This is a genomic window from Paraburkholderia sp. HD33-4 (assembly GCF_021390635.1).
GTDB lineage: Bacteria > Pseudomonadota > Gammaproteobacteria > Burkholderiales > Burkholderiaceae > Paraburkholderia.
Genome location: NZ_JAJEJS010000001.1, coordinates 57672 through 515491 on the forward strand (window position 1 = coordinate 57672; position 457820 = coordinate 515491).

The 457820-nt window shown below is 64.4% G+C and carries 407 protein-coding genes, 2 tRNA genes and 10 pseudogenes (2 of these 419 cut by a window edge); 197 read left to right on the forward strand and 222 right to left on the reverse strand.

The annotated features are described in order from the left end of the window. From mrdA to L0U84_RS00280, 4 genes are all read right to left on the reverse strand, one after another. Positions 1 to 1808: the 5' portion of a penicillin-binding protein 2 gene (gene mrdA / locus L0U84_RS00265; protein WP_233846070.1), read on the reverse strand. 559 nt of this gene lie to the left of the window's left edge; the window shows 1808 of its 2367 coding nt (coding positions 1-1808); its start codon is at positions 1806 to 1808; its stop codon lies off the left edge, out of view. Positions 1809 to 1887: 79 nt separating this feature from the next. Continuing rightward, entirely contained in the window at positions 1888 to 2400 is a 513-nt protein-coding gene (gene mreD / locus L0U84_RS00270; protein WP_233846072.1) for a rod shape-determining protein MreD, read from the reverse strand. Next, on the reverse strand, positions 2397 to 3560 hold the full coding sequence (gene mreC / locus L0U84_RS00275) for a rod shape-determining protein MreC (RefSeq protein ID WP_233846074.1): 1164 nt from the start codon (positions 3558 to 3560) through the stop codon (positions 2397 to 2399). Before mreC ends, mreD begins: the two co-directional genes overlap by 4 nt. Positions 3561 to 3714: 154 nt before the next feature. Then, on the reverse strand, positions 3715 to 4758 hold the full coding sequence (locus tag L0U84_RS00280; protein ID WP_004189550.1) for a rod shape-determining protein: 1044 nt from the start codon (positions 4756 to 4758) through the stop codon (positions 3715 to 3717). Between the two features lie 378 nt (positions 4759 to 5136). Here L0U84_RS00280 and gatC point away from each other — a divergent pair, with 378 nt between their 5' ends. The 5 genes from gatC (at position 5137) to L0U84_RS00305 (ending at position 10378) form a co-directional block, all read left to right on the forward strand. After that, a complete protein-coding gene (gene gatC / locus L0U84_RS00285) occupies positions 5137 to 5436 on the forward strand; it encodes an Asp-tRNA(Asn)/Glu-tRNA(Gln) amidotransferase subunit GatC (RefSeq protein WP_013088063.1) in 300 nt (99 codons plus the stop codon). 159 nt (positions 5437 to 5595) lie between these two features. Then, positions 5596 to 7083, forward strand: coding sequence for an Asp-tRNA(Asn)/Glu-tRNA(Gln) amidotransferase subunit GatA (gene gatA, locus L0U84_RS00290; protein ID WP_233846087.1), 1488 nt, complete (start codon positions 5596 to 5598; stop codon positions 7081 to 7083). 5 nt (positions 7084 to 7088) lie between these two features. Continuing rightward, the gene (gene gatB, locus L0U84_RS00295) at positions 7089 to 8564 is read left to right on the forward strand and encodes an Asp-tRNA(Asn)/Glu-tRNA(Gln) amidotransferase subunit GatB (RefSeq protein WP_233846089.1); all 1476 of its coding nucleotides are present in this window, start codon (positions 7089 to 7091) and stop codon (positions 8562 to 8564) included. A 142-nt stretch (positions 8565 to 8706) separates the two neighbouring features. Beyond that, positions 8707 to 9546, forward strand: a complete 840-nt coding sequence (locus L0U84_RS00300) for a PPK2 family polyphosphate kinase (RefSeq protein ID WP_233846091.1) — start codon at positions 8707 to 8709, stop codon at positions 9544 to 9546. Positions 9547 to 9598: 52 nt separating this feature from the next. Continuing rightward, the gene (locus L0U84_RS00305; RefSeq protein ID WP_233846100.1) at positions 9599 to 10378 is read left to right on the forward strand and encodes an exodeoxyribonuclease III; all 780 of its coding nucleotides are present in this window, start codon (positions 9599 to 9601) and stop codon (positions 10376 to 10378) included. Between the two features lie 60 nt (positions 10379 to 10438). Here the strand turns inward: L0U84_RS00305 and L0U84_RS00310 are convergent, their stop codons facing one another. The 7 genes from L0U84_RS00310 to argB form a co-directional block, all read right to left on the reverse strand. Then, positions 10439 to 11782 (reverse strand): M48 family metallopeptidase, encoded by a 1344-nt coding sequence (locus L0U84_RS00310; RefSeq protein ID WP_442793960.1) that lies wholly within the window; start codon positions 11780 to 11782, stop codon positions 10439 to 10441. Continuing rightward, entirely contained in the window at positions 11779 to 13173 is a 1395-nt protein-coding gene (locus tag L0U84_RS00315) for an AmpG family muropeptide MFS transporter (RefSeq protein WP_233846104.1), read from the reverse strand. The genes L0U84_RS00310 and L0U84_RS00315 overlap by 4 nt, the downstream gene beginning before the upstream one ends. Before the next feature lie 14 nt (positions 13174 to 13187). Next, complete coding sequence (gene metW / locus L0U84_RS00320; RefSeq protein WP_233846107.1) at positions 13188 to 13796, reverse strand: methionine biosynthesis protein MetW; 609 nt, start codon at positions 13794 to 13796, stop codon at positions 13188 to 13190. Further along, positions 13793 to 14938: a homoserine O-succinyltransferase MetX gene (gene metX / locus L0U84_RS00325; RefSeq protein ID WP_233846109.1), complete on the reverse strand. Its 1146-nt coding sequence runs from the start codon at positions 14936 to 14938 to the stop codon at positions 13793 to 13795. The genes metW and metX overlap by 4 nt, the downstream gene beginning before the upstream one ends. A gap of 307 nt (positions 14939 to 15245) precedes the next feature. Beyond that, on the reverse strand, positions 15246 to 15956 hold the full coding sequence (slmA, locus tag L0U84_RS00330) for a nucleoid occlusion factor SlmA (protein WP_233846111.1): 711 nt from the start codon (positions 15954 to 15956) through the stop codon (positions 15246 to 15248). A gap of 40 nt (positions 15957 to 15996) precedes the next feature. Further along, complete coding sequence (locus L0U84_RS00335) at positions 15997 to 16764, reverse strand: pyrimidine 5'-nucleotidase (protein WP_233846113.1); 768 nt, start codon at positions 16762 to 16764, stop codon at positions 15997 to 15999. A gap of 160 nt (positions 16765 to 16924) precedes the next feature. Further along, positions 16925 to 17824, reverse strand: coding sequence for an acetylglutamate kinase (gene argB, locus L0U84_RS00340; RefSeq protein WP_167042160.1), 900 nt, complete (start codon positions 17822 to 17824; stop codon positions 16925 to 16927). A gap of 269 nt (positions 17825 to 18093) precedes the next feature. On the opposite strand from argB, the gene L0U84_RS00345 reads away from it, so the two are divergent. Continuing rightward, entirely contained in the window at positions 18094 to 18321 is a 228-nt protein-coding gene (locus tag L0U84_RS00345) for a cysteine-rich CWC family protein (protein WP_326491150.1), read from the forward strand. Positions 18322 to 18356: 35 nt separating this feature from the next. Here L0U84_RS00345 and L0U84_RS00350 read toward each other — a convergent pair. Beyond that, a pseudogene (locus L0U84_RS00350) lies at positions 18357 to 19999 on the reverse strand (tetratricopeptide repeat protein). A 124-nt stretch (positions 20000 to 20123) separates the two neighbouring features. On the opposite strand from L0U84_RS00350, the gene L0U84_RS00355 reads away from it, so the two are divergent. Both L0U84_RS00355 and L0U84_RS00360 read left to right on the forward strand, forming a co-directional pair. Then, positions 20124 to 21434 (forward strand): ATP-binding protein, encoded by a 1311-nt coding sequence (locus tag L0U84_RS00355; RefSeq protein ID WP_233846116.1) that lies wholly within the window; start codon positions 20124 to 20126, stop codon positions 21432 to 21434. Then, positions 21431 to 21973 carry a response regulator transcription factor gene (locus L0U84_RS00360; protein ID WP_018419102.1) on the forward strand — a complete coding sequence of 181 codons (543 nt, stop codon included), beginning with the start codon at positions 21431 to 21433 and terminating at the stop codon, positions 21971 to 21973. The genes L0U84_RS00355 and L0U84_RS00360 overlap by 4 nt, the downstream gene beginning before the upstream one ends. 136 nt (positions 21974 to 22109) lie before the next feature. On the opposite strand, the gene hslU is transcribed toward L0U84_RS00360, so the two are convergent. The 9 genes from hslU to L0U84_RS00405 all read right to left on the reverse strand — a co-directional run bounded on the left by hslU (position 22110) and on the right by L0U84_RS00405 (position 31956). Next, on the reverse strand, positions 22110 to 23456 hold the full coding sequence (hslU, locus tag L0U84_RS00365) for an ATP-dependent protease ATPase subunit HslU (protein WP_233846118.1): 1347 nt from the start codon (positions 23454 to 23456) through the stop codon (positions 22110 to 22112). Between the two features lie 10 nt (positions 23457 to 23466). Then, positions 23467 to 24003, reverse strand: a complete 537-nt coding sequence (gene hslV / locus L0U84_RS00370) for an ATP-dependent protease subunit HslV (RefSeq protein WP_020067243.1) — start codon at positions 24001 to 24003, stop codon at positions 23467 to 23469. Positions 24004 to 24343: 340 nt separating this feature from the next. Next, a complete protein-coding gene (gene dksA / locus L0U84_RS00375; protein ID WP_008923580.1) occupies positions 24344 to 24763 on the reverse strand; it encodes an RNA polymerase-binding protein DksA in 420 nt (139 codons plus the stop codon). A 683-nt stretch (positions 24764 to 25446) separates the two neighbouring features. Further along, a complete protein-coding gene (locus L0U84_RS00380; protein ID WP_233846121.1) occupies positions 25447 to 26547 on the reverse strand; it encodes a CobW family GTP-binding protein in 1101 nt (366 codons plus the stop codon). 236 nt (positions 26548 to 26783) lie between these two features. Next, complete coding sequence (locus L0U84_RS00385) at positions 26784 to 27986, reverse strand: class I SAM-dependent rRNA methyltransferase (protein WP_233846123.1); 1203 nt, start codon at positions 27984 to 27986, stop codon at positions 26784 to 26786. Positions 27987 to 28047: 61 nt separating this feature from the next. After that, positions 28048 to 28971 carry a tyrosine recombinase XerC gene (gene xerC, locus L0U84_RS00390; protein ID WP_233846125.1) on the reverse strand — a complete coding sequence of 308 codons (924 nt, stop codon included), beginning with the start codon at positions 28969 to 28971 and terminating at the stop codon, positions 28048 to 28050. Between the two features lie 28 nt (positions 28972 to 28999). Beyond that, positions 29000 to 29746 carry a DUF484 family protein gene (locus tag L0U84_RS00395; protein WP_233846127.1) on the reverse strand — a complete coding sequence of 249 codons (747 nt, stop codon included), beginning with the start codon at positions 29744 to 29746 and terminating at the stop codon, positions 29000 to 29002. A gap of 57 nt (positions 29747 to 29803) precedes the next feature. Next, complete coding sequence (gene dapF, locus L0U84_RS00400; protein ID WP_233846137.1) at positions 29804 to 30739, reverse strand: diaminopimelate epimerase; 936 nt, start codon at positions 30737 to 30739, stop codon at positions 29804 to 29806. A gap of 332 nt (positions 30740 to 31071) precedes the next feature. After that, positions 31072 to 31956, reverse strand: a complete 885-nt coding sequence (locus L0U84_RS00405) for a lipid A biosynthesis lauroyl acyltransferase (protein WP_233846139.1) — start codon at positions 31954 to 31956, stop codon at positions 31072 to 31074. Between the two features lie 285 nt (positions 31957 to 32241). Here L0U84_RS00405 and metK point away from each other — a divergent pair, with 285 nt between their 5' ends. Beyond that, on the forward strand, positions 32242 to 33432 hold the full coding sequence (gene metK / locus L0U84_RS00410; protein WP_233846155.1) for a methionine adenosyltransferase: 1191 nt from the start codon (positions 32242 to 32244) through the stop codon (positions 33430 to 33432). Between the two features lie 253 nt (positions 33433 to 33685). Here metK and L0U84_RS00415 read toward each other — a convergent pair whose 3' ends face one another. Next, entirely contained in the window at positions 33686 to 34063 is a 378-nt protein-coding gene (locus tag L0U84_RS00415; RefSeq protein WP_233846157.1) for a hypothetical protein, read from the reverse strand. A gap of 571 nt (positions 34064 to 34634) precedes the next feature. Between L0U84_RS00415 and L0U84_RS00420 the strand changes: the two genes are divergently transcribed. Next, positions 34635 to 35396, forward strand: a complete 762-nt coding sequence (locus L0U84_RS00420) for a phytanoyl-CoA dioxygenase family protein (protein ID WP_233846159.1) — start codon at positions 34635 to 34637, stop codon at positions 35394 to 35396. A gap of 30 nt (positions 35397 to 35426) precedes the next feature. On the opposite strand, the gene L0U84_RS00425 is transcribed toward L0U84_RS00420, so the two are convergent. Beyond that, positions 35427 to 35633: a DUF3185 family protein gene (locus L0U84_RS00425; RefSeq protein WP_129956757.1), complete on the reverse strand. Its 207-nt coding sequence runs from the start codon at positions 35631 to 35633 to the stop codon at positions 35427 to 35429. Positions 35634 to 35860: 227 nt separating this feature from the next. Between L0U84_RS00425 and mgrA the strand changes: the two genes are divergently transcribed. Further along, positions 35861 to 36904 (forward strand): L-glyceraldehyde 3-phosphate reductase, encoded by a 1044-nt coding sequence (gene mgrA / locus L0U84_RS00430; RefSeq protein ID WP_233846161.1) that lies wholly within the window; start codon positions 35861 to 35863, stop codon positions 36902 to 36904. Between the two features lie 101 nt (positions 36905 to 37005). On the opposite strand, the gene L0U84_RS00435 is transcribed toward mgrA, so the two are convergent. Then, positions 37006 to 37188, reverse strand: a complete 183-nt coding sequence (locus tag L0U84_RS00435; protein ID WP_129956759.1) for a hypothetical protein — start codon at positions 37186 to 37188, stop codon at positions 37006 to 37008. Between the two features lie 101 nt (positions 37189 to 37289). Between L0U84_RS00435 and L0U84_RS00440 the strand changes: the two genes are divergently transcribed. Beyond that, the gene (locus L0U84_RS00440) at positions 37290 to 37463 is read left to right on the forward strand and encodes a hypothetical protein (RefSeq protein ID WP_233846163.1); all 174 of its coding nucleotides are present in this window, start codon (positions 37290 to 37292) and stop codon (positions 37461 to 37463) included. A gap of 48 nt (positions 37464 to 37511) precedes the next feature. Here L0U84_RS00440 and L0U84_RS00445 read toward each other — a convergent pair whose 3' ends face one another. The 4 genes from L0U84_RS00445 to L0U84_RS00460 form a co-directional block, all read right to left on the reverse strand. After that, positions 37512 to 38693: an MFS transporter gene (locus tag L0U84_RS00445; protein WP_442794019.1), complete on the reverse strand. Its 1182-nt coding sequence runs from the start codon at positions 38691 to 38693 to the stop codon at positions 37512 to 37514. A 305-nt stretch (positions 38694 to 38998) separates the two neighbouring features. Then, positions 38999 to 40603, reverse strand: coding sequence for an efflux transporter outer membrane subunit (locus L0U84_RS00450; RefSeq protein WP_233851882.1), 1605 nt, complete (start codon positions 40601 to 40603; stop codon positions 38999 to 39001). An 8-nt stretch (positions 40604 to 40611) separates the two neighbouring features. Further along, on the reverse strand, positions 40612 to 41931 hold the full coding sequence (locus tag L0U84_RS00455) for an efflux RND transporter periplasmic adaptor subunit (protein WP_233846167.1): 1320 nt from the start codon (positions 41929 to 41931) through the stop codon (positions 40612 to 40614). Between the two features lie 103 nt (positions 41932 to 42034). Beyond that, positions 42035 to 45217 carry an efflux RND transporter permease subunit gene (locus L0U84_RS00460; RefSeq protein ID WP_233846175.1) on the reverse strand — a complete coding sequence of 1061 codons (3183 nt, stop codon included), beginning with the start codon at positions 45215 to 45217 and terminating at the stop codon, positions 42035 to 42037. 20 nt (positions 45218 to 45237) lie between these two features. On the opposite strand from L0U84_RS00460, the gene L0U84_RS00465 reads away from it, so the two are divergent. The 3 genes from L0U84_RS00465 to L0U84_RS00475 all read left to right on the forward strand — a co-directional run bounded on the left by L0U84_RS00465 (position 45238) and on the right by L0U84_RS00475 (position 47106). Continuing rightward, positions 45238 to 45402, forward strand: coding sequence for a hypothetical protein (locus tag L0U84_RS00465; RefSeq protein ID WP_233846183.1), 165 nt, complete (start codon positions 45238 to 45240; stop codon positions 45400 to 45402). Positions 45403 to 45636: 234 nt separating this feature from the next. Further along, positions 45637 to 45849, forward strand: coding sequence for a hypothetical protein (locus tag L0U84_RS00470; RefSeq protein ID WP_129956764.1), 213 nt, complete (start codon positions 45637 to 45639; stop codon positions 45847 to 45849). A gap of 219 nt (positions 45850 to 46068) precedes the next feature. Beyond that, the gene (locus L0U84_RS00475; RefSeq protein ID WP_233846192.1) at positions 46069 to 47106 is read left to right on the forward strand and encodes a serine/threonine protein kinase; all 1038 of its coding nucleotides are present in this window, start codon (positions 46069 to 46071) and stop codon (positions 47104 to 47106) included. A gap of 11 nt (positions 47107 to 47117) precedes the next feature. Here L0U84_RS00475 and L0U84_RS00480 read toward each other — a convergent pair whose 3' ends face one another. Beyond that, positions 47118 to 49016: a DUF3857 domain-containing transglutaminase family protein gene (locus tag L0U84_RS00480; RefSeq protein ID WP_233846194.1), complete on the reverse strand. Its 1899-nt coding sequence runs from the start codon at positions 49014 to 49016 to the stop codon at positions 47118 to 47120. Positions 49017 to 49348: 332 nt separating this feature from the next. Between L0U84_RS00480 and L0U84_RS00485 the strand changes: the two genes are divergently transcribed. Then, complete coding sequence (locus L0U84_RS00485) at positions 49349 to 50077, forward strand: PepSY-associated TM helix domain-containing protein (RefSeq protein WP_442793962.1); 729 nt, start codon at positions 49349 to 49351, stop codon at positions 50075 to 50077. 50 nt (positions 50078 to 50127) lie between these two features. Here L0U84_RS00485 and L0U84_RS00490 read toward each other — a convergent pair whose 3' ends face one another. The 11 genes from L0U84_RS00490 to L0U84_RS00540 all read right to left on the reverse strand — a co-directional run bounded on the left by L0U84_RS00490 (position 50128) and on the right by L0U84_RS00540 (position 62655). Next, entirely contained in the window at positions 50128 to 51150 is a 1023-nt protein-coding gene (locus L0U84_RS00490) for an XdhC family protein (protein ID WP_233846196.1), read from the reverse strand. Further along, positions 51123 to 51725, reverse strand: coding sequence for a CoxG family protein (locus L0U84_RS00495; protein WP_233846198.1), 603 nt, complete (start codon positions 51723 to 51725; stop codon positions 51123 to 51125). Before L0U84_RS00495 ends, L0U84_RS00490 begins: the two co-directional genes overlap by 28 nt. Next, complete coding sequence (locus L0U84_RS00500) at positions 51716 to 52981, reverse strand: vWA domain-containing protein (protein ID WP_233846200.1); 1266 nt, start codon at positions 52979 to 52981, stop codon at positions 51716 to 51718. Before L0U84_RS00500 ends, L0U84_RS00495 begins: the two co-directional genes overlap by 10 nt. An 11-nt stretch (positions 52982 to 52992) precedes the next feature. Further along, positions 52993 to 53874 carry an AAA family ATPase gene (locus L0U84_RS00505; RefSeq protein WP_233846202.1) on the reverse strand — a complete coding sequence of 294 codons (882 nt, stop codon included), beginning with the start codon at positions 53872 to 53874 and terminating at the stop codon, positions 52993 to 52995. A 171-nt stretch (positions 53875 to 54045) separates the two neighbouring features. Beyond that, positions 54046 to 54843, reverse strand: a complete 798-nt coding sequence (locus L0U84_RS00510) for an FAD binding domain-containing protein (RefSeq protein WP_233846204.1) — start codon at positions 54841 to 54843, stop codon at positions 54046 to 54048. A 28-nt stretch (positions 54844 to 54871) separates the two neighbouring features. Beyond that, positions 54872 to 57253 (reverse strand): xanthine dehydrogenase family protein molybdopterin-binding subunit, encoded by a 2382-nt coding sequence (locus L0U84_RS00515; RefSeq protein ID WP_233846206.1) that lies wholly within the window; start codon positions 57251 to 57253, stop codon positions 54872 to 54874. Positions 57254 to 57263: 10 nt separating this feature from the next. Further along, positions 57264 to 57788, reverse strand: coding sequence for a (2Fe-2S)-binding protein (locus L0U84_RS00520; RefSeq protein WP_233846208.1), 525 nt, complete (start codon positions 57786 to 57788; stop codon positions 57264 to 57266). A gap of 428 nt (positions 57789 to 58216) precedes the next feature. Continuing rightward, positions 58217 to 59608 carry an amino acid permease gene (locus tag L0U84_RS00525; RefSeq protein ID WP_233846210.1) on the reverse strand — a complete coding sequence of 464 codons (1392 nt, stop codon included), beginning with the start codon at positions 59606 to 59608 and terminating at the stop codon, positions 58217 to 58219. Positions 59609 to 59906: 298 nt separating this feature from the next. Beyond that, positions 59907 to 60563, reverse strand: coding sequence for a response regulator transcription factor RqpR (rqpR, locus tag L0U84_RS00530; RefSeq protein ID WP_233846212.1), 657 nt, complete (start codon positions 60561 to 60563; stop codon positions 59907 to 59909). A gap of 10 nt (positions 60564 to 60573) precedes the next feature. Further along, complete coding sequence (locus L0U84_RS00535) at positions 60574 to 61461, reverse strand: sensor histidine kinase (RefSeq protein ID WP_233846221.1); 888 nt, start codon at positions 61459 to 61461, stop codon at positions 60574 to 60576. Between the two features lie 423 nt (positions 61462 to 61884). Beyond that, the gene (locus L0U84_RS00540; RefSeq protein WP_062125522.1) at positions 61885 to 62655 is read right to left on the reverse strand and encodes a ferredoxin--NADP reductase; all 771 of its coding nucleotides are present in this window, start codon (positions 62653 to 62655) and stop codon (positions 61885 to 61887) included. A 589-nt stretch (positions 62656 to 63244) separates the two neighbouring features. Here L0U84_RS00540 and L0U84_RS00545 point away from each other — a divergent pair. After that, the gene (locus L0U84_RS00545) at positions 63245 to 64399 is read left to right on the forward strand and encodes a hypothetical protein (RefSeq protein WP_233846223.1); all 1155 of its coding nucleotides are present in this window, start codon (positions 63245 to 63247) and stop codon (positions 64397 to 64399) included. A 186-nt stretch (positions 64400 to 64585) separates the two neighbouring features. Here L0U84_RS00545 and L0U84_RS00550 read toward each other — a convergent pair whose 3' ends face one another. From L0U84_RS00550 to L0U84_RS00570, 5 genes are all read right to left on the reverse strand, one after another. Next, a complete protein-coding gene (locus tag L0U84_RS00550; RefSeq protein WP_233846225.1) occupies positions 64586 to 65542 on the reverse strand; it encodes an ABC transporter permease in 957 nt (318 codons plus the stop codon). 63 nt (positions 65543 to 65605) lie between these two features. After that, the gene (locus L0U84_RS00555; RefSeq protein ID WP_442794020.1) at positions 65606 to 66586 is read right to left on the reverse strand and encodes an ABC transporter permease; all 981 of its coding nucleotides are present in this window, start codon (positions 66584 to 66586) and stop codon (positions 65606 to 65608) included. Positions 66587 to 66665: 79 nt separating this feature from the next. Beyond that, on the reverse strand, positions 66666 to 68231 hold the full coding sequence (locus L0U84_RS00560) for a sugar ABC transporter ATP-binding protein (protein ID WP_233851884.1): 1566 nt from the start codon (positions 68229 to 68231) through the stop codon (positions 66666 to 66668). A 323-nt stretch (positions 68232 to 68554) separates the two neighbouring features. Then, on the reverse strand, positions 68555 to 69574 hold the full coding sequence (locus tag L0U84_RS00565; RefSeq protein WP_233846236.1) for an ABC transporter substrate-binding protein: 1020 nt from the start codon (positions 69572 to 69574) through the stop codon (positions 68555 to 68557). Between the two features lie 175 nt (positions 69575 to 69749). Beyond that, complete coding sequence (locus tag L0U84_RS00570; protein ID WP_233851885.1) at positions 69750 to 70802, reverse strand: LacI family DNA-binding transcriptional regulator; 1053 nt, start codon at positions 70800 to 70802, stop codon at positions 69750 to 69752. Positions 70803 to 71140: 338 nt separating this feature from the next. Between L0U84_RS00570 and L0U84_RS00575 the strand changes: the two genes are divergently transcribed. Then, positions 71141 to 72145: an aldose 1-epimerase gene (locus tag L0U84_RS00575; RefSeq protein WP_267939395.1), complete on the forward strand. Its 1005-nt coding sequence runs from the start codon at positions 71141 to 71143 to the stop codon at positions 72143 to 72145. 46 nt (positions 72146 to 72191) lie between these two features. Here the strand turns inward: L0U84_RS00575 and L0U84_RS00580 are convergent, their stop codons facing one another. Next, a complete protein-coding gene (locus L0U84_RS00580) occupies positions 72192 to 72989 on the reverse strand; it encodes an endonuclease/exonuclease/phosphatase family protein (protein ID WP_129956782.1) in 798 nt (265 codons plus the stop codon). Positions 72990 to 73043: 54 nt separating this feature from the next. Beyond that, entirely contained in the window at positions 73044 to 73664 is a 621-nt protein-coding gene (locus tag L0U84_RS00585; protein WP_233846240.1) for a hypothetical protein, read from the reverse strand. 270 nt (positions 73665 to 73934) lie between these two features. Between L0U84_RS00585 and L0U84_RS00590 the strand changes: the two genes are divergently transcribed. From L0U84_RS00590 to L0U84_RS00600, 3 genes are all read left to right on the forward strand, one after another. Further along, complete coding sequence (locus tag L0U84_RS00590) at positions 73935 to 74912, forward strand: AAA family ATPase (protein WP_233846249.1); 978 nt, start codon at positions 73935 to 73937, stop codon at positions 74910 to 74912. Positions 74913 to 75266: 354 nt separating this feature from the next. Beyond that, on the forward strand, positions 75267 to 76373 hold the full coding sequence (locus L0U84_RS00595; RefSeq protein WP_233846251.1) for an NAD(P)/FAD-dependent oxidoreductase: 1107 nt from the start codon (positions 75267 to 75269) through the stop codon (positions 76371 to 76373). A 168-nt stretch (positions 76374 to 76541) separates the two neighbouring features. Then, a complete protein-coding gene (locus L0U84_RS00600) occupies positions 76542 to 76853 on the forward strand; it encodes a high-potential iron-sulfur protein (RefSeq protein ID WP_129956786.1) in 312 nt (103 codons plus the stop codon). 169 nt (positions 76854 to 77022) lie between these two features. On the opposite strand, the gene L0U84_RS00605 is transcribed toward L0U84_RS00600, so the two are convergent. Both L0U84_RS00605 and L0U84_RS00610 read right to left on the reverse strand, forming a co-directional pair. Next, complete coding sequence (locus tag L0U84_RS00605) at positions 77023 to 78579, reverse strand: amidase (protein ID WP_233846253.1); 1557 nt, start codon at positions 78577 to 78579, stop codon at positions 77023 to 77025. Between the two features lie 256 nt (positions 78580 to 78835). Then, on the reverse strand, positions 78836 to 79534 hold the full coding sequence (locus tag L0U84_RS00610) for a dienelactone hydrolase family protein (RefSeq protein ID WP_233846255.1): 699 nt from the start codon (positions 79532 to 79534) through the stop codon (positions 78836 to 78838). A 322-nt stretch (positions 79535 to 79856) separates the two neighbouring features. On the opposite strand from L0U84_RS00610, the gene L0U84_RS00615 reads away from it, so the two are divergent. Together L0U84_RS00615 and L0U84_RS00620 are read left to right on the forward strand one after the other, a co-directional pair. Continuing rightward, positions 79857 to 80960 carry an NAD(P)H-dependent flavin oxidoreductase gene (locus tag L0U84_RS00615; protein WP_233846257.1) on the forward strand — a complete coding sequence of 368 codons (1104 nt, stop codon included), beginning with the start codon at positions 79857 to 79859 and terminating at the stop codon, positions 80958 to 80960. Positions 80961 to 81411: 451 nt separating this feature from the next. Next, the gene (locus L0U84_RS00620; protein ID WP_233846259.1) at positions 81412 to 82557 is read left to right on the forward strand and encodes a branched-chain amino acid ABC transporter substrate-binding protein; all 1146 of its coding nucleotides are present in this window, start codon (positions 81412 to 81414) and stop codon (positions 82555 to 82557) included. A gap of 212 nt (positions 82558 to 82769) precedes the next feature. Here the strand turns inward: L0U84_RS00620 and L0U84_RS00625 are convergent, their stop codons facing one another. After that, entirely contained in the window at positions 82770 to 83984 is a 1215-nt protein-coding gene (locus L0U84_RS00625) for an MFS transporter (protein ID WP_233846267.1), read from the reverse strand. A gap of 247 nt (positions 83985 to 84231) precedes the next feature. On the opposite strand from L0U84_RS00625, the gene L0U84_RS00630 reads away from it, so the two are divergent. Further along, the gene (locus L0U84_RS00630) at positions 84232 to 84894 is read left to right on the forward strand and encodes a HugZ family pyridoxamine 5'-phosphate oxidase (protein ID WP_233846269.1); all 663 of its coding nucleotides are present in this window, start codon (positions 84232 to 84234) and stop codon (positions 84892 to 84894) included. A 399-nt stretch (positions 84895 to 85293) separates the two neighbouring features. Further along, positions 85294 to 85599 (forward strand): H-NS histone family protein, encoded by a 306-nt coding sequence (locus tag L0U84_RS00635; protein ID WP_129956792.1) that lies wholly within the window; start codon positions 85294 to 85296, stop codon positions 85597 to 85599. Positions 85600 to 85701: 102 nt separating this feature from the next. Here L0U84_RS00635 and L0U84_RS00640 read toward each other — a convergent pair whose 3' ends face one another. Next, on the reverse strand, positions 85702 to 85986 hold the full coding sequence (locus tag L0U84_RS00640; protein ID WP_233852078.1) for a hypothetical protein: 285 nt from the start codon (positions 85984 to 85986) through the stop codon (positions 85702 to 85704). Between L0U84_RS00640 and L0U84_RS00645 the strand changes: the two genes are divergently transcribed. Further along, the gene (locus L0U84_RS00645) at positions 85885 to 87168 is read left to right on the forward strand and encodes a cation diffusion facilitator family transporter (RefSeq protein WP_233846277.1); all 1284 of its coding nucleotides are present in this window, start codon (positions 85885 to 85887) and stop codon (positions 87166 to 87168) included. The genes L0U84_RS00640 and L0U84_RS00645 overlap by 102 nt on opposite strands. Before the next feature lie 62 nt (positions 87169 to 87230). Here the strand turns inward: L0U84_RS00645 and L0U84_RS00650 are convergent, their stop codons facing one another. From L0U84_RS00650 to L0U84_RS00660, 3 genes are all read right to left on the reverse strand, one after another. Further along, on the reverse strand, positions 87231 to 87701 hold the full coding sequence (locus L0U84_RS00650; RefSeq protein ID WP_211193365.1) for an Lrp/AsnC family transcriptional regulator: 471 nt from the start codon (positions 87699 to 87701) through the stop codon (positions 87231 to 87233). A 78-nt stretch (positions 87702 to 87779) separates the two neighbouring features. Then, a complete protein-coding gene (locus L0U84_RS00655; RefSeq protein WP_233846286.1) occupies positions 87780 to 88412 on the reverse strand; it encodes an exonuclease in 633 nt (210 codons plus the stop codon). Continuing rightward, positions 88409 to 89053 carry an MBL fold metallo-hydrolase gene (locus L0U84_RS00660; RefSeq protein WP_233846288.1) on the reverse strand — a complete coding sequence of 215 codons (645 nt, stop codon included), beginning with the start codon at positions 89051 to 89053 and terminating at the stop codon, positions 88409 to 88411. The genes L0U84_RS00655 and L0U84_RS00660 overlap by 4 nt, the downstream gene beginning before the upstream one ends. A 648-nt stretch (positions 89054 to 89701) precedes the next feature. Here L0U84_RS00660 and L0U84_RS00665 point away from each other — a divergent pair. Further along, the gene (locus tag L0U84_RS00665) at positions 89702 to 90307 is read left to right on the forward strand and encodes a septal ring lytic transglycosylase RlpA family protein (protein ID WP_233846298.1); all 606 of its coding nucleotides are present in this window, start codon (positions 89702 to 89704) and stop codon (positions 90305 to 90307) included. Between the two features lie 122 nt (positions 90308 to 90429). On the opposite strand, the gene rsmI is transcribed toward L0U84_RS00665, so the two are convergent. After that, positions 90430 to 91314, reverse strand: coding sequence for a 16S rRNA (cytidine(1402)-2'-O)-methyltransferase (gene rsmI / locus L0U84_RS00670; RefSeq protein WP_233846300.1), 885 nt, complete (start codon positions 91312 to 91314; stop codon positions 90430 to 90432). 88 nt (positions 91315 to 91402) lie between these two features. On the opposite strand from rsmI, the gene L0U84_RS00675 reads away from it, so the two are divergent. The 11 genes and pseudogenes from L0U84_RS00675 to L0U84_RS00725 all read left to right on the forward strand — a co-directional run bounded on the left by L0U84_RS00675 (position 91403) and on the right by L0U84_RS00725 (position 99864). Further along, a complete protein-coding gene (locus L0U84_RS00675) occupies positions 91403 to 91825 on the forward strand; it encodes a YraN family protein (RefSeq protein WP_233851886.1) in 423 nt (140 codons plus the stop codon). A 142-nt stretch (positions 91826 to 91967) separates the two neighbouring features. Further along, positions 91968 to 92555 (forward strand): phosphoheptose isomerase, encoded by a 588-nt coding sequence (locus L0U84_RS00680; protein WP_129956798.1) that lies wholly within the window; start codon positions 91968 to 91970, stop codon positions 92553 to 92555. A gap of 26 nt (positions 92556 to 92581) precedes the next feature. After that, entirely contained in the window at positions 92582 to 93373 is a 792-nt protein-coding gene (locus L0U84_RS00685; protein WP_233846309.1) for a BON domain-containing protein, read from the forward strand. A 71-nt stretch (positions 93374 to 93444) separates the two neighbouring features. Then, positions 93445 to 93735, forward strand: a complete 291-nt coding sequence (locus L0U84_RS00690; RefSeq protein ID WP_233851887.1) for a c-type cytochrome — start codon at positions 93445 to 93447, stop codon at positions 93733 to 93735. Between the two features lie 63 nt (positions 93736 to 93798). Beyond that, positions 93799 to 93874, forward strand: a tRNA-Ala gene (locus L0U84_RS00695). 175 nt (positions 93875 to 94049) lie between these two features. Next, positions 94050 to 94349 (forward strand): annotated as a pseudogene (locus tag L0U84_RS00700) (Arm DNA-binding domain-containing protein); the annotation flags it as partial. A 146-nt stretch (positions 94350 to 94495) separates the two neighbouring features. Continuing rightward, positions 94496 to 95683, forward strand: a complete 1188-nt coding sequence (locus L0U84_RS00705) for a tyrosine-type recombinase/integrase (RefSeq protein ID WP_233846311.1) — start codon at positions 94496 to 94498, stop codon at positions 95681 to 95683. A 369-nt stretch (positions 95684 to 96052) separates the two neighbouring features. Beyond that, positions 96053 to 96427 carry a helix-turn-helix transcriptional regulator gene (locus L0U84_RS00710; RefSeq protein WP_233846320.1) on the forward strand — a complete coding sequence of 125 codons (375 nt, stop codon included), beginning with the start codon at positions 96053 to 96055 and terminating at the stop codon, positions 96425 to 96427. A 128-nt stretch (positions 96428 to 96555) separates the two neighbouring features. Continuing rightward, positions 96556 to 96789, forward strand: a complete 234-nt coding sequence (locus L0U84_RS00715) for a hypothetical protein (protein ID WP_233846322.1) — start codon at positions 96556 to 96558, stop codon at positions 96787 to 96789. 157 nt (positions 96790 to 96946) lie between these two features. After that, positions 96947 to 98122: a phage/plasmid replication domain-containing protein gene (locus tag L0U84_RS00720; RefSeq protein WP_233846324.1), complete on the forward strand. Its 1176-nt coding sequence runs from the start codon at positions 96947 to 96949 to the stop codon at positions 98120 to 98122. An 86-nt stretch (positions 98123 to 98208) separates the two neighbouring features. Then, entirely contained in the window at positions 98209 to 99864 is a 1656-nt protein-coding gene (locus tag L0U84_RS00725; protein ID WP_233846327.1) for a DUF927 domain-containing protein, read from the forward strand. A 305-nt stretch (positions 99865 to 100169) separates the two neighbouring features. Here L0U84_RS00725 and L0U84_RS00730 read toward each other — a convergent pair whose 3' ends face one another. Next, entirely contained in the window at positions 100170 to 101210 is a 1041-nt protein-coding gene (locus tag L0U84_RS00730; protein ID WP_233846329.1) for a hypothetical protein, read from the reverse strand. A 135-nt stretch (positions 101211 to 101345) separates the two neighbouring features. After that, on the reverse strand, positions 101346 to 101963 hold the full coding sequence (locus L0U84_RS00735; protein WP_233846331.1) for a hypothetical protein: 618 nt from the start codon (positions 101961 to 101963) through the stop codon (positions 101346 to 101348). Between the two features lie 184 nt (positions 101964 to 102147). On the opposite strand from L0U84_RS00735, the gene L0U84_RS00740 reads away from it, so the two are divergent. Then, the gene (locus L0U84_RS00740) at positions 102148 to 102474 is read left to right on the forward strand and encodes a helix-turn-helix transcriptional regulator (RefSeq protein WP_233851889.1); all 327 of its coding nucleotides are present in this window, start codon (positions 102148 to 102150) and stop codon (positions 102472 to 102474) included. Positions 102475 to 102481: 7 nt separating this feature from the next. Here the strand turns inward: L0U84_RS00740 and L0U84_RS00745 are convergent, their stop codons facing one another. The 3 genes and pseudogenes from L0U84_RS00745 to L0U84_RS00755 all read right to left on the reverse strand — a co-directional run. Continuing rightward, entirely contained in the window at positions 102482 to 103150 is a 669-nt protein-coding gene (locus L0U84_RS00745; protein ID WP_233846333.1) for a hypothetical protein, read from the reverse strand. A gap of 2 nt (positions 103151 to 103152) precedes the next feature. Then, on the reverse strand, positions 103153 to 103443 hold the full coding sequence (locus L0U84_RS00750; protein WP_233846335.1) for a hypothetical protein: 291 nt from the start codon (positions 103441 to 103443) through the stop codon (positions 103153 to 103155). 1047 nt (positions 103444 to 104490) lie between these two features. Next, a pseudogene (locus tag L0U84_RS00755) lies at positions 104491 to 104985 on the reverse strand (ATP-binding protein); the annotation flags it as partial. A gap of 294 nt (positions 104986 to 105279) precedes the next feature. Between L0U84_RS00755 and L0U84_RS00760 the strand changes: the two are divergent. Then, positions 105280 to 105447 (forward strand): hypothetical protein, encoded by a 168-nt coding sequence (locus L0U84_RS00760; RefSeq protein ID WP_011493047.1) that lies wholly within the window; start codon positions 105280 to 105282, stop codon positions 105445 to 105447. Then, complete coding sequence (locus tag L0U84_RS00765; RefSeq protein WP_233845960.1) at positions 105428 to 107485, forward strand: recombinase family protein; 2058 nt, start codon at positions 105428 to 105430, stop codon at positions 107483 to 107485. Before L0U84_RS00760 ends, L0U84_RS00765 begins: the two co-directional genes overlap by 20 nt. Before the next feature lie 28 nt (positions 107486 to 107513). On the opposite strand, the pseudogene L0U84_RS00770 reads toward L0U84_RS00765, so the two are convergent. From L0U84_RS00770 to L0U84_RS00795, 6 genes and pseudogenes are all read right to left on the reverse strand, one after another. Further along, positions 107514 to 107834, reverse strand: a pseudogene (locus L0U84_RS00770) (ATP-binding protein); the annotation flags it as partial. Next, positions 107827 to 109305 carry an IS21 family transposase gene (gene istA, locus L0U84_RS00775; RefSeq protein ID WP_267939715.1) on the reverse strand — a complete coding sequence of 493 codons (1479 nt, stop codon included), beginning with the start codon at positions 109303 to 109305 and terminating at the stop codon, positions 107827 to 107829. The pseudogene L0U84_RS00770 and the gene istA, both read right to left, overlap by 8 nt. A gap of 118 nt (positions 109306 to 109423) precedes the next feature. Beyond that, complete coding sequence (locus L0U84_RS00780; protein ID WP_233846337.1) at positions 109424 to 109591, reverse strand: hypothetical protein; 168 nt, start codon at positions 109589 to 109591, stop codon at positions 109424 to 109426. Positions 109592 to 109684: 93 nt separating this feature from the next. Beyond that, positions 109685 to 110179, reverse strand: a complete 495-nt coding sequence (locus L0U84_RS00785) for a hypothetical protein (RefSeq protein WP_233846346.1) — start codon at positions 110177 to 110179, stop codon at positions 109685 to 109687. A gap of 23 nt (positions 110180 to 110202) precedes the next feature. Continuing rightward, the gene (locus L0U84_RS00790) at positions 110203 to 111285 is read right to left on the reverse strand and encodes a helix-turn-helix domain-containing protein (protein ID WP_233846348.1); all 1083 of its coding nucleotides are present in this window, start codon (positions 111283 to 111285) and stop codon (positions 110203 to 110205) included. A 2-nt stretch (positions 111286 to 111287) separates the two neighbouring features. After that, positions 111288 to 111956 (reverse strand): hypothetical protein, encoded by a 669-nt coding sequence (locus L0U84_RS00795; RefSeq protein ID WP_233846350.1) that lies wholly within the window; start codon positions 111954 to 111956, stop codon positions 111288 to 111290. Between the two features lie 609 nt (positions 111957 to 112565). On the opposite strand from L0U84_RS00795, the gene L0U84_RS00800 reads away from it, so the two are divergent. Together L0U84_RS00800 and L0U84_RS00805 are read left to right on the forward strand one after the other, a co-directional pair. Beyond that, positions 112566 to 114593: a hypothetical protein gene (locus L0U84_RS00800; protein WP_233846352.1), complete on the forward strand. Its 2028-nt coding sequence runs from the start codon at positions 112566 to 112568 to the stop codon at positions 114591 to 114593. A gap of 422 nt (positions 114594 to 115015) precedes the next feature. Beyond that, on the forward strand, positions 115016 to 115618 hold the full coding sequence (locus L0U84_RS00805) for a recombinase family protein (RefSeq protein ID WP_233846354.1): 603 nt from the start codon (positions 115016 to 115018) through the stop codon (positions 115616 to 115618). Positions 115619 to 116332: 714 nt separating this feature from the next. Here L0U84_RS00805 and L0U84_RS00810 read toward each other — a convergent pair. The 3 genes from L0U84_RS00810 to L0U84_RS00820 all read right to left on the reverse strand — a co-directional run bounded on the left by L0U84_RS00810 (position 116333) and on the right by L0U84_RS00820 (position 118506). After that, positions 116333 to 116995, reverse strand: coding sequence for a hypothetical protein (locus L0U84_RS00810; protein ID WP_233846356.1), 663 nt, complete (start codon positions 116993 to 116995; stop codon positions 116333 to 116335). A gap of 202 nt (positions 116996 to 117197) precedes the next feature. Further along, positions 117198 to 117737 carry a hypothetical protein gene (locus L0U84_RS00815; protein WP_233846358.1) on the reverse strand — a complete coding sequence of 180 codons (540 nt, stop codon included), beginning with the start codon at positions 117735 to 117737 and terminating at the stop codon, positions 117198 to 117200. Beyond that, a complete protein-coding gene (locus L0U84_RS00820; protein WP_233846360.1) occupies positions 117730 to 118506 on the reverse strand; it encodes a GTPase domain-containing protein in 777 nt (258 codons plus the stop codon). The genes L0U84_RS00815 and L0U84_RS00820 overlap by 8 nt, the downstream gene beginning before the upstream one ends. An 888-nt stretch (positions 118507 to 119394) precedes the next feature. Between L0U84_RS00820 and L0U84_RS00825 the strand changes: the two genes are divergently transcribed. Then, positions 119395 to 120318: an AraC family transcriptional regulator gene (locus L0U84_RS00825; RefSeq protein WP_233846362.1), complete on the forward strand. Its 924-nt coding sequence runs from the start codon at positions 119395 to 119397 to the stop codon at positions 120316 to 120318. 94 nt (positions 120319 to 120412) lie between these two features. Here the strand turns inward: L0U84_RS00825 and antC are convergent, their stop codons facing one another. From antC to antA, 3 genes are read right to left on the reverse strand one after another with little or no spacing between them, the layout of a single operon-like run. Beyond that, entirely contained in the window at positions 120413 to 121441 is a 1029-nt protein-coding gene (gene antC, locus L0U84_RS00830; RefSeq protein ID WP_233846364.1) for an anthranilate 1,2-dioxygenase electron transfer component AntC, read from the reverse strand. A 15-nt stretch (positions 121442 to 121456) separates the two neighbouring features. Beyond that, a complete protein-coding gene (gene antB / locus L0U84_RS00835) occupies positions 121457 to 121945 on the reverse strand; it encodes an anthranilate 1,2-dioxygenase small subunit (protein ID WP_233846372.1) in 489 nt (162 codons plus the stop codon). After that, complete coding sequence (gene antA / locus L0U84_RS00840) at positions 121942 to 123342, reverse strand: anthranilate 1,2-dioxygenase large subunit (RefSeq protein WP_233846374.1); 1401 nt, start codon at positions 123340 to 123342, stop codon at positions 121942 to 121944. Before antA ends, antB begins: the two co-directional genes overlap by 4 nt. 332 nt (positions 123343 to 123674) lie before the next feature. Between antA and L0U84_RS00845 the strand changes: the two genes are divergently transcribed. Together L0U84_RS00845 and L0U84_RS00850 are read left to right on the forward strand one after the other, a co-directional pair. Beyond that, positions 123675 to 125207, forward strand: a complete 1533-nt coding sequence (locus L0U84_RS00845; RefSeq protein WP_233846376.1) for a sensor domain-containing diguanylate cyclase — start codon at positions 123675 to 123677, stop codon at positions 125205 to 125207. A gap of 272 nt (positions 125208 to 125479) precedes the next feature. Continuing rightward, complete coding sequence (locus L0U84_RS00850; RefSeq protein ID WP_233846378.1) at positions 125480 to 126787, forward strand: solute carrier family 23 protein; 1308 nt, start codon at positions 125480 to 125482, stop codon at positions 126785 to 126787. A gap of 58 nt (positions 126788 to 126845) precedes the next feature. Here L0U84_RS00850 and L0U84_RS00855 read toward each other — a convergent pair whose 3' ends face one another. Continuing rightward, entirely contained in the window at positions 126846 to 128501 is a 1656-nt protein-coding gene (locus L0U84_RS00855; RefSeq protein WP_233846380.1) for a Na+/H+ antiporter, read from the reverse strand. A gap of 326 nt (positions 128502 to 128827) precedes the next feature. Here L0U84_RS00855 and L0U84_RS00860 point away from each other — a divergent pair, with 326 nt between their 5' ends. Next, on the forward strand, positions 128828 to 130114 hold the full coding sequence (locus L0U84_RS00860) for an EAL domain-containing protein (protein WP_233846382.1): 1287 nt from the start codon (positions 128828 to 128830) through the stop codon (positions 130112 to 130114). Between the two features lie 35 nt (positions 130115 to 130149). Then, positions 130150 to 130851 (forward strand): copper homeostasis protein CutC, encoded by a 702-nt coding sequence (locus tag L0U84_RS00865; RefSeq protein WP_233846384.1) that lies wholly within the window; start codon positions 130150 to 130152, stop codon positions 130849 to 130851. 104 nt (positions 130852 to 130955) lie between these two features. On the opposite strand, the gene L0U84_RS00870 is transcribed toward L0U84_RS00865, so the two are convergent. The 8 genes from L0U84_RS00870 to L0U84_RS00905 form a co-directional block, all read right to left on the reverse strand. After that, positions 130956 to 134543, reverse strand: a complete 3588-nt coding sequence (locus L0U84_RS00870) for an indolepyruvate ferredoxin oxidoreductase family protein (RefSeq protein WP_233846386.1) — start codon at positions 134541 to 134543, stop codon at positions 130956 to 130958. Between the two features lie 242 nt (positions 134544 to 134785). Beyond that, complete coding sequence (locus L0U84_RS00875; RefSeq protein ID WP_233846388.1) at positions 134786 to 135763, reverse strand: ion channel; 978 nt, start codon at positions 135761 to 135763, stop codon at positions 134786 to 134788. Between the two features lie 232 nt (positions 135764 to 135995). Next, complete coding sequence (locus L0U84_RS00880; RefSeq protein ID WP_129960267.1) at positions 135996 to 136241, reverse strand: hypothetical protein; 246 nt, start codon at positions 136239 to 136241, stop codon at positions 135996 to 135998. 75 nt (positions 136242 to 136316) lie between these two features. Continuing rightward, positions 136317 to 136547 (reverse strand): hypothetical protein, encoded by a 231-nt coding sequence (locus tag L0U84_RS00885; RefSeq protein WP_233846390.1) that lies wholly within the window; start codon positions 136545 to 136547, stop codon positions 136317 to 136319. Between the two features lie 153 nt (positions 136548 to 136700). Then, complete coding sequence (locus tag L0U84_RS00890; RefSeq protein WP_233846392.1) at positions 136701 to 137609, reverse strand: carbohydrate kinase family protein; 909 nt, start codon at positions 137607 to 137609, stop codon at positions 136701 to 136703. Further along, complete coding sequence (locus tag L0U84_RS00895; protein ID WP_233846394.1) at positions 137606 to 138907, reverse strand: AGE family epimerase/isomerase; 1302 nt, start codon at positions 138905 to 138907, stop codon at positions 137606 to 137608. Before L0U84_RS00895 ends, L0U84_RS00890 begins: the two co-directional genes overlap by 4 nt. Beyond that, positions 138904 to 139890: a LacI family DNA-binding transcriptional regulator gene (locus L0U84_RS00900; protein ID WP_233846397.1), complete on the reverse strand. Its 987-nt coding sequence runs from the start codon at positions 139888 to 139890 to the stop codon at positions 138904 to 138906. Before L0U84_RS00900 ends, L0U84_RS00895 begins: the two co-directional genes overlap by 4 nt. 369 nt (positions 139891 to 140259) lie before the next feature. Next, positions 140260 to 141285 (reverse strand): bile acid:sodium symporter family protein, encoded by a 1026-nt coding sequence (locus L0U84_RS00905; RefSeq protein ID WP_233846399.1) that lies wholly within the window; start codon positions 141283 to 141285, stop codon positions 140260 to 140262. A gap of 558 nt (positions 141286 to 141843) precedes the next feature. On the opposite strand from L0U84_RS00905, the gene L0U84_RS00910 reads away from it, so the two are divergent. The 4 genes from L0U84_RS00910 to icmF all read left to right on the forward strand — a co-directional run bounded on the left by L0U84_RS00910 (position 141844) and on the right by icmF (position 148681). After that, positions 141844 to 142386: a hypothetical protein gene (locus L0U84_RS00910; RefSeq protein ID WP_233851890.1), complete on the forward strand. Its 543-nt coding sequence runs from the start codon at positions 141844 to 141846 to the stop codon at positions 142384 to 142386. A 627-nt stretch (positions 142387 to 143013) separates the two neighbouring features. Beyond that, on the forward strand, positions 143014 to 144099 hold the full coding sequence (locus L0U84_RS00915; protein WP_233846401.1) for a porin: 1086 nt from the start codon (positions 143014 to 143016) through the stop codon (positions 144097 to 144099). Between the two features lie 150 nt (positions 144100 to 144249). After that, positions 144250 to 145182, forward strand: a complete 933-nt coding sequence (locus L0U84_RS00920; RefSeq protein ID WP_062125626.1) for a LysR family transcriptional regulator — start codon at positions 144250 to 144252, stop codon at positions 145180 to 145182. A 118-nt stretch (positions 145183 to 145300) separates the two neighbouring features. Continuing rightward, complete coding sequence (gene icmF / locus L0U84_RS00925; RefSeq protein ID WP_233846403.1) at positions 145301 to 148681, forward strand: fused isobutyryl-CoA mutase/GTPase IcmF; 3381 nt, start codon at positions 145301 to 145303, stop codon at positions 148679 to 148681. Between the two features lie 37 nt (positions 148682 to 148718). Here the strand turns inward: icmF and L0U84_RS00930 are convergent, their stop codons facing one another. Next, complete coding sequence (locus L0U84_RS00930) at positions 148719 to 149678, reverse strand: NAD(P)H-dependent flavin oxidoreductase (RefSeq protein WP_233846405.1); 960 nt, start codon at positions 149676 to 149678, stop codon at positions 148719 to 148721. Between the two features lie 358 nt (positions 149679 to 150036). Between L0U84_RS00930 and L0U84_RS00935 the strand changes: the two genes are divergently transcribed. After that, positions 150037 to 150927, forward strand: a complete 891-nt coding sequence (locus L0U84_RS00935) for an alpha/beta fold hydrolase (protein WP_233846407.1) — start codon at positions 150037 to 150039, stop codon at positions 150925 to 150927. Between the two features lie 37 nt (positions 150928 to 150964). Here L0U84_RS00935 and L0U84_RS00940 read toward each other — a convergent pair whose 3' ends face one another. Continuing rightward, complete coding sequence (locus L0U84_RS00940) at positions 150965 to 151435, reverse strand: Lrp/AsnC family transcriptional regulator (protein WP_233846409.1); 471 nt, start codon at positions 151433 to 151435, stop codon at positions 150965 to 150967. A gap of 113 nt (positions 151436 to 151548) precedes the next feature. Here L0U84_RS00940 and L0U84_RS00945 point away from each other — a divergent pair, with 113 nt between their 5' ends. Next, positions 151549 to 152487 carry a DMT family transporter gene (locus L0U84_RS00945; protein ID WP_233846411.1) on the forward strand — a complete coding sequence of 313 codons (939 nt, stop codon included), beginning with the start codon at positions 151549 to 151551 and terminating at the stop codon, positions 152485 to 152487. A gap of 299 nt (positions 152488 to 152786) precedes the next feature. Here the strand turns inward: L0U84_RS00945 and L0U84_RS00950 are convergent, their stop codons facing one another. The 6 genes from L0U84_RS00950 to L0U84_RS00975 form a co-directional block, all read right to left on the reverse strand. Further along, entirely contained in the window at positions 152787 to 153704 is a 918-nt protein-coding gene (locus tag L0U84_RS00950) for an MBL fold metallo-hydrolase (protein ID WP_233846413.1), read from the reverse strand. After that, the gene (locus L0U84_RS00955) at positions 153701 to 154168 is read right to left on the reverse strand and encodes a MaoC family dehydratase (RefSeq protein WP_233846415.1); all 468 of its coding nucleotides are present in this window, start codon (positions 154166 to 154168) and stop codon (positions 153701 to 153703) included. The genes L0U84_RS00950 and L0U84_RS00955 overlap by 4 nt, the downstream gene beginning before the upstream one ends. Continuing rightward, the gene (locus L0U84_RS00960) at positions 154165 to 154410 is read right to left on the reverse strand and encodes a DUF1289 domain-containing protein (RefSeq protein WP_233846417.1); all 246 of its coding nucleotides are present in this window, start codon (positions 154408 to 154410) and stop codon (positions 154165 to 154167) included. Before L0U84_RS00960 ends, L0U84_RS00955 begins: the two co-directional genes overlap by 4 nt. Positions 154411 to 154415: 5 nt before the next feature. Continuing rightward, the gene (locus tag L0U84_RS00965; RefSeq protein ID WP_233846419.1) at positions 154416 to 154937 is read right to left on the reverse strand and encodes a YbaK/EbsC family protein; all 522 of its coding nucleotides are present in this window, start codon (positions 154935 to 154937) and stop codon (positions 154416 to 154418) included. A 34-nt stretch (positions 154938 to 154971) separates the two neighbouring features. After that, positions 154972 to 155898, reverse strand: coding sequence for a hydroxymethylglutaryl-CoA lyase (locus tag L0U84_RS00970; RefSeq protein ID WP_233846422.1), 927 nt, complete (start codon positions 155896 to 155898; stop codon positions 154972 to 154974). Between the two features lie 118 nt (positions 155899 to 156016). Beyond that, positions 156017 to 156958 carry a 2-hydroxyacid dehydrogenase gene (locus tag L0U84_RS00975; RefSeq protein WP_233846424.1) on the reverse strand — a complete coding sequence of 314 codons (942 nt, stop codon included), beginning with the start codon at positions 156956 to 156958 and terminating at the stop codon, positions 156017 to 156019. A gap of 315 nt (positions 156959 to 157273) precedes the next feature. Between L0U84_RS00975 and L0U84_RS00980 the strand changes: the two genes are divergently transcribed. Then, a complete protein-coding gene (locus tag L0U84_RS00980) occupies positions 157274 to 157876 on the forward strand; it encodes an RBBP9/YdeN family alpha/beta hydrolase (protein ID WP_233846426.1) in 603 nt (200 codons plus the stop codon). A 173-nt stretch (positions 157877 to 158049) separates the two neighbouring features. Here L0U84_RS00980 and bioB read toward each other — a convergent pair whose 3' ends face one another. The 11 genes from bioB to L0U84_RS01035 form a co-directional block, all read right to left on the reverse strand. After that, positions 158050 to 159150 carry a biotin synthase BioB gene (gene bioB / locus L0U84_RS00985; RefSeq protein WP_233846428.1) on the reverse strand — a complete coding sequence of 367 codons (1101 nt, stop codon included), beginning with the start codon at positions 159148 to 159150 and terminating at the stop codon, positions 158050 to 158052. Positions 159151 to 159201: 51 nt separating this feature from the next. Continuing rightward, entirely contained in the window at positions 159202 to 159942 is a 741-nt protein-coding gene (gene bioD, locus L0U84_RS00990) for a dethiobiotin synthase (RefSeq protein WP_233846430.1), read from the reverse strand. Continuing rightward, positions 159939 to 161123, reverse strand: coding sequence for an 8-amino-7-oxononanoate synthase (gene bioF / locus L0U84_RS00995; RefSeq protein WP_233846432.1), 1185 nt, complete (start codon positions 161121 to 161123; stop codon positions 159939 to 159941). Before bioF ends, bioD begins: the two co-directional genes overlap by 4 nt. Next, positions 161123 to 162484, reverse strand: coding sequence for an adenosylmethionine--8-amino-7-oxononanoate transaminase (gene bioA / locus L0U84_RS01000; RefSeq protein ID WP_233846441.1), 1362 nt, complete (start codon positions 162482 to 162484; stop codon positions 161123 to 161125). The genes bioF and bioA overlap by 1 nt, the downstream gene beginning before the upstream one ends. Positions 162485 to 162932: 448 nt before the next feature. Beyond that, a complete protein-coding gene (locus L0U84_RS01005; RefSeq protein WP_233846443.1) occupies positions 162933 to 164240 on the reverse strand; it encodes a dienelactone hydrolase family protein in 1308 nt (435 codons plus the stop codon). Positions 164241 to 164863: 623 nt separating this feature from the next. Further along, entirely contained in the window at positions 164864 to 165319 is a 456-nt protein-coding gene (locus L0U84_RS01010) for a YchJ family protein (protein ID WP_233846445.1), read from the reverse strand. A 7-nt stretch (positions 165320 to 165326) separates the two neighbouring features. Beyond that, the gene (locus L0U84_RS01015; RefSeq protein WP_233846447.1) at positions 165327 to 166457 is read right to left on the reverse strand and encodes an acyl-CoA dehydrogenase family protein; all 1131 of its coding nucleotides are present in this window, start codon (positions 166455 to 166457) and stop codon (positions 165327 to 165329) included. A gap of 67 nt (positions 166458 to 166524) precedes the next feature. After that, a complete protein-coding gene (locus L0U84_RS01020) occupies positions 166525 to 167202 on the reverse strand; it encodes an SDR family oxidoreductase (protein ID WP_233846449.1) in 678 nt (225 codons plus the stop codon). A gap of 27 nt (positions 167203 to 167229) precedes the next feature. Then, the gene (locus tag L0U84_RS01025) at positions 167230 to 168438 is read right to left on the reverse strand and encodes an acetyl-CoA C-acetyltransferase (RefSeq protein ID WP_233846451.1); all 1209 of its coding nucleotides are present in this window, start codon (positions 168436 to 168438) and stop codon (positions 167230 to 167232) included. A 72-nt stretch (positions 168439 to 168510) separates the two neighbouring features. Continuing rightward, on the reverse strand, positions 168511 to 170328 hold the full coding sequence (gene aceK, locus L0U84_RS01030; RefSeq protein ID WP_233846459.1) for a bifunctional isocitrate dehydrogenase kinase/phosphatase: 1818 nt from the start codon (positions 170326 to 170328) through the stop codon (positions 168511 to 168513). Positions 170329 to 170377: 49 nt separating this feature from the next. Continuing rightward, entirely contained in the window at positions 170378 to 170782 is a 405-nt protein-coding gene (locus L0U84_RS01035) for a MerR family transcriptional regulator (protein WP_233846461.1), read from the reverse strand. Positions 170783 to 170940: 158 nt separating this feature from the next. Here L0U84_RS01035 and L0U84_RS01040 point away from each other — a divergent pair, with 158 nt between their 5' ends. After that, positions 170941 to 172014: an MBL fold metallo-hydrolase gene (locus L0U84_RS01040; RefSeq protein WP_233846463.1), complete on the forward strand. Its 1074-nt coding sequence runs from the start codon at positions 170941 to 170943 to the stop codon at positions 172012 to 172014. 100 nt (positions 172015 to 172114) lie between these two features. Here L0U84_RS01040 and L0U84_RS01045 read toward each other — a convergent pair whose 3' ends face one another. The 6 genes from L0U84_RS01045 to argS all read right to left on the reverse strand — a co-directional run bounded on the left by L0U84_RS01045 (position 172115) and on the right by argS (position 179095). Next, positions 172115 to 173701, reverse strand: a complete 1587-nt coding sequence (locus L0U84_RS01045; protein WP_233846465.1) for an ABC transporter substrate-binding protein — start codon at positions 173699 to 173701, stop codon at positions 172115 to 172117. Between the two features lie 301 nt (positions 173702 to 174002). Next, positions 174003 to 174821 (reverse strand): helical backbone metal receptor, encoded by an 819-nt coding sequence (locus L0U84_RS01050; protein ID WP_233846467.1) that lies wholly within the window; start codon positions 174819 to 174821, stop codon positions 174003 to 174005. A gap of 3 nt (positions 174822 to 174824) precedes the next feature. Beyond that, positions 174825 to 175598, reverse strand: a complete 774-nt coding sequence (locus tag L0U84_RS01055; RefSeq protein WP_233846469.1) for an SDR family oxidoreductase — start codon at positions 175596 to 175598, stop codon at positions 174825 to 174827. A 15-nt stretch (positions 175599 to 175613) separates the two neighbouring features. After that, complete coding sequence (locus L0U84_RS01060; RefSeq protein WP_233846471.1) at positions 175614 to 176252, reverse strand: thiol:disulfide interchange protein DsbA/DsbL; 639 nt, start codon at positions 176250 to 176252, stop codon at positions 175614 to 175616. Between the two features lie 175 nt (positions 176253 to 176427). Beyond that, entirely contained in the window at positions 176428 to 177225 is a 798-nt protein-coding gene (locus L0U84_RS01065) for an SPOR domain-containing protein (protein WP_233846480.1), read from the reverse strand. A 79-nt stretch (positions 177226 to 177304) separates the two neighbouring features. Continuing rightward, on the reverse strand, positions 177305 to 179095 hold the full coding sequence (gene argS / locus L0U84_RS01070) for an arginine--tRNA ligase (protein WP_233846482.1): 1791 nt from the start codon (positions 179093 to 179095) through the stop codon (positions 177305 to 177307). A 462-nt stretch (positions 179096 to 179557) separates the two neighbouring features. On the opposite strand from argS, the gene L0U84_RS01075 reads away from it, so the two are divergent. Continuing rightward, positions 179558 to 179884 (forward strand): DUF1840 domain-containing protein, encoded by a 327-nt coding sequence (locus tag L0U84_RS01075; protein WP_018419249.1) that lies wholly within the window; start codon positions 179558 to 179560, stop codon positions 179882 to 179884. 131 nt (positions 179885 to 180015) lie between these two features. Here L0U84_RS01075 and L0U84_RS01080 read toward each other — a convergent pair whose 3' ends face one another. The 7 genes and pseudogenes from L0U84_RS01080 to L0U84_RS01110 form a co-directional block, all read right to left on the reverse strand. Beyond that, positions 180016 to 180213, reverse strand: a complete 198-nt coding sequence (locus L0U84_RS01080) for an acid-shock protein (RefSeq protein ID WP_233846484.1) — start codon at positions 180211 to 180213, stop codon at positions 180016 to 180018. Positions 180214 to 180410: 197 nt separating this feature from the next. After that, positions 180411 to 183140 (reverse strand): annotated as a pseudogene (metH, locus tag L0U84_RS01085) (methionine synthase); the annotation flags it as partial. A gap of 68 nt (positions 183141 to 183208) precedes the next feature. Then, positions 183209 to 184279, reverse strand: a complete 1071-nt coding sequence (locus tag L0U84_RS01090) for a homocysteine S-methyltransferase family protein (protein ID WP_233846487.1) — start codon at positions 184277 to 184279, stop codon at positions 183209 to 183211. 313 nt (positions 184280 to 184592) lie between these two features. Beyond that, complete coding sequence (locus tag L0U84_RS01095) at positions 184593 to 184850, reverse strand: BTH_I0359 family protein (RefSeq protein ID WP_233846488.1); 258 nt, start codon at positions 184848 to 184850, stop codon at positions 184593 to 184595. Between the two features lie 119 nt (positions 184851 to 184969). Beyond that, positions 184970 to 185758 carry an alpha/beta fold hydrolase gene (locus L0U84_RS01100; RefSeq protein WP_233846496.1) on the reverse strand — a complete coding sequence of 263 codons (789 nt, stop codon included), beginning with the start codon at positions 185756 to 185758 and terminating at the stop codon, positions 184970 to 184972. 151 nt (positions 185759 to 185909) lie between these two features. Beyond that, complete coding sequence (locus L0U84_RS01105) at positions 185910 to 187295, reverse strand: DUF3108 domain-containing protein (RefSeq protein ID WP_233846511.1); 1386 nt, start codon at positions 187293 to 187295, stop codon at positions 185910 to 185912. A gap of 41 nt (positions 187296 to 187336) precedes the next feature. Further along, the gene (locus L0U84_RS01110) at positions 187337 to 188263 is read right to left on the reverse strand and encodes an IclR family transcriptional regulator (RefSeq protein WP_233846513.1); all 927 of its coding nucleotides are present in this window, start codon (positions 188261 to 188263) and stop codon (positions 187337 to 187339) included. Positions 188264 to 188391: 128 nt separating this feature from the next. Between L0U84_RS01110 and L0U84_RS01115 the strand changes: the two genes are divergently transcribed. The 6 genes from L0U84_RS01115 (at position 188392) to rfaE2 (ending at position 194716) form a co-directional block, all read left to right on the forward strand. Next, positions 188392 to 189375, forward strand: coding sequence for a fumarylacetoacetate hydrolase family protein (locus L0U84_RS01115; RefSeq protein WP_233846515.1), 984 nt, complete (start codon positions 188392 to 188394; stop codon positions 189373 to 189375). A gap of 204 nt (positions 189376 to 189579) precedes the next feature. Further along, positions 189580 to 190833 (forward strand): ABC transporter substrate-binding protein, encoded by a 1254-nt coding sequence (locus tag L0U84_RS01120; protein ID WP_442793963.1) that lies wholly within the window; start codon positions 189580 to 189582, stop codon positions 190831 to 190833. A 54-nt stretch (positions 190834 to 190887) separates the two neighbouring features. Beyond that, positions 190888 to 191745 (forward strand): enoyl-CoA hydratase/isomerase family protein, encoded by an 858-nt coding sequence (locus L0U84_RS01125; RefSeq protein WP_233846517.1) that lies wholly within the window; start codon positions 190888 to 190890, stop codon positions 191743 to 191745. Between the two features lie 82 nt (positions 191746 to 191827). Next, positions 191828 to 192625 (forward strand): PhaM family polyhydroxyalkanoate granule multifunctional regulatory protein, encoded by a 798-nt coding sequence (locus L0U84_RS01130; RefSeq protein ID WP_233846519.1) that lies wholly within the window; start codon positions 191828 to 191830, stop codon positions 192623 to 192625. A 579-nt stretch (positions 192626 to 193204) separates the two neighbouring features. After that, positions 193205 to 194080: a ferritin-like domain-containing protein gene (locus L0U84_RS01135; RefSeq protein ID WP_233846534.1), complete on the forward strand. Its 876-nt coding sequence runs from the start codon at positions 193205 to 193207 to the stop codon at positions 194078 to 194080. Between the two features lie 153 nt (positions 194081 to 194233). Further along, positions 194234 to 194716 (forward strand): D-glycero-beta-D-manno-heptose 1-phosphate adenylyltransferase, encoded by a 483-nt coding sequence (rfaE2, locus tag L0U84_RS01140; protein ID WP_233846536.1) that lies wholly within the window; start codon positions 194234 to 194236, stop codon positions 194714 to 194716. Positions 194717 to 194784: 68 nt separating this feature from the next. Here the strand turns inward: rfaE2 and L0U84_RS01145 are convergent, their stop codons facing one another. The 3 genes from L0U84_RS01145 to L0U84_RS01155 form a co-directional block, all read right to left on the reverse strand. Further along, positions 194785 to 195024: a hypothetical protein gene (locus L0U84_RS01145; protein WP_233846538.1), complete on the reverse strand. Its 240-nt coding sequence runs from the start codon at positions 195022 to 195024 to the stop codon at positions 194785 to 194787. Between the two features lie 157 nt (positions 195025 to 195181). Continuing rightward, positions 195182 to 196021, reverse strand: a complete 840-nt coding sequence (locus L0U84_RS01150; protein ID WP_233846541.1) for a type III pantothenate kinase — start codon at positions 196019 to 196021, stop codon at positions 195182 to 195184. Continuing rightward, positions 196018 to 196950: a biotin--[acetyl-CoA-carboxylase] ligase gene (locus L0U84_RS01155; RefSeq protein ID WP_233846543.1), complete on the reverse strand. Its 933-nt coding sequence runs from the start codon at positions 196948 to 196950 to the stop codon at positions 196018 to 196020. Before L0U84_RS01155 ends, L0U84_RS01150 begins: the two co-directional genes overlap by 4 nt. A gap of 146 nt (positions 196951 to 197096) precedes the next feature. Here L0U84_RS01155 and L0U84_RS01160 point away from each other — a divergent pair, with 146 nt between their 5' ends. From L0U84_RS01160 to L0U84_RS01205, 10 genes are all read left to right on the forward strand, one after another. Next, entirely contained in the window at positions 197097 to 198230 is a 1134-nt protein-coding gene (locus L0U84_RS01160; RefSeq protein ID WP_233846545.1) for an MlaE family ABC transporter permease, read from the forward strand. After that, positions 198227 to 199105: an ABC transporter ATP-binding protein gene (locus L0U84_RS01165; RefSeq protein WP_233846547.1), complete on the forward strand. Its 879-nt coding sequence runs from the start codon at positions 198227 to 198229 to the stop codon at positions 199103 to 199105. The genes L0U84_RS01160 and L0U84_RS01165 overlap by 4 nt, the downstream gene beginning before the upstream one ends. Positions 199106 to 199151: 46 nt before the next feature. Beyond that, positions 199152 to 200141: an MlaD family protein gene (locus tag L0U84_RS01170; protein ID WP_233846549.1), complete on the forward strand. Its 990-nt coding sequence runs from the start codon at positions 199152 to 199154 to the stop codon at positions 200139 to 200141. Between the two features lie 30 nt (positions 200142 to 200171). Further along, a complete protein-coding gene (locus tag L0U84_RS01175; protein ID WP_233846551.1) occupies positions 200172 to 200798 on the forward strand; it encodes an ABC-type transport auxiliary lipoprotein family protein in 627 nt (208 codons plus the stop codon). 31 nt (positions 200799 to 200829) lie between these two features. Beyond that, positions 200830 to 201987 (forward strand): VanZ family protein, encoded by a 1158-nt coding sequence (locus L0U84_RS01180; protein ID WP_233846553.1) that lies wholly within the window; start codon positions 200830 to 200832, stop codon positions 201985 to 201987. A 138-nt stretch (positions 201988 to 202125) separates the two neighbouring features. Further along, the gene (locus L0U84_RS01185) at positions 202126 to 202449 is read left to right on the forward strand and encodes a (2Fe-2S) ferredoxin domain-containing protein (protein ID WP_233846561.1); all 324 of its coding nucleotides are present in this window, start codon (positions 202126 to 202128) and stop codon (positions 202447 to 202449) included. Between the two features lie 32 nt (positions 202450 to 202481). Continuing rightward, positions 202482 to 203126: an alpha/beta hydrolase gene (locus tag L0U84_RS01190; RefSeq protein WP_233846563.1), complete on the forward strand. Its 645-nt coding sequence runs from the start codon at positions 202482 to 202484 to the stop codon at positions 203124 to 203126. 321 nt (positions 203127 to 203447) lie between these two features. Then, the gene (locus tag L0U84_RS01195; protein WP_233846571.1) at positions 203448 to 204677 is read left to right on the forward strand and encodes a D-alanyl-D-alanine carboxypeptidase family protein; all 1230 of its coding nucleotides are present in this window, start codon (positions 203448 to 203450) and stop codon (positions 204675 to 204677) included. Positions 204678 to 204690: 13 nt separating this feature from the next. Beyond that, positions 204691 to 205650, forward strand: a complete 960-nt coding sequence (locus tag L0U84_RS01200) for a D-amino acid aminotransferase (protein WP_233846580.1) — start codon at positions 204691 to 204693, stop codon at positions 205648 to 205650. Next, positions 205622 to 205891, forward strand: coding sequence for a DUF493 family protein (locus L0U84_RS01205; protein ID WP_129960330.1), 270 nt, complete (start codon positions 205622 to 205624; stop codon positions 205889 to 205891). The genes L0U84_RS01200 and L0U84_RS01205 overlap by 29 nt, the downstream gene beginning before the upstream one ends. A gap of 31 nt (positions 205892 to 205922) precedes the next feature. On the opposite strand, the gene L0U84_RS01210 is transcribed toward L0U84_RS01205, so the two are convergent. Continuing rightward, positions 205923 to 206906, reverse strand: coding sequence for a transcriptional regulator GcvA (locus tag L0U84_RS01210; protein WP_233846582.1), 984 nt, complete (start codon positions 206904 to 206906; stop codon positions 205923 to 205925). Positions 206907 to 207004: 98 nt separating this feature from the next. Here L0U84_RS01210 and L0U84_RS01215 point away from each other — a divergent pair, with 98 nt between their 5' ends. The 7 genes from L0U84_RS01215 (at position 207005) to L0U84_RS01245 (ending at position 215166) form a co-directional block, all read left to right on the forward strand. After that, entirely contained in the window at positions 207005 to 207331 is a 327-nt protein-coding gene (locus L0U84_RS01215) for a DUF2917 domain-containing protein (RefSeq protein WP_233846591.1), read from the forward strand. Between the two features lie 120 nt (positions 207332 to 207451). Beyond that, entirely contained in the window at positions 207452 to 208177 is a 726-nt protein-coding gene (gene lipB / locus L0U84_RS01220) for a lipoyl(octanoyl) transferase LipB (protein WP_233846593.1), read from the forward strand. A 16-nt stretch (positions 208178 to 208193) separates the two neighbouring features. Further along, positions 208194 to 209201, forward strand: coding sequence for a lipoyl synthase (gene lipA, locus L0U84_RS01225; protein WP_233846595.1), 1008 nt, complete (start codon positions 208194 to 208196; stop codon positions 209199 to 209201). Positions 209202 to 209299: 98 nt separating this feature from the next. Next, complete coding sequence (gene ugpQ / locus L0U84_RS01230; RefSeq protein WP_233846597.1) at positions 209300 to 210052, forward strand: glycerophosphodiester phosphodiesterase; 753 nt, start codon at positions 209300 to 209302, stop codon at positions 210050 to 210052. A gap of 382 nt (positions 210053 to 210434) precedes the next feature. Further along, a complete protein-coding gene (locus L0U84_RS01235; protein WP_233846599.1) occupies positions 210435 to 211715 on the forward strand; it encodes a dicarboxylate/amino acid:cation symporter in 1281 nt (426 codons plus the stop codon). Positions 211716 to 211760: 45 nt separating this feature from the next. Next, positions 211761 to 213785: a sensor histidine kinase gene (locus tag L0U84_RS01240; protein WP_233846607.1), complete on the forward strand. Its 2025-nt coding sequence runs from the start codon at positions 211761 to 211763 to the stop codon at positions 213783 to 213785. A gap of 31 nt (positions 213786 to 213816) precedes the next feature. Further along, on the forward strand, positions 213817 to 215166 hold the full coding sequence (locus L0U84_RS01245; RefSeq protein WP_233846609.1) for a sigma-54-dependent transcriptional regulator: 1350 nt from the start codon (positions 213817 to 213819) through the stop codon (positions 215164 to 215166). 70 nt (positions 215167 to 215236) lie between these two features. Here L0U84_RS01245 and L0U84_RS01250 read toward each other — a convergent pair whose 3' ends face one another. After that, complete coding sequence (locus L0U84_RS01250) at positions 215237 to 215773, reverse strand: TlpA disulfide reductase family protein (RefSeq protein ID WP_233846617.1); 537 nt, start codon at positions 215771 to 215773, stop codon at positions 215237 to 215239. Positions 215774 to 216176: 403 nt separating this feature from the next. Between L0U84_RS01250 and L0U84_RS01255 the strand changes: the two genes are divergently transcribed. Then, positions 216177 to 216707, forward strand: a complete 531-nt coding sequence (locus L0U84_RS01255; protein ID WP_233851892.1) for a hypothetical protein — start codon at positions 216177 to 216179, stop codon at positions 216705 to 216707. Positions 216708 to 217039: 332 nt separating this feature from the next. Here the strand turns inward: L0U84_RS01255 and L0U84_RS01260 are convergent. Next, positions 217040 to 218652: pseudogene (locus L0U84_RS01260) on the reverse strand (YifB family Mg chelatase-like AAA ATPase). Between the two features lie 120 nt (positions 218653 to 218772). After that, positions 218773 to 219027, reverse strand: coding sequence for an accessory factor UbiK family protein (locus L0U84_RS01265; RefSeq protein ID WP_233846625.1), 255 nt, complete (start codon positions 219025 to 219027; stop codon positions 218773 to 218775). Between the two features lie 387 nt (positions 219028 to 219414). On the opposite strand from L0U84_RS01265, the gene L0U84_RS01270 reads away from it, so the two are divergent. From L0U84_RS01270 to ptsP (L0U84_RS01300), 7 genes are all read left to right on the forward strand, one after another. Then, a complete protein-coding gene (locus L0U84_RS01270; RefSeq protein ID WP_013088261.1) occupies positions 219415 to 219753 on the forward strand; it encodes a P-II family nitrogen regulator in 339 nt (112 codons plus the stop codon). 46 nt (positions 219754 to 219799) lie between these two features. After that, positions 219800 to 221311, forward strand: coding sequence for an ammonium transporter (locus tag L0U84_RS01275; RefSeq protein WP_233846627.1), 1512 nt, complete (start codon positions 219800 to 219802; stop codon positions 221309 to 221311). 252 nt (positions 221312 to 221563) lie between these two features. Further along, positions 221564 to 222853, forward strand: a complete 1290-nt coding sequence (gene gshA, locus L0U84_RS01280; RefSeq protein ID WP_233846629.1) for a glutamate--cysteine ligase — start codon at positions 221564 to 221566, stop codon at positions 222851 to 222853. Between the two features lie 103 nt (positions 222854 to 222956). Next, on the forward strand, positions 222957 to 223913 hold the full coding sequence (gene gshB, locus L0U84_RS01285; protein ID WP_233846638.1) for a glutathione synthase: 957 nt from the start codon (positions 222957 to 222959) through the stop codon (positions 223911 to 223913). 326 nt (positions 223914 to 224239) lie between these two features. After that, complete coding sequence (locus L0U84_RS01290; protein ID WP_233846646.1) at positions 224240 to 224767, forward strand: PTS sugar transporter subunit IIA; 528 nt, start codon at positions 224240 to 224242, stop codon at positions 224765 to 224767. Positions 224768 to 224890: 123 nt separating this feature from the next. Further along, positions 224891 to 225160 (forward strand): HPr family phosphocarrier protein, encoded by a 270-nt coding sequence (locus tag L0U84_RS01295; RefSeq protein WP_233846648.1) that lies wholly within the window; start codon positions 224891 to 224893, stop codon positions 225158 to 225160. Positions 225161 to 225530: 370 nt separating this feature from the next. Further along, complete coding sequence (ptsP, locus tag L0U84_RS01300) at positions 225531 to 227276, forward strand: phosphoenolpyruvate--protein phosphotransferase (RefSeq protein ID WP_233846656.1); 1746 nt, start codon at positions 225531 to 225533, stop codon at positions 227274 to 227276. 107 nt (positions 227277 to 227383) lie between these two features. Here ptsP (L0U84_RS01300) and L0U84_RS01305 read toward each other — a convergent pair whose 3' ends face one another. From L0U84_RS01305 to gpmA, 3 genes are all read right to left on the reverse strand, one after another. Beyond that, the gene (locus L0U84_RS01305; protein WP_233846664.1) at positions 227384 to 228142 is read right to left on the reverse strand and encodes a HesA/MoeB/ThiF family protein; all 759 of its coding nucleotides are present in this window, start codon (positions 228140 to 228142) and stop codon (positions 227384 to 227386) included. A 233-nt stretch (positions 228143 to 228375) separates the two neighbouring features. Beyond that, positions 228376 to 229959, reverse strand: a complete 1584-nt coding sequence (locus L0U84_RS01310) for a S41 family peptidase (RefSeq protein WP_233846666.1) — start codon at positions 229957 to 229959, stop codon at positions 228376 to 228378. 351 nt (positions 229960 to 230310) lie between these two features. Continuing rightward, on the reverse strand, positions 230311 to 231057 hold the full coding sequence (gpmA, locus tag L0U84_RS01315) for a 2,3-diphosphoglycerate-dependent phosphoglycerate mutase (RefSeq protein WP_233846668.1): 747 nt from the start codon (positions 231055 to 231057) through the stop codon (positions 230311 to 230313). 137 nt (positions 231058 to 231194) lie between these two features. Between gpmA and L0U84_RS01320 the strand changes: the two genes are divergently transcribed. The 5 genes from L0U84_RS01320 (at position 231195) to L0U84_RS01340 (ending at position 234254) form a co-directional block, all read left to right on the forward strand. Continuing rightward, positions 231195 to 231620: a rhodanese-like domain-containing protein gene (locus L0U84_RS01320; protein ID WP_233851894.1), complete on the forward strand. Its 426-nt coding sequence runs from the start codon at positions 231195 to 231197 to the stop codon at positions 231618 to 231620. Continuing rightward, a complete protein-coding gene (gene grxC, locus L0U84_RS01325; RefSeq protein WP_062125843.1) occupies positions 231617 to 231877 on the forward strand; it encodes a glutaredoxin 3 in 261 nt (86 codons plus the stop codon). The genes L0U84_RS01320 and grxC overlap by 4 nt, the downstream gene beginning before the upstream one ends. A gap of 149 nt (positions 231878 to 232026) precedes the next feature. After that, entirely contained in the window at positions 232027 to 232506 is a 480-nt protein-coding gene (secB, locus tag L0U84_RS01330) for a protein-export chaperone SecB (RefSeq protein WP_233846677.1), read from the forward strand. Positions 232507 to 232528: 22 nt separating this feature from the next. Next, on the forward strand, positions 232529 to 233527 hold the full coding sequence (locus tag L0U84_RS01335) for an NAD(P)H-dependent glycerol-3-phosphate dehydrogenase (protein WP_233846679.1): 999 nt from the start codon (positions 232529 to 232531) through the stop codon (positions 233525 to 233527). Between the two features lie 166 nt (positions 233528 to 233693). Further along, a complete protein-coding gene (locus L0U84_RS01340) occupies positions 233694 to 234254 on the forward strand; it encodes an O-acetyl-ADP-ribose deacetylase (RefSeq protein ID WP_233846681.1) in 561 nt (186 codons plus the stop codon). On the opposite strand, the gene trmL is transcribed toward L0U84_RS01340, so the two are convergent. Both trmL and L0U84_RS01350 read right to left on the reverse strand, forming a co-directional pair. After that, positions 234227 to 234697: a tRNA (uridine(34)/cytosine(34)/5-carboxymethylaminomethyluridine(34)-2'-O)-methyltransferase TrmL gene (gene trmL / locus L0U84_RS01345; protein WP_233846691.1), complete on the reverse strand. Its 471-nt coding sequence runs from the start codon at positions 234695 to 234697 to the stop codon at positions 234227 to 234229. The genes L0U84_RS01340 and trmL overlap by 28 nt on opposite strands. 18 nt (positions 234698 to 234715) lie before the next feature. Further along, the gene (locus L0U84_RS01350) at positions 234716 to 235462 is read right to left on the reverse strand and encodes a ComF family protein (RefSeq protein WP_233846693.1); all 747 of its coding nucleotides are present in this window, start codon (positions 235460 to 235462) and stop codon (positions 234716 to 234718) included. A 121-nt stretch (positions 235463 to 235583) separates the two neighbouring features. Here L0U84_RS01350 and L0U84_RS01355 point away from each other — a divergent pair, with 121 nt between their 5' ends. From L0U84_RS01355 to L0U84_RS01390, 8 genes are all read left to right on the forward strand, one after another. Beyond that, positions 235584 to 236549 (forward strand): methyltransferase domain-containing protein, encoded by a 966-nt coding sequence (locus L0U84_RS01355; RefSeq protein ID WP_233846702.1) that lies wholly within the window; start codon positions 235584 to 235586, stop codon positions 236547 to 236549. Between the two features lie 395 nt (positions 236550 to 236944). After that, on the forward strand, positions 236945 to 237421 hold the full coding sequence (locus L0U84_RS01360) for a DUF2244 domain-containing protein (protein ID WP_184026596.1): 477 nt from the start codon (positions 236945 to 236947) through the stop codon (positions 237419 to 237421). A 64-nt stretch (positions 237422 to 237485) separates the two neighbouring features. Then, positions 237486 to 239123 carry a cytochrome c oxidase subunit II gene (gene coxB, locus L0U84_RS01365; RefSeq protein WP_233846704.1) on the forward strand — a complete coding sequence of 546 codons (1638 nt, stop codon included), beginning with the start codon at positions 237486 to 237488 and terminating at the stop codon, positions 239121 to 239123. Positions 239124 to 239167: 44 nt separating this feature from the next. Beyond that, positions 239168 to 240781, forward strand: coding sequence for a cytochrome c oxidase subunit I (gene ctaD / locus L0U84_RS01370; protein ID WP_233846713.1), 1614 nt, complete (start codon positions 239168 to 239170; stop codon positions 240779 to 240781). Between the two features lie 122 nt (positions 240782 to 240903). Beyond that, the gene (locus L0U84_RS01375; protein WP_018419308.1) at positions 240904 to 241038 is read left to right on the forward strand and encodes a cytochrome oxidase small assembly protein; all 135 of its coding nucleotides are present in this window, start codon (positions 240904 to 240906) and stop codon (positions 241036 to 241038) included. Between the two features lie 42 nt (positions 241039 to 241080). Beyond that, positions 241081 to 241719 (forward strand): cytochrome c oxidase assembly protein, encoded by a 639-nt coding sequence (locus tag L0U84_RS01380; RefSeq protein ID WP_233846721.1) that lies wholly within the window; start codon positions 241081 to 241083, stop codon positions 241717 to 241719. Between the two features lie 49 nt (positions 241720 to 241768). After that, positions 241769 to 241978 carry a DUF2970 domain-containing protein gene (locus L0U84_RS01385; protein ID WP_233846723.1) on the forward strand — a complete coding sequence of 70 codons (210 nt, stop codon included), beginning with the start codon at positions 241769 to 241771 and terminating at the stop codon, positions 241976 to 241978. A 124-nt stretch (positions 241979 to 242102) separates the two neighbouring features. Continuing rightward, on the forward strand, positions 242103 to 242960 hold the full coding sequence (locus L0U84_RS01390) for a cytochrome c oxidase subunit 3 (RefSeq protein WP_233846725.1): 858 nt from the start codon (positions 242103 to 242105) through the stop codon (positions 242958 to 242960). Positions 242961 to 243151: 191 nt separating this feature from the next. Here the strand turns inward: L0U84_RS01390 and L0U84_RS01395 are convergent, their stop codons facing one another. Then, positions 243152 to 243361, reverse strand: a complete 210-nt coding sequence (locus L0U84_RS01395; protein WP_233851896.1) for a twin transmembrane helix small protein — start codon at positions 243359 to 243361, stop codon at positions 243152 to 243154. Between the two features lie 111 nt (positions 243362 to 243472). On the opposite strand from L0U84_RS01395, the gene L0U84_RS01400 reads away from it, so the two are divergent. From L0U84_RS01400 to L0U84_RS01420, 5 genes are all read left to right on the forward strand, one after another. Then, positions 243473 to 244189: an SURF1 family protein gene (locus L0U84_RS01400; protein ID WP_233846727.1), complete on the forward strand. Its 717-nt coding sequence runs from the start codon at positions 243473 to 243475 to the stop codon at positions 244187 to 244189. A 69-nt stretch (positions 244190 to 244258) separates the two neighbouring features. Further along, positions 244259 to 244945, forward strand: a complete 687-nt coding sequence (locus L0U84_RS01405; RefSeq protein ID WP_233846729.1) for an SCO family protein — start codon at positions 244259 to 244261, stop codon at positions 244943 to 244945. Between the two features lie 22 nt (positions 244946 to 244967). Continuing rightward, complete coding sequence (locus L0U84_RS01410) at positions 244968 to 246077, forward strand: COX15/CtaA family protein (protein WP_233846731.1); 1110 nt, start codon at positions 244968 to 244970, stop codon at positions 246075 to 246077. A gap of 5 nt (positions 246078 to 246082) precedes the next feature. Further along, positions 246083 to 246988 (forward strand): heme o synthase, encoded by a 906-nt coding sequence (gene cyoE / locus L0U84_RS01415; protein WP_233846733.1) that lies wholly within the window; start codon positions 246083 to 246085, stop codon positions 246986 to 246988. Between the two features lie 4 nt (positions 246989 to 246992). Next, complete coding sequence (locus L0U84_RS01420) at positions 246993 to 247622, forward strand: SCO family protein (RefSeq protein WP_233846735.1); 630 nt, start codon at positions 246993 to 246995, stop codon at positions 247620 to 247622. A 74-nt stretch (positions 247623 to 247696) separates the two neighbouring features. Here the strand turns inward: L0U84_RS01420 and L0U84_RS01425 are convergent, their stop codons facing one another. Continuing rightward, positions 247697 to 247987: a YciI family protein gene (locus L0U84_RS01425; RefSeq protein ID WP_129963038.1), complete on the reverse strand. Its 291-nt coding sequence runs from the start codon at positions 247985 to 247987 to the stop codon at positions 247697 to 247699. A 271-nt stretch (positions 247988 to 248258) separates the two neighbouring features. Here L0U84_RS01425 and L0U84_RS01430 point away from each other — a divergent pair, with 271 nt between their 5' ends. Then, complete coding sequence (locus tag L0U84_RS01430; protein ID WP_233846744.1) at positions 248259 to 249071, forward strand: MetQ/NlpA family ABC transporter substrate-binding protein; 813 nt, start codon at positions 248259 to 248261, stop codon at positions 249069 to 249071. Between the two features lie 77 nt (positions 249072 to 249148). Here L0U84_RS01430 and L0U84_RS01435 read toward each other — a convergent pair whose 3' ends face one another. After that, positions 249149 to 250075 carry a bifunctional helix-turn-helix transcriptional regulator/GNAT family N-acetyltransferase gene (locus tag L0U84_RS01435; protein WP_233846746.1) on the reverse strand — a complete coding sequence of 309 codons (927 nt, stop codon included), beginning with the start codon at positions 250073 to 250075 and terminating at the stop codon, positions 249149 to 249151. Positions 250076 to 250442: 367 nt separating this feature from the next. Between L0U84_RS01435 and L0U84_RS01440 the strand changes: the two genes are divergently transcribed. The 5 genes from L0U84_RS01440 (at position 250443) to nagE (ending at position 257926) form a co-directional block, all read left to right on the forward strand. After that, on the forward strand, positions 250443 to 251177 hold the full coding sequence (locus L0U84_RS01440; protein ID WP_233846754.1) for a GntR family transcriptional regulator: 735 nt from the start codon (positions 250443 to 250445) through the stop codon (positions 251175 to 251177). Between the two features lie 75 nt (positions 251178 to 251252). Further along, positions 251253 to 252356 (forward strand): N-acetylglucosamine-6-phosphate deacetylase, encoded by a 1104-nt coding sequence (nagA, locus tag L0U84_RS01445; RefSeq protein WP_233846764.1) that lies wholly within the window; start codon positions 251253 to 251255, stop codon positions 252354 to 252356. Beyond that, the gene (locus L0U84_RS01450; RefSeq protein ID WP_233846766.1) at positions 252340 to 253356 is read left to right on the forward strand and encodes an SIS domain-containing protein; all 1017 of its coding nucleotides are present in this window, start codon (positions 252340 to 252342) and stop codon (positions 253354 to 253356) included. Before nagA ends, L0U84_RS01450 begins: the two co-directional genes overlap by 17 nt. A 38-nt stretch (positions 253357 to 253394) precedes the next feature. After that, positions 253395 to 255974, forward strand: coding sequence for a phosphoenolpyruvate--protein phosphotransferase (gene ptsP / locus L0U84_RS01455; RefSeq protein ID WP_233851898.1), 2580 nt, complete (start codon positions 253395 to 253397; stop codon positions 255972 to 255974). Positions 255975 to 256105: 131 nt separating this feature from the next. Continuing rightward, entirely contained in the window at positions 256106 to 257926 is a 1821-nt protein-coding gene (nagE, locus tag L0U84_RS01460; RefSeq protein ID WP_233846768.1) for an N-acetylglucosamine-specific PTS transporter subunit IIBC, read from the forward strand. Between the two features lie 117 nt (positions 257927 to 258043). Here nagE and cydX read toward each other — a convergent pair whose 3' ends face one another. The 5 genes from cydX to rpoH all read right to left on the reverse strand — a co-directional run bounded on the left by cydX (position 258044) and on the right by rpoH (position 262555). After that, positions 258044 to 258160 carry a cytochrome bd-I oxidase subunit CydX gene (cydX, locus tag L0U84_RS01465; RefSeq protein ID WP_233851900.1) on the reverse strand — a complete coding sequence of 39 codons (117 nt, stop codon included), beginning with the start codon at positions 258158 to 258160 and terminating at the stop codon, positions 258044 to 258046. A gap of 32 nt (positions 258161 to 258192) precedes the next feature. Beyond that, entirely contained in the window at positions 258193 to 259329 is a 1137-nt protein-coding gene (gene cydB, locus L0U84_RS01470; protein WP_233846770.1) for a cytochrome d ubiquinol oxidase subunit II, read from the reverse strand. A 34-nt stretch (positions 259330 to 259363) separates the two neighbouring features. Beyond that, positions 259364 to 260956 (reverse strand): cytochrome ubiquinol oxidase subunit I, encoded by a 1593-nt coding sequence (locus L0U84_RS01475; protein WP_233846773.1) that lies wholly within the window; start codon positions 260954 to 260956, stop codon positions 259364 to 259366. Continuing rightward, the gene (gene cydP, locus L0U84_RS01480) at positions 260946 to 261206 is read right to left on the reverse strand and encodes a cytochrome oxidase putative small subunit CydP (protein ID WP_233846775.1); all 261 of its coding nucleotides are present in this window, start codon (positions 261204 to 261206) and stop codon (positions 260946 to 260948) included. Before cydP ends, L0U84_RS01475 begins: the two co-directional genes overlap by 11 nt. Before the next feature lie 413 nt (positions 261207 to 261619). Continuing rightward, entirely contained in the window at positions 261620 to 262555 is a 936-nt protein-coding gene (gene rpoH, locus L0U84_RS01485; protein WP_233846777.1) for an RNA polymerase sigma factor RpoH, read from the reverse strand. Positions 262556 to 263077: 522 nt separating this feature from the next. Here rpoH and L0U84_RS01490 point away from each other — a divergent pair. Both L0U84_RS01490 and L0U84_RS01495 read left to right on the forward strand, forming a co-directional pair. After that, a pseudogene (locus L0U84_RS01490) lies at positions 263078 to 263164 on the forward strand (acyloxyacyl hydrolase); the annotation flags it as partial. A 41-nt stretch (positions 263165 to 263205) separates the two neighbouring features. Continuing rightward, positions 263206 to 263589: a nuclear transport factor 2 family protein gene (locus L0U84_RS01495; protein ID WP_129961919.1), complete on the forward strand. Its 384-nt coding sequence runs from the start codon at positions 263206 to 263208 to the stop codon at positions 263587 to 263589. A 179-nt stretch (positions 263590 to 263768) separates the two neighbouring features. On the opposite strand, the pseudogene L0U84_RS01500 reads toward L0U84_RS01495, so the two are convergent. Continuing rightward, positions 263769 to 264776: pseudogene (locus L0U84_RS01500) on the reverse strand (2-isopropylmalate synthase); the annotation flags it as partial. A gap of 460 nt (positions 264777 to 265236) precedes the next feature. Beyond that, on the reverse strand, positions 265237 to 266208 hold the full coding sequence (gene ybiB / locus L0U84_RS01505; RefSeq protein WP_233846779.1) for a DNA-binding protein YbiB: 972 nt from the start codon (positions 266206 to 266208) through the stop codon (positions 265237 to 265239). Positions 266209 to 266429: 221 nt separating this feature from the next. Between ybiB and L0U84_RS01510 the strand changes: the two genes are divergently transcribed. Together L0U84_RS01510 and maiA are read left to right on the forward strand one after the other, a co-directional pair. Next, positions 266430 to 267128, forward strand: coding sequence for a fumarylacetoacetate hydrolase family protein (locus L0U84_RS01510; protein ID WP_233846781.1), 699 nt, complete (start codon positions 266430 to 266432; stop codon positions 267126 to 267128). A gap of 34 nt (positions 267129 to 267162) precedes the next feature. Next, positions 267163 to 267807, forward strand: coding sequence for a maleylacetoacetate isomerase (gene maiA / locus L0U84_RS01515; RefSeq protein ID WP_233846783.1), 645 nt, complete (start codon positions 267163 to 267165; stop codon positions 267805 to 267807). Between the two features lie 113 nt (positions 267808 to 267920). On the opposite strand, the gene ftsY is transcribed toward maiA, so the two are convergent. Beyond that, a complete protein-coding gene (gene ftsY, locus L0U84_RS01520) occupies positions 267921 to 269060 on the reverse strand; it encodes a signal recognition particle-docking protein FtsY (protein ID WP_233846785.1) in 1140 nt (379 codons plus the stop codon). Between the two features lie 250 nt (positions 269061 to 269310). On the opposite strand from ftsY, the gene rsmD reads away from it, so the two are divergent. Continuing rightward, positions 269311 to 269925 carry a 16S rRNA (guanine(966)-N(2))-methyltransferase RsmD gene (rsmD, locus tag L0U84_RS01525; RefSeq protein WP_233846788.1) on the forward strand — a complete coding sequence of 205 codons (615 nt, stop codon included), beginning with the start codon at positions 269311 to 269313 and terminating at the stop codon, positions 269923 to 269925. 100 nt (positions 269926 to 270025) lie between these two features. Further along, entirely contained in the window at positions 270026 to 270535 is a 510-nt protein-coding gene (gene coaD, locus L0U84_RS01530; RefSeq protein ID WP_129961925.1) for a pantetheine-phosphate adenylyltransferase, read from the forward strand. 159 nt (positions 270536 to 270694) lie between these two features. On the opposite strand, the gene L0U84_RS01535 is transcribed toward coaD, so the two are convergent. Both L0U84_RS01535 and L0U84_RS01545 read right to left on the reverse strand, forming a co-directional pair. Further along, on the reverse strand, positions 270695 to 270919 hold the full coding sequence (locus L0U84_RS01535) for a hypothetical protein (RefSeq protein ID WP_233846790.1): 225 nt from the start codon (positions 270917 to 270919) through the stop codon (positions 270695 to 270697). Positions 270920 to 271242: 323 nt separating this feature from the next. Then, on the reverse strand, positions 271243 to 271590 hold the full coding sequence (locus L0U84_RS01545) for a winged helix-turn-helix domain-containing protein (RefSeq protein ID WP_233846792.1): 348 nt from the start codon (positions 271588 to 271590) through the stop codon (positions 271243 to 271245). 93 nt (positions 271591 to 271683) lie between these two features. Here L0U84_RS01545 and L0U84_RS01550 point away from each other — a divergent pair, with 93 nt between their 5' ends. The 3 genes from L0U84_RS01550 to L0U84_RS01560 all read left to right on the forward strand — a co-directional run bounded on the left by L0U84_RS01550 (position 271684) and on the right by L0U84_RS01560 (position 274344). Next, positions 271684 to 272238: a hypothetical protein gene (locus L0U84_RS01550; RefSeq protein ID WP_233846794.1), complete on the forward strand. Its 555-nt coding sequence runs from the start codon at positions 271684 to 271686 to the stop codon at positions 272236 to 272238. Between the two features lie 1116 nt (positions 272239 to 273354). Next, the gene (locus tag L0U84_RS01555) at positions 273355 to 273984 is read left to right on the forward strand and encodes a hypothetical protein (protein ID WP_233851901.1); all 630 of its coding nucleotides are present in this window, start codon (positions 273355 to 273357) and stop codon (positions 273982 to 273984) included. A gap of 102 nt (positions 273985 to 274086) precedes the next feature. Next, a complete protein-coding gene (locus L0U84_RS01560) occupies positions 274087 to 274344 on the forward strand; it encodes a YfhL family 4Fe-4S dicluster ferredoxin (RefSeq protein WP_233846796.1) in 258 nt (85 codons plus the stop codon). 75 nt (positions 274345 to 274419) lie between these two features. Here L0U84_RS01560 and hisC read toward each other — a convergent pair whose 3' ends face one another. The 8 genes from hisC to L0U84_RS01600 all read right to left on the reverse strand — a co-directional run bounded on the left by hisC (position 274420) and on the right by L0U84_RS01600 (position 281682). Then, entirely contained in the window at positions 274420 to 275499 is a 1080-nt protein-coding gene (gene hisC, locus L0U84_RS01565) for a histidinol-phosphate transaminase (RefSeq protein ID WP_233846798.1), read from the reverse strand. 49 nt (positions 275500 to 275548) lie between these two features. After that, positions 275549 to 276154: an aminoacyl-tRNA hydrolase gene (pth, locus tag L0U84_RS01570; RefSeq protein ID WP_233846800.1), complete on the reverse strand. Its 606-nt coding sequence runs from the start codon at positions 276152 to 276154 to the stop codon at positions 275549 to 275551. A 148-nt stretch (positions 276155 to 276302) separates the two neighbouring features. After that, positions 276303 to 276926 carry a 50S ribosomal protein L25/general stress protein Ctc gene (locus L0U84_RS01575; protein ID WP_233846802.1) on the reverse strand — a complete coding sequence of 208 codons (624 nt, stop codon included), beginning with the start codon at positions 276924 to 276926 and terminating at the stop codon, positions 276303 to 276305. A gap of 163 nt (positions 276927 to 277089) precedes the next feature. Further along, positions 277090 to 278046: a ribose-phosphate pyrophosphokinase gene (locus tag L0U84_RS01580; protein ID WP_233846804.1), complete on the reverse strand. Its 957-nt coding sequence runs from the start codon at positions 278044 to 278046 to the stop codon at positions 277090 to 277092. A gap of 62 nt (positions 278047 to 278108) precedes the next feature. Next, positions 278109 to 278185: transfer RNA gene (locus L0U84_RS01585), tRNA-Gln, on the reverse strand. A 52-nt stretch (positions 278186 to 278237) separates the two neighbouring features. After that, positions 278238 to 279119: a 4-(cytidine 5'-diphospho)-2-C-methyl-D-erythritol kinase gene (ispE, locus tag L0U84_RS01590; RefSeq protein WP_233846814.1), complete on the reverse strand. Its 882-nt coding sequence runs from the start codon at positions 279117 to 279119 to the stop codon at positions 278238 to 278240. Between the two features lie 89 nt (positions 279120 to 279208). Beyond that, positions 279209 to 279841: a lipoprotein insertase outer membrane protein LolB gene (gene lolB / locus L0U84_RS01595; RefSeq protein ID WP_233851902.1), complete on the reverse strand. Its 633-nt coding sequence runs from the start codon at positions 279839 to 279841 to the stop codon at positions 279209 to 279211. Further along, positions 279841 to 281682, reverse strand: a complete 1842-nt coding sequence (locus tag L0U84_RS01600; RefSeq protein WP_233846816.1) for a tetratricopeptide repeat protein — start codon at positions 281680 to 281682, stop codon at positions 279841 to 279843. The genes lolB and L0U84_RS01600 overlap by 1 nt, the downstream gene beginning before the upstream one ends. An 89-nt stretch (positions 281683 to 281771) precedes the next feature. Between L0U84_RS01600 and mutM the strand changes: the two genes are divergently transcribed. Both mutM and mutY read left to right on the forward strand, forming a co-directional pair. Then, positions 281772 to 282602, forward strand: coding sequence for a bifunctional DNA-formamidopyrimidine glycosylase/DNA-(apurinic or apyrimidinic site) lyase (gene mutM / locus L0U84_RS01605; protein ID WP_233846818.1), 831 nt, complete (start codon positions 281772 to 281774; stop codon positions 282600 to 282602). 7 nt (positions 282603 to 282609) lie between these two features. Continuing rightward, the gene (gene mutY / locus L0U84_RS01610) at positions 282610 to 283743 is read left to right on the forward strand and encodes an A/G-specific adenine glycosylase (RefSeq protein ID WP_233846827.1); all 1134 of its coding nucleotides are present in this window, start codon (positions 282610 to 282612) and stop codon (positions 283741 to 283743) included. Between the two features lie 68 nt (positions 283744 to 283811). Here the strand turns inward: mutY and L0U84_RS01615 are convergent, their stop codons facing one another. The 11 genes from L0U84_RS01615 to kdsD form a co-directional block, all read right to left on the reverse strand. Then, complete coding sequence (locus tag L0U84_RS01615; RefSeq protein ID WP_233846829.1) at positions 283812 to 284447, reverse strand: LON peptidase substrate-binding domain-containing protein; 636 nt, start codon at positions 284445 to 284447, stop codon at positions 283812 to 283814. A gap of 39 nt (positions 284448 to 284486) precedes the next feature. After that, positions 284487 to 285380: an RNase adapter RapZ gene (gene rapZ / locus L0U84_RS01620; RefSeq protein WP_233846837.1), complete on the reverse strand. Its 894-nt coding sequence runs from the start codon at positions 285378 to 285380 to the stop codon at positions 284487 to 284489. A 98-nt stretch (positions 285381 to 285478) separates the two neighbouring features. Then, positions 285479 to 286447 carry an HPr(Ser) kinase/phosphatase gene (gene hprK, locus L0U84_RS01625; RefSeq protein ID WP_008921706.1) on the reverse strand — a complete coding sequence of 323 codons (969 nt, stop codon included), beginning with the start codon at positions 286445 to 286447 and terminating at the stop codon, positions 285479 to 285481. Between the two features lie 78 nt (positions 286448 to 286525). Beyond that, on the reverse strand, positions 286526 to 287041 hold the full coding sequence (locus L0U84_RS01630; RefSeq protein WP_233846839.1) for a PTS sugar transporter subunit IIA: 516 nt from the start codon (positions 287039 to 287041) through the stop codon (positions 286526 to 286528). A gap of 341 nt (positions 287042 to 287382) precedes the next feature. After that, positions 287383 to 287739 carry a ribosome hibernation-promoting factor, HPF/YfiA family gene (gene hpf / locus L0U84_RS01635; RefSeq protein WP_027199628.1) on the reverse strand — a complete coding sequence of 119 codons (357 nt, stop codon included), beginning with the start codon at positions 287737 to 287739 and terminating at the stop codon, positions 287383 to 287385. 170 nt (positions 287740 to 287909) lie between these two features. Continuing rightward, positions 287910 to 289427 carry an RNA polymerase factor sigma-54 gene (locus tag L0U84_RS01640; protein ID WP_233846841.1) on the reverse strand — a complete coding sequence of 506 codons (1518 nt, stop codon included), beginning with the start codon at positions 289425 to 289427 and terminating at the stop codon, positions 287910 to 287912. A gap of 192 nt (positions 289428 to 289619) precedes the next feature. After that, positions 289620 to 290396: an LPS export ABC transporter ATP-binding protein gene (gene lptB, locus L0U84_RS01645; protein ID WP_233851903.1), complete on the reverse strand. Its 777-nt coding sequence runs from the start codon at positions 290394 to 290396 to the stop codon at positions 289620 to 289622. 17 nt (positions 290397 to 290413) lie between these two features. Then, positions 290414 to 291085: a lipopolysaccharide transport periplasmic protein LptA gene (lptA, locus tag L0U84_RS01650; RefSeq protein ID WP_233846843.1), complete on the reverse strand. Its 672-nt coding sequence runs from the start codon at positions 291083 to 291085 to the stop codon at positions 290414 to 290416. Positions 291086 to 291124: 39 nt separating this feature from the next. Continuing rightward, positions 291125 to 291712, reverse strand: a complete 588-nt coding sequence (lptC, locus tag L0U84_RS01655) for an LPS export ABC transporter periplasmic protein LptC (RefSeq protein ID WP_152851817.1) — start codon at positions 291710 to 291712, stop codon at positions 291125 to 291127. Beyond that, the gene (locus L0U84_RS01660; RefSeq protein WP_233846845.1) at positions 291709 to 292269 is read right to left on the reverse strand and encodes a KdsC family phosphatase; all 561 of its coding nucleotides are present in this window, start codon (positions 292267 to 292269) and stop codon (positions 291709 to 291711) included. Before L0U84_RS01660 ends, lptC begins: the two co-directional genes overlap by 4 nt. Next, positions 292269 to 293252, reverse strand: a complete 984-nt coding sequence (gene kdsD, locus L0U84_RS01665) for an arabinose 5-phosphate isomerase KdsD (RefSeq protein ID WP_233846854.1) — start codon at positions 293250 to 293252, stop codon at positions 292269 to 292271. Before kdsD ends, L0U84_RS01660 begins: the two co-directional genes overlap by 1 nt. A 205-nt stretch (positions 293253 to 293457) precedes the next feature. On the opposite strand from kdsD, the gene L0U84_RS01670 reads away from it, so the two are divergent. The 5 genes from L0U84_RS01670 to purU all read left to right on the forward strand — a co-directional run bounded on the left by L0U84_RS01670 (position 293458) and on the right by purU (position 298786). Then, positions 293458 to 295455 (forward strand): cation:proton antiporter domain-containing protein, encoded by a 1998-nt coding sequence (locus L0U84_RS01670; RefSeq protein ID WP_233851904.1) that lies wholly within the window; start codon positions 293458 to 293460, stop codon positions 295453 to 295455. A gap of 81 nt (positions 295456 to 295536) precedes the next feature. Further along, positions 295537 to 296103, forward strand: a complete 567-nt coding sequence (locus tag L0U84_RS01675; protein ID WP_233846856.1) for an adenine phosphoribosyltransferase — start codon at positions 295537 to 295539, stop codon at positions 296101 to 296103. 159 nt (positions 296104 to 296262) lie between these two features. Continuing rightward, a complete protein-coding gene (locus L0U84_RS01680) occupies positions 296263 to 296877 on the forward strand; it encodes a LysE family translocator (RefSeq protein WP_233851905.1) in 615 nt (204 codons plus the stop codon). 73 nt (positions 296878 to 296950) lie between these two features. Then, positions 296951 to 297832, forward strand: coding sequence for an NUDIX hydrolase (locus L0U84_RS01685; protein ID WP_233846858.1), 882 nt, complete (start codon positions 296951 to 296953; stop codon positions 297830 to 297832). 84 nt (positions 297833 to 297916) lie between these two features. Then, positions 297917 to 298786: a formyltetrahydrofolate deformylase gene (gene purU / locus L0U84_RS01690; protein WP_233846860.1), complete on the forward strand. Its 870-nt coding sequence runs from the start codon at positions 297917 to 297919 to the stop codon at positions 298784 to 298786. Positions 298787 to 298844: 58 nt separating this feature from the next. Here purU and L0U84_RS01695 read toward each other — a convergent pair whose 3' ends face one another. The 3 genes from L0U84_RS01695 to uvrA all read right to left on the reverse strand — a co-directional run bounded on the left by L0U84_RS01695 (position 298845) and on the right by uvrA (position 304355). Further along, positions 298845 to 300071 carry a PepSY-associated TM helix domain-containing protein gene (locus L0U84_RS01695; protein ID WP_233846862.1) on the reverse strand — a complete coding sequence of 409 codons (1227 nt, stop codon included), beginning with the start codon at positions 300069 to 300071 and terminating at the stop codon, positions 298845 to 298847. A 290-nt stretch (positions 300072 to 300361) separates the two neighbouring features. Continuing rightward, entirely contained in the window at positions 300362 to 301447 is a 1086-nt protein-coding gene (locus L0U84_RS01700; RefSeq protein ID WP_233846864.1) for an AI-2E family transporter, read from the reverse strand. Positions 301448 to 301481: 34 nt separating this feature from the next. Beyond that, on the reverse strand, positions 301482 to 304355 hold the full coding sequence (gene uvrA / locus L0U84_RS01705) for an excinuclease ABC subunit UvrA (protein WP_233846874.1): 2874 nt from the start codon (positions 304353 to 304355) through the stop codon (positions 301482 to 301484). 308 nt (positions 304356 to 304663) lie between these two features. On the opposite strand from uvrA, the gene L0U84_RS01710 reads away from it, so the two are divergent. Both L0U84_RS01710 and L0U84_RS01715 read left to right on the forward strand, forming a co-directional pair. Continuing rightward, positions 304664 to 305851, forward strand: coding sequence for an MFS transporter (locus L0U84_RS01710; protein ID WP_233846876.1), 1188 nt, complete (start codon positions 304664 to 304666; stop codon positions 305849 to 305851). A gap of 147 nt (positions 305852 to 305998) precedes the next feature. After that, positions 305999 to 306535 carry a single-stranded DNA-binding protein gene (locus tag L0U84_RS01715; RefSeq protein WP_233846878.1) on the forward strand — a complete coding sequence of 179 codons (537 nt, stop codon included), beginning with the start codon at positions 305999 to 306001 and terminating at the stop codon, positions 306533 to 306535. Positions 306536 to 306675: 140 nt separating this feature from the next. Here the strand turns inward: L0U84_RS01715 and L0U84_RS01720 are convergent, their stop codons facing one another. Then, positions 306676 to 307476 carry a bestrophin-like domain gene (locus tag L0U84_RS01720; RefSeq protein WP_233846880.1) on the reverse strand — a complete coding sequence of 267 codons (801 nt, stop codon included), beginning with the start codon at positions 307474 to 307476 and terminating at the stop codon, positions 306676 to 306678. Positions 307477 to 307737: 261 nt separating this feature from the next. On the opposite strand from L0U84_RS01720, the gene L0U84_RS01725 reads away from it, so the two are divergent. Then, on the forward strand, positions 307738 to 309384 hold the full coding sequence (locus tag L0U84_RS01725; protein ID WP_233846882.1) for a methyl-accepting chemotaxis protein: 1647 nt from the start codon (positions 307738 to 307740) through the stop codon (positions 309382 to 309384). A 172-nt stretch (positions 309385 to 309556) separates the two neighbouring features. Here L0U84_RS01725 and L0U84_RS01730 read toward each other — a convergent pair whose 3' ends face one another. The 7 genes from L0U84_RS01730 to L0U84_RS01760 all read right to left on the reverse strand — a co-directional run bounded on the left by L0U84_RS01730 (position 309557) and on the right by L0U84_RS01760 (position 316300). After that, positions 309557 to 310363, reverse strand: coding sequence for a c-type cytochrome (locus L0U84_RS01730; RefSeq protein ID WP_233846899.1), 807 nt, complete (start codon positions 310361 to 310363; stop codon positions 309557 to 309559). Continuing rightward, positions 310360 to 311985, reverse strand: coding sequence for a b(o/a)3-type cytochrome-c oxidase subunit 1 (locus tag L0U84_RS01735; RefSeq protein ID WP_233846901.1), 1626 nt, complete (start codon positions 311983 to 311985; stop codon positions 310360 to 310362). Before L0U84_RS01735 ends, L0U84_RS01730 begins: the two co-directional genes overlap by 4 nt. Then, positions 311972 to 312544: a cytochrome C oxidase subunit II gene (locus L0U84_RS01740; protein WP_233846903.1), complete on the reverse strand. Its 573-nt coding sequence runs from the start codon at positions 312542 to 312544 to the stop codon at positions 311972 to 311974. Before L0U84_RS01740 ends, L0U84_RS01735 begins: the two co-directional genes overlap by 14 nt. 2 nt (positions 312545 to 312546) lie before the next feature. Beyond that, complete coding sequence (locus L0U84_RS01745; RefSeq protein ID WP_233846905.1) at positions 312547 to 312723, reverse strand: hypothetical protein; 177 nt, start codon at positions 312721 to 312723, stop codon at positions 312547 to 312549. Positions 312724 to 312761: 38 nt separating this feature from the next. Further along, positions 312762 to 314111: a c-type cytochrome gene (locus L0U84_RS01750; RefSeq protein WP_233846907.1), complete on the reverse strand. Its 1350-nt coding sequence runs from the start codon at positions 314109 to 314111 to the stop codon at positions 312762 to 312764. After that, positions 314108 to 314833 (reverse strand): c-type cytochrome, encoded by a 726-nt coding sequence (locus tag L0U84_RS01755; RefSeq protein ID WP_233846909.1) that lies wholly within the window; start codon positions 314831 to 314833, stop codon positions 314108 to 314110. The genes L0U84_RS01750 and L0U84_RS01755 overlap by 4 nt, the downstream gene beginning before the upstream one ends. Positions 314834 to 315388: 555 nt before the next feature. After that, positions 315389 to 316300: a LysR family transcriptional regulator gene (locus tag L0U84_RS01760; RefSeq protein WP_233846911.1), complete on the reverse strand. Its 912-nt coding sequence runs from the start codon at positions 316298 to 316300 to the stop codon at positions 315389 to 315391. Positions 316301 to 316395: 95 nt separating this feature from the next. Between L0U84_RS01760 and L0U84_RS01765 the strand changes: the two genes are divergently transcribed. From L0U84_RS01765 to L0U84_RS01800, 8 genes and pseudogenes are all read left to right on the forward strand, one after another. Next, positions 316396 to 317760 (forward strand): MFS transporter, encoded by a 1365-nt coding sequence (locus L0U84_RS01765; protein ID WP_233846913.1) that lies wholly within the window; start codon positions 316396 to 316398, stop codon positions 317758 to 317760. 233 nt (positions 317761 to 317993) lie between these two features. Next, positions 317994 to 318662, forward strand: a complete 669-nt coding sequence (locus tag L0U84_RS01770; RefSeq protein ID WP_233851906.1) for a response regulator — start codon at positions 317994 to 317996, stop codon at positions 318660 to 318662. A gap of 136 nt (positions 318663 to 318798) precedes the next feature. Next, positions 318799 to 319488 carry a response regulator transcription factor gene (locus tag L0U84_RS01775; protein WP_233846915.1) on the forward strand — a complete coding sequence of 230 codons (690 nt, stop codon included), beginning with the start codon at positions 318799 to 318801 and terminating at the stop codon, positions 319486 to 319488. A gap of 107 nt (positions 319489 to 319595) precedes the next feature. Further along, positions 319596 to 320241, forward strand: a pseudogene (locus L0U84_RS01780) (response regulator). 248 nt (positions 320242 to 320489) lie between these two features. Then, positions 320490 to 321236 carry an aquaporin Z gene (gene aqpZ, locus L0U84_RS01785; protein ID WP_233851907.1) on the forward strand — a complete coding sequence of 249 codons (747 nt, stop codon included), beginning with the start codon at positions 320490 to 320492 and terminating at the stop codon, positions 321234 to 321236. Positions 321237 to 321352: 116 nt separating this feature from the next. After that, positions 321353 to 325816 (forward strand): ATP-binding protein, encoded by a 4464-nt coding sequence (locus L0U84_RS01790; RefSeq protein WP_233846924.1) that lies wholly within the window; start codon positions 321353 to 321355, stop codon positions 325814 to 325816. A gap of 443 nt (positions 325817 to 326259) precedes the next feature. Next, positions 326260 to 326694: a CHRD domain-containing protein gene (locus L0U84_RS01795; protein WP_233846926.1), complete on the forward strand. Its 435-nt coding sequence runs from the start codon at positions 326260 to 326262 to the stop codon at positions 326692 to 326694. A 134-nt stretch (positions 326695 to 326828) separates the two neighbouring features. After that, positions 326829 to 327794 (forward strand): alpha/beta hydrolase, encoded by a 966-nt coding sequence (locus L0U84_RS01800; RefSeq protein WP_233846939.1) that lies wholly within the window; start codon positions 326829 to 326831, stop codon positions 327792 to 327794. On the opposite strand, the gene L0U84_RS01805 is transcribed toward L0U84_RS01800, so the two are convergent. Then, entirely contained in the window at positions 327761 to 328600 is an 840-nt protein-coding gene (locus tag L0U84_RS01805) for an EcsC family protein (protein ID WP_233846941.1), read from the reverse strand. The two genes, L0U84_RS01800 and L0U84_RS01805, sit on opposite strands and share 34 nt — an antisense overlap. A gap of 142 nt (positions 328601 to 328742) precedes the next feature. On the opposite strand from L0U84_RS01805, the gene L0U84_RS01810 reads away from it, so the two are divergent. Continuing rightward, complete coding sequence (locus L0U84_RS01810) at positions 328743 to 330338, forward strand: MFS transporter (RefSeq protein WP_233846943.1); 1596 nt, start codon at positions 328743 to 328745, stop codon at positions 330336 to 330338. Between the two features lie 33 nt (positions 330339 to 330371). After that, positions 330372 to 330875 (forward strand): MarR family winged helix-turn-helix transcriptional regulator, encoded by a 504-nt coding sequence (locus L0U84_RS01815; protein WP_233851908.1) that lies wholly within the window; start codon positions 330372 to 330374, stop codon positions 330873 to 330875. A 109-nt stretch (positions 330876 to 330984) separates the two neighbouring features. Here the strand turns inward: L0U84_RS01815 and L0U84_RS01820 are convergent, their stop codons facing one another. Beyond that, positions 330985 to 332262 (reverse strand): amino acid deaminase, encoded by a 1278-nt coding sequence (locus L0U84_RS01820; protein ID WP_233846945.1) that lies wholly within the window; start codon positions 332260 to 332262, stop codon positions 330985 to 330987. Positions 332263 to 332417: 155 nt separating this feature from the next. Between L0U84_RS01820 and L0U84_RS01825 the strand changes: the two genes are divergently transcribed. From L0U84_RS01825 to L0U84_RS01835, 3 genes are all read left to right on the forward strand, one after another. Further along, positions 332418 to 333308 carry a MurR/RpiR family transcriptional regulator gene (locus L0U84_RS01825; RefSeq protein WP_233846947.1) on the forward strand — a complete coding sequence of 297 codons (891 nt, stop codon included), beginning with the start codon at positions 332418 to 332420 and terminating at the stop codon, positions 333306 to 333308. A gap of 3 nt (positions 333309 to 333311) precedes the next feature. Next, positions 333312 to 334793 carry an N-acyl-D-amino-acid deacylase family protein gene (locus L0U84_RS01830; protein WP_233846949.1) on the forward strand — a complete coding sequence of 494 codons (1482 nt, stop codon included), beginning with the start codon at positions 333312 to 333314 and terminating at the stop codon, positions 334791 to 334793. Between the two features lie 73 nt (positions 334794 to 334866). Then, a complete protein-coding gene (locus tag L0U84_RS01835; RefSeq protein WP_008923846.1) occupies positions 334867 to 335253 on the forward strand; it encodes a RidA family protein in 387 nt (128 codons plus the stop codon). Between the two features lie 106 nt (positions 335254 to 335359). On the opposite strand, the gene queF is transcribed toward L0U84_RS01835, so the two are convergent. The 3 genes from queF to ilvA are packed head-to-tail and all read right to left on the reverse strand — an operon-like array spanning position 335360 to position 338671. Beyond that, on the reverse strand, positions 335360 to 336184 hold the full coding sequence (queF, locus tag L0U84_RS01840; RefSeq protein ID WP_233846951.1) for an NADPH-dependent 7-cyano-7-deazaguanine reductase QueF: 825 nt from the start codon (positions 336182 to 336184) through the stop codon (positions 335360 to 335362). Continuing rightward, complete coding sequence (locus tag L0U84_RS01845) at positions 336181 to 337083, reverse strand: 5'-nucleotidase (protein ID WP_233846953.1); 903 nt, start codon at positions 337081 to 337083, stop codon at positions 336181 to 336183. Before L0U84_RS01845 ends, queF begins: the two co-directional genes overlap by 4 nt. A gap of 22 nt (positions 337084 to 337105) precedes the next feature. Next, positions 337106 to 338671: a threonine ammonia-lyase, biosynthetic gene (gene ilvA / locus L0U84_RS01850; protein ID WP_442794021.1), complete on the reverse strand. Its 1566-nt coding sequence runs from the start codon at positions 338669 to 338671 to the stop codon at positions 337106 to 337108. A 502-nt stretch (positions 338672 to 339173) separates the two neighbouring features. Between ilvA and L0U84_RS01855 the strand changes: the two genes are divergently transcribed. The 18 genes from L0U84_RS01855 (at position 339174) to L0U84_RS01940 (ending at position 361778) form a co-directional block, all read left to right on the forward strand. Continuing rightward, entirely contained in the window at positions 339174 to 343268 is a 4095-nt protein-coding gene (locus L0U84_RS01855) for a DUF3683 domain-containing protein (RefSeq protein ID WP_233846958.1), read from the forward strand. Positions 343269 to 343301: 33 nt separating this feature from the next. Then, positions 343302 to 343730, forward strand: a complete 429-nt coding sequence (locus tag L0U84_RS01860; protein ID WP_233846967.1) for an HIT family protein — start codon at positions 343302 to 343304, stop codon at positions 343728 to 343730. Positions 343731 to 343827: 97 nt separating this feature from the next. Next, positions 343828 to 344241: a gamma-butyrobetaine hydroxylase-like domain-containing protein gene (locus L0U84_RS01865; protein WP_233846969.1), complete on the forward strand. Its 414-nt coding sequence runs from the start codon at positions 343828 to 343830 to the stop codon at positions 344239 to 344241. 66 nt (positions 344242 to 344307) lie between these two features. Then, positions 344308 to 345039, forward strand: coding sequence for a bifunctional demethylmenaquinone methyltransferase/2-methoxy-6-polyprenyl-1,4-benzoquinol methylase UbiE (gene ubiE, locus L0U84_RS01870; protein ID WP_233846971.1), 732 nt, complete (start codon positions 344308 to 344310; stop codon positions 345037 to 345039). Between the two features lie 37 nt (positions 345040 to 345076). Beyond that, on the forward strand, positions 345077 to 346075 hold the full coding sequence (locus L0U84_RS01875; RefSeq protein WP_233846979.1) for a Tim44 domain-containing protein: 999 nt from the start codon (positions 345077 to 345079) through the stop codon (positions 346073 to 346075). Between the two features lie 173 nt (positions 346076 to 346248). Next, positions 346249 to 346893, forward strand: coding sequence for a ubiquinone biosynthesis accessory factor UbiJ (locus L0U84_RS01880; RefSeq protein WP_233846987.1), 645 nt, complete (start codon positions 346249 to 346251; stop codon positions 346891 to 346893). Positions 346894 to 346908: 15 nt separating this feature from the next. Further along, positions 346909 to 348486, forward strand: coding sequence for a ubiquinone biosynthesis regulatory protein kinase UbiB (ubiB, locus tag L0U84_RS01885; protein ID WP_233846990.1), 1578 nt, complete (start codon positions 346909 to 346911; stop codon positions 348484 to 348486). Between the two features lie 93 nt (positions 348487 to 348579). After that, a complete protein-coding gene (locus L0U84_RS01890; protein ID WP_233846992.1) occupies positions 348580 to 349203 on the forward strand; it encodes a methyltransferase domain-containing protein in 624 nt (207 codons plus the stop codon). A 172-nt stretch (positions 349204 to 349375) separates the two neighbouring features. Further along, a complete protein-coding gene (locus L0U84_RS01895) occupies positions 349376 to 349714 on the forward strand; it encodes an FmdB family zinc ribbon protein (protein WP_233846994.1) in 339 nt (112 codons plus the stop codon). A gap of 75 nt (positions 349715 to 349789) precedes the next feature. Then, positions 349790 to 350446, forward strand: coding sequence for a DUF502 domain-containing protein (locus L0U84_RS01900; RefSeq protein WP_233846996.1), 657 nt, complete (start codon positions 349790 to 349792; stop codon positions 350444 to 350446). A 75-nt stretch (positions 350447 to 350521) separates the two neighbouring features. Continuing rightward, positions 350522 to 352321 (forward strand): aspartate--tRNA ligase, encoded by a 1800-nt coding sequence (gene aspS, locus L0U84_RS01905; RefSeq protein WP_233846998.1) that lies wholly within the window; start codon positions 350522 to 350524, stop codon positions 352319 to 352321. A gap of 221 nt (positions 352322 to 352542) precedes the next feature. Further along, positions 352543 to 353082: a dihydroneopterin triphosphate diphosphatase gene (gene nudB / locus L0U84_RS01910; protein WP_233847000.1), complete on the forward strand. Its 540-nt coding sequence runs from the start codon at positions 352543 to 352545 to the stop codon at positions 353080 to 353082. Then, complete coding sequence (clsB, locus tag L0U84_RS01915; protein ID WP_233847003.1) at positions 353079 to 354338, forward strand: cardiolipin synthase ClsB; 1260 nt, start codon at positions 353079 to 353081, stop codon at positions 354336 to 354338. Before nudB ends, clsB begins: the two co-directional genes overlap by 4 nt. Before the next feature lie 282 nt (positions 354339 to 354620). Beyond that, a complete protein-coding gene (locus L0U84_RS01920; protein WP_129957047.1) occupies positions 354621 to 355220 on the forward strand; it encodes a TetR/AcrR family transcriptional regulator in 600 nt (199 codons plus the stop codon). Between the two features lie 98 nt (positions 355221 to 355318). Beyond that, positions 355319 to 357106: an acyl-CoA dehydrogenase C-terminal domain-containing protein gene (locus L0U84_RS01925; protein ID WP_233847005.1), complete on the forward strand. Its 1788-nt coding sequence runs from the start codon at positions 355319 to 355321 to the stop codon at positions 357104 to 357106. Between the two features lie 122 nt (positions 357107 to 357228). Continuing rightward, the gene (locus L0U84_RS01930; RefSeq protein ID WP_233847007.1) at positions 357229 to 359664 is read left to right on the forward strand and encodes a 3-hydroxyacyl-CoA dehydrogenase/enoyl-CoA hydratase family protein; all 2436 of its coding nucleotides are present in this window, start codon (positions 357229 to 357231) and stop codon (positions 359662 to 359664) included. 27 nt (positions 359665 to 359691) lie between these two features. Beyond that, positions 359692 to 360891, forward strand: coding sequence for an acetyl-CoA C-acyltransferase (locus L0U84_RS01935; RefSeq protein WP_233847022.1), 1200 nt, complete (start codon positions 359692 to 359694; stop codon positions 360889 to 360891). A gap of 116 nt (positions 360892 to 361007) precedes the next feature. Beyond that, entirely contained in the window at positions 361008 to 361778 is a 771-nt protein-coding gene (locus tag L0U84_RS01940) for an enoyl-CoA hydratase (protein ID WP_233847024.1), read from the forward strand. Positions 361779 to 361845: 67 nt separating this feature from the next. Here L0U84_RS01940 and fdhD read toward each other — a convergent pair whose 3' ends face one another. Further along, complete coding sequence (gene fdhD / locus L0U84_RS01945; protein WP_233847026.1) at positions 361846 to 362730, reverse strand: formate dehydrogenase accessory sulfurtransferase FdhD; 885 nt, start codon at positions 362728 to 362730, stop codon at positions 361846 to 361848. Between the two features lie 158 nt (positions 362731 to 362888). On the opposite strand from fdhD, the gene L0U84_RS01950 reads away from it, so the two are divergent. Further along, positions 362889 to 363365, forward strand: coding sequence for a nitrate reductase associated protein (locus tag L0U84_RS01950; RefSeq protein WP_233847035.1), 477 nt, complete (start codon positions 362889 to 362891; stop codon positions 363363 to 363365). Positions 363366 to 363702: 337 nt separating this feature from the next. Beyond that, a complete protein-coding gene (locus L0U84_RS01955) occupies positions 363703 to 366897 on the forward strand; it encodes a sensor domain-containing protein (protein ID WP_233847037.1) in 3195 nt (1064 codons plus the stop codon). 135 nt (positions 366898 to 367032) lie between these two features. On the opposite strand, the gene L0U84_RS01960 is transcribed toward L0U84_RS01955, so the two are convergent. Both L0U84_RS01960 and L0U84_RS01965 read right to left on the reverse strand, forming a co-directional pair. Further along, positions 367033 to 367644, reverse strand: coding sequence for a glutathione S-transferase family protein (locus L0U84_RS01960; RefSeq protein WP_233847039.1), 612 nt, complete (start codon positions 367642 to 367644; stop codon positions 367033 to 367035). A 122-nt stretch (positions 367645 to 367766) separates the two neighbouring features. Next, complete coding sequence (locus tag L0U84_RS01965) at positions 367767 to 368162, reverse strand: acyl-CoA thioesterase (protein WP_062123956.1); 396 nt, start codon at positions 368160 to 368162, stop codon at positions 367767 to 367769. 271 nt (positions 368163 to 368433) lie between these two features. Here L0U84_RS01965 and L0U84_RS01970 point away from each other — a divergent pair, with 271 nt between their 5' ends. After that, complete coding sequence (locus L0U84_RS01970; protein ID WP_233847041.1) at positions 368434 to 370332, forward strand: ABCB family ABC transporter ATP-binding protein/permease; 1899 nt, start codon at positions 368434 to 368436, stop codon at positions 370330 to 370332. A 96-nt stretch (positions 370333 to 370428) separates the two neighbouring features. On the opposite strand, the gene murU is transcribed toward L0U84_RS01970, so the two are convergent. Both murU and L0U84_RS01980 read right to left on the reverse strand, forming a co-directional pair. After that, positions 370429 to 371142 (reverse strand): N-acetylmuramate alpha-1-phosphate uridylyltransferase MurU, encoded by a 714-nt coding sequence (gene murU / locus L0U84_RS01975; RefSeq protein ID WP_233847048.1) that lies wholly within the window; start codon positions 371140 to 371142, stop codon positions 370429 to 370431. Positions 371143 to 371145: 3 nt separating this feature from the next. Beyond that, positions 371146 to 372213, reverse strand: a complete 1068-nt coding sequence (locus tag L0U84_RS01980) for an aminoglycoside phosphotransferase family protein (RefSeq protein ID WP_233847050.1) — start codon at positions 372211 to 372213, stop codon at positions 371146 to 371148. 224 nt (positions 372214 to 372437) lie between these two features. On the opposite strand from L0U84_RS01980, the gene L0U84_RS01985 reads away from it, so the two are divergent. The 4 genes from L0U84_RS01985 to rsmA all read left to right on the forward strand — a co-directional run bounded on the left by L0U84_RS01985 (position 372438) and on the right by rsmA (position 378215). Beyond that, entirely contained in the window at positions 372438 to 374810 is a 2373-nt protein-coding gene (locus L0U84_RS01985) for an LPS-assembly protein LptD (protein WP_233847052.1), read from the forward strand. 65 nt (positions 374811 to 374875) lie between these two features. After that, positions 374876 to 376240 carry a peptidylprolyl isomerase gene (locus L0U84_RS01990; RefSeq protein WP_233847054.1) on the forward strand — a complete coding sequence of 455 codons (1365 nt, stop codon included), beginning with the start codon at positions 374876 to 374878 and terminating at the stop codon, positions 376238 to 376240. A 13-nt stretch (positions 376241 to 376253) separates the two neighbouring features. Beyond that, entirely contained in the window at positions 376254 to 377264 is a 1011-nt protein-coding gene (pdxA, locus tag L0U84_RS01995; protein WP_233847063.1) for a 4-hydroxythreonine-4-phosphate dehydrogenase PdxA, read from the forward strand. Between the two features lie 108 nt (positions 377265 to 377372). After that, complete coding sequence (gene rsmA, locus L0U84_RS02000) at positions 377373 to 378215, forward strand: 16S rRNA (adenine(1518)-N(6)/adenine(1519)-N(6))-dimethyltransferase RsmA (protein ID WP_233847065.1); 843 nt, start codon at positions 377373 to 377375, stop codon at positions 378213 to 378215. Positions 378216 to 378256: 41 nt separating this feature from the next. On the opposite strand, the gene L0U84_RS02005 is transcribed toward rsmA, so the two are convergent. Both L0U84_RS02005 and gloA read right to left on the reverse strand, forming a co-directional pair. Then, entirely contained in the window at positions 378257 to 379207 is a 951-nt protein-coding gene (locus tag L0U84_RS02005; protein ID WP_233847081.1) for a DMT family transporter, read from the reverse strand. A 237-nt stretch (positions 379208 to 379444) separates the two neighbouring features. Beyond that, the gene (gene gloA / locus L0U84_RS02010) at positions 379445 to 379840 is read right to left on the reverse strand and encodes a lactoylglutathione lyase (protein WP_233847083.1); all 396 of its coding nucleotides are present in this window, start codon (positions 379838 to 379840) and stop codon (positions 379445 to 379447) included. Between the two features lie 351 nt (positions 379841 to 380191). Between gloA and L0U84_RS02015 the strand changes: the two genes are divergently transcribed. From L0U84_RS02015 to L0U84_RS02035, 5 genes are all read left to right on the forward strand, one after another. Then, entirely contained in the window at positions 380192 to 381028 is an 837-nt protein-coding gene (locus tag L0U84_RS02015) for an ABC transporter substrate-binding protein (protein WP_233847084.1), read from the forward strand. Between the two features lie 51 nt (positions 381029 to 381079). Then, positions 381080 to 381796, forward strand: coding sequence for an amino acid ABC transporter permease (locus L0U84_RS02020; RefSeq protein WP_233847086.1), 717 nt, complete (start codon positions 381080 to 381082; stop codon positions 381794 to 381796). 21 nt (positions 381797 to 381817) lie between these two features. Continuing rightward, positions 381818 to 382462, forward strand: coding sequence for an amino acid ABC transporter permease (locus L0U84_RS02025; protein WP_233847088.1), 645 nt, complete (start codon positions 381818 to 381820; stop codon positions 382460 to 382462). Continuing rightward, a complete protein-coding gene (locus L0U84_RS02030; protein ID WP_326491151.1) occupies positions 382459 to 383211 on the forward strand; it encodes an amino acid ABC transporter ATP-binding protein in 753 nt (250 codons plus the stop codon). Before L0U84_RS02025 ends, L0U84_RS02030 begins: the two co-directional genes overlap by 4 nt. A gap of 100 nt (positions 383212 to 383311) precedes the next feature. Beyond that, positions 383312 to 384061 (forward strand): IclR family transcriptional regulator, encoded by a 750-nt coding sequence (locus L0U84_RS02035; RefSeq protein WP_233847090.1) that lies wholly within the window; start codon positions 383312 to 383314, stop codon positions 384059 to 384061. 43 nt (positions 384062 to 384104) lie between these two features. Here the strand turns inward: L0U84_RS02035 and L0U84_RS02040 are convergent, their stop codons facing one another. The 8 genes from L0U84_RS02040 to L0U84_RS02075 all read right to left on the reverse strand — a co-directional run bounded on the left by L0U84_RS02040 (position 384105) and on the right by L0U84_RS02075 (position 393489). Continuing rightward, complete coding sequence (locus L0U84_RS02040; RefSeq protein WP_233847092.1) at positions 384105 to 384989, reverse strand: M48 family metallopeptidase; 885 nt, start codon at positions 384987 to 384989, stop codon at positions 384105 to 384107. A gap of 48 nt (positions 384990 to 385037) precedes the next feature. After that, positions 385038 to 385796 (reverse strand): lysophospholipid acyltransferase family protein, encoded by a 759-nt coding sequence (locus tag L0U84_RS02045; RefSeq protein ID WP_233847094.1) that lies wholly within the window; start codon positions 385794 to 385796, stop codon positions 385038 to 385040. 39 nt (positions 385797 to 385835) lie between these two features. Next, on the reverse strand, positions 385836 to 386390 hold the full coding sequence (gmhB, locus tag L0U84_RS02050) for a D-glycero-beta-D-manno-heptose 1,7-bisphosphate 7-phosphatase (RefSeq protein ID WP_233847096.1): 555 nt from the start codon (positions 386388 to 386390) through the stop codon (positions 385836 to 385838). A 10-nt stretch (positions 386391 to 386400) separates the two neighbouring features. Then, positions 386401 to 388500, reverse strand: coding sequence for a glycine--tRNA ligase subunit beta (gene glyS, locus L0U84_RS02055; protein WP_233847098.1), 2100 nt, complete (start codon positions 388498 to 388500; stop codon positions 386401 to 386403). A gap of 15 nt (positions 388501 to 388515) precedes the next feature. Further along, positions 388516 to 389523, reverse strand: coding sequence for a glycine--tRNA ligase subunit alpha (glyQ, locus tag L0U84_RS02060; protein ID WP_233847120.1), 1008 nt, complete (start codon positions 389521 to 389523; stop codon positions 388516 to 388518). 267 nt (positions 389524 to 389790) lie between these two features. After that, positions 389791 to 391401, reverse strand: coding sequence for an FMN-binding glutamate synthase family protein (locus tag L0U84_RS02065; RefSeq protein ID WP_233847122.1), 1611 nt, complete (start codon positions 391399 to 391401; stop codon positions 389791 to 389793). 272 nt (positions 391402 to 391673) lie between these two features. Further along, positions 391674 to 392948 (reverse strand): tRNA 2-thiouridine(34) synthase MnmA, encoded by a 1275-nt coding sequence (gene mnmA, locus L0U84_RS02070; RefSeq protein WP_233847124.1) that lies wholly within the window; start codon positions 392946 to 392948, stop codon positions 391674 to 391676. Positions 392949 to 393009: 61 nt separating this feature from the next. Continuing rightward, entirely contained in the window at positions 393010 to 393489 is a 480-nt protein-coding gene (locus tag L0U84_RS02075) for an NUDIX hydrolase (RefSeq protein WP_233847126.1), read from the reverse strand. A gap of 283 nt (positions 393490 to 393772) precedes the next feature. Here L0U84_RS02075 and L0U84_RS02080 point away from each other — a divergent pair, with 283 nt between their 5' ends. From L0U84_RS02080 to L0U84_RS02090, 3 genes are read left to right on the forward strand one after another with little or no spacing between them, the layout of a single operon-like run. Then, positions 393773 to 394915, forward strand: coding sequence for a Re/Si-specific NAD(P)(+) transhydrogenase subunit alpha (locus L0U84_RS02080; protein WP_233847128.1), 1143 nt, complete (start codon positions 393773 to 393775; stop codon positions 394913 to 394915). A gap of 11 nt (positions 394916 to 394926) precedes the next feature. Further along, the gene (locus L0U84_RS02085) at positions 394927 to 395253 is read left to right on the forward strand and encodes an NAD(P) transhydrogenase subunit alpha (RefSeq protein WP_233847130.1); all 327 of its coding nucleotides are present in this window, start codon (positions 394927 to 394929) and stop codon (positions 395251 to 395253) included. Beyond that, the gene (locus tag L0U84_RS02090) at positions 395254 to 396705 is read left to right on the forward strand and encodes an NAD(P)(+) transhydrogenase (Re/Si-specific) subunit beta (RefSeq protein ID WP_233847132.1); all 1452 of its coding nucleotides are present in this window, start codon (positions 395254 to 395256) and stop codon (positions 396703 to 396705) included. A 79-nt stretch (positions 396706 to 396784) separates the two neighbouring features. Here L0U84_RS02090 and L0U84_RS02095 read toward each other — a convergent pair. Then, a pseudogene (locus tag L0U84_RS02095) lies at positions 396785 to 396901 on the reverse strand (DNA-binding transcriptional regulator); the annotation flags it as partial. 125 nt (positions 396902 to 397026) lie between these two features. On the opposite strand from L0U84_RS02095, the gene L0U84_RS02100 reads away from it, so the two are divergent. Together L0U84_RS02100 and L0U84_RS02105 are read left to right on the forward strand one after the other, a co-directional pair. Further along, complete coding sequence (locus tag L0U84_RS02100) at positions 397027 to 397278, forward strand: type II toxin-antitoxin system prevent-host-death family antitoxin (protein ID WP_233847134.1); 252 nt, start codon at positions 397027 to 397029, stop codon at positions 397276 to 397278. After that, complete coding sequence (locus L0U84_RS02105; protein ID WP_233851911.1) at positions 397275 to 397694, forward strand: type II toxin-antitoxin system VapC family toxin; 420 nt, start codon at positions 397275 to 397277, stop codon at positions 397692 to 397694. The genes L0U84_RS02100 and L0U84_RS02105 overlap by 4 nt, the downstream gene beginning before the upstream one ends. A gap of 75 nt (positions 397695 to 397769) precedes the next feature. Here L0U84_RS02105 and L0U84_RS02110 read toward each other — a convergent pair whose 3' ends face one another. From L0U84_RS02110 to L0U84_RS02155, 10 genes are all read right to left on the reverse strand, one after another. After that, entirely contained in the window at positions 397770 to 398513 is a 744-nt protein-coding gene (locus L0U84_RS02110) for a helix-turn-helix transcriptional regulator (RefSeq protein ID WP_233847136.1), read from the reverse strand. Positions 398514 to 398551: 38 nt separating this feature from the next. Then, complete coding sequence (locus tag L0U84_RS02115) at positions 398552 to 398935, reverse strand: VOC family protein (RefSeq protein ID WP_233847138.1); 384 nt, start codon at positions 398933 to 398935, stop codon at positions 398552 to 398554. A gap of 167 nt (positions 398936 to 399102) precedes the next feature. After that, complete coding sequence (locus L0U84_RS02120; protein WP_233847147.1) at positions 399103 to 400407, reverse strand: MFS transporter; 1305 nt, start codon at positions 400405 to 400407, stop codon at positions 399103 to 399105. Between the two features lie 4 nt (positions 400408 to 400411). After that, positions 400412 to 401290 carry an amidohydrolase family protein gene (locus L0U84_RS02125; RefSeq protein ID WP_233847149.1) on the reverse strand — a complete coding sequence of 293 codons (879 nt, stop codon included), beginning with the start codon at positions 401288 to 401290 and terminating at the stop codon, positions 400412 to 400414. Positions 401291 to 401301: 11 nt separating this feature from the next. Continuing rightward, entirely contained in the window at positions 401302 to 402102 is an 801-nt protein-coding gene (locus tag L0U84_RS02130; protein WP_233847151.1) for an SDR family NAD(P)-dependent oxidoreductase, read from the reverse strand. A 125-nt stretch (positions 402103 to 402227) separates the two neighbouring features. Further along, positions 402228 to 403157, reverse strand: a complete 930-nt coding sequence (locus L0U84_RS02135) for an alpha/beta fold hydrolase (RefSeq protein WP_233847153.1) — start codon at positions 403155 to 403157, stop codon at positions 402228 to 402230. 5 nt (positions 403158 to 403162) lie between these two features. Continuing rightward, a complete protein-coding gene (locus tag L0U84_RS02140) occupies positions 403163 to 403714 on the reverse strand; it encodes a carboxymuconolactone decarboxylase family protein (protein ID WP_233847173.1) in 552 nt (183 codons plus the stop codon). A gap of 49 nt (positions 403715 to 403763) precedes the next feature. Continuing rightward, positions 403764 to 405071 (reverse strand): cation:dicarboxylate symporter family transporter, encoded by a 1308-nt coding sequence (locus tag L0U84_RS02145; RefSeq protein WP_233847175.1) that lies wholly within the window; start codon positions 405069 to 405071, stop codon positions 403764 to 403766. A 79-nt stretch (positions 405072 to 405150) separates the two neighbouring features. Continuing rightward, positions 405151 to 405765 carry a DUF4286 family protein gene (locus L0U84_RS02150; protein WP_233847177.1) on the reverse strand — a complete coding sequence of 205 codons (615 nt, stop codon included), beginning with the start codon at positions 405763 to 405765 and terminating at the stop codon, positions 405151 to 405153. Then, the gene (locus L0U84_RS02155; protein WP_233847186.1) at positions 405762 to 406625 is read right to left on the reverse strand and encodes an alpha/beta fold hydrolase; all 864 of its coding nucleotides are present in this window, start codon (positions 406623 to 406625) and stop codon (positions 405762 to 405764) included. The genes L0U84_RS02150 and L0U84_RS02155 overlap by 4 nt, the downstream gene beginning before the upstream one ends. 140 nt (positions 406626 to 406765) lie before the next feature. Between L0U84_RS02155 and L0U84_RS02160 the strand changes: the two genes are divergently transcribed. Beyond that, the gene (locus tag L0U84_RS02160; protein ID WP_267939412.1) at positions 406766 to 407731 is read left to right on the forward strand and encodes a LysR family transcriptional regulator; all 966 of its coding nucleotides are present in this window, start codon (positions 406766 to 406768) and stop codon (positions 407729 to 407731) included. Positions 407732 to 407739: 8 nt separating this feature from the next. Here the strand turns inward: L0U84_RS02160 and L0U84_RS43960 are convergent, their stop codons facing one another. Both L0U84_RS43960 and L0U84_RS02170 read right to left on the reverse strand, forming a co-directional pair. Beyond that, positions 407740 to 409290, reverse strand: a complete 1551-nt coding sequence (locus tag L0U84_RS43960; RefSeq protein ID WP_233847196.1) for a methyl-accepting chemotaxis protein — start codon at positions 409288 to 409290, stop codon at positions 407740 to 407742. A 208-nt stretch (positions 409291 to 409498) separates the two neighbouring features. Continuing rightward, positions 409499 to 410557 carry a LacI family DNA-binding transcriptional regulator gene (locus tag L0U84_RS02170; protein WP_233847198.1) on the reverse strand — a complete coding sequence of 353 codons (1059 nt, stop codon included), beginning with the start codon at positions 410555 to 410557 and terminating at the stop codon, positions 409499 to 409501. Between the two features lie 282 nt (positions 410558 to 410839). Here L0U84_RS02170 and L0U84_RS02175 point away from each other — a divergent pair, with 282 nt between their 5' ends. From L0U84_RS02175 to L0U84_RS02200, 6 genes are all read left to right on the forward strand, one after another. Next, complete coding sequence (locus L0U84_RS02175; RefSeq protein WP_442793966.1) at positions 410840 to 412204, forward strand: MFS transporter; 1365 nt, start codon at positions 410840 to 410842, stop codon at positions 412202 to 412204. Positions 412205 to 412241: 37 nt separating this feature from the next. Next, entirely contained in the window at positions 412242 to 413402 is a 1161-nt protein-coding gene (locus L0U84_RS02180; RefSeq protein WP_233847200.1) for an L-talarate/galactarate dehydratase, read from the forward strand. 212 nt (positions 413403 to 413614) lie between these two features. Next, positions 413615 to 414874, forward strand: a complete 1260-nt coding sequence (locus tag L0U84_RS02185; protein WP_233847202.1) for an MFS transporter — start codon at positions 413615 to 413617, stop codon at positions 414872 to 414874. 54 nt (positions 414875 to 414928) lie between these two features. Then, positions 414929 to 415795, forward strand: a complete 867-nt coding sequence (locus L0U84_RS02190; protein ID WP_233847204.1) for an amidohydrolase family protein — start codon at positions 414929 to 414931, stop codon at positions 415793 to 415795. Positions 415796 to 416143: 348 nt separating this feature from the next. After that, positions 416144 to 420340 carry an nSTAND1 domain-containing NTPase gene (locus L0U84_RS02195; protein ID WP_233847207.1) on the forward strand — a complete coding sequence of 1399 codons (4197 nt, stop codon included), beginning with the start codon at positions 416144 to 416146 and terminating at the stop codon, positions 420338 to 420340. 248 nt (positions 420341 to 420588) lie between these two features. After that, complete coding sequence (locus L0U84_RS02200; RefSeq protein WP_233847209.1) at positions 420589 to 420873, forward strand: DUF1330 domain-containing protein; 285 nt, start codon at positions 420589 to 420591, stop codon at positions 420871 to 420873. A gap of 391 nt (positions 420874 to 421264) precedes the next feature. On the opposite strand, the gene L0U84_RS02205 is transcribed toward L0U84_RS02200, so the two are convergent. From L0U84_RS02205 to L0U84_RS02235, 7 genes are all read right to left on the reverse strand, one after another. Then, positions 421265 to 422356, reverse strand: coding sequence for an alpha/beta fold hydrolase (locus tag L0U84_RS02205; protein WP_233847211.1), 1092 nt, complete (start codon positions 422354 to 422356; stop codon positions 421265 to 421267). A 188-nt stretch (positions 422357 to 422544) separates the two neighbouring features. Beyond that, a complete protein-coding gene (locus tag L0U84_RS02210) occupies positions 422545 to 423831 on the reverse strand; it encodes a THUMP domain-containing class I SAM-dependent RNA methyltransferase (protein WP_233847213.1) in 1287 nt (428 codons plus the stop codon). Positions 423832 to 423936: 105 nt separating this feature from the next. After that, entirely contained in the window at positions 423937 to 426111 is a 2175-nt protein-coding gene (locus L0U84_RS02215; protein ID WP_233847216.1) for a site-specific recombinase, read from the reverse strand. A 154-nt stretch (positions 426112 to 426265) separates the two neighbouring features. Continuing rightward, positions 426266 to 427039: a PqiC family protein gene (locus tag L0U84_RS02220; RefSeq protein WP_233847225.1), complete on the reverse strand. Its 774-nt coding sequence runs from the start codon at positions 427037 to 427039 to the stop codon at positions 426266 to 426268. Then, positions 427036 to 428697 (reverse strand): PqiB family protein, encoded by a 1662-nt coding sequence (locus L0U84_RS02225; protein ID WP_233847227.1) that lies wholly within the window; start codon positions 428695 to 428697, stop codon positions 427036 to 427038. Before L0U84_RS02225 ends, L0U84_RS02220 begins: the two co-directional genes overlap by 4 nt. Next, positions 428690 to 429340, reverse strand: a complete 651-nt coding sequence (locus tag L0U84_RS02230) for a paraquat-inducible protein A (protein ID WP_233847229.1) — start codon at positions 429338 to 429340, stop codon at positions 428690 to 428692. Before L0U84_RS02230 ends, L0U84_RS02225 begins: the two co-directional genes overlap by 8 nt. Positions 429341 to 429347: 7 nt before the next feature. Next, positions 429348 to 430163: a paraquat-inducible protein A gene (locus tag L0U84_RS02235; protein ID WP_233847231.1), complete on the reverse strand. Its 816-nt coding sequence runs from the start codon at positions 430161 to 430163 to the stop codon at positions 429348 to 429350. A 459-nt stretch (positions 430164 to 430622) separates the two neighbouring features. On the opposite strand from L0U84_RS02235, the gene L0U84_RS02240 reads away from it, so the two are divergent. The 4 genes from L0U84_RS02240 (at position 430623) to L0U84_RS02255 (ending at position 434021) form a co-directional block, all read left to right on the forward strand. Continuing rightward, a complete protein-coding gene (locus L0U84_RS02240; RefSeq protein ID WP_233847233.1) occupies positions 430623 to 431183 on the forward strand; it encodes a cytochrome b in 561 nt (186 codons plus the stop codon). A gap of 8 nt (positions 431184 to 431191) precedes the next feature. Continuing rightward, positions 431192 to 431755, forward strand: coding sequence for a YceI family protein (locus tag L0U84_RS02245; RefSeq protein ID WP_233847235.1), 564 nt, complete (start codon positions 431192 to 431194; stop codon positions 431753 to 431755). 111 nt (positions 431756 to 431866) lie between these two features. Then, positions 431867 to 432436 carry a YceI family protein gene (locus tag L0U84_RS02250; protein WP_233851913.1) on the forward strand — a complete coding sequence of 190 codons (570 nt, stop codon included), beginning with the start codon at positions 431867 to 431869 and terminating at the stop codon, positions 432434 to 432436. Between the two features lie 307 nt (positions 432437 to 432743). Continuing rightward, complete coding sequence (locus L0U84_RS02255; RefSeq protein WP_233847237.1) at positions 432744 to 434021, forward strand: MFS transporter; 1278 nt, start codon at positions 432744 to 432746, stop codon at positions 434019 to 434021. Between the two features lie 120 nt (positions 434022 to 434141). Here L0U84_RS02255 and secF read toward each other — a convergent pair whose 3' ends face one another. The 5 genes from secF to queA all read right to left on the reverse strand — a co-directional run bounded on the left by secF (position 434142) and on the right by queA (position 440228). Continuing rightward, the gene (secF, locus tag L0U84_RS02260; protein WP_233847239.1) at positions 434142 to 435092 is read right to left on the reverse strand and encodes a protein translocase subunit SecF; all 951 of its coding nucleotides are present in this window, start codon (positions 435090 to 435092) and stop codon (positions 434142 to 434144) included. A gap of 18 nt (positions 435093 to 435110) precedes the next feature. Continuing rightward, the gene (secD, locus tag L0U84_RS02265) at positions 435111 to 437201 is read right to left on the reverse strand and encodes a protein translocase subunit SecD (RefSeq protein WP_233847241.1); all 2091 of its coding nucleotides are present in this window, start codon (positions 437199 to 437201) and stop codon (positions 435111 to 435113) included. Between the two features lie 115 nt (positions 437202 to 437316). Further along, on the reverse strand, positions 437317 to 437646 hold the full coding sequence (yajC, locus tag L0U84_RS02270) for a preprotein translocase subunit YajC (protein ID WP_233847250.1): 330 nt from the start codon (positions 437644 to 437646) through the stop codon (positions 437317 to 437319). Positions 437647 to 437864: 218 nt separating this feature from the next. After that, complete coding sequence (tgt, locus tag L0U84_RS02275) at positions 437865 to 439055, reverse strand: tRNA guanosine(34) transglycosylase Tgt (protein ID WP_233847252.1); 1191 nt, start codon at positions 439053 to 439055, stop codon at positions 437865 to 437867. A gap of 114 nt (positions 439056 to 439169) precedes the next feature. Continuing rightward, positions 439170 to 440228, reverse strand: a complete 1059-nt coding sequence (gene queA / locus L0U84_RS02280) for a tRNA preQ1(34) S-adenosylmethionine ribosyltransferase-isomerase QueA (RefSeq protein ID WP_233847255.1) — start codon at positions 440226 to 440228, stop codon at positions 439170 to 439172. 194 nt (positions 440229 to 440422) lie between these two features. Here queA and recG point away from each other — a divergent pair, with 194 nt between their 5' ends. The 6 genes from recG to ubiA all read left to right on the forward strand — a co-directional run bounded on the left by recG (position 440423) and on the right by ubiA (position 447747). Continuing rightward, complete coding sequence (gene recG / locus L0U84_RS02285) at positions 440423 to 442774, forward strand: ATP-dependent DNA helicase RecG (protein WP_233847257.1); 2352 nt, start codon at positions 440423 to 440425, stop codon at positions 442772 to 442774. Positions 442775 to 442908: 134 nt separating this feature from the next. Further along, positions 442909 to 443868 carry a hydrogen peroxide-inducible genes activator gene (locus tag L0U84_RS02290; protein ID WP_233847259.1) on the forward strand — a complete coding sequence of 320 codons (960 nt, stop codon included), beginning with the start codon at positions 442909 to 442911 and terminating at the stop codon, positions 443866 to 443868. Positions 443869 to 444282: 414 nt separating this feature from the next. After that, the gene (locus L0U84_RS02295; RefSeq protein WP_233847261.1) at positions 444283 to 445743 is read left to right on the forward strand and encodes a catalase; all 1461 of its coding nucleotides are present in this window, start codon (positions 444283 to 444285) and stop codon (positions 445741 to 445743) included. 90 nt (positions 445744 to 445833) lie between these two features. Further along, complete coding sequence (locus L0U84_RS02300; RefSeq protein ID WP_233847263.1) at positions 445834 to 445998, forward strand: hypothetical protein; 165 nt, start codon at positions 445834 to 445836, stop codon at positions 445996 to 445998. A gap of 153 nt (positions 445999 to 446151) precedes the next feature. Then, positions 446152 to 446649 carry a Dps family protein gene (locus L0U84_RS02305; RefSeq protein WP_233847265.1) on the forward strand — a complete coding sequence of 166 codons (498 nt, stop codon included), beginning with the start codon at positions 446152 to 446154 and terminating at the stop codon, positions 446647 to 446649. Between the two features lie 234 nt (positions 446650 to 446883). Next, positions 446884 to 447747 carry a 4-hydroxybenzoate octaprenyltransferase gene (gene ubiA / locus L0U84_RS02310; protein WP_233847267.1) on the forward strand — a complete coding sequence of 288 codons (864 nt, stop codon included), beginning with the start codon at positions 446884 to 446886 and terminating at the stop codon, positions 447745 to 447747. Positions 447748 to 447878: 131 nt separating this feature from the next. Here the strand turns inward: ubiA and proC are convergent, their stop codons facing one another. The 6 genes from proC to L0U84_RS02340 form a co-directional block, all read right to left on the reverse strand. Beyond that, positions 447879 to 448694, reverse strand: a complete 816-nt coding sequence (gene proC, locus L0U84_RS02315) for a pyrroline-5-carboxylate reductase (RefSeq protein WP_233847269.1) — start codon at positions 448692 to 448694, stop codon at positions 447879 to 447881. An 84-nt stretch (positions 448695 to 448778) separates the two neighbouring features. Beyond that, positions 448779 to 449501 carry a YggS family pyridoxal phosphate-dependent enzyme gene (locus L0U84_RS02320; RefSeq protein ID WP_233847271.1) on the reverse strand — a complete coding sequence of 241 codons (723 nt, stop codon included), beginning with the start codon at positions 449499 to 449501 and terminating at the stop codon, positions 448779 to 448781. Positions 449502 to 449537: 36 nt separating this feature from the next. Next, entirely contained in the window at positions 449538 to 450764 is a 1227-nt protein-coding gene (gene glcF / locus L0U84_RS02325) for a glycolate oxidase subunit GlcF (RefSeq protein WP_233847279.1), read from the reverse strand. A gap of 8 nt (positions 450765 to 450772) precedes the next feature. Then, complete coding sequence (glcE, locus tag L0U84_RS02330; protein WP_233847281.1) at positions 450773 to 451861, reverse strand: glycolate oxidase subunit GlcE; 1089 nt, start codon at positions 451859 to 451861, stop codon at positions 450773 to 450775. A gap of 185 nt (positions 451862 to 452046) precedes the next feature. After that, positions 452047 to 453540, reverse strand: coding sequence for an FAD-linked oxidase C-terminal domain-containing protein (locus L0U84_RS02335; protein WP_233847290.1), 1494 nt, complete (start codon positions 453538 to 453540; stop codon positions 452047 to 452049). Positions 453541 to 453696: 156 nt separating this feature from the next. Beyond that, positions 453697 to 455115 carry an FAD-linked oxidase C-terminal domain-containing protein gene (locus L0U84_RS02340; protein WP_233847299.1) on the reverse strand — a complete coding sequence of 473 codons (1419 nt, stop codon included), beginning with the start codon at positions 455113 to 455115 and terminating at the stop codon, positions 453697 to 453699. Positions 455116 to 455347: 232 nt separating this feature from the next. On the opposite strand from L0U84_RS02340, the gene L0U84_RS02345 reads away from it, so the two are divergent. After that, positions 455348 to 455902 (forward strand): cob(I)yrinic acid a,c-diamide adenosyltransferase, encoded by a 555-nt coding sequence (locus L0U84_RS02345; RefSeq protein WP_233847308.1) that lies wholly within the window; start codon positions 455348 to 455350, stop codon positions 455900 to 455902. 54 nt (positions 455903 to 455956) lie between these two features. Here L0U84_RS02345 and L0U84_RS02350 read toward each other — a convergent pair whose 3' ends face one another. From L0U84_RS02350 to aroG, 3 genes are all read right to left on the reverse strand, one after another. Next, positions 455957 to 456289, reverse strand: coding sequence for a helix-turn-helix domain-containing protein (locus L0U84_RS02350; RefSeq protein ID WP_233847310.1), 333 nt, complete (start codon positions 456287 to 456289; stop codon positions 455957 to 455959). Further along, positions 456286 to 456630 (reverse strand): type II toxin-antitoxin system RelE/ParE family toxin, encoded by a 345-nt coding sequence (locus tag L0U84_RS02355; protein ID WP_233847312.1) that lies wholly within the window; start codon positions 456628 to 456630, stop codon positions 456286 to 456288. Before L0U84_RS02355 ends, L0U84_RS02350 begins: the two co-directional genes overlap by 4 nt. Positions 456631 to 456834: 204 nt before the next feature. Beyond that, positions 456835 to 457820: the 3' portion of a 3-deoxy-7-phosphoheptulonate synthase AroG gene (aroG, locus tag L0U84_RS02360; protein WP_233847314.1), read on the reverse strand. The gene runs 88 nt beyond the window's last position; 986 of the gene's 1074 nt are visible here — the last part of the coding sequence; its start codon lies beyond the right edge, outside the window; the stop codon is at positions 456835 to 456837.

Sequence of the window (457820 nt, forward strand, 5' to 3'; positions counted from 1 at the left end):
ACGATCAGCGCGAGGGCGATCTTCGGTTGTTCGACCGGCGCGAACGCGATGAACAGCGCGTGATCGCGCAGATTCTCGGGGATCGCGTGCCCCTTGTAGTTCGCGCCCTGCAGCGAGTACACCTGAGCGGTACCGGTCTTGCCCGCCGCCTGGTACGGCGCGCCCGCGAACACCTTGGCCGCCGTGCCGTTCGTCACCACGCCTTCCATCGCGCGCTTGATGAAGTCGATGTCCTGCTGCTTGACTGCGATCTTGTCGCTCGGATCGCGCACCACCGGCCGGGTTTCCTTCGAGATCGGATTTTCGATGTCGCGCACGAGGTGCGGTTTCATCACGACGCCGTTGTTCGCGAGCGTTGCGGTCGCGTGCGCGAGCTGCAGGATCGTGTACGAGTTGTAGCCCTGGCCGATGCCGAGGCTGACCGTCTCGCCTTCGTACCACTTCTGCTGCTCAGGGCGGCGATACGCGTGGCGTTTCCAGTCGGTCGACGGCAGGATCCCCTTCGCTTCGCCGGCGATATCGATGCCGGTGATCTGCCCGAAGCCCCACGGCTTCATGAAGTTCGCGATGTTGTTGACGCCGAGATCGTGCGCGAGCATGTAGAAGTACGTGTCGTTCGACACGACGATCGCGCGGTTCATGTCGACCCAGCCTTGCCCCGAGCGCACGTCGTTGCGGAACGTGTGGCCGCCGAACGTGTAGTAACCAGGGTCCTGGAAACCCCAGCCCGGCGTGCGCTTGTGCAGCGTCAGCGCGGCGAGCGCCATGAACGGCTTGTAGGTCGAGCCCGGCGGATAGGTGCCGTGCAGCGGCCGGTTCAGCAGCGGATGGTCGGGCGAGTTGTTCAGCTCGTCCCAGGTCTGCTGATCGATACCGTCGACGAAGGAATTCGGGTCGAAGCTCGGCGCCGACACGAACGCGAGCACGTCGCCGGTGGACGGCTCGATCGCGACGAGTGCGCCGCGGTGTCCCGCGAACGCCTGCTCGGCGACCTGCTGCAAACCGATGTCGAGCGACAGCTTGAGGTTGTTGCCCGGCGTCGCCTGGGTGCGCGACAGCGTGCGCACGGGGCGGCCGCCCGCCGTCACCTCGACTTCCTCGAAGCCGGTCTGGCCGTGCAACTCGGTCTCGTAGCTCTGCTCGACGCCGATCTTGCCGATGTAATCGGTGCCCTTGTAGTTGTTCGCATCCAGACGCGGATCGTAGTGATCCGGATCGCTGTCGTTCTGATCGCTGGCGTCGTCGATGCGTTCCTGGTCGCGCTGCGAAATCCGTCCGATGTAGCCGATCACGTGCGCGGCCGTCGGCCCGAGCGGGTACTGGCGGAATAGCCGCGCGCGCACTTCGACGCCGGGGAAGCGGAAGCGCTGCGCGGTGAAGCGCGCGACTTCGTCGTCGGTCAGGCGCGTGCGGATCGGCAGACTTTCGAAGTTCTTCGAGTCTTCCTGCAGCTTCTTGAAGCGACGGCGGTCGCGCGCATCGATCGACACGACGGTGGCGAGGTTGTCGATCACGTTTTCGAGCGTGTCGTTCAGCTTCGACGGCGTGATTTCGAGCGTATAGGCCGAGTAGTTTTTCGCGAGCACGACGCCGTTGCGGTCGGTGATGATGCCGCGGTTCGGCACGATCGGCGCGACGGAGATGCGGTTTTCATCGGCTTGCAGCGAGTACTTGCTGTAGTGCCAGACCTGCAGGAACAGGAAGCGGAAGCCGATCAGCCCGAAGCAGACGAACACGAACAGGCCCGCCGCCGCGACGCGCAGGCGGAATTTCGTGAGCTGCTGTTGAGTGTCCTTGAATTCGGTCATGCGATTCTGCAAAAGGCCGGCATGCGGCCATCAAGAGTGTGCGCCCAAACCGGCCGCGGCCGGTGGGCCCGATGCGGGATCAAATGGGGCGCGTATCGTCCGGGTCGGCGGGGCGGCGCTGCGGCATCAGCAGCAGGATGCTCGCGACCGGCCACAGCGCGGCTTCGACGAAACCGTCGATCAGATAACTCCAGCCCGGAAACGCCGCGCCGGTCAACAAGCGGATCACGAACGGCACCAGTTGCGCGACGACGAGCAGCGGCATCACCGCGAACGTCTGCACGCCGAGCGACATCCACAGCACGCGGCGGTGAATCGTGATCGCGCCGTACGACAGCAGCGTGTATGCGAGCGCGTGCTCGCCGAGCAGGCTCGCGTTGTGTACGTCCATCAGCAGGCCGAGCATAAATGCGATGCCCATGCCGACCTTGCGCGGCTGATGCACGTTCCAGAACAGCAACACGAGCGCGACAAAATCGGGTACGCCGGCGAGACGCCCCCACGGCATCAGGTTCAGCAGGAACGCGGAGGCGAGGCTGAACGCGATGAAGTACGGATTGACCGGCTGCAGGATGTATTGCGGGCGATTCATGGCTGAGCCCCCGGCTCGGCTTGCGGCTTGGCGTTCTTCGCGGCGGCCGGCTTCTCGGCTTTCCTGTCGGCTGCGGGCTTTTCGGACTTCTTGTCAGCGGCGGGCTTTTCGGCCTTCTTGTCGGCGGTGGCTTTCGGCGGCGCCTTTTGCGTGGATTTTGCCGCAGGTTTTTCGGTCGCGGCTTTGTCGGCGGCCTTCGTGTCGGCTGGCTTGGCGGCGGCTTTGTCGGCCGCGCTCTTGCCGTCTGCGGCTTTGGTGCCCTTCTTCGCTTTCGCGTCCTTCGCGACGGTCGCCGCGTCGGGTTCATCAGCCGGGCGCGGCGGAGCGGTGTTCTGGACGTGCAGCACGAGCACCTGATGCGCACCGCGCACCGCCGCGACGGGCAGACTGACCACGCGCGCGAACGCGGTATCGGCCTGCTTGTCGACGCGCACGACCTTCGCGACCGGCAGCCCCGGCGGATATACGCCGTCGAGACCGCTCGTGACGAGTTCGTCGCCGGACTGCACGTCGGCGCTGATCGGCACGAAGCGCAGATCGAGCGTGTCGCCCTTCGGCGTGCCGTAGATCACGCTGCGCAAGCCGGTGCGCAGAATTTCGACCGGCACGGCCTGGTCCTTGTCCGTCAGCAGCGTGACTTCGGCCTGCAAAGGGAACACCCGCGTGACCTGGCCGATCACGCCGTCTTCGTCGACGACCGGCGAGCCGTTCTGGATGCCTTGCTGCGCGCCGCGTCCGATCACGACCTTCTGCGTGAACGGATCGCGCGTGTCGTACTGGATTTCGGCGGGCAGCGATTGCGTGGTCAGCCGCTGCGACAGTTGCATCAGCGCGCGCAGATGAGTATTTTCGGCAGCGAGCGACGCGGCCGTGTTGGCCTGCTGCGACAGCTGCAAATCCTTCGCGCGCAGCTTCGCGTTTTCGTCGCGCAGCGTGGCGCTCGTCACGGCGAGGTCGGCGGCGCCCATGAAGATGTCGCGCGGCACGAGCGCTGCGCGCTGCAACGGATAGAGACCCGCGCCGAGCACGCCGCGGACGATTTCGAGCGTCTGGAAGCGGGCATCGGAGATCAGCAGGGCGAGCGCCAGCACGACGAAGAACACCAGTCGGGCGAGAGCGGAGGGGCCTTGCTTGAACAGGGGCGGCGGACTGTATTCCATGGTCGGCGCCGGGGGCGTGAGCGGTTGGGTGAGACGGCGACGCGTAAGGCGTGCGCGATCAGCGCGCGAAGGCTGGTCGGCCCAGCCAACGACAAAGCGGCCCGCAAGGGGCCGTTTGCCAGATCCGCGCTACTGACATGGGAGAAAGGCTCGCTTACTCGTACGAGAAGATGCTGCCGAGCTTGTCCATGCGTTCGAGCGCCATGCCCGAGCCGCGCACGACGCACGTCAGCGGGTCTTCGGCGACGAGCACCGGCAGGCCGGTTTCTTCGGCGAGCAGGCGATCGAGGTCGCGCAGCAGCGCGCCACCGCCGGTCAGCATCATGCCGCGCTCGGCGATGTCCGCGCCGAGTTCGGGCGGCGTCTGTTCCAGAGCGATCTTCACCGACGACACGATCTGGTTCAGCGGATCGGTCAGCGCTTCGAGGATTTCATTGCTGGAGATCGTGAAGCTGCGCGGAATGCCTTCCGACAGATTGCGGCCCTTCACTTCCATTTCCTTGACTTCGGAGCCCGGGAACGCGGAACCGATTTCCTTCTTGATGGCTTCGGCGGTCTGCTCGCCGATCAGCATGCCGTAGTTGCGGCGGATGTAGTTGACGATCGCTTCGTCGAACTTGTCACCGCCGACGCGCACCGAGCCCTTGTACACGATGCCGCCGAGGGAGATCACGCCGACTTCGGTCGTGCCGCCGCCGATGTCGACGACCATCGAACCCGTTGCTTCCGACACCGGCAGACCCGCGCCGATCGCGGCGGCCATCGGCTCTTCGATCAGGTACACCTGCGAGGCGCCCGCGCCGTGCGCGGCTTCCTTGATTGCACGACGCTCGACCTGGGTCGAACCGCACGGCACGCAGATGATGATGCGCGGCGACGGCGAGAACATGCGCGATTCGTGAGCAGTCTTGATGAACTGCTTGATCATCTGCTCGGTCACGGTGAAGTCGGCGATCACGCCGTCTTTCATCGGGCGGATCGCCTCGATGTTGCCCGGCACCTTGCCGAGCATCTGCTTGGCTTCCTTGCCGACTGCCTGAATGGTCTTCTTGCCGTTGGGGCCGCCTTCCTGGCGGATCGACACGACCGACGGTTCGTCGAGAACGATGCCCTTGCCGCGCATGTAGATAAGCGTGTTGGCGGTGCCGAGGTCAATGGCCAGGTCGTTGGAGAAGTAGCTGCGCAAAAAACCGAACATTCAAAATCCTGTCTCGCTGGGGGCCGGGCCTCGCACCGTATGCGTAGGGCGGCAGCGGAAAAATAACAGCTTCAACCGGGCGGTAGCGACGCCACATGAACTTGAAGCTGCGGGGGAGTCTACCGGAGGCCGTTGCAAAGCCAGGGCGGAAAGCGCCGGACGCTCCTGGGGAATTGTCCGTGTAAGGCCTTGGTAAGTCGGTCCGGGTTTGGGTCGAACGCGTAATGATACCTTATAATTTTGGATGTTTTGAAGGAAACGGAGCGCACATTTTTCCGTTGCCGCTCCTTTTCCGGGATTGTCCCATCTTGTCGTAACCCGCTGTTACAACGCGATTTTTTTTAAATGTTGTGACATTCCACCCTTTCCGGTGACTGCATGGCTCTGACCCTGACCGATGTAAAGCGCATCGCGCATCTCGCGCGGCTCGAACTGGCCGATTCCGACGCCGAGCACACGCGTGCCCAGCTCAATGATTTTTTCGGCCTCGTCGAGCAGATGCAGGCGGTCGATACCACCGGCATCGCACCGCTTGCCCACCCGATCGAGCAGATCGAAGACGTCGCGCTGCGTCTGCGTGACGACGCCGTCACCGAGACGGTCGAGCGCGAGGCTTTCCAGCGCCCCGCGCCGGCCGTTCAGGACGGCCTGTACCTCGTGCCGAAGGTGATCGAATAAGACCCGTTGGGCAGACCCCGGGTCTGGCGCCGGCGCGAGCCTGCGTGGCCCAGACGCGCGGCTTCGTCCGCGAAGCTTGCCGGGCCAGTTTGCCGACGGGCGACCGAACGCCTCCACGGCAGCGTGACCACGCTGCCGCGCTTTCCAGGATAAAACGCAATGCATGAAAAAAGTCTGACCGAACTGCGCGCCGCGCTCGCGGCCAAGGAATGCTCCGCAGTCGAACTGGCGCAGTTGTACCTGAAGCGGATCGACGCGGCCAATAGCCTGAACGCGTTCATCCAGGTCGATCCCGAACTGACGCTGGCGCAGGCGAAAGCCGCCGACGCGCTGTTGCACACCGGCCACGCGGGCCCGCTCGTCGGCCTGCCGATCGCGCACAAGGACGTGTTCGTCACGAAGGGCTGGCGCTCGACTGCCGGCTCGAAGATGCTCGCGAAATACGAAAGCCCGTTCGACGCGACCGTGGTCGCGCGTCTGCAGAACGCCGGCATGGTGTGCTTGGGCAAGACCAACATGGACGAATTCGCGATGGGTTCGTCCAACGAGAATTCGTACTTTGGCGCCGTGCAGAATCCGTGGGACCGCAAGGCCGTGCCGGGCGGTTCGTCGGGCGGCTCGGCCGCGGCCGTGGCCGCGCGTCTCGCGCCCGCCGCGACCGGCACCGACACCGGCGGCTCGATTCGCCAGCCGGCGTCGTTCTCGGGCATCACCGGGATCAAGCCGACGTACGGCCGCGTGTCGCGCTACGGCATGATCGCGTTCGCGTCGTCGCTCGATCAGGGCGGCCCGATGGCGCAAAGCGCCGCCGACTGCGCGACGCTGCTCAACGCAATGGCCGGCTTCGACGAGCGCGACTCGACGAGCCTTTCGCACGAGCACGAGGACTACACGCGTTACCTCGGCAAATCGTGGAAAGACGGCGGCGCGGACAAGCCGCTCGCCGGTTTGCGCATCGGTCTGCCGAAGGAGTACTTCGGCGCCGGTCTCGCCGACGATGTGCGCGCATCGATCGACGCAGCGTTGAAGCAGTATGAAGCGCTCGGCGCGACGCTCGTCGAGGTGTCGCTGCCGAAAACCGAACTGTCGATCCCGGTCTACTACGTGATCGCGCCGGCGGAAGCCTCGTCGAATCTGTCGCGATTCGACGGCGTGCGCTTCGGCCATCGCGCGGCCGAGTACCGCGATCTGCTCGACATGTACAAGAAGTCGCGCGCCGAAGGCTTCGGCCCCGAAGTGAAGCGCCGCATTCTGGTCGGCACCTACGTGCTGTCGCATGGCTATTACGACGCGTACTACCTTCAGGCGCAGAAGATCCGCCGCATCATCGCGCAGGACTTCCAGGAAGCGTTCAAGCAGTGCGACGTGATCATGGGGCCGGTCGCGCCGTCGGTGGCGTGGGACATCGGCGCGAAGGGCGACGATCCGGTGCAGATGTATCTGGCCGACATCTACACGCTGTCGGTGAGCCTCGCCGGCTTGCCCGGCATGAGCGTGCCGTGCGGTTTCGGCGCGGGCGCGAACGCGCAGCGTCCGGTCGGTCTGCAGATCATCGGCAACTATTTCAATGAAGCCCGGATGCTGCAGGTGGCCGACGCGTTCCAGCGCGCGACCGACTGGCATCGTCAGGCACCGGCAGGAGTGTGAGCACCATGACCAAACAATGGGAAGTCGTGATCGGTCTGGAGACCCACACGCAGTTGTCGACGCATTCGAAAATCTTCTCGGGCACCGCGACGCAATTCGGCGCCGCGCCGAACACGCAGGCAAGCCCTGTCGATCTGGCCTTGCCGGGTACGCTGCCGGTGATGAACCGTGGCGCCGTCGAGCGAGCGATTCAATTCGGCCTCTCGATCGGCGCAACGATCGCGCCGCGCAGCATCTTCGCGCGCAAGAATTACTTCTACCCGGATCTGCCGAAGGGCTACCAGATCAGCCAGTACGAAATCCCCGTCGTGCAGGGCGGTCAGGTGACGATCCAGGTGCCGGCCAATGAAAAGGCGGGCAAGGAAGCGTACGAGAAAACCATCAACCTGACGCGCGCCCACCTCGAGGAAGACGCGGGCAAGTCGTTGCACGAAGACTTCGCTGGCATGACCGGCATCGACCTGAATCGTGCCGGCACGCCGCTGCTCGAAATCGTCACCGAGCCGGAAATGCGCAGCGCGGCCGAGGCCGTAGCCTACGCGAAGTCGCTACATACGCTCGTCGTGTGGCTCGGCATCTGCGACGGCAACATGCAGGAAGGCTCGTTCCGCTGCGACGCGAACGTGTCGGTGCGCCCGCTGGGTCAGAAAGAATTCGGCACGCGCACCGAGACCAAGAACCTGAACTCGTTCCGCTTCCTCGAAGAAGCGATCCAGTACGAAGTGCGTCGCCAGATCGAGCTGATCGAAGACGGCGGCACGGTGGTGCAGGAAACGCGGCTGTACGATCCGGACAAGCGCGAGACGCGTTCGATGCGCAGCAAGGAAGACGCGCACGACTACCGCTATTTCCCCGACCCCGACCTGATGCCGCTCGTGATCGACGCCGCGTGGGTCGAGCGCGTGAAGAGCGAGATGCCGGAGCTGCCGGAAGCGATCCAGCGGCGTTTCGTGTCGCAGTACGGCCTCACGCCGTACGACGCGAACGTGCTGACCTCGAGCAAGGCGACGGCCGCTTACTACGAAGCCGTGGTCGCGAAGGTCGGTGCGGCGAACGCGAAGCTCGCGGCGAACTGGGTGATGGGCGAAGTGTCGTCGCAGCTCAATCGCGAAGGCCTCGACATGGCCGCGTGCCCGGTCTCGGCCGCGCAGCTCGCGCTGGTGTTGCAACGCATTGCCGACGGTACGATCTCGAACAAGATCGCGAAGGAAATCTTCCTTGCGATCTGGGAAGAAAAGGCCAGCGACGAAGCCGCCGCCGATCGCATCATCGAGGCGAAGGGATTGAAGCAGATTTCGGACACCGGCGCGCTCGAAGCGATCATCGACGAAGTGCTCGCCGCGAACCAGAAATCGGTCGATGAATACCGCGCCGGCAAGGAAAAGGCGTTCAACGCGCTGATCGGCCAGGCGATGAAAGCGACCAAGGGTAAGGCGAACCCTGCTCAGGTCAATGAATTGCTGAAGAAGAAGTTGTCCTGAGTTGAAGTGCCGCGGCCGGGCGTGAACACGCCTGGGCGACCACGGGCTGTTGCCGGATCGAAGCAGGGCAACGGCCCGTTTTATTTTGCGGATCCGCTTCAGCCGGTTAAGCGTAGGTAAGCGTAGACCACGGAGTGTATGCATGGCCAAGCAACCCGATCTCGACGATTTCCGCGTGCCGTATTTCGACGACGGCAAGAAGAAAAACCACTTCTCGCTCGACAATTTCGATCCGAAGGCGAAGCCGTTTTCGGGCGGCTCGAAAGACGCGGACCGCGCGCGTCTGTCGGAGGTCGGCCTGCTGCTCGACAACCTGCAGGAGCGGTTGCACGCGCAGCGCAAGCGCCGCGTTCTGCTGGTGCTGCAAGGCATGGACACCAGCGGCAAGGACGGCACGATCCGCGCGGTATTTCACGAAGTCGATCCGCTCGGCTTGCGCATCGTGCCGTTCAAGGCGCCGACGCCCGTCGAACTCGCGCACGACTTCCTGTGGCGCGTGCATTCGCAGGCACCCGCGGCCGGCGAGCTGACGATCTTCAACCGCAGTCACTACGAAGACCTGCTCGTGCCGACCGTGCTGGGCGAGCTCGACGCCGCCGCGTTCCAGCAGCGGTGCTGCCACATCCGTCAATTCGAGGAGATGCTGGCCGACAGCGGTACGACGATTCTCAAGTGCATGCTGCACATTTCGAAGGACGAGCAGCGTGTGCGTTTGCAGGAGCGCATCGACGATCCGCTGAAGCACTGGAAATTCGACGTGTCCGATCTCGAAGCGCGCAAGCAGTGGGACGCGTATCAGTCCGCGTATCGCGACGCGCTGGCCGCGACGTCGACCGAATACGCGCCGTGGTACGTGATTCCTGCCGACTCGAAGACGCATCGCAACGTGATGGTCGCCGAACTGCTGCTGCGCACGCTCGGCGCGCTGAAGCTCGAATATCCGCCGGCCAAGGAATCGCTGAAGGGCATCAAGGTCGAGTGAGCGCGGCCTCGCCCCCTGATTTCACAAACGAATCGAACAAAAGAGGAACGACATGTTGCGTGTAATTACCGCCAACCTCAACGGCATCCGCTCGGCGGCGAAGAAGGGCTTTTTCGACTGGTTCGGCGAACAAGGCGCCGACGTGCTGTGCGTGCAGGAAATCAAATGCTCGCAGGACGACATGACGCCGGAGTTCATGGCGCCGCACGATTTCACCGGCTATTTCCAGCATGCGGTGAAAAAGGGTTATAGCGGCGCGGGCGTCTATACGCGTCATGAACCGGACGAAGTGGTAATCGGCTTCGGCAGCGAGGAGTTCGATCCGGAAGGGCGCTATGTCGAGCTTCGTTTCGGCAAGCTGTCGGTGGTCTCGGTGTACGTGCCGTCGGGCTCGAGCGGTGACGAACGGCAGCAGGCCAAGTTCCGTTTCATGGACGAGTTCATGCCGCATCTCGCCGAACTGGCGAAGGAGCGCGAGGTGATCGTGTGCGGCGACGTGAACATCGTGCACAAGGAAATCGACATCAAGAACTGGAAGAGCAACCAGAAGAATTCGGGCTGCCTGCCCGAAGAGCGCGCATGGCTCGACAAACTGTTCGACGAAGTCGGCTACGTGGACGTGTTCCGCACGCTCGACCAGCGGCCCGAGCAGTACACGTGGTGGAGCAATCGCGGTCAGGCGTATGCGAAGAACGTCGGGTGGCGGATCGATTACCAGATCGCGACGCCGGGAATCGCCAGCAAGGCGAAGCGCACCGACGTGTTCCGCGACATCAAGTTCAGCGACCATGCGCCGCTGACCGTCGACTACGAACACAAGGTCAAGAAGTAAGTCTGCCGAGCGCGGCGCGTGCGGCGCCGCGGCCCGCTAGCAGTCGGTAGAAACCTGGTATCAGTCGCGCACTGGCTTGCGGGTCGGCCGGCCGATGCCCGCGTAATCGGGCAACTCGTCGACGCTCTTGCCGATTGCCTTCGCGTAGAGCGGCAGCATGTCCGGCAGCCGCTTGATGATGTCGTCGCGGCGCGCCGGCGTGTATGGGTGCACGTAGATGAAACCCTGCTCGCGATTGCCGCGCGTCGCCTGGGCGAGCTTGTCCCACAGCGTGACCGCCGCGCGCGGATCGAAGCCGGCACGCGACGCGATATCGCTGCCGATCACGTCGGCTTCGGTTTCGTCGGTGCTCTCGTACTTCATTTCCAGCAGACGCGAACCGATGCCGAGCGGCGCCATGCCCAGATCGGCGAGGCCGAACAGTTGCGGGATCGTGCCGGACGAATCGAGCTGGCTCGCCTGCAACTGACCGAGCCGCACACGCGCGTGCTCGCGCAACGCGTGCGCGATCTCGTGGCCGATCAGCATGCCGACCTCGTTGTCGTTCAGGCGCACGCGATCGAGTATCCCGCTATAGACGACGATCTTGCCGCCCGGCAGGCAGTACATGCGAATGTCGTTCGAGCGCACCACCGCGACTTCCCACTTCCAGCCCTTGGCTCGCTCGTTCCATTTCAGCGAGTACGGAATCATCCGGTCGATGATCGAGCGCACGCGCGTCACGCGCGCGTCCGTGTCGCCGTACAGGCGGTTCGCGTGGCTGGCGCCGTAGACGATCTGGCTGAATTCCTCGGCGGCCTGCGCTTCGAGCATCGACGATGGGATCAGGTTGCGGAACACCATGTAGCCGCCATAGCGCAGTTGCGGGCTCACGTAGTAGGGCGGCGGGACCGCCGCGGGGGCCGATGCGGCGGCGCCCGATGTCGGGGCGGCCGGTGCCGCGGCGGGCGCTTTCGCGGTGGCGGGCGGTTGTGCGGACTGCGGCGCCGATTGCGGCACGGGGCCGGAAGTGGCGCCGCTCGGTGCGCTGCCGCTAGCGCCGGGCGAACTCGGGGCACCGGCGTTGGCGCCGGTGGCGGTGCTGTTATTCGCGCCGGAATTGGCACCGGCGGCGCTATTGCCGCTGTTTCCGGCTGCCGCCGAGGTCGCGCTTTCCGCGCTGGCGCCGCTTGTCGCGGATTTGGCCGCGGGCGTTGGCACCGGGTTGGGCATCGTAGCGCTCGTGGCCGCGGCGGCGGCAGCCGACGCGGGAGCTTGCGCGCCGCTCACCGGGCTGGCGCCGGTCGCTGCCGCGCCGGCCGCATAGGCGCCCGCCGGTACCGCCAGCGCGACGCTCGCGCAGCCGAGCACCCAGACGGCGCTGAGTCCGAGGCCGCGCGGGCGAGTCGCAAACGGCACCTTCACGACTGCTCCCTCCACGGCGCGATACGCAACAGCAGCAGCATGCCTGGCACCGCGAGCGCGGTACAGAGGACGAAGTAGTCGAACCAGCCGATGCGCGCGACCACATAGCCGCTCGCCGCCGACGCGAGCGTGCGTGGCACCGACGCGAGGCTCGTGAACAGCGCGAACTGCGTCGCGGTGTAGCGCGGATCGGTGGTGCTCGCGATATACGCGGTGAACGCGGCCATCGTGAGGCCGGTGGCAAAGGTCTCGAAGCCGTAAACGAGCGCGAGCGCGACCGAGCGCGGATCGAGCTGCACGCTCCAGTCGATGCCGACGAACGACAGCAGCTTCGTTGTCCCCTGGCTCAGTGCGACGGCGATGTCGTAAATCGCGGCGAGCCCGGGCGAATCCGGACCGAGATGCGCGAGCCACGCGAAGCCGAGCGTCGACACCATCTGCAGCAAACCGAAAATCCACAAGCCTCGGCCGATGCCGATCTTCATCAGCCAGATCCCGCCAATGATTCCGCCCGCGAGACTCGCGCCGAACGCGGTTGTCTTCGCGATCACGCCGATCTGCGTGCGCGAAAAGCCGATGTCGAGGAAGAACGATGTGGACAGCGTGGTCGCCATCGTATCGCCGAGCTTGTATAGAAAGATGAAGCCGAGCACGAACAGGGCGCCGCGCCAGCCGTCGCGCTGAATGAATTCCCTGAACGGTTCGACGATCGCCTCGCGCAGATTCTTCGGCGGCTTGCCGTGGACCTCGGGCTCGCGCACTACCAGTGTCATCAGAACGCCCGGCAGCATGAACGCGGCAGTTACGATGAACACGGTGCTCCACGGCAGATGATCGGACAGGATCAGCGCGAGTGAACCGGGTACGAGCGCCGCGATCTTGTACGCGTTCACGTGCACCGCGTTGCCGAGGCCCTGCTGCGTGTCGCTGAGCAATTCACGCCGGTAAGCGTCGATCACGATGTCGGAGCTCGCGCCGAAAAACGCGACCAGAGCGGTCAGCGCGGCGACGGTCCAGATCGATTCGCGCGGCGACACGAAGCCGAGCGTCGCCATCGCGCCGGCCACGAGCAATTGCGTGACCAGCATCCAGCCGCGCCGTCGGCCGGGCCGCCAGCCCGGCACGCGGGGCACGTAGCGGTCCATCAGCGGTGCCCAGACGAATTTCCAGGTGTACGGAAACTGGATCAGCGCAAAGAGGCCGATTTCCTTCAGATTCACGCCTTCCGAGCGCAGCCACGCCTGCACGAGGTAGACGAGCGTAAATAGCGGCAATCCCGACGTGAAGCCGAGAAAAACGCAAATCAGCATGCGCGTATTCAAAAACGCGCGCCAGCCGGGATGTTCTTCGTGAGCGGTAAGTGCGGGCGCCTCGTGCGGCGGGTTTGACATGTGGATAAGTGGCGTTAGCTTTTCTTGACGCGATAGACCGCAAGACTACCACGCCAGTTCACGCCCCAACGCACCACCTGTCCGTCGTGCAGCACGACGCGATCGAGAATCTCGATGCCGACTTCGGGCGCGAGCGCTTCGAAGTCCTTGATCGTCAGCACGCGCACATTCGGCGTGTTGTGCCATTGATAAGGCAGCGACTTCGACACCGGCATGCGTCCCTGCAGCACCGACAGCCGATGCGCCCAGTAGCCGAAATTCGGAAACGACACGATGCATTGCTTGCCGACGCGCACCGTCTCGCGCAGGATCGCCGCGGTCTGATGAATGGTCTGCAGCGTCTGCGACAGCACCGCGAAATCGAAGCTGCCGTCTTCGAACAGGCGCAGGCCGTCTTCGAGATTCTGCTGGATCACGTTGACGCCGTTCTGCGTCGAGGCGAGCACGCCGGCGTCGTTGATTTCGATGCCGTAGCCCTGTACCTCCAGTTCCTCGCTCAGCAGCGACAGCAGCGAGCCGTCGCCGCAGCCGAGATCGAGCACGGTCGCGCGCGGCTCGACCCAGCGGGCGATCGCGCGGAAGTCCGGGCGCGATGCCAGGTAATCAAGTGCTCGCTGGTTCATGCGTTGACCTCGTTTGCAATGCGTTCGTAGTAGGCGCGCAGCAGGTTGTGATAGCGCGCGTCGTCGAGCAGGAAGGCGTCGTGGCCGTGCGGCGCGTCGATTTCGGCGTAGGTGACCGTGCGCTTGTGATCGAGCAGCGCCTTTACCAGTTCGCGCGAGCGCGCCGGCGCGAAACGCCAGTCGGTCGAGAAGCTCGCGATCAGGTACTTCGCGGTGGTGTGCGCGAGCGCGGCGGTCAGATCGCCGTCGAAGGCCTTGGCCGGATCGAAGTAGTCGAGCGCGCGCGTGATCAGCAGGTAGGTATTCGCGTCGAAGTAGTCGGCGAACTTGTCGCCCTGATAGCGCAGATACGATTCCACTTCGAACTCGACGTCGAAGCTGAAGTTGTAGTCACCCGGCGCACCTTCCGCGCGACGCAGCGAGCGGCCGAATTTCTCGGCCATGTCGTCGTCCGACAGATACGTGATGTGGCCGATCATCCGCGCGACGCGCAGGCCGCGCTTCGGCTTCACTCCGTGCGCGTAGTAGTTGCCGCCGTGGAAGTCGGGGTCCGACAGGATCGCCGAGCGCGCGACCTCGTTGAACGCGATGTTCTGCGCGGACAGCTTCGGCGTCGACGCGACCACGATGCAATGCGCGACCCGCTCCGGGTACATCATGCTCCACGCGAGCGCCTGCATGCCGCCGAGACTGCCGCCCATCACGGCGGCGAAGCGCGTGATGCCGAACGCGTCGGCGACGCGCGCCTGTGCGTTGACCCAGTCTTCGACGGTGACGACCGGAAACGTCGCGCCATACGGCTTACCGGTGGCGGGATCGAGGCTCATCGGGCCGGTCGAGCCGAAGCACGAGCCGAGGTTGTTCACGCCGATCACGAAAAACCTGTCGGTATCGAGCGGCTTGCCCGGGCCGACCATGTTGTCCCACCAGCCGATGTCCTTCGGATTGTCGGCGTACACGCCCGCCACGTGATGCGATGCGTTCAGCGCGTGGCACACGAGCACCGCGTTGCTGCGCGCGGCATTGAGCGTGCCGTAGGTTTCGACCATCAGGTCGTAGCCTGCGAGCGTGCTGCCGTTGCGCAATGGCAGCGGCTCGGTGAAATGCATTTTTTGGGGAGCGACGATGCCGATGGAGTCCATTCATTCCGCCATTGAGTCAACAGGGCGGCTAAACGGCGTCGGCGAAGCACGGGGAGAAGGGCGGTGTGCGCAGCTGACGACCTCTTTAGCCGCATTTATAGTGAACCGCGGGCCTTGGGCCTTGGGTTCGCGCGCCCGCAATCGAGTCAGCAAATCGGCGCGTTAAAGGGTGTGAAACGGGTGCAACGTGTTCGGGATGCCTTTGGCGCGCTCCGTTATGCATCGTCGGAGCGCGGCGGCGTCAGTCGCAAAAGTATAGCGGAAAATTTCGCGCGGCAACGGCGCGACGGGTGCGCGTGCTCGCGGACTACTGGAGGATCAACAGCAGTTGCTCGTCCGCGTGTTCGGCGGGCGGCCGCGCGAAGCCGCTGCGCACATAGCGATGCCAGCGGCCGATCACGTAGCTCACCAGCAGGCTCGCGCGAATCGCGGGATCGTAGCCGGCAGGCAGCGCAGTGGACTGCTGCGCGGTCTGCCGGTCGGCGTTGTCCGCGTCATCGGTATCCGCGCGGGCAAGCGCTTCGCTCTGCGCGAGCCGCAAGCACTGCTTCAGCGATGCCTCGACCCGTTCGAGCATCTGGTTCACGCGCTCGGTCAGCCGCTCATGCTCGCCGACCAGCGCCTCGCAGGTCAGCACGCGTGTCATGCCGGGATTTTTCGCGGGAAAGTTGAGCAGCATCAGCGTGATCGCGCGCGCCTGCAGCACGCCATTGCTTTCGCGACCGGTGATCTGGTTGATGAGACCGAACAGCGTCTGCTCGATGAACTCGATCAGGCCTTCGAACATCTGCGCCTTGCTGGCGAAATGGCGGTACAGCGCAGCTTCCGACACACCGAGCCTGGCGGCGAGCGCGGCCGTGGTGACCTTTTCGCTCTTCGGAGCCTCGAGCATGCTGGCGAGCGTCTGCAGGATGTGCACGCGGCGCTCGCCGGGCTTCGGACGCTGCGAGCGTGTCGCAGCGGGTGCCGCGGGGGAGGCTGCGGCTAAGGCTTCGTCAGGCTTGTCGGTCGGCTGCATGGCTGTCGTCCCCCGGCTGATGTGTTGGCGGCTTTTGTCCCTACGGTCCCGGCTTGCGTCCCTTCCATCGAACCGAGCGCGTGCCCAGTCGTAGCGATTTTAGCGAACGAATGCTGCGGTCGACATAATGCGGCCGGCCGGTGCCCGGCAGGCGTGTTGGTACGCCGTCGGCGTGCGGCTTGCGCGGCAGGTGCCCGGTGATCCACACGGTGCGGATGCCGAGCCGCCGATAGTTCTTCAGATGCGAACGCGTGTCCTCGACGAGGATCGCGTCTTTCAGCGACACGTGCGCGTCGCGCATCGCGCGGCGCAGCATCGCGTGATCGGGCTTCGCGCGCCACTGACGGCGATCACGCATGTGCTCGATCGCGATCACGCGCTCGAAGAGGCGCTCGATGCGCAACTCGGCGAGCACCGCGCGTGCGTAAGTCTCGGGCGCGTTGGTCAGCACGATCTTGCGGCCCGGCAGCGCCGCGACCAGGCGCGCGACGCCGCGCTCGTGACGGATCATCGAGCCGAGGTCGGGGAACGTATGCACGAACTTCAGGAAGTCGTGCGCGTCGAGCGGATGGTGGCGCGTGAGACCGAGCAGTGCTGCGCCGTAGCGCAGCGTGTAGCCGGTGCGCAGACGGTTGGCTTCGTCGATGTCGACGTGCAGCGCGTCGATGATGTACTCGGTCATACCGCGATTGATCGCGGGGAAAATGGCATGCGACGCGTGGTGCAGCGTGTTGTCGAGATCGAACAACCAGACTGGCTTGCCGCCCGCGATGTCAGGACGGCGGCGCCGGGTAGTGGGGGTGCGCATGGTGGAGGTCTTCAGCCGCTGACGGGGGGCGTTTCACGCTGCAGATGCGGAAAGCTTGCCGCCTCAGCGCTCGGGGGCGCGCATAGACTGCCGGCCGCGAGGTGGGGCACAGGCGCCGCGCCGCAGGGGCGCAATACCTGTGCCGGGGATGCCGCAACGCTCAATGCGAGCGGATCATCGTGCCGAACGGCTGTTCGGTCAGGATTTCGAGCAGCACCGAGTGCTCGATGCGGCCGTCGATGATGTGCACCGAGCGCACGCCGCTCTTTGCCGCATCGAGCGCGGACGAGATTTTCGGCAGCATGCCGCCGGAGATCGTGCCGTCTTCGAACAAACCGTCGATTTCGCGCGCCGACAGATCGGTCAGCAGGTTGCCTTCCTTGTCCATCACGCCGGGGATGTTGGTCATCATCACGAGCTTTTCGGCGTTCAGCACGACTGCCAGCTTGCCCGCGACGAGATCCGCGTTGATGTTGTACGACAGGCCGTCTTCGCCGGTACCGATCGGCGATATCACCGGAATGAACGCGTCGTCCTGCAACGCCTTCACGACCGCCGGGTTGATCGACTCGACTTCGCCTACCTGGCCGATGTCGACGTACTGGCCCGGATTGTCGCGATCCGGCATCAGCATCTTGCGCGCATGGATCAGGCCGCCGTCCTTGCCGGTCAGGCCGACCGCGTGGCCGCCGAAGTGGTTGATCAGCATCACGATGTCCTGCTGCACCTCGCCGCCGAGCACCCATTCGACGACTTCCATCGTCTCTTCGTCGGTGACGCGCATGCCCTGGATGAACGTGCCCTGTTTACCGATTTTCTTAAGCGCCTGGTCGATTTGCGGACCGCCGCCGTGCACGATGACCGGGTTGATGCCGACCAGCTTCAGCAAAATCACGTCGCGCGCGAAACCCTGCTTCAGACGCTCTTCGGTCATGGCGTTGCCGCCGTATTTGATGACCACGGTCTTGCCGTGATACTGGCGGATGTAAGGCAGCGCCTCGGCCAGAATTTCGGCTTTCAGGGTAGGCGCAATCTGCGAGAGATCGGGAAGCTCGGACATGGCGGCAGGCTCGGGCACGGAACAGTTAAAACAGCGCGAATTGTACAGGACTGGCGCGCTGCAACAGGGTTTTCGGCAGCGGCGCGAGCGACGGGCGGTGCAGGCATTGCGTACCGCACCATGAGGGGCCACGGGGGCGCGGCGAACAGCCAAGCGTAACGCACTTGCGTGACGGCTGTGCATTGGCCGAACGGCCGACTGCACCTAAGCGTATCAGTCATGGCATCATGATCTGACCGATGTCCCCGGCGCTTGTGCGCCCATCAGCAATGAAATCGTCTTCTGCCCGCTCCGAGCGCAGCGCGCGCTGTCCGCGCTGCGGCAATGCCTTCGATTGCGGCATGCGGGGCGAGACGTCGTCCCCGTGCTGGTGCCGCGCTCTGCCGCCGCTGCCGGCCGAGCGGCTGAAGCGGGGTAGCGGGTGCCTGTGCCCGCAATGTCTCGCCGCGGAGATCGCACAGGCGACCCGCGAGGCGAGTGGGGATGAGCGGCCGTGATCGCCGCGTTTGCCCGCGGCTGATCGGAAACCCGACTACGCGCCGCGATGTTGCGCCGCCAGAGTGCGCAGATCGCGCGCAACCGCTTCCAGCGCCGGCTCCCATTCGCCGAACCGCGGCTGCCGATACAAGGTGGCGCTCGGATACCACGGGCTGTCGCCGCGCTCCACAACCACACCCAATGCGGATTGACGTCGAGCAGCACCCACGTGCGCTGACCGAGCGCGCCGCTCAGATGCGAGACGGATGTGCACACGGTGATCACGAGGTCGAGCGCGCTGACGAATGCGGCGGTGTCATCGAAGCTCGCGAGGCTCGCGAGGCTCGCGGTGTGATCGATGATGTGCAGGCCTGCTGCACGGGCGGCGTCGACCTCGGCGGCCGCACCCGGCTGCAGCGAGTAGAACGTGACGTCGCTGACACCTGCGAAATGCGCCGCATAGCGCTGCCAGCCGACGCTACGAAACGGGTTGCGCTGATGCCCGCGGCTGCCGGTCCAGGCGAGCCCGACCTTCAGGCCGCGTTTGCCGGCAAGGCGCTGGCGCCACGCCTCGCGCGCTGCCACATCGGCGAACAGATAGGGCGAGGCGGGAATGGTCTCTTCGCGGGTGTCGAAGATCAGCGGCAGGCTCAGCAGCGGGATTTCATAGTCCATCGGCGGCAGCGATTCGACGCCGCCGCCGGACGAGAAACCGTCGACATGAGCGCCGATACTTCGCGCGAGCAGTGCGCCCATCTGCGGAAACGAATTCCACACGACGCGGCCGCCCTCGCGGTGCACACGCTCGGCCAGCATCGGGATATAGCGGCTGAACTGCAGCACGTCGCCCATCCCCTGTTCGCCCCAAACGAGCAGCGTCTTGCCGGCAAGCGGCTCGCCGCGCCACAGCGTGGCGGGCATCACGGGACGGTTGCCGCCGAGCTCCTTCGAACCGTCCCAGCGTGCCTCGTGCGACGGCCACCCCTCGGCGTATCGACCACGCAAAAGTTGCAGCATGCCGAGGTTCGAGCGCATCGCCGGATCCTGCGGAGCGAGTTCGCAGGCCGTCGTGGCGGCCTGTTCGGCGTCGTCCCAGCGTTGCGCTTCACGTAACGTCAGCGCATAGTTGTTGTGGGCCAGCGGACTGGCGGGCGCGCACCGCACGGCCTGCGCGCCGGCTTCGAGCGCGTGCCGCAGGTCAAGATTCTGGCGATACGCGTTGGCGAGATTGATCCATGCGTTGCCATCGTCGGGGGTATCGCGAGTCGCAGCTTCGAGCAGTGCGAGCTGTTCGTTCAGGTCGCCGCCGGTGAGCGACAGCGCGCTCGCGAGATTGTTGCGTAGCTGCGCCAGCGCGGGATCGAGCGTCAGAGCGCGACGATACGGGACGATCGCGTCGGCGTGTCGGCCGCCCATCTGCAGCGTGTAGCCGGCGCGGAACTGCGCGACGGCGCTCCCCGCATCGAGTTGGGCAATAATGGCGGCGAGTTCGATCGCCTGTGCATGGCGCTGCTGCGCGAGCCATGCGGTGATCAGCGCGTTGAGCGATCCGCCGTCGAGCGGAAACAGTTTGGCCGCGGCGTCGATGCAACGGGCTTCGTCTGCCTTGGCACCGCTGGCGCGGGCCTTGGCGGCATCGCGCAGAAAAGTCAGGAATGCGGACGAAGCGTCGGCTTCGCAAATGACGGTGGGCAGCATGAAGGGATCGCGCGGCAGAGTCGTCGATGCAGCCTGGCGGCGCGCAATGCTATTTCGAAGACAGTCATGTTACCGGCACCCGGCCGCGGTCAGCCAGACGTTCCCGAACGGGTAGACTAGGGTCATGCACCGTATAACCAACACCGGCCGCGTCAATCTCGGTCATCTGTTCTGGCTGCGCAGCCTCGCGATCATCGGTCAGCTGCTGACGATCGCGTTCGTGCAGATCTTCATCGGCGCCAATCTGCCGTTGCCCGCGATGCTGCTCGTGATCGGGCTCGAAGTGCTGTTCAACGCGCTCACGTGGTGGCGCGTGTCGCAGCAGCGTCCCGAGTCCAACATGGAGCTGTTCGGGCAAATCTGGGTCGATCTCGGGGCGTTGTCGGCGCTGCTGTTCCTGTCCGGCGGCACCACCAATCCGTTCGTGTCGCTATACCTGCCATCGCTCGCGATCGCGGCGGCCGTGCTGCCCTGGTATCTGATGGCCTGGCTCGCGGCGTTCGCAGTCGCCTGCTACGCCGTGCTCAGTTTCGCTTCCGTTCCGCTCAATCTCGAGAATCCGGCCAACCTGTTCGACTACTACCGCTCGGGCCTGTGGGTCAACTTCATGGTCAGCGTGGGGCTGATCGCGTGGTTCGTCGCGCGCATGTCGCGGGCCCTGCGGCTACGTGACGCAGCGCTTGGAGAAGCGCAGCAGCGCTTGCTCCAGGACGAACGGGCAGTCGCGCTCGGCGTGCAGGCGGCCACCGTGGCTCACGAAATCGGCACCCCTCTGTCTACAATCGCGATGTTGTCCGAAGAGTTGCGCGACGCGGCGCGCACCGACGCGGGACTCGCGCCCTACCGCGCCGATCTCGAACTGCTCGAGCAGCAGATGACGCTGTGCACGTCGGCGCTCGCGCGCTTGCGCAGCCGAGCGACGACCACGACGAACCGCCAGCCGGTCGGCGAATGGCTCGATTCGTTCGCCGAGCAATGGCGCCTTCGCCATCCGCACGTGACGTTCGAGCGGATCGGCACGCCGCCCGCCGATGTCAGTCTCAACGACACGGTGGCCGTCGGCCAGATACTCACGATCCTGCTCGACAACGCCGCGCGCGCGAGCCGCGATCACGTGACGCTGTCCTGCACGCTCGCGCCACGCGGTGATCAGATCGTGTTCGAAGTGTGTGACCACGGTCCGGGCATTCCGGTCGCGCTACGCGGCTCGCTCGGCTCGATGCCGGTGAACAGCACGCAGGGCGGCCACGGCGTCGGCCTGTATCTGGCGTTTTCGGCGGCGGCGCGTCTGAAGGGATCGATCGAGCTGACCGACGCCAACGGCGGGCGGCCGCTCGGCACGCGCGCGGTGCTGCGGCTGCCGCACGCTGCGCGCAAGATTTCCGGAGCGAGCCCACAAGGCGCCGCGCCATCCAACACGGAGAAACAGGCATGAGCGAAAAGAATTTTCTGGTGATCGACGACGACGAAGTGTTCTCCGGCATCCTCGCGCGCGGTTTGACGCGGCGCGGCTACACGGTGAGCGAAGCGCACAACGCGGATGAGGCGATCCGGCTCGCGAATCAGCAGAAGTTCAGCGAGATCACCGTGGACCTGCATCTGGGCAACGACTCCGGTCTTACGCTCGTGGCGCCGTTACGCGATCTGCAGCCCGATGCGCGCATGCTCGTGCTGACCGGCTACGCGAGCATCGCCACCGCGGTGCAGGCGGTCAAGGACGGCGCCGACAACTATCTCGCGAAGCCCGCCAACGTCGAAACGATCCTGTCGGCGCTGCAAAGCGAGGCGAGCGCGTTGCAGGCCGAGGAGGCGATCGAGCATCCGCAGCCGCTGTCGGTGGCACGGCTCGAATGGGAACATATCCAGCGTGTGCTCGCCGAACACAACGGCAATATCTCCGCGACCGCGCGCGCGTTGAACATGCATCGGCGCACGTTGCAGCGCAAGCTGGCGAAGCGGCCGGTGAAGCAGTAGGCCGCGATCGTCCAGCGCGGCGTTGGCTGTTCGAGGCAACGCTGCCGCGGGTTGGGCTGCACAAAACAAAACGGGCTGCCTATGAGAAGGCAGCCCGTTTTTCATGCATCAGCGCTTCGCGCTGTCACCGCACCTATCACAGCACGTAGCGCGACAGATCCTCGTCTTGCGCGACTTCGTTCAATGCGCGATCCACATACGCCGCGTCGATCTGCACTGCACGGCCCGAATGATTACCGGCCGAGAACGACACTTCCTCGAGCAGCTTTTCGATGACCGTATAAAGACGCCGCGCGCCGATGTTCTCGGTCTTCTCGTTGACCGAGTACGCGATTTCGGCAAGACGGCGGATGCCGTCGTCGGCGAATTCGAGGTGCACGTCTTCGGTCGCGAGCAGGGCCTGGTATTGCTTGACGAGGCTCGCATCGGTCGACACGAGGATCGATTCGAAGTCCTTGACCGACAGCGAGTCGAGTTCGACGCGAATCGGGAAGCGCCCTTGCAGCTCCGGAATCAGATCGCTCGGCTTCGCGAGATGAAACGCGCCGCTCGCGATGAACAGGATGTGATCGGTCTTCACCATGCCGTACTTGGTGTTGATCGTCGTACCTTCGACGAGCGGCAGCAGGTCGCGCTGCACACCCTGACGGGAGACTTCGCCGCCGCCCGCTTCGTTGCGCGACGCGATCTTGTCGATTTCGTCGAGAAACACGATGCCGTTCTGCTCGACGTTCTGCACCGCCTTGGCCTTCACCTCTTCGTCGTTCAGCATCTTGCCGGCTTCTTCGTCGGTGAGCACCTTCAGCGCTTCCTTGACCTTCATCTTGCGACGCGTCTTCTTGCCGCCGCCGATGTTGGCGAACATCGAGCGGATCTGCTCGGTCATGTCTTCCATGCCCGGCGGCCCCATGATGTCCATGCCGACCTGCGGCTGCTCGACGTCGAGCTCGATTTCCTTGTCGTCGAGCTGGCCTTCGCGCAGGCGCTTGCGGAACGTCTGACGCGTCGTGCTGCCTTCGTCGGCAGTGTCGGTCGAGCTCGAGCTCGAACCGAAGCCGACCGGTCGTGCGGTAGGCAGCAGGATGTCGAGGATGCGGTCTTCGGCCAGATCGCCGGCTTTGGTCCGCACTTTGCGCATTTCGGTTTCGCGGGTCTGCTTGACCGAGATCTCGATCAGGTCGCGCACGATGCTGTCGACGTCGCGGCCCACGTAGCCGACTTCGGTGAACTTGGTCGCTTCGATCTTGATGAACGGCGCGTCCGCGAGCTTCGCGAGACGCCGCGCGATTTCGGTTTTGCCGACGCCGGTCGGTCCGATCATCAGAATGTTCTTCGGCGTGATTTCCTGGCGCAGCGGATCGTCGACCTGCTGACGGCGCCAGCGGTTGCGCAGCGCGACGGCCACGGCTTTCTTCGCGCGGCCTTGGCCGATGATGTGTTTGTCGAGTTCGGAGACGATCTCGGCGGGGGTCATGGTGCTCATCGATGGGTCCTTACTCGATCGTCTCAATGACGCGGTTATGGTTCGTGTAGATGCACATGTCGCCGGCGATTTCCAGCGACTTCTCCACGATCTCGCGCGGCGAAAGCTCGGTGTTGTCGGCCAGCGCTTTCGCGGCCGCCTGCGCGTACGCACCGCCCGAGCCGATCGCGCAGATGCCCCCTTCGGGATCGAGCACGTCGCCATTGCCGGTGATGACGAGCGTGGTGGTCGCGTCCGCGGTGATCAGCATGGCTTCGAGACGACGCAGCATGCGGTCGGTACGCCAGTCTTTCGCGAGCTCCACGGCCGCGCGCGTCAGATTGCCCTGATGTTTTTCCAGCTTTGCCTCGAAGCGGTCGAGCAGCGAGAAGGCATCCGCCGTGCCGCCGGCGAAGCCGACCAGCACCTTGCCGTTGTAGATGCGCCGGACCTTCTTCGCGCCGCCTTTCATGACGATGTTGCCGAGCGTCACCTGACCGTCGCCGCCGAGCGCGACCTTGTCACCGCGTCGCACGGAGACGATCGTCGTGCCGTGAAATTGCTCCATATGCGTTCCTCTTTGCAAAACGGGTAGGACGCGGCAGCGCTGCGCGCTACCGCATGAATCCAGTCAGCGGACGGCGCGCCGGCCGGCGCGCTCGTGAGCGCATGTCCGATCTATTTTAGGGCGCGCGCGGTCATATCAAGATCCGCCGGAAGGCATAGGACGAAAAACTGAAAATTCGCTCAGGGAGCCTGAGAAAAGAGGCGGAAAGGGGCGGTGGGACGGGGGGACGACGGAGCTTGCGCGGACGTCGCGCAAAAAGAAAAGGCGCACGGTTCACCGTGCGCCTCTCGACGAAGCAGCGTTTTGGCGGGCGCCAGGCCGAAGCCCGCGCCGCAGCTAATCAGTCGCCGAACAGCTTCTGGCGCAGTTCGCGGCGCTCCTGGGCTTCGAGCGACAGCGTGGCCGTGGGCCGCGCGAGCAGACGCGGAATGCCGATCGGCTCGCCGGTTTCTTCGCACCAGCCGTAGTCGCCCGCCTCGATTCGCGCGATCGATTGCTGCACCTTCTTCAGCAGCTTGCGCTCGCGGTCGCGCGTGCGCAGTTCGAGCGCATGCTCTTCCTCGATCGTCGCGCGATCGGCCGGGTCCGGCACGATGACCGTTTCGCGCAGATTCTCGGTCGTCTGGCCGGCATTGCGGAGAATGTCCGCCTGCAACTGTTCGAGCCTGTTCTTGAAGAAGGCGAGCTGATCCTCATTCATGTAATCCTTGTCGCTCATCTTCAGGATTTCGGCTTCGGTCAAGAGTCGTTTCGTCGTCATCTGGCTTACTTCTTCAATGTGAGGCAAAACTCATAGTGCCCGCACTTTCGTATTGCCCGCAAACGCGTCGCGCGGACGCGCAGCGCAGGGTGGCCACGAACGTTGGACTGTCGTGACGCCGAAGCGTCTGGCGCCCACACACCGGGCGTTGCTAGCTACGCCGCTGCGGGGCCGAACTCCTCTGGAAACCGATTCACACATGCTCCTGAGGCATCGCTCGCCGACAAGCGCATGCCCTTTCAGGCCTTGCCCGCCGGCGTTTTCGGCGTGTCTCCGGACAAGATTTTCCGGCGCCGTTTCAGGCCCGTCGCGGGATACGCGCGACCGGGCAATTCGTTGTCATTCTCCAGTGGGCACGTATTGTAACTGAATCGCAATCCGGCACTGCAACTGCTGAAAATCTGCCCGCGGCGCCGCGATATCCCGAAAATATAACGCGCACAAAGCCAAAAAGCGATGGTCGTGCACGCTTTAATACAGCAGGGTTTTCACGCGTTTTTCATATGGGGCGCTTTCGAACGGTCTCGGCGCCGCAAAGTCGCAGTTTCAGCAGAGGATTTCCGCCCGCGCAGTCGGCGACGGACGTCCCGGCGCAATATAAGTAGCACGACGCATGCCGCGCTGCGCGCGGCATGCCGTGGGCTTTCTCCGGGGCTTGCCAGGGAGACGGCGCTTGCGCCCGCTCAGGCGAGGCAGGCGTCGAGACCGTCGGTGATCAGGTCGCGCGGCAGTTCGATGCCGATGAATACCATCTTGTTGGTCTTCTTCTCGGCCGGTTGCCATTTCGCGGCGAGGTCGCTGCCCATCATTTGATGCACACCCTGGAACACGACCTTGCGATCGACGCCCTTCATGTACAGCACACCCTTGTAGCGCAGCAGGTGCTCGCCATAGATCTGCAGGATGCCGCCGAGGAAGTCTTCGAGCTTGTTCGCATCGAACGGACGATCGCTGCGGTACACGAACGACTTGATCTTGTCGTCGTGATGCGCATGGTGATGATGGCCATGATCGTGGCCTTCGTGATCGCACTGGCCATGGTCGTGATCGCAGTTGGCGTGATCGTGGTCATGGTCGCCGTGAGTGTGGCCGTGCTCGTCGTGCGCATGCGCGTGGCTGTGCGCGTGTTCGTCTTCGGCCAGGAAGTCCGGATCGATTTCGAGCTTCGAGTTCAGGTTGAAGCCGCGCAGATCGAAAATTTCCTTGATGTCCGCCTCGCCGAAATTGACGACCTTGATCGCCGCCTTCGGGTTCATGTGCAGCAGACGGTGGCGCAGATCGTCCACGTGCCGCTCGTCGACGAGATCGGCCTTCGTGATGAACAGGCGGTCAGCGAAACCGACCTGGCGCTGCACCACTTCGTGCTCGTCGAGCTGATGGTTCGCGTGCTTCGCGTCGACCAGCGTGATGATCGCGTCGAGCAGGAATTCGCTGGCGATCTGGTCGTCCATGAAGAAGGTTTGCGCGACGGGGCCCGGATTCGCGAGGCCGGTGGTTTCGATCACGACGCGGTCGAAGTCCACTTCGCCCGCCTGCTTCTTCGCGGCCAGATCGTTGAGCACGCGCGACAGGTCGCCGCGAATCGTGCAGCAGATGCAACCGTTGCTCATCTGGATGATCTGCTCGGTCGTGTTCTGCACGAGGATCTCGTTGTCGATGTTCTCTTCGCCGAACTCGTTTTCGATGACGGCGATCTTCATGCCGTGCTTTTCGTTCAGGATGCGCTTGAGCAGGGTGGTTTTGCCGCTGCCGAGAAAGCCGGTCAGGATGGTGACTGGAATCATGTGGGTCGCCTGTAAGTCGTGAAACGGTGCGTGATCGAACGCTAGCGCAAGGCTAGCCAGATGCGTTAGGCCGGCCGCCGCAGCCCGATGGCGCGCGGCCCTGTCCAGCCGGTTATTGAAACATATTTGCCTGGCGGGCGCAGAGGCAGCCGCCTTGCGGCCGGTTCATGGCCGCCCGCGCGGAGGCTGGCCGCGGCTGCCCGCGGCACGCGCAATCGCCAGATAAATAAGGGCGATCAGGCGATTTGCAACAGCAGCCCCTTCAGATACTCGCCTTCGGGGAACGCCGTGAGCAGCGGATGATCGACGCCCGCGCCAAGGCGCTTCAGGATGCGTGCGTCGACGCGCGCGTCGGCGGCAGCGCCGGACACGATCTTCTGGAACAGCTCGAGATCGATCGCGCCCGAGCACGAGTAGGTGAACAGCAGTCCGCCCGGACGCAGCAGCTTCAGGCCCGTCAGATTGATGTCCTTGTACGCGCGCGATGCACGGTCCACATGCTCGCGCGATGGCGCGAACTTCGGCGGATCGAGCACGATCAGGTCGAAGCGCTCGCCTTCGTCGTAGAGACGCCGCATCGTCTTGAACGCATCCGCGTCGAGCCAGCTCGCGCGCCCGGCGTCGAAGCCGTTGGCCGCGACGTTCTGCTGCGCGAGCGCGAGCGCCTCACCCGACGAATCGACCGACACCACGCGCTTCGCGCCACCCTTGAGCGCCGCGAGCGAAAAGCCGCCGGTGTAGCAGAAGCAGTTCAGCACGTCGCGATCTTGTGCGAACTGCTGCACGAGCAGGCGGTTGTCGCGCTGGTCGACATAGAAGCCGGTCTTGTGGCCGTTGCGCACGTCGACGTGATAGCGCACGCCGTTTTCGCTTGCGATCAGCTTCTCCGACGGCGGCTCGCCCGCGAGCACACCGGTGATCTGCTCGAGCCCTTCCTTCTGACGGATCGACACGTCCGAGCGCTCGTAGACGTTCGGGCAGCCGGTCGCGCCGATCAGCGCCGCGACGATCGCGTCCTTCCACGCTTCGACGCCGGCCGCCATGAACTGGCAAACGATCTGGCTGCGCTGGCCCGCGTCCTCGGCGACGTAGTAGTCGACGATCAGGCCCGGCAGACCGTCCGCCTCGCCGAAGATCAGCCGCACGGCGCCGGTGTCGCGCACCATCGCCTGACGATGCGCGAACGCACGCTGCACGCGGCGCTTGAAGAACGCGTGATCGATCGGTTCGGCTTCGTCGAAGCTCCATACGCGCGCGCGGATCTGCGAGTGCGGGCTGTAGGCGGCGCGCGCGAGAAAGCGGCCATCATGCGCGCGCACCAGCACGGTCGCGCCGGGTGCGGGACGGCCGTCGACGTGCTCGATCGCATTGGCATAAACCCACGGATGGCGGCGCAGCAGCGATTTTTCTTTCGACGGTTTGAGCGTAACGGTATTCATCAGGTATCGATAAGGTGCGAGCGAAGGAGGCGCGTGGTGGCGCGCGGCGTCACTCGCGTGATCAGTTGCGTTTCTTGGCGCGAGGATGCGCGCTGTCGTAGACGTGGGCGAGGTGCTGGAAATCGAGGCCCGTATAAACCTGCGTCGCGGTGATGCTCGCGTGGCCGAGCAGCTCCTGCACCGCGCGTAGATCGCCGCTCGACTGCAGCACGTGCGTCGCGAACGAATGGCGCAGCACGTGCGGATGCACATTGGCAGGAATGCCGGCGGCGAGCGCCGCGCGCTTCACGCGTTCGCGCACGACGTTCGGCGAGAGCCGGTTGCCGCGCGCCGACAGGAAAAGCGGATGCGGATCGTGGCGGACCATCTGTTCGCGCACCGCGAGCCAGGCGTTCAGCGCCGCGACCGCCTGGCTGCCCACCGGCACGACGCGGCGCCGGTTGCCTTTGCCGAGCACTTCGACTTCGCCGGAATCGAGCTTCAGCCAGCCGGCCGAGCGATGGCCGTCGACGTCCGCGAAACGCACATCGAGGCCGACCAGTTCGGCGAGGCGCAGGCCCGACGAATAGAACAGCTCGAGCATCGCGTGATCGCGCAGCCCTTCGGGGGAGTCGGCGGGCGGGCTGTCCATCAGGCGCGCGGTGTCGTCGACGGAAAGCGCCTTGGGCAGCGTTTTTGCCTGCTTCGGCGCGCGCACCGCGGCGACCGGATTGGCCGGCAGCTCGACGTGGCCCGCCAGCCAGCGATAAAACGCGCGCCACGCCGACAGCCGATGGCCGATCGACCGCGCGGTGAGACCGCCCGCATGCGCACGCGCGACGGCGCCGCGGATGTCGACGGCGGTGAGGCTTTCGAGCGGTCGGCCTTTGGCGAGCTGCTTCAGCTCCGCGAGCTCGTGCGTGTAACCGCGCAGCGTATGTGCCGACAGCCGCCGCTCGTGCTCGAGATGCGACAGGTAGGTGGCGATCGGGTCGGCGGCGGTCACGGTGCGCGGTGACGTTGCGTGGCGCGGCTCAGCGCGGCAGCAGCCGGCTCAGCGCGGCGCTCGCGAGCGCGCCGATCTGCGTGAGGAAATCGGTGGCCATGCCTTCGTGGAAGCGTCGCGGGTCGGACGAGCCCATCACGAGCAGGCCGAACGTTGGCGCATCTTCGGCAGCTTCGGGGTCGCGCAGCGCGAGCAGGGAGATCGATTCGGTGGTCTGCACCGTGTCGCTCGACGCGACGCCGTGGTCGTCGGCCGTGCTCGTTGCCGGGTTGGACGCCCCGTTGGACACGCTCGCCGCTTGTGCGAGCCACTGCGCGGCCTCGAAGCCGGTGTTCGCGCCGCAGTAAGGCGTGCTGAGGCTGCCCGCGAAAATGCGCACTTCCTCGCTGACGTGGCGCGCGAAGTCGGCTTGCGCATACGGCTCGGCGACGTCCCACACGCGCAGCGCCGCTTGCGGCACGTCGAAGATGTCGCGCAGACCGCCGGCGATCGTGCGCGGCAGCGCGTACGGATCGCGCTCGGCCATCACGCGGATGGTCCAGCGATTGAATTTCGACGCGATGCTGTCGTTCTCGTGACCGTAGCGCAGCAGCTCGGCAAGACGCCGCTCGAGATGCTTGTTCTTGTCGCGCAGCATCTCCATCTGCCGTTCCTGCAGCGACACCGCGGCTTTGCCGTGCGGGTTCGCCAGCCGGATCGTCGCAAGCGTTTCCGCGTGTTCGACGAAGAATTCGGGATTGGCCAGCAGGTATTCGGAGACTTCGCGATCGTTCATGGTTTCGGCTGGAAGACTACGGGATGGCCGCCTCGCGGCGGCGCGTCGGTCAATGGGTTAGACGGAGGGCGTCACGGCGGCCGGGCTGGACGGATCGTGCTGCGACGAGTTCGGCGACGCGCTCGACGCCTCTTCGGCCAACTCGATCTCCCCTTCGAAGACGGTGGCCGCCGGGCCGGCCATCAGCAGCGGTGCGCCTTGTTGCGCGATGTCCCACGAGATGGTCAGATCGCCGCCATGCGTATGCACGAGCACCGGCGAATCCAGCAGCCCGCGCCGGATACCGGCCGCGACCGCCGCGCACGCGCCGGTGCCGCACGCAAGCGTTTCGCCCGCGCCGCGTTCGTACACGCGCAGCCTGATCTCGTTGCGGTTGACGATTTGCATGAAGCCCGCATTGACCCGCTGCGGGAAGCGCGTGTGCTTTTCGATGGCCGGACCTTCGACCAGCACCGGGAACGCCTCGGCATCGTCGACGACCTGCACCGCGTGCGGATTACCCATCGACACCACCGACATCCAGCGCGTCGTGCCGTTCACGTCGAGCGGCCAGAGCGTATCGGCGCCTTCGCGGCGGCTTTGCAGGCCCTTGGTCGCGAAGGGGACGAGATCGGGATCGAACACGGGCGTGCCCATGTCGACGATCACCTCGCCGTTGTCCTGCATCGTCAGCGTGATCGTGCCTTTCTGGACTTGCACGCGCACGCTGCGCTGGTTGGTGAGGCCGCGCTCGCGCACGAACTTGACGAAGCAGCGCGCGCCGTTGCCGCAGTGCTCGACCTCGCCGCCGTCGCAATTGAAGATGCGATATCTGAAATCGACGCCTTCGACGGTCGGCTTTTCGACCAGCAGCAACTGGTCGGCGCCGACGCCGAAATGGCGGTTTGCGAGCGCGCGCACCTGAGCCGTGGTCAGATCAACCGGTTGGGTATAGCCGTCGAGCACGACGAAGTCGTTGCCCGCGCCGTGCATTTTGGTGAATTTGAGCTTCACGTTTTCCGTGTATCCGTTGCCGCGTAGGGCTTCGCGTGCGCTGGCGAAGCCGAAAATCCGGGCCGCGCCGGCCGTCGGGTGAATTACCCATTCGAGCCGTGCCCGGCCAATAGCAGATGATACACGTTGGCACATCTGAAACGGTATGGCGGGCAAGGGGCCGTGATGCCGCCTCCCCGCCATGATTCGACGTGCTCTGATTGCTGGGAGCCAGGGTCACGAGTTCCTCTATACGCACGCTTGGAGCGCACCACGCGGACCGATTGCAGTCGATCGATTTTTATCCCGGCCCGGCCAGCAACCGACGACCGAACCCGATCCCGGTGGCACTCTCAATACACCCCCGGCATCCCCGGCGGCCGCGTCTTGAACCGCTTGTGCACCCAGTAGTACTGCTCGGGCATCAGCGGGATCTGCTCTTCGAGAAACTCATTCATGCGTCGCGCATCAACGTCGTCGTCGCCGGTTGGATAGTTATCCCAAGGCTTGAAGACCTTGAGCCGGTAGCCCTTGTAGTTCGGCAGTACTTCGCCGATGAACGGTACGACCTGCGCGTGCCCGACCTTCGCGAGACGGCCGACCGCGGTCAGCGTGCAGGTCGGTACGCCGAAGAACGGCACGAACGTCGAATTGCGCGCGCCATAGTCCATGTCCGCGCCGAGCATCACCGGTTTGCGTTCGCGCAGCCAGCGCAGCACGACGCGCGCGCTGTCCGCACGGCTCGCCATGTCCGCGCCGAAACGCGCGCGCGCCGCTTTCGCGACTTCCTCGAGCTCCTGATTCGACATCGGCTGATACAGCGAGCCGCACTGGCGCTTCAGCGAGTAGTTCAGAAAAATCGAACCGGCCTCGATGCCGACGAAATGAAAGCCGAGAAACAGTGTCGGCGGCAGGTTCGGGTCCGTCAGGTCGATCGCGCTGTCGAGCTGGATCAGTTTTTCGAGCTTCCTGGCCGAGCCGAACCACTGCACGCTGCGCTCGAGATAGCTGCGGATCGCGTGACGGAAGTGCTTCTGCGCGACGTCCTCGCGACGCTCGTCGCTCCAGTCGGGAAAGCACAGCTTCAGATTCGTATGAACGATGCGCTTGCGACGGCTCGGGATCTGGTAGAGCAGCCAGCCGAGCCCGTCACCGAGACGGGCGACGAATCCATACGGCAACAGCGCAAAGAGTTTGAGCAGCCCGATCGCGAGCTTCGCGCCGCAGCGGCTCAGCATGCAGCCTCCGGGCGCGCGGCGCCGCAGCGGGTGAAATTCGGGGGAGCGTAAAAATTGCCGTGATACCGCACTCGTGGACACTCTGTGACTTTCAAGGGAAGTCGCTATAATAAGGGCTTCGCCGAGTTAATAGACAACTTGCGGGGCGAAGCCGGCGGGTGCGGTCCATGGGGTTCCATGGGTTCAGCGTCCATCGGTAATGTAATCCGCTAAAGCGTCGCCGCTTCAGACTCCCGAAGTCGGCTACGTGGAACGCAACCGTAACCACTAACAGGAGTCTGCAACGTGGCAAACGACTATCTCTTCACTTCCGAATCCGTTTCCGAAGGCCATCCCGACAAAGTCGCGGACCAGATCTCGGACGCGATCCTCGACGCCATCCTCGCTCAAGACAAGTACTCGCGTGTCGCGGCCGAAACGCTGTGCAACACGGGTCTCGTCGTGCTGGCCGGTGAAATCACCACCACCGCGAACGTCGACTACATCCAGATCGCGCGCAACACGATCAAGCGCATCGGCTACGACAACACCGACTACGGCATCGACTACCGCGGCTGCGCGGTGCTCGTCGCCTATGACAAGCAGTCGCCGGACATCGCCCAGGGCGTCGACCGCGCGCACGACAACAACCTCGATCAAGGCGCGGGCGACCAGGGCCTGATGTTCGGTTACGCGTGCGAGGAAACGCCGGAACTGATGCCGCTGCCGATCCACCTGTCGCACCGTCTCGTCGAGCGTCAGGCGAATCTGCGCCGCGACGGCCGTCTGCCCTGGCTGCGTCCGGATGCGAAGTCGCAGGTCACCGTGCGCTACGTCGACGGCAAGCCGCATTCGATCGACACCGTCGTGCTGTCAACCCAGCATTCGCCCGACATCGACCTCGCCACGCTACGCGAAGCGGTGATCGAGGAAGTGATCAAGCCGACGCTGCCGGCCGAGCTGATCAAGGGTGACATCAAGTTCCTCGTGAACCCGACCGGTCGCTTCGTGATCGGCGGTCCGCAGGGCGATTGCGGTCTGACGGGCCGCAAGATCATCGTCGATACCTACGGCGGCGCGGCGCCCCACGGCGGCGGCGCGTTCTCGGGCAAGGATCCGTCGAAGGTGGACCGCTCGGCAGCTTATGCCGGCCGTTACGTCGCGAAGAACATCGTGGCCGCGGGCCTCGCATCGCGCTGCCTGATCCAGGTGTCGTACGCGATCGGCGTCGCCCAGCCGACGTCGGTAATGGTCAACACGTTCGGCACGGGCCGCGTGTCGGATGCGACGATCACGGAACTCGTGCGCCAGCATTTCGACCTGCGTCCGAAGGGCATCATCCAGATGCTCGACCTGCTGCGTCCGGTCTACGAGAAGAGCGCGGCGTATGGTCACTTCGGCCGCGAAGAGCCGGAATTCACGTGGGAAGCCACCGACAAGGCGCTCGCACTCGCCGAAGCAGCCGGCACCGAGCCGGTCGCGGCGCTCGCCGAATAAGCGCGAGCCGACCGCTGCCCGATAGCAAAAAACCCCGCCGGCGTGAGCCGGGCGGGGTTTTTCTTTGTCTATCGATGGCGCAACGACGTCGTCTCGCGCTTATCAAAGTGCCTGAGATAGCGCTCGTCGACACACGCGGTACTTAGGTCGAGGCGGTGCGCTCGAAGTCTCGTGGTGCTCGAAGACAGCCCAGCGAAGAACGGGCAGCCGGTCAGCGGATCAGCTGTCTAGCGACTCAACGCGCAACTGCAACTCACCGGCTCGCAAACACGAACGCGAACCACCCGCTGCTGCTCGTCGACAACCGACGCGGCCGACGACTCGCCGGCGTGCGCTCCGCCGGCGTGCGCTCCGCCGGTGCGTGTTTCGCGACCGCGAGGCGCAACGGCGTCGGTTTGCGCAGCAGCGTACGCAGCGACAGACGGCGCGTGCCGCTCTGCTGGCGCAGCGCCGAGAAGAACGTATGGAACCAGGTGCGGAAGCCGTCGACGGCCTTCGCGTCACGCCACTGCTCGCCGAGCGCGCGGGTGCGCGCGGCATGGTGGCGCAGCGCCCGCATCATATGACGGCGCGCGGGGCGCGCCGCTTTCAGCGCGGCGCGGGTAAGACGGGTGCTCAAAAGAGTATGCATGGCTTCACATTTAGGCAATGAACCGCACGTCGTCACGTGCATCGGATGTGCACGGACAAACAGCACCATATGTGCCAATGACGGGGTTGCGATGAACGGTCTGAAAGCCGGAAACTCGGTGCGGGTCGTGGCGCGGGAGTGCGCGACGCGAAACACGACGCAAGGCGCAGCGAAGGTACAACGCGGAGAAACCGACGGCACGAGCCCTGACGGCCTGCGCACTACAGAAAACTGCGTAAGCGACGATCAACATGCGAGCAGGCTACACGGGAATCGTGACGTCAGAAAGTCGGGTTATTACCCTGCGAGACCGGATATCTGCTGGATAGAAACGTCGCCGATGTCAGTCCGACCCCAGCCTTTGCGGGCGATTTGCGTGCGCGTTTGCCCAGCGAATGTGCGGTCCAAGTGCGCCGCGCGCCTGAAACCGGTGCATGGGCGCGCCGCGAAACGCGAAGGCGAGCGGAGCAAAACATCCGCAGCACGCAACAGCCACTCGTCGCGAAACGACGCACCGCGATCGCGCCCGTTTTACAATCGAACATCAGTTAGTCGACAGTAACGGAACGCCATGTCACTCCATTCGAAGAAAGAGCAGATTCAAACGTTGCGGGAGCAGGGTTTTGTCGTCGTGTCCGGACTCGTGTCGCCCGAGCGTTGCGACGAGCTGAAGCGCGTCGCGCAGCGTCAGCTGCAGGAAGCGGCGACGCCGATCGAATTCGAAGCGGATCTGCAGTATCCGGGCGCGCCGTCATCGAAGGATGCGCCGGGTGGACATACGGTGCGGCGCCTGCTCGACGCCTATGGCCGTCATCCCGCGTTCGCGCAATGGGCGACCGCGCCGGAAATCCGCGGCTGGATGGAGTTGTATTTCGGCGAGGAGCCGCGTCTGTCGCGCGCGCATCACAACTGCATGATGACCAAGCACCCTGCGTACGGCAGCCTGACCGGCTGGCATCGCGACGTGCGCTACTGGTCGTTCGAGCGCGACGATCTGGTGTCGGTGTGGCTCGCGGTCGGCCCGGAAACCGTCGATAACGGCGCGCTATGGTTCGTGCCGCAATCGCACAGCGCCGCGTTCACGTCCGAGCGTTTCGACGAAGCGAAATTTTTCCGCGCGGATCTCGCGGAGAACGAGGCCGCGATCCGCACCGCGGTGTCGCCCGAGCTGAAAACCGGCGACGTGGTGTTCTTCCACTGCAACACGCTGCACTCGGCCGGCAAGAATCTCAGCAATGAGGTGAAGTTCTCGCTGGTGTTCACCTATCACGGCGTGAGCAACGTGCCGCTGCCCGGCACGCGCTCGGCCGCGAAGCCCGAGATCGCGTTCTAGTTTTTTTCGTCGCGGGCCTCGCGCCGACGCTCAGCGCTTGCGCCCCGACATCGCGACTCCGGTCAACCCGGCGAGCGTCGCCACCACACCCGCGACGATCAGCACGATCGCCTTGTTGGTCGGCGAGCCGGTGAAGAAGCGCGACACGTCGCTGCTCACCGAGTTGAACGCCTGTCCGCCGAAATACAGCAGCACGATACCGCCGACAATCAGCGCGATCGAAATCGCTTTCGTCATCTGCACCTCCCATCAACTTGAACCGGCCAGAGTGTAGGTGAGCCGTGCGTGCGCGTCCATCCCGCATACTGGGTGCCTGCAAGCGCCACGGCGATTGGCTAACATAGCGGTCTGGCCGCACCGCAACGACACCACAACAACAAATCTCCCGAGCAGCACGCCTCCCGCAACGCGCGAATCCTCACGCCCGCAATCCTCGGGCGATCTCATCGACAAGGACACTAGCAATGGCTTACGAAGCAGCTTCAGAACGCTATTCGGACATGCAATACCGCGTCTGCGGCAAGTCGGGTCTCAAACTGCCGGCGCTGTCGCTCGGCCTGTGGCACAACTTCGGCGACACCACCCCGATCTCGACACAGCGCGACATCCTGCGCACCGCCTTCGACCTCGGTATCACGCACTTCGATCTGGCAAACAACTACGGCCCGCCGTACGGCAGCGCGGAAACCAATTTCGGCCGTCTGTTCAAGGACGATTTCAAACCGTATCGCGACGAGCTGCTGATTTCGTCGAAGGCGGGTTGGGATATGTGGCCCGGTCCATACGGCCAGGGCGGCGGCTCGCGCAAGTACGTGCTCGCGAGCCTCGATCAGAGCCTGCAGCGCATGGGCCTCGACTACGTCGACATCTTCTATTCGCATCGCTTCGACGCGCACACGCCGCTCGAGGAAACCGCGGGCGCATTGGCCAGCGCGGTGCAGCAGGGCAAGGCGCTGTATATCGGCATCTCGTCGTATTCGTCGGCGAAGACGCTCGAAATGACGAAGCTGCTCGCCGAATACAAGGTGCCGCTCCTGATCCATCAGCCGGCGTACAACATGCTGAATCGCTGGATCGAACAGGACCTGCTCGATACGCTCGACGAAGTCGGCGCCGGCGCGATCGCGTTCACGCCGCTCGCGCAGGGATTGCTGACCGGCAAGTACCTGAACGGCGTACCGGCCGATGCGCGCGTCAACAAGCCCGGCGGCGGTTCGCTGAAAGACGAGCATCTGAGCCCGCAGAACATCGAACACGTCAGGAAGCTCAACGACATCGCGCAGCGCCGTGGTCAGAGCCTCGCGCAGATGGCGCTCGCGTGGGCGTTGCGCGATCAGCGCGTGACCTCGGTGCTGATCGGCGCGAGCCGTGCGGAGCAGGTGCGCGAGAACGTCGGCGCGCTGAAGAACCTCGCGTTCTCGGCCGACGAACTCGCCGAAATCGATCGCTATGCGACCGAAGGCGGGGTCAACCTGTGGGAAAAGCCGTCGACTGATCAGGCGATCTGATCGCGCAACGGACCGTCCGCGCGAGCGGGCGGCCGGGTGAACGGCAAAACGAAGCCGCACGCTCAGCGTGCGGCTTTTTAGTTGGTGCTGCGCCCGCGCCGCTACACGAGCGCCGGCAGACCCTCGACCAGCGCCACCGCGCACATCACACCGATCAGCGCGCCCAGCACACGCAGCGCGTTGTGTCGCACCTCGGTCTTGCAGGGCAGTGCGCCAACGAATAGCGCGCCCGCCAACGCCATCGGAATGACCAGGATGAAATCGCCGATCGTAAAGTAGGTCATATTCGTCTCCTCCCATGCAGGATGGTTGCTATGTCGTTCCGGTAGAGGCTGCGGCTTCGAAATCATGCGGCGCCAGTGCACGAATCGAGTATAGGAGACAGATGAAGCGGCGCGATGGCGCAACGTTGCGCGTCGGCGCTTATTCGCAAGCTGCTGAACCCCGGTGCGGCGGGGCGCGCGGCGATTGGCGCGGCGCAACAAAACGCGACGAAAAAGATGAAACGCTCGCTTACGCGATCCTTTCGCTTTTTCGTCGATCCATGCGGGATAGGTGATTGCGGGCGGCTCGCGCTTGCACCGCGCCGCGCGAGCGTTGCGCCAGATTATTCGCGTCCGCGCAGGCGCTTCGCCGCGATCAAGCCGATCACGAGCAGCGCACCGACCAGCCCGACGACACCGTTCCAGCCATGAGCGGCCCACACATTGCCGCCATACGAGCCGACCAGGCTCGAGCCGATGTAGTACGCGAGCAGATACAGCGCAGCGGCCTGGCCTTTTGCGTCTTTCGCCAGACGCCCGACCCAGCCGCTCGCGACCGAGTGCCCGGCGAAGAAGCCGAACGTCACGCACGCGATGCCGGTCGCGATCGCCGCGAGCGGATGCAGCATCGTCAGCGCAAGGCCGAACGCCATCAGCAGCAGGCTCGCGATCAGCACTCGCGCGCGGCCGAACGTATCGGCCATGCGCCCGGACCACGGCGACGCGACCACGCCAGTCAGATAGACGATGAAAATCGCGCCGATCTCGGTCTGATTCAGCCGATACGGCGGCGCGAGCAGCCGGTAGCCGATGTAGTTGTACAGCGTGACGAAGCTGCCCATCAGCACGAAGCCGAGCAGGAACAGCAGTGGCAGGCCCGGTCGCGTGAACTGGCGCAGCAGCAGCGTGCGGTGATGCGCGAAGCCGAGCCCGCGACGCGGCACGAAATGGCGCGACGGCGGCAGCAGCGCGCGGAACGCGAGCATCGACAACAGGCCGAGCACGCCGATCGTGCCGATTGCGACGCGCCACGAAAACAGATCCGCGACCACGCCGGTGATCACCCGCCCGGCCATGCCGCCGATCGCCGTGCCGCCGACGTACAGACCCATCGCGAGGCCGAGACCGTCGGGATGCACTTCCTCGGCGAGATAGGCCATCGCGACGGCCGGCACGCCACCGAGCGCGAGCCCTTCGAGCATGCGCAGCACGAGCAGCTGATGCCAGTGCGGCGCGACCGATACGCCGATGGTCAGCACCGACGACACCGTCAGCGATAGCGTCATCAGCTTGTGCCGGCTCCAACCCTCGGAGACGAAACCGGCGACGAAAATCGCCAGCGCGAGCGCCGCGGTGGATAGCGACAGCGACAGACTGCTTTGCGCCGGCGTCACGTTGAACGCTTCGGAGAACGACGGCAGCAACGGCTGCACGCAGTAGAGCAGCGAGAACGTCGCGTAGCCGGCGAACAGCAGCGCGACGCTCGCGCGCCAGTACGCGCGCGAGCCGCGTTCGAGGTAGGGGATGTTCGGCGCGGCGGTGGCGCGGGCGGAAGCGGCTGAAGCTGCGGCGGGGGAGGGAACGGCAGATGCAGTCCGCTGGGATTGCGGCGGCAGGGTCACAACAGAACTCCTTGGGTCACACGGAAACGCGCAAAAGTGTTAAGGATACGTTGAAAACGCGTATTGGGGCGGCCGCGCGGGCACGTTTACGTGCAAGCAGGCCGGCCGGCGCGCGCGACGATGCCGCTGCAGTGTTCCCGCAGCGCGTCACAGGCAGCATGTCGCGCGCCAAACTCTCCGCGCTAGCCACGCTCGCCGTTGCGACCGTATTAGCCGTGCGTCGCGGCTTCGCTGGCTGGCACCGCTGCCGGCGCCGACGCCGCTCCCGAAGTCGCCGTCGACGGATGCACCAGCGAGTCGTCGCCCGGCGAATCGTCGCCCGGCGAGTCGTCGCCCGGCAGTGCCGACGTATCCCAGCCGCCGCCGAGCGCCTTCACGAGCGCGACGCTCGCGGCCATCCGGCGGCGCGCGATCGAGACCGCGTTGCGCTCGTTGGTGAGCGTGGTGGTCTGCGCGACGACCACGTCGAGATAAGTGATCGCGCCGTTCTTGTAGCGGTCGGACACGACCGCCAGCGCCCGTTGCGCGGACGCGACCGCGTCGTCCTGTGCGGCGGCTTCCTGTTCGAGCACGCGTAGCGCGGCGAGATTGTCCTCGACCTGGCCGAACGCGTTCAGCACCGTCTGCCGATATTGCGCGACGCTTTCGTCGTAATGCGCGCTTGCCTGCTCCTTGACGGCCGCGCGGCCGCCGAAGTCGAGCAGCGTGCCCGCGAGCGTCGGTCCGAGCGACCATAGCCGGCTCGGCGCGAGCAGCCACTGACTGTAGTTGGTCGCTTCGAGTCCGCCCGTCACGGCCAGTACGAGGTTCGGGAAAAACGCCGCGGTGGCCACGCCGATCTGCGCGTTCATCGCGGCGACGTGCCGCTCGGCCGCCGCGATATCGGGACGCCGTTCGAGCAATCCGGACGGCACGCCGGTCGCCGCGACCACCGGCACCGCGACGAGCGGCGCGACCGCCAGCGTGAAGGTCGACGGCGGTTGGCCGATCAGGATCGCGATCGCGTGTTCGAGCTGAGCGCGCTGCACGCCGAGGTCGAGCGCCTGCGCCTGGGTCGTCTTCAACTGCGTTTGCGCCTGCGCGACGTCGGCGTCGGTCGCGATGCCGCCGGCGTACCGATGTTGCGTCAGTTCGAGCGCTTCCTGGTAGGCCTTGATCGTGTCGTCGAGGAGTTGACGCTCCTGATCGAGTCCGCGCAGCTCGAAGTAATCGGTGGCGAGCTCGGCCTGCATCGACAGCAGCGCCGCGTCGACGTCGGCGGCACTCGCCTGCGCGCCGGCCTTCGCGCCTTCGACGCTGCGCGACACGCGGCCCCACAGATCGGGTTCCCACGACGCGTCGACCTGCACCAGATAGTCGTTCAGCGTGAGCCCGGCGGTCGATTTATGCAGCACGTTCTCCGAGGTCCTCGTGCGCGAATACTGGGCGCCCGCGGCGACCACCGGGAAGAATTGCGAGCGATATTGCGCGACGCTCGCGCGCGCCGCGCGAAAGCGCGCTTCGGCGGCCCGCACGTCCTGGTTCGCGCTCGCGACCTGCGGTTCGAGCGCATCGAGCGAGGCGTCGCCGTAGATGCGCCACCACGCGCCGCGCGTGAGCGTGTCGGCGGGTTGCGCGGGCTTCCAGCCGGTGCCTTCGAGTTCGCGCCAGGTCGCCGGCGTGACGGCGGCGGGTTTCACGTAGTCGGGGCCGACGGTGCAGCCGCCGAGCGTGCCGGCGAGCGCAAGCACGAGTGCCGATGCGCGAATGGAAACCCTCGCCGACCCCGGCGCGAACCGAGCCGATGACGCAAGCGCGCTCCGCAAAACCGACATCTTCATGATCACGTCCTCGCGGCCGGCCGCGCGGCGCCTCGCGTCGCCGGCGAACCGGCCGCCGCACCGGTCGCGCCGGTCGCACCGGCCGCTCCAGCGACGCCTTCCGAAGCCGCACCGCCTTCCGCCTTGCGCGGCACGATCCGCACGGGCGCACCATCGACGATCGAATCCTGCGGATTCAGAATCACCTGCTCGTTGCCCTGCAAACCCGACACGATCGCGACGCGCGTGCCGAAGTCCGTGCCGAGCGACACCGGCAGCAGCTTCACCTTGTGCTGCGGATCGACGGTCGCGACCTTGACGCCGTCGGGGCGGAACAGCAGCGCATTGCCCGGCAGCGTGAACGACGCCGTGCCCGCGCCGAGCGCGAAATGCACCTGCGCATAAGCGCCCGGCAACAGCTCACCGCTGCGATTATCGACGTCGACTTCGACGAGCATCGTGCGCTGCTGCGGATCGACCGCACCCGCGGTGCGCGCGACGGTGCCAGGATAGTGCCGCGACGGCGTCTCGGTCAGCGTCAGAAATGCGCTTTGCTGAGCGCGCACCTGCTGCGCGTAGGCTTGCGGCACGTTCACGTAGACGCGCAGCCGGTCCGCCTGCGCGACATGAAACAGCTCCTTCGCGGGACCGCCCGAACTTCCCGCGTCGATCAGCGCGCCGACGTCGACGTTGCGCGCGGTCACGGTGCCGTCGAACGGCGCATAGACCTTCTGGAACGATTGCGTTTTTTCGAGTCGCGCGACGTTGAAGCGTGCGGCGTCGAGCGTGGCTTTTTTCGCGAGCATGTCGCCGACTTTTTCGTCGGTCTCCTGCTTCGACACCGACTTGCTCCTGAACATATCCGTCCAGCGATCCGCAGTGCTCTTCGCGAGCGCGTAATTCGCTTCGGCGTTCGCGAGATCGGCGCGGGCGGCGCGCAACTGGTCGTCGACTTCGGGCGTGTCGATTTCCGCGAGCAGCTGGCCGGCCTTCACGCGCGCGCCGATGTCGGCGTACCACTTCTTCAGATAGCCATTGGTGCGCGCGTAGATCGGCGTGTCGAGAAAGGCCTGCACGTTGCCGGGCAACACGAGATCGAGCCCGGCCGTCGACTTCTGCGGCTGCACGACTTCGACGCTCATCTGGCTCGCATGCTCGGCATCGCGCTCGAGCGCCGCATGCGCATCGTGACGCGACCAGATGCCTTGCGCGGCGAGTGCGAGTACCGCGACCGCGGCCACGATCATGAGCAGGCGCGTGCTTCGCACTTTCGCCGGGTCATGCGCGGCGTGGCCGTTCGAACCAGCGCCCGAACCCGAGCCGTCGGGACGTTTTGCTTCCATCAAACTTCCCCTTCGAAATCGCATGGGCAGTCGGTGCCGCCTCTTGTGTCGTGGTCCCGCGCGCTGCGCGTGCCGGCTCGTACGGTCATCGCGTGCCGGATGTTCATGGCTTCTGCACCACATGCTCCGCGGCACGTTGATGCCGTGCCGCGAGCCGTCGATAGATCATCGAGAACACGACCGGCACGAAGATCAGTGTGGCCACCGTGCCGACCGCGAGGCCGCCGATCACCGCGCGTCCGAGCGGCGCGTTCTGCTCGCCGCCTTCGCCGAGACCGGTCGCCATCGGCACCATGCCGATCACCATCGCGAGCGCGGTCATCAGCACCGGGCGGAAACGCGTGAAGCCCGCTTCGATCGCCGCGCGTGTCGCGTCGCCGTGCAGCAGCAACTGTTCACGCGCGAAGCTGATCACCAGAATCGAGTTCGCGGTCGCGATGCCGATACACATGATCGCGCCGGTGAGGGCAGGAATCGACAGCGTGGTGTGCGTGAGAAACAGTATCCACACGATGCCCGCGAGCGCGCCTGGCAGCGCGGTAATGATGATGAACGGATCGAGCCACGACTGGAAATTGACGACGATCAGCAGATACACGAGCAGCACCGCGAATAGCAGACCGGCAAGCAGGCCCGAGAATGACTCGTTCATCGTTTGCACCTGGCCGCGCAGTTCGATCGTCGAGGTTTTCGGCAACTCGGCTTTCGACTCGTCGATGATCTTGCGGATGTCGTCGGACACGCCGCCGAGATCGCGGCCGTCGGCGGTGCCGTAGATGTCGATGGTGGTCTGCGCGTTGTAGTGCGTGAGCACCGCATTGCCCGCTTCGCGGCGCATCGTCGCGAGCGAGCCGAGAATGTTGGTGCGGCCGTTGGCGTTCAACGGAATGTTCGCGAGCGATTGCAGCGAATCGATCGTGTATTGCGGCGCTTCGGTGATCACGTTGTAGCTGACGCCGTTGCGCGGATTGAGCCAGAACGTCGGCGTGGTCTGCTGGCTGCCCGACAGTGTGATCAGCAGGTCGCTCGCGATATCGCGCTGCGAAAAACCTGCTTGCTGCGCGCGTGTGCGATCGACGTCGATGAAGATCCGCGGCAGATCGGCGGGCTGCTGGATGCGTGCATCGGCAAGACCCGGCACCGTGCGCAGACGGTTCAGCAGCTTCGCGGCGAACGCGCGATTGGCGGCCACCTCACGGCCGACGATCTGGATATCGATCGGCGACGGCATGCCGAAATTGAGCGTCTGACTGACGATGTCGGCGGGCAGAAACGCGAACTGCACGCCGGGGAATTCGTCGCTGAGCGTACGCCGCAACGTGCGCACATAGCCGGCGCTCGGATGATGATCGGGGTTCAGCGTGATCAGGATGTCCGAGTCCGAGGTGCCGATCGTGCCCGTGTTGCTGTACGAAAGGTTGATGCCCGACACCGGCAGGCCGATGTTGTCGATGATCGAATGCAGTTCGCCGGCCGGAATCAGCTGACGGATGCGCGCGTCGACGCGATCGGTCAGCACCGCGGTTTCCTCGACCCGCATGCCGGTTTTCGCGCGCATGTGCAGCGCGATCGTGCCGGCATCGACGGCAGGAAAAAAGTCGCGGCCGATAAACGGCAGCAACAGCAGCGACACGCAACAGCACACGAGAAACAGCGTGACGAACAGGCCCGGCTTCGCGACACGCGCTTCGAGAAACCCGCGATAGCGCTCGCGCAAACGCGAAAAACCGCGCTCGAACGCGTAGTGAACGCGCATGAACGGATTGCGCGTTTGTACCGGTGCGTGATGTGAATCCACAGGCTTGTGGTGATGGCGCAGCAGATACTTCGCGAGCGTCGGCACGAGAGTACGCGAGAAGAAGTACGACGCGAGCATCGCGAACACCACCGCTTCGGCGAGCGGAATGAACAGATAGTGCGCGACGCCCGTGAGCAGAAACATCGGCACGAAGACGATGCAGATCGACAGCGTAGATACGAGCGTCGGAATCGCGATCTGATGCGCACCGTCGAGAATCGCCTGTTCGAGAGTTTTGCCCTGTTCGAGCTGATGACTGATGTTTTCGATCGCGACGGTCGCATCGTCGACGAGAATCCCGACCGCGAGCGCGAGGCCGCCGAGCGTCATGATGTTGATCGTCTGACCGAGCGCGGACAACGCGATGATCGACGTGATCATCGACAACGGAATCGATACCGCGATGATCAGCGTCGCGCGCCAGTTGCCAAGGAACAGCAGAATCATCAGGCCCGTCAGGCAGGCGGCGATCAGCGCTTCACGCAATACGCCCTGCACCGAGGCACGCACGAACAGCGACTGGTCGGCGACGGGGTCGATATTCAGCGACGCTGGCACCAGATTGCGCAGCGTCGGCATCATCGTCTTGATGCGGTCGACGATATCGAGCGTGGACGTGTTGCCGCTCTTGTTGATCGTCAGCAGCGCGGCGCGCTGGCCGTTCACGCGCACGATGTTGGTCTGCGGCTGGTAGCCGTCGCGCACGTGCGCGACGTCGCGGATATAGACGGTGCCGTTCGCGGTGGTGCGGATCGGAATGTTGTTCAGACCGGCGAGCGAATCGGGGCTGCCGTTCATCTCGACCGAGTACTCGGTCGAGCCGATTTTCGCGGTGCCCGAAGGCAGGATCAGGTTCTGCGCGGAGACCGCGGTGACCACATCCATCGGCGACAGATTGCGCTCCTGCAGCTTGCGCGAATCGATATCGACCATGATCTGCCGCTGCTTGCCGCCATACGGCAGCGGTGCGGATGCGCCCGGCACGGTGGCGAGCTGCGTCTTCAGGAAGTTATTGCCGAAGTCGTACAGCTCCTGCTCGGTCAGCGACGCGGACGACAGCGCGAGCCGCAGAATCGGCACCGTCGACGCGTTATAGCGCAGGATAAACGGCGGTGTGATGCCGGGCGGCAGCGAGCGCACTTGCGACTGCGACAGCGCGGTGACCTGGGCGAGCGCTTCGTCGATATTCGCGCCCGGCTGGAAAAAGATCTTGATGACCGTGATGCCGTTCAGCGACGTCGATTCCGTGTGCTCGATATCGTTGACCGCCACCGACAAGCCGCGCTCATAGTTCAGCGTGATGCGCCGCTCCATTTCGTCGGCGGGCAGGCCGTTGTACGACCAGATCACCGAGAGCACCGGAATATCGATGTTCGGAAAGATGTCAGTAGGTGTGCGCAGAATCGTCAGGGGTCCGACGATCAGCAGCAGCAGCGCCAGCACGACGAACGTATAGGGGCGTCGCAGCGCGAGACGAACGATCCACATGACTAGCGCAGACGAATGAAATGAGCGGCGGCCGCGCCGCGCGGATCGGCAACCGAGGCGCGCACGTCGGTGCGAAGGCAGGCGCGAAGCTGCGCGGCGCCCGCATCTTTCAGATCGTTCTGGGGATGCACGTTTTTGATGTCTCCCCCCGCAGGGTTTATGATGGTCTTCATTACGACGTCTGACGCCGAGATCATCGGCCGTGCGCAGCGTAATGGGAATAGGGCGAAACGACTGGTGAAAGCCTTCTATTCGCCTTCCCAAAGCCCCGCAAAGCGGGAACAATGACTCGAACCTCTCACGCGCCAGGCGCGCAGCAGATTAAGTGCGCACGCAACGTCCAATGCGAAGCTGCGTTTTTATCATCACCTCGACCGGCGTGAAATCATAAAGCCGGCTAAGGGAAGCGGGGAAATATCATGGAAGTCGGTTCCATTGTCCGATCGGTACATATCGCCGTGCCGCAAGGCGCGCGCGGAATCGTCATGCGCATTCTTGGGGACATGGCGATGGTGGCGTGGTACGCCGGCGAACCCGGTGCATCGCAGCAGCTCAATACCGAACCCTTTTTCCTCGAAGATCTGATCGATACCGGCGACGTGATACGTCCGGCCGGCGCGCAGACGCATTGAACGAGAGGCTTACCGGTTGCTCATTGCCGTCGTGTGACACGCAGGTGCGGGCTGTAGTGATGCTGTAAGGTGAGATCGGCTCGCCAGCATCGCGCTGGGTCGATGCGCGCCTCGATCCACGGCGCGCGCTGCAAATCCCCGCAATTTCCCGCAATTCAACTCACGCATCGCGAGTCGTTGCCCTCGTCTTTAGCCGCGGCGCGGCGCACAATGCGGGGCATGAACGACACCATTCCCGACAATTCCCATCCCGAGGCCGGCGCCGATGGCGCCGTGCCGTTCGCGCGGCTCACGCCCGAAACCGTGCTCGATGCGCTCGACAACGTGCTCGCACCGACTGGCGTGCGTACCGACGGCCGTCTGCTGCCGCTCAACAGCTACGAAAATCGCGTGTACCAGGTCGGCGTAGAAGACGGTCCGCCCGTGGTCGCGAAGTTCTATCGTCCCGAGCGTTGGAGCGACACGGCGATTCTCGAAGAGCACACGTTCGTCGCCGAACTCGCCGCGCGCGAGATTCCAGCCGTGACCGCGCGCGTGCTCGATGGCCGCACGCTGCATAGCTTCGACGGCTTCCGCTTCTCGGTCTTCGAGCGACGCGGTGGCCGCGCGCCGGATCTCGACCGACGCGACACGCTCGAATGGCTGGGACGTTTCATCGGACGCATTCATGCGATCGGGCAGACCCAGGACTACGCCGAACGTCCCACGCTGAACATCGATACCTTCGGCTACGAGCCGCGCGACTTCCTGCTTGCGCACGGCTTCGTGCCCGACGACCTGCGCACCGCGTGGGAAACCGCCGTGAATCTCGCGCTCGAAGGCGTCGCGCGCGCGTTCGAGCGGGCCGGCGAGATTCGCTCGCTGCGTCTGCACGGCGACTGTCATCCGAGCAATGTGCTGTGGACCGACGCGGGCCCGCATTTCGTCGATTTCGACGACAGCCGCATGGGCCCCGCGATTCAGGATCTGTGGCTGCTGCTGCCGGGCGAGCGCGCGGAGGCGTCGCGCGCGCTGACGGATCTGCTGGCCGGTTACGAGGATTTCTGCGACTTCGAGCCGCGCGAACTGTATCTGATCGAAGCGCTACGCACGTTGCGGCTGATTCACTATCAGGCGTGGCTCGCGCGCCGTTGGAACGATCCGGCGTTTCCGGCCGCGTTTCCGTGGTTCAACACGCAGCGCTACTGGGAGGATCGTATCCTCGAGATGCGTGAGCAGATCGGCGCGATGCAGGAAGGGCCTTTGTGGCCGGTTTGACCTGTTGACGCTCAAGGCGCCTGCGACGCCACGTTCGACGACTCCACCAACGTCGATCTGACGATCACCTCCGCGCGCACGTCCCGCCCGATCGCTTCGAGCGCGGGACGCATGCGCGTGAAATCATCGGGCGTGCAGACGTCGCTGTCGAAATGCGTAGCGCCGTCGCGCGTCATCGTGACCACGTTGCTGAGCGGATCGAACGCGTACTGCGAAGTGAAATCGACGAAGCGGTCCTGCGTGCGTTGCGCCTCCGGCATGTCGAGCACGCGGAAATTCGCGGGCAGCTCGATACGCGCGCGTTCGTGGATCGCGAGGTTATGGCACACGAACGGCTGCGTGCGCTTGCGTTCGCCGAGCCAGTAGCGCGTGTCGGCTTCGACGCCGCCGCCGAGGCTCGTCAAGGCCGGAATCGAGGCCGTCATGCCGGTCACCACCAGACTCTCGAGCGTGCCTTTCATCGTTAGCGTGAGGGGGCCGTCGGCCGCGCTGAGGTCGCTCGTCGTCAGCGTCGCGGTGCCGCGCAGATTCGCGTTGCGCAGCTCGGCCTGAATCGATTCCTCGCGTTGCGCGGGCGTTTGCGTGCGCAGCCGCGCGCGGGCCTGCTCGGCGTACGGTCCCACATCCTGAAGCCGATACGTGAAGCTCGCCGAGCCATCCGGTTCGATCTTGATCGCAAGGTCGGTGCTGCGCGACATCTGCGCGGTGGCAGGCGTTTGCGCGAGCACGCCGTCGTCGATCAGCACGGTGGGGCGGTCCATGTCGGACGAAGGCAGAAAGCCGAATTCGACGTTCGACGCGGTCGAATCCGCGTATAGCTGCAAATCGGGCAGCCACGTGATCGCATGATTGATGACGCCGTAGCCCGGCACGCTCGGCAGCGTGTAGATCGTGCCGCTACTGATCAGCGCCGGCTCGTTGCGCACGCCGACCGCGTCGAGCAGCGCGCCGTACAGCGCGACGTGGTCTTTGCAGTCGCCATAACGGTTCGCGAGGATCGCGCTCGCGCTGTGCGGCACGACGGAGCCGCGTCCGACATAGATCGCGACATAGCGGATATTGTGGCGAACCCAGTCGTACAGCGTTTTGGCTTCGTCGTGCGTGGTGTGATCGTGCGCGGTCAATTGCTGCGCAAGCTGGGTGATGGCGGCGTCGCGCGTGCCCGGGTCGGCCGCAGAGCTGCGATAGGACGCGGCGAACGCGGCATAGCTCGGGAAGGTCGACACCATCAGCCGATCACCGTACGACACGTACGCGACCGAGCCGCGTTCGAGCCGGTCGAAATGCGCCTTGTCGTAGCGGAATTCGTAGCGCGTGCGGCCGTCGCGCGTGACCGGCGTCACCGCACTGAAGCCGCGCGCGTCCGCGTACAGCGGCTTGTCGGCAGGCAGGTCGTAGATCAGGCGGAAGTTGCGCGTAGGTGCGAGGTCGGGCGGCGTGAAGTCGCTGAATTCGCCCGGCACGATCGGCTGACGCTGCGTCTTGCGGTACGTCAGATGCACGCGCGCGCCGGGTTCCACCGCGGGGAACACGATCACCTTCTCCTGAATGTCCTGGAACATCGGCGCGTCGAACGAGCGAACTTCCTGCACATCGCGGATCTGCTCGGGCGCAACGTCGTGACGCTTGCCGTCGGCGGTGACCGTGTACGCATCGAGAATCTGCACGTCGGCCATGTTGCGGTTGAACCAGACGTATTGCTGCGCGACCCGCTCGACGCCGGCCTCGTTGTTCACGCGCAGCGTCATCGAATCGAGCTTCGCATACGAGCCGTCCGCGTTGACGGTGAAGGTCTGCGTCTCGCCTTCGTTGGTGTAGGGGTCGTCCAGTTTGACCGGCACGCTCGCGCTCGCGGCGTGAATGCCGGCCAGCCAGCCGGCGAAGGCAAGGACCACGAGGCAGAGTCGCATGACGGCAGGTATCCGGACGACGGCGTTGACGGGATCGCCAGCTAGCGTCGTTTCGCGCCGCGCGGATGTCAAGCGGCTGGCGCGCATTTGGAAGCGATCGAAAGATTGCCTGGCGGGTATGCACGGCGTGCCGGCCGTCAGCCGACATTGAGCAAAACACTTAACTGTGTAATGATAACGATTCTCAATTGAAAGGCATCGCCAGCGTTCTGTCACATTTCTCCTCCTCTGTGACTGCCAGCCAGCCCTTCACGCGGATCGTCCGGACCGCAAGCCGGACGATCCGCCTCTTCTCCCTCGAATTCTTCTCACCGTTGCCGCTGGAGTCCGTTGTGAACGCGCCTGAATCGATCGATTTCAAACCTACCTCCGTTGTGCCCGGCGTCGCCACGCCGGGCGTCGCTACGCCGGGCGTCGCCACGCCGCAGATGGCGCGGCGGCAACGCTCGCGGCGTGCGACCTTCATCAGGTGGCTGCGCAACGTGCACGGCTGGGTTGGCTTGTGGGGCGCGGTGCTCGGGCTGATGTTCGGCGTGACCGGCTTCCTGCTCAATCATCGCGGCGGTCCGCTGAAAATTTCGACGGGCGCGCCGCAGGTCGAGGACATGCAGATCGCGGTGCCCGAGAAACCGTTGCGCTCGCCGATGGAGATGGCGAAGTGGTTGCAGGGCGAGTTGAAGATCGACGGCAAGCCGGGGCGCGCGAAGCGCGAGCCCGCGCATCCGGTCGCGTGGGGCGACCACAGCACGATGCAGCCGGAGCAGTGGCAGGTCGGCATCATGGGACCGGGCCACAGCGTGCAGGCCGAGTACTGGGTCGGCAACGGTTTCGTGTCGGTGAAGCGCACGCGCAACTCGTTTCTCGCGACGCTGAGCAATCTGCACAAGGGCGTGGGTCTCAGCGTCGGCTGGGTGCTGTTGATCGACACGATCGCGGGCAGCCTGATTCTGCTGTCCTTGACCGGCGTGTTGCTGTGGACCGAACTGAATAAACGCCGCACCGTGGGCGTGGTGCTGGTGGGCGGCTCGGTGGTCGCGGCGCTGGTGTGCGGGTTGATGTGAGCGTGGAAGGCACCCTTGGTGCCCCCGCGTCGTTTGCTGAACTGGCCGGACTACACGCTGCAAGCGGCGCCACCCGACGCCGCAATTTCCCGCGCGGCTTTCGCGCCTTCGACCTGCAATAGCGTCGGCAGCGACACGCCATTTTTCGCCGCCGTAACTTCCGCCAGAATCGACACCGCGATCTCAGGCGGCGTCCTGCTGCCGATATAAATGCCGACAGGTCCATGCAAACGGGCCAGTTCGGCTTCGTTCAGATCGAACTCCTTCAGGCGCTCGCGTCGCGCTTGATTGTTCCTGCGCGAGCCGAGCGCGCCGACGTAAAACGCCGGCGTCTTCAACGCTTCCATCAGCGCGAGATCGTCGAGCTTCGGATCGTGCGTGAGCGCGATCACCGCGCAGCGCTCGTCGAGCTTCATGTCGGTCACGGTATCGTCCGGCATCGTGCGTACGATCTTCGTGCCAGGCACGTCCCATTCCTCGGTGTATTCCTCGCGCGGATCGCAGACCGTCACCTGATAGTCGAGCCCCACCGCGATATGGCACAGGTAGCGCGACAACTGCCCAGCGCCGATCACGAGCATCCGGTAGCGCGGGCCGTGGATCGTCAGCAGACGCTCATCGTCGAAATGCACGCCGTCGGTTGCCTGCGCGTTGTCGAGCCGTACCGCGCCCGTCGCCATGTCGAGTTCGCGCGCGACGAGCCGGCCGTCTTCGACCGCGTGACACAGCTCGGCGATGCCGCTTTGCCGCGTCAACGGTTCGAGCACGAGCTGGATCGTGCCGCCGCACGGCAGCCCGAAGCGATGCGCTTCCTCGGCCGTGATGCCGTACTTCACCGCTTCCGGATGGGTCTGCTCGATGCCACGTTGCCGTACGCGATCGATCAGATCGTCTTCGATGCATCCGCCCGACACCGACCCCACCACGAGGCCGTCGTCGCGCACCGCGAGCATCGCGCCCTCGGGACGCGGCGACGAGCCCCAGGTTTTCACGACCGTCACGAGGAGCGCGCGATGTCCGTCCTCGAGCCAGCGGGCGCTGGTCTTCAGAACTTCGAGATCCACGCTGTCCATGATTTCTTTCCTTTCTTTGCTTCGCCGCCGGACTCGCCGTCCGCGGCCTCGTTCGATTGCGTTTGCTCGGACGCTGACGCGGCTTCGGTATCCACCGAGGCGTCGCCGTCCGCGGCTTCATCGGCGTTATTGTCACCCGAGAGCTGGGCACTGAAGCGCTTGAAAAACTCCCCGGCAATCTTGCGCGCCGCACCGTCGACGAGCCGCGAGCCGATCTGCGCGAGCTTGCCGCCGACCTGCGCGTTGGCGGTGTAACTGAGCTTCGTCGCGGCATCGCCGTCGGCTTCGAGCGTGACCTGTGCGTTGCCTTTCGCGAAGCCCGCGGCACCGCCCTGGCCTTCGAAGACGATCTTGTAGCTGTTCGGCGCGTCGATGTCGGTCAGTTGCATGCGCCCCTTGAAGCGCGCCTTGACCGGACCGACCGCCGCGCTCAGCGCAACCAGGTAGGCGTTTTCGCCGTCGGGGTCGATGCTTTCGCAGCCTGGGATGCAGGCGCGCAGCATCTCGGTGTCGTTCAACGCGTCCCACGTTTGCTGCTGCGTGACAGGCAGCGTATGAGTTTCGGTCAATTCCATGACGTTGCTCCTGCAAGTGTCGTCGCGGCGACGGCGTGACGAGGCGCGCGCGTCAATTGCGCGAGGTCGTGGCCGAACGCGGCGAGACTGTCTAGATTATGAACCGGACGATGCGCGTCGACATACGGCAGGATCGCCTGCACGCCGCGCGCTTTCGGAGTGAAGCCGCTGAATCGCAGCAGCGGATTGAGCCATACGATGCGATGCGCGAAGCGTGCGAGCCGCGCCATTTCGGTGTCGAGCACGTCGATCGCTTCGTGATCGAGACCGTCGGTGACGAGCAGCACCGTCGCACGACCGGTGAGCACGCGGCGCGCCCAGCGCCGGTTGAACTCGGCGAGCGCCGCGCCGATGCGCGTGCCGCCCGACCAGTCGACCACCTGATCGCTGAGCGTCGCGATCGCGACGTCAGGATCACGCTCGCGCAATGCCCGCGTCGCGTTCGTGAGCCGCGTGCCGAACAGAAACACCTGCAGACGTTCGCGCGACTGCAGCAGCGCGTGGCAGAAGTAGAGCACCGCGCGCGAGTAGTTGCTCATCGAGCCGGAAATGTCGAGCAGCAGCACCAGCGGCGGCTTGCGCTCGGTCCTCGCTCGATATTTCCACACGGTCCAGTCGCCGCCCGCGCGCACCGCGTGCCGCGCGCTCGCGCGCAGGTCGGCATGCGTGCCGTGCGATGCCGCCTTCAGACGCCGCGTCGGTTCGGTCGCGAGCGGCAGCCGCTGGCCGCGAATCAGATGACGCAGCGTGCGCCACTCGTCGGCGCTGAGCGTGTCGAAATCGCGATGACGCAGCCGCTCCTCCGCGCTGAACGTCAACTGCGCATGCAACTCGTGCTGCTCGGTTTCCTGCGGCGTATGCAGATGCGGCGACGGTGGCATGCGCACCGCGAGTGCATCGGCGAGACGGTTGTTGCGCTTCGGCGGTGGCAACCCGTCGCGCACTTTCGGCAGCAGCAGCGCGCGCAGCTTGCCTTCCCAATCGGGGTCGCGCCAGAACAGATCGAACGCGGCATTGAAGAGTTCGCGTTCGTCGGGCGCGGTGACGAGCAGCGCGGCGAGCGCGGCGCGCACGTCGTCGCGGCGGCCGAGGTCGATCCACTGCAACGCGGCGAGCGCGTCGACCGCTTGTGCGGGTGACATCGGCAAACCGGCGCCGCGCAGCACGCGCACGAAATGGACGACGTTGCGCGCCAGCATCGGCGCGGCTTGCTGGTTCTCGTCGTCGTGCGTGTCTGAGCCGGTTTCGTTCGCCATGCCAACGATCCTCATTCGGCCAGACACTGCGCGATCTGCGCGGCATCCACGCGCGCGAGATCGTCCTGATACTTGAGCAGCACGCCGAGCGTGTTCTGCACCGATTGCGGATCGAGCTCGGTGACCGACAGCGCTTCGAGCGCGCGGCACCAGTCGATCGTTTCGGCGATGCCGGGCGCCTTGAACAGATCCATGCCGCGCAGCCGATGCACGAAATCGACCGCGCGTCGCTGCAACTGCGCCGACGTATGCGGCGCGCGCGCGGCGACGATCTCGAGTTCGCGCTCGCGATCCGGATAGCCGATCCATTGATACAGACAGCGGCGCTTCAACGCGTCGTGCACTTCGCGCGTGCGGTTCGACGTCATGATCACGAGCGGCGGCTGCGCCGCGCGCACGGTGCCGTATTCGGGAATCGATACCTGGAAATCCGAAAGGAGTTCGAGCAGGAAGGCCTCGAACGGTTCGTCGGCGCGGTCGATTTCGTCGATCAGCAGCACGCGCCGCGCGCCGGGATGTTTTTCGTCCGGCAGCAGCGCTTGCAGAAGCGGACGCTTCAGCAGGAATTCGCCGCGATACAGCGTGTCGTTGTCGGGACGCTCGCCGCTCGCTTCGGCAAGCCGCAGCGCCATGATCTGGCGCGGGTAGTCCCACTCATAAAGCGCGCTCGCGGTGTCGAGGCCTTCGTAGCATTGCAGCCGCAGCAGCGTGGTGCCGAGCATGCCCGCCGCCGCTTTCGCGAGCTCGGTTTTGCCGACCCCCGGCTCGCCTTCGACGAACAACGGCCGCTCCATGCATAGCGCGAGATACAGCGCGGTCGCAAGCTCGCGGCTCGCGAAATAGCGTTGGGCGGCGAGTTGGGCGAGGGTGTCGTCGATCGAAGCCGGCTGCATGGTGGTCCTGAATCTGCGCCACAGGCCAAGGCGCAAGCGTGGCGCGAGTGAAGAACGAAATGGGCGCGAGGTCGGCGTCGACCTCCCGCACCCGCTCGCGAAGTGAGCGAAGCCGGCTTGCGCGCACCGTGATGAGCACGCGCGGCAAGCCGGGTGACCTGGCGAGGATCGCTAGGCGTTTGCCTTCGTGACCGCGCGCGCGGCGAGCACCGGAATCAGATGCGCGCGATACGCGGCGCTCGCGTGCATGTCCTCGTTCAGCTCGTCGGGCGACACGCTGACCGCGCGTGCCGCCTCGGGCGTGAAGTTCGCCGACAGCGCGCTTTCGAGCTCGGGCACGCGAAATACCGACGACGCCGCACCCGTCACCGCGACCCGCACACCGCTCGCGGTCTTCGCGACGAACACGCCGACCAGCGCGAAGTGCGAGGCCGGATTGCGGAATTTCTCGTACGCGGCCCGCTCGGGCACCGGAAACTCGACGGCGACGATCAACTCGTCGGGGGCGAGCGCGGTCTCGTACATGCCGACGAAGAAATCGCCCGACGCAATGCGCCGCCGGTCCGTGACGATCGTCGCGTCCAGACCCATCGCCGCGGCCGGGTAGCACGCGGCCGGGTCGTTGTTCGCAAGCGAGCCGCCGATCGTGCCGAGCGCGCGCACCTGGCGATCGCCGATATTGCCGGCCAGCTCCGCGAGCGCGGGCAACACGCGCCGCACGTCCGCATGTTCGGCGACGTCCGCGTGACAGACGGCCGCGCCGATCGTCACCTTGCTGGCGTCGACGCTGATCGTCCTGAGCGCGGGAATGCGCGTCACGTCGATCAATTGCGACGGCTGCGCGAGACGCAGGCGCATGGTCGGCAGCAGGCTCTGGCCGCCGCCAAGGAACTTCGCTTCGGTGTCGGCGGTGAGGGCTGCGGCGGCCGCTTGCGGATCCGTCGCGCGTTGATACTCGAATGAATACATGTCGAATGCTCCGCTCAGGATCGTTGGGTCAGGCTTGCTTCGCCGCTTGAATCGCGGACCACACGCGATGCGGCGTGGCCGGCATCTGCAGATCGGTCACACCAAGCGGCGCGAGCGCGTCGATGATCGCGTTGATCACCGCCGGCGGCGAGCCGATCGCGCCCGCTTCGCCGCAGCCTTTGACGCCGAGCGGATTGTGCGTGCACGGCGTGCCCTTCGAGGTCTCGACCGTGAAGTCGGGCAGGTCGGACGCATGCGGCATCGCGTAGTCCATGTACGAGCCGGACAGCAACTGGCCGCTGTCGTTGTCGTACACGCAGCGCTCGAGCATCGCCTGGCCAATGCCTTGCCCGAGGCCGCCATGCACCTGGCCTTCGACGATCATCGGATTGATCACGTTGCCGAAATCGTCGACCGCGGTGAACTGCTCGATTCGGCACTCGCCGGTATCGGGATCGACTTCGACCTCGCAGATATATGCGCCCGACGGATACGTGAAGTTGGTCGGATCGTAGAACGCGCTTTCTTCGAGTCCCGGTTCGAGCACGTCGAGCGGATAGTTGTGCGGCACGTAAGCGGCGAGCGAGATTTCCGCGAACGCTTTGGTGCGGTCGGTACCCGCGACGCGGAACACGCCGTTCTTGAACTCGATGTCTTCGGCCGACGCTTCGAGCAGATGCGCGGCGATCTTCTTCGCCTTGGCTTCGATCTTGTCGAGCGCCTTCGAGATCGCCGAGCCGCCGACCGCGATCGAACGCGAGCCATAGGTGCCCATGCCGAACGCGATGCGGCCGGTGTCGCCGTGCACGATTTCGACGCTTTCGAGCGCAATGCCGAGGCGGTCCGCGACCACCTGCGCGAAGGTCGTCTCATGTCCCTGGCCGTGGCTGTGCGAGCCCGTGAACACGGTGACCGAGCCGGTCGGGTGCACGCGAATCTGGCCGACTTCGAACAGGCCCGCGCGCGCACCGAGCGCGCCCGCGATGTTCGACGGCGCGAGACCGCATGCCTCGATGTAGCACGAGTAGCCGAGGCCGCGTCGCTTACCGTTCTTTTCGGATTCCTGCCGACGCGCGGCGAAACCCGCGACGTCCGCGAGTTCCAGCGAGCGCGACAGGATGGTGTTGTAGTCGCCGGTGTCGTAGGTGAGGCCGACTGGCGTCGCGTACGGGAACTGCGTGATGAAGTTGCGGCGGCGGATTTCCGCGGGGTCGAGTTTCATCTCGCGCGCGGCGGTTTCGACCAGACGCTCGACGACGAAGGTCGCTTCCGGCCGGCCCGCGCCGCGATACGCATCGACGGGAACGGTGTTGGTGAAGACCGCCTTCACTTCGGCGTAGATCGCGGGCGTTGCGTATTGGCCGGCGAGCAGCGTCGCGTACAGGATCGTCGGCACGCTCGAGGCGAACGTCGACAGATACGCGCCCATGTTCGCGATCGTGTGCACGCGCATCGCGAGGAACTTGCCGTCGGCGTCCAGCGCGAGCTCGGCTTTGGTCACGTGATCGCGGCCGTGCGCATCGGATAGGAACGCCTCGGAGCGCTCGGCCGTCCATTTGACCGGCCGGCCGATCTTCTTCGATGCCCATGTGAGCGCGACGTCTTCCGCGTACAGGAAGATCTTCGAGCCGAAGCCGCCGCCGACGTCCGGCGCGATCACGCGCAGTTTCGATTCCGGCAGCGACAGCACGAACGCGGCCATCAACAGCCGCTCGACGTGCGGATTCTGATTCGCGACATACAGCGTGTAGCTGTCGTCCTGCGCCGAATAATTCGCGTTGACCGCGCGCGGTTCGATCGCGTTCGGCACGAGGCGGTTGTTGACGATGTCGAGCGTGGTCACGTGCGCGGCTTTCGCGAACGCCGCATCGGTTGCGGCCTTGTCGCCGTGGCCCCAGTTGTAGCAGACGTTGTCGGGCACTTCGTCGTGTACTGCCGCCTGACCCGGGTCGGCCGCATGCGCGGTATCGACCACGGCCGGCAACTCTTCGTAATCGACCTCGATCAGTTCGGCCGCATCTTTCGCGGCCTTGATCGATTCGGCGATCACGAGCGCGATCTGGTCACCCACGTGCCGCGCTTTCGTATGCGCGATCACCGGATGCGGCGGCTCGTTCATCGGCTTGCCGTCGGTGCTGTGGATCAGCCAGCCGCACGGCAGTCCGCCGACGTTCTCCGCCGCGAGGTCCGCGCCGGTGAAGATCGCGACCACGCCCGGCGACTTTTTAGCGGCGGTAGTGTCGATGCTGGTGATCTTCGCATGCGCGTGCGGCGAGCGCAGGAACACCGCGTAGGTTTGCTGCGGCAGCACGATGTCGTCGGTGTACTGGCCTTTGCCGGTCAGGAAGCGATAGTCTTCCTTGCGTTCGACGGCGGCGCCGATCAGGCTCTGGGTATCGGGTGCGTTCATCGTCGGCTCCTCAGGCGGCGGTTGCGCCGGCGGCATTCGCGCCGGCAGATGCGCTCGATGCGGCGGATGACTTCATACCCGCGGCGCCTTCGAGCACGGCCTTGACGATGTTGTGATAGCCCGTACAGCGGCACAGATTGCCGTCGAGCTGCTCGCGCACGTCGTCGCCGGTCAGATCGGGTTGACGCTGCACCAGCGACACCGCGCTCATCACCATGCCCGGCGTGCAGAAGCCGCATTGCAGACCGTGGCAGTGCTTGAACGCGGCCTGCATCGGGTGCAGCGCGCCGTTGTGCGCGAGTCCTTCGATGGTCGTGACTTCGGCACCATCGACTTGCGCGGCGAGGATGTTGCAGGACTTGATCGCGCGGCCGTTCAGATGCACGGTGCAGGCGCCGCATTGCGCCGTATCGCAGCCGACGTGGGTGCCGGTGAGGCGGAGTTGATCGCGCAGGAACTGGACAAGCAGGGTGCCAGGGTCGACTGAGGCGCTCACGGGCGCGCCATTTACCGTCAGACTGATGCTGATCGCCATGAAGCTGTCTCCTTAATTGATCGGAGCACGCGCTTCGGCGTATGGATCCCCGCCTCTGCGCAGACCACGATCCCATGCAAGATAGTTGCTGTGGGTGAGACCGGACCTGTGATTGTTATTGCCCCTGCTTTGCTTCGACTGCGTGCTGACTGCTTGCCAACTACGACTCGCGAGGTCCGATGAGGGTGCTGCGGGTTTTACAAGTCTGCCGAAAAGTAAAGCACAAATCGCGCGGGCGCGCTATGAGGGGAAGTGTGTTCGGCGCGCGCGAGCGCACGAAGCGAAGCATGGCGGCCATGGAACGGAGCGCCGAAAAGACACGCGCCCCGTCACGCGGAGCATGACGGGGCGCATCGATAGATCAGCGGAAAGCGAGGCCGCGCTCGCGCGCATTCAGCTCATTGGCGCGGCCTCGTTGAAACGGCGCATTACTTTGCCAGTTTCGAATGGCGGCGCGAGTAGCCGAAGTAGATGACCAGGCCGATCAGCAGCCAGATCAGGAACGCACCCCACGTGATGCCTTGCAGGTTCAGCATCAGGAACAGGCACGATGCGACCGCGAGCACCGGCACGACCGGCACGCCCGGGCAACGGAACGCGCGCGGCAGATCGGGGTGCGTCTTGCGCAGCACGAGCACGGCGATCGACACCATCGAGAATGCCGCGAGCGTGCCGATATTGATCAGTTCAGCCAACACATTGAGCGGCACCAGCGCGCCGATCAGGCCGAAGAAGATGCCGACGAGCCACGTGGTGAAGAACGGCGTCGCGAAGCGCGGATGCACTTTCGACAGCTTCGCGGGCAGCAGGCCGTCGCGCGACATCGCGAAGATCACCCGCGTCTGACCGTAGGCCATCACGAGAATCACGGTCAGCATGCCGAGCACCGCGCCGAGGTCGATGAAGCCCGCGACCCAGTTCTGCCCGGCCAGCTGCAGCGCGTACGACACCGGGTGCGAGATGCCCATGAACTTCTCGGACGGCACGATGCCGGTGACGACCGCGGCCACGGCCACGTACAGCACCGCGCACACGCCGAGCGACGCGATGATGCCGATCGGCAGATCGCGCTTCGGGTTCCTCACCTCTTCGGCCGCCGACGACACCGAGTCGAAACCGATGAACGCGAAGAACATCACCGCGGCCGCGCCGAATACGCCGCTCCAGCCGTGCGGCATGAACGGGTGCCAGTTGGCCGGCGTGACGTGAAACACGCCGACACCGATGACTAGCAGCACAACGGTCACCTTGATCGCAACCATGATGTTGTTGATCCGCGCGGATTCGCGCACGCCGACGGACAGCAGCGTGGTGATCGCCATCATCACGAGGAAGGCGGGCAGGTTGAACAGCGTCTCGTGTCCGGGGACGGCGCCGGGGGCTGCGGTCAGTGCCATCGGCAACGACACGCCGAAGCCCGACAGCAGCGACTGCAGATAGCCGGACCAGCCGACCGACACCGCCGAGGTCGCGAGCCCGTACTCGAGCATCAGGTCCCAGCCGATGATCCACGCGGCCAGTTCGCCGAGCGTCGCGTACGAGTACGTATAGATCGAACCGGCGACCGGAATCGTCGACGCGAATTCGGCGTAAGCGAGCGCGGCGAAGCCGCAGGCGATCGCCGCGACCACGAACGAGATCATCAGCGCGGGGCCGGCCTGTAAGGCGCCCGTGCCGGTCAGCACGAAGATGCCGGTGCCGATGATGGCGCCGACGCCGAGGAAAGTCAGGTCGAGCGCGCCGAGCGTTTTTTTCAGGCCGGCGGTCTGGGCGCTCGCCGCGAGCATGTGCTCGACGCTCTTTTTGCGGAACAGGGACATTGGCGAGGTCTCCAGTGGTGCACGCGTGTTGCGCGCCGAATGTCGGGGAAAACCCGCAATTCTAGCGGATGCGTGCCGCCGGGCTGGTTCGCGGCGGCGTTACAGGGACCAGGGCGGCGGGCGGAAACTCCCGCCAAGAGGGGACTTCGAGGTGGCCGTACGGTGCCCGAAGCGGCGCGGCAGTGAAGCCTTTACTGAATAAGCGATTGAAGAGGAGGGAATCTCTTCGTGTGCGCCGGCGCCACGCTCGGACGACTGCGGCGCGACGCCGCAGGCACGACCGGCGGCGCTTGCCGGCCTAGCCGGCCATCGCGGGATTCAGATCGACGAGGCGGTTGCTCATTACGTAGAAGGTGAGCTCGGCGTTATTGCGCAGCTTCATCTTGTCGAGTAGCCGCGTGCGGTACACGCTGACCGTCTTCACCGACAGCGACAACGCAGCCGCGATATCGGTGAGCCGTTTGCCCGATGCGAGCATGCACAGCGTCTGGTATTCGCGGTCGGACAGCTTTTCGTGCGGCAACTGCTCGCCGTCGAACGACACGTAGTCGGCGAGCGCCTCTGCCATCTCGGGGCTCACGTACTTGCGGCCCGCGGCGACCTGCTGGATCGCGCCGATCATTTGCCCGGCGTCGACCGTTTTCGACAGATAGCCGGACGCGCCGGCTTTGAGCGCGCGCACCGCGTACTGGTCCTCGCGGTACATCGAAAACATCAGCACCGCGACGCGCGGCGCTTTGCGCTTCAGACGCTTGAGCACCTCGACGCCGTTCATGTCGGGCAGCGAAATGTCGAGCAGCACGACGTCGAAACTTTGATGGACGACCGAGTCGAGCGCTTCGGAGCCGCTTTGCGCCTCGGCGACCTCGCGCGCGATGCCGCGATCGAGCAGCAGCTGGCGAACGCCCTGGCGGACCACCGCGTGATCTTCGACGATCAGGATACGCAGGCTCATGATCGCGGGCTCACGATTGCAGCGCGCGCCGGGCGGCGCGCGGGGCGGGGATGGCCGCCAGCAGCGCGTGCCAGGCGAAGCGTGCCTGGATCACGGTGCCGCGCGCGGCGACGACGCCGTTGTTGCCGGTACCGCTGTCCTCGCCACCACCGGCGCTCGCGCGCCTCGCGCCGACTCGCAGCATGCCATCGAATGCGGCGCAGCGCGCCTGCATGCCGGCGCGGCCGAAATGCTTGCCTGGTTCTTTTTGACGGCCGCGTTCGCGCGCGCCGCTCGGCAGGCCGATGCCATCGTCGCTGACGAAGAGCTTCAGATGACGCGCACCGGTTTCGACGCGCACGTCGGCGCAGCTCGCGCGTGCGTGTTTCGCGACGTTGTTCAGCGCTTCCTGCGCGACGCGGAACACGGCGAGCGCGGCATCGGCGGGCAGGCGCGCGAGCCGCGCGTCGTCGCTGCAGGTGAAGGTGGTGCGCAAGCCGGTGCGCGTGGAGAAGTCGCGGATCCAGCACTTCAGCGTGCCGGCAAGGCCCGTCTCGAACGACGGCGCGTGCAGTTGCGCGATGGCCTCACGGCTCGCCGCGTGCACCGCGTCGAGCGAACGATTCGCGACCGCCAGGGCGGCCGCGCATTGCGTCGGCGCGTCGGCAGGTAGCCAGGTTTCGACGCCGGCGAGCGCGAAGCGCGTTGCGGTCAGCTCGGCGCCGACGCCGTCGTGCAGTTCGCGCGCGACGTGACGGCGCACGCTTTCCTGCGCGTCGACCAGTTCGGCCGACAGCTCGCGCACCCGCGCGCGCAGTCGCTCGATCTCGCGCGCGGCGAGCGACGGCATGTCGAAGCCATCACGCTGCGCGGACGAGGCCAGCGGAGCGTTGAACGGGACGGCAGTCGACGTATCCATGAATTTCCCTCTCAGGAAGCGGAGTGGACAGCGAAGCGGGCGCGCGCAGACGGAATCGAAGCCTGCATCACGAGGTTTCGCGTCCCGCCATCGGGCAACCAGCGCGACGGACGAAACACGATGGCTCAACGTAACGAAATTTACATCCAGTAACAACTCGGGTTGACGAAAATCGGTGCGCGAATTCGTCTGATCTCGCGGCGCGATCATATCCCAAAAAGATTAAAAAAGCAGTCACACCAAGGGTTGGCGCCGAGTTTTAAGAAATTACATGATGTTTTGCGCATACTCGTCTTGTCAGAGGAATTCTGACAGCGAAGGTGATGAGACAGGCTCCAATTTGTAACGGAGCAACAAAAAAGGAGCCCGGAGGCTCCTTTTTTGGATTTCGCGGCGCGCGGGCCGCGAAGAGGGAATTCGGGCTTAGCCGACGAAGGCCTTTTCGACCACGTAATGGCCCGGCTCGTTGTTGCTGCCTTCCTTGAAGCCCGCGTCTTCGAGCAGCTTGCGCGTGTCGCGAAGCATGTGCGGGCTGCCGCACAGCATGACCCGGTCGTTCTCGAGCGAGAAACCCGGCACGCCGAGGTCGGCGAACAGCTTTTCGGTTTCGATCAGCTCGGTGATGCGACCCCGGTTCTGGAACGCTTCACGCGTGACGGTCGGGTAGTACAGCAGCTTTTCCTGCACCAGCTCGCCGAGGTGTTCATGCGCCGGCAGGTGGTCGGTGATGTATTCCTTGTACGCGAGTTCGTCGACGAAACGGCAGGTGTGCGTGAGGACCACGCGCTCGTAGCGGTCGTAAATGTCCGGATCCTTGATGATCGACATGAACGGCGCGAGGCCCGTGCCGGTGGACAACAGCCACAGCGTCTTGCCCGGCAGCAGGTTATCGGCCACCAGCGTGCCGACCGGCTTCTTGCCGATCAGCACTTCGTCGCCGACCTTCAGGTGCTGCAGGCGCGACGTGAGCGGACCGTCCTGCACCTTGATGCTGAGGAATTCGAGATGTTCTTCGTAGTTCGCACTGGCGAGGCTATATGCGCGCAGCAGCGGCTTGCCCTCGACCTGCAGGCCCACCATCGTGAACTGGCCGTTTTCGAAGCGAAACGACGGATCACGCGTGCAGGTGAAGCTGAAAAGCGTATCGGTCCAGTGATGGACGCTCAGGACGGTTTGTGAATTCAGGTTGCTCATGGCTTCTTGGATAGTGCGAAAACAAAGGCGGCCAGTCGTCTGAGCCGGCCGGCACGGCAAGGGGCGATGCTGCGCTGACCCGTGGTCGGGACTCCCGCGCAATCCGCCATTTTACCGTGCCCGCCGGGGCGGGGCTGCGGCGCGGCGGTCGAGCGTGGTAAAGCAGGTTGCCAAACCGGGAAGCGGCGGCGCCGGCTTGCTGGCGCCGCGAAGTACGTTGGCGTGAGTGCGGCCGTGCTTCAGCGGGGTACGGCGATTCGGCGAACGCCGCGCAGGGCGGCTGCCATTGGCTGTCCGGCAGGCGCGAAAGCGACGCGCCGCGTGGGCAACAATTTCAGGATGATACCGAAAGCCGGCGTGCGGTGCAGCATTGACCCTGCTGATAAAACTGGCAAATGGGGCGGAAGCCTTCCCGGCGCCATCGAGATCGCCTCGTGTTCGACATCGTTCGCACCGCGCAATCTTTTGGGGAATACGTCGGACGTTGCGTCGTTTACGCAGGACGCGAGTCGTGCGAAGCGAGGCAGTGCCGTGGCTGCGCGACTCGTCCTGGCGGCTTCGGCCGCCCCTGCGAGTAGGAGGTGTTCAAATGGAAACTTCTCGTGCGATATCTGCATTCGGTTCATACACAGGCTTCAACGGACTGGCGATACGGGCACGCGCATCGCGCCGTTTGCGTCGAGCGGTGTGTCGAGCCGGTCTGCTGGCTTTATCGTTGGGGACTGTCGCGGCACAGGCGCAGGAGGTGATCCTGCCGCCGCACGCGGTGACCTCATCGACCGTTCCGACCAACGGCGATGTCAATCCGTACGGCATGGCCTTCGTGCCGTTCGGCGTGCCGTCCTGGAGCACGCTCAAACCCGGCGACATCGTGGTGTCGAATTTCAATGCGCAGTCGAATCTGCAGGGTACCGGTACGACGATCGTCAAGATCGTGCCCAATGGCAATCCAGTCACTTTCTTCCAGGGAAGCAATCTAGGTCTCACGACGGCGCTCGCGGTGCTCAAAAACGGCTTCGTTCTGGTGGGTAATGTGCCGACCACTGATGGCAAGAACGTCATCCCTCCGGGCTCGTTGCTCGTCATTAATCCGCAGGGCAGCCTCGCCAACGAACTGAAAGATTCCAAACTGCTGGACGGCCCCTGGGATCTCACCGTGATCGACGGGGGGCAATACGTCCGGGTCTTCGTCTCGGATGTGTTGAACGGAAAGGTCGCGCGGATCGATCTTGCCTTCGACGATGACGGCGCTCGGATGCTGCGTAGCTCGACCATCATTGCGTCAGGCTATATGCACCGTACCGATCCGGCGGCACTTGTGGTCGGCCCCACGGGCTTGGCTTACGACCCGTCGAAGGACGTGCTTTATGTCGCCTCGACGGGTGACAACGCAGTGTTCGCCATCTACGGCGCCGCGGGCGCGGATCACGATGGCGGCATGGGCCGGATGATTTACCAGGACAACAAGCATCTCCACGGTCCGCTTGCACTGGCGCTCGCGCCCAACGGGCACCTCGTCACCGCGAACGGCGACGCGGTCAACCCCGACCCGAAACATCCCAGCGAAATCGTCGAGTTCACCGTCGACGGACAATTCGTCGCTCAACTGCAGGTCGACTCTGTGTCGGGCTCCGCGTTCGGCCTTGCCTTCGGCCTCGATAGCAAGCGCCACCAGCAGTTCACCGCGGTGGACGACAACACGAATACGGCGACGGTCTGGACGTTGCGCACAGACAATCAATAAGGGAGCCGAGGACGGCGATCGGGGACGACGTAACGCGTCGGGGACGCGTCACGGTCACACGGTTCCGCGGCTAGTCTATCGGTACACAGATATGAATCGGGGGCGGCGATTGTAGCGGCAAGCCTTAGACAGACAAGAAGATTCTGTTCGATGGATTTGATGACGCCAACTCGCGGGTGCCGCTTGCTACGCCGCCGCCACCCGCTTTTTCCCGCGCTGTTTCAACACCCGCGCCTGCAGCACGATCACGAGCAGCAGAAACACGCCGCGAATCACCGACTGCCAGTACGCGGACAGACTGATGAACCCGAGCCCGTTCTCGAAGTTCAGCAGATTGAACACGAGTCCGAGCAGCAGCACGCCGGCAATCGTCATCGCGACCGAGCCCTCGCCGCCGGTCAGCAGCGTGCCACCGAGCACGACCGCCGAAATCGCGAACAGCTCCCAGCCGACGCCTTCGTTCGGCTGCCCCGCGCCGAACTGTGCGGCGAGGATCACGCCCGCCATGCCGGCGAGCAGCCCGCTCACCGCATAGGCCATTACCAGCGTACGGTCGACGTTCAGCCCCATCAGCCGCGCGGCCTCTTCGCTGCCGCCGATCGCGAGCGAGTGCCGCCCGAAGCGCGTGCTGCGCAGCGCGAGCCAGCCGGCGAGCGCGGCGGCGAGCGCGACGAGTCCCGGAATCGGCAGCCCGAACAGATCGCCCTGACCGAAGTTGCCGAAGTTCGAATCGGCCGCGATCGATACCGCGTCGTTCTTGCCGAGCAACAGCGCGACGCCGTGCGCGCCGAGGCTCGTCGCGAGCGTGACGATGAACGGCAGGATCCTGAGCCGCGTGATGATGATGCCGTTCAGCACGCCGACCGCGAGTCCGGCCACGCAGCCCGCCAGCACCGCGACCCAGCCGCCGTAGGCGCTCGTCAATGCGGCGACCACGCTCGCGAGGGCCGCGACCGTGCCGACCGACAGATCGATGCCGCCCGTGATGATCACGAAGGCCATGCCGATCGAGATCAGCGCGAACATCGAGTTGTAGCGCCAGAACGACGTGATGTTGTACGCCGAGCCGAAGTGCTCATAGCGCACGAGGCCAAAGACGACGAGCGCCGCGAGCGCGAGCAGAATGGGAAGATTCTTTTTCATCGCATCGAATCCGGAAAGGTTGCGCGCAGATCGTGAAAATGAGCGTGGGAGCCTGCGCCAGAATCAGCGCGAGCGCCGCTGCACATAAACCGCCGCGACGATGATGCCGGCCTTCACGACGAGCGCGGCCGCATCGGGGATGCCATGGGCGAGCAGCGTATAGCGCAGCAACTGGATGATCAGCGCGCCGATCAGCGTGCCGCCGATATACGCCTTGCCGCCCGTCAGCGCGGTGCCGCCGACCGCGACCGCCGCGATCGCGTCGAGCTCGACGCCAAGCCCCACGACGTTCGCATCGGAAGACGAATTCACCGAGATCGAGATCAGCCCGGCGAGGCCCGCGAGCGCGGCGCACAGCGTGTACGCGATCATCTTGATGGCGGCGGTCGGCACGCCGCACAGATACGCGGCTTTTTCGTTGCCGCCGGTGATCAGCAGATACTGGCCGAACAGCGTCTTGCGCACGACCCACACGAACACGCCGACGAGCGCGAGCATCAGCAGCACCTGGAACGGCACGCCCGCGACCTTGCCGAGCGCGATCCACTGGAAGGCCGGCGTGTTGAACGCCTGCAGGCTGCCGTCGGTGACGACCTGCGCGATGCCGCGCCCGGCGATGAACAGCACGAGTGTCGCGACGATCGGCTGCACCGACAATCGCGTGACGAGCAGGCCGTTGAACACGCCGCACGCGGCGGCCGCCAGCACCGGCAGCACGAACGCGAGCGCGATGCCGAGCGGTCCCGCGATGTTGAGGAACAGCATCGGTGCGAGCGCGCCCGAAATCGCCATCGACGCGCCCACCGACAGATCGATGCCGCCGGTCGCCACGACGAGCGTCATGCCGATGCCGACGATCACGATCGTCACGACCTGCGTCATGTTCACGTTGAAGGTCTGTAACGACCAGAAGTGCGGCGTGAAGATCAGGTTGAACAGCACCATCGCGAGCAGCACGATCACTTCGCGCTGCATCGCGAGATGGCGCCACTTCTGAACGGCGGTCGCGGGCCGCGCGGGCGGGGTATTGGTCGATTGCGTCATGGTGGCGTCGGCGCCCGACGCAGCGGCGCCCGACGCAACGGCGCCCGACGCATCGGTGCGCAGCGAATTTGTATGCAGCTTAAGCGCCATGACGGTCGCCCTCCAACGCGTCTTCGATGTGGGCCGATTGCGCGGCTTCCGCGAGCGCCGACTGGCCCTCGCTGCCGTAGGCGATCGCATCCATGATCGCGGTCTCGCTCATGTCGGCGCCGTTCAGCTCGGCGACGGTGCGGCCGTCGCGGATCACGACCGCGCGATCGGCGACCGCGGTCAGCTCTTCGAGCTCGGACGCTGACAGCAGCACCGCGAGCCCCGCGTCGCGCAACTCGCGCACGATCTTCGCGACATCGGCTTTCGCGCCGACGTCGATGCCGCGCGTCGGTTCGTCGAGCAGCAGCAGCGTCGGCTCGGCCGCGAGCCAGCGCGCGAGCAGCACCTTCTGCTGGTTGCCGCCCGACAGCTCGCGGATCGGCTGATCGGCCGAGCGCAGCTTGATGCCGAGCGATGCGATGAAACGCTCGACGATCGCCTGCTGCTTCTTCACGTCGACGATGCCGTTCTTCGCGAGCGTGCGTAGACAGACGAGCGTCAGGTTGTCGCGCACCGACAGCTCGGGGACGATGCCTTCGCCCTTGCGGTCTTCGGTCAGGTACGCGAGGCCGCGTGCGATGGCATCCTGCGGCGACTTCAGCGCGACCGCCTCGCCGCCGATCGTGAGCGAGCCTTGCGCCAGCGGATCGGCGCCGAACATCAGCCGCATCGTTTCGGTGCGGCCCGAGCCGAGCAGGCCGGCGAGGCCCACCGCCTCGCCCGCGTGCACGTCGAGCGATACGCCGTTGACCTTCGGCGGCGCGCCGAGCTGGGTCGCGCCGATCACCTGCTTGCCGCGCTTCGCGAGATTCGCTTCGCGCGCGGCGGTGTCGTCCTGCACGACCGCGGCGAGCGAGCGGCCGAGCATCGTCGTGACGAGCTGCAGCTTGTCCATCTCGGCCATCGTGCTTTGCGCGACCGTCTGGCCGTCGCGCATCACGGTTACGCGATCGCACAGCGCGTACAACTCGTCTAGCCGGTGCGACACGAAGATCACCGCGCGGCCGTCGTCGCGCAGCTTGCGCACGACGGTGAACAGCAGCTCGACTTCGCGCTCGTCGAGCGATGACGTCGACTCGTCCATGATCACCATCTTCGCGTCCGACGACACCGCGCGGGCGAGCGCCACCATCTGCTGGATCGCGGTCGAGTAACGGCCGACCGGCTTTTTCACGTCGATCTGCAAACCGAACGAATCGAGCAGCGCGGCGGCGCGCCGCTGCACCGTGCGCCAGTCGATCAGACCGAAGCGGCGTGGTTCGCGGCCGAGAAAGATGTTTTCCGCGACCGATCGGAACGGCACCAGGTTGATCTCCTGGTAGATCGTGCTGATGCCCGCTTCGCGCGCCTGCTTCGGCGTGCGGAAATCGACCTCGCGGCCTTCGAATCTCACGCTGCCCGAGCCGCGCCGATAGGCGCCGGTCAGGATCTTGATCATGGTCGATTTGCCGGCGCCGTTCTGGCCGATCAGCGCGTGCACTTCGCCAGCTGCCACGCTCAGATTCGCGCCGCGCAACGCGGGCACGCCGCCGAAGCTGATGCCGATGTCCTGCATCTCGAGCAGCGGCGAACGGGTAAGGGGGGAGTGTGGCGTCTCTTTGCCAGATTCCGTCACGGGAGTTCTCCTGATGCGGATGCTGCCGATATTGCCGACTGCGCTGTTGCCGGCGACGTGGGGCCCGTCGCGCCAGTGCGCGGCCCAGTTACGCCCGCATAAAAGCGAAGCGACGGTCCGTCGGTCACGGGCGCGTCGCTTCGAAGCCTTCCCACCACCCGCCCGACGAGGAGACATTCATGGAGAGCGGGTGACTTCCTGCTACAACGCCGAAGGGCGTCCCCGAGGAAATGCCGCCCCGGGGAGCTTCCCGATGCTTGCGATCAATAGCCGTACTGCATGTTCTGCTGCACGTTTTCCTTGTCGTAGAAGCGGTCGGACACCTTGACCCAGGTCGGGATCTTTTCACCCTTCGCATAGCGCTGCGCAACGTCGCAGGCGAGCGGGCCGAAGAACGGGCTCGACTGCACGCTCGCGCCGAGCTCGCCGGCCGCGATCGCGTCCATGCCGCCCTTGGTGCCGTCGATCGTGACGATCTGGATGTCCTTGCCCGGCTGCTTGCCGGCCGCCTTGATCGCGGCGATCGCGCCGAGCGCCATTTCGTCGTTGTGCGCGTACACGGCGGTCACGTCCGGATGCGCCTGCAGCAGCGTTTCCATCACCTGACGGCCCTTGTCGCGCGCGAAGTCGCCGCTCTGCGATGCGATGATCGTCATACCGGGGTTCTTCGCGATGACTTCGTCGAAGCCCTTCTTGCGGTCGTTCGCGGCGGACGCACCCGTGGTGCCTTCGAGCTCGATGATCTTCGCCTTGCCGCCCGTCGCCTTGACGAGCCAATCGGCGGCGCGGTGACCCTGATCGATGAAGTCCGAGCCGATGAACGTGATGTAATCGCGGCCCGCCTTCGCGACCGACTGGTCGACGTCGCGGTCGACGAGGATCACCGGAATGCCGGCCTTCTTCGCCTGCAGCACGACCGGCGCAAGCGGCTTCTCTTCGCGCGGCGGGAAGACCAGCAGATCGACGTGCTGGGCGATCATGCTTTGAATGTCGGAGACCTGTTTGGAGTTGGAGCCGTTGGCGTCGGTCATCACGACCTGCCAGCCGCATTTCGCGGCGATGTCCTTGAAGCTCCTGGTTTCCGCAAGACGCCACGGGTTGTTGCTTTCGGTCTGCGCGAAACCGACCTTCAACGGGGTCTTGGTCGACAACTTCGGCAATGCGTCGTCGGCGTGCGCGGCCGCCGCGCCGACACCGATTGCCAGAGCCAGCAGCGAAGCTGCCAGCGGACGAATCTGCTGCTTGCGCGCAAGCATGCGCGACTGCGTATTGAGCGACGCCATGTCTTCCTCCAGTAACCGGTGACGGTGTATTTGCTTTTTTTGCTGCTCGGGATTGTCTCTGTCCAGCCGGGGTGCCGACGGTTTTTTGCCGGCGAGCGTGCGGTTGGCTATGACCCACCGGTACGCTTGCTTCCCGACCCGACGTGCCGATTATTCCACCAGGAATTATTATCGGTCAATCACTAATAATATTAATTGTCACCGGTTTCGCCTCGGTAATTACCCTGACCGAGGTGCGTTCGACCAACGGTCCATCCAGCTTGACCGTGCGATGGCGCACGGGTGCGCCGGCCGCGCGGTTGTGCTCTTCCTGCAATAGCGTGTCGACGGCCCAGCGGCCGAGCTCGTAGTTGGGCAGTACCACGGTCGACAGCGGCGGATGCGTGTGGCGCGCGATTTCCTGATCGTCGTAGCCGAGCACCGATACGTCCTCGGGCACCCGCAGGCCTAGCTGCTTGAGCGCCTCGATCGCGCCGATCGCGGTCAGGTCGTTCGCGCAGAAGATCGCGGTGGGCGGATTGGCCTCGCGCATCAGCGACAGCGTCAGCTCGAAGCCGAGGCCCGAGCTCCAGTCGCCGTCGCGCACGAGCTCTGACGCGAAAGGCAGATCGGCGGTCGCGAGCGCGGTGCGGTAGCCCTTCAGACGGTCTTTCGCGGCGTCCTGCCATGGCTCGCCGTTGATATAGCCGATGCGCCGATGGCCGGCCTGCAGCAGGTACTCGGTCGCCAGGTGGCCGCCCGCGACCTCGGCCGGCACCACCGACGAAAACGTGCCGTCCCCGGTGTAGCAGTTCAGCAGCACGGTCGGCACCTGCGACAGCGCGCTCGGCGGCTCGACCTTGCGCGTGTAGACGGTCGCGTAGATCACGCCGAACACGTGCGGATTCGTGAGCACCGTGTCGAGCACCTTTTTTTCGATGTCGGCGTTGCCGTGAGTGGAGTAGACCGCGAGTATCTTGCCGCTCGCATACGCGGCATCGCGCGCGCCGTCGATGCTGACGACCGGATGCGGGCTCGTCGAGATTTCGTCGGCCAGATAGACGATCAGATTGCGCTCGTCGCTGGAGGTCGCGAGCGGCTCGCGCAGCGACAGCCGGTAGCCGAGATCGTGCGCGGTCTTGAGGACATTGTTGCGGGTGGCCTCGGAGAATTTCGCTCCGGCCGCGTTGTTGAGCACGAGCGAAACGGTAGATTGCGACACGCCGGTGAGCTTGGCGATGTCGGTCATGGTCGGGCGGCGCTGAGTCGATTTTTTCATTGTGCGGGCCGCGGCGAGGCGGCGCTGAGGCAGGGGAATGCCAGCGGCATCATGCTGATGACGGTACCACTAATAATATGCGCGCGGCAACGTGAGCCAACTCGTCTTCGACGAGGAGACCTTTCGGACTGTTACGGTGCCTTTTGAACGAATTTATTACTAATAATATTGACCAATAATGCCGTGTCGTGCGATTCTCGCTCGGGCGGACTGAGGTAGTCCGCCGGCCGCCTGGTGCGCGGCATGTCAAAGGAGATACGAATGCACGTTGAAGCCGCCACCCGCTCGCGGTTGCCCCTCGCCTGACCATGCGCGACGTTTCCCTGAATCCTGCCCGGCCGCACGCGGCACAAGCCGTGACACGATCGGCGGCGCAACTCTCATGGCTCGACGATCCCACGATCGCCGCGCGCCTCGTCACGTTGTCGGCCGGCGCGTTGCGCGCGGTGCTCGCGCCGGAGGTTGGCGGCGCGCTCGCGGCGTTCTACGAAGTCACGCCGCAAGGGCCGCTGCACTGGCTGCGGCCGGCGCTGCCGGACGCGTTCGCAGCGCGCGATCCGCTACGCATGGCGAGTTTCCCGCTATTCCCGTACTGCAACCGGATTCGCGATGCGCGCTTTGCGTTCGACGGCGCGACGATCGATCTGGCCGGCAACGACCCGCGTTTCGCGCATGCGCTGCACGGCAACGCGTGGCGTCATCCGTGGCGCGTCGGCGCGCGCAGCGGCAACGTGGTGGACTTGCACTTCGAGCACGAGCCCGATGCGAGCGTGCCCGGTGACTGGCCGTTTCGCTATCGCGCGCGGCAGCGCATCGAGCTGCGCGATGGCGCGCTCTACATCACGATGTCGGCGCGCAATCTCGCCGGCCGGCCGATGCCGTTCGGCATGGGCCATCACCCTTACTATCCGCGCACTGAAGCGACCCGCATCCATGCCGACGTGCAGGCGATGTGGCACGCCGACGCCGACGTGCTGCCGACGCATCTCGGCCCGCATCCAGCCGTCGATGCCTTGCGCGCGGGCCTGTCACCCGATGCGTTCGATCTCGACAACAACTTTTCGAACTGGTCGCGCGCGGCGACGATCGCATGGCCCGACGAGCGCCGCAGCCTGACGATGCGCGCCGACGCGCCGTTCGATCACATGGTCGTGTTCGCGCCGGCCAACGATCCGCAGCTATGCGTGGAGCCGGTCACGAATACGACGGATTGCTTCAACGCGGTCGGGATGGGCGAGCAGGTTGGTGGCTGCGTGTTGCAGCCGGGCGAAGAGATCGAGGCGGCGTTGAGCTGGACGCCGCATCGCGAGTGAGGGGGCGCGCGCTTTGCGGTGGCGAAAGCGCAACGACCGGAGGCGCTTAGTCCAGCCGCAACTTCGCCATATACGGCAAATGATCCGACAGCCACGCGGTTTCCTGCGCCGGCTGGATCCATTCGACCGGCTGCATGCCGCGCACGAACATCTTGTCGAGCGACAGCGCCGGCGAGAACGCCGGGAACGTGCGCGCCGGTTCGCCGAGCAGCGTCGCGACTTCCTGCAAGCCGTGCTCGCGAAACAGCGGCACCGAGTCGTTGCGCCAGTCGTTGAAATCGCCGGCCAGCACGAGCGGACCGTCGGGGGCTTCCTTCGCGATCCAGTGCGCAATCCAGTTCATCTGCCGTAACCGCGCCGGGCGCGTCAGCGCGAGATGCGCGCAGAGCAGCGTGACGAGCCGTCCGCCGAACGTCGCGCGCGCAACCAGCAGGCCGCGTTTTTCGAAGCGGTGCGCGGAGATGTCCCAGCGGCCGCCGAGATCGAGCGGATGCGGCGACAGGATCGCATTACCGTGCCGCCACGACGGCTTGAACACGTTCGGACCGAGCGCGACTTCGAGTTCGAGCGCACGCGCGATTTCGGTCGCCTGACAGTGCCATACGTCGGTCAGCGGATCATCCATCGGCGCGCCGAAGCTGCTCGCCAGAACCGGCGACGGCATGCGCCGCGCCATCGCTTCCTGCAGGAAGTAAGCGTCCGCGTGAGTCGATTGAACCCAGCTCTGCATCGCTTGCCAGGCCTGAAAACCAAGCGGTGTGCGGCCCTTGTGCAAGTTCCAGCTCACCGCGACGAAATCATTCGGCGCGAGGCTCTCGCGGATCAATTCTTCTGGGTTTCGCATGCCGCGTTATCCACGTGTTCTGTTTGAGCGCGTCGGTCAGGCGCGCGGTTCCTGTCAGTTCGGTTTGTTGCCGCCGGCCGCGGCGCCATTGCCGCTCATACCGCCATTCGTGCCGCCGCTCGTGCCACCGCTTGTGCCACCGCTTGTGCCACCGCTTATGGCTCCATTCGTGCCGTTGCCGTTCGCACCGTTAGTCACGACACTCGCATGCAAGCGATACACGAGGTTCGGATTGTGATCGACGATCGTCCAGCTCGCCCATTGATCGGGCGGCACCACGAGACCCGGATGGCTCGCGCTTACCTGGCGCGGCTGCGGCGGCAGCTTGCAGCCGATGTTGGTGCGCTGCGCGTTGTCGTCTTCGAGCGTTTCCTGCGTGTCGATCGAAAACATCACGCCCTCGGGATCGACGCGCAGCGGCGACACCGTGAGCGTGCGCGACAGATCGATGCTGCCGGCCGGCTGGTCCTTGCAGCCGACGTCGTGCTGCACGACCTGGTGATGGGTATCGGTGCGTGCCTGACCGACGGTGGTGGTGCCGTCGAACGAATCGATCTGTTGGCCATCTTTCACTACCTGCAGTTGCCATTGCACGACCTGCTGCGGTGGCAGTTGTTGCGCGTGGGCGAGCAATGAAGCGCCAAGCAGCATGGCCACGATACTGGTTTTCCACATAGAGGGATCTCCGCTCACGCGTAGCTTGCGTGGTTGCCTCGTCGTAGCAATTGAAGAGCCATCTTACCCCCGATAGCCGCCACGATTTCTGACTCGGTCGACGAGGTCCGGTTCAGCAACAATCCATTCCAGATAAGGATGGGAATGCCAGCGGTCGTTAGCAGCAGAGCCGCACGACTGCTGGCTTGCACGCGTTTATGTCCTCGCTAAACTGGACTCGAATCGGCGCTCACAAGGCGCCGCCGCAGAATCAGCCAAACGGGGTGAGCGATGACGACAGCAATGGTCAAACAGGAAATCGCCGTGGCCTCGTTCAGCCGGGTGTACGACCTGGACGAGGTCGAGACCGCGCTGAACGGTCTCGGCGAGGGCGCGAACGAGGCGCTGCGCGCAACCTACGAAAAGATGCTGAAAACCGGCAATCTGCGATTCTGCGTGAAGCCGAACCGGATGCCGTCGATCGACGACCTGATCGACGCGCTGCCCAATTTTTCCGCACCACTCGACGACATCCGCAAGCAGGTCGCGCTGTGCCTCGAAACCGAGGACCGGCTCGAATTGATGCCGATCCTGCTGCTCGGCGAGCCCGGCATCGGCAAGACGCATTTCGCGAAGCAGTTGGCGCGCCTGCTGGGCACCGCGTACCAATACGTCGCGATGAGTTCGCTGACGGCGGGCTGGATCCTGTCGGGTGCGTCGTCGCAATGGAAGAACGCGAAGCCGGGCAAGGTGTTCGATGCGCTCGTGAATGGCAGCTACGCGAACCCGGTGATCGCCGTCGACGAAATCGACAAGGCGACCGGCGATTCACAATACGATCCGCTAGGCGCGCTGTACGCGCTGCTCGAACATGACACCGCCCAGAGCTTCATCGACGAGTTCGCTGAAATTCCGATCAACGCGGGCAACGTGATCTGGATCGCGACCGCCAACGACGAACGCGCGATCCCCGAGCCGATCCTGAACCGCATGAACGTCTACGAGATCCCGCCGCCGGACCACGCGGGCGCGCGACGCATTGCGCAGTCGATCTACGACGAGATCCGCGGCGCGCACAACTGGGGCCTGCGCTTTCCCGAGACGCTCGGCGACGCCACGCTCGATGCGCTCGAACGTGCGTCGCCCCGCGAAATGCGCCGCGCGATCCTGAACGGCTTCGGTGCGGCGCGCATCGCGGGACGCGACCAGATCGAACCCGCCGATATCCGCCTCGATTACGGAAACCGGCGAAAACCGATCGGTTTTTGAGGTTTTCGGCCGTTTTTTCGCACCAAACCCCCGCTTTTCTGTGATTTGGGCGGATGTCGCGGCAATTCGTACGGCGTGTGTCGTGAATGCCACGGCAATTATTTCTGTTTTCGACGTGGATGACGGAACCAAGCCAGCCTGCGCCGCCATCGCCCGATCGGTGCGCACGAACGCATGTCACTTCTGTCTGTACCGAGTCGTACAATTTTCCGTGGTGGTGATAAAAAGATATAAGCAGACCAGCGGACAGATGCGTTCGACAACAAACGGAGCGCGGCGGCGAGGTGCCGTTCCTGTCTTCCTTCCATCGGCTGAACGAGGCAGCGCGCGGCGCAATGCGCCGCGTCAACGGATATGGATCAGATCGAATGTGTAGTGATCGGTGCCGGCGTGATCGGCCTCGCGACGGCGCGCGCTCTCGCGGCGCGCGGGCGCGAGGTGATCGTGCTGGAGGGCGCCGAGGCGATCGGCGTCGGCACGAGTTCGCGCAATAGCGAAGTGATTCACGCGGGCATCTACTATCCGCGCGGATCGCTGAAGGCCACGTTGTGCGTGCTCGGCCGCGAAATGCTGTATGACTATTGCGCCGAGCGCAACGTGCCGCATTCGCGCTGCGGCAAGCTGCTGGTCGCGACGTCGCGCAACCAGATTCCGCAGCTCGAAAGCATCATGTCCAAAGGGCGCGACAACGGTGTGCTCGACCTGATGCGCATCACCGGCGATCAGGCGCAGGCGCTCGAACCGGCGCTCGAATGCGTGGAGGCGGTGTTTTCACCGCAGACGGGGATCGTCGATAGTCATCAGTACATGCTCGCGCTGCAAGGCGATGCCGAGCGCGACGGCGCCGTGTGCGCGTTCCACGCGCCGGTCGAGGCGATCGAGGCGCACAACGGTCGTTTCACCATCGCGGTCGGCGGTGCGGCACCGACCACGATCAGCGCCGCCTGCGTGATCAACAGCGCGGGCCTGCATGCGAACGCGCTTGCACGCAGGATTCGCGGACTCGACGCGCGCCACGTGCCGCCGCTGTATTTCGCACGCGGCAATTACTTCAGCATCTCGGGACGTGCGCCGTTCGGCCGGCTGATCTATCCGATGCCGAACGAGGCCGGCCTCGGTGTGCATCTGACGATCGATCTCGGCGGCCAGGCGCGTTTCGGCCCCGACGTCGAATGGGTCGACGCGATCAATTACGACGTCGATCCGCGTCGCGCGGAGTCGTTTTATGCGGCGATTCGCGCGTACTGGCCGGCCTTGCCCGATGGCGCATTGCAGCCCGCCTACGCGGGGATTCGTCCGAAGCTTTCCGGTCCCGGCGAGCCCGCCGCGGATTTCGTGATTCAGGGGCCGGCCGCGCATGGCGTACGTGGGCTCGTCAATCTGTTCGGCATCGAATCGCCGGGGCTGACGGCATCGCTGGCGATCGCGCAGCGGGTCTGCGAGCTGTCCGGGCGCGGGTGAAGCGGGCTTTGAAGCGGGCTTTGAAGCGGCCTTTGAAGCGGCCTTGGCATCGTACCGATCCGCTTATCTCTACCATTTGGCTGCTCCCGGGCGACGGCTTCGTTGCTATGCTTGGCGAACGCTGTCATCAGAACGGCGTTGATTCCAATACAAATGGAGTGAGTCCCCATGAGATCGTCCCGTCGTACGTTTTTGATCACCAGCATCGGTGTGGCATCGACGCTCGCGCTGTCGCGCCAGGCATTTGCCGACGCGCCGAAAGTTTCCGAAACCGATCCGACCGCGGTCGCGCTTGGCTACAAGGCCGACGCAAGCAAGGTCGACAAGGCGAAATTCACCAAATTCGCCGCTGGCCAGGAATGCAGCAACTGCAGCTTCTTCCAGGGCAAGGCGGGCGACGCGTACGGCGGCTGCCCGATGTTCGCGGGCAAGCAGGTCGCGGCCACGGGATGGTGCAGCGCCTATAACAAGAAGGCCTGATCGAGCCTGCGTCGGCCTTGCCGACAGGCATTGCGCGGGATGCGCGGCAATCGCGCGGTGCAACCCGTGGCTGCGCGCGTCGTGGCGTTTTGCGGCGCGTGCGGCGCACGCTGCGCGGCGCAAGCCGGGCTGCATTCAAAAGGCTTCATGGCAGCGGGCCGCTGGATTTTTAGCGCCGCGCATTCATCAACGGTGGGCGCCGGTCGAACCACGGCCGTGCCGCCTCCAGTTGCGCGGCGAGTCTGAACAGCGTCGCCTCGCCGCCGACACGCGCGGCGAACTGCACGCCGATCGGCAGCCCGCGCGCGCTCCAGTACAAGGGCACCGACATCGCCGGCTGGCCGCTCAGGTTGAACAGCTCCGTGCAGCCGGCCCATGCGAACGCCTTGTTCGACGCTTCGTGCAGCAGTTTCTTCATCAACGGTTCGAGCGGCATGGTGGTGACCGCGCGCATCTGCATGCGCTCGACGGAGCTGGGCCGCATCTCGCCGATCTTGATCGGCGCGGACGCGAGCGTCGCACACAACAACACGTCGTACCGGTTCAGCAGATCGGTCAGACGTGCGGTGATGCGGCGCTGTTCGTCGAGCGCGGCCGGCAAGCCCTGCTCGCCGATCTTGCGGCCGACGTGCGCCATCGCCCACGTCGAAATTTCGAACTCGCCGCGCGTCGGCTTGTGACCGGTGATGCGCTCCGCGTTCAGCACGAGGTCTTCGGCGGTCACCGACCACAGTGTCAGGAATGCATGACGGACCGCCGCGAAATCGACGCCGAGCGACACCGGCTCCAGACGATGGCCGAGCGAACTCGCGAGTTGCGCGGCGTCGTCGAGTGCGGCGCGCGCATCGGCCGATAACGACGGCGCGAGCATCGGCTCGGTCACGTACGCGATCGTCAGAGGCTTGCACGGCTCGCGCGTCGCACCGAGAAAGGTGCCGGGCGCGCCGGCGGGCCGCTCGGCATTGCCCGCCAGCAAGTCGAGCAGCAATGCGCTGTCGCGCACGCTGCGCGACACGGCGTGATCGATGCCGAGTTCGCCGGCGCTGGCCTGCGCCGCGCGCGGCACGCGACCGCGCGAGGGTTTCAGGCCGAACAGTCCGCAGCACGATGCCGGAATGCGGATCGAGCCGCCGCCATCGGACGCATGCGCGAGCGGCACGATGCCGGCCGCGACCGCCGCCGCGGCGCCGCCGCTCGAACCGCCCGGCGTGTGATCCAGGTTCCACGGATTGCGGCATGCGCCGAATAGTTCGGGCTCCGTATAAGGCATCTGACCAAGCTCGGAGGTGCTGGTCTTCGCGAAGATGTTCAGGCCCGCCGCTTTCGCGAGCGCGACGACCGGCGCGTCCTGCGTCGGAATGAAATGGCGGTAGTGGCGGCTGCCCATTGCCATGCGCAGTCCCGCAACGGGCGCGCCGAGATCCTTGATCAGAAACGGTACGCCGGTGAGCGCGGCGTGGGCGGCGGAGTTGTCCGTTCCGTTGGCGCCGCCGACGGTATTCGCGCGCTTCGCGTCGTCCTGTGACGCACGCTGGCGCGCCGCATCGTAGTCCTTCAGAACCACCGCGTTGATCGCGGGATTGACGGCCTCGGTACGCGAGATCGCGACGTCGATCAGTTCGCGCGCGCTAACCTGGCGCGTGCGCACGAGTTCGGCGAGGCCGATGGCGTCATGAGCGAGATAGTCTGATTGCACGTCGGTTGAGCCCTCGCGATCGGTTGGCATACTGCGTCGAATTCGTGACCGGCCATGCACGCGCGACTGCGTCGTTTCGCTCGACATCGAGTTGTGCCGCTCGGGCGTCGCACATGTGAAAAGACGGCGTGTTGGCGTACACGCCGTCTTGCACAGAGTACCCGAGTTGAACGCGGACGTGACTCATGTGAATTCGAATACGCACTTCAAATGCTCAATTCAAATGCACGAGCTGGCGATCACATGAGCAATGCGGCGGGTTCAGACTGAACGCCGCGACCGCGAGTTACATCCGCTCGCCGAGGAACGTCAGCGTACGGCCATGCGCCAGTGCGGACGCGTGCTGGTTGTACGACGCACGCTCCGAGCAGTTGAAGCCGTGATCCGCGTTCGGGTAGATGTTGAACTGCACGTCGGCGCGACCCGCGAAGCGCTCCTGAATCTGGCCAATGTCCGACGGCGGAATATGCGCGTCGAGCTCGCCGTAGTGGAACTGCATCGGTACTTTGACGTTCGCGGCCTTGTCGAGATGGTTGTGGATGCCGCCGCCGTAGTAGGCGATAGCGGCGTCGACCGAACCAGCCGCCGCGGCCAGATAAGCGAGACGGCCGCCGAAGCAGTAGCCGATCGCCGCGATCTTGCCGGTCACCTCAGGCAGCGCGCGCAATGCGACCGCAGCGGCGCCGATGTCGGCGACCGCGTCGTCGAGTTTGGTCTTTTGCATCAACTCGATGCCCTTCTCGCGATCCTTGCCTTCATACGTCAATTCGACGCGCGGCTGCACGCGCCAGAACACGTCCGGGGCGAGCGCGACATAGCCGTCCTGCGCGTACTGATCCGCGACCGAGCGGATGTGGCCGTTCACGCCGAAGATTTCCTGAATGATGATGACGGCCGGTCCCTTGCCGCCCTTCGGCAGCGCGAGGTAGCCGCCGAAACTGTCGTTGCCGGCGGGGATGTCGATCCATCGGGAAGTCGTGCTCATGCTGTTCTCCATTGACTCGCGCGAACGCCGCGCGAGTTCGGTGTGTACGAAACGCCCAAGGCCACGCGGCCCTGCAACGGGCGCTTAGTTTGCCATCAAAAGAAACGGCTTGCAGCGAGGCGGGACGGGGCCTCGCGGCTGATGCGGCGCACCTCGATTCTCGTAAGGCGATTGAAACGATCTCGATAATTCATTTCTCAACGATGGCGCGTATGCGTACAGTCAGCGCGTGATGGGTCGCGCTTGTCAGCGCATCTCGCGAACCTGTCGAAGAACCCGTGGATCGGCATATCGACGGCTTTGCGCCGGAAAGGAAACGAACATGAATGAAGGCAGTTTTGTGACGCCGTTTGCCGAGCGGTTCCAGATGCGCGTACCTGTGGTGCAGGCGCCGATGGCCGGCGGCGCGACCACGCCGGCGCTCGTCGCGGCGGTATCGAATGCGGGCGGACTTGGTTTTCTCGCGGGCGCGGCGCTCGCACCCGAGAAGATCGCGAGCGAGGTCGCGGCTATTCGCGCACTGACCGATCGCCCGTTCGGCGTGAATCTGTTCGTGCTCGATCCCGTCTCGCCCAATCAGGCGACCGTGCGCCGCGCGCTCGACGCGATCGATCCGCTGCGCGCCGATCTCGGTTTGCCGCCGGGCCAGCCGCTCGTCCGCTATGCGCCTGACTTTCGCGCGCAACTGGAGGTGCTGATCGAATTGCATGTGCCGGTCGCCGGCTTTACGTTCGGACTGCTATCGGCGGCCGACGTCGAGCGTTTGCACGGGAGCGGCAGCTATGTAGTTGGGACTGCGACGCATGTTGCCGAAGGCATCGCGTGGCGCGATGCCGGCGCCGATGCTGTCGCCGCGCAAGGTGCGGAAGCGGGCGCGCATCGCGCCACGTTCATCGGCCCATTCGAAGATGCGCTGGTCGGCACCATGGCGCTCGTGCCGCAACTGGTCGACGCGACCGGGCTGCCGGTGCTCGCAGCCGGCGGCATCATGGACGGTCGCGGCATCGTCGCGGCACTCGCGCTCGGCGCGCAAGCCGCGATGATGGGCACCGCGTTTCTGACCAGCCGCGAGAGCGCGATTCCCGAGGTATGGAAAACCCGCGTGCGCGGCATGTCCGATACAGCGACCACGGTGACACGCGCGATCACGGGCCGTCACGCGCGCGGCATCCGCAATCCGTTGATGCAACGTTTGCGCGAAGCGGCGCAAAGCATCGCACCGTACCCGGTGCAAAACGCACTGACGCAGGAACTGCGGCAATGCGCCGCTCGCGCGCAGAACGGCGATTATCTGTCGCTGTGGGCGGGGCAGGGTGCGCCGCTTGGCCGCGTGCGCGCCGAAGCACTCGGCGCGGCCGAACTGATGGCGCAGCTCGAGCAGGAATGGCAGGCGGCCACCGTGCGAATCGCCGCGTTCATGCGTTGATTGCGTGGCCGATTTAAGCCTGATTTAAGTTTTTTGCCGCACTCACAATCCTGTGCGGTACGCCACATTTTTGATTTGAAAAACCCTTCGAATCACATGCGATAGAACTCGGAAAAAGGTTAAATCCGGCTCCGCGGAGAAACCTCCCAATTAGCGGAAACCCGCATGGGCAGGGGCTTTTCGGCCCGCTTACCGAAGCCGTGAGTGGCTCGCCCAGGAACTGCGCTATTAGTGTTGTTCCCACTTTCTCAAAAAATTCCCCCAAATTAATTTGATGGCCTACACTTGCGCGCAAGTACGGTTTGCCAACTGTCACAAACGGTCCGGTAAACGTACTGGCCAAGTGCATGAACGATGCAACCGGCGTGGTCGTCCACGGGACTGAGCGACACGTGTAGGGGAAGCGGGGCACAGGGCGATTACGTTGTTTTGACCGAAACTGGAGACTTACATGAACATCAAAATTCAAAAGCTGTTGCCGATCAGCGCTGCGGCGATGCTGTTCGCGACGTTGGCAACATCGGCCGCGGCCGACACGGTCGTCAAGATCGGTCACGTTGCGCCGTTGACTGGCGGTATCGCTCACCTGGGTAAGGACAACGAGAACGGCGCGCGCCTCGCCGTCGAGGAAATCAACGCGAAGGGCCTCACGATCGGCGGCCAGAAGATCACGCTGCAACTGGACGCGCAGGACGACGCGGCTGACCCCCGTACGGCTACGCAGGTTGCGCAGAAGCTCGTCGACGACAAGGTAGTCGCCGTGGTCGGCCACCTGAACTCGGGCACCTCGATCCCGGCCTCGAAGATCTATAGCGATGCGGGCATCGTGCAGATCTCGCCGTCCGCAACGAACCCGGCCTACACGCAGCAAGGCTTCAAGACGACCTACCGCGTCGTCGCGACCGACGCGCAGCAAGGCCCGGCACTTGCGAACTACGCGGCTAAAGGCATGAAGGTGAAGAGCGTCGCGATCGTCGACGACTCGACGGCTTACGGCCAGGGTCTCGCGAACGAGTTCGAGAAGACCGCGAAGTCGCTCGGTATGAACGTCGTGTCGCACGACGCAACGAACGACAAGGCCGTCGACTTCCGCGCGATTCTGACGAAGATCAAGGGTGAAAACCCTGACGCGATCATGTACGGCGGTATGGACGCAACCGGCGGCCCGTTCGCGAAGCAGGCGAAGCAGCTCGGCCTGCGCGCGAAGGTGCTGGCAGGCGACGGCGTGTGTACCGACAAGCTGTCCGATCTGGCCGGCGACGCAACCGACAACATCGTCTGCTCGGAAGCCGGCATGGCGCTCGAAAAGATGGCGGGCGGCAAGGCGTTCGAAACGAAGTACGAGAAGCGCTTCGGCCAGCCGATCCAGATTTACGCGCCGTTCACGTATGACGCGGTGTACATCATCGTCGACGCGATGAAGCGCGCTAACTCGACCGATCCGGCGAAGATCCTGGCAGCGATGCCGGCGACCGACTACAAGGGCGTGATCGGCGAAACGACGTTCGATTCGAAGGGCGACCTGCAGCACGGCGTGATCTCGCTGTACAACTACAAGCAAGGCAAGAAGACGCTGCTCGACGTAGTGAAGATGTAATTCCGGTGTGATCGAAGGCGGCGTCGCGCCGCACTTCGATTCGCTGCTAAAGAGGCACGTGGGCCGTCAGGCTTGCGTGCCTTTTCTTTTTGGGCGCATTCGACGCGCTAGCAAAATTCCGTTGAATCAACAGTTTGATGGCGATGATCGTGGGCGTGAAAAAGGACTGAAAGCACGCGATGCGCCTCGCAATACGTGAACGCGCGCTCGCCTCAGATCTTCAAACGCCGCAGCACCTTCGGCCCGACGAGCGCGATCATCGCGGCGCAGACGGCGACGACCGACAGCCCAATGGTCAGATTGGTCACCTGCGCGACCGCGCCGATGATCACCGGCCCGAGCAGCAACCCGAAATAGGCAAGCCCAGCGACGTGCGCGAGCCCCTCGGCCGCGTGGATGCCTTTCACGCTCGCCGCCGCCGCGAACAGCACCGGCATCATGTTCGCGAGGCCCAGGCCGATCAGCGCAAAGCCGGCGAGCGCGGCTACCGGATTCGGCAGCAGCAACGCGTCGACCATGCCGGCGCACGCGAGCGCCGCGCTGATCATCACGAGCTGCGGCGCGCCGAAGCGGGCGCGCACCGCGTCGCCGGCAAAACGCGCGGCCGCCATGCCGCCGGAAAACGCCGCGTAGGCGGCGCTCGCGAGTGCGGGCGTCGACAGTACGACATCGCGCATGTAGACCGTGGCCCAGTCGTACATCGCGCCTTCGGCGATCAGCGCGACCAGCGCCATCGTGCCGAGCGCCCACAGCGCCGGCGAGCGCCAGCGGCTCGCACGCGGCGTCGCGGCATCGGGATGCTCGGCGTGCGGCACGTGCGGCAGCACCGACGGGCACGCGAGCACCAGCACGAGCGCGCTGGCCGCCGCGGCGAGCGCGAGATGCACAGCCGGCGCCATGCCGCGCGACAGCAACGCTCCGCCGACCGCCGCGCCGAACATGCCGCCAAGGCTGAACATCCCGTGCAGCGACGACATGATCGGCTTGCCGAGCGCTTTTTCGACGGCGCTTGCTTCGGCGTTCATCGCGACGTCGAGGGTGGCCATGCCCGCGCCGAAGACGGCCAGCACGACCAGCAGGGTCCAGTACGCCGGGACGACCAGAATCAGCGCCGCGCAGGCGGCCATCGCGAGGCCGCCGGCCAGACAGGCGCGGCGCGTGCCGACCCGCGCGATCCACGACGCGTTGGTCACCATCGCGCCGATTGATCCGCCCGCCACCGCGAACAACGCGAACGACAGCATCGCCGGATTCAGATGGAAGCGGTCGCGCACCGTCGGCACGTGCACACCCCACGACGCGTACATCATGCCGGCGATGAAAAAAACCGCCATTGTGGCGATGCGTGCCCGTTGCCGTGCGGTCACGGACAGATCGCGATGCGCGGCGGGCAAAACGGCGAATTCGGAGGTTTGGTGATCGGGCACGGAGGTCTCGAGGCGGAGTGCGCGAGAAAGCGCATTGAAAGCGAATCTTCGATTCTATCGAAGCGTGGTGGCTTACGCTTGGAGCCGCGGTCTCGGACGCATACGATGAAACACTGTGGATGCAACGAAGCGGTAGGGCCGGATGTCATGCTTTGGGGCGCCGCGGGTGATTTTCGCATCGCCGCGCAGGGCGGCTTTTCAACCTCACCGCTCTCCGTTCATTCCTAATTCACCGAGGAACGCTCAGTTGAACATTCCCGCTCACGCTCCGCTGCATCTGCTGCACACGGCCGCGGTCGGCACGCTCGCCACGCACGCGCGCCAGCCCGAGGGCTTTCCATATCCGTCGGTGCTGCCGTTTGCGCCGGACGCGCGGCATCGTCCGACGATCCTCGTGAGCCGGCTCGCGGAGCACACGCACAATCTGCACGCCGACCCGCGCGCCGGATTTCTGGCCGTCGACGCACCCGACGGCGACGTGCTGGGCGGCCAGCGCGTCACGCTGCTCGGCCGCTTCGAGCCGGTCGACCCGAGTCCGGAACTGGTGCGCCGCTATCTGCGCTATCACCCGGATGCGGAGCGCTATCTGGTACTGGGCGATTTCACGTTCTGGATCATGGAGCTCGAGCGGTTGCGCTACATCGGCGGCTTCGGCGCGATGGGCTGGCTCGACGGCGCCGAACTCGATCCGCTGCCGCCGCTCGCAGCCAGCGAGGAGGACGCGCTGATCGCGGAATTCGGTCAGCGGCTAATTGGCGCGGGCGAAGTCATATTGTTGGGCGTCGACCGTTATGGCGCGGATCTGAAGCGAAACGGCGCGCGCCATCGTTTCGCATTCGATAACGGACGCTCCGATACCGGCTCTTTGCGCGCGGCGCTCGAAGTCTGCATCGAACGGCATGCGAATTAAGCATTTATCGTTTATCGGGAAAACACGCATGCACCAGTCGCGACGAACGCGCTCTCGCCGCAATAGTGCGCACTTATTCGATCCAAAGCTTTCATGCCATGAAATGTTTGATATGCAATAGACGTCTCTAGTCTCATTTCCTGATAGCTAAATCGTATAAATATGCATGCGAATGGGTTTTTTTCAGTGACATGCGAAATCATCTAATTGAAAGGGCCTAGCCCGATGCAGAAGCGGCGTAGGAAACTTTTTGAAACGAATTTAAATTAATTTTCCCCGGGCGCTTATCCAGTCTTTCTATTTTGTGTTAATCTCGCCATCAAATTCCGAGGCATGAAACCTTCAAAGGGCAAGTCGGCATAAGACCGGCGGTCATTTATCCATACCACAAGGGAACCTATGTCTTCATACAAGGAACTGCTCGCGCAGCGCGAGAAGCTCGAAAAGCAGATTGAAGAAGCGAAGTCGCGCGAATACGCGGAAGTCTTGAATGAAATCAAGCAGAAAATGGCGGACTACGGCATCTCGCTGAGCGAACTCGGCGGCGGCCGCGCACCGAAGGGCGGCGCTAAAGCGAGCCGCCCGCGCGCAGGCGTCGCGCCTAAATACCGCGACCCGGAAAGCGGCAGCACGTGGTCCGGCCGCGGCAAGCCGCCGCGTTGGATCGCAGGTCTTGATCGCGAAAAATTTCTGATCCAGAAGTAATCACGATCCGCCGGGTGGTAGGGGTTGCCTGCACTTAGTACGAATACCAGCAATCCGTAGCGTTTATAGCCTGCTGCAGAATCTCCGAAAGCCGCGCACCGTTCAGGGCGCGGTTTTGTCATTTGCGGCGCTGGATTTTTGTCGCATGCGCTTCACGTAACTTGAACGCGAATGCTTTTCGTTTAGATAAGCGACTGATTTAAAAGGTTTTTTTTGTGCCTTTCCCCGTGCGCGCGATTCGTGGCGGGTACAATAACAACAATTGATCTTTCCGCCCTTTTCAGCATGCAGTCCGCCGCAATCGCCCAAACCGCCGAGAAACAACGCGTTGCCCGCAAAAGTACCTTTGCGAGTATTGCGGTCAATACGGTGTTGATGACGCTGCAAATCGTCATCGGCACGATCGCGCACTCGCAGGCGCTAGTTGCCGACGGTATCCATTCCCTCGCAGATCTTATTTCCGATTTTGTCGTGCTGATTGCCAATCGGCATAGCGGAGCAAAGCCCGACGCGGATCACAATTACGGACATAGCCGTTATGAGACGGTGGCGTCGTTATTTCTCGGCGCGCTGCTGATCTCGGTCGGTGTCGGCATGTTGTGGCGCGCCGGCACGCGCCTCGCCGACCTGCAAAATATTCCCGCCGTGCACATGAGCGCGTTCGCGGTCGCAGCGCTCGTGCTGGTCTGCAAGGAAGCGCTGTTTCGCTACATGCTGCGCGAAGCAAAGCGCGTGCGTTCCGCGATGCTGATCGCGAACGCATGGCACGCGCGTTCGGACGCGGCGTCGTCGCTGGTGGTGGGGATCGGCGTGATCGGCAGTCTCGCCGGCTTGCGACTGCTCGACCCGATCGCGGCCGCCATCGTCGGCTTCATGGTCGCGCGCATGGGCTGGACCTTCGGTTGGGACGCGCTGCAGGATCTGTCGGATCGCGCGCTCGACGAAACCGCCACCGCCGACATGCGCGCGTTGCTGATGTCCACCCCAGGCGTGCGTGACGTGCACGAAATGCGGACGCGCAAAATGGGCGATTTCGCGCTCGTCGACGCACACATCCTGGTCGATCCGATGATTTCGGTCTCGGAAGGGCATTACATCGCGGAGTCGGCGCGTCTGCGTGTGCTGACCGACAAGCGCGTGCTCGATGCGCTGATCCACGTCGATCCGGAAAACGATGCGCTCGCGCATCCCCCGGTCGATCTGCCGACGCGCGAGCGCGTGAGCGCCGAGGTCGACGCGGCGCTGGCGCCGGTTGGCTTGCGGGCCGCGGCCGTGAATCTGCACTACCTGAGCACCGGGCTCGACGTGGAGGTGGTGTTGCCGGCGGCGGCGTCCGGTAACGGGCGCGCCGCAGGCGTCGCCGAGGCCGCCCGTCTGCTGGAAAGCGACTCGCAGTCGCTCGACCGCGTCGATCTGGAGGCGCTCAAGCGTCGTCTCGGCGCGCGCAAGCTCGACATACTGCTGCAATGGGATATCTCGGTGGCGCAAGGCGGTTCGGCGGCGGAACTCAAGACCGGCGTCGCCCCCGGCGGTCGGTCAACCGCCACGGAGCCTCACAACGCCGCCTGAGTTCGGAGCGTTTCGGACACCCGAAGCCGCGGCGAACCTCCGTGCCGGCCGCCGCGCATCCGTCACAACGGCAACTGCGTATCGAACTTGATTTCGCGCAGCACCACGCTCGTACGCACCTGCGCGACGGCCGGAATCTTGAAAATGCGTTCGTGCAGGAAGCTGTCGTACGCCTTGATGTCCGGCGCGACGATCTTCAGGATGTAATCGGATTCACCGGTCGTGCTGTAGCACTCGGTCACTTCGGGGCAGGTGGCGATTTCCCGCTCGAACTGCTCGACGCCGCCTTCGGTGTGACGCGTCAGATGGATATGCGCGAGCGCGCACACGTGCAAACCGAGCTTTTCGCGATCGAGCAGCGCCGTGTAGCGCTGGATCACGCCCGACTGTTCCATGTCCTTGATGCGTCGCCAGCACGGTGTGCTCGACAACCCGACCTGGTCGGAGATTTCCTGCACGGAACGGCGTGCGTCGAGCTGAAGAAGGCGCAGGATCTTCTGTGAGAACGTATCGAGTGTCAACTGCGCCTCCATTAGCGTCGCCGTATCAACGCATGGTAGAGGGCGCGAAAACGAAACGCAATGTAAAACGGCTCCCGCGAGCGAGATCGCCTAATTTATCGGGTCGGGAGCGGCGTTTTGCCCTGAGGCGTCCCCATCATCCTTGCCATCCCCCGGCAGCTCGGGCTGACGCGCGCGCAAGTCCTTCAGCATGTTGCAAAAAAGGGCTCCCTGCTCGATCGCGTCGTCGAGCGCGACGTGCGTATGGGGATGCTCGTCGAACCAGTGCTTCGGAAAACGCGGCTTGATGTTCTTGCGATACGGCAGACCGGTCATCGCGAACGCTAGCGTCTTGATGTCGAGTGCCGACCATGAGAACGGGCAGCGGCCGACGAAGCGCATCATGTACCAGAACATGTAGGTGAAATCGAAGCCGGCCGGCATCGCGACGAACACCGGCTTGCCCGGCAGCGCCTCGACCCATTCGACATAGGCGGTCAAGGCCGCCTCGGGCTTCTGCAAGTCCTGGCGGCAGGCCGCCCATGCTTCCGGCTGGGTTTTCCACCACGCTTCCTGCACCGGGTGCGGCGCCGCGCCTTCGAGCAATTCGAGATTTGCCGAGAACGTCGCGATCAGCTGCTTGTCTTCGGTGTACGCGGCGGATGCGAAGCTCAGCATCGAATGCGGGCCGGGGATCGGGCCGTCCGCTTCGACGTCGGTACTGACATAGATTTCGCTGCTCATGCGCCCACTCCGTCGGCGACGTAGGGATTCGTGCGGCGCTCGGCGCCGAACGTCGAGGTCGGGCCGTGGCCCGGCACGAACGTGACGTCGTCGCCGAGCGGCCAGAGTTTGTCGCGGATCGAGCGGATCAGGTCCGCGTGGTTGCCGCGCGGGAAATCCGTGCGGCCGATCGAGCCGGCGAACAGCACGTCGCCAACCAGTGCAAGCCGATGCGCGCGGCTGAAGAAGACCACGTGACCCGGCGTGTGGCCGGGGCAGTGGTAGACCTCGAAGGATTCGTCGCCGACTTGCACGGTGTCGCCATCTTGTAGCCAGCGGTCCGGCTCGAAGGCGTCGGCGGCCGGGAAGCCGAAGCGCGTGCTCTGGTCCGGCAGCTTGTCGAGCCAGAAGCGCTCGTCGGGATGCGGACCTTCGATCTGCACGCCGTAGTGGCTGGCGAGGGCCTTCGCGCCCGCGCAGTGATCGATATGGCCGTGAGTCAGCAAGACCTTCTCGACGGTCACGTTCTGCCGCGCGATCTCGCGCTGGATCAGGTCGAGGTCGCCGCCCGGATCGACGACGGCCGCGCGCCCGGTGGCCTCGCAGACGAGCAGCGAGCAGTTCTGCTGGAACGGCGTGACGGGGATCAGGGTGACTTTCATGGCTGGACGACGAACTGGAGAAACGTTGATTGTACCGGCCTCGAGACAGTCTCCGTCGCCCGCGCGACGGGCTTGCGCACGGCATCGACGCAGCCTTTTGCAGGCCCATTTTTGCGATAAATGTGAAGATTGATCAAGGTTTTGGGCCGCTCGCCATCCCAAAATTTTTTTTTGGGTATAATGGACTCCATGCACATCAGTTGTGCTGCCACAAGGCGATGCTTCCCCACAAAACGGGGACGCCGCTCGCCATTCAAGTAAGGGCTGTCGGAATGCCGACGGCCATCCAGTGTCGATGCGTTCGATGCACACGTCTTGCCCAGCCAGGCGCCACGCGCCTGCTACGGAATTAACCTCCGTGACGCTGGGTGGGGCCTACGCCGCCGTTCCTGTGCGCTGAGTTGCGCGCGCAAGAACGTGTCTTTGCCACGTTCAGTTGGCGGCATGTGGGGTCTGGTCAGGCTGCCGGGGACAGGTTGCGCCAGACGTGAAAATTAACCGTGCGGTAGCGGCTCAGTGAGCCGTATCCGGGCTTTGACGTACTGCGCTTTTTCGCGCGGCGCGTTGTCGTCCCTACCGCCGGAGCCGCAAGCAAGATGCCCAGCAGTCTCGCGGGTGATGCGGCTCGACAATGTGTTTGCACGTCTTATGAAAACTCGGCTATCCCGTGGTCTAGGGACTCTTTTTGCCTTTTTTGTACTGGCCGGCTGCGCCACGCCTCCGGGCGCGGGCGATACGTCTGCGAACGACACGCCGCAAAGTACGAAGAACCTGCACCTGAGCTCTTTTGGACCTCAATCGTTCGGTGGCGCGCCGGCCTCGAGCCCGAGCACGCCGAACGCGCCTGCGTCGTCGCTGGCTGACGCGCAGCCGCTCACCGACGACGGCGTCGACGTCGCGGACTTCCATCAGATTGGACGCGCGTCGTGGTATGGACGCTTCTTCCACGGCCGCCGCACTGCCAATGGCGAGCGCTACGACATGCACGCCATGACGGCCGCGCATCGTACGCTGCCGCTCGGCTCTTACGTGCGCGTGACCAATCCGGCCAATTCGCGCTCGGTGATCGTACGGATCAACGACCGCGGCCCGTACGCGCGTGGCCGCGTGATCGACCTGTCGATGGCGGCCGCCGCCATGCTCGACATGCGCCACGCCGGCACGGCGCGAGTCAAGATCGAAGGGCTCACGCAGCAGGAAGCACGCGCCGAGCTGAACGAAACGCTCGCTTCGAACTCGGATTCGGACAAGTGATGTGACGTGACGCGGCGGTGGTGCCGCGTCGGCTGAACAACAACAGCCTGTAGACAATCGAAGGGCCGCGACATGCGGCCCTTTTCTTTTTCTTTCCGACTTTTACTCGCCCGGTTCGCCTCTCAGGCGTCGGGCTCGTCTTGCTTCAGCGCCAGCGCGCGCGTGTACAACGCGTTTCGCGATGCGCCCGTGAGCGCCGCCGCGACCTTCGCCGCGCTGCTCACCGTCAATTCTTCCAGCAGGATGCCGAGCAGCGCGTCGTGATCGTGCTCGCCGGCCGCTTCGGGCGACGCGCCTTCGACCACCAGCACGAATTCGCCGCGCTGCCGGTTCGCATCGGCGGCGAGCCACGTTGGCCCTTCGGCCAGGGTGCCCTGATGCAACGCTTCGTGTAACTTCGTCAGTTCCCGCGCGATCAGCAGACGACGTGTGCCGCCGAACGCATCGGCGAGCGCCTGCACCGTCTCGACGATTCGGTGCGGCGCTTCGTAGAACACCATCGCGTGAGGATGTTGCGCGAGCGCCTGCAAGGCAGTGGAGCGCGCCTTCGGCTTTGGCGGCAGGAAGCCGAGGAACGAGAACGTCGAGACCCAGTCGCCGGTCGCGCTCAGCGCGGTGGCGAGCGCACTCGCGCCGGGCAGCGGAACCACCGCGAAGCCGGCTTCGCGCACGGCATCGACGAGCTTGGCGCCCGGATCCGAGATGCCCGGCGTGCCCGCGTCGGACACGTAGGCCACGCGCTCGCCGGCCTGCAGATACTCGATCACGCGCTGCGCCGCGGCGCGCTCGTTGTGCTGATGCACGGCGACGAGCGGCTTCGAGATGCCGTAGCGCGCGAGCAGCTGACCGGTGTTGCGGGTGTCCTCGGCGGCGATGCGATCCGCGAGTCCGAGCACGTGCAGCGCGCGCAGCGTGATGTCGGCGATGTTGCCGATCGGCGTGGCCACCACATACAGCGCGGCGGCGGGGTACTGCTGCCCTTGCGCGAGTTCGGAGAGAGGAGTCATGACACGGAACACACAAACAGACGGAACGAGGCCGACATTGTGCCATGTGGACTTGCGCGAGCAGGTCACGCCGAAGACTACGCAAAGGATGCCCAGAAACGGCAGTCCAGAAACCGCCCACAACTTTTCCGGCCCTCACCAGTCCAAATCCGTCGGCGCGGCTTTCGAAGCACGCGCGCGCGAATTTTTGCAGCGCCAGCGTTTGCGCTTCGTCGCGCGCAACGTGACGTGTCGGGGCGGCGAGATCGATCTGGTGATGAGCGATCGCGACGGCGCGCTGGTGTTCGTCGAAGTTCGCGCCCGTGCGCAGCGGCATTACGGCGGGGCGGCCGCGAGCATCGGTTGGCAGAAGAGACAGCGCATCGTGCGAGCGGCGCGGCACTATCTCGCGACGCGCGTCGCGACGAACCGCTGCACGCGCGACGAACCCGCGTGCCGTTTCGACGTAGTCGCGTTCGAGAGCGGCAGGCTCGTGTGGTTGCGCGATGCGTTTCGCGCCGACGAAGTCTGACGGGCCGCGCGGACAACGCGCGTGAGTGCGATAAACTTGCGCTCGCGTGCCGCGCGAACTCATCGGCGGCCACAGCCTGGCAGTATGACTTCACAACACGGCCGCACAATGCGGTCCATTCGCGGTAGAAGATAGAGACTCGATGTCAGTCGAACGCATCCAACAACACTTCCGCGACAGCGCGGCAGTCAAACTCGAAGCCCTCGAAACCCTGTCGATGCCGATCGCCGCCGCGATCGACACGATGTTCGCCGCGCTCGCCAACGGCAATCGCATCCTCGCATGCGGCAATGGCGGCTCGGCAGCCGACGCGCAGCATTTCGCGGCCGAGCTGATCGGCCGCTTCGAGCGCGAGCGGCCAGGTCTGCCGGCCATTGCGCTCAGCACCGACACCTCCGTGCTCACCGCGATCGCCAACGACTATTCGTTCGAACAGATTTACGCGAAACAGGTCTGGGCGCTCGGTCAGCCCGGCGACGTGTTGCTCGCGATCACCACATCCGGCAATTCCGCGAACGTGCTCGCAGCGATCGAAGCGGCGCATGAGCGCGAAATGATCGTCGTCGCGCTGACGGGCAAGGGCGGCGGACGCGCACACGAAGTGCTGAGCGACACCGACATCCAGGTATGCGTGCCGTCCGACCGCACCGCGCGCATCCAGGAAGTGCACCTGCTGACCATCCATTGCCTGTGCGACGGCATCGATGCCATGTTGCTCGGCGAAGACTGAGACTGATTCCGAAGGAGAGCTAGTTGATGAGCGTATTCCGCGTCAAGAAGACACTGGTGAGAACCGTGCTCGTGGTCGGGTTCGCGGCGGGGCTGTCGGCCACGCTGCAAGGCTGCTTTCTCGCGGTCGGGGCCGCGGCTGGCGGCGGCGCGCTGATGGCCACCGACCGCCGCACGCTCGGCGCGCAGACCGAGGATCGCGAGATCCAGGTGAAGGCGCTGTCGCAGATCAGCCAGAATCTGCCGGACTCCGCGCACGTCAACGTTACGGTGTTCAATCGCCGCGTGCTGCTGACCGGTGAGGTCGCGGGCGATGCGTCGAAGCAGCGCGCCGAGAGCATCGTGCGGAGCATGAACAACGTGAATACGATCGTCAACGAACTGGCGATCATGCCGGCGAGCTCGTTCTCGTCGCGCACCAACGACACCTACCTTGAAACGCGCGTGAAGACCGCGCTGATCGCCGAGAAGAACATTTCGGCGAACAACTTCAAGGTCGTGGCGGAGCGCGGCAATGTCTATCTGATGGGCCTCGTCACGATGGATGAGGGCAATGTCGGCGCCGACGTCACGAGCCGCGTGCCGGGCGTCGTGCAGGTGGTCAAGGTGTTCCAGTACATCCAGCCGCAGGAAGCTCAAGCGGCCGCCGCCGCCGCTGCGACTGCACCTGTCGTTGCCTCGCAGCCCGAGGTCAGCGAGCCGACGGTCGGCGCGATTCCCGATTCGTCGGTGAGCGCGCGGCCGCTCGATCAGCAGGCTCCCGCGCCGGTTAATTCGTCGACGTCGGTGCGGCCGGGTAATCCGAAGGCGGTGCCTTGATGTTTGGGATGGCGCGTGGGGGTGTCGTGTTTGCTGTGTTCACGTTGGTGGTCGGTGGGCTGGTGGGCACGATGACGTCGGTTGCACGCGCGGCGGAGTCGCCGCGCGGCCAGCAGGTCGCCGCCGCGAATGCCTGCATGGGCTGTCACGCCGTGGATCGCAAACTGGTCGGTCCGTCGTTCCAGCAGATCGCCGCGAAGTACAAGGGCGACGCGCAGGCGCCGGCCAAACTCGCGCGTAAGGTGAAGGACGGCGGATCCGGTGTGTGGGGCATGATTCCTATGCCGGCGCATCAATCGATGAGTGACGCGGACATCCGCGCGGTGGTCGACTGGGTGCTCGCGGGCGCTCCGTCCAGATGAGGTTTTCCCGGGGGCAGGAGGCTTGGCAAAAGGGAAAATGGCTGTGCTAGAATTATTTTCGATGGGGGGGTAGCTCAGCTGGGAGAGCGTCGCGTTCGCAATGCGAAGGTCGGGAGTTCGATCCTCCTCCTCTCCACCAAGAATTCATCCGACAAAATCCGGCGACGTCCGGAAAATCCCCGAAAACCCCGTAAGATCAACGCTTACGGGGTTTTTTATTGCCGGTAAGGTTCAGCGTCATCCGTTGACATCCGGGCGCGAAGAGGGATAACTTTTGGGGCAACTGTCCAAACAGTCGCTCCAGTATTCCCCAAATGGCGTTGACCGAGACCATCATCAAGAAGGCGAAGCCCGCGGACAAGCCCCGCAAGTTGTTCGATGGCGGTGGCTTGTATTTGCTCGTCTCCCCGAACCAAGGGAAATACTGGCGACTCAAGTATCGCTTCGGGGGCACTGAGAAAACTCTGTCATTCGGTGTCTATCCTAGCGTGACGCTGGCTGGTGCCCGGAATCTACGGGATGAAGCCCGAACGCAACTTGCCGCAGGTGTCGACCCCGGAGAGATACGGAAGGAGGAGCGTGCCGCCCAGCGAGACGAAGCCGTTCGCCGGGAAGTAGAAATGCGCTTTTCCGTGGACAGTGACGGCGCGCTGTCGATCCGACTTGGCGCACGCCGCGTAAATCTGAATCCATCCGAGACGGCCCAGCTTCGCACCTTTCTGGATGCAACGCGCGCCGTGCTCCCAAAGGAGTAGCGAGCATGGCACTGACTGACGTAGCCGTTCGTAATGCAAAGCCGACCGGCAAGCTCTATCGTTTGTTCGACGAGCGGGGCATGTATCTAGAAGTTTCTGCCGCGGGAGGCAAGTGGTGGCGTTTTAAATATCGCTTCGAGGGCAGAGAGAAGCGGTTATCGCTTGGCGTCTATCCGGATGTCGGGCTCAAGGATGCGCGTGAGCAACGAGACGAGCTGCGCAAACTTCTCGCGAAGGGCGTCGATCCCGGCGAACACAAAAAGGCGAAGAAGGCGGCAACGCTCGATCGAGCCACCAACTCGTTCGAAGTGGTCGCTCGCGAGTGGTTTGCTCGCCAGTCGCCGGGCTGGGCTCAAAGTCACGCGGAGAAAGTCATCCAGCGTCTGGAAAAAGACATTTTTCCGTGGCTGGGGAATCGACCTATCCACGAAATCGCGGCTCCCGAGCTTCTGACGGTCATTCGGCGAATCGAAGAGCGAGGGGCGAAAGATACGGCGCATCGGGCGATGCAGAACTGTGGTCAGGTGTTTCGCTACGCCGTGGCGACTGGGCGAGCAGAGCGCGACCCATCGGGCGACTTGAGGGGGGCTCTCCCTCCCGTTCGGCACGAGAATTTCGCATCCATCACGGAGCCGGTAAAGGTAGCAGAGCTCCTGCGCGCGATCGATGGCTTCCGTGGAACGTTTGTAGTGAAGAGCGCGTTGCTGCTGGCTCCTCTCCTATTTGTACGACCCGGCGAATTGCGCAAGGCTGAGTGGTCGGGCTTTGATCTCGAAAAGGCGGAGTGGCGTTATCTCGTGACCAAGACGAAGACGGAGCATCTCGTACCACTAGCAGTGCAGGCCGTGGCGATTCTAAGAGAGTTGCAGGCGCTCACCGGCCACCGGTCCTATGTATTTCCGGGGCGCGATCCGAACAAGCCGATGAGCGAGGCAGCAGTCAATGCTGCTTTGCGGCGCATGGGCTATGACACAAAAACTGAGATCACGGGGCACGGATTCCGGGCGATGGCTCGGACGATCTTGCACGAGGAACTGCATTTCCGGCCCGAGGTGATCGAGCATCAGCTTGCCCACAAGGTTCCGGATGCACTGGGGTCCGCATACAACCGCACCAAGTTCCTGAAAGATCGGCAGGCCATGATGCAGCGATGGGCCGACTACCTCACGACCCTTAAGGCCAACGATGTGTAATCGCCGGCCGGGTTCTAACAGGATTGATCGAACGTAGGAATCTGATACAGTCCTAACACTGCCTAACGCGGTCGTCTGTGGATACGACCGATGTTGAGAACCCGCAGTTTGGGAATCGGGTCGGGCGAAGTATTCCAGGGCTAGGAAGCCCCTTTATCACCACCTGTTGTTGCGAAGTCAGCTCGCAGGTGTGCAGCACCAAAAGCGCCCAGACGCGCTCGCATGTCAGCCTAGTATTCGCGTGGCTTGACGTGTGATGGTCGATAAAGGACTTCTCAGCGCCTGGATTATTTTCGAGCCGAATCACCAACTCTGATTGCCATGGGTTCAAAACACTCTCTCGATGGGTCGCCGACCAATGCGGCCCCTATGTATCTTGATTCTTCTGTCCTCGTGGGCGACGCGCGGCCGCCTCAAAGTGAGACAATCAATAGTCGGGTGACAACCGACGACTTCTTGCCTAAGGTACGCCGTCAACTCAAAATACGCGAGTCCGTAAGCCCTGCTGGCGCGAGTGAAACGACGTCTGCCAACTCGCGCTTGGGGCTTGCCGCGTGCGACCGCATCGTTCGACTCCCCGAGCTGCTTGCCATCTTCCAGATCAGCCGCACGACTGCTTACGAATGGCAAAAAGCGGGCCGCTTGCCGCACTCCGTCGCCCTCGGTCCGCGCGCACGCGGCTGGAAACTGTCGGACATCGAACGCTTCCTCGCATCTCTCAGTACGGAGCCGCGTGATGACTGAGGCAGCTACAGTCGATGACGAATTGCTCACCAGCGAACCGAAGGCTGCGGCAAAAGGCAAGACGTCCTACGGTGACAAGGAGCCGGGCAAAGGCGTCGTACTCGTGACGTGCCGCCGATCCGGCCACTTTGACGGCCGAACTCGCAGCTGTTGTAAATAGCATCCGTATCGACGGCACGATCGACAATTTGTCCGTCTGCCCCGCCAAGGCTATTACGTCCATTCGCATGGCTGGCTCGCACGGTGCCGAGTCGGTGAAGTCGTATGCGAGCGAGGACATTAAGGCAATGAAGCAGTCGATGGCACCGATCATCGAATGGCCGCTCGACGTCAGCAGCGCGCCCATTCCCGCTCGTCTGTAATTACTTACCCTATATACCCTGTATGACACCCTATTAAATAAATAGGTGAACTTATGATCAATAGAACAACCCGCTCGCAAGCTGACGATGACAAATTGGCATGTAATGCCTACGCCCACATCGCGCGATTGCTGGCTTCAACTAACGAGTGTGCCTGATGAAGACCCGTCCGAGTCAAATTGTCACCGCACCGCAGACAGCGACCATCAAGAAGTCCACGCAGACCGGCTTGGCGTTCCGCCCGGCTGATCGTGTGAACTTCGATACGGTCGAGTTCGCGGTTAGCGGCGTCGAGTGGGACGTGTCCGGTCAGAAGCGCAGCCTGGTCAGCAACGGTGATGGCGAAGTCCTTTTCAGCAGCACGAATCGCCTGCCGGTTACCGGCAAGTACGGCATGCACAACCTGCACGTTCGTTATAACCCGCTCACCAAGACACTGAGCGTGGAGGGCTCGCTGTTCGGTTCCATTCTCGGCCAGAACGTCTTCACTTCGCAGCGTCTCGCGAAGGGGCTGGCCTGTGTGATCCACGATCTCAGGAAGAAGTTGGGCTTCTCGTTCTCCGTGCCGATGCAGGAGCTGATCGACAAACACGTGACGTTGCGTCGTGTCGATCTGGCCGTGAATCTGCAGTTCAAGCCGGGGCGTTTCGTGAAGACGTGCCTGCATCAGATCGCGCGCCAGTTGGTCGAACAGGATTGCGCAATGAGGAAGGAGTTCACTTCTGTCTACTGGGCGCCGAGAAACGGTCGTTACTACAGCATCATCTTTTACGACAAGGGCGAAGATGTGCGCCGCAAGTCTTTGCCGAAGGCGAAGCGTACGGGCGAGGAGCCGCAGAATTTCTTCGAAAACCTGCGCGACGAGTGCGGTGGTCTGCTGCGCGTTGAAGTTCGCTTGCAGAGCGCGGAGCTGAAGAAGCAGGGGTTGCAGAACGTCAAGGCGTGGAGCGGTGATGCGCCGCGGGAGATTTTCAACCGCTACTACAGGAATGTGCCGGTGCTCAACGTCGTGTCGTCGGGAATAACTTGCGCCGACTTCGAGGGCGTGCCTGATCGTCTGCGTCCGGTAATCGCGCTGCGCAAGCTGAACGCACCGATGGAAATGGTGTATTCGGAGCGCACCATGGCGCGGCACCGTGCGGAGTTCCGCAAACGCAAGATCGACCTGAAGTCGCCCGCGCGCGAAAAAGTTATGCCGCTGGCGAAAGTGCTGACGGCTTCGCGCATCAAGCCGACGCCACCGTCGCTGGTCGATGCACGGTTCGCACCGCTGCCTGAAGAGGTCGGCGATCCGCCACGCCCCGTGAAGGGTCGTGTGTCCCGGATCACGTAGCGCTTCGCCGAACGATCGTAGCGCAAACCCTAACCGTGGCCCGCGTTCCTTAAAGGTAAAGCGGGCGATAAATGGAAATAAACAACATGAACCATGCTGAATCTGAAGGCACGGTAGTCGATTCTGCCGTCGATGGCGGATGGCAGTTGCCGTGCCCAGAAATGAAGTACATCGCGAAAGTAGCCAATGCCGACGGTGGCCATCCCGCGTACCTGATGGAAATCAGGGGCGCCGGTGGTGTCAGGAAAGAGATCGAGATTCCGATCACGTTGACCCTGAACGCGTCGCGCCTCGCACGCCATCTGATCGAGCGCGGCGTTGAACTGTACTCGAACGATGCGCCGAAGCGTGTCGCAGATTTTCTGCGTACCTGTAACGGCGGCAACACGCTCCTGCGCGCAGAGCGTGACGGCTGGATCGACTACGGTCAAGAATCGGGCTACGTTTTCGCCGACGAGCGCTTTTCCGATCGTGTCGAGCGTGTGATCCGCGCTCAGCCGAAGGCGCGCGCGTCGGCGGGTACGCTCGCGGACTGGGTTGATGTCACGGCTCTGTGCCGCGGTAATCCGCTCATGATCGTTCCGCTCTGTTTTGCTTTTGCGGCGGGTCTCCTGAAGCTGTTCGGTCAGAGCGGTCTTTGCGTGAATCTGGTCGGCGCGTCCAGCACGGGCAAATCAACCATCCTGCGCTTGCTGCAGGCCCTGACCGGTTCGCCTGACTGTCTTGCCAACTGGGAAGCGACCGCCAACGGACTGGAAGCGTATGCGGCGCAGCACAGGGACCTGCCGGTCGTCATTGACGAACTCGGTCAGTCGGATATCGCGTCGTTCGGGCAGTCCGTGTATCGCATGACAAACGGCAGCGGCAGGCTGCGCGCAAAGACAGACGGTAGTCTCGCGGATCAGGCGCAACTGTCGACCGTGATTATCTCGGCGGGCGAGGAAAGCCCTGCCGATCGTATTCGCCGTAGCGGGGAGCAGGCACTGGCAGGCCAGCTTGCGCGCTTCATTACGCTGCCGGTCAACGGCAAGCACGGCGCGTTCGATGACCTGCACGGTGAAAGCAACGGCGCAGCGTTTTCCGCGCTGGTGCGTTCGAAACTTCGCGAAACGCATGGCGTTGCGTGGAAGCCGTTCGTCCAGCATGTTGCAGCGGATGTCGCTGCGGTGTGCCGCACACATGACAAGTGCTTTGCCAGACTGCAGGCCGCCATCCGAAACGGCGGCAATCTGGATGCTTCTGTCGGTGTCCAGCAGCGCGTTCTTGAGCACTTCGCATTTGCCGCCCTTTCAGCGTTCGTCGCTTTTGACGCCGGTGTGGTCGGCTTCAACAAGAAGGAGGTCGTTTTCGCCATGCGTCGCGGCTTCGCAGATTGGCTGAAGCAGTACCGGGCGGACCTGCGAACACCAGACGACGAAATCGCAGAGAGTGTGCGCGACCTCGTGGTGACGCACCGGCATCGCCTGCCGCTGTACTCGGCGTTTTTCGACGCTGATCGCAATACGCAGATCGGGTTCGTTCACACCGACGACGATCGCGAACTGATATTGTTGCTGCCGTCGGCCATGCGAAAGATTAACGAGAAGCATGGAAAGAAAGCGGTAAAAGAAGCTTTACTTCGCAAGGGATGGCTAGTTCCCGGGCTGGAAGGCAGGCCGACCAGTCAGTTCGTCGTGCCCGGGCATCACAACTTGAAGCCGAGCACCTACGCGTTGCGCAAGGAAGCGATCTTTGCCGAGTAGCGGTGGCACCGGTTGCGTGTCGGTCAAAGCCGACACGCAACCCTCTAGCTCTACGAATCTACAAATCTACGCGAAAGCTGAGATGGTATGCGGAACCATCAGGACAATCCGTACCCGCCGCCTCCTTCTGGCGGGTAGGGCAACCGGGTGCAGCGGAAACTCTGACTCTGCTGGCTCGATGTTGCGGCGGCATACACCTTGAACCTCTTGTGCGCGGGCAAATTGGCCGCCCAGCTATGATCCGTGTCGCGGTACGGAAGATGCTGCTGAACGGCGTTCCGATCCGGTAGCGTAGCGTTCGTACGTTACGTCAACGCCTCGTATGTCAACCCATGTCCGTCCGGCATGCGCCCAACTATCTTCGATACGGCTTCCTCCGTTCGTTCACCCCACTGGTTGCTAAGCGCGTACGTCTTCCCATTAACATGGATTAAATCTTCGTCGCTACAGAAGAACCGCGTCGGGGACTTGCTCGGGAATGCCGCCATCAACTGTTGCCCAGTCAGCGTACCATCCATAGCGAGAAACATGTTCCCACTTCGCCAATGCACCTCGCGTCGAATGTCGTCGGGAGTCAAACCATGCGCTATCGCCTCGCGCACCACGTGATAGATAAACCGGCGTTTCGGCAAGTTGTCGAAAATTTCGCCCGACTGCGTCTCTACGCGATAGCGAGTAAAGTCTCGACTTCGACTTTCGACCGCCGCAGCCTCCATTGACTTTTCGCGTATCGCCACCTGAAACTCTGCGGCCTCAGGTAAGGGGATTACTTGTTGGATATCCAAGAGAACGTACTCTTTGAATGGGTACGGTACTGCACGTACACACGTGACATCGATGCCGTGCGCGTTCAGCCAAAGCACGGTTGAAGTAATTTCCTTCGAGAAATCTGCTGAGACAAGTACGATTCGAACATTTCCGCCCAACGATACAGGGCCTTCTGGAATGCCGACAAACGTGCGAATCGCTGTTTCAGCGGTGTCCACGGGCAGACCGCGCGATGCAAGGTATTTACGATGAGCATCGACAGCTTGGTCGAACCGCATAGTCGAAACCATCGCAGCGTAGCGCAGAGCCTGCAGTTCCATGTGGCCGCCGTCCTCAGTGCGTTTCAGTTCAACGACAACCAGTTGTAGATTACGGTCCAAACACAAGAGGTCTATGCGGCGCCTGCTGTCCTCCCATTCGCCAAACTCCTCAGCCAGCACCATCGAGTCGGGCAGGATAACGTCAATTTGATCCCGCAGTACTCGCTGTACATCCTCTTTTTCGCGTAGATTGAGCTGACTGTACGTAGCGGACGGAACTGCGCACAGCGAGTCGGTCGTCAATTGATATAGCGCCATGGCTGCCCCGTGAGACTATGTTCGGTTGATGCGCGATTCTACGGCGAGATGTCGCTAACGCCAACGACGGCTTGCATCAAATTCCCGGCCCGCAGCGTCGAGCTATCAACGCTGCGGCGTCTGCTAACCTGATTGTTACCACTTCGGTCGGGCGCACGGCGTCCCGCGTCGGTAGCAGGCGTCGTAGTAGTCGGTGATCGCCTTGCCCCTCGCGGGGTCGGTTACGCCGTCTTCATAGACATCTTGAATCATGGATGCCATATAGGGCTGCGCAGTTAAGGGCATCGCGCCGACGAACTCCATCTGTTGTTGCTCCGTCAAACCTTGATTGCGACAGCGAATGAACCGCTCGGCGATGGGTAGCTTTTGGTCCAGCAGGGTTTGGCATGCCGCAGCCGACTTCTTGGCGTCATTGAATTGCTGCTGAGCCTGCTGCTGGTCGCTCTGTTGCGAAGCCTTGTACTTCGCAATGTCTTTCGCATCCTGATCGGCAACCATCTGCTGCGCCTGCTGCCGTCCAGCTGCCGCTCTCTGCTCCATCTGCGCACGATACGCGGCGTTGTCGCCCTGCTCCTGCTGTTGCGCTTGCTGCTGCGTCATATCTTGGTCGGACTGCTGAGGCTGACCCGTCGCGGGTTGGGTGACGGCATTCTGGACCGAGTGCATCACGCCGAGTAGCTGGTTCAGCTGGGCATGAGTAACGACGGGGGCAACGGCCACCAGAACGGCGGCAGAAATTCTCGAAAAATTCATGGTCTCTGGTTTCCTCGGTGGTGTTCGTAGTGGACGGCGGCCCGGTCGTGCTAGGCATACTCCATGCCTAACTTCCTTGGGACGCTCCGATTCCCCGGAGCGCAAAAAGTCTATCGTTAATGATGTTTATAAGCATCAATTAATTGACGCTTATAAAGCGTGGTTGCAAAGGCGTCATGTCAGCATGCTTTGCGGCATGAGCGAGAAATCGAAAATCCGTGACCGACGTAGCCCCGTGGCAACCGCAGTGGGCGAGCGGGTCAAGGCATGCCGGATAGCTGCGGACAAGTCGCAGGAGGAACTGGCATACGAGGCGAGTCTGGATCGCACTCGTGTCAGCGCAATCGAGCGCGGGGTGGCAAACCCGACGGTTGAGACGTTGGCGACTATTTGCTACGTGCTTGGCATCACGCTCTCGGACCTGTTCGAGCCGCTTGCGCTTTCGCTCAAGCCATCTGTCAAGCATCGTCGAAGTGCAGCACCGGAACCCAGACGCAGAGCCCTACGGTAGATTGCCGTCACTTCAGCGCCTTACGTGGTTTGCGAAATCCGATCGAGATCGCACCATTGAGCACAACGGACAAGGTCTCACAAGCTGTCGTGTATCTTGCGTAGCGGCGCCGTTCGCCAGTTTCCCAGCGCGCGTAATCGAGCTGAGCGTTGCAGGTCCCCATAGCTGTCGGCGGCCCTTCCGCTGGATCGAGAAGCAGAAACGCGCCCGGCTTGAATCGTTGGTTGCACCCGATGCCAGCAGCGCCGATCGCGAGCACTGCATGGTTGTGCAACGTCCCAACCTCGCGCCAGCTACAGATCACCAGCCGTTTCTTTGCCAGTTCGCTTTCGACGAACGCGACGGCTTCCCGGTGTGCGCCGCGCTCTAGCAGTCTTGTGCTCAGCCCGCAATCAAGTTCTGCAACAAACGCCGCCAATTCGCCGAATGTCATCCCGTTCAGGAACACTTCGGCCGTTTTGCGCCAGAGTATTGCCTCAAGCCGCCGCCGTCGCGTGGCGATCGTCGATGGATCATCGATCAGGCCAGCAATCTGCAGCACCATGAGCAGGCAGTGCATCACGCACGCCGAATCGAGGCGGCTCTGCTGCGAATGGACGGCATGCTTCGAGCGCGCCGCGCCGAGATGAAAGCCCGGCCGGATGAGCGGATGAAACCGCTGAATGACAAAGTCCACGGCTAATACTCGTTGGGACACAGGATCGTCGTCGCACTACGATCCCATTCCGTGATCACCCATAGCTTTTCCCTGTTCGGCCCAACTTGATAGGCGCTGAGGATGCGAGTCCCTTCGGATACAGCGCGGTCATTGGCTGCGCGGTCCTCTGCGTCCAGTTCTCCCCAATCGCCGCACTGATGACGGACAAGCAGTGTCAAGGGAAGCACACCGGCGCGTTGCATCGCATCAAGCGCACCCGGCGTCGCCACGGTACGGCCAAGGTGAAAAAGGAATCGGTGGTTTCTTGTCATGATTAGGTATCCTTAATATTTAAGGCGAGCGCCGTCCCCAGTTGAATTATCGATATCAAAGGCTCATTGGGTGGGGAGAAAACTGAAGCGCGAGACTTCGACAGTGCGTTTCGGGACAGCGGAGGCGTTACAGGGGGCGGTTACCGGGCGCGAAGACGCCAGAACTCGAGGCTGAGGGGAAAACTACCTGAGCTGGTCAGGCGCGCGCCTCAAAACGGGTATTTTTCTCCAGAAGTCGTCAAAAATCGCCAAAAATCTGCTGTTCCGCGAGCAAAATGTAACACAAATTCCCGAATTCATAACAGGGATGGATCAAATGGCATTCTTGTCCGCAATTTTGCCCAGTTCGGGGGGCGCGAGCGACTTCGCGGGGACTCTCTGGCACAAAAATCCCCCTCCGACCCGAATACAGCCCTCACAGCGGGTCGCGGGAACCGCGCCAAGTGGTTGGCTGGGCTCAGATCGGCGGCGGCCCTATGCCCAGATCATCGCGAATGAAATTATTTTGTAATAATTGTGCGACGCACAATTTCCGTTTCAGTAGTTTTTTGACGCCCAAAATCTCGGAATTTGCTCATTTTTTGTGCAAATCGCGCGCTTGGCAGTCCGAAGCCTGCTTTGAGGCAGCTGCACGCCTCGTAACCACGTTTGACTCAGCATATTTCGACGGCTCGGTACTCGTCGCAGGCGAAGCCCATGCCGGATTCAGGCTAGCGGTACCCACTAACTGGAGCTAGATTCATAGGAACTCGCGCATCGGTATGTGCCTCGCGCATCGAAGGTTGGCATTGCGTGAATTGAGCGAGATACCGCCGCCGCAACGATACATACGACGGCCCATCAGGCAGGAGGCATAATCCTGAATCCTGTCGGTCTGCCGACAACGATAGCGAGCACTCTCACTTATGTCTGCCCTCCAGAAACTCCTCGAGACCTTTCGCCAAGCCGCCGTTACCGAACGGGAAAAGGGTACGTTGTTGATTTTCACGGAGTCTTAACCCACCGTTTTCATCTAAATTTGACCCACCTCGAGACAGCGTAGTACATCTATTCCGGTGTGGATAACTCTTCGTTTCCAGCCGGTTTTGCTGCCCTTTTTCTCGTTGCCTTCGCTTTGGCAGAACTGGTCCTGAAGCGCCACGATTCGTTGCCAGTCTCGACGATGTGGCAATGATGCGTAACCCGGTCCAGCAGCGCTGTCGTCATCTTTGCATCCCCGAACACCGTTGCCCACTCGCCGAAGCTGAGATTGGTGGTGATCGCGACACTCGTATGCTCGTACAGCTTTGACAGCAGGTGGAACAGCAATGCGCCACCGGTCTGGCTGAACGGCAGATAGCCAAGTTCATCGAGAATCACCAGATCGACGTACATCAGCTTGTGTGCGATCTGGCCTTGTTTGCCCGCCGATTTCTCCTGCTCCAGGGCGTTGGTCAGCTCGACAGTTGAGAAGTAACGCACACGCTTGCCGTGGCGCTGTACGGCCTCGATTCCGATTGCCGAGGCAAGGTGCGTCTTGCCAGTGCCCGGCGAACCCACTACACACTGCCCATCATCATTGCGATGATGTGATCATCCGCTATCCGTTTCACCCTCGCTGCGGTGAACGGATAACCGTCATCGGGATGAACAATTACCGGGGCGAGTCGTATCTGACTATCAGGCAGCCCGATGGCACTCTGACGCATCTTCCGCCGTGGATGGCAGGCGAGGATGCTGCCCGCATGTCTGTCGTCGTCCAGCCGGAGTTGCCTCATGCGGTGCTGATCGAACTTCTGCGCCTGGTCGACACGGCGTTATCGTGCTTTGCGGCGGTAACACCTGAGGGAGGCAAAGATGCGCAACCAGATGACGAGGCAGAAGGATCTGTTCGAGGAAACTGTGCCGGAGGCGTTAGTATCAGAGGAGATGCAAGCCGAGCTGGTGACGCAACTGGCGCTGCTGATGTTCGCGTTGATCGACGTCATCGAAGCGGAGGCGCGTGATGAGCAAGATCGGCGCTGAACACCTTTCCCGTCGTGCATACGTGTACGTCCGTCAGTCAACGCTGGATCAGGTCCACCACAATCGCGAGAGCCAGTTGCGCCAATACGGGCTTGCCGATCGCGCACGCGGACTTGGCTGGCCAGATGCGACGGTTATCGATGACGACCTGGGTCGCTCCGGCTCTGGCAATCATCGTCCCGGATTCGAGCGCCTATTGGTGGCACTGTGCAGCGGCGAAGTGGGTGCCGTATTCTGCATCGAAGCCTCGCGTCTTGCGCGCAATGGTCGTGACTGGCACACGCTTCTGGAATTCTGCCGTCTTGTAGGATGCCTGCTGATTGACGAAGATGGAATTTACGATCCGAGACAGCCTAACGATCGCCTCCTGTTAGGCATGAAGGGCACGCTTTCCGAGATGGAGCTTTCGACGTTTCGCCAACGCTCACAGGCGGCTCTTGATCAGAAAGCCAAACGCGGTGAACTGTTCACGTCGGTGCCAATCGGTTATGTGCGTGCACAAGGAAATCGTATCGAGAAGGATCCTGATACCCGCGTCCGGGAAGCGCTCGATCTGGCGTTCCGGAAGTTTCGCGAGTTTGGTAGCGTCAGGCAGGTCCTCCTATGGATTCGACAGGAATGCATTGAGCTACCCGCGGTGAACTACGGCCCGGACGGTCGCCACATTGTATGGAAGCTTCCCGTCTATAACACCCTTCTGCACATCCTGACGAATCCGACTTATGGCGGCGCATACGCGTTTGGCAAGACCCGGACTATTGCTCGCATTGTGAACGGACGCAAGCGAGTGTTTGCGGGCAACCCCCTTCAGCGCGAGGAATGGCAGGCCTTGATCATCGAGCACCACGCGGGCTACATTAGCTGGGACGAGTACGAGGCGAACCGCAAATTGATTACCAATAACGCGAACATGAAGGGCAGCATGGTCCGCGGCGCTGTCAAGCGCGGGAGCTCGCTTCTGGCGGGACTGCTTCGTTGCGGTCACTGCGGGCGCAAGCTGCACGTTGCGTATTCCGGCACCAAAGGCACCGTCGCGCGGTACAACTGTCAGGGCAGCATGATCAATCATGGTGGCCCTCGCTGCATTTCGTTTGGTGCGGTTCGTGTTGATCAACGCGTTACTGAAGAAGTTTTGCGCCAACTTCAACCGTTAGGTATTCGTGCATCACTCGAGGCCATTGAACGTACACGAACAGAGCAGGACGAACGCGTGCGGCACAAGGAGCTGGCACTTGAACAGGCGCGGTATGAAGCTGCGCGAGCACGTCGGCAATACGATGCGATTGATCCTGAGAACCGGCTGGTTGCGGCGGAACTTGAGCGACGGTGGAATGAAACGCTGAAGACGCAGGTGCAAATACAGACCGAACTCGACCTCCTGCGCGAACAGTCATCGAGGGCGCTGAGTGCGGGCGCGCGTGATGAACTTCTGCGACTCGGTGAAGACCTGCCCCGGCTATGGCACCACCCGGCCAGTTCGGTCGAGATCAAGAAACGCATTCTTAGGACGGTCGTCAAGGAGATCGTTGCCACAAAGCAGGACGACACGATTCGTGCACTCGTGCATTGGCAAGGAGGCGATCACACCGAGATCGTGTTCGAGAAGAACCACACAGGTGAGCATCGCTGGGCCACCGATGTCGCAACGATAGACATCGTTCGCGCGTTGGCGAGAACGTTGGCAGATCAAGGCGTAGCGGCGGTCATCAATCGACTAGGCAAACGGACGGCGAAGGGCCACACCTGGACCGCCGCGCGAATCTGCACGCTGCGGAAGGACCATCGAATCCCTGCATATCGCGAAGGCGAACGGCAGGAGCGCCGCGAACTGACGGTTACAGAAGTAGCCACCCTGCTGGGTATCAGTGCGCCAACCGTCATCCGCCTGATTCGAGTCGGGAGGTTGCCGGCGTCACAGGCTTGTCTGGGTGCGCCATGGATCATCCAGCAGGTGGACGTCGACAATTATCTGGAGCGACGAGCTGCGGACCGTCCGCAATCAGATAACTCAAATCAATTATCCATTGATCTTCAATGACATAGGGAGGTGAGCATTATGTCTCGTGCCCGGGGCCGCCGATGAACACGACGTTGTGTGCGCTTGCGAGAAACGACAGTTCGCTGAGTTCACGAATCAGCGCTTCATCAACTTGTGCCTGTGCGAAGTCGAAGCCTTTCAGGTCGCGGTGAGCCGGGAAGCGTGCGGCGGTCATCTGGTAAGCGATCGAGCGGACCTGCCGTTCGGCGGTTTCCGCCATCAACAGCTGCTTCATGAAGCGCTCCGGCTCGAAGTCAGTGTGACGCGCCTGTGCCAGTAGCTCCGGCCAGGTACTCGCCATGCCGTGCAGTTTGAGGCCCTTGAGCTGGGCAATGATGTCGTTAGACATGACGATCCTCCGGTGGGTTGGCGCGTAGCGTCTCGTAGCGATTCACGTCAGCCGCCGGTTCTTCCTTGAGCTGGAGTTTCGTGGTGGCGAGACTGGCACTCGTGACAGGCGCCTTCAGCCGGCTCAGCACGTTCAGGACATGCTCCCCACTGGGGCGCCCTGAATCCAGCGCAGCCTGCACAGCGAGCAGCACAGCATCGAGTCCGTGTTCGCGCACCGCGGCGAGCACCTGCGTCATGATGCGATCGCCGCCCGGGTGTTTGAGCAGGTGCCGCTGCAATAGCTGCAGCGGTTGCGGCATCGTGATGAAGGGCGCACCGTTGCGCAGTGCGCCGGGTTTGCGCTCGACCAGCGTGATGTAGTGTCGCCAGTCGTAAAAGGTCATGTGCCGCTCGAAGCTGCGTTCGTGGCGGGCGATCTCGTGCGCGTCGGCGACGACGCTGAGATACGCCGGATAGCAGCGCACGCTCACCAGCTGGTTCGTGTACTCGGTAGGCACGCTGTAGCGGTTGCGCTGGACGTGGATCAGGCTGGTCGACGAAACCCGCAGGGTCTGCTCGACGTAGCCGTCGAACGGCCGTGGGTTGGGCATCAGCCGGGTGCGCTCGTCCTGCAACACGTCCTCGACTGTCAGCTCGGGCCATTGCGGGTGCCGCATGTGCCAGGCTTCGCGACACTGGCCGGCGACCCATTCGTTCAGAATCTCCAGCGTCTCCCAGCGCCGTAGCGCCGCTTCGTGCCAGATCTGCCGTCGGCGGTCCTGAACATTCTTTTCGACGATGCCTTTCTCCCAGCCTGCCGCCCGGTTGCAGAACTCTGGCTCGAACAGATAGTGGCTGCACATCGCTTCGAAGCGTGCGTTGACCGCGCGCTCCTTGCCGCGGCCAACCTTGTCCACGGCGGTCTTCATGTTGTCGTAGATGCCGCGCCTGGGCACACCGCCGAATGCGGCGAATGCGCGGGCGTGCGCGTCGAACAGCATCTCGTGACTCTGGGTGGGATAGGCGACGAGCCAGAACGCGCGGCTGGCGTTGAGTTTGACGTGGGCAACCTCGAGGCGCCGCCGCAGCCCGCCGATGAAGGCGTATTCGCAGCTCCAGTCGAACTGGAAGGCTTCGCCGGGCTCGAAGGCGAGCGGCACGTAGGCCTTTCTGCGCGGCGCTTCGGCCTGTTCCTCATGCCAGCGCCTCACGAACGCGCTGACGCGGCCGTAGCTGCCCGCGTAACCCTCGCCGCGGATCGCCTCGAACATGAATCGCGCGGTGCGCCGGTCGCGCTTCGGGCGATGACTGTCCGCCCGCAGCCAGCCCGTCAGCTGTGCGGCCCACTCGTCAACAACGCTCGGACTGACGCGCTTTGGATACTTCGGCTCGACAGAATCGGTCTGCCGCAGCCAGCTGCGCACCGTGTTTCGGGACAGGCCCGTACGCCTCGCAATCTCGCGCAGCGGGACCTGCTCGCGGAAATACATCCGCCTGATCTTGGCCAATATGCCCACCGTGATCACCTCTGTATCCCCTGCTCAAAGATTGAGCAGGACATTCAATCACGTGGGTCAAAATTCGATGAAAATTACGCCCCTTAGTGGGTCAATTCTGCGTGAACATCAACACCTTAAGCTGTTTGATCGCTTCAATGACTGCACCCGGCACGCCGGATCGCTGCCAGGCTTTATGCAAATCATTTTTATACCAGTATAGGTTCGCCAGCCCATCCTTGATCAGGACTTCAATTTCTTCGTTGAAGACGTCAAACATTCTTGCCTCGACACAAATGGCTCACAAATGCATGGGACACCGATCCGGTGACCGGCGTTTCTAACAGCCTGCGCTTGCGTTATCGAAGGAGATTCACTGACCGAGCCGTTTTCGAATAAGGATCGGCGACTCGGTCAAGATTTCGGGCACGGCGCAGTTGCCACCTTCCCAGTACCGTCTCGCAATGTCACGATTGTTCGGCAAGAAGTCAATGCCGATTGCGAAACGGTTCGCACCGTTTAACAAGGAAAAGTCGGCAATGAATCTCTTAGCAGTGGCAGTAGTTAGTTCAACCTCATACAGGTACGGATTGCCCCCGAGGTGTGCACGGCAAGCGTCAACAGCGTTCATCCCGTCCATGACGAAGACACAGTTCAGTCGGCTTGGGCGGTCGCTGAATTCCGCCGCACGAATCGCCTCGAGCGTCATCTCGCTTGCGAGACGCCAAGGCTCGTTGAAGCCATCAAGGGTTAGCTGCATACCTGATGGATTCCAGTAGCGTGATCTATCTAGGCGGCGTCCCCAGTTTCCCGGCTGCAGAATCGTATCTATTGAATGCTCTATCGCTGAAAAGTGGTAGTAAGTCATCGTGAACGCGCTCCGTTCCCCTGCTAAACGACGCTGAGTTTCGCTTTGCTTTTTCCGCGACCAGACCCGCCGCCCTCGATACTGTGATAGTTGGTGAGACGGAACAGCAGGTTGTCGAATTCCACAACCGGCAGCGCCAGCGCGTTCGAGATCGTATGCTTCGTCATGCCATCAGCACGCAACATCTGCAGAACCTTGTCCCAAACGACGGAGGTTTCACGCTCGACAGAATATGGCTCAGATTGCCGGTAGTGTTGTGATATCTGGATTGCGAAGTTGCGGTACTGCCAATCGGTGGTAATGCCTAGGCGATGCAATCGGTAGTTCAAAGCGGCGACCGATACTCGCCACCGCTTTTTGGCCTCCACTATCTGATTTACTGCGTTGACCCGAGGGAGCCGTGCTTTCAAATCTCCCTCTGGCATCAGAAACGCCGAGGCAAATTGGTTAGCCTCCTCTTCGACGACCCTTCCTCCCTCTGGACCACCATGCTTGTGCAGCACAAGATGCCCAAGCTCGTGTGCGGCGTCGAACCTGCTGCGTTCGGCAGTCTTGAACGTGTTAAGAAAGATGTAGGGCGTTTCCTTTCGCCACATCGAAAAGGCGTCGACCGTCTTTGTGTTCTCCGCGAGCGAAAACACCCGCACACCCTTGGCCTCGAGGAGATGCACCATGTTTGTAATTGGGCGATCTCCAAGCCCCCATTCCTCGCGCAGAACCCGTGCTGCAGCTTCGGGGTCAGCGCAGTCCTTACAGTCGATGAGCGCATGCGAAGGTAGATGGAACCGCGCGTCAACCCAATCGTTGAAAATAAACGAAAACGCGCCAGCGGCGAGAGCCGCATCCCTCTCGCGAGCAGACATTGTGCTCATCGACCGGAAGCTGGCAGCTTCCGGCTGTGGCTCATCGATGTCGTTGCCGGAGAAAAAAGCGACCGGGAAGTTCAATGCGTTCGAAAGCGCATTCAAACTTTCCTCGGGTGGTTCCGCTTCGCCGCTCTCATACCGAATGATTGTCTTTTGATCGCAGCCCAGCACCTCTGCGAGAGCCTTTTTCGTGAACTTGCGTCGGCGCCTAGCGAGACTCAGTCGGCTTGGATTAAACATGCTTACTTACGGGTTACTTCGATAGGGAATGCGTCGAGATCGTCGTCATCGTCGCTGCTATTTTGATCGCGGATCGGCGTATTCCACTCACCGGGAGCCACGAGGATGATCTTCTCAAGGCACTCGGAAGCGTAGCCAGCGTCGAAATCCCCCAGCAACGACAATTCGGCCTGAACGTTGTCGCCCTCGATGAAAACGCAAACGTGCCACGTGGCGTATTCGCTGAGGTTGGTGACCGGCCCTTCGCCCTCAGGAAGGGGCCAATTGTCGGCGTCCGGCAGCGCGAATTGATGGACCTGTTTATTGTTAAACGCAGCGCGCTCCGAGTTGGGGCCTTTCTTCGAACGGTTCTGCGGCACGCGATCGGGAATTCCAGCCCCGTCGTCGGCATTCAGGATGGCCAGTCGGACCTTTTTCTCGCGGTTCAGACAGGTAGCAAGGCCGCCGGTATTGTCTTTGAGCCAGCCCAGCGGTCGAAGCAGTTCACGGCTTCGACGGACGCCGTGTCGCCACGAAGAATAGCCTGCAGCGCCCGGTGGGTCGTTGTCAGTACAGCCTGCATATCCCGCGACACACGCTTGCACGATCTCAATCATGATTTCGCGGGTGAGGCCGAGTTGCGTCAGCCTCGACTCGACTTCTTCGAATTTCTGGTGCACGACCGCGGGCATACGAGGACTCCATGTCCATTTTTGGAGCCTCAATTGTAGTGGAGAAAGTGGACATTGTGTAGGCTGGGTGGCGATATCGGAGGCCGCTGAAGTGCCCCTCTAGCGGACGGCGTACCTTGCGCACTCAACGCCCTTCGGACGAGCGGGGCCGGCGATTCAGCCAGATGTACACCCCACAGCGAGTCGCTCGAAGTACGCAGCACGGAATTGCCTTTTCCGCGGCATCAGCCTGGAGGAGGATGACCTGTTGTTGTTTGCAGAAAGTGTTACATGGGCGCTTCGGCAACGCGAAAAATATACTTGACATCACCCGGTGGACTCGCTAGCCTCACTTTTACCGCGACGCAGGTATGTACGTTTTTCACTCTCACCAAGCGGTGAGAGGCGGCTACGCGAGGATATGCAGATTCATTGCCTCTGCCTCGTACGTCTTGGAGTTACGATTCATAGCTGTTGCCGCCTTCGGTGACGCCGGGCTTGAGTTCGGTAAGCGGAAGGAGGATGCGCCTGGTCACCCTGTGTCCTCGGCACCTCGGTTTTTGCAACCAATGTTGCGACCGAGTCGAACGGCGAGTGTCGTCGTCGGTCGTGCTTGCTAAGGACACTGTCATGAACATCCTATCCTTCGAAGATCACGTTTTCCCGCGCCCAGTTGAGGCGCTTCCAGAATTCGCCAACGCGCAGGCTCGTCGCTCGCTCGCTGAGAGAATTGCGGCGGCTTTTGGGTTGTCCGCCGCGACGGCAACAGCCATCGCGAATTCCGTTGTTGATCCGTCCGCCGTGAGAAAATTGATCGGCGATCCATCAGACCCCGAAGTCGAACGAATTGCAGTTCCGGGGGGCACGCTCCTTGGAATTCGAACGACTGTTTGGTCGCGGCGAGTCATGCCTGATCCTCGGAACCCCCGCACCCTTCCATCTCGGCGGCACCCGTTCGCGGTTGACCCGGGAAGTGCCGGTGAAGACTCGAAGTTTCGACCGATACCGGAGCCTCGCGCGTTGGATGCGAAGAGACCGCATCTCGCCGAACTCGAAGTCGAAATCGAAAGTCGACACCACCTGAATTGGGCCGCGCAGCATGCTGCTGCCTACGTCTTGTCGGAGAACGATTGGCGCTCTTCCATCGCATCCCAAGGAGTGATGGAGGCGGTCTGGCTTGTATCTACGACATATAGCTCGCCAGACGGAACGGAGCCTGCAACGACACTGACCACGGCCGAGGGCTCTTCCCGCGTGACGGCAGTTCACCATCTCTTGGATGTGCGGTCAGCCGACGTTCCATACGAATCCAATGAGGCTGCGTTTCGTGCGCGGATTCGGAAGCTGAACGCGAGTCTCGAAACTGGCGCGGACAACAACGATCTCATCGCATTGCGATGCGAGCAGATTCCTGCGCTAATTCTGGTGGGTTTTGTCCCACATTCGTCGGGTACGACGGGATTTTCTACTGCGGTGAAGTCGTTGGTCGCGTTGCGTCACGTCGACCCGCCGAAACCTTGGGGGGAAGGGCCTGAAAACGAGTCGTTAGCGGATGAAGTGCTTGATGAGATGTTCCGGCGCGGGCTCATTTCCGATACCGAGCGCAACTACTATGCGGGTGCGTGCACGAAGTCAGAAGCCGAAGCGGCACACCTGTCCTCTGATCCGGTTCGAAGAGCCGCTAGCATCGTCCGCTTGTTGACAAACGCCGGCCCGGAATTCAACGAAGCGATCCGCGTAGCAGTGACCAGTCAGTCAACGCGAAAGCGAATCACGTCAAAACTGGCTAACGAACTCGCGACGGCACTCATACTTCGTGCGGTTGCAGGAGACCCAGCGAAAACCGACCAGATTCGGCGCTATATGCGGCATGCCTTTGGCAAGTCCGTTCATCGTGAGGCGTGGGAGAGTACCGGTAGGGATACCGACCAGTTAGTTAAGAACGCGTTGTCAGAGCTTCGGGAGGCGATTGCCGCTGGCGGTGCGATCGACGCCGGTCCGGCATCGGTCGAATTGGCCGTCCGGGCGTCCTATCCCCTGCTCGTATCAGGCCGGCTCAACGCTGATCGGGGCACTTCGGGCAACTCGCAACCTGATCGCAGAACACCAGGCGAAGTACTTGATGCTATGCGCCAGACTCAACAGGGCATTTTCCAGCTTGGGCAGGCACTTACTGATTTCGGGGAGGGTGCTCCGCTTAGGGCAGTCGATGAAAATGGCGACATCCGAAAGCTCAAGGATGGCGGCGGCGATCTGCCGATCAACGACATCTACCTACGCGGCGAATTCCCCCCTGCAGGGAAGAAGCGGGCCCCTCGGCCCGGCGATACCCCGCAGGATCACTTTCACAATCGAGTCGACGCGTTCAGTGCCGCGATGGAAGAAGCAAAGAAAGCCTTTGCCGATCTTGGTTCCGTGACCGGCGATGACGCGCAACCTTTGGTCGAGTCGCAGGGAGTTGATTACCGAGCTTGCGCCGTCTGGCGAGAGCTCCTTGCAGAAATCGACGAGGAACTCGTTGTTTGGAGTCGAACGTTCCGACGCGCCTATGGCACTGGCGAAGTGCCTTCGTCTAGTAGGGGAGCTGCGGAACAGGCTGAAGAACCATTTGATGAAACCGAATGGGACGAAGGCGACGACGATCAGAACGTTGCATAGCCGACCAGCTTTGCGGGGTCAGAAGCCCGCTTGCGGCAGATTGGCGGCAAGTGGGTGCCGCGAGGTGGTCGTTGAATCGCTGGTTGCAGCCGTGCCGAGACAGGGTTTTCCCCTGAAACGATGCTTGAAACGATGCTTAAAGAGACAGGTAAGACGAGCGAAAAAGATGTGCGCGAAGTCGCTAAGCGTCGACGCTGATTGAAAACAAATCAGCGCGTCTACGCCATACCCGATGCGAACGGCATTTGATGACAAACCCGGCTTCCGCCGGGTTTGTCGTTTTTGGTTTCCGTGCGCTGGCTCATTTCGGTACACCGTAGCGAGCCACAGTCCGGGGGCGATCCACTTGGATCAATAGGATTAACCGGGAGTGAGCCATGTGATAGAATTGAGCTATCATCTCAAATGATCCATATAAGACCATGCGCAAACTCTACTACGGACGAATTTCCACCACGGACGGCCAGTCCTCCGCGAGCCAATTAGAGGACGCTAGAGCCCACGGCGTAGACAGGAAGGACATTTTCATAGACGAGGGCGTGAGCGGCTACCACGTGGCCCCCGATGCCCGCGAGCAGTGGCGCAAAGCCGAACACGATCTGCGGCACGGCGGCGTTCTCATCGTGCGCTGGCTCGACCGTATTAGCCGTCGCTATGACGAACTGCACGCGACCATGCGCCGGTTAATGGAACTGGGTGTGCGTGTTGAATGCACGCTCAACGGGATGACCTTCGACGGAAAGGCCAAAGACCCGATCGAGAAAGCCACGCGCGACGCGATTCTGGCGTTCATGGCCGCGCAGGGAGAAGCCGACTATATAAATCGCGCCGAGATGCAGCGGCGCGGTGTGGCAATCGCGAAAGCCGAAGGAAAGTACAAGGGGCGCACACGCTCACACGACTACGCGGCGATCAAGGCATGGCGAGCGGAGCGCGGCGCGAGCATTCGGGAAACCGCTGAAAAGTTCGGCGTTGGAACGGCTACAGTCAAGAGAGCCTGCTCCGAAGGCACGAAAGACGCATAAAGAGGGGCGCTACGCCGTTGCAGAAGCAACAGCAATTCGTTGTTGAACTCGCTCACGAATTTGTTGATAGACAGGAACATCGATACCTTCTGCGACCTCCAACGAGACGCAGAGCGCAAAGTCTACAGGCTCGGTCAATGGCCCGGCGTCGGCCAAACAGTTTACCCGCAGTACCAAGTCCTGATCGGCAACAATCGGGACCGCGCCCCCACCTTCAAATATCTCAAGTTGAAGCGTTCCCAGCCGGGCTTGTCGAGCCTCTACGTCTCAGCGGATCGTCGGGTAGATCGACCCATAGCCGAGCAGTTCGGTAGTGGGAATGACGTGGATTCACCGGAGACAGCCATGCGAGGGTCACGGTCAGCCGTCTCATTACCACGCGCGCGTTTAGTGCTTCCCGAAGCGGAACGCGAAACTCCAATGCCTCTTCGTTGCGCAGTTGGCCTGCCCCCAAGAGGGTCGCGCGCTGTTCGGTGCATGTCAGCGCACGGACAATATCTGCTGTGCCGTAACCGATGTAGCGACTTACCAAGCGCCTCTGCGCGTGCCAATGGTCAACGTCCGGCCGGGCTCTAAGTATGGGATTCCCGAGATCATGCCAGCGAGCCCCGTGCGCAAGAAGAGCCTTGATCAAAACGGCATCGAAGCGCGACGGCAGCGCGGTTGCGTCGGCTGCACGTAACTGCTCAATAATCGAAGTCGAGTCGGCAACGTTCAACCGTGATGTGTGAGATACGTTGCGGCGGCACCGAGGAATGACCCGATCAACGCGCCCACCGCGCTGAATATAGGTATCCACCACCGCTTATCCTTCTCGTGTTCGAGTGCGCGGCTATGCAAATTCACGGCGGTATCGATCAACGTTTTGATGTCCGACGCTGTAAGCGGATTACGCGAAAGTCTGTCGCCGCGCGGACCGTGCAATATCTCTTTAGCTTCGTCGGCCGTTACTGCGCGTTCCTGATCAACGTCATAGCGCTTAGCAAACTGTCGACGCCACACGAGCGATGCCCGTTCGCGTGCTGAATCCAATCGAAAGAACTCGGGATGCTCAATGAATATTCTTTTCCACTTGTCAGCTTGCGATTTGTCGGCAGCGATTCGATCGGACCAGTCCTCGAAACTTGTCTTGTAGAATTTATACGTTGCCATGACTTGGATAGCGGCGATCACATCACCAAGCCTGTTAGGTTCCGAAAGGTAGGGAGACTGCGGCGCGCGCGTGCTCCGTTTAAATTGGTTCAGCGTGAGGACCATGTTGTCTTTGCGATGACGATAGCTCAATAAAAGTGGGCGACGCTTGACCAGACCAACCGAGATAGTGCGGACCTCCCGAGAACGAGGACGGGACCACGCGCGAATCGCGATCGTAATCATCGACGCGGAGGTTGCGGGCGGTACAGAGGGAATTCAGTCGCCAAGCCATAACGACAGTTCCATGCACGCACGAGCAGCGCGATTAGCTTAAGCCTACTGGACGACTGATTGCACGACGCTGCGCTGTGCGATGCGCGCTTGGGGCAGGAATTCCGAAGACACTAGAAAGTCGTGCACACCCGGCGACGCGCTCGCTCGCTTACTAATAGTATTTAACGACAGTCATCGTTGCGACATCCGCTAGAACCAGCATAAATGCGGTAGCCATGTAGATCGCTTCACCATATCGACCCGGCACCATCGGCAAGTCGGTAGTACGAGCGTAGGAACGCAACACGACGCGAATCTCGAGTGGCGGGCGCGAGGTGGATCCTGATCGCGCTTCGCCCCGATGGTCTCCAATTGCATACCACTGTAGCTCGTCGCTTAATTCCTCGAATAATGCATTCCCGCGACGCCTTAGCGAATCACGCATCACCAATACAATGAAAATGCAAAGTGCTGCGGCAATACTGAAAAATAGAGATAGTCGCGCGAAAGCGAAATCAAGAAAAAAAGCCTTTCCGCTCAGATTCATAAGCGTCAGCAACAAAAGAAGCGCCATTAAACCGACTGCGTAAAGGCCAAGGATTCGCATCTTTCTGGAAATGGAGTCTAATTGCCATATAGAATTACTCAAATGGCGAGACCCCGGTCCCAGGTCGAAAACGGCTTCTCTATCTGGTGGCTCGGACTCAACCATTTAGACTTCCTTTTCCGACGGACTGCAGCAGAGTGTTAAGAAGCTGTCCTCTCGCGCGTTCGCGATTTTTATCATCAAATTCACCGGAAAGTCGACCTTCGCCGTAAAATTTGTGGAAAACAGACGAATACTCCACAACAGCGGGAGCCATTGCGCTAAGTGATCCCAAGCGCTGGTAATAATCTCCCGACTGATAATGTGAAAAAACTTCCTCCTTTTTATGCCACCACAAATCTGCTTTGGTGACAATGGTGATTGCCCAATCGATTTGTTCGCGGTCCCCGAGCAGCTCTACCCATTCTGCTAGAGCCGAAACCTCTAACTTTCTATGAGCATCGAGATACGCTTCGTCGACAATCCCTTGATCATTCACGACGTCTTTTTCTGGCGTCCTGTGTTCGTGATAACCATACGCAACGACATTAATTACGCCAGTTATCTTTTTTGCCATCGCTTCTCGGATCGCCTTTTTTCGCAAAGGAGCCTTGCCGAGTTCCCCGGGCGTATCAAGAAAAATAAAAGGCTCCTTGGCGATTTTAATTTTGTGCTTTTGAGCAAACTCAGTACGATTCATGTGATCGATTGCAGCGGGGGTAAGCGTCGTAAGGGACTGCAGGAAATTCGTTTTTCCTACGCCCGTGCTACCTAGTACAAGGATGTTGTGCTTGTGTTTGAACGCACTGAGCGCTTGGTCCAGCCATCCTTCTTTCTTAGCCAATTTTAAGAAATCAACCGCGACCTTCGCTTCAGCAACCCCGATCCCGCTCATATAGTTTCCTCGTTAACTCTTTTTCCCCGGTCGTTCGATGTTCGCCGAACGCCATCGTTCGGAGCACCTATCACCCATGGGACAGATTCTCCGGCCAGCTAGATTATAGGCATCTCACGTTGGAATCGCTGCTGTCTCTGAGTCAGTCGCGCACAATCCGCCCGGTCCGCGGGAGAACGGCGAGGCTCCACATCCGTCAGATGGGAAGGTATCGCAGCGTGACTAGTTGCGGCGAATCCGTCAAACGGTGATGACAGCACGGCTACCATGCCTGCACAGCACGGGGGCAATTTTGGGGGCAACTCGAAAAATCAAAGCTAGTTGATCCTTGTCTGTAAAGCTTTCTCGTCTAGAGTTTGGTTGTCCTCCTCACCAGATTCTTCAAACCAAAAACCGGCCACGCTCCGGTTTCTGGGTTTTTCCTAATCGACAAACGCTCATCGTCATTACCCCCGATGCATGCGTTGACCGTATCCGTCAGCGTAACCCGTTAGCGGAGGAAGGCTCGGTGATCGGCATCGATGGGGTTAAAGGTCGACGATACGCCGCAGCTCGAAAAAATATGCAGAACCCCTGTTCTGCCAGCATTTAAATGCGCAACGAATCCCCTCCCTTTCACTTCAATTTCAATCTGTTCCCATTCAGCATCAAGTCCGGTGCGCGCGGGGGCTGCGTTTCACCCACCCCAATGTTTTATTCACCCGCCCGAACCGCCCACGGTTGATGTAGGCTTACCCAACCACATCCTGACCTTCGCTTCACACCCCAACGACCATCCTCCAGACGCACACCCCCAACACCTCCCTCCCCCGTATGCCACCCCCGGACGACCCCACCACCCGCGACCTCCGCGCCGCCCTAAGCGACCTCGCCGGCGCCCGCGACTGGATGGCGTCCATCTGCGGCCCGCACGGCCTGCAAGTCAGCCACCCGGAACGCCTGCGTTTCCATCAATCCGGCACCGTCCTACGCGCGATGGCAACAACAATCGGCTACGTCGAATACGGCACCGACGTAACGGTCGCGGTGAACGAAAACAGTCCACTGAACTGCTACAGCGTGAGCCTCCCGATGGTCGGCGAACAGGAACTCGCCGCACACGGAAAACGGTGGCTATCGGATCAGGACTGCGGCCTCATCGTCAGTCCGCAAGAATCGCAGGACCTCACGATCACCGGCAACTGCCGCAAGTTGCACGTAGCGATCCCTCGCTCCGCGCTTCAACAGGTGCTACAGACGATGCTGCAACGCCCCGTCGAAGCCCCACTCGTATTCCAGCCCGACATGGACGCAGCCGCCGGCGACCAGGCCTCATGGTGGCGCATGGTCAAATTCCTGGCCGGCGAAATGGAGCGTTCCGGACCATCGCTGGGCCAACTCTACATGTCCAGCGAATTTGAACTAACGTTGCTCAAGGGCCTACTGCTGTCGCAGCCGCATAACTACTCGGAGCAGCTAGCCAACGCGTCCGCGCCGACGCCACCGCATTACCTGACCCGCGCGCGCCAGTTCATTCACGACAACGCCCGCGAGCCGATCACGCTCGAAGACATCGAGCGCGCCTCCGGTGTGTCGCGCTTCAAACTGTTCGAAGGTTTCCGTCAATATTTCGGCTGCGCGCCGATCGGATATCTGAAGCGCTACCGGCTCGAATCCGCACGGCGCGATATTCTCGAAGACCGCTCGGTGCGCAATATTTCGTCGGTGGCGCTGGGCTGGGGGATGTCGCATCTTGGCCGCTTCTCGACCGAATACAAGGCACTGTTCGGCGAGTCGCCGTCCGAAACGCTGAAGCGCGCGGCGCGGCGTTAGATCCTCGAAAGAAGCACCCGCGAACAAAAAAAGTCCCGTCCCATCGCTCGCGCGACGAAACGGGACGAACAGAGACCTGCCAGCGAAGCACGCTTTATCGGGCGTTGCTTTCGCCGAACTTCTCGTAAAACAACCGGTAGTCCTGAATACCCTGCTCGGTGAGCCAGGTCTTGATCGCCTCGACCATCGGCGGCGGTCCGCACACGTACATGTCGAAGCCGTTCGATTCGAGAAACGAGCGGTCGAAATGCTCGGGAATCAGCCCGATCTTGCCCGACCATTCCGGCGCCGGATTCATCACGACCGTCTCGACCGCGAATCCTTCGATGCTCGCCCTGTAACCGTTGATGCGCTCGGTCTCGCACAGATCGGCCGCATTCGTGACGCCGTAGTACAGACGCACCGGATGCGCGACATTGCGTTTCGCCGAGATGTCGTCGAGCATGCCGAGGAAGGCGGAGAGTCCGGTGCCACCCGCGACCATCACGAGCGGACGCTCGACCTGGCGCAGATAGAACGCGCCGAGCGGCGCCTCGAACTCGACCGTGTCGCCGACCTTGCAACGTTCGCGCAGGTAGTTGCTCATCACGCCGTCGGGCAGCAGACGGATCAGGAATTGCAGCTCGTTGCGCGCGTTCGGATGATTCGCGAACGAGTACGAGCGCCAGTCTTCGGTGCCCGGCACTTTCACGCGCGCATACTGGCCCGGCAGAAAATCCAGCTGACGTGCATGTGCGCTCGCATTGACACGCAGGATCGCGGTCGTCGCCGACACCAGATCGACGCCGACCACGCTCGCGGACACGGTGCTCGTGCCGGCACCTTCACACAGCGTCGAGTCGAAGTCGAAGTAGAACGACGCATCCGACTTCACTCGCGTCTGGCACGACAGGATCTTGCGCTGCGCGAGGTCTTCTTCACTGAGCGTTTCTTCGTCGACGTAATCGAGCTCGTAGTCGCCCGATTCGCAGCGCCCCTGGCAGGTGCCGCACACGCCTTCGCGGCAGTCGAGCGGAATGTTCACGCCGTTCTTCAGCGCCGCGTCGAGCAGCAGCTCGTTCGGGCTCACATCGAAGAACGCGGTCTTGCCATCGGCAAAGTTCAACGCGACTTTATGTTTCATCGTCGTGCTCCCGGCTTACAGATGGTAGAAATCCAGCACCGCGTTGATGTGGTCGTTCAGCAGCAGCACGTGCTTGCGCGTGATCTTCCAGCTATCGCCCGACGCTTGCAGGTCGTACACCGCGCGGCCGTAGAAGTAGTCGGTCGAGCCGTGGCGCGTGTACAGCGTCGACCAGTTCACGTTCGCTTCGACGCTCGCATCTTCGCGCTCGGTCAGACGCACGTTGCTGATCTGATGCATCGTGCGCGGCAGCGGCGTCGACGCGGCCGACTTGCCGGTGCGCAGACGGAACACGCGGTCTTCGAGACCGGCGCGATCCGAGTAGTAAATCAGCGACATGCCTTGCTTCGGATCGGTCGTGTACACGTGCTCCGAGTCCCACTGCGGCACATGAAACACGCTCTGCGGATCGAACAGCTCGAGGTATTCGTCCCATTGCTGCTTGTCGCACAGATCGGCCTTCAGATACAAAAACTGCTCGACGGAGTGTTGGAGTTGGCTCATGCCTGCTCTCCCTGCGATTCGATGGATTTGTCGAGACCCTTGAGGATCGTGTCGCGCCAGTTGCCGTGCTGGTTCACGTAAAGCCCTTCGTGGGTCAGCTCGGTGCCGGTCAGATTCGGCGCGATGCCGAGCAGCGTGGTGTTCGCGGTCGCGCCGCTCGCCCACTTGTGATGCCCGCGCGAGATGTCGCTCCAGCGTTCGAGGCGCGCCTGGAAGCCGCGTTGCTGCTCGCGGAACTCGACGAGGTCGTCGGGCGTGCCCATGCCGGACACATTGAAGAAGTCTTCGAACTGACGGATTCGGTTCTCGCGATCCTTCGCCGACTCGCCCTTCACGCCGATGCACTGGCTGATGATCTCGGTCTTGTTCCACGCGACCGGCCGCACGATGCGCAGCTGCGAGCTGATCTGGTCCATGAAGAACAGGCTCGGGTAGACGTTCAGGTTGCGCAGCCGGTGCATCATCCATTCGGCCTTGTCCTGACCATAGGCTTCGACGAGCCGCGGCATCACGCTGTCATAACCGGGACGCACCTGAGGATTCGGCATGTCGCTGAACAGCACGCTGTGGCCGTTTTTGAACGCGAACCAGCCGTCGTCGGTTTCGCTGTCGCCGGCGCCGAGCTTGCTGTAGTCGAGCGTGCCGCTCGCGCTGTCACCGTTCTCGTCTTTCTTCGCGTTCGACTCGTGACGGTGCTGCACGGTCGCCACGTAGTTGTAGTGCACGGTGCTCACGTGATAGCCGTCGAGACCGTTTTCGTTCTGCAGCTTCCAGTTGCCGTCGAACGTGTAGGTCGACTTGCCGGGCAGCACTTCGAGTTCGCCGGTCGGCGACTGCGCGACCATCATGTCGAAGAAGATGCGCGCGTCGCCGAGATAGTCTTCGAGCGTGTCGGTGCCGTCGACGTCGAGGCTCACGAACACGAAGCCTTTGTAGCTCGCGATGCGCGCTTTCTTCAGGCCGCGCACCGACTTGTCGAAGTCGTCGCAGTATTCGCCGGGCGCCTTCACCTTCACGAGGCGGCCGTCGTTCTTGTAGCACCACGCATGGAACGGACACGTGAAGGTCGACTGGTTGCCCTTGGTCATCCGCGTGAGCGTCGCGCCGCGGTGCTGGCACGCGTTGATCATCGCGTTCAGGTTGCCGGCGCTGTCGCGCGAGATGATCAGCGGCTGTCGGCCCGCGCGCATCGTCACGAAATCGTTCTTGTTGGCGATTTCGCTTTCGTGGCAAGCATAGATCCAGGCCTTCTCGAAGATATGCTCCATCTCGAGCGAGAACAGCTCGGGCTCGGTGAACATTTCGCGGGCAATCCGGTACACACCTTCCGCCGGGCGGAAGTCCAGACAGCCGCTAACGAATTCGCGCCATTCCGAGGCGCTGCGTTTCTCGCTCATGATGTGTCTCTCTCCTTGTGTCCAATCGTTTGAACGTGACAGGCTCGATTGAATACCCAAGTGGCGAGGCCAACTATCCAGCCAATATGCATTTGCTATCCGAATAATTGGGGCCGGCTGGATAATCTGGCGATCGGGCGCAGACGCCCGCCGGACGGGGCTTCTGGCGCGCCGTTTTTGCCCGAAGGGGCAAAAACCTGTGCTTGCAAACGTTTGCAGGGCCGCCATGTCTGCTACGCTACCGTCTCGATGGTCGCGTCTTTGACGGTTATTGCCGGATCGCGGCCGCTTCTTCACGCGCGACGTTCCGCGCATGTCAGAACCCAAAACGCATGGTGACGCGCCGACCGAACAACGTGATTGCGATCAGCGTCTTGCTGGCGGGGGCGATCCTCGCGATCGCCGTGTCGCTGCTCGCACAGATGCGCGAAGACGCATTGCGGCGCGCGCAGGACTCCGTCGGCAACATATCCCTGCTGGTCGAGCGCGACGTGTCGCGCAATCTCGAGATCTACGACCTGTCGCTGCGCGCGGTGATCGACGGACTGAAGCAGCCCGGCGTGCTCGATCTGCCGCCGGAGATCCGCCAGATGGTGCTGTTCGACGGCTCGATCAGCGCCAAGGACATGGGCTCGGTATTCGTGCTCGACGAGAACGGCAATGTGCGTTTCGATTCACGCTCGTGGCCGCCGCGCGCCAGTAACCATGCCGAGCGCGATTACTTCAAGGCGCAGCGCGCGGCTCCCGACGTCGGCCTCTACATCGGCCATCCGTTCAGCCCGAACGGCACAGACGAGGACCTGCGCATCGCGCTGAGCCGGCGCATTTCGAAGCCGGACGGCAGCTTCGGCGGGGTGGTGGTCGGCACGCTGCGCCTCACGTATTTCCATCGGTTGTTCGACGGCATGAAGCTCGGGCCGAGCGGCTCGATGGCGTTGATGCTCAGCGACGGCACGATGTTGATGCGCCGTCCTTACGATTCGAAAACGATCGGCATCAATCTGACCGGCACGGCCAATTACTCGCGCTTCGTCAAACAGCCGAGCGGCGACTTCTTCGGTACCGCGGCGATCGATCGCGTCGAGCGCTGGTACGCGTTCCGCCATATCGACGTCTATCCGCTGATCCTCGACGTCGCGCTATCGACGCGCGACATCTACGTCGAATGGCGGCGTCGCGCATGGATCATCGGCACGCTGATCGGCGCGCTCGACGTGACGATCATCGCGCTCGCAATCCTGTTCTCACGTCAGTTGCGCCTGCGCCGCGCGGCCGAGGACGAGTTGCGCGAACTGGCGCGCACCGACGGGCTGACCGGCCTGAACAACCGCCGCGCGTTCGAGGAGCACGTGAGCGAAGAATGGCGACGCGCGCAGCGCAACGGCTGGCCGCTGTCGCTGCTGCTGATCGACGTCGACAACTTCAAGGGCTTCAACGACCTGTACGGCCATCCGGCCGGCGACGAAGCGCTGATCGGCGTCGCGCGCTGCATCGCGCAGAACGTGCGGCGCCCGGGCGACACGGCCGCGCGCTTCGGCGGCGAGGAGTTCGCGGTGCTGCTGCCGGACACCGATACGGCGGGCGCGCAGCGGATCGCCGAGCAGATCCGCGCGGCGGTGCAGGCACTGCAATGCCGCCATGTGGCGAGCGCGCATCACGTGCTGACTGTGAGCGCGGGAACTGCGACCGCGCAGGGCACGGCGATCGCGACGAGCCGCGCGCTCGTCGACGCCGCCGACGAAGCGCTGTATCACGCGAAAGATGCCGGCCGTAATCGGGTGATGGCGTTTGGACAGACCACGGACAACGCCTCGCGGGACGGCGCCGCGGTCACGCCGGACACGGACGCGCGCGGCGCGAATTGACACGCCCCGGGGGTGCGCTTTTCGGCGCGCTTCGGGGCCTGCCCCATAGTCCGCTTCATACCCGGTTTCATAGCCCGCTTCACAACCCGCTTCACAACCCGCTTCACAACCCCGCTTCCAGCGCTCATTTGCTGGGCCCCTTGCCAGCCCGCTTGCCAGCCCTTATTGCTCTCCGTAAACTCGCGCGTAACTCTGCCGGACCCACGCCGCAGCGCGTGATCGGCATACACCAAGCCGCACATACCACGCCGACCCTGAGGAGAATCCCCGCGATGGCCGCATCCTATTTCCCCCGCTGGCGCCGCCAGCCTGCCGCCGCCGAGGGCGGCATCGTCGGCATCGATGAACGGCTCGCCTGGCCGCAGATGTTCGCGATGGGCATCCAGCACGTCGTCGCGATGTTCGGCTCGACCGTGCTCGCGCCGTTGCTGATGGGCTTCGATCCGAACCTGTGCATCTTCATGTCGGGGATCGGCACCTTGCTGTTCTTCGTGCTCGTCGGCGGGCGCGTGCCGAGCTATCTCGGTTCGAGCTTCGCGTTCATCGGCCTCGTGATCGCGGTGACCGGCTACGGCGGACACGGCGCGAACCCGAACATTCCGGTCGCGTTGGGCGGCATCATCGCGTGCGGCGTCGCGTATGGGGTGATCGGCCTGATCGTGTCGGTGGTCGGCACGGCCTGGATCGAAACGCTGATGCCGCCGGTCGTGACCGGCGCGATCGTCTGCGTGATCGGTTTGAACCTCGCGCCGATCGCCGTGCATGGCGTGAGCGGCAGCAATTTCGAGTCGTGGATGGCGCTCGTCACGGTGCTGTGCGTCGGCGCGGTCGCGGTGTTCACGCGCGGCATGCTGCAGCGTCTGCTGATCCTGGTCGGCCTGCTGCTCGCCTACGTGATTTACGCGATCCTCACGAACGGCCTGGGTATGGGCAAGCCGATCGATTTTTCGATCGTCGCGAATGCCGCGTGGTTCGGCTTGCCGCAGTTCATGTCGCCGGTGTTCGACCCTCACGCGATGACGCTGCTCGCGCCGATCGCGGTGATCCTCGTCGCCGAAAACCTCGGCCACATCAAGGCCGTCAGCGCGATGACGGGCCAGAACCTCGACCGCTACATCGGCCGCGCGTTTCTCGGCGATGCGCTCGCGACGATCGTGTCCGGCTTCGCGGGCGGCACTGGCGTCACCACGTACGCGGAGAACATCGGCGTGATGGCGGTCACGAAGATCTATTCGACGCTGGTGTTCGTGATCGCCGCGTTGATCGCGCTCGTGCTCGGCTTCTCGCCGAAGTTCGGCGCGGTGATCCAGACGATTCCGGGACCGGTGCTGGGCGGCGTGTCGATCGTCGTGTTCGGGCTGATCGCGGTGACGGGCGCGCGCATCTGGGTCGTCAACAAGGTCGACTTCTCCGACAACCGCAATCTGATCGTCGCGGCCGTCACGCTCGTGCTCGGCGCCGGCGACTTCTCGCTGAAGCTCGGCGGCTTCGGGCTCGGCGGCATCGGCACCGCGACGTTCGGCGCGATCATCCTGTACGCGCTGTTGAGAAGAAAGCCGACGCAAGGGCCGGTGGCCTGAGCTTTTTCTACCGGCACCGGCGTTTCCAGCGCCGGTGCCGTTGTCAATGCAGTAGCCCCTACCTCTTGCGCGCGGTCAGCGCCGTCTCCGACAGATCCACCTCACGCATCAGCTTGTTCATCGTCTCGTCGTTGATGCGCTGGGTGTCGCGCAAATCGAGCAGCGTCTTGCGCTCGGCACGCATCGCCGCGAGCTTCATGCGGAATTCGAGCGCATCGGCGCTGCGCGCGAGTTCGCGGGGTGCCTGTTCGTCGTCGAGTGTCGCGAGGCGGCGGCGGTACAGGCCCATCACGCGCGCGGTCACATCGGTCGCATAGGCCTGCGCCGATTCCTCGAGGTCCGCGCACTCGGTGTCGTGCAGATGATCGATCGCGCGAATCGCCGACTGCGCGGCGAGCGTACGCGCGAGCGCTTCTTCGGCCGCATGCGGGTCCTTGCCGCGCCGCCAGCCGCGCAGCAGCAGCGGCAACGCGGCCACCGCCACCAGCAGCGACAGCAGAATCACGCCCGACGCGATGAAGATCGCGAGATCGCGTCCCGGCAGCGGCGTGCCGTTCGGCAGCACCTCAGGCAGCGACAGCACGCCCGCGAGCGTCACCGCGCCGCGCACGCCGGCCACCGTCGTCACCGATGCCATGCGCAACCCCGGCACTGCGTTCGCGACGCCGTGCTTCGTCGCGCGGCGGCTCGCGAACCAGCGCAGCAGCCACACCCACGCGAAGCGCATCGCGTACAACGCGATCGCCACCGCAACGATATAGCCGATCAGCAGCGCGACCTGCGCGTCGTTGGTTTCGTGCGCGTCGAGCAATGCGCGGCCGAGGATGTGCGGAAACTGCAGGCCGAGCATGATGAACACCATGCCGTTGAACACGAACTCGATCATCGTCCACGTGCTCGACGCGCGCACGCGCGAGGCGACCTGCCATTTCTCCGCGATGCTCGCGTAGTTCATCATCATGCCGGCGGAGACCGCGGCGAGAATGCCCGACAGCTCGAAGCGCTCGGCGGTCAGATAGGCGGCGAATGGAATCAGCAGCGTCATCACGACGCCGGGCGCGGGGTCGCCCTCCTCGGAGACATTCAGGAAGCGCGCGGACACGAAGCTGAACACCGCGCTCACCGCCGCGCCCACCGCGAGGCCGCCCACCGCGATGATCACGAAGCTCACCGACGCTGCACGCAGCGAGAACGCGCCGGTCAGCGCGGCGGCGATCGCGAACTTCAGCGCGACGAGTCCCGACGCGTCGTTCATCAGCGCCTCGCCTTCGAGGATGTGCATCAGCTGCCCGGGAATCTTGCCCTTACCGGCGATGCCGGACAGCGCGACCGCATCGGTCGGCGACAGCACCGCGGCGAGCGCGAACGCGACCGGCAGCGAGATCTGCGGCACCAGCGCGTGCACGAAGTGGCCGACCACCAGCACCGTCATGAACACGAGGCCGAGCGCGAGCATCAGGATCGCGCGGCGCGCCATGAAGAACTCGCGCTTCGGGATGCGCCAGCCATCCGCGAATAGCAGCGGCGGAATGAATAGCAGCATGAAGATTTCCGGATCGAACGCGACGTGCAAGTCGAGGCGCGGCCACGCGAGCATCGCGCCGATCGCGATCTGCACGAGCGGCAGCGGCAGCTTGACCGGCAGCGCGCGGGTCAGCACGCCGGACGCGGCGACGGCGAGCAGTAGGATCAGGACGGTAAAGACAATTTCCATCGTGTGTTCCGGGCGGATGAAAGAGGGTGTCCCGGGGAGGGGCGCGATGCGCAGGGTCGAGTGTAGCCCGGCCGCGCGAGCAGTTGCCGCGAGCATCGCAGCGACGCCGCTTGCGAATGCGCGCACCGCAACGGTGCGCGCTACGCCCACGGGCGGCGCACGCGCACTGTCGCCGGTGCAATCTTTCGGGCGAGTTACAGCGCAGTGTGCGCCAGCGTGCGCATGGACCTTGCTTAACCGGTAACGATGACGCACATTTTGAGGACCGGCGTCGGTCTCGTTGCTGTTTGCATTCGGGCCGGCCGGCTCTCGCGTGAGAGGATTGCATGACGATTGCGCAACAGGACAGGGCGGCGAGCGTGCCGCACGGCTTCGAGGTCGAGGTGACCTCGGGCCTTCAACGCTATTCGGTGCAGCACGGCGAACTGACGCTGACTAGCGTGTTCCAGCCGATTTTCAGTCTGTCGCACCTGCGCGCGGTCGGCTATGAGGGCCTGCTGCGCGCGCACGACGCGCTCGATCGCGCGGTGTCGCCGCTCGACGTGTTCGGCGAGGCCGCGCGTCTCGGCGACGCGCTGCAGATCGACCGGCTGGCGCAGACGCTGCATCTGGAGAACTTCAAGGTGCTCGGGGCCGAGCGCGAATGGTTGTTTCTGAACGTCCACCCGGGCGTGCTGACCGACCCGTATCTGTCGGCCGCTTTGCTCGCGAATCTGCGGCGGCTCGATCTGTCGCCGCGGCGCGTGGTGCTCGAAGTGCTCGAGCAAAGCGCCGCAGATCTCGACCGGCTCGCCGACGCGGTGCGTGAGTTCCGCGAGCGCGGCTTCCTGATCGCGCTCGATGATTTCGGCGCCGGCCATTCGAACATCGAGCGGATCTGGCAACTGAATCCCGACATCGTGAAGCTCGACCGCGTCATGCTGTCGCATGCCGCGCATCGCGCCGATATGGCGACGATCCTGCCGGGGCTCGTGGCGCTGCTGCATGAGGCGGGCAAGCTCGTGCTGATCGAGGGCGTCGAAACCGAGCACGAAGCGCAGATGGCGCTCGCCTGCAATGCCGACTTCGTGCAGGGCTTTTTCTTTGGCCGGCCGAATCCGGGTCTCGCCGATGCGATCCACGCGGCGGTTTGCATCGGCGAGGTCACCGAGCGTTATCGCGAGCAGGCCGAGGCGCGCGAGCGGCGCAGCGCGAGTCGGCTCGCGCCGTATCTGCGCGCGTTCGAACGCGCCGCGGAGCGCCTCGCCGCCGGTGAGCCGCTCGACGAGGTGTGCTGGAATTTCCTCGCGCTCGATCACGCGGCGCGCTGTTTTCTGCTCGATGCGAAGGGCCGCCAGGCGGGCCGCAACGTCGTGCTGCGCGCCGATCGCGCGGCGCACGAAACGCGCTTCCTGCCGCTCGCCGACGCGCAGGGGGCGAACTGGCTGCGTCGTCCGTACTTCAGCGTCGCGATCAACGCGCCGGAGCGGGTGCACGTGACGCGGCCGTATCTGTCGATCAACGAGGCGTTGCCGTGCGTGACGCTGTCGGTGGCGACGCGTGTCGGCAACGAGACCTGTGTGCTGTGCGGCGATATCGATTGGGTCGAGGACGAACGCGACGCGCGCATCTGACATGATGTCGTTTTCAACGACGTCAGGTTGCGCTCATGTCCGTGCTGCTCGAAGTGATTGCCACGACCGTCGCCGATGCGCGCGCTGCCGCGCAGGCCGGTGCCGACCGTATCGAACTCGTGACCGCGATGGGCGAGGGCGGGTTGACGCCGAGTGTGGGGTTGATCGAGGCGGTGGTGTCCGCGCTCGCCGTCCCTGTGAACGTAATCGTGCGGCCGCATAGCCGCTCTTTCGTCTACGACGCTGACGACTACACTGTGATGCTGCGCGACATTCGTGCCGTGAGGGCGGCCGGCGCGAACGGCATCGTGATCGGCATGCTCGATGCCGAGCGGGCGATCGACCGTGAAGGTCTCGCGCGCGCGTGTGAAGCTGCCGATGGACTCGCGATCACGTTCCATCGCGCGTTCGACGAGGCGCGCGATCTACGCGAAGCACTCGACGTATTGCTCGGTTTCGAGGCGGTGACGAATGTGCTGACCTCGGGAGGAAAGCCCTCGGTGCTGCACGCGCAAGCCGTGGTCAGCGAACTGGTGCGGCAAGCGTCGGGCTCGCATTGCACGGTGCTCGCGGGTGCCGGTTTGACCGTCGATGCGGTCGCGGACTTCGTGAGCAAGACACGCGTCGAGGCCGTGCATTTTGGCTCGGGCGTACGCGTGAACGGCAACGGACTCGCGCCGGTCGATCCCGTGAAGGTCGCGCAGGTTAGGGCGTTGCTCGACGAGCCGCAGCACTGACAGATGAAGACTCGAGCGCGCAGAAAAAAGCCGCTTCGGCGTTGAACCGAAGCGGCTTTAGAGTTTCGTTGCCACGACGCAATGAATACAGTCAGCGTAACGAACTACTTCGCGACCACCACCGGAATGCCGCGCAATTGCCCGGCGCCCTTCATTTCTTCGAGCGACTTCTTCACCGCGACGCCAGTCGCCGCATCGATGCCTAGGCGCGCAGCGAGGTCACGCTCACCACGCTTGACCCCCGCCAGATTCGCCAGCTTCACGTGCCCATAACCGCGCACACGCGCATGCAGGTCGGCGAGTTTCGCGACGTCGTCGAGATGGCTCGCGTCGAGTTTCGCTAGCGCACGTTGCAGCGTGATTTCGTAATCGCTCGCGAGCTCGCGCTCCATCTTGCGCTCGAGCGTGCGGCCGAACGGATCGAGCGCCGTGCCGCGCAGACCGCGCCATTTCGCGAGCAGGCCGAGCACGGGCCACATCCACTGACCATAGGTTTTTTTCGTGGGCACGGCACCCGGCTGCGCACGCGTGAGCGTCGGCGGCGCGAGGTTGAAGCGGATCGTGAAGTCCTTGCCAGCGGCGCCCTCGAACTGCGCTTCGAGCGCTTCGCGGAACGCGGCATCGGTATGCAGACGCGCAACCTCGTATTCATCCTTGATCGCGAGCAGCCGATAGAACGTCGTTGCGACCGCACGCGTTACGCGCTCGCTCGCCGCATCGACAGCGGTTTCCGCGCGGCGAGCCGTATCGACCAGGGTGCGATAGCGCTTCACATAAGCCGCACCGCCGTACGCGAGCAGACGTGCTTCGCGATGCGCGATCAACTCGTCGAGCGTATCGACGCGCACGCTCGGCTTCGGCGCATGGCGCGACTGCCACAGCGATTCGAGCGCGGCGGGATCGGCCGCGGCCATGCGGCCGATCGAGAACGCGAGCTGGTTCATCTGCACGGCGACGTTGTTCAGTTCGATCGCGCGCATCATCGCGGCGAACGACACCGGCACGAGGCCGAGCTGCCACGCGAAGCCGAGCATCAGAATGTTCGCGCCGATCGTATCGCCGAGAAAACGCGTTGCGAGCGCTTGCGCGTCGCACGTCGACATGCGCTCCGCGCCGGCCGCGTGACGCATCTTGTCGATCAGCGCATCGGCATGCAGCGTTGCGTCCGGGTTCTGCACGAAGCTCGCGTTCGGAATCGCATGCGTGTTGACGACGATGCGCGTGCGGCCATGCCGCACCGTCTGCAATGCATCGGCGCTCGCGCCGACCACCATGTCGCAGGCGAGCAGCACGTCGGCCTGCTGCGTGTCGATGCGCACCTGGTTCAGCCATTCGTCGCGCGCGGCAAAGCGCACGAACGACAGCACCGAGCCGCCCTTTTGCGCGAAGCCCATGAAGTCGAGCACCGACGCGCTCTTGCCTTCGAGATGCGCGGCCATGCTGATCAACGCGCCGACCGTCACGACGCCGGTGCCGCCCACGCCCGTGATGAGGATGTCGTACGGCGCGGCATCGAGTTGCGTCGCGGGAATCGGCAACGCGTTGACGTGAGCGGTGAGCGCCTGCGGATCGAACGCGGCGCCCGCGGCTTTCTTCAGCGTGCCGCCCTCGACGGTGACGAAGCTCGGGCAGAAGCCGTTCACGCACGAGTAATCCTTGTTGCACGACGACTGATCGATGCGGCGCTTGCGACCGAGCGCGGTTTCCACGGGTTCGACCGACAAGCAGTTCGACTGCACGCCGCAATCGCCGCAGCCTTCGCAGACTTCCTCGTTGATGAAGAGCCGCTTGTTCGGATCGGGGAATTCGCCTTTCTTGCGGCGCCGGCGTTTTTCAGCCGCGCAGGTCTGGTCGTAGATCAGCACGGTCACGCCGTCGGTATCGCGCAACTGGCGCTGCACCGCGTCCATCTCGCTGCGATGGTGAAACGTCGTGCCCTGCGGGAACTGGCCGTGATGGCCGTCGTATTTCTCGGGCTCGTCGCTGACCACGACGAAGCGCGACACGCCCTCGGCTTCGACCTGACGCGCGATCTGCGGCACCGAGATGCTGCCGTCGACGGGCTGGCCGCCCGTCATCGCGACCGCGTCGTTATAGAGGATCTTGTAGGTGATCGTCGCTTTCGCGGCGACCGCCTGGCGAATCGCGAGAATGCCCGAGTGAAAGTAGGTGCCGTCGCCGAGATTCTGGAACACGTGGCGGGTTTTGGTGAACATCGAATGCGCGGCCCAGTCGACGCCTTCGCCGCCCATCTGAATGAGGCCGGTGGTGTCGCGCTCCATCCACGACGCCATGAAATGGCAGCCGATGCCCGCCTGCGCGATCGAGCCGTCCGGCACTTTCGTCGACGTGTTGTGCGGGCAGCCGGAGCAGAAGTACGGCGTGCGCTTCACGCTGTCCGCCGCGTTCGACAGGATCTGCGGCGCGACCAGATCGACGACGCGTTCACGCCTATCGAGCGCCGGCTTGTGCTTCGCGAGCCAGTTCGCGAACACCGGCAGGATGCGCGACGGCCGCAATTCGCCAAGCGACGACAGCAGCAACGTGCCGTCTTCAGCGTGCTTGCCGATCACGACAGGCCGTGTGCCCTGCGTGCGGTTGTACAGATAGTCCTTGATCTGCTGCTCGATGACGGGGCCCTTCTCTTCGATCACGAGCACTTCGGACAAGCCCGACACGAACGCGTCGATACGCGTCATTTCCAGCGGAAACGACAGGCCGACCTTGTAGATCCGCACGCCGGCCGCGTCGAGATCGGCGAGCGTCAGATCGAGCCGGCGCAGCGCTTCCATCAGATCGAGATGCGCCTTGCCGCACGTGACGATGCCGACGTTCGCGTGCGGGCTGGGCGCGACCCATTTGTCGATGCTGTTCATGCGCGCAAACTGGCGCACCGCGTCGAGCTTCGCGTGCAGACGCGCTTCGATCGTCAGGCTCGGCAGATCGGGCCAGCGGTTGTGCAGGCCGCCGGCGGGCGCTTCGAATTCCCGAGGCGGTGTCCATTCGGTTTGCAGCGCGTCGAGATCGACGGTCGAGCCCGATTCGACGGTCTCCGAAATCGCCTTGTAGCCGACCCACGCGCCCGAGAAGCGCGACAACGCCCAGCCGTACAGGCCGAATTCGAGCATGTCCGCGATGTTCGACGGATTCACGACCGGCATGTGCCACGCCATCATCGCGAAGTCGCTCTGATGCGGCATCGACGACGACACGCAGCCGTGATCGTCGCCCGCGACCACCAGCACGCCGCCGTGCGGCGACGAGCCGTAGGCGTTGCCGTGCTTCAGCGCATCGCCCGCGCGGTCGACGCCGGGGCCTTTGCCGTACCACATCGCGAACACGCCATCGACGGTGCGCTCGGGATCGGCTTCGACGCGCTGCGTGCCGAGCACGGCAGTGCCGCCGAGTTCTTCGTTGATCGCGGGCAGAAAGCGGATGTCGCTCGCGGCGAGCAGTTTTTTCGCCTTCCACAACTGCTGATCGACCATGCCGAGCGGCGAGCCGCGATAGCCGCTGATGAAACCGGCCGTGTTCATGCCGTGGTTTTTGTCGAGCGCGCGCTGCATCAGCGCGAGGCGCACGAGCGCCTGGGTGCCGGTCAGAAAGATCCGGCCGCGCGTCGCGGTGAGATTGTCGGAAAGCTTGTAGTCGGCGAGAGCGGGCGTGCCGTCGATGGGCAGGCGAGCGGTCATGGGCGAGTCTCCAAAATTCTGGCTCGGCGCGCGGGTGACGGGGTCACGGATGCCGCGCAGCGAAAGAGACTCTATTTTTTAGCGCTCGTGCGAGTGAATTATTTCTTCTTTAATCGGGCGTGCGCGAATGGGCGCGATGAGTCGCGCGTTTCGGCCCGCTTTTGAGCCGGATTTGCCACGCGGCGGCGCGCTCCGGGTATGCCCTGGGTTTTTGCAGGTTCCGAATGGGACTCCGGCTCTTGCTATTGCGCCGTGTTCGCCGCGATGTCTGGTGCGAGCGGCGCGGCGTCGAGCGGCACGATCTCGTCGAAGTGCGCGTAGTCGATGTGGCTCACGCCGTCGCGCTCGCTCATGATGTCGACGAACCGGTGCTGCCAGACGATCTGCTCGCAGGTCCACATGTGGCGCGCCTGCATGGTTTGCGACGTCGATTCGTCGATGCCTTCGAGCGTCAGCAGCAGCGACACGTCGCGGCCCTTCAACGATTCGGCGTCTTCGCCGAACAGCGGACTCGCTTCGTCGATGATGTGCATCAGCGTCCAGCCGAGCTTGAACACCGGGTGCTGGTCGCGCACCAGCGTGAGGTCGTAGAGCTTGCGCAGCGTATAGCCTTCGACCGACGTCTCCTGTCGCATGATGCGCAGCCGCGCGCGCGCCTCGGCGATCACGTTCTGACGCGCGTTGGCCGAGCGCACCATCAACGTCATGCGGCCGTCGATCGGCCGGATCACCGCATAGCGCGCGAACATGATCTTCGCGTGCGGCCGCGAAAAGCGCGCGAAGATCAGCCCGGTCGCCAACGCGATGCTCGACATGCCGACGAAGATTTCGAGCGTCGCGATCCAGTGCGCGTAGACGGTTTGCGGATGCATGTCGCCGTAGCCGACCGTCGCGAGCGTTTCGACGCTGAAGAAGAACGCACCGCCAAAGCCCTTCGGAAACAGATTTGCGATCGGCGCGTCGCCGAGCATGTAGAGCGCGGCGAACACGGTGTTGAGCAGCAGGAACAGCAGCCCGAGCGACACGAAGAACACCGGCCAGCGCACGCCGAGCGCGCGGTGATAGAGGTCCTGCCATAGCGGCGTCGGCATGCCGTGCGCGATCACCACGCGATCGTCGAGACGCATCTCGCGACTGCCGCGCGCGCGGCGCTTCGGAATGCTTGCGTCGGTGTCAGTGTCGCCGAGCGTGGAAAAACGGTCTGACGGTTCGCTTGCCATCACGCGCTCGCGGGAATGAAAAGGGGCTCAGCGTAGCATGGCGCATTGCGCGCGCTGCGGGATTTTCCGCGCGGGACGAAGGCAGCGCGGCGCGCTGGATCGGCTCGGTGCGAGCTAGCGCGATGCAGTCGTCGACATGCTTCCGGGCGCGCCGGATTTCAGGCTGGGTCAGCTCGCATCACACCCGGCGTGCGGGCCGGGCGCAGCCGAGCGCCACACCCACGCACCTCCGTCACGGAAACACGCGCGGCTTCGGAATTCCCGCGCCATGCTCGATATCGTCGACCGCTTGCCGATGCGCGCTATCCACCGCTTCGGCCTGATCGGCATAGCCCGAGTCGCCGCCAACGGTGGTCCACGCCTTGACGGCCTTCTCGCGATGACGGATTTCGTATTCCGCGTCCCAGCGCGCGCCGCTCAGTTCGAGCGGACGAACGTGAATCGAATACACGCCGTATTGGAACAGCTGTTCAGCCATGATCGCCTCCAGCCGGTCGACCCGGGAGCGGCGCGCCGATGCGCGAGCACGCGCGACGCGCCGCCATGGTTCGGCCTACAGTTCGATTTCCCCGAGGATACGATGTGCGAGCGCTTTGGCTTCTTCGAGCGCTTCTCCCGGCGTCGACGACGTCGAGTCGACTTCGTAGAGCGTGGTTTCCTGATCGTCGCTGGGTTCGCCTTCGTCGCGCGCGAGGGTGACGACACCTTGCCAGGCGTCCTGTGCGACTTCTCTTATCGACGCGGTGGCCGTGTAGATCCCCTTGGTGTAGGTGACTTCCTCCATGGCCTCGCTCCTTTTCACAAAGGCTTCGATGATTTCATCCTAGCACGGCGTGGCGGGATCGGCTCCCGCCCGGGGCGGCTTCGCGCCGCGCGACGTGCTCGACACCCGTCACGCTACGCGCGCCCCAGGGCAGCAGAATTACAGCGCCGCGTTCTACAGCAGCGCGACCACCTCGTCGAGCGTCGGCGCGTGCGCGCCGGCGTGGCCGCAAGCCGCCGCGCCGGCCGCGAGCGCGAACGCGAGATGCTCGGGCCACCCGCGTTGCGGCGCGCTCATCAGGCTGAACAGCAGACCGCCGATCGACGCATCGCCCGCGCCGACCGTATCGACCACTGCGACGCGCGGCGGCTTCGCCTCGATCACCGCGGCGCCGTCGAGCAGCATCGCCGCTTCGGGGCCGCGCGTGACAAGCACGGTGGCGGCGGGGTTCATCGCGCGCAATTGCGCGAGGGCGGCGGCTTCGTCGCTGGTCTTGAAGATCATGCGCAGGTCTTCGTCCGATACCTTGATCAGATCCGCGAGCGCGGCCATCTTGCGCAATGTCGGCTCGTAGCCGTGCTCCATCAGGTTGCGATAGTTCGGATCGAAGCTGATCTTCACGCCGTGCGAACGCAACTCGGCGGCGAGCTTCGCGAGCGTGTCGCCGAGCGGCTGGCGCACGAGGCTGATGCAGCCGAAGTGCGCCCACTTCACCGCGTTCATCCAGCCGGCGGGCAGCTTCGCCGGATCGAACGCGAGGTCGGCGCCGTTCTCGCCCATGAAGAAGTACGCGGGCGGATGCGTCTGATGCACGATCGCGAGCAGCGGCGGCCGCTCGACGCGCTGCAGGAAGCGCATGTCGAGCCCGGCGGCGACGCTCGCGTCCCACAGCTCGTCGGAGAAGTTATCGACGCCGAGCGAGCCCGCGCTCGCGGTCGGCAGGCCGAGCCGCGCGACGCAGCGCGCGACGTTCCAGCCCGCGCCGCCCGGACGCGATAGCCACTGTGATCCGCCGGTGCGCACGAGGTCGGTGAGGATGTCGCCGGCGGAGATGAAAACGGGAAGGTCGGTGCTCGCGCTCATTGTGCTTTCTCCGCTGAAGCCGCTGCGGCGGGAGCGGCCGATTCAGCCGCCGTGTTTTCGCCGAGCGCATGGGCGAGCACTTCGTAGCACGCGCCCATCGTGTGATAGTCGGTCTTGCCGGCCGGGCTCTTTTCGTCGCTGTACTTGCGGTTGTCGCAGGTGAGGATGCGATACCACGCGCCGTACTTGTGGTCGACGAAATGCGTCCAGCTATAGCGCCAGATCTCTTCGTACCAGTCCCAGAAGCGCTCGTTGCCGGTGCGCTTGCCGAGCAGCGCGGCGGTCGCGAACGTCTCGGCCTGCACCCAGAAATACTTGTCGTGATCGCACACGGTGCCGTCGGGGCCGAAGCCGTAGTAGAGGCCGCCGTGGTCTTCGTCCCACGCGTGCGTCATCGCCGCGTCGAACAGTTCGATCGCGCGCGGCAGCAGCCACGGCAGCGGCCGGAAGCGTTCGAGGATCAGCAGCAGCTTCGCCCATTCAGTTTGATGGCCGGGCTGGAAGCCCCACGGACGGAAGATGTTCGAGCTGTCTTCCTCGTTGTAATGCCAGTCGACCGACCAGTCCGCGTGAAAGTGCTCCCACACGAGCCCTTGCGACAGCTTCGCCTGGCGCAGCGTGATATTCGACGCGACGCGCTCGGCGCGATCGAGATACACCAGATGACCGGTCGCCTCGTGCGCGGCGAGCAGCGCCTCGGTGGTATGCATGTTCGCGTTCTGCCCGCGATACGTGCTGACGCGCCAGTCGGCCGATGCGTCGTCGGCATAGAGGCCGGCGGCGGCGTCCCAGAAGCGGTGCTCCATCAGCTCGAAGGTCGCGCCGATCATCGGCTTCGCTTCGTCGATGCCGGCCATCGCCGCATGCGAGTACGCGAGCAGCACGAACGCGAGACCGTAGCAGTGGCGCGTCGCGTCGAGCGTGCGCTTTCTGCCGTCGCGCCATTCGAGTTCCCAGTCGTAGCCTTCGTGCTGCGAGTCCCAATGCGCGTCGTGCAGAAAGCGCAGGCCGTGGCGCGCGTACTCGAGATGCTTCGGGTCGCCGAACTGCCGGTACGCCATCGCGTAGTTGAACACGTAGCGGCAACTGCTGACCAGGTGGCGCGTGGTGCGGTTGTAGATCGAACCGTCGTCGCGAAAGAAATGGTAGAAGCCGCCGCTCGGGTCGAGTACGTTCGGCGCATAAAAGCGCAGCGTGTCCTCGATGTGCGCGAGCAGGAACTCGCGTTTGCGGAAGCTGGCGACGGCCGGCACCTTCGCGGCGTCGGTGGAAGGGTGAAGCGGATCGGTTAGCGTCATGGCGTTTTCACCAAAGTACTGGCACGGGCAACGAGTTGAACGGGCAAGCGGACTTCGAGTTCGGCGGGCGAGTCTTCGAGCAGCAGTTCGACGCCGCGTCGGCCGAGCGCTTCCTTGTCGACCGCGATCGTCGATAGCGGCGGGGTAGCGTGGGCGGCGGCGGGGATGTCGTCGAAACCGATGATCGCGATGTCCTCGGGTACGCAGAGGCCGCGCGCGAGGCACACACGCAACGCGGCGAGCGCGGCGGCGTCGTTGAATGCAAATACGGCGTCGGGATGGGGCCCCGGCGCGTCGAGCAGGCGCTGCATCGCGCGCGCGGCGCCGGTGTCGGGATCAAGCCCGGCGTCGATGTTCACTTCGAGCGACGGGTCGAACAGCAGCCCCGCTTCGAAGAACGCGCGCCGGTAGCCGAGCGCGCGCTCGGCGATGCTGAAGTGCGCGAGCGAGCCGCCGATGAACGCGACGCGCTTGCGCTGCTGCGCGAACAGATGGCGCATCGCGAGCGTGGCGCCGCCGGCGTTGTCGAGATTGACCGAGCGCAGGCCCGGCGACCATAGATCGATCAGCACCAGCGGGCGTTGCATCGCGACCAGCGTGGCGAGCGTTTCGGGCTCGACGAAGCCGGCGATCGCGACGGCGTCGGGCGCGTGCAGCCGCATCTGGTGAATCACGTCCTCGGTTGGCCCGGCTGTCAGCACCGACGGCACGATGCCGCGCTCGCGGCACGCGTCTTCGACGCCGTGCAGCACGTGCGAGAAGAACGGACTCGCGGCGAAGTTGTTGTGCTGACGATGCAGCAGGAAAGTCAGGCGGCGGATGCGCGGACGCAGCTGCGCCGAATCGTAGCCGAGCTGACGCGCCGCCTCGACGACGCGTTCGCGCGTGGCCTCGGAAAGGCCCGGCTGATTTTTGAGCGCACGCGACACGGTGCCGATCGAAACGCTGGCCGCGCGGGCGACGTCGCGGATGGTTGTGGCCATCGAATGAAGCTGCCGCGCGAGGCGGGCAGCACGGGTTCAGGTCGGGCGATTGTATAGTAAAACGCCGCTAAAACAGCCGGCAAAACGCCCGTGCAACACCGGTAAATACCCGTATCTTATGGCGTTGTCGGCAATTAAGTTGTTTAGTAAAAACGACTAAACAATCGGTGGATCGCCGCTTTCGAGACATACCGGGAGTCGTCCTATGCCATCCGGCCGAGGCGACAGCGACAGCGTTTGCGCGTGAAATAACGACGAGGCCAATCAAGAGCCCAAAGAAAAAGCCGCCCGCGGGCGGCTTGCTTCACACGATCAAAACGACGCTCAGGGAGGGCGCTTATGAATGTCCTGTTTGCATTGCGTGTGTTTTCAACGGCGCGCGACGGCGGCGGCGGGTTGCCGCGCCGCGGCCGCGCTCTCGGCGCTGAGGTCGCGGGCGCCCCAGCGTTGGGCGAGCGCGGCGCAGACCATCAGCTGGATCTGGTGGAACAGCATCAGCGGCAGGACCACGGCGCCGACCGCGTGCGAGGCGAAGATCACCTTGGCCATCGGCACGCCGGCGGCGAGGCTCTTCTTCGAGCCGCAGAAGATGATCGTGATCTGGTCCGCGCGGTTGAAGCCGAGCCGCTTGCTCGCGAAGATCGTCGCGCCCAGCGCGAGCGCGAGCAGCACGGCGCTCACCACGACGAGGCCGCCGAGTGCCGACAGCGGAATCGTGTGCCACAGGCCTTCGGTGACGGCCTCGCTGAACGCGCCGTACACGACGAGCAGGATCGAGCCCTGGTCGACGAACTTCAGCACGCCGCGGTTCTTCTCGATCCACTTGCCGATCAGCGGGCGCAGCAGCTGGCCGGCAACGAACGGCACGAGCAGTTGCAGCACGATATTGCCGATCGTGTGCCACGGCGACGCGCCGCCGCTCGCGGCCTGATTCGTCACGATGACGCTGACGAGCGCTGGGGTGACGAAGATGCCGAGCAGGCTCGAGGCGGACGCGCTGCATACCGCGGCCGGCACGTTGCCCTTGGCAATGGACGTGAACGCGATCGACGACTGGACCGTCGATGGCAGCGTGCAGAGGAAGAGGACACCGGCGTAGAGCGACGGCGTGACCAGCGGCGAAAGGACCGGTTTAAGCGCGAGGCCGAGCAGCGGAAACAGCGCGAACGTGCTGAGCATCACCACCAGGTGAAGGCGCCAGTGCGTCGCGCCCGCAATGATCGCCTCGCGTGACAGTTTGGCGCCGTGCAGGAAGAACAGCAGGCCGACCGCGATGTTCGTCACCCAGTTGAAGCCCACGGCGGCCTGCCCATGAACGGGCAGGAAGCTGGCGAGAATCACGGTGCCGACGAGGCACAGGGTGAAGTTATCGGGCAGGAATTTCGGGCGGGCCATGTCGGAATCTCGATTCGATGACGCGGTGTAAGCACGGGACGGGCCTGTCAGTGCGCGGTCCGTGCCAATGGAAAGCGGCTATTGTTGTCGAAACTCGATTGAAAACGCAAATTCATTTACCGAATCGATTAATGAAGTTTGCGCATTGACCCGCTGGCCATGCTGGAGTCCCATTCGAGCGACGCGCCAGGTTTCAGTATTGGCGACGTGCTTGCTCGCGACAAACCGTTTAACCATTGACGTTGCAAGCGGCGTTTATTTGCAACAAACGGCGGTTGCTCGGGGTAGGTCAAATCGGCCGCATCAGGCTGCCGAGGCGCGTCCGCGCGAGGGTTGCAGCACGGAAAAACGCCGCAGTAACAGGGTGTTACATCCACCGACGAGACCTAACACTTTTTGGCTCGACACCCTCTGCCGACGACCATAAATTACACGTTCAAAGGCCGTAGGGATGCCCTGCGTCGCGATAGGAACGCGGCGCTTTTCTCCTCCCGCAACAGGTCCATCGCAGCTCGAACGGTGGATTTCAGGCAAGTCTTCGGGCGTGAGAGTCACAAGGTGGACGGGTTGTCGAGAACGAGGCACTGGGCTTGGGGCGCGGTCATCGCCGTGCTGTGCTCGTTCGCCTATGCGAAAGGGCCGGGTGTGCCGCATGGCGGCGGCGCTTATTCGCACGACGGTGCGGGGCGCGCGCCGCGCATGGAGATGCGCGGCGACGGCCGTTATGCCGGTGCGGGCGGCGCGCATGCTCCGCGCGCTTCGCGCAATGCGATGGCTTCTTCGCGCAATGCGATGGCTTCTCGTGACACGCGCGCGCAGCGCGGCAATCCGAATATCGCGGACGCCAATTTCGGTTACGGCTTCGGCACCTACAAGTCCGGCATGCGCCGCGTCGGCGATCCGTCCGGCTATGCCGGCGCGATCACGCCGGTCAGCGCCGAGTCGCGTCCGGTGCCGCGTCCGCCGTCCAACATGCCGATGCGCAACGGCTCCATCCGCGCCGACGTCGCCCGCTACAACGAAGAGCGCGGCGCAGCGCGTCCGATGCAACGCCCCTCCGACGATCCGCGGCAGCCGGAAGGCTCGCCGTACCGGAACTAGCTGAACGCGATTTACCGCATCGTTTTGCCCCACGTGGAGCCTGCTCGCCACTACCTGAGCGAATGAGCGCATAGGTTTTACATGGGAGGCGAACGCCCATCGTCTGTCCACCAGCGCGCCCCTGATTTCACTTCCCCGCGAACCACCAAACCGCGTCAACCGCGGTCGCGAAACCCGTTCTCCAAGCTCCTCCCGCGATCCTTCACGCAGCTTCGCGCGCCTTCCTCTACGCCCGAGTCCCGAATCTGACGTTTCGACGCCACACTTTTTTGAAAACACTCGGCGTCGAAGTATTGGTCAGCGTCAAATCTTGGCATTCTGCCGCGTCGCATCATCGGCCCGTCGTTCAAGGCGTTCCCGCAAGCGGTGGCGCGCCGTTTGCCGCATTCCGCATTGCGTCGCGGGGGCGCCGGCAGTCCCGCTGGAAGCGTCGTATCAAGCCGATAACCGACCAAACTAATCAGACCGATATACCGGCAATAAGCAGCGATATTTTTGTTTATAAAAATGGTCCGCAAAGATGGACCCCGCCCAGATTGACTCGACGATCGAACGGATAACAACAACGTTTCGCGCGAGCGCCCCCTTTCGCACAGCCGCACCCTTTTGACAAAGATTGGAGAACCCATGAACACAAGCGTCAGCAGCGCGCTGAAGACTACTCTCAAGGCCACCGCATGCGTCGCCGTGCTGGCGAGCGCCTCGTCGGCGTTCGCGCAATCGAGCGTGCAGCTCTACGGCCAGGTCGACGAATGGGTCGGCTCGCAGAAGTTTCCGGGCGGCCAGGCCGCGGCGGTCGTGTCGGGCGGTGGTATGTCGACGTCGTACTGGGGCATGAAGGGGACCGAGGATCTGGGCAACGGCTACAAGGCGATCTTCACCCTCGAAGGCTTCTTCCGCGCGCAAAACGGCGCGTACGGCCGCTTCACCGGCGACACGATGTTCTCGCGTAACGCCTACGTCGGCATCGAATCGCCGTACGGCACGTTCACGGCCGGCCGTCTGACCACGCCTCTGTTCGTGTCGACGATCCTGTTCAATCCGTTCGTCGATTCGTACGTGTTCTCGCCGATGGTCACTCACGTGTACCTCGGCCTCGGCACCTTCCCGACCTACACGACCGACCAGGGCGTGACCGGCGACTCGGGCTGGAACAACGCGGTGTCGTATTCGACGCCGAACTTCAACGGTCTGTCGGCGACGGCGATGTACGCACTCGGCAACACGACCGAGACCGGCGCGAAGAAGTGGAGCGGCCAGGTGCTGTACTTCCACGGCCCGTTCGCGGCGACCGCGGTGTACCAGTACGTGAACTTCAACAACGTACCGGGCGACCTCGGCAGCTTCGATACCTCGGGCGTGCCGGGTCTGCGCAGCCAGAGCGTCGCGCAGGCGGGCGTGTCGTACGACCTGAAGTTCGTCAAGTTGTACGGCCAGTACATGTACACCTACAACGACCAGCAGGTCACGAGCTGGCACGTGAACACGGGACAGGGCGGTGTTACGGTGCCGTTCGGGCCGGGCACGGTGATGGCGTCGTATGCGTATTCGCGTAACGGCGGCGGTTCGAACCAGACGCGTCAGACGGCTGCGCTCGGCTACGACTATCCGCTGTCCAAGCGCACCGACGTCTACGCCGCGTACATGTACGACCACATCACGGGGCAGTCGAGCGGCAACACCTACGGTGCGGGGTTGCGCGCGAAGTTCTGATCTCAGGCCACGGTCTCACCGCAAAGCCCGCGTTCCGCCCGGAACGCGGGCTTTGTTGCTTTTCGGTGTCGTCGCGCCCAGCCTTTGCTGCCGTCCTTTTGATAAACCCGGCAAAATGGCGTCGATTGATTCCTGAAGCGAGCGATTGAGATGGACACCCTCGTCAGCATGAAAGTGTTTCGCCACGTGGTCGAAGCCGGCAGCTTCGTCGGCGCCGCGGAGAAGATGGAGATGTCGGCGGCGATGGCGAGCAAGCACGTGATGCATCTGGAGCAGCAGCTCGGCGCTCGGCTCCTGAACCGGACCACGCGCCGCGTTGCGCCGACCGAGGCGGGCCGCGAATACTACGAGCGGCTGAGCCAGGCGCTCACCGAGCTCGACGAAGCCGGCCAGGCGGTCGGCGCGGCGAGCGTCGTGCCGCACGGGCGGCTGCGGGTGTCGTCGCTGTCGGCGTTCGGCCTGAATCACGTGATGGCCGCGGTCGCGGACTACGCCGCGCAGTATCCGCAGGTCACCGTGGACATGACGCTGTCCGACCGCGTCGTCGAGCTGATCGACGAGGGCTTCGACGTCGCAATCCGCGCGTCGCCGGGCGGGCTCAAGTCGTCGTCGCTGATCGCGCGGCAGATCGCGACCGCGCATCTGGTGCTGTGCGCGTCGCCCGCCTATCTGCGCAAGCATGGCACGCCGAAGAGCGTCGCCGATCTCGCGCGCCACAACTATCTGCAGTACGCGGGCGTGTCGGCGCTCGAAGTCGCGACCGGCGACGCGGGCTCGCGTGTACGCCTGTCGGGCAACCTGATCGTCAATCAGCTCGAAGCGCAGCGCGTGGTCGTGCTGCACGGCGCGGGCATCGCGATGCTGGGCACCGAGGTGATCGGCAGCGATCTCGCCGAAGGGCGGCTCGTGCCGTTGCTCGTCGACGAAGTGCCGCCGCGTGAACTGCCGATCCACGTCGTCTACACGAGCCGACGGCATCTGTCGGCCAAGGTGCGCTCGTTCGTCGACTTTCTGGCGGCGCGGTTCGCGAACGAATCGCTGTGGCCGTCGCTCGACGAGATCAGGGCGCTGGCGGTGCGCTAGCGTTTCGCGAAGGACCGCACCAACGCCGCCAATCGCTCGCCCCGCGCCCCGCTGCCGTCTTACCCCGTTTCTATATACTGATTGTCGACACCCATCAGTTAAATGATCTGGGGGAGACATGACCGATCTGTCCACGCCGCAGCGTGCCGGTAGCCACGAGCTGCCCGCGGGCCGGCGCCTGCGCTTCGTCACCGCCGCCGCACTGTTCGACGGCCACGACGCGTCGATCAACATCATGCGGCGCATCCTGCAGGCGAGCGGCGTCGAGGTGATCCACCTCGGCCACAACCGCTCCGTCGCCGAAGTCGCGACCGCCGCGCTCAACGAGGACGCCGACGGCGTCGCCGTGTCGAGCTATCAGGGTGGCCACAACGAATACTTTCGCTACCTCGTCGAGTTGCTGCGTGTGGGCGGCGGCGAGCGAATCAAAGTGTTCGGCGGTGGGGGCGGGGTGATCGTTCCCGAGGAGATTGCCGCGCTCGAACGCGACGGCGTCGAAAAAATCTACTCGCCGCACGACGGCCAGCGGCTCGGCCTGCAAGGCATGATCGACGACATGATCGCGCGCTGCGTCGAAGGCTCGCGCGCGGCCGCCGCTGCGCGACCGACGCCGGTGCGCGAATGGCTCGCCGAATTGGCCGCACGGCCGTTGCCGAGTTTCGGGGATGCCGCTGCGTCGCACGCCGCCACGGCGCCTCGTTCGCACCCCGCAGATTCCGCCGCGCTGATCTTGCGCCGACTCGCGCAACTGATCAGCGCGTTCGAAACGAATACCGTCGACGCCGCCGCGCGCGACCAACTCTCGACGCTCGCGCAAGCCACGCACATCCCCGTGCTCGGCATCACCGGCACCGGCGGCGCGGGCAAGTCGTCGCTGACCGACGAACTGATCCGCCGCTTCAGGCTCGACTACGGTGACACGCTGAACATCGCGGTGCTCGCAATCGATCCGTCACGCCGCAAATCCGGCGGCGCGCTGCTCGGCGACCGCATCCGCATGAACGCGATCGGCGACTGGGGCGGCGGCGCCCGCGTCTTTGTGCGTTCGATGGCGACGCGCGAGGCATCGACCGAACTGTCCGACTCGCTGCCCGCCGCGCTGATGCTGTGCAAGGCCGCGGGCTTCGATCTGATCGTCGTCGAGACGTCGGGGATCGGTCAGGGCGATGCGGCGATCGTGCCGTTCGTCGATGAGTCGCTGTACGTGATGACGCCCGAGTTCGGTGCCGCGAGCCAGCTCGAGAAGATCGACATGCTCGACTTCGCGAGCTTCGTCGCAATCAACAAGTTCGATCGCAAGGGTGCGCAGGACGCGCTGCGTGACGTCGCGAAGCAGGTGCAGCGCAACCGCGCGGATTTCACGACACCGCCCGACGCGATGCCGGTGTTCGGCACGATCGCGTCGCGTTTCAACGATGACGGCGTGACGGCGTTGTACCGGCACATCGCTGACGCATTGCGAACGCACGGCCTGCGAGAGGGCGGCGCACGGCTTGGCGCGACCGACGGTCTGCGCTTTTCGAGCAACCTGCACGCGATCGTGCCGCCCGCGCGCGTGCGCTATCTGGCCGACATCGCGCTGACGGTAAACGGCTACCGCGAACGGGCCGACGCCCAGGCGCAAATCGCGCGCGAGCGCTGGCAACTCGTCGAGACGCGCCGCATGCTTGGCGAAGCAGGCAGCGACGCGTCATCGCTCGACGCGCTGATCGACCAACGCGGCGCCGCGCTCGGCGAGCGCGAACGCAAGCTGCTCGACATGTGGCCGCAAATGGTGGCCGCCTATTCCGGCGACGAACATGTGGTGCGCATCCGCGAACGCGAAATCCGCACCGCGCTGACGGTCACGACGCTGTCCGGCTCCGAGGTCCGCAAAGTCTCGCTGCCGAAATTCGTCGATCACGGCGAGATTCTGCGCTGGCTGATGCTCGACAATCTGCCCGGCTATTTCCCCTTCACCGCCGGCGTGTTTCCGTTTCGCCGCGAGAACGAGGACCCGACGCGCATGTTCGCGGGCGAGGGCGATCCGCAGCGCACGAACCGCCGCTTCAAGCTGCTCTCGGAAGGCATGCCGGCCAAACGGCTTTCCACCGCGTTCGACTCGGTGACGCTGTACGGCGAGGAGCCGCACGAGCGCCCGGACATCTACGGCAAGGTCGGCAATTCGGGGGTCTCGGTCGCGACGCTCGACGACATGAAGACGCTCTACGACGGCTTCGACCTGTGCTCGCCGGAAACGTCGGTGTCGATGACGATCAACGGCCCCGCGCCGACGATCCTCGCGATGTTCTTCAACGTCGCGATCGACCAGCAGATTGCTTTGAAAGAGCAGCAGCAAGGCCGTCCTCTGACCGAAAGCGAACTCGTCGCGACGCGCCGCGCCGCGCTCGAAAACGTGCGCGGCACCGTGCAGGCCGACATCCTGAAGGAAGACCAGGGGCAGAACACCTGCATTTTCTCAACCGAATTCAGCCTGAAGGTGATGGGCGACATTCAGGCGTATTTCGTCGAACACGGCGTGCGCAATTTCTACTCGGTGTCGATCTCCGGCTATCACATCGCCGAGGCCGGCGCGAACCCGATCTCGCAACTCGCGTACACGCTCGCGAACGGCTTCACCTACGTCGAGGCGTACCTTGCGCGCGGCATGTCGATCGACGACTTCGCGCCGAATCTGTCGTTCTTCTTCTCCAACGGCATGGACCCGGAGTACACGGTGCTCGGCCGCGTCGCGCGGCGCATCTGGGCGATCGCGATGCGCGAGCGCTATGGCGCGAACGAGCGCAGCCAGAAGCTCAAGTATCACGTGCAGACGTCGGGGCGCAGCCTGCACGCGCAGGAGATCGATTTCAACGACATCCGCACCACGCTGCAGGCGCTGATCGCGATCTACGACAACTGCAACTCGCTGCACACCAATGCGTTCGACGAAGCGATCACGACGCCGACCGAGGAGTCGGTGCGCCGCGCGGTCGCGATTCAGTTGATCATCAATCGCGAATGGGGGCTTGCGAAGAATCAGAATCCGAATCAGGGCAGCTTCGTGATCGACGAGCTGACCGATCTGGTCGAGGAAGCGGTGCTCGCCGAGTTCGAGCGGCTCACCGAGCGCGGCGGCGTGCTCGGCGCGATGGAAACCGGCTATCAGCGCGGACGGATTCAGGACGAGTCGATGCTATACGAGCATCGCAAGCATGACGGCTCGAATCCGATCGTCGGCGTGAACACGTTCCTGAGCGCGCACCCGCATGAGGCGCCGCGGCCACTGGTGCTGGCGCGATCCACCGATGCGGAAAAGCAGAGTCAGCTGCAGCGCTTGCGCGACTTCCAGACGCGCCACCGCGACGCCGCGTCCGAAGCGCTCGAACGCCTGAAGCGCGCGGTGATCGACGACGGCAACGTGTTCGCGGTGCTGATGGACGTGGTGCGCGTGTGTTCGCTCGGGCAGATCACCCATGCGCTGTTCGAGGTGGGCGGGCAGTATCGGCGAAATATGTAGCCCGCGTGGGGCGGCCCGGGCCGCCCCGTTCGACGCTTCAGCGTGCGATGCCGAGGCGTGCCTTCGCGTCGTCGTATTCCTTCTTCAGACGCTGCACGAGTTCGGCGACGTCCGGCACGTCGTCCATCAGGCCGACGCCCTGGCCCGCACCCCAGATGTCCTTCCACGCCTTCGCCTTGTCGCTGCCGAAGTTCATCTTGGTTTTGTCCGATTCGGGCAGTGCTTCGGGGTCGAGCCCCGCGTTCAGGATGCTCTCGCGGATGTAGTTGCCGTGCACGCCGGTGAACAGGTTCGTGTAGATGATGTCCGACGCCTTCGCGGCGATGATCGCCTGCTTGTAGCTGTCGACCGCATGGGCCTCTTTGGTCGCGATGAAGCGCGTGCCCATGTACGCGAGGTCCGCGCCCATCGCCTGTGCGGCGAGAATCGAGCCGCCGTTCGCGATCGAGCCCGACAGCACGATCGGGCCGTCGAAAATACGTCGCACCTCGCCGACCAGCGCGAACGGCGAGGTGGTGCCCGCATGGCCGCCCGCGCCCGACGCGACCAGAATCAGCCCGTCGACGCCGGCTTCCAGCGCCTTTTGCGCATGCCGCAGATTGATCACGTCGTGCAGCACGATGCCGCCATAGCTGTGCACCGCATCGACGATCTCGCGGGCCGGCGCGCGCAGGCTGGTGATGAAAATCGGCACCTTGTGCTCGACGCAGACGCGCACATCGTGTTCGAGCCGCGGGTTCGACTGATGGACGATCTGATTGACCGCGATCGGGCCGATCACCGCGTTCGGATTCGCGGCCTTATGCTCGGCGAGTTGCGCCTGGATCTGCGTGAGCCACTCGTCGAGCAGTTCGGCCGGGCGCGCATTGAGCGCGGGGAACGAGCCGACGATGCCGGCCTTGCACTGCGCCAGCACGAGTTCGGGATAGCTGACGATGAACATCGGCGAGGCAACGACGGGCAGCGCGAGGTTTTGCAGAACGGCGGGCAATGCCATGGTGCGAGTCTCCTGTGTCGACCCGAGTTAGCGCTTTAGCGCTGACTCGGGTCCCATGAATTTCAACTTGTCGGTGCGACGTGCGCCCCGCGATAGATGAGTTTAGCGGCACACGACTTGCGGTGTGTCGGCCGGCGAGTGCATCCGCAATCGCACGAAACCGCCATACCGAAGCCACTTCCAAGGTTTTAAGAACGGTCGTTCGATTATAGGTGAATCTGGCGACCCGTGCGCGGCAGCCCGGTTTGAAACGGTTCGAAGGAGTATTCAGGTTCCATGCCTGCGTGGGCTATCCCACCTCGCACGGTGCTGCTGGCCTTCTACAATGTACGGACCCTTAAACGACCAACGAGACGTCATGGCCTTCGAAAATTTCACGCCTTTTCGCGTCGCCGTGGGCGATGTCGATATTTTCGGAGTGAAGGGCGGTGCCGGGCCGCCTCTGTTGCTGCTGCACGGCCATCCGCAATCGCATCTGATCTGGGCGCGCTGTGCCGCGACGCTCGCGCAGCACTTCACGGTGATCGCGACCGATCTGCGCGGCTATGGCGCGTCGGGCAAACCGCCGAGCGATGCCACCCATGCGCCGTACTCGAAACGCACGATGGCCGCTGATCAGGTGGCGGTGATGCGCCACTTCGGCTTCGAGCGCTTCCTCGTCTGCGCGCACGATCGCGGCGCGCGCGTCGCGCACCGGATGGCGCTCGATCACGCCGACGCGGTCGAGCGCCTGATGCTGCTCGACATCGCGCCGACGCTCGCGATGTACGAAGCCACCGATCGCACGTTCGCCACGCATTACTTCCACTGGTTCTTCCTGATCCAGCCCGAGCCGCTGCCCGAGACCCTGATCGGCGCGAACCCGGCCGCCTATGTCGATGCGGTAATGGGCGGACGTCACGCGGGCCTCGCACCGTTCGACCCCGCCGCGCTCGACGCCTATCGGGCGGCGCTCGCGCAACCAGGCGCGGTGCACGCGATGTGCGAGGACTACCGGGCAGCGGCGAGCATCGACCTCGAACATGATCGCGCCGATATCGAGCGCGGCAACAAGATCGGCTGTCCGCTACGCGTGCTGTGGGGCGACAAGGGCGTGATCGAAAAATGCTTCGATGCGCTCGGCGAATGGCGGCAGGTCGCGCGCGACGTGAGCGGCCGCGCGCTATCGTGCGGGCACTATCTGCCCGAGGAAGCGCCGGACGAACTGGTCGCCGAGATGCTGTCGTTTTTCGAAGCAGTCGAACAATAGACGACGGGCCGCTGCGCGCGGCCTTCGTTGAACCTTCTCAGCCGAGCGGCGGCAGCCGCCGCGCGAGCGGCGTCGACTTGACGATCGCGGTGCTGGTCTCCGCGCGCTCGGTCACTTTCGACAGGATCTCGTCGAGCTGCTCGATCGAATGCAGGTACAGGCGGCAGATGAAACAGTCGTCGCCGGTCACCTTGTCGCATTCGACGAATTCCGGAATGCGCCGGATCACTTCCTCCACCAGATGCAACTGGCCGGGCAGCGGCTTCACCCGCACGATCGCCTGCAGCGTGAAGCCGAGTGCGCGCGGATCGATCTGCACGGTGAAGCGCTCGATTACGCCTTGCGCTTCGAGCCGCCGCACGCGTTCGGCCGTGCTGGGCGCCGACAGGCCGACGACGCGCGCGAGTTCGCTGACCGGCTGACGCGCGTCCTGCGCGAGCGCGGCGAGCAGTGCGCGGTCGGTGTCGTCGAGTGCGACCGGTGCGATCGATGCAAGGCGTTTGCTCATGATGGCCTTCGTTTATGAGGTGAAAACCCGGTAATGCTTAAGTTTAGCCATGTATTCGCGCGCGCGGATTAATTACACTGCCGGTTATGCAGTCATCAATCCGGGATCGAATCATGGCTTCAAACAAGGCTTCCGTCACGACTTCAGGCAGTTCGTCCAGCGACATCCGCCGCGGCGCGGCCGAGATGAGCATCGCGATGCTGATGTCGGGCACGATCGGCTGGTTGGTCGTGTCGTCGCAGCAAAGCCCTTTCAACGTGGTGTTTTTCCGCTGCATCTTCGGCGGCGCGACGCTCGCGCTCGTGTGCGCCGTGCTCGGCCTGTTCCGCCGCGAACTGTTTTCGTGGAAGATGCTCGGCCTCGCGCTGCTCGGCGGCGCGGCGATCGTCGTGAACTGGGTGTTGCTGTTCGCCGCGTACTCACGCGCGTCGATTTCGATGGCGACGGCAGTCTACAACACGCAGCCGTTCATGCTGGTCGGTCTCGGCGCGCTGGTGTTTCGCGAGCGCGTCAGCGCGTCGACGATCGCGTGGCTCGTGGTCGCATTCATCGGGCTCGTGTTCGTCGTGAAGGTCGAGCCGGCCGTGCTCGCGGTACCGGGGCAATATCTGGTCGGCGTCGCCTATGCGGTCGGCGCGGCGGCGATGTACGCGGTGTCGTCGATCATCACGAAGCGGCTGAAGGGCACGCCGCCGCATCTGCTCGCGTTGATCCAGGTGTCGCTCGGCGTGCTGTTGCTCGCGCCGTTCGTGCGTTTCGACGCGTTGCCGGCAAGCGGCGTGCAGTGGCTCGAACTGGTCGTGCTCGGCGTCGTCCATACCGGTCTGATGTACGTGCTGCTGTATGGCGCGATCCAGAAACTGCCGACGTCGATGACGGGCGCGCTGTCGTTCATCTATCCGGTGGTTGCGATCATCGTCGATCGGGTGGCATTCGGCCAGACGCTCGCATGGATTCAGGTGCTAGGCGCCGCACTGATTCTGCTGGCGGCGGCGGGCGTCAATCTCGGGTGGCGGATCGTGCCGCAGAAGAAGCGTTTATCGTCCACCTGATGCGGATTTGACACTCGATCGGCAATTGCTACGGATTGCAGAATAAGGCGCATGCATTCAAGCGCCTAACGCCGCTTGATGACAGATCATGTATGCATTTGTAAAACGCGGTGTCAATTTTCTGTAGGGAAATCACCGATGCGTTGCAAAAACCCGCACGCGTATCATTGATAGCGACGCTGATCACGTCCACACAGATGTTCCGCCGCTCGCTTCGTCGAGCGGTTTTCTTTTTGCGGGAACGGTTTTGCGTTCCGGCTCGCTTGTCCGCAGTGCCGGCCGCACGGCCAATCACACGTTCAACGCCGCGCGAGAATGCGCGTGCCATCCACTACGAGCGGTCCACCGTTCGCCGCGAGTTCCCCGATCATTCCCTTCAGCAGCGCAGGCCATTCGCCGCGCGGCTTCAGCATCGACGCGGCGGCGTGCATCACGGTCGCGTCGTCGAGCATGCGCAGAAGCGTGTCCACGCTCGTCTCGCGGACTTCGAGCAGCTTGAATACGATCAGGACCTTCAACGCGTTCTTTGCGTTGCGCGCGGGATCGGCACGCAGCCAGGCGACGCGCGACAGCGCGCGTTCGAGCGCCGCCTCGACCTGCGTGAACGGCGCGCCGTGACCAGGGATGACGACGCGCACGTCGAGTGTCGCGATCATGTCGAGCACCGCCTGCTGCTCGGCAAAGCCGCTTTCGCCTTCGAGTTCGGGGAAGATCACGCCGAAGCCGTTTTCCCATAGCGCGTCCGCGCTGATCAGCAAGCGTTCGTCCGCGCAATAGAGCATCAGCGAATGCGGATCGTGACCGGGCGCGCCGAGCACCTGCCAGTCGAGTGCGCCGAGCCGCAAGCGCGCGCCGGGTGCGAGCGTGCCGGTGAAGCCGAAGCGCTCGCAGGTCTGACCGGTCGCGCGAAAGGTGAGGCGCGTTTCGTCCCAATCACGCACGGCATCGGCTTCGGATGAAGGGATCAGCGTGCGGCACGGCCACGTGGCCTGCAACAGCGCGTTGCCGCCGCAGTGATCCGAATGCAGATGCGTGTTGACGATCAGATCGAGCGGCCGCATGTGCAACGCATTGCGCACCAGCGCGACCGTCTGCGATGCGTGCGTCGCATAGCCGGTATCGACGAGCGCCGCGCAGGTGTCGTCGACGAGCAGCACATTGTTCGACGACAGCCAGCCGCGCTCGAACACCTGGATCGATGCGGGCAGTGCGATCATGGTGTGGCCGTTCGCGCTTGTGCGACCGCTTCGGGCTTCGGCATCACGAGGATCGTCGAGCTGCCCGTCAACATCAGCTCGCCGCGCTGATTGACCACCGAACCTTCGAGGTAAGTCAGATCGCCGTTCAGGCTCGGCTTCCAGTGAGCGTCGCGCACCCGCCATATGATCGTCAGCGTGTCGTGCGCCTGCACCGCCTTCTTCAGCTTGATATCGAATTCGAGTCCGAGCGGCTGCGCATAGGTCGAGAAATGCGTGGCGAGCAGCGCCATGAAATACGCGGTGGGTTGCGTGCCCGACGCGATCAGCCCGCCAAAGCGGCTTTGCGCGGCATATGCTTCATCGTGATGCAGCGGGTTCAGATCGACGACCAGCGTCGCGAACGATTTGATCGAATCCACCGACAACTCGAGCGTCGAACTGAACGTCTCACCAGGCGTCACGATGCGCGGCGCGGCGTTCATTGCTTCTCCGTCGTGGTCGATGTCGTGCGCAGCGCCATCAACTTCGCATGGCGCACTTCGATCGCGTCCCATACCGCGCGCTTCGCGTCGTTATCCAGTGTCGACCAGCTGGCGATTTCGTCGATCGTGCGCAGGCATCCTTCGCACCAGCCCGTCGACGCATCCATTTTGCACACGCTGATGCACGGCGACGGCACTGAACCGTCGTCGTCCCTGGCACCGGAATCGTTGCCGCTCGCCATCGTGTTCAGGCCGGCTCGCGCAACGCGACATCGACGACCGGCGCGCCCGTCAGCGCGATCAGTTCCTGCGCGGTCAGATTGAACACCGCGTGCGGATGGCCGGCGGCGGCCCACAGACTCTCCAGGTCGAGCAGATCGGCATCGATCAGCGTGAGCGGCTCGGTCGCATGACCGACCGGGCAAACGCCACCGATCGCATAGCCGGTTTTTTCGCGCACGAACTTCGCGTCCGCGCGGCCGATTTCGCCGACCTGCGCGGCCACTTTCTTTTCGTCGACGCGATTCGCGCCGCTCGCGATCACGAGCACCGGCGCGTCGTCTTCGCGGCGCCGGAACAGAATCGACTTCGCGATCTGCGCGACCGAGCAGCCGAGCCCGGCGGCCGCTTCGGCGGAAGTCTTGCCGGTCTCCGGCAGCATCACGATACGTCCCGCGTGACCGCGCTCGCGCAGCAGCAGCGCGACGCGGCGTGCCGAGTCGGGCAGCGCGGCGAGATCGTCGGAGTCGAAGGACGCGAGGTCGTTCATCGTTGGGGATCCTGATTGAAAATGGATGGGGCGCTCATACGCAGGTATTCGCTTCGCTGCGCGCCTTCGCGAGCAGCGCTTTGCCGGCGCGCGACACGTTGGCCCGGCCGATCGCGTTGGAAATGAAGTCGCCGATTTCGACCACTTGCGCGAGGTCGATGCCGGTCTCGATGCCGAGGCCGTTCATCAGATACAGCACGTCTTCGGTCGCGACGTTGCCGGTCGCGCCCTTCGCATACGGGCAACCGCCGAGCCCCGCGACCGACGCATGGAAAATCTCGACGCCTTCGAGCAGCGCCGCGTAGATGTTCGCGAGCGCCTGGCCATAGGTGTCGTGGAAGTGTCCGGATAGATGCTCGCGCGGAAACACCTGGGTGACGGCCTCGAACACTTCGCGAGTGCGCTTCGGCGTGCCGACGCCGATCGTGTCGGCGATATCGATCTCGTCGCAGCCGAGCGCCGCGAAGCGCTCGACGACGTCGACGACCGACGCGACCGGCACTTCGCCCTGATACGGACAGCCGAGCGAGCACGACACGCTGCCGCGAATGCGCAGCTTATGTTCTTTGGCCGCCGCGGCCACCGGCGCGAAGCGCTCGATGCTCTCGGCGATGCTGCAGTTGATGTTCTTCTGCGAGAACGCCTCGCTCGCCGCGCCGAAGATCACGATCTCGTCGGCGCGCGCGGCGAGCGCGCCTTCGAGGCCGCGCAGGTTCGGCGTCAGTACCGAGTAGATGGTACCGGCGCGGCGCTCGATGCCGGCCATCACATCAGCGCCATCGGCCATCTGTGGCACCCATTTCGGCGACACGAACGACGCCGCTTCGACGTTGCGGAAGCCCGCCGCCGACAGTCGGTTGATCAGCTCGATCTTGGTCGCGGTCGGCACGAATTCCTTCTCGTTCTGCAGCCCGTCGCGCGGACCCACTTCGACGATTTTCACTTGCTTCGGTAAGGCCATGATGTGTCTCCGATCCGATGCGGTTTTGTCGCTGTCCCATCCAGCATGGGTGCTGCCGCGTTGCTGCAATTCAATTCAGCCCGCGCGCCTGCGCTCGCGCGCGAGCGCGGGTTTCACTTTAGTAGCCGCGTTCCAGCTGCACGGCGCCGCTCACCTGTTCACCGCGCATCATCGCGCCGATCTTGTCCACGACCTGCGCGACGCTGTCCTCGCGCAAGGTCAGCGCCGACGTGTGCGGCGTGATCGTGATGCGCGGCTCGCGCCAGAACGGATGATCGGTGGGCAGCGGTTCCTCGCGGAAGACGTCGAGCGTCGCGGCGGCGAGCTGGCCGCTCGCGAGTGCGGCGAGCAGATCCGTTTCGACCAGATGCGCGCCGCGCGCGACGTTGATCAGGTACGCGCCGCGCGCGAGCTTCGCGAAGACTCGCGCGTTCAGCACGCTTTCAGTGTCGGGCGTATGCGGCAGCAGATTGACGAGCACCTTCACGCCGTCGAGAAACCTATCGAACTGCGCGTTGCCGGCGAACGTCGCGATGCCGTCGATCCGCTTTGCGCCGCGGCTATAGCCGCGCACCGGCAGGCCGAACGAGGCGAGCGTTTGCGCGACCTGCGTGCCGAGCACGCCGAGCCCGAGCACACCCACGGTGAACGTCGCGCGCGGATGCGGGTCGAGCACTTTCCAGCGGCGCTCGTGTTGCAGCGCCTGATATTCGTCGAAGCGGCGCAGATAGCGCAGCACCGCGTGCGTCACGTACTCGGCCATCTGCGCGCCCATGCCGGTATCTTCGAGGCGAATCAGCGGCACCTCGGGCGGCAATGTGCCCGGGTGCGCGCGTTCGAGCGCGAGAATCGCATCGACGCCGGCGCCGAGATTGAAGATCGCGCGCAGCGTAGTGCGGCCGGCCAACATCTCGCGCGGCGGACGCCAGACCACCGCGAAATCGGCGGGAGCGGTGTCGCCGGGCTGCCATTCGCGCAGTTCGGCCGCGGGCAAAGCGCGCGCGAAGTCGTGCAGCCAGGCGGCGGCTTCGGTGTGCGGTGCGTAGAAGAGTATTTTCATGCGGTCCGGAATGCGTCGGCGTCGATGTGAGCATGAACGGGGCGGACCGTGAGCGCGCCGCGGCGATGGGACGACGCGTGCAGCATCAGGTCTCCTCCCGTTATGGATAGGCTTCATTCTACTTTTTCGACGCAAATCGCGCGCGTTTGCGCACGGACGTGCGCTTCGACCTGCATGCCGTGGTGGGCGCCGAGCTCGCGCGTTCCCGCGCATTTGTTCGATCGCCCGATAACGAAAGCACAAAAACTTGGTTCATCGACGCGCGAGCGCGCGGGACAATGGTTGCCCGGATTCCCTGCGCAGCGAGGCACGCACATGCTTTCATGCACCCGATCGAGTTGGCCGCCACGGCTCGTCACCGTTCCCGGCCTGCACGGCAGCGAAGGCGCGCATTGGCAAACATGGCTGGAGCGGCAGTTCGCGCGCTCATTGCGCGTCGAGCAGGCCAACTGGGACGCGCCCGATCTCGCGCAATGGGCGAAGTCGTTGCGCGAACTGCTCGCGCGCGAACGCGGCCCGTTCGTGCTGGCCGCGCACAGCTTCGGCTGCCTCGCGACCGCGCATGCGCTGCAGCAGGGCGCGCTCGCGAGCGACGTGGCCGGTGTGCTGTTCGTCGCGCCCGCGAGTCCGCGCAAGTTCGAATTCGCGGGGCCGTTCGACGCGCGACGCCTGGGCGTGCCGTCGATCCTGATCGGCAGCGAAACCGATCCGTGGATGACGCTCGCCGACGCGCGCGATCTCGCGCAGCGCTTCGGCAGTGCGTTCGTCAATCTCGGCGATGCGGGGCATATCAACACCGCGGCGGGATTCGGACCGTGGCCGCGTGCGAAGTACTTCATCGATACGCTGGTGCATTGCGCGGCGCCGCTGCGCTTTCGCGAAGAGGCGATCGAATCCGCGCAGCATGCGTTCGTGTGAGAGCCCGGCGGCGCGGCGCAAGGTGAGCCGCGCTGCGCCATGAAAAACACCCCGAAGACTGGATCGATGTCCAACCTCCGGGGTGCAGTTCAGTCATCACGATGCGAGACCGCTTTCTGGATCGCACTCGCCTCGCGCATGCGACTTCCAGGCGTCGCGGCAGGTTCAGCGGCTCAATTCGTCACCGCATGATCCCCATGTCCATGCGCACACCCATGCTCGCAGCCACTTTGCTCGACCGGCATCTGCTGCGCCGCTTCAGCGCGAATGCCCAGACGCGCGAGCAGCTTGCGGTCCGCTTCCGCCTGCGGGTTGCTCGTGGTCAGCAACTGGTCGCCATAGAAAATCGAATTCGCGCCCGCGAGGAAGCACATTGCTTGCAACGCCTCGTCCATCTGCTCGCGGCCGGCCGATAGACGCACCATCGCGCGCGGCATCGTGATGCGCGCAATCGCGATCGTGCGCACGAATTCGAACGGGTCGATCGGTTCGGTGCCCGTCAGCGGCGTGCCTTGCACCTGCACCAGATTGTTGATCGGCACCGATTCCGGATACGGCTCCATGTTCGCGAGTTGTGCGATCAGCCCCGCGCGTTCGCGACGCGATTCGCCCATCCCGACGATGCCGCCGCAGCAAACGTTGATGCCCGCGTCGCGCACGCGCTCGAGCGTGTCGAGGCGATCCTGGTAGGTGCGCGTCGAAATGATCTGGCCGTAGAACTCCGGCGACGTATCGAGGTTGTGGTTGTAGTAGTCGAGACCCGCATCGCGCAGCGCGTGTGCCTGGTGCGTTTCCAGCATGCCGAGCGTCACGCAGGTTTCGAGGCCCATCGCCTTCACGCCGCGGATCATGTCCTTGATCGGTTCGAGGTGGCGGTCCTTCGGATTGCGCCACGCGGCGCCCATGCAGAAGCGCGTCGCGCCGTTGTCTTTCGCAAGCTTCGCGGCGGCGAGCACTTCGTCGACCGGCATCAGCTTGTCGGCGGCGAGGCCCGTGTCGTGGTGCACCGACTGCGGACAGTACGCGCAATCCTCTTCGCAGCCGCCGGTCTTGATCGACAGCAGCGTCGACAGTTGCACGGCGTTCGCGTCGAAATGCTCACGATGCGTTTGCTGCGCGCGAAACAGCAGATCGTTGAACGGCAGTTCGTACAACGCGACGATATCCGCGACGCGCCAGCGCGCGAGCGGCTTGGCTTCAGTGGCGGCGGAAGTCGGAGTGGCGTTGGCTGCGCTGGTGTCGGCGGCGCCTGCTGCGATGTTCAGTTGTGTCATGTGATCGATCCTCGTGTACGGATGAAATGGGGTTCGGCGCTGCGGGCAGCGCTATGCCGCGCGCAATTGGCGCAGCGTCTGCAGAAGCCGTCGAATGTCGAGCTGCTCGGCCGCACGCTCCGGCGACAGCGGGCTGAGATGCGGCACGATACCGAGCAACGGCGCGTCGTACGCTTGCGCGAGATGTGCGCGAATCGACGCGATGTTTTCGTCGGGGAACGTCATGTCCGGGTCGATGCGATTCGCGACCCAGCCCGCGAGCGTAAGACCGCGCGCGACGATCGCCTCGGCGGTGAGCAGCGCGTGGCTGATGCAGCCGAGCCGCATGCCGACCACCAGCACCACCGGCAGCTTCAGCGCGACGGCGAGATCGGCGGTGTCCTGCGTCGCGGTCAACGGCACGCGAAATCCGCCGACACCTTCGACGACGACGACATCGGCAAGCTTCAGCGCCTGGTCGTGGCACGCGACGATATGCTCGAGATCGAACGAGACGTTTTCGAGCGCGGCCGCGATGTGCGGCGCGGCCGGTTCCTTCAGTAGATACGGCGTGCGCATTGCGGGCGGCAACAGCACGCTCGACGCGGCATCGAGCTGATCCGCGTCCTCGTTGTGCAGCACGCCGTTCACCTCGAACGCGCCCGCCGCGATCGGCTTCATCGCGGCCGCCTGCAGGCCTTCGCGCACGAAGCCGCGTAAGAGCGCCGACGACACGAACGTCTTGCCGATCTCCGTATCGGTGCCGGTGACGAACAACGACAGCGCGCCGTCATCGTGATTCAGCTTGCTCATGCCGCGCGCGCTCCGAGCTGTTGCAGGCCGGCTTCGAGCCGGTCGAGATCCGCGTGCGAGTGCGCGGCCGACAGCGAGATGCGCAGGCGCGACGTGCCGGTCGGCACGGTCGGCGGACGGATCGCGGGCACCCACAGACCCGCGCGATCGAGCGACGCGGCGATGTCGAGCGTCGCATCGTTCGCGCCGATGATCAGCGGCTGCACGGCCGTATGCGAATCGACGGGCAGCCATGGCGTGGCTTTCAGCATCGCGCGCGTGCGCTCGATCAGTTGCTGGAGATGCGCGCGGCGCGCATCGCCTTCTTCGCCACCGATGATGCGCAGACTCGCCGACACCGCATGCGCGGCCGCCGGCACAGACGCGGTCGTGAAGATATACGGACGGGCACGCTGCACGAGCCATTCGATCACGGTCGCGTGCGCGACGACGAACGCGCCCGACACGCCGGCCGCCTTGCCGAGCGTGCCGATCGAGATCAGATGCGGCGAGCGCAGCGCGGCTTGCGCGATCGCGCCGCGGCCTTGCGGACCGAGCACACCGAAGCCGTGCGCATCGTCGACGATCAGCCACGCGCCGTGCCGCTCCGCGAGTTCGAGTAGACGCGGCAGCGGCGCGATGTCGCCGTCCATGCTGAACACGGTATCGGAGACGATTACCTTGACGTCCGCTTCCGACGCTTCGAGCATCGCGCTCAACGCATCCATATCGCAGTGCGGGTAAATCTGCACGTCGGCGCGCGACAGTCGCGCGCCGTCGATCAGCGACGCGTGATTGAGCGCATCGGAGAACAGCGTCGTGCCGCGGCCCGCGAGCGCGGTCAGCGTCGCGAGATTCGCCATATAGCCGGTGCTGAAATACAGCGCGCGGGCATCGTCGACGAAGCCGCCGGCGAATGCCGCGAGATCGTCTTCGAGTTGCGCATGCGCGCGCGAATGACCGCCGAGCAGATGCGAGCCGCCGCTGCCCGCGCCATACAGGCGCGCGCCTTCGGCGATCGCCTCGATCAACCGCGGATGTGCGGCGAGGCCCAGGTAGTCGTTGCTCGCGAAGCCGATGATGTCGCGGCCGTCGACCGTCATGTGCGCGGCACACGGCGTGTCCGCGGTGCGGCGGCGTCGACGCAGGCCGCGCGCGTCGATTTCCTTCAGGCCTTCGGCAAGTGTGTCGAGCAGATGCATCAGCGGGCCTCCGCGAGCGTGGCGTCGAAGGTGTCACGCGTGCGCGCGGCCAGCAGCGCGAGTTCTTCGTCGTCGAGGATGTAAGGCGGCATCAGGTACACGGTGGTGCCGATCGGGCGCAGCAATAGCTCGCGCTGCAGCGCGTTTTCGAAAAAGCGGCGCGAGAATGTTTTGGCTTGCTCAGGATCGTCGATCACCGTATCGAACGCGAAGATCGTGCCGCGCTGACGCGGATTGCGCACCTGCGGGTGCTCCGCAAGCGGCGCGAGCGCGGCTTTCAGGGTTGCCGATTTGCGTGCGTTGTTCGCGAGCACGTCGTCGCTCGCGAACAGATCGAGCGTCGCGAGCGCGGCGCGGCACGCGAGCGGATTGCCGGTGTACGAATGCGAGTGCAGGAAGCCGCGCGCGGTATCGTCGTGATAGAAGGCCGCGAAGATCTCGTCGCGCGACAGCACGATCGACAGCGGCAGATAGCCGCCGCTGATGCCCTTCGACAGACACAGGAAGTCCGGCCACACGCCAGCCTGCTCGGACGCGAAGAACGTGCCGGTGCGGCCGCAGCCGACCGCGATTTCGTCGGCGATCAGATGCACGCCGTACTGGTCGCACAGCGCGCGCAATCCGGCGACATACGACGGGTCGTGCATCGCCATGCCGGCCGCGCATTGCACCAGCGGCTCGTCGATCAGCGCCGCGATGCGGTTCGCGCGCGCCTCGAACAGCGCGCGCACATTGTCGAGCGCGCGGCGCGCGACGTCGGTGGCGGTTTCGCCCGCTTGCGCGAGCCGCGCATCGGGCGAGGCGACGACGTGCGCGTGACGAATCAGCGGATCGTAGGCGTCCTTGAATAGCGCCACATCGGTCACGCCGAGCGCGCCGATCGTCTCGCCGTGGTAGCTGTTGGCAATGCAGACGAATTCCTGCTTGTCGGCGTAGCCCCGATTGCGCCAGCTGTGAAAGCTCATCTTCAGCGCGATCTCGACCGCCGACGCGCCATCCGACGCGAAGAACGCGTGGCCGAGCGTGTCGCCGGTCAACGCGTGCAGACGTTCCGCGAGTTCGACGGCGGGCTCGTGCGTGCAGCCGGCGAGCATTGCGTGTTCGAGCGTGTCGAGCTGATCTTTCAGCGCCGCGTTGATGCGCGGGTTCGCGTGACCGAACAGATTGACCCACCACGAACTGATCGCGTCGAGATAGCGATGACCGGCCCGATCGTACAGCCACGCGCCTTGACCGCGCGCGACGGGGATCAGCGGCAGACGTTCGTGGTGCTTCATCTGCGTGCACGGATGCCACACCGCGCGCAGGCTGCGGGCGACCCAATCTTCAGGGGCGACCGGGAGGGCTGCTGATTTTTCCAAAGAGGTACTCCAGGGTGCTTTTTTGCCACGTACGCGCGAGGGCGTTTTCAAGCCCTTTTTTGGAGGGCTTTCACGCTGTTCCGCAGACCATTACCGCCCGCGGCATACGAGCCTCGGCGAGTGCGCGGGGTCGAGATTAGCGGTTTATTGGCTCGCGCGCATCAACGGCAAAATGCGCGTTTTTCGAGGCGGCATCGAGGTTTGGCGCTGTTCGACGCAGCTCGTTTCACTTCGGGATGGAAGCTCGCAAATCGACGTAGATAGCGACGTCAAAGTAATGGGCTATTACTGGCGAGAATTTGCGGTGGGAAGGTGTTTTTTGCGGGCGCTTGGCGTGAACGCTCGCTGCGGTGATGTTGCAATGGCGATGCAAAAGCAAAAAGGCCCGCTGAATCAGCGGGTCTTCGATACGGCGGAATCGAACTCCGAGCCAGACGCTATGCGTGCCTCACTCCCGGCTCGCAATCGCGCGCCGGCCATTCTCATCGGCACCACCCGCATCGGCCGTCTGCGAGTTCTGGTTGCCCCACACGACCGCGTTATCGACCGCATACAGCCGGCACGGATCGGAGCTCTGCTTCTGGCAGTTCTTCACCGCCACCGACATCGGATCGTCGCCGCCCTCGGCCCACGACCACGCGCCCGAATCCGACACCGCGAACGCGCGGCTCGGATACTGATGCAGGAAGTTGCGATAGCCATTGCGGCCCTCATTGTCGAGGAACGGCACCGCGTCGACCGCGTCGAGCGCGGCGAAGTCGGTTGCCTTCGGCGCGGCCGGATCGGCGACGTGATACTGCACGGCCGTCGGCATACCGGCGCGCGCGAGGAACGCTTCGACCGCCGGCCACCACACGTGCACGCCGTCGCGGTCACCCACCAGCCGATGCGCGTCGTTCTTGTAATTGCCGAAGTCGACCATCTTCACGCTCGCGCCGTGTGCGCGGTACGCGGCGTACATGCCCGCGACGAGCGGCGCGTTCCACACCGAATCGTTATCGCCGTACAGCCACAGCGACGGCACCGCGGTCTTCTCGCCGTACGCGCCGAATGCGCGCGTCAGATTGCCTTGCCAGTCTTCGCAGGCGTCCTGGCGCAGGCCGCCCGAGAAATTGATCAGCGCGCGCACACCGGGCGCCGCTTCGGTGCCGTATGCGATCGTCGCAAGACCGCCATGCGAGGTGCCGGCCACCGCGATGTGCGTCGCGTCGACATAAGGTTGCTTCGACATGTAATCGATCGTCGCGGCGACGTCGCTGGCCTGGCCGAGGCCATTGCGCTCGACGTCGCAACCGTCCTGCTCGTACGCGCCGTCCGAGTGACCGAAGCCCTGTCGGTTCGGCGCGACGACCACGTAGCCGCGGCGCACGAATTCGCGCGCGAACGGCAGCGGGTCGCTGCGTTCCTGCGTGCGCGGATCGCCCGGAATCTTGCCGTGGTTGAACACGATCATCGGGAACGGGCCGGCGCCGTCCGGCTTGTAGATCGTGGTTTCGAGCGTGACGGTGCCGGCGGCGTCGACCGGCACGCGGATGATCTTTTCGTTCAGGTGAGCGGTGGGCAGGTAGACGTCGTCGTCAAGCGTGAGGCGCGGCACGCGGGCGCTCGACAGCGGTCCCTGGGTGTCGCTGGTCGGTGTCGCGTTCTGCACCGAATGGGACGAGTAGGCGAGCGGATCGGCGTGCGCGATCGTGACAGCACACGTGGCCGCGGCGCAAATCGCCGCACACTTCGTCAGAACCTTGCTCAACACCATCTACGCACCTGCTTGAAAGACCTGTCCTGAACTCCGCGCTGTCCGGTTGCGCAAAACGCTGCTGACATTCAGCTTTCGTTCGCGTTTTCGACACAAACAGACTCACTCGCGTACGTTGTGCGGGAAGCGCACGCACGCAAATCGAGATCGCACGGGATGAACCCAACGGCCGACGCGACCCCACGCGCCGAGGATGAGCGTCACTCGATGCTGCCGGAGTCCGCGCGGCGCGCTTTCGATTAGCGGCCGGCCAGGCTTCCTTTGCATGTTGCGGAGCAGGTATGACCCGCTCTCGCAATGTGACGTCACGAAACTACGGACTCATACTGGCACGACAATTTTGTTTTGTGCAATCAAGGAGAACCCGCGACGAAAAAATTGCTGCATGTGCGAACGAGGCTTCAAAGCCTTGCCGGGCAAGGGCCGGGGACATGTGGCGGGAGGCGGCGAGTAAAGGTCGTGTAAGTGCTGTGGTGCGAGGCCAACGAAAAAACTGCGTGAGCCGAACGCAAAAAAAGCCCTTAAAAAAGGGCCTTTTATGAATCTTTTCGTGAGGCGGCGAAAGACACGAGAAAGCTTCATCGTGTAATGCAGCGATTACTTAATCGCTGCGAGCTAGTGATTTACCCGTCGACGTCGCCATCGACATATCGCCAGCGGCCATCATCGCCACGGAGGAAGCGGCTCAATTCATGCAACCGATGCGCACGTCCCCCAACTTTGTAGCGGGCGATGAATTCGACGGTCGCGTGATCGGCGTCGCTCGCGGCAAACGCTTTGATCTGCAGTCCGAGCCAACGGGGCGCGTCGGGCGCTGTGGGGTCGGTGTCGATATCGGCGGGGCAGGTGCGGGGGTCCCACGTCGCGCGCAGGTAATCGGTTGCACCGAGCACGTACGCGCTGTAACGCGAGCGCATCAGTTCGAGCGCGCGCGGCGCCGCTTCGCCGCCGTCGATGTAGCGGCCGCAGCATTGCGCGAAACGCGGAGCTTTGGTCGCGCTGCCCTCGCGTGCGTCGGGCGCGGCGCCGCCGCACGGACAGTCGAGAGGTCTTTGCTGTGACAACAATGGCTTGTTCATGGAAATTTCAGTTGAGCGCGCGAGCGATCAGGATCTTCTGGATGTCGCTGGTGCCTTCATAGATCTGGCACACGCGCACGTCGCGGTAAATCCGCTCGACCGGGAAGTCGCTCAGATAACCGTAGCCGCCGTGAATCTGCAAGGCGGCCGAACAGATGCGCTCGGCCGCTTCGGAGGCGAACAGCTTCGCCATCGCGGCTTCGGTCAGGCACGGCTGGCCCGCGTCCTTCAGCGACGCCGCGTGCCAGATCAATTGACGCGCGGCTTCGAGTTGGGTCGCCATGTCGGCGAGCCGGAACTGCACCGCCTGGTGCGAGAACAGCGGCGCACCGAAGCTCTCGCGTTCTTTCGCGTACGTCAGCGCCGCCTCGAACGCGGCGCGCGCCATCCCGACGCTTTGCGCGGCGATACCGATGCGCCCGCCTTCGAGACCCGACAGCGCGATCCTGTAGCCTTCGCCTTCCGCGCCGATCAGATTCGCGGCCGGCACGCGGCACTCGTCGAACACGATCTGCGCGGTATCCGACGAATGCTGACCGAGCTTGTCCTCGACACGCGCGACCACGTAGCCCGGCGTGCTGGTGGGCACGATGAACGCGCTGATGCCGCGCTTGCCGGCGGCTTTGTCGGTGACGGCCATCACGATCGCGACGTCGCCGTTCTTGCCGCTCGTGATGAACTGCTTGACGCCGTTCAGCACGTACGCGTCGCCGTCGCGCGTCGCGGTGGTGCGCAGCGCCGACGCATCCGAGCCCGCTTGCGGCTCGGTCAGGCAGAACGCGCCGAGCATCTCGCCGCGCGCGAGCGGCGCGAGCCAGTCGCGCTTCTGTGCGTCGTTGCCATAGGTGAGCAGGATGCTGCACACCGGGCAGTTGTTGACTGAGATCGCGGTCGACGTGCCGCCGTCGCCGGCCGCGATTTCTTCGAGGATCAGCGCGAGCGCGAGCGCATCCATGCCGGCGCCGCCGTACGTTTCGGGCACCAGCACGCCATAGGCGCCGAGCTCCGCGAGTTGGCGGTGTACGTCGCGCGGAAAGGTGCGCTCGCGGTCCCATTGCGCCGCGTACGGCGTGATCGCTTCGCGCACGAAGGTGCGCAGCGCGTCGCGCACCATCAGGTGATCCTGGTCAAGCACCATGAGCGTGTCTCCTGTCGGCCGGCGTTGATGCTTCAGCACTCACGCCGGCCCCATGCAATGTCGTTGTCTACCAGTCGAGCTGCGTGCCGTCGTGCTGAAAGAAGCGGCCGTGGAACGCGTCGCGCGATGCCGCCGCCTGCGCCAGTACCTCGCGCATGCCGGCGACGCTGCGCACCGGATCGAGCGCGGCCTGCGCGCCGCCCATGTCGGTGCGCACCCAGCCGGGATGCAGCGACACGCAGGTCGCGCGCTGCGCGTCGAGCGACGCGAGCTTCAGCACGTCGTTCAGCGCAGCCTTGCTCGCGCGATACAGCCAGCCGGTCGTGCCGCTCGCATCGGCGATGCTGCCCATGCGGCTCGAAATCACCGCGAGCACGCCGTCCGCTTCCTCGACGAGCGGCAGCAGGACCGGCAGCAACTGCATCGGGCCGCGCACGTTGGTGTGCATCACGTGATCGAAGTCCTCGGCGGTGATCGTCTCGATGCCTTCGGTGCGCGGGCCGTACACGCCCGACACCAGGATCGCGGCATCGAGCCGTTCGCCGTCGAGCTTCCAGCCGAGCGCCGCGATTTCTTCGGGTGCGGTGACGTCGAGCGCGAAGGTTTCGGCGCCGAGTTCGTTGAGCGCGTCGAGCGCGGCGCCGTCGCGCGCGGTGGCGAGAACGCGCCAGCCGCTCTTTCTGTACTGCCGCACGAATTCCTGGCCGATGCCACGCGACGCACCGACGATCAACACTGTTTTCATCGTATTCCTCGAAGTTTTACCGACGCTTCAGATCAGTTCGATACCCATCGCGGTCGCCTCGCCGCCGCCGATACACAGCGTCGCGACGCCGCGCTTCAGACCGCGCTTCTTCAGCGCGCCGATCAGCGTGACCAGAATGCGCGCACCCGAGGCGCCGATCGGATGGCCGAGCGCGCACGCACCGCCGTTCACGTTGACCTTGTTGTGCGGCAAATCGTGTTCCTTCATCGCGGCCATCGTGACGACCGCGAACGCTTCGTTGATCTCGTACAGATCGACCTCGCCGGCGCGCCAGCCGTTCTTCCCGAACAGTTTGCGGATCGCGCCGACCGGCGCGGTGGTGAACTTCGCGGGCTCCTGCGCGAAGGTCGAATGACCGACGACGCGCGCGAGCGGCGTGACGCCGAGCCGCTTCGCGGTGGACTCGCGCATCATCACGAGCGCGGCCGCGCCATCCGAGATCGACGACGAATTCGCCGCCGTCACGGTGCCGGTCTTGCTGAACGCGGGCTTCAGCGTGGGGATCTTGTCGAGGTTCGCCTTGAACGGCTGCTCGTCGCGCGCGATCGTGACGTCACCCTTGCGGGCCGCGACGGTGACCGGCGCGATTTCCCAGTCGAACGAGCCGTCCTCGTTCGCGCGCTTCGCGCGGTTCAGCGACTCGACCGCGAACGCGTCCTGCGCCTCGCGCGTGAAGTCGAACGACGCCGCGCATTCCTCGGCGAACGTACCCATCAGACGGCCTTTGTCGTACGCGTCTTCGAGGCCGTCGTAGAACATGTGGTCGAGCACCTGGCCGTGGCCCATGCGCATGCCGTTGCGTGCTTTCGGCAGCAGATACGGCGCGTTCGTCATGCTCTCCATGCCGCCCGCGACGATCACGTCGAGCGAGCCCGCGGCCAGCATGTCGTGCGCGAACATCGCCGCGCGCATGCCGGAGCCACACATCTTGTTGACCGTCGTGCAGCCGGTGGCGAGCGGCAGACCCGCGCCGAGCGCGGCCTGGCGCGCGGGCGCCTGGCCGAGTCCTGCGGGCAGCACGCAGCCCATCACCGCCTCGTCGATCTGCTCGGGCTTCAGACCCGCGCGCTCTACGGCTGCCTTGATCGCGACCGCGCCGAGTTGGGGCGCCGTCAGCGACGCGAAGTCGCCTTGAAAACCGGCCATCGGCGTACGCGCCGCGCTGACGATCACGATCGGATCGGCGTTGATACCACTGTGGTTTGCGTCACTCATGTTCGAGCTCCTTGGTCATAGCTTGGATGGCTACTGCCGCGCGTGGCCTGCTGCGAACCCTCGTGGGATTCATCAGGCCACGCGCACATCTGGCTCGTCCGCCGGCGCATCGGGCGCCTCGGCGAACCGCTCCGGATAGCACACGCAAAAGCGCACGCTCTGGTCGTACGGGAAAAAGTCTGGCAGCTCGCCCTTCAACAATGAATCCTTGTGCTGCTGCCACAAAGCAGGTTCGAAGAAATCCGCGTGATGCCGCATGAACGAGCGCCGCACGCGTGGATCGCCGAGCAGGAACGTGCCGTACGTCTCCGGGAAAATATCGTGCGGACCGACCGCGTACCACGGCTCGTCCGACATTTCGTCTTCCTCGTTGCGCGGCGGCGGCACCGCGCGCACGTTGCAGTCGGTCAGGTATTCGATCTCGTCGTAGTCGTAGAACACGACGCGGCCGTGACGCGTAACACCGAAGTTCTTGTACAGCATGTCGCCGGGGAAGATGTTCGCCTGCATCAGATCTTTCACCGCGTTGCCGTATTCCTTGATGCCGTGTTCGATGTCGTCGTCGTTGCCGTTCTGCAGGAACAGATTGAGCGGCACCATGCGTCGCTCGATGTACATATGGCGAATCACGAGGTTCTCGCCGTCGTGCTCGAGCAGCGACGGCACTTCCTTCTCGAGTTCGCGCAACAGCGTCTCGTCGAGTCGCGCGAGCGGCAGCGCGACGCTCGAATATTCGAGCGTGTCGGCCATGCGGCCGAGCCGGTCATGACGTTTGACGAGCAGATACTTCTGCTGGATCTGCGCGCGCGTGGTCTCCTTCGGCGGCGGAAAATTGTCCCTGATGAGCTTGAACACGTACGGAAACGACGGCAACGTGAACACCAGCATCACGAGCCCCTTGATGCCGGGCGCGATGATGAAGCGGTCGCTCGAATGCTTGAGGTGATGCAGCAGATCGCGATAGAACAGATTCTTGCCCTGTTTCTGCAGACCCACCGATGTATAGATTTCCGCCTTCGGCTTGCCCGGCATCACGGTGCGCAGAAACTCGACATACGCGGACGGCACTTCCATGTCGACCAGAAAATACGAGTGCGAGAAGCTGAAGATGATCAGCAACTGCTCGCGCTTGAGCAGCACCGTGTCGAGCGCGAGCACGCCCGGTTTCACATGCCGCAGCGGCACCGCGAACGGCAGCAGCGCGTCGCCATTGATGATGCGCCCGACGATATACGCCGCATTGTTGCGATAAAACAGCGACGACAATACGTGAATCTGAAAATTCGGCGCTTCGTCGAACGCGCCGAAAGCTTCGTGAATCGACTGCATCACGCAGGCGACGTCGCGCGTCAGATCCTCGAACGGCAGATCGAGCTGAAAGTTCGTGACGACCCGCTCGAGCGTCGCGGTAAGTCCGTCGGTTCCGGGGTAATACGCGCGGTAGGTCGGCTTCGCTGCCGGCTCGTCGTTCTCGATGTATTCGGTCGAGATCGCCGGGCGCACGAAAATGAAATCGTTGTTGAAATACGAGCGGTGCAGGATCTTGCAGGAGACCGAATTAAAAAACGTTTCCGCGCATTCGGGCTGACGGTGTGTGGTCAGAAGACCGATGTAGTGCAGCTTGATCTGCTGCCACACTTCGCCGTCGATGTTCTCCGCGTCGTACTCGTCTTCGAGCAGTTGCACGCATTCCTGCACGCGATCGTCGTACGACGTGATGCGCTCGCGCGCGAGCTTTTGCAGGCCATGCCAGTCGCCGGCTTCGAACAGCGTCTTCGCATGGATCGCCGCGTCGCGAAAGATCCGGTAGTGATGGTCGAACCCTTCGAGCATCGTCTGCGCGACGTCGAAACCGATTTGCGACGATAACAGCTTGGGGAAGTGATTCATCACGCGCGCTCCGCAAACGCCGGTCAGAGTCAGGCAGCTTCAGGCCAATTCAGGCGGGCTTCGCGTCATGGCTCGCGCCATCGAGCAGCGCGCGCGCTTGCGCTTCGTACTGCGCGAGATCTTCGAGCGTCGCGTCGAGATCTTCGCGCTGACGTTCGAGCACTTCGCGATGACGCGTGACCGTCGCGAGAAACGCATTCAACTGCGGCACGGTGTCGGTCGGCGACTCGTAGACGTCGAGCAGGTCGCGGATCTCCGACAGCGTGAAGCCAAGCCGCTTGCCGCGCAGCGTGAGCTTCAGACGCGTGCGGTCGCGGCCCGAATAGACGCGCCGCAAGCCGCTCGAGCCCTCGCGGCTCGGCGAGAGTAAACCCTGGTCTTCGTAGAAACGGATCGCGCGTGGCGTGACGTCGAATTCGCGCGCGAGTTCGGTGATCGTGTATTGCGTATTCATCGGGACATCTCGTGGCCGCTTGGCCGGCACAAAACCGGATTGGACGATAGAATCGACGTTTACGTTATCGTCAACCTGAGCGGAAAGCAACCACAACCAGGCCGACCGGCATCGCACACCTCGCCATGCCGCAGGGTCGTCGGAGGAAGACAGTCCCCATGAATGCACTCGAACATCAACTCCAATACCCCTTCAACGACACGATGCCCGACTCGGGCCGCACGATGGAAGTCGCGCCCGGCGTGCTGTGGCTGCGCATGCCGCTGCCGTTCGCGCTCGACCATATCAACCTGTGGCTGCTGCGCGATGAGATCGACGGACAGCAAGGCTGGACCGTGGTCGATTGCGGCATTACGTCGGACACGATCAAAGCGAATTGGGAGAGCGTGTTCGACTCGGTGCTCGACGGGCTGCCGGTGCTGCGCGTGATCGTCACGCATTGCCATCCGGATCATATCGGCCTCGCGCACTGGGTGTGCGGCGGCGGCGATAAGCAGCGCTGGGATGCGCGGCTGTGGATGACGCTCGGCGAATACATGCAGGCGCGTGTGATGGCGACCGGCGACGGCTCGAACGCGGGCGGTGAGGCCGCGGCGCGGCACTTCGCGCGGCACGGTCTGAACGACGCCGAATCGCTCGAGAAACTGCGCAATCGCAAGAGTTATTACTCGAGCCTCGTGCCGGCGATTCCGGGGCAATACCGCCGTTTGCGCGAAGCCGAGGACGTGAGGATCGGCGGCAGGACGTGGCGCGTGGTGACGGGCTTCGGCCACTCGCCGGAACACTGCGCGCTGTACTGCGGGCAAACCGGCACGCTGATTTCCGGCGACATGGTGCTGCCGCGCATTTCGACCAACGTGTCGGTGTTCGATATCGAGCCAGAGGGCTCGCCGCTCGAACTGTATCTGGAGTCGCTCGGCCGCTACGAGACGATGCCTGAGGATACGCTCGTGCTGCCGTCGCACGGCAAGCCGTTTCGCGGCGTGCGCACGCGCATTCGGCAACTGCGCGAGCACCACGTCGCGCGGCTCGCCGAAGTGCGCGAAGCGTGCGCGGAAAAGCCGCGCAGCGCCGCCGATATCGTGCCGTTGATGTTCAAGCGCCAACTCGATATCCATCAGATGACGTTCGCGCTGGGCGAGGCGCTCGCGCATTTGCATCTGCTGTGGCGGTCGGGGGATTTGAAGCGGACGCAGGATGCGGACGGGGTGATTCGATTCACCGCGGTGTGATCCTGTTCAATTCGATCCGCCGATAAAAAAGCCCGGCTGCGCTTCTACGCAACCGGGCTTTTTGTTGACGCGCCGAGCTTGATTCAGTCGCAGCGCGAAATCACTGCACCACCACCGCCCCGAAATTCTGCCGCCCAAACGGACTCACGTGATATCCGCTCACGTTGGTACGCGTGATCGCGGCGGCGGTCGGATAGCCGAGCGGGATCCACAGCGCTTCGTCGTGGATGATCTGCTGCGCGGCTTCATAGGCTTTCGTACGCTTGGCGATATCGGCCGTCGCTTTGCCGTCGGCGATCAGCTTGTCGAGATCCTGATCGCAGAAGCGCGCGAAGTTGATGCCCGACTTCACCGCGTTGCAACTGAAGAGAGGCGACAGATAGTTGTCCGGATCGCCGTTGTCGCCGGCCCAGCCCATGAACAGCGAGTCATGCTGGCCTTGCTTCGCCTGCTTGATCAGCTCGCCCCATTCGATCACCTTGACTTCCGCCTTCACGCCGATCTTCGCGAAGTCGGCCTGCAGCAGTTCGGCACCGGCCTTCGGATTCGGATTCAGTACGCTGCCGTTCGGACGCACCCAGATGGTCGTTTCGAAGCCGTTCGGAAAGCCCGCGCTGGCGAGCAACTGCTTCGCCTTCGCCGGGTCGTACGGCCAGCCCTTGATCGAGTGGTTGTAGCTCCACGTATTCGGCGGGAACGGGTTCACCGCCGGCGTCGCGGTGTTGTCGAACACGGTCTTCAGATACGTCGTGCGGTCGAACGCCATGTTCAGCGCGGCGCGCACCTTCTGGTTGTCGAGCGGCTTCTGCTGCGTGTTCAGCGCGACGAAAGCCGTCATGAACGCGGGCGTCTGCACGATCGCGAGCGACTTGTCGTTCTTCGCGTCGGCGAGATCCTGCGGCTTCGGCGATAGCGCGATCTGGCATTCGCCAGCCTTCACCTTCTGCGCGCGCACGGTCGCGTCCGGCGTGATCGCATAGATCAGGCGCTCGATCTTCGGCTTCGGCCCCCAGTAGGTCGGGTTCGCGTCGTAACGGATCACCGCGTCTTTCGTATAGCTCTTCAGCACGAACGGGCCGGTGCCGATCGGCTTCGCATTCAGGTCGACCTGCTTGCCGGCCTTCAGCAACTGGTCCGCGTACTCGGCCGAATAGATCGACGCGAAGCCCATCGTCAGGATCGACACGAAGGTCGCGTTCGGCTCGTTCAACTCGAACTTGACCGTGTTGTCGTCGACCTTGGTAATCGCCTTGATCAGCTTCGGCAGCCCCATCGATTGCGAGTGAGGGAAGCCGCTCGCGCCGGCCACCTTGTGCCACGGATTGCTGTCGTTGAGCATGCGGTCGAACGTGAAGATCACGTCATCGGCATTCAGCGCGCGGGTGGGCTTGAAGTAGTCGGTGGTCTGGAACTGCACGTTCGGGCGCAGGTGGAACGTGTAGGTCAGGCCGTCGGGGCTCACTTCCCACTTGTCGGCGAGCGCGGGCACGACCTTCTTCGCGGCTTCGTCGAACGACACCAGCGAGTTGAAGATCACGTCGGCCGATGCATTGGTCGTGACGAGCGAATTGAACTGCACGACGTCGAAGCCGTCAGGGCTCGATTCGGTGCAGACGGTCAGCGGTTTGGCGAGGACGAGCGCGGGCGCCGTGAGCAGGATGGCGGCTGCGAGCAGTTTGAAGCGCATAGGATCTCCGGTAACGAGCGCAGTCAGGCAGTGCGTCTGGTTGTGTTTATGGCGGCGAGGCGTGAGCGGGGCAGGTGAGCGGTCCCGGCGCGCGCGTCGCCACGATTGTGATACGTTCCCGGCGCCGCCGTGCAGGTCGGGCGATCCCGGCCTGCGGCCTTTGCGTGTCTCCCGGCCGGCCTTCGAGGCCTGGCTGGCGGCGCGCCTTGGCGAAAGCTTATCGAAGGGCCATTATGGCGACAACAATTTAATCGACATATCCATATGGGGCGGCACGGCCATGGTGCCGCGTCAGACCGCCTCAGTCCGCCGCGGCGAGGCGCAGCAGGTAGCCGATGCCATCGATTGCGCGCACGCCGTACCACGACGTCATTTCCCCATCGATCAGTTCGATGCGCTTGCCGGTGAGACGCGGATCGCGCGCGAGCGCATCGCGATGCGCGGTCGTGAAGCGATACGGCTCGCTCGACAGCAGCACGCGGTCGACTTGCGCGAGCCACGGCGCGGCGTCGAAGTCGAGCGTGGGGTAACGCTCGGCGCCCGAGTTGCCGCCGCGCACCTCGGGCAGTGTGTGCCAGTTGACGAGGCGCAGCATCGCGGCGATGTAAGTGTCGCGCGCGACGCTCATCCACGGTTCGCGCCAGATCAGGTACAGCACGTTTTGCGCGGCGAACGTGTGAGCGGCGGCTTCGCGCAGACGCGCTTCGAGCGGGCCGCTGAGGCTCCGCGCTTCGTCTTCACGTCCGAAGATCGTGCCGAGTAGCGCGTACAGCGCGAGGTTGTCGGGTGGCGTTTGCGGATGGGTGACGACAATGTGCGGCACGAACGCGCGCAGTTGCTCGACGGTGTCGCGTTCGTTTTCGTCGATATTGACGATCAGGTGGGTGGGGCGCAGCGCGCGGATCGCGTCAAGCTTGACGGCTTTCGTGCCGCCGACCTTCGGCACCGCGCGGACCTTGTCGCGCGGATGCACGCAAAAGCCGGTGCGCCCGACGATTTGCCGCTCGAGGCCGAGCGCGAACAGCGTTTCGGTGAGGCTCGGCACCAGCGACACGATGCGCGCGTCGGCGCCCGCGGATTCGTGCGCGACGCCGGCTGCATCGACCGCACGGGGCTGCATGAATTACTCGGTGGCGGCGCGCGGCTTGCGCGGCGCGCGTTCGAACACGCGGTCGTAGAGCCAGCGTGGCAGCACATGCAGCAGCATCGCGGCCACGCGCATCTGCCATGGAAACACCGCGAACGACGTCTGCCGTTCGACCGCCCCCGCGACCTTCGCCGCGAAGCGGTCGGCGTCCATCAGGAACGGCATGTTGTACGGATTGTGCTCGGTCATCGGCGTGCGGATGTAGCCCGGCGCGATCGTGACGACTCCGACGCCGAACGGCCGCATTTCGACGCGCAATGCTTCGAGATACTTCAGCGCCGCCGACTTCGACGCGCTGTACGCGCCCGATCCCGGCAAGCCGCGCACGCCGGCGACGCTCGCAATGCCGACCAGCGTGCCGCGTTTCGTGTCGGCCATCGCGGCGGCGAACGGCTCGAACGTGGCGACCATGCCGAAGTAATTGATGTCCATCACCTCGCGGAACGTGCGCAGATCGCCGTGACCGGTCAGCGCGCCGCGGCTGATGCCGGCGTTGGCGATCACGACGTCGGGCAGGCCGTGCTCGGCGATGAAGCGCGCGGCCGCATCGGCGAGCGCTTCCACGTCGCGCACGTCGAGCGCATAGATCGACACGGTGTTCTGGGGATGGGACTGCTGGAATGCGGCGAGCGCGTCGCCGCGACGGGCGACTAGGCCGAGAATCGCGCCGCGCCGTGCGTATTCGCCGGCGAGCGCGAGGCCGATGCCGCTCGAAGCGCCGGTAATGAAAACCTTCAGCGGTGAGGTCATACCGGCGCCTCGTGATTACATCTTCTTGGCGCGGACTTGCGAGACGAGATAGTCGAGCACCTGGATCGTGCCCGGCAGGGTGCCGGTCGCGGCCGGGCCCGTTTCATACTTGCCTTGCACGGCGAGCGTCGGCACGCCGTCGATCTTGTAGTCGTCGAGCAGTTTCTTGTCCTTCTGCAGCGCGCTTTGCGTCGAGAACGAGTTGTACGCTTCCATGTACTTCTTCGGATCGACGCCGAGCTTCGCGAGGAATTTGGTCTGGTCTTCCGGCGTCAGCAGATAGTTCTTGTTGACGTGGATTTCGTTGAAGACCTTCGGCGTCAGTTCGTTCGCGAGGCCGAGCGCGTCGAGCGCGTGGTACATCTTCGAGTGCGGAATGAAGTCGTCGCGGAAGGCGACCGGCACGCGGCGGAACACGACGTCCGGGCCCTGCTTCTTGACCCACGCTTCGAGGAACGGGTTGAATTCATTGCAGTGCGGGCAGCCGTACCAGAAGAATTCGGTGACTTCGATCTTGCCGGCCGGCACGTCGGTGGGTTGCGGCGAGGCCAGCACGGTGTAGTCCTTGCCGGCGACCGGCGCGCTCGGCGACGCATGCGCGCTGGCCGCGATCAGGCCCAGCGAGAGAAACAGGATGCTCAGCAGTTTTTTCATGTTGTGTAGACCCAGATAAGGCGGTAGTGCGGTGACGCTCTGCGAAGGCCCGTCACCGCTGGTCGGATTCGGCGTGGCCGCCCGCCACGACATAGCTCGAGGCGGCCATCGTGCTTGTGACTCGCGCTCCGCGCCGATAGTTCGACGCGCCGCGCGAGCCGGCGTTACCGTTTATTTATTGTTTGGTGAAGCGGATCACCGCGGTATCGACACCCGCGTCCGACAGACGCTGACGGCTCGAATTCATGTCCTCGAACTTCGAGAACGGTCCGATGCGCACGCGGTAGTAAGTGACGCCGCCGGCATCGCGCTGCGTGACCTTCGATTCGAAGCCCTGGAACGCGAGCCGCGCGCGCTGCTGTTCGGCGTCGGCGGAGGTCTTGTACGCGCCGACCTGCAGGAAGTAGCCGGTGTTCGCGTCGCCCGGGGCCGGCGCGGGGGCCGAGCCCGGCTTGGTGTTGGCCGCGGTGGTCGTGCTCGGGCCCTTCGGCGCGGAGCCTGCCGCAGTGGCGGCCGGCGCGCTCGACGTTTGCGGCTTCTTCGCCGGTGCGGGTGCGACGATGCCACCGTTTTCCTGCGCGGGATTGGGCGCGACCGCCGTGCCGTTGTTATTCGCGTTGCCGGCCGACGGCGGCACTTCGACGATCTGCGGTTCTTCGAGCATGCCCGACTGGGTCTGCGCGTTGGTCTGGCCCGGCGCGGTGTTCGGCGGCGCGGGTTGCGCGGCCTGCGGCACCGGTTGGCCCGGCGTCTTGCCTTGCAGCGGACGGTTCGGATCGTATTGCGCCTGGCTCGCGCCGTTGTCGGTCGCCGCCGGCGGCGCGACCTTCGACACGAACGGCGTAGGCGCACGGGTGATATACAGCGCCACCACTACCGCGATCGCCAGGCCGACGATCAGGCCCAGCACGATACCGAGAAAAGTGCCCCCGGTTTGCTTCGACTGCTTTGTTGTGCGGCGTGGTTTTGCCATCGTACGAATCACCTGCAAAAAGAATCCAGGAACGGCCGCCGATTATAGCGACGGCCGCGTGCATATTACGCTGGAGAAGTTACATCTTGACGGGAGCAGAGACGCCGATCGTCGCGAGACCGTTGGCCAGCACCTGGCGGGTGGCCGCGAGCAGCGCGACGCGAGCGTTGCGTTCGGCCGCATCGTCGACCAGCACGCGCTCGGCACGGTCATTGTAGAACGAGTGAAATTCCCCGGCGAGTTCGCGCAGATAGAACGCGACCGCGTGCGGCGCGAGTTCGTCGGCGGCGTGCTGCAGCATGTCCGGGAATTCGGCGAGCTTGTTGAGCAGCGCCATCGAGCGCTCGCTCGTGAGCGGCGCGAGATCCACACTCGGGAGCGTGCTCTCCTCAAGACCGTAGCGCGCCTTGCATTCGGCGATCACCGAGCAGATGCGCGCGTGCGCGTACTGCACGTAGTGCACCGGATTCTCGTCGTTCTGCTTCAGCGCGAGGTCGATGTCGAACACGAATTCGGTGTCCGCCTTGCGCGAGATCAGGAAGAAGCGCACCGCGTCGCGGCCGCGGCGAATGGTTTCCTCGTCGATCAGATCGACGGCCGCTTCGGTGCCCGGCGTCGCGCCGCCCGACCATTCGATCAGGTCACGCACCGTCACGTAGCTGCCCGCGCGCTTCGAGATCTTCACCTCTTCGCCGTTGCGCATGACCGTGACCATCTTGTGCAGGATGTAGTCGGGGTAGCCCTTCGGAATGCCGATGCCGAGACCCTGCAGACCGGCGCGCACGCGCGCGATCGTGCCGTGGTGATCCGAGCCCTGCACGTTGATGACCTTGGTGAAGCCGCGTTCCCACTTCGCGACGTGATAGGCGACGTCCGGCACGAAGTACGTGTAGGTGCCGTCGGTCTTGCGCATCACGCGGTCCTTGTCGTCGCCGTCGTCGGTGGTGCGCAGCCACAGCGCGCCTTCCTGCTCGTAGGTCTTGCCCGCGGCGATCAGCGCGTCGACCGTTTTCTCGACGCGGCCTTCCGTGTAGAGCGACGATTCCAGGTAGTACTGGTCGAACTTCACGCCGAACGCCTGCAGATCCATGTCCTGCTCGCGACGCAGATACGTCACGGCGAAGCGGCGGATCGCCTCGAGGTCTTCGACGTCGCGCGCGCCGGTGACGGGCTCGCCGTCGCTCGCCTCGACCGTGACGCCGTTCAGATAGTCCTTCGCGATGTCGGCGATGTACTCGCCGTTGTAGGCCGAAGCGGGCCAGCCCTCGTCGCCGGGGGCGAGGCCGCGCGCGCGTGCCTGGGTGGACAGCGCGAGCGTTTGGATCTGCACGCCGGCATCGTTGTAGTAGAACTCGCGATGCACGTCCCAACCCTGCGACGCGAGCACGTGCGCGAGCGCGTCGCCGAGCGCGGCCTGGCGGCCGTGACCGACGTGCAGCGGGCCGGTCGGGTTGGCCGACACGAACTCGATCAGCACGTGCTTGCCGGCGTCGCGCCGCGAGCGGCCGTACGCGTCCTGCTCGGCGAACACGGCGGCGATCACGCCTTGCTTGGCCGCGGCGGTCAGCCGCAGATTGATGAAGCCGGGGCCCGCCACTTCGGCGGTGTCGATCAGGCCTTTGGCCTGTGGATTGCCGAGCAGCGCATCGACGATCTGTTGCGCGAGCTGGCGCGGATTGGCGCGCAGCGGCTTGGCGAGCTGCATCGCGACGTTGCACGCGACGTCGCCGTGCGCGGCGACTTTCGGGCGCTCGAGCGCGATGGCGGGCGAGACGAAAGCGGCTTCGGTCGCGCCTTGCGTGGCAGTCGCGACCTGCTTGACCGTATCGGCGAGCAGGGTTTCGAGTGTGTGTTTATGTGCGGGCAGCATGCTTGTTGCGAGTCCAGTGAGGCAATCCGGTAAGGCGGAAGAGGCGCCGGCCGCGGCCGGTGTCGCAAGCGCGGAGCGTGGCCGCGCTTTGCCGCGCGGATGGCCGCGCCGCCAGCAGACCGTCCCCGAGCGATGCGACGAGACGTAACGCTAGCAGCACAACGCGGCGGACTCCGCACGGCGGCTGGCCGTTACGCAGGCTCGCGCGGCATGCGGATTGCGGCCGATGGTTCGACGCCCCCGGTTGCACACGTTCGCGATGCTCGTCGAGCCTCGCCGCACGTGGCGCTGGGCGGCGCGCTTTTCCGTTCAGACGGATTTTAGCAGGTGCTAATATGTTCAATGAGCTGCCCGCGAGGGGCCGTGGCCGCCGCGCGTTGCCGGCGCCGCGCCCAGGCGCGCGCAGTGGCAGCCCTTGGGACGCTCGTGCGCTCACCCGACATAACGAAAAAGGGAACAGTCATGCTGATTACTTTCAAGTGCCACGCCTGCCCGGACGTGATGATGCTGGAGAATCTGGCGCAGTATCTGGTCGGCATTGTCGGCAAACGCCTTGGGCAGCGGGGCGTCATCACTCACGACGAACTGGGCCCGGCCATCGAGAAGCTCGAAGCGGCGATCACCTCGGACAAGCAGGAGCGCGCCGAGCACGAGGGCCATTTCCACGAAGGCGAGGACGGCCGCGATCGTCATGAAATTCCGCCCGGACTCGCGCAGCGCGCATATCCGTTCCTCGATATGCTGCGCGCGGCGCAGAAGGAAAACGCGGATATCGTCTGGGGACTTTGATTTCTGCCGGGTCCCGGGCGCCACGGTGCGCTCGGAACGGGTATTCATCAGCGCTTCTTTTACGCAGCCAAACAAAAGAGCCCGCTCGACGCGGGCTCTTTGTCATTCAGAGGGCGTGTCCGGCGTGCCACTCATTGGCTCGCGGAGGCCGCCGACGCTGCCGCGCCTTTTTTGGTCTTTGGCTTCTTCGCCTTTTTGACGTGCGGCTCGGTCGGCGGCGAGTAGGAACTGACCGCGCTCGAGCCGCCCGGCGCGGCGGGTTGCGCGAGCGCCACGGAAGCGCCCGCGGCCAGCGAAACAGCAGTCAATAACAGCGTCAGCTTCTTCATATGATTCTCTCCGGAGTCGGTTGCAATCTTGATGAGCCGGCGCGTTGTGCTCGCGCCTGACGGGATGAAAGCCGACTCAGTCTACAAAGCCGAAATTGCCGTGGCGCCAAATATTCAGTCTTTCGAACTCGATATAGTCGCGCACGGGCGATGCGCGGCCCGGCCGGATGGCCTTCGGGCCACGAATCGCTTCGCGTTCAAAGCAACGGCGCCAACGCGCGCTCGGCATCCGCTTTCGACAGGGACATCCGCTGCGCGTAGTCGTCGAGCTGATCCGCGCCGATCTTGCCGACCGAGAAATAGGTGCTGTCCGGATGCGCGAGGTAGAAGCCCGACACGCTCGCCGCCGGCAGCATCGCCAGCGATTCGGTCACGCTCATGTTGATTTCGTTCGCCTGCAGCACGTCGAACATGTCGCGCTTGACGAGGTGGTCGGGACAGGCCGGATAGCCGGGCGCCGGACGGATGCCGTGGTATTTTTCGGCGATCAGTTCGTCGTTGGAGAGGCTTTCGCTGTTCGCGTAGCCCCACAGGTCGCGCCGCACGCGCGCGTGCATCGCTTCGGCGAATGCTTCGGCGAGCCGGTCCGCGAGCGCCTTCAGCATGATCGCGCTGTAGTCGTCGTGATCCTTCTCGAACTGCTTCTCCTTCACGTCGACGCCCAGACCCGCCGTCACCGCGAACATACCGATGTAGTCGGCGACGCCCGAATCCTTCGGCGCAATGAAGTCGGCGAGCGAGCGGTTGGGCCGCATCACCCCGTCGACCACCGGCCGCACGCTCTGTTGACGCAGATTGCGCCACGTCAGTGCGACTTCGGTGCGCGATTCGTCCGTGTAGATTTCGATGTCGTCGTCGTTCACCGTGTTGGCCGGCAACAGCGCGATCACGCCGTTGGCCTGCAGCCAGCGGCCCTGAATCAGGCGCGCGAGCATCGACTTGCCGTCCGAGAACACGCGCCGCGCGGATTCGCCGACGATCTCGTCGTTGAGAATCGCCGGGTACGGGCCGGCGAGATCCCACGTCTGGAAGAACGGACCCCAGTCGATATAGTTCGCGAGCTCGTTCAGATCGAAGTTCTTGAAGACCCGGCGGCCGATGAACTTCGGCTTGACCGGCTGATAGCCCGCCCAGTCGATCTTCGTCTTGTTGGCGCGCGCTTCGGCGAGCGTGACCATCGGCTGCGCTTTTTTGTTCGCGTGCTGATCGCGGATGCGGCTGTAGTCGGCGTTCAGTTCGTCGATGTACTTCGCGGCGCCCTCGTCGGACAGCAGGCTCGAGGCCACCGATACCGAGCGCGACGCGTCCGGCACGTAGACCACCGGCCCTTCGTAGTGCGGCGCGATCTTCACCGCGGTGTGCACGCGCGAGGTCGTCGCGCCGCCGATCAAGAGCGGAATCTTCTTCACGCGGAAGTAGTCGTCGCGCTGCATTTCCGACGCGACGTAGGCCATCTCTTCGAGACTCGGCGTAATCAGGCCCGACAGCCCGACGATATCCGCGCCCTCGACCTTCGCCTTGGCGAGGATCTCGTTGCACGGGACCATCACGCCCATGTTGACCACTTCGAAGTTGTTGCACTGGAGCACGACCGACACGATGTTCTTGCCGATGTCATGCACGTCGCCCTTGACGGTTGCGATGACGATCTTGCCCTTCGCGCGCACGTCGCCGCCAGCCGCCGCGAGCTGGCGCTTTTCTTCCTCGATGAACGGGATCAGATGCGCGACCGCCTGCTTCATCACGCGCGCCGACTTCACGACCTGCGGCAGGAACATCTTGCCCTGGCCGAACAGGTCGCCGACGATGTTCATGCCATCCATCAGCGGACCTTCGATCACGCTGATCGGACGGCCGCCCTGGGCGGCGATCTTCGCGCGCACTTCCTCGGTGTCTTCGACGATGAACGTCGTGATGCCGCTCACCAGCGCGTGCGCGAGACGCTTTTCGACCGGCTGGTTGCGCCACTCGAGGTTCTCTTCCTTCTTCGCGGCGCCGGTCTTGAACTTGTCGGCGATTTCGAGCAGGCGGTCGGTGCCGTCTTCACGGCGATTCAGCACCACGTCTTCGACGCGCTCGCGCAGTTCGGGATCGAGTTCGGCATACACGCCGAGCTGCCCCGCGTTGACGATGCCCATGTCCATCCCCGCCTGGATCGCGTGATAGAGGAACACGGTGTGAATCGCCTCACGCACCGGGTCGTTGCCGCGGAACGAGAACGACACGTTCGACACGCCGCCGCTCACCTTCGCGTACGGCAGGTTCTGCTTGATCCAGCGCGTCGCCTCGATGAAGTCGACCGCGTAGTTGTTGTGCTCCTCGATGCCGGTCGCGACCGCGAAGATGTTCGGATCGAAGATGATGTCTTCGGGCGGAAAGCCGACTTCGTTGACGAGAATCTCGTACGAGCGCCGGCAGATTTCCTTCTTGCGCGCGAACGTGTCGGCCTGGCCCTGTTCGTCGAAGGCCATCACGACGCTGGCCGCGCCGTAGCGGCGAATCAGCTTCGCATGATGAAGGAACTGCTCCTTGCCTTCCTTCAGCGAGATCGAGTTGACGATCGCCTTGCCCTGCACGCACTTGAGACCCGCCTCGATCACCTCCCACTTCGACGAGTCGATCATGATCGGCACGCGCGCGATGTCCGGCTCCGACGCGATCAGATTCATGAAGCGCACCATCGCCGCCTTTGAATCGAGCATCGCCTCGTCCATGTTGATGTCGATGACCTGCGCGCCGTTCTCGACCTGCTGGCGCGCGACGGCCAATGCTTCGTCGAACTGATTGTTCAGGATCATTCGCGCGAACGCCTTCGAGCCGGTCACGTTGGTGCGTTCGCCAACGTTGATGAAGAGCGTCCCGGACGTGACGTTGAACGGCTCGAGGCCGGCAAGGCGCATGGTGTGATCGGTCATGGCGTGTGTGCGAGTCGGGTGCGTGCGTTAAGGGACGTGCTGGGCGTGCTGGGAGCCCGGGTCAACTGCGTCAGGTCGGCTCAGGCCGCGTCGCGATACTGCGTCGGCCACTTGCGCGGCTTCAGCTCGGCGAGCGCCTTCGCGATCGCCGCGATGTGCTCGGGCGTCGTGCCGCAGCAGCCGCCAGCGATGTTCACGAGCCCAGCCTGGGCGAATTCCTTCAGCAGGCCCGAAGTATCCGCGGGCAATTCGTCGAAGCCGGTGTCGCTCATCGGATTCGGCAGGCCGGCGTTCGGATAGCACGACACGTAGGTGTCGCACAGCTTCGCGAGTTCGGCGATGTACGGACGCATCAGCGCCGCGCCGAGCGCGCAGTTCAGGCCGAACGTGAGCGGTTTCGCGTGACGCAGCGAGTTCCAGAAGGCCTCGACGGTCTGGCCCGACAGAATGCGGCCCGACGCATCGGTGACGGTGCCGGAGATCATGATCGGCAGACGCTCGCCGGTGTTTTCGAACAGCTCGTCGAGCGCGAACAGCGCGGCCTTCGCATTCAGCGTGTCGAAGATCGTTTCGACGAGGAACAGGTCCGCGCCACCGTCGAGCAGCGCTTTCGCCTGCTCGTAGTAGGCGGCGCGCAGTTCGTCGAAGGTCACGTTGCGCGCGCCCGGATCGTTGACGTCCGGCGAAATGCTGGCGGTTTTCGGCGTCGGGCCGATCGCGCCGGCGACGAAGCGCGGCTTGTCCGGCGTCGCGTATTTGTCGCACGCGGCGCGCGCGAGCTTCGCCGATTCGAGATTCATTTCGACGGCGAGCGACTCCATGCCGTAGTCGGCCTGCGCGACCGTGGTCGCACCGAACGTGTTGGTTTCGATGATGTCCGCGCCCGCCGCGAGGTACTGCTCGTGAATCTCGGCGATGATCTGCGGCTGGGTGATCGACAGCAGTTCGTTGTTGCCCTTGATGTCGCGCGCGTAGTCCTTGAAGCGCTCACCGCGATAGCTGGCTTCGTCGAGCTTGTAGCGCTGGATCATCGTGCCCATCGCGCCGTCCAGGATCAGGATGCGCGAGTTCAGCAGCGCGGGAAGCGCTGCGCCGCGGGTGTAGGCGGGCTCGGAACGGACTGGCGTGGCGGATTGAGCAGGCTGGGTCATGGCGGACGAGGGCTTGCGCCGGCGTTGGCGGAAAACCTGTCATTGTAGCCGCTGCCGCACGGATGCGCCCGGCTGGGAGGAGGGCGTCCGGCCCGGTCGGCAAAATCGACCGACTAAAACGCGGCGCGCGAAGAATGCGGAATCGCTAACAAACGAAGCAACAGGAATCGTGGTGCAGCAATAAAAAAAACGGCGCGGCAAGCCGAAGCCTGCCGCGCCGTTTTGTTGCTGCCGACCGCCTGATGAAACCCGCCGGCAAAGCCGCGCGGTGCGGTCGATCGATGTCGCCAGAGCGCCAGCTAAACCCCTCCGCTCAATGCAGGACCACCGGTTGATGCATCAGACTGTCGAACTGACCGAGGAATTCGTCGACCTCGTCGAGCGTCGGCTCGCCTTCGATCAGCTTCTGCACATGCTCGCGAAACTGTGCTGCCATTGCACCGTCGATGTAGATTTCGCGCTGCATGTTCTTGTCGACAATCTCGTAGCCGCCCGACTTCATGGCCAGCGGACCTTCCTGCGGAGGAAACTCGACGACACAGTAGTTAGGGCTGTTATAGATCATTTGCATGGCGACACTCCTTATTTCCGTTGGGCTCCTGCCCTTTTCTGCAACGTAGGTGGAGCATGTGAGATGGAATTCAAGGGGTGGGTCCGGACGACGCACTTAAAAAACTCCGGACCTGACGGTTAGACTCGCCGCTCCAGAAACGATTCAAGCATCGCGGCAAAACGGTGCGATTGCTCGATTGGCGCAAGATGCGCGGCGTCCAGCAACTCGAAGCGGGCGCCCTCGATCGCCTCCGCTATCGCCTGCGTAGCAGCAGGTGGCGTGCCTGTATCGTGACGTCCGGCAACTGTCAGTGTAGGACACCGGATCGCGCCTTGCCGGCCGCGCAGGTCGAAATCGCGCAGCGCCTCGCAGGCCATCGCAAAACCTTCCGGCGAGGTGCGCGCAAATGCCTCACGGATCGGCTCGACCGCTTCGGGATGCCCGGCCTGGAAATCGGGCGTGAGCCAACGCGCGAGCGTCGACGGTAGCAGCGCCTCCATGCCGTCGCTGCGCGCGGTGTGGGCGCGCTGATTCCACAACTCACGGTTTTCGGGCGGGGTGCCGCCGGTGCTGTCGGCGATGGTCAGCGTGTCGATGCGTGATGGATGGTCGAGCGCGAATTGCTGCGCGATCATGCCGCCGAGCGACAGGCCGACCAGGTGCGTCGTCCGCGCGCCGAGCGCATCGAGCAGTTTGGCGAGATCGTCGGCCAGTTCGCGCATGCCGAACGGCTCGCGCGAAACCGCGCTGTGGCCGTGGCCGCGCACGTCGTAGCGCAGCACCGTGTAATCGTCACGAAAATACCCGGCCATCTGATCCCAGATGGAAAGATCACCGCCCAGCTGATGGATGAACGTGAGCCACGGGCCGCCCCCTTCGTTGCTGAGCACGTAGCGTGTTTCGATACCGTTGATGTTCACTTGCATGCAGACTCCTTTGAAGGAAACGCAGTGAAAAAGCGCGGTGGGTCGCCCCGTTAGTGCGAACGGGGGTTCCAATGACGTGCGAGTCAACGTTGCAAAGGAAGTTTCGCTGATCTTGAGCAAATCTGCTCGTGACACTCTGTCACGACAGGTGTCACGGTTTGATGATCGTTGGAGCGGTCGAATCGACCGGTGCGGGTGGGGCGACCTCGGGCGTTACTGCCGATGCGCCGGCCGGCGCGGCGGTTGGGTTGGCGGCGTCCGCTGGCGTCGACGTTGCAGGACTTGTGGCAGAGGGCGTGGCAGGTGTGGCGCCGGTGGTGGCGGTGGTGGTGGTGGCGGGCGCTGCGTCCGAGGCTGGCGTGGCCGCGCCACCATTGCCACCGTCATCCGACGACACCCCATCGACATTCAGTTTGCCGCGCCACACCAGTTCGAACTGCGTACCGTTCGGCTCCGTCTGCAGGATGCGCACGGGCAGCCAGCCGAGCGACGGCGCGAGCCACACGTCGATGCGGCGCTGGTCGCCATCGTGCCGCGGCAGACGTTTGAAATGACGCGTCTGCAGATAGCCCTGCGCCGCGCGGATCGTCTCGTCGCCGATCGTCTCGATGGGCCAGTTCTCGCCGCTATCGGTATCGACGACGAAAAACTGTCGCGTCACGCCAGGCTTATACGCGTCCGGATCGCCGCGCACGAGGCTTGCGAGCTGCATCACGACGCTGAAGCGGTCCTGCGCGCCGTCGGGCAACGGCAACGAGGCGGGTGTGCGCGTGAAGCCGATTTGTTTGTCGTTGCGATTGAAGATCGCGATGTCTTCCGCGCGACGGCCACGCTTTTCGCTGTACTGCGCCGGCGCGAGGCCAAAGGCATCGATGCCGCCGTGGCTCGAAAACACGAACGGACCGACGAACGGCAGCGGCACCGATACGACCATTTCGTAGCTCTGCGCGTTGCTCGCCCAATGGATCGTGCCGGGCGCGTTGCGCACGCCGTTGTAGAACGTGTCGTAGTCGAGTTCGGCCGATGGCGGTACCGAAAACTTCACGCCCTGCGATGCTGGCGGCGCGCTGGCCGCGGCAGGCGCGCTCGCGGCGCCGCCGCTGGCATTCGCGTGGGCCGCTTCATTCGCGCTTGCGGCCGCGGGCGGCGCGCTAGCCGCCACCTCCGAGGCCGGTGTGGCCGCCGGCTCGTTCGGTTTGGCCGGCTGCAACGCGGTGAGCACATGGTGCTCGCGCGGCCGACTCGCCGCGGGCTTGTGTGCGGGCGCGGGCGGATGCGCGGCGGGTGCGGCCGGCTGTGGCGCCGGTTGGCGCTCGACCCTCTCGGGCGTCAGCAGCGCGACCTGCACCGGCACGTGCTCGTGATCCGCCGGATTCAGATTCACGCGAGCGCGCTCGAACCATTGCGCAGCGATCCAGTGCACAAGCGCGACGGCCGCCAGAACCGCAAGCCAACGCCACGCGCGCGCGCCGCGTCCCGGCCCGCTGCCGAAAGCCGGCAGGCGATCACGACGGCGGTTGGTGGAAGCAAAATCCATCGGCGCTTGAATGTGTGAGTGCTTGAACGACTCGGCCCGTATCAGCCGTCTTCGCTACGCGGTGCCGCGCTATAACCGAGTTCGTACGACAGCTTGCGCGCGCATTCGCGCAACGCGGTATCGATCTCGCCGCCCCAGCGGATATCGAACGCACCCTCATGGCCGAGCGCGACCAGGCCGAGCGCAAGTTCGCCGGTCGAATCGAACACCGGCATCGAAAACGCGTGGATCGTCGGCAACAGCATGCCTTCGACGCGCGCGGCCTCGTGCTCGCGCACCTCGGCGAGCACCTTGTCGACGTCGTCGCGGGTGCGCGGCGCGCCGCTGTAGGACGAGCGCCGCGAGTCGGCCAGCTCGCGCTCGAGCATCGCGGCGGTCTTGCCGGACGGCAGGTAGGCGGCGAACAGCAGACCGGTCGCCGAGCTGAGCAAGGGCATCACGTCACCGAGCTTCAGCGACGCCTTGGCCGGATAGCTCGACTCCATCCAATGCACCATCGTCGGTCCCTGGTTGCCCCACACCGCGATGCCGACGGTCAGGTCGAGCCGGTCGCGCAGTTCGGCAAGCGCGATGCGGGCGAGCTTCACGCCGTCGACGCGCGCAAGCCGCGCGAGCCCCAACTGCAAAGCGAAGCCGCCGAGTTCGTAGCGGCCCGACAGCGGGTCCTGCGCGACCACGCCGAGACGCAGAAAGCTGACCAGGTAGCGATGCGCCTTCGCCGGACTCATGCCCGCGCGCTGCGCGAGATCGCGCAGCATCATCGCGCGCGGTTCGTGGGTCAGCACGTCGAGCAGCCTGAAACCGACCTCGATCGACTGGATGCCCGAGCGCAGCTTTTCTTCGCCGGGTTCGCCGGTTTCGTCATCGGCGCCGGTTGCGTCGGTGATGTCGGCGCAGGCGAGCAACTCGTCGGCGGACGCGGGGTCGGTGCGGGAGCGGATCGTGCCGGAGCGGGCGTTGGCGGACATGTGCAAAAGGCGCGTAATGGCGGTAGTGACGGTGACAACGACGACGAACACGCAGATATTGGGCCGCGCCGATTCACCATCGTAGAATAGATTCCTTCCATCGTCACTAATACACGGTTCACTGCTCTATGAAACTTGCCTCGCTGAAGGACGGCACGCGCGACGGTCAACTGATCGTCGTGTCCCGCGACCTGCACACGGCGGCCATCGCCGACGCGATCGCGCCCACGCTGCAGCGCGTGCTCGACGACTGGGCCTTCTACGCGCCGCAACTGCACGACCTCTACGACGCGCTGAATCAGGGCCGCGCGCGCAACAGCTTTTCGTTCGACGCGAAAGAGTGCATGGCGCCGCTGCCGCGCGCGTTCCAGTGGGCCGACGGCTCGTCGTACGTGAACCATGTCGAACTCGTGCGGCGCGCGCGCGGCGCGGAAATGCCGCCCGAATTCTGGACCGACCCGCTGATGTACCAGGGCGGCAGCGACGACTTCATCGGTCCGCGCGACGACGTCGTGTGCGCATCGGAAGAGTACGGCATCGACTTCGAGGCCGAAGTCGCGGTCATCACGGGCGATGTGCCGATGCGCGCGACGCCGGAGCAGGCACTGCGCGGCGTGCGGCTGGTGACGCTCGTCAACGACGTGTCGCTGCGCCACCTGATCCCGGCCGAACTCGCGAAGGGCTTCGGCTTTTTCCAGAGCAAGCCGGCCACCTCGTTCGCGCCGGTCGCGGTGACGCCCGACGAGCTCGGCGAACACTGGCGCGAGGGCCGCGTGCATCGGCCGATGATCGTTCACTGGAACGGCAGGAAGGTCGGCCAGCCCGACGCGGGCACCGACATGGTGTTTCACTTCGGCCAGCTGATCGCGCATGCGGCGAAAACGCGCAATCTGCGTGCTGGTTCGATCGTCGGTTCGGGCACGGTATCGAACAAGGACGCGAAACGCGGCTACTGCTGTATCGCCGAGAAGCGTTGCCTCGAAACGATCGAGCACGGTGCGCCGCAAACCGAGTTCATGAAGTATGGCGACACCGTGAGGATCGAAATGTTCGACGCGGCGGGCAAGTCGATTTTCGGCGCGATCGAGCAGAGCATCGCGCCGCTCGAATGACGGGCGGCGGTGACGCGGTAGCGCGTTGACGCGGCGGCACGCGCGAAAGGGTTTCGCCCGATGCCGCCACCTGCTCGCGCGGCTAAACTGACTGGCGCGCCGGCTGGGACGGCGCGAATGGCGCGAACGGCGGATAGCGCGCAGCAACGCATCGGTAGCACATCGGCAATACATCACAACGAAAACCCGACGTGAGGAGACGGCATGCCGCGATTGGACTTCCCCGCAGCAGGACATCGGCGCGCTTGCGCGTCGCCCGTTCAAGCGCGCACGTACGCGCGTGGCATGCGCCAACGCGGCCGGCGCTTCGCGCGGCGCGCCGCGACGCTGTGCGCCGCGCTCGCCTGCGCGTTGCCGCTGACATCGTTCGCGCAGGTGAAGATCGGCCTCGTGCTGTCGCTGACCGGACCGGCCGCGTCGCTCGGCATTCCCGCGCGCGACACGGTCGCGTTGCTGCCCAAACAGATCGGCGGGCAGAACGTCGAGTACATCGTGCTCGACGATGCATCGGACACCACTCAGGCGGTGCAGGACACCAAGAAGCTCATCAGCGAAAATCACGTCGACGCGATCATCGGCTCGTCGATCACGCCGAATTCGCTCGCGATGATCGACGTAGTCGCCGAGGGCGAAACGCCGATGATCTCGCTCGCGTCGTCGGCGAAAATCATCGAGCCGGTCGACGCGAAACGTCGCTGGGTCTTCAAGACGCCGCAGACCGACGCGATGATGGCCTCGGCGATCGCCGAGCATGCGAGCGGACACGGCGTGAAGACGATCGCGTTCATCGGCCAGGCCGACGCGCTCGGCGAGACGTTCTACGCCGAGGTCGCGAAGTTCGCGCAGCTGCATCACATCGACGTGGTCGCGAGCGAGCGCTTCAATCGCACCGATCCGAGCGTGACCGGCCAGGTGCTGAAAATTCTCGCGACCCACCCCGATGCGGTCGTGGTCGGCGCGGCCGGCACGCCTGCCGCGCTGCCGCCGAAAACGCTGCGCGAGCGCGGCTACAAGGGCGTCATCTATCACAACCACGGCGTCGGCAACAACGACTTCCTGCGCGTGTGCGGCGCCGATTGCAACGGCACGTTCCTGCCCGCGAGCCCGGTGCTGGTCGCCGCGCAATTGCCGGCCGATCATCCGGCGAAGCGTCTCGCGCTCGAGTACATCGCGCGCTTCGAGGCTCTGCACGGCGCGGGCAGCGTGTCGGCGTTCGGCTCGTACACGTCGGACGCGGGCGCGTTGCTCGAGCATGCGATTCCGCTCGCGCTGAAGGCCGGCGCGCCAGGCACGCCGCCGTTTCGCCGCGCGCTGCGCGATGCGCTCGAAGGAACCCGCGGACTCGCGGATACCAACGGCGTCGTCAACATGAGCGCGGCCGATCACCTCGGGCTCGATCAGCGCGCCCGCGTGATGGTCGAAATCACGAATGGCAAGTGGCTTTATCAGCCGCATTGAACGGGTCGCGGCGTCTCGCGCGCGACTGAACGAATCTCCTACGGATTGCTCATCATGCCTCAGTCATCGCAACCGAACGACGCGTACTACGCGCACTACCAGTCTCTGCGTTTGCAGCGTCATCCGCACGGCGTGCTCGAAGTCGTAATGAGCGGCGAGGGCGCGAATAAAAGCGGGCTCGCGACCGCGAACGCGCGCATGCATTACGAACTCGCGGAGATCTGGCGCGACATCGATCGCGATCCCGACACGCGCGTCGCGATCATTCGCGGCGAGGGCAAGGGCTTTTCGGCCGGCGGCGATCTGCAGCTCGTCGAGGACATGGCGAACGATTTCGAGGTGCGCACGCGTGTGTGGCGCGAAGCGCGCGACCTCGTCTATAACGTGATCAACTGCGGCAAGCCGATCGTGTCGGCGATGCATGGTCCGGCGGTCGGCGCGGGGCTCGTCGCCGGGCTGCTCGCCGATATCTCGATCGCGGCGAAGACGGCGCGCATCATCGACGGGCACACGCGCCTCGGCGTCGCCGCGGGCGATCATGCGGCGATCGTGTGGCCACTGCTGTGCGGCATGGCGAAGGCGAAGTACTACCTGCTGCTGTGCGAGCCGGTGAGCGGCGAGGAGGCGGAGCGCATCGGGCTCGTGTCGCTCGCCGTCGACGAAAGCGAGCTGCTGCCGAAGGCGTTCGAAGTCGCGCGCAAGCTCGCCGACGGGTCGCAGACCGCCATCCGCTGGACCAAGTACGCGCTGAACAACTGGCTGCGCACGGCGGGGCCGGCGTTCGATACGTCGCTCGCGCTCGAATTCATGGGCTTCGCGGGGCCCGACGTGCGCGAAGGCCTGAGCTCGTTGCGCGGGCGTCGCGCGCCTGATTTTGGCGCTGGCGGTCCACGTAACGACGAACAGTCTTGATGTCATACCCCACACGGTATGATCGAATCAACGCGCGCGGCGTCGCGCGCTCTACCTATCATCCAGCACCGAGGCGACAACCATGACCGACACCACTGGCTCCGCGCCGCCCTTTCCCGGCTTTCCCGGTTTTCCGCCCGCTGAAATGCTCGATCGCATGTGGAGCATGATGCGGCTGTCGCCGTTCGGCGCCGCCATGACGGGCGCGCAGCCGGCTGGCGGCACCACTCCGTCGCTGTCGATGATGTCCGACATGATGACGCCGCTCACGAGCGTCGAGGAACTCGACAAGCGCATCACCGACATGCGCGCAGTCGAGCAATGGCTGAAGCTGAATCTGAGCATGCTGCAGTCGGCGACCCAGGCGCTCGAAGTGCAACGTGCGACTCTCGCGACACTGCGCGCGTTCGGCGCGTTCGCGCAGTCGTCGATATCGCAGGCGGCGGCGGCTGCGTCGGGTCCGGCCGCGAGCGACGCACCGAGCCCCGCACCGAGCCCTGCGCCGGCGCCGAGCTGGGCGAAGCCGGCCGAGCCGGCGCCCGAAAGCGCCGCGCCGGCCGACAGCGACGCAGAGGAAGCGCCCGCGACGCCTGCTTTCGATGCATCCGCGTGGTGGAATCTGCTGCAATCGCAGTTCAACCAGATCGCACAGTTCGCGATGACGCAGCCATCCGTCGCGGTTGCCGCGGCGGGCGGGGGCACGCAGGGCACGCCGGAACCCGCAAAGGCGGCGGATGCGTCGGGCGCGCAAGCGCCGGCCGCCGCCGCGCAAAGCGCGAAGCCCGCCGCCAAACGGCCGGCCGCGAAGCGCGCCGCGCCGTCGGCCAAACGCGCGTCCGGCGAGGGGACGCGCGCGGCAACGCCGAAAAAATCGACCTGAACGGGCGGTGCGGGAAACGCGCCGACACCCCGTGCGACAGCGACGGCAAGGCAAGGACAAATGGAGCGCGGCCGGGTCCGCGCTTTCTCTACCCGTTGCTCCACGAATGACTGCGCGATGACGAAGACGACTCATCGCCGCCGTTTTTGCGGTATTCCCGCACCGGCGATTTCCACCCGCGCAAATCGCCGACTTTATTGAGAGAAGTCAATACCACAGCGCGCTCGCGCCGCTTCTGTCACGGGTTTCGTGGGAGGCGCATGCTATCATTGTGTAAGCTTGATCTGGCTTTGGGGCGTGCGCTGAAAACAACCAATCCCGCCGTCCTCGCGTCATTCGCAAACCGGCTCGACCTCAGGCAAAGGGTATTCCTCACCCACGGTTGGCCGCGACGCCCGATTCACGATTCACGCGCCAATACAACAGCCCGGACTTCTTTGCTGCCCGATGCCTCTGGGTGGCCGGTTAACGCGTAAAATTGAATGCTTGGCCGATAAACGGCACGCCCGTTCGTCGTAGGTAAAAACGGCTACACGTAGCAACAGACACACACAGTATGTGCAGAACAGGGGTGGGACTATGAACACCATGCTTTATCCGGAACTTTATAAATCGCTCGAATCCGTTCGATGGGACATGGAGAAGGACATTCCCTGGGACAAATTCGATGCATCGCTATTGACCGACGAGCAGGCCGCGACGATCAAGATGAACGCGATCACCGAATGGTCGGCATTGCCCGCCACGGAAATGTTTCTGCGTGACAATCATCACGACAGCGATTTCTCCGCATTCATGAGCGTGTGGTTCTTCGAGGAGCAGAAGCACTCGCTGGTGCTGATGGAATATCTGCGCCGCTTCAAGCCGGAAATGTGCCCGACCGAAGAGGAACTGCACGCGGTGCGCTTCGAGTTCGATCCCGCTCCGCCGCTTGAAACGCTGATGCTGCACTTCTGCGGCGAAATCCGCCTGAATCACTGGTATCGCCGCGCCGCCGAATGGCACACCGAGCCGGTCATCAAGCACATCTATGAAACCATCTCGCGCGACGAAGCGCGCCACGGCGGCGCGTATCTGCGCTACATGAAGAAGGCGATGACGCAAACCGGCGACATCGCGCGTGCCGCGTTCGCGAAGATCGGCGTGCTGATGGCGTCGGCGCGTCGCACCGAAAAGCCGCTGCACCCCACCAACCTGCACGTGAACCAGGCGCTGTTCCCGCGCGACACGATCCAGTCGCGTCTGCCGGATCCGGAATGGCTCGAACGCTGGCTCGACGAGCAGATCCGTTTCGACGACGGCTGGGAAAAGAAGGTCGTCGAGCGCATTTTGCACAACCTGTCGCTGTTGTTCGAACGCACGTTCAACACCGCGCAGGAACTGAACCGTTATCGCAAGGAAGTGGTCGCGCGTCTGCAAGCCGCTGAACAAAACCCGGCGCAGCAGCCGGCGTAACGGCTGGAGCGGTTTTAGCACCGTTTCAAAAGGCGGTCCGGCAAGCGTGAGCTTGCCGGACCGTTTTGCTTGGCGCCGTCCTGCGTGTATCGTGACGGCACCTCGCATTCCTCTTCCCGCAATTCCTTAACTCCCCAACTCTGTGACCGTGCGATGACCGCCATCTTTGAACGCAAGATTCTGACGCGCGATGCCCTGGCGAAGCTGCGTCCTTCGCTGCGCGCGCCCGTCGTGTTTACGAACGGCGTGTTCGATATCCTGCATCGCGGTCACGTGACCTATCTGGCCGACGCGAAGGCGTTGGGCGCGTGCCTGATCGTCGGTGTCAATAGCGACGCATCGGTGCGGATGCTGGGCAAAGGCGACGACCGGCCAATCAATAACGAGGCCGACCGCATGGCTTTGCTCGCGGCGCTGGAAAGCGTCGACTACGTGGTGGGCTTTGGCGAGAAGACGCCGGTGGAGCTGATTTCCGCGCTGCGCCCGGACGTGCTCGTGAAGGGCGGCGACTACGACATGGACGCGCTGCCCGAATCGGCTCTCGTGCGCGGCTGGGGCGGCAGGGCGCTCGCGATTGCGTTCGAGCACGATCGCTCGACGACCGCGCTGTTGAAGAAGGTGCGCACGCAGGGTTGATGCCGTGCGCTGCCGCGGCAACGCGCAGCGGACGGCTGGACCGCTAACCGTACGCGTCGCTCACCTCATCACTCTGGCAGCTCCGAGGTCGAAATTGGCGCCTGCGGCGCGGGTCCGCCGACCACCGCCTGATCGGACGCATCGGCGGCGCTGACGGGCCGCACCTTTAGCCAGTCCGGATGAATCTGGCGGGTCAGATAATTCGGCTCGCGTCCGCGGGAAGTGGTTGACGGGCCGAAGGCGCCACGCAGCGCGACGAAAGCCAGCACGTTGACAACAATCAGAATGGCAATCGGCCAGCGAAGCATCGTGGGTGTTTCCAATCCAGAGAGAAGTTGAGCCTGGGGCGACAAGGAGAAACCCGGGCCGGAGAACGGGCGGCCAATTGCGCGCAACTCAGCCGCACGCGCTCCCCGTCAATCACCCGCACGCGGTCGTGAGTCGAACGCTAGCCGCGGCCGGCAATCAACCGCTTTGGTGCACCGAATCCTCGGCTGCGATCAGCGCAAGACCCGACAGAACCAGCGAATCGTGGCGAGTATGCGGCACTTTCAGTGCGCTCGCCACTTCGTCGGCGGCGCCGCCGCTGACCACGAGACGCACCGGCACCCGCCACTCATCCTGCAGATCGCGCCACATGCGCTCGATCAATCCCGCCTGTGCCAGCGTGCAACCCGCCGACAGCGAGCGCGGCGTATCCGTCGCGAAGAACGGACCGCGACGGGGCGCGTCGGCGGTATCGGCCGGGTCGAGCAGACCGCGTGCATGGGCGGCGTCGAGCGTCGGCAGTTGCGCGGTGTGCTCACCGAGCGAGCGCATCATCAGCGTCCAGCCCGGCGCGATCAATCCGCCGATAAACGCGCCGTCCGCGCGCAACGCTTCGAGCGTCGTCGCGGTGCCGAAGGTCGCGAGCAGTAGATGTTCGCCGGGAAACGCCGCGTGCGCGCCGATCATGCCGGCCCAGCGGTCGCTGCCGAGCGAGTGCGGTGTCGTATAGCAATTGGTCACGCCGCATTGATGCGCGCTCGCGCGGATCGTCGTGAGCGGCAGTTGCGGCCAGTGAGCGTCGACTAGCGCGGCGATGTGCGTCGCCACCTCCGCGCCCGCGACGTTGGAGAGCCAGGCGCCGCATGGCGCCGGCCAGTCGGTCCAACCGGGTTGCAAACCAGAACGTCCATGAGACGCGGCAACGTCGTCATGCGCTAGCGCACCGCTCGCCAACTGCGTCCCGTCCGGCTGCACGAGAGCCCACTTGATCCGACTGTTGCCCGCGTCGATCAACAGATACGGCGCGCGCTGCGTCATGCGACACCGTCGGCGAGGCGCAGCGACACGTCGCCGGTCGCGATGCTCTGGCGGCCTTCGGCCGTATCGAGCAGCAACTGGCCGCGTTCGTCGACGCCCGCGGCCACGCCGCGCGCGAGCTCCTGGCCTTGCTCGATCAGCACGACCTCGCGGCCCGCGTATGCATGCACAGCGTTCCACCGCGGCTGGAACGGCGCGAAGCCTTCGGCGCCGAAGCGCTGCAGCATCGGTTCGAGCGCGTTCAATTCGGCTGCCAGCGTATCGGTCAGATTCGCGTTCGGCAGCGCGCGCTGCAACGCGGTCGGCACGGTGCCGCGCGCCTGCGGCGGTACTTCGGCGTTCAGCGCGCCGACCTTCGCGGCGAGTTCATCGGCGCCCTTCACGTTGGTGCCGATGCCGATCACGACCGCGCTCGCGTCGTCGGTGCTCCACGCGGTTTCGATCAGGATGCCGGCGAGTTTGTCGCCCTCGAGCAGCACGTCATTCGGCCACTTCAGCGCGATCTGTCCGGGACCGGCGACCGGCAGCGAGCGCAGCCCCTCGACGAGCGCGACGCCCACCGCGAGGCTCAAGCCCGCGAGCCCTTCGAGCGGTCGTGGCAAGACGCACGCGACCGAAAACAGCAGCGCGTTGCCGGGCTCCGCGTACCACGGGCGCCCACGGCGGCCGCGCCCGGCGGTCTGCAGATACGCGACACGCACGATCGGCCGCGGCAGCGCGTTCGCGCGTCGCGGGAGTGCTTTCATGTGGGTCATCAGATCGGCGTTGGTCGAGCCGGTTTCTTCGACGATTTCGATCGGCCAGTCGTGCGCATGCGCGCCGAACAGCTGGACCGCGCGTTCGCGATCGATGCGCCAGTCGGTCGACGCCGACGACGAGGCCGCGCTTGTCGCAGCGGGCGGGGAGGCGGGAATCTTGGAGGCATTCATGATTCATATTGTAGCCACAGCGAACTCGCCCGGGACCCGAATCCGGACTGGCGAAGAGCGACGCGAATCGATGTGCATCAGTGCGGACCGGCGGCCGAGCCTTCGTTACAATGGCCCCTAATCCGATAACCAGATTCACGCGATCCTTGAACTACGACACTCCGCCCGGCCTTGAAGTCGCGGCCGGCAGCCAAGGCAAGATCGTCCGTCTCTCGGGCCAGTGGACGGCGCTCGCGCTCGCGCGCGATCGCGCCACCGGGCAGGTGATTCCGCAACTGCGTTCGCTGACCGGTGCGCAGGGCATCGGCGGGTGGGACCTGTCGCAAGTCGACAAGATGGACCACGTCGGCGGCCAGGCACTATGGCGTGTGTGGGGCCGCAAGATGCCGCCGGGCACTGCGCTCACCGACACGCAGCGCGACATTTTCGAGCGCATCGCGCTGCTCGACACGGTGCGCGAGAGCGCCGAGCCCGTCACGCGTTTTGATCCCTTCACGCGTCTCGGCCTCGGGCTCTTCTCGTTCGTCGAGCACATGCACGGCGGCGTCGCGATGCTCGGGCGCTTCGTGCTCGATCTGCTCGCGATCGTGCGCAAGCCGAAAATCACGCCGTGGACCGAAATCTCCGCGAACATCTACAACGCCGGCGCCCGCGCGCTGCCGATCACCGCGCTGGTCGCATTCCTGATCGGCATCGTGTTGAGCTATCTGTCGGCACAGCAATTGCGCATCTTTGGCGCGAACCAGTTCATCGTCAATATTCTCGGCCTCGCGGTGATCCGCGAGCTCGGCCCGGTGCTGTCGGCGATTCTGGTGGCGGGCCGCTCGGGCTCGGCGATCACCGCGCAGATCGGCGTGATGCGCGTGACCGAGGAGCTCGACGCGATGCGCGTGATGGGCATCCCGCACGGCCTGCGGCTGATCCTGCCGCGCGTGATCGCACTGGCCGTCGCGATGCCGCTGCTGGTCATGTGGACCAACGTGATCGCGTTGACGGGCGGCGCGCTCGCCGCGAAGCTCGTGCTCGGCATCGACATGAGCTTCTTCGCGCGGCAGCTGCCCGCCGTCGTGCCGATCGCGAACCTGTGGATCGGCCTTGGCAAGGGCGCGGTATTCGGTATGCTGATCGCGATCGCCGGCTGTCATTTCGGCTTCCGTATCAAGGCCAATTCGCAGAGTCTCGGCGAAGGCACGACGACCTCGGTGGTCACGTCGATCACCATCGTGATTCTCGCGGACGCGGTGTTCGCGATCCTTTTTCAGAACGTGGGGCTCGGATGATCGCGCCACTAACCGAAGCCGTACGCGGCCAGCCCGTACCGTCGATCGCCGAGCCGGTGATCGAGGTGATCGACATCACCAAGCGCTACGGGCGCAACATCGTGCATCAGCATCTGAGCCTCGACGTGCGGCGCGGCGAGATCGTGTCGATCGTCGGCGGCTCGGGCTCGGGCAAGACCACGCTGGTGCGGCAGATACTCGGCCTCGAGCGGCCGTCGCGGGGCACGATCAAGCTGTTCGGCGAAGACCTCTCGACGATCTCGCCCGAAACCGCGCTGCTGATGCGCAGCCGCTCCGGCATGCTGTTCCAGCGCGGCGCGCTGTTCTCGTCGCTGTCCGTGTTCGACAACGTCGCGCAACCGGTGCGCGAGCTCGGCAAGGTGCCCGAAGACCTGCTGCGCGACATCGTGATGCTGAAGTTAGAAATGGTCGGGCTGCCGTGCAAGCACGCGTCGAAGATGCCGTCGGCGCTGTCGGGCGGCATGATCAAGCGCGTCGGCATTGCGCGCGCCATCGCGCTCGAACCCGAACTGCTGTTCCTCGACGAACCGACCGCCGGCCTCGACCCGGAGGCGTCCGACGAATTCGTCGAGCTGATCTCCGGGCTGCACCGCGCGCTCGGTCTGACGGTCGTGATGGTCACGCACGATCTCGACACGATGGTCGCGCTGTCGACGCGCGTGGCCGTGATTGCCGATCGCAAGGTGCTCGTCAACGCGCCGGTCGAGGAGGCCGCGGGCGTCGACCATCCGTTCATCCGCGAATATTTCCTCGGCCTGCGCGGGCGCCGCGCGCTGCAGGCGCTGCCGCCCGAGCGCCGCGCGAAGCTGCCGCAGGCGGCGCTCGAGCCGGCGTCGTCCGAATTGCCGCTGTGAGGCCGGCCGCCATCAAGCGGACCGTTTTGAACCAGGAAAACTGACAATGGAAAACAAAGCGTATGCGTTCTGGGCCGGGCTTTTCACGGTCGTGTTGACGGCGGCGATCGCGTTGGCGGCGTACCTGTTCAACGTTGACCGCACCGTGCGGGTGCCGTACGACCTGATCGCGCGCACCAACGTGACCGGGCTCTATGCGGACGCCGCGGTGCGCTTTCGCGGGCTCGGCGTCGGCCGCGTGGAGTCGATCAAATTCGACCCGACGCATCCGGGGCAGATCCTGATCCGCATCATGGTCGACGTGCACGCGCCGATCACCCATTCGACGTTCGGCAGCCTCGGCTTGCAGGGCGTGACCGGCATCGCCTTCATCCAGCTCGACGATACCGGGCGCGACCTGACGCCGCTGCCGTCGTCGGCGCAGAAGGTCGCGCAACTGCCGATGCGCCCGGGTCTGTTCGACCAGTTGCAGCAACGCGGCGACATACTGCTGCGCAAGCTCGAAAAAGTCACCGACAACGTGAACGACATGCTGTCGCCGGAAATGGTCGCGCAACTTCACGACACGGCGGCGAGCTTCCAGCAGGCGGCGTCCGGCGTGGCCGCGCTGACCCAGCAGGTGGCGCCTGTCGTCGCCAAGCTCCCCGCCACGGTCGATCAGCTCAATCGCACGCTCGCCTCGACCAACCAGATGATCACGGGCCTGAACCGGCCGGACGGGCCGTTCGAGCGCAATCTGAACAAAGTCGGGACGGCCGCGCAGCAGGCGGGCGATGCGCTCGCGCAGATGAACACGTCGCTGCAGGACCTGTCCGCGCGGGTCGGCTACGAGACGCTGCCGCGCGTCAATTCGCTGACCGAGGACGTGCGCTCGGCGGCGCAATCGATCGACCGCGCCGCCGACACCTTCAACACCAATCCGCGCAGCGTGCTGTTCGGCGCGCCGCGCGCGGCGCCGGGTCCGGGCGAGGCCGGCTTCGCGTGGCCCGCCGCGGCCGTCGCGCCCGCAGCCCCCGCAGCCTCCGCAGCCCAATAAATCCGCAGGCCAGAACAGAGGAAGATGCCCATGTCACGCTCGATTCACCGACTGTTGTCCTCGCGCGCCGCGCTCGCGGCGCTGCTCGCGTTCGGCGTGCTGGCGACGGGCTGCGCGGGCACGTCCGCGGTCGTGTCGGACATCCGCTACGACTTCGGGCCGCCGCCGCAGAGCGCCGCCGCGAGCCGGCTGCCGGCCGTCAAGGTGCTCGAGGTCAGCGCGCCGTCCGTGCTCGAATCCGATCGGCTGATCTATCGGCTGAGCTACGCCGATGCGCAGCAGACCGCCGCCTACGCCAACAGCCACTGGACGATGATGCCGTCGCAACTGCTGACGCAGCGCCTGCGCAACACGCTGAGCGAGCGCGGTACCGTGCTGACGGGCGCCGACGGCGTGGCCGCGCCGGTGCTGCGGGTCGATCTGACCGAGTTCGAGCAGGTGTTCGACAGCCAGACGGACAGCCACGGCGCGATCACCGCGCGCGCGACGCTGATGCAGGGCGGCAAGGTGATCGGCCAGCAGACCTTCGTCGCGCGCGCACCCGCGCATTCGGCCGATGCGGCCGGCGGCGCGCGGGCGCTCGCCGCGGCCAGCGACGACCTCGTCGCGCAGATCACCACGTGGCTCGGCTCGCAGGCGCTGGTCGCCGCGCAATGACGGGCGGGCAGCGCACGCATCGGAGCGCTGCATGAGCGAACGCCCCTGGCTGCGCCGCCCGTCGGCGCTGGCCCGTCAGGCGCTGCTGCTGTACACGGTGCTGATCGTCTACGGGTCGTGGTATCCATTCTCGGGCTGGCGCTCGCTCGGCCTTGCGCCGTTTGCCTATGTGTTCGATCCGATGCCGCAGTATCTGACGGCGTTCGACGTCGTCACCAACGTGCTCGGCTATATGCCGTTCGGCGCGCTGGTGGTGCTGGCGGTGTATCCACGCTGGCGCGGCACCCTGGCCGTCGCGCTCGCGTTCGTGCTTGGGGGACTGCTGTCGGGCACGATGGAAGCCGTGCAGACTTATCTGCCGACGCGCGTCGCCTCCAACCTCGACCTTGCCGCCAACACGCTCGGCGCGCTCGTCGGCGCGGCGACGATGTCGCCTTTGACCGGCGCGCTGCTCGATCGCGGTTTGCTCAGACGTTTGCGGCTGCTGTGGTTCGAGCGCGGTCATGCGACCCTCGTGTGCCTCGTCGCCGCGTGGCCGTTCGCGACGATGTACCCGGCGCCGCGTCTGTTCGGTCTCGGCAACTGGCCGCGCGCGCTGTGGCAGAGCTTCGATCCGGCCACCCAGGACGCGCTGCTCGGATGGGCTCCGTCCGCGTGGCACGTCGGTGCCTGGGCGGCGGCCGCCGCCGCGTGGCTGCCCGACGACACGTGGGAAGCGCTGATCACGACGCTGAACCTGTTCGCGGCGCTCGCGCTCGCGTCGCTGCCGATGCGCCGTCATGCGCCGCGCGTGCGCCTGCTGTTCGTTTTCATCGTCGCGACCTTGTGCGTGAAGGTCGGCGCGACGTTCCTGCAATCGCAATCGGGCCTTGCGTTCAACTGGGCGACTCCCGGCGCGCTGATCGGACTCGTGTGCGGCAGCGTCGCCGCGCTCGCCGCGCTACCGCTGCGGCGGCGCGTGCGCGCGACGCTCGCCGGGGTCGCGCTGGTCGTCGCGCTGGTGTTCGTCAATCTGCTGCCTGTGAATCCGTATTTCGACGCCGTGCTCGCCGACTGGCGGCAGGGCCGCTATCTGCATTTCAACGGGCTCGCGCGCTGGCTCGCATGGATGTGGCCCTATGCGGCGCTGGTGTGGCTCGCGTTCGCGGTCGAGCGGGCGTGGCTGAAGCGGCGCGCGAAGCCGGTGTGACGTGCTTGCGCGCCGGCCGCCGGGCCCCCGACGCCTGCACAGCCCGGTCGCTATAATCGTCCGCACGACGGGCGCCGCGGCATACCGCGTGCTGCCAGTGCCATTGCCCCCCCTTTCAGGCTCGCCTCCCCGGACATCATGGATTCCTTCTACAAGCACCACGTTTTCTTCTGTCTGAATCAACGCGACCCCGGCGCCGACCGCCCAAGCTGCGCGAACTGCAACGCGCAGGCGATGCAGGAATACGCGAAAAAGCGCGTGAAGCAGCTCGGCCTCGCCGGTCCGGGCCAGGTTCGTATCAACAAGGCCGGTTGCCTCGATCGCTGCGAACTGGGTCCGACGCTCGTCGTGTACCCCGAGGCCGTCTGGTACACCTACGTCGACGAGAGCGACATCGACGAGATCGTCGAATCGCATCTTGCGAACGGCAAGGTCGTCGAGCGTCTGAAGATCGATCAATAACGCGAACCACGAAACGATCCACAGGCATTCCGATGAACGTCAACACGAAGAAGTATCTGATCGACGGCCCGGTCGGCAAGATCGAGGTCGCGCTGGACCTGCCCGACGAGGTGCGCGAAAAAGGCGCCGCGCCGCGCGGCATCGCGCTCGTCGCGCATCCGCATCCGCTGTTTGGCGGCACGATGGACAACAAGGTCGCGCAGACGCTCGCGCGCACGCTCGTGCAATTGAACTACGTCACGTACCGGTCGAATTTCCGTGGCGTCGGCCAGACCCAGGGCGAGCACGACGCGGGCGTCGGCGAGCGCGATGATCTGTGCGCGGTGCTCGAACACATGCGCGCCGATCCTGACCATGGCGATCTGCCGCTCGTGCTCGCGGGCTTTTCGTTCGGCACCGTGGTGCTGTCGCACGTCGCGGCGAAGCTGCGCGACGAAGGCCGGGAAATCGAGCGCATCGTGTTCGTCGGTACCGCGGCGAGCCGCTGGGACGTCGCGCCCGTGCCCGACAGCACGCTCGTGATTCACGGCGAAGTCGACGAGACCGTTCCGATTCAATCCGTGTTCGACTGGGCGCGCCCGCAGGAACTGCCGGTGGTCGTGATTCCGGGGGCCGAGCACTTTCTGCACCGCAAGCTTCACATCCTGAAACGGATCATCGTCGACGCCTGGCGCTGAAAACGTGCAGCGCGCGTTTTGCAGGCGACAGGTGCGCGCAAACGTGTGCAAATCGGCCACACACGCGCGAAAGTGACCAGGTAGCGCGCGTATAATGAGCGCTCTTTTTTTGGGCACAGCGCCGCCCAACCGGCAGAATCGCGCGCCGCGGAGTCATTTCGCGGGAGGGCGCGGCCGGGTGCGCGGCGCTGTGCTCGCGAACCGATTGCGTCGCCATCAGTCCAACGGGCGCCCGCCGTTTTACGGCCAGAAGCCCCGCCGACCGGCTCCCCCAACTCCGCGCGCTGTCGCGCAACGTTTTTTTCCGCACGAATCGACCCTATGCGTTTCTCCTCCTCTGGCCGCACGTCATTCCCGTCAGTCGCTTCTTTCGTTCCCACTTCGCTCAATCGCGCCATCGCCGTCGGCCTCGTGCTGCCGGCCACGCTCGTCGCGAGCAGCGCGTTCGCGCAGGTGCCGCCGCCGGGCGTCAATGCGCGCTCGTGGGTGCTCGTCGATGCGACCAGCAACCAGGTGCTCGCGTCCGCCAATGCCGACGAGCGCGTCGAGCCGGCATCGCTGACCAAGCTGATGACCGCTTATCTCGTGTTCGAGGCGCTCGACACGAAGAAAATCACGATGGATCAGAGCATCGAGCCGAGCGAAGCCGTGCGGCGCGTGCGCAACGACGAATCGCGCATGTTCATCGAGGCGCTCAAGCCGGTGACCGTGCACGACCTCGTGTACGGCATGATCGTGCAGTCGGGCAACGACGCGGCGATCGCGCTCGCCGAGCTGGTGGGCGGCAGCGAGGCGCAGTTCGTCGACATGATGAACAAGGAAGCGCAGAAGCTCGGCATGACGCACACGCATTTCGCCGACGTAAACGGCATGCCCGACCCGCAGCACTACACGACCGCGGGCGATCTCGCGATCCTGTCGGCGCGCCTGATCCGTGACTATCCGGACTACTACAACATCTTCTCGGTCAAGGAGTTCACGTACAACAAGATCAAGCAGCCGAACCGCAACCGTCTGCTGTGGATCGACCCGACCGTCGACGGTCTGAAGACCGGCCACACGCAAGCGGCCGGCTACTGCCTGATCGCGAGCGCGAAGCGTCCGCTGCCGGGCGCGACCGACGCGTCGCGCCGTCTGGTCTCGGTGATGATGGGTGAGACCAAGGAACACGACCGCGTGCAGGACAGCCTGAAGATGCTGAACTACGGCTACACCGCCTACGACACGACGCGTCTGTACAAGGCGAACCAGGTCGTGGCCACGCCGCGCGTCTACAAGGGTTCGCAGGACAGCGTGCAGGTCGGCGTGAAGGGCGACCAGTACGTCACGCTGCCGAAGGGCGCGGCCGACAAGGCGAAGCCGCAGATCGAACTCAACGATCCGCTCGTCGCGCCGATCGCGAACGGCCAGCAGGTCGGCACCGCCAAGCTCGTCGCCGACGGCAAGGTGCTCGCGCAGTTCCCGGTGGTCGCGATGCAGCCGGTGCCGCAAGCCGGCGTGGTCGGCCGCGTGTGGGATTCAATGATGCTGATGTTCAACAAGAAGAAGTAAAGGCTACGCCGCAATGACCGCTGTCTCCGAAGTTTCAGCGGACCCGATCGTTTATCTGAACGGCGAACTGGTGCCGTTGTCCGAAGCGCGCGTGCCGGTGCTCGATCGCGGCTTCATTTTCGGCGACGGCATTTACGAAGTGGCGCCGTTGTATGCGCACGCGAGCGGGCGCCGTACCGCGTTTCGTCTGACGCAGCATCTTGCGCGTCTCGCGCGCTCGGTCGGCAAGATCGGCATCGCCAATCCGCTCGACGACGCCGGCTGGCGCGAGCTGATCGAACGGGTGGTCGAGGCCAACGAAACGGACGGCGGCTTGCGTGCCGAGCAGGACGCGATCGCCTACATCCAGGTCACGCGCGGCGTCGCGAAGCGCGCTCACGCGTTTCCGGCCGGCGTGAAGCCGACCGTGTTCGTGATGGTCACCGCGCTGAACCTGCCCGGCGCCGCGCAGCGCGCGAGCGGTGTCGCTTGTGTGAGCGCCGAGGATCGTCGCTGGCTCAATTGCGACATCAAGTCGGTGTCGCTGCTCGGCAACGTGCTGATGGCGCAATACGCTGCCGAAAACGATGCCTTCGAGACGCTGCAGTTCCGCGATGGTTTGCTGACCGAAGGGTCGTCGTCGAACGTCTGGATCGTGAAGAATGGCGTGCTGGCCGCGCCGCCGCGCAGCAACAAGATTCTCGAAGGGATCCGCTACGGGCTTATCGAGGAGCTGACGGCCGAATGCGGCATCCGCTTCGAAGCGCGCGACATCACCGAGGCCGAAGTGCGCGCGGCCGATGAAATCATCGTCAGCTCGGCGACCAAGGAAGTGCTGCCGGTCACGCGGCTCGACGGCTCGTCGGTTGGCGCCGGCAAGCCGGGCGCGGTGTTTGCGGCGCTGTATGCGGCGTATCAGCGAGCCAAGGCGGCTGAAGCCGCTGCGGCGCAAGAAGGAGTAGAGAATGAATCCCGAGAACGACTCACTGTTTGAATTCCCCTGCGATTTCCCGATCAAGATCATGGGCAAATCGCACCCCGAGTTTGCCGCGACGATCGTCGAAGTGGTCCGCGTGTTCGATAGCGAGGTCGATGCGTCGCGCGTCGAGACGCGGCCGTCGAGCAGCGGCACCTACACGGGGCTGACCGTCCACGTGCGCGCGACGAGCCGCGCGCATCTCGACGACATCTATCGCGCGCTGACCGGCCATCCGATGGTCAAGGTCGTGCTGTAACACCGCGCGCGATCATTCACCTTTATTCACCTCACGGCGCGACGCGCAACGCGTCCGCCGGGGCTTGTTCCGCCGCGAGCCGCGAACACGCCTCGGGTCCCGCTTCGCAGGCGAGATCGAACAGCAGCCTGAAGCGCGCCACTTCGTCGAACACCCAGTCGCGAAACGCCTTGACCCGCGCGGTCTCCAGCGCCTGCGGCAGACAGACCAAATAGTATTGCCACGGGCTGGGCCCATCCACATCGAAGAGCCGCACGAGCCGGCCCGCCGCGATTTCGTGCATCGCCAGCGAGCGGCGCGTGAGCGCGACCCCCTGGCCGTCGACGGCCGCCTGCAGCAGATTCGACGAATCCTGATACAGCACGCCGCGTTTCGGCTCCGGCCAGTCGGTCAGTCCGGCGGCGTCGAACCACGGGCGCCATAGCTCGTCGTCGGAGCGCAGCAGCGGGACCTTGGCGAGATCGGCCGGGGTTTGAGGCAGCTTGCCGCCGTTGAAGTTGGGCGAGCAGGCCGGAAAGAAGATTTCGTCGAGCAGCAGCTCCGCATGCAGCCCCGGATATTTGCCGAAACCGAAACGGATCGCGACGTCGACGTCGTCGCGCGCGAAGTCCGTCAGCGCATTGGTAGTCAGCAACTCGAGATCCCACTGCGGATGCGCCTCGATGAAGCTGCCGACGCGCGGCGTCACCCAGCGCGCCGCGAACGACGACAGCATCGATATCACCAGACGCCGCTCGCGGTCGCCGGCGCGGATCGCGCGAGTTGCATCGACGAGCTCCATCAGCGCGGCGCGCACCTGGGTGGCGTAGCGGCGACCGGTTTCGGTGAGGCGCACACGCTTGCCGTCGCGCGCGAACAGCGACACGCCGAGTTCGGCCTCGAGCGCGCGGATCTGGTGGCTGACCGCGCCGTGCGTGACGAAGAGCTCGTCGGCGGCGCGCGAAAAGCTTTCGTGGCGGGCGGCGGCTTCGAATGCCTTGATCGCGTTCAAGGCGGGGAGTTGACGCAGGTCCATCGCAATATTTCTCACATAGACGTGAAAATTGATCGTTTTGCCCAAGTCCTTGCTGCACCTAGGATTCTAGTCATGAAACGATTTTTGGCGAGGGCATTATGCGAGAAATTTCCTCTAGCATTGCATATGAAATCCGCACTGGCGACACGCTGCCGCTGAAGGTGGCACGCAGCACGAAGTTGCGTGTGCATGGCGGCGCGGTGTGGGTCACGCGTAGCGATGACACGAAGGACTACTGGCTGCAGCCCGGCCAAACGTTGCATCTGCGGCGCGGCGAGCGGCTCTGGCTCAGCGCCGAGGGCGCCACGTTCGCGAAGGTTGCGTTCTCGGTGCCGACGCGCTGCGACGAGCGCGCGCTGAACTGGCTCGCGCGCCTCGGCGAGCGCTGGATGATGCGCGTGCGCGGCGGCTGGCGCACGGTTTGAGCGGGGCGCGGCGGCCACGCCGTGTCTTGCGAGAGGGCTGGCGGCGCGCCAGCCCCGCTTGTGCCAGGTTTCCCGTCCCCTCGGGCGCGGTTTCCGAGATTTCGGTAAACTCCCGGAATCATGTGTGCCACCCCGGTTTCTCCGTCTCCTCTTCCTGCCATTGAGCCGCCTACGCTGCGCTGGCTCGGCCGCGAACCCTACCAGACCAGTTTCGACGCGATGCGCGCGTTCACCGACGCCCGTACCGCTGACACCCCTGACGAAATCTGGCTCGTCGAACATCCGCCCGTCTTCACGCTCGGCCAGGCCGGCGATCCGGCGCACCTGCTCGCGGCCGACAGCGACATTCCGCTCGTCAAGGTCGACCGCGGCGGGCAGATCACCTATCACGGGCCCGGCCAGGTGGTCGCGTATCTGCTGCTCGACCTGCGCCGGCGCAAGCTGATGGTGCGCGAACTGGTCAGCCGGATCGAGCAGGCCGTGATCGACACCCTGGCGGCGTATAATCTCGCCGGAGAACGCAAGGCGGGCGCCCCCGGCATTTACGTGGCGCCCGGGCCCGAGGCCGGGCCGCATGCCGGCGCCAAGATCGCGGCGCTTGGCCTGAAAATCCGCAACGGCTGCAGCTATCACGGCGTAAGTCTGAACGTGAACATGGACCTGCAACCGTTTCTCGCGATCAATCCATGCGGCTACGCGGGGCTCGAAACAGTCGACATGGCGACGCTCGGCGTCGCCGCCGGCTGGGACGACGTGGCCCGTACCCTCGCAGCAAGTCTCACCGCAAACCTCGACGGCAATCCCGCGGCCGTCGCCCAACCGCAGACCGGTGCGCTCACCGCCTGATGACTGGATCGAACGAATGACTGACGTAACCGCGAATTCCGCAGCAGCTACCCCCGCGCCCGAAAGCGTGCCGGCCCCCGCCGCCTACGACGCTACCGCGAAGCAAAAAGCGCAAGCCAAGACCGCGCGCATCCCGATCAAGGTCGTCCCGATCGAAAAGCTGAAGAAGCCGGACTGGATCCGCGTGAAGGCGGCCACCGGCAATTCGCGCTTCTACGAGATTAAACAGATCCTGCGCGAGCACAATCTGCACACGGTGTGTGAAGAGGCGAGCTGCCCGAACATCGGCGAATGCTTCGGCAAGGGCACCGCGACCTTCATGATCATGGGCGACAAGTGCACGCGCCGCTGCCCGTTCTGCGACGTCGGCCACGGCCGTCCCGATCCGCTCGACGCCGACGAACCGGCCAACCTCGCGCGCACCATTGCCGCGCTGAAGCTGAAGTACGTGGTGATCACCAGCGTTGACCGTGACGATCTGCGCGACGGTGGCGCGGCGCACTTCGTCGAATGTATTCGTCAGACGCGCGAGCTGTCGCCGGAGACGCGCATCGAGATCCTGACGCCGGACTTCCGCGGCCGCCTCGACCGCGCGCTCGGCATCCTGAATGCCGCACCGCCCGACGTGATGAACCACAACCTCGAAACGGTGCCTCGTCTGTACAAGGAAGCGCGCCCCGGTTCGGACTACGCGCATTCGCTGAAGCTGCTGAAGGACTTCAAGGCGCTGCATCCGCACGTCGCGACCAAGTCCGGTCTGATGGTCGGCCTCGGCGAAACCGAAGAGGAAATTCTGCAGGTGATGCGCGATCTGCGCGAACACGACGTCGACATGCTGACGATCGGCCAGTATCTGCAGCCGTCGGAGCACCATCTGCCGGTGCGCGCTTACGTGCATCCGGACACCTTCAAGATGTACGAGGAAGAGGCGTACAAGATGGGCTTCACGCACGCCGCGGTGGGCGCGATGGTTCGTTCGAGCTATCACGCCGACGTGCAGGCGCATGGAGCCGGCGTAGTCTGACGCGCAGGCGCCTCGCATTAAATCCGCAGAAACGAAAAAGCCCGCCGATGTGCGGGCTTTTTACTTGGACCGTTGTTCTATCAGCAAGGGTAAAACCAGTGGCAACTCCGATGGATCGCGGAACCTCCGCGCAATGGCCTTATCCGCGGCTGATCGCGCACCGCTGCGGCGGCACGCTGGCGCCGGAAAACACGCTGGCCGGTTTCGACGCGTGCGTGCGCTACGGCTATCGGATGGTCGAATTCGACGCCAAGCTATCCGCCGACAACGCATTGTTCCTGCTGCACGACGACACGCTCGATCGCACGACCAACGGCCACGGGCCTGCGGCCACGCACACATGGCAGCAACTCGCCGCTCTGGATGCCGGCGCGTGGCGCGGCGCGGAGTTCGCCGGCACGCGGCTGCCGACGCTGGCCGACGCGGCCGAGCGTTGCGCGCGCGACGGCATCGCTGCGAACATCGAGATCAAGCCGTGTCCGGGCCGTGAAGTCATCACCGGCACGCTGGTCGGCCAAGGCGCGCTCGCGCTGTGGCAAGGGCAGACGCCGCCGCTGCTGTCGTCGTTTTCGTTCGAGGCGCTCGCCGCCGCGCGCGCTGCCGCGCCGTCGCTGCCGCGCGGCATGCTGTTCGAGCAGGTGCCGGCGGACTGGCTGCGCATCGTGCGCGAACTCGACTGCGTGTCGCTGCACGCGAGTCACCGCTATCTGAGCGAGCCGCTGGTCGCGCAGATCCGCGCGGCCGGGTTGCGGGTGCTCGCCTACACAGTGAACGATCCGGCGCGCGCACGGTTGCTCGAAGAATGGGGCGTCGACATGATCTGCACGGATCGGATCGATCTGTTGACCTGATCTGACGTCGCGCTCGCGAGCTCCGGACCAACCCCTGCGGGTTTCCCCGCAACCGCGCGCGCACTGGATTCCGGATTCCCCGACGGCACTCGTCCGGATTTCCGGAAACCCGGACGTTGCGCGCGGAGCCTTGCCGAAAAACCCATAAAAATCAAGGCTCCGCGTCCGATATCGAACTGGCATCGACCTTGCGAAATAAAGCACGTGGCCGCCACGGCCCGACAAAAAAGCAAGGAGACAACGATGTCCGATTTCCCTTCCCGGTATTTCTGAATTCGTCGTCTTTGCAGCGGCCCGCCAGGGTGCGCCCGCGCGACGACGTATCGTTCGCGTGTCGCGCCCCACGGCGGGTCATCCGCTCATCCCCCTCGCAGGAACCATCGTGAAGAAACCTATCCATAAAGTGCTGTACGTCCAGGTGATCGTGGCGATCATCATCGGCATCGTACTCGGGCATTTCTACCCGAACCTCGCCATCGACATGAAGCCGCTCGGCGACGGCTTCATCAAGCTCATCAAGATGGTGATCGGGCCGATCATCTTCTGCACGGTCGTGACGGGCATCGCCGGCATGGAGGACATGAAGAAGGTGGGCCGCGTCGGCGGCAAGGCGCTGTTGTACTTCGAAATCGTCTCGACCTTCGCGCTCGTGCTCGGCCTCGCCGCCACGCACCTGCTGCGACCCGGCGCCGGCTTCAACGTCGATCCGGCCTCGCTCGACAGCCGCGCGGTCGCGTCGTATGCCGAGAAGGCGCACGGCCAGTCGACCGTCGACTTCTTCATGCACATCATTCCGGACACGATCACGTCGGCGTTCGCGCAGGGCGAGATCCTGCAGATCCTGCTGATCGCACTGCTGTTCGGCGCCGTGCTCGCGACCGCCGGTGAGAGGGGCAAGCCGGTGATGAACATCATCGACGGGATCTCGCACATCCTGTTCGGCATGGTGCGCATCATCACGAAGCTCGCACCGATCGGCGCGTTCGGCGCGATGGCTTTCACGATCGGCAAATACGGCATCGGCTCGCTGCTGCCGATGCTCAAGCTGGTCGGCACGTTCTATCTGACCTCGATCGTGTTCGTGGTGTTCGTGCTCGGCGCGATCGCGCGCATGGTGGGCTTCAACATCCTGCGCTTCGTCGCGTACATCAAGGAAGAGATGCTGATCGTGCTGGGCACGAGCTCGTCCGAAGCCGCGCTGCCGCAACTGATGCAGAAGCTCGAAAACCTCGGCTGCTCGCGCTCGGTGGTGGGCCTCGTGGTACCGACCGGCTACTCGTTCAACCTCGACGGCACCAACATCTACATGACGATGGCGGTGCTGTTCATCGCTCAGGCGACCAACACCGACCTCACGTGGGGCCAGCAGCTGACGCTGCTCGCGGTGACGATGCTGACCTCGAAGGGCGCGAGCGGCGTGACCGGCGCGGGCTTCATCACGCTCGCGGCGACGCTTGCCGTGGTACCGACGATTCCGCTGTCGGGCATGGTGCTGATCCTTGGTATCGACCGCTTCATGAGCGAGTGCCGCGCGCTGACGAACATCGTCGGCAACGGTGTCGCGACGGTCGTCGTGTCGGCCTGGGAGAAGGAGCTCGATCGCGCCAGGCTGAACAAGGTGCTGCGCGGCGATGTGGACGTCAAAGAGCCGGCCGGCGTTTGAGCCGAGCTTTTCCAACCCTGTCGTGACCAGCGCGGACGCCTGCTTATGAAACCGGCTTCCGCGCGTTCTTCCGGGGCTTCTGGCGGCGATCCGTTGCCGCCGCCCTATGCCACAATGTCCGATCCCCATCGATCGGACCTTGCCAACGTGACCCGCCGCCTGCTGATTCTCTTCGCGCTCGCAGCCGGGCTCGCGGCGGCATGTTGGCTCACCTACAGCCTCGCGTGGAAAAGCGGTGTCGACACGCTGCGGCGCAACGCCGCCGTGCGCGCCGAGCGCACCGCGAGCGCGCTCAAGAGCACGCTCGAGCGCTACGAATCGCTGCCTTATCTGCTCGCCGAGCATCCGATCGTGCAGGACGTGCTGATCGATCCGAATCCCGCCAACGTCAAGCGCGCGAATCTCTATCTCGAAGACCTGAACCGCCACGCGCGCGCGACGGTCACCTACATCATTTCGCTCGACGGCTACTGTGTGGCCGCCAGCAACTGGCGCGGGCCGGGCAGCTTCGTCGGCGCGGGCTATCAGTTCCGGCCGTATTTTGTCGATGCGGTGAATGGCGGCGTCGGCCGCTTCTTCGGCATCGGCACGATCTCGCAGGCGCCGGGCTACTACATCTCGCAGCCGGTGCGGCGCGACGGCAAGATCGTCGGGGTGGCGGTCGTCAAGCTCGATCTCGAATGGTTTCAGGGCGTCGACGCGTCCGAGCCGCTCGTCGTCACCGACGATCATGGCGTGATCTTCCTGTCGTCGGTGCCGGCATGGAAGTACCACACGATCCGGCCGCTGCCGGGCCAGATCGCCGATTCGATCTACCAGGCGCGCCAGTACGCGCAGCAGCCGATCGAGCCGCTGCCGGTGACGGTCGAGCGCATGCTCGAAGGCAATGCGCAGATCCTGCGCATCGGCGGCGGGCGCTCCGCGCCGCGCTACCTTGCGTCGCGGCACGGCATGGGCGAGCCGGACTGGCATCTGATCACGATGTCGCCGGTCGATCCAGTCGATGCCGATGCGCGCAAGGCGACCATCGTCACCGGCTTCGGCTATGTGTCGCTGGTGCTGCTCGCGTTCTACTGGCGCATGCGGCGCGCGCGTGTGCGCGAAATGATGCGCAGCCGCGCGCTGCTGCAGAAGGCCTACGCCGAGCTGAACCAGCGCGTCGCCGAGCGCACCGCGGATCTGTCCGAGGCGAACGAGCAGCTGCACAAGGAAGTCGCCGAGCGCACGCGCGCCGAGCAGGAGTTGCGCGCCGCGCACGACGAACTGATCCAGACCAGCAAGCTCGCTGCGCTCGGCCAGATGGCGGCCGGCATCACGCACGAGCTGAATCAGCCGCTCGCCGCGCTGCGCAGTTTTTCGGACAACACGCGCGTGCTGCTCGAACGCGGCGACCAGGCATCGGCGCGCGAGAATCTCGAAGCGATCGCGGCGCTCACCGAGCGCATGGGCAAGATCACGAATCAGCTGAAGCTGTTCGTCGGCCGCGCGCGGCCGCGCAGCGCGCGCGCGCCGATCGTGCGGGCGCTGCGCAACGTCGTCGCGCTGCTGCAGAAGCGTTTGCAGGGCGTCGAGCTCGAGTTCGTGCTGATCGATGCCGCGGCCGACACCGACACCGACGCCGCCGATACAGCAGCAGACGGCGCGCGCAAGCCGCTGAATCTCGCCGACGATCATCCGGAGCTGGTCGCGAGTTGCGACGATCTGCGGCTCGAACAGGTGCTGATCAACCTGCTCGGCAACGCGCTCGACGCAACCGCCGGCATGAGCCCGCCGCGTATCGCGATCGAGGTCGAGGCCGGCGATACGAACCTGTCGATCGCGGTCGGCGACAACGGCCCCGGCATTCCCGACGACGTATTGCCACGCCTGTTCGAACCGTTCTTCACGACCAAGGAAATGGGTCAGGGGCTCGGCCTCGGCCTCGCGATTTCATCGTCGATCGCGCGCGATTGCGGCGGCTCGCTCGTCGCGCGCAACGCGCCGCACGGCGGTGCATCATTCGTGTTGACACTGCGTCGCGCGCGCGTGCAGACCAGCGCCTCGCACGATCCGCTGACCGCGGGCTCCTGATTTCACACCGAAGCATCACCCGGAACACGCAATGAACGACGGCCTGCAATTGCTGTATATCGAAGACGACGAACTGGTGCGGCGCGCGAGCGTGCAGAGCCTGCAACTGGCCGGCTTCGACGTGATCGGCCATGCGTCGGTCGAGGCGGCGGCGAAGCTGATCAGCGCGGACTTTTCCGGCGTAATCGTCAGCGATATCCGGCTGCCCGGCGCGAGCGGCCTCGATCTGCTCGCGCAATGCCACGAGCGCGCGCCCGACGTGCCGGTGATTCTGGTGACCGGCCACGGCGATATCACGATGGCCGTGCAGGCGATGCGCGACGGCGCCTACGACTTCATCGAAAAGCCGTTCGCGTCCGAGCGGCTGATCGAAACCGTGCGGCGCGCGCTCGAGCGCCGCAAGCTCGTGCTCGAAAACCTCGCGCTGCGTCGTGAGCTGGCCGGGCAGAACGCGGTCGCGCCCCGCATCATCGGCCGCAGTCCGGCGATCGAGCAGGTGCGCAGGCTGATCGCGAACGTCGCGCCGACCGACGCGTCCGTGCTGATCAACGGCGATACCGGCGCGGGCAAGGAGCTGATCGCGCGCAGTCTGCACGAGCTGTCGCCGCGGCGTGACAAGCCGTTCATCGCGGTCAACTGCGGCGCGCTGCCCGAGCCGATGTTCGAATCGGAGATGTTCGGCTACGAGCCGGGCGCGTTCACCGGCGCGGCCAAACGGCGGATCGGCAAACTCGAGCATGCGTCGGGCGGCACGCTGTTTCTCGATGAGATCGAAAGCATGCCGCTCGCGCTGCAGGTCAAGCTGCTGCGCGTGCTGCAGGACGGCGTGCTCGAGCGGCTCGGCTCGAATCAGCCGATTCGCGTCAATTGCCGCGTGGTCGCGGCGGCGAAAGGCGACATGGCCGAGCATGTCGCGGATGGCTCGTTCCGGCGCGATCTGCTGTACCGGCTCAACGTGGTGACGATCGCGCTGCCGCCTTTGAGCGAGCGTCGCGAGGACATCGTGCCGCTGTTCGAGCATTTCCTGCTCGATGCAGCCGTTCGGTATCAGAGGCCGGCGCCGATGCTCACCGATCGCCAACGTACGGGCCTGATGCAGCGCGACTGGCCGGGCAACGTGCGCGAGCTGCGCAATGCGGCCGACCGCTTCGTGCTCGGCATCGCCGACGAACCGGTGCTGTCGTTCGACGAAGACGGCGGGGTCACCCATCCGCTGAAGGAGCGGGTCGAGCAGTTCGAGCGTGCGATGATCGCCGAGGCGTTGGAGCAGGCGGCAGGCGTGGTCGCGGTCGCGGCGGACCGGCTGCAGCTCGGCAAGGCGACGCTCTACGAGAAGATCAAGCGATATGGCCTGGCGGCCAAAGGGGAGGGGGAGCGGTGAGGAGAGCGACGCCGGCGGCGGGGCATTGCGCCGGCGGGCGCCGGCGCGTGGGTGAGCTGCTTGACCCGGCTTAAGCCGCGCCAGCCTTCAGCGCTTTCGCGAGCAACTGGTCGAGTTCCGCGAACTGCGGCTCGCCGACATAGCGCTTCAGGATCTTGCCGTCTTTGTCGATGACGAAGGTGGTCGGCGTGAGTTGCACGTTGCCGAACTGCTTGGCGGCCGAGCCGTCGTCCATGGCGACCTTGAACGGCAGCTGACGCGTTTGCGTGTAATTGGTCACGTACATCGGCGCGTCGTAGTTCATCGCCACCGCGACGAATTCGAGCCCTTGGCCCTTGAAGCGGTTATAGGTCTCGACCATCTGCGGCATTTCCTTCATGCAAGTGTCGCAGTTCGTTGCCCAGAAGTTGACGAGATAAACCTTGCCTTTCAGGTCCGCGGTGGTGAGCTTCTGTCCCGAGAGCAGCGTGAAGGTCGCATCGGGTACGCGCTGCTGGCCGGCAAACGCGAAGTAACCGGCGACGGCGAGCGCAATGGCCACGGCCACCACAATCAGATAGCGAAGCGGGTTCGTGCGCCGGGCGGCGGTCGGTGAATTGGAACTCATGAACGGAACCTCGTGAGTCGCGCGCGGCGCGGAACAATGGGGCTGGGTGATGGCGCTGGGCCGGTGCTGAATAGCTTTTCTATTGTAGCTCCATTGGGGCGGCTGCGCCGAAATGGCGGGACGGCGCAGTAGCGCGCGCCGGGCCGGCAACCGATCAGCGGATAATGGAGCTTTACGCTCCGCAAACCCGATCTTTCGCCCCATGCTCCGAACCGTTCTTCGCTTCCGCTGGTTAGTTTCCCGCGCAGTTACCCGCGCAGTTACCCGCGTAGATGTCCGCGCAGATGTCCGCGTTCCGCACCTCTTTCCGTTGATCAGCCGATTGCCCGCCTGCCTCACGGGCCTCTTCCTGCCGGCGAGTCTTTTTCCTCACGCCTTCACGCGATCCGGTCACGCTCGAACCGTGATCGGCGCGGCGGCGGCCGCGCTGACGCTCGGCGTCGCGCTCGGCGCCTGCACGCCGACCTTCGACTGGCGCACCGTGATGAACAACGACAACGGCTACACGGTCGACTTCCCCGCCAAGCCGGGCAATGACCAGCGCGCGGTGCAGGTCGACGGTACGCCGATGCAAATGGCGATGCAGAGTGCCGAAGCCGGCAACGCGGTATTCGCGGTCGGCACCGTGATGCTGCCCGACGACAGCGATGCGACGCAGCGCGCCGCGCTCGATTTCCTGCGCGCGGGACTGGCGCGCAACGTCGGCGCGACGCCCGATGCCCACGCCGTGCAAATCCCGCTGGCGGCGGGCGGCAAGACACCGGGCCTGGAAATGACGGTGAGCGGCGCGGCGGGCGCCCAACACGAGACGCGCACCGTGTACGCGCGGCTCGTCGCGCGCGGCCGGCACGTGTACCAGGCCGCGATCATCGCCGATCAACCGCTGCCGCAGGACCAGATCGACCAGTTTTTTTCGTCGTTTCAGCTGTATTGATCGCGGCATTTTTTGCCGATCGAAGGCGCCTCAGAGTGCCAGGCGCAGTGAAAGTTCCTTCGCAGGTTTGCGCGCTAATTGCCGGTTTACGTTGAGATTTTTGAGTTACACACGCAACCTGTGGATAACTCTGTTGAGAAGTCGGCCTCAATGGCCGCGAAAGCCCATCAGGCGGGCCTTTCGTTAGAATCCAAGGGCGTAAGGGATTTTAAAAAAGTCAATAAAATCAATGCCTTCGCGAGATGTCCGTCTGCGTGCTCCTGATTTGTATCAAAATCTAACAGGATCGCGGAAGTGTGAATAAGTCAAGTCTTGACAGTCGATTTTTCTCATCACAACGAGCCAAAAGCGCGACGGTATTGAATCGCCTCGGCGATTTGAGCGGCGTTCGGCATCGCCGTGCCGGCCAGGTCCGCGACGGTGCGCGCGACCTTCAGCACCCGGTAGTACGCCCGCGCCGACCAGCCAAAGCGCTCGCCGGCTTCGCGTAGCAGCGCTTCGCCCGCTGCGTCCGGGCGGCACACCTCGTCGACTTGGCGTCCGTCCAGTTCGCGGTTGGTCTTGCCTTGCCGGGCCAGTTGCCGCTCGCGCGCGGCGCCTACGCGGTGCGCGATCGCCGCGCTTGCTTCGCCGGCGCCGGCGGCGCGCGCCGCGAGTTCGGCGGCGGTCAGCGCGGGAATTTCGAGCTGGATGTCGATGCGGTCGAGCAGCGGTCCCGACAACTTACGCAGATAGCGCGCCGCAACTTCCGGCGTACATCGGCAGCGCCCGCCCGGATCGCCGCGCCAGCCGCAGGGGCACGGGTTCATGGCGGCGATCAGTTGGCAGGCGGCGGGGAAATCCGCTTGCATGGCGGCGCGCGAAATCGTGATGCGGCCCGCTTCGAGCGGCTCGCGCAGCGTTTCGAGCACCGCGCGATCGAATTCGGCTCGTCCAGAAAGAGCACGCCCAGATGCGCGAGCGTGATCTCGCCAGGCTGCGGCGGGTTGCGTCCGCCGACCAGTGCCGCCGCGCTCGACGAATGGTGCGGCGCGCGAAACGGCCGCTGCCGCCACTGCGACGGCTTGAAGCCGATACGGCTCGCGGACAGCAGGGCGGCGCGGGCGAGCGCTTCGTCGTCGGTCATGGGCGGCAGCAGGCCGGGAAGACGTGCCGCGAGCATCGACTTGCCGGCGCCGGGCGGCCCGATCAGCAGCACGTGATGGCCGCCGGCCGCCGCGACTTCGAGTGCGCGCCGAGCGGCGCGCTGGCCGATCACGTCGGCCATGTCCGGCGTCGGGGCGGCGGTGTGCTCGTCGAGTTCGGGCGCGGCGACCGGTCTGAGACGCGCATCCAGCGAGCCGGCGAGATGCGCGCATAGCGAGGGCAGATCGGCGGCGCCGAACACGTCGACGCCGGGCACGAGCGCCGCTTCCGCCGCGCTCGCGGCCGGCAGGTAAAGCTGTGGTGTGTGGAAGGCCTGTGGGGCTGCCTGATCGAGCAGGGCTGGCAACGCGGAACGCGTTTCGGATGAAGTGCCAGGGTCGGCGGCGCCGGAGCTCGCCAGAGCGCCGCGCGCGGTGCCGCATGCCATCGCGAACGCGCCGCGCATCGGCCGCAGCGCGCCGGTCAGCGACAGCTCACCGGCGAATTCTCGATGGAGCAGCGATTCGGCCGGAATCTGCCCGCTCGCGGCGAGGATGCCGAGTGCGATCGGCAGATCGAAACGACCGGATTCTTTCGGCAGATCCGCGGGCGCGAGGTTGACGGTGATGCGGCGGACCGGGAAATCGAAACCGCAGTTCTGCAGCGCCGCGCGCACGCGCTCACGGCTCTCGCGCACTTCAAGGTCGGGCAGGCCGACGATCGAAAAGGACGGCAGTCCATTGGCGAGGTGAACCTCGACGGTCACTTCGGGCGCCCGGCCAGCGGCCGGCGCGCGGCTGCGCACCACGGCAAGCGACATATTCTCTCCCGTCGGACTGCGCGCTCATGTCGCGCGCAAATCCCCTAAAACGCTGATGACGTCACGGCCCGCTTGCCTGTGATGCGCGGCGCTGTGCAGCCTGAAGGCTGCGAGCAGCGCTTACGGCGTTTGCGTGAGCGGCAGTTTCTGCTCGAGCTCGGCGACGCGGCGCTCGAGTTCTTCGAGGCGCGCGCGCGTACGCACGAGCACCTGGGTCTGCGTGTCGAATTCCTCGCGCGTGACGAGATCGAGCTTCGAGAAGCCCTGCGACAGCATTGCCTTGACGTTGCGCTCGACGTCCTTGGCCGGCGAATTCTTGAACAGATCGCTGAGGCGAGCCTGGAAGTCGTTAAAAACGTCGTTAGGTTGTTTCATCGTGTTCCCCTTGGTGCACAAAAAATGTGCATGTTTCATTGCGCCCGTGCCCCGTTACGGCGAATGGGCGATCCTGGTGCGTGCGACCGTTGGCTGCCGCGGCCGCGTGAGCGTGTTTGGTGCGTGCCCTCGCGTTCAGAACGTTCGAACACTCTAGCAACGATCCCCCCGCCGCGCCACCGCCCGCCGCCCCGCTGGCCATTCGGACAAGGCCGTTCGGGCGCGCTGCGCCACCCGCGCGACGCGCAGTCTGACACAACATGGCATGGGAGTTGCTGTTACTGCCCCGCGCGCACTGCCAGGGCACTTTTACCGGTAGCGCAGGAGACCGCGGTCACGGGTACGCAACGGGGCAGCAACGGATCAGCAACAACTAGCGAGGATTTCATGAAACTCATTACCGCAATCATCAAGCCGTTCAAGCTGGATGAAGCGCGCGAGGCCCTGTCGGCGATCGGCGTATCGGGCATCACGGTGACCGAAGTCAAAGGCTTCGGGCGGCAGAAGGGCCACACCGAGCTGTATCGCGGCGCCGAATACGTCGTCGACTTTCTGCCGAAGGTGAAGATCGAAGCGGCGGTATCGGACGACATCGTCGATCAGGCGATCGAGGCGCTCGAGCGCGCCGCCCGTACCGGCAAGATCGGCGACGGCAAGATCTTCGTCACGCCGATCGAGCAGGTGGTTCGGATCCGCACCGGCGAGACCGGCGCGGACGCCCTGTAAAAGACCTGAGCATAGCGACACCGATAGCGACAAGAGGAAAACCAAGATGCGCAAACTAATGATGTCCCTGCTGATGGCCGGCTCGCTGCTCGCGAGCGGTGTCGGCACCGCTCTCGCGGACGATGCGTCCGCTCCCGCAGCCGCCTCCGCTCCCGATACGACGGCGAGCGCGCCCGCACCGGACGCCTCCGCCGCAGCCGCTGCTCCGGCTGCCTCGGCTCCCGCCGCCGACGCGTCCGCCGCGCCGGCCGCAAGCGCACCGGCCGCCGCCGATGCATCGGCCGCCGCGGCTGCCGCCGCACCGGCCGCCCCAACCGCACCGTTCTCGGTCGATTCATCGAAGATCAACTCCGGCGACACCGCGTGGATGCTGACCTCCACCGCGCTGGTGCTGTTCATGACGATCCCGGGCCTCGCGCTGTTCTACGGCGGCATGGTCCGCAAGAAGAACGTGCTGGCGACGCTGATGCAAAGCTTCGCGATCACCTGTGTCGTGACGATCGTCTGGACCGTGGTGGGCTACAGCCTCGCGTTCACGCCGGGCGGCTCGTTCATCGGCGGCTTCTCGCGGGTGTTCATGACGGGCATGAACTACATCAAGGGCGACAAGGCCACGACGCTGACCGTCAGCCACCTCGCGCCGACGATCCCCGAGACGGTCTACTTCGTCTATCAGATGACCTTCGCGATCATCACGCCGGCGCTGATCACCGGTGCGTTCGCGGACCGCATGAAGTTCTCGGCGATGCTGGTGTTCATGACGCTGTGGTCGATCATCGTCTACTCGCCGATCGCGCACATGGTGTGGGAACCGAGCGGCTGGCTGGCTAGCGCTGGCATCCTCGACTTCGCGGGCGGCACGGTGGTGCACATCAACGCCGGTATCGCGGGTCTGGTGTGCTGTCTGGTGCTCGGCAAGCGCGTCGGCTATGGCCGGGAAGCGATGGCGCCGCACAACCTGACGCTCACGCTGATCGGTGGTGCGATGCTGTGGGTGGGCTGGTTCGGCTTCAACGCGGGTTCGGCGGTGGCAGCGGACGGCCGTGCCGGTTTCGCGATGTTCGCGACGCAGGTGGCGACCGCCGCGGCGGCGCTGGCATGGATGTTCGCCGAATGGGCGGCCAAGGGTAAGCCGTCCGTGCTCGGCATCGTATCGGGCGCGGTTGCGGGTCTGGTGGCGGTGACGCCGGCGTCGGGCTTCGTCGGCACGCTCGGCGCGCTGGTGATCGGCATCGTCGCGGGCGTGGTCTGCTTCTGGTCGGCCACGTGGCTCAAGCACAAGCTCGGCTACGACGATTCGCTCGACGCGTTCGGTGTGCACTGCGTGGGCGGGATCATCGGTGCGCTGCTGACCGGCGTATTCGCGGTCAAGGACATCGGCGGCGCGGACGGCAGCGTGATCCTGCAGGCGAAGGGCGTGCTGACGACGCTGATCTACAGCGGCGTGGTGAGCTTCGTGCTGCTGAAGATCATCGACATGGTGATGGGCATCCGCGTGAGCGAAGAGCAGGAGCGCGAAGGCCTCGACGTGAGCCTGCATGGCGAGAAAGTCGAATAACGGAAAAGCCGCCAGGTTCGCCGGCCCGCGCTTGCGGGCCCGCCGGATCGGGAAAAGGTTAAGCAAGCGCAGCAACTTCGCCCGCCTTCATGGCGGGCTTTTTTCTTGCTGACCCGATTGCGAACGGTAATTTCCCGCGCCTATCATCTTGATAGGGAGAATGCATTCGAGTCTGCTTGCGAATGGAGAAACCGTCCCCAAATGGACAAGGCATAGATCTACAATCTTTTTTCTCCAGTCTGCGAGTGATCAATGGTTCCGCACCTAGTTACGGCGTTAAACGGCCCGCTGCTCGACCTCGAGCGGAAGATCCTCGACGCCACGCCCGCAATCGAACGCTGGTTCCGGCTTGAATGGCAGGAGCACACGCCGCCGTTCTATTGTTCCGTCGATCTCCGTAACGCGGGGTTCAAGCTCGCGCCGGTCGACACCAATCTGTTTCCCGGCGCATTCAACAATCTGCCGCAGGAAGTGCTGCCGCTCGCGGTGCAAGCCGCGATGGCCTCGATCGAAAAGATCTGCCCGGACGCGAAGAATCTGCTGGTGATTCCGGAGCGCCACACGCGCAACGCGTTCTACCTCGAAAACGTCGCCCGGCTCGCGTCGATCATGCGCCAGGCGGGTCTGAACGTGCGCTTCGGCACGCTCGACGAAACCATCAACGGTCCGGTCACGATTGCGCTGTCCGACGGCCAGAAGCTCGTGCTCGAACCGCTCGAGCGCTCGCAGCGGCGCCTTGGTCTGAAGAACTTCGACCCGTGCTCGATTCTGCTGAACAACGACCTGTCTGGCGGCATTCCGCCCGTGCTCGAAAATCTGCACGAGCAGTATTTGCTGCCGCCGCTGCATGCGGGCTGGGCGGTGCGTCGCAAGTCGACGCATTTCTCGTGCTACGACGACGTCGCGAAGAAGTTCGCGAAGATGGTCGAGATCGATCCGTGGATGATCAACCCCTACTTCGCGCACGTCGAGGGCGTCGACTTCCAGGAACGCACCGGCGAAGAAGCGCTGGCCGACGCGATCGACGGCGTGCTGAAGAAGATCGCGCGCAAGTATCGCGAGTACGGCATCTCCGAAAAACCGTATGTCGTGATCAAGTCCGATGCGGGCACTTATGGCATGGGCGTGATGACCGTGCACGACGCGTCGGAAGTCGCCGCGCTGACGAAGCGCGAACGCACGCGCATGGCGGCGACCAAAGACGGCCTCGAAGTGCACGACGTGATCGTGCAGGAAGGCGTGTACACGTTCGAGCGCATCGGCGAGGAAGTCGCCGAGCCGGTCGTCTACATGATCGACCGCTATGTGGTGGGCGGCTTCTATCGCGTGCATGGCAGCCGCGAGCGTGATCAGAACCTGAACGCGCCGGGCATGCACTTCGTGCCGCTCGGCTTCGAGCATACGGCACTGCCCGATGCACACGCGAAGCCCGGCGCGGCGCCGCCGAACCGCTTCTATATGTACGGCGTCGTGGCGCGGCTCGGGTTGCTGGCCGCCTCGGTCGAGCTCGAAAAGACCGATCCCGAAGCGATCCAGGTCTAAGCCACCTCGCGCGGCAGGCTGGCGGCATGCGTGCCGCCAGCGCCGTCTTCAAAGACTATATTGACGAACAATGTCACGCCCCTTGGGGCGCACCGGGACTTTCATGGACATTCTTTTCATCGCCGATCCCCTCAGCCACTTCAAGATCTACAAAGACACGACCTACGCGATGATGGCCGAAGCGGCGCGGCGCGGTCACACGGTGTACACCTGCGAGCCGAAGCATCTGGCGTGGACGGGCGGCGATGTCGAAGCGAACGTGCAGCGCATTGCGATCACCGGCGACACCACCGATCTGCATCGTGACGTCTGGTTCGCTGCCGATGCCGCCACGCCGCGTTCGCTCAAGAGCCTCGGCGCGATTCTGATGCGCAAGGACCCGCCGTTCGACATGGAATACGTGACGTCGACCTGGCTGCTCGAACTGGCCGAGCGCGGCGGCGCGCGCGTCTTCAACAAGCCGCAGGCGATCCGCGATCACTCGGAAAAGCTTGCGATCGGCGAGTTCGCGCAGTTCGTCGCGCCGACGCTGGTCACTCGCGACCCGGCGCGTCTGCGCGCGTTCCACGAACAGCACGGCGACGTGATCCTGAAGCCGCTCGACGGCATGGGCGGCATGGGCGTGTTCCGCGTGAAGGCGGACGGCATGAATCTCGGCTCGATCGTCGAGATGCTGAGCCACGACGGCGCGCGCTCGGTGATGGCGCAGAAATTCATCCCCGAGATCAAGGAAGGTGACAAGCGCATCCTGCTGATCGGCGGCGAAGCGGTGCCATACTCGCTCGCGCGCATTCCTCAGGGCAATGAGGTGCGCGGCAATCTGGCGGCCGGCGGACTGGGCGTCGCGCGGCCGCTCAGCGAGCAGGATCGCAAGATCGCCGATACGCTCGCGCCGGTGCTGGCGGCGCGCGGTTTGCTGCTAGTGGGGCTCGATGCGATCGGCGACTGGCTCACCGAAGTGAACGTCACGAGCCCGACGTGTTTCCGCGAGATCATGGATCAGACCGGCTTCGACGTTGCCGCGATGTTCGTCGGCGCGCTGGAGCGCGCGGTCGGCTGACGCGCGGCCCTCGCTCCGCACCCGTATGGCGCACCGACGCAGCGGCCTTGATTGCCCGGCTGCGCGCCCAATCTTTGTAGTAAATCCACATCGGACGCGCCGCAGGAATTGGCGCGAAAATGGGCCTGCTACAATGCCCGCTCTTCCGCGCGAGACGAGATCGGCTGCATGGCTGCCGCCGGCCCGGTTCGCGAATCATGAAGAACGGGCAGTGCGCCCGACGATGCATTCCCGCCCTCGCGACCCACGGCCGGTCCGGGGCGATGGCGAACCGGGCTCGACTCCCGGTCCACGGTTTGGGGCCGGTCTTTTGCAGTAAGGCTGACATGGCAGGCATTCTGATCATTGCGCACGCTCCATTCGCCACCGCGTTGCGCGATTGCATTTCTCACATCTATGGCGGTTTGCCGGCGCGTATCGGCGTGATCGACGTGTCGCCGGATTGCGATCCCGCGCAGGTCGTCGCGTTTGCGCATTCGGAAATCGCGCGGTTGAAGGAAGAGAACGGCGCGCTCGTGCTGACCGACATGTTCGGCGCGACGCCGGCCAACATCGCGGGCCGGCTCGCCAACGTACCCGACGTGCGCGTGCTGTGCGGCGTCAATCTGCCGATGCTGGTGCGCGCGGTCTGCTATCGCGCGACGCCGCTCGACACGCTCGTCGACAAGGCGCTCGCCGGCGCGACCAAGGGCGTGCACGCGATCGGACCGGCGACGCCCGCACCGGTCACGGCGCCAGCGTGCGCGTCCGAGTGTCTGGCGGTGCTGCCGCCCGACGCGGCTCCCGCCGACTGTGTTCCCGCGTTGCCGGCCGATGCCGATCTGACGCAAAAGACGGACGCGCCCGGCCTGTAAATCGGGCTGGTTCGCAGGCAAGCTTCGAAGATTCAAGTGGTTTCGCAACGGCTTCAATCGGCTTGCAGCCGCTTTGCAGTTTCACCATTCACCATTTCATTCACCCGCGCTTCGGACCATCACATGCTGCAACAGGAAACGACAATTGTGAACAAGCTGGGGCTGCACGCGCGCGCGTCGGCCAAGTTGACGCAACTCGCGGGCAACTACCAGGCGGAAATCTGGATGAGCCGCAATGGCCGTCGTATCAACGCGAAGAGCATCATGGGTGTGATGATGCTGGCCGCGGGCATCGGCAGTACCGTGCTGATCGAAACGGAAGGCAGCGACGAACAGCAAGCGATGGACGCGCTGCTGAAGCTGATCGCCGATAAATTTGGCGAAGGTCAATAAAGCAGCGCGCTTTGCGTTCGACAAACCCAAAAATGCCGCGGCTCAGTTCGCGGCTTTTTTTCGCCGCCGACATTTGAATATCAGAAGAGGCGCGCTGTTAATCGACATTAAAGGGATGTAAAAGCGGCGCGAAAGCGACAGGCAAGAGTGCGTAAGGCGACATGCGTTTTCAATGTTTAAACCATATGTTTTGCGCGACGCGTATAAAGCGAAGCTTCGCCGGCTACACGGACACCTGATTACGATTATTCGTGCTGCGCTGCACACACCCCTGACATACTTCAAAAAGGCACGGAATTTATAATGTCCAGTACAGTCTGAGAGCATTGCAGCGGTTTGCCGCGGCATTACACAACTAGAGGAGGTGCGCGTGTCATTCACGCTGCATGGAATTCCCGTGTCACGCGGTATCGCCATCGGGCGGGCCTATCTGATCGCCCCGGCAGCACTCGACGTAGACCACTATCTGATCGAACCTGCCCAGATCGAAGGGGAGGTCGAGCGCTTTCGCGCGGCGCAGCAACGCGTGCATGAAGAGCTCAACGCATTGCGCGCCGATCTCGCCGCGGACGCCCCTAGTGAAGTGGGCGCGTTCATCGACGTTCACGCGATGATTCTGAACGACGCGATGCTCGTTCAGGAAACCATCGACCTGATCCGCACGCGCCGCTACAACGTCGAGTGGGCGTTGACCGAACAGCTCGAAAGACTCTCGCGCCATTTCGACACGATCGAAGACGAATATCTGCGCGAGCGCAAAGCCGACATCGAGCAGGTCGTCGAGCGCGTGCTGAAGGCGCTTGCGGGCGCGACCGGCATCGTCGACAACGTGCATGGCGCATGTGACGAGATGATCGTGGTCGCGCACGACATCGCGCCGGCCGACATGATGCAGTTCAAGACGCAGACGTTCCAGGGCTTCGTCACCGATCTCGGCGGGCGCACGTCGCATACCGCGATCGTCGCGCGCAGCCTCGGTATTCCGGCCGCGGTCGGCGTGCAGCATGCGAGCGCGCTGATTCGCCAGGACGATCTGATCATCGTCGATGGCGACCACGGCATCGTGATCGTCGATCCCGCGCCGATCGTGCTCGAGGAGTACTCGTACCGGCAAAGCGAGAAGGAGCTCGAGCAGCGCAAGCTGCAACGGCTCAAGTTCTCGCCGACGCAAACGCTGTGCGGCACGCGCATCGAACTGTGCGCGAACATCGAGTTGCCGGACGACGCGCGCGCGGCGATCGAATCGGGCGCGACCGGCGTGGGTCTGTTTCGCACCGAGTTCCTGTTCATGAATCACAAGGACCGGATGCCCGAAGAGGAGGAGCAGTTCAGCGCGTATCGTCGCGCGGTCGAGTTGATGAACGGCTTGCCGGTCACGATCCGCACGATCGACGTCGGCGCCGACAAGCCGCTCGATTCGATGAGCGGCGGCGACGGCTACGAAACCGCCGCGAATCCGGCGCTAGGGCTTCGCGCGATTCGCTGGAGCCTGTCCGAGCCGCAGATGTTTCTCACGCAGTTGCGCGCGATCCTGCGCGCGTCGGCGTTCGGCAAGGTGAAGATCCTGATCCCGATGCTCGCGCACGCGCAGGAAATCGACCAGACGCTCGATCTGATCCGCGAGGCCAAGCGTCAACTCGACGACGCGGGTATCGCTTACGATCCGAACGTGCAGGTCGGCGCGATGATCGAGATTCCGGCCGCCGCGATTGCGTTGCCGCTGTTTTTGAAGCGGCTCGATTTCCTGTCGATCGGCACCAACGATCTGATTCAGTACACGCTCGCGATCGATCGCGCGGACAACGCGGTCGCGCATCTGTACGACCCGCTGCATCCGGCCGTGCTGCATCTGATCGCGTTCACGCTGCGCGAGGCGAAGCGTGCGGGTGTGCCCGTGTCGGTGTGCGGTGAGATGGCGGGCGATCCGGCGTTGACGCGTCTGTTGCTCGGCATGGGCCTGACCGAGTTTTCGATGCATCCGAGCCAACTGCTCGAGGTCAAGCAGGAGGTGCTGCGCTCGCATCTGAAGACGCTCGAAAAACCCGTGGCCGACGTGCTGGCTTCGTTCGAGCCGGAAGAGGTGGAGGCGGCGCTCAAGCGGGTCGCGCTGGTTTGAATCTGACGCGCTTCGTCGCGTCGCGTCTCGTTGGATGAAAAACGCCGCACATGTGCGGCGTTTTTCATTTCTGCGTCACTCGAGCGGCCAGCGTAGAACCTTCCGCCTCAAGACCCGTGCGTGTGGCCGCACACCGGACAGTCCGGCTGGCGTCCGATGCGCATCGTGTTCCATTCCATCCGCAGCGAATCGAGCATCGTCAGACGGCCCACGAGCGGCGTGCCGATCGCGCCGATCACCTTCAGCGCTTCGGCAGCCTGCATCGAACCGATGATGCCGACCGTCGGCGCGAACACGCCCATCGTCGAGCATGCGACTTCCTCGAACGGCTGGTCTTCAGGAAACACGCACGCGTAGCAGGGTGATGCTTCGTTGCGGAAATCGAACGTGCTGATCTGGCCGTCGAAGCGCAACGCCGCGCCCGACACGAGCGGCACGCGATGCTTGACGCACGCACGGTTGATCGCGTGACGCGTCGCGAAGTTGTCGGTGCAATCGAGCACGACACTCGCGTGCGGCACCTCGCGATCGAGCCACGCATCGTCGACGCGCTCGGCCACCGCGTTGACGACGACCTCGGGATTGATCTGCGCGAGCATGTCGCGCCCGGACTCGACCTTCCTGCGTCCAACCGACGCGCTCACGTGCAGGATCTGCCGCTGCAGATTGGTCAGGTCGACGGTATCGGCATCGACGAGCGTCAGACGGCCGACGCCCGCCGCCGCGAGATACATCGCCGCCGGCGAACCGAGCCCGCCCGCGCCAATGACGATCGCATGGGCGTCGATAAAACGCTGCTGCGCCTCGATGCCGATTTCGTCGACGAGGATATGGCGGGAGTAGCGAAGGAGTTGATCGTCATTCATGGCGGGCGCGTGGGGTGTGTCGCTATGTCGCTGTGTCGCGCAGGAAGAGGCAGGCCGAAGGGCCGCGGCGCGCGTTCGTGGCTGTTATTTTAATCGCGCGGGGAGGGTGGCTGTTGCCGCTTGCCGTCAGGCGCCACCGATTGGACGGGGGCTTCTGCTGAAACTGTTGCGGCGTGTCTTCGCAGACTTTCGTGCTGCGAAGACACGCGCGGGTTCGCTGCTTATTTGCCAGCTTATTTGCCAGCGGGAGCCGATGCCGGCGCGGAAGCCGACACCGGTGCCGATGCGCCCGGTACCGGTTGCGTCGGCTTCACCGCGACCGGCGCGGAGGCCGACGTGCCCGGCTTGTTCTGCGCGAGACGGCGTTCCATCAGCGACTTCGATTCCTGAACCGGCTTGCCTTCGAGCTTGTCGACTGCCTGTTGCAGCATGAAGTCGTCGGTCGAACCGAACTCGACCGGTTTGCGTTCGCGCTCCTTCTGGCGCTGTTCCGGCGTCTTCTTGTCGTTCTGCTCTTCGAGCTGACGCAGCTGCTCCATGCGCTCCGACTCGCGTTGCTCCGCTTCCTTCTTCTCGTTCGGATCCTGCGTGTTCGCCAGGTGGTTCGAGTAGTCGACTTCGCGGGTCACGAGCGCGTCGTCCGGATCGCCGTCCGCGTATTGATCGACCGGAAGGTCGGGGCGGATGCCCTTGTTCTGGATCGAACGGCCGCTCGGCGTGTAGTAATACGCGGTGGTCAGGCGCAATGCGGTGTCGGCCGTCATGGGGCGCACGGTTTGCACCGAACCCTTCCCGAACGTGGTCTTGCCGAGGATCAACGCGCGGTGCTGATCCTGCAGCGCGCCCGCGACGATTTCCGACGCCGACGCCGAGTACGCGTTGGTCAGTACGATCATCGGCACGGTCTTGAAGATGGCCGGGACGTCCTTCAGCGGATCGGTGTCGAACGATTGCAGACGGTAGTTATCGTAGGTGTCGCGATAGATCTGCTTCGAATCCGGAATCTGGCCGTTGGTCGACACCACCACCGAATTCGGCGGCAGGAACGCGCCCGCGACGCCAACCGCGCTTTGCAGCAGACCGCCGCCGTTGTTGCGCAGGTCGAGGATGAGGCCCTTCAGATTCGGCTCCTGGCGCGCGAGATCCTGCAGCTTGGCTGCAAGGTCGGGCGTGGTGCGTTCCTGGAAGCTGGTGATGCGCACGTACGCGAAGCCCGGCGCAACGATCTTGCCCTTCACCGACTGCACCTTGATGATCGCGCGCGTGACGGTGAGCGGGAACGTGCGGTCGTCGGTCTTGCGGAAGATGGTCAGCGTGACCTTGGTGCCCGGCTCGCCGCGCATCTGCTTGACCGCCTGGTCGAGCGTCATGCCGCGCACGGGCTTGTCGTTGATGCGCGTGATCAGGTCGCCCGGACGGATGCCGGCGCGGAACGCGGGCGTGTCTTCGATTGGCGAAATCACCTTGATCAGGCCGTCTTCCGACGATATTTCGATACCGAGGCCCGCGAAGCGGCCCTTGGTCTGCTCCTGCAGCTCTTCGTAATCGGTCTTGTCGAGGTACGACGAGTGCGGGTCGAGGCTCGACACCATGCCCTTGATCGCGGCGGTGAGGAGCTTCTTGTCGTCGACCGGTTCGACATATTCGTGCTTGATCTGCCCGAACACTTCGGCGAAGAGTCTGAGCTGGTCTAGCGGCAGCGGGGCGACCGCGGCGCTAGCGGGTTGCTCGGCCGAGGCGGAGAATTGCAGGGTGGCAAGGACACCGGTAGCAAGGCCCGCGGCAATCAGGCCGATATTTTTCAGGTTCTTTCGCATAGAGTCTGTTGCGGTCGGAAGCGCGTGGCAGCGTCGATAAAGATTGGACGGACAAGTATAACTGCACACCCGCCTGCTCAGGGCGCGGTGCAGGCAATCGTGCTTCGACAGTACGGGAAGGCCCTGGTTCTCGCAGGCCGGCTCGCGGATGGCGAGCCGTACGACATGACGCTAGACGGGGCGGAACCGGGCGAGCCGCGCAAGGCCAGCGGACGCGCTCGCCGTTACGCTGACCTTTGAAGCGGCTCCGACTCCGTCCACCGGGCGCAATACAGTATTTCTTGCGGGCCGGTTGTCTGCGTGCGGCCCCACGCGTTCAGGTGGCGCGGGGCCGCGGCCGCAACCGCTGGGTCAGCCCGCCTTGCCCTGGCTCGCGACTGCCGCTTGCGCCTTCGCGATCGCGTCCTGGTCGCCGAGATAGTAGTGCTTGATCGGCTTCAGGTCTTCGTCGAGTTCGTAGACGAGCGGCACGCCGTTCGGAATGTTGAGGCCGACGATGTCGTCGTCCGAGATGTTGTCGAGGTACTTGACCAGCGCGCGGATCGAGTTGCCGTGCGCGGCGATCAGGATGCTGCGGCCCGACTTGATGGCCGGCGCGATCGACTCGTTCCACAGCGGCAGCACGCGCGCGACCGTATCTTTCAGGCACTCGGTCAGCGGCAGTTGCTCGCGCGGCACCTTGGCATAACGCGGATCGGCGTACGGCGCGCGCTCGTCGGTCGGCTCGAGCGCGGGCGGCGGCGTGTCATAGCTGCGGCGCCAGACCAGCACCTGCTCGTCGCCGAACCTGGCCGCCGTTTCGGCCTTGTTCAGACCGGACAGTGCGCCGTAGTGGCGTTCGTTCAGGCGCCACGAATGCACGACGGGCAGGTACATCAGATCCATCTTGTCCTGCACGTGCCACAAGGTGCGGATCGCGCGTTTGAGCACCGACGTATAGGCGATGTCGAACGTGTAGCCCGATTCCTTGAGCAGCTCGCCCGCCTGCTGCGCCTCGAGGTTGCCCTGCTCGGTGAGGTCGACGTCGACCCAGCCGGTAAAGCGGTTTTCCTTGTTCCACGTCGATTCGCCGTGGCGGATGAGAACGAGTTTGTACATGAGATTTGCCGGTCGGTAGTGAGGAAGCGGTCTCGCGCGGTGCGACGCCTCTAGTGGCGCGTCGCCATCGCGTCAAACGGTTATTTTATAATGGTCGGGTTGACCTTTTCGATTTCTCTCTTTCCGGCGGATCCTCCGTGAAGTTTTTCACCGAATACACAAACCTTGTCCTGATCGCAATCGTCCTTATCTCTGGTGGGTTGCTGCTGTGGCCGACCATCAGTCGGCGTGGACGTGGCGGCCTGTCGGCCGCTGAAGCCACCCAACTGATCAACCGGCGCAACGCGGCGGTCATCGATCTGCGGCCGTCCGCCGATTTCGCCAAGGGGCACCTGCCCTCGGCACGGCATTTCGAATTCGCGGAGTTGCAGGCGAAAGTCGCGCAACTCGCGAAGAACAAGAGCAACCCGGTGCTGCTGGTGTGCCAGACCGGCCAGCAGTCGAACAAGGCCGCGCGTATCGTGCAGGAAGCGGGATACGCTGAAGTCCATGTTCTCGAGGGCGGCGTCGACGCCTGGCAGAAAGCCGGTATGCCGGTTGTGAAACAAGGAGCAGCCAAGTGAACAAAGTGATCATGTACAGCACCCAGGTGTGCCCGTATTGCCAGATGGCCGAACGTCTTTTAAAGTCGCGCGGCGTCGAGCAGGTTGAAAAAGTACTGATCGACAAAGACCCGGCCCGTCGTGAGGAGATGATGACCCGGACGGGTCGTCGCACGGTGCCGCAGGTGTTCATCGGCGAGACGCATGTCGGCGGCTATGACGACCTGTCCGCGCTCGATCGCGCGGGCGGTCTCACGCCGCTGCTCGAAGCAGCCTGAGTTCGCGCGTTTCGCGCCGCGCGAGCGGGCGGACCACTCGATAAGCCGGTGCGTGCGCGCTCCTCGTGGAGCCGGCGAGCCGGCGCAATAATCTGGCGGCCCATGCGTGCATTGGCCGCCGCCACGCATACCTATCAGGAATTACCATCATGTCCGACGAGAATAACCAGCCGTTCTTCAACATCCAGCGCGTCTATCTGAAGGACATGTCGCTCGAGCAGCCGAATTCGCCGGCGATCTTCCTCGAGCAGGAAATGCCGTCGGTCGAAGTCGAAGTCGACGTGAAGGCCGAGCGCCTCGCGGAATCCGTGTTCGAAATTCTCGTGACGGGCACGGTCACCGCCAAGGTGTCGGACAAGGTCGCGTTCCTGATCGAAGCGAAACAGGCTGGCATTTTTGACATTCGCAACATCCCGGCCGAGCAGATCGATCCGCTCGTCGGCATCGCTTGCCCGACCATCCTGTTCCCGTACCTGCGCTCGAACATCGCCGACGCGATCACCCGCGCCGGCTTCCCGCCGATCCACCTCGCCGAGATCAACTTCCAGGCGCTGTACGAGCAGCGTCTCGCGCAAATGAGCGCGGCCCAGCAGGGCGACGGCGCGGCGCAAAACGGCGTCACGCATTAAGGCCCCGCGGGCAGTGCCGGCTATGAAGGTCGCCGTTCTCGGCGCTGGCGCCTGGGGCACCGCCCTCGCCGGCCATCTGGCCTTAAAGCACGACACAGTGTTGTGGGCGCGCGAGTCCGCGCTCATCGCCGAGCTTGCCACTTCGCATGAAAACGCCCGCTATCTGGCGGGCGTTGCGTTGCCGAGCGCGCTTCGCTACGAAGCGGATCTCGGCGCGGCGCTCGATCACGCGCTCGCAGACGATGCGCTGTGCGTGATCGCGACGCCGGTGGCTGGCCTACGCGGTCTGTTGCGCGCGATGCGCGATGCCGGCAAGGTGCCCGCGCATATCGTGTGGCTGTGCAAGGGGTTCGAAGCGGATTCGCAGTTGTTGCCGCACCAGGCGGTCGCGGCGGAATTGCCCGAGCATGCGAGCAACGGCGTGTTGTCCGGACCGAGCTTCGCGCGCGAAGTCGGGCAGGGGCTGCCGGTTGCGCTGACGATTGCAAGCTCGTCGGCGGCGTGCCGCGAACGCACGGTCGCGGCGTTCCACCACGGCGCGATGCGCATCTATACCGGCGACGACGTCGTCGGCGTCGAAGTGGGCGGCGCGGTGAAAAACGTGCTCGCGATCGCGACGGGCATCGCCGATGGCCTCGGCCTCGGTCTCAATGCACGCGCGGCGCTGATCACGCGCGGCCTCGCCGAAATGTCTCGTCTTGGCGTGACGCTCGGTGGGCGCGCAGAAACCTTTACCGGGCTGACCGGTCTCGGCGATCTGATTCTGACCGCTACCGGCGATCTGTCGCGCAACCGCACGGTGGGCATGCAACTCGCCACGGGGCGCACGCTCGACGACATCCTCGGCGGCCTCGGTCACGTGGCCGAAGGGGTGCGCTGCGCGCAGGCGGTACTCTCGATCGCACGCGCTCACGCGATCGAGATGCCGATTACGCAGGCGGTCTGCGCGGTGCTGTTCGACGGCGTGGCGCCGCGCGATGCAGTCAGCGCGCTGTTGCGACGCGATTCGAAGGCCGAATAAGCAGGGCGAATAAGCAGGCCGAAGAAGCAAGCCGAATAAGCAAGCCAGCGCAAGCCAAGCCGAATAAAGTCTTTTCCCTCAGCCGTTTAGCGCAAACTCGCGTTGAACGGCTGCCTCGCCTGGCTGTCCACTTCGTTATCGAAGGCTCGGATCTGCGAGGTCCCCAATGCCCACCTTCAATCTCGGTCACGGCACCTGCACGCTCGAAGCGCGCGTGGTCGACATCACGACGCTCGCCGTCGATGCGATCGTCAATGCCGCGAATACTTCGCTGCTTGGCGGCGACGGTGTGGATGGCGCGATTCATCGCGCGGCCCGCAAGGAGTTGCTGCGCGAATGCGAAACGCTCGGCGGGTGCGCGACCGGCGACGCCAAAATGACCGCCGGCTATCGGTTGCCCGCGAGGCATGTGATTCATGCGGTCGGTCCAGTGTGGCGCGGCGGCGCGCATGGCGAAGCCGACCTGCTGGCATCGTGCTATCAGCGCTCGCTCGAAGTTGCCCGCGAGACTCAGTGCGCGAGCATCGCGTTTCCCGCGATCAGCTGCGGCATTTACCGTTTTCCCGCCGACGCCGCGGTGAGCATCGCTGTCGCGACCGTGCTCGACACGTTGCCGCGCACACCCCAGATGAAGCACGTGACGTTCGCGTGCTTCGACGACGCGATGTTCGCGCGCTACGAGGTCGAACTCGAACGCCGTCAGGCGCCGCCCTCGAAACCGGCCTGACGCCAGGCTTCGAACACCACGATCGCCACCGTGTTCGACAGATTCAGGCTGCGATTGCCGGGACGCATCGGCAGACGCACGCGCTGTTCGCTCCCGAAGCGTTCGAGCACCGTGTCGGGCAGGCCGCGCGTTTCGGCGCCGAAGACGAACCAGTCGCCCGGTTGAAACGCGTGGTCGTGAAAGCGCCCCGAGCCGCGCGTCGTGAAGGCGAACATGCGCGCCGGGTCGGGCGTTTCCTTCGCGATGAACGCGTCCCAATTGGCATGCACGTTCATTTCCGCGTACTCGTGATAGTCGAGGCCGGCGCGCCGCATCTTGGTGTCGTCGAGTGGGAAGCCGAGCGGCTCGATCAGGTGCAGCCGAGCGCCGGTATTCGCGCACAGGCGAATCACGTTGCCGGTGTTCGGCGGAATTTCGGGTTCTACGAGAACGACGTTGAACATAAGGAGACCACGTAAAGGCTAGTTTTTCGGAGTGCGCAGCGCGACGAAGTTCGTGACCCGCCGCGCGCCGGCGGCCTTCAGCGTATGCGCGAGGGCTTCGAGTGTCGCGCCGCTCGTCATCACGTCGTCGACGACGCCGACGTGCAGGCCATGCACCGACCGCGCGACGCGAAACGCGCGGCCGACGTTGTGCCGACGCGCATCGAGATCGAGGCGCGATTGGGGCGCGGTGTCGAGGGTTCGTTCGAGCAGCGTCGCGTCGCTGCGTACGCCGAGCGCACGGGCGAGCGGCCGCGCGATCTGCCATGCCTGGTTGTAGCCGCGCTCGACCAGACGGCGCCCGGCGAGCGGCACGGGCGCAATCACGTCGGGCCGCTCTGCCGCGTCGTGCCAGTTGTCCTCGGCGAGCCGTGCGAGGCGTAGCGCGAAGTCGCGCGCGAGCATCAAGCGGGCGCGGAACTTCAGACCGACCGCCAGCGTATCGAGCGGCGCGCGATAGTCGGCGAGCGCGAAGCTCGCGTCGAACGGCGGCGGTTCGGCGACGCAATCCGCGCAGCGATAGCGCGCCTGAGCGACCCGGCGTGACACCGGCAACGGCACCGCGCAAACGGTGCAGCGCAGGCGGCTGTCGTTCCAGTAGGCCGCGTCGCAACCGTCACACAACGTCTTGTGCGACAAATTGCCGCATAACGCGCACAGGTTCGGCAGCGCGGCGTGCAGGGCGCGCGGCCATGCCGAATGCAGACCGCGCGCAAAACGCGCCATCCGATTTCGACACGACGAAGAAAATGACTGGAATCGCAAGAGTGAGTGCCGGTGAAAGCCGTTCACGCTGAATGGAGGGGAACGAACGAGTATACTTCGAGCTCACGCCAGCACGACACACATGTCCCCAACATCCGCTCAATCTGGCCGTCCGGCCTACGATTCACGACGCCTCAGACGAATTTTCGACCGTCGCGCCGCCACTTTCGACGAGGTTGCGTTCCTGCCGCGCGAGATTGCGCAGCGCATGCGCGAGCGTCTCGATTACATCAAGGTGGCGCCCGCGAGCGTGCTCGACGCCGGTTGCGGCGCGGGCGAAGACATCCCCGCATTGCGCGAACGCTTTCCCGAGGCGCCGGTGTTCGGCGCCGATCTGTCGCACGGCATGCTCCGCCGGGCGCTGCGCCACGATGCCGGTGATACGAGTTGGCGGCGCTTTCTTCCCGCCTCGCTCGGCAAAGCGCTCGGCGCGCGTGGCCCGCGCTTCGCGCAAGCCGATTTCTCCGCGCTGCCGTTCACGGCCGGCGCATTCGAATTCATCTGGTCCAACCTTGCGCTGCACTGGCACTCGCGGCCCGATCTGGTCTTTCCCGAATGGCAGCGCGTGTTGAAGGTCAACGGCCTGCTGATGTTCAGCACGCTCGGCCCCGATACGCTGAAGGAATTGCGCGGTGCCTACGCCGAGATCGAGGCCGCGCACGGCGTCGCGTCGCGCAAGCATGTGATCGACTTCGTCGATATGCATGATCTCGGCGACATGCTCGTCGAGGCCGGCTTCGAGATTCCGGTGATGGATCAGGAGACGCTGACGATCACCTACAAGTCGCCCGAGTCGCTGCTCGCGGACGTGCGCCGCTGGGGTGCGTACCCGTTCGAGCGCGGCGCGCATGGCGGCGCGCTCGCGCGTCGGTTGCACAAAGCGCTGCTCGCCGCGCTCGAAGCGCGCCGGCGAGCCGACGGCACGATCGCGCTGACCTTCGAGGTGATCTACGGACACGCATGGAAAGCAGTACCGCGGACTACGGCCGAAGGACATGGCATCGTGCGGCTCGAGGACATCGGACGAGGTCCGGGCAAGCGTGGATAGCAGATTGCCGCGCCGTCATCAACTGCTTGCCGATAGTGCGGTTGACGTGTTGCAAAAGCGGTAAAGAGGACATCTGTTATGCCTGGGATTTGCCCTCCGAAAGAGCCGCAAAATGCCGGGCAAAATGGCGCGAAGGCTTGTCGCGCCTGGCTTGTGGGCTGATCGGGGCTTGCTTGTCGATGCTATGGATCGCGCCTATAATGCGTCAGTTTGTCACCCGAGGTTCCCACATTTGGGGTGGCAAGCCCGAGGCGCAGGGCTGCAAAATGAAGTGATGCGGTAGGAGTTGGCGCGGTCGCTAGTGACGCTGTAAGCAGTGGCACGAGCGCCGGCCGCGAGATGCATCCGGAAGTAAAAGAAGGCAGGCCGGACGCGACGATTCGCAGGAGGCAGCGATGGGCGCATCAGATCATCTGCTGGCGGATTCAGAACCGGTCCTCAGGGACTGGACCATGAAGCGCAACTGTTCGATATCGCCGCGGCAGTTCGTCTGTCTGTACGTGTCGCTTGCGTTGTTCTCGTTGGCAATTGCATTCATGCTGGTTCTGGTCGGTGCCTGGCTGGTGTTGCCGTTCACCGGAATCGAGTTGCTGGCGGTAGGTATCGCGTTTGCAATATATGCGCGTCATGCTGTCGATTACGAACGCATCCGGTTGTTTCCGAACCGGCTCGTGATCGAGCAGGTCAGCGCCGAGCAGATTACGCAGTTCGAATTCAATCCGCGCTGGGTGCGGATAGAGCCGGGCGCAACGCCGCGCGATCAGATCAAGCTGGTCTCGCGCGGGCAGACGATCATGATCGGGCAACATCTCGCGCAAAATCGGCGCGCGCAGTTCGCAGGCGAACTGCGTATGTGGCTGGCACGTTGTTAGATGGTGCCGGACGCGCGGCGTTCAAGGGGGCGCGACACGCTGCCAGCGGGGTCGAGGGGTTTGAATGGAAAATTTGGGTAAGGAAGCTATGAAAACAATCAAGCGAGCGCTCATGAGCGTGCTGGCGACTAGCGGACTGCTTTTCGCCGGTGCCGCCCTGGCAGTGGGCGATGCTCCGGGCGGCCCTGCCGTCAACGCGATCAATCTCCAGCCGCCTGCATCGAGAATCGCTCAGGAGCTGTTCGACCTCCACATGTTCATGCTGCTCCTTTGCACCGTGATCTTCGTCGGTGTGTTCGGCGTGATGTTCTATTCGATCTTCGCGCACCGCAAATCGAAAGGCCACAAGGCAGCCAATTTCCACGAAAGCACCACCGTCGAAATCATCTGGACGATCGTGCCGTTCATCATCGTCGTGCTGATGGCGCTGCCCGCCACCAAGGCCGTCGTCGCGATGAAGGACACCTCGAACGCCGACCTCACGATCAAGGTCACCGGCTACCAGTGGAAGTGGGGCTACGACTACGTGAAGGGTCCGGGCGAGGGCATCGGCTTCCTGTCCACGCTCGCCACGCCGCGCGCGCAAACCGATGGCCGCGAGCCGATCTCCACGCTGTATCTGCAGGAAGTCGACAACCCGCTCGTGGTGCCGGTCGACAAGAAAATCCGCATCATCACCACCGCGAACGACGTGGTCCACTCCTGGTACGTGCCGGCCTTCGGCGTGAAGCAGGACGCGATCCCGGGCTTCGTGCGCGACACGTGGTTCAAGGCCAACCGCACCGGCACGTTCCGCGGCTTCTGTACCGAACTGTGCGGCAAGGAGCACGCGTTCATGCCGGTCGTCGTCGAGGTGCTGTCGGCCGACGACTACGCGAAGTGGGTCGACGAGCAGAAGAAGAAAATGGCCGCCGGCCAGGACGATCCGAACAAGACCTACACGATGGCCGAGCTGATGGAGCGCGGCGGCAAGGTCTACACGGCGAACTGCGCGGTCTGCCACCAGCCGACCGGCAAGGGCGCGGGTGCATTCCCGGCGCTCGACGGCAGCAAGGTCGCCAACGGTCCGATCGGCCAGCACGTCAGCCTCGTGCTGAAGGGTAAGAACGCGATGCCTTCGTGGGCGCCGACGCTGAACGACGTCGAGATCGCCTCGGTGATCACGTACGAGCGCAACTCGTGGGGCAACCATACCGGCGACATCCTGCAGCCGAAGCAGGTCACCGAAGCGCGCAACGGCAAGCTGCCGGAAGGCGGCGACCATCTGGCCGAAGCGGGTGCCGCGGCAAGCGGCGCGGCTGCGGCATCGGGTGCGGAAGCGGCTTCCGCACCGGCGGCTGCATCGGGCAACGACACTGGCGCGGCTGCTGCGAATAGCGCCGAGGCCACGCTGCCGGCGAGCATCTACTTCGAGACTGGCAAGAGCACGCTGCCGGCCGACGCGAAAGCGGCGGTCGACGCGGCCGCAGCCTACGCGAAGGCGCATCCGGACGCGAAATTCACGCTGTCGGGCTACACCGACGCAACCGGCTCCGCCGACGTCAACGCGAAGCTCGCGAAGAGTCGTGCCGAAGCCGTTCGCGACGCGCTGAAAGCAGCCGGCATCGCCGAAGACCATATTATTTTGAAGAAGCCGGAAACGATCACCGGCGGCACCGACGCGAAGGAAGCCCGGCGCGTTCAGATCAGCCCGGCAGCCTGACGTGTTCATGGTCAGCACCGCAGAATTCGCTTTAGGAGATTGTCATGTCTAGCATCGGACACGATGTAGTCGCGGGCCACGAGCACGTGCACGGCGACCATGCCCACGAAACGCCGCATGGCTGGCGCCGTTGGCTGTTCGCAACCAACCACAAGGACATCGGTACGCTGTACCTGATCTTCTCGTTCACCATGTTCCTGTCCGGGGGCGTGATGGCGCTGATGATCCGTGCCGAACTGTTCGAGCCGGGTCTGCAGATCATGCGTCCCGAGTTCTTCAACCAGTTGACCACCATGCACGGGCTGATCATGGTGTTCGGCGCGATCATGCCGGCATTCGTCGGCTTCGCGAACTGGATGGTGCCGCTGCAGATCGGTGCATCGGACATGGCTTTCGCGCGGATGAACAACTTCAGCTTCTGGCTGCTGCCGGTCGCGGCTGTTCTGCTGGTCGGCTCGTTCTTCGCACCGGGCGGCGCGACCGCCGCGGGCTGGACGCTGTACGCGCCGCTCTCCACGCAGATGGGCCCGGGCATGGACTTCGCGATTTTCGCGATCCACCTGATGGGTGCGTCGTCGATCATGGGCGGTATCAACATCGTCGTGACGATCCTGAACATGCGCGCACCCGGCCTCACGCTGATGAAGATGCCGATGTTCGTATGGACCTGGCTGATCACCGCGTATCTGCTGATCGCCGTGATGCCGGTTCTGGCGGGCGCGATCACGATGGTGCTGTTCGACCGTCACTTCGGCACGTCGTTCTTCAGCGCGGCAGGCGGCGGCGACCCGGTCATGTACCAGCACATCTTCTGGTTCTTCGGGCACCCCGAGGTGTACATCATGATCTTGCCGGCGTTCGGGATCGTCTCGCAGGTGATCCCGGCGTTCTCGCGCAAGCCGCTGTTCGGCTATAGCTCGATGGTGTACGCAACGGCGTCGATCGCGATCCTGTCGTTCATGGTCTGGGCGCACCACATGTTCGTGACCGGCATGCCGGTGACGGGCCAGCTGTTCTTCATGTACGCGACGATGCTGATCGCGGTGCCGACCGGCGTGAAGGTGTTCAACTGGGTCGCGACGATGTGGCGCGGTTCGCTGTCGTTCGAAACGCCGATGCTGTTCGCGGTGGGCTTCCTGATCGTGTTCACGTTCGGTGGCCTGTCGGGTCTGATGCTCGCCATGGCGCCGCTCGACATCCAGTATCACGGGACTTATTTCGTGGTGGCGCACTTCCACTACGTGCTAGTGGCGGGTTCACTATTCGCGCTGTTCTCCGGGTGGTACTACTGGGCACCGAAATGGACCGGCTGGATGTACAACGAAACGCGCGGCAAGATCCACTTCTGGGCGTCGATGTTCTTCTTCAACCTCGCGTTCCTGCCGATGCACTTCGTCGGCCTCGCGGGCATGCCGCGTCGTTATGCCGACTACCCGGCACAGTTCACCGACTGGAACCAGGTGATCTCGATCGGCGCATTCGGCTTCGGTCTGTCGCAGGTCTACTTCCTGTTCGCGGTGGCACTGCCGGCCTACCGTGGCGGCGGTGAACTCGTCGAGGCGGGCGACAAGCCGTGGGACGGCGCAACGGGCCTCGAGTGGACCGTGCCGAGCCCGGCTCCGTTCCACACGTTCGAGCACCCGCCGACCGTCGAGTAAGCCTTTCCCGGCGAGGTGCCGGGTTCCGGCGGCGCGACGTGCCGCCACCGGAACCGGGCGCTTCGCGAGGCGGCTGTGGTCAGGCGGCCTCACCAGTCAAGAACCGTACTCAGAAGTCGAGCATGACGCGCAATCCACAGGAAAGACGTACGCCGGAGCAGATTCGCGCGGGCAACAGGCGGATAGGGTTGGTGATGTTCGCGATCGCCGCGGTGTTTTTCGCGAGCGCCATTCTGAAGCAGTGCTGGTTCAGCTAACGCCGCGTTCGCAGTCCGTATGCAGGTTTGTTGAGGATTCAGATGTCGACGCAACCGCCGGCCGAGGCCGACCGCTCTTTCAATCGTTCGATGCTGATCAAGCTGTTCGTCGTCGCCTTGATGATGTTCGGTTTCGGTTTCGCGCTGGTGCCGATGTATCGGGCGATCTGCCAGATCACCGGTGTGAACAACCTCGTGCAGCGCGACGTCTCGGCGCGCGAGGCGAGGAATACGCAGGTCGACATGAGCCGCACGATTTCGATCGAATTCGATGCGAACGCACGCGGCCTGTTGGGTTTCAAGCCGGAGCAGCGCAGTCTCGACGTGCATCCGGGCGAAGTGACGACGGTCATGTACGACGTCAGCAACGAGCAGTCGCGCACGATCCGTGCGCAGGCTATTCCGAGCTACGCGCCGAAGCAGGCAACCGAGTACTTCAGGAAGATCGAGTGCTTCTGCTTCACGCAGCAGACGTTGAACGCGAACGAGACAAAGCGGATGCCGGTGGTGTTCGTGGTCGATCCGAAGTTGCCGAAAGACGTGAAGACGATCACGCTGTCGTACACGTTTTTCGAGTTGAACACGCCGGCGGCGGCGAGCGCGGATGATGCGGTGCCGAAGGCGAATGCAGTGAACAATGCAGTGACCGGCGCGGCAGCCACTCCCGCGAAGCCGGCCTGAAGCAGATTGACGGCGCGAGCCGCGGACGAACGAAGCAAGACGAGGCGAGATGAGCGATAACGGCGGCAGTCCGCGCAAGAGCAGCTTCGGTCAGTCGATGCGCGCGGTGTTCTGGTCGTTTTTCGGCGTGCGCAAGCGCCGCGATCTCGAAGCGGACGCAACGCAGCTGAACCCGCTGCATGTGATCGTGGCGGCGCTGATCGGCGCGGCGGTTCTGATCGGGGTGCTGATTCTGGTCGTGCGCCTCGTGGTCGGTTGACGCAGTGGCAGGGCACAGCAGCAGAGAAGAGCCCACGAATTAGAGAGAAGCGGTGCGGTATCGACGCGTCGCCGAGATACAGCCGGAGATTCCGGAACAACTGGACTGAAGTGGAGAATCAAGAATGAGCGGTCAAAACGAGAGCCCGTACTATTTCGTACCGCATCCGTCGCGGCATCCGATCAGCGCCGCTACCGGGTTGCTGGTCATGCTCGGATCGCTTGCGGCGTGGATCAACGACCACACGTGGGCGCCGCTCGGCGTCCTGATCGGTCTGCTGTGGCTGCTCTTTACGCTGTGGCATTGGTTCGGCGACGCAATCGCCGAATCGGAAAGCGGCATGTACGGCAAGAACGTCGACCGCTCGTACCGCTGGAGCATGAGCTGGTTCATCTTCTCCGAAGTGATGTTCTTTGGCGCGTTCTTCGGCGCGTTGTTCTATGCCCGCGAAATCGCGCTGCATCAGTTGGGCAGCCTCGACTTCAAGCTGATCTGGCCGGACTTCACGGCGGTGTGGCCGAACAACGGCCCGGCCAACCTCGTGGGCACCTACAAGTCGATGCAACCGTGGCCGGTGCCGACCATCAACACGGCGCTGCTGCTGTCGTCGGGCGCGACGCTGACCGTGTCGCACCACGCGCTGCGCGACAATCACCGCAGGAAGGCGATCGCGTGGCTCGCGGCGACTCTCGTGCTCGGCGTCTGCTTCCTGTTCCTGCAGGGCTTCGAGTATTTCCACGCGTACAACGAGCTGAACCTGACGCTGGCTTCGGGCATCTACGGTTCGACGTTCTTCCTGCTGACCGGCTTTCACGGTTTTCACGTGTTCCTCGGTGGCACGATGCTCGCCGTCGTGCTGGCGCGCCTGATTCGCGGCCACTTCACGCCGGAACATCACTTCGCGTTCGAAGGGGCGGCGTGGTACTGGCACTTCGTCGACGTCGTGTGGCTCGGTCTGTACGTCGTCGTGTACTGGCTGTAATGCAGTCAGACCCGCGCGCGCCGCTCGTCGGCGCGGTCGCGGGACGTGCGCGCCACACCTGTCAGGCGGTGCGCGCGAGCAAGATACAAGGATGAATGCAGCGCCGCCCTCGACCTGTCAGGGCGGCGTTTTGTTTGGCGGCGAGGGAATTTTTCCGCAGACGGTTTGCACCGAAGTGCTATCCGCGAGCGTCAGCGCCCGTACGGAATCCCGGTCGATTGAATCCAACCCATCCAATGTGCGAACAGGATGAACAGGAACAGCGAGATCGACAGGCCCACCCGCGTGGCGAGCGACCAGGCCATCCGCTTGGTCTTGCCTTTGTCGTGCATCATGAAATACAGCGCCGACACCATGCTGGCGATGATCAGAGCAAAGGCGATGGGAACGATAATGTGCATGGAACCAACTGAAACCGGAAAGCGCAGTGGCAAGACATTCATTATCGCACCGCGCGCGGGCGTCTGCCGCAGGTTCCCGGCGACCCTGAACGCGATCCCGGAGCACCTGCAATGAAGTTTCGCCTGATTCCCGCGCTGCTGATCCTGCTGGTCGTCGTCGTGACGGTGCGGCTCGGTTTCTGGCAGCGCGATCGCGCGCATCAGAAGGAAGCGCTCGAGGCGCGTATCACGCAGTTCGAAACCGCGCCAGCGTTGCCGGTCAGCGCGGCGCCGCTCGCGCTGAGGGACGTCGAGTTTCATCGCGTGAAGGCGCGGGGCAGTTTCGTCGCGGACAAGGTCGTGTACCTCGATAATCGTCCGTATAACGATCAGCCGGGCTTTTACGTCGTGATGCCCTTTAAACTCGCCGACGGCGGCTACGTGCTCGTCAATCGTGGCTGGCTGCCGCGCAACCTCAGCAGTCGCGAGACCATTGCGCCGTACTCGACGCCGTCGGGCGAGGTCGAGATCGAAGGGATTGCGCGCGCCGATGCGTCGCGCGCGTTCGAGCTCGGCGAGGGCGGATCGGCCGCGCATCACATGATCCGGCAGAATCTCGACGTCGCTGCGTACGCCGCGGAGACCGGGCTGCCGTTGCAATCGTTCGTGGTCCAGCAGACCGGCGATGCCCGCGACGGTCTGGTGCGCGACTGGCCCGCGCCGACCACTGGCGTCGAGCGCAACTACGGCTACATGATGCAGTGGTGGGGCATGGCCGCCGCCGCGCTCGCCTTCGGTCTGTATGCGGCGCGCCGCGCGGGCAAAAAAGAACACGCGCCGGGCGCGTGAGGAATGGAAGGCACGGAAGGCCGGGAAGGCACGGGCCGCCGCCGTCCGAACATTGAAAGAGGTTCTGTAGTGTCGACTCAAACTCCCCGTTCGTCCGAAGCTGGCAAACCCGCTGGCAAACCCACCGGCAAACCCGCCGCGGCCAAAGCGATGCCCGGCCAACCGAACGGCCCGGGCTCGTGGCGGCGCGGCCGCTGGGTGCTGCTGCTGCTCGCGGTGATCTGCGCGGCGCCGATCGCGGTTTCGTACTTCATGTACTACGTCGTCAAGCCGACCGGCGGCAGCACGAACTACGGCGCACTGGTCGAGCCGCAACGGCCGATCCCCGACTCGCTCGTGGTCACCGGCGCGGACGGCAAGCCGCTGAATCTCGCGTCGCTGCACGGCCGCTGGCTGATGATCTCGGTCGACAACAGCGCGTGCGACAAAGCTTGCGTGACGAAGCTCTACTTCATGCGACAAATCCGCGCAGCACAGGGCCCGGAACGCGAGCGCGTCGTGGAAGTGTGGCTGCGCACCGATGCGGACAAGGTCGCCGATGTGATACAAACCGCGTACCCCAACACCGACATGCTGATCGCCGACCCGGCGCAGCTCGCCGCGTGGCTGCCCGCCGACACCGGCACGCGGATCACCGACCACATCTATCTGGTCGATCCGAACGGCAATCTGATGATGCGTTTTCCGAAGGACGCGAACCCGAGCAAGATCAAAGGCGACCTGACCAAGCTGCTCAAATGGTCGACCATCGGCTGATGCCGCAACCTGGGTAAATGAGATGTTCGTATTGCAACTGGGCCTGATCGGCTTGTGTATCGCGTTGTTGCCGCTGTCCTACGTGTGGGTCAAGGCCGACGACAACAAATTCCGCAAGCTGGTCTGGCTGACCACCTTCCTGACGCTCGATCTCGTGATGTTCGGCGGCTTCACGCGCCTCACCGATTCGGGCCTCGGCTGCCCGGACTGGCCAGGCTGCTACGGTACGTCGTCACCGTTCATTGCGCACGCGGCGATCTCCGCAGCCTATCAGGCGATGCCGAGCGGCCCGGTCAGCATGACGAAGGCATGGATCGAAATGATCCACCGCTATTTCGCGATGGCGATCGGCGTGCTGATCATCGCGCAGACGATCATCGCGTGGACCGCGCGCATCAAGCGTCGTGCACTGCACGTGTCGCCGTGGTGGCCGACTTCGCTGCTGCTTCTGATCGTCGTGCAGGGCGTGTTCGGCGCGTGGACCGTGACGATGAAGCTGCAGCCGATCATCGTGACCACGCATCTGCTGCTCGGCCTCGCGCTGCTCGGCACGCTCGGCTGGCTCGCGGCGCGCCTGACGCCGCTGCCTGCCTACGAGCCCGAAACCGCGCACTGGCGGGTCGCGGCGCTCGCGGGTCTCGCGCTGCTGGTGCTGCAGATCGCTCTCGGCGGCTGGGTCAGCACGAACTACGCGGTGCTCGCGTGCACCGACTTCCCGACCTGCAACGGGCAATGGATTCCGCCGATGGACTTCGCGCACGGTTTCCACTTGTGGCGTGCGCTCGGCATGACCGGCGACGGCGACGTAATCACGCAGGATGCACTGGTCGCGATTCACTGGACGCATCGCACGTTCGCGTTCATCGTGATCGGCTATCTGGTGTGGTTCGCGTTGAAGATGCGCCGCTTCGAATCGCTGCGGCGACCCGCCAACGGTGTGCTGCTGGTGGTGCTGATTCAGTTCATCACCGGTTTGTCGAACATCGTGCTGCAATGGCCGTTGCCGATCGCGGTCGCCCATAACGGCGGGGCCGCGATCCTGCTGCTGTTGCTCGTTATGTTAAACTTTCGGATCGCTTATAGCCGTCCCGGCCGCGCCGCGCTCCCTGCGCGCGAAGCCGCGCCAGCGTGACTCACATGGACAGCACAACACTCTCCCAAACGCCCGGCAGCCGGGTCTCCCAATATCTCGCACTGACCAAGCCGCGTGTTACGCAGCTTGCGGTGTTCTGCGCGGTCATCGGCATGTTCCTGTCGACGCCGGGCATGGTGCCGTGGACCGTACTGATCGGCGGCACCGTCGGCATCTGGCTGCTGGCCGGCGCGGCGTTCGCAATCAATTGCCTCGTCGAGCAGCAGATCGACGCGAAAATGCGCCGCACGTCGTGGCGTCCGTCCGCGCGCGGCGAAATCACCACCCCGCAGATCCTTCTGTTCTCGGCCGTGCTCGGCGGCCTCGGCATGTGGACGCTGTACACGTTCGCCAATCCGCTGACCATGTGGCTGACGATCGCCACGTTCGTCGGCTATGCGGTGATCTATACGCTGCTGCTGAAGCCGGCCACGCCACAGAACATCGTGATCGGCGGCGCGTCGGGCGCGATGCCGCCGGCGCTCGGCTGGGCTGCGGTCACCGGTCACGTGCCCGGCGACGCGTGGATCCTCGTGCTGATCATCTTCGTGTGGACGCCGCCGCATTTCTGGGCGCTCGCGCTGTATCGCCGCAAGGACTACGAAAACGCCGGCCTGCCGATGCTGCCGAACACGCACGGCGAAAAGTACACGCGCCTGCATATCCTGCTCTACACGGTGATCCTGTTCGCGGTCACGCTGATGCCGTTCATTTCCGGCATGAGCGGCGTCGTGTACCTCGCGGCCGCGGTGCTGCTCGGCGCCGTGTTTCTCGCGTATGCGTGGAAGATCTACCGGGAGTATTCGGACGAACTCGCACGCAAGACCTTCCGCTATTCGATCGTCTATCTGTCGCTGCTGTTCGCTGCGCTGCTGATCGACCACTACGCGCGCGTCGTGATCGGCGCGTAACACCATGTTCAACAACCGCTTTGCGCGCGTCGCGCGCGCCGCTGTGATGGCTTGCGCGCTCGGCGCGGCGTTGGGCGGCACATTGCTTATGGCGGGTTGCGGCAAGCAACCACCGGCTTTTGCGAATCTCGACATCACCGGCAATACTCAATTCGCCAGCGATTTCTCGTTGCCCGACACGTCCGGCAAGATCCGTACGCTTGCCGACTACAAAGGCAAGGTCGTCGTGCTGTTCTTCGGCTATACGCATTGCCCGGACGTCTGCCCGACCACGATGGCCGAGTTGTCCCAGGCGTTGCAGCAACTCGGTCCGGAAGACGCGAAACGCGTGCAGGTGCTATTCGTCACCGTCGACCCCGAACGCGATACGCCGCAGTTGCTCGCGCAATACGTGCCGGCATTCAATCCGAGCTTCGTGGGCTTGCGTCCCGCCAGCGAAGAGCAGCTCGCGAAGCTGGCGAAAGACTTCCGCGTCTACTACGCGAAGGTGCCGGGCAAGACGCCCGACAGCTACACGATGGACCACACGGCCGCGAGCTATGTGTTCGACACGGACGGCAAGCTGCGTCTGTTCGCGCGCGATGGCCAGGGCGCGACGCCGTGGGTGCATGACATCAAGCTATTGCTTGACTGACGCGCATCGCAGGCGGCTCTTGATAACGACGCCGCTCACCCTCCCCGCAACAATCTCTTCTTCGCAACTCGCGCTCAGGCCGGAATCGGCAAATTCAGCCCCGGTGCGAGACGCGTCGTCTTGAACTCCGTCACCTCGTAGCGCGCGAGCTGTTGCTCGGCGAACGGATCGCTCGCCAGGATGCGATCCAGCCTGTCGCGTTCGATTCGCACCGCGAGGATGATGCCGCCGTCGCGCGGCACTTTCGGGCCGGCCGCGACGAAGATGCCCGCGTCGAACTGCTTCGCGAGAAACGCGCGATGGGCGTCGAGCGCGTCGTCGATGCGATCGAGCGGGGCGGTGTAGATCAGGTTGATCACGTACATGATCGTTCTCACTGGCGGTTAAGTGGGCCGTGCGCGGCCACGACTCTGGATTATCGGTTAGCCGCGAATTCGGCGTCGCGACCGCCGTCGCGCTCGCGCTTCGCATAACCATATGTGGTAAGGGTATTTCCCAACTTGCCGCCCATATGAAACAATTTGTGGTTTGGCCGGCGGTGCACCAGCACGAACTGGAGCGCCGCCCATTTTCATCCGACTCCGGCATCGATCGGAGCCATCGACTCAAACGTCGAACCGCAACAGCGAGAATCACATGCAGCGCAGAAATATCCTCAAAGCCCTCACCGCAGTCGTCACCGGTGCGGCGATCCTGGCCAGCTTCGGCGCGCACGCCGACGACAAGGTCATCAAGGTTGGCACGATCGGCGGTCCCGACGCGCAGATCTGGGAAGTCGTCACCAAGGTTGCGAAGCGCGAAGGCCTGAACGTGAAGGTCGTCGAGTTCAACGACTACATCCAGCCGAACGCTGCGCTCGACGCGGGCGACCTCGACGCCAACAGCTTCCAGCACCAGCCGTACCTCGATAGCCAGATCAAGCAGCGCGGCTACAAGCTCGTCAACGCGGGTCTCACGTACATCTCGCCGCTCGGCGCGTACTCGAAGAAGCTGAAGTCGTTGAAGGACCTGCAGCAAGGCGCGAAGGTCGCGGTGCCGAACGATCCGTCGAACGAAAATCGCGCGCTACTGTTGCTGCAGGCGCAAGGCGTGATCAAGCTGAAGGACGGCGCGGCCACGGGCGGCAACAACGCAACGCCGCTCGACGTCGTCGACAATCCGAAGAAGATCAGGTTCATCGAACTTGACGCCGCGCAACTGCCGCGTTCGCTCGCCGACGTCGACGCCGCCGTCATCAACACGAACTTCGCGCTGGCCGCCGGCCTGCAGCCGACCAAGGACGCCATCGCGCTCGAAGACATCCACAGCCCGTACGCGAACCTGATCGCCGTGCGCGCGAAGGACAAGGATCAGCCGTGGGTCAAGAAGCTGGTCGCGGCGTATCAGTCGGAAGAGGTGCGCCAGTTCATCAAGACGCAGTTCAAGGGTTCGATGGTGCCGTCGTTCTAAGCGACGCGTTCAGAGCGATCGCAAGCGCGATCGCATGGCATCGGGAAAGCACGCGCCTGTACAGGCGCGTGCTTTTTTTATAGCCCCAACTCCCATCGTTCGATCATCAGATCATGGCCGAAGCGGCGCTGCGCCGCGCTGGCGGCCAGCTCGAACCCAGCGCGTTCGCAGAGCCGCCGCGGCTCCGCCAATGCGCTCGCGGTGGTCAGCGTGAGCTTCGTGTAGCCCGCGCGCCGCGCGAAGCGCACGCATTCGCTGAGCAGTTGCGTGCCGATGCCGAGCCGCCGCACGTCCGGTTCGACCCACAGCAGGCGCACGCCCGCGACGGTCGTCGAGACCCCGACGAGGCAAACCGATCCGACCACCATGCCTTCCTGCTCGGCGATCCAGCACTTCTCGCGCAGCGGATCGTTGCGCTGCGTGTACTCGGCGACGACGCGCGCGAGCAAGCCCTCGAACGTCTGATCCCAGCCGTACTGCGCGGTGAACCACTGCGCCTGACGATGCACGAGCCAGCCGCATTCACCGGCGCGCGGCTGACGCAGCACCACGAGCTCGTGCTTCGGCTGGTCGCCGAGCAGGCGCTCGATCAGCTTCATCGCGGCGATTAACTGTTCCTGCGAGAGCGCGCTGAGTCTGTCGAGCAGGCCGAGTGCTTCGTGAACGGCGGCGGCGTCGAGCGGCGCGTAGATCGCGTGGCCGTGCTCGGTGAGCGCGATCAGCGACTGGCGCGCGTCGGTGTCGGACGGGCGGCGGGTGATCAGGTTGCGTCGCTCGAAACTGGTCAGCAGGCGGCTCAGATAGCCGCTATCGAGCCCGAGTGCGCGCCCAAGCACCGACGCGGTCTGCGCGCGGACGCGTGACAGCTCGTGCAGCACGCGCACCTCCGTCAGCGAGAACTCGCTGCGGGCCAGATGCTCGTGCAGAGCACCGATGCATCGAGTATAGAAGCGATTGAAGTGGCGGACGGCCTGAGCGCGCCGCAGCGCCTCGGAATCTGTCAAGGGCGGCTCCCCGGGACTTTTTGTGTCGGTACACCGCACTATATTGGCACGACCCTTATTTACAAAGCCAGTTCATCGCGGCGAGACGCCAACTGGTATTAAACAGGTATTGATCGTCGGAGTTGAATTGATACCACTAGAGGCCGCTAACGGCTCGCTGGTATCGTCAAGCGAGTGCGATACGGGAAAGTCCTGGTCTGCAAATTCATCCAGAAAAAGCCCTTAAAACCGGCTGAGAGCCGTGCGTGACAAGGCTTTCCGGCGATTCGGACCAGCATGGAACCAGTCCGTTGACTGGTATTATGTTGGTTATATAATGGGCTCTCATTTTTCCGGGCCGTACTGTTCGCGGCGTCCTTGGAGCCCCATGGAAACTCGCTGGTCCGCATTGATGCCTGACGTGCGCAACGTCACGCCGCTCTACCTGCAGCTCGCGCGCAACCTGGCGACGGCGATCCATTGCGGCGTCTGGTCGGCCGGCGAGGCGTTGCCCTCCGAGCGCACGCTGTCCGATGCGATCGGCGTGTCGCGCATTACCGCGCGCAAGGCGATCGAGCTGCTGGTCGAGCAGGGGCTGATCCGGCGCGCGCGCGGCGCGGGCAGCTTCATCACGCCGCGCGTCGAGGATCCGCTGTCGCGTCTCACCGGCTTCACGAAGAAGATGCAGCAGCGCGGCTTTCGCCCGGATTCGGTGTGGCTCGAACGCGACGTGCGCGCCGCCAATCGCGACGAGCTGCTGCACCTCGGCCTGTCGCCGGGCGCGGCCGTCGCGAGCCTGCGGCGGCTGCGGCGCGCGGACGGTATCGTGATGGCGGTCGAGCATTCGGCGCTGCCGGTCGCAATCGTGCCCGATCCGCTCGTGATCGGCGACTCGCTGTACAGCTTTCTCGAGCAACGCGGCGCGGCGGTCGTGCGCGCGTTGCAGCACTTTCGCGCGGTCAACGCGTCGAGCGAAATCGCCGCGCTGATGGACATCGAGCCGCGCACCGCGCTGCTGGTCATTACCCGTATCGGCTACAGCGCGGATCAACGCGCGATCGAGCTGACCGACACCTATTGCCGCGACGACTACTACGACTTCGTCGCTGAATTGCGCACCTGAGCCGCGCGGCCCGCGTAGGCCGCAAGTCCGGCGAACGCACATTTGCCGCATACGTATCACGCACCAGAGAGACTCATGCTGACCGGAAACATACTCACCACCGAAGGGTGGATCCACGGCACGCTCGAATCCGAAAACGGCCGCATCACGGCACTGTCAGGCGAGCGCGTCGATCCGTCGACGAACGACGCCCCGTACATCCTGCCCGGCTTCATCGATCTGCACGTGCATGGCGGCGGCGGCGCCGACGTGATGGAGGCCGGCGACGCGATCGAAACGATCACGCGCACGCATGCGGGCTACGGCACCACGAGCCTGCTCGCGACGACGATGACCGCGCCGCGCGACGAACTGATGAACGTCGTCGCCGGGCTCGGCAACGTCACGCGGGTACGCACGCCGGGTTGCGCGCGCGTGCTCGGCGTGCATCTGGAAGGGCCGTACATCAACCCCGGCAAGCTCGGCGCGCAGCCTGACGCGGCGGTATCGGCGGTGATGGACGAGGTGCTCAAGTATCTGTCGATCGCGCCGATCCGGGTCGTCACCCTCGCGCCCGAGATCGCCGGTCACATGGAGATCATCTCCGAGATGGCGGCGCGCGGCGTACGCGTGCAGTTGGGCCATTCGCTCGGCACCTATGACGACGCGGTCGCCGCGCTCAAGCACGGCGCGTGCGGCTTTACGCATCTGTTCAACGCGATGTCGCCGCTGCACCACCGCAACCCTGGCCTCGTCGGCGCGGCGCTCGCGCACGCCGAGTACGCCGAAATCATTCCCGACCTGCTGCACGTGCATCCGGGTGCGATCCGCGCCGCGCTGCGCGCGATTCCGCGCCTGTACGTGGTGACGGACAGCACCTCGGCCACCGGCATGCCCGACGGCGAATACCGCCTCGGCAGCCAGCACGTGACCAAGTGTCTGGGCGGCGTACGTCTGGCCGACGGCACGCTCGCGGGCAGCACACTGACGATGGATCAGGCGCTGCGCAATCTTGTCTCGATCGGCTTGCCGATCGCCGATGTATCACACCGTTTGTCGCGCTACGCCGCCGACTATCTCGGCATCGAGGACCGCGGCCGCATCGCGCGCGGTGCCTGGGCCGACGTGGTCGTATTCGACCGCGAGCTGGCGCTCGTCGCGACCTACGTCGAAGGAGAAGACATTGTCGAATATGCTTAAGGAAGCGCTCGCGTCCGCCGCAACGGTCGCCGAGCAGCTCAAGGACACCTCGCGCGTCGCGGCGCTCGCCGCCAAGCTCGCGGAACAGCCGCGCCATGTCGCGCTGACCGTCGCGCGCGGCAGTTCGGACCATGCCGCCAGTTACTTTGCATCCCTGACGATGAGCCGCCTCGGCGTGCCGGTCGCGTCGCTGCCGATGTCGGTCGCGACACTGCAGCAGGCGCCGCTGCAGGTGCGCGATCAGCTTGCGCTGGCGTTTTCGCAATCGGGCAAGAGCCCCGACCTCGTCGGCACGATGAACGCGCTGCGCGCAGCCGGCGCATTGACGGTCGCCGCGGTGAACGCACCGAGCTCGCCGCTCGCCGACGCGTGCGAGTGGCATCTGCCGCTCGTGGCCGGTCCCGAGCTGAGCGTCGCGGCGACCAAGAGCTATATCGCGATGCTGTCGATCTCCGCGCAGCTGGTCGCGCATTGGCAGAACGACGCCGAGTTGCTCGCCGGACTGAACACGCTGCCCGATGCGCTCGAACGCGCGGGCCGGCTCGACTGGTCGATGGCCGTCAACGAGTTGCGCGGCATCGAGCGGATGATCGTGATTGGCCGCGGGCTTGGCCTCGCGATCGCGCAGGAAGCCGCGCTGAAGCTGAAGGAAACCTCCGGCATCCAGGCCGAAGCGTTTTCGAGCGCGGAAGTGCGGCACGGTCCGATGGAACTGATCGACCGCGACTATCCGCTGCTCGTGTTCGCGCCGAGCGGCCCCGAGCAGGCGGGTCTGCTGCAACTCGCGCACGACATGCGCGAGCGCGGCGCGCGCGTGTTGCTCGCGGCGCCCGACGACGTCGCGCAAGCTTCGCTGCCGCTCGTTTCCACCGCACACGCGGCGCTCGATCCGATCGCCGCCATCCTGTCCTTTTACGTGATGGCCGCGGACCTTGCCGCCGCGCGCGGGCGCAATCCCGACGCGCCACGCCATCTGAACAAAGTCACCGAAACTCACTGACGAGAATGACGATGCGACGTGTCGAAAAGCCCAATCTGATGAGCCATTCCGAAGATCTCATTGTTTTGCTTGCACCGCTGACCGGCCCGGTCGTGCCGCTCGCGAAGGTGCCGGACCCGGTGTTTTCGGGCGGTATGTTCGGCGACGGCATCGGCGTCGATCCGCTCGAAGGGCGGCTCGTCGCGCCATGCGATGGCGTCGTCACGCATCTCGCGCGCACCGGCCACGCGGTGACGCTCGAGAGCGCCGAAGGCGCGCAGATTCTGCTGCATATCGGCATCGACACGGTCGGGCTGAACGGCAAGGGTTTTGCGCCGATGGTCGGGCAGGGCGCGCAGGTGCGCGCCGGCGACGTGCTGATCGAATTCGATCAGGATCAGGTCGCGCTGAATGCGCCGAGCCTCGTGTCGGTGATCGCAATCGCGAATTCGGATGCGTTCGAGGTGATCGAGCGCGCGCCGGACGGCCTGGTGAAGTCCGGCGAATCGCGGCTGCTGGTACTGCGTGCCCGCGACGGCGTCAGCCAGGACGCGGTGCGCGAAACGAGCGCCACGCAGGTCCTGGACGAGGCGCGCCGGCAAATCACGCTGACCCATGCGGGCGGCCTGCACGCGCGGCCCGCGGCGCGGGCGCGCGAAGCGGCGCGTGGCTTCGACGCGCGCGTCGAGGTGCGCTACGACGGGCGCAAGGCGCCGATCGAAAGCGTGGTGGGTCTGCTGGGACTCGGTGCCGGCGAAGGCGCGAACGTCGAGTTGCTCGGCGTCGGTCCGCAGGCGCAGGCGGCGGTCGATGCGGTCGCTGAAGAACTGACTCGCGATGCGCACGGCGAAGTGGAACAGAAGCACGAACAGAAAGCGGTGCGGCCGGCGGCTGCACCGGCGGCAGTCGTTGCCGCGCCCGCCGCGGGCGAGCCGCTCGCGCCGAATACGCTCGCGGGCGTGTGCGCGTCGCCGGGCGTCGCGGTCGGCAAGCTGGTGCGCTGGGACGACGCGGACGTCGATCCGCCGGAGCAGGCGAGCGGCACGTCGGCGGCGGAAAGCCGTCTGCTCGACAAGGCGATCGCGACTGTCGACGCCGATCTCGACACGATCGTGCGCGACGCGTCGCAACGCGGCTCGGTCGGCGAGGCGGGGATTTTCGCGGTGCATCGCGTGCTGCTCGAAGATCCGACGCTGCTCGACGCCGCGCGCGATCTGATCAGCCTCGGCAAGAGCGCCGGTTTCGCGTGGCGCGAGGCGATCCGCACGCAAATAGGCATCCTGAGTAACGTGGAGGACGCACTGCTCGCCGAGCGGGCCGCCGATCTGCGCGACATCGAAAAGCGCGTGCAGCGCGCGCTCGGCTACACGAGCAGCACGGCGCGCTCGCTGCCTGACGAGGCGGTGCTCGCGGCCGACGAATTTACGCCTTCGGATCTGTCGTCGCTCGATCGCACGCGCGTGACCGCGCTCGTGATGGCGCGCGGCGGCGCGACCTCGCACGCGGCGATTCTCGCGCGTCAGGCGGGCATTCCCGCGCTGGTCGCGGTCGGCGACGCGTTGCATGCGATTCCCGACGGCACTCAGGTGGTGGTGAACGCGAGCACCGGCCGGCTCGAATTCGCGCCGACCGAACTCGACGTCGAACGCGCTCGGCGCGAACGCAGCCGTCTCGCCGACGTGCGCGAAGCGAATCGCCGCACGTCGCAGCAGGCAGCTGCGACCGCCGACGGCCGCGCGATCGAAGTGGCCGCCAACATCGCCACGCTCGACGACGCGAACGCCGCGGTCGACAACGGCGCGGACGCGGTCGGCCTGCTGCGCACCGAACTGCTGTTCATCCACCGCCCGACCGCGCCGAGCGCGGACGAGCATCGCCACAGCTATCAGGCGATCGTCGATGCATTGCGCGGCCGTACCGCGATCATTCGCACGCTCGATGTCGGCGCGGACAAGGAAGTCGACTATCTGACGCTGCCGCCCGAGCCGAATCCCGCGCTCGGCCTGCGCGGCGTGCGCCTCGCGCAGGTGCGCCCCGATCTGCTCGACGACCAGCTGCGTGGCCTGCTCGCGGTGCGCCCGATCGGCGCCGTGCGCATCCTGCTGCCGATGATCACCGATGCGGGCGAACTGATCCGCATCCGCAAGCGCATCGACGAGCTTGCCCGCGAAGCGGGTAGCACCGAGCCGATCGAAGTGGGCGTAATGATCGAAGTGCCGTCGGCGGCATTGCTCGCCGATCAGCTCGCGCAGCACGCCGATTTCCTGTCGATCGGCACCAACGACCTGACCCAATACACGCTCGCGATGGACCGCTGCCAGCCCGATCTCGCGGCGCAAGCGGACGGCCTGCATCCGGCGGTGCTGCGCCTGATCGCGGCGACCGTCGAAGGTGCCGCGAAGCACGGCAAATGGGTCGGCGTGTGCGGCGCGCTCGCCGGCGACCCGCTCGCGATGCCGCTCCTCGTCGGCCTCGGCGTGACCGAGCTGTCGGTCGATCCGGTCTCGGTGCCCGGCATCAAGGCGCGCGTGCGCACGCTCGACTATCAGTTGTGCCGCCAGCGTGCCCGCGATGCGCTCGCGCTCGATTCCGCGCAGGCGGTTAGAGCGGCAAGCCGCGCCACGTGGCCCCTCGATTGAAGAATTAATTATTTGGAGAGTCCGCCCGCCGTGCGCCCGGCAGCACGTCTGCCTTCACGCGCGGCGCGATTCCCGCATTGCTGCACCACTCAACCAAGACGTACCCCTACGAGACAAAATTGGAGATACCGATGGATGGAAATCCGTTTCTGAAGATTCAGCGCCTGGGACGCGCGCTGATGTTGCCGATCGCGGTGCTACCGGTCGCCGGCCTGCTGCTGCGGCTCGGCCAGCCCGACGTGTTCAACATCAAGATGATCGCCGACGCGGGCGGCGCGATCTTCGACAGCCTGCCGCTGCTGTTCGCGATCGGCGTGGCGGTCGGCTTCGCGAAAGACAATAACGGCGTCGCGGGTCTCGCCGGCGCGATCGGCTATCTGGTGCAGATCGCGGTGATGAAGGACATCAACGACAAGCTCAACATGGGCGTGCTGTCGGGGATCATCGCGGGGATCGTCGCAGGGCTGCTGTACAACCGCTACAAGGACATCAAGCTGCCGGACTACCTGGCGTTCTTCGGCGGCAAGCGCTTCGTGCCGATTGTGACAGGGGTGGTCTGTGTGGGCCTCGGCATCATATTCGGCTACGTGTGGGCGCCGGTGCAGGGCGCGATCGACGTGGCCGGCCACTGGCTCACGACGGCCGGCGCGCTCGGCGCCTTCGTGTTCGGCGTGCTGAACCGACTGCTGCTCGTCACGGGCCTGCATCACATCCTCAACTCGCTGACGTGGTTCGTGTTCGGTACCTTCACGCCGGCTGGCGGCGCGCCGGTCACGGGCGACCTGCACCGTTTCTTCGCGGGCGATCCGACCGCGGGCACCTTCATGACCGGCTTCTTCCCGGTGATGATGTTCGGCCTGCCGGCCGCGTGTCTCGCGATGTATCACGAGGCGCCGAAGGAGCGTCGCGCGATGGTGTTCGGCCTGCTGTTCTCGATGGCGCTCACGTCGTTCCTGACCGGTGTGACCGAACCGATCGAGTTCAGCTTCATGTTCCTCGCGCCGGTGCTGTATGCAATCCACGCGCTGCTGACGGGGCTGTCGCTCGCGATCTGCTCGGCGCTCGGCATTCACCTCGGCTTCACGTTCTCGGCGGGCTTCATCGACTACGTGCTGAACTTCGGTCTGTCGACGAAGGGCTGGTGGGCGATTCCGCTCGGCATCGTGTACTCGGTCGTGTACTACGGTCTGTTCCGCTTCTTCATCCGAAAGTTCAACATGGCGACGCCGGGCCGTGAGCCCGCCGCTGCCGACGAGCAGGTCGAGTCGTTCGCGGCCGGTGGCTTCGTCGCGCCGGCGGCCGGTGCGGCCGTGCCGCGCGCGCAGCGTTATATCGCGGCGCTCGGTGGCGCGGCGAATCTGTCGGTCGTCGATGCGTGCACGACGCGTCTGCGTCTGTCGGTGGTCGATGCGGACAAGGTCTCCGAAAGCGAACTGAAGTCGATCGGCGCGCGCGGCGTGCTCAAGCGCGGCTCGAACAACGTGCAGGTGATCATCGGACCGGAAGCGGACATCATCGCCGATGAGATGCGTACGGCGATCGCACGGGGTGAGGGCGATGTGAAGGCGGCGGGTGCTGGTGTATCGGCGCCGGCCGCTACTACGGCGGCTACCCGTGCCGCTTCGGTCGCGCAGACCGCTGGGCACGCTCAACCCGCCCACGATGCGCAAGGCGGTCCGCTCGATCCCGATCCGCTGCGCTGGCTCGCCGTGTTCGGCGGCACGGGCAACGTGGTGTCGCTCGACGCGGTTGCGGCGACGCGTCTGCGAGTGGTCGTGCGCGATCCGTCGGCGGTCGATCGGCAGCGCCTCGCGACGCTCGATACCGCGTGGGTGTCGACCGACACGTTCCATATCGTCGTCGGCGAGGCCGCGCAGCGCTATGCGCAGAGGCTGGCCGAGCGCCTGTCGTCGCAAGGCGGTGGGGCGGGCGCGGCGCCGATGCCGGCGTGAGCGGCTGAAGGCTGCCGAGCGCCGTTGAGTTCTGCGGCGATCACGGCACGGCGATAAAAAAGCGGCACCTCGTCCCGAGGTGCCGCTTTTGCGTTTACCACCAAAGCGTGACGCTCCTCAGCGAATCGCCCGCTTCGCCGCCCGCGCCAACTCGCGCGATTCGAGCCACATCACATTGATGACACCGAACGCCAGCGCGACGCCAATGCCGAGAATCCAGCTGAAATACCACATCACCAACACCTGTTTTTCGAGCGTAGTGCCGGTCAATACATCGAATGGTGGTTTTCCTCGATCGCCGCGGCGGTCACCTTGCCGCGCATCACCCGATACACCCAGCCCGTATAGAGCAGGATGATCGGCAGGAACACGATCACCGCGAACAGCATGATCTGGAGCGTCAAGCGGCTCGACGTCGAATCCCACATGGTCAGGCTGCTGCGGCCGTCGAGCGACGAAGGCATGATGAACGGGAACATCGAGAAGCCCGCTGTCAGAATCACGCCGACGATCATCAGCGACGTCGACAGAAACGCCGTCGCCTCGAAGCGCGAACGAGCGAGCAGCACCGCGAGCACACCGCCGACGAGACCCGCGAGCGGCGCAATCGCCATCCACGGATAGAGCGCGTAGTTGGTCAGCCACAAACCCGGCGCGCCGATCACGGTCTTCATCAGCGGATTGGAGACCGCGTCGAGCGGCGGCATGTCGACGATCTGATAGCCGCCGATCATCGTCGCGACGAGCGCGCCCGCGACGAGGAACAGCACCACCGTACATAACGCCGCGAGCCGCAGCGCCTTCGACGCGCGGTCGTGGACCACGCCGTCGGTCTTCCATTTGACGAACGCGGCGCCGTGCGCGGTGAGCATCGACATGCTGACGAGACCCGTCAGTAGCGCGAACGGATTGAGCAGGCCGAAGAAGCTGCCGTGATAGGTGACGCGCAGATCGGTATCGAACGAGAACGGCACGCCTTGCAGCAGATTGCCGAACGCGACGCCGAACACGAGGGCCGGCACGAAGCCGCCGATGAACAGACCCCAGTCCCACGCGTTCCGCCAGCGCGGATCCTCGCGCTTGCCGCGATAGTCGAAGCCGACCGGGCGGAAGAACAACGCGAACAGCACCAGCAGCATCGCGAAGTAGAAGCCCGAGAACGATGCCGCGTAGGCGAGCGGCCATGCGGCGAACATCGCGCCGCCGGCGGTCACGAACCAGACCTGGTTGCCTTCCCACGTCGCGCCGACGGTGTTCACGACGATGCGGCGCTCGGAGTCCGTTTTGGCGATGAACGGCAGCAGGATCGCCGCGCCCATGTCGAAGCCGTCGGTGAGCGCGAAGCCGATCAGCAGAACGCCTATCAATACCCACCAGATCAGTTTGAGGATTGCGTAGTCCATATGGGTCATTCCTCTGAGGCGGTGTGGCGGCGCGTCACGCGGCCGTGTTCGACAGCGGCTGCTTCACCTGCGATTCGTTCTCGTGGTGATAGCGGCCCGTATGCAACGCCGAAGGGCCGAGCCGCGCGTACTTGAACATCAGCATGATCTCGATGACGAACAGCCCGGTGTAGAACAGCACGAATCCGCCGATGCTCAGGTACAGATCGCGCGGCGTCAGTGTCGACGCGGCCAGGTTGGTCGGCAGAATGCCCGCGATGCTCCACGGCTGGCGGCCCATCTCCGCGACGATCCAGCCGAGCTCGGCGGCGAGCCACGGCAGCGGAATCGCTATGACCGCCCAGCGCAGGAACCAGCGACGCTTTTCGAGCAGCAGTGTGCGCTGCGCGCAGAACCAGAACGCGAGCACGAAGGTCGCGAGGAACAGCAGACCCAGGCCGACCATCATGCGAAACGAGAAGAACAGCGGCAGCACCGGCGGAACCGTGCTCTTTGCCGCCGCGTCGATCTGCTCGGGCGTCGCGTCGGTCACGTTCGGCGTGAACTGCCTGAGCAGCAGGCCGTAGCCGAGATCTTCCTGGTACTTGTCGAACGCGGCATGCGCTTCGTCGCTCGAGTCGCCGCCTTTCAACTTCTGCAGCGCCGCGTAGGCGAGCATGCCGTTCTTGATGCGCCCTTCGTTTTCCGCGATCAGCTCGCGCAGGCCGACCACAGGTTCGTGGAGCGAGCGCGTCGCGATGATGCCGAGCGCGTACGGGACACGGATTGCGTAGTCGGTGCGTTGCTCTTTCTGATTGGGAATGCCGAAGATCGTGAACGGTGCCGGCGCGGGCGCGGTCTCCCATTCGGATTCGATCGCGGCGAGCTTGACCTGCTGGACTTCGCCGGTGCGATAGCCCGATTCGTCTCCGAGCACGATCACGCACAGCGCCGACGCGAGACCGAAGCCGGCGGCGATCGCGAACGAGCGCAGCGCGAACTCGGTGTCGCGGCGCTTCAACAGATACCACGACGACACGCCGAGCACGAACATCGCCGCGGTCACGTAACCAGCCGACACGGTGTGCACGAACTTCACCTGAGCGACCGGGTTGAAGATCACCGAGCCGATGCTGTCGAGTTCCATGCGCATGGTCTGGTAGTTGAACTTCGCGCCGACCGGATTGTTCATCCAGCCATTGGCAACCAGAATCCACAGCGCCGACAGGTTCGAACCGAGCGCGACGCAGAACGTGACGATCAGATGCTGGACTTTTGACAATCTGTTCCAGCCGAAGAAGAACAGACCGACGAACGTAGATTCGAGGAAGAACGCCATCAGCCCTTCGACGGCGAGCGGCACGCCGAAAATGTCGCCGACGTAATGCGAGTAATAAGCCCAGTTGGTGCCGAACTGAAACTCGAGCGTGAGGCCGGTCGCGACACCCATTGCAAAGTTGATGCCGAACAGCTTGCCCCAAAACTGCGTCATGTCCTTGTAGATCTGCTTGCCGGTCATCACGTAGACCGACTCCATGATGACCAGCAGCCAGGTCAGGCCGAGCGTGAGCGGCACGAACAGAAAGTGATAAAGCGCGGTGATGGCGAACTGGAGCCGTGACAGTTCTACGACTTCGCTAACGGGCATGTTGATCACCTCGAGACGGATGCGGGGCGGGCACCGACAGCAGCGCATGCGCGACCTGCTCAGGCGGCAGCATCATGTGCTCCGCCTGCGGATGATTGAAGAACGTGTACTTGAGCGCCAACAGTAGTGCGAACTTGATGGCGAGGATGATGGCGAGATCGCGCCCCAGCGTTGGACCGCGCACCCACCTGGTGAACCGGCCGCGCAAGCGCGATCGGACAGTGCTGCTGCGATTGAGGGCTAGGGTCATGATCGGTCGAAGACGACTTCACGCCGGAGAGTCCGGCTGGATCCAGACCGCCCTTGCCGTCAGGCAGTCTGGCGAATGCATGCCGATTGTAGGAGGGGGAACCTCACGCGCTCAGGGTTGGCCATGCGGCATCACGTCGCGAAACTTGCCGCGTCTGTGCAGTATTGCTACCGGACTTGCGATACGTCAAGAAAGGCTTACCGGCCCCGGCCGGTTGGCTCGGGGGGCGGGCTGACACGAACGCGCGGCCGCGGGGATGCAAGAAGAAAACGAAAAGAATAAAAAAGCCCCGCCGTTTTGCGAGGGCGGGGCTTGAGCTCACTGGTCGGCAAATGACGCGCGACCGATTAACGTGTGTCGTTTTTACCTATGTCATGCGCGGGCCACATGTGCGCGCGCATGGCTTCGACGCTTTACGCGTATTCGGTCAGCGCACCGCGCATCTTCTTCATGGCGCTGGCTTCGATCTGGCGGATACGTTCGGCCGACACACCGAACTCGTCGGCCAACTCGTGCAACGTCGAGCCGCCCGAGCCGTCGTCGTCTACCTTCAGCCAGCGTGCTTCGATAATGCGGCGGCTGCGCGGATCGAGCGCATCGAGCGCGCTTGCGATGCCGTCGCTTTGCAGCCGGTCGCGCTGACGCGAAGCCAGCACGGCGGTCGGCTCGCTGTGCGAGTCGGCCAGATAGGCGATCGGCGCATACGACTCTTCACCGTCTTCGACCTGACCTTCGAGCGCGATATCGCCGCCCGACAGACGCGTTTCCATCTCCGCGACTTCTTCGCGCTTCACGTTCAGTTCCTTGGCGAGACCTTCGATCTCGTCCGGCGTGAACGCGCCGAGACCCTGCTTGTGGCTGCGCAGGTTGAAGAACAGCTTGCGCTGCGCCTTGGTGGTGGCGACCTTCACCATGCGCCAGTTGCGCAGGATGTATTCGTGGATCTCGGCCTTGATCCAGTGCATTGCGTACGACACGAGGCGTACGTTTTGCTCCGGATCGAAGCGCTTGACCGCTTTCATCAGGCCGATGTTGCCTTCCTGAATCAGGTCGGCGTGCGGCAACCCGTAACCGAGGTAGTTACGCGCGATCGACACGACGAGCCGAAGGTGCGACAGCACGAGGCGGCGCGCGGACTCCAGATTGTCGTGTTCGCGCAATTCGGTGGCGAACTGGCGTTCTTCCGCCGGCGTCAGCATCGGGATCCGGTTGACCGCCTGGATGTAGGCGTCGATGTTGCCCAGTTGACCGGACAGCAGCGAGGAATGCGAGAGCGCCAGTGCACCTGCCGAAGCGGCCTTAGCCGACGACGGGCTCAAAGTACTCGGAAGGGTCATTGCATGGCTCACGTATGAAACTCCTTTGGAATCAGACAATAGCGTACTCAGTAAACGACTCCAGCGATGGATGTTAGCACTCTGATCTGCCGAGTGCTAATACTTAGAGCTCGCAGGGGTATCCAAGTTCCCGAAAATCCTATTGATTTTCGTATTTTGATAGCCATAATACGCTCTATTTTGTCCGCCTGTTTGTCCTATACAAGTTGCTGCCATTTTCCATGTAGTTCTCGCAATCAGCTCATATATGCATATCAGGGAGTGAATAATTGCGGAAAGTGAGGCTGGATTCGTTTGATGTGCGACACTAGATTGGCGCCTAAAGTAAAGGAAGCAGTCGCTTAATAACCGCCAGGTGAGGGGGCCAAATCAACTACCTGAATTTGGTTTTTGCGTGGACTTACTCTAAATGCCAATTTCGCCCTCGGGTTCGGGTGTCAGGCGCAACTTCTAGTGCCAGAACCGGACTTCGTGGCAAACCTGCGACTTGCATTCCCCGCTGATCCGCGAGGCGCACCTCGCATCACCGTCCACCGCTTTCAGCATGTTTCCAATCGCAGTATCAAAGAGCTGAATCCTGGTATAAATTTCAGCCAGCTATATGTGCAATATCACGTCTGACCGTGGCCGTCTGCGGCTCGCGGTGTTCGAGGGGCTCTGCAATGGCGGCAAAGATGATCGAAGCGATTCGCGGACTCGAACGAGAGCGTTTTCGCGCGATGGTCGACGGCGATGGACAGTCGCTCGACACGCTGCTCGCGGACAACGTGAGCTACGTCCATACGAATGGCAAGCGCGAAACGAAGCGGCAGTTCATCGACGGGATCGTCGCGGGGCGCCGTCGTTATCGGCAGATCGAGGTGCAGTCGCAGGACGTGTTGCCGGCCGGGCGCGAAACCTACGTGGTCACGGGCCGCGCGCTGATCGAGATGGAGGCCAACAACGGCGCGCTGCTGTTTCCGATTGCCTATACCGCGATTCACACGCACGAAGACGGGCAGTGGCGGCTGATCGCATGGCAGGCAACGCGTTGCGCTCTCGAGTGAGATTCTGCTGGCGCGGGCGCGCCTCGTGAGCGCGCCCGCGGCGGCGGCGCAATGCGGGGTATATGCACCGCGCTGCCGCAGGCTCGAGGCTCAGTTCAGATTTACGCGGTCAAGCATTCGTCAGCTTTGTCGCGCCTGCTTGCGCCGTGCTTCCCCGCCTCGGCATTCGCGTCGCGCGCCTCGTGCGTGCCACGCATCGCGGCCTCTCCCGCATACGGATGGCGCGCCGCCACCGGAAGCCGCGTGCAGCGTTCGGCCACGCGCCTGATTGTCGCGAGATCCGAGAAATCCAGACCGCTGTCGATACCCATCGCGTCGAGATTCATCGCGAGCGTGACGAGATCGACGTTGCCGGTGCGCTCGCCGTTGCCGAACAGACAGCCTTCGATGCGATCCGCGCCCGCCAGCAGCGCGAGCTGCGCCGCGGCCACGGCGGTGCCGCGGTCGTTGTGCGGATGCACCGACAGCACGATGCTGTCGCGATACCCGAGATTGCGGTGCATCCATTCGATCTGGTCGGCAAACACGTTCGGCGTGGCCGCTTCGACGCTCGCCGGCAGATTGACGATCATCTTGTGATCGCGTGTCGGCCGCCACGTTTGCGCGACGGCGTCGCACACCTCGCGCGCGAACGGCAGCTCGGACGTGTTGAAGGTCTCGGGCGAGTACTGGAAGGTCCAGTGTGTGCCCGGCCGCGCCTGCGCGTGTTCCTTGACGAGACGCGTGCCTTCGACGGCGAGCGCCTTGATCTCGTCCTTCGACTGCTGGAACACGATGCGCCGGAACGACGGGCAGATCGCGTTGTACAGGTGAACGATCGCGCGCGGCGAGCCTTCAAGCGCATCGAACGTGCGTGCGATCAGCTCCGCGCGCGACGGCACGAAGACTTCGATCGTGACGTCGTCGGGAATGCGCCGCTCGTCGATCAGCTTGCGCACGAAGTCGAAATCGGTTTGCGACGCCGACGGAAAGCCGACTTCGATTTCCTTGAAACCGATCGCGACCAGCATCTCGAAGTAGTCGAGCTTCTGCGCGGCGCTCATCGGTTCGATCAGCGCCTGGTTACCGTCGCGCAGGTCGGTGCTCATCCAGACGGGCGCGGCGTCGATCGTGCGTCCCGGCCATTTGCGGCCGCTCAGCCGCACGGCGGGAAAGGGACGGTACTTTTCAGCGGGATTGCGCAACATGGTGAGGTGCCTCATTCGTGGTGTCGTCGGCGGAGGGTGGGGACGTCGAGCGGTTGGCCGACTGCCACGCATGCACGGTGTGCCTGCCGATGCCGGGCGGCAACGAGTGGGCGCGCGGCCCGCGACGTCATGACGACGCGGGCGAATGAACAGACGAACGCGGATGCGGCCCGGGCAACGTGCATTTGATCCTCTCGCATCGGCCGCGCGGTAAACGGACGAATGCAAACGACGACGGGTTGTGGAGAACTACGACGGGGGTGAAGCGAAACTGCGGGAACTACGGGGAGGACCGCCGACGGCAACCGGAGCTGCCAGCGCGCGGCGCTACGTGTGACTTACGCCACGCGTAGCGATAGGGGCCGCGCTAGGCGGCCGGAGATAATTCGGAGGGTGTTCGGAAGGGAACGCATGAGGCCAACTGTATGACGGTGCGCGTTGGCCTGTCAACCCGCGGCCGTCACGCCGCCGTCTTCGCGATATCGACGATCAGCTCGACCTGCCGCTCGATCGCGCCCGGCACCGGCGCTTCGCCGCGCAGCACTGCGTCGATCCAGGCGGCCGTGGTCGCCGCGTCGCGCGCTTCGGGCAGCTCGACTTCGGGCGCATCGGGCGACGAGCGTTCGTGGGGCAGCCGTGTCTCGCAGATGCCGTCGTGCAGCCAGTCGACCTGCACCTGGCGGCGCGTATCGGCGACCGCCTCGCCTTCGGTGCCGCGCGCGAGCAGCGCACCGCCGACGGCCGCATCGGGATGCGTGATGAACAGTTGCTTGAGACTGTCGCGATACGGCGGATGCGTGTAGTTCACGAGCCGCAATCCTGCGGGCGCGAATGGCTGCAGCAGCTTAACGAGCGTATGCGTCGAATTGCGCACGCCCATGCGCCGGCGCAGCGCGAGCAGGCGCGCGAGCTTGGGCGCGAGCACGTCGATCGACGCGAACGCGACGCGACGCTCCGCCAGACCCGCTTCGATCTGCGCGTGTGACTGCGCGTGGGCGATGTGCAGATGGGCGAAGATTTCCGCGCTCGTCACGCGCCCCGGATCCTCGGTGACGCCGTGCACGAGCACCGGCACGCCTTCGCGCGCGAGCAGCAGTGCCAGCAGCGGCACGAGGTTCGGCTGCTTGCGCGCACCGTTGTATGACGGAATCGACACCGGCCGGAACGCGCCGTGCGGCTGCCGCACCGGCTCGAACGACGTATGCGCCGCGCCCAGCATCGCGGCGAGTTCGTCGGCGGTTTCGCCTTTCACGCGATACGCGAGCAGCACCGCGCCGAGCTCGAGATCGTCGACGCGGCCATCGAGCATCGCGGTGTAGAGCGCGCGGGTGTCGTCGGCGGTCAGCGCGCGGGCGCCGTTGGGGCCGCGGCCGATTTCCTTGATGAATCGGGCGCAGGGGAAGGGGGAAGTGGTATCGGTGGAGTCGGTCATCGTGCGCAAGAGGCAGGTGGCGTGCCGCGCGTGGCGGTTCGCTACGCCATTCGGGGAGCTGTTCGGTGTCAGTATCGCATCTAAGGCGAGCCCGCGAACAGCGACGAAGCGGCACGCAGCGACTGCCGACTGCCCGCTTGCCACGCACCCGCGCCGTGCCGCGCGTTACACTCGATGTTTCTCGCCGCCTCGGCGGCGCCCATCGAAAAACGGAGAACGGGATGAGTTACGTATTTGCACCCGCACCGCAGGTCGCGGTGCCGGTCGTGGGGTCGAGCGAGCAGTTCGCGGTGCGGCGCATCTACTGCGTGGGGCGCAACTACGAGGCGCACGCGCGCGAAATGGGCCACGACCCGGACCGCGAACCGCCGTTCTTCTTCACGAAGCCGGCCGATGCGGTCGTCTACGTCGCGCCGGGCACGACCGGCGAATTCCCGTATCCGTCGCAGACGAAGAACGTCCATTTCGAAATGGAAATGGTCGCGGCGATCGGCGAGGGCGGTAAAGACATCCCCGTCGAGCGCGCGCTCGACCACGTCTACGGCTACGCGCTCGGTCTCGATATGACGCGCCGCGACCTGCAAGGCGAAGCGAAGAAAATGGGGCGTCCGTGGGATACCGCCAAAGGCTTCGATCACTCGGCGCCGCTCGGCCCGATTCATCCGGCTACGACGGTTGGTCACATCGGCAAGGGCGCGGTCTGGCTGTCGGTGAACGGCGAGGACAAGCAGCGCGCGGATGTGTCGCAGCTGATCTGGTCGGTGGCCGAGACGATCGCGTATCTGTCGACGCTGTTCGAACTGCGGCCCGGCGACCTGATTTTTACCGGCACGCCGGAAGGCGTCGGTGCTGTCGTCAAGGGCGACCTGATGAAGGGCGGCGTGGACGGGCTCGGCGAATTCAGCGTGCGCGTCGTCTGAGACGGCTTGGGGGCAGGTGGAGGAGGCAGACAACATGAAGCTCTACAGCTATTTCCGTAGCTCGGCGTCGTATCGCGTGCGTATCGCGCTGAACGTGAAGAATCTGACGTACGACTACGTGCCCGTGCACCTCGTGCGCGAAGGCGGCGAGCAGCTGAAGCCCGAGTATCGCAAGATCAACGCGGACTGTATCGTGCCGACGCTCGCCGACGGCAGTCATCTGCTGCCGCAGTCGCTCGCGATCATCGAGTATCTCGAGGAGACGCATCCCGAGCCGCCCCTGCTGCCGAAGGCGCCGCTCGATCGCGCTTATGTGCGCTCGGTGGCGCTGCAGGTCGCGTGCGAGATTCATCCGCTGAACAATCTGCGCGTGCTGCGCTATCTGAAGCACACGCTGCGTGTCGACGACGACGCGAAGGACGCGTGGTACCGGCACTGGATCGACGCGGGCTTCGCGACGCTGGAGATGCATCTCGCCGGCGACGCGCGCACCGGCAAGCTGTGTTTCGGCGACACACCGACACTCGCCGACGCGTGCCTGATTCCGCAGGTGTTCAACGCGCAGCGCTTCAAGGTCGACACCGCAAAGTTTCCGACGATCCAGCGCATCTACGATCACGCGATGCAACTCGACGCGTTCGCACGCGCGGCGCCGGGCGCACAGCCGGACGCGGAGTGAGCGCGGGTTCGTGTGACACGTCGATGGCGGCTTGAAACGAAAAAAGGGCACTCCGTGGAGTGCCCTTTTCCTTTGGCTCGCCGCGAGCGCCGAACGCCGCGGCAATCACGCGATCAGCCGCCCAGCAGCGCGTCCGAAAACTCCTCCGCGCTGAACGGCTGCAGATCCTCGACCTTTTCGCCGACGCCGATGAAATACACCGGAATCGGCCGCTGCCGCGCGATCGCCGCGAGGATGCCGCCCTTCGCGGTGCCGTCGAGCTTGGTGACGATCAAACCGGTGAGGCCGAGAGCGTCGTCGAATGCCTTGACCTGCGTGAGCGCGTTCTGGCCGGTGTTCGCGTCGATCACGAGCAGCACTTCGTGCGGCGCGCCGTCCTGCGCCTTGCCGATCACGCGCTTCACCTTGCGCAGTTCTTCCATCAGATGCAGCTGCGTGGGCAGACGGCCGGCCGTGTCGGCCATCATCACGTCGATTTTGCGCGCACGCGCGGCGCCGACCGCGTCGAAGATCACCGCGGCCGGATCGCCGCTTTCCTGCGCGACCACGGTTACGTTGTTGCGCTGGCCCCAGATGGCGAGCTGCTCGCGCGCGGCGGCGCGGAATGTGTCGCCGGCGGCGAGCAGCACCGACTGGTCGAAGCTCTGCAGATGCTTCGCGAGCTTGCCGATGCTCGTGGTTTTGCCCGCACCGTTGACGCCGGCGATCATCATCACGAGCGGCTGCGCGCGGCCGAGCATCAGCGATTTTTCGAGCGGCTTCAGCAACTCGACGAGCAGCGTGCGCAGCGCGGTCTTGACCTGCTGCGGGTCCGTCAGGCGTTCGCTGCGCACCTTCTCGCGCAGCGCCTCGAGCAGGAATTCGGTCGCCTCTACGCCGGCGTCCGACATCAGCAGCGCGGCTTCGAGTTCCTCGTACAGGTCCTCGTCGATCTTCGCGCCGACGAAAATGCCGGTCAGGTTCGAACTGGTTTTCGCAAGTCCGCTCTTCAGGCGCGTGAGCCACGAGCGCTTCGCGCCAGCGTCCTGCATGGGCGGCGGAACGATCTCGACGGTATCGAGCACGGCGTCTCGCGGCTCGGGCTGGGGCTCGATGATGGTCGTGGCCACAGGGGGAACGGTGGGCGCAACCGGCTCGACAGGCGCGGTTTGCACCTCTGCCTCGGGTGTCGCGCCGTCTTGCGCCGCCAGCGATTCGTCTGTGGCGGTATCGGACTCTTTCGAACCCTTGAATCGTTTGAAAAAGCTGAACATGATCTGACGTCTTGGAGAGCGCGCCGATGCGCGCAGCCGGCACGGGACCGGCGAAGCGGTGGGCAGCGCCGGGATGCGAAAAAGCGGGGCGCTGGCAGCCGCACATTTTATCAGGCGTGCCGCGGTGCGTCGTATCGGCCGCTCGGCCAGGCTGGACGCGCGCCGCCCCTGTGGTAACGTGGGCGCTCCGGCCCGCGCGCCTCGGCGCCGCGGGCGTGTTCATCACTCAGCTGAAACCGCACGATACTGCATGCCTCGTTTAGCCCCTTCACGCGCCGCTGGCGCTTCGTCCAAAAGCGGCAAGCCGCATGCCATTCGCATCATCGGCGGCGACTGGAAACGCACGCCGCTGCCCGTGCTCGATCTGGACGGCTTGCGCCCGACGCCCGACCGCGTCCGCGAAACGTTGTTCAACTGGCTCGGCCAGCGTCTGGACGGCCAGCACTGCCTCGATCTGTTCGCCGGTAGCGGCGCGCTCGGCTTCGAGGCCGCGTCGCGCGGCGCGGCTCGCGTGCTGATGGTCGAGCGCCATGCGCGCGCCGCCGGGCAGTTGCGCGCGAACCAGCAACGGCTCGATGCACGCATGATCGAAATCGCCGAGGCGGACGGCCTGCGTCTCGCGGCGAGTCTCGCGCCAGGCTCGTTCGACGTCGTGTTCCTCGATCCGCCGTTCGATGCCGACCTGCTCGGCAAGGCGCTCGCGGTGGCCGTGCCGCTGCTGCGCGCCGGCGGCTATCTCTATGTCGAAGCGGGTGAAGCGCTCGAACCGGCCGCTCACGAGCCGCTCGCGGACTGGGAGGTCGTGCGGCAGGGCAAGGCGGGCGCTGTGCACTTTCATTTGCTGCAGCGCGAAAATAAGGAATAATGCGCGTTCCAAAAAAGGGCCGGGCGGTTTATCGTGATCCGCGCCGGTGCCAAATGCGTCGCTTGGACGTGCCGTTTTGTCTGAAGAGAGGAGAAGTCTCATGGTAGTCGCCGTGTACCCGGGCACGTTCGACCCGCTGACGCGCGGTCACGAAGACCTCGTTCGGCGCGCGTCGAGCATTTTCGACACGCTGGTGGTGGGTGTGGCCGACAGCCGTGCCAAGCAGCCGTTTTTCACTCTCCAGGAGCGCCTCGCGATTGCGCATGAGGTGCTCGGCCACTACCCGAACGTCCAGGTGATGAGCTTCAAGGGGCTGCTCAAGGACTTCGTGCGGACCAACAACGCGCGGGTGATCGTCAGGGGGCTACGCGCGGTGTCGGACTTCGAGTACGAGTTCCAGATGGCGGGCATGAACCGCTATCTGCTGCCCGACGTCGAGACGATGTTCATGACGCCGTCCGATCAGTATCAGTTCATTTCGGGCACGATCGTGCGCGAGATCGCGCAATTGGGCGGCGACGTCAGCAAGTTCGTGTTCCCGTCGGTCGAAAAATGGCTGAAGGAGAAAGTCGCGTCGCTGGATCCGCAAGGCGGCGCTCAGGCGACTTGAGCCTGAGTCGCACAGGCGGCCGGTTTTGATGGATCAAAGCCGGCCGTGGGCGGCATCGGGTGCGAACAATGCGGCTTCAATGATCGGCGACGAGTGCGTCAGTTGGCTGCTCTAAGTAATGTTGGCGCGACCTGTTGGCGGCGAACGTCGAACCCGTCGTTACGCACGGACATCGGTGTATTCGATGGTTTGGGCAAGTCGTGACGCGGAAATTCGGGCGATCTCCGTCTTGCCGAACCAGATCACGAACAGGCTGGGATTCGCGGCGCTTCGTTGCACCTTCACCTTCTTGCCCGCTTTGTGTGTGCGGCCAACGTCGAGTCCGATGTACTTGCTCTCGACGGCGACCAGCAATTTTGCGGGACGCGATTGCTCGTGGGTCACGGCGTTTCACCTTCTGCGTCAATCATACGGTCGAATTCCCCCGAACTTGCGATCTGCGAATCCGGACGCTGAACCCGCTTAACGTTATATTTTTTGTATCGATTCTGTCAAGGTGTTGGCATCGGCAATCGATATACCTTTGTTCAACTCGTCGAGTATGAACTGACGAAGTGCACCGATCTGTACGGAACGCTGGATTTCAACAGGGCGACAAATGCCGCGTATGTGGAATTGCCAGGGCGGAGTAGCCAGACGGGCTTTGCAATAGGAATGAGGCGTTTTTTCTAGCCGAAGAGTGCGGGCTTAACCGGCTCGGAGCAATGTCAGCTACCCTTCGCAGCTTTGCTGAACGCCTCGGCAAGTTTGTCGAAGTGGCGGAGGGCCGCAGGCGTTAGTTCGACCTGTTTGCGGCGAGCGTCTTCGGTGTCGTTCAGCAGGAGCCAGCCCTTTTCGCGCATTGACGTGATACGGGCATGCAGGGTTGCCGGCGACCCGAGCGTGCTTTGGGCCATCATGTCTCGAACCGACAGTCGTTCGTTTTTTTGCCTCATGCGGGCAACGAACTCCAGGATCTTTTCTTCGAGCGGATCGAGCGCGGGAAGTGAGGGCAGACCTCGCAGTGCTTCGGTCAGTTGAAGAAATCGAAGATAGATATCAGCAGGGCGGGTCATGACCATCGCTCCAACGAAAACGCCGCTCACCCGAGCGCACAAAGCGAACCTTGATGCTGCCCAGCGACGACCGGGCTTCGTTATTTTATCTCCATGTCTAGCTTACGTTTGCATTTCCTCTCGATCGCGGGCACGGCTATCGCGTTCGTGCTGTCGCTCTGGATCAATCAGGAAGTCTTCGCGCATACCGAGTTCGTCCGGGGCGTGAACTGGATCTACCTGCCGTCGGGCGTCAGACTATTGAGCACGTTGCTGCTGGGCGGCGATGGCGCAATCGGCTTGCTATTGGCGAGTTGGCTCGTCGACTTCTTCTACTTCTTTCCGCACGACCCTGTTCGGTCGATCGCCGGCGGAATCATCGCCACGGTGGGGCCGTATGCGGTGTATCGCCTCGCGAGGGAGTGGTATGGGCTGAGTGCATTGCTGACCAATCTCACTGCGAAGCGACTACTCATACTGGCGGTCGCTTATTCGACCGCGAATTCGCTGTTGCATCACATCTGGTTCGCGTTGCAGGGGAACACGCACGACCTTGTCCAAAGCTTTTTCCTGATGTGCGCCGGCGATCTTTCCGGCGCGCTCATCATGTTGTACGTCGTGAAGGGCGTTCTCGCTTTGTTGCCGATACGAGGAGCTTCGCGCGCCTGACAGGTCCCGCCGCTCTTCAGGAACTCTGTTGCATAGGTATAAAAAGCAGGTTCGACCTGGGCATTTGCCGCCATGCAAACGAGGCAACGTAACCGACCGGTCGGCGCGAGCCGAAGAACCGGTCGGTTCGGACAGCGAGTTCCACGCGAACCATTTCTCTCAGGTTTGGCCGTTACAAAAACTATAACGATAAAGTCGCGCGTTGGCAAGGCTCGTGCGGGTTGTCAGTTCGAGTCGTCATTGCAAGAAGCGCGATCCAGCAGCGCGATGGCACTACGCTCAAAATCCCATCACTACGGAGTCCGTATGACACTGTGATCGTCGATCGGGTTGCACAGGCTGTACGGCGCTATGTGCTCGTAAAGGACTGGCCAATCGACCGCGAGTAGCGGAATCGTTGGGTCTTTCCGACACCAGTACGCGATAAACCGCGCCCAACCCCCGAGAAATATTCCTCTGCCAGAACTCAGCAGACACGGAGGGCGAGCGACGGGCGGCACCAGCATCCGCGGCATTCCCGCCGCCAGGATTTCAAGGGGGTCCGACGATTCGCTCGACGCCGTCAGACGGTCCCCGGTGTCAGACAGGTATCGACGTACTTCTTCCGCTACACGTGTGCTACGAAGTTCCAGGTAAGAGGCGCGGATTTCATCGAGTACTGAACTGGGCACACACGAATAATGAGAGCCACCCAGTCTTTCCAGCGCGGCGCGCCTGACGAAGTCAGGAAGCGCCCCCAACGTTGTCTCGCTGCCGAGTAACGCATCTTGAAAGACGGGATAGCGCGCGAGCCATGGAGCAGGCGCGCGGCTCACGGGTCGGCGTGCCGATGCCCACCGGTTCGTCCGGATAGCGCGTTCCGTTCCAGCCTGTTCTCTCAGGTTCATCGCTATAAAAACCATATCAATGCGGACGTGGTTGGACATACTTGTCGAGGCTGGTATACAGCTACAAATGGGTTTTCGGTCGCATCGCGCCGAACTTAAGGGCCGCGCGAAATTATTTCCCGGAGCGTCACGATGTCTCTGACCGGAAGCTTGCTGCTTGCGCTCGCGGAACGCCATACGGGCACGCTATGATTCATTCGGCAAAAGCAATAGAGGATGGCTCAAGGCAATGTCTAGCTTACGTTTGCATTTTTGGTCGATCGCTGGGACTCTGATCGCGTTCCTGGTGTCGCTGTGGATCAATCAGGAGGTATTTACGCACACGTCTTTCGTGCGAGGCGTCAACTGGATTTTCCTGCCGTCTGGTGTTCGGCTTCTCAGCACGTTGCTGCTTGGGTTCGATGGTGCCATCGGCCTTCTGCTTGCCGGACTGATCACCGACTTTCTGTACTGGTTTCCGCAGGACCCGGTGCGTGCAATTGCAGGTGCTTTGCTTGGGTCTTTGGCACCGTATCTGGTCTACCGGTTTGCGCTCGAGTACTACGATTTGCGCGCGTCGCTGTCGAACCTGACGCCGAAGCGGCTTCTGGTTCTGGCCGTCGCCTATTCGGTAGCAAACCCGCTGTTTCATCACCTGTGGTTTGCGCTGACCGGTACGACGAAAAATTGGTTCGAAAGCTTCTTCACGATGTTTGTCGGCGATCTGACCGGTGCGCTGATCATGCTGTACGTGATGAAGGGGCTACTGGCCTTGTTGCCGAAACAGCCCGGCAATTCCCGCATGTCGAATGGCATGTTCAGCATCCAGTTGGCGTTAGACAGCGCATACACCAACCAGTTGGCATCGAAGCCTACCTGATCGAGGATCGCAGCCGTCCGTGATCCCGGCGCGGGATCGCACGACCGTGCGGAGGCGAAAAAGCTATAATATGTTGTTTTTTCTAGGAAAGTTGGTGGCAGCATGGCCTTGATGATTACCGACGAGTGCATCAATTGCGACGTCTGCGAGCCCGAGTGCCCGAACGACGCGATTTCGATGGGCCCGGAAATCTATGTAATCGACCCGAAGAAGTGCACCGAATGCGTCGGTCATTTCGACGAGCCACAGTGCATTCAGGTGTGTCCGGTCGAGTGCATTCCGCGTGACCCGAACCACCTGGAAACGCGCGAAGGTTTGATGGCGAAATATCACGCACTGCAGGCCGCCAAGGGCACCTGAAGTTCGCGGGTGACGCGCAAATAAAAACGGCGAAGGCTCGCGGGCCTTCGCCGTTTTTTTCGCGCGGCGTTTTGGTTATCCGACGTAGGCGCTGAAAATGCCGCGTAACGCGTCGAGCAGGATGTCGCATTCGGCGTCGGTGCCGACCGAGATCCGCAGATGTTGGTCAATGCGCGGCGCGTTGAAATGCCGCACGAAGATTTCCTTTTCCCGCAGCCGCGACACGAGCGTCGCGGCATCGTACCCTTCATGCCGCGCGAACAGCAGATTCGCGGCCGACGGCACCACTTCGAAGCCGAGCGCGGTCAATTCCGCCGCGAGCCGTTCGCGGCTCGCAATCACCTTCGCGCAGGATTCGCGAAACCACGCGTCGTCTTCGTAGGCGGCGGTCGCCGCGGCTTGCGCGAGGCGGTCGAGCGGATAGGAATTGAAACTGTCCTTCACGCGATTGAGCGCATCGATCAGCGCCGCATCGCCGAACGCAAAGCCGACGCGCATGCCGGCAAGCGAACGTGACTTCGATACGGTCTGCACGACGAGCAGATTCGGATAGCGGTCGATCAGCGCAATCGCCGACTCGGCGCCGAAGTCGACGTAGGCTTCGTCGATCACCACGACCGAATCAGGATGGCTCGCGACGAGGCGTTCGATTTCCGCGAGCGGCAGCGGCCGGCCGGTCGGCGCGTTCGGATTTGGAAACAGGATGCCGCCGTTGGGCACCGCGTAGTCGTCGACGTTGATCGCGAAGCGGTCGTCGAGCGGGACGGTGCGGTAGTCGACCTCGAACAGCTTCGCGTAGGTCGGATAGAAGCTGTACGTGATGTCGGGAAACAGCAGCGGCTTGTCGTGCTTGAGCAAGGCCTTGAACGTGAGCGCGAGTACTTCGTCCGAACCGTTGCCCGCGAATACCTGCTCGGCGCGGATGCCGTGATAAGCGGCGACCGTTTCGCGCAGCTTGCGTGCGCTCGGATCGGGATAGCGGCGCAGTGCGTCCGCCGTGTCGCCGAGCTCGCGGCGGATCGCGTCGAGCACGCGCGGCGACGGCGGATACGGATTCTCGTTGGTGTTCAGCTTCACCGGATGCGCGAGCGCGGGCTGCTCGCCCGGCACATACGGCGTTAGACGATGAACGATGTCGCTCCAGTAGCGGCTCAAGCGATTCTCCTCGCGGGGTCGGGTGCAGGTGTCGATGGGGGGGCGCGCGTCAACCGTTGTTGCGATGCAGTTGCATCATCGCGCGTTCGAGCTCGCCTTTGATGACTTGCGGCATCACCGCAAGCGCGCGCTCGATCGACGCGTCGATGACCTCCTGCTCTTCGCGCCGCGGCGGCTTCAACACATAGTTCGCGACGTCCGGCTTCGCGCCGGCGCGCGCGCTTTCGGGAATCAGATCGCGCGGATGGCCGATGCCGATCCGCAGCCGCCAGTATTGCTGCGACGACAGATGCGCGCTGATGTCCTTCAACCCATTATGCCCGCCGCTGCCGCCGCCGAGCTTCAGCTTGATGCTGCCGGGCGGCATGTCGAGCTCGTCATGCGCGACGAGGATCTCGTCGGGAAGAATCTTGAAGAATTGCGCGAGCGCGACGACCGATTGGCCGGAGCGGTTCATATAGGTCTGCGGCTCGAGCAGATGCACTTCCTCGCCGTGCAGCCGCGCCTTCGCGTAAAAGCCGTGAAAGCGCCGCTCGTCGCGCAGCGTCGTGCCTGCCTCGCGCGCGAGTTGATCGACCAGCCAGAAGCCGGCGTTGTGACGCGTCGCGGTGTATTCGGCGCCCGGATTGCCGAGCCCGACGATCAGCTTGATCATGGTTGCGTGAGTCCATCAGATCCGGAAGTGAAACGCAGCCGGACTAAAAAGCCGAAAAAAAACCCGCCAGGGCGAACCTCGGCGGGTCACATCGACCGTTTCATCGGAAACGGATCGAGAGGATTGCTTGCGTCGAACCGGAAGGCTCTTAAGCGGCCGGCGTTTCGCCGCCTTCAGGAGCAGCAGCAGCAGCGTCTTCAGCGATTGCGCCAGCCGGGATCGTTGCAGCAGCGACCACCGGGTTTTCCGCGTCGACGTGGGCGACCAGCGCCACACCTGCCGGCAGCGGGATGTCCTTAGCGTGAACCGATTGACCTGCTTCGATCTTCGCGAGGTCGACTTCGATGAATTCGGGCAGTGCCGACGGCAGGCACTCGATTTCGAGTTCGTTGAGGACGTGCGAGATCACCGCGCTCGACAGCTTCACTGCCGGGTTGGATTCCTGGTTCATGAAGTGCAGCGGCACCTTGGTGTGCAGCTTCTTCGACGCGTCGACGCGCTGGAAGTCCACGTGCAGCACGAGCTGACGGAACGGGTGGTATTGCACGTCGCGCAGCAGAACCTGTTGCGACTTGCCTGCCACTTCCAGATCGAGGATCGACGAGTGGAAAACTTCTTTCTTCAGCGCGTGCCACAGGGCGTTGTGATCGAGTTCGATCAGTTGCGTGTCAGCACCGGCGCCATAAACGATACCCGGGGTCTTGCCCGAGTTACGCAGGCGGCGGCTCGCACCCGTACCTTGCAGGGAACGCTCGAAAGCGACTACTTTCATCTTGAATCTCCAATACACTGCCCGCGACCAGGCAGTAAAAACAGGGCCTCGAAGCCGTAATGGCTGAGGCCCAGGAAAGCGGCAAGAACCTTCGTTCGCTCATGCCGATTGTGCAAAAACGCCGCGTGTCGCATGAAGCGTTACGCGGCATCTTCGCAAATGCTTAACTTTCAGCGAACAGCGACATCACCGAATCGCCGCGGCGGATACGCGAGAACGTTTCGGCCAGCAGACCGGCGCTCGTCAGCGAACGGATCTTCGCGCAGGAACGGGCTTCTTCGCCGAGCGGGATCGTGTCCGTGACCACGAGTTCATCGAGTGCGGAAGCGGCGATACGCTCGCCCGCGCCGCCCGACAGAACCGGGTGGGTGGCGTAAGCGAACACCTGCTTCGCGCCGCGTTCCTTCAGAACCTGCGCGGCCTTGCACAGCGTGCCGGCCGTGTCGACCATGTCGTCCATGATCACGCAGGTGCGGCCTTCGACTTCACCGATGATGTTCATCACTTCGGCGACGTTTGCCTTCGGACGACGCTTGTCGATGATCGCGAGATCGCAATTGAGTTGCTTCGCCAATGCACGGGCGCGCACCACGCCGCCGACGTCCGGCGAAACGACCAGCAGGTTGTCGTAGTTCTGCTTGCGCAGATCGCCGAGCAGCACCGGCGTTGCGTAGATGTTGTCGACCGGGATGTCGAAGAAGCCTTGAATCTGGTCGGCGTGCAGATCCATCGTGATGATCCGCTCGACGCCGGCGATTTCCAGCATGTTCGCCACGACCTTCGCCGAGATGGCGACGCGCGCCGAACGCGGGCGACGATCCTGACGGGCATAACCGAAGTAGGGGATGGCTGCAGTGATCCGGCCTGCGGATGCGCGCTTGAGCGCATCGACCATGATCATCAGTTCCATCAGATTGTCGTTGGCCGGCGCACACGTGGATTGCAGGACGAAGACATCCTTGCCGCGCACGTTTTCCTGAATCTCGACCTGGATTTCGCCGTCCGAGAAACGGCTGACCATTGCTTTGCCGAGGGGAATACCGAGGTTTTTGACGACTTCCTGTGCAAGCGCGGGATTTGCGTTGCCAGTAAAAACCATCAGGCCGTCATGGCTGCTCATCGTGCACCTACTTCAGGCTGGGGGCGGGAGAAATGCGAACTACAGCGAACTACGAGAATTTTTGGCAGGGGAGAAAGGATTCGAACCTTTGCATGCCGGAATCAAAATCCGGTGCCTTAACCAGCTTGGCGACTCCCCTACACTAACTTTGAGCTCCGCCGAACGTGGAGTTTCGTTCGACGATGCAAAACTTATGACGCGAAAGCAAAGAGTGGATGCTGATCCAGGCCCGTTGCTACTGCACTGCTCCATTCGCCAGGCAGTTTGGCTTGCGCCGCTTCTGCTTCAGCTTTGCTACGGAACGCTGCAAAAACACTGGCACCCGATCCAGACATCCGCGCTGGCGCGATGTCTTCAAACCATCGCAGCACTTGCGCTACTTCCGCGTACTTTCCTACGACAACCTGCTGCATGTCATTCCGGCCGAAACTTTCTGGCCATTCAGTGTTGCAGCTGTGTTCTGCAGGAAAGTCCGTAATTATGAGGGGCTTTGTATCTCTTGTCAACGCTTTTTCGGAAAAAATCGCTGCGGTTGGAACCTGCACCCTCGGCGTCACTACCAGGAAGTAACGCGGCGGCAATTGTACAACGTCTAATGATTCTCCGACACCCTCTGCGAACGCATTTTTCCCAAATACAAAGAAAGGAACATCGGCGCCGAGCTTCAACGCGAGATCCTGCAACTCCTGGCGCGGCAGATCGAGCTTCCACAGCCGATTGAGCGCGAGCAGTGTCGTCGCCGCATCGGAACTGCCGCCGCCGAGGCCCGCGCCCATCGGCAGGCGTTTGTCGATTTCAATATCGACGCCTTCGCGGGAGCCCGTATGCGCCTTCAGCAACGTCGCGGCACGCACGGTCAGATCATGCTCGGGTGGCACGTCGGCGATTTCGGTACGGCGCGTGATGAGCCCGTCGTCGCGTCGGGTGAAGTGCAGCGTGTCGCCCCAGTCCAGCAACTGGAAGACCGTTTGCAACGTGTGATAACCATCCGGCCGACGACCGGTGATGTGCAGGAAGAGATTGAGTTTCGCTGGCGCGAGACAGTCGCGCAGCGAATTGGTTGTTTCGATCATGAGTGAAGGCTACATGCGCCACGATGGCGCCAAACGGGTAGCAAGGTTATGTCAGCGGCCCCCGGGCCAAATGACCCGGCAACGACGACTCACTGATCCAGCACGAGCTTGATGTCGAGCGGCGGCTCCGAGCGGCTCAGATTGAGGCGCTTCACACCGGTGGCTGGCGCATCGGCATAGGCGACATAGTCGATCGTCCAGCCGTCCTGGGTGATCTGCTTCAGGCGCGACGGCTGCTCCGGATCCTTTTCGGTCGTCGCGCGCGAGGTCGGCGCCGGCGACGGCCGCAACCAGTAGCGCAACCCTTCGACCGGCAACGCGAAGCCGAGCGCGTTCTGCATCAGCGTCGATACGTTATCGGCGGTGAGCGGTGCGCGGTTCGGCAACTCGAGCGTGGCCGAAGCAGGCGACGAGGTCACGATGGCCAGCGTCTGGCCGAGCGGATTGCGCAATTGCAGCGTGACGGTGTCGCCGGTTTCCTGCCAGGAGAAATTGCCGTAGGCGTTGCGCTGCTGGCCGTTCTGATCGTTGTACTGGATCGCGAAGCGGCCCTGATACGAGCGGCTCGTCTGCGCGGTGACCTCGGTCGCGGCGTTCGACGTGGACGGCCCCTGCGGCTTCACCGACGCACAGCCGGCCAGCGCGACAACCGCTGCCGCCGCGAAACCGAGCGCGATGCCGCGCGGCGCCCTGGAAAAAGAAATCAAACGGGAAAGACGTATCAAAGATCGTTTACCTGAAGACGTTGCAACGTTTTGACGAGAGTTTCGTTGTCGGGTTCGAGCTTGCGCGCCTCGCGAAACGCGGCGCGTGCCTGTTCCTGCTCGCCGGCTTTCCACAGTACTTCGCCGAGGTGCGCGCCGATTTCGGCGTTCGGCTGGAGGCTATATGCCTTGCGAAGCAGCTTGATCGCATCGGCCGTGTCGCCCATCCGGTACTTGACCCAGCCGACGCTGTCCATGATGAACGCATCGTTCGGAGCGAGCGCCGAGGCCTTCTCGACCAGCTTGTCCGCCTCCGGCAGGCGCTGGTTGCGATCTGCGAGCGAATAGCCGAGCGCGTTATACGCCTGCGGATTGTCCGGCTGCGTCTGGATCAGCTTGCGCAACTGCGCTTCCATCACGTCGTAATGACCGGTTTTCTCGGCGGCCATCGCGTAGTCGTAGGTGAGGTCGGGGTCGTCGGGGAAGTTCGCCGTGGCTTGCTGCAGGCGAGCTTCGGCTTCCGGGTAGCGCTTCGCGTCGAACAGGATCGCAGCGTCCGTGCGCGCGATCAGCGCCACGTCACGCGGATCGGAGGTCTGCAGGTTGGCGAGCAACTGGCGCGCTTCCTCGGTCTTGCCCTGCTTCGCGAGCAGTTGCGCACGCGTGATCTGCGCGGCCAGGTATTGTTGACTCGCCGGCGAGATCTTGTTCAGCCAGTCGCTCGCGGCCGCTTCGTTCTTCTGTTCCAGCGCCAGTTGCGCGAGATAGATGTAGGCCTGGCCCGCATCGGCGCCCGGCGTCTTTTCGGCCTGCTGCGCGTATTGAATCAGATAGGTCTGCGCTTCGGAGAGATTCTTCTGCTGGATCTTGATCAGCGCGAGCGCCATCAACGGCGTCAGGTCGTTGGCGTTCGCCTTGCGCATGATCTCGAACTGCTTCTGCGCGTCGTCGAGACGGTCGCTCGCGAGATACATCTGCGCGAGCGCGAGCCGCGCGTCATGCGATTTCGGATTTTGCTGCACGTACTTCTCGAGCGATGCGATGCCTTCCTTGCGCTCTTCCGGGCCCATCTGCGACAGCATCAACGCGGCCGGCAGATAGTCGGGCTTGATCGCGAGCGCCTGCTCGAGGGACTTGTGCGCACCCGGCGCGTCGTCGGCCAGCAATTGCTGGCGTGCGACGGCCAGTTGGGCTTCCGGCCGGTTCATGTCGTTCTTCAGCAGGTCCTGCAATACGTGCAGGCCACCGACGCGATTCGGGCCGCGCGACAGCAGCAGTTGCAGCGCGAGGATCGCGCTGCCACGATTTTCTTCAGGTACCTTCGCGAGTTCTTGCGACAGGATCGGCGACGCATCGTCGGGCTTGCCGGACAGCACGAGCAGCGACGCGTCGAGTTGGGCGGCGCGTTCCGAACTCGGCGCGTACTGTAGCCACAATTGCGCGGCAGCCAGCGCGTCCGACGGGCTCTGCGCGGCCAGTGCGATCTCGGTGGCGCGTTGCGCCATGCGCGGGTCGTGCGTGTCGCGCGCGAGCGCGAGGTAGGTCTGATAGGCCGGTGCCGGCTGGTCGCGCTGCAGCGCGATTTCGGCGGCCAGCACCTGGAAGACGATCTGGCTCGACAGCGGTACGCCGGGCAGCGACTTTTCGTCTTCAGACGTCGACGGCCCCAGCGGGTCCGGCATCGTAACCGACGTGTCGTCCGAATCCGGCGACGGGTCCTGCGCATGCGCGGGCACGGCCGCTAGCGCCCACAATGCGAGCGCGGCTGCGCCGAGCATCCGGCGTGCGGACACGGCGAGCGGCACGTTGGACACGCGCGCGCGGCGCCTTGAAAGCAGCTTCACGAAGGACACGTTCATGGAAATCCGTTCAATGTTTCAGTCGATTGTAACGCGCTCGCTACAATACGCGCACAACCACTCACGCAAGTAGCAGACCAATATCAGCCATGCCAGAGTTGCCAGAAGTCGAGGTTACCCGACGAGGGATCGAACCGTATGTGTCCGGCCGCAAGGTTGAGCGCGTGGACGTGCGGACGGCCGCACTGCGCTGGCCGATTCCGGCCGACCTTGCGAAAACCTTGCGCGGCCATGTGGTGCGCAAAGTCGAGCGACGCGGCAAGTATCTGCTGTTCGAAATCGACGCAGGGTGGTTCATCGTGCACCTGGGTATGACGGGCACGTTGCGCGTTTTGCGTCATGTGCCGCATCCGCCGGCCGCGGCGAAGCACGATCATGTCGACTGGATCTTCGACGACTTCATCCTGCGCTATCGTGATCCGCGCCGCTTCGGCGCGGTGCTCTGGCATCCGCGTGAAGATGGCGACATCCTCGAGCATCCGCTGCTCGCGAGCCTTGGCGTCGAGCCTTTCTCGCCGGCGTTTTCGGGCGCGCTGATGCATCGGTTGACGCGCGGGCGCAAGGTGTCGGTGAAGCAGGCGCTGCTGGCGGGAGACATCGTGGTCGGCGTGGGCAATATCTACGCGTCGGAAAGTCTGTTTCGCGCGGGCATCCGGCCGACCACCGCCGCCGGCCGCGTGTCGCTCGTGCGCTATGAACTGCTGGCCGATGCCGTGCGCGTGACGCTTGCCGCCGCAATCGACAAGGGCGGCAGCACACTGCGCGATTTCGTCGGCAGCGACGGCGAAAGCGGCTATTTCCAGCTCGACTACTTCGTCTATGATCGTGCGGGCCTGCCATGCCGCGTGTGTGGAACACCAATCAAACAGATCGTGCAGGGGCAGCGCTCCACGTACTTCTGTCCCACTTGCCAGCGCTAGATTCTCGATGCCCTCCCGCCTGACTCCAACGACCGGCGCGCGCTCCAGCGCGTCCGACGCCACGCTCCCGTTGCAGCCGCTGCCGGGTTTTGCCGGACGCCTGATTGCGTGGCAGCGCCGGCATGGCCGTCACGATCTGCCGTGGCAGAACACTCGTGATCCGTATCGCATCTGGCTATCTGAAATCATGCTGCAGCAGACCCAGGTGTCGACGGTAATTCCGTACTACGCGAAATTTCTCGCGCGTTTCCCGGATGTCGCCGCGCTCGCCGCCGCGCCGTCCGATGACGTGATGGCGCTATGGGCCGGCCTGGGCTACTACACGCGCGCGCGCAATCTGCATCGCTGCGCGCAGGTCGTCGTCGAGCAGCATGGCGGTGCGTTTCCGGCGTCGGTCGATGAGCTCGCCGAGCTGCCGGGCATCGGTCGTTCGACGGCCGCCGCGATAGCGTCGTTCGCGTTCGGCGCGCGCGCGACGATTCTCGATGGCAACGTCAAGCGCGTGCTCGCGCGCGTGTTCGGCGTCGAAGGTTTTCCGGGCGAGAAGAAGGTCGAGAACGCGATGTGGACGCTCGCGGAATCATTGCTGCCATCGAATGCGTCGAGCGCGGAGGTCAGCGCGTACACGCAGGGCTTGATGGATCTCGGCGCGACCTTGTGCGTGCGCGGCAAACCCGATTGCACGCGCTGTCCATTCGCGCCGGACTGCGTTGCCAATGTCACCGGACGTCAACGCGAATTGCCGACCGCGCGTCCGAAGAAGGCGGTGCCGACGCGTCGCACGTGGATGCTGGTGCTGCGCGACGGCAATGCGGTGATGCTCGAGCGGCGTCCGCCGTCGGGCATCTGGGGCGGTCTGTGGAGTCTGCCCGAAGCTACCGACGAAGCATCGCTGGCCGAGCGGGCGCGGGCGTTCGGCGGCGACGGCGAAGTGTCGCCGCTCGCGTCGTTTTCGCACGTATTCACGCATTTCAAGCTCGATATCGAACCGCGGCTTGCCGAGTTCGATCGCGGTGTCGGCGCTCTGGCCGCGCTCAACGATGCGGACACCGCATGGGTCGCGCTCAGCGATCTGGATTCGTTCGGCGTGCCGGCGCCGGTGCGCAAGCTGCTCGCCAGTCTGCATGGCACGTTGATCTAGCGGAAGGGACCGGCGGGGCTGTGTGGGCGACTTGCGTCGGGCGCCGCCGCCTTCACGACTTCAGGATTTCACAGCAACTGATGCTGCTGCATGTAGTGATGCACGACGTCGATGCGCGCGCCGGCATCGGTCAATTCCATCAGCTTTTGCCGCGCGCGCAGCGCGATCGGCAGCACCTCGGCGAGACGGTTCGATACCCACGACGGATCGTCGAGCCGGAACGGCTCGGCGAAAGGCAGGCTGTCCGGATCGCGTTCGCGGATGGTCGCGATGATCCGCTCGAGCACTTCGGCGCACGCGCCGAATTTGGCCAATAGCTCATTACCTTCGAGCGGCAGGTCATCGGCGAGCGGCTCGGCCATGCCGACCAGCAGACCGCTCGCTTCGACGCGGTGTGACAACAGACGAAAGCGCTTCGTGCCGCGTGCGCGAATCAGCAACATGCCGAATGCTTCGACGTCGCACTCGTCGATTTCGGCGAGACAGCCGATCGTTTCGGGCACCGAAGGTTCTTCCTCGCGCGCGACTTCGGCGCCGCTTTTCAGCATGCACACACCGAACGCCCTCTTTTCGCGCAGACAGTCGCGCGCCATGTCGAGGTAGCGCGCTTCGAAGATCTTGAGTGGCAGCAAGCCATCGGGGAACAGCACCGTATGCAGCGGAAACAGCGGCAAATCGGCGTACACAGTATGCGTAGAGGACATGGCGCAACGCTTCGGGTTAAGGCCGCGCGATGCGGCCGGTTAAGCCACCAGCTTCGATGATTCGCCGACGTCGACCGGCGCATCGCGGTGCCGCACAATCACATTCGCCGATGCTGCGAGACGCGCGGCAAGCGTCTCCGCGATGAATACCGAGCGGTGCTGGCCGCCCGTGCAACCGATTGCAACGGTCAGATAGCTGCGATTGTCGTCGCGGAAATGCGGCAGCCACTTGGACAAATACTTCTCGATGTCGTCGATCATCTCGTGGACGACCGGCTGCGCATCGAGAAAATCCATCACCGGCTTGTCGAGCCCGGTGAGCGGTCTCAATTCATGATCGTAGTATGGGTTCGGCAGAGTGCGTACGTCGAATACGAAATCCGCGTCGAGCGGCACGCCGCGCTTGAAGCCAAACGACTCGAACATCAGCACGAGCCCCGCGTCCTCCTGCTCGATGAAGCGCTTGACCCATGCGCGCAGAACGTTCGCGCGCAGATTGCTCGTGTCGATCTGATGGCCGAATTCGGCCAGTCCCGCGACCAGTTCGCGCTCGCGTTCGATCGCCTCGGCGAGCGACGTAAGCAACCCAACGTCCGCGTCGTGAGCGGGTGAACCGGACAGCGGATGGCGGCGACGCGTTTCGGAGAAGCGTTGAATCAGCGACTGCGTGCTCGCGCTCAGGAACAGCACGCGCACGTCGTGCGAGCGCTTTAGATCGTGGATCATCGCGGGCATTTCGTCGAGCGACGAACCGGAGCGCGCGTCGATCGCGACCGCAAGACGATCCTGGCCGTCCGCGGCGAGGTAGGTGGCGAGTTGCTGCAGAAAACGCGGCGGCAGATTGTCGACGCAGTAATAACCCGCGTCTTCGAGCGCGTTCAGGGCAACCGATTTGCCGGAGCCGGAGATACCGGTGATCAGAATTATGCGCATGGAGTCGTCGAGAGCGTAGATTTCATCATAGCATCTGGCCTCCATGCGCGTGCCCTCGGCCTGCCTTCTACGGGCGCTTCATGGCACTGCGGACGGCTTCAGATCAGCTTGCCGGGAAACTGGCTATCGGGATCCTGCATGGCGAGACGTTGCCGATCCATGAAATCGCGCAGCGTGTCGATCCCGCGCAGCTGCAGGATCGTATTGCGCACGGCCGCTTCGACCAGCACCGCGAGGTTGCGGCCCGCGGCGACCTGGATCGTCACCTTGCTGATCGGCAGGCCGAGGACGTCGACCGTCTGGCTTTCGAGCGGCAGCCGCTGGAATTCGCCGTCGGGGCGGCGCACCAGTTGCACGATCAGCTTCAGCTTCATTTTGCGGCGCACCGCCGTTTCGCCGAAGATCGTCTTGATGTCGAGCAGACCGAGGCCGCGCACTTCGAGCAGATTCTGCAGCAGCGGCGGACAGCGTCCTTCGACGAAGTCCGGGCCGAGGCGCACGAAGTCGACCGCGTCGTCGGCGACGAGACCATGGCCGCGGCTGATCAGTTCGAGGCCGAGTTCGCTCTTGCCGAGACCCGAGTCGCCGGTCAGCAGCACGCCCATGCCGAGGATGTCGAGAAACACGCCGTGCAGCGTTGCGCGCGGCGCGAGAATGCGCGACATATAAAGACGCAGGCTATCGATCACCGCGGCGGCCGAGGTCGGCGTCGTGAACAGTGGCGTCGACGAGCGGGTGCAGCGCAACACCAGCTCCGGCGGCGCAGCGACCCCGCCTGCGACCACCAGAAACGGCGGCTCCAGCGCGATAAGCTCGGCCATGTGGCGCGAGCGGTCTTCGTCGGTCTGACGTTTGTAGTAGTCGATTTCAGCGTCGCCGAGCACCTGGATCCGGTTCGGGTGGATCAGGTTCAGGTGGCCAACGAGGTCGGCGCTCGACGTGGCATTGGCGACCGATTCCGAAGAAAAGCCGCGCTCCCAGCCTTCATGCCCCGTGAGCCAGCTGAGCTTCAGCATGGCGGCGTTGTCGTCGAAAATGCTCTGGGCGTTGATGCTGGACGTATCCATGAGTCAGTGACTCCAGTGTGAGCCGCTTGTCGGGCCTTACCTGCGTGTGTGCGCGGATGAACTACCGTCGCCTCTGCATCAAGGTTGCCACTGAGTAAGCAGCCGATGCAACGATTCGCGGTCTTCTTCGGTGTGCAGCCGCTCGCGGGCGTCGCGATCGGACAGCAATTGCGCGATCTCGGAAAGAATTTCGAGGTGCTGTTGAGTGGCCTGTTCGGGGACGAGCAGGAAGATCAGCAGTGAGACCGGCTGGCCGTCCGGTGCTTCGAAGGGGATGGGTTCCGCGACTCTGACGAATGCGGCGAGCGGCTGCTTGAGGCCCTTGATCCGCCCATGCGGAATCGCGACGCCTTCGCCGAGCCCGGTCGAGCCGAGTCGTTCTCGCGCAAAAAGATTGTCTGTGACGGTACTGCGGGCGATGCCGTTCTGGTTCTCGAAGATCAGGCCCGCTTGCTCGAACACGCGTTTCTTGCTGGTGACCGATAGTCCGATGACGACGTTCTCGAGGGGAAGAAATTTGGCTAAACGATTCATGTTGACAGGCGAAAACGTGGCCTGAGTTCTCCCCACCGGGGCGGTTGAGTGACGTTCCATTCGTTCGATACTGCCGAAGACGGACGGTGAGAGTCGATCGCGAAACCGTGAGATATCGACCGGCCGCACTTCAGCAGAGCTGGCTTGACCCCGATGGTAACCGGAACATTATAGATCAGGGTGACGGCCGATGGTGCGGCGCGCCATCTATGCATATCAGGTTTTTCACCGGTTGCGGCGCGGCACATGTCGCGCTGCGCAAACGTCTGCGGGAATGGTTGAACGTGGCCTGAACGAGGCGCGGCGGTGGTGAGCGGAAAGCGTGCGCCGAAACGAAAAACCGCCCGATCGCGGGCGGTTTGACGAGCGCAGGGGAAATGAGGCATTCCCTCTAATTGCTCCTATTGCGGCGGCACGTCCAGTTGCGGCGCCGGCTGATACTTGATCGCTTCGTGCTGATGGCCTTGCAGACGATCCTTGTGGCGTATCACCTGCCTGTCGAGCTTGTCGATCATCAGATCGATCGCAGCGTACAAATCACTGTCACAACTCTCGACGAAGATATCCTTACCCTTCAGATGGAGGTTGATTTCCACCTTTTGACGCTTGTCCTTTTCCTTATGGTTGTCGACCGAGAGGACCACACTGCCGTCGATGACCTGATCGAAATGTCTTAGCACCCTGTCCAGTTTGGTGATCACGTATTCGCGCAACGCAGGCGTTACTTCGAGGTGGTGTCCACTGATCTTGAGATTCATAGTGCTTCTCCAAGCTAATGGCCGCTTGGTCCGCACAATGACAAAGGTCCGGTCGATCTGACGGCTTGCCTGTGTCGCCCCCCGGTGACGGACATCTGGCAGGTCGCAGCGGCCGGCTTGTCCGCCAGGTGCGGAGCGGCCGGTAAATGCCCGCTGCAAAACGCGGCGGGCTACAGAGACTTGCGCAGGTTGACTGCCGGGATTTTGAGCGCCTCACGGTATTTCGCAACGGTACGTCGTGCGACCACGAAGCCCTGTTCCGCCAGCAGTTCGGCTATGCGACTGTCTGAAAGTGGCGATTTCGGGTTTTCCGCTCCTATCAGTTGTTTGATCAGCGCGCGAATGGCCGTGGAGGAGGCCGCGCCGCCGGTGTCCGTCGAAACGTGTGAGCCGAAAAAGTACTTGAATTCCAGCGTCCCGAATGGGGTCAGCATGTATTTACCGGTTGTCACACGCGAGACAGTCGACTCGTGTAGGCCCAGCGTATCAGCTATTTCCCGCAAAACCAAGGGGCGCATGGCAATTTCGCCGTGCACAAAAAAGCTCTTTTGACGCTCGACAATTGCCTGCGCAACTCGCAGGATCGTCTCGAAACGCTGCTGGATGTTTTTGATCAGCCAGCGTGCTTCCTGCAGTTGCTGGCGCAACGAACCACTGCCCGGATCGCCGCGGTTATTGCGCAGAATATTCGCGTACAGATGGTTAATCCGCAGCTTCGGCACCACCTCGGGATTCAGCTCCGCCTGCCAGCCCTGTGCCGTTTTGCGCACCATGATGTCAGGCACCACGTAGTCCGCTTCGGCCTTGCCGTAGGCGGCGCCCGGAAAGGGTTCGAGCGAGCGGATCAGCATATGCGCGTCGCGCAGATCGTCGTCGCTCGCCTTCAGGTGCTTGCGCAGCCGCGTGAAATCGCGCGCGGCGAGCAGCTCCAGGTAATGGCCGACAATGTCTAGCGCGAGCGTGCGCGTGGACGATGGCTCGAGCCGCAATAATTGCAGTTTCAGACATTCGGACGCGGAACGCGCGCCGACGCCGGGCGGGTCGAAGCTGTGCAACAGCGCGAGCGCCGCGTTCAGTTCGTCGACATCGACCTCGAGTTCTTCAGGCAGGTCGGCCAGCACTTCGTCGAGCGTGGCGGCGAGATAGCCGTCGTCGTCGAGCGATTCGATCAGGAACGTGATGAGCGCGCGGTCGCGCTGGCTCGCCTGGGTGACACGCAGTTGCGCCATCAGGTGGTCGCGCAGCGACGTGCTCGATTCGTGGATTTGCAGTGGGGGCAGGTCGTCGTCGTCCGACGCGTTGCCGGAGCGGCCGTAGTCGTCGAGGTTCCACTGCGACGTATCGCCGCCGCCGTCACCCGAGAGGCCGTTGTATTCGTCGACACCCTGCGGCTCGCCGCTTTCGGCTCGCTCGCCGCTGCCTTCGGACGATGACGAACCGTTGCCGGCCATCGGGTCGGCCGGTGTCGAGGAGCCCGGTGTCTGGGCGATCACGGAACCGTCGGCTGCGACCCGCAACGGGCTCGCGATCCACTCGTCTTCGTTTTCGAGGAGCGGATTCTGCGAGATCGCCATGGCGACTTCCTGCTGCAGTTCGAGCGTCGACAACTGAAGCAGCCGGATGGACTGTTGCAGTTGCGGCGTCAGCGCAAGATGCTGCGATAGGCGGAGTTGGAGGCTGGCTTTCATGGCAAGTTGAGTTTCATTGTAGAGAGTTTGCCACGACCGCGATACCTTGCGGCACTCGCAATTTACGAGTACGCCCAATTGGTGCGCCGGACGGCGCCAGCCAGGGCCACAGGGGAAGGGATGTGCGGGTGCCGCAAAAACGGCGCCGCGGCCGACCGCGCGAGTTCGCGTGGCCGGGGACGCCGTGTGTGCTTACATGCGGAAATGCTCGCCCAGATAGACGCGCCGCACGCTTTCGTTTTCGATGATGTCGCTAGGCGCGCCGGCGGCCAGCACGCTGCCGTCGCTGATGATGTACGCGTGATCGCAGATGCCGAGCGTTTCGCGCACGTTGTGGTCGGTAATCAGGACGCCGATATTGCGCTGCTTCAAGAACTTGACGATTTTCTGGATTTCCAGAACCGCGATCGGATCGACGCCGGCGAACGGCTCGTCGAGCAGAATGAAGCTCGGGTTGGTTGCCAGCGCGCGCGCAATTTCAACCCGCCGGCGCTCGCCGCCCGACAGCGATAGCGCCGGATTTTCACGCAGATGCGCGATCTGAAGCTCATCGAGCAGCGCTTCAGTGCGTGACGTGATCACGTCTTTGCTGAGGCGCTTGCCGTTTTCGTCGACCTGCAATTCCAGCACCGCACGAATATTCTGCTCGACGCTCAACTTGCGGAACACCGACGCTTCCTGCGGCAGATACGACAGACCGAGCGACGCGCGCTTGTGAATGGGCAGGAGGCTGATCGACTTGCCGTCCAGATCGATTTCGCCGGCGTCGAGCGGCACGAGGCCGACGATCATGTAGAACGACGTGGTCTTGCCGGCACCGTTCGGGCCGAGCAGACCGACCACTTCGCCGCTCTTCACGTCGAGCGACACGTCCTTGACGACCGTGCGCGAGCCATAGCGCTTCTTCAGATTGCGCACGACCAGCGAACTGCTGGTGCCGGCCGGCTTGCGATGGGGGAGGGGCGCAATGGTGCTGCTCATGGTGCTCACTGGTTCGGCGCTCCCTGGATCGAGTTGGACGGCGTCAGCGTGGCCGACGCGCCGGTCAGCGGCGCGGCGCCGGCGTTGCGCGGCGCCAGCATCGCGCGGACGCGGCCGGTCGGGTTGCCCGGACCTGCGACGTCCTTGCCCGCTTTCGCGGTGTAGAAGTCGTTCTGGCCGTCGTAGGTGATCACGCTGCCGTGCACCTGGTCGAGCAGCGTCGTCATGCTCTGCAGACGGCGCACCGTCGCGTTGGTGGTCAGCGTGGTCAGATCCTGCTTGCCGTCGTAGTCGATACGGATGGCCGTACCCTCGATGTATTCGTCGAGCCCCTCGCGCTTCTGGCGGAAATACGACAGATTGCCGCCGCTCGAGGTGCCGGTCGCGAACTGGTAACCCTGCGGATCTTGCGACACTTCGACACGATCGGCCTTGATCAGGATCGTCCCTTTGGTCGCGACCACGTGGCCGGTAAAGATGCTGACCTGCCGCAGGTCGTCGTAAGTCATGTTGTCCGCTTCGATGTTCAGCGGCTTGTCCTTGTCGGCGCGGTCCGCGTGCGCGAGCGGCGCGAAGCCGACGAGCGGCAGCGCGACGAAGAGCGCGGCGAGTCCGGCGCGGCATGCGGACAGCGCGCGCGAACGGCCGGTATCAAAACGGGGGAGCGATTCGTTCATGCAGTCACGCCTGGAATGGATTACCCGGTATGCGTTGGCTTAGTGGCCGGAATCGGACGCGGCGATGGCGCCTCTTACATTACCGAACAGCTGCATAAACCGGGTGACATTGTTGTATTTCATGCCGCTGGCAGTCATCACCGACATGCCGCGCTGAAGTTTAACTGGCTTTTCAGTCTCGATCACATCGTCGTTGACGAGGACCCTGAAATGCTCGGAATCGGCCTGCATCTGCGGATCGCCGCCGCCGGGCGCGCGCAGGATGCGCGCGTTCTGGTACAGATTGACGATCGACGCATCCGCGTTGACGGTGCCGGTATCGCCGGTCGCGGTGACGATCGGCTTGCCGGGCTGGAACGCGCGCATGGCCGGCTTGACGAGGTCGCTCATTTCGTCGTCCTCGTAATGGATCAGCGACTGGGCGGTCAGCCGATACTGCGTCGCGCCCGACTGGTCGAGCTCGGACACCGAGAAGTTGTCCGCGAAGTAGTCCGGCGTGTGTTCCTTCGGACGCACTTCGTTGTCGGTCTTGCGCGGCAGCGTGGCTTGCAGCAGCCACCACGTGATGCCGGCGAGCGCCGCCATCGCGATGAGCGGGATCAGCGAAGTCAGGCGAAACTGGTTCATCCGACGAGGCCTCGTTGCTCGCCGCTACACGCAGCCGCAAGCAGCGCTTCATATTTGTGCTGCGCGCGCAGCAGCGTGTCGACCACTTCGCGGGCCGCGCCGTGGCCGCCGCGCGCTTCGCTGACCCAATGCGCACGCGCGATCACTTCGGGATGCGAATTGGCCGGCGCGGCCGCGAAGCCGACGCGCAGCATCACCGCAAGATCGACCCAGTCGTCGCCCATGTAGCCGCAGTCCTCGGCGGTGAGGCCGGTCTGCTGCAGCAGGTCGGCGAACGCCGCCGGCTTGTCCTGCACGCCCTGATAGACGTGCGTGATGTTCAACTCTTTCACCCGCGCCGCCACGATGGCGGACTTGCGCCCGGTGATGATCGCCGTTTCGATGCCGGCCTCGCGCAGCAGCTTCATGCCGTGGCCGTCCATCGAATTGAAGCCTTTCATCGTGTCGCCTTCCGCCGTGAACAGCAAGCCGCCGTCGGTCAGCACGCCGTCGACGTCGAAAATCATCAGCTTCACGCGGCTTGCGCGTTCGGTAGCGGTAGGGGGAGCAACGGCCATCAGATCACCTTCTTCGAGAACAGGTCGTGCATGTTGAGCGCGCCGATCAGCTTGCCCGTTTCGTCGACGACCAGCATCTGATTGATGCGATAACGCTCCATCAGTTCCACTGCTTCGACAGCGAGATGGTCGGGGCCGATCGTGCGCGGGCCCTCGGTCATCACCGAGCCGATCGGCAACTGGCGGAAATCGCCGTCGCGTTCGAGCACGCGGCGCAGGTCGCCATCGGTGAAGATGCCCATCACACGGCCCTCGTGGTCGACGACCGAGGTCATGCCCATGCGTTTCGCGGTCAGCTGGAAGAGGGCATCGCTGACGGTCGCCTCGGGTGTGACCTGCGGCAACTGGTCGCCGGTGCGCATCACGTCGCGCACATAGGTGAGCAGGCGTCGGCCGAGCGCGCCGCCCGGATGCGAGCGCGCGAAGTCGTCGCGGCCGAAGCCGCGCGCGTCGAGCACCGCGACCGCGAGCGCGTCGCCGAGCGCGAGCGCGGCGGTGGTGCTGGCGGTGGGCGCGAGATTCATCGGACAGGCTTCCTTTGCGACGCCGGAGTTCAGATGCACGTCCGCGAGCTGCGCGAGGCTGGAGCCCGGGCGGCCCGTCATCGCGATCAGCTTCGCGCCGATCCGCTTGATGAGCGGCAGGATCGCCATCAACTCCTCGGTTTCACCTGAATTGGAGAGCGCGAGGAATACGTCGTCGGCGGTGACCATGCCGAGGTCGCCGTGGCTCGCTTCCGCCGGATGGACGAAAAACGCCGGCGTGCCGGTGCTCGCCAGCGTGGCCGCGAGCTTGCGGGCCACGTGGCCGGATTTGCCGATGCCGGAAACGACCACGCGCCCACGGCAACCCAGGATGAAATCGACCGCGCCGACGAAACTGCCGTCGAGCTGGTCGCGAAGCGCGCGCACGGCGTCCGCTTCGATGTCGAGTACGTCGCGAGCAAGCGTGAGTGCCCTGTCGCCATTGATTTTCGCTATCATTCGCGGAGTATAGCAAAGGCGCCTGTTCGCCGCGCCGGGCCAGCCGTACCGAACCGCTGTCTGCAGCGGCCTGTCGGCAATGCCTTTTTCAGCTGCCTGGCCGCCCTTTGGCAGCTTTTTTCCGGCCCAATCCATCATGTCGCACGGCGTTCTCGTGCGCGGTTCCGCTGACGAACGAGGACGCCTCACCCATGCGTTTTTGCCGATGATTTCCCCGCTCGAAATGACGCTGTTTCTGCTGCTGGCATCGGTGGCGGGCGTGGTGATCTTTCGCTTCCTGAATCTGCCGCCAATGCTCGGCTACCTGACGGTCGGCATCGTCGTCGGGCCGCACGCGTTCGGGCTGGTTCCCGATTCGGCGGGCGCGCAGAATCTCGCGGAATTCGGCGTCGTGTTCCTGATGTTCTCGATCGGGCTCGAGTTTTCGCTCGCCAAGCTGCGCACGATGCGCCGGCTCGTGTTCGGACTCGGCTTGCTGCAGGTGATCGGCACGGTCGCGGTGGCGGTGTCGCTGGGCTTCCTGCTCGAGCGTTGGGTGCATATCACGTGGCAGGCGAGCGTCGCGTTGGGCGGCGCGCTGGCGATGTCGTCGACGGCGATCGTCAGCAAGATGCTCGCGGAGCGGCTCGAGATCGAAACCGAACACGGCCGCAATATCTTCGGCGTGCTGCTATTTCAGGATCTCGCGGTGGTGCCGCTGCTGATCATCATCGCGGCGCTCGGCGGCCGCTCGGAGAATCTGATCGGCGCGCTCGGTGTGGCGGCGATCAAGATCGTCGTGGCCCTCGCACTGCTGCTGATCGTCGGCCAGCGCTTCATGACGCGCTGGTTCAACGTGGTCGCGCGACGCCGCTCGCAGGAACTGTTCATCCTCAATCTGCTGCTGGTGACGCTTGGCGCCGCGTTCATCACCGACAAATTCGGCCTGTCGCTCGCGCTCGGCGCGTTCATCGCCGGCATGCTGATTGCCGAGACGCCGTACCGGCATCAGGTGGAAGAGGACATCAAGCCGTTTCGCGACGTGCTGCTCGGGCTCTTCTTCGTGACCACCGGCATGCTGCTCAATCCGCGCGTGATCTGGGAGCATCCGCTGATCGTGCTGGCGTTTTTCGTCGGCCCGGTGCTGCTGAAGATGGTCATGATTACCGGTCTCGCGCGGCTTTTCGGCGCGACGCCGGGCGTCGCGATGCGCACCGGCATCGGTCTCGCGCAGGCGGGCGAATTCGGCTTCGTGCTGCTGAACCTGATCCTCGACCGGCATCTGGTCGACGCGACGCTGTTGCAGGCGATTCTCGCCGCGATGCTGCTGTCGATGCTCGCCGCGCCGTTCATGATCCAGAACGCGGACCGCGTCGTGCTGCGGCTGTCGTCGACCGAATGGATGATGCAGTCGCTGCAGATGACGCGCATCGCGACGCAAAGCCTGAAGCAGAGCGGCCACGTGATCATCTGCGGCTATGGCCGCGCCGGGCAGAACCTCGCGCGCATGCTCGAGCACGAAGGCCTTTCGTATGTCGCGCTCGACCTCGATCCCGACCGCGTCGCGGCAGCCGCGGCGGCCGGCGAATCGGTCGTGTTCGGCGACGCTGGGCGGCGCGAGTCGCTGCTGGCCGCGGGGCTGCATCGCGCGGCCGCGATCGCGATCACCTACGCGAACACGCCGGGGGCATTGCGCGTGCTGCACAACATTCACGAAATGGAGCCGACGCTGCCGGTCATCGTGCGTACCGTCGACGACGCCGATCTGGAGAAACTGCTCGCCGCCGGCGCGACCGAGGTGATTCCGGAGATCGTCGAGGGCAGCCTGATGCTCGCGTCGCACACGCTCGTCGTGATGGGCGTGCCGATGCGGCGGGTGGTGCGGCGCGTCGAGGAGATGCGTGACGAACGCTACTCGCTGCTGCGCGGCTATTTCCATGGCGCCGACGACGTCGACGACGACGACGGCCACGAGCAGGTGCGGCTACAATCGGTGCCGGTCGACGAGAGCGCCGACGCGGTGGGCCGTACGCTCGCCGAGGTGGGCCTGTACGAACTCGGAGTCGAAGTGACCGCGATCCGCCGGCACGGCATCCGCGGCGTCGAACCGGACCCGTCCACGAAACTGCGCGCGAGCGACATCGTGGTGCTGCGCGGTCTGCCCGAGCATCTGGCGCAAGCCGAGGAGCGGCTGTCGAAGCATCGCCGCGCCGCCGCGGCCTGAACCCGTGGACCAGGCCCGTTCTGGCGGGCGACCCTGATTCAAGCTTTTCACCGGACCCGTCGAGGTCCATCCGGAGACATCATGTCCAACGCGCTCGCGAGCGCGCCGCTCGATGCGGCCGACTACGTCAGAAGTCACATTCGCACCGTGCCCGATTGGCCGCAGCCGGGCGTGCAGTTCCGCGACATCACGCCGCTGCTGCGCGAGCCGAAGTCGCTGCGCGTGCTGATCGACCTGTTCGTGCAGCGCTATATCGACGCGAAGCTCGACTACATCGCCGGGCTCGATGCGCGCGGCTTCATCATTGGGCCGATCGTCGCGCACGAGCTGAGCCTTGGCTTCATCCCGATTCGCAAGGCGGGCAAGCTGCCGTACAAGCGGATCTCGCAATCGTATGAACTGGAGTACGGCACCGCGACCGTCGAGATTCACGAGGATGCGTGCGAGCCTGGCGAGCGCGTCGTGATCATCGACGACCTGATCGCGACCGGCGGCACGATGATGGCCGGCAAAATGCTGCTCGAGCGGCTCGGCGCGGTCGTCGTGGAAGGCGCGGCGATCGTCGATCTGCCGGAACTGGGCGGCTCGAAGCTGCTGCGCGAGGGCGGTCTTGCGCTCTATACCGTGACGAGTTTCGACGGTCATTGAGCCGGGAGGCCGTCACGGCGCGCGCCGTGACGCGCGGTCGAGTTTCCCGCCGTACAAGCCGTATGAGCCGCACGAGCCCCGTTGGCCGCGCAAGACCGACAAGGCTCGACGTGGCTGAACTACAGGGCTCACCAGCCGCCCAACCAGAAGGCCACCACGATGCCCAACTTCCTGCTGTTTCTCGCCACCTCGATCGCGATCACCGTGGCGCCCGGCCCCGACAACCTGCAGGTGCTCGCGCGCGGCATCTCGCAGGGCCGCGCGGCCGGCCTCGTTGCCGCGCTCGGCTTTGCCGCCGGCATCACGTTTCATACGACACTCGCGGCCCTCGGCGTGGCGGCGCTGCTGCGTTCGTCGCCGCTCGCGTTCGAAGCGATCAAGCTTGCGGGCGCCGCGTACCTGGTGTGGATCGGCATCAAGGCGTTGCGCAGCCAGGGCCTCGCGACCGCGCACGAGCGTGCGCCGCAGCCGCTGTCGACGGTGTTTCGTCAGAGCGTGCTCGGCAATCTGATGAATCCGAAGGTCACGCTGTTCTTCGTCGTGTTTCTGCCGCAGTTCGTACAACCGCACGGCGCGCAGAGCGTGACTGTGCAGATGCTGGAGCTCGGCGCGCTCTTCATGCTGCAGACCGTCGTGGTGTTTTCGCTGTTCGGAGTGTGCGCGGGGGTCATCGGCGGCTGGCTCAGACGGCGGCCGCGCATGGGCCTGTGGCTCGATCGCGTGGCCGGCGCGACCTTCATCGCGATCGGGATTCGCGTCGCGTTGCGCGACTGACGCGCGTCAGCCAACACCCCCCGCTTCTGCTTTGCCCTGGTCCGCCGCGCCGGCGGACAGTTTGGAGTTTTCGATGACTTTGCCTTGCATCACCGCCGCGCGCTGCTTCGACGCGAACGCGCATCGGCCGTTTCTGATCGGCGCGGAACAGGTCGGCTGGATTCGCGAACGCGACGTGCCGCTGCTCACGCGCTGGCCCGACGTGTTCGAGATCGCGAAAGACGGCGTGACGCTCTCCGCCACGTTCGATACCGTCGATCTGCGCAGCGCGGCGCTCGCTTCGGTGATCGGCGCGCTCGCCGCCGATGGCCGCATCCCCGGCTGGCGCGACGAGACCTACGCGATCCGTAATGCGTTCGACGCGCCGCCGCTCGCGTATATCGAGCGCGCGGCGTCGCGCTTCTTCGGCACGATGACCTACGCGGTGCATCTGAACGGCGTCGTAGAATATGCGGACGGCGGGGCGCCCTCTGGCGGAGCGCCCTCTGGCGGCGCGCCGCAATTGTGGATCGCGCGCCGCAGCGACTCCAAGGCGACCGACCCCGGCATGCTCGACAATGTCGTCGCGGGCGGGATCGGCTGGGGCTTCGGCATCGCCGAGACGATCGTCAAGGAGTGCTGGGAAGAAGCGGGCATTCCGTCGGAGATCGCCGGGCGAGCGGTCGCGGGCCGTACCGCGCACGTGCTGCAATCGCTGCCGGAAGGCACGCAGGCCGAGCAGATTTTTATCTACGACCTCGCGCTACCCGTCGACTTCGCGCCGCGCAACCAGGACGGCGAAGTAGGCGAACACCGGCTCGCGCGCATCGACGAAGTCGCGCGCTGGATCGAGGAGGGCGCGCTGACGGTCGATGCGAGCCTCGCGACGCTCGATTGCCTGCTGCGCCGCCGCTGGATCGATGCGGACGCGTGCGAGGGCATCGACGCGCTGTTCGCGCCGCCGGCGCTGGGCTAGTTCTTGCTCACGAGTCGGGCACACTGCGCACAGCCAGTACGCACTGAAACAAACCACGCATTGAAGAAGGGAGTCACCGAGGTCATGTCGACCGATCACAGCTTTATCCTCAAACTGTCGTGCGCCGACCGGCCCGGCATCGTTCACGCCGTGTCGGGCTTTCTGTTCGAGCGGGGCAGCAATATTCTCGACTCCGCGCAGTTCGGCGACAGCCGCACCGGCGAGTTCTTCATGCGCGTGCATTTTCAGCAGGTGGGCGGCGATCCGGGGCTCGACGCGCTGCGCGCGTCGTTCGTGACTCTCGCCGAGCAGTTCGGCATGAGCTGGGAATTGCACGACGCGAACGTGAAGCCGCGGGTCGTGATCATGGTGTCGAAGATCGGCCACTGCCTGAACGATCTGCTGTTCCGCTACCGCACCGGTCAGCTGAACATCGAGATCCCGGCGATCATCTCGAACCACAAGGAGTTCTACCAGCTCGCCGCGAGCTACGACATCCCGTTCCATCACTTCCCGCTGCTCGGCGGCACGCCCGAAGCGAAAACCGCGCAGGAAGCGCGCGTGCTCGAAGTGATCAACGAGCATCAGGCGGACCTCGTGGTGCTCGCGCGCTACATGCAGATTCTGTCGCCGAACCTGTGCGAGTCGCTCGCCGGCCGCGCGATCAACATCCATCACTCGTTCCTGCCGAGCTTCAAGGGCGCGAAACCGTACTACCAGGCGTTCGACCGCGGCGTGAAGCTGATCGGCGCGACCGCTCACTACGTGACCACCGATCTCGACGAAGGTCCGATCATCGAGCAGGAAGTCGAGCGCGTGGACCACAGCATGACGCCGGAACAACTGACGGCGATCGGCCGCGACGTCGAGTGCGTGACGCTCGCGCGCGCGGTGAAGTGGCACGTCGAGCATCGCGTCGTGCTGAACGGCAGCAAGACGGTGGTGTTCCGCTAAACATTGCGCCGGTAAAACTGCGCCGGTCGAGGCCGGCGCAATCCTTTCCCCGCTTGCACTACGAGCGCGCTGCCGCGCCGCCCGTGCTTCTCGCGAGATTCGCGTTTTGCGCGGAACGGCGGCGCGCGTTCAGCTTCTTCAGCCAGATCAGCAGGCCCGTGACGCTCAGCACGGCCACCGCGACGCCCACCAGACTGATCAGAATCCGCCCGCCAAGACCGAGGATGCGCCCTGAATGCAGCGGGAATTGCACCTGCAGGAAGATGTCGCCGGCCGTGCCCCGGCCGGGAATCCGCGTGGCGAGCCGCTTGCCGGTGGCGGCGTCCCAATACATCCAAGCGTTGCCGAGGCCGGTGTCGCCGTGATCGTTGCCGGGCGTGTAGAAGCCGACGCCGTACGCGTGCATGAATTCGGCGTAGTAGAGCCCGCCCGGCGGCGAGGCGACATGCAGCTCCTTGCCGGCCTGCCCGGCGAGTTCGACGATGCGCTCGCGGCTCAACACCCGATCGCCCGGTTGCGGCGCGCGCAGGATTTCGGGGTTGCTGAACGGATCGGGTGTCAGCGTCGACAGTCGCGACACGATCGGCCGCACCACCTGAGACGACAGATTCATCGATATCGACGTCAGCGCGACGATCGCCAGCAAGCCCCAGATCCATACGCCGCCGGAGCGGTGCAGGTCGAACGTCAGCGCATAGCCGCCGCGTTTCAGGCGGAACGCGAACGACTTGCGCCAGACCTTCAGGCTCGGAAACGACAGACACAGCGCAATCACGCTATCAGCGAGCCACACGATACCGACGATCCCCATCAGCCACGTGCCAAGATCGACACCGCCGGTAAACGGCAGCTGCAGCGTGTAGTGCAGCTTGTAGATGAACGGAATCAGGTTGAGCCGCGCGAGCGACACGGCGCCCCATTCGCGGCGTCCCTGGATCTCGCCGGTGACGGGATCGACGGCGATCTGGTTGAAGTCGAGCGGGTAGGGCTGCTTCGTCGCCGGATCGGTGCGCGGCAGCACCATCATTTGCAGCGTGTGGCCCGGTTCGACCGCGAGCGGCAGATAGGTCACCCGCAGACGCGGATCGGCGACTTCGACGCGATTCGCCAGTTCGAGGCCGGACAGCGTCGGGCCGGCCGTGCGAGCCTGATAAAACGACGGGTTCAGTGCGGCGTCGAGTTCATGGTCCCACGCGATGATCGCTCCGGTAAGGCCCGCGACGAACAGAAACAGCGCGGTCGCGACACCGAACCAGCGGTGCAGGCGGACAAGCTGGCGTCTCATGCGCGAGCGGGCATCGCGTAACAGGAACTCGAGCGGAAGCGCGGGCGGGAAATCAGATGAAGCGTCACGATGCGGATTTTGTGTAAATAGGAATTGTTCGCATCTTAGGGGTTGGAGCCGACGGCTGCAAGTTTTCTGTCAGCAAGAGGAAACGATGCGGTGTCGCGGAAAGCTCAAAAAAAAACGGCACCGAAGTGCCGCTTTCGCTTTCCTGGCTCGTGTGGGCCGCAGGGTTTAAGCACCAGTGAGCGTTAGTGAGCGCTGACTTTTGCTAGCCGACTCGGCCCAGCTCACACCAACCGCAAATAAATCAGCTCCCGCTTTACATACGCATAAAAAATCGGCGCCGCGATGACCCCGGCGATACCAAACGCCGCCTCCATCACCAGCATCGCGATCAACAGCTCCCACGCGCGCGCTTCGATTTGTCCGCCGACGATCCGCGCGTTCAGGAAGTACTCGAGCTTGTGAATCAGGATCAGGAACACGAGCGACATGATCGCCGCCGGAAAGCTCACCGACAGCGCGACCGCGACGATGATCGTGTTCGAGATCAGATTGCCGATTACCGGCAGCAGACCCACGATGAACGTGACGAGCACCAGCGTCTTCGACAGCGGCAGGCGATCGTGGAAGGTCGGCAGGATCACGAGCAGGAAGATCGCCGTGAACGTCGCGTTGAGTGCGGAAATCTTCACCTGCGCGAACACGATGCGGCGAAACGCGTCGGCAAAACGCGTGACGCGCGTGACGAACGCGGTGGACAGCGGCAGTCGCTGGATTTGCGTCTGCGCGCCGACCGCGATGATCGCGCCGATGATCATGCCGAGCAGCACGTGGGTGAACGCGCGCGCCACGGTCGTGCCGCTTTGCTGCAGCATGTTCGCGTGCGTGTGCATCAGTTCCGCCGCCTTCGTCTTCATCTGCTCGGTGTCGACCGGCAGATAGTTCGCGACGAATTGCGGAATTCTGCCGCGCGCCTGGTCGATCAGCTGCATGGCCTGATCGAGCAGCGCCTGCACGCTCGGCACGTCGTTCTCGAAATGCGAGATGATGCCGAGCGTGAGCCCCGTCAGCGCGCCGACGATCACCGTCGACAGGATCACCACCGCGAGCCAGCGCGCCCGCTTGCTGGACATGTGACGCTCGATGCGCGGCGCAATCATATGCACGAGCTGAAACACCAGCAGCCCGGCGAGCAGGCAGCCGAGCAGCTTCAGTTCAATGACCGCCCACATGCCGAACAGCATCACCACGTAGCTGCCGATTTCGACCGCCGACAGCTTTGGCAGACTCATGTCGCTAGTCAGCCTGACCGGGCGCGGGCGCAGGTCCTGCACCCGATCTTCTTCGCGCGCCTGATTACGCTTGGTCATGGCTTATCCCGTCTCCAACCTCGATAGTGCAGCGTTACTTTGTGCTGGCGGCCCGCTTGAGCAACGGCGCCAGATATTTGCCGGTAAAACTGGCCTTCGACTTCGCGATCTGCTCGGGCGTGCCCTGGGCGATGATCTGTCCGCCGCCGGCGCCGCCTTCGGGGCCGAGATCGATGACCCAGTCCGCAGTTTTGATTACATCGAGATTATGTTCGATGATCACGACGGTATTACCCTGGTCACGTAACCGATGTATGACTTCCAGCAACTGCGCGATATCGTGAAAGTGCAGGCCGGTGGTCGGTTCGTCAAGGATGTATAGCGTGCGACCGGTATCACGCTTGCTCAGTTCCAGCGACAGTTTCACGCGCTGCGCCTCGCCGCCCGACAGCGTGGTGGCCGACTGACCCAGGCGAATATAGCCCAGACCCACGTCCAGCAGGGTTTTCAGCTTGCGCGCGACGACCGGCACGGCCTTGAAGAACTCGTACGCGTGCTCGACTGTCATGTCGAGCACTTCGCTGATGTTGCTGCCCTTGTACTGGATATCGAGCGTTTCGCGGTTGTAGCGCTTGCCGTGGCACACGTCGCACGGCACGTACACGTCGGGCAAAAAGTGCATTTCGACCTTCAGCACGCCGTCGCCCTGGCACGATTCGCAGCGCCCGCCCTTCACGTTGAACGAGAAGCGGCCCGGATCGTAGCCGCGCTCCTTGGCGGCCGGCACGCCCGCGAACAGCTCGCGGATCGGCGTGAAAAGGCCCGTGTAGGTCGCCGGATTCGAGCGCGGCGTGCGGCCGATCGGCGACTGGTCGACGTTGATCACCTTGTCGAAGTGCTCGAGGCCCTCGATCGACTCGTACGGCGCCGGCTCCGTCGCCGAGCCGTACAGATGATGCGCGACCGCGTGATACAGCGTGTCGTTGATCAGCGTCGACTTGCCCGAGCCGGACACCCCGGTCACGCAGGTCAGCAGACCCACCGGCAGATCGAGCGTCACGTTGTGCAGGTTGTTGCCGTGCGCCTCGACGATGCGCAGGTGGCGCTCGTCGGGTTCCCTGCGCTCGTCGGGGTATTCGATCGTGCGCGCGCCGCACATGTATTGGCCCGTCAGCGACGCCGCATTCTTCTGCACCTCTTTCGGCGTGCCCTCGGCGATCACCATGCCACCGTGCTCGCCCGCGCCCGGGCCCATGTCGACCACATAGTCGGCCATGCGGATCATGTCCTCGTCGTGCTCGACGACGATCACCGAGTTGCCGAGATCGCGCAGATGCTTGAGCGTCGAGATCAGCCGGTCGTTGTCGCGTTGATGCAGGCCGATCGACGGTTCGTCGAGCACGTACATCACGCCGGTCAGCCCCGAGCCGATCTGCGAAGCGAGGCGAATGCGCTGCGCCTCGCCGCCCGACAGCGTTTCCGCGCTGCGTTCGAGCGACAGGTAATCGAGCCCGACGTTGTTGAGGAACATCAGACGCGCGACGATTTCCTTGACGACCTTGTCGGCGATCTCGCGTTTCGAGCCTTCGAGGCGCAGCGTCTGGAAGTAGCCGAGCGCGTCGCGCAACGGCCAGCCGCTGATCTCGAAGATGCCGCGCGCGTCGCTGTCGGCGCCGATGCGCACGAAGCGCGCCTCGCGACGCAGCCGCGTGCCCGCGCACGCCGGGCACGGCTGGTTGTTCTGGTACTTGGCGAGCTCTTCGCGCACCGCGGACGAATCGGTTTCGCGGTAGCGCCGCTCCAGATTCGGGATGATCCCTTCGAACACGTGCTCGCGCACCGACGTACGGCCGCGCTCGTTGATGTACGAGAACGGAATTTCCTGCTTGCCCGAACCGTACAGCAGGATCTTGCGCACTTTCTCCGGCAGGTCTTCGACCGCCGTGTCGATGTCGAAATCGTAGAACGCCGCGAGGCTCTGCAGCATCTGGAAGTAGAACTGGTTGCGCCGGTCCCAGCCCTTCACCGCGCCCGCCGCGAGCGACAGCGACGGATGCGCGACCACCCGCTTCGGATCGAAGAAGGTGATCTGGCCGAGGCCGTCGCATTCCGGACACGCGCCCATCGGGTTGTTGAACGAGAACAGGCGCGGCTCGAGTTCCTGCAGCGAGTACGAGCAGATCGGGCAGGCGAACTTCGAGCTGAACAGGTGCTCCTTGTCCGTATCCATTTCGAGCGCGATCGCGCGGCCGTCGGCGAGACGCAGTGCCGTTTCGAACGATTCGGCGAGACGCTGCTTCATGTCGGGGCGCACGCGCAGACGATCGATCACGACGTCGATCGTGTGCTTGTCGTTTTTCTTCAGCTTCGGCAGCGACTCGACTTCGTAGATTTTCGCGGTGCCTTCGTTGGCGGTGCCGCCGCCGGAGCGCACGCGAAAGCGCACGAAGCCTTGCGCCTGCATGTCCTCGAACAGATCCGTGTGCTCGCCCTTGCGATCGGAGACGACGGGCGCGAGGATCATGAGGCGCGTTTCCTCGGGCAGCGCAAGCGCTGCGTCGACCATCTGCGACACGCTTTGCGCTTCGAGCGGAATCTCGTGATCGGGGCAGTAGGGCGTGCCGACGCGCGCGAACAGCAGACGCAGATAATCGTGGATTTCGGTGACGGTGCCGACCGTCGAGCGTGGATTGTGCGAGGTCGCCTTCTGTTCGATCGAAATGGCCGGCGACAGACCTTCGATCAGGTCGACGTCCGGTTTTTCCATCAGCTGCAGGAACTGCCGCGCATAGGCGGACAGACTTTCGACGTAGCGCCGCTGCCCTTCCGCATACAGCGTATCGAATGCCAGCGACGATTTGCCAGAGCCCGAAAGCCCCGTGATAACGACGAGCTTGTGACGCGGTAGGTCGAGATTGACGTTCTTCAGGTTGTGGGTGCGAGCCCCACGAATACGGATTTGTTCCACGGATCTATTCCATGAACTGCGGAAAGGGAAAGAGGCCAAACCTGCTACTATAACGACTTTTCCAGACCGCCGTTACGGCGTGCTGACAGCGGGAAAGAGGCGTAACTGGGGCCGTTTTCCGTGAGTACAAGATGCCGCGAGGGGCGAGCGTCGGCGGGGGGCGGTAGGGCACGGGCTTTGCGCGTCTCGTCGGCGCGGACCTGCCGATATGCCGGGGCTAGCCGCCCGCCAGTTCGTCGTGCTCCACTATGCCGGCGGCCAAGGCTGTCCCCACGGCTCGCCGCCCGGTTCATTCAAACAACGCTTCGATGTCCAATCCGTCCGCCATCTCCACACGCATGAGCGCGCCCGAATTGCGCGCGACCGTGTCGCTTGCCGCCATCTTCGCGCTGCGCATGCTGGGTCTCTTCATGATCATGCCGGTGTTCTCGATCTATGCGAAGACCATTCCCGGCGGCGAAAACGTGCTGCTCGTCGGCGTCGCGCTCGGCGCGTACGGCGTCACGCAGTCGATGCTCTACATCTTCTATGGCTGGATCTCCGACAAGGTCGGCCGCAAGCCGGTAATCGCGACGGGCCTGCTGATCTTCGCGATCGGCAGCTTCGTCGCGGCGGGCGCGCACGACATGACGTGGATCATCGTCGGCCGGGTGATTCAGGGGATGGGGGCGGTGTCGTCGGCGGTGATCGCGTTCATCGCCGATCTGACCTCGGAAGAGCATCGTACGAAGGCGATGGCGATGGTCGGCGCGAGCATCGGCGTGTCGTTCGCGGTCGCGATCGTCGGCGCGCCGATCGTGTTCCACTGGCTCGGCATGAGCGGGCTTTTCACGCTGGTCGGCGTGTTCGCGATCCTCGCGATCGGCGTCGTGGTGTGGGTCGTGCCCGATGCGCCGAAGCCGGTGCACGTGCGCGCGCCGTTCGCCGAAGTGCTGCACAACGTCGAGCTGCTGCGCCTGAATTTCGGCGTGCTCGTGCTGCACGCGACGCAGACGGCGCTGTTCCTCGTCGTGCCGCGCATTCTCGAAGCGGGCGGGCTGCCGGTCGCTTCGCACTGGAAGGTGTATCTGCCGGTGATGGGGCTGTCGTTCGTGATGATGGTGCCGGCGATCATCGCCGCCGAGAAGCGCGGCAAGATGAAGATCGTGCTGCTGTCGGCGATCGCTCTTATCCTGATCGGCCAGTTGTTATTGGGCGTTGCTCCGCATACGATTCTGACTGTGGCGGCGATCCTGTTCGTGTACTTTCTCGGCTTCAATATTCTCGAAGCCTCGCAGCCTTCGCTGGTGTCGAAGCTGGCGCCTGGCACCCGCAAAGGGGCCGCGGCCGGCGTGTACAACACCACGCAGTCGATCGGTCTTGCACTGGGCGGGGTGGTCGGCGGCTGGCTGCTGAAGGTGGACGGCCCGAGCGCGGTTTTCTTCGCCTGCTCCGGGCTGGTATTTTGCTGGCTTATAATCGCCGCCAAGATGAAACAGCCGCCGCGCAAGGCATAACACAGCGTACTGGGGGCGCGGCCCCGAATCATCCAGAACTCACCCGGCGGCGGGCAGAGACGCTCTTCTGGTCTCCGGCCTGCCGGTCGTGAGACGCGAACCGCGTAGTGCCGCGCCGCCTGCAACAGGAATCAACAGGAGAAACACATGGCATCCGTGAACAAGGTCATTCTGGTCGGCAACCTCGGCGCCGATCCGGAAGTCCGCTATCTTCCGAGCGGCGACGCAGTGGCGAACATCCGCCTCGCGACGACGGACCGCTACAAGGACAAGGCGTCGGGCGAGATGAAGGAAGCCACCGAGTGGCACCGCGTCTCGTTCTTCGGCCGCCTCGCGGAAATCGTGTCGGAATATCTGAAGAAGGGCTCGTCGGTGTACATCGAAGGGCGCATTCGCACGCGCAAGTGGCAGGCGCAGGACGGCACCGATCGTTACTCGACCGAGATCGTCGCGGAGCAGATGCAGATGCTCGGCGGTCGTGGCGGCGCATCGATGGGTGGCGGCGATGAAGGCGGTTATAGCCGTGGCGAGCCGTCGGAGCGTAGCGGCGGCGGTGGTGGTCGCGCGATGTCGTCGGGCGGCGGCTCGCGTGGCGGTAGCGGCGGTGGCGGTGGCGGCGCGAGCCGTCCGAGCGCGCCGGCCGGCGGCGGCTTCGACGAGATGGACGACGATATTCCGTTCTGAGCGTTCCGGCTCGATGCCGAGTCCACCAGCATCGCGCTGATCGACAGAACAAGAAAGGCCCGCTTTCTCAGGAAAGTGGGCCTTTCTGTTTCCAGACATTTTTTACGTCACACGCGCGGACGCGAGCATTGCCTCGCAACTCACCGCCTCAAATGCTCCAATGTATCCCGCAACGGCAGACTCGAAACCACGATCGGCCCGGTGAATGGCGTATCCAGATCGACGATCACATAAACCGCCGAAGCAATCGAAACCGCCCCCAGCGTTATGGTCACCAGCGCCAACGCATTACGCGGCGCGATCAACCCGAAGCTCAGAAAAATCACGCCTAGCCAGAACGACAGCGTTTTGAAGAACGGTTGCGAAATCGAGCCATGCGCTTCCTCGATGATTTTCCAGCGCGCGTCGACGACGCGCCGGTATTGCGTCAACGCGTCATCGAGCGCGCGTTGCTGCAACGCATCCTGCGCGTGCAGTTGTCGCAATTGCCGTCCCACCGTGGTCAGCATGTCGCCCAGATGCACGTCTTCGAGATGCTGCGAATTGGCCGGCGGCTCAGGGGTGCGCGGATAGTCGCCGCTCGGAGCGGGCTCCTGCGGCCACGTCGACGCGATCGCCGCCGCCGTGTACTGACGCAACAGACGCCGTGATTCGTCGGCCGCGCTGCCGAGCTCGCGCAGCGTCGTGTCGAACTCGATCAGCTCGGCCGCATAGGTGCGCACATCGTTCGACACGGTATCGAAGCTCGTCTTCGCCGACGCCGTCAACAAACCCAGCACCAGCGCGGCGAACGTCACCAGCATGCCGATCACGAGCTGCACGAGTTGCACGGTCTCGTGCGCCTTGTGCTCCTCCGGCAAGAGCGGCCGCACCCCGACGCCGAGGCCGGTGGCGATCAGCAGCAGCGCGAATACGAGTACGGCCGAACCGATTTCCGACATGGGCGCGCTCCGGGCAGCAAGGGGCTTCGACAGAAGAGCTGCAGCAAACGGGCTTCGAGACTCCATTGATGTAACGCAAGCCGGGCCAGCGATCAACCATAAAGTTTTCGGCCGATGCGCCGTTGTCCCGAATGTGCTGTTTGCTTAATTTCCAGTCATGTTGCGGACCGGGCCGATCGGCGTGGGCGCAGCCTGCGTGGCCGTGAAGATATCGTGAACGATACGGAACCACCGGCCGGGCAGCCCAAGGAGACCAGTCCGATGTTGAAAAAGCTGTCGATTCGCACCAGCCTCACCCTGATCATCGTCTTCTTCGGTATCGCGCTGCTGCTCGGCGCGGCCGCGGGGTTGTTGTCGCTGCGCTCGTCCAACGCGTCGCTGCAACAAATGTACACGGTCGACACACCCGCCGTCGCCGACCTCGAAGGCAGCTCCGGCCAGTTGCTGCGTCTGCGTCTGGCACTGGCGACCTACGCGTCGCTCGTCGCGCTGAACGATCAGGACGGCGCGAACGCCGTGCTGCAGCGCTTCGATCAATACCGCAAAGCCTCCGACGAGCGGCTCGCCCACTATCTGAGCCATGCGGGTACGGATGCCGGCGAGCAGCGCCTGATCGCCGACATGCAGCACAAGCGCGACGCGTTCCTGCACGACGGCGTCGAGCCGACGCTCGCCGCGCTCAAGTCGAGCGACACCAACGCTTTCCAGCAATTGCAGGCGCACAAGCTGCCGTCTTTGTACAGCGCGTACGAGAAGGCGATGCTCGCGCTCGAGCAGTTGCAGCTCGATCACGGCGCGCAGCGCTATCAGGATGCGCAGGACCTGTTCTACGCGATCAGCATGGCGGTGGCGATCGGCATTGCGCTGTCGCTGGTCGGCGGCTTGCTCGCCCGCTTCGTGCTCGTGCGCGCGATCGTCACGCCGGTCGATGCGACGATCGCGCAATTCCAGCGCATCGCCAACGGCGACCTGAGCGGCCGCATCGAGGTGCTGAGCGACAACGAAATGGGCCGTCTCGCGGCCGCGCTGCGCAAGATGCAGGAGTCGCTGATCGCGACCGTCAACGCGGTGCGTCAAGGCACCGAATCGATCGATACCGGCGTCAGCGAGATCGCGGCCGGCAACGCCGATCTGTCGCAGCGCACCGAGGAGCAGGCCGCGGCGCTCGAGGAAACGGCCGCGAGCATCGAAGAGCTGACCTCGACGGTCAAGCAGACGGCCGACAACGCGAAGCAGGCGAGCTCGCTCGCGCAGGGCGCCTCGTCGCTCGCCGCGCAGGGCGGCGAGCTGACCGAGCAGGTGGTCGGCACGATGCACGGCATCGTCGACGATTCGCGGCGGATTGCCGATATCGTCGGCGTGATCGAGGGGATCGCGTTCCAGACCAACATTCTCGCGCTCAACGCCGCGGTCGAGGCGGCGCGCGCCGGCGAGCAGGGACGCGGCTTCGCGGTCGTCGCGAGCGAAGTGCGCTCGCTCGCGCAGCGCAGCGCGGCGGCGGCCAAGGAGATCAAGGGCTTGATCGACGCGTCGACCACCCGGGTGGAGCAGGGCTCGCAACTCGTCGAACGCTCGGGCACGACGATGAACGACATCGTCGGCGCGATCGCGCGCGTCAGTTCGATCATGAACGAGATCGCGGCGGCGGCGCTCGAACAGAGCACCGGCATCGATCAGGTCAATCTCGCGGTCGGTCAGATGGACGAAGTCACGCAGCAGAACGCGGCGCTCGTCGAGCAGGCGGCCGCGGCGGCGAGTTCGCTGGAAGATCAGGCGCGACGCCTGTCGGCGGCGGTGGCGGTATTCCGCACTGGCAGCGAGTCGCGTGGAGGTGCTTCGGCGGCCGGTGCGAAACGGGCCGGTGGTGCTGGCGAACGGAGAGTGGATAACGGGTTGGTCGCGGCGTGAGGAGCCGTTGCGAACGAGTTCGTCGTAGCGTGACGTGAGCCGCTGCTAATGAGTTCGTCGCAGCGATAGGTGAGCCGGTGCTAACGAGTTTGTTGCGTGAGGCGAGCCGGTGCGAAAGAATTGGTCGCGGCGTGGCGCGAGCCGCGCCGCCGCGCCACCCCTCACTGTCGCACTACTGCATCGCCGCGTAATACCTCGCCACGGCATCGATTTCCTCGGGCGTCATCTGCCGCGCGACATTGCGCATCTGCTCGTTGATGTCGTTGTGCCGTTCGCCCGAAGCAAACGCGTGCAACTGCGCGGCCACATAGGCCGCCGACAGTCCGCCGAGCCACGGCGCCGCGCCCTTGCGATCGAGTTGGCCATGACACGCGGCGCAGGGTGCGATATTGCGTTGCGGGTCGCCCTGCATCACGAGCCTGGTTGCGGTTGCATCCGGTCCTTCGCCGGCCCGGGCTTTCTCGACTGCCGGGGCGGGCGGGAGCGACGCGTAGTACACCGCCAGATCGTGCAGGTCCTGGTCGCTGCGCCCCGCGATGATCGCCTGCATGACCGCGTTTTGCCGCTGGCCGCTCTGGAAGTCGCGCAATTCCTTGTAGATCACGTCGGCGTACTGCCCGGCGAGCGCGGGTGCGGTGACCGGCCCGGGCGCGACTACGTTGTGGCACATCGAGCAGTGCTGCGTCGCGAGCGTCGCGCCGCGGCCGATCGAATCCGCCATCGGTTGATTCGTGCCCGAAGGCGGCAACACGACGACGTTGCTCGGCACCTTGCTGGTCTCGTTGCCGCCGTACCAGCTCGACGGCACGCCGGCGGCACCGCAAATCCTCGCCCACAGGCTGAGATCGCCGAACGCGGTGCTCCGCGCCGGCAGCCACACGAAGCCGATCAGGATCGCGACGATCGCGATCGCAACCGTGCTGCCGACGCTCCACACGAACCACGGATTGCGCAGGGTGAACAGGCGTTCTTCGTTCATCGCGGCGCTCCGATGACGACCGCCGGCACCGAAGTCTGCGGCAGTCTGAGCAACTGGACGATCGGCACGCTGTAGTTGACGACCGTGAGCCCGATCATCAGCGCGACCCACAGGCCGAAGCTGTTGAGCGCGACGGGCACGCGCTCGACTGGTTGCGCGGCGCTCGCGAACTGGAACGTCTGCGGCTCTTCGACGGGTCCGAATTGCGACTTCGCGAGGATATAGACGAACAGCAGGCCGGACACCAGCAGGATCAGCCCGCCGATCGCCGACACGCCGACCCAGAATCCCTGCCCCTGCACGCCGGCCATCGCGTAGTCGTAGTAGGCCATGCGGCGCGGCGCGCCGAGCAGGCCGACCCAATGCCACGGGATCGTGACCACCATCATGCCGATGAACCACAGCCACAACTGCGTGCGCACCAGTTTCGCCGAAATGATCGCGCGGCCAGTCAGCTGCGGCCACAGTTCGTACGCGATCGCGAAGTACATGATGACGATCGCGCCGCCGAAAATCAGGTGGAAGTGGCCGGTCACCCACTGCGTGTTGTGCACGGTCGCGTTCATCTGGTAGCTCATGTTGATGAGGCCGCCCGCGCCGCCGAAGCCGAGCATCACGAACGAGAACGCGAGCACCAGCATCATCGGATTGCTCCACGGCAGCGCGGTGAGCCACCCGAGCGCGCCCTTGCCGCCGCGCAGCCGGCCGGCGATTTCAACCGACGCGCAGATCGTGAACACGGTCAGCAGCGTCGGCACCGACACCATGCCGGTGAACACCGCATGCACGAACTTGAAGCCCGCGCCGACCTGCGGATCGACGAACAGGTGGTGGATGCCGATCGGCATCGCGAACACGAGGAACAGGATGAACGAGATGCGCGCCATCGAATCGCTATAGAGCCGTCCGCCGATCGCGCGCGGCACCAGCGTGTAGTACGCGATGTAAGCCGGAATCAGCCAGAAGTAGACGATCGCGTGCAGCGTCCACGAGAACAGCACGCGCGCGAGACCGGCGTCGATCGTGTGGGCGAGACCGAGCGCGACCGGCAGGATCTGGAACAGGATCTCGAGCGCCGCGCCGACCGCGGTCCACGCCCACAGGTAGGCGCCCGCGACGTTCGCGAACATCGCGAGCGGCACGGGCTTGCCGGGATTCGCGCGCTTCCAGATGCGCAGGTTCACGTGCATCAGCGCGACCCAGATCCACGAGCCGACCACCACTAGCACGACGCCGAGGTAGTAGAACGGACTGCCGATCATCGGCGGATAGAACGTGAACAGCACCGAGGCGCGGCCGAGCGCGACCGGCACCATCGCCATCACGGCGCCGACCAGCAGCATGATCAAAGCGGCCCACGCCCATTTGAGGCCGACGAGGCGCTGCGCCAGCGCGAGTTCGACGATCGCGTAGCCGAAGCCCATCGCGACCAGCGTCGGCAACACGTAGGCCATCACGGTGCCGTGTGCGGTCACGGATCGATAGTACAGCTCAGGATCGCCGATCCACGGCATCAAGGGGCTGCGCACCAGCATCTGCCACGCGCCGAGGCACAGCGCGACTGCGAAAGCGATGAAGGCGAGCCAGAAATGCGCGAGTACGAGTCGCTTAGCGTGGAACACAGCTCAGTCTCCGTGATTGTCGTGCCTGCTCGAAGAAGGCGGCTTTGTCGATCACCTTCACGTGCGCCCACATGGTCTGATGGCCGAAGCCGCAGAATTCGTGGCACGGCATCGTGTGATCGGCGGGGTGGTCGAACTGCGTGTTCAGCGTCGAGACGTAGCCGGGCACGACCATCGTGTTGATGTTGGTATCGGTCACGAGCAAGCCGTGCACGACGTCGGCACTCGTGGTGCGGATCGTGATCGGCGTATCGGCGGGCACCAGCAGACATTGCGGCGTGAACGAGTACTGCTGCGCGATGAAGCGCACGATCACCGAGCCGTCCGGCTGCACCGCGGTGCCGAGATTGTCCTCGGCGAATTCGCCGGACAGCTGCAGGCGCGACGGATCGATCGTCTCGACGCGCGACGGCGGCATCCAGGCCCAATGCACGCCCTGGTACACGATCGCGGCGAGCATTATCACGATCAGCGCGACCGCGAAGATGGCCCAGCGCCGCTCGGCGCGCAATGCGACCTCGTGGCCGCTACCGGGTTGATGAGAAGAGTTGGTCGACATGGTCAGTGGATGATGCCGCGCGGCAGAAATGCGAAAAAGTAGAAGGCGAACCAGATCGCCATCACGATCACCGTGGCGATGCCGGCCAGCGCGATCGCGCCGCGCGGACCGGCCGCGACGACGCGTTCGACTTCGTCGTCGGTCGGCGGGGCGGCGCTGTGCGGGTCGTTCGCTTTCATGTCGATGGTTCTCCTATGCGGCGCTTCGGTACGGCGCCTCAGTGCAGCGGCGCCTTGCGCAACTCGTTGACCTCGTGGGCCGTGACCGGCAGGCCGTGATTGCCCCACGCCGTGCGGATGAACGTGACGACGGCGGCCGCCTCGGTGTCGGTCAACTCCTGGCCGAACGGCGGCATGCCGAACGGCTGTGGATTCTGTTTGGTGCCGGGCGGGAAGCCGCCGTTGAGCACGATGCGGATCGGATTGACGTTCGAGTCCATTTCGATTGACTGGTTACCCGCGAGCGGCGGGTAATGCGGCAACTGTCCCTCGCCGTTGTCGCCGTGGCAGATCGCGCATTTCTCCGCGTAGATCCGCTTGCCGAGCGCGAACACCGTCGGGTCCGGTGTGGCGCTCGGTCCGGTCTTGCGGCCGCCCTGGTCGGGCAGCGACTTCAGATAGACGGCCATCGCGCGGACGTCTTCGTCGCTCAGATGCTGCAGGCTGTGATAGGTGACCTCGGCCATCGGACCGTAGACGGCGCCGCGCTTGGAGATGCCCGTCTGCAGCAGGTCGACGATGTCCTCGATGCTCCAGTCGCCGAGGCCGCCGTCCTTGTCCGAGGTCAGCGACGGCGCGTACCAGTTCTCCACCGGAATCAGCCCGCCCGCGAACTGCTCGCGCGGCGAAGAGCCGCCCAGCATGTTGATGCGCGTGTGGCACATCGTGCAGTGCCCGAGCCCTTCGACCAGATAGGCGCCGCGGTTCCATTCGACCGATTTGGTCGGATCGGGCTGGAACTCGCCCTCGCGGAAATACAGCGTGCGCCAGCCGTACAGCAGATCGCGCTGATTGAACGGGAAGCGCAGCGTGTGAGGGCGGTTCGGCTGACGGACCGGCTCGACGTTCTTCAGGAACGCGAAGATCGCGTTCGAATCCTCGCGCGTGACCTTCGTGTACTGGGCGATCGGCATCGCCGGATAGATCAGCGCGCCATCCGGCTTGCGGCCGGTGCGCATCATCTTGAAGAACGCTTCCTCGCTCCACGTGCCGATGCCGTACTGCGGGTCCGGCGTGATGTTCGGCGAGTACAGCGTGCCGAACGGCGTTTCCATCGCGAGGCCGCCGGCGAACAGCCGGCCGCGCGGCGCGGTGTGGCACGCAATGCAGTCGCCCGCGCGCGCAAGGTATTCGCCGCGTCTGACGATCTCCGGGCGGGTGTCGGGGGTGCCTGCTGCCGTGGTTGCCGGGGCGGTCGTTTGCGTGCCTTGGGGCGCGGCGGTCGCGGCATGCGCCGTGCTCGCGAGCGGTGCGTGGACCAGCAGCGCGAGCGCGAGGCCGCCGATCGCAAGAGCGCTAGCCATGCTTGCCGGGCGCAGCCAGCCGGACGGGCGAAGGGTCGGCTTCATTGCGGTTGGCTCCCGCAAGCGAGGGGCAGCCGCTCGGCGGATGCCGGTGCGGGCCGGGGATCGGCGGGACGCGGCTGGCGCGCGAGCCAGTTCGATACCGCGGCGATGTCGTTGTCGTTCAGCTTGAGCGCGATCGTGTGCATGCAGTCCGGCGCGAGTGCGTGGCGGGTACCCGAGCGCCAGGTGCCCATCTGTCCGGCGATGTAGCTCGCGTGCAAGCCGAGCAGTCCCGGAATGCCCGGCTGCGTGCCGGTCATGCGCGCGCCGTGACAGGCGATGCACGCCGGTATGCCGCGCGCCGGGTCGCCGTGCGTCACGAGCTTTTCGCCGGCGGCAAGCAGCTTCGGGGGCACCGGGGCGTGGTCGGATTCGGGGTAGGGCGGCTGCAAGGCCGCGAAATACTCGCTGATCTGACGCAGATAGTCGTCGGGCAGGAACGCAAGCAGATAGCCCATCGGCGGATAAGTGCGGCCGCCGTCGCGAAATGCGATCAGCTGATTGAACAGGTACTCGGCAGGTTTGCCGGCGATGCGCGGGAAGTAGTCGTTTTTGCGGCCCTGGCCCTGCTCGCCGTGACATGACGTGCAGGCGCGTACGCGCTGGTCCATCGACGGGGGCATCGCGCCGGACGCGTCGGTGGCCGCGAACGCCGTACCGCTCCATAGCGTGTGAAGCGCGCACAGCACGAACAGAACCGCAGAGCCGATAGTTTTGCGATACACACCGGGCCTCGTTGGAGAACTTTCTTATCGCTCGATTTATATACCCGGTGCGCGTGTACGGATTGCCATATGAATCCGGAAACGACGCATCTCGGGACTACCTGCTTTTAATTGACTTGCTATGAACCGCAATTCGAAACGGGCTTGTTCGGGACCGCGAAGTACAGAAGCGCAATGATGATGCAATTGTCCGGCCAAAACTTTGATCTGCGACAATGATCCGCGCTGGATGCGCCAGGGGACGGCGACTTTCGGGCTGCAAGGAGCGGCGCATGAGGCGCTGAAAACGCGCGGTAGCGAGTAGCAGCGTGCAACAATTTATCGGACGCGTCAATAGAGAATACAAAGGAAAACAGGCGTTCCGATAATCGCGGGCTTGGCTGGATGCCGGCTCGCGCGCGCGGGATTTTGCTGCCCCGCAGCTTATCGATCTCAATGCATCACGTGAATGTGATTATCTGATGTCGACCGATAAATTCTGCTCTGAATTTCATTTGTGCCTGTGTCTGCGTCTCATTCGCGTGGCTTCACGTTTTGCGCAAACGAAAGTGCGCGTCACGCGAAGAGCCGCACGAGCGCATCGCGTGCATTGCTGACCAGTTCGCTTTCGCCTGGCCGCCGCGGCAGCAGATGAAACTCGATGGCGGGCAGCGGCGGCAAGCCGATGTTCGCGGCGCACGCCACCACGCCGCCGCCGAGCGACGATTCATTCAGACAGGAAATGCCGAGCCCCGCCTTCAATGCGAGCTGCAGGCCCGCGACGCCGGACGCCGAATGCGATACCACGTACGGTACCTTGTGTTCGTCGAGCAGCTTGACGACGAAGCGCTGCAACTGACACGTCGACGGCAGTAGCACCAGCTGATACGGCGCGGCGGGGCGGGTGGTGGCATCGGCGCAACTGGCCCAGAGCAGCTTTTCGCGCCGCACGACGATGCTCGCGGCAGCGGCACCACCGGCACCACTGGCACCGGCACCCGCGCCGCGCGCGCGCGGCTGGCCGGTGACGAGTCGCGCCGACAAACCGATGTCGAACGATGCGTGATTGTCCGCGCCGCTGTCGATCACCGCGCTCGGCAGCACCGTCACGTGCAGCTTCAGCCGCGGATGCTGCTCCGAGAACGTCTTGAGGATGCGCGCGATGTCGTGCGGCCGGTAGTAATCGGTGATCGCGATGCGCAGCTCGCCGTCGAGCGAGCGGCCTTGCAGGTCGTCGAATGCCGCTTCGCTCATCGCGATGATGCGGCGCGCGTGCTCGAGCAGACGCTCGCCCGCGGGCGTCGGACTCACACCCTGCCGGCCGCGCACGAAAAGCGGCTGGCCGGCGCGCTCCTCGAGCTTCTTCAACTGCTCGCTCACCGACGACTGTGACAGGAACACGCGCTCGGCGCCTGCCGACACGCCGCCCGATTCGGCGACGGCGACGAAGGTCCGCAACTGCGCAAGGTCGAAACCACGCTGGCTCATGATTCGGTTTTTCCGATGGCAACGATCTGAAATTCCGGCTTTTCCGATGGAAAGCCCAGCCGTAGCATACCCCCGAATGACACTCGGAGGGTGTGATGGAAAACGGCTCGATGACAGCGTCGCGCGGCACCGGCGAACGCGGCGCGCAGCATCGCTGGAAGGTGCTGGGCGTGGGTTTTGCCGCGAATGCGAGCTTTTCGGCGGCGTTTTCGGGGATACCGACGACGGCGGTGTTCCTGCGCTCGGACTACCACCTCGGCAACCACGGGCTCGGACTCGTGCTCGGCATGCTCGGGCTTGGCATCGCGGTCAGCGAGTTGCCGTGGGGACTGCTGACCGACCGCTGGGGCGACCGTCGTGTGCTGCTGCTCGGCTTGCTGTCGACCGCGGCCGCGCTCGCCGGTCTCGCGCTGTTCGTGTCGCCGGGCGGCGTGCATGTGCCCGGCATCGTGCCGCTCGCGCTCGGGCTGCTGCTGGTCGGACTGCTGGGCGGTAGCGTCAACGGATCGAGCGGCCGGGCGGTGATGGCGTGGTTTCGCGAAGGCGAGCGCGGCCTCGCGATGAGCATTCGCCAAACCGCCGTGCCGGCGGGCGGGGGACTCGGCGCATTGGTGCTGCCGGTGCTTGCCTCGCACTTCGGTTTCGCGAGCGCCTATGCGGCGCTGGCACTGGCGTGCGCGGTCACCGCCTGGTTCGCGTGGCGCTGGCTGCACGAACCCGCGTCCGCGGACCATACGTCGGCGGCCAAAGAAGCGCTCACGACGGCGACGGCCCGTGCAGCGGCGGCCAGCGGGCGGAGCGTGGACGCCTCCAACGTCAGCACGCCGCCGCGGTTGATTTCCCCATTGCGCGACCTCGCGATCTGGCGTGTGGCGCTCGGCGCGGGCGCGCTGTGCGTGCCGCAGATCGCCGTGATCACGTTCGGCACGGTGTTCCTGCACGACTTCGGGCGTGCCGGCGTGTTCGCGATCAGCGCGACGATGGCCGCGGTGCAGACCGGCGCGGCCATCGCACGGGTCTGGAGCGGCGCGTGGACCGACCGGCGCGGCAACCGTCGCGCGTATATGCGGGCATGCAGTCTGCTCACCGCCGTGCTGTTCGTGCTGCTTGCGCTCGCGACCGGGCTGATCGGCATGCATCACGCCGGAGCGGTCGCGCCGTTCGCGCTGATGATCGTGCTCGGTGGGGTCAGCGCGTCGGCGTGGCACGGCGTCGCGTTCACCGAACTCGCGACGCTCGCTGGTACCCGCCGCGCCGGGACTGCGCTCGCGATGGGCAACACCTGCGTGTTCCTCACGCTGTTCGTGACGCCGCTCGCGATTCCGGCGCTGCTGTCGATCGGAGCATGGCCGCTGGTGTGGACAGTGGCGAGCGCCTGCGCGTTGCTCGCGTTGCCAGTGTTCCCGCGCGCCGCGTCGACGCGTGCGATGCGCGCGACGCGTGCTTGCGATGCGGCGTGAGCCATGGGATCGGAAAGCACCCGCTCATTGCTCGGTAGAACTATGAATTGTCCCGATTCTTAAGCCGGATTAGGAGCGCTCCGATTGTCGTGAATTCGCGAGGGTGGTCAGATGGCTTTTCCGGCACGTCGCTTGAATGCCGCGACGCTGGTCGAGTCCTGCCGGCTGCACAGCCGCATGCACAGCCGGTGCCGCGCGCATTCCGATCATTCCAACAACGAGCGAGACTAGTCGTGGCAAATCTTCGAATCATTCTGGCGGACGATCATCCGCTCGTCCTGCTTGGCCTGAAATCGACCCTGGAGGGGCACGAAAGTCTATCTGTCGTCGGCGAGGCGCAGATGCCCGCCGGGTTGATCGCACTGCTGCAACACACGCCGTGCGACGTGCTCATCATCGATCCTTCCATGACGGAGTGCGCCGGCGAAATTGGCGGCGGACTCGGCCTGATCCGGCGCATTCGCGGCGAGTGGCCGTCATTGCGCGTCGTCGTCGTGACCGCGCAGACGAACGCCGCGAGGTTGCGTGCCATCGCCGCCGATACCGCGGTCAGTATGCTCGGCAAAGCCGACTCGCTCGAGGAATTGCCGCAAGCCGTCTGCGACAGTGCGCGCGGAGCGCGCTACCTGGGTCGTTCGGTGGTGGAGACGCTCGCGCGTCCGGAGCCGGACGACGGACTGTTCGTGCCGCCCCTGTTGTTGTCGAGGCGGCAGACCGACATCCTGCGCAGGCTGGTGAGCGGCGAGTCCATCGTGCAGATCGCGGCGGCGCTCGGCTGCCATCGCCGCACGGTGAGCCGGCAAAAGCGCATGGCGATGGCACGGCTCGGCGTCAACGACAAGCCCACGCTTTTTTCCTGTGTGCGCACCTTCGGCACGCACCTCGTCGAATCGGAAATCTAAGCATCAGGCAAACCGTTGCTCGGTCCATTTCAGAGCGATCCGAAGTTTGTCGCAAAAGAAATGCTCGACCATTGCTTGAGCCCCGGGCACACATAACAAGGTGTCGAGAAATGAAAGTATCGAGGAGCGCCAGACGATGAACCTCATGGCTGCATCAGGCACGCCTGTTCGAACGATCATTGCGGACGATCATCCGCTGGTTCTGCTGGCCATAGAAAATCTGATTGGTAAATATCCCGGCCTGAAGGTGGTCGGCCGCGCGGCGGACGTCGCCGAACTGTTCATCGAAGTCGATCGCAGTCCTTGCGATATCGTGCTGATGGACCTTTACATGCCAGGAGGACACAACGACAACCGGTTCGACGTCGTCAGGCAGTTCAAGAGGCGCTATCCCAACGTGGCGCTCGTCATTCTGACAATGGAAACGGAGGCGGCGACGCTGCGCAAGGTGATGTCGCTCGGCGTGGATGGGCTGCTGAGCAAACGTGATCGTATCGATCTGATCCATGTAGCGGTGGTCATGGCGCTGGCGCGCGAATGTTATGTCGGTCCAGCGGTGCGCGCCATGCTTACCGACGTCACGCTCACTCAACGCCTCGACTTCGTGCGCGCCACTCTGTCTCGCCGCGAGTTCGAGGTATTTACGCAGTACGCGTCGGGACTCGGCGTCACGGAAATCGCCAGGCGACTGGGACGTAGTGTGAAGACGATCAGCGCGCAGAAGTGCACGGCCATGCGCAAGCTGTCGCTGAACAGCGACGCCGAACTGTTTCGCTTCGCCGTCGAGTATGGCGTAGTGCCAGAAGGGCTTGGTCAGGTTCGCTAACCGGGCGGCAACATGCCGCGCAGGTGCGCGACGAATATATCGGCATAACTGGGGGACACGTTTCGTGCGGTATGCCGATCGACAACATAAGAAAGTCACGGAAAAGAATGGCAAACAAGATTCACGTCGTCGTGGCGGATGATCACGACTCCATTCGAGCGGGCGTCCGATCTTTGCTGCGGAACAAGCCCAATATCGAAATCGTCGGCGAAGCGGCCGACACCTATGGCCTCGCGAAGCTGCTCGATGCCTGCGTATGCGACGTCCTCGTGTCGGACATTGGCATGCCGGGACTCGACGGAGATACCAGCGCGGTGCCGCTGTTGCGTCGGCTGCTAAGGCGCACGCCGCATCCCCACGTGGTCGTGCTGACTATGATCGGGCGCGCGCATGTGTTGGCAGGCTTGCGCAATATCGGTGTGACTGGAATTGTCGACAAGCGCGACGCCGTGGACGCATTGATCGACGCAATCGAAGCCGTTGCCGCCCGGGGGCACCCATCTATCTGAGCAGGTTCGGGCCGCACTCGCGGCTGCGGAGCCCGCACCGCCCCGGCGCGGTGGTGCGATGAGCGCGCGCGAGTGGGAGGTGTTTCAACTCTATGCACGAGGCCTCGCCGTGCACGAGATCGCCACACGCTTGCAACGAAGCGACAAAACCATCAGCACGCAAAAGCGCAGCGCGATGCGCAAGCTCGGATTGGAAACAGAGGCCGACCTGATCAACTACGCCACTCAGATTGGCCTGATATGACGTGCTGCGATGGTCACAAATTCCTGTTTTCGAAGGCTTTGATGTGGAACGCATCAGACTTATCCGATTGGCACGGCGTAGGGGGCACCCAATAATTCTGGCCGCCGCCGGTCATTGCGCGCCTTGCGCCGCAATTGCCGCTGTGGCTAGTTCGTGATCCGGTTGCCAATGGATCAGGGGAATCCGGTGCAGAGGTCTTCGCGCGATCGTCTGGTGTCTGTGCCTCGTACTTGACGGAAGGGATAGAAATGGTTGCGCTAGGCAAACGATTATGGAGCGAGGGTGTGGGTACGGCATGGCTGGTGTTCGTCGGCTGCGGCAGTACGGTGCTGGACACCACGGGCGTGCTGCAGGCCAGTGGTGCGTTACAAATGTCGTTGGCGTTCGGTCTTGCGTTCGCTACCGGCAGCTATGCCTTCGGCAAGATTTCCGGCGCGCATTTCAATCCTGCCGTCACCGTCGGCCTCACGGTCGCGCAGCGCTTTCCCGTCCGTGATGTGTTGCCGTATTTCGCCGCGCAAATCGCGGGCGCAATCGTGGCCGGCGCGCTTCTCGCCTACCTCGCCAGCGGCCGGCCCGGTTTCGATCTGACCGCGAGTGAATTCGCGGCGAACGGCTACGGCGCACATTCGCCCGCCGACTATCCACTGCATTCGGCGCTGGTCGTGGAATTCGTGCTGACGTTCGTGTTCGTCGGGGCATGCCTGCTGGTCGTCGTCCGAAAAGAGATGGCAACGGTTGCGCCGGTCGTCACCGGCGCATGTCTGATGCTTGTCTACCTGGTGTCCATTCCGGTCACCAATGGAACGGTCAATCCTGCCCGCTCGACCGCGCAGGCGCTATTCGTCGGCAACTGGGCGCTGGATCAGTTATGGATGTTCTGGGCCGCGCCCTTGGCCGGCGCAATCGCGGCTGGCGTCCTGTTTGCGTGGCTGGACGGCCGAGCCGATTCGTCCCCGGTATCGTCGGTGGACGGGCAGGGTGACGTTTCGTGAGCGAGGGACGGTACCCATCAATTCCGGTAGATGCGGGTTCTCAAGGCGTGGCAGCACCGACATCGGGGCTGAGGTGTTTGTTGCGGTGTCTGTGGCCGCGCTTGCCGCGCCACTCAATGGTGTGTTGGCTCGCATCATGTCTGCTGGCTGCCACGCATGCGCTCTGCATAGCCGCGCCTGCCGGCGCTGAGTCAGCGTCATCCGTCATCTCCGCGGTACGAACCGTCTCTTCCGCGTCGTCACCCAATGCATTTCCTGCCAGATTGACCGTCGGCATACTCGAAGGCGGCTGGCCCCCATTCGACATCCCGCAGGACGGCCGGCTCGCCGGCGTCAGCGGCGACCTGTTGCGCGCGCTCGTCGGGCCGAACGTCGTCATCGAGACGAAGCGTTTTCCCGACATGGCCACACTGACCGCCGCGGCCTGCGCTGGCGACGTCGACCTGCTGACGAGCACCGCACGCACTCCAGAGCGGGAGCGCTGCCTCAGCTTTACGGCTCCGTATTTCCACTCGTTCGCCTCGGCCGTTGTGCGTCGCGATGACGCCCGTTATGTGAACCCCGCTGACGTCGCTGGGGCGCGTATCGCGATCGAGCGTGGTTTTGCGCGAGAGCGGCTGTTGCGCGCAGGCTTTCCGCGCGCGAGGATCGTGTCGTTCGCGAGCACCCGCGAAGCGCTGAACGCGCTACTGCACGGCGATGCCGACGTGTACTTCGGCTTCACGCCGGTCGTGCAATACCAACTGGCGACCGACGCGTATCGCAGCCTGCGCGTAGCGTTCGAGCAAGGCGGCAAGGCGCTCGACCTGCGCTTTGCCGTCTCGCCCCGCCAACCTGCTTTGCGCGATCAACTGAACCGCGCGCTCGTGTCGATGAACCCCGCCGAGGCCGCCGCGATTCGCGCGCGCTGGCTGTCCGGCAACTTCAATGCGGCGCCCGCGCCGGATGTGCCACGCTTCACGTTAACGCCGGAAGAAAAGAACTGGCTGCGTTCGCTGCCGCCGTTGCAGATCGGCTTCGACAACGACTGGGCACCGTTCAGCTATGTTGACGCCGCCGGTCGCCCCGTCGGTCTGACCGCCGATTACCTCGCGTACCTGAGCAGCACGCTCGGTGTCGTGTTCAACCGCGCGCGCATGGCCGACTGGGTTGCCACCGTCGAAGCGTTCCAGCGTGGCGAGCTCGCGATGCTGTCGTCCACATCGAGTCGCAATGCACTTCTCGTAGGCGCCGACCATAGCCGTGTGTACGAGAGCGATCCGCTGGTGATCGTCGGGCGCAGCGGCACACCGCTCCCATGCTCGTTCAACGACATCACATCGTGCCGCGTCGTGATGTCGCCGCACGTTGCCGGCTCGGTGCCGCTCGCGTTGGAAGCGGTGCCGGTCGATCACATCGTCGTCGCGGCGAGCCTGGGCGATGGGCTGCGCATGGTCGCGAGCGGCGAGGCCGACGTGCTGGTCGGCAACGCCGCCGCGATCAACGTGCAACTGCTGCAGCACTACGTCGGCGCACTTAGAGTGCTCGATTCGCTCGGCGAATCCGACTCGTTGTATTTTGCGGTGCGCGAGGATCTGAGCCCGCTCGTCAAGCTGATCGATCGCGCGTTGCAGGCGATGCCTGCAGGCGAAAAGCAGCGCATCCGGCGCAAGTGGGTAAGTCCCGCCGCGCCGAACAACGCGATATGGAGCGTGACCGCGGTGCGGCTGCTGCCGGTGCTGATCGGCATCGGCGTGGTGCTGCTCGTCACGTTGCGCGCGTACGTGCTGCTGCAACGCGAAGTCCGGCTGCGCCAGCAGACCGAACGCGAACTCGCGCTGCAACTGAACTTCCAGGAAACGATGATGAAGACGGTGCCGTATCCGCTCATCGCGAAGGGCCTGGACGGACGGTACATCGCGATCAACGAGGCCTATGAGAAAGCGTGCGGGCTGAACCGCAAGGACGTGCTCGGGCGTACGACGGTCGAGGTCGGCACATGGGGCGACGCAAACAGCCGCAAGCTCGACGACATGACGCGCGAGATCCTGCGCGGCGGCGGCATCGCGAAAGTCGAACTCCAGTTCGAGGACGGCGCTGGCGAGTCGCGGCATGGGATTTTCTGGACCAGCGTCTGCGAAGGCAGCGATCGGCAGCCGGCGTACGTGCTCGGCACGATGGTCGACATCACCGACATCCGGCGTGCCGAAATGCGCGCGCGCGAAACCGAACGGCGCCTGTTCGACGTCACGCGCTCGTTGCCGGCCGTTGTGTTCCAGTTGCGGCGCTCTCCGGACGGCGAGTATTCCTTTCCGTACATCGGCGGCGACATGCGGCATCTGCTCGGCGAAGGTGATTCGCATGAGGGAGCGCGAGTCGGCTTCCAGCGCGTGTCGGAGTTGGATCGGCCGCTCGTTCTTGCCGAACTTGAGCGTTCCGCGAAACGGGCTACTCCGGTGCATACGGAGTTCCGCCTGGAAAGCGCCGGTCAGCCAAAGTGGATGCGGGCCGAGCTGGTGCCACGGTGTGAAGCCGATGGCAGCGTCGTTTGGAGCGGCTATTGGGTCGATGCGAGCGTCGAGCGCGCGCGTTCGGAGGAGCTCGCGCGAGCACGCGACGTGGCGGAGGCGGCCTCCCGCGCGAAGGACAACTTCTTCGCGATGATGAGCCACGAGATCCGCACCCCGATGAACGGCGTACTGGGGCTCGTCGAGGTGCTCGAGCGCACGCCACTCAGTACCGATCAGAGCGAAATGCTCGGCATGATCAACGAGTCGGCGGGCGCGCTGCTGCAGATTCTCGATGATCTGCTCGACTATTCGAAGATCGAGGCCGGGCGACTCACGCTAGAAGCCGAGCCGATCGATCTACGCGAGCTCGTCGATAACGCAGTCGGCCTGCTCGCGGGGCGCGCTCACGAAAAAGGGCTGAGAGTCCGCGTTGAGATCGCGGCCGACGTCGCTGCGACGCTTCGTGGCGACAGCGTGCGTCTGCGCCAGATCCTGTTCAACCTGCTCGGCAATGCGATCAAGTTCACGCCGAAGGGGGAGGTGGGTGTGAGGGTGGCGGTCGTCGGAGATCGCGCGGATTCGCAGACGTTGGAGCTGACCGTGCAGGACACCGGCATCGGCATCGCACCGGAACTGCAGGCGGGTCTGTTCGAGCCGTTCGTGCAGGCGGAATCGTCCACCACGAGGCGCTTTGGCGGCACGGGCCTTGGGCTGACGATCTGCCGCAAGCTGATCGACCTGATGGACGGCACGCTGACGCTGCGCAGCGAACCTGGCCACGGCACGAGCATGATCGTGCGGCTGACGATGCCGGTCGTCGCGCGGTGCTACGCGGTCAACGGTCTGCGCGGAAAGCGAGCCGTGGTGATCACGCAGGATCCGCGCATCGGCCGGGCTCTCGCACACTTTGGCGAGGCGCTCGGGCTCGAACTGTGCAGCCTCGCGCCCACCGCGGCGATGCTGGGCAAAAGCGCTGCGCTGAGTCGCGCAGATGTGCTGTTCGTCGGCGAGGACTTCACGTTGCCCGTGCATATCGATGCAAATACGCGTGTCCTCACGCTGACCGAAAAACCGAAGCCGACGGGTTACCGCATCCTCGACGACAAGGTCCGCGTGAGCATCAATCCGATTTCGTGGCGCGGCCTCAGCGCTGCATGCGCGGCCGCGATGGCGGGGCTGCCGTCGATGTCCCCGATGGCGTCGCGAACGGTCGCCGTGCCGTTTACGGCCGATGGCGTTGCGCCGCCGCCGGATCGTGAACGCGCGATCGCGAGTGGGCGGCTGATTCTTGTCGCGGAAGATCATCCGGTCAATCAGGAACTGATCCGCCATCAACTCGCCCTGCTGGGTTTCGCATGCGACGTCGCAAACGATGGCGTCGAAGCGCTCGCCGCGTTGGAGCGCTCGAGCTATGGCTGTCTGATCACCGACTGTCACATGCCGAACCTGTCCGGCTACGAACTGACCCGCCATATCCGCGAAGCGGAGGCAATGCGCGACGACGCTCAGCGTCTGCCGATACTCGGCATCACGGCTAATACCGCGCCCGACGATCTGCGTCTGTGCCGCGAAGCCGGCATGGACGACAGTCTGATCAAGCCGACCCGGCTCGCCACGTTGCGCGACCACTTGAACCGCTGGTTTGGCACCGACAGCGTTCGGCACCCCGCGCCGGCCCAAACATCCAGTCGCGAGTCGTCCACGCCAGCCGGCGATCGGCCGGCCATGCCGCGCGTCGTTGCCGGGCCGTTCGTGCCGGTCGAACTCGCACACATGATCCAGCTATGGGGAAGCGAGTCGACGGTCAAGGCCTTGCTCGGTTCATTCGTGTCGTCGACGCGCGACGACATCAAAGCGCTTGCGCCGTTACTCGAACGCGCGGACGTGCGGCGGGTGCACGAGTGGCTGCATCGGGTGACCGGGGCGGCGAGCGTGCTGCAGTATCGGCCGCTCGTTCTGGCGCTCGAACCCTATCGCGGCGACATTGCCGCGATGTCGCCCCAGCAGTTGCGTGATGAGGGGCATGCGCTGATCCGCCAATGCGAGGCGATGCTCGATGGCATCGAACAGCAGGCCGCATTGCCCGGCTAGCCAGAGGCGCGCCGTGACCTCGGGCAAATACACGGGCGATTCAAACCGCGGCCGCGGCCAAAATCGGGACGAAAAAAAACGCGGCCGAAGCCGCGTTAAAGATTTGGAGACACCTTCGATGAAGGAGTCACTTCTCGCAGATAGAAGCATACCAGGAATGACGTCATTTATTCATTGCAAATCGCGCAATTAACTTTTCGATTAAATCGTTCTCTTAGTACGCATTCGCCTGAATTTTAGGCGGATCTGACGAACGGCTGTGCGCATTGCGCACTTTGCACCATTGGGCCATCCGCATTAAGCACATTCAATTCGAGTTAAAGCGGCCCCGCGCAAGCCGCCATGCCAGCCTCACCGACTTCAAATGATTTTGCACTAGTATGTGGAAGCTCCGCACGGCCCGCACTTGCACCGCGGCGGCGCGTCAATGTTCGGAGAAGACCATGATTTCGCTGAGAAAATTGAATCTGGCCGTGGTGTTGTGGGTGCTTGCATCGGGCGCAGCATTCGCAGATACGGTTGCGTTAAAGGCGGATCTCGAGCCGTCGAGCGAAGTGCCGCCACGCGTGAGTCACGGGCACGGCATGCTGAATGCGACTTTCGACACGTCCACCCAATCGCTGCAGTGGACTATTACCTACGAGGGCTTGAGCGGTCCGGCAACCGCCGCGCATTTCCACGGTCCTGCACCCGTTGGCCAGAACGCGAAGGTCCAGGTGCCAATCGAGAAGAGCGGGCTCGCGAGTCCGATCAAAGGCACGGCGAAGCTGACCGAGCAGCAGGTCACGGATCTGATGGCGGGGCAGTGGTACTTCAATGTTCATACCGCGCAGAATCCGACCGGCGAAATTCGCGGGCAGGTGTTGCCGACGAACTAGGCGCGGCCCTTGCGTGAACCGAGCGCGAGGCCTGCGACCCGCAGGCGGCATCACGCGATTAGTACCCGCCACCCAACGACGCCCCCCGCCAACGCACGTACCATGACGGGACTTCAGCGAAGGAGCATGTCCCGATGAGCTGGCAAAGCGCGCTCGCGTGCTGGTACTTGCGCCGGCAGTTCCGGCCCGAAACGCTCAAACCTATCAACGTCGAACGGGCGCGCGCGCTGACGTCGAAACGCGTGTGGTCGCCGCGCGTGCCACGCGGGTGGCATCTGCGCGAGACGTATGGCGCAACCGACGCGCCGCTCGTCGGCGAATGGCTGGAGCGCGTGGACGGCGGCACGGCCGGCGGCGCGGAGACTACGGTGCTGTATTGCCACGGCGGCGGCTACTACTTCTGCTCGCCGCGCACGCACCGGTCGTTGACGTTCGCCCTAGCGCCGCGCGCCGACGCGCGGATCTTCTCTCTCGACTACCGCCTCGCGCCCGAGCATCGCTTCCCGGCCGCGCTCGACGACGCCACCGCCGCCTATCGCCAGTTGCTCGCGATGGGCATCGCGCCGAGCTCGATCGTGATCGCCGGCGACTCGGCCGGCGGCGGTCTCGCGCTCGCCACGCTGGTCGCGCTGCGCGACGCCGGTGCGCCGATGCCCGCGGGTGGCCTGCTGTTCTCGCCGTGGACCGATCTGGCGACGACCGGCGCGAGCCTGCGCACCAACGACAGCGTCGATCCGATGTTCTGCGGCGCGTCGATCGAGCGCGCGGCCAAGGTCTATCTGGGTGACGCGTCGCCGACGCATCCGTACGCGTCGCCGGTCTATGCGGACCTGCACGGTCTGCCGCCCCTGTTCTTGCAGGCGGGCAACACCGAAGTGCTGCTCGACGACGCGCGCCGCGTCGCCGACAACGCGCACGCGGCAGGAGTCGAATGCGAATGCGAGGTGTGGAAAAACGTGCCGCACGTGTGGCCGATGTTCGCGCCGTTCATGCCGGAGGCGAACCGCGCGCTCGATCGCGCGGCCGCGTTCGTGCGACGCGCGACGAGCCGCGCCGCGAACAGGGCTCAGGCGTCGAGCGTGACGTCGAGCGTCCGGTAGACGGCTTCGATCGTTTGCTGGCCGTATTGCCGCTCGAGGCGCCGCACGGTGAAGTGTCCGTGCGCGACTTGCTGGAAGTGATCGATAAACACGGTATTGACCATGGCGCCGAGCACCGCGCCGATCGCCGGAATCGATTTGGCCGCGATCTGCTCGCTGACCTGCACCGAAAAGCGCGCGGCGATCGCGTTGAGCAGCCGCAGCAGCGCCGCCGAGCCGTGGGTCGTGAAGCCCTTGCTGGCCACTTCCGACGACGCCTTCGATACCGCCTGCGCCAGCGCGCCGCGCATGAAGAAATAGCCGAGGTCGGCGTCGTCGTCCTCGCTCGAGGTGCCGCCCATGCCGAGTACGGTCAGGCATTGCAGCTGCGTGTCGACCGAGTTCAGGTCCTCGCCCTCGCTGCGCGCGATGTCGCAGATCGAGCGGAACATCAGCGTGGTCGTGACCGGCAACTCGACCGGCAACGCGACCAATCCGAACGCGCCGCCGGCCGCGCCGGTGGTCGCGACCGCGAACTTGTGCAGCAGGTTGTTCGGCTTGTCGGGCGCCAGCAGCTTCGCATCGTCGCGCCGGCCGAGCGTGCGCAGCGCGATCGACAGACATTTGCGCAACGCGGCCTGCGTCGCGTCGGACACTTTCTCGTTGGCGAACGCCGGGATGCGCGACAGCAGCTTTTCGATCGGCGCGCCGACGACGCTCGCGAGCTTCATCGTGAGCGCGGGACTTTCGAGCTGGTGTTTGGCGCGCCGCAGCGCGGCGAGGTCCTGCTCCGATAAGGATTGTGCTGCGAGCAAACTCGGCTGCATGGGCCTCCCTGGCATATGTCGTGTCGTGCGTACTGCGAGTCAGTCTACCTACGCGTTGCAAGACGCGTTCCGTCCCGCTTAGAGCGTCGGGTCATGGTATGATTCCCAATCTTTTGACACGTCAACTTTTGCTCCATCAAAAATGGCTGTCCATACCGCCGCCCACCATTCGAGTGGGCAAGTTTTACCATTCCGCGAATCCCTGCTGGCCATGCTCGGCATCTCGTTCGTCACGATGCTGGTCGCGCTCGACCAGACCGTGGTCGGCACCGCGCTGCCCACCATCGTGTCCGAACTCCGCGGCTTCGAACTGTACGCGTGGGTTGCGACCTCATATCTCCTGACCTCGGTGATCACCGTGCCGATCTTCGGGCGGCTCGGCGATTACTACGGGCGCAAGCCGTTCGTGATTGCGTCGATCGTCGTGTTTACCGGCGCCTCGGTGCTGTGCGGCGCGGCCAACAGCATGCTGTTTCTGGTGCTCGCGCGCGGGTTGCAGGGCATCGGCGGCGGCATGCTGGTCGGCACCGCGTTCGCGTGTATTCCCGATCTGTTCCCCGATTCCGTCGTGCGGCTGCGCTGGCAGGTGCTGATGAGTTCGGCGTTCGGCATCGCGAACGCGGTCGGGCCGTCGCTCGGCGGTTTCTTGACGCAGTACTACGGCTGGCGTTCGGTGTTCTACGTGAATCTGCCGGTCGGGCTGCTGTCGCTGTTTTTCGTGTGGCGTTTCCTGCCGCATTTGCGGCACGTCGAGCATACCGGCAAAATGCGGCTCGACTGGCCCGGCGCGCTGCTGATCGCGATCGCGCTCGGCTCGCTGCAGCTGTTCGTCGAATTGCTGCCTAAGCACGGCATCACGTTGAGCGCGTTCGCGCTGCTCGGGCTGAGCGTCGCGTCGGCCATCTCACTGTGGAAATGGGAAAAACGCTGCCCGACCGCGATCCTGCCGGTCGACATGTTCCGCAACCGCAGTCTCGCCGCACTGTTCACGTTGGCCGTGCTCGGCGGCTTCACGATGTTCTCGATGCTGTTCTACGCGCCGCTGCTGTTCCAGGGCGGTTTCGGCATGTCGCCGAAAGAGGCGGGTATCGTGATCACGCCGCTCGTCGTGTTCATCACGATCGGCAGTATCGCGAACGGGCGCATCGTGTCGCGTGTGAAGAATCCGAACCTGATGCTGTACGTCGGCTTTGCGATGATCGCGCTGTCGTGCCTTGGCATCGTCGTCGCGACCCGTTCGATGCAGCAATGGGTGCTGATGTCGTTCATGGTCGTCGGCGGCCTCGGGCTTGGTTTCGTGATGCCGAACCTGACGATCTTCGCGCAGCAGACCGCGGGCCGCGAACACCTCGGCATCGCGACCGCGCTGCTGCAGTCGCTGCGAATGATCGGCGGCATGATCGGCACGGCGCTGACCGGCACGCTTGTGACTCACATGTACAGGAGCGGCGTGCGCAGTGCGCTCGAAGGCGCGGGCGCGTCGCACTGGTTCGCCGATCTCGGCGATCCGCAGATCCTGATCAACCGCGATGCGCAGACCAGCCTCGTCGACCAGTTGACGCACGCGGGCCACAACGGCGCGATGCTGCTCGAAAGCGCGCGCGAGGCGCTGGTCGGGGCGATTCATCTGGGTCTCGCGATGGCCGCGGTGATCGCCGTCGTGTCGGTGTGGCAAACCCGCCGCGTGCCGCCGGTCAAGCTGCAGCGCAAGCTCGAGCCGGTAATTCACGCAGACTGATTTTTTTTGGACTTGGTGTTGGACAGACAGATTATGGAAGAACAGGACCGCGTCGCCGTCATGCAGCAATTTGGTCGCACGTATCGGGCGTTCATGTCGGCATTCGAGGCCCAGGTGGGGCATCCGTTGCCGCGCTGGCGCATTCTGCTCGCGCTGCGCGAGCAGGCCGGCGAGTCGTCGCAGAAGCGGCTCGTCGAGCGGCTGCGCGTCGATCCGGGCGCACTCACGCGACAGCTGAAGGCGCTCGAAGGCATGGGCTGGATCGCGCGCAGCATGGATACGCGCGATAACCGCGTGACCAACGTACGCCTGACCGAAGCGGGCCACGCCGCGACCGAGGCAAGCCTGCCCCGCCGCAATGCGTTCTTGCACGACACGATGGCCGGGTTGCCGGATGAGGCGCTGGCGGCATTGTCGAGCGCGCTGAAAATGCTGGAGACGCGCATCGGCGAAGTGACGGCCAATGCGAGCGCAGCGACCGCGGCCACCGCGGTGGCGCAGGAGACCGCCGGCGACGAGGCGGCACAACGCGTGTAATCGTTGGTCCGAGCATGACGAATAAAAAGGCTGTGAGCCCAAGGGCGCACAGCCTTTTTTCTTTGGCCGAACCAATCGCGCTTCAGTCAGCGCGGCGCATCCAATCCAATCAGAAGAACGTCTCGATCACTTCCTTCACGCGATACTCCGGATCGACGACCAGCACCTGCTTCCACTTGTCGAACGTGAGGCACGGGTGCGAGATGTCGAACGCGATCATGTCGCCCACTTTCAGATCGGCGCCGGCGGGAATCCGCAGATACGCGTGCTGATCCATCAGACCGAAAATCTCCCAGCCCTCGCTCGCCGCGATGTCGCGCGGCGCCTCGTTGCCCGGACGATAGTGGCGCGCCGGCTCCGGCATGCCCGCGTCGAACGCGGAGTCGCGTTTGCCGAGACCGATGATCGCGCGGTCCGGTTCGGGAATCGACTGCACGTACGCCCACAATTGCAGCGCCGGCAGCAACCCTTCGCCCATTTTCTTCGCGACCGGATTGCGCTTGAAGATGTCGGTCTGCGCCTTGCGATAGATGCCGACGTCATGCGTCAGATAGCAGCCGGGGCGCAGCACGACCTCGACCTTGCCGGTTTGTGTCGCCTGCGCGAACTCTTCGGCGACCACGTCGTACCACGCCGATCCTGCGCCCGATAGCACCGCCGGCGAGCGCGCGAAACGCCCCTGCTCGACGAGTTCACGCGTGACCGCGACCGCGCCTTGCAGGAACGCGCGCACCTCGGCTTCTTCCTTCAGCACGCCTTCGTACAGTTCGACGCCCGCGAGCTTCAGCACCTCCGGATAGCGCGCGATCGCGTCCAGCACCGCGTTGCGCTGCGCTTCATCGCGCACGCCGGTGCGTCCGCCCGGCACGCCGAGTTCGAGCAGCACCTGCAGCGGCTTCTTCACCGAGGTGAAGAATTCGCCGAGTTGCTCGACCCCTTCGGCCGAATCGACGAGGCAGAAGAATTCGAAATCCGGATCGCTGAGCAATTCGGCGATCATCATCATGTTGTGGCGGCCGACCAGCTGATTCGCCATCAGGACGCGCGACACGCCGCCGTGGTACGCCGCGCGCACCTGGTGGGCGGTGGCGAGCGTGATGCCCCACGCGCCGGCTTCGAGCTGACGTCGAAACAGTTGCGGCGCCATCGTGGTCTTACCGTGGGGCGCGAGCTTCACGCCGTATTCGGCGACGAACGCCTGCATCCACTTCAGGTTGTGCTCGACGCGGTCCTCATACAGCACCGCGGCCGGCAGGCTCACATCCTCGGCAAGCAGGTTCCACTCCAGGCGCGCGGCGTCCTTCAGCTGGACGCTCGGGCCCGGAACCATGCCCAAGCCCTTGCTATAAGGATCAATCGTCGCGCCCTGATAGTTTGTAACTTTCATGTCTCCGTGCTCCATCGTCCGGTTAAATTGAATCAGATTTGACTTTACCATGTTACCGAAAGTACGATGTCTGGAGAAATGTTATTTAGTACCACGGATTTCGAAGGGCGCCGGAAAGGGCCGCGAAAGCCGTGCCGCGAACCCCACCGCCCGCCATGAACAGTAGCGCCGAACCGCTCGCTTTCGACATCGTCGCACGCATCGCCGAATGCGCGCCGGAGTTGCGTTCGGCCGAGCGCAAGGTCGCCGCGCTGATCCTCGACGATCTGACCGGCGCGTCGCGCGCGAGCATCGGCGCGCTCGCGCAGCAGGCCGAGGTCAGCATTGCGACCGTCACGCGCTTCGCGAAGGCGGTCGGCTGCCGCGACGTGCGCGAATTGAAGCTGCGGCTCGCGCAGGCGGCCGCAGTCGGTCAGCGTTTTCTCGAGCGCGACCTGGTAAGCGGTGCACCCGAACCGATCGCGACACGCGTCTTCGACGAGCTGCAAACGGCGCTCGCGCACAACCACCAGTTGCTGCGCCAGGCGCCGCTCGCCGAAGCGGCAACCGCGCTGCGCAATGCGCGCATGATCTACGTGTTCGGCATGGGCGGCGGTTCGACCGCGCTCGCCGACGAAATGCGCTTCAGGCTCGTGCGACTCGGCCGCCCGGTCGCGACCTATCAGGACGGGTTGTTGCAGCGCATGGTCGCAAGCACGGTGTCGCGCGAGTGCGTGGTGATCGCGCTGTCCACCACCGGACGCGTGCCCGAGATGGTCGAGAACTGCAAGATCGCGCGCAGCTACGGCGCGACTGTGGTCGCGCTGACCGCGCCCGCGTCGCCGTTGGCGAAGCTCGCCGACTGGCTGATCCCGATCGTCGCGTTCGAAACCGATTTCATTTACAAGCCGTCGTCATCTCGTTACGCGATGATGATGGCGCTCGATGTGCTCGTCACCGAACTTGCCGTCAGTCAGGGCGACGAGAGCCGCGAATTGCTGCGCCGCATGAAGCACGCGCTCGACGCGCACCGCGGCGGCGGCGATCGACAACCGTTAGGAGATTGATCCATGCATTCGCATCCTGAAGCCGCCGACACGCTGATCGTCGGCGCGCAGCTGTACGACGGCACGGGCGCCCCGCCCGTCGAGCGCGACGTGGCGATCCGCGACGGGCGCATCGCCGCGATAGGCAATCTGTCGAACTGGCTCGCCGAAGAGGTGATCGAGGCCGAGGGGCGCGCGCTCGCGCCGGGCTTCATCGACGTGCACACGCACGACGACACGCACGTGATCCGCTCGCCGCAAATGCTGCCGAAGATCACCCAGGGCGTGACGACGGTGATCGTCGGCAATTGCGGCATCAGCGCGTCGCCGGTGTCGCTGAAGGGCGATCCGCCCGATCCGATGAACCTGCTCGGTGAGCGCGACGCGTTCCAGTACCCGACCTTCGCCGACTATGTGAGCGCGGTGAACGCCGCGCGGCCGGCGGTGAACGTCGGCGCGCTGATCGGCCACACGGCGTTGCGCAGCAACCAGATGGACCGGCTCGATCGCGCGGCGACTGCCCAGGAAATCGATGGCATGCGCACGCAGCTGGAGGAAGCGCTCGCGCACGGCGCGCTGGGTCTGAGCTCGGGGCTCGCATACGGTTCGGCGTTCGCCGCGCCGACCGAGGAAGTGATGGCGCTCGCCGAGCCGCTCGCGGCCGCGGGCGCGCTGTACACGACCCACATGCGCACCGAGTTCGACGCGATTCTCGATGCGATGGACGAGGCCTACCGGGTCGGCCGTCATGCGCACGTGCCGGTGATCATCTCGCATCTGAAGTGCGCGGGGCCGTCGAACTGGGGGCGCAGCGTCGAGGTGCTGAAATCGCTCGAAGGCGCGCGCGGCGGGCAGCCGGTCGGTTGCGACTGCTATCCGTACAACCGCAGCTCGTCGACGCTCGATCTGAAGCAGGTGACGGGCGACATCGACATCACGATCACGTGGTCCGAGCCGCATCCGGAGATGGCGGGCAAGCTGATCAAGGAAGTCGCCGCTGAATGGGGCGTCTCGCAGCAGGAAGCGGGTAAGCGCCTGCAACCGGCGGGCGCGGTCTATCACAACATGTCCGAAGACGACGTGCGGCGCATCCTGTCGCATCCGGCCACGATGGTCGGCTCCGACGGCCTGCCGAACGATCCGCTGCCGCATCCGCGGCTGTGGGGCGCGTTTCCGCGCGTGCTCGGCCACTACGTGCGCGATGCCGCTCTGCTGCCGCTCGAAGAGGCGGTGCGCAAGATGACGAGCCTGTCCGCGCGCCGCTTCGGTCTCGCGCAGCGCGGCGAAGTGCATATCGGCTATCACGCCGACCTCGTGCTGTTCGATCCGGCGAAAGTGCTCGACGTCGCGACGTTCGACAAGCCGCAGCAGCCCGCTGCCGGTATCGACGCGGTGTGGGTCAACGGCGTGCTGACGTATCGCGACGGCGCGGTGACGGGCGAGCGGGCCGGCCGGTTCGTCACGCGCGGCGCGCCGTCGAAGGGCGATGCGCAGGGCGCGTTCTGATTTTTTATCGATTGATGGTGGCACGCGCGGCGAGGGCGCCGCGCATGTGCCCGACTTTTTGAGGAGTGTGACGATGAAGCGATATGGCGTGGAAGGCGGAAAGGGAACGGGCGGTCAGGTGATGCCGTTCGCGCGTGCGGTCGAGGCGGACGGCTGGCTGTTCGTGTCGGGCCAGACGCCGATGGAAAACGGCGAAGTGATCAACGGCGGCATCGTCGAGCAGTCGCACAAGGCGATCCAGAACGTGTTCGCGATCCTGAAGGAAGCGGGCTACGGTGCCGAGCACGTCGTGCGCTGCGGCGTGTGGCTCGACGATCCGCGCGACTTCGCGTCGTTCAACAAGGTGTTTCGCGAGTACTTTGGCGAAAATCCGCCGGCGCGCGCATGCGTGGTGTCGTCGATGGTGATCGACTGCAAGGTCGAGGTCGATTGCGTCGCTTATAAGAAGCCGGCGGCCTGAGCGCTTTAATGGCTTGATGTGACGAGGGCGCCGCAGGCTGTGATGGCCTGCGGCGCCCTCGTCGCGTTTACCGCTGGGTTTCGGCGCGCGTGCGCGCGCGTTGCCGTTACTGTCGCGCGAGCCGCATGTTGTCCGGCATCGGCAGGTTGTAGTTGGTGCGAAACGGGTTGATGTCGAGCCCGCCGCGGCGCGTGTAACGCGCGTACACCGCGAGCTTCAGCGGTTTGCACATCTTCATGATGTCGACGAAGATCCGCTCGACGCATTGCTCGTGAAAGCCGGTGTGATTGCGGTACGAGATGATGTAGCGCAACAGGCCCGCGTGATCGATCTGCGGGCCGGCGTAGTGAATCTGCACGCTGCCCCAGTCCGGCTGACCGGTCACCGGGCAGTTCGACTTCAGCAGGTTCGAGAACAGCGTTTCTTCGACCGGCGCCTCGTCGTGCGCCGCGCTCAAAAGCGACGCGTCGGGCTGATAGACGCTCGCCTCGAGTTCGAGCCGGTCGAGCGACAGGCCGTTAAATTCTTCCATTTTCAGCTTGCCGAATTCGTGCGGTGTGCTCAGATGCACCGACACCGTCGCGCCGCACGACGCGGACACGTCGCGCTTGATCGTGTCGCGCACGCTCTCAGTCGATTCGAAAGCGGTCTGCGCGAACGAGCCGAGATACAGCTTGAACGATTTCGATTCGACGATGTTCGGCGAATCGGCCGGTACGAAGAACGTCGCGACCGCGATTTGCGGTTTGCCGCGCGGGTTCAGCCACGACAGCTCGTAGGCGTTCCAGATATCGGTGCCGAAAAACGGCAGTCGCGCGGTGATGCCGATCGCCTCGCGCGCATTGCTGCGCGCAATCGGAAACAGCAGCGTCGGATCGTATTGTTCGGTGTAAGTCGAGGACTTACCGAGCGGGGATTGTTCGGGTGTCATGATGCGTTCACGATGCCACTCAGCACGTGCCCGGTCGCCGTTACGACGCGGGCCGATTCGCAGTGGCCGATCTGGTCGTCGAAGAAAAAGTCGGGCTCGAACTCGCGCAGAAATGCGCTCTTGTCGAGGCCGCCGAGGAACATCGCTTCGTCGATTTCGATGTTCCATGCCATCAGGGTGCGGATCGCGCGCTCATGCGCGGGCGCCGAGCGTGCAGTGACCAAGGCCGTGCGAATACGCATCGGCGCGGCTGCACCTGCGAGTTTTTGCAGCCGGTGCAGTGCTTCGAGCAGCGGCTTGAGCGGTCCGTCCGCGAGCGGCAGATGCTTGTTGTCGATCTCGTGACCGACGAACGCGCGCAAGCCGTCCGTCTGGAAGATGCGTTCCGCTTCGTCGGAAAACAGGACCGCGTCGCCGTCGAACGCAATGCGGATCTCGTCCGGGTACTTGCTCGCCATTTTCGCCGATTCCGGCAAGACGCGTGCGGCTGGGAACCCCGCGGCGAGCGCATCGCGCACGTCCTGCTGATTCGCCGACAGAAACAGCGACGCGTTCAGCGGCTTCAGATAACCGAACGGCGCGCGACCGCGCGTGAACACGCCACGCTCGATCGTGAGGCCGTGCTCGCGGCACGAGTGAAACGCACGCAGGCCGCTGATCGGATCGCTGCGCGACAGGATCACCACTTCGACGCGATGACCGCCGGCGTTCAGCGCGAGCAGCTTGCGGATCAGCGGAAACGCGACGCCCGGTTTCGCGGGCACGTTCAGCCGCTCGCGCTGCAACGCTTCGTAGGCCTTCAGGTCGCCCGCCTCGTAGACGCGGTTCTCTTCCTCGAAGTCGAACAGCGCGCGCGACGAGATCGCGACCACCAGTTTGTCGACAAGCGTTAGCGCCATCGTTGCGTTCTGTCCGGAGAGATCAGGCGAGGAAGAGGCGATAGACCGGGTTCTTCGTTTCTTCCCAGCACTGGTAGCCGAGCGTTTCGATGAAGCGCTCGAACGCAGCGTGATCGCTCTCGGGCACCTGAATGCCGACCAGAATCGAGCTGTAGTCCGCGCCCTGGTTGCGATAGTGGAACAGGCTGATGTTCCAGTTCGGCGCCATCGACGACAGGAATTTCATCAGCGCGCCCGGACGCTCGGGAAACTCGAAGCGGAACAGACGTTCATCTTGCGCGAGCGGCGAGCGGCCGCCGACCATGTAGCGGATGTGCTGCTTCGACAGTTCGTCGAAGGTCAGGTCGACGGTCGCGAAGCCGTGCGCTTCGAAAGCGCCGGCGATCTGCGCCGATTCGCTGCGATTGCGGATCTGCACGCCGACGAAGATATGTGCCGAGTTCGCGTCGGCGATCCGGTAGTTGAATTCGGTGACGCTGCGCGTGCCGACCAGTTCGCAGAAGCGCTTGAAACTGCCGCGTTCCTCGGGGATCGTCACCGCGAAGACCGCTTCGCGTGCTTCCCCCACTTCCGCGCGTTCGGCGACGAAGCGCATGCGGTCGAAATTCATGTTCGCGCCCGAGGTGATCGCGATCAGCGTCTGGTTCTCGATGCCTTCCCGTTCGGCGTACTGCTTCGCGCCCGCCACCGCGAGCGAGCCCGCCGGTTCGAGCACGCTGCGCGTGTCCTGGAACACGTCCTTGATCGCGGCGCACAGCGCATCGGTGTTCACGAGCAGCACTTCGTCGAGATATTCGCTGCACAGACGGAAGGTTTCTTCGCCGACGAGTTTTACGGCGGTGCCGTCGGAGAAGAGGCCCACTTCGTTCAGCGTCACGCGCTCGCCGGCCTTCAACGACGCGGCCATTGCGCACGAATCGTCGGTCTGCACGCCGATTACCTTGATCTCCGGGCGCACCGATTTCACGTACGCGGCGACACCGGCCGCGAGACCGCCGCCGCCGATCGGCACGAAGATCGCGTGAATCGGACCCTGGTGCTGGCTGAGGATTTCCATGGCTACCGTGCCCTGGCCCGCGATCACGTACGGATCGTCGAACGGATGCACGAAGGTCAGGCCGCGCTCTTCCTGCAGCTTGACCGCGTGACCATAGGCATCGCTATACGATTCGCCGAACTGCACGACCTCGACGGTCGGCCCGCCGTGCGTGCGGATCGCGTCGACCTTGAGCTGCGGCGTGGTCACCGGCACGACGATGATCGCCTTAACGCCCATGCGTGCCGCCGACAACGCCACGCCCTGCGCATGGTTACCCGCCGACGCGGTGATCACACCGCGCCCGAGCGCCTCGGCGGGAATATGCGCCATCTTGTTGTACGCGCCGCGCAGCTTGAACGAGAACACCGGCTGGTTGTCCTCGCGCTTCAGATAGACCGGATTGCGCAAGCGCGCCGACAGGTTCGGCGCGCGTTCGAGTTCGGTCTCGCGCGCCACATCGTAGACGCGCGCGGTCAGGGTCTTTTTCAGGTAGTCGTGGGAAGCCATGCGGGTGGCGCGGTGCGCTGTGTGAGACGGGAAAGGGTCAATGATAGCGCCAACGGTGCCCGCTCTGGCTGTTCCTCGCGCAGCGGGAAAGGGTGCCGCGCCCGTGGCCCGGCCGGTTGCGAACCGCGCGATCGTCGTTTGCCAAACCGTCCGGCCGGTCAATGTGGCGGCGTGCCAAACGCTGCCGGATTCACCGCCAGACGGCCGAACCGCCGCTTCCGCCCCGATTCCCGTCGTCAACGCGTGGCGGAATGATGCGGTAGAATTCCATTTTGGAATAAGGATCGGAAGATGCACTGGCAGCCTCGGATCGCCCATTTAATGCCCGTTCCGCGCGAATCGTGCCCCGCGGCGCAGCGGCATGTCCGCCACGCGCGATCGTGTAGCTGTCTCTGAGTGCCGCGAAGCGACCGCCGTGAGTTGGCCGCCGGTCGTGTTCGCTCCCCCGCAAGCCCAAGAAGATTTCAAGCATTGCGCCCCACGCGCATTGTCGGCCGACGCCTCGTGACGAGCGCGTCAGGCTGACCTACCGAGTCGTCCAAACATGAACGCACCTCAAGTTTTCGATCCGCACGGCGCCGCCGCTGCGGTGGCCGTCGATCCCGAAGCGCGTCTGCGCGAAATTCCCTACAACTACACGTCGTTCTCCGACCGCGAAATCGTCATCCGCCTGCTCGGCAACGACGCCTGGGACGCGCTCGCCGAACTGCGCGCCGAACGCCGCACCGGTCGCTCGGCGCGGATGCTGTACGAAGTTCTCGGCGATATCTGGGTCGTGCGCCGCAATCCGTATCTGCAGGACGACCTGCTCGACAATCCGAAGCGCCGCGCGCTGCTGATCGAGGCGCTCAATCACCGCCTCGCCGAAATCGAGAAGCGCCGCCGCGCCGATCTGCGCGAACACGGCGACGAAGCCGGCGTCGATCGTGCCGCGCGCGTCGAAAAGCTGGTGCAGGCCGCGCGCCGCGCGATCGACGAATTCGCCAGCGAATTCCAGCAGACCTACGACCTGCGCCGCCGCACCACGCGCGTGCTCGGCAAGGTCACACAGAAGGACAACATCAAGTTCGACGGCCTGTCGCGGGTCGCGCACGTGACCGACGCGACCGACTGGCGCGTCGAATACCCGTTCGTCGTGCTGACGCCGGACAGCGAAGCCGAGATCGCCGGCATGATCAAGGCCTGCTTCGAGCTCGGTCTGACCGTGATTCCGCGCGGAGGCGGCACCGGCTACACGGGCGGCGCGGTGCCGCTCACGCCGTTCTCGGCCGTCATCAACACCGAAAAGCTCGAACAGCTCGGCCCGGTCGAAATGACCCAGCTGCCGGGCGTCGATCGCAAGGTCGCAACGATTTTCTCGGGCGCGGGCGTCGTCACGCGCCGCGTGACCGAAGCGGCCGAGCAGGCCGGCTTCGTGTTCGCGGTGGACCCGACCTCCCTCGACGCGTCCTGCGTCGGCGGCAACGTCGCGATGAACGCGGGCGGCAAGAAGGCGGTGCTGTGGGGCACGGCGCTCGATAACCTCGCGTGGTGGCGGATGGTCGACCCGGAAGGGAACTGGCTCGAAGTCACGCGTCTCGAGCACAACATGGGCAAGATCCACGACATCGAAGTCGCGCGTTTCGAGCTCAAGTGGTTCGACGGCAACTACGCGCCGGGCGAGAAGCTGCTGCGCACTGAGGCGCTCGATATCAAGGGCCGCGTGTTCCGCAAGGAAGGCCTCGGCAAGGACGTCACCGATAAATTCCTCGCCGGTCTGCCGGGCGTGCAGAAGGAAGGCTGCGACGGCCTCATCACGTCCGCGCGCTGGGTGCTGCACAAGATGCCCGCGCATACGCGCACCGTCTGTCTCGAGTTCTTCGGCCAGGCGCGCGAGGCGATTCCGAGCATCGTCGAAATCAAGGACTACCTGTTCGAGACGTCGCGCCAGGGCGGCGCGATTCTCGCCGGCCTCGAGCATCTGGACGAGCGCTATCTGCGCGCGGTTGGCTATGCGACCAAGAGCAAGCGCAACGCGTTTCCGAAGATGGTGCTGATCGGCGACATCGTCGGTGACGATGCGGACGCGGTCGCGCAGGCTACGTCGGAAGTCGTGCGTATGGCCAACGGCAAGAGCGGCGAAGGTTTCGTCGCGGTGAGCGCCGAGGCCCGCAAGCGTTTCTGGCTCGACCGCAGCCGTACTGCCGCGATCGCGAAGCACACCAATGCGTTCAAGATCAACGAAGACGTCGTGATTCCGCTCGACCGCATGGGCGAGTACACGGACGGCATCGAGCGCATCAACATCGAGCTGTCGCTGAAGAACAAGCTGCAGCTGGTCGACGCGCTCGAAGCGTTCTTCAAGGGCGGCAAGCTGCCGCTCGGCAAGAGCGACGACGCGAACGAAATCCCGAGCGCCGAACTGCTCGAAGATCGTGTACAGCAGGCGCTCGATCTGCTGGCGCGCGTGCGCACGCGCTGGGAATTCGTGCGTGACAAGCTCGACCTGTCGCTGCGCGAGGCGCAGCATTATCTGGTCGGCCTCGGCTACGAATCGCTCGCCGAGAAGTTCGCCGATCGCGTCGATGCGCAACCCGACGCAACCGTGTTTCACCTCGCACAGGACCGCACGATCCGCGTGTCGTGGAAGCAGGAAATTCGCGCCGAATTGCGGCAGATCTTCAACGGCGGCGAGTTCAAGCCGATCCTCGACGAAGCTCAGGCGATCCACAAGCAGGTGCTGCGCGGCCGCGTGTTCGTCGCGCTGCACATGCACGCGGGCGACGGCAACGTGCACACGAACCTGCCGGTCAACTCCGACAACTACGAGATGCTGCAGGACGCGCATGTCGCGGTCGCGCGCATCATGAGGCTCGCCCGTTCGCTCGATGGCGTGATCTCCGGCGAGCACGGCATCGGCATCACGAAGCTCGAATTCCTGACCGACGACGAAATCGGCGAATTCCGCAAGTACAAGCAGCGCGTCGATCCGCATGGCCGCTTCAACGCGGGCAAGCTGCTCGAAGGTGCGGACCTGCGCAACGCGTACACGCCGAGCTTCGGCCTGATGGGCTACGAATCGCTGATCATGCAGCAATCCGATATCGGCGCGATTTCCGAGTCGATCAAGGACTGTCTGCGCTGCGGCAAGTGCAAGCCGGTCTGCGCGACGCACGTGCCGCGCGCGAACCTCCTGTACAGCCCGCGCAACAAGATTCTCGCCACGTCCCTGCTGGTCGAGGCGTTCCTGTATGAAGAGCAGACGCGCCGTGGCGTGTCGATCAAGCACTGGGACGAATTCAACGACGTCGCCGATCACTGCACCGTGTGCCACAAGTGCGTGACGCCGTGCCCGGTGAAGATCGACTTCGGCGACGTGACGATGAACATGCGCAACCTGCTGCGCAAGATGGGCAAGAAGAAGTTCAATGCGGGCAACGCGGCGGGCATGTTCTTCCTGAACGCGACCAATCCGCAGACCATCAACCTCGCGCGCACCGCGATGATGGGCGTCGGCTACAAGGCGCAGCGCCTCGGCAACGAGGTGCTGAAGAAGTTCACGAAGAAGCAGACCGCGCATCCGCCCGCCACGGTCGGCAAGCCGGTGGTCACGCAGCAGGTGATCCACTTCATGAACAAGAAGATGCCGGGCAACCTGCCGAAGAAGACCGCGCGCGCATTGCTCGATATCGAAGACAACAAGATCGTCCCGATCATCCGCAATCCGAAGACGACCACCGCCGACACCGAAGCGGTGTTCTACTTCCCGGGCTGCGGCTCCGAGCGGTTGTTCTCGCAGGTCGGTCTAGCGACTCAGGCAATGCTGTGGGAGGCGGGGGTGCAGACGGTGCTGCCGCCGGGTTATCTGTGCTGCGGCTATCCGCAGCGCGGCTCCGGCCAGTACGACAAGGCCGAGCAGATCGTCACCGACAACCGCGTGCTGTTCCACCGCGTCGCCAATACGCTGAACTACCTCGACATCAAGACCGTGGTGGTGTCGTGCGGTACGTGCTACGACCAGCTAGCCGGTTATGAATTCGAAAAGATCTTCCCGGGCTGCCGGATCGTCGACATCCACGAATATCTGTTGGAAAAAGGCATCAAGCTCGATGGTGTGAACGGCGTGCGCTACATGTACCACGACCCGTGCCACTCGCCGATCAAGACGATGGACCCGGTCAAGCTCGTCAATCAGCTGATGGGTTCGGAGCACGACGGCTACAAGATCGAGAAGAACGATCGTTGCTGCGGCGAATCGGGCACGCTCGCGGTCACGCGCCCCGACATCTCGACCCAGGTGCGCTTCCGCAAGGAAGAAGAAATCCGCAAGGGCGCGGCGAAGCTGCGCGGCATTCCTCTCGTTGCCGAAGCGGGCGCGAACGCGATCAATCCGGCCAATGCATCGGCCGGCGCCGCCGGTGCGCAGGACGGCTCCGTGTTGAAGGCTGGCGACGGCCCACAACCGAACGGCGCCACCGACGTCAAGATTCTCACGAGCTGCCCGTCGTGCCTGCAAGGGCTGTCGCGTTACAACGAAGACGCGGGGACCGAGGCCGACTACATCGTGGTCGAGATGGCACGTCACGTGCTGGGCGAGAACTGGATGGCGGACTACGTTCAACGGGCGAACAATGGCGGAATCGAGCGCGTGCTGGTTTAATGGCACGACCAACGATTTTTGCCGAGGACGACGATGGACTGCGTTTTTTGCCGTGAAGACGGCGGCGATGTGCTATGGCAGGACGACGCGTTGCGAGTCGTCCTCACCGACGAACACGACTACCCGGGCTTTTGCCGGGTCATCTGGAACGCTCACGTCGCCGAGTTTTCGGATCTTTCCGCCGACGAGCGCGATCACGTGATGAAGGTCGTGTACGCGGTCGAGCGCGCGCAGCGGCGTGTGATGCACCCCGCGAAGGTCAATCTCGCGAGCCTCGGCAACCAGGTGCCGCACGTGCACTGGCACGTGATTCCGCGTTTTTCGAACGACGCGCATTTTCCCCTGCCGATCTGGGCGCCGCGCCAGCGCACGGTGTCCGAGGCGATGCTGTCGTCGCGCCGCGCGCAAGCCACGCTGCTGCGCGAAGCCGTGCGGCAGGAAATCGAACAGGCGCTGGGCTGAGCGTCGCTGAATCCGCCGCCGCGCATATGCCGGACTTCCACCGGTGCGCAGGGCGGTCGACCCGTCGTTATCAACGCCCTTATCTGATGAGGTCAACATGAGCGGATTGACTCCCGAGACGCCGGTGCCGACCGGCGTGGTCGTGCATTCGAAGTCTCGCGTGCTCGAACTGCAGTACGCGAACGGCGAAGCGTATCGGCTGCCGTTCGAGCTGCTGCGCGTGTATTCGCCGTCGGCGGAAGTGATGGGCCACGGGCCCGGCCAGGAAACGCTGCAGACCGGCAAGCGCGACGTGACGATCACGATGATCGAAGGCGTCGGCAATTACGCGCTGCAGCCGACCTTCTCCGATGGACACTCCACCGGTATTTATTCGTGGGACCTGCTGTACGACATGGCCGTGCGTCAGGATGAACTCTGGCGCGCGTATCTCGCCAAACTGGCAGCAGCCGGCATCGACCGCGACACGCCGATGGTGCCCGCCGCCGCTGCGCACGGGCACTGTCACTGATACGATTCGCCCCCGAACGCCGCTCGAGCGGCGCAACATTCAAGAACACGCGAAAGGACGAGCGCGATGAGCAAAACCCACTTCGGCTTTCAATCGGTCGACGAACAGGACAAGGCGCAGAAAGTGGCGGGGGTGTTCCACTCGGTGGCCGCCAACTACGACCTGATGAACGACCTGATGTCGGGCGGATTGCACCGGGCGTGGAAGGTGTTCACGATCGCCCAGGCGAACGTGCGGCCGGGCTACAAGGTGCTCGACATCGCGGGCGGCACGGGCGACCTGTCGAAGGCGTTCGCCAAACAGGCGGGCGAGACCGGCGAGGTCTGGCATACCGACATCAATGAATCGATGCTGCGGGTGGGGCGCGACCGGCTGCTCGACCGAGGCATCATCACGCCGACACTGCTTTGCGATGCCGAGAAAATCCCGTTCCCGGACAACTACTTCGACGTCGTGACGGTCGCGTTCGGCTTGCGCAACATGACGCAGAAAGACATCGCGCTCGCCGAGATGCGTCGCGTGCTGAAGCCGGCTGGGCGGCTGCTCGTGCTGGAGTTCTCGAAGGTCTGGGATCCGCTGAAGAAGGTCTACGATGTGTATTCGTTCAAGGTGCTGCCATGGCTCGGCCAGCGCTTCGCCAAGGACGCGGAAAGCTACCAGTATCTGGCGGAATCGATCCGCATGCATCCCGACCAGGAAACTTTGAAAACTATGATGGAACAAGCTGGTCTCGACGGCGTCAAATATTACAATTTGTCAGCTGGCGTGGTAGCTTTGCATGTGGGGACCAAATACTAGGGTTCCTAACCCATCGATTTTTAAAGGAAAGTGTGAAATGTCCGATTCGAATTTGTTATCTACTCGTAAGGTTAAGGGGTCGCTGGCAAGAAGAATCGGACTGATCGCGATGGTCGGTCTGCTGATGGCCGGCACCCTGGCCTCCCTCGACGCCGAAGCACGCCGCATGGGCGGTGGCCGCAGCATCGGCCGTCAATCGAACAGTCTGCAGCAGCGCCAGACCACGCCGCCGTCGCAGCCGGCGCAGAACAATCAGGCCACGCAGCAAAGCGCACAACCGGCGCCCGCGACCAAGCCAACGCCACCCGCCGCGCCGAACCGCAATCGCTGGCTCGGGCCGATCGCCGGTCTCGCGGCCGGCCTCGGCATCGCCGCGTTGCTGTCGCATTTCGGGCTCGGCGAGGCGTTCGCCGGCATGTTCGCCAACATAATCGTGATCGCGTTGATCGCGATGGTCGTGATCTGGCTGATCCGCCGCTTCACCGGTCGTAAGCGCAATGCGGCGCAACCTGCCTACGCGGGCACGGCGCCGTCGCTGAACACGAAAGGCACCGACTATATTCAGGAGCCGCGTTACACCGCGCCGCCCACCGGCCAGTATCTCGAGCCGTTGGGCAATCCGTTGACCACGCCGTCCGTCGGCGTGACGCCGTCGGTGCCTGCGGGCTTCGATTCGGAAGCATTTCTGCGCAACGCCAAGGTGTACTTCGTGCGGTTGCAGGCCGCGTGGGACGTTGGCAATGTCGAGGACATCCGCGAATTCACGACGCCCGAAATGTTCGCCGAAGTGCGCGTCGATCTCGCGTCGCGCGGCACGCAGCCGAATCAGACCGACGTCGTGCAGTTGAACGCCGAGCTGCTCGGCGTCGAGGAGCGCGCGAACGAACACTTCGCGAGCGTGCGCTTCTCCGGATTGATCCGCGAGGAGCCGGGCGCGGCAGCCGAGCCATTCGTCGAGGTGTGGAACCTGTCAAAGGCGAACCGCGCTGGCGAAGGCTGGCTGCTTGCCGGCATCCAGCAGGTCGAACAACACTGACATGCACAGGCATCGAGTCGTGTCTGCCTCGAAAAAACCGGCCGCGGCACAGCGATTCCTTGCCTCGCGCATGGCTTAGGCCGTTCGGCATAGCAGGTCGAGAAGCGAACGGACGTTACAATGGGAACCCGCGCAAGCACCTCGCTCGCGCGGGTTTTTTCTTGCCACTTTCGATGACCCTCGCCGCCAAGCCCTTCGCTGCTGCTGTCAATCATCTGCTCGCCCGCGAATCGTGGGCCCGCGAGCGCCTCGTCCCGTACGCGGGCAAGACCGCACGCCTGTCATGTCCACCGGTTGTGCTCGCGCTGCTCGTGCAGCCCGACGGTTACCTCGGCACGCTCGACGAAGCCGATGCGCAGCAGTTCGACGTGAGGATCTCGGTGCCGTCCGACGCACTGCCGGCGTTCCTGCAAGGCGGCCAGGCCGCAGTGATGAAGCATGTGAAGATCGAGGGCGACGCCGAGTTCGCGACCGTGATCGCGAAGCTCGCCGAGCATCTGCGCTGGGAGCCGGAGGAAGATCTCGCGAAGCTGATCGGCGATGGGCCCGCGTGGCGCATCACGTCGCTCGTGCGTTCGGTCGGCGAGCATGTGCAGCGCACCGGTCGCAACCTGCTCGACACCGCCGCCGAGTATCTGCTCGACGAGAATCCGCAGCTGGTGCGCCGCACCGCGCTCGCTGACTTCAACGTCGAGTTGGCGCGCGCGCGTGATTCGCTCGCTCGCGTCGAAAAGCGCATCGAGCGTCTCGAACAGAAGGTCGAAGCCCGCGGCGCGCACGCGCCGGGCGGCGCCGCCACGTCGCGCGGCACGCGCTAGTCACCGGGCCCAGCCATGCGTTTTCTGCGTTTTCTCAAGATATTTTTCACGGTTATCCGCTTCGGCCTCGACGAAATGATGTTGAGCCGCATCAACGACCGGCGCGTGCGTCTGCTGCTGCGTATCACGACGCTCGGCCGTAAGTTCGATTTGCCGCCGGGTGTGCGTCTACGGCTTGCGCTCGAAAGCCTCGGGCCGATCTTCGTCAAGTTCGGCCAGGTGCTGTCGACACGTCGCGACCTGCTGCCGGTCGATATCGCCAACGAACTTGCGAAGCTGCAAGACCAGGTGCCGCCGTTCGATTCCGCGGTTGCGATCGGGCTCGTCGAGAATGCGCTTGGCGCGCCGGTCGACGTCCTGTTCGACGATTTCGAGCGGGTGCCGGTCGCGAGCGCGTCGATCGCCCAGGTGCACTTCGCGAAGGTGAAGGCTGGCCAGCATGCGGGCAAGGCGGTCGCGGTGAAGGTGCTGCGACCCAACATGCTGCCGGTGATCGATTCCGACCTCGCGCTGTTGCGCGACATCGCCGTGTGGGCCGAGCGTCTGTGGGCCGACGGCAAGCGCCTGAAGCCGCGCGAAGTGGTCGCCGAATTCGACAAATACCTGCACGACGAACTCGACCTGATGCGCGAAGCCGCCAACGGCAGCCAGTTGCGGCGCAACTTCCTGGGGCTCGACCTGCTGCTCGTGCCCGAGATGTACTGGGAGTTCTGCACGCCCACGGTGCTCGTGATGGAGCGTATGGTCGGCGTGCCGATCAGCCAGGTCGATACGTTGCGCGCGGCGGGCGTCGACATTCCGAAGCTCGCGCGCGAGGGCGTCGAAATTTTCTTCACGCAGGTGTTCCGCGACGGCTTTTTCCATGCCGACATGCACCCCGGCAACATCCAGGTGAGCCTCGATCCCGCGCACTTCGGCCGCTATATCGCGCTCGACTTCGGCATCATCGGCGCACTGTCGGACTTCGACAAAAACTACCTCGCGCAGAACTTCCTCGCGTTCTTCAAGCGCGACTACCATCGCGTCGCGACGCTGCATCTGGAGTCGGGCTGGGTGCCGCCGACCACGCGTGTCGAGGAGCTCGAAAGCGCGATTCGCGCAGTCTGCGAACCGTACTTCGATCGCGCGCTGAAAGACATTTCGCTTGGCCAGGTGCTGATGCGGCTGTTCTCGACGTCGCGGCGCTTCAACGTCGAGATCCAGCCGCAGCTCGTATTGCTGCAAAAGACGATGCTGAACGTGGAAGGACTCGGCCGTTCGCTCGATCCGGAACTGGATCTGTGGAAGACCGCGAAGCCTTACCTCGAGCGCTGGATGAACGAGCAGATCGGCTTGCGCGGCTGGTACGAGCGTCTGAAGATCGAGGCGCCGCAGTGGAGCAAGACGTTGCCGCAACTGCCGCGGCTCGTTCATAACATGCTGGCCGAGCGTCACCATCCGGTGGGCGGCGCGAACGACGACGTGATGCGCCAGATCCTGCTCGAGCAGAAACGCACCAACCGGCTGCTGCAAGGCCTGCTGCTGTTCGGCGTGGCAGTCGGCGTCGGCGCGATGCTGGCGCGGGCGTTCCTGGTGCTAGCTTACGGCGGTTGAGTGCGGTGAATGGCGATTGGCCGCGCCGTTTCGGCGCTGGTGTGCGCCGCTGCTTGCGCTGACGACCGGGCGCAAACCTGAACGAGGCATCCGATGAGCGATCCGACCCAACCGTCCGCGCCCGATTTCGCGACCCGCGATCCCAACTCGCCCGAGTTCTGGGACGAACGCTTCGAGCGTCGTTTCACGCCATGGGATCAGGCGGGTGTGCCGTCTGCATTTCGTGCGTTCGCCGAACGGCACCGCGACGTTGCCGTGCTGATTCCAGGCTGCGGCAGCGCCTACGAAGCGGTGTGGCTCGCGCGCCAAGGCAACCCGGTGCGCGCGATCGATTTCTCGCCGGCCGCTGTGGCGGCGGCGCGCGAGCAACTTGGCGCGCAGCACGCTTCGTTGGTCGAGCAGGCGGATTTTTTCACCTATGCGCCGCCGTTCGTGCCGGCATGGATCTATGAGCGCGCGTTCTTCTGCGCGCTGCCGCCGGCGCGCCGCGCCGACTACGCGCAACGTATGGCCCAGCTGCTGCCGCCCGGCGGCTTGCTCGCGGGCTTCTTTTTTATCGGCGCGACGCCAAAGGGGCCGCCGTTCGGCGTCGAACGCGGCGAGCTCGACGCGTTGCTCGCGCCACACTTCGAGCTGATCGAAGACGACCCGGTCGACGACTCGATCGCCGTATTCGCCGGACGCGAGCGCTGGCTCAGCTGGCGGCGGCGCGGCTAACGCCACGCGCGCACTCTTGAGAGGTCCGCGGGTCGTCCCCATCTGGCGCGCTGGCGGGCGCGTCGCGCGTCCGCTTCCCGAAATCCGGGGAACGGACATCGTTTGCGGCTATAATTCAAGGCTTTGCAAGCGTTTACAAGATTTCAGTAGGGATTTGGAGTAGGAAAGGATCATGCCGATCTACGCTTATCGTTGCGGGTCATGCGGCTTCGGGAAGGACGTGCTCCAGAAGATGAGCGACCCCCAGTTGACGCAGTGTCCCGAGTGTGAAAAAGACACCTTTAGCAAACAGCTCACCGCCGCCGGCTTCCAGTTGAAGGGCTCCGGCTGGTACGTGACCGATTTCCGCGGCGGCAGCGGCGGCACGAGCGCGTCGGCCACGTCGGAAGCGAAGTCCGAGCCGGCCGCAGCCGCTGCCTCGCCTGGAGAGGCAGCCCCGGCTGGACAGGCGGCCCCAGCCGCGCCCGCAGCGCCCGCCGCCACGAGCCCGAGCGGTTCCGGCAGCGCCTAGTGGGACTGCCGCCCCGCGCGGGCGGCGCATCTACCGCGCATGGGCCTTGGCCCGCGCAGCTTTCTGGCGGTATACATGACGACGAAGAAATTCACGCTCAAATCGGTGTTTCTGACCGGCCTGCTGGTGCTGGTGCCTCTGGCCATCACACTGTGGGTGCTCGGTCTGGTCATCGGTACGATGGACCAGACGCTGTTGCTGCTGCCTACCTCGTGGCAGCCGGAACGCGCGATCGGCTACCGCCTGCCGGGCTTGGGCGCGGTGCTCACGCTCGCGTTCATCTTCGTCGTCGGGCTGTTGACGCAGAACTTCGTTGGGCAGAAGCTCGTGACGTGGTGGGAACTGCTGGTCGCGCACATTCCGGTGGTCGGCCCGCTCTACACCAGCGTCAAGCAGGTGTCCGACACGCTGCTGTCGAGCAGCGGCAATGCATTCCGCAAGGCGCTGCTGATCGAATACCCACGCCGCGGTTCCTATACGATCGCGTTTCTGACCGGCATCCCGGGCGGCGACGTGGCCAACCATCTGAAGGAAGACTACGTCAGCGTGTACGTGCCGACCACGCCGAACCCGACGTCCGGCTTCTTCCTGATGGTGCCGAAAAGCGAAGTGGTCGAGCTCGACATGACGGTCGACGCTGCGCTCAAGTACATCGTCTCGATGGGCGTCGTGGCGCCGTCCGCGCCGCCACCGGCGCCGGTGCGCCGCACGACCGTCGAGCCTCCGCTGTAATGCCGGCGCGCAACGCTTCATGCAGCACCGTCTGCGGCGCGCCGTTCAACCAATGCAAAACGAAAGACAAACATCATGTCGATGAGATCTGAATACTGCGGTCTGGTGACCGAAGAACTGCTGGGCCAATCCGTCTCGCTGTGTGGCTGGGTAAGCCGCCGCCGCGACCATGGCGGCGTCATCTTCATCGACCTGCGCGATCGCGAAGGGCTCGTTCAGGTCGTCTGCGATCCGGATCGCGCGGAAATGTTCAAGATCGCCGAAGGCGTGCGCAACGAGTTCTGCGTGCAGATCAAGGGCGTCGTGCGCAGCCGTCCGGAAGGCACGACCAACGCGTCGCTGAAGAGCGGCAAGATCGAAGTGCTGTGCCACGAACTGATCGTGCTGAACGCGTCGGTCACGCCGCCGTTCCAGCTCGACGACGACAACCTGTCGGAAACCACCCGCCTCACGCACCGCGTGCTCGACCTGCGCCGTCCGCAGATGCAGCACAACCTGCGTCTGCGCTACCGCGTCGCGATCGAAGTGCGCAAGTACCTCGACGAGCAGGGCTTCATCGACATCGAAACGCCGATGCTCACGAAGAGCACGCCGGAAGGCGCGCGCGACTACCTGGTGCCGTCGCGTACGAACCCGGGTCAGTTCTTCGCGCTGCCGCAGTCCCCGCAGCTGTTCAAGCAGCTGCTGATGGTCGCGAACTTCGACCGTTACTACCAGATCACCAAGTGCTTCCGCGACGAAGACCTGCGCGCAGACCGTCAGCCGGAATTCACGCAGATCGACTGCGAAACCTCGTTCCTGTCGGAACAGGAAATCCGCGATCTGTTCGAGGCGATGATCCGTCACGTGTTCAAGACCACCATCGGCGTCCAGCTCGCCGATAAATTCCCGGTCATGGAGTACGCGGAAGCGATGCGCCGCTTCGGTTCGGACAAGCCGGACCTGCGCGTGAAGCTCGAATTCACCGAACTCACCGACGCGATGCGCGACGTCGACTTCAAGGTGTTCAGCACACCGGCCAACACGAAGGACGGCCGCGTCGCGGCGCTGCGCGTGCCGAAGGGCGGCGAGCTCTCGCGTGGCGACATCGACAGCTACACGGAATTCGTGCGCATCTACGGCGCGAAGGGTCTCGCGTGGATCAAGGTCAACGAAGCGGCGAAGGGCCGTGACGGTCTGCAAAGCCCGATCGTCAAGAACCTGCACGACGAAGCGCTGAAGGCGATCATCGAGCGCACCGGCGCGCAAGACGGCGACATCATCTTCTTCGCGGCGGATCGCGCGAAGGTCGTCAACGACAGCCTCGGCGCGCTGCGCCTGAAGATCGGTCATTCGGAATTCGGCAAGGCCAACGGTCTGGTCGAGTCCGGCTGGAAGCCGCTGTGGGTCATCGACTTCCCGATGTTCGAATACGACGAGGAAGACAACCGCTACGTCGCCGCGCATCACCCGTTCACGAGCCCGAAGGACGAGCACCTCGAGTACCTCGAAACGGACCCGGCGCGCTGCCTCGCGAAGGCCTATGACATGGTGTTGAACGGCTGGGAAATCGGCGGCGGCTCGGTGCGTATCTACCGTGAGGAAGTGCAGAGCAAGGTGTTCCGCGCGCTGAAGATCAACGCGGAAGAAGCGCAGGCCAAGTTCGGCTTCCTGCTCGACGCGCTGCAATACGGCGCGCCGCCGCACGGCGGTATCGCGTTCGGTCTGGACCGCATCGTCACGATGATGGCCGGCGCCGATTCGATCCGCGACGTGATCGCGTTCCCGAAGACGCAACGCGCGCAGGATCTGCTCACGCAGGCGCCGAGCGAAGTCGACGAGCGTCAGCTGCGCGAGCTGCACATCCGTCTGCGTTCGCCGGAACCGAAGGCGTAATACCGCGGCCGCTGCGGGCGGCACGCAAGCGGCCTTACCCAGCTCGACCATCGAGCCGGCAGCCGCAAAAAAGCGACACAAGCGAAACGAAAAGGCGCTGAGGTGATCTCCACCCCAGCGCCTTTTTGACTTTTTGCGTTACAGTGAAGCCACCGCTTTCCAGACCCTTTCGACCGTCATCCGACATGTACCGCGCGCATCGTCGCGCCCAGTTTTGAGCCATGCCGAAACCGCCGAAAATTCCGCAGTCCGTCCTCGTCATCATTCACACCCCCGCGCTCGACGTGCTGCTGCTCGAGCGTGCCGATCATGCGGAGTTCTGGCAGTCGGTGACGGGTTCGAAAGACCGGCTCGACGAACCGCTCGCCGACACGGCGGTGCGCGAAGTCGGCGAGGAAACCGGCATCATGATCGGCGGCGCGCTGGTCCCGCGCAGCGCGTTGTTCGACTGGCAGTACTCGATCGACTACGAGATCTACCCGGAATTTCGTTACCGCTACGAAGCGGGCGTGCTCCACAACACCGAGCACTGGTTCAGCCTGCAGGTGCCCGAGCGCATCGACGTGACACTCGCGCCGCGCGAACACACCGCGTATATGTGGCTGCCGTATGAAGAGGCCGCGTCGCACTGCTTTTCGTCGTCGAATGCCGATGCGATCCTGCAGTTGCCGCGCCGGCTCGCCGCGCGCCCGCTCGCTCCCCAAGCCGACCCGCAAGCCGACCCGCAAGCCGGTCCGCTGGCCGGGGAGCGTGGCCAGTGAGTTCAGGCGGCTCGGGCCGTTTCGCGCGTCTGCGGCACACGTTGCTCGGCCGTCGCTACTGGCAGCGCTACCGCTTCACCAGTAACAACGAGGTCGAGTTGCTGCGCTCCGGCGACGCTTTCTTCGCCGCGCTGATCCAGCGCATCGACGCCGCCGAGCACAACGTCGCGCTCGAAACCTACATCTTCTGCGACGACGAAGCTGGCCAGGCGGTCAGCGAAGCGTTGCTGCGCGCGGCCGCGCGCGGCGTCAGAGTGCGCGTGATCACCGACGGCATCGGCACCGCGCGCCTGAAAATGTTCGAGCAATGGCCGGCTGGCGGCATCGAGCATCGCATCTACAACCCGCATCTGTTTGGCCGCTTCGGCTTTTCGCGCACACACCGCAAGCTAGCGGTGATCGACGATCAGTACGCGTATTGCGGTGGCATCAACATCGTCGACGATTACGAGAACAACGGCGAGAAGCTGCCGTACCGGCGCTGGGACTTCGCGGTCGAGTTGCGCGGGCCAGTGGTTTCCGACGTGCGCGAGGCCATCGAGGTGCAGTGGCGGCGGATTCGCCTCGGTCATCGCCCGCTCGATTCGATCAAGCCCGACCTGTCGTCGCAGGACGCCAACTCGCTCGGCAGTCTGCGCAGGCGTCGGCGGCGCCGCAACGAGGAACTGTGGGCCGGCGGCGAGCCCTGCGTCGCATTCGTCGCGCGCGATAACCTGATCAACCGCCGGGCGATCGAAAAGGCCTACCTGGCCGCGATCGGCCAGGCACGCCACGAAATCCTGCTTGCCAATCCGTACTTCATGCCGGGGCGCAAGCTGCGTCGCGCGCTGGTGTTCGCGGCGCGGCGCGGCGTGGTCGTGAAGCTGATCATCGGGCGCAAGGAGTTCAAGGCGCTCGATTACGCGGTGCCGTTCCTTTACAACGCGCTGCTGCGCGCGGGCGTGCAGATCGCCGAATACGAGAAGACGCTGCTGCACGGCAAGGTCGCGGTGGTCGATTCGAACTGGGGCACGGTCGGTTCGTCGAATCTCGATGCGCTCAGCCTGATGCTCAACAACGAAGCGAACGTCGTGCTCGTCAACGATCCGTCTATCGCCAAACTGCGCGACGCGATTCTCGACGCGTTCACGGACGCGCGCCCGATCGATGAAGCGCACTACGAATCGCGACCGGCGCGCGTGCGCGCGTTGAGCTGGATCGCGTACACGAGCTACCGCGTCGCGATGAAACTGCTGACGGTGGGCGGCTACGACTAATCCCACTCGCACGAGAGCCCGCGCATGCTGCATCATGTCGGCCATCACTCGGCGCCGGCGAACCCGGGCAAAGAAATAGAACACGCGCGCGCTGATCGGCAACCATCGATTCAAGGCAAACGCCTCTAAAAATCTGATTGATCTGATGGTCGAAAGCCGCAAAATTAGGAACCGGTTAGAAACCGGTTTCTAATAAAGTCCTTGTTTCGCGGACGGCAAGCACTCAATAATAGTACGGCCGTTCGATTTTCAATTCGGTCACATTAGAACGGTAAAACAGCTATGCGAAAAGGCGAACAAACCCGAGCCGCGATTCTCGACGCAGCACTCGATCTGGCAAGCCGAGACGGACTGGAAGGTCTGACGATTGGCCTGCTGGCCGAGCGCATGCAGATGAGCAAGAGCGGCGTGTTCGCGCATTTCGGGTCGCGCGAGGATCTGCAGGTCGAGGTCGTGCGCGAATATCACCGCCGTTTCGAAGACGAGGTGTTTTTCCCGAGCCTGCGCGAGCCGCGTGGTTTGCCGCGGTTGCGCGCGATGATTTCCCGCTGGATCGAGAAGCGCATTCAGGAAGTCACGACCGGATGCATCTACATCAGCGGCGCCGTCGAATACGACGATCGCGCGGACAGCCAGGTGCGCGAGCAGCTGGTGTCGAGCGTGACGACGTGGCGTGCGGCGCTCACGCGTGCGATTTCGCAGGCGATGGAAGAAGGGCATCTGCGCGCCGATACCGATCCGGAGCTGATGCTGTTCGAACTGTATAGCGTCACGCTCGGCCTGCATCACGACGCGCGCTTCCTGCATCTGCCGGATGCGGTGCGTCTCACGTGGGCCGCGCTGGAAAAACTGATCAATTCGTATCAAAGCGAAAGCCGTTAGCGGCGTCGCCGGAACTTACCGGAAACGCGCGGCGCAGAAGGTCCGACCACGGACCCGGCAAACGGCCTGGCTTTTTGTCAATCTAGGGAGAGAGAGTCATGGGACAGTACGCCGCGCCGCTGCGCGACATGCAATTCGTGTTGCACGAACTGCTCAACGTCGAGGCTGAACTTCGGCAATTGCCGAAGCACGCCGATCTCGACACCGACACGATCAACGCGGTGCTCGAGGAAGCCGGCAAGTTCTGCTCCGAAGTGCTGTTCCCGCTCAACCACAGCGGCGACCAGGAAGGCTGCACGTATGCCGGCGACGGCGTCGTGACCACGCCGAAGGGTTTCAAGGAAGCCTACCAGCAATACGTCGAAGCCGGCTGGCCGGCGCTCGGCTGCGACCCGGAATACGGCGGCCAGGGACTGCCCGCGTTCGTCAACAACGCGCTCTATGAAATGCTGAACTCGGCGAATCAGGCGTGGACGATGTATCCGGGCCTGTCGCACGGCGCGTACGAATGCCTGCACGCGCACGGCACGCCGGAGCTGCAGCAGCGCTATCTGCCGAAGCTCGTCGCAGGGGTCTGGACCGGCACGATGTGTCTGACCGAGCCGCACTGCGGCACCGACCTCGGCATTCTGCGCACCAAGGCCGAGCCGAACGGCGACGGTTCGTACTCGATCAGCGGCACGAAGATCTTCATCTCGAGCGGCGAACACGACATGGCGGAGAACATCGTTCACCTCGTGCTCGCGCGTTTGCCGGATGCGCCGAAGGGCACGAAGGGCATTTCGCTGTTCATCGTGCCGAAGTTCGTGCCGAACGAAGCGGGCGAGCCCGGCGAGCGCAATGGCGTGAAGTGCGGCTCGATCGAGCACAAGATGGGCATTCACGCCAACTCGACCTGCGTGATCAATCTCGACAACGCGAAGGGCTGGATGGTCGGCGAGCCGAACAAAGGCCTGAACGCGATGTTCGTGATGATGAACGCCGCGCGTCTCGGCGTCGGCATGCAGAGCCTCGGCCTCACCGAAGTCGCGTATCAGAACTCGCTCACGTACGCGAAAGAGCGTCTGCAGATGCGTGCGCTGACCGGCCCGAAGGCGCCCGAGAAGGCCGCCGATCCGATCATCGTGCATCCGGACGTGCGCCGCATGCTGCTCACGCAGAAGGCCTATGCCGAAGCCGGCCGCGCATTCTCGTACTGGTCCGCTCTGCAGATCGACAAGGAGCTGTCGCACGCCGACGAAGCCGAGCGCAAGGAAGCCGCCGACCTCGTCGCGCTGCTCACGCCGATCCTGAAGGCGTTCCTGTCGGACAACGCGTTCGAAGGCACCAATCACGCGATGCAGATCTACGGCGGCCACGGCTTCATCGCTGAGTGGGGCATGGAGCAGTACGTGCGCGACGCGCGCATCAACATGATCTACGAAGGCACCAACGGCATCCAGTCGCTCGACCTGCTCGGCCGCAAGGTGCTCGGCGACATGGGCGCGAAGATGAAGAAGTTCGGCAAGCTGGTCGCCGGGTTCGTCGAAGCGGAAGGCATCAAGCCGGAAATGCAGGAGTTCGTGAACCCGCTCGCCGACATCGGCGAAAAGGTGCAGAAGCTGACGATGGAAATCGGCATGAAGGCGATGCAGAACCCGGACGAAGTCGGCGCCGCGGCCGTGCCGTATCTGCGCACGGTCGGCCATCTGGTGTTCTCGTACTTCTGGGCGCGCATGGCGCGCGTCGCGCTGGACAAGGAAGCATCGGGCGATCCGTTCTACAAGGCGAAGCTCGCCACCGCGCGTTTCTACTTCGCCAAGCTCCTGCCGGAAACGGCGATGACGATCCGCCAGGCTCGCGCCGGTTCGAAGCCGATGATGGACGTCGAAGAAGCGTTGTTCTGACGCTCACCGATCGGGCGAGGCACTGCGCGTATTGAACCCGCGGCGCCTCGCCCCAGACCCCACACCTCGCGCGAAGCATGGTTGACGCTTCGCGCCACCGCACAACTCTCCGGAGAAACGATGTGAGCAATCTGATCATTCGCAAGGTAGCCGTGCTCGGCGCCGGCGTGATGGGCGCGCAGATCGCCGCGCACCTGATCAACGCCAAGGTGCCCGTGCTGCTGTTCGATCTGCCCGCCAAGGAAGGCCCGAAGAACGGCATCGCGCTGAAGGCGATCGAGAATCTGAAGAAACTGTCGCCCGCGCCGTTCGGCGTGAAGGACGACGCGCAATACCTGCAGCCCGCGAACTACGACGACGACATCGAGAAGCTCGCCGAGTGCGACGTCGTGATCGAAGCGATCGCCGAACGGATGGACTGGAAGCACGACCTGTACAAGAAGGTCGCGCCGCACATCGGCCCGAACGCGATCTTCGCGACCAACACCTCGGGCCTGTCGATCACGGCACTGTCCGAGGGTTTCGCGGACGAGCTGAAGGCGCGCTTTTGCGGCGTGCACTTCTTCAATCCGCCGCGCTACATGCATCTGGTCGAACTGATCCCGACCGCGACCACGCGTCCGGAAATTCTCGACCAGCTCGAAACCTTCCTGACCAGCGTGGTCGGCAAGGGCGTCGTGCGCGCGAATGACACGCCGAACTTCATCGCGAACCGCGTCGGCGTGTTCTCGATCCTCGCCGTGATCGCTGAAGCCGCGAAGTTCGGCCTGCGTTTCGACGAAGTGGACGACCTGACCGGTGCGCGCCTCGGCCGCGCGAAGTCGGCGACGTTCCGCACCGCCGACGTGGTCGGTCTCGACACGATGGCGCACGTGATCAAGACGATGCAGGACACGCTGCCGGACGATCCGTTCCACCCGGTCTACGAGACGCCCGCCGTGCTCGCCGAACTGGTGAAGAAGGGCGCGCTCGGCCAGAAGACCGGCGCCGGCTTCTACCGCAAGGAAGGCAAGGCGATCAAGGTGCTCGATCCGAACACGGGTGCGTACGTCGACGGCGGCGGCAAGGCGGACGAAATCGTCGGCCGCATCCTGAAGCGTCCGGCTGCCGAGCGTCTGAAGCTGTTGCGCGAAACGCAGCATCCGCAGGCGCAGTTCCTGTGGTCGATCTTCCGCGACGTCTATCACTACATTGCCGTGCATCTGGAGTCGATCGCCGACAACGCTCGCGACGTCGACCTCGCGATCCGCTGGGGCTTCGGCTGGAACGAAGGTCCGTTCGAAGGCTGGCAGACGGCCGGCTGGAAGCAGGTCGCCGAGTGGGTGCGGGAAGACATCGCGGCGGGCAAGGGGCTCGCCAACGTGCCGCTGCCGTCGTGGGTGCTCGAAGGCGCGGTCGCCGAGAAGGGCGGCGTGCACACGGCTGAAGGTTCGTGGTCGCCGGCCACGCAGAGCTTCGTGCCGCGCTCGTCGCTCGACGTGTATCGCAAGCAGGTGTTCCGTGCGCCGCTCGCCGGCGAAACCGGCGCCGATCCTAAGACCTACGGCAAGACGCTGTTCGAGACCGATGCGGTGCGCGCATGGGTCGACGATCGTGCCGGCGAAGACGATGTGTTGATCGTGTCGTTCAAGAGCAAGATGAACACGATCGGACCGGCGGTGATCGAGGGTCTCACGAAGGCGATCGAACTGGCCGAGAAGGACTACAAGGGCCTCGTCGTGTGGCAGCCGACGTCGCTGAAGCTCGGCACGCCGGGCGGTCCGTTCTCGGCGGGTGCGAACCTCGAAGAAGCGATGCCCGCGTTCATGATGGGCGGCGCGAAGGGCATCGAGCCGTTCGTGAAGAATTTCCAGCAGGGCATGCTGCGCGTCAAGTACGCGAACGTGCCGGTGATCTCGGCGATCTCGGGCATCGCGCTCGGCGGCGGCTGCGAGCTCGCGCTGCATAGCGCGAAGCGTGTCGCGCATATCGAGAGCTACATGGGTCTCGTCGAAGTCGGCGTGGGTCTGGTGCCGGCCGGCGGCGGCCTGAAGGAAGCGGCGCTGCGCGCGGCCGAAGCGGCGAACCAGGTCGGCGCGACGAACGATTTGCTGAAGTTCCTGCAGAAGTCGTTCGAGAACGCGGCGATGGCGAAGGTCTCGGCCTCCGCGCTAGATGCCCGCGCGATGGGCTACCTGAAGCCGTCCGACACGATCGTCTTCAACGTGTTCGAACTGCTCGACGTCGCGAAGAAGGAAGCGCGCGCGCTCGCCGCCGCAGGCTACCGGGCGCCGCTGCGCGCGACCCAGGTGCCGGTCGCGGGCCGCTCGGCGATCTCGACGATCAAGGCGTCGCTCGTCAACATGCGCGACGGCCGCTTCATCAGCGAGCACGATTTCCTGATCGCGAGCCGCATCGCGGAAGCAGTGTGCGGCGGCGACGTCGAAGCGGGCAGCCTCGTCGACGAAGAATGGCTGCTGCAACTCGAGCGTCGTGCGTTCGTCGATCTGCTCGGCACGCAGAAGACGCAGGAACGGATCATGGGCATGCTGCAGACCGGCAAGCCGGTGCGCAACTAAGCGGCGATCGCTAGAGAGGAACTCGAAATGGCAAAGCAATTGCAAGACGCATATATCGTCGCCGCGAGCCGTACGCCGATCGGCAAGGCGCCGCGCGGCGTGTTCAGGAACACGCGCCCGGATGAGCTGCTGGTCCACGCGATCAAATCGGCCGTCGCTCAGGTGCCCGGCCTCGACACGAGCGTGATCGAAGACGCGATCGTCGGCTGCGCGATTCCGGAAGCGGAGCAGGGCCTGAACGTCGCGCGAATCGGCGCGCTGCTCGCCGGCCTGCCGAACACGGTCGGCGGCGTTACGGTGAACCGCTTCTGCGCGTCGGGACTGACCGCGCTCGCGATGGCCGCGGACCGCATCCGCGTCGGCGAAGCGGACGCGATGATCGCCGGCGGCTGCGAATCGATGAGCATGGTGCCGATGATGGGCAACAAGCCGTCGCTGTCGCCGCATATCTTCGATCGCAACGAAGACGTCGGCATCGCGTACGGCATGGGCCTGACCGCGGAGAAGGTCGCCGAGCGCTGGAAGATCAGCCGCGAAGCGCAAGACGCGTTCTCGGTCGAATCGCACCGCCGCGCGATCGAGGCGCAACGCTCCGGCGAATTCAACGATGAAATCGCCGCGTACACGCTCACCGAGCGCTTCCCCGACCTCGCAACCGGCGAAGTCAGCGTGAAGGCGCGCGAGGTGAAGCTCGACGAAGGTCCGCGCGCGGACACGTCGATGGAAGGCTTGGCGAAGCTGCGCGCGGTGTTCGCGAACAAGGGCTCAGTCACGGCCGGCAACAGCTCGCAGACCTCGGACGGCGCGGGCGCGCTGATCGTCGTGTCGGAAAAGATCCTCAAGCAGTTCAACCTGACGCCGCTCGCGCGCTTCGTCAGCTTCGCGGTGCGCGGCGTGCCGCCGGAAATCATGGGCATCGGCCCGAAGGAAGCGATTCCGGCCGCGCTGAAGGCCGCGGGCCTGAAGCAGGACGATCTCGACTGGATCGAGCTGAACGAGGCGTTCGCCGCGCAGTCGCTGGCGGTGATCCAGGACCTCGGCCTCGATACGTCGAAGATCAACCCGCTCGGCGGCGCGATCGCACTGGGCCATCCGCTCGGCGCGACAGGCGCGATTCGTGCGGCGACCGTGGTGCACGGCCTGCGCCGACGCAACTACAAGTACGGCATGGTGACGATGTGCGTCGGTACTGGCATGGGCGCGGCCGGCATTATCGAGCGCCTGTGAGCCGCTGATCGAACGGGGATCGTTCGGTGGTCCACCAGGGACCGCGCAACGGTTCGCAGGCCGCCCGGCTTGCGAACCGTTTTTATATTCAGCAGGAGCACAAGGAGATGAACGGGATGACGACGGATATTCTGGTCGAACGCGCCGACGCGGTTCTGACCATCAGCTTCAACCGGCCCGGCAGGAAAAACGCGATCACGGCCGCGATGTATCAAACGATGGCCGACACGCTCGTTCAGGCACAGGACGATGCGTCGGTGCGCGCGATCCTGATTCGCGGCAGCGCGGGCATTTTCAGCGCGGGCAACGATCTCGAAGACTTCATGAAGTCGCCGCAAGTCGGCGACAACCCGCCGGTGATCCAGTTCCTGCGCGCGATCAGCTCGGCGGAGAAGCCGCTCGTCGCGGCAGTGGCGGGGCCGGCGGTTGGCATCGGCACGACGCTCTTGCTGCATTGCGATCTGGTCTATGCGGCCGATACCGCGACCTTTTCGCTGCCGTTCACCCAGCTCGGGCTGTGCCCGGAGGCGGCGTCGAGCCTGCTGCTGCCACGCGTGGCCGGCTATCAGGCGGCGGCGGAAAAGCTGCTGCTCGGCGAGGCGTTCGATGCGGCGGAAGCGCACCGCATGGGCCTCGTGAATCGCGTGCTGCCGGCGGGCGAAGTCGACGCGTTCGCGGCGTCGCAGGCTGCGAAGCTGGCGGCGCTGCCGGCTTCGTCGTTGCGCGCGACCAAGAGCCTGATGAAACGCGCGAGCCAACAGGAATTGCAGACGCAGATGACCGAGGAGTTCGTGCACTTCGGCAAGATGCTGCTCGCACCCGAAGCGCGCGAGGCGTTCAAGGCGTTCTTCGAGAAGCGCAAGCCGGATTTCCGGCAGTTCGCCTGAGAGATGTGCGGCGCAGGCGCGATTCGGGGCCGTTGGCCGTGAATCTTCGCTTCGCCGCTTCAGTCGCTCAGGGCTGCGATTGCCACGTGTCGTAATCGACGTAGCCGCCTTCGCGGCAGAAACTCACGAGCCGCACGCCCGCCTCGCGCGCGATCGCAATTGCGAGCGACGACGGCGCCGAGATCGTCGCGACCATCGGCACGTCGACGCGCGCGGCCTTGCGCACCAGCTCATAGCTCGCGCGGCTCGAGAGAAACACGAAGCCGTCGCGCGTATCCGCGCGATCGAGCACGAGCCGGCCGATCAGTTTGTCCAGCGCGTTGTGGCGGCCGACGTCCTCGAACGCGTAGCGGATCGCGCCTTTTGCATCGCACCACGCGGCCGCGTGCAGGCCGCCCGTCAGACGCGTGAGCGCCTGGTGCTCGGGCAACTCGCGCGCGGCGCGCCCGATCGCATCGGGTGCGAGCCGTTGCAGGAAGCCGGTGTCGGGTACGCGCTGCGGTTTCAGATCGAGCAGGTCGATGCTTTCGATGCCGCACACGCCGCAGCCGGTGCGCCCGGCGAGCGCGCGGCGCTTTTCCTTCAAACCGGCGAACGCCTGCTGCACGACCTGCAATTGCACCTCGGCATGCGGCAGTTCGCCGTGCTCGTGCAATTCGACCTCGATGTCCTGGATGTCGCTGCCGCGCTCGACGATGCCCTCCGAAATCGCAAAGCCGACCGCGAACGCTTCGAGATCGCGCGGCGTGCACATCATCACCGCGTGCGAGATGCCGTTGAACACCAGCGCGACCGGCCACTCCTGGCCCACGTGATCGGTGGCGGATTCGATCGCCGCGCCGCGATGGCGTCGCACTTCGAGTTGCACCGCGCCGGGTTGTTCGTCGCCGTCGGGGGCGTGGGGCTGGCCGTTCGCCCGCTCGGTTGCGTGCCCGTTTTCCTGTCCGTTCAAGCTGCTTCACTCCTGTGCCATGCCGCGCGCTCAAGTGTCCGCCGGCTTGCCGTGTGCTTTGCGGCGGCCGCCCGCGCGGGGCGCCGTCGCGCGAATAAGGTTCTAAAATACCTCAAGCGACGCCCGCACGCTGTCCGCCACCGACAAGGAGCACTGACATGGGACTCAACGAAGCACCGCTTCTGTTCGACTTCGAAGTCGCGTCTTCGGAGAATTTCACTTATATCCCGATGTCGGTGCGCTTCAATCTCGACCGTTTCGGGCTACGCATCACGCTCGCGCAGTGGCAGCAACTGCCGCTCGAAGACCGCAAGCTGCTCGCGCGTTTCCCGGTCGAAGAAGATACGCAGATCGAACCGAATTTCGATCACGCGCTGTTCGAAATGCTGCGCACGCACGCGAACATCGAACCGGAGTGGTTCACGCCTGAGGAGTCGCCGGCCTGGCGTCAAACCGACAGCGTGCCCGACGATGTCGCGCACCAGGCGGGGCTGGCCGGTCTCGCCGCGCCGAGCGTTGCGCGCTGGGCCGAGCTCGATCCATTCAAGCGCTACGTGCTGGCGAAGCTGTCGCGCAAGCCCGAGGCGAACCACGATTTCATACCGGCGATGAAGGAATTTGGTGCGGCCGGCTAGGTGCGGCCGGCTAGGTGCGGCCGGCTAGGTGCGGCCGGCCAGGTGCGGCCGGCTAAGCACGTCCACCCGGACACCCTCAAGCAAGTCACCCCGGCCAGGCGCCTCCACCCAGGCGCCGCCAGCCAGACGCCGCCAGCCAGACGCCGCCACCCATACGTCCCACCAACTCGCAGCCTTCCCCCAATCCTCAGATCTTTTTTTCACGACGACCCTCAACCCGCTTCAGGTCGCTGCCGATATCCAAAGGTTGGCGCGTAAAAGCCTTGCATCGATGCCGCCCGAAGCACCGACAGCGAGCGCGCTCTCCCGCCCTCGGAACGATTGACGTTCGGAACCCATGAATCCTTTTTTATCGAAGCGACTGCTGATCAATATAGCGGTCGTGGTCGTCGCGGTCGGTGCAAACGCGTTCGTCGCGTACACGCAGATTTGCGGGCAGCGTGCCGTCGATGCGCGCCTGCTGCGCTCGACCAGCGTGCGCCAGAACCTCGATGCATATCACGCCGCGCTCGATAACGCGCTCGCCGCGCTGCACCGCCTGAAGGAATCGGGCAAGCCGGTGCCGCCCGACGCGGCCGCTTCGATGACGAACACACTCGCGAGCCGCGAGCACGCACTGCGCGACGAGCTCGCGAGCGAGCCGGACATGTTGGGGGCGCTCGCCAGCCTGAGCGCGGCGCGGCACGCGTTGCAGCACGATCTCGAGGACACGCTGCGCAATCGCGCGACCGACATGCCCGCTGAGGCCAGTGCGGCGTCGAGCGTGACCGGCGCGGCCTCGACCTCGACCGCAGCACCGGGTGCGGCCCCCTTCGACGCGCCAGTCGACGCCTCCCTCGCCCCCAACCCGTCAAACCCCCATCTCGCCCCCGCGCTAGAACGTGTCGAAGCCGCGCTCGCCACCTTGCGCAGCGAGGAAAGCCGCTCGTTGCAGAGCTCGCTCGCGGCATCGACGAGCGACAGCGAGCGCGCGATGTTCGTGCTGCTCGTGACGATGCTCACCGGTAGCGCGCTGCTGATGCTCACCTTCGGCGTGCGCGAGAACAGGGAGCGCGAAAAACTGCGCAGCGCCCGCGCGCTGGTGCGCAACGACGAGCGCTTTCGCAGCCTGTTCGATGATCACACGGTGCCGATGTACATCTTCGATCGCGACACGCTGCGCTTTCTCGCCGTCAACGCGGCCGCGATCCAGCAATACGGCTATACGGAAGGCGAGTTTCTGGGCATGACGATCCGCGCGATCCGCCCGAACTCCGAAGTCGCGCGCCTCGAGAGGCATCTGCGGCGCAGCGCGGACCTGCGCCAGAGCCACACGATGGCGGGCATCTGGCGGCATCGGCGCAAGGACGGCTCGATCATCAGCGTGAACGTGTCGTACCACGCGCTGAGCTTCATGGGACACGACGCCTCCTTCGTGCTGGCGGACGACGTGACCGACCAGATCAACGCCGAAGCCGAAGCGCTGCGCTCGAATCAGATGCTCGAAGCGGTGATCGACAACATTCCGCAGCGCATCTTCTGGAAGGATCTGAACTCGCGCTATCTGGGCTGCAACATGGCGTTCGCGCGTGACGCGGGGCTCGCGTATCCCGAACAGGTGATCGGCAAGAGCGACACCGATTTGCCGTGGCGCGCGTTCGCCGACCTGCTGAACGAGCACGATCGCGAAGTCGCGAGCACCGGCGTGCCGAAGATGAACTTCGAGGTCGACTTCGTGATCGACGGCGTGCATCGCACGCGGGTCACGAGCAAGCTGCCGTTCACCGACGGCGACGGCCAGGTGATCGGCGTGCTCGGCTCATACACCGACATCACCGAGCAAAAGCGTGCGGATCTCGCGCTGCGTCTGCAAAGCCGTGCGCTCGACGCGAGCGTCAACGCGATCCTGATCACCGCGCCGTCGCCGTCGGGCAATCTGATCGAATACGTGAATCCGGCGTTCATGCGCATCACCGGCTACGATCCGGCCGAGGTGATCGGCCACGACTGCCGCGTGCTGCAACGCGACGACCGTGACCAGGAGGGCGTCGCGTTGATCCGCGAGGCGCTCGCGGCGAATCGCGAGGTCAGCGCGGTGGTGCGCAATTATCGCAAGGACGGCGCGCTGTTCTGGAATCAGCTGTTCATCGCGCCGGTGCCGAACGCGGAAGGCGTGATCACCCATCATATCGGCGTCATCAACGACGTGACCGACCTGATCCGCTATCAGGAGCAGCTCGAATACCAGGCCAACTACGACGGCCTCACGCGGCTGCCGAACCGCAATCTGCTGCGCGACAGGCTCGAACACGCGCTCGTCGTCGCGCAGCGGCATCACACCGGCGTCGCGGTCGTGTTCCTCGATCTCGACGGCTTCAAGAACGTCAACGACAGCCTCGGCCACAGCGTCGGCGACCGGCTGCTCGGCGTGGTCGCCGAACGGCTCGCGCGCTGCTCGCGCAACAGCGACACGGTCGCGCGTCACGGCGGCGACGAGTTCGTGGTCGTGATGACCGACACCGTCGACGAGCAGTCGCTGATCACGTGGATGGAGCGCGTGCGCGCGTCGATCGCCGAGCCGGTGTGGCTCGACGGCACCGAGCTGTACGTCGGCTGCAGCATGGGCGCGAGCCTGTTCCCGCAGGACGGCGACGATGCCGAAACGCTGATGAAGAAGGCCGACGTCGCGATGTACCGCGCGAAGGACATGGGCCGCAACACGTTCCAGTTCTATCAGCCGGAGATGAACGCGAGCGCGGGCGCACGCCTGAATCTCGAACGACGCCTGCGCCGCGCGCTGCGCGACAACGAGTTCCTGCTGCACTATCAGCCGCAGGTCGATATCGGCAGCGGACAGATCGTCGGCATCGAGGCGCTGGTGCGCTGGCAAGATCCCGAGGTCGGGCTGGTGCCGCCGTCGTCGTTCATTCCGCTCGCCGAGGAAAGCGGGCTGATCGGGCCGCTTTCGGAGTGGGTGCTGCGCGAGGCGTGCCGCCAGAACAAGGCGTGGCAGGATCAGGGCTTGCCGCCCGCGCGCGTATCGGTGAATCTGTCGGCGCGCGTGTTCCAGCAGCGCGACATTGCGAAGCTGGTGATGCAGGTGCTCGACGAGACCGGGCTCGAACCGAAGTACCTCGAACTCGAGCTGACCGAAAGCACGATCATGCGCAACGCGGAAGAAGCGGTGTCGATGTTGAACGAGCTGCACTCGCTTGGCATCGGTCTCGCGATCGACGACTTCGGCACCGGCTATTCGAGCCTCAGCTATCTGAAGCGCTTCCCGGTGGACCGCTTGAAGATCGACCGCTCGTTCGTGTCGGATATCGGCGTGTCGGGCGACGACGAGACGATCACGTCGGCGATCATCGCGCTCGCGCATTCGCTGAAGCTGCAGGTGATCGCCGAGGGCGTGGAAACGTCCGCGCAACTCGACTTCCTGAGGGAACGTGCTTGCGACGAAATGCAGGGCTTCTATTTCGCGAAGCCGCTATCGACGGAAGCGATTTCCGAGCTGCTGCACGGCGGCCTCGTGCGGGAGCTGGAGCCCGCGTGAATGGGGTGTGACGCGCGTCGTTCGCCGATGCGCTCGTTCTCGAGCGCTTTGCGATGACTTCGCGAGCGCGATAGCGAAAAAAACAGGGCGCCGCGCGGCGCCCTGTTTCGTGTCAAGGATCGTAGAAAACGCCGCTCACTGCGCCGGCGTGTCCTTGAATACCGGCAGGCTTTCCGCGAACGCGGAAAACTTTTCGAGCCGCCGATGATCGGCCTTGCTGATCATCTCCGGCAGCATCATGTGCGTGAACTGCCACGCGACGGCGACGGCCACGTCCGCGGCGCTGAACTGCTGCTGCGTATCGGGCAACGGCCCTTCGCCCAACTCGCGTTCGAGTTCGGCATAGGCGGCGAGCAGTTGCGTACGCACGCGCTCGACCCACGGTTCATGCTGCTTTTCCTGAGGCCGCAGATTGCGCTCGTAGACGATCTGCACGCTCTTTTCGCACGCAGCGAGCGCGAGACCCGTCAGACGCGCGGCGCGCAACGCCGCTTCGGCTTGCGTCGGGAACAGCGGGGTGGGACCGGCGAGCGTCGCCAGATACTGCAGGATCACCGTCGAGTCCATCAGAACCGCGCCGTTATCGGCGACGAGCGTCGGTGCCTTGACGACCGGATTGATCTTCGCGAACTGGTCGTAGGTGCGGAATACCGAAATCGACTCGTGTTCGAACTCGAGCGCGAGCAGTTTCATGCAGATGGCGACGCGCCGTACGTAGGGCGAGTCGAGCATTCCGATCAGTTTCATCTCGTTTCCATTAGAAGAACGACTATCGGGCGCATCGGCCTCGCGCGCTGATCGGCTGAAACGGCTAGCTGGCGGCGCGGCGCGTGGCGCGTGGAATCGCTAGCTTAAGCATCCTCGCAGGCTCAGTCCAGCACGGGCAGCGCGCGCGGACGACGGTCGCTGTCGGTGGCGACGTAGGTGAGGATCGCTTCCGTGACCTTGACGACTTCCTGCGCGAGGCTCATCCGCTGCGCGTAGACCTCGACCGACACCGTCACCGACGTATTGCCGGTCTTGACGATATCCGCGTAAAAGCTCAGCAGATCGCCGACGAACACCGGCTGCTTGAACAGGAACGAATTGACCGCGATCGTCGCGACCCGCCCATTCGCGCGACGGCTTGCCGGAATCGAGCCGGCGATGTCGACCTGCGCCATGATCCAGCCGCCGAACACGTCGCCGTGAATGTTCGCGTCCGAGGGCTGCGGCATCACGCGCAGCGCGCAAGGCTTGGACGGCAGTTGAAGAAGATCGGTCATCGGGACATCCTTGGGGAAACGTGTTCGCGCGCGTTGGCGCACATTGACGTATTGGCTGGTCCGGCTCGAGCGCGGGCGCGGGCCATAAAGGCACCGCGATGGTGCCGCGAACGCGTCACGCGGGCGGCGGTCTGCAAAGCCCATGCAAAGCGCCGCCAGCCGGCTTCTGCGACAATACAAAGATCAGGAATTGTACGGGAAAGCGCCCAGCGAAGCGCGCGAGCCGCGCGCCGCTGCGAACTCCGGCAGTTCCATACTCTCCCCACGATTTATGCGCCGCGCCCCTTCGTCCGAACCTTCGCCGATTTCCACCGCACCCCGCAACGACTGGCAGACGATCCTGTCGCTGCTGCCGTACCTTGCCACCTACAAATGGCGCGTCGGCTTCGCGCTCAGCTGCCTGATCGGCGCGAAGGTCGCGAACCTCGGCGTGCCGATCGTGATGAAGCGCATCGTCGACAGTCTCGCGTCGGTCCAGCATCTGACCGCGCTCGGCCGCGCGCAGGACGCGCCCGGGATCGTGCTGCTCGGCGGCGTCGGCTTGCTGGTGGTCGCGTATGCGGTGGTGCGGCTGTCCACGTCGTTCTTCACCGAGCTGCGCGAGATCCTGTTCTCGAAGGTGACCGAAAGCGCGGTGCGCCAGCTCGCCCTGAAGGTGTTCCGCCATCTGCACGGGCTGTCGCTGCGCTTCCATCTGGAGCGGCAAACGGGCGGCATGTCGCGCGATATCGAACGCGGCACGCGCGGCATCACGCAGCTGATTTCCTATTCGCTGTACAGCATCCTGCCGACACTCGTCGAAGTCGGTCTCGTGCTGGGCTTTTTCGTCGTCAAGTACGAGGCCTATTACGCGATCGTCACGTTCATCGCGCTCGCGGTGTACATCGCGTTCACGGTGAAGGTCACCGAGTGGCGCACGCACTTTCGCCGCACGATGAACGAGCTCGATTCGAAGGCGAATTCGCGCGCGATCGACTCGCTGCTCAACTACGAGACCGTCAAGTACTTCGGCAACGAGGAGTGGGAAGCGAGCCGTTACGACGAGAACCTGAAGCGCTATCGCGCGGCGGCGATCAAGTCGCAGCGCTCGCTGTCGGCGCTGAACTTCGGGCAGCAGGCGATCATCGGCACGGGGCTCGTGTTCATCCTGTGGCGCGCGACCCAGGGCGTGATGGCCGGGCGCCTGACGCTCGGCGACCTGGTGCTGATCAACACGTTCATGCTGCAGCTGTATATCCCGCTGAATTTTCTCGGGGTGGTCTATCGCGAACTGAAGCAGAGCCTGACCGACATGGACCGCATGTTCTCGCTGCTCGGCGCGCCGCAGGAAGTGCCAGACGCGCCGAATGCGACGACCTTGCAGGTCAGCGGCGCACAGGTGCGCTTCGACGACGTGAGCTTCGCTTACGAGGCTTCACGCCAGATTCTGCACGGCGTGAGCTTCACGATCGCGGCCGGCACCACGACGGCGGTGGTCGGCCACAGCGGCTCGGGCAAGTCGACGCTCGCGCGGCTGCTGTTCCGCTTCTACGATCTCGACCGCGCGACGGGCGGGGCGATCCGCATCGACGGGCAGGATATTCGCGACGTCACGCAGGACTCGCTGCGCGCGTCGATCGGCATCGTGCCGCAGGACACGGTGCTGTTCAACGACTCGATCTACTACAACATCGCGTACGGGCGCCCGTCGGCGACGCGCGACGAAGTGATCGTGGCGGCGCGCGCCGCGCATATCCACGAGTTCATCGAGAGTCTGCCGAAGGGCTACGACACGCCGGTCGGCGAGCGCGGGCTCAAGCTCTCCGGCGGCGAAAAGCAGCGCGTCGCGATCGCGCGGACCATCCTGAAGAATCCGCCGATCCTGCTGTTCGACGAAGCAACGTCCGCGCTCGATTCCCGCTCCGAGCGCGCGATCCAGCACGAGCTCGATCAGATCGCGCGCGAACGCACGACGCTGATCATCGCGCACCGGCTATCGACGGTCGTGCACGCACAGCAGATCATCGTAATGGACAAGGGGCGTATCGTCGAACGCGGCACGCACGCGGAGCTGTTGCGCGCGAACGGCCTGTTCGCGCAGATGTGGGAGTTGCAGCAGCGCGCCGCGCAGACCACGGATGCGGTGGAAAGGGCGGAAGCAGTCGGCGCTGGCGAGAGCTCGGCGAAGTAGCGGGCTGGGCGAAAAAGCGGGCCAGCCGACGGATGAACGTGCGCACGGCGTAAGCCGGCGCCAGCCGTTTCAGCCCCGCCGCCACGCGCGATCGACTCAGCGCGCCCGCAACAGCCGATCGAGCGCTTCGAGCTGCGCCCGCGTGCCGACGTTCTCCCACAAGCCTTCATACACCTCGCCGCTCGCGAGCCCGCGCGCGATCGTCTCGCGGTAGTACGGGCTCAACGCGCGCCGCGTGCCCTGCGGCAGATCGCGGAACATCCTCGTGTCGTACAGCCCGAAACTGCCGAACGTGAGGCGCGGCTGCGTGTCGAGCGACAGCACGCCGTCGACGAGGCCAAAGTCGCCGTTCGGGTGAAACGGCGGGTTCGGCACCATCACCAGATGCATGCCGGGCTCGGGCAGCGCCTGCAGCGCGCCGGCGTGCGCGTGCAGCGCGGCATAGTCGTAATCGGTGTACACGTCGCCGGCCACCGCGACGAACACGTGATCCGCGCCGTCGTCGGTCAGTAGCGGCAGCGCCTGCGCGATCCCGCCCGCGGTCTCCAGCGCCTCGTGCTCGGGCGAGTAGCGCAGCTCGACCTGCCAGCGCGAACCGTCGCCGAGCGCGGCTTCGAGCTGCGCGCCGAGCCACGCATGATTGATCACGATGCTACGGATGCCGGCCCGCGCGAGCCGTTCGATCTGCCACACGATCAGCGGCTTGCCGCCCACTTCGAGCAAGGGCTTCGGGCATACGTCGGTCAACGGACGCATGCGCTCGCCGCGGCCCGCGGCGAAAATCATCGCTTTCTTCACGGACATCGTCATCGGTCAGAAGGTGTAGCCGATTTCCTGCGCGCGACCTTCGAGGTCGTCGAGCAGTTTCGCGAATGCGCGCAGCGGCGCGTAACGCTCGGCCACCTTGCGTGCATAGCCGATGAAGCGCGGCAGGTCGTTCATGTAGTGCGCCTTGCCGTCGCGGTAGTTGATGCGGCAGAACAGGCCGAGCACCTTGATGTGCCGCTGCAGCCCCATCCATTCGAGCTGGCGGTAGAACTCGCCGAAATCGGCATCGACCGGCAGGCCGGCCTTTTTCGCGCGCTCCCAGTAGTACACGAAGCAGTCGAGCTCGAACTCCTCGTCCCAGCTGAGGAACGCGTCGCGCAGCAGCGACACCACGTCGTACGTGATCGGGCCGTACACCGCGTCCTGGAAGTCGAGCACGCCGGGGTTTGGCTCGGCGATCATCAGATTGCGCGGCATGAAATCGCGCAGCATGAAGCTTTGCGGTTGCGCTCGCGCGCTCGCGATCAGCAGCGCGAACGTGCGATCGAGCAGGGTGCGCGTAGCGGCATCGACCTCGCGGCCCAGATGCCGGCCGATGAACCACTCGGGCATCAGTTCCATTTCGCGATGCAGGAAGGCTTCGTCGAACGGCGGCAGCACGTCTTCGCGCGAGGTGAGCTGCCAGCGGATCAGCGCGTCGAGCGCGTCGCGCATCAGCGTGCGAGCCGCGCGGGTGTCGCCCGCGGCCTGCGCGTCGGTCAGCGCGCCGAGGTACGACGCGGTGCCGAGATCGGTGACGAGCATGAAGCCCGCGTCGAAGTCGACTTCGAGCACGCGCGGCACGTGCACGCCGGCGGCTGCGAGCAATTGCGCGATCTGCGCGAATTCGCGGCATTTTTCGGGCGGCGGCGCGTCGACGGCGATCAGCGTGGCCGTGCCGTCGCCTTGCGGCGCCTTACCGGCGAGCCGGAAATAACGGCGGAAACTGGCGTCCGACGAGGCCGCAACGAGGGTGTCGGGCTCGAGCGCGTGACGCGCCGCGTGGCCTTGCAGCCAGGCTTTGAGCAGGGAGAGACGGGTGTCGGTGAAATCTTGGGTGGAAGGCAGCGTCATGAAAAGCGGCGGCAAATTCTTGGGGGCAACGTCTTGCCATATAATACCCCACGACTTTTTTGACGCGACTCACACGCCAGCTTTCGCGTGCTCCGTTTTACCGCCCGCCTTATCACTCGGCAAATTGGGAATCCAGACGTGCAGCCGACTCTCTCGGTCGCGGTGTGCAGGCGGTGGATCGTGACGACGAAAGCTTGCACACGGGTCGACTCGCCAAACGATACATGCCGCCCAGACAGCTTTCCGATACCACTCCTTCCTGTGCTGTAGTGCCGCGCAAAAGGCGGCTCGTCGCGGCGTTGATCGCCGTTCCGGGCCTGATGCCCGCGCTTGCGCACGCCCAGTTGGTGGGGGAAGCTGCGCAACCGCAGTCGGTCTACCCGCCGTGGGGCATGCAGCTCGCTCCGCAGCTCGAAGACCACCCGTTGCAAACGGGCCAGCGGCCGGCCACCTTCGTGCTCGGCGACCACGCGAGCGGCACGATCGACCAGGATCTCGCCGCCAAGGGCTCGGCGGAAGTGCGCCACAACACGGCCGTGATCAAGGCCGATGCGCTGCACTACGACCAGGACACGGACATGGCCGATGCGTACGGCAATGTCCACGTGATCAATACCGGCAATACCTTCATCGGACCCGAAGCGCACCTGCGCGTCGATTCGACCGAAGGCTTCATGACCGCGCCGAAGTACCACTTCACGCTGACGGGCGGCTCGGGCAGCGCGCAGCGCGTCGACCTGCTCGACGCCGAGCGCTCGGTGTTCACGAAGGGCACCTACACCGCGTGCGCATGCACGGACAATCCGGCCTGGTACATCAAAGGTAGCGAGTTCGATTTCGACACCGGCGCCGACGAGGGCGTCGCCTACAACAGCGTGCTGTTCTTCCAGGGCGTGCCGGTGTTCGCGTCGCCTTGGCTGTCGTTCCCGCTGTCGGGCGACCGGCGCAGCGGCCTGTTGCCGCCCACGTTCTCGCTGAGCTCGACGAACGGTCTCGAGCTGTCGGTGCCGTATTACTTCAACATCGCGCCGAATCGCGATCTGACGTTCACGCCGCGTCTGATCTCGAAGCGCGGTGTGCAGCTGCAGAGCACGTTCCGCTATCTGTCGCCGACGTATTCCGGTTCGATCACCGGCGAATTCTTGCCGGACGATCATCTGACGCATACGAATCGCTACGCGATTTATCTGCAGCACAACCAGAACTTCGGCGACGGCTTCGGCGGCTACATTTATTACAACCGGGTGTCGGACAACACGTACCCGGAAGACCTGTCGTCGTCGGTCAACCAGTTCATGAACGGCACCCAGCTCCTGTACCAACAGGAAGCCGGGTTGACCTACAACAACGGACCGTGGTCCGTGCTCGCGCGCGAGCAGCACTGGCAGACGCTGCAGCCGTCGGTCGCGCCTTACGGCCGCGAGCCGCAGTTGAACGTGAAGTACGCGAAGTACAACATCGGCGGCTTCGACTTCGGCGCCGAAGCCGACTATACGGACTTCCGCATCACCACCGCGGACCTGACCGAAGGCCAGCGGGTGCTGTTCAACCCGTACCTGTCGTATTCGGTGGTGGGGCCGGGCTACTTCGTCACGCCGAAGGTGCAGTGGCACTTCGCGTCGTACAACCTGAACAACATCGGCACCGACCTGAACGGCGTGCCGAACCCGCAGAAGAATTTCACCGAGTCGATCCCGACCTTCACGTTCGACACGGGGCTGATATTCGAGCGCTCGGTGCGCGTGTTCGGCGAGGATTACATCCAGACGCTGGAGCCGAGGCTGTACTACGTGTACACGCCGTACCGCAACCAGAACAACGCGCCGCTGTTCGATACCGCGGAATCCGACTTCGGGCTCGCGGAAATCTACACGCCGAACACGTTCGTCGGCAACGACCGGATCGCCGACGCGAACCGCATAACCGCGGGTCTCACCACGCGCTTCATCAACCCGGCCACCGGCGATGAACGCGCGCGCTTCGTGATCGCGCAGCAGTACTTTTTCCAGGATCAGCGGGTCACGCTGCAGCCCACGCAAACGAGCGCGCAGGCCACGCACTCGGACCTGATCGCGGGGGCGTCGATCAAGCTGGGCGCCGGTTTCGCCTCGGAAACCGCGTTCCAATATAATGCGGACAATAACCAGCTCACGAAGACGAGTGTCGGCTTCGGGTTCAGTCCGGAGAGCGGCAAGGTCATCAACGTCGCGTACCGCTATACGCGCGCCAACACCACGCTCGACAACCAGCCGATCAATCAGGTGCTGATTTCGGGCCAATGGCCGCTGTCGCACCGGATGTTCGGTGTCGGCCGGTTCAATTACGACCTGAATGGCCACCGCATCGTCGACGGCCTGGTCGGCCTGCAATACGACGCGGACTGCTGGACGCTCGGCGCCGGCATCCAGCGCTATGCGAACGGCCTGAACACGTCGGGACAGACTCAGTCGAGCACGCGTTTTCTGGCGCAGTTGACGTTCAAGGGTCTGTCGAGCGTCGACAACGGACTGATGGCCGCCTTCCGCACCAGTGTGGCCGGCTATACGCCGTTGCCGCCGCCGCCGCCGCCGGAGTCGCGGTTCACCAACTACGAATGACGGTCGCCCGGTCATTCATGGCTTGCGAAAAGACGGGCGAAGCGCCCGACATCATTGGAGTATCTGTGGCAATCATGAAACAGCTTCGCTTGGCAATACTCGCGGCGGGTCTCGTCGCCGCGGCGTCCTTCGTTCCAGTCGCGTCGGTACAGGCGCAGGCATTGGGCGGCAATAACGGCCAGACGGTCGACACCATCGCCGCGGTGGTCAACAACGGTGTCATCACGCAGCGCGAACTCGACCAGCGGGCCGGCCTGATCGCGCACCGCCTGAACCAGCAGAACGCCCCGGTGCCGCCGATGGACCAGTTGCGCCAGCAGGTGCTCACGCAGATGGTGCTCGAACGCATCCAGCTGCAGAAGGCCAAGGAAGACGGCATCACCATCGACGACACAGCCGTGCAGCGCACGCTCGAACGTCTCGCGCAGGCGAACAACATGTCGCTCGAAATGTATCGCGCGCGTATCGAGGCGCAAGGCGTGCCCTGGTCCACCTTCATGAACGACGCGCGCACGGAGTTGACGCTGTCGCGTCTGCGCGAGAAGGAAGTGGACAGCAAGATCACGGTGACGGACGCCGAGGTCGCGAACTACATCGCCAGCCAGCGCGGGCCGGGCGTCGGCCAGACGAACGATCTGCACATCCAGCACATTTTCGTGAAGGCGCCGCTGAACGCGCCGGAGACCGACATCGAGGCGGCGCAGAAGAAGGCCGAGGGGCTGCTTGCCGAAGCGAAGGGCGGCGCGAATTTCGAAAAGCTCGCGAAAGCCAATTCGCAGGCGCCGGACGCGTCGAAGAACGGCGGCGATCTCGGCTTCCTCCCACCGTCGAAGCTGCCGCCCGAGATCGTGAAGGCCGCGTCGACACTGCGTCCGGGTGAAGTCAGTCCGGATCTGATCCGCACCAACGACGGCTTCGAAATCGTGCTTCTGGTCGAGCGCCGCGCCGGCCAGGGCACCAGCGCGGACGCACCGAAGCTCGTGCAGACGCACGTGCGTCACATTCTGCTGCGCGTCGGCGACGGCCTGTCCGAACCGCAGGCACGCCAGAAGCTGCTCGACATCCGCAGCCAGATCGCCGCGGGCGGCGACTTCGCGAAGTTCGCGCGGACCTACTCGCAGGACGGCTCGTCGTCGCAAGGCGGCGACCTCGGCTGGATCAGCCCGGGCGAGACGGTGCCCGAGTTCGAGCGCGCAATGAACTCGCTGCAGGACGGCCAGATCAGCGACCCGGTGCGCAGCGAATACGGCTACCACCTGATTCAGGTGCTCGGCCGCCGCGACGCGGAAGGCTCGATTGCTCAGCAGATGGATCTCGCGCGTCAGGCCATCGGCCAGCGCAAGGCGGAACAGGCTTACGCCGACTGGCTGCGTGAGCTGCGCGACACCGCGTACGTCGACGTGAAGCCGACCACGGCGAGCGTGCAATAACGGAGCCCATGCCATGACGAGCGCTGCCCAGTCCACCCACCGCCCGCTGCAGATCGCGATCACGACCGGCGAGCCCGCCGGCGTCGGTCCCGAGCTGACCGCGCAGGCGCTGGCTGGCGCCGCGGCGCACTGGCCTCACGCGCAGTTCAGCGTGCTCGGCGATGCGCAGCTGCTGGCTGAGCGGGCCCGCGCGGTCGGCGTCGATTGGGCCGCGTTGCTCGCGCAGGGCCCGCGCGTGCGGCTCGAGCATCACTCGCTTGGCGCACCCGTGCGGGCAGGCAAGCTCGACGCCGCGAACGGCCGTTATGTGCTCGATCTGCTCGATGCGGCGATCGACGGCGCGGTGGCCGGCAGGTTCGACGCGATCGTCACCGCGCCGCTGCAAAAAAGCACGATCAACGACGCCGGTGTGCCGTTCACCGGCCACACCGAATATCTGGCCGAGCGCACCCATACCCCGCGGGTCGTGATGATGCTCGCGGGCACCGGCAAGCGGCCGCTGCGCGTGGCGCTTGCGACCACGCATCTGCCGTTGAAGGACGTGTCGGCGGCCTTGACGATCGAAAGCCTCGTCGCGACGCTGCGCATCGTCGATCACGACCTGCGCCATCACTTCGGTTTGCCCGCGCCGCGCATCCTCGTGACGGGGCTCAATCCGCACGCGGGCGAAAACGGCTATCTGGGCCACGAGGAAATCGACGTGATCACGCCGGCGTTGCAGCTGGTGAACGGCGAGGGCATCGACGCGCGCGGTCCGTATCCGGCCGACACGCTGTTCCAGCCGCGTTATCTCGACGAAGCCGACTGCGTGCTCGCGATGTTCCACGACCAGGGCTTACCGGTGCTGAAATTCGCGACGTTCGGCGAAGGGATCAACGTCACGCTCGGCCTGCCGATCATCCGCACGTCGGTCGATCACGGCACCGCGCTCGATCTGGCCGGTACCGGCCGCGCCGACGCGGGCAGCCTGATGGCCGCGATCGACACGGCGGTGTCGATGGCGCAACATCGTCGCGTGGGCTGAAGCGCGGGCGATGTGAGCGGGTGCGGTGCGCGTGACGCGCCGTGTGGCGTCGTATTTCCGCCGTGACGTCTTTCATTCTCAAGTAGTTTTCTTTCTAGCGTTTCTCCGATGTCCACCAGCAGACAGCAAGGCCGGCACCAGGGCCATCTCGCGCGCAAGCGTTTCGGTCAGAACTTTCTGGTCGACATGGGCGTGATCGATTCGATCGTCGACGTGATCCGGCCGCAGCGTGGCGAGCGCATGGTCGAGATCGGTCCGGGCCTCGGCGCGCTGACCGAACCGCTGATCGAGCGGCTCGCGACGCCCGAGGTGCCGCTGCACGCGGTCGAACTCGACCGCGACCTGATCGGCCGTCTGAAGACTAAGTTCGGCGACCTGCTCGAACTGCACGCGGGCGACGCCCTCGAGTTCGACTTCGGCTCGCTCGCGGCACCTGGCGAGAAGGCGTCGCTGCGCATCGTCGGTAATCTGCCGTACAACATTTCGAGCCCGCTGCTGTTTCATCTGGCGACGTTCGCGCATCGGGTGATCGATCAGCACTTCATGCTGCAGAACGAGGTGGTCGAGCGGATGGTCGCGGAACCGGGCACGAAGGCGTTCAGTCGCCTGTCGGTGATGCTGCAATACCGCTACGTGATCGACAAGCAGCTCGACGTGCCGCCCGAGTCATTCCAGCCGCCGCCGAAGGTCGATTCGGCGATCGTGCGGATGATCCCGTACGAGCTGCACGAACTGCCGGTGGTCGACGAGAAGGTGCTCGGCGAGGTGGTGACGGCGGCGTTTTCGCAGCGTCGCAAGATGCTGCGCAATACGCTGTCGGCGTTTCGCGATACCGTCGATTTCGACGCGCTCGGCTTCGATTTGCAACGCCGCGCGGAGGACGTGCCGGTCGCCGAATACGTGAGCGTGGCGCAGGCGGTCGCGGCACGCTCGGCCGCCGCGCCGGAATAATCTCGACGCTCGACTGCGGCCGGGTGCCGCCGACGAGCCGCTTATCGTTTTTTCGCCGGGGCGTTGACGAGCGCGATGCCGGTCAGCACCAGCAGCGCGGCGATCAGAAAGCGCGCGCTGAACGATTCGCCGAGCAGCAGCACGCCGAAGGTGACACCGAATAGCGGCGTCAGAAACGAAAACACTGACAGCCGCGACGCGACGTAACGCGTCAACAGCCAGAACCACAACAGATAGCTGACGAACGCGACGATCACGGCCTGATAGGCGAGGCTCGCGAGCGCCAGCGGCGTCACGCTTTCCACGCGCACCTCGCCGAGCCCGAGCGCCAGCGCGAGCAGCACCACCGCCGACACCGTCAGCTGATAGAACAGCGTCTTGCTCGCGCTCGTCTGCGCGAGCCGCGACCCGCGCACGACCACCGTGGTGGCGGCCCATGCGATGCCGGCGAGCACGCCGAGCGCATCGCCGGCAGCGCCCGCGAGCGTCGAGCCGTGGGCGGCGCCGGCAGCCGCGACGACGCCCGTGTGCAGGAAGCCATCCGCGAACGCGAGCGCCATCCCCGCAAACGCGACGCCGATGCCGAGCCATTGGATGCGCCGCATGCGTTCGCCATCGACGAACCAGTGCAGGCCGAGCGCCGTGAAACACGGCGCCGTGTACAGAAACACCGCCATGCGCGATGCGCTCGTCAGCGTCAGGCCGAAAAAGATGCAGACGAACTCGGCCGCGAACAGCACGCCGGCGAGCAGTCCCGCGCCGAGCGTACCGTCGTCGCGAAAGAGCGGCGTGCCGCGCGAGCGCGCCCATGCCCATACGAGCACCGCCGCGATCGTCGAGCGCAGCCCCGCCTGAAAGACCGGCGGCACCGTCGCATTGGTGGTCTTGATCGCGACCTGCTGCAGTCCCCAGATTGCGCACAGGCCGATCATCAACAGGATCGCGAAGCTATCGGGGGCGCGGCGCGCGTGCAGGGCGGTGGTCGTGCTCATGAGCGATGTGGGGCGACGTGGAGAGGGCGCGTGAGCCGGTCGGCCCGGTGCGCGGCAAAGGCCATACGATAGCAAACCTGCCTGCGCCAGCCGAAGCCCTGTCTTCTACGCGAGCCTGTGCGAGGCCGCGAGTCCTTTGCCGGATTGACGACTTGGGGAGTCGTCCGGCGTCAAATCCCTGCATGCAAGGTGAGGCTGGGCACTATTTCATCGTTGTGGCGCCCAGCCCCGGACTTGTCAGTCGACGCGTCCCTTCTTCTGAATCAGCTCGATCTTGTACCCGTCCGGATCGGCAACGAAGGCGATGACAGTCGTGCCGTGTTTCATGGGTCCCGCCTCGCGAGTCACGACACCGCCGCGCTTTTTCACTTCTTCGCATGCCGCATAGGCGTCGTCGACCTCGAGGGCGATGTGGCCGTAGCCGTTGCCGAGGTCGTACTTGCTCGTGTCCCAGTTGTGAGTCAGTTCGATCGCCGCGCCTTCGGATTCGTCCTCGTAACCGACGAATGCGAGGGTGAACTTGCCGTCCGGGAAGTCGCTCTTTCGAAGCAGGCGCATGCCGAGCACTTCGGTGTAGAAGCGGATCGATGCGTCGAGATCACCGACTCGAAGCATGGTATGCAAGATTCGCATGAGTAATCCTTTGATGGTTTGTCGATAAATGCACTGACTTGAGGCAATTGTAAATGATTGCCCCATACCTTGAGCGAGGCCGCGCGGGCCAGTCGCGGCGCAGCTAACCCGCTGCGCGTCATCGAGACCTTCAATTTCGCATATTCGAACAAAAAAGACGCGGCAATAGGTGTTGTGTCCAGTTGCCCGATTGATATTAGTGTCCAAAACTCAGTATCAATCCGGTTTGTCAGATAACAGTCTGATATACCGGACAAGCGATGCGTGACCCGGCGAATTTCGAGCGTGCCGAAAGGTGCTGAAGCCGATTCGTCCGCTCCGGAATCCTCCTCTCCGCTTAGGACCCTGCCCATGAAACTTGCCCAACGAGGCGCCAAAGCCGCCTTTCTGTTCGCTGTTGCTGGATTGATCGCCATCACGGGCTGCACCAAGGTTGCCACGCCGGGGCAGGGTGCCGCGGCATCCCCTTCGACGCTTCAGGGCGTATTGCAGCGAGGCACGCTGCGCGTCGGCGACTGCCTGACGTTCGCGCCATTCGGGTTCTACAACAAGGACGGCCAGCCGGATGGCTATGACGTGGACCTCGCAAAGGAACTCGCGAAGCAGATGGGCGTGAAGCTCGAGGTCGTGAATACGACGAGCGCGAACCGGATTCCGAATCTGCAGACCAGCAAGGTGGACGTCGTGTTCTGCAACTTCACGCGCAATCTGGAGCGCGCGAAGGTGATCGAATTCACGACTCCCTACGTGGTTGCCAGCGAAGCGCTGCTGGTCAGAAAAAACAGCGGCATTCAGTCGATCAAGGACATGGGCGGCCGCACGATTGCGACTGTCAAGGGCTCGACCAATGGCGACGAAGTCCGCTCGCTGAATATCCCGATCAAGATTCAGGAATACGACAGCTCGCAGGCCGCCATTCTCGCCGTCAAGCAGGGGCAGGCCGACGCGATGATCGAGGACAACAACTTCCTCGCCTATCAGGCCAAGCTCGATCCTGAGCTCGCGGTCACGAACGAAGCGCTGGTCCCGCTCGAATACAACGCGTTCGGCGTCAAGGCCGGCGATCAGGAATGGCTCAATTACCTGAATCTGTTCCTCTTCAACATCAATGCGTCGAAGCTCAACGCGCAGCTCTACAACAAGTGGTTCGGCACCGATCCGCGCTACCCGCTCAATCCGCAGTTCTGAGGAGCGGGAGATGCCGATATCTGATGACACCCGAACGGTGGGGAGTACGCGATGAGTTACGAGTGGCTGACCTTGTGGGGCTACGTGCCCGAGTTTTTGAGCGCGAGCTGGCTGACCTTGCAGGTGACCGTGCTGGCATTCGTGTTGGCGGTCGTGCTCGGTCTGCTGACCGCGGTTGCCAGTGCGTCTGCGCTCGCGCCGATTCGGTGGATTGCCCGTGGCTACGTTGAAATCATCCGCAATACGCCGGTTCTGCTGCAGATCTTCATCGTCTTCTTCGGGCTGCCGTCGGCGGGTATTTCGCTCGACGCATACTGGGCGGGCGTCATCGCACTCGGCCTGAACGTGGGTGCTTACCTCTCGGAAGTGTTCCGCGCCGGCATCCAGTCGGTGCCGCGCGGTCAACTCGAGGCCGCCGGCATTCTCGGGCTCGAGCGCGCGCAGATCTTCGCCGAGGTCGTGCTGCCGCAGGCCACGCGCGCGGTCTATCCGGCCATCGTCAACTACCTGATCCAGTTGCTGCTCGGCACCTCGCTGCTGTCCGCGATTGCGTTGCCGGAGTTGACCGGTACGGCGACCGTGATCAACTCGCGCACGCTGCTCTACCTTCAAACATTCAGCGTGACGCTGGTCGCGTATCTCGTGCTCAGCAACGTACTGTCCTGGCTCGCGGGCCAGCTCGGCGCGCGACTCTTTCATCCTCCCCTCGTCATGCCGGCGCGCAACGGTTTCGGGAGAGGTTTCATGCGCCGAACGAAGCGGGCCTGATTCCCGGATTGGAGTTGGATCATGTCAGTCGAATTACTGCAAACCAGTCTCTCGATCCTGCTGCAGGGTCTGGTGACGACGCTGTTGCTATCCGTTGCGGCCATCGTGGGCAGCACGCTGATCGGCCTTTTCGCCGCGGTGTTGCGCTCGTTTGGACCGTGGGGCACGCCCCGCATTGCCAGGCTGTATACGGAGCTGTTTCGCGGCACGCCCGTGCTGATCACGCTGATGTTCATCTATTTCGGCGTGTCGTACTTCGGTTATGCGATCGATGTGTTCGCCGCGGGCGTGATTGGCTTGAGCGTGTACCAGGGCGCCTACATCGCCGAGATTTTCCGCTCAGGGATCGAGTCGGTACCGAAGGGGCAATGGGAGGTCTCGCAGATTCTCGGCCTCACGCGGGCTCAGGCGTTCTCGTTCGTCGTGCTGCCACAGACCGGAAAGATCGTGCTGCCGCCTCTCATCGGCCAGTATCTGTCGCTCATCAAGGACACGTCGATCGTCAGCATGATCGGCATGTCCGAGCTGATGCACGGTGGCCAGGCCATCGTCGACCGGGTCGGAAAGCCCGTGGAGATCTACGGACTCGTCGCACTCATTTACTTCGCCGTGTGCTTCCCGCTCTCGCAATGGGTACGCCACCATGACCGCAGGAGATTGTCGTGAGTAACCAAAGCCAACCCAAACCCATCATTTCACTGACGGGCGTCAGTAAAGCATTCGGTTCGACCCGCGTGTTGAACGAAATCAATCTCGAGGTCCGCCCGGGTGAAGTTCTGGTGCTCATCGGCGCGTCCGGCTCGGGCAAGAGCACCGTGCTGCGAATCATGGCGGGACTGGAGACGACCGATTCCGGCGAGGTCTGGGTCAACGAGGTGCCGTTGCATGATCCGCGTCGCGCACGCGAGATTCGCGGCCACGTCGGCATGGTCTTCCAGCAGTTCAATCTGTTTCCTCACAAGACCGCACTCGGCAATGTCACGCTCGCGCTCATCAAGGCGCGCCGCATGAGTCCGGCGGACGCGCGCAAGCGCGCCATGGACGTGCTCGACCGCGTCGGGCTCGCGGACCGCGCGGAACACTATCCGAGCCAGCTGTCGGGCGGTCAGCAGCAGCGCGTGGCGATTGCGCGAGCGCTCGCGGTCGAGCCCGGCATCATGTTCTTCGACGAGGCGACGTCCGCACTGGACCCGGAGCTGGTCGGCGAAGTCACCGAGGTGATGCGCGGACTTGCGCGCGACGGCATGACGATGGTCGTCGTCACGCATGAAATGGGCTTTGCCCGCAAGACCGCCGATCGCGTCGTGTTCATGGACAAGGGCGTCATCGCCGAGCAGGGCGAGCCGGAACAGATCTTCGTCAATCCCGCGAACGACCGCACCCGGCAGTTTCTGCATCGAGTTCTCGACCATTGACGCAGTGCGGCCTGAAAGTCGCTTTCGCAGGTCTGCTGCGCGATACACTCACGTCGCTTGAAAGACAACCGGTCGGATGAACGCTTTACGGGGTGAATGCATGGCTGTTACAGAATCGTCACGGGCAAGAGGCGTGGATCGCGTCATCGCGATCTTCCGGCAATTGCATATCGCCCAACGCCCGCTGACGATGCGCGAGTTGATCGAGGCAACCGGCGCGCCGCGCTCGAGCATTTACGAGCTGGTGGCGATTCTCGCGGAGGTGGGCTGGCTCGAGACGGCCGCGGATGGAAGCGTGTTCTTCGGGCGCGAGATGCACTACTACGGGTCCGACTATGCAACGCACAACGATCTGATCAGCCGCGCGCATCAATCCATTCTGGCATTGGTGAGGAAGTACGACGAGACCACGCAACTGTGCATGCTGGAAGGCAACAAGTACGCGGTCGTGTTGTCCGAGCACAGTGCCCGGCCATTCAACATCAGTTCGGATATCGGCGTGAGAGTGCCGATTCCGTGGACCGCCACCGGCCGTCTGCTGCTAGGTCACCTGAACGCCGACGAGATTCGCGCGCTCATTCCGGCCGAAGATTTCATCCTCGACAACGGGGTGAGTATCGGATTCGACGAATTCCTGAAGGACGTGCAGGTCGCCAAGGAACAGGGCTACTGCTGCACGGAAGGACTTTCGAATGCGTTCAGGCTTTGCATGGCGGCGCCGATTCGCGATCGCGCGGGCCTGCCGATCGCAGCGCTGTGTTTCATGACCGGCCGCGACACGAGCCCGGACAGACGCGGCGCGATGCTCGACGATGTTTTGCAGTCCGCGAAGGCGCTCTCGCAGAGATAGCGTCGTGCGTGCGATGCGCGGCAGGGCGGTTTCCTGCCCTGCCTCAAAGCGTCGGCAACAACTCCGGCGGATGCGACTTCAGTGTCTGCCGCGCCTCGCGGAATTCCGGAAAAATCGATTCGACCGTCTGCCAGAAGCGCGGACTGTGATTCATCTCGCGCAGATGCGACAGCTCGTGCGCGACGACGTAATCGATGATTGACAGCGGAAAATGAATCAGCCGCCAGTTCAGGCGGATCTTGCCGTCGCTCGAACAACTGCCCCAGCGCGTCGCCGCTGAAGACAACGCATACGCGCGGTAGTTGACGCCGAGCTTTTGCGCGTAAATCGCCAGACGCTCGCCGAACAGCCGCTTCGCCTCGCCTTGCAGCCAGCCCTGCACGCGATCCTTGATCTGCTGCGGATCGGCCTGCGACGGCAGCGGCAATTGCAACACCGCGTGCTCGGCGCTGAACGCGAGCATGCCGCGCGGCGCGCCGAGCGTCACGCGCACCGGCTGACCGAGGTAGGGCACTTCGGCGCCGTCTTTCCAGTCGATCTTCGGCAATGCGCGCTGCTCGACGCGCGTTTGCCATTCGATCAGCTTCGTAAAAATCCAGCGTTGTTTTTCGGTGATCGCGGTCTCGATATCGGCAAGCGTGACCCAGCGCGGCGCGGTGATCGTGAGACCGGTGCTGTCGATCGCAAAGCCGATCGAGCGGCGCGCGGAACGCTTGAGCGCGTAGTGCAGCGTACGTGATCCGATGGTGAGACTGCGCAGCTTGCTGCCGTCTGGCGCGAGCGGCGCGGCCGGCGACATGACTGGCGCCGAGTCGGACGCGGAAGGTGAAGGAGACGACGACGTCGACCCCGGCTCGGCGAAGAGCGGGAGATCGAGCTGCCGGTTTTCGAGCGCCGCGGCGGGCTGCGGCGTGGGAGACTTCTGCATCGGCTTCGCTTCGCGCAATACGCCTTCGGACTTCGAGGGCGTGGCGCGTCAGATGGGAGCGGCGGCGGAACCGTTAGCCGCCGCGCTATAGGCAGTCGGATCGATGCGGCGCATTTCGGCTTCGATCCACTGTTCGACGCGCGTGTTCACTTCGTCGGGCGTGAGCCCCGTCGTGTCGAACGGCTTGCCGATCGACACCGTGACTATACCCGGATATTTCGTAAACGAGTTGCGCGGCCACACGCGGCCCGCGTTGTGCGCGATCGGCACGACGGGCGCGCCGGTCGCGATCGCGAAGCGCGCGCCGCCGGTCTTGTACTTGCCCTGCTTGCCGGTCGGCGTGCGCGTGCCTTCCGGAAACATGATGACCCATGCGCCTTCGGCCATGCGCGCCTTGCCCTGATTGATGACCGATTCGAACGCGTATTTGCCTTCCTTGCGGTTGATGTGAACCATCTTCAGCATGCCAAGCGCCCAGCCGAAGAACGGCACATACAAAAGCTCACGCTTGAACACATAGCACAGCGGGCGCGGCATGATCGCCGGAAACGCGAGCGTCTCCCACGCCGACTGATGCTTCGACAGCAGCACGGCCGGGCCGTTGGGCAGATTCTCGAAACCTTCGATGCGATAGCGGATGCCGTTCAGGTAGCGCACCGTCCACAGCGTCAGACGACACCAGCCGGCCGCCATCCAGTAGCGCCTTTCCGCGCGCAGGAACGGAAACGCGATGAAGCACGCGGTCGCGTACGGCACGGTGACCACAACGAAATAAATCAGCAGCAGCAGGGAACGGATAAAGCGCATCGGTGTGGTCGGTGAGTGTGGGGAGCGCGCGGTGCGCGCTTACTCCTGAGCGTCGGCGAGAAAGTCGAGCGCGAACGCGCGCAGGTCGTCGTGCACGATCGTGCCTTCAGGCAGGCCGCCCGCGGCGAGGGTCTTGCGGCCCTTGCCGGTCAGCACGAGGTGCGTCGGATGCCCGAGCGCCGCGCCCGCTTGCAGATCGCGCAGCGAATCGCCGACCGTCGGCGTATGCGCCGGATCGATCTCGAACCGCTCGGCGATCATTTTCAGCATGCCGGGCTTCGGCTTGCGGCATTCGCAGTGATCTTCCGCCGTGTGCGGGCAGAAGAACACCGCTTCGATGCGCGCGCCGACCGCGGCGGCCATCCGGTGCATCTTCAGATGCATCGCGTTCAACGCGTCCATGTCGAACAGACCGCGGCCGATGCCCGACTGGTTCGTCGCGATCGCGACGCGATAGCCCGCCTGGTTCAGGCGCGCGATCGCTTCCAGCGCGCCGGGCAGCGCAACCCATTCGTCCGGCGACTTGATGAACGCGTCGGAGTCGACGTTGATCACGCCGTCGCGGTCGAGGATCACCACTTTCTTGATCGGCATGGCGCGGTGCTCAGGCGGCGAGTCGGGAAATATCGGCGACGCAGTTCATCTGCTGATGCAGCGCGCCGAGCAGAGCCAGACGATTGGCGCGCAACGCTGGGTCTTCGGCGTTGACCATCACGTCGTTGAAGAACGTGTCGACCGGCTCGCGCAGCGCGGCCAGTGCCGTGAGCGCACCGGTGTAGTCGCGCACGGCCAGTTGCGATTGCACGCGCGGGGTCACCTGTTCGAGCTGCGCATTCAGCGCCTTCTCCGCTGCTTCGGTGAGCAAGCCAAGCTGCACGCCGCCGCTCGTCACGCCTTCGGACTTCTTCAGGATGTTCGAAATACGCTTGTTGGCCGCGGCGAGCGACGCCGCTTCGGCGAGCGACGCGAATTCGCGCACCGCGTCGAGGCGCGCGACGATGTCGTCGAGCCGCGTCGGGTTCAGCGCGAGCACCGCGTCGATTTCGCCGGCCGCGTAGCCGCGTTCGCGCAGCAGGCCGCGCAGGCGGTCCATGCTGAACTCGTAGATCGCGTCGGTCGAATCGGCGACGTTCGGCATGCCGGCGAATTGCGCATAAGCGACGCGCAGCAGCTCGACGAAGTCGACGTTCAACTGCTTCTCGATCAGAATGCGCAGCACGCCGAGCGCATGACGGCGCAGCGCGAACGGGTCTTTCTCGCCAGTGGGCTGCAGGCCGATGCCCCAGATGCCGACCAGCGTTTCGAGCTTGTCCGCGAGCGCGACGACGGTGCCGGTCGCGGTGGTGGGCAACGCGTCACCCGAGAAGCGCGGCTGGTAGTGCTCCGAGCACGCGAGCGCGACTTCTTCCGGCTCGCCGTCGTGGCGCGCGTAGTACGTGCCCATCGTGCCTTGCAGCTCGGGGAATTCGCCGACCATGTCGGTGATCAGGTCGGCCTTCGCGAGACGCGCGGCGCGCTTCGCGCGCGCGACGTCGGCGCCGATCAGTGCGGCGATCGCGCCGGCCAGCCCTTCGAGCCGCTCGACGCGTTGCAGCGCCGAGCCGAGCTTGTTGTGGTAGACGACGTTCGCGAGCAGCGGCACGCGGTCCGCGAGCGGCTTCTTCTTGTCCTGCGTGAAGAAGAACTTCGCGTCGGCGAGACGCGGACGCACCACGCGCTCATTGCCTTCGACGATCTCGACCGGCGTTGCCGTCTCGATGTTCGACACGATCAGGAAGCGCGAGCGCAGCTTGCCGTGCGCATCGGTCAGCGCGAAGTACTTCTGGTTGGTCTGCATCGTCAGGATCAGGCATTCCTGCGGCACCTGCAGGAATTCGTCCTCGAAGCGGCACTCATAGACGACCGGCCATTCGACCAGCGACGTCACTTCGTCGAGCAGCGCCTCGGGCATCACGACCTTGTCGTCACCGGCGTGCACGAGCAGTTGCGAGCGGATCGCTTCCTTGCGTTTCGCGAAGCTCGCGATCACGCGGCCCCGGTGTTCGAGCGTTTCGGCGTACGACTGCGCGTGCTGGATCTGCACGAAGCCTTCGGACAGGAAGCGGTGGCCGAGCGTGGTGTCGTCGGCGTCGATGCCGAGCGTGCTGACCGGCACGATCTCTTCGCCGTGCAGCGCGGTCAGACGATGCACCGGGCGCACGAACTGCACGGTCGAGCCGTCGGGGCGCTGATAGGTCATCGGCTTTGCGACCGGCAGCTTGGCGAGCGTTTCGTCGAGCGCGCCTTGCAGGCCGTCGGCGAGCGTCGCGCCCGGCGCCGCGTAGCGCAGGAAGAACGCTTCGGCTTTACCGTCCTGCGCGCGTTCGAGGTCGTTCACCGTGAAGTCGGGGAAGCCGAGCGCGGCGAGTTTTTTCGCGAGCGGCGCGGTGGGCTGGCCGTCTTTATCGAGCGCGACGGAAACCGGCAGCACTTTTTCGCGCACGTGTTTTTCCGGCGCGACCGCGCGCACGTTGTGAATCGTCACCGCGAGGCGACGCGGCGTGGCAAAGCGTTCGAACGACGGCTCGCCATCGATCAGGTCGCGCGCGGCGAGGCGCTGCGCGATGCCTTCGGCGAAGGCGTCGCCGAGACGCGCGAGCGTCTTCGGCGGCAGCTCTTCGGTCAGCAGCTCGACGAGCAGGGTAGCGTGTTGAGATTGAGTCATTGGTTGAAGTTCTCGTCAGTCCTGATCGATCTTGCGTTCGACTTTCAGCGGCGGCGCCCACGCGGGCATCGCGGCTTCCTGCTCGTCGGTGGTGAGGCCGGGCACGCCGTGCACCGGATTGCCGAGCATCGGGAAGCCGAGCTTTTCGCGCGATTCGTAGTAGGCCTGCGCGACCAGACGCGACAGCGCGCGAATCCGGCCGATATACGCCGCGCGTTCCGTGACCGAAATCGCGCCGCGCGCGTCGAGCAGGTTGAACGTGTGGCCCGCCTTCAGCACGAGTTCATAGCCGGGCAGCGCGATCTGCGCGTCGATCATGCGCTTTGCTTCCGCCTCGTAGCTGTTGAAGAGCGTGAACAGCAGATCGACGTTCGCGTGCTCGAAGTTGTAAGTGGACTGCTCGACTTCGTTCTGGTGATACACGTCGCCGTAAGTCAGGCGGCGCAGTTCGGGGCCGTTCGGGCCTTGCTCTTCCCACTCGGTCCAGACGAGGTCGTAGACGTTCTCGACCTTCTGCAGATACATCGCAAGGCGTTCGAGACCGTAGGTGATTTCGCCGAGCACCGGCTTGCAGTCGAGCCCGCCGACCTGCTGGAAGTACGTGAACTGCGTCACTTCCATGCCGTTCAGCCACACTTCCCAGCCCAGACCCCACGCGCCGAGCGTCGGGTTTTCCCAGTCGTCCTCGACGAAACGCACGTCGTTCTGCTTCAGGTCGAAACCGAGCGCTTCGAGCGAGCCGAGGTACAGGTCGAGGATGTTTTCCGGCGCGGGCTTCAGCACCACCTGGTACTGGTAGTAATGCTGCAGACGGTTCGGGTTCTCGCCGTAGCGGCCGTCCTTCGGGCGGCGCGACGGTTGCACGTAGGCGGCGCGCCACGGCTCGGGGCCGATCGCGCGCAGAAACGTATGGACGTGGGACGTGCCCGCGCCGACTTCCATGTCGATCGGCTGGAGCAACGCGCAGCCCTGCTTGTCCCAGTAGGACTGCAAGGTCAGGATGATTTGCTGAAACGTGAGCATGAAGTGCCTTTCGGGCATGGGGCCGTGCCGCTTGCGCCGAAGCGCGCGAGGGGGCCGTGGAGCGAAGTGCTAAACCAGAGATTTTAACGGAAAGGAAAGGGGGCGGCCCGTTTTGCGGGGTCGGACGGGCCGCGATGCGGTTTTTGGGCGACGGGCGGCGCGAGAACGCCCGCGAAGGGCCCGCGAAGGGCCCGTCGAGGCCGGCGCGACGCCAGCACGGCATCGGCACGACGCCGGCGATGCCTGCGCTGGTTCGCGCGCGGCGACTCAGCTCGCCGCCAGCTCCGCCTTCGGCGAGAACGAATCGCTTTGCGCGATCGGCCAATACTTCTCGAACAGCGTATAGCGATACCTGCCGTTGAGCAGATCGTTCGGTTCGAGATACTTGAGCAGGTCCGACATCAGCCGCACCTCATGCGACGACACGCGCCGCACGATGTGATGCGCGCGCAACTCCGCCGGATGCCGCAGCCCGGCGGCCTGGATGATTTCCTGCAATGCGTGCAGCGTGTTGTGGTGGAAATTGAACACGCGATCGGCCTTGTCCGGCACGACGAGCGCGCGCTGGCGCACCGGGTCCTGGGTCGCGACGCCGGTCGGACAGCGGCCGGTGTGGCAGGTCTGCGCCTGGATGCAACCCACCGCGAACATGAAGCCGCGCGCCGCGTTGACCCAGTCCGCGCCGATCGCGAGCGTCTTCGCGATATCGAACGCGGTGATCATCTTGCCGCTCGCGCCGATGCGGATGCGCTGCCGCAGACCGATGCCGACCAGCGTGTTGTGCACGAGCAGCAGCCCTTCCTGCAGCGGCACGCCGACGTGATCGGTGAATTCGAGCGGCGCCGCGCCGGTGCCGCCTTCGGCGCCATCCACCACGATGAAGTCCGGCAGGATGCCCGTTTCCAGCATCGCCTTCGCGATACCGAAGAATTCCCACGGATGCCCGATGCACAGCTTGAAGCCGGTCGGCTTGCCACCCGACAGCGTGCGCAGCCGCTCGACGAATTCGAGCAGCTCGCGCGGCGTGGAGAACTCGGAGTGCGTGGCGGGCGAGATGCAGTCGCGGCCCATCGGCACACCGCGCGTCTCGGCGATTTCGGGCGTGATCTTCGCGGCCGGCAGCACGCCGCCGTGACCAGGCTTCGCGCCTTGCGACAGCTTCACCTCGATCATCTTCACTTGCGGCTCGGCGGCTTGCTTCGCGAATCTTTCGGCGTTGAAGGTGCCGTCGTCGTTACGGCATCCAAAGTAACCGGAGGCGATTTCCCAGATGATGTCGCCGCCATGCTCGCGATGATATTTCGACATCGAGCCTTCGCCGGTGTCGTGCGCGAAGTTGCCTTTTTTCGCGCCGAGGTTCAGCGCCATGATCGCGTTGGCCGACAGCGAGCCGAAGCTCATCGCCGACACGTTGAAGATCGACATCGAATACGGCTGCGCGCGATCGGGTCCGACGACGATGCGAAAGTCGTGACCGTCGAGCGTGGTCGGCGCGAGCGAGTGGCTGATCCATTCGTGCGCGACCGCCTTCACGTCGATCCGTGTGCCGTACGGGCGGCTGTCGACGTCGTTCTTCGCGCGCTGGTAGACGATGCTGCGTTGCGCGCGTGAGAACGGCTTTTCGTCGGTATCGTCTTCGACGAAGTATTGACGGATCTCCGGGCGGATGAATTCGAAAATGAAGCGCAGGTGGCCCCACAGCGGGTAATTGCGCAGGATCGCGTGGCGCTGTTGCGTCAGGTCGAACACGCCGAGCGCGACGAGCGCGGAAGGCACGATGATCCAGAACCACGACAGTCGATGCGTCGCGGCGAGCGCGGCACACACCACGGCGAGCGCGATTGCGCACCACATGGCCAGATAGCGTCGAGAAAACATGGGGACTCCAGTGCAGTGAAGATCGTTGCGGCGGGATCGCCCGCGCGAGGCGCGCGGACGGTATCCGTTGCGAAGGAAAACTGGCGGCTGCGGGTCACGGCGCGGCGTGTACCGGGGAAGCCCGGAGATGAGGCGTGCGAATGAAAGCCAAGCGTCGCACGTGAAGGTGAAGCGTGTGTGACTGCGCGAGGCGGGGGAAATGGGATAAACGGGATAAACGGCGCGAGCGTGTTGGAGTGGTGCAACCCGTCGCGCTCGCCGTTATGCATCGCTCAACGCGCGCCGAGCAGCGTCGCTTTTTGCCGCGGTGTTTGCGGCTCGTCCTGCGGCTGGCCTTGCGGTTGGCCTTGCGGCTGCTTCGGCTTGTGCGACTGCTTGCGACGCTGCGCGCGCGTCTGTTTCGGCGCCTGGTCCTGCGGCAGCTCGGCCGGCTGCCCGGTCATCGCGCGCTCGATGATGCCGCCGCCGAGGCACACGTCGCCGTCGTACAACACCGCCGATTGTCCCGGCGTGACGGCCCATTGGGCGGCGTCGAAGCTCAGCTCGAACAGGTCTTCGCCCGCACCGCCCGCCGCCGCGGCGTTGAACGTGCACGCCGCGTCGGCCTGCCGGTAGCGCGTCTTCGCGCCGCACGCGAAGCCGTCGGCCGGCGGCTCGCCCGCGACCCAGCTGGTGTTGCCCGCCGACAGCGTATGGCACAGCAGCCACGGATGATCGTGCCCCTGCGCGACGTACAGCGTATTGGTCGGAATATCCTTGCCCGCGGCGAACCACGGCTCGCCGCTGCCGTCCTTGCTGCCGCCGAGGCCGATGCCCTTGCGCTGGCCGAACGTGTAGAACGCGAGGCCGATGTGCTCGCCGACGATCTTGCCGTCAGTGGTCTTCATCGGGCCGGGTTTGGTCGGCAGATAGCGGTTCAGGAAGTCGCGGAACGGCCGCTCGCCGATGAAGCAGATGCCGGTCGAATCCTTCTTCTTCGCGTTCGGCAGGCCGATCTGCGCGGCTATTTCCCGCACTTTGGTCTTGGGAATCTCGCCGAGCGGGAACAGCGTCTTCGACAACTGCGCCTGGTTCAGCCGATGCAGGAAGTACGACTGGTCTTTCGTATGATCGAGCGCCTTCAGCAGTTCGAAGCGGCCGTCGCGCTCGCGGTTCTGGCGCACGCGCGCATAGTGGCCGGTCGCGATGGTTTCGGCGCCGAGCGACATCGCGTGATCGAGGAAGGCCTTGAACTTGATTTCGGCGTTGCACAGCACGTCCGGGTTCGGCGTGCGGCCGGCCGAATATTCGCGCAGGAACTCGGCGAACACGCGGTCCTTGTACTCGGCCGCGAAGTTGACCGCCTCGACGTCGATGCCGATCAGGTCCGCGACCGACACCACGTCGATCCAGTCCTGGCGCGTCGAGCAGTATTCGCTGTCGTCATCGTCTTCCCAGTTCTTCATGAACAGGCCGACCACGTCGTAGCCCTGTTCCTTCAGCAGCCACGCGGTAACCGACGAATCGACGCCGCCCGACATGCCTACTACGACTTTACGCTTGCTCATAAGGTACTCACTGGGTGCTGCATCACTGCATGGATCTTGGGGGGAGCCGCTCGTGACGCCCTCATCGCTTCGGCGCGACCGAATGCGTATGGACGAAGTCGAGCGGGAAACGCCGGCCGGCCAGGTAATCGTCGATGCACTGCATCACGAGCGGTGTGCGATGCCGCTCAGGGCATGCGCGCAACTCATCGGCGCTCATCCACAGCGTGCGGACGATGTCGGGATCGAGCGAACTCGCCAGGTCCGGCTGGCCGCCCGCGCCGCAATAGGTGAAGCGCAGGTACGTGGTGCCCGCGCGGTCCGGCCGCTCGAAGTGGGTCATGTACATGCCGACGAGCGCCTCGGGCGCGAACGGATGCGCGGTTTCCTCGAACGTTTCGCGGACCACCGCTTCCAGCAGCGTTTCGCCCGCCTCGAGGTGACCGGCGGGCTGGTTCAGGCGCAGGCCGGCGGCCGTATGTTCCTCGACCAGCAGGAAGCGCCCGTCACGCTCGACGATCGCCGCGACGGTCACGTGCGGCAGCCAGGTTTCCGGTTTCATGGCTGCGCATTTTACCGGTTATGCGCGCCGGCTGCCGGGCGGCGGGTCGGCGCCGGGGCGGCGACCGCTCGGCACCGGGGCGGACCATGGCCGGTGGCGGATCTCGCGGGTTCGCGCCCGCCTGCTAACCGTTTGGCGGTCCGCCGCGCATTGGCATCGACCCCGATATTTGTGATGTGGCGGTTTCCGGTTAAAGTGGGGCCTGCGTCAGCCGTTGCATCTGCAAGCCGGCGAGCCTCGTCGGCAGATCTGTCGTCAAACAGGAAGTCGAGGAGGAACAACGATGCACATCGGAGTGCCAGCCGAGACTCGCGCGCATGAAACCCGCGTTGCCGCGACGCCCGAAACGGCCAAAAAGTACGTCGCGCAAGGCCACCGGGTCACGCTCCAGAGCGGCGCCGGCGCCGGCGCGAGCTTTCCCGATGACGCCTATACGGCCGTGGGCGCGGAAATCGTCGATGCCGCCACGGCGTTCGGCGCCGAACTCGTCCTCAAAGTCCAATCCCCCACCGATTCCGAACTGCCGCTGCTCAAGCGCGGCGCGACGCTCGTCGGCATGCTCGATCCGTTCAACGCCGACAATGCCGGCAAACTCGCCGCGGCCGGCGTCACCGCGTTCGCGCTCGAAGCCGCTCCGCGTACGACTCGTGCGCAAACCCTCGACGTGCTGTCGTCGCAGGCGAATATCGCCGGCTACAAGGCGGTGCTGCTCGCGGCGACGCTTTATCCGCGCTTCATGCCGATGCTGATGACCGCGGCCGGCACCGTGAAGGCCGCGCGCGTGCTGATTCTCGGCGCGGGCGTGGCCGGCCTGCAGGCGATCGCCACCGCGAAGCGCCTGGGCGCGGTGCTGGAGGCGTCCGACGTGCGCCCGGCCGTCAAGGAGCAGATCGAATCGCTTGGCGCGAAGTTTCTCGACGTGCCCTATGAAACCGACGAGGAGCGCGAGGCCGCGCAGGGTGTCGGCGGCTATGCGAGGCCGATGCCGCCGTCGTGGCTCGCGCGCCAGTCGGCGTTGGTCCACGAGCGCGCGAAGCAGGCCGACATCGTGATCTCGACCGCGCTGATTCCGGGCCGCGCCGCGCCGACGCTGATTTCGATCGACATGGTGCAGGCGATGAAACCGGGCTCGGTGATCGTCGATCTCGCGGCCGGCCGCGGCGCCGAGTACGAAGGCCGGCGCGGCGGCAACTGCCCGCTGACCGAGGCGGACCAGGTGGTGGTGCGCTATGGCGTGCAGATCGTCGGCTATACGAACCTCGCCGCGATGGTGCCCGCCGACGCGTCGTCGCTGTACGCGCGCAACCTGCTCGACTTCCTGAAGCTGATCGTCACGAAGGAAGGCACGCTGAATATCGATCTCGCAGACGACATCGTCGCGGCCACACTGCTGGCTCGCGACGGCCAGGTCACGCGCAAAGCATAGGGAGGCCGAAGATGGAAGTCATCAATCACACGGTGATCAACCTGATCATCTTCGTGCTGGCGATCTACGTCGGCTATCACGTGGTCTGGAACGTCACGCCCGCGCTGCATACGCCGCTGATGGCCGTCACCAATGCGATCTCGGCGATCGTGATCGTCGGCGCGATGCTCGCGGCCGGCCTCACGGTCGGCAGTGCGGGCAAGTTCTTCGGCACGATCGCGGTCGCGCTCGCGGCCGTCAACGTGTTCGGCGGTTTTCTCGTCACGCGGCGAATGCTGGAGATGTTCAAGAAGAAGGAGCCCAAAAAACTCCCGGCTGGCGGCAAGGAGGGTACGTAAATGAGCCTGAACGTCGTCACGCTGCTGTATCTGGTCGCGTCGGTCTGCTTCATCCAGGCGCTCAAGGGGCTGTCGAATCCGAAGACCGCCCGCGTTGGCAATACCTTCGGCATGGTCGGCATGGCGATCGCGATTCTGACCACCATCGCGCTGATCTCGCGGCAGGCCGAAGTGCTTGGCTCCAATCTCGGTCTCGGCCTCGGCCTGCTGCTGTTCGGGCTCGTGATCGGCGGCGCGATCGGCGCGTTCGTCGCCGCGCGCGTCGAGATGACCAAGATGCCCGAACTGGTCGCGGCGATGCACTCGCTGATCGGTCTCGCGGCCGTGTGCATCGCGTATGCGGTGGTGTCGGAGCCGGCCGCGTTCGGCCTCGTCGATCCCGAGGTGCCGATCGAGGGCTTCCTGCCGTATGGCAACCGCATCGAGCTGTTCATCGGCACGTTCGTCGGGGCGATCACGTTCTCGGGTTCGGTGATCGCGTTCGGCAAGCTGTCGGGCAAGTACAAGTTCCGCTTGTTTCAGGGCGCGCCGGTGGTCTACGGCGGCCAGCATCTGATCAACCTGATGCTCGCGCTCGCGATGCTCGGCTTCGGCGTGCTGTTCTTCCTCACGCAGTCGTGGCTGCCGTTCATCATCATGACGATCATCGCGTTCGTGCTCGGCGTGCTGATCATCATTCCGATCGGCGGCGCGGACATGCCGGTAGTCGTGTCGATGCTGAACTCGTACTCGGGCTGGGCGGCGGCGGGCATCGGCTTTTCGCTGAACAATCCGATGCTGATCATCGCCGGCTCGCTGGTGGGTTCGTCGGGTGCGATCCTGTCGTACATCATGTGTAAGGCGATGAACCGTTCGTTCTTCAACGTGATTCTCGGCGGCTTCGGCAACGAGCCGGGCGCGGCCGCGGGCGGCACGGCCGAGCAGCGTCCGGTGAAATCGGGTTCGGCCGATGACGCGTCGTTCATGATGGGCAACGCCGAAACCGTCGTGATCGTGCCGGGCTATGGGCTGGCCGTGGCGCGTGCTCAGCATGCGCTGAAGGAGTTGACCGACAAGCTGGTCGAGAAGGGCATCGAGGTGAAGTACGCGATTCACCCGGTGGCCGGCCGCATGCCGGGTCACATGAACGTGCTGCTGGCCGAGGCCGAAGTGCCGTACGACATGGTCTACGAGATGGAGGACATCAACGGCGAGTTCGGCCAGGTCGACGTGGTGCTGGTGCTCGGCGCGAACGACGTGGTGAATCCGGCCGCGAAGAACGATCCGAAGTCGCCGATCGCCGGCATGCCGATCATCGAGGCGTACAAGGCGCGCACCGTGATCGTCAACAAGCGCTCGATGGCGGCGGGCTACGCCGGGCTCGACAACGACCTGTTCTACATGGACAAGACGATGATGGTATTCGGCGACGCGAAGAAGGTGATCGAGGATATGGTGAAGGCGGTCGACTAGATCGTTCGCGGTGAGCAGACCTCAGGATCGCGCTACCTCATCGCGATCCTTCATCGCGATCCCTTCATCGCGATCCTCTTCATCTATTCGGCCGCGCGTTCACATGCCGCAGTAAATCCGCGAGCCGCCTGCTTTCCTGATCCGGATACGTGTCGAGCACTTCGAGATCGCGGATCTTCTCCAGTCCGAAGTTGCGAGGAAGCCGCTGTCGGCGATTTTTTCGCGGACGCGAAAATTTTTCTTCTGGAACTCACAACATAGTGACTTGTCTACATTCCTGACATGTAGTAACGTAACTACGTTGTGTGATGGGAGATAAATATGACGATTACTACCTTCTCCAGCAGGGAACTCAATCAGGATGTGACCCGCGCAAAAAAGGCGACCAAAGACGGTCCGGTATTCATCACCGATCGCGGCAAGCCTGCCCATGTCCTTCTGAGTATCGAGGAATACTGGCTTCTCGCGAGGCAACGGCGCAACATCGCGGACGCTCTGGCGATGCCCGAGGTTGCCGACATCGAATTCGATCCGCCGCGCGTGGATATCGCTATCCGGCCGGCTGAATTCTGATGTTTGTTATCGATACGAATGTCGTTTCCGAACTCCGTAAGGGGCGCAGGGCTGATGCCAACGTCGCAGCCTGGTCAGAGAGCGTCGATGCTTCGGCGCTCTTTGTTTCTGCAATCACGATCATGGAGCTGGCCACAGGCGTTTTGCTGAAGGAGCGCAGCGACCCGGCCCAAGGCGCATTGCTGCGCGCGTGGCTCGATCAACGGGTCCTGCCGGAGTTTGCTGACCGCGTCCTGCCTGTCGATACCGGCGTTGCCTTGCGCTGCGCGCGCTTGCATGTACCGGATCGGCGCTCGGAGCGCGATGCACTTATCGCCGCGACGGCGATGGTGCATGGCATGACCGTGGTGACGCGCAATGTGGCTGATTTCGTGGCGACTGGTGTCGCCCTCATTAACCCCTGGGAAGCTGCGTGATTTTTCGCGTCCGCGAAAAAAACCGCGCCGGTCAATGCCGGTAACTTGACTTGCCGGCATTGCTCGCGATCCTTTTCATCTATTCGGCCGCGCGTTCACATGCCGCAGTAAATCCGCGAGCCGCCTGCCTTCCTGATCCGGATACGTGTCGAGCACTTCGAGATCGCGAATCTTCTCCAGTCCGAAGTTGCGGAAGTCGCCGCGCAGCTCGCACCATGCGCCGAGCGTCCAGCGCGCGCCCCAGTATGCGAGCGCGAGCGGCCAGACCCGGCGTTCGGTGTCGGCGCCGTTCGCGTCGGTGTACGCGAAACGCACCACCTGGCGCGTATCGATCGCGCGATGCAGCGTGTCGAGCTGAGTCGAAAAATCCCCTTTGATGTGAAACGACGGCGCGAAGATCGCGAGCCGTTCGAGCGCCGCGCGCTTGTCGGCGGGCATCGCCGAGGCGATCTTCGCGAGCGCGCCCCGCGCGCCGCTAGCGAAGCCCGCGCCGCCCCATGATTCGAGCATGCGAGCGCCGGCGGCGAGCGCGGCGAGTTCGTCGGCGGTGAAGGTGAGCGGCGGCAGACTCGCCGAGCGCGACAGCCGATAGCCGATACCCGCTTCGCCTTCGATCGGCACCCCTGACAATTGCAGATCGCGCACGTCGCGATAGACCGTGCGCAGCGAGATGTTCAGCCAGTCGGCCAGCTGCTGCGCGGTGGTCAGGCGCCGGCCGCGCAGCAGTTCGGCGATCTGGAACAGGCGGTCGGCGCGGCGCGTCATCGTGGGCGTCGGGTAGAGGAGGAGGGGGACGGTCCCGCGATGATAGCGCCGCATGACGGCCTTCGGTTGGGGCGCGGCGGCTTCAGACGCGCCTAGCCGTTGGTGCGCGAATGCAGACCGAGGCGATTGCCTTCGGTATCGGTGAAGAACGCGATATAGCCGATGTCCTGCGGCAGCTTGATCACCGGACCGTCGGTCTTGCCGCCCGCCCGTTCGATGCGCGCCAGCGCCGCGTCGACGGTGGGCTGCGCGTTCAGATAGACGGTGACGCCGTCGGCCGCGGGTGTCATCGACGGACCATGGACGACCGCGCCGCCGGTCGCGGGCTCCTCGTAGCTGAACACGGCGATCGGCTGGCCGCCGATCTCCTGGCGATTCAGTGTGGTGTCGAGCGCGGCTTCGTAAAAGCGCACCGCGCGATCGAAATCGACGGACGGGATTTCGAACCAGGCAACGACTTTGGGCAATGCGGACATGACACTCTCCTTCGGTTGGCAGTAGGCCGTTCAAGCGCCGGATGGCGTGAGAAGGAGTGTGCGGGGGGCTACTGACAGCGTGGTGGCAGTAGGGTGGGGCGCCCGCTTTACGCCCCCGGCTGACGCGCAGCGTGAAGCGCCGCCTTACGCGCCGCTCCACGTCCGCTTCACGCCTCCTTCGTCACCGCGATCAGCACCACGGTCAGCGCCGCCGCGACCACCAGCATCGCGGACATCGCGACCATGCCCGCAAAGAACGAATGCGTGGCGTCTTTGAGCACCCCGACCATCCACGGACCCACATAGCCGCCCAGGCTGCCGGTCGCGTTGATGAAGGCCATGCCGCCCGCGGCCGCGACGCCGCTCAGGTAACGCGACGGAAGGCTGTAGAACGCCGGCCGGGCCGAGCTCAGGCCGATGACGGCAAGCACGATGCCGATCATCGCCGGCGCGAGCGCGTCGAACATCACCGAGAAGGCCAGCCCGGCCGCGGCAACGAGACAGGCCGCGACGAGATGCACGCAGTGACGTCCGGAGCGATCCATCCAGCGTGCCCAGACGATCATCACGATCGCCGCGACCAGATACGGCAAGCCCGACAGAAAGCCGACCATCGTATTCGTCAGACCGTGTCCTTTCAGGATCAGCGGCAGCCAGATCGCGATGCCGTTGATGCCGATCCAGTAGCTGAACAGGATGCCGGTCATGATCCAGACCTTCGGATCGCGGATGGCTGCGCCGAAGTTCTTCTTCGGGATGCGCGCGTTCTCCTGTTCCAGCGCGTCGAGCAGCGCGGTGCGCTCGTCGGACGTGAGCCATGTCGCGTCCTGCGGCCGGTCGCGCAGCAACAGCAGGGTCAGCACCCCGAGCACGCAGGCCGGCAGCCCTTCGAGCAGGAACAGCCACTGCCAGCCGTGCAGACCCGCGATGCCATCCATCGACATGATCGCCACCGACATCGGTCCACCCACCACCGACGAAAGCGGAATCGCGACGAGAAACCACGCGAGAATCCGCACGCGATTTTGTGCGGGAAACCAGCACGACAGATAGAACAGCACGCCCGGAAAGAAGCCCGCTTCGGCGGCACCGGTCAGGATGCGCAGGATGTAGAAGCTGGTCGGCCCGCCGACGAACGCGCAGGCGCTCGCGAGCAGTCCCCACGAGATCATGATTCGCGCGAGCCAGCGGCGCGCGCCGAAGCGGTACAGCGCGAGATTGCTCGGCACTTCGAGCAGGCAGTAGCCGATGAAGAACATCCCCGCCGCCGCGCCGAACTGCGTGTTGGTCAGGCCGAGATCGTGATTCATCGTCAGCGCGGCGAACCCGATGTTGGTGCGATCGATGTAGTTGAAGAAGTAACCGATCGCGAGCAGCGGCACCAGCCGCAGCAGGTTTTTGCGCGACGCACTGCGCAGCGCGCCGTCGGCGAAAGCGGCACCCTGCGCGGCGGACAACGGGGAAGAGGACATGGATTTACTCGAAGCCAAAGAACTCGACGGGGTTGTCGACCAGCAGCAAGCGACGTCGTTGCTCGTCCGGCACGATCTGCGCGATCAGGTCGGTGAGATCGCCGTCGTCGGGCATCGGGCCGTGCAGGTTGACGTGCGGCCAGTCGCTGCCCCACAGCACGCGTTGCGGCGCATGCGCGGCGAGACTGCGCGCGACCGGCAGCACGTCGTGAAACGGCGTGCCGGTCTTCGACAGACGGTCGGCGGCGCTGAGCTTCACCCACACGCGCCCGCTGTCCATCAGACGGCGCAGAGCGTTCACCGCCGCGCCGTCGGGACCGTCGCCGATGTCGAGGCGCGCCATGTGGTCGATCACGACGGGCATGTCGAGCGATAGGATGAACGGCGCGTACTCGACGATATCGTTGCCGGCCACGTGGATCGCGACGTGCCAGCCGAACGGCCGGATCTTCGCCGCGATGTTGCGGATCACGTCGAGATCGGTGCGCCCGCCCAGATGCGCGAGGAAGTGAAAGCGTGCGCCGCACACGCCGGCGGCGGCGAATTCAGCGATCTGCGAGTCGGGGTCGGTCGGCCGCACCAGCGCGACGCCGCGATAACGGCCCGAGCCATCACGCAGCGCGTCGAGCAGCGGCCGATGATCGAAGCCGTGCCCCTGGCTTTGCACGATCACCGCGCGGCTGAAGCCGAAGCGCTCGTGCCATGGGCGCAACGCGGTTTCGGGTGCGAGCGCGGGGTTGAAGCTGCGCTCGTCGGGTAGCGGATAACGGTCGAACGGTCCGTAGATGTGACAGTGCGAGTCGCAACTGCCGGGTGGCAATTGCAGCAACGGTGTGCGCGGATCCGCGAGCTGCGCGTCGGAAGTCTTCAGAGGCTGGGTCATCGATGCACTCCTCAACCGCAGCGCACGGTCATGCCGCCGTCGACGATTACCTCGGTGCCGGTCACGAAGCGCGCTTCATCCGATGCGAGGTACAACGCCGCGTTCGCGGTATCGCGGCCATCGCCCATGAAGCCGAGCGGAATGCGCGCGAGACGCTGCTTGAGCAGCGCATCGACGTCGCCGCCGGCGCGCTGGCCGGCGAGCCGCGCCTCGACCATCGGCGTATGCAATTGGCCCGGCACCACGGTGTTCACGCGAATCCCCTTGCTCGCATACTCGACCGCGACGACGCGCGACAGCTGGATCACGCCGGCCTTCGACGCCGCATACGCGACCTGCGCGGCACCGGTCCAGCGAATCCCCGAGGTCGACGCGGTATTGACGATCGCGCCCTTGCCCTGGGCTTCCATCACGGGCAACACATGCTTGCAGGTCAGGTACACGCTTTTCAGATTCAGCGCGATCTGCGCGTCCCATTTGTCTTCGTCGAGCGCGACCGGGCCGCCGGCCGCCGAGCCGCCGACGTTGTTGACGAGGATGTCCACGCGCCCATAGGTCTTCATGCAGCCTTCGACCATGCGCGCCACCGCTGCGCTATCGGTCACGTCGCATGCCGCGGCCGTCACTTCACCGCCGACCGCGCGCACGCGCTCCAGCGTTTCCTGCATCGCGTCGAGATCGCGGTCGACCGCGTAGATCTTCGCGCCTTCCTCGGCAAAGCGCACCGCCACCGCGCGCCCGTTGCCCCAGCCGGGCCCGATGCAACCCGCACCGGTGACGATGGCCACCTTTTTGTCGAGTCGTTTGCTCATGTAATTCATTCTCCGAGTTCGTTCGGCACGCCCGCGGGCTGCGCCATCTGAAAGATGTTGATCGTCATCGAGATCAACGTGTAGTAGCCGGTCAGTCCGACGAGATCGATCACGCCCGCTGCGGGTTATTGGCTTACCCGCTTCGCGAACGTAGAAATTGCGTCGGCCATAGCCTTGGGCTGTTCGGGCGCCATCGCGTGCCCCGCGTTCGGCAACACGATCACCGTCACGCGGTCACCAAGCATGTTCTTGAGCACTTGCGAGAACCGCCGAGGAGCCACCGCATCGTCCTCGCCCTGCAGGTCGAGAATCGGTGCTGTACCGGCGGCGAAGTAGTCGTCGACCGGTGTGGTGTTACGAGCATGCCCCTCCGCCTCATGGGTCTCCGGATACCAGCCGCCCAGCCACACGCGAGGGTCGTTTCCGGGCGCGAAAAACGCCTTCTTCAGGTACTGAAGCCGTTGTGCTTGCGGAAGCTCGAGGTCTCCCGCGCCGTCGATCGCTTCGCGCATCTCCGCGCTGATGGGCTTCTCGGTGATACCCGGAGGAACCTTACCTGCCGACCCGGCCGCTATAACGACACCCTTTACAAGGTCGGGACGATCCGCTGCCAGTTGACGCGCGGCGAAGTTGCCCCAGGCATGTCCGATGACGACAACAGGGCCGGCATGCTTTTGGTCGATTACCATCGCCACGTCAGCCGCAAAGTCGTGGACGCTCAGGTTTTCCATCGGGCCCTGGCTCTTGCCAACCCCGCGCGGTTCGGGGCGCAGCACGCGGAAGCCATCGGCCACGAGGTACTGAGCGACCTGGTCATAGTCGCGCACCGAACGTCCCAACGACGGGAGAATGACGATGGTCGGCCCCTTGCCTTGGCTCAGCACTTCGATCTGGACGTTGCCGTGTTTGACGACTTCGTCGGTGACGTGAGCTGAGCCCGTCGCCGCGAAACAGCTCACAGACACTGTGAGGAGAACTGCAGCGAGACGACATCTTGCCCGCCGCAGCCCGCGCCCGTCACGATGGCCACCTTGCTGTCGAGTCGTTTTGCTCATGTAGCTCATTCTCCGAGTTCGTTCGGCACGCCCGCGGGCTGTGCCACCTGAAAGACGTTGATCGTCATCGAGATCAACGTGTAGTAGCCGGCCAGTCCGACGAGATCGATCACGCCCGCTTCGCCGAGCCGTTCGACGGCTTCGGCATAGCGCGCAGCGGAGACCTTGCGATCGCGATGCAGTTCGGTCAGGAATGCATGGATCACGGCTTCGTCGGGCTGCGCGAAAACCGGCTGCGCGTGCGTGCGGATCGCTTCGACGACCTCGGGGCTCACGCCAGCCTCCAGCGCGATCGGCTTGTGCGCATACCATTCGTATTCCGAACCCCAGACGCGGGCGAGCGTCAGAATCGCCAGTTCCGACAGGCGCGGCGGCAGCGTCGTTTCATAGCGGCAATAGCGGCCGAGAGCCTGCGCGTGCTGCGCCAGTTCCGGGCGATGCAGCCAGACGGCGAGCGGACCGCGTACGCCCTTGCGTGGACCGCTAGCGATCGCGTCGAAGACGCTGCGCTGCGCCGGGGTCATCTGATCGGGATCGAGATCGGCGATGCGTTTCATCGAAGTTCCTCGTTGAGCATGAGATGCATGTAGTGAGCGGGTGGAGCCGCTATTTCGCGGATGACTGATTCGACGCGAGCGCCGCCGCACGCGTCTCGTGATTGTCTGGTGCGCGATGCGCTCCGTGCCACGCGCGAAAGGCGTCGGCGTCGAACGCGTGTTCCCATTTCGCCAACGCGATCACGGCGACCGTATTGCCGATCATGTTGGTGAGCGCGGTGGCGGTTGCCATCAGACGGTCGATCCCGAACAGCAGCCCGAGCCCGCCCAACGGCAGCACGCGCAGCGATTCCATCGTCGCGGCGAGCTTGATGAACGCGCCGCCCGCGACGGTCGTGCCGCCCTTCGAGGTCAACATCAGCACACCGAGCAGCGCGATCTGCTGGGCGATCGAGAACGGCGTATCGGTTGCCTGCGCGATGAAGCCGACCGACATCGCCATATAGATGCCGGTGCCGTCGAGATTGAAGCTGTAGCCGGCCGGCAGCACGAAGCCGACCACCATTTCATCGCAGCCCGCCTGCTGCAGCTTCTGCACGAGACGCGGAAACGCGACTTCGCCCGAGGCGGTGCCGAACACCAGCAGCAGTTCCTCGCGAATCAGGCGTAGCACGGCGAAGATCGACACGCCACACGACGCGGTGATGCCGCCGAACACGATCAGCACGAAGCCGATCGAGCCGGCCCAGTAGAGCAGCACGAGCTTCATCAGATACAGCAGCGTGGCGCCGCCGTAGCTGCCCACCGCGGCGGCCATCGCGCCGAATGCGCCGAGCGGCGCGAGGCGCATGATGAAGCCGAGAATCGTGAACAGCACGCGCTGCGCCTCGCCGACGCCGCGCAGCAGAATCGAATCGCGGCCGACCGACAGGTTCAGCGCGATGCCGGCCAGGATCGCGATGAACAGCACCTGCAGGATGTTGCCGGTCGCGAACGCGCCGACGAGCGTGGTCGGCACGATGCCGAGCAGAAAATCGGCGACCGACATATGCGCGGCCGATTCCGCGAACTGCGCGATCTTGCCGCCGCTTTCGAGGTGCATCGCATGCATGCCGACACCAGGCTTGAACACGTTGACAAGCACGAGGCCCACGAATAGCGCGAGCGTGCTGACCACCTCGAAGTAGATCAGCGTCTTCGCGCCGAGCCGGCCGAGCTTGCGCATGTCCTGCACGTGCGACATGCCGTGCACGACGGTGCAAAACACGATCGGCGCGAGCAGCATGCGCAGCAGGCCGATGAAGGCGTCGCCGAGCGGTTTCATCGCGATCGCGGTGGCCGGTGCGACGATGCCGACCAGCACCGCGAGCATCAGCGCAAGCAGCACTTGCACATGCAGCTTTCTGAGTTGTGCCATTCCTGTCTCCGTTATCTGTTTCTGTTCTTCGCTACCGTCTGACGCAACGGCTCATTTGCGGCCGTTGCGTGTCATGCCGTCAGTAGCTGCTGCGCCGATACGGCACATAAACATTGAAAGTCCTGATGCCGCATCCGCACGGGCGGCCGATCTCCGCGGCGAGTGTCGAAGTCGCCGGCGAGTCGAACGCGGCAAGAATCCACACGGTTTCGCCATCCTCGACGAAGCCGCGTAGCTGCAACAGATCCTCGCGCGCGGCAAGCGCTTCACGCACCGCGTCGACGATCGATTCCGCCGATGCCGCGCCGGCCCCGAGCGGTACACTCAACGCAAGCAGGCGGCTGACCGCGTGCGAATCGTGTTGTGCTGGAGCTTGGCCGTCGAGCGCGACGGCCGCCACGCGCGAGCGGCCCACCGTGCGCGGCAGCAGACGTCGGCTCCACGGCGTCGAATGCGCGCCCGACACGCCGCGGTACGCGTCGCTATCGAGCGCATCGAGTGAGCTCAGGTCGTACAGCGCCATCCAGCGCGGCCAGCCGTCCACGCAGGTCCAGCGCGACGCCGACACGAATCCCGGCAGCGCGAGGCGCTGCGGAAAATGCTCGGTGTCGTACCAGTCGTTGAACTCCTCTTCGAGCGAGGCGGGCGGCTCCATCGACACCATCAGCAATGCGGGTCGAGCGGGGTGGCTCATCGGTTCTCTCCATCGATAAACGCGGCAATCCTGTCGAGTACCTGCGTGGGCGTTTGCACGGCCATCAGATGACCGGCCGGGACGGTTTCGAACCGGCTGCCGGCAACCAGCGCGGCTTGCGCGGCGACTCGCGGGGGCGGGCGCTGCAGATCGTGCTCACCGGCGAGCAGCAGGCACGGACAGCGCAAGGCCGGCAACCGGGCGCGCAGATCGATGTCGCTGAGCGCATCGTTCGCCAGCGCGTAGCAGACGGGATCGTTGGCGAGCAGCCGCGCGCGATAGGCACGATAGGCGCCGAGCGCATCCGGACCGTGGCGCAACACGGGTGGCCACGACTGCTCGAGCGTGCTGTCGATGATCGCGCGCATGCCGTTCGTTCTCGCCCGCTGCGCGCGCTCGCGCAGATAGCCGCGGCGCGACGGATCGACATCGAGCGCCGGCGCGCACATCACGATGCCGGCGACGCGCGCCGGATAGCGCGCCGCGAACGCCACCGCGATCGCCGCGCCCGCGGCGGCGGCGACGAACCAGCACGGTTCGTTTAGCGACAGTTCATCGAGCAGCGTGCGCAGATCGTCGACCTGATCGTCGAGCGAAAACGGCGCGCGGATCTTTTCGGAATCGCCGTGTCCGCGCTGATCGTAGCGAAGTACGCGACGTGATGCGCTCAACGTGGACACGACGGCGTCCCAACTCGCAATGCTTCCGCCCAGTTCATGAATCAGCACCACCGTGCCGGCAGCCTCCGATCCTACCGCTCCCGCGAGCACATAGCGCAGGCTGATGCCCGAGGCGTCGATCCATGCCGGTTCGCTATCCTTCGATGCGAGCGGGGCAAGAGGCTCTGAAAGCGTGTTCATGAAAGGCTGTCTCCGTTTCTTAGTACTGTGCCCGGAGCGTGAGCTATTGACAAAAACCTTTTTTCGATGGAAAGCTATGCTCCAAAAGCATAGCTGCGGGGCGCGCGGCGCCACGGGAGACGACCATCGAAATCAAGGAATTGCGCTCGTTCGTGCATATCGCGCGAGTGGGGAGCTTCAGCCGCGCGGCCGCGGAGTTGTACGTCGCGCAGCCGGCGCTGAGCCGGCAGATCGCCAAGCTCGAAGAAGAACTCGGCACCGCGCTGTTCGTGCGCCACGGGCGGGGCGTGCGTCTGACGAGCGGCGGCGCGCAGTTGCTCGAACGCGCGGAGATGATCATCAACTTCGTCGCGCAGACGGGTGAGCATGTGCGCGCGTCGACCGATCGTCTGAGTGGGCATATCGCGCTCGGATTGCCGCCCGCGGTGGGGGTGCGCGTGTCGGCGCCGATCGTCGAAGCGTTTCGCGAGCGCTGGCCCGCGGTCGGGCTGCACATCCGCGAAGGGCTCAGTAGTTCGCTGCAGGAATGGCTGCTCGACCGGCGCGTCGATCTCGCGATCGTCTACAACCAGCCCGCGCTCGAAGCATTCGACGTGCTGCCGCTATGCAGCGAAGCGATGGTGATCGTCGGTCCACCCGACGATACCGTGATCGAACGACGCGGCGGCGAGCCGCTGCGGATTCGCGATCTCGCCGAATTGCCGCTGATCGTGCCGGGCTTTCCGCATGCGAACCGGCGCGTGCTCGAACAGGCGGCCGTGCAGCATGGCGTGCATCTGCGCGTCATGCTCGAAGTGGACAGCGTCACGTTGACCAAGGCGCTCGTGAATCGCGGCCTCGGCTACTCGCTGCTGACCTACACGGCGATTCAGGAAGAAGTGGAGCGCGGCGATCTGCGGGCGCTGCCGATAGAGCGGCCGTCGATCCGCTCAGTCGTGTCGCTCGCGACACTGCGTGAACAGCGCGCGTCGCGGCTCATCCGCACGATGGCCGACGTGGTGCGGGACAACCTGCGCGACCTCGTGATCAACGGAGCATGGAAGGGCTACGTCACGTGGCTCGGCGATAGCGAGCTCACCGCGACGCGCACGACGCCGGACGAATAACGACCGACTCACTGCGCCGGCAACTGAAACACCCCCACCACCTCGCTCATGCGCGTGGCCTGCTCTTCCAGCGACGCCGCCGCGGCCGCCGCCTGCTCGACGAGCGCCGCGTTGCGCTGCGTGACTTCGTCCATCTGCGAGACGGTGCGGTTGACCTGCTCGATGCCGTCGCTCTGTTCTTCCGAGGCGGCCGCGATCTCGGCCATCAGGTCGGTCACGCGGCGCACCGCGTCGTTGATCTGCGTCATGGTCTTGCCGGCCCGGCCGACGAGCTCGGTGCCGTTGCCGACCCGGTCCACCGATTCGCCGATCAGCGTCTTGATTTCCTTCGCCGCCGACGCGCTGCGTTGCGCCAGCGTGCGCACTTCGCCCGCCACCACCGCGAAGCCGCGGCCCTGTTCGCCGGCGCGCGCCGCTTCGACGGCGGCGTTCAACGCGAGGATGTTGGTCTGGAAAGCGATGCCCTCGATCACCCCGATGATTTCGGCGATCTGCTTCGAGCTTGCATCGATCTCGCCCATCGTCATCACGACCCGCGAGACGACGTCGCTGCCTTCGGTGGTGACGCCGACCGCGGCGCGCGCAAGCTCGCTCGCCTGACGCGCGTTGTCGGCATTCTGGCGCACCGTCGAGGTCAGTTCCGCCATGCTCGACGCGGTTTCCTCGAGCGACGCGGCCTGTTCTTCGGTGCGTTGCGACAGATCGGTGTTGCCCGCCGAGATCTGCGCGGTCGCCGTGGAAATCGACTGCGTGCCGTCGCGTACCGACAGCATCGCCTGCCTGAGGCGCGTCTGCATCATGCGCAGGTCTTCCATCATGCGGCCCATTTCGTCGCGCGAACGCACGTCGATGCGCCGGCTCAGATCGCCATTGGCGATCGCGCGGAAGTGCCCGGTGGCTTCTTCGAGCGGACCGGCGATCGACTTGCGCAGCGCATGCCATGCGAACGCGGCCATCGACAATCCGAGCAGAAGGCCTACCCCGGCAATCGCGAGAATCGCGTGGAAGCGGTCCTGCGCCGCCTCGTAGCGGCCGCGCGCGCTGTCCTCCTGAAACTTCTCGAGCTTCGCGGAACGGTCCGTGATTTCATTGAACGGGTCCGTCATCCTGTTCGAGATCAGCTCGGCGAGCTGCGTGGTGTCGCGCCGTTCGATCGCGGCGAACGCCTGCGCAACCGGGCCGTTGATCGCCTGGACGCGTTTGGCCTCGAGCGCGTCGGTGAGTTGCCGCTCCTGCCCATCAGAAGGCAGCGCGCGATAAGCCTGCCAGGCCTTGTCGCCGATAGCGAACTGCTCGCGCGCATGCTGTTCCAGACTCGCGATGTCCGCACGATCGGGCTGGGCCGCGATTCGGTCGAGCACGAGCCGGCCGCGCGCATAGAAGAAGTCGAACTTGCTGAGCGCGCTCGCCGATGCGAGGTCGTTGCTGTAAAGCTCCTTCTGATCCGCGTTGCTCAACGCAATACCGATGACGCCGAGCGCGGCGCCGATCGCCATCAACAAGCCGAGAAAGCCCATCGCGAGGGCCAGACGAGTGCGAATCGTGAGGTTCGAAAACATGGATGCCTCGAAACAACGGAACGGGTAAGCGGCGCACCGGGATAGCGCGCGGGGTCGTTAGGGTTTACGGCAAACGTTTGCAAATATGAAGGGCGGGATCGAATGCGGGGGCTTTCGAAGGAAGGGAGATAGAGGGGGAGAGGTGCGGGGGCTAGCCTGGTGCGCACCCCACTCCTACCTGGCGACGCGGGTCAACATGCCGGGCAAATCAAGATCTGACTCGGGTACTTTGCCGGTCGACTATAGTGAAGCCCGTGTCGATACAGACCTTCGATCGCGTCTGTTCCGCCTGCCCGTCAGCGGCGAAGCGGGCCAGCAATGCTTCCGCCGTTTTCGTGCCGATTGCTGTGCCGTCGATGTGAACGGTGGACAGGGCCGGGTAGACGTGCGCCGCCGTACTCAGATCGCCGAAGCCCATCACGGCGATATCGCGAGGGACCTTCAGGCTCCGGCTCGCTGCTTCGGCGAGGACGCCTTGCGCCAGGGTATCCGAACTGCAAACCACGATTTCAGGCGCTGACGATGCGAGCATGCGGCCGAGCCCTTCGCGGCCAGCCTGCAGAGTTGCTGGCGCGGGAAGCACCTCGTATTGCGGTTCGGCAAGACCGAGTCTGCTCAACTCGCTCCTGAGGCTTTCGCAGCGGCGCAGACCGCGTGGGTCGTCGACGGAAATGATGCCGAATTTCCGATAGCCTTTGTCCGCAAGGTGCTGCGCGACAGTTGCGCCGACCTTTTCATGCGAGAACCCGATCACCATATCGATCGGCTTGTCGGTCAGATCCCAGATCTCGACGACGGGGATACTGGCTTTCGTCAGCCGCTCCACCGTCGCTTCCGTGTGGCTCGTGCCCGCGAGCACGATGCCGTCGGGCCGCCGGCCAAGAAGCGCTTCGACGAGAGCCTCCTCCTTTGCGCTCGAATAGGCGGTCAGGCCAAGAAGCGTTTGATAGCCAGATAAGGTCAGGCAATCCATCAGCGCCTGGACGGTGTCCGCAAAGATCGAGTTGGCGATCGTCGGCAAAAGCACGGCGACCAGCCGGCTCCGGTTGCTGGCCAGGCTGCCGGCCAGCATGTTCGGCACGTAGCCCGTGGCACGAACAGCGTCGAGCACCTTCTTCTGGGTATCGCTCCTGACAAGCTCAGGGCGATTCAGCGCACGCGACACCGTCATTGGCGCCACGCCCGCCACGCGCGCGACGTCGATCAGCGTCACGCTTTCGCCCAAACCGGCGCTTATCGCCCCGGGAGATACACCTTTCTTCGCCATCTCGCTTGCCTGTCATCCTTCGTTCAGCCACGTCCCCGCGCCGCTTGCGCGTCATCAGAACGGTCGTGCGTCGTGTGTTCCCGCGGATTAAACCATAAACGCCGCGGCAACAGATCGTACGCCGCACGCCCTTGAGATAGGTGTAAACGATGGTGATTGCGCAATCATTTCTGCTTGAATGATTGCGCAATCATTGTATGATGGACTCATTGCTCGCCGCCCTTCGGACGGGGACCGATCTACCGGCGGCGAGCCCGCTCAAACAATCCAGAGGAGACGGATGTGGCAGCACAACGACTTCCCGTCAGACGAACGAATGTCCGATGGCTCATCCTCGCGATGATCTTCATCGTCACAGTATTCAACTATGTCGATCGGGCGACGCTGTCGATCGCAGCGCCCAGCATGCGTCACGAACTCGGCTTCGACGCACTCACGATGGGCATCGCGTTTTCAGCGTTCGGTTGGGCGTACACCGGCATGCAGATTCCAGGCGGGCTGATCCTGGATCGGTTCGGTGCTCGCATCGTGCTCGGGCTGAGCCTGATCGTCTGGTCCGTGCTGACCTTCATGCAGGGCTACGTCCACCTGTTCGGGTCCGCGTTCGTTGGACTGTTCGCGCTGCGCTTTCTGATGGGGGTGGCCGAGTCGCCTGCCTTTCCATGTAACAGCCGCCTCACGGTCATGTGGTTTCCAAGCGCGGAGCGTGGACTCGCGACGTCGATTTTTCAGCTGGCGCAATACTTCGCGCTGGCGGTATTTACGCCGGTGATGACCTACACGGTCAGCCGGTGGGGTTGGCACTACGTATTCTTCACGACCGGCGCGGTTGGTGTGCTGCTTGGGTTCTGGTGGCTCAGGTTCGTCCGGGAGCCCCAGCATGACCATCGTGTCAACGCGGCGGAACTCGACTACATCGCATCCGGGGGTGGCCTTCCGGCGATGGGCGATAGTCCGCAACCGTTCAAATGGCGCGACGTCGGCGCGATTGCCGCCAACCGGATGATGATCGGCATCTACATCGGGCAGTTCTGTCTGACGTCGATCACATGGTTCTTCCTCACCTGGTTCCCGACGTACCTGATCGAAGCGAAGGGCATGTCGATTCTGAAGGTCGGTATCGCGGCGGCGATTCCCGCTGTCGCGGGATGCGTGGGTGGTCTCGTCGGCGGTGCGTGGTCCGACTGGATGCTCAAGCGCGGCTTCAGTCTCACGGCCGCGCGCAAGACGCCGATCATCAGCGGTCTGGTGCTCTCCAGCACGATCGTCGCCGCGAACTATGTTCACTCGACGACGATCGTGATTCTCGTGATCTCAGTCGCTTTCTTCGCCAAAGGCGTGGGCAATCTTGGATGGTGCATCGTCGGCGACGTTTCGCCGAAGCGCGCGATGGGCATTAGCGGCGGCGTCTTCAACTTCTGCGGCAACGTCGCGAGCATCGTCACTCCGCTTGCGATCGGCTGGATGATCAAACGCACCGGTTCGTTCGAGGTCGCACTGACCTATATCGCGGCAGTGTCACTGCTCGGCGCCTTCTCGTATCTGTTCATTGTCGGCAAGCTCAAGCGTATCGAAGACCCCGCGTTCGATGAGACCGCGGTTGACGATACGCCGGCGGTCGCCCTGAATCCAAGCCGCGGCAGCTGAAGCCGCGCCTCAAGCTCTATCGCAAAGGACAACCCCTATGAACACCAACGGCGCTCTGATTTCTGGCACTTCCTCTGACCAGATCAAATGGATTCGAATCGCTTCAACCTTTCTTCCGCTGGCCAATCCGATCAGTGATGCCAAGGTATTGACCGGCCGGCAAAAGCCGATGACGGAAATCGCCATCCTGTTCGTCGAGATCGAAACGGCGGATGGTCATCGTGGTCTCGGTTTCAGCTATTCGAAACGCGCGGGGGGGCCTGGCCAATTCGCTCACGCAAAAGAAATCGCGCCTGTATTACTCGGGGAAGATCCAAGTGACATTGCTCGCCTCTGGGACAAGCTCGCGTGGGCCGGTGCTTCGGTGGGCCGCAGTGGCATGGCTGCGCAGGCGATCGGCGCATTCGACGTCGCGCTGTGGGATCTCAAGGCAAAGCGTGCCAACCTGTCGCTCGCGAAGCTGCTGGGCGCGCATCGCGACTCCGTGCGTTGCTACAACACCTCGGGCGGATTCCTGCACACGCCGCTCGATCAGTTGCTGACCAACACGGATATTTCTCGTGAAAAGGGCATCGGTGGCATCAAGCTCAAGGTCGGCCAACCGGACTGCGCGATCGATATCCAGCGTGTTGAGACCGTGCGCAAGCACCTGGGCGACGCGTTCCCGTTGATGGTCGATGCAAACCAGCAGTGGGACCGGCCCACCGCCCAACGGATGTGCCGCACCTTCGAGCAGTTCAACCTGATCTGGATCGAAGAGCCGCTTGACTGCTACGACGCGGAAGGTCACGCCGCCCTCGCAGCACAGTTCGATACGCCGATCGCAACCGGGGAGATGCTGACCAGCGTTTCCGAGCACTGGGATTTCATCCGGCAGCGCGGTGCGGACTATCTGATGCCCGACGCCCCACGCGTCGGCGGGATCACCCCGTTCCTGAAAGTGGCTGCGCTTGCCGATCACGCGGGCCTGATGCTCGCGCCTCACTTCGCAATGGAGCTGCACGTGCATCTCGCCGCCTGCTATCCGAGCGAGCCGTGGGTTGAGCACTTCGAATGGCTCGAGCCGTTGTTCAACGAGCGACTCGAGACGCGCAACGGCCGGATGATCGTGCCCACCCGTCCGGGCCTGGGCCTGACGCTTAGTGATCGCGTGGCGGATTGGACGGCGCAGGACGCAGAGTTCGGTAGCCGCGGCTGATCGCGTTCGCGAGAACGTGTAGCGCAAGCGGTGGTGGCCGTGACTTGGCCCGGCGGCGCGCTCAAGAGCCCGGGCAGAAGCGACTAACGTACGGCGCTACGCCCTTGCATTCCCATAGTTGTTGCAGCCTGAGACCACCGGAGAAGCGGTCCGGGCTCATCAAGTGGAGCGCCTTAACGGTACGCGCTTCCGGGCATTCATAGGAGACGACGATGAACACCCGTCAGAAATGGTGGAGCATTGGTGGCAGCCTGCTGCTGGGGCTTTTTGTGGCTTATCTGGACCGTACGGTCCTCTCGGTGGCGTTGCCGTCCATTGCCGAGGACCTGGGCTTCGCTGGCCCGCACATGGCGATGACGTCCAGCTGGGCACTTACCGCGTTCCTGATCGGCTACGCGGTGGCCAACGTGCTCGGTGGCATATTTACGCGCAAGTGGGATCCGAAATATGTCGCGATCTGGACCTTCGCGCTCTGGTCCGTCGCGACGGTGTTCGTGGGATCCACGAGTTCGGTGGCTGTGTTGCTGGTTTGCCGCGTATTGCTGGGCATCGGCGAGGGCGTCTACTGGCCTCAACAGTCGAGATTCGCCAAGGCCTGGTTTGCACCGTCCGAGCGCACCAAAGCGAACGCACTGATCCAGTACTACGGACAGTTCCTGTCCCTCGCAATCGGCTTCGCACTTTTAACGCCGATCTATCACGCGTTCGGCTGGCGGATCCTGTTTTTCCTTTGCGGTGGGATCGGCTTGTTCCTGATCGTTCCGCTTTACATCGCGAAGCTCAAACCGGAGTCGGCCGCGCCGTACCCGCCCCCCGCAAACCAGGCCGTGAGTCGACTTACGCTGGCTGCGCTCGGTGGTCCCGCGTTCTTCCTGCTTCTCTTCAGCTATGTGATGCAGGGGATGCTGTTCTGGGGCGTAACGCTGTGGATTTCGCTGGCAGTCAAGTCGGTCGGCTTCACCGGTGCATCGCAAGGCGTAGCGAGCGCTCTGCCGTATCTGGCCGCCGTGCTGATGGCGCCGTTTATCGCATGGATCAGTGACCGCACAGGCCGGCGCGTGACGATCGCGGCATTGGGTCTGTTCTTGCCCGGTCTGCTGCTGATGTTGCTGCCAGCGGTTTCTAGCGGCTACGCGAAGCTGGCGCTGATCACGATCGCTCTGGGTTACTTCGCGAGTAGTTATACGCCGAATATCTGGTCGATTCTGCAGGCATCGGCAGAGCCTCAGGCGGTCGGATCCGCAGCCGGCATCATGAACGGAATCGGTGCGGGAGGCGGTGGAACGCTGGCGGGCTTCCTGGTCGGTCTGGTCAATGCTGCCACCGGCTCGTATATGGCGGGTTTCGAAATCCTCGGCGTACTGGCAATCCTCGGTGGAGGATCGCTGCTCCTGTATGGCCGTCTGGCTGCAAACAGGAAAGAAGCGCTCAATGCCACTGGTGGTCAGCCGGTCATCGCGCGCCCGAACTGACTGTCCATCTTTTATGCATGCACTATGACATCATCTACGAAGCCCATCCTCGTCGTGCCGCCTGCCGATGTCCGTGAGCAGCGCGACGAAGTACGCGCCAAGCCGTTGCTGATCGATGCGCACGTACACGTATGGACGAGCGATCCCCGATACCCGTTCGCCGCTGGTGCAAACGTGCCACGGGATGTCGACGCTAGCGCCGAAAGACTGCTGCAGTTAATGGCCGCCAATGGCGTGTCCCGCACGGTGCTGATCCAGGTGATTCACTACAAGTGGGATAACAGCTACCTGGCTGACGTTCTCAAGCGATATCCCCAACACTTTCACGGTGTCGCCCGCGTCAATCCGACGGATCCGGCTGCACCGGATCATCTGAGTCAACTCACGGCACAAGGCTTCCGAGGCGTGCGCCTGAGCCCGACAGAAGGTGCAGAAGGGGACTGGATCAACGGTCCGTTGATGCCGCCGCTGTGGTCGCGATGCGATCAGCTCAAGGTGCCGATGACGTTGCTCGCGCCTGCAACGCGCCTGCCTGACATCACCCGGCTCATCGACCGCTACCCCGATCTGACCGTGGTAATCGATCACATGGCCGATACACCACTCGACGAGCCTCAGCAATTGCAGTCGCTCCTAGAGCTCGCGCGCTACCCGAAGGTGTATGTGAAGATCTCGCACCTTTGGTCGCTATCGAAGCAGGTATATCCGTTTGCGGACTCGTTCGTGATGTTGAAGAAGGTCTATGACGCGTTCGGTGCCCAAAGGCTGATCTGGGGCACCGATCACCCGGTCTGCCTGCCACACGTCAGTTATGGCCAGGCGGTCGCGCTCTACAGGGACTATCTGGACTTCATGCCCGCCGCTGACCGGGAAGAAATCTGGCACGGGACGGTGCAACGGGTCTGGCAGTTCGGAATCTAGACAGCAATCCGCGGCGTTGCTGATGTGGCGGGTGGCGCGCCTCAGTGGTTGGCAACTGCCCAGAAAGTGTTGAGCGCGGGCGACTCGCGCATGACCGCTAACCCTTGTGAACCGCCGTTGCTGCGGCGGCGCCTCAAACGGCAGATGATGGTCGGGTTCGGCCGACCGCGTCGGTCGACGACCCGGCGCATGTGTCCCGTACGAGCCGCAACACACCGCTCCTGGTTGCGGCTCCTGAAAATGTCTATAACAGGGGAGCCAGCTCACCTCTGACGTTTGGCCGGGCGGCGCCTGCCGACACGTCGGCAAATCAGGCAGGAACGGGGCTGTGGTGAGGGAGGGCCGGCCGTGTCGGACACCTTCGATGTTTTCCTGAGCTATCACTGGCGCGACCATGCGCAGGTCGAGTCGCTCGCGCGGCGCCTGCGCGAAGCCGGGCTCCGCGTGTTTCTTGATCGCTGGTACCTGGTGCCCGGCACCAACTGGGTCAATGCGCTGGATACCACCCTCACTCGCTGCAGATCGGTCGCCGTCTGCCTGGGCGCCGAGGTGGGGCCCTGGCAGCAGCGCGAGCAGTACAGTGCGCTTGAGCGCCAGGTCGCCGAAGAGCGGAGCGGCACGGCCTTTCCCGTCATCCCTGTGCTGCTGCCTGGCGCCGACTCGCCACTGGGCTTTCTCAGGCAGAACACCTGGGTCGATCTGCGGGCTAACCTGGACGATCCGGTCCGCTTCATGGTGCTCACCCGAGCCATTCGCGGCGAGCCGCCGGGGCCGGAAGCGCAGTCAGCCGTGCAGCAGACACTTTCGCAGGTGTGTCCGTACCGGGGTCTGCTGTATTTCCGCGAACAGGATGCCACCTTCTACTACGGTCGCGCCGCAGTGGTGGCGCAACTTGTGACGGCAGTCGGCCAGCATCCGCTGGTGGCCGTGGTCGGAGCCTCAGGCAGCGGTAAGTCGTCGGTGGTGAGAGCCGGACTGCTGCCGCACTTGCGCGAGAGCCGCTCACCCGTTTGGGAAATCGCCACACTCGTGCCCACCGACCGGCCCTTGCAGGCGCTTGCTGCAGCCCTGCTGCCGCTGCTCGAACCCGAGATGAGCGAGGTCACCCGTCTGGGCGAGATCAGTCGGCTCGCCGGACAGTTCGCCGACGGTGCGACTACCCTGCGTGATGTTGTCGATCGCGTTCTCGCCAAACAGCCCGGCACCGAGCGGCTGATGCTGGTCGTCGATCAATGGGAGGAACTGTTCACGCTGACCCAGGAAGATAGCGCACGTCTGCACTTCATCGATGCGGTGCTGGAAGCCACGGAGAGAGCGAAGCTCTCGGTGGTGCTCACCGTGCGCGGTGATTTCTTCGGCCGCGCAATCACCGGTCACCGCCGTCTGTCGGACCGCCTGCAGGGCGCCCAGGTCAATCTTGGACCGATGACGCAGCGGGAGTTACGCGAGGCCATGGAAGGGCCGGCCGATAAGGTCGGCCTGATGTTCGAGCCGGGGTTGGTCGATGCGATTCTCGCCGATGTGGGCGATGAGCCGGGCAATCTGCCACTGCTGGAGTTCGTGCTGCGCGAGTTGTGGGAGCAACGCCAGGGCGCGCTCATGCACAAGGCCGCGTACGAGACGATGGGCAGGCTGCAAGGGGCCATCGCGCAAAAGGCCGATTCGCTGTACCACAGGCTGATCCAGAAAGATCCGCAAGCGGCAAGACGGCTTCAGAGTGTGTTCTTGCGGCTGGTACGCCCCGGCGAAGGCGAGCGGGACACGCGCCGGCGTGCCACGGCGTCGGAATTCGATTCCCGCACCGCTGCGCTGATCCGGCAACTCAGCGATGAGCGGCTGCTGGTTACCTCCAAGGCCAAGACAGATGATACGGAGACTGTCGAAGTCGCGCATGAGGCGCTGATCCAGAACTGGCAGCAATTACGGGAATGGGTCAGTGCGGACCGGCAGTTCATGATCTGGCAGGAGCGCCTGAATGTCCGCGCGCTGGAATGGGACAGACAGAAGCACAGCGCTGACCTGTTGATGCGCGGGCTGCCGCTGGCCGAAGCGCGCGACTGGCAGGCGAAGAGGCCTGACGACCTGTCGGCGCTGGAGCGCGACTTCATCACGGCAAGCGGGCAGCGCCGTCGTCGCATGTGCGCCGCTGGGGCAGCCGTCACGGCCGCGATTGCTATCGTTATGATCGTGACAGGCGCATGGATCATTCACCAGACTCGGGCAGTTGCACTCCAGACGTCGCTTGTGTTGGCATCGGCCGCCACGATGGCGAATGACGCGGGGTTCTACGACCGCGGGATGCGCTTCGCCATACTGGCGATGGGGATGAATTGGCTCTCGCCGGGATCGGCAGAAGCTGAGCAGGAACTCGTGCGTGGGGCGCACGCGTCAATGCAGATCGCGCAGCTCAGCGGGCATCAGGGGGCGGTTGCTTCCGCCGCCTTCAGCCCGGACGGCCAGCGGGTGGTGACCGCGTCCTTGGACTGGACCGCGCGGGTGTGGGACGCGACGACCGGCAAGCAGATCGCGCTATTCAGCGGGCATCAGGGGACGGTTTATTCCGCCGCGTTCAGCCCGGACGGCCGGCGGGTGGTGACCTCGTCTTACGATAGGACCGCGCGGGTGTGGGACGCGACGACCGGCCAGATGACTGCGCTGCTCAGCGGGCATGAGGAGCGGGTTGTTTCCGCTGCCTTCAGCCCGGACAGCCGGCGGGTGGTGACCGCGTCCTGGGACAGGACCGCGCGGGTGTGGGACGCGACGACTGGCCAGATGACTGCGCAGCTCAGCGGGCATCAGGGGACGGTTTATTCCGCGGCCTTCAGCCCGGACGGCCAGCGGGTGGTGACCGCGTCCCGGGACAGGACCGCGCGGGTCTGGGACGCGATGACCGGCAGGCAGATCGCGCTGCTCAGCGGGCATCAGGGCACGGTTCTATCCGCGGCCTTCAGCCCGGACGGCCAGCGGGTGGTGACCGCGTCCCGGGACAGGACCGCGCGGGTCTGGGATGCGACGACCGGCCAGATGACTGCGCTGCTCGGCGGGCATCAGGATCGGGTTGTTTCCGCCGCCTTCAGCCCAGACGGCCAGCGGGTGGTGACAGCGTCCTCGGACGGGACCGCGCGGGTGTGGGATGCGACGACCGGCAGGCAGATCGCGCTATTCAGCGGGCATGAGGAGCCGCTTGTTTCCGCCGCCTTCAGCCCGGACGGCCAGCGGGTGGTGACCGCGTCTTACGATAAGACCGCGCGGGTGTGGGATGCGATGACCGGCCAGATGACCGCGCTGCTCAGGGGGCATGAGGATCGGGTTGTTTCCGCCGCCTTCAGCCCGGACGACCGGCGGGTGGTGACCGCGTCTTCGGACAGGACCGCGCGGGTGTGGGATGCGACGACCGGCAAGCGGATCGCGCTATTCAGCGGGAATCAGGAGCCGGTTGTTTCCGCCGCCTTCAGCCCGGACGGCCAGCGGGTGGCGACCGCGTCTTACGATAAGACCGCGCGGGTGTGGGATGCGACAACCGGCCAGATGACTGCGCTGCTCGGCGGGCATCAGGATCGGGTTGTTTCCGCCGCCTTCAGCCCGGACGGCCAGCGGGTGGTGACCGCGTCCTGGGACAGGACCGCGCGGGTGTGGGACGCGACGACCGGCCAGACGATCGCGCAGTTCAGCGGGCATCAGGAGCCGGTTGTTTCCGCCGCCTTCAGCCCGGACGGCCAGCGGGTGGTGACCGCGTCTTACGATAAGACCGCGAGGGTGTGGGACGCGTCGACCGGCATGCAGATCGCGCTGCTCAGCGGGCATGAGGATCGGGTTGTTTCCGCCGCCTTCAGCCCGGACGGCCAGCGAGTGCTGACCGCGTCCTTGGACAGGACCGCGCGGGTGTGGGATGCGACGACCGGCCAGATGATCGCGCTGCTCAGGGGGAATCGGGAGCCGGTTGTTTCCGCCGCCTTCAGCCCGGACGGCCGGCGGGTGGTGACCGCGTCTTCGGACAGGACCGCGCGGGTGTGGGATGCGACGACCGGCCAGATGATCGCGCTGCTCGGCGGGCATCAGGGCACGGTGCTATCCGCGGCCTTCAGCCCAGACGGCCAGCGGGTGGTGACCGCGTCCTCGGACGGGACCGCGCGGGTGTGGGATGCGACGACCAGGCAGACGATCGCGCCGCTCACGGGGCATCAGGGGGTGGTTTATTCCGCGGCCTTCAGCCCGGACGGCCGGCGGGTGGTGACCGCGTCTTCGGACAGGACCGCGCGGGTGTGGGATGCGACGACCGGCCAGATGATCGCGCTGCTCAGCGGGCATCAGGGGGCGGTTGTTTCCGCCGCCTTCAGCCCGGACGGCCAGCGGGTGGTGACCGCGTCGCGGGATGCGACCGCGCGGGTGTGGTCTATTCGATGGCTCATGCAATATCGAGGTCGGAGCCTCGCTGAAGCTGTGTGTAAGGAAAAGCTCGTGGGCGCAAACCTGCTCACAGCCGATGATGAAGCTGCCCTTTCTCTCATTCGCCGGCGCCAAGGAGAAAATGTGTGCGGATCATGACTTGTAGACCGGTCGGCGAGTGGTCTCCCGTGACAGGCGGGCGCTCAACACCACAGGGATCGCGGCCATGAACGATGACGTTATTGCGAAGATATGGCGCCGCCGGATCGCATGGTCGCGAGCCGCAGACAAGCTGAAGGGTCCGGCCGACCGCGTCGGGCGGCTCTCGGCCACAAGCAGACATATGCGGTGCAAAATGCTACGTCACCTTACCTCCGCAAGCCCGCCCTTTGTCAGGAAAGCATAAAATGACGGCCTTTTACATTGGCCAGCACGAGATCGACGACGAGGCAGCTTTCGCCGACTATCTCAACGAGACAATGCCATTCATCGAAAGGCACGGCGGACGCTATCTCACCAAAGCTGGCACACATGAAATGCTCGAAGGGCAACGGCCAAGCCGCGTCGTAGTTGTCGAATTTCCGAGCATGCAGGCGATTAAGGATTGGTACAACGATCCCGGCTATCGGCCGCTGATCGCCAAGCGACATGCAGCGGCGCGCAGCGTCATGATCGCGGTGGAGGGCCAGTGAAGCGATGGGACGTCCCTGCATTTAGCGGGTCCGCTCCAACCCAGAAAGCGGCCATCGCGGTGGTTTCGGCCAAGGTCAGCGAAGGGTCGGTTTGAGTCGATCAGCCTTCCAACACGTGCGCCAGGTCGACGCCTCTCCGCGCGGGCCGCTGTAGACCGAACCTCGGCGTGCCTCGCTGGCGCACTAACAGTTTTTTGCGGATTTGCCAGAACGCAACCCCTCGGGAAGCTCATCAATTTGGTTCTTCCAGCCTCACGAGTTCACCGCCAGTCTCACGAATTCTGTTTCCCTGCAGCGTCACAGGACCGATCAGCGAGTCGGTCCTGCGACTACGGCGAGGCGGGGATACAGACGCAACAGCCGCGACCGTGCCCTCACACGCGTCATAACCTCAATGCACGTTCCCGGTATCACTCAGCAACTGCGCGAGATATGGCTTCCACACCTCCGGATGAGCCAACGTCTGGTGACCGTACGAATGCGCAGTCTCCGGCATCTCGACGAAGCCGCCGTTCGGCACGGCCTTCATCTCCCGCTGCATCACGCCGAGGTCCGCGGCATTGATCAGGTCGTCGGCGAAATTGACGGCGAACAGCCGCGCGCGAATCTTCGACAACTCAGGCGCGGGGTCGTAGTCCCACGACGATTCGAACCAGTACAGCACGTCGTTGGCGTCGGTCTTGCCGGCGTTGTCGACGAGGCTGTCGTACGTCTTCGTTGCCGCGTCGCGCGTGGGCGCTTCGCTTTGCATGCGGGCCGGGTTGTTGGTGATCAGCGTGAAAATCGGCATCACGCGCGTCCATTGAGTCGGCTGCGCCGTGTAGTCGCCGCGCTGCCAACCCGGATCATTGCGAATCGCGCCGACGATCATCTGACGCCATAGCCAGTTGCGGCCTGCCATCGCGATGGGTTGGCTAGCAATCGGCATCAGCGCGTCGGCCATCTGTGGATAGCGCTCGCCCCACATCCAGGTCTGCATGCCGCCCATCGACGTGCCGAGCACGAGGCGCAGATGCTGGATATGCAAGCCCTCGACCAGCAGCCGATGGTTCGCCTCGACGACGTCGCCATACCCATAGTGCGGGAAGCGCGCGTGCATGCCGTCGCTAGGCTTGCTCGAACCGCCGCGGCCGAGGCCGTCGGGGATCACGATGAAGTAGCGGCTCGCGTCCAGCGGCTGCCCCGCGGCGAACAGCTCGCGCTGCATCGTCGATGTCAGATAGGCCTTGCTGGTGCCCGTGGTGCCGTGCAACAGCAGCACCGCGTTGTCGATGTCGCCGTGTGCATTGCGGTGCGGCGTGCCCAGCGTCACGTAGTGGATGCGGACCTCCGGCAGCGAGGTGCCATCGGCAAACTGGAAGTCGTGCTCGGTGAAATCGGCCGCCTGCGCGGAAGCGGGTTCGGTCGTCGCAGCGTGAGCCGGCACGAGGCCGGTCAGTACGCACATTCCTGCAGTGGCCAGCAGGGATGCGATACGGATCATTTTTGTTGTCCTGTCGATGAGGGGGAGGGGAAGAATACCGTAACCCTACCGGCCTCGTGCGGGCAGGCGCACGCGATGATCCTCGTGTCGCCAGGCGACACGGCGGCGTGGCGCAATAAAAAACCGCGGCACCAGGGCCGCGGTTTTCATGTCAACGACAACGACTTCGCTGCTCGGCCGACGCAGCCTCAAGCCGCCGGCGTATCCCCTTGAGGACGCTGCCGCACGCTGCCCGCGATCAGATCGAAGCGGAACAGCCGGCATTCGAGCGCGCCGTTGAAGAGCGGCGTCTTCGTCGATTCGCGCAGGCGCAGTTGCCCCGGGAGCTTGCGATCCGACGTCAGGATGAACGCATGCCATCCGGCGAAGCGCTGCTTCAACGCATTGCCGAGCAACTGGAAAAACTCGCTGTCCGGCGCTTCTTCCTGAACGCGGCGGAAGCCGTCGTCGTCGCGATTGCCGCGCCCTTCACGAAGCTCGCCGCGGGCATTGCGGCCGCGCACTTCGATCCGCTCGCCATACGGCGGATTCGCGACGAGGATGCCCGGCGCCGAGGAAGGGGGCGTCATGTCGCGCGCGTCGAGCTGCTTGAGCGCAATGGACGGCAAGCCGGCGCGCTCGAAGTTCGCGCGCGCTTTCTCGAGCATGTCGCCGGAGATGTCGCTGCCGTAAATCTGCAGATCGCCGCCGCGCGTGCCGCGGGCCGCGTTCTTCGCTTCGAGCGCGGCGCCCCGCAGCGTTTGCCAGGTCCGCGAATCGAACTGTATGAGCTTTTCGAAGCCGAAGCGCCGCTGCACGCCCGGCGCGATGTCCAGCGCGACCTGCGCCGCTTCGGCGAGGAACGTGCCGCTGCCGCACATCGGATCGTAGAGCGGCGTGCCGGCCTGCCAGCCGGTCAGACGCAGGATGCCCGCAGCGAGGTTTTCGCGCAGCGGCGCCGCGCCCTTGTCGAGACGCCAGCCGCGCTTGAACAGCGGATCGCCCGACGTATCGAGGTACAGCGTGCAGTCGGTCGCGGTCAGGAACGCGAACACGCGCACGTCGGGCATCGCGGTGTCGATGCTCGGCCGCGCGCCGCTCTTTTCGCGCAGACGGTCGCAGATCGCGTCCTTCACTCGCAGCGTCGTGAACTCGAGGCTGCGCAGCGGCGACTTGATCGCGGTGACGTCGACGCGCAGCGTCTCGTGCGCCGAGAACCATTGCTCCCAGCGTTGCTCGAGCGCGAGCGCGTAGATGTCCTGCTCGTTGCGATAGGGCCGTTGCGCGATTTTCAGCAGCACGCGGCTCGCCAGACGCGAGTGCAGGTTGGCAGCCATGCCGGCGGCCCAGCCGCCGCGGAAATGCACACCGCCCGGCACCTGGGCGCCGGCCGTGAACGCGGCGCCGTTCAGATGTTTGGCGGCAATTTCGGCGAGTTCGGCCGCGAGCGGAGCTTCGAGCCCGCGCGGGCAAGGAAGGAAGAAATCGAAGGACATTGAGGTTGCCGCAAGGCGTTGGATAAGGCGCTATTGTACGCGGTCGGGGTCCGCGGGCCGGCGGGCCGGCGCGATCGGCGCGCCGGGGAGTCGCCCGTCGTCGCGTCAGCTCGCCTCGCGGACCGCTTTGGCCGGCCACACCAGTTCCAGCGGATGCCTTCTGACCCGCTGCCAGATCGCGCCGCGCAGCGAGCGCACCGCATTGCGCCGCAAATCGCGCGATTTCACCGCCATGTAGAACGCCAGCGCAAAGCTCACGGCGACATTGAGAATCGCCATGCTGCCGACGCCCGCCACCGCCCACCACAGCGCCGGCAGCTTCAGCGCGCTTTCGCCAAGCACGCCGATGGCCACGCCGATCGAGCCCGCGGAGAGCGTCACGTGACGCACGTCGAACTTGAACGCGAAGGCGGTGAGGATCGCCGGCACGAGCCCGAGCATCAGGCCGAGCGTGATATTGCCGACCACGCCCGCGACGTTCGCGCGGCAGAAACGCGCGAGACGGTCGGCACCGGCCACGCCGAGCGTCATGCGCAGGCGCCGGTTGTAGCTGAGCGCGTCGGCGACGCGATGCAGGATGAACCAGTTGTCCGCCCAGCCCGCGATCAGGCTCGACGACCACAGCAGCACGCCGGTCAGCGCCGCATAGAACGGCGTCGGCCCGATGAGCGAGAACGACTGCAGCGTCGCGATCGCCTTGTCGGCCGAAATGAGATCGTGGTTGAACATCGCGTGCCACAGCAGATCCACACACAGGCTCACGGGAAACACCAGCAGCACGTTGCCGAGCACCGCGGCGGCCTGCGTGCGCATCAGCGCGGTCACCGAGCTCACGAAACTGTCGACGCCGGCCGGCGTGCCGACGCCGTCGAGTTCGCGCGCGAGCGTCGGCGCGGTCATCGCCGGTTGCTTGGTCGCGAGCGAGAAATGCAGGAAGTGCATCAGCAGAAAGCTTGCCGCGTAGTTGAAGCCGGCGAGCACGCCTTCGAGCATCGCGTGCAGATGCGCGCCCGTGATCGCGAACTTCACGCACACGGTGACGACGGTCACGAGCCCGCCGCCGGCCGCCATGCGCATCATCTTCAGATACTCGGCTCGATCGCGCGCGATGTAGTGTTCGCCGGTGTCCGCGCTGTACTCGACGATCTTGCGCGCGAGCAGCGATGAATTGCTGCGGGCGAGATGCGCGACGCTTTGGCTCGCGTGGTTCGCGCGCACGAGTTCGGCGGTCAGCCGCGCGGCCGCGTGCAGATCGTGCTGCGCCATCCACGCATCGAGCAGATGCTCGGCGCGCTCGATGCGCATGCGCATCCGCTCGACCTGAAACACGATGTCGACGCTCACGCCATTGCGGTACAGATGCGCGAACACGTCGTCGGTCGCGCCCCGGCATTCGTCGAGCAGCAGCCGCAGATAGTTGACCTCGCGCAACAGCGGCTCCTGCGGGCCGCCCGCCGCGTACGCGTCGTGCGCGGTCTCGAGCGCGAGCATCGCGCGGGTGAGGCGGTAGAACGGCTGGTTTTCCATCGCAACGCGCACGCCGGCGGCGTCGGCGGTGCGTGCATCGATGACGTGGTCAACGCGGTCGTCGCGGCGCTCCTCGGGTGGTGCCACACCGCCCAGCCGGCTACGCACCGTTTGCGACAGTCCGGTCGAGCTGATCTGGCAGGTCAGGTTGTGCAGCGCGGCCAGCAGGTCGAGCGAGAAGGGCGTGCTGTCGCGCTGGTCTTCGTCGTCGTCGGGCGCGTACTCGAATAGCGCGTGGATGCGCACGAGCAGATCGGTGGGCAGCGTGTCGATCCATTCGGCGTCGCGCTCGGAGACGAACATCAGCGTGACGATCGCGGTGAGGTCGCGGCGGTTCGGCGCGGGCGGAATCAGTGAGGCTTCGAGCCGCTCGAACATCGCGCCGAAGAAGCCCGAATGCACCGGCATGCCGGCGTCGCACAGCAGCGAGAGGCCGTCGCTTTCGCGCAGCAGCGCACGCAGGATGCCCGCGACGTTGGCCTTCCATGCGGGGTTGCGCTCGAGCACGTGCAGCAGGTAGCGGATGCGCGTGTGGGCGGGGTCTGACTGGGGGGCGGCGGTGTCGGTCGTGTCAGTCGTACCGGGCGGCACCCTGCGGCCGCGGCGAATCCAGTGCGCGAGTTCGATCAGCCATTCGCTGCGCTCCGCGTAAGGCGCGGTCTTGTCCGCGATCGCGAGCAGCGCGTCGAGTTGGTGGCCGCCGTCGCGTGACGCACGCCATTTTTTTATCAACCGCTTGATGGTGTCGAACATGGCGTTGTCCTGCGGTGGCGCGCGAGATCGAATGGACCGTCAGGTATCGCGGACGCGTGTCTGCTGAAGCTGTGCGCTGAAGTCGGCGCGAGCCCGGATGAACCTGCATGCGTACACCATGCGTGTTCATCCGGGCCCGCGCCCGCCGGGCTGGTCAGGCGCCGGCTCCCGCAGCCGTGCCCGCGGAAGGACAGGGCGGCACGACCGGCGCCGCCGCCGGCCTGGCCGAAGACGAAGTCCGGCCCGTCGTGGGCGGGGTCGCGGCGGCCGCTGCCGCCATTGCGTGCACGCCCATCGCAACCTGCGTCGACACTTCCTCGAGCGCGCGCCGGTGTCCGTCGACGAGCGCGTCGTAGCCGCCGCCGACCGTCTCGCTGACCACGCTGCGACACGTCATCACCGCATTGCTGCGCACGGCGCGCACGCTCCACACCGCATCGATCAGCGCATGCGAGCCTGGCCACGACTCGAAGCGCTGCACGTTCATCGCGATCCGGTAGACGGCCACGTCGTCCGGGTGCGCGGTGCCGAACGCATCGATGGTGCCGAGCTGCTGCGTCAGATTCGTCGACAGCGCGCGGCGGATTTCATCGCCGGGCAGCGACGCCCAGCGCTCCTGTTCGAGCAACTGCACCTGAGTCGGCCCGGTCTGCACGACCAGCTGATTTCTCGCCACCTGCGGCGGCACGTTGACCGGCGCGACTTCGATCAGCCACGCGGGCGCGGTGCCCGTGCGCGCGACGGCCGGCGCGCCGCCATTTGCGGCGGCAACCGCGCTGTCCGCGCCACCCAGCGTATAGAAACGGCTCGACGGCGACGAGCACGCCGCGATGGCGAGCGCCGCAGCCAGTGCGGTGCCATACGCGACGCCGCGCAAGGCACCGCGCACGAGCGCGCGCGGCGGACGGGGGAGCCGGGCAAACATCATGGTTTATCTCCTGATTTACCGCGCAACAGCGATTCGGGATGACGCTCGAGATAGTCCGACAGCGCGTTCAGCGACTGCAACGTGCGCGTCAGTTCCTGCAACGCCTGATGGACGTCGGACTGCATCGGCGAATCCTGCTGCAAGGTTGCCTGGGCCGAATTGAAGGTCTGCTTCGCGGCGCTCAGCGTGTCGCGCGCCTGCGGCACGACTTCCTTGTCGAGACGCGAGAACAGCTGGTCGGCGTTCTTCAGCGCGGTGTTCAGGTTCTCGCCGATCTGGTCGAACGGCACCTTGTCGAGCTTCTTCGCGATGTCGGCGACCTGCAGCTGCAATTCGTCGAGCGTGTTCGGAATGGTCGGTAGCTCCAGCGGATCGCGCGTGACGTCGACCTTGGCCGGCGCCGCCTTCGGGAAGATGTCGAGCGCCACGTATAGCTGGCTCGTGATCAGGTTGCCGGTGCGCAGCTGACCGCGCAGGCCGTGCCGGACCAGCTCCTGCAGCAGGTTCTCGCCGGCGAGCGTGCCCGGCTGCGGCGCGCTCTCGCGGAAGCGCTTGCCGAGGCGGTCGGGGAACACGTTCATCGTGACCGGCATCGTGAAGCTCTGCGTCTTCGGGTCGTAGTCGATGCCGATATTGGTCACCTGGCCGAGCACGATGCCGCGGAAGTCGACCGGCGCGCCGATCGACAGCCCGCGCAGCGACTGGTTGAAGTTCATCACGACGCGCAGCGGGATGCCGTCCGGTTCGCGCATCGCGTCCGCTTCGTCCGGAGCGAGGCGGAACGTCTGGTTGTTCGGCGCCTGCGGACCCATGTTCTGGCCGGGCGGCGACTGGAACGACAGACCGCCGACGATCACCGTCGCGAGCGATTGCGTGTTCAGCTTGAAGCCGCTCGAATCGAGCCGCAGATCGACGCCGCTCGCATGCCACCAGCGCGTGTTGGTGCCGACGTACTGGTCGAACGGCGCCGACACGAACACCTGCATCGTCACGCCGGTGCCGTCCTTGTCGAGCGAGAAGCCGACCACCTGGCCGACCTGCACGCGCCGGTAGAAGATCGGCGAGCCGATGTCGATCGAGCCGAGCGATTCGCCGTGCAGCGTGAACTGACGGCCTTTCTGGTCGCCGGTGATGGGCGGGGGCGTTTCGAGGCCGACGAAGTTGCTCTGGCTGTCGGTCGAGCGGCCCGCGTCGGCGCCAATGTACGCGCCCGACAGCAGCGTCGTCAGACCCGACACGCCGCTCGCGCCGACGCGCGGCCGCACCACCCAGAAGCGCGAGTCCTTGACCGCGAATTTTCCGCCTTCCTTGGTGAGCTGCACCTGCACGAGCACGTGCGACAGATCATCCGACAGCGTGATCGTCTTCACCGAACCGACGGTGACGTCCTTGTACTTGACCTGGGTCTTGCCCGGCTCGAGCCCTTCCGCGCTGATGAAGCTGATCGTGATCACAGGTCCGCGCTCGGTCACCGACTTGACGACGAGCGCGATGCCGATCAGCGCGGCGATCAGCGGAATCACCCAGACGAGCGACGGCAGCCAGCGGCTGCGCGGTTCGATCTCGGGGTCGGGCAGGTGGGGCGGCAGTCTGGGTCCGTTCGAATCGTTGCGCGGCGCGTCATCGGAAGCGGGCGTCGGTCCTTGCGGGCTAGTCATGGTCGAGATCCTGAGGTGTTGGGGTACTGCTTTCCACGGGGTCCCAGATGAGTCGTGGATCGAATTGCATGGAGGCCAGCATCGTCAGGATCACGACCGAGCCGAACGCGATTGCGCCTGGGCCGGCCGTGATCACGGCTAGCGATTTGAACCGCACGAGCGCGACGGTGAGCGTGACGACGAACACGTCGAGCATCGACCAGCGGCCGATCCGCTCGACCATCCGGTACAGCGTCGTGCGCTGTTGCGGACGCCAGCGCGAGCGTCGCTGCGCGGTAATGGTGAGCAGCACGAGCACCGACAGTTTCAGCATCGGCACCATGATGCTGGCGATGAACACGATCACCGCGAGCGGCCAGTCGCCGGAGGTCCAGAAGTAGACGACGCCGCTCATGATGGTGTCGTCCTCGGAGCCGAGCAGCGACGCCGTGTGCATCACCGGCAGCAGGTTCGCCGGAATATACAGCAGCGCCGCGGCGATCAGCAGCGCCCACGTGCGCATCAGGCTGTCGGGGTTGCGCGAGTGCAAAGGCGCGCCGCAGCGGCCGCAGTGTTGCGGCGTGACCGAGCGGATGCGCGGTTCGACGCGCCCGCACGAATGGCAGGACAGCAGGCCCGCGCGTTTCGCGGTGACGTATTTCATCGCGGGCTCATCCTTCGCGCGGCGTGGGCGGCAAGCCGGGCGGAGCGCTGCCCGCAGCACGCCTGGTCGTGCCGCCACCAGTGCCAGGAGCCGCACCGCCAGTCGCACCGCCAGTCGGGCTCGCGACGCGCGCGGATGGCGCCGGCGGACCGGCGAGCGAGCCGACCGCGACCGCCGCGCTGTCGGCCGACGTGCGCGGCAACGGCCGCTTGCCGCTCGGGTCGATTTCGTCGGCGACATCCCACAGCACGCGCGGATCGAACGTGACGACCACCGCGAACATCAGCGTGAGCGCGCCGAACGCGAACAGCGCCGCCTCGGGAATCACCCGAGCGAGGCTCACCATCTTCACGATCGTGATCAGCACGCCGAGCATGAACACTTCGATCATGCCCCACGGCCGCACGAACTGGATCGCGCGCAGCACCCGATTGAAGTGCGCGGGCACATAGCCGGCGCGCAGCGGCACCAGCACATACAGCAGCGCGACGAGTTCGGTGAGCGGAAAGAGGATCGTCGAGCAGAACACCATCACGGCGACGATCTCCATGTCCTCGCCCCACAGCGCGACGAGCGCGCCGAACAGAGTAGTCTGCGACGTGATGCCGTTGGTTTCGAGTTCGACGATCGGAAAGCCCTGCGCGATCACGAACGTGATCAGTGCGGCGAGCGTCAGCGCGCAGATCGCGTCGAGCTTGCGCGAGACGCCGCGAAAGAGCGTCGCGCCGCAGCGCGGACAGCGCGCGGCGACGCGCCCGACAAGCCGTGGCTTGCGGAGCAGCGTATCGCATTCATGGCACGCAATCAGGTTGTCATGTTCCATGCGGCAGATGGGCTAACGACGTAGTGGCGGCGTGCAAAGCCTGTTCTTTATGAGGAGTCGGGCGGCGGTGAGCAGCAATAGTACCAAACGCGGCCTCGCGACCGACGCGAGCCGCGCGCGGCACGGGGCCTGGCGCCGATCTGCCGCGCGCGGGTCCGGGCTGGTACGGTGTCGCTCCGAAGCTTTCTGCGCCCGATTCGTCCGGCGCCACGGCGACGGCGCGGCGGCAGCGCGGCGCCGTCCGGGCCGTTGCGACGCAAAATTCGGGCCCGTTCCGCCGACGCGCTACAGCCAGCTTTTCGCGCTTGGGGTAGCATGGCGGCCTTGGCATGCCCGGCGCCTTTTGCGGCGATGACGTCCGCCGCATTGGCCGCGCGCGCCGTGCCGATGCACGGGAGTTGGCGTGGAATAGCTGGCCGCGGCGCCCCGTTAACTTCTCATAGCCTGCGTTGATCTGTCATGACACTCAATCCATCGTTCGGTACCCGCGAGTCGTACACGCGGACCGCCATCGCGTTTCACTGGCTGATCGCGCTGCTGATCGTCTGCGGCTTTGCGCTCGGCTGGGTGATGACCGACATCCCGGGCTTCACGCCCACCAAGCTGCGCTATTTCTCATGGCACAAATGGATCGGCGTGACCGTGTTCGCGCTTGCGATCGTGCGCATCGTGTGGCGCGCGATCTACGGCGCGCCGCCGATGCCGCGCCGCATGCCGGCCTGGCAGCGCGGCGCCGCGCATCTCACGCATCTGCTGCTGTACGTGCTGATGATCGTGATTCCCGTGTCCGGCTATCTGTATAGCTCGGCGGCGAACGTACCGGTCGTCTACCTCGGGCTGATTCCGCTGCCGCGCATCATCGCGCCCGATCCGCACCTGAAGGAAGTGCTGAAGAACGTGCACATCGCGTTGAATTACACGTTGCTCGTGCTGGTCGCATTGCACGTCGCGGCGGCGCTCAAGCATCAATGGCTCGATCGCGATGGACTGCTGTCGCGCATGATCCCTTTCCTCAAATAAGGACAACCATGAAGGTTTCGTTTTATCGCTACATGCTGGCCGCGTTCGCGGCGGCGTCGCTGAGCACCGCGGGCGTGGCGCTCGCGCAGGTAGACGTCGCGAAGAGTTCGGTGACGGCCACCTCGAAGCAGATGAACGTGCCGGTCGAAGGCAAGTTCAACAAGTTCACCGCGCAGGTCAGCTTCGATCCGGCCAAGCCGACGGCCGGCAGCGCTCAGCTAGACATCGACGTCGCCAGCTACGATCTCGGCGACGAGAGCTACAACGAGCAGGTGCGCGGCAAGGAATGGTTCGACGCGAAGGCCTTTCCGAGCGCGACGTTCGTGTCGAGCGCGATCGCGCCGGCCGGCGGCAACCAGTTCAAGGTGACCGGCAAGCTGACCATCAAGGGCAAGTCGGAGACGGTGGTGGTGCCGGTCACCGTGAGCCAGCAGGGCGCGACACAGACCTTCGACGGCGCGCTGCCGATCAAGCGCTCGCTGTTCGACATCGGCACCGGCGAATGGAAGGACACGTCGGTCGTCGCCGACGAGGTCGTGATCAAGTTTCATATCGTCGCCGCGCACAAGTAACGCGTGCGGCGTTCGTGATGTCCGCCGCGCCACGTGGGGCGCGGCCGTTTTCTCACCGCAGGTTGCACCGCGATTTGCAACGCAAAACAGGAGCACGAATTGAAAACGTCCATGTTGATCGCCGTTGGCGCGCTGGCTTCGTCGCTGTCGCTCGGCGCGTTCGCCGCCGATACCTATACGCTTGATCCGATGCATACGTTTCCGAGCTTCGAGGCCGACCACATGGGCGGTCTGTCGATCTGGCGCGGCAAATTCACGAAAACCACGGGAACGGTGACGCTCGATCGCGCGGCCAAAACCGGCACCGTCGACGTGAGCGTCGATCCCGCTTCGGTGCAGACCGGCAACCCGAAGCTCGACGATCACCTGAAGTCCGACGAGTTCTTCGACGTCGCGAAGTATCCGTCCGTGACCTACAAGGGCACCCAGATCAAGTTCGACGGTGATAAGCCGGTCGAGGTGATCGGCACGCTGACGATTCGCGGCATCACGAAGCCGGTGAATCTGAAGATCGATTCGTTCAAGTGCATGCAGCATCCGGTGCTCAAGCGCGAAGTGTGCGGCGTCGAGGCGAGCACCGAATTCAATCGCGCCGACTACGGCATGGACTTCGGCACGAAGTACGGGTTCAGCATGCAGACCCGCCTGCATATCCAGTCGGAAGGTATCAAGCAGCAATAAGCGCGGCGACACCTTCGCAACTGACGGCGCGCTTGACGCTATCGCGATTCGGTTCGCGCTGCGCCGCACCACGAAAACCGCTTCGGTCGTTCGCCGACGAAGCGGTTTTTTATCGCCTGTAGCAAACGCCGCGGCCATGCGTGGCCCGCATTGGCACGCAGCGGCCCATTTGTTGCTCGCTTCACTTTTATTTTTTCAGTTAAATAGAGCGCATGCAGTTATGCCGGTGGTGCGCGTTGCCGGCATGGCCAGCGCGGACGTCACGCGTTCGCGTCGATAAATATTTCGCGCAGCACAGGAGATCTGGATGAATGCAACGACAGCAGCAAGCGTCGCGGGAAGCCGGCAGAATTCGTGGCGCGCGGTGGCGGCCGCCTCGATCGGCAACGCGCTCGAATGGTTCGACCTCGTGGTGTACGGCTTTTTCGCCGTGATCATCTCCAAGCTGTTTTTTCCCGCCGGCAACGAGACCGTATCGCTGCTGCTGACGCTCGGCACGTTCGGCGTGTCGTTTTTCATGCGGCCGCTCGGCGCAATCGTGATCGGCGCGTATTCGGACCGCTCCGGGCGCAAGGCGGCGCTCACGCTATCCATCCTGCTGATGATGGGCGGCACGCTGATCATCGCGATTCTGCCGACCTATCAGAGCATCGGTCTCGCCGCGCCGCTGATCCTCGTGCTCGCGCGGCTGATGCAGGGCTTCTCGGCCGGCGGCGAGTTCGGCAGCGCGACCGCGTTTCTCGCCGAGCACGTGCCGGGGCGGCGCGGCTTCTACGCGAGCTGGCAGATGGCGAGCCAGGGGCTGACGACGCTGCTCGCCGCCGGCTTCGGCGCGTTGCTCACAGGGCAACTGTCGCCGGAGCAGATGGCGTCGTGGGGCTGGCGCGTGCCGTTCTTCTTCGGTCTGCTGATCGGGCCGGTCGCGTTCTACATCCGCACGAAGCTGGACGAGACGCCCGAATTCCTCGCCGCCGAAACGACGCAGACGCCGCTGCGCGATACCTTCGCGACGCAGAAACTGCGGCTCGTGATCGCGATGGGCGTGGTGATTCTCGGGACCGTGTCCGCGTATCTGATGCTGTTCATGCCGACCTATGGCGTGCGGCAACTGGGGCTCGCGCCGTCGGTCGCGTTCTCGGCGATCGCGGTCACGGGTCTGATCCAGATGGTGTTCTCGCCGGTGGCCGGGCATTGGTCGGACCTGCATGGACGCACACGCATCATGCTGGGCGCGGCCGTGCTGCTGCTCGTGCTCGTCTATCCGGCCTTCACGTTGCTGATCGCGCATCCGAGTTTCGGCACGCTGATCGTGTGGCAGATCGTGTTCGGCTTTCTCGTCAGCGGCTACTTCGGCGCGACGCCGGGCCTGCTGTCGGAGATCTTCCCGGTGCAGACCCGCACGACCGGCATGTCGCTCGCGTATAACATCGCGGTGACGATCTTCGGCGGCTTCGGCCCGTTCATCATCGCGTGGCTGATCAGCGTGACCGGTTCGAAGGCAGCGCCGAGCTACTACGTGATGTTCGCCGCGCTGCTGAGCATCGCGGCGCTGCTTGGCGCGCGGCGCAAGCTGGGGTTCCGCTAGGTACGGGGCCTGCAACGACGGCGCACGACGGCGCACGACGGCGCACGACGTAAACGCAAAAGGCCGGTTCGCGAGAACCGGCCTTCTTTGTTTGCGCAAGCCTTGGCGCCTACGCGCGCATCAAACCTGCGCGCCCGCGTTCGGATCTTCCGGATCGTGGGCTTCCTTCTTGTCCTTGATCAGGTCTTCGCGCTTGACGCCGAACCACATGGCAAGAGCCGCGGCGACGAACACCGACGAGTAGATACCGAACAGAATACCGACCGTCAGCGCGAGCGCGAAGTAGTGCAGCGTCGGGCCGCCGAACAGGAACATCGACAGCACCATCATCTGCGTACAGCCGTGCGTGATGATGGTTCGCGACATCGTGCTGGTAATCGCGTGGTTGATCACTTCGATCACGCTCATCTTGCGTTCGCGGCGGAAGGTTTCGCGAATCCGGTCGAAGATAACCACCGACTCGTTGACCGAATAGCCGAGCACCGCGAGCACCGCGGCCAGCACCGACAGCGAGAACTCCCACTGGAAGAACGCGAAGAAGCCGAGAATGATCACGACGTCGTGCAGGTTGGCGATCACGCCGGCGATCGCGTACTTCCATTCGAAGCGGAACGACAGGTAGATCACGATGCCGGCCACCACGCAGGCGAGCGCGAGCAGACCGTCGGTGGCGAGTTCCTTGCCGACCTGCGGACCGACGAACTCGACGCGCTGCAACTGCACCTCGGGCGTGTCGGCCTTCAGCGCGCCCATCACCTGGTCGCTCTGCTGAGCGGACGTGAAGCCCGCCTTCAGCGGCAGACGGATCAGCACGTCGCGCGAGGAGCCGAAGTTCTGCACCTGCGCGTCGGCATAGCCGAGCTTGCCCAGCGTGTTACGCACCGGGTCGAGCGGCACCGCGCCCGGATACTGAACCTCGATCACGGTACCGCCGGTGAATTCCACCGACAGATGCAGCCCGCGATGCACGAGGAAGAACACGGCGGCGAGGAAGGTGATCAGCGAGATCGCGTTGAAGACCAACGCGCGCTGCATGAACGGAATGTCTTTACGGAAACGGAAAAATTCCATGGTCTTGTTCTCCGGGACTCAGCGGGATGAACCCGGTTTCTGCGGCGTCGAGTCATTCGACGTCGGCGTGCCCGGCGCATTGCGGCGACGCACGGTCGGCTTCGCGCGACCCTGCGCGCCGGCCGCGGCCGGTGCCTTCGAGCTTGCCTTCGCGCTCGCCTTCGCCGTGGCGATGGCTTGCGCGGTGTCGGTCGCGGCGTCGCTGCCGCCGAGGCTGCCGGCGTAAGCGGCCGAGCCTGCGGCTGCCGCTTGCGGACGCCACACCTGGCCGATCGACAGCGACTTCAGCTTCTTCTTGCCGCCGTACCAGAAGTTGACCAGACCGCGCGAGAAGAACACCGCCGAGAACATCGACGTCAGGATGCCGATACAGTGGACGATCGCGAAGCCGCGCACCGGACCCGAGCCGAACGCGAGCAGCGCGAGGCCGGCGATCAGGGTGGTCACGTTGGAGTCGAGAATCGTCGCCCATGCATGCGCGTAGCCGTTCTGGATGGCCAGTTGCGGCGGCGCGCCGTGGCGCAGCTCTTCACGCACGCGCTCGTTGATCAGCACGTTCGCGTCGATTGCCATACCAAGCGCGAGCGCGATAGCGGCGATACCCGGCAGCGTGAGCGTGGCCTGCAGCATCGACAGCACCGCGACCAGCAGCAGCAGGTTCACGGACAGGCCGATCATCGAGATCACGCCGAACAGCATGTAGTACGCGATCATGAACACGGCGATCGCCGCGAAGCCCCACACGACCGAGTGGAAGCCCTTCTTGATGTTGTCGGCGCCGAGGCTCGGGCCGATCGTGCGTTCCTCGATGATTTCCATCGGCGCGGCGAGCGAACCGGCGCGCAGCAGCAGCGCGAGGTCGGCGGCCGCTTGCGGGGTCGGCTGGCCGGTGATCTGGAAGCGATCGCCCAGTTCCGACTGGATCGTCGCGACCGTCAGCACTTCGCCCTTGCCGCGCTCGAACAGCACCATCGCCATCGGCTTGCCGATGTTGTCGCGCGACACGGCGGCCACCGCGCGGCCGCCGGCGGAGTCGAGACGGATGTTGACCGACGGACGCTGATGCTCGTCGAAGCCCGCGGACGCGTCGATGATGCGGTCGCCGGTGAAGATCACCTGCTTGCGCAGCAGCACCGGCGCCTGGTTGCCTTGCGTGAAGAGTTCATCGCCCGGCGGCACCGGGTCGTTCGGGTTCGGATGCGTGTTGACGGGGTCGGCGAGGCGCGCTTCGAGCGTCGCCGTACGACCGATGATGTCCTTCGCCTTCGCGGTGTCCTGCACGCCCGGCAGCTCGACCACGATGCGGTCCGCGCCCTGTTGCTGGATCACCGGCTCGGCCACGCCGAGTTCGTTCACGCGGTTATGCAGCGTCGTGATGTTCTGCTTGAGCGCGGCGTCCTGCACCGTGCGCTGCACGGCCGGCGTGAACGTGCCGACGAGCTGCACGCCGCCGTCCGCGCCGGTGTTCGGCTGCGATGCCCACTGGAGTTCGCTGACGCTGCGGCCGAGCAGCTTGAGCGCTGCGTCCGCCGCGGCCTGGTCGGCCAGATTCACCACCACCGACTGGTTCACGCGATTCACGCCGCCGTCGCGGATGCGGTTGTCGCGCAACAGCGTGCGCACGTCCGAAGCGTCCGAATCGAGCTTTTTGTTCAGCGCGCCGGCCATGTCGACCTGCAGCAGGAAATGCACGCCGCCACGCAGGTCGAGGCCGAGGTACATCGGCAGTGCGCGCAGCGCGGCCATCCAGGTCGGCGATGCGCTTTGCAGGTTCAGTGCGACGATGAACTGCGGATCGTTCGGGTCGCTATTGAGCGACTTCTGCAGCAGGTCTTTCACGCGCAGCTGCGTGTCCGTGTCCGTCAGACGCACGCGGATGTTCGCGTTGGTCTGCGAGTTGTCGAACGTGATTGCGGTCGGCTTGATCTGATTGCCCGCGAGCGCGGCTTCGACCGACGCCAGCGTGGTGGCGTCGAGCCTGACCGTGGCCTTGCCGCTCGACACCTGCACCGCCGGCGCTTCGCCGTACAGATTGGGCAGCGTGTACACGAGGCCGATGACCAGAGCCACCAGCATCACGGCGTATTTCCAGAGGGGGTAGCGATTCATGAGTGGTCCAACGGGAAGGTTGGCTTGTATTCGATGCGTCCGGCGATGAGCGCGGGCGGTTCAGCGAAGTGCGTGAATCGACGGCGAGGCCGCGCCGGACGCGGGAGAGCAGGCCTTAAAGCGACTTGATCGTGCCCTTCGGGAGAATCGTCGTGACCGACGCCTTTTGCACGGTGATTTCGGTGCCTTCCGAGATTTCGACGCCGACGTAGGCTTCGCCCACCTTCGTCACCTTGCCGACGATGCCGCCGTTCGTCACGACTTCATCGCCCTTGGCCATCGCTGCGAGCATGTTGCGATGTTCCTTCTGGCGCTTCATTTGCGGGCGAATCATGATGAAGTACAGCACGCCGAACATCAGGATCAGCGGCAGGAAGCTCATCAGGTTCGATTCGATACCGCCTGCTGCAGCGCCTTGCGCGAAGGCATTGGAAATGAACGACACGTTGGTCTCTCCGTTATCAGTCAAACTAACAAAAAAGTCAGCCGATTATTCTACCACCGGCCACACGCGCGCCGGCGCGGCGAATCGGCTTTGCGATCAACCGTTTAAAGGTCCGATTCGGGGCAAATTCAGCGGCCGGCGAAAGTGAATTGTAAGTTGCGTGTGCCCGGCACGCCGCGACAGCGCGGATTCCTCGGCGGAATCCGCGTGTCGGGCCGTCAGGACGAGGGCTCGACGCCGCGCGCGCGGTCTTCGTGGAAGCGCTTGCGGAACGCGTCGAACAGCTTCGCCTCGATCGCGTCGCGCATTTCCTGCATCAGTTCCAGGTAGTAGTGCAGGTTGTGGATCGTGTTCAGCTGCGCGCCGAGGATTTCGCCGACGCGATGCAGGTGGTGCAGATAGCCGCGCGTGAAGTTGCGGCAGGTGTAGCAGCCGCATTGCTCGTCGAGCGGGCGCAGCGAGTTCTTGTGCGTCGCGTTGCGGATCTTGACGTCGCCGAAGCGCGTGAACAGCCAGCCGTTGCGCGCGTTGCGCGTCGGCATCACGCAGTCGAACATGTCGACGCCGGCCGCGACCCCGGCCACCAGGTCTTCGGGCGTGCCGACGCCCATCAGGTAGTGCGGCTTGTCGGCCGGCAGCTTCGGGCCGATGTGGTTCAGGATCCGCATCATGTCTTCCTTCGGCTCGCCGACCGACAGACCGCCGATCGCGAGGCCATGGAAGTTCTTTTCGGCGAGGCCGGCGAGCGACTCGTCGCGCAGATCCTCGAACATGCCGCCTTGCACGATGCCGAACAGCGCATTCGGATTGCCGAGGCGCTGGAATTCGTCGATCGAGCGTTGCGCCCAGCGCATCGACATGCGCATCGATTCGGCCGCTTCCTTGTGCGAAGTCGGGATATTGTTGGTCGCGTACGGCGTGCATTCGTCGAACTGCATCACGATGTCCGAGTTCAGCACCTTCTGGATCTGCATCGACACTTCCGGCGACAGGAACAGCCGGTCGCCGTTGATCGGCGACGCGAACGTGACGCCGTCTTCGGTGATCTTGCGCAGGTCGCCGAGCGAGAACACCTGGAAGCCGCCCGAGTCGGTCAGGATCGGCTTCTTCCAGCCCATGAAGCCATGCAGGCCGCCATGCGCCTCGATGGTTTCGAGGCCGGGGCGCAGCCACAGGTGAAACGTGTTGCCGAGAATGATCTGCGCGTGCATTTCCTCGAGCTCGCGCGGCTGGACCGCCTTCACCGTGCCGTAAGTGCCGACCGGCATGAAGATCGGTGTCTCCACCACGCCGTGATTGAGCGTGACGCGGCCGCGGCGCGCGAGGCCGTCGGTGCCGAGCAGTTCGAATTTGAGGCCATTCTCCGGGCGCTCGTGGCCAGGATGTTGCGAGGGATGACCAAGGGTCATGGGGATCACTCCTGTGCTACCGGAAAACAGTCCGGCGCAATCAATGAAAAGCGCCACGAGGGATCGCGGCGGCTAGGAAAACTGCAAATGCGTTGCAACAGTACTTGAGCCGGCTCAGGCATCGCGCCGCGTCAGCAGCATCGCGTCGCCGTAGCTGAAAAAGCGGTAGCGCTCGTCGATCGCATGACGATACGCGGCGCGAATAGTCTCGACGCCCGCGAATGCCGACACCAGCATCAGCAGTGTCGATTTCGGCAAATGGAAGTTCGTGACCAGCCGGTCGACCACGCGGAACCGGTAGCCCGGCGTGATGAAGATGTCGGTTTCGGCGCTCGCCGCGGCGAGCGGGTGGCCGGCGGCTTCGGCGTCGCGGGCGGCGGCTTCGAGGGCGCGCATCGACGTCGTGCCGACCGCGATCACGCGGTTGCCGCGCGCTTTGGTCGCGGCGATCTTGTCCGCGAGCGCTTGCGGCAGGTGATACCACTCGCTGTGCATCTTGTGCTCGGCGATGTTTTCGACCCGCACCGGCTGGAACGTGCCCGCGCCGACGTGCAGCGTCAGCGTGGCGCGTTCGACGCCATGCGCGTCGAGCCGGGCGAGCAGCGCGTCGTCGAAGTGCAGGCCGGCGGTCGGCGCGGCGACCGCGCCCGGGTTCTGCGCGAACACCGTTTGATAGCGGGTTTCGTCGGTCGCGTCGGGATCGTGCTCGATGTACGGCGGCAGCGGCAGACGACCGTACTGCTCGATCAGCATCAGACAGTCGTCGGGGAAATGCAGCGTGTAGAACTGATCGACGCGCTCGCCGACCGTGACGTCGAACGCATCCGCGAGACGGATGGTCGTGCCCGCCTGCGGGCTCTTGCTCGCGCGGATCTGCGCAAGCGCGCTGCGCTCGCCGGTCAGGCGCTCGACCAGCACTTCGACCTTGCCGCCGCTCGCCTTCTGGCCGAAGAAGCGCGCCTTCAGCACCTTGGTGTCGTTGAACACGAGCAGATCACCCGGCGCGACGCACTCGGGCAGCTCGGTGAAGCGGCGGTCGATCAGGCGCGCGGCGCCATCGGCGGCACCTGCGGGGTCCACGTCGAGCAGACGGCTTGCGCTGCGCTCGGGCAGCGCGACTTGCGCGATCAGTTCGGGCGGCAGATCGAAATCGAAATCGGAAAGCGTAAACATGCGAACGGCTGGAAGCGGGTTGGGACTGATTTGGGACTGAATTGAGCCGAAGCCGGAGCCGGGCGGCTATGATGGCGGGACGCCGAAGCGGCCCGCACGCGCCCTGTGCCGCGTCCTGATGACGCTGGACGCGCGAAGGGCGGCACGACTCATTATTTTCGACAGCAGCCGATATTGTACTTGCGAAGCAGCCTATGCCTTTGTCCGACCGCCGATCGTCCGTTGCCACCCTCGAAGCGGGCGCCGAACCGCGGCGCCGCGGTGCGCGAGCGGAAGCGGCGGAGCGGGATGCGGGCGAAGGCGGCGCGAACGTCGGCATGACAGCGGCTGGCCACGATATCGAACGCGGCGGCGGCCATGCCGGCGCCGCCGCGGGCGAACCGCCGGACCAACTCGCCGCCGCTCACGAGAGCGACGACAAAGCCGCCGCCAGGACCAAAGCCACGGCCTCAGCGAAGGCCGCCAAATCCGCTCCCAAAGCCCCAGTCAAAACCGCCGACAAGCTCGCCAAACTCGGTCTCACACGCGATATCGACCTCGTTCTGCATCTACCGATGCGCTACGAAGACGAAACTTCGCTGACGCCGATCGGGCATCTGCTGCCCGGTGGCATCGCGCAAACCGAGGGCGTGGTGTTCGACAACGAGATCGCGTATCGCCCGCGCCGGCAGCTGCTCGTGAAGCTGCGCGACGCCGACGGCGACGAGCTGGTACTGCGCTTTCTGAATTTCTACGGCTCGCAGGTCAAGCAGATGGCGCTCGGCGCGCGCCTGCGCGTGCGTGGCGACGTGCGCGGCGGCTTCTTCGGCATGGAGATGGTGCATCCGGCCGTGCGCGTCGTCGATGAAGACACGCCGCTGCCGCAGGCGCTGACGCCGGTCTATCCGAGCACCGCGGGCGTGTCGCAGGCCTATCTGCGCAAGGCGATCGACAACGCGCTCGCGCGCACGTCGCTGCCGGAACTGCTGCCCGCGTCAGTGGCGCGCGCGTTTCTCGAACCGCTCGGCGTGCCGGCGCTGATGGACGCGGTGCGCACGCTGCATCATCCGGGCGCGCAGTCGGACGAAACGGCGCTGATCGACGGCACACATCCAGCCTGGGTGCGCATCAAGTTCGAAGAGCTGCTCGCGCAGCAGATGTCGCTGAAGCGCGCGCACGACGAGCGTCGCACGCGCGCCGCGCCGGCAATGCCGCGCCGCAAGCTCGGCGACGAATCGGCGCTGGTCGCGCGCCTGCTGAAGGCGCTGCCGTTTTCGCTGACGGCCGCGCAACAGCGCGTCGGCGGCGAGATCGCGCTCGATCTGACGCAGCCGCATCCGATGCAGCGGCTGCTGCAGGGCGACGTCGGCAGCGGCAAGACGATCGTCGCGGCGCTCGCCGCCGCGCAGGCGATCGACGCCGGCTACCAGGCCGCGCTGATGGCGCCGACCGAAATCCTCGCCGAGCAGCACGCACGCAAGTTGCGCGGCTGGCTGGAGCCGCTCGGCGTAAGCGTCGCGTGGCTCGCGGGCAGTCTGAAGACCAGGGAGAAGCGCGCCGCGATCGAAGCGGCCGCGCTCGGCACCGCGCAGCTCGTGATCGGCACGCACGCGATCATCCAGGATGCGGTCGAGTTCGCGCGTCTCGGGCTCGTGATCGTCGACGAGCAGCATCGCTTCGGCGTCGCGCAACGGCTCGCGCTGCGCGCGAAGGCGCAGGGCGCCGCCGACGGCGCGGCGGACTTCCAGCCGCATCAGCTGATGATGTCCGCGACGCCGATACCGCGCACGCTCGCCATGACTTACTACGCGGACCTGGACGTCTCCACGATCGACGAACTGCCGCCGGGCCGCACCCCGATCCTCACGAAGCTCGTGTCCGACGCGCGCCGCGAAGAGGTGATCGGCCGCGTGCGCGAGGCGGCGCTGACGGGGCGCCAGGTGTACTGGGTATGTCCGCTGATCGAGGAAAGCGAGACCCTGCAGCTGCAAACTGCGGTCGAGACCTACGAGACGCTCGTGGCCGCGCTGCCCGAGCTGAAGGTCGGGCTCGTGCACGGGCGTCTCGCGCCTGCCGAAAAAGCCGCGGTGATGGACGCGTTCACGCGCAACGAGATCCAGCTGCTGGTCGCGACCACGGTGATCGAAGTGGGCGTCGACGTGCCGAACGCGTCGTTGATGGTGATCGAGCATGCGGAGCGCTTCGGTCTCGCGCAGCTGCATCAGTTGCGCGGACGGGTGGGGCGCGGCAGCGCCGCGTCCGTGTGCGTGCTGCTGTACACCGGGCCGCTGTCGATGACCGCCCGCGCCCGTCTGCAAACGATGCGCGAAACCACCGACGGCTTCGAGATCGCCCGACGCGACCTCGAAATCCGCGGGCCCGGCGAATTTCTCGGCGCGCGGCAGTCGGGCGCGGCGATGCTGCGTTTCGCCGATCTGCAGAATGATCAGCACCTGATCGAGCCGGCGCGCGAGGCCGCCGCGACGCTGCTCGAGCAGTATCCGGACGTGGTCCTCCAGCATCTGGCGCGCTGGCTCGGCGCGCGCGAGCAGTATCTGAAAGCCTGATCTCGCCACCACTCACGCCTCGTCATGCGTCGCACATCTGCTCGCGGCACGTGGACCGGCTAAAAGGTTGGCGAACCGACCCTATAGGTGTATAACTAGAACCTATCGAATTCATCGCACTGATTGATCCCCGAATGACGCTCACCGAATTGAAATACATCGTGGCGGTGGCCCGCGAGCGGCACTTCGGCCGGGCCGCCGAAGCGTGTTTCGTCAGCCAGCCCACGCTGTCCGTCGCCATCAAGAAGCTCGAAGACGAGCTGAACGTGCAGATTTTCGAGCGCGGCACCAGCGAGGTCAGCGTCACGCCGATCGGCGAACAGATCGTCACACAGGCGCAACGCGTGCTCGAGCAGACGCTCGCGATCAAGGAAATCGCCAAGCAGGGCAAGGACCCGCTCATGGGTCCGCTGCGGCTCGGCGTGATCTACACGATCGGGCCGTACCTGCTGCCCACACTCGTCAAGCAGATGATCCAGCGCGTGCCGCAAATGCCGCTGATGCTGCAGGAAAACTACACGCTGAAGCTGATCGAGCTGCTCAAGCAGGGTGAAATAGACGTCGCGATCATGGCGCTGCCGTTTCCCGAAACCGGTTTGATGCTGCGCCCGCTGTACGACGAGCCGTTCGTCGTCGCGCTGCCGTCCGGTCACGCCTGGGAAAGCCGCCCGAAGATCGACCCTGACGATCTGAAGCAGGAAACCATGCTGCTGCTCGGCAGCGGCCACTGCTTCCGCGATCACGTGCTTGGGGTATGTCCCGAACTGATGCGCTTTTCGCAGAACGCGGATGGCATCCAGAAGACTTTCGAGGGCTCGTCGCTCGAAACGATTCGTCATATGGTCGCGAGCGGCGTCGGTATTACCGTGCTGCCGCGCATGTCGGTGCACGAGGTCAAGCCGCATGCGGGCGGTATCGACGCGGGCCTGCTCAGCTACGTCGCGTTCGACGAGCCGGTGCCCGATCGCCGCGTCGTGCTGGCATGGCGCAAGAGCTTCACGCGCATGCCCGCGATCGACGCGATCTGCGAAGCAATCGCCGCCTGCGACCTGCCGGGCGTCAAAAAGCTAGATCTGCCCGCCGCCGTCAACTGACTCGCCGTTATCGCGCTGCCGCGCCGGACGCCGGGGCGGCAGGCCGCGAAAAAGCGCGCAGACGCTATCGAATAGATTAAATTAATCAAATAAGAATATTCGATAGCTATTGCTATAGTTTCCTCCACGGATCGCCCGATCCCCTTATCGATAAGGCTCAGCGCCTCGACCCGTCGCTCGGGGCGTGTGACAAGCCAGGAGGAAAACAACATGCAAGCGGATTCACAATCCATCCACGCTTTTCCCGCGCAACCGGCCACGACGGCCGCCGCGCTGAGTTTGCGCACCATCGCCGTGTCGTTGCTGGTCGACCGGGTACTGGCCGCCTGACGTACCGACCGATGACGGCATCCACCGCCGCCCGGATGCCTCGCACTTTCCCTCTGATTCGACCAAGACCACGCAGGAGCACCCATGTCAGAACGTAAGCTCACCAACGCCGCCGGCGCGCCCGTCGCCGATAACCAGAACTCGATGACCGCCGGTCCGCGCGGCCCGGTCGTGCTGCAGGACGTCTGGCTGCTCGAAAAGCTCGCGCACTTCGATCGCGAAGTGATACCCGAGCGTCGCGTTCACGCGAAGGGTTCGGGTGCGTTCGGCACGCTGACGGTGACGCACGACATTTCGCGCTACACGAAGGCGCAGGTATTCGCGCAGGTCGGCAAGCAGACGCCGCTTTTCATGCGCTTTTCGACGGTGGCCGGCGAGCGAGGCGCGGCCGACGCCGAGCGCGACGTGCGCGGCTTCTCGATCAAGTTCTACACCGAGAACGGCAACTGGGACGTGGTCGGCAACAACACGCCGGTGTTCTTCATCCGCGATCCGCTGAAGTTTCCGGACTTCATCCATACGCAGAAGCGTGATCCGTACACGAATCTGCGCAGCAACGTCGCCGCGTGGGATTTCTGGTCGCGTCATCCGGAGTCGCTGCATCAGGTGACGATTCTGATGAGCGATCGCGGCATTCCGAAGAACTACCGGCAGATGCACGGCTTCGGCTCGCACACATACTCGTTCATCAACGCGAACGACGAGAGGTTCTGGGTCAAGTTCCACTTCAAGTCGCTGCAGGGCATCGAGAACTTCACCGACGCCGAAGCCGCCCAGGTGGTTGCCAATGACCGCGAAAGCGCGCAGCGCGATCTGGTGAGCAGCATCGACGCGGGAAACTTTCCGAAGTGGCGCTTCGCGATTCAGGTGATGCCCGAAGCGAATGCGGCGAATTACCGCTTCAATCCGTTCGACATCACGAAGGTGTGGTCGCAGAAGGACTATCCGTTGATCGACGTCGGCACGATCGAGCTGAACCGCAACGCGGCGAACTATTTTGCGGACGTCGAGCAGGCGGCCTTCACGCCGGCGAACGTGGTGCCGGGCATCGGCTTTTCGCCGGACCGTCTGTTGCAGGGGCGTCTGTTCTCGTACGGCGATACGCAGCGTTACCGGCTCGGCATCAATCATCACCAGATTCCGGTGAATGCGCCGCGCGTGCCGAACCCGCATTCGTTCCATCGCGACGGCGCGATGCGCACCGACGGCAATCTCGGCGGCAACGTGAATTACGAGCCGAACCGCTTCGGCGACTTCGCGCAGGATGCGAACGCGTCGGAGCCGCCGCTCGCGGCGGGGGCGGTCGCGCGTTACGAGCATCGCGAGGACGACGACTACTACTCGCAGCCGCGCATGCTGTTCGCGCTGTTCGACGACTCGCAGCGTCAGCGTCTGTTCGGCAATATCGCGCGGCATATCGACGGCGTGCCGCAGCAGATCGTCGCGCGTCAGATCGAGCATTTCCGTCGCGCCGATCCGGCTTACGCGGAAGGGGTGATCGCGGCGCTCGCGGTATTGCAGGAAGGCAGGAACCGCCAGGCGTGATGTGCGCGGCGGATCGCAACGCAGTAGCAAAGTAATCGACGGCGCAGCGCATTGCTGCGGTCCGTCACGAAACGAACCGGGAGTTCGATCATGATCCAGATGATGATGGCAAGCATCGGCGCACCAGCCGCCACGCGCGGCATGCAGTTGCAGCGGCAGGCGTTCATGTTGCGCAAGGCGGTGGGCCTTGCGATCGTCGCGAGCGGCTTTGCGGTGCTCGCCGCGCAGGCGTTGCAACACACGCTGGGCGGCTGACGCAGTGCCGCCGGAATGGCGGCGCAGCAACGCTTTCAAGCCGGTCTCACGCAAGCCTTGCAGCGTTTCACGCTACACTGTCGAACGTTTGATCTCTGTTTCTGCAGACCGTCATCTGTCGACCGGTTCGTATCACTCTTCAAAGGAGTCATCATGGCCAAGAAAGAAGCCGCCGCAGCAGTACAGCACGTCAACATCGGTATCAGCGACAAGGATCGCAAGAAGATCGCCGATGGTCTGTCGCGTCTGCTCGCCGACACGTACACGCTGTACCTGAAGACCCACAACTTTCACTGGAACGTCACGGGTCCGATGTTCAACACGCTGCACCTGATGTTCGAAACGCAGTACAACGAACTCGCACTCGCGGTCGACTCGATCGCCGAACGCATCCGCGCGCTGGGCGTGCATGCGCCGGGCAGCTACAAGGATTTCGCGAAGCTGTCGTCGATCCCCGAAGCGGAAGGCGTGCCGGCCGCGGAAGACATGATCCGCCAGCTGGTCGAAGGTCAGGAAGCCGTGGTGCGCACCGCGCGCGCGATTTTCCCGTCGACGGAAGCCGCCAACGACGAACCGACCGCCGACCTGCTCACACAACGCATGCAGACGCACGAAAAGACCGCGTGGATGCTGCGCTCGCTGCTCGCCTGAGTTGCCGCGGTTGAGCCGGTCGAATCACGTTTGATGCCGGCGCGGGCAACGCCCGCGCCGCGCTAGAAGCGCACGAGCCTCCCTTGCACGGGAGGCTTTGTTTTTTGCGCCGCCGTCACGTGATGCGCAGGTGCGAGCGCGTGGCGCCTCGCTATGCGGCCGCTCGAATCCAGGGCCGCCGCGCGCTTCCCGTAAAATAGGCGCACCGTGTTCGCACTTCACCGAATTCGTCCCATGTTCGCCCGACTTCCCCTGTATCTGCGCCTCGTGCGCATGGACAAGCCGATCGGCAGCCTGCTGCTGCTGTGGCCGACGCTCAACGCACTGTGGATCGCATCCGGCGGTCATCCGTCGTGGCAATTGCTGGTGATCTTCACGCTCGGCACGGTGCTGATGCGCTCGGCCGGCTGCGCGATCAACGACTACGCGGACCGCGATTTCGACCGGCACGTGAAGCGCACCGAAAACCGGCCGATCACGTCGGGCAAGATCAATGCGTGGGAAGCGGTCGTGCTGGCTACTGTTCTGTCGCTGATCGCGTTCCTGCTGATCCAGCCGCTCAATGCGTTGACCAAGGAGTTGTCGGTGGTCGCGCTGTTCGTCGCCGGCACGTATCCGTTCATGAAGCGCTTCTTCGCGATTCCGCAGGCGTATCTGGGCATCGCGTTCGGCTTCGGCATTCCGATGGCGTTCGCCGCGGTGCAGGATCACGTGCCGCTGCTCGCGTGGGTGATGCTGGTCGCGAACATCTTCTGGGCCGTTGCGTACGACACCGAATACGCGATGGTCGATCGCGACGACGACATCAAGATCGGCATCCGCACGTCGGCGCTGACCTTCGGCCGTTTCGACGTGGCCGCCGTCATGCTGTGCTACGCGGTGACGCTCGGGATTTACGTCGGCATCGGCCTGACGCTCGGGTTTGGTCCGCTGTACTGGCTCGGCTGGGCGGTCGCGGTGGGTTGCGCGATCTATCACTACACGCTGATCCGTCATCGCGAGCGCATGCCGTGCTTCGCCGCGTTCCGTCACAACAACTGGCTCGGCGGGGCGTTGTTCGCGGGGATCGCCGCGCATTACCTGATCACGTCGTTCTGATTCGCGTCAGCGCTTTGCTGGCTTCGAATCGCTGCTGTTTCTACACGCCGTAGGCGCTTGTCCTGATTGGAAAAGGACAGTCGCGCTACGGCGTGTTTGTTTCTGCTGCTTCTTTGCGATGCCGATTCGCGTTACTGCTTGCCGAACTCGTCGCCCATCTCGCGCGCCCGCGCGTCGGCGGCGAGTGCGCCGCGCACGATCGCGTCTTTGATGCCGCTCGCTTCGAACGAGGCGAGCGCCGCCGCGGTCGTGCCGCCTTTCGAGGTCACGCGCTCGCGCAGCACGCTCGTCGGCTCGTCGGAATTGGCTGCGAGTTGCGCGGCGCCCGTGAACGTCGCGACCGCGAGTGCGCGCCCCTGCGCTTCGTCCATACCGAGCTGGCGTGCGGCTTCCTGCAGCGCTTCGATGAAATAGAACACGTAGGCCGGCCCGCTGCCCGAGATCGCGGTGACCGCGTCGATCTTCGCTTCGTCGTCGAACCAGACGGTTTCGCCGACCGCGCCGAGCACCTGCGACGCGAGCGCGCGGCCCGCTTCATCGACGCTGCTGCTGGCGACGAGACCCGTCACGCCCATGCCGATCAAGGCCGGCGTATTCGGCATCACGCGCACGATGCGGCTGTGGCCATCGAGCCAGCGCGACATGTCGCCGATGCGAATGCCCGCGACGATGCTGACGATCAGTTGCGACTCGCGCAGATGCGGCGCCACCGTTTCGGCGACGCTCTTCAGGATCTGCGGCTTCACCGCAAGCACGACCGCGTCGTAGTCGGCGAGTGCGCTGTCTGCGGCCGCGCCGGTGCGGATGCCGAATTGCTGCTCGTTGCGCTTGCGCGCGTCTTCGTTCGGATCGATCGCGTACAGGTCCGCGGGCGTGACGCCGCGCTTGATGAGGCCGCCGATCAACGCCGCGGCCATATTGCCGCCGCCGATAAACGCAATTTTCATGATGGTCCGGATGGGTTCAGGTGAGATGCGCAAATGCGATGAGGGCTTCGCGCGGCCAGATTCGCGCGAGGCCCGTGGAAAAGCTCAGCGCGAGTAATCGCGCGCGCCGAAGATCGCGGTGCCGACGCGCACGATCGTCGCGCCTTCGAGCACGGCCGCTTCGAGATCGGCCGACATGCCCATCGACAGGGTATCGAGTTCGAGCCCGTCGTTACGCAAGCGCTCGAACAGCTCGCGCAACTGGCGATGCGGCGCGCGTTGTTCTTCGAGATCGCCGGCCGGTTCGGGAATCGACATCAGTCCGCGCAGCTTCAGCTTCGGCAGCGCGGCGATCTGTTGTGCGATAGCGACCGCTTCGTCGATGGCGACGCCACTCTTCGACGTTTCACCGCTGACGTTGACCTGCAGGCAGACGTTGAGCGGCGGCAGGCCGTCTGGGCGCTGCTCCGACAGTCGCTGCGCGATCTTCAGCCGATCGACCGAATGCACCCAGTCGAAATGCTCGGCAACGGGCCGCGTCTTGTTCGATTGCAACGGCCCGATGAAATGCCATACGAGCAATGAGCGCAGATCGCCGAGCGTCTGGATCTTGTCCAGCGCTTCCTGCACGTAGTTCTCGCCGAACGCGCGCTGACCGGCCGCATGAGCGGCGCGCACGGCGTCGGCGGGAAAGGTCTTGGAGACCGCGAGCAGCATCACGGACTGCGCATCGCGGCCGGCCGCTTGCGCGGCCCGGGCGATGCGCTCGTGCACGTCAGCGAGATTGTGAGCCAGGTGCTCGGCGAGACTGTGAGGCAGATCGGACATGGAACGAACCGGTGTTCAGCGAAGACGATGCCCCGATTATACGGACAGCATGTGCTCGACCAATTCGATCCAGTGCGCGACCGGCGTCGACGTGCCGCTTTGCAGATGCGCGATGCAGCCGACGTTCGCCGACACGATCACCTGCGGTTCCTGAGCCTGCAAACGCTCGAGCTTCTGGTCGCGCAGCGCGTACGACAGGCGCGGCTGCATCAGCGAGTAGGTGCCGGCCGAGCCGCAGCACAGATGGCTGTCGGCGGGCAGGCGCACTTCGACGCCGAGCGCGCTGAGCAGTTGCTCGACCTTGCCGCGGATCTGCTGGCCATGCTGCAGCGTACAGGGCGGATGAAACGCGACCGTGTGCACCGAGCGGCGGCGCGTAATCGCGACGAGCTGTTCTTCGAACTCGGGCAGGATCTCGGCGATGTCGCGCGTCAGTTCGACGATGCGGCGCGCCTTCTCCGCATAGTTGGGATCGTGGCGCAGCAGGTGCGCGTATTCCTTGACCGTCGCGCCACAGCCCGACGCGTTCATCACGATCGCTTCAACCCCTTGTTCGACGTAGGGCCACCATGCGTCGATGTTGTTGCGCAGATCGTCGAGCGCTTCGTCGTGGTAGCCGAGGTGCAGGCGGATCGCACCACAGCAGCCGGCTTCGGGTGCGACCAGGGTTTCGATGCCGAGCGCGTCGAACACGCGCGCAGTCGCGATGTTGACGTTCGGCATCATCGACGGCTGCACGCAGCCCGCGAGCATCAGCACCTTGCGTTCGTGTTTCGCGCTCGGCCATTCGAGCGGACGCTGGCGCGGCGGCACCTTGTCGCGCAGCTTCTTCGGCAGCAGGCCGCGCACGTGCTGACCGAGGCGCATCGCGGGCGAGAAGATCGCGCTGTTCGGCAGCACGCTCGCGAGCAGGCGCCGCATCAGCCGCTGATTGAGCGGCCGCGTGACTTTCTCTTCGGTGAGCTTGCGGCCGATTTCGACGAGGCGCCCGTATTGCACGCCCGACGGGCAGGTCGACTCGCAATTGCGGCAGGTCAGGCAGCGGTCGAGGTGAACCTGCGTACTGCGCGTGACCGGCGCGCCTTCGACCATCTGTTTGATCAGATAGATGCGCCCGCGCGGGCCGTCGAGCTCGTCGCCGAGCAGTTGGTAGGTCGGGCAGGTGGCCGTGCAGAAACCGCAATGCACGCATTTGCGCAGGATGGCGTCCGCTTCGTTGCCATCGGGCGTATTGCGAATGAAGTCCGCGAGGTTGGTTTGCATCGCGTCGCTCAGAAGTCAGAGTAGAGACGGCCGCGGTTGAAGATGCGGGCCGGGTCGAATGCGTGTTTGAGGCCGCGATGGATTTTCATCAGCGGTGCGGGCAGCGGGGTGAATACGCCTGCGCTGCGGTCGTAGCCGTGGCCGCTGCGGAAAATAGTGGCGTGGCCGCCCGCCTGCTTCGCGCTGATGCGCACGGTTTGCGCGTCGGTGTCGGTGATCCACCAGCGCTGGCCGCCGCCCCATTCCATCAGTTGCGCGCCGGGCAGCTGCAGCGGCTCGGTGATCGACGGTAGCGCGAGACGCCACAGCGCGGCCTTCGGCGGAATGCCGGCAAAGAACGAGTCGGTCTGTTCGCGCAGGCCGGCCCAGAAGCGTTCGGCTTCGACCGCATCGACGACTTCGCCGCCGAGCCCGGTGCGCGCGGACTTGACCGCGGCTTCCGCGCCGCCGAGCCGCACCGCGAGCGTGCCGTTGCGCCATGCGCTTGCGGTGATCGGCAGAGGCCGGCCGCCCCATTCGTTGAGCTTGCGGACCGCGTCGGTGCCGTTCATGTCGAACTTCAGCGTGGCTTCGACCTGCGGCCGCGGCAGCACTTTGACCGACAGTTCGAGGATCAGCCCGAGCGTGCCGAGCGAGCCCGCGAGTAGCCGCGACACGTCGTAACCCGCGACGTTCTTGACGACCTGGCCGCCGAAGTGCAGCACCTGGCCCTGGCCGTTCATTACGACGGCACCCAGCACGAAGTCGCGCGCGGCGCCGACGGCCGGCCGGCGCGGCCCCGAAATGCCCGCGGCGATACAGCCGCCGAAGGTGGCCTGCGGACCGAAGTGAGGCGGCTCGAACGCCAGCATCTGGTCGTGCTCGGCGAGCGCGGCTTCGATTTCCAGCAGCGGTGTTCCCGCGCGCGCGGTGATCACGAGCTCGGCCGGATCGTACGCGATGATGCCGCGATAAGCGCGCGTGTCGAGGATCTCACCTTCCAGCGTCTGGCCATACCAGTCCTTGGTGCCGCCGCCACGGATGCGCACCGCGCGTCCCTCGGCGCTGGCCGCACGCACGCGTTCGGACCATACGGCGACGATGTCGTCCTCTTCCATGGTGTCCTGCTCGTTGTGTTTCGTTTGATTGTACCGGGCGGCGGCTCGCTGGCAAGCCGGAGCGCACCCGCACTACGGGGCGCGGCGCATCGGTCTGCAGGGGACGGCACAAAATGCCGCGCACGCTGCGCCAGCATCGGCGCGGCGTGCGGCGAACGGCGGATGCGCGATGCAAACGCCCGCCGCTAGAAGCGCGGCAGCTCGGGATGAGGCAGCAGCCCGCCGCGCACGTGCATCTTGCCGTATTCGGCACAGCGCGCCCGCGTCGGAATACCCTTGTCGGGGTTCAACAGACCGGGCGCGTCGAATGCTCGCTTGACCGCGTGGAACGTGTCGCGCTCCTCGGGCGAGAACTGCACGCACATCGAATTGATCTTCTCGATGCCGACGCCATGCTCACCCGTCACCGTGCCGCCGAGCTCGACGCAAGCTTCGAGGATGTCGGAACCGAACAACTCGGCGCGATGCCACTCGTCCTGGTCGTTGCCATTGAAGAGGATCAGCGGATGCATGTTGCCGTCGCCGGCATGGAACACGTTGATGCAGCGCAGCCGGTACGTCTTCTCCATCTCCTCGATGCGCGCGAGCAGCGGCCCGATACTGCGGCGCGGCACGGTGCCGTCCATGCAGTAGTAGTCCGGCGAGATGCGGCCGGCCGCCGGAAACGCGTTCTTGCGCCCGGACCAGAAGCGCAGGCGCTCGGCTTCCGTGCGCGAAATCTGGATACGGGTCGCGCCGTGCTCGCGCAGCACTGCGGTCATGCGCACGATCTCGGCCGCGACTTCCTCGGGCGTGCCGTCCGATTCGCACAGCAGGATCGCCGCCGCGTCGAGGTCGTAGCCTGCGTTGACGAACTCCTCGACCGCGCGCGTGGCGGGCTTGTCCATCATCTCGAGGCCGGCCGGGATGATGCCCGCCGCGATGATGCCCGCCACGGCGTCGCCGCCTTTGACGACGTCGTCGAAGCTGGCCATGATGACCTGCGCCGTTTGCGGCTTCGGGATCAGCTTGACGGTGACTTCGGTGACGATTGCGAACATGCCCTCGCTGCCGATCAGCACCGCGAGCAGATCGAGCCCAGGCGAGTCAGGTGCGAGCGAGCCGAATTCGACGATCTCGCCTTCCATCGTCACCGCGCGCACGCGCAGCACGTTGTGCACGGTCAGGCCGTATTTCAGGCAATGCACGCCGCCCGAGTTCTCGGACACGTTGCCGCCGATCGTGCAGGCAATTTGCGACGACGGGTCCGGCGCATAGTAGAGGCCATACGGTGCCGCGGCTTCCGAGATCGCCAGATTGCGCACGCCCGGTTGCACGGTCGCGATACGCGCATACGAGTCGACCTCGACGATCTTGCGAAAGCGCGCGAGCGACACCACCACGCCGTGCCGGATCGGCATTGCGCCGCCGGACAGCCCGGTGCCCGCGCCGCGCGGCACGATGGGTACTTCGAGGCGATGGCAGATCTGCACGATGCGTTGCACCTGCGATTCGGTTTCCGGCAGCGCCACGGCGAGCGGCAGACGGCGATACGCGGCGAGGCCGTCGCATTCGTACGCGACGGTATCTTCCTCGCGATACAGCAGACAGTGGGTCGGCAACACGGCCATCAGCGCCTGCACGACCTCGCGCTGACGCTGCGCGAGTACTTCGGCCGACAGTTCAGCGGGTGCGTTCATGTGAGTTGTCTCCTCGTGGCTTGCGCCGGTCCGGCTTCGCGGTGCGAGCCGACTGTTTCGTGCGGCCTGCTTCGCGTCACTTGCGTATTCATCAGGCTGGCGCGGTTGCCGTTCGACGTTTCAGCGGCTCGCCGCGGCCAGCTTTGGCAGCCTCGATCAGGCCGCCGCCCAGGCGAAAATCTTGCCCGGGTTCATCAGATTGCGCGGGTCGAGCGCGTGCTTGATGGAGCGCATCGTGTCGACCGCGACGTCGCCGTGCTCCTCGAGCAGAAAGCCCATCTTGTGCAGACCGACGCCATGCTCGCCGGTGCAGGTGCCGTCCATGCGCAGCGCGCGCTGCACGATGCGACGGTTCAGGCGCTCGGCCTCCTCGAGTTCTTCGGGCTTGTCGGGGTCGATCAGGATCGCGACGTGGAAGTTGCCGTCGCCGACATGGCCGACGATCGGGCAGGGCAGCGGTGACGCCAACAGATCCTGTTCAGTCTCGACTACGCATTCGGCGAGACGCGAGATCGGCACGCAGACGTCGGTGGTCACCGCGCGCGAGCCGGGCTTCAGCTGCAGCATCGCGAAATAGGCGTTGTGACGCGCGTTCCACAGCCGGCTGCGGTCTTCGGGGCGGGTCGCCCATTCGAAGCCTTCACCGGCATTCTGTGCGGCGATTTCCTGCACGAGTTCGGCCTGTTCCTTGACGCCGGCCTCGGTGCCGTGAAATTCGAAGAACAAGGTGGGTGCTTCGCGCAGCGTCAGATTCGAATGGCGATTGATCGAGCGGATCGCCAAAGAATCGACGAACTCGACGCGCGCGATCGGCACGCCGATCTGGATCGTCTCGATGACCGCACGCACCGCATCGCCCATCGACGGGAACGTGCACACCGCGGCCGACACCGCCTCCGGCTGCGGATAGAGGCGCACGGTGATTTCGGTGATCACGCCGAGCGTGCCTTCCGAGCCGACGAACAGGCGCGTGAGGTCGTACCCCGCCGACGATTTGCGCGCGCGCGTGCCGGTCTTGATCACGCGGCCATCGGCGAGCACGACCGTCAGGCCGAGCACGTTCTCGCGCATCGTGCCGTAGCGTACGGCGTTGGTACCCGACGCGCGGGTCGCCGACATGCCGCCGATGCTCGCGTCGGCGCCCGGGTCGATCGGGAAGAACAGGCCGGTGTCGCGCAGCGCTTCGTTCAGTTGCTTGCGAGAGATGCCGGGCTCGACGGTGACCGTCAGGTCTTCGGCGTTGATCGACAGCACCCGGTTCATTTCCGACAGATCGATCGACACGCCGCCTTGCACGGCAAGCAGATGCCCTTCGAGCGACGAGCCGTTGCCGTACGGAATGATCGGCACGTCGTACTGGCCGCACAGCTTGACGGCGGTTTGCACGTCTTCGGTCGTGCGCGCGAATACGACGGCGTCAGGCAGTTGCGGATCGAATGGCGATTCGTCGCGGCCGTGGTGCGCACGCACGGCTTCGGCAACGGACACCCGGTCGCCAAAAGCGGCTTTGAGCTGGTTCAGCAATTCGGCGGGAAACGGCCGGCGTAGCGGCGCCGGCGGCACGGGATGGTTCACGCATGTCTCCTGTCGATCGGAGTTGGCGCTCGAGCGCCAACTCCGGTCCCATGAAAGTATCTTTAGGTAACAGCCTGCTTGAGCCTGTTTGCAGCAGCTGTTTCATTTTACGCTGTTCGCCCGCCAGGCGGCGCTGGGCCGGCTTCCGCTCATATAATGGCGGCGCTTTCGCGATGCGTGCAATATGGATAAACGTGGTGCCCGCATCGCCACTGAATGTATGGGAGACATCATGGGCAATCGCCTCAGCAAGATCGCCACTCGCACCGGCGACGACGGCACCACCGGTCTCGGCGACGGCCGCCGCGTGCGCAAGGACAGCGCGCGTATCGCCGCCATCGGCGACGTCGACGAACTCAATTCGAATCTCGGCGTGTTGTTGTGCGAGAACCTGCCCGAGAACGTACGCGCGGCGCTGGTCGCAATCCAGCACGACCTGTTCGATCTGGGCGGCGAGCTGTGCATTCCGGGTCACACCATGATTACCGGGCAGCATCTCGCGCAGCTCGACGGCTGGCTCGCCGACTACAACGCCGCGCTGCCGCCGCTGAAGGAATTCATTCTGCCGGGCGGTTCGCGCGCGGCCGCGCTCGCGCATGTATGCCGCACCGTTTGCCGCCGCGCGGAGCGCGCGATCGTCGCGCTTGGCGAACACGAGGCGCTGAACGCGGCGCCGCGTCAGTACGTGAACCGGCTGTCCGATCTGTTGTTCGTGCTGGCGCGCGTGCTCAATCGCGCGGACGGTGGCACCGACGTGCTGTGGCAACACGATCGCGACGCACCTTGAATGGCGACGCCCATGCGCGTATAGACACGCGCGGTGCTTCGTATGAGCCGACGTTCAACCGACGGCGAGCGTGACCGGCTTGCCGATGCGGCTCAGCATTTCCACGAGCGTGTCGATCGTGAACTTGGTGGTTTTCTTGTTGACGACGTCGGACACGCGCGGGCGCGACACCATCAGAATTTCGGCCGCCTCGGCCTGCTTCAGATGATGCTGTTCGATCCACGTGGACAGCTCGGTCATCAGCTGTTCCTTGAGCAGCCGCGTGTCGTTGATCTGCTTTTGCGACGCTGCGTGAAGGCGCCTGGCTTCTTCGGCGGAGAAACCGAGTTCGAGGAACACGTTCGCGCCGGCTCGCGTTACGTGACGGATGTTGGTGTCGATCGTCATGGCTGGATGGTCCTGTAATGGGTGATGGCGCGGTAGCGCGCTTCGGCAATTTTTCTGTCGTGCGGGCCGAGCTTCTGTGTTTTCTTCTGAAAGCAGTGCAGTACGTATAGCGCTTCGGCGTATTTGGTCACGTACATCACGCGAAAAACTCCTTCCTCGTCTCTGATGCGGATTTCGCGCGTTCCCGCGCCGATCGAGTCGAATGGTTTCCAGTCGTCGGGATCGAGTCCTGACTGAATCTTGTGAAGCTGAAACCCGGCGAGACGACGCGCTTCGTCGGGAAAAGCGAGCAAATCGCGGTAGCTGGAGCCTAACCAGCGGATTTCTTTTTCCTGCTCCATCGCCACCTCATGTATAAAATCTTATACGCATTCTCCAACCCGGTCAAGTCGCGCAAGCGACCAGGCAACGAGCTATGACGATAGCGAGGCGGCAGGCTCAGTACCATTCATCCGAATGGCCAATAAAAAAACCCGGTTCAAGATCGAACCGGGTTTTTTCTACGGACTGCAGACAAGCCGCCGCAGTGGCGGCGGGGCAGGCGTTCAGTTGCCGCTGCCGCGCGCGATGCGGCGCTGCCTGACCGCTTCGGCGAGGCCTTCGAGCACGGCGACGCTTTCGTCCCAGCCGATGCACGCATCGGTAACGCTCTGGCCGTAAGTAAGTTCGCGGCCTTCCTGCAGATCCTGGCGACCCGCGACGAGGTGCGACTCCACCATCACGCCGACGATCCGCTCATCACCCGCGGCGATCTGACGGCCGATGTCCGCGCACACCGGAATCTGGTTCTCGTGCTTCTTCGAGCTGTTCGCATGGCTCGCATCGATCATCAGACGCGCGGCGAGACCCGCCTTGCCGATGTCCGCGCAGGCCGCGTTGACGCTGTCGGCGTCGTAGTTCGGCGTTTTGCCGCCGCGCAGAATCACGTGGCAGTCCTCATTGCCCGCGGTCGAGACGATCGCCGAGTGGCCGCCCTTCGTGACCGACAGGAAATGGTGCGGCTGCGAGGCGGCCTTGATCGCGTCGACGGCGATCTTCACGTTGCCGTCCGTGCCGTTCTTGAAGCCGACCGGGCACGAGAGTCCCGAAGCCAGCTCGCGGTGCACCTGCGATTCGGTCGTGCGCGCGCCGATCGCACCCCACGAGATCAGATCCGCGATGTACTGCGGGCTGATCATGTCGAGGTACTCGGTGCCGGCCGGCAGACCGAGTTCGTTGATGCGCAGCAGCAGCTCGCGCGCGGTGCGCAGGCCTTCGTTGATCTTGAAGCTGTTGTCCATGTGCGGGTCGTTGATGAGACCCTTCCAGCCCACCGTCGTGCGCGGCTTTTCGAAGTACACGCGCATCACGACTTCGAGTTCGCCGGCAAAGCGCTTGCGCTGCTCGATCAGACGCCCTGCGTATTCGATCGCGGCCTTCGGATCGTGAATCGAGCACGGGCCGATCACGACGATCAGACGGTCGTCCATGCCGTGCAGAATGCGATGCATCGCGGTGCGCGAGTCGTAGATCACGTTGGACACCGTCTCGT

What these genes read in the sequence shown, in the direction of transcription:
- L0U84_RS01900 (WP_233846996.1), top strand. Translation starts at nt 349,790, where the DNA reads ATGACGACGAAGAAATTCACGCTCAAATCGGTGTTTCTGACCGGCCTG.
- L0U84_RS01835 (WP_008923846.1), top strand. Translation starts at nt 334,867, where the DNA reads ATGAAGCGATATGGCGTGGAAGGCGGAAAGGGAACGGGCGGTCAGGTG.
- L0U84_RS01805 (WP_233846941.1), bottom strand. Translation starts at nt 328,600, where the DNA reads ATGCAGCCGAGTTTGCTCGCAGCACAATCCTTATCGGAGCAGGACCTC.
- L0U84_RS01215 (WP_233846591.1), top strand. Translation starts at nt 207,005, where the DNA reads ATGCGAGAAATTTCCTCTAGCATTGCATATGAAATCCGCACTGGCGAC.
- L0U84_RS02240 (WP_233847233.1), top strand. Translation starts at nt 430,623, where the DNA reads ATGACACTCAATCCATCGTTCGGTACCCGCGAGTCGTACACGCGGACC.
- L0U84_RS00820 (WP_233846360.1), bottom strand. Translation starts at nt 118,506, where the DNA reads ATGAGCGGGATCGGGGTTGCTGAAGCGAAGGTCGCGGTTGATTTCTTA.
- L0U84_RS01660 (WP_233846845.1), bottom strand. Translation starts at nt 292,269, where the DNA reads ATGGCCGTTGCTCCCCCTACCGCTACCGAACGCGCAAGCCGCGTGAAG.
- antA (WP_233846374.1), bottom strand. Translation starts at nt 123,342, where the DNA reads ATGAGCGAGAAACGCAGCGCCTCGGAATGGCGCGAATTCGTTAGCGGC.
- L0U84_RS01810 (WP_233846943.1), top strand. Translation starts at nt 328,743, where the DNA reads ATGGCTGTCCATACCGCCGCCCACCATTCGAGTGGGCAAGTTTTACCA.
- L0U84_RS01965 (WP_062123956.1), bottom strand. Translation starts at nt 368,162, where the DNA reads ATGACCGATCTTCTTCAACTGCCGTCCAAGCCTTGCGCGCTGCGCGTG.
- antC (WP_233846364.1), bottom strand. Translation starts at nt 121,441, where the DNA reads ATGAAACATAAAGTCGCGTTGAACTTTGCCGATGGCAAGACCGCGTTC.
- L0U84_RS01120 (WP_442793963.1), top strand. Translation starts at nt 189,580, where the DNA reads ATGCCGCGATTGGACTTCCCCGCAGCAGGACATCGGCGCGCTTGCGCG.
- icmF (WP_233846403.1), top strand. Translation starts at nt 145,301, where the DNA reads ATGACCGATCTGTCCACGCCGCAGCGTGCCGGTAGCCACGAGCTGCCC.
- L0U84_RS01245 (WP_233846609.1), top strand. Translation starts at nt 213,817, where the DNA reads ATGAACGACGGCCTGCAATTGCTGTATATCGAAGACGACGAACTGGTG.
- L0U84_RS00810 (WP_233846356.1), bottom strand. Translation starts at nt 116,995, where the DNA reads ATGATTACGATCGCGATTCGCGCGTGGTCCCGTCCTCGTTCTCGGGAG.
- L0U84_RS01550 (WP_233846794.1), top strand. Translation starts at nt 271,684, where the DNA reads ATGTCTAGCTTACGTTTGCATTTCCTCTCGATCGCGGGCACGGCTATC.
- L0U84_RS02250 (WP_233851913.1), top strand. Translation starts at nt 431,867, where the DNA reads ATGTTGATCGCCGTTGGCGCGCTGGCTTCGTCGCTGTCGCTCGGCGCG.
- L0U84_RS00930 (WP_233846405.1), bottom strand. Translation starts at nt 149,678, where the DNA reads ATGGCATTGCCCGCCGTTCTGCAAAACCTCGCGCTGCCCGTCGTTGCC.
- L0U84_RS02200 (WP_233847209.1), top strand. Translation starts at nt 420,589, where the DNA reads ATGACGGCCTTTTACATTGGCCAGCACGAGATCGACGACGAGGCAGCT.
- L0U84_RS00900 (WP_233846397.1), bottom strand. Translation starts at nt 139,890, where the DNA reads ATGGCCACAACCATCCGCGACGTCGCCCGCGCGGCCAGCGTTTCGATC.
- gpmA (WP_233846668.1), bottom strand. Translation starts at nt 231,057, where the DNA reads ATGTACAAACTCGTTCTCATCCGCCACGGCGAATCGACGTGGAACAAG.
- L0U84_RS01355 (WP_233846702.1), top strand. Translation starts at nt 235,584, where the DNA reads ATGTCCCCAACATCCGCTCAATCTGGCCGTCCGGCCTACGATTCACGA.
- L0U84_RS00605 (WP_233846253.1), bottom strand. Translation starts at nt 78,579, where the DNA reads ATGCCAACCGATCGCGAGGGCTCAACCGACGTGCAATCAGACTATCTC.
- L0U84_RS00560 (WP_233851884.1), bottom strand. Translation starts at nt 68,231, where the DNA reads ATGCAGGACATCGGCATCAGCTTCGGCGGCGTGCCCGCGTTGCGCGGC.
- hslV (WP_020067243.1), bottom strand. Translation starts at nt 24,003, where the DNA reads ATGGAGCAATTTCACGGCACGACGATCGTCTCCGTGCGACGCGGTGAC.
- L0U84_RS00950 (WP_233846413.1), bottom strand. Translation starts at nt 153,704, where the DNA reads ATGATCGCACTGCCCGCATCGATCCAGGTGTTCGAGCGCGGCTGGCTG.
- L0U84_RS01845 (WP_233846953.1), bottom strand. Translation starts at nt 337,083, where the DNA reads ATGGCGCTAACGCTTGTCGACAAACTGGTGGTCGCGATCTCGTCGCGC.
- L0U84_RS01275 (WP_233846627.1), top strand. Translation starts at nt 219,800, where the DNA reads ATGCGCAAACTAATGATGTCCCTGCTGATGGCCGGCTCGCTGCTCGCG.
- L0U84_RS00620 (WP_233846259.1), top strand. Translation starts at nt 81,412, where the DNA reads ATGAACATCAAAATTCAAAAGCTGTTGCCGATCAGCGCTGCGGCGATG.
- L0U84_RS02305 (WP_233847265.1), top strand. Translation starts at nt 446,152, where the DNA reads ATGGCCAAGAAAGAAGCCGCCGCAGCAGTACAGCACGTCAACATCGGT.
- L0U84_RS00705 (WP_233846311.1), top strand. Translation starts at nt 94,496, where the DNA reads ATGGCACTGACTGACGTAGCCGTTCGTAATGCAAAGCCGACCGGCAAG.
- lptC (WP_152851817.1), bottom strand. Translation starts at nt 291,712, where the DNA reads ATGAACCAGTTTCGCCTGACTTCGCTGATCCCGCTCATCGCGATGGCG.
- rsmA (WP_233847065.1), top strand. Translation starts at nt 377,373, where the DNA reads ATGTCCACCAGCAGACAGCAAGGCCGGCACCAGGGCCATCTCGCGCGC.
- ubiB (WP_233846990.1), top strand. Translation starts at nt 346,909, where the DNA reads ATGCGTTTTCTGCGTTTTCTCAAGATATTTTTCACGGTTATCCGCTTC.
- L0U84_RS00740 (WP_233851889.1), top strand. Translation starts at nt 102,148, where the DNA reads ATGCTTTGCGGCATGAGCGAGAAATCGAAAATCCGTGACCGACGTAGC.
- L0U84_RS01860 (WP_233846967.1), top strand. Translation starts at nt 343,302, where the DNA reads ATGGACTGCGTTTTTTGCCGTGAAGACGGCGGCGATGTGCTATGGCAG.
- L0U84_RS01875 (WP_233846979.1), top strand. Translation starts at nt 345,077, where the DNA reads ATGTCCGATTCGAATTTGTTATCTACTCGTAAGGTTAAGGGGTCGCTG.
- L0U84_RS02220 (WP_233847225.1), bottom strand. Translation starts at nt 427,039, where the DNA reads ATGATGTTTGCCCGGCTCCCCCGTCCGCCGCGCGCGCTCGTGCGCGGT.
- L0U84_RS02125 (WP_233847149.1), bottom strand. Translation starts at nt 401,290, where the DNA reads ATGACCCAGCCTCTGAAGACTTCCGACGCGCAGCTCGCGGATCCGCGC.
- L0U84_RS02045 (WP_233847094.1), bottom strand. Translation starts at nt 385,796, where the DNA reads ATGCGCTTTATCCGTTCCCTGCTGCTGCTGATTTATTTCGTTGTGGTC.
- L0U84_RS02150 (WP_233847177.1), bottom strand. Translation starts at nt 405,765, where the DNA reads ATGAGCCACCCCGCTCGACCCGCATTGCTGATGGTGTCGATGGAGCCG.
- L0U84_RS00535 (WP_233846221.1), bottom strand. Translation starts at nt 61,461, where the DNA reads ATGGATACGTCGACTGCCGTCCCGTTCAACGCTCCGCTGGCCTCGTCC.
- L0U84_RS01935 (WP_233847022.1), top strand. Translation starts at nt 359,692, where the DNA reads ATGGCAAAGCAATTGCAAGACGCATATATCGTCGCCGCGAGCCGTACG.
- coaD (WP_129961925.1), top strand. Translation starts at nt 270,026, where the DNA reads ATGGTAGTCGCCGTGTACCCGGGCACGTTCGACCCGCTGACGCGCGGT.
- ubiA (WP_233847267.1), top strand. Translation starts at nt 446,884, where the DNA reads ATGTTCGCCCGACTTCCCCTGTATCTGCGCCTCGTGCGCATGGACAAG.
- hslU (WP_233846118.1), bottom strand. Translation starts at nt 23,456, where the DNA reads ATGAGCACCATGACCCCCGCCGAGATCGTCTCCGAACTCGACAAACAC.
- ptsP (WP_233851898.1), top strand. Translation starts at nt 253,395, where the DNA reads ATGAGCCATTCCGAAGATCTCATTGTTTTGCTTGCACCGCTGACCGGC.
- L0U84_RS01335 (WP_233846679.1), top strand. Translation starts at nt 232,529, where the DNA reads ATGAAGGTCGCCGTTCTCGGCGCTGGCGCCTGGGGCACCGCCCTCGCC.
- L0U84_RS01955 (WP_233847037.1), top strand. Translation starts at nt 363,703, where the DNA reads ATGAATCCTTTTTTATCGAAGCGACTGCTGATCAATATAGCGGTCGTG.
- L0U84_RS02155 (WP_233847186.1), bottom strand. Translation starts at nt 406,625, where the DNA reads ATGAACACGCTTTCAGAGCCTCTTGCCCCGCTCGCATCGAAGGATAGC.
- L0U84_RS00555 (WP_442794020.1), bottom strand. Translation starts at nt 66,586, where the DNA reads ATGACGCAATCGACCAATACCCCGCCCGCGCGGCCCGCGACCGCCGTT.
- L0U84_RS01865 (WP_233846969.1), top strand. Translation starts at nt 343,828, where the DNA reads ATGAGCGGATTGACTCCCGAGACGCCGGTGCCGACCGGCGTGGTCGTG.
- L0U84_RS01820 (WP_233846945.1), bottom strand. Translation starts at nt 332,262, where the DNA reads ATGAAAGTTACAAACTATCAGGGCGCGACGATTGATCCTTATAGCAAG.
- aqpZ (WP_233851907.1), top strand. Translation starts at nt 320,490, where the DNA reads ATGGTTGCGCTAGGCAAACGATTATGGAGCGAGGGTGTGGGTACGGCA.
- L0U84_RS01425 (WP_129963038.1), bottom strand. Translation starts at nt 247,987, where the DNA reads ATGTACGTGATCAACCTGATCTACACCGCCCCGCTCGATCGCATCGAC.
- L0U84_RS01825 (WP_233846947.1), top strand. Translation starts at nt 332,418, where the DNA reads ATGAACAGTAGCGCCGAACCGCTCGCTTTCGACATCGTCGCACGCATC.
- L0U84_RS02355 (WP_233847312.1), bottom strand. Translation starts at nt 456,630, where the DNA reads ATGGAGCAGGAAAAAGAAATCCGCTGGTTAGGCTCCAGCTACCGCGAT.
- mgrA (WP_233846161.1), top strand. Translation starts at nt 35,861, where the DNA reads ATGGCTTACGAAGCAGCTTCAGAACGCTATTCGGACATGCAATACCGC.
- L0U84_RS01005 (WP_233846443.1), bottom strand. Translation starts at nt 164,240, where the DNA reads ATGGTGTTGAGCAAGGTTCTGACGAAGTGTGCGGCGATTTGCGCCGCG.
- L0U84_RS02040 (WP_233847092.1), bottom strand. Translation starts at nt 384,989, where the DNA reads ATGCAGAAGTCTCCCACGCCGCAGCCCGCCGCGGCGCTCGAAAACCGG.
- L0U84_RS02015 (WP_233847084.1), top strand. Translation starts at nt 380,192, where the DNA reads ATGAAACTTGCCCAACGAGGCGCCAAAGCCGCCTTTCTGTTCGCTGTT.
- secB (WP_233846677.1), top strand. Translation starts at nt 232,027, where the DNA reads ATGTCCGACGAGAATAACCAGCCGTTCTTCAACATCCAGCGCGTCTAT.
- slmA (WP_233846111.1), bottom strand. Translation starts at nt 15,956, where the DNA reads ATGCAGCCGACCGACAAGCCTGACGAAGCCTTAGCCGCAGCCTCCCCC.
- L0U84_RS02245 (WP_233847235.1), top strand. Translation starts at nt 431,192, where the DNA reads ATGAAGGTTTCGTTTTATCGCTACATGCTGGCCGCGTTCGCGGCGGCG.
- L0U84_RS02185 (WP_233847202.1), top strand. Translation starts at nt 413,615, where the DNA reads ATGAACACCCGTCAGAAATGGTGGAGCATTGGTGGCAGCCTGCTGCTG.
- L0U84_RS01430 (WP_233846744.1), top strand. Translation starts at nt 248,259, where the DNA reads ATGCAGCGCAGAAATATCCTCAAAGCCCTCACCGCAGTCGTCACCGGT.
- L0U84_RS00360 (WP_018419102.1), top strand. Translation starts at nt 21,431, where the DNA reads ATGAGCGAAAAGAATTTTCTGGTGATCGACGACGACGAAGTGTTCTCC.
- L0U84_RS00660 (WP_233846288.1), bottom strand. Translation starts at nt 89,053, where the DNA reads ATGAAAGTCACCCTGATCCCCGTCACGCCGTTCCAGCAGAACTGCTCG.
- ubiE (WP_233846971.1), top strand. Translation starts at nt 344,308, where the DNA reads ATGAGCAAAACCCACTTCGGCTTTCAATCGGTCGACGAACAGGACAAG.
- L0U84_RS00645 (WP_233846277.1), top strand. Translation starts at nt 85,885, where the DNA reads ATGCAGTCCGCCGCAATCGCCCAAACCGCCGAGAAACAACGCGTTGCC.
- L0U84_RS00545 (WP_233846223.1), top strand. Translation starts at nt 63,245, where the DNA reads ATGGAAACTTCTCGTGCGATATCTGCATTCGGTTCATACACAGGCTTC.
- L0U84_RS00550 (WP_233846225.1), bottom strand. Translation starts at nt 65,542, where the DNA reads ATGAAAAAGAATCTTCCCATTCTGCTCGCGCTCGCGGCGCTCGTCGTC.
- L0U84_RS02075 (WP_233847126.1), bottom strand. Translation starts at nt 393,489, where the DNA reads ATGAAACCGGAAACCTGGCTGCCGCACGTGACCGTCGCGGCGATCGTC.
- mutM (WP_233846818.1), top strand. Translation starts at nt 281,772, where the DNA reads ATGCCAGAGTTGCCAGAAGTCGAGGTTACCCGACGAGGGATCGAACCG.
- L0U84_RS00490 (WP_233846196.1), bottom strand. Translation starts at nt 51,150, where the DNA reads ATGGACAGCGTGGATCTCGAAGTTCTGAAGACCAGCGCCCGCTGGCTC.
- secD (WP_233847241.1), bottom strand. Translation starts at nt 437,201, where the DNA reads ATGAATCGCTACCCCCTCTGGAAATACGCCGTGATGCTGGTGGCTCTG.
- L0U84_RS02035 (WP_233847090.1), top strand. Translation starts at nt 383,312, where the DNA reads ATGGCTGTTACAGAATCGTCACGGGCAAGAGGCGTGGATCGCGTCATC.
- L0U84_RS01175 (WP_233846551.1), top strand. Translation starts at nt 200,172, where the DNA reads ATGTCACGCTCGATTCACCGACTGTTGTCCTCGCGCGCCGCGCTCGCG.
- trmL (WP_233846691.1), bottom strand. Translation starts at nt 234,697, where the DNA reads ATGTTCAACGTCGTTCTCGTAGAACCCGAAATTCCGCCGAACACCGGC.
- lipA (WP_233846595.1), top strand. Translation starts at nt 208,194, where the DNA reads ATGACTGACGTAACCGCGAATTCCGCAGCAGCTACCCCCGCGCCCGAA.
- L0U84_RS01305 (WP_233846664.1), bottom strand. Translation starts at nt 228,142, where the DNA reads ATGAATGACGATCAACTCCTTCGCTACTCCCGCCATATCCTCGTCGAC.
- L0U84_RS01765 (WP_233846913.1), top strand. Translation starts at nt 316,396, where the DNA reads ATGGAAAACGGCTCGATGACAGCGTCGCGCGGCACCGGCGAACGCGGC.
- L0U84_RS01920 (WP_129957047.1), top strand. Translation starts at nt 354,621, where the DNA reads ATGCGAAAAGGCGAACAAACCCGAGCCGCGATTCTCGACGCAGCACTC.
- L0U84_RS01800 (WP_233846939.1), top strand. Translation starts at nt 326,829, where the DNA reads ATGAGCTGGCAAAGCGCGCTCGCGTGCTGGTACTTGCGCCGGCAGTTC.
- metX (WP_233846109.1), bottom strand. Translation starts at nt 14,938, where the DNA reads ATGGACTCCATCGGCATCGTCGCTCCCCAAAAAATGCATTTCACCGAG.
- L0U84_RS01775 (WP_233846915.1), top strand. Translation starts at nt 318,799, where the DNA reads ATGAACCTCATGGCTGCATCAGGCACGCCTGTTCGAACGATCATTGCG.
- pdxA (WP_233847063.1), top strand. Translation starts at nt 376,254, where the DNA reads ATGACGAGCGCTGCCCAGTCCACCCACCGCCCGCTGCAGATCGCGATC.
- L0U84_RS01020 (WP_233846449.1), bottom strand. Translation starts at nt 167,202, where the DNA reads ATGAAAACAGTGTTGATCGTCGGTGCGTCGCGTGGCATCGGCCAGGAA.
- L0U84_RS00650 (WP_211193365.1), bottom strand. Translation starts at nt 87,701, where the DNA reads ATGGAGGCGCAGTTGACACTCGATACGTTCTCACAGAAGATCCTGCGC.
- L0U84_RS01615 (WP_233846829.1), bottom strand. Translation starts at nt 284,447, where the DNA reads ATGTCCTCTACGCATACTGTGTACGCCGATTTGCCGCTGTTTCCGCTG.
- L0U84_RS00675 (WP_233851886.1), top strand. Translation starts at nt 91,403, where the DNA reads ATGCCCAGAAACGGCAGTCCAGAAACCGCCCACAACTTTTCCGGCCCT.
- L0U84_RS01855 (WP_233846958.1), top strand. Translation starts at nt 339,174, where the DNA reads ATGAACGCACCTCAAGTTTTCGATCCGCACGGCGCCGCCGCTGCGGTG.
- L0U84_RS02020 (WP_233847086.1), top strand. Translation starts at nt 381,080, where the DNA reads ATGAGTTACGAGTGGCTGACCTTGTGGGGCTACGTGCCCGAGTTTTTG.
- L0U84_RS00450 (WP_233851882.1), bottom strand. Translation starts at nt 40,603, where the DNA reads ATGTCGGTTTTGCGGAGCGCGCTTGCGTCATCGGCTCGGTTCGCGCCG.
- L0U84_RS01075 (WP_018419249.1), top strand. Translation starts at nt 179,558, where the DNA reads ATGCTGATTACTTTCAAGTGCCACGCCTGCCCGGACGTGATGATGCTG.
- istA (WP_267939715.1), bottom strand. Translation starts at nt 109,305, where the DNA reads ATGTATTTCCGCGAGCAGGTCCCGCTGCGCGAGATTGCGAGGCGTACG.
- hpf (WP_027199628.1), bottom strand. Translation starts at nt 287,739, where the DNA reads ATGAATCTCAAGATCAGTGGACACCACCTCGAAGTAACGCCTGCGTTG.
- L0U84_RS00735 (WP_233846331.1), bottom strand. Translation starts at nt 101,963, where the DNA reads ATGAATTTTTCGAGAATTTCTGCCGCCGTTCTGGTGGCCGTTGCCCCC.
- gshB (WP_233846638.1), top strand. Translation starts at nt 222,957, where the DNA reads ATGGACATTCTTTTCATCGCCGATCCCCTCAGCCACTTCAAGATCTAC.
- glcE (WP_233847281.1), bottom strand. Translation starts at nt 451,861, where the DNA reads ATGGAAGAGGACGACATCGTCGCCGTATGGTCCGAACGCGTGCGTGCG.
- L0U84_RS00595 (WP_233846251.1), top strand. Translation starts at nt 75,267, where the DNA reads ATGGATCAGATCGAATGTGTAGTGATCGGTGCCGGCGTGATCGGCCTC.
- L0U84_RS01410 (WP_233846731.1), top strand. Translation starts at nt 244,968, where the DNA reads ATGTTCGTATTGCAACTGGGCCTGATCGGCTTGTGTATCGCGTTGTTG.
- L0U84_RS01600 (WP_233846816.1), bottom strand. Translation starts at nt 281,682, where the DNA reads ATGAACGTGTCCTTCGTGAAGCTGCTTTCAAGGCGCCGCGCGCGCGTG.
- L0U84_RS00720 (WP_233846324.1), top strand. Translation starts at nt 96,947, where the DNA reads ATGAAGACCCGTCCGAGTCAAATTGTCACCGCACCGCAGACAGCGACC.
- L0U84_RS00455 (WP_233846167.1), bottom strand. Translation starts at nt 41,931, where the DNA reads ATGGAAGCAAAACGTCCCGACGGCTCGGGTTCGGGCGCTGGTTCGAAC.
- L0U84_RS01265 (WP_233846625.1), bottom strand. Translation starts at nt 219,027, where the DNA reads ATGAAACAACCTAACGACGTTTTTAACGACTTCCAGGCTCGCCTCAGC.
- L0U84_RS00575 (WP_267939395.1), top strand. Translation starts at nt 71,141, where the DNA reads ATGCGCGACGTTTCCCTGAATCCTGCCCGGCCGCACGCGGCACAAGCC.
- L0U84_RS01695 (WP_233846862.1), bottom strand. Translation starts at nt 300,071, where the DNA reads ATGAGACGCCAGCTTGTCCGCCTGCACCGCTGGTTCGGTGTCGCGACC.
- L0U84_RS43960 (WP_233847196.1), bottom strand. Translation starts at nt 409,290, where the DNA reads ATGTTTTCGAACCTCACGATTCGCACTCGTCTGGCCCTCGCGATGGGC.
- L0U84_RS00895 (WP_233846394.1), bottom strand. Translation starts at nt 138,907, where the DNA reads ATGACGCTAACCGATCCGCTTCACCCTTCCACCGACGCCGCGAAGGTG.
- L0U84_RS00335 (WP_233846113.1), bottom strand. Translation starts at nt 16,764, where the DNA reads ATGCGCACCCCCACTACCCGGCGCCGCCGTCCTGACATCGCGGGCGGC.
- L0U84_RS01715 (WP_233846878.1), top strand. Translation starts at nt 305,999, where the DNA reads ATGGCATCCGTGAACAAGGTCATTCTGGTCGGCAACCTCGGCGCCGAT.
- L0U84_RS00515 (WP_233846206.1), bottom strand. Translation starts at nt 57,253, where the DNA reads ATGAACGCACCCGATACCCAGAGCCTGATCGGCGCCGCCGTCGAACGC.
- L0U84_RS01685 (WP_233846858.1), top strand. Translation starts at nt 296,951, where the DNA reads ATGACTTTGCCTTGCATCACCGCCGCGCGCTGCTTCGACGCGAACGCG.
- L0U84_RS02115 (WP_233847138.1), bottom strand. Translation starts at nt 398,935, where the DNA reads ATGTCCGCATTGCCCAAAGTCGTTGCCTGGTTCGAAATCCCGTCCGTC.
- L0U84_RS01025 (WP_233846451.1), bottom strand. Translation starts at nt 168,438, where the DNA reads ATGAGTGACGCAAACCACAGTGGTATCAACGCCGATCCGATCGTGATC.
- ctaD (WP_233846713.1), top strand. Translation starts at nt 239,168, where the DNA reads ATGTCTAGCATCGGACACGATGTAGTCGCGGGCCACGAGCACGTGCAC.
- L0U84_RS01960 (WP_233847039.1), bottom strand. Translation starts at nt 367,644, where the DNA reads ATGAAACTGATCGGAATGCTCGACTCGCCCTACGTACGGCGCGTCGCC.
- L0U84_RS00570 (WP_233851885.1), bottom strand. Translation starts at nt 70,802, where the DNA reads ATGACCGACATCGCCAAGCTCACCGGCGTGTCGCAATCTACCGTTTCG.
- L0U84_RS00500 (WP_233846200.1), bottom strand. Translation starts at nt 52,981, where the DNA reads ATGGCGAACGAAACCGGCTCAGACACGCACGACGACGAGAACCAGCAA.
- L0U84_RS00470 (WP_129956764.1), top strand. Translation starts at nt 45,637, where the DNA reads ATGGAAGTCGGTTCCATTGTCCGATCGGTACATATCGCCGTGCCGCAA.
- L0U84_RS00760 (WP_011493047.1), top strand. Translation starts at nt 105,280, where the DNA reads ATGCGCAACCAGATGACGAGGCAGAAGGATCTGTTCGAGGAAACTGTG.
- glcF (WP_233847279.1), bottom strand. Translation starts at nt 450,764, where the DNA reads ATGCAAACCAACCTCGCGGACTTCATTCGCAATACGCCCGATGGCAAC.
- L0U84_RS00280 (WP_004189550.1), bottom strand. Translation starts at nt 4,758, where the DNA reads ATGTTCGGTTTTTTGCGCAGCTACTTCTCCAACGACCTGGCCATTGAC.
- L0U84_RS00475 (WP_233846192.1), top strand. Translation starts at nt 46,069, where the DNA reads ATGAACGACACCATTCCCGACAATTCCCATCCCGAGGCCGGCGCCGAT.
- L0U84_RS02110 (WP_233847136.1), bottom strand. Translation starts at nt 398,513, where the DNA reads ATGCGGCGCTATCATCGCGGGACCGTCCCCCTCCTCCTCTACCCGACG.
- L0U84_RS02300 (WP_233847263.1), top strand. Translation starts at nt 445,834, where the DNA reads ATGATCCAGATGATGATGGCAAGCATCGGCGCACCAGCCGCCACGCGC.
- L0U84_RS01970 (WP_233847041.1), top strand. Translation starts at nt 368,434, where the DNA reads ATGCGCCGCGCCCCTTCGTCCGAACCTTCGCCGATTTCCACCGCACCC.
- L0U84_RS01700 (WP_233846864.1), bottom strand. Translation starts at nt 301,447, where the DNA reads ATGACCAAGCGTAATCAGGCGCGCGAAGAAGATCGGGTGCAGGACCTG.
- L0U84_RS01895 (WP_233846994.1), top strand. Translation starts at nt 349,376, where the DNA reads ATGCCGATCTACGCTTATCGTTGCGGGTCATGCGGCTTCGGGAAGGAC.
- L0U84_RS01210 (WP_233846582.1), bottom strand. Translation starts at nt 206,906, where the DNA reads ATGGACCTGCGTCAACTCCCCGCCTTGAACGCGATCAAGGCATTCGAA.
- L0U84_RS02065 (WP_233847122.1), bottom strand. Translation starts at nt 391,401, where the DNA reads ATGTTTTCTCGACGCTATCTGGCCATGTGGTGCGCAATCGCGCTCGCC.
- L0U84_RS00875 (WP_233846388.1), bottom strand. Translation starts at nt 135,763, where the DNA reads ATGGCAAGCGAACCGTCAGACCGTTTTTCCACGCTCGGCGACACTGAC.
- L0U84_RS02345 (WP_233847308.1), top strand. Translation starts at nt 455,348, where the DNA reads ATGGGCAATCGCCTCAGCAAGATCGCCACTCGCACCGGCGACGACGGC.
- L0U84_RS01360 (WP_184026596.1), top strand. Translation starts at nt 236,945, where the DNA reads ATGGGCGCATCAGATCATCTGCTGGCGGATTCAGAACCGGTCCTCAGG.
- gatC (WP_013088063.1), top strand. Translation starts at nt 5,137, where the DNA reads ATGGCTCTGACCCTGACCGATGTAAAGCGCATCGCGCATCTCGCGCGG.
- L0U84_RS01475 (WP_233846773.1), bottom strand. Translation starts at nt 260,956, where the DNA reads ATGCCCGTTAGCGAAGTCGTAGAACTGTCACGGCTCCAGTTCGCCATC.
- L0U84_RS00815 (WP_233846358.1), bottom strand. Translation starts at nt 117,737, where the DNA reads ATGGTTGAGTCCGAGCCACCAGATAGAGAAGCCGTTTTCGACCTGGGA.
- L0U84_RS00965 (WP_233846419.1), bottom strand. Translation starts at nt 154,937, where the DNA reads ATGAACGACCTCGCGTCCTTCGACTCCGACGATCTCGCCGCGCTGCCC.
- L0U84_RS00980 (WP_233846426.1), top strand. Translation starts at nt 157,274, where the DNA reads ATGCTTTCATGCACCCGATCGAGTTGGCCGCCACGGCTCGTCACCGTT.
- bioB (WP_233846428.1), bottom strand. Translation starts at nt 159,150, where the DNA reads ATGACACAACTGAACATCGCAGCAGGCGCCGCCGACACCAGCGCAGCC.
- L0U84_RS00845 (WP_233846376.1), top strand. Translation starts at nt 123,675, where the DNA reads ATGGTGACGCGCCGACCGAACAACGTGATTGCGATCAGCGTCTTGCTG.
- L0U84_RS00385 (WP_233846123.1), bottom strand. Translation starts at nt 27,986, where the DNA reads ATGAATACCGTTACGCTCAAACCGTCGAAAGAAAAATCGCTGCTGCGC.
- L0U84_RS00600 (WP_129956786.1), top strand. Translation starts at nt 76,542, where the DNA reads ATGAGATCGTCCCGTCGTACGTTTTTGATCACCAGCATCGGTGTGGCA.
- L0U84_RS02290 (WP_233847259.1), top strand. Translation starts at nt 442,909, where the DNA reads ATGACGCTCACCGAATTGAAATACATCGTGGCGGTGGCCCGCGAGCGG.
- L0U84_RS01640 (WP_233846841.1), bottom strand. Translation starts at nt 289,427, where the DNA reads ATGAAAGCCAGCCTCCAACTCCGCCTATCGCAGCATCTTGCGCTGACG.
- L0U84_RS02320 (WP_233847271.1), bottom strand. Translation starts at nt 449,501, where the DNA reads ATGTCCGATCTGCCTCACAGTCTCGCCGAGCACCTGGCTCACAATCTC.
- L0U84_RS00415 (WP_233846157.1), bottom strand. Translation starts at nt 34,063, where the DNA reads ATGCATACTCTTTTGAGCACCCGTCTTACCCGCGCCGCGCTGAAAGCG.
- L0U84_RS00765 (WP_233845960.1), top strand. Translation starts at nt 105,428, where the DNA reads ATGAGCAAGATCGGCGCTGAACACCTTTCCCGTCGTGCATACGTGTAC.
- L0U84_RS01385 (WP_233846723.1), top strand. Translation starts at nt 241,769, where the DNA reads ATGAGCGATAACGGCGGCAGTCCGCGCAAGAGCAGCTTCGGTCAGTCG.
- queA (WP_233847255.1), bottom strand. Translation starts at nt 440,228, where the DNA reads ATGTTTACGCTTTCCGATTTCGATTTCGATCTGCCGCCCGAACTGATC.
- L0U84_RS01730 (WP_233846899.1), bottom strand. Translation starts at nt 310,363, where the DNA reads ATGAACGAAGAACGCCTGTTCACCCTGCGCAATCCGTGGTTCGTGTGG.
- L0U84_RS01055 (WP_233846469.1), bottom strand. Translation starts at nt 175,598, where the DNA reads ATGACCTCACCGCTGAAGGTTTTCATTACCGGCGCTTCGAGCGGCATC.
- rsmD (WP_233846788.1), top strand. Translation starts at nt 269,311, where the DNA reads ATGCCTCGTTTAGCCCCTTCACGCGCCGCTGGCGCTTCGTCCAAAAGC.
- L0U84_RS01890 (WP_233846992.1), top strand. Translation starts at nt 348,580, where the DNA reads ATGAGCGATCCGACCCAACCGTCCGCGCCCGATTTCGCGACCCGCGAT.
- L0U84_RS00465 (WP_233846183.1), top strand. Translation starts at nt 45,238, where the DNA reads ATGAGCGGCGGCCGCGCCGCGCGGATCGGCAACCGAGGCGCGCACGTC.
- gmhB (WP_233847096.1), bottom strand. Translation starts at nt 386,390, where the DNA reads ATGCCGATCAAGAAAGTGGTGATCCTCGACCGCGACGGCGTGATCAAC.
- L0U84_RS00635 (WP_129956792.1), top strand. Translation starts at nt 85,294, where the DNA reads ATGTCTTCATACAAGGAACTGCTCGCGCAGCGCGAGAAGCTCGAAAAG.
- L0U84_RS01560 (WP_233846796.1), top strand. Translation starts at nt 274,087, where the DNA reads ATGGCCTTGATGATTACCGACGAGTGCATCAATTGCGACGTCTGCGAG.
- L0U84_RS01720 (WP_233846880.1), bottom strand. Translation starts at nt 307,476, where the DNA reads ATGTCGGAAATCGGTTCGGCCGTACTCGTATTCGCGCTGCTGCTGATC.
- recG (WP_233847257.1), top strand. Translation starts at nt 440,423, where the DNA reads ATGCCTTTGTCCGACCGCCGATCGTCCGTTGCCACCCTCGAAGCGGGC.
- L0U84_RS00940 (WP_233846409.1), bottom strand. Translation starts at nt 151,435, where the DNA reads ATGAGCAAACGCCTTGCATCGATCGCACCGGTCGCACTCGACGACACC.
- L0U84_RS01340 (WP_233846681.1), top strand. Translation starts at nt 233,694, where the DNA reads ATGCCCACCTTCAATCTCGGTCACGGCACCTGCACGCTCGAAGCGCGC.
- L0U84_RS00935 (WP_233846407.1), top strand. Translation starts at nt 150,037, where the DNA reads ATGGCCTTCGAAAATTTCACGCCTTTTCGCGTCGCCGTGGGCGATGTC.
- L0U84_RS01815 (WP_233851908.1), top strand. Translation starts at nt 330,372, where the DNA reads ATGGAAGAACAGGACCGCGTCGCCGTCATGCAGCAATTTGGTCGCACG.
- L0U84_RS00380 (WP_233846121.1), bottom strand. Translation starts at nt 26,547, where the DNA reads ATGATTCCAGTCACCATCCTGACCGGCTTTCTCGGCAGCGGCAAAACC.
- L0U84_RS01250 (WP_233846617.1), bottom strand. Translation starts at nt 215,773, where the DNA reads ATGAGTTCCAATTCACCGACCGCCGCCCGGCGCACGAACCCGCTTCGC.
- L0U84_RS00805 (WP_233846354.1), top strand. Translation starts at nt 115,016, where the DNA reads ATGCGCAAACTCTACTACGGACGAATTTCCACCACGGACGGCCAGTCC.
- L0U84_RS01205 (WP_129960330.1), top strand. Translation starts at nt 205,622, where the DNA reads ATGAATCCCGAGAACGACTCACTGTTTGAATTCCCCTGCGATTTCCCG.
- bioF (WP_233846432.1), bottom strand. Translation starts at nt 161,123, where the DNA reads ATGCATCTGCTCGACACACTTGCCGAAGGCCTGAAGGAAATCGACGCG.
- L0U84_RS00505 (WP_233846202.1), bottom strand. Translation starts at nt 53,874, where the DNA reads ATGCAGCCGGCTTCGATCGACGACACCCTCGCCCAACTCGCCGCCCAA.
- nagE (WP_233846768.1), top strand. Translation starts at nt 256,106, where the DNA reads ATGGATGGAAATCCGTTTCTGAAGATTCAGCGCCTGGGACGCGCGCTG.
- L0U84_RS02120 (WP_233847147.1), bottom strand. Translation starts at nt 400,407, where the DNA reads ATGTCCTCTTCCCCGTTGTCCGCCGCGCAGGGTGCCGCTTTCGCCGAC.
- purU (WP_233846860.1), top strand. Translation starts at nt 297,917, where the DNA reads ATGTCGACCGATCACAGCTTTATCCTCAAACTGTCGTGCGCCGACCGG.
- aspS (WP_233846998.1), top strand. Translation starts at nt 350,522, where the DNA reads ATGTCGATGAGATCTGAATACTGCGGTCTGGTGACCGAAGAACTGCTG.
- cydB (WP_233846770.1), bottom strand. Translation starts at nt 259,329, where the DNA reads ATGGACTACGCAATCCTCAAACTGATCTGGTGGGTATTGATAGGCGTT.
- L0U84_RS01090 (WP_233846487.1), bottom strand. Translation starts at nt 184,279, where the DNA reads ATGACCCAGCCTGCTCAATCCGCCACGCCAGTCCGTTCCGAGCCCGCC.
- L0U84_RS00665 (WP_233846298.1), top strand. Translation starts at nt 89,702, where the DNA reads ATGAAAACTCGGCTATCCCGTGGTCTAGGGACTCTTTTTGCCTTTTTT.
- L0U84_RS02170 (WP_233847198.1), bottom strand. Translation starts at nt 410,557, where the DNA reads ATGGCGAAGAAAGGTGTATCTCCCGGGGCGATAAGCGCCGGTTTGGGC.
- L0U84_RS02090 (WP_233847132.1), top strand. Translation starts at nt 395,254, where the DNA reads ATGAGCCTGAACGTCGTCACGCTGCTGTATCTGGTCGCGTCGGTCTGC.
- L0U84_RS00890 (WP_233846392.1), bottom strand. Translation starts at nt 137,609, where the DNA reads ATGAGCGCGAGCACCGACCTTCCCGTTTTCATCTCCGCCGGCGACATC.
- L0U84_RS01830 (WP_233846949.1), top strand. Translation starts at nt 333,312, where the DNA reads ATGCATTCGCATCCTGAAGCCGCCGACACGCTGATCGTCGGCGCGCAG.
- L0U84_RS01380 (WP_233846721.1), top strand. Translation starts at nt 241,081, where the DNA reads ATGTCGACGCAACCGCCGGCCGAGGCCGACCGCTCTTTCAATCGTTCG.
- L0U84_RS00395 (WP_233846127.1), bottom strand. Translation starts at nt 29,746, where the DNA reads ATGAACGATCGCGAAGTCTCCGAATACCTGCTGGCCAATCCCGAATTC.
- L0U84_RS00520 (WP_233846208.1), bottom strand. Translation starts at nt 57,788, where the DNA reads ATGGCGATCAGCATCAGTCTGACGGTAAATGGCGCGCCCGTGAGCGCC.
- L0U84_RS00615 (WP_233846257.1), top strand. Translation starts at nt 79,857, where the DNA reads ATGAATGAAGGCAGTTTTGTGACGCCGTTTGCCGAGCGGTTCCAGATG.
- L0U84_RS02005 (WP_233847081.1), bottom strand. Translation starts at nt 379,207, where the DNA reads ATGAGCACGACCACCGCCCTGCACGCGCGCCGCGCCCCCGATAGCTTC.
- L0U84_RS01035 (WP_233846461.1), bottom strand. Translation starts at nt 170,782, where the DNA reads ATGAATACGCAATACACGATCACCGAACTCGCGCGCGAATTCGACGTC.
- secF (WP_233847239.1), bottom strand. Translation starts at nt 435,092, where the DNA reads ATGGAATTTTTCCGTTTCCGTAAAGACATTCCGTTCATGCAGCGCGCG.
- hprK (WP_008921706.1), bottom strand. Translation starts at nt 286,447, where the DNA reads ATGGATACGTCCAGCATCAACGCCCAGAGCATTTTCGACGACAACGCC.
- L0U84_RS02205 (WP_233847211.1), bottom strand. Translation starts at nt 422,356, where the DNA reads ATGATCCGTATCGCATCCCTGCTGGCCACTGCAGGAATGTGCGTACTG.
- L0U84_RS01940 (WP_233847024.1), top strand. Translation starts at nt 361,008, where the DNA reads ATGACGACGGATATTCTGGTCGAACGCGCCGACGCGGTTCTGACCATC.
- rapZ (WP_233846837.1), bottom strand. Translation starts at nt 285,380, where the DNA reads ATGCGCATAATTCTGATCACCGGTATCTCCGGCTCCGGCAAATCGGTT.
- L0U84_RS02295 (WP_233847261.1), top strand. Translation starts at nt 444,283, where the DNA reads ATGTCAGAACGTAAGCTCACCAACGCCGCCGGCGCGCCCGTCGCCGAT.
- aceK (WP_233846459.1), bottom strand. Translation starts at nt 170,328, where the DNA reads ATGAATCACTTCCCCAAGCTGTTATCGTCGCAAATCGGTTTCGACGTC.
- L0U84_RS01680 (WP_233851905.1), top strand. Translation starts at nt 296,263, where the DNA reads ATGCCCAACTTCCTGCTGTTTCTCGCCACCTCGATCGCGATCACCGTG.
- L0U84_RS01095 (WP_233846488.1), bottom strand. Translation starts at nt 184,850, where the DNA reads ATGCAAATGATCTATAACAGCCCTAACTACTGTGTCGTCGAGTTTCCT.
- bioD (WP_233846430.1), bottom strand. Translation starts at nt 159,942, where the DNA reads ATGAGCAAGCTGAATCACGATGACGGCGCGCTGTCGTTGTTCGTCACC.
- L0U84_RS00405 (WP_233846139.1), bottom strand. Translation starts at nt 31,956, where the DNA reads ATGCTGAGCCGCTGCGGCGCGAAGCTCGCGATCGGGCTGCTCAAACTC.
- rqpR (WP_233846212.1), bottom strand. Translation starts at nt 60,563, where the DNA reads ATGAGCCTGCGTATCCTGATCGTCGAAGATCACGCGGTGGTCCGCCAG.
- argS (WP_233846482.1), bottom strand. Translation starts at nt 179,095, where the DNA reads ATGCTGCCCGCACATAAACACACACTCGAAACCCTGCTCGCCGATACG.
- L0U84_RS00800 (WP_233846352.1), top strand. Translation starts at nt 112,566, where the DNA reads ATGAACATCCTATCCTTCGAAGATCACGTTTTCCCGCGCCCAGTTGAG.
- L0U84_RS00945 (WP_233846411.1), top strand. Translation starts at nt 151,549, where the DNA reads ATGGCTTCAAACAAGGCTTCCGTCACGACTTCAGGCAGTTCGTCCAGC.
- mnmA (WP_233847124.1), bottom strand. Translation starts at nt 392,948, where the DNA reads ATGAGCAAGCGTAAAGTCGTAGTAGGCATGTCGGGCGGCGTCGATTCG.
- L0U84_RS01050 (WP_233846467.1), bottom strand. Translation starts at nt 174,821, where the DNA reads ATGCAGCCCCGTGCGGTCGATGCAGCCGGCGTCGCGCACGAATCCGCG.
- L0U84_RS01880 (WP_233846987.1), top strand. Translation starts at nt 346,249, where the DNA reads ATGACCCTCGCCGCCAAGCCCTTCGCTGCTGCTGTCAATCATCTGCTC.
- L0U84_RS00585 (WP_233846240.1), bottom strand. Translation starts at nt 73,664, where the DNA reads ATGTGGAAAACCAGTATCGTGGCCATGCTGCTTGGCGCTTCATTGCTC.
- L0U84_RS01190 (WP_233846563.1), top strand. Translation starts at nt 202,482, where the DNA reads ATGAACGTCAACACGAAGAAGTATCTGATCGACGGCCCGGTCGGCAAG.
- pth (WP_233846800.1), bottom strand. Translation starts at nt 276,154, where the DNA reads ATGATCAAGCTGATCGTCGGGCTCGGCAATCCGGGCGCCGAATACACC.
- L0U84_RS00590 (WP_233846249.1), top strand. Translation starts at nt 73,935, where the DNA reads ATGACGACAGCAATGGTCAAACAGGAAATCGCCGTGGCCTCGTTCAGC.
- L0U84_RS01185 (WP_233846561.1), top strand. Translation starts at nt 202,126, where the DNA reads ATGGATTCCTTCTACAAGCACCACGTTTTCTTCTGTCTGAATCAACGC.
- gatB (WP_233846089.1), top strand. Translation starts at nt 7,089, where the DNA reads ATGACCAAACAATGGGAAGTCGTGATCGGTCTGGAGACCCACACGCAG.
- L0U84_RS00970 (WP_233846422.1), bottom strand. Translation starts at nt 155,898, where the DNA reads ATGGCCTTACCGAAGCAAGTGAAAATCGTCGAAGTGGGTCCGCGCGAC.
- L0U84_RS00870 (WP_233846386.1), bottom strand. Translation starts at nt 134,543, where the DNA reads ATGACCGCTCGCCTGCCCATCGACGGCACGCCCGCTCTCGCCGACTAC.
- L0U84_RS02140 (WP_233847173.1), bottom strand. Translation starts at nt 403,714, where the DNA reads ATGAAACGCATCGCCGATCTCGATCCCGATCAGATGACCCCGGCGCAG.
- gshA (WP_233846629.1), top strand. Translation starts at nt 221,564, where the DNA reads ATGGTTCCGCACCTAGTTACGGCGTTAAACGGCCCGCTGCTCGACCTC.
- L0U84_RS01510 (WP_233846781.1), top strand. Translation starts at nt 266,430, where the DNA reads ATGAGTTACGTATTTGCACCCGCACCGCAGGTCGCGGTGCCGGTCGTG.
- L0U84_RS01310 (WP_233846666.1), bottom strand. Translation starts at nt 229,959, where the DNA reads ATGCGAAAGAACCTGAAAAATATCGGCCTGATTGCCGCGGGCCTTGCT.
- metW (WP_233846107.1), bottom strand. Translation starts at nt 13,796, where the DNA reads ATGAACCAGCGAGCACTTGATTACCTGGCATCGCGCCCGGACTTCCGC.
- L0U84_RS01135 (WP_233846534.1), top strand. Translation starts at nt 193,205, where the DNA reads ATGAACACCATGCTTTATCCGGAACTTTATAAATCGCTCGAATCCGTT.
- L0U84_RS00460 (WP_233846175.1), bottom strand. Translation starts at nt 45,217, where the DNA reads ATGTGGATCGTTCGTCTCGCGCTGCGACGCCCCTATACGTTCGTCGTG.
- L0U84_RS01115 (WP_233846515.1), top strand. Translation starts at nt 188,392, where the DNA reads ATGAAACTTGCCTCGCTGAAGGACGGCACGCGCGACGGTCAACTGATC.
- L0U84_RS01060 (WP_233846471.1), bottom strand. Translation starts at nt 176,252, where the DNA reads ATGAAAAAACTGCTGAGCATCCTGTTTCTCTCGCTGGGCCTGATCGCG.
- L0U84_RS02230 (WP_233847229.1), bottom strand. Translation starts at nt 429,340, where the DNA reads ATGAAATACGTCACCGCGAAACGCGCGGGCCTGCTGTCCTGCCATTCG.
- L0U84_RS00345 (WP_326491150.1), top strand. Translation starts at nt 18,094, where the DNA reads ATGAAATCGTCTTCTGCCCGCTCCGAGCGCAGCGCGCGCTGTCCGCGC.
- rfaE2 (WP_233846536.1), top strand. Translation starts at nt 194,234, where the DNA reads ATGACCGCCATCTTTGAACGCAAGATTCTGACGCGCGATGCCCTGGCG.
- L0U84_RS02025 (WP_233847088.1), top strand. Translation starts at nt 381,818, where the DNA reads ATGTCAGTCGAATTACTGCAAACCAGTCTCTCGATCCTGCTGCAGGGT.
- L0U84_RS00420 (WP_233846159.1), top strand. Translation starts at nt 34,635, where the DNA reads ATGTCACTCCATTCGAAGAAAGAGCAGATTCAAACGTTGCGGGAGCAG.
- L0U84_RS00725 (WP_233846327.1), top strand. Translation starts at nt 98,209, where the DNA reads ATGAACCATGCTGAATCTGAAGGCACGGTAGTCGATTCTGCCGTCGAT.
- L0U84_RS00690 (WP_233851887.1), top strand. Translation starts at nt 93,445, where the DNA reads ATGACGTCGGTTGCACGCGCGGCGGAGTCGCCGCGCGGCCAGCAGGTC.
- L0U84_RS00955 (WP_233846415.1), bottom strand. Translation starts at nt 154,168, where the DNA reads ATGAACGCCGCGCCGCGCATCGTGACGCCTGGTGAGACGTTCAGTTCG.
- maiA (WP_233846783.1), top strand. Translation starts at nt 267,163, where the DNA reads ATGAAGCTCTACAGCTATTTCCGTAGCTCGGCGTCGTATCGCGTGCGT.
- glyQ (WP_233847120.1), bottom strand. Translation starts at nt 389,523, where the DNA reads ATGCTCACGTTTCAGCAAATCATCCTGACCTTGCAGTCCTACTGGGAC.
- cyoE (WP_233846733.1), top strand. Translation starts at nt 246,083, where the DNA reads ATGGACAGCACAACACTCTCCCAAACGCCCGGCAGCCGGGTCTCCCAA.
- ispE (WP_233846814.1), bottom strand. Translation starts at nt 279,119, where the DNA reads ATGATCGAAACAACCAATTCGCTGCGCGACTGTCTCGCGCCAGCGAAA.
- L0U84_RS01710 (WP_233846876.1), top strand. Translation starts at nt 304,664, where the DNA reads ATGTCCAATCCGTCCGCCATCTCCACACGCATGAGCGCGCCCGAATTG.
- L0U84_RS00580 (WP_129956782.1), bottom strand. Translation starts at nt 72,989, where the DNA reads ATGCGAAACCCAGAAGAATTGATCCGCGAGAGCCTCGCGCCGAATGAT.
- antB (WP_233846372.1), bottom strand. Translation starts at nt 121,945, where the DNA reads ATGAGCCAACTCCAACACTCCGTCGAGCAGTTTTTGTATCTGAAGGCC.
- kdsD (WP_233846854.1), bottom strand. Translation starts at nt 293,252, where the DNA reads ATGATAGCGAAAATCAATGGCGACAGGGCACTCACGCTTGCTCGCGAC.
- L0U84_RS01180 (WP_233846553.1), top strand. Translation starts at nt 200,830, where the DNA reads ATGAGCGAACGCCCCTGGCTGCGCCGCCCGTCGGCGCTGGCCCGTCAG.
- L0U84_RS01630 (WP_233846839.1), bottom strand. Translation starts at nt 287,041, where the DNA reads ATGGAACGTCACTCAACCGCCCCGGTGGGGAGAACTCAGGCCACGTTT.
- L0U84_RS01725 (WP_233846882.1), top strand. Translation starts at nt 307,738, where the DNA reads ATGTTGAAAAAGCTGTCGATTCGCACCAGCCTCACCCTGATCATCGTC.
- L0U84_RS00855 (WP_233846380.1), bottom strand. Translation starts at nt 128,501, where the DNA reads ATGGAAATTGTCTTTACCGTCCTGATCCTACTGCTCGCCGTCGCCGCG.
- nudB (WP_233847000.1), top strand. Translation starts at nt 352,543, where the DNA reads ATGCCGAAACCGCCGAAAATTCCGCAGTCCGTCCTCGTCATCATTCAC.
- L0U84_RS00425 (WP_129956757.1), bottom strand. Translation starts at nt 35,633, where the DNA reads ATGACGAAAGCGATTTCGATCGCGCTGATTGTCGGCGGTATCGTGCTG.
- L0U84_RS00510 (WP_233846204.1), bottom strand. Translation starts at nt 54,843, where the DNA reads ATGTATTCATTCGAGTATCAACGCGCGACGGATCCGCAAGCGGCCGCC.
- L0U84_RS00975 (WP_233846424.1), bottom strand. Translation starts at nt 156,958, where the DNA reads ATGAAAATACTCTTCTACGCACCGCACACCGAAGCCGCCGCCTGGCTG.
- L0U84_RS00915 (WP_233846401.1), top strand. Translation starts at nt 143,014, where the DNA reads ATGAACACAAGCGTCAGCAGCGCGCTGAAGACTACTCTCAAGGCCACC.
- L0U84_RS00865 (WP_233846384.1), top strand. Translation starts at nt 130,150, where the DNA reads ATGTCCGTGCTGCTCGAAGTGATTGCCACGACCGTCGCCGATGCGCGC.
- L0U84_RS01745 (WP_233846905.1), bottom strand. Translation starts at nt 312,723, where the DNA reads ATGAAAGCGAACGACCCGCACAGCGCCGCCCCGCCGACCGACGACGAA.
- cydP (WP_233846775.1), bottom strand. Translation starts at nt 261,206, where the DNA reads ATGACCCTAGCCCTCAATCGCAGCAGCACTGTCCGATCGCGCTTGCGC.
- L0U84_RS02145 (WP_233847175.1), bottom strand. Translation starts at nt 405,071, where the DNA reads ATGGCACAACTCAGAAAGCTGCATGTGCAAGTGCTGCTTGCGCTGATG.
- L0U84_RS01100 (WP_233846496.1), bottom strand. Translation starts at nt 185,758, where the DNA reads ATGCAAGTGAACATCAACGGTATCGAAACACGCTACGTGCTCAGCAAC.
- tgt (WP_233847252.1), bottom strand. Translation starts at nt 439,055, where the DNA reads ATGACCCTTGGTCATCCCTCGCAACATCCTGGCCACGAGCGCCCGGAG.
- L0U84_RS01395 (WP_233851896.1), bottom strand. Translation starts at nt 243,361, where the DNA reads ATGCACATTATCGTTCCCATCGCCTTTGCTCTGATCATCGCCAGCATG.
- L0U84_RS01670 (WP_233851904.1), top strand. Translation starts at nt 293,458, where the DNA reads ATGATTTCCCCGCTCGAAATGACGCTGTTTCTGCTGCTGGCATCGGTG.
- L0U84_RS01200 (WP_233846580.1), top strand. Translation starts at nt 204,691, where the DNA reads ATGACCGCTGTCTCCGAAGTTTCAGCGGACCCGATCGTTTATCTGAAC.
- L0U84_RS01290 (WP_233846646.1), top strand. Translation starts at nt 224,240, where the DNA reads ATGGCAGGCATTCTGATCATTGCGCACGCTCCATTCGCCACCGCGTTG.
- L0U84_RS01790 (WP_233846924.1), top strand. Translation starts at nt 321,353, where the DNA reads ATGGTGTGTTGGCTCGCATCATGTCTGCTGGCTGCCACGCATGCGCTC.
- L0U84_RS00540 (WP_062125522.1), bottom strand. Translation starts at nt 62,655, where the DNA reads ATGAGCAACCTGAATTCACAAACCGTCCTGAGCGTCCATCACTGGACC.
- L0U84_RS00850 (WP_233846378.1), top strand. Translation starts at nt 125,480, where the DNA reads ATGGCCGCATCCTATTTCCCCCGCTGGCGCCGCCAGCCTGCCGCCGCC.
- L0U84_RS00480 (WP_233846194.1), bottom strand. Translation starts at nt 49,016, where the DNA reads ATGCGACTCTGCCTCGTGGTCCTTGCCTTCGCCGGCTGGCTGGCCGGC.
- L0U84_RS01545 (WP_233846792.1), bottom strand. Translation starts at nt 271,590, where the DNA reads ATGACCCGCCCTGCTGATATCTATCTTCGATTTCTTCAACTGACCGAA.
- L0U84_RS00860 (WP_233846382.1), top strand. Translation starts at nt 128,828, where the DNA reads ATGACGATTGCGCAACAGGACAGGGCGGCGAGCGTGCCGCACGGCTTC.
- L0U84_RS01760 (WP_233846911.1), bottom strand. Translation starts at nt 316,300, where the DNA reads ATGAGCCAGCGTGGTTTCGACCTTGCGCAGTTGCGGACCTTCGTCGCC.
- L0U84_RS01195 (WP_233846571.1), top strand. Translation starts at nt 203,448, where the DNA reads ATGCGTTTCTCCTCCTCTGGCCGCACGTCATTCCCGTCAGTCGCTTCT.
- nagA (WP_233846764.1), top strand. Translation starts at nt 251,253, where the DNA reads ATGCTGACCGGAAACATACTCACCACCGAAGGGTGGATCCACGGCACG.
- L0U84_RS01110 (WP_233846513.1), bottom strand. Translation starts at nt 188,263, where the DNA reads ATGTCCGCCAACGCCCGCTCCGGCACGATCCGCTCCCGCACCGACCCC.
- L0U84_RS00305 (WP_233846100.1), top strand. Translation starts at nt 9,599, where the DNA reads ATGTTGCGTGTAATTACCGCCAACCTCAACGGCATCCGCTCGGCGGCG.
- L0U84_RS01125 (WP_233846517.1), top strand. Translation starts at nt 190,888, where the DNA reads ATGCCTCAGTCATCGCAACCGAACGACGCGTACTACGCGCACTACCAG.
- lptA (WP_233846843.1), bottom strand. Translation starts at nt 291,085, where the DNA reads ATGAACGAATCGCTCCCCCGTTTTGATACCGGCCGTTCGCGCGCGCTG.
- L0U84_RS01350 (WP_233846693.1), bottom strand. Translation starts at nt 235,462, where the DNA reads ATGGCGCGTTTTGCGCGCGGTCTGCATTCGGCATGGCCGCGCGCCCTG.
- L0U84_RS00790 (WP_233846348.1), bottom strand. Translation starts at nt 111,285, where the DNA reads ATGTTTAATCCAAGCCGACTGAGTCTCGCTAGGCGCCGACGCAAGTTC.
- dksA (WP_008923580.1), bottom strand. Translation starts at nt 24,763, where the DNA reads ATGACGACGAAACGACTCTTGACCGAAGCCGAAATCCTGAAGATGAGC.
- L0U84_RS00685 (WP_233846309.1), top strand. Translation starts at nt 92,582, where the DNA reads ATGAGCGTATTCCGCGTCAAGAAGACACTGGTGAGAACCGTGCTCGTG.
- L0U84_RS00355 (WP_233846116.1), top strand. Translation starts at nt 20,124, where the DNA reads ATGCACCGTATAACCAACACCGGCCGCGTCAATCTCGGTCATCTGTTC.
- L0U84_RS01240 (WP_233846607.1), top strand. Translation starts at nt 211,761, where the DNA reads ATGAAACCGGCTTCCGCGCGTTCTTCCGGGGCTTCTGGCGGCGATCCG.
- L0U84_RS01750 (WP_233846907.1), bottom strand. Translation starts at nt 314,111, where the DNA reads ATGAAGCCGACCCTTCGCCCGTCCGGCTGGCTGCGCCCGGCAAGCATG.
- L0U84_RS00525 (WP_233846210.1), bottom strand. Translation starts at nt 59,608, where the DNA reads ATGTCCCTGTTCCGCAAAAAGAGCGTCGAGCACATGCTCGCGGCGAGC.
- glyS (WP_233847098.1), bottom strand. Translation starts at nt 388,500, where the DNA reads ATGACTCAATCTCAACACGCTACCCTGCTCGTCGAGCTGCTGACCGAA.
- mutY (WP_233846827.1), top strand. Translation starts at nt 282,610, where the DNA reads ATGCCCTCCCGCCTGACTCCAACGACCGGCGCGCGCTCCAGCGCGTCC.
- L0U84_RS00920 (WP_062125626.1), top strand. Translation starts at nt 144,250, where the DNA reads ATGGACACCCTCGTCAGCATGAAAGTGTTTCGCCACGTGGTCGAAGCC.
- L0U84_RS01495 (WP_129961919.1), top strand. Translation starts at nt 263,206, where the DNA reads ATGGCGGCAAAGATGATCGAAGCGATTCGCGGACTCGAACGAGAGCGT.
- L0U84_RS00905 (WP_233846399.1), bottom strand. Translation starts at nt 141,285, where the DNA reads ATGGCCCGCCCGAAATTCCTGCCCGATAACTTCACCCTGTGCCTCGTC.
- L0U84_RS00885 (WP_233846390.1), bottom strand. Translation starts at nt 136,547, where the DNA reads ATGGAGGAAGTCACCTACACCAAGGGGATCTACACGGCCACCGCGTCG.
- L0U84_RS01740 (WP_233846903.1), bottom strand. Translation starts at nt 312,544, where the DNA reads ATGTCGACCAACTCTTCTCATCAACCCGGTAGCGGCCACGAGGTCGCA.
- L0U84_RS01065 (WP_233846480.1), bottom strand. Translation starts at nt 177,225, where the DNA reads ATGGCAAAACCACGCCGCACAACAAAGCAGTCGAAGCAAACCGGGGGC.
- L0U84_RS00795 (WP_233846350.1), bottom strand. Translation starts at nt 111,956, where the DNA reads ATGCCCGCGGTCGTGCACCAGAAATTCGAAGAAGTCGAGTCGAGGCTG.
- L0U84_RS01045 (WP_233846465.1), bottom strand. Translation starts at nt 173,701, where the DNA reads ATGCGCTTCAAACTGCTCGCAGCCGCCATCCTGCTCACGGCGCCCGCG.
- L0U84_RS00315 (WP_233846104.1), bottom strand. Translation starts at nt 13,173, where the DNA reads ATGTCAAACCCGCCGCACGAGGCGCCCGCACTTACCGCTCACGAAGAA.
- L0U84_RS00825 (WP_233846362.1), top strand. Translation starts at nt 119,395, where the DNA reads ATGGCGTCCATCTGCGGCCCGCACGGCCTGCAAGTCAGCCACCCGGAA.
- L0U84_RS02225 (WP_233847227.1), bottom strand. Translation starts at nt 428,697, where the DNA reads ATGACTAGCCCGCAAGGACCGACGCCCGCTTCCGATGACGCGCCGCGC.
- L0U84_RS01170 (WP_233846549.1), top strand. Translation starts at nt 199,152, where the DNA reads ATGGAAAACAAAGCGTATGCGTTCTGGGCCGGGCTTTTCACGGTCGTG.
- L0U84_RS00495 (WP_233846198.1), bottom strand. Translation starts at nt 51,725, where the DNA reads ATGGAATTGACCGAAACTCATACGCTGCCTGTCACGCAGCAGCAAACG.
- L0U84_RS02135 (WP_233847153.1), bottom strand. Translation starts at nt 403,157, where the DNA reads ATGAGCAAAACGACTCGACAGCAAGGTGGCCATCGTGACGGGCGCGGG.
- cydX (WP_233851900.1), bottom strand. Translation starts at nt 258,160, where the DNA reads ATGTGGTATTTCAGCTGGATTCTCGGCATTGGCGTCGCGCTGGCGTTC.
- L0U84_RS01130 (WP_233846519.1), top strand. Translation starts at nt 191,828, where the DNA reads ATGACCGACACCACTGGCTCCGCGCCGCCCTTTCCCGGCTTTCCCGGT.
- L0U84_RS00300 (WP_233846091.1), top strand. Translation starts at nt 8,707, where the DNA reads ATGGCCAAGCAACCCGATCTCGACGATTTCCGCGTGCCGTATTTCGAC.
- L0U84_RS01165 (WP_233846547.1), top strand. Translation starts at nt 198,227, where the DNA reads ATGATCGCGCCACTAACCGAAGCCGTACGCGGCCAGCCCGTACCGTCG.
- gloA (WP_233847083.1), bottom strand. Translation starts at nt 379,840, where the DNA reads ATGCGAATCTTGCATACCATGCTTCGAGTCGGTGATCTCGACGCATCG.
- L0U84_RS01375 (WP_018419308.1), top strand. Translation starts at nt 240,904, where the DNA reads ATGACGCGCAATCCACAGGAAAGACGTACGCCGGAGCAGATTCGCGCG.
- L0U84_RS01795 (WP_233846926.1), top strand. Translation starts at nt 326,260, where the DNA reads ATGATTTCGCTGAGAAAATTGAATCTGGCCGTGGTGTTGTGGGTGCTT.
- L0U84_RS02235 (WP_233847231.1), bottom strand. Translation starts at nt 430,163, where the DNA reads ATGGAACATGACAACCTGATTGCGTGCCATGAATGCGATACGCTGCTC.
- proC (WP_233847269.1), bottom strand. Translation starts at nt 448,694, where the DNA reads ATGAAAATTGCGTTTATCGGCGGCGGCAATATGGCCGCGGCGTTGATC.
- L0U84_RS00435 (WP_129956759.1), bottom strand. Translation starts at nt 37,188, where the DNA reads ATGACCTACTTTACGATCGGCGATTTCATCCTGGTCATTCCGATGGCG.
- L0U84_RS02335 (WP_233847290.1), bottom strand. Translation starts at nt 453,540, where the DNA reads ATGAACGCACCCGCTGAACTGTCGGCCGAAGTACTCGCGCAGCGTCAG.
- L0U84_RS01675 (WP_233846856.1), top strand. Translation starts at nt 295,537, where the DNA reads ATGTCCAACGCGCTCGCGAGCGCGCCGCTCGATGCGGCCGACTACGTC.
- L0U84_RS01150 (WP_233846541.1), bottom strand. Translation starts at nt 196,021, where the DNA reads ATGACGCAGCGCGCGCCGTATCTGTTGATCGACGCGGGCAACAGTCGG.
- lipB (WP_233846593.1), top strand. Translation starts at nt 207,452, where the DNA reads ATGTGTGCCACCCCGGTTTCTCCGTCTCCTCTTCCTGCCATTGAGCCG.
- L0U84_RS01440 (WP_233846754.1), top strand. Translation starts at nt 250,443, where the DNA reads ATGGAAACTCGCTGGTCCGCATTGATGCCTGACGTGCGCAACGTCACG.
- L0U84_RS01985 (WP_233847052.1), top strand. Translation starts at nt 372,438, where the DNA reads ATGCCGCCCAGACAGCTTTCCGATACCACTCCTTCCTGTGCTGTAGTG.
- L0U84_RS02350 (WP_233847310.1), bottom strand. Translation starts at nt 456,289, where the DNA reads ATGACGATCGACACCAACATCCGTCACGTAACGCGAGCCGGCGCGAAC.
- L0U84_RS01155 (WP_233846543.1), bottom strand. Translation starts at nt 196,950, where the DNA reads ATGAATGCCTCCAAGATTCCCGCCTCCCCGCCCGCTGCGACAAGCGCG.
- L0U84_RS01400 (WP_233846727.1), top strand. Translation starts at nt 243,473, where the DNA reads ATGAAGTTTCGCCTGATTCCCGCGCTGCTGATCCTGCTGGTCGTCGTC.
- L0U84_RS02210 (WP_233847213.1), bottom strand. Translation starts at nt 423,831, where the DNA reads ATGTCCTTCGATTTCTTCCTTCCTTGCCCGCGCGGGCTCGAAGCTCCG.
- L0U84_RS00880 (WP_129960267.1), bottom strand. Translation starts at nt 136,241, where the DNA reads ATGGCTGAACAGCTGTTCCAATACGGCGTGTATTCGATTCACGTTCGT.
- L0U84_RS00780 (WP_233846337.1), bottom strand. Translation starts at nt 109,591, where the DNA reads ATGTTTGACGTCTTCAACGAAGAAATTGAAGTCCTGATCAAGGATGGG.
- argB (WP_167042160.1), bottom strand. Translation starts at nt 17,824, where the DNA reads ATGTCCGAGCTTCCCGATCTCTCGCAGATTGCGCCTACCCTGAAAGCC.
- L0U84_RS02080 (WP_233847128.1), top strand. Translation starts at nt 393,773, where the DNA reads ATGCACATCGGAGTGCCAGCCGAGACTCGCGCGCATGAAACCCGCGTT.
- queF (WP_233846951.1), bottom strand. Translation starts at nt 336,184, where the DNA reads ATGACACCCGAACAATCCCCGCTCGGTAAGTCCTCGACTTACACCGAA.
- L0U84_RS01295 (WP_233846648.1), top strand. Translation starts at nt 224,891, where the DNA reads ATGCTGCAACAGGAAACGACAATTGTGAACAAGCTGGGGCTGCACGCG.
- L0U84_RS00785 (WP_233846346.1), bottom strand. Translation starts at nt 110,179, where the DNA reads ATGACTTACTACCACTTTTCAGCGATAGAGCATTCAATAGATACGATT.
- L0U84_RS00750 (WP_233846335.1), bottom strand. Translation starts at nt 103,443, where the DNA reads ATGACAAGAAACCACCGATTCCTTTTTCACCTTGGCCGTACCGTGGCG.
- L0U84_RS01010 (WP_233846445.1), bottom strand. Translation starts at nt 165,319, where the DNA reads ATGAACAAGCCATTGTTGTCACAGCAAAGACCTCTCGACTGTCCGTGC.
- gatA (WP_233846087.1), top strand. Translation starts at nt 5,596, where the DNA reads ATGCATGAAAAAAGTCTGACCGAACTGCGCGCCGCGCTCGCGGCCAAG.
- L0U84_RS02130 (WP_233847151.1), bottom strand. Translation starts at nt 402,102, where the DNA reads ATGAGCAAACGACTCGACAAAAAGGTGGCCATCGTCACCGGTGCGGGT.
- L0U84_RS01080 (WP_233846484.1), bottom strand. Translation starts at nt 180,213, where the DNA reads ATGAAGAAGCTGACGCTGTTATTGACTGCTGTTTCGCTGGCCGCGGGC.
- L0U84_RS01040 (WP_233846463.1), top strand. Translation starts at nt 170,941, where the DNA reads ATGAATGCACTCGAACATCAACTCCAATACCCCTTCAACGACACGATG.
- L0U84_RS00565 (WP_233846236.1), bottom strand. Translation starts at nt 69,574, where the DNA reads ATGGCGTCGCTCAATACGCAGTCGCGCATGCTTGCGCGCAAGCAGCAG.
- L0U84_RS01015 (WP_233846447.1), bottom strand. Translation starts at nt 166,457, where the DNA reads ATGGTGCTTGACCAGGATCACCTGATGGTGCGCGACGCGCTGCGCACC.
- L0U84_RS00440 (WP_233846163.1), top strand. Translation starts at nt 37,290, where the DNA reads ATGAAGCGGCGCGATGGCGCAACGTTGCGCGTCGGCGCTTATTCGCAA.
- L0U84_RS01420 (WP_233846735.1), top strand. Translation starts at nt 246,993, where the DNA reads ATGTTCAACAACCGCTTTGCGCGCGTCGCGCGCGCCGCTGTGATGGCT.
- L0U84_RS00655 (WP_233846286.1), bottom strand. Translation starts at nt 88,412, where the DNA reads ATGAGCAGCGAAATCTATGTCAGTACCGACGTCGAAGCGGACGGCCCG.
- L0U84_RS01925 (WP_233847005.1), top strand. Translation starts at nt 355,319, where the DNA reads ATGGGACAGTACGCCGCGCCGCTGCGCGACATGCAATTCGTGTTGCAC.
- coxB (WP_233846704.1), top strand. Translation starts at nt 237,486, where the DNA reads ATGGAAAATTTGGGTAAGGAAGCTATGAAAACAATCAAGCGAGCGCTC.
- L0U84_RS01390 (WP_233846725.1), top strand. Translation starts at nt 242,103, where the DNA reads ATGAGCGGTCAAAACGAGAGCCCGTACTATTTCGTACCGCATCCGTCG.
- L0U84_RS01555 (WP_233851901.1), top strand. Translation starts at nt 273,355, where the DNA reads ATGTCTAGCTTACGTTTGCATTTTTGGTCGATCGCTGGGACTCTGATC.
- L0U84_RS02215 (WP_233847216.1), bottom strand. Translation starts at nt 426,111, where the DNA reads ATGTTCGACACCATCAAGCGGTTGATAAAAAAATGGCGTGCGTCACGC.
- L0U84_RS00680 (WP_129956798.1), top strand. Translation starts at nt 91,968, where the DNA reads ATGTCAGTCGAACGCATCCAACAACACTTCCGCGACAGCGCGGCAGTC.
- mreC (WP_233846074.1), bottom strand. Translation starts at nt 3,560, where the DNA reads ATGGAATACAGTCCGCCGCCCCTGTTCAAGCAAGGCCCCTCCGCTCTC.
- L0U84_RS01105 (WP_233846511.1), bottom strand. Translation starts at nt 187,295, where the DNA reads ATGGATTTTGCTTCCACCAACCGCCGTCGTGATCGCCTGCCGGCTTTC.
- L0U84_RS00610 (WP_233846255.1), bottom strand. Translation starts at nt 79,534, where the DNA reads ATGAGCACGACTTCCCGATGGATCGACATCCCCGCCGGCAACGACAGT.
- L0U84_RS00710 (WP_233846320.1), top strand. Translation starts at nt 96,053, where the DNA reads ATGTATCTTGATTCTTCTGTCCTCGTGGGCGACGCGCGGCCGCCTCAA.
- L0U84_RS01270 (WP_013088261.1), top strand. Translation starts at nt 219,415, where the DNA reads ATGAAACTCATTACCGCAATCATCAAGCCGTTCAAGCTGGATGAAGCG.
- ftsY (WP_233846785.1), bottom strand. Translation starts at nt 269,060, where the DNA reads ATGTTCAGCTTTTTCAAACGATTCAAGGGTTCGAAAGAGTCCGATACC.
- L0U84_RS02100 (WP_233847134.1), top strand. Translation starts at nt 397,027, where the DNA reads ATGACGATTACTACCTTCTCCAGCAGGGAACTCAATCAGGATGTGACC.
- L0U84_RS01950 (WP_233847035.1), top strand. Translation starts at nt 362,889, where the DNA reads ATGGGACTCAACGAAGCACCGCTTCTGTTCGACTTCGAAGTCGCGTCT.
- L0U84_RS01980 (WP_233847050.1), bottom strand. Translation starts at nt 372,213, where the DNA reads ATGACGCTGCCTTCCACCCAAGATTTCACCGACACCCGTCTCTCCCTG.
- L0U84_RS02085 (WP_233847130.1), top strand. Translation starts at nt 394,927, where the DNA reads ATGGAAGTCATCAATCACACGGTGATCAACCTGATCATCTTCGTGCTG.
- mreD (WP_233846072.1), bottom strand. Translation starts at nt 2,400, where the DNA reads ATGAATCGCCCGCAATACATCCTGCAGCCGGTCAATCCGTACTTCATC.
- L0U84_RS01575 (WP_233846802.1), bottom strand. Translation starts at nt 276,926, where the DNA reads ATGAAAGTAGTCGCTTTCGAGCGTTCCCTGCAAGGTACGGGTGCGAGC.
- rsmI (WP_233846300.1), bottom strand. Translation starts at nt 91,314, where the DNA reads ATGACTCCTCTCTCCGAACTCGCGCAAGGGCAGCAGTACCCCGCCGCC.
- L0U84_RS01145 (WP_233846538.1), bottom strand. Translation starts at nt 195,024, where the DNA reads ATGCTTCGCTGGCCGATTGCCATTCTGATTGTTGTCAACGTGCTGGCT.
- L0U84_RS02255 (WP_233847237.1), top strand. Translation starts at nt 432,744, where the DNA reads ATGAATGCAACGACAGCAGCAAGCGTCGCGGGAAGCCGGCAGAATTCG.
- L0U84_RS00960 (WP_233846417.1), bottom strand. Translation starts at nt 154,410, where the DNA reads ATGGCGAGCGGCAACGATTCCGGTGCCAGGGACGACGACGGTTCAGTG.
- murU (WP_233847048.1), bottom strand. Translation starts at nt 371,142, where the DNA reads ATGACGATGTCCGTGAAGAAAGCGATGATTTTCGCCGCGGGCCGCGGC.
- ybiB (WP_233846779.1), bottom strand. Translation starts at nt 266,208, where the DNA reads ATGACCGACTCCACCGATACCACTTCCCCCTTCCCCTGCGCCCGATTC.
- L0U84_RS01580 (WP_233846804.1), bottom strand. Translation starts at nt 278,046, where the DNA reads ATGAGCAGCCATGACGGCCTGATGGTTTTTACTGGCAACGCAAATCCC.
- L0U84_RS02180 (WP_233847200.1), top strand. Translation starts at nt 412,242, where the DNA reads ATGAACACCAACGGCGCTCTGATTTCTGGCACTTCCTCTGACCAGATC.
- L0U84_RS00730 (WP_233846329.1), bottom strand. Translation starts at nt 101,210, where the DNA reads ATGGCGCTATATCAATTGACGACCGACTCGCTGTGCGCAGTTCCGTCC.